At 64.6% G+C, this 461,373-nt stretch carries 418 protein-coding genes, 1 tRNA gene, 1 other RNA gene, 3 pseudogenes and 2 riboswitches (1 of these 425 running past the window's edge); of the genes and pseudogenes, 178 read left to right on the top strand and 245 right to left on the bottom strand.

The features are described from left to right. Positions 1-152: 152 nt before the first annotated feature. A complete protein-coding gene (locus VT84_RS24685) occupies positions 153-461 on the top strand; it encodes a hypothetical protein (protein ID WP_082841353.1) in 309 nt (102 codons plus the stop codon). Positions 462-634: 173 nt separating this feature from the next. Beyond that, positions 635-2,077 (top strand): glucose-6-phosphate dehydrogenase, encoded by a 1,443-nt coding sequence (zwf, locus tag VT84_RS24680; RefSeq protein WP_082841352.1) that lies wholly within the window; start codon positions 635-637, stop codon positions 2,075-2,077. A gap of 146 nt (positions 2,078-2,223) precedes the next feature. Here zwf and eboE read toward each other — a convergent pair whose 3' ends face one another. After that, the gene (gene eboE, locus VT84_RS24675; protein ID WP_082841351.1) at positions 2,224-3,396 is read right to left on the bottom strand and encodes a metabolite traffic protein EboE; all 1,173 of its coding nucleotides are present in this window, start codon (positions 3,394-3,396) and stop codon (positions 2,224-2,226) included. 140 nt (positions 3,397-3,536) lie between these two features. Between eboE and VT84_RS24670 the strand changes: the two genes are divergently transcribed. Further along, on the top strand, positions 3,537-4,739 hold the full coding sequence (locus tag VT84_RS24670) for an MFS transporter (RefSeq protein ID WP_052560357.1): 1,203 nt from the start codon (positions 3,537-3,539) through the stop codon (positions 4,737-4,739). Here VT84_RS24670 and VT84_RS38885 read toward each other — a convergent pair. The 6 genes from VT84_RS38885 to VT84_RS24645 all read right to left on the bottom strand — a co-directional run bounded on the left by VT84_RS38885 (position 4,736) and on the right by VT84_RS24645 (position 10,614). Continuing rightward, positions 4,736-4,906 carry a hypothetical protein gene (locus VT84_RS38885; protein ID WP_157469800.1) on the bottom strand — a complete coding sequence of 57 codons (171 nt, stop codon included), beginning with the start codon at positions 4,904-4,906 and terminating at the stop codon, positions 4,736-4,738. The genes VT84_RS24670 and VT84_RS38885 overlap by 4 nt on opposite strands. 7 nt (positions 4,907-4,913) lie before the next feature. Then, on the bottom strand, positions 4,914-5,891 hold the full coding sequence (locus VT84_RS24665; protein WP_052560358.1) for an ABC transporter permease: 978 nt from the start codon (positions 5,889-5,891) through the stop codon (positions 4,914-4,916). Next, positions 5,888-7,402, bottom strand: a complete 1,515-nt coding sequence (locus tag VT84_RS24660) for a sugar ABC transporter ATP-binding protein (RefSeq protein ID WP_082843407.1) — start codon at positions 7,400-7,402, stop codon at positions 5,888-5,890. The genes VT84_RS24665 and VT84_RS24660 overlap by 4 nt, the downstream gene beginning before the upstream one ends. 132 nt (positions 7,403-7,534) lie before the next feature. Then, positions 7,535-8,623 (bottom strand): substrate-binding domain-containing protein, encoded by a 1,089-nt coding sequence (locus VT84_RS24655; protein ID WP_162271836.1) that lies wholly within the window; start codon positions 8,621-8,623, stop codon positions 7,535-7,537. A gap of 105 nt (positions 8,624-8,728) precedes the next feature. Further along, positions 8,729-9,205, bottom strand: coding sequence for an NUDIX domain-containing protein (locus VT84_RS24650; RefSeq protein ID WP_082841349.1), 477 nt, complete (start codon positions 9,203-9,205; stop codon positions 8,729-8,731). A gap of 407 nt (positions 9,206-9,612) precedes the next feature. Further along, positions 9,613-10,614: a DMT family transporter gene (locus VT84_RS24645; protein WP_082841348.1), complete on the bottom strand. Its 1,002-nt coding sequence runs from the start codon at positions 10,612-10,614 to the stop codon at positions 9,613-9,615. A 116-nt stretch (positions 10,615-10,730) separates the two neighbouring features. Between VT84_RS24645 and VT84_RS24640 the strand changes: the two genes are divergently transcribed. The 3 genes from VT84_RS24640 (at position 10,731) to VT84_RS24630 (ending at position 13,703) form a co-directional block, all read left to right on the top strand. Then, on the top strand, positions 10,731-11,075 hold the full coding sequence (locus VT84_RS24640; RefSeq protein ID WP_052560362.1) for a hypothetical protein: 345 nt from the start codon (positions 10,731-10,733) through the stop codon (positions 11,073-11,075). 172 nt (positions 11,076-11,247) lie between these two features. Continuing rightward, entirely contained in the window at positions 11,248-13,116 is a 1,869-nt protein-coding gene (locus tag VT84_RS24635) for a hypothetical protein (protein WP_082841347.1), read from the top strand. Positions 13,117-13,274: 158 nt separating this feature from the next. Then, positions 13,275-13,703, top strand: a complete 429-nt coding sequence (locus VT84_RS24630) for a hypothetical protein (RefSeq protein WP_082841346.1) — start codon at positions 13,275-13,277, stop codon at positions 13,701-13,703. Positions 13,704-13,783: 80 nt separating this feature from the next. Here the strand turns inward: VT84_RS24630 and VT84_RS24625 are convergent, their stop codons facing one another. Beyond that, on the bottom strand, positions 13,784-15,874 hold the full coding sequence (locus VT84_RS24625) for a S9 family peptidase (protein WP_082843406.1): 2,091 nt from the start codon (positions 15,872-15,874) through the stop codon (positions 13,784-13,786). Positions 15,875-16,233: 359 nt separating this feature from the next. On the opposite strand from VT84_RS24625, the gene VT84_RS24620 reads away from it, so the two are divergent. Continuing rightward, the gene (locus tag VT84_RS24620) at positions 16,234-17,157 is read left to right on the top strand and encodes a sulfurtransferase (protein ID WP_082841345.1); all 924 of its coding nucleotides are present in this window, start codon (positions 16,234-16,236) and stop codon (positions 17,155-17,157) included. 67 nt (positions 17,158-17,224) lie between these two features. Here the strand turns inward: VT84_RS24620 and VT84_RS24615 are convergent, their stop codons facing one another. The 4 genes from VT84_RS24615 to VT84_RS24600 form a co-directional block, all read right to left on the bottom strand. Continuing rightward, the gene (locus VT84_RS24615; protein WP_052560365.1) at positions 17,225-18,094 is read right to left on the bottom strand and encodes an alpha/beta hydrolase; all 870 of its coding nucleotides are present in this window, start codon (positions 18,092-18,094) and stop codon (positions 17,225-17,227) included. Positions 18,095-18,105: 11 nt separating this feature from the next. Beyond that, the gene (locus VT84_RS24610; protein WP_052560366.1) at positions 18,106-18,582 is read right to left on the bottom strand and encodes a hypothetical protein; all 477 of its coding nucleotides are present in this window, start codon (positions 18,580-18,582) and stop codon (positions 18,106-18,108) included. Positions 18,583-18,610: 28 nt separating this feature from the next. Continuing rightward, on the bottom strand, positions 18,611-19,576 hold the full coding sequence (locus VT84_RS24605; RefSeq protein WP_082843405.1) for a DUF1559 domain-containing protein: 966 nt from the start codon (positions 19,574-19,576) through the stop codon (positions 18,611-18,613). 202 nt (positions 19,577-19,778) lie between these two features. Beyond that, a complete protein-coding gene (locus VT84_RS24600; protein WP_162271835.1) occupies positions 19,779-23,129 on the bottom strand; it encodes a sigma-70 family RNA polymerase sigma factor in 3,351 nt (1,116 codons plus the stop codon). A gap of 346 nt (positions 23,130-23,475) precedes the next feature. Here VT84_RS24600 and VT84_RS24595 point away from each other — a divergent pair, with 346 nt between their 5' ends. The 3 genes from VT84_RS24595 to VT84_RS41960 all read left to right on the top strand — a co-directional run bounded on the left by VT84_RS24595 (position 23,476) and on the right by VT84_RS41960 (position 29,702). Continuing rightward, positions 23,476-25,608 (top strand): PQQ-binding-like beta-propeller repeat protein, encoded by a 2,133-nt coding sequence (locus tag VT84_RS24595; RefSeq protein ID WP_082841343.1) that lies wholly within the window; start codon positions 23,476-23,478, stop codon positions 25,606-25,608. A 156-nt stretch (positions 25,609-25,764) separates the two neighbouring features. Further along, on the top strand, positions 25,765-26,337 hold the full coding sequence (locus VT84_RS24590) for a hypothetical protein (protein ID WP_082841342.1): 573 nt from the start codon (positions 25,765-25,767) through the stop codon (positions 26,335-26,337). A gap of 104 nt (positions 26,338-26,441) precedes the next feature. Further along, positions 26,442-29,702 (top strand): sigma-70 family RNA polymerase sigma factor, encoded by a 3,261-nt coding sequence (locus VT84_RS41960; RefSeq protein ID WP_082841341.1) that lies wholly within the window; start codon positions 26,442-26,444, stop codon positions 29,700-29,702. 263 nt (positions 29,703-29,965) lie between these two features. Here the strand turns inward: VT84_RS41960 and VT84_RS24580 are convergent, their stop codons facing one another. Further along, positions 29,966-31,336 carry a hypothetical protein gene (locus VT84_RS24580; RefSeq protein WP_157469799.1) on the bottom strand — a complete coding sequence of 457 codons (1,371 nt, stop codon included), beginning with the start codon at positions 31,334-31,336 and terminating at the stop codon, positions 29,966-29,968. 162 nt (positions 31,337-31,498) lie between these two features. On the opposite strand from VT84_RS24580, the gene VT84_RS41195 reads away from it, so the two are divergent. The 6 genes from VT84_RS41195 to VT84_RS24545 all read left to right on the top strand — a co-directional run bounded on the left by VT84_RS41195 (position 31,499) and on the right by VT84_RS24545 (position 37,560). After that, positions 31,499-32,017 carry a hypothetical protein gene (locus tag VT84_RS41195; RefSeq protein ID WP_239465469.1) on the top strand — a complete coding sequence of 173 codons (519 nt, stop codon included), beginning with the start codon at positions 31,499-31,501 and terminating at the stop codon, positions 32,015-32,017. A gap of 29 nt (positions 32,018-32,046) precedes the next feature. Then, positions 32,047-32,721: a hypothetical protein gene (locus VT84_RS41190; RefSeq protein ID WP_239465468.1), complete on the top strand. Its 675-nt coding sequence runs from the start codon at positions 32,047-32,049 to the stop codon at positions 32,719-32,721. A gap of 156 nt (positions 32,722-32,877) precedes the next feature. Then, a complete protein-coding gene (locus VT84_RS24565) occupies positions 32,878-34,806 on the top strand; it encodes a serine/threonine-protein kinase (RefSeq protein WP_082841339.1) in 1,929 nt (642 codons plus the stop codon). Continuing rightward, complete coding sequence (locus VT84_RS38880; protein WP_052560378.1) at positions 34,806-35,636, top strand: hypothetical protein; 831 nt, start codon at positions 34,806-34,808, stop codon at positions 35,634-35,636. Before VT84_RS24565 ends, VT84_RS38880 begins: the two co-directional genes overlap by 1 nt. A 38-nt stretch (positions 35,637-35,674) precedes the next feature. Continuing rightward, the gene (locus tag VT84_RS24550) at positions 35,675-36,568 is read left to right on the top strand and encodes a hypothetical protein (RefSeq protein ID WP_082841336.1); all 894 of its coding nucleotides are present in this window, start codon (positions 35,675-35,677) and stop codon (positions 36,566-36,568) included. Positions 36,569-36,681: 113 nt separating this feature from the next. Further along, on the top strand, positions 36,682-37,560 hold the full coding sequence (locus tag VT84_RS24545; protein ID WP_052560380.1) for a hypothetical protein: 879 nt from the start codon (positions 36,682-36,684) through the stop codon (positions 37,558-37,560). Between the two features lie 93 nt (positions 37,561-37,653). Here VT84_RS24545 and VT84_RS24540 read toward each other — a convergent pair whose 3' ends face one another. The 3 genes from VT84_RS24540 to VT84_RS24530 all read right to left on the bottom strand — a co-directional run bounded on the left by VT84_RS24540 (position 37,654) and on the right by VT84_RS24530 (position 41,845). Continuing rightward, complete coding sequence (locus VT84_RS24540) at positions 37,654-38,403, bottom strand: glycosyltransferase family 2 protein (RefSeq protein WP_157469797.1); 750 nt, start codon at positions 38,401-38,403, stop codon at positions 37,654-37,656. A gap of 999 nt (positions 38,404-39,402) precedes the next feature. Continuing rightward, positions 39,403-41,235 carry a glutamine--fructose-6-phosphate transaminase (isomerizing) gene (gene glmS / locus VT84_RS24535; RefSeq protein WP_052560382.1) on the bottom strand — a complete coding sequence of 611 codons (1,833 nt, stop codon included), beginning with the start codon at positions 41,233-41,235 and terminating at the stop codon, positions 39,403-39,405. Positions 41,236-41,371: 136 nt separating this feature from the next. Beyond that, entirely contained in the window at positions 41,372-41,845 is a 474-nt protein-coding gene (locus tag VT84_RS24530) for a GNAT family N-acetyltransferase (protein WP_052560383.1), read from the bottom strand. A 609-nt stretch (positions 41,846-42,454) separates the two neighbouring features. Between VT84_RS24530 and VT84_RS24525 the strand changes: the two genes are divergently transcribed. Next, positions 42,455-43,546 carry an FHA domain-containing protein gene (locus VT84_RS24525; protein WP_162271834.1) on the top strand — a complete coding sequence of 364 codons (1,092 nt, stop codon included), beginning with the start codon at positions 42,455-42,457 and terminating at the stop codon, positions 43,544-43,546. A gap of 90 nt (positions 43,547-43,636) precedes the next feature. Here the strand turns inward: VT84_RS24525 and VT84_RS24520 are convergent, their stop codons facing one another. The 20 genes from VT84_RS24520 to VT84_RS24425 form a co-directional block, all read right to left on the bottom strand. Beyond that, on the bottom strand, positions 43,637-44,110 hold the full coding sequence (locus tag VT84_RS24520) for a hypothetical protein (RefSeq protein ID WP_052560385.1): 474 nt from the start codon (positions 44,108-44,110) through the stop codon (positions 43,637-43,639). Positions 44,111-44,176: 66 nt separating this feature from the next. Continuing rightward, on the bottom strand, positions 44,177-45,235 hold the full coding sequence (locus VT84_RS24515) for a polysaccharide biosynthesis/export family protein (protein WP_162271833.1): 1,059 nt from the start codon (positions 45,233-45,235) through the stop codon (positions 44,177-44,179). Positions 45,236-45,375: 140 nt separating this feature from the next. Then, positions 45,376-49,734, bottom strand: a complete 4,359-nt coding sequence (locus VT84_RS24510) for a tetratricopeptide repeat protein (protein WP_082841332.1) — start codon at positions 49,732-49,734, stop codon at positions 45,376-45,378. Positions 49,735-49,876: 142 nt separating this feature from the next. Continuing rightward, positions 49,877-50,611, bottom strand: a complete 735-nt coding sequence (locus VT84_RS24505) for a hypothetical protein (protein WP_082841331.1) — start codon at positions 50,609-50,611, stop codon at positions 49,877-49,879. Between the two features lie 51 nt (positions 50,612-50,662). Beyond that, positions 50,663-51,778 carry a hypothetical protein gene (locus VT84_RS24500; protein WP_052560389.1) on the bottom strand — a complete coding sequence of 372 codons (1,116 nt, stop codon included), beginning with the start codon at positions 51,776-51,778 and terminating at the stop codon, positions 50,663-50,665. Positions 51,779-51,841: 63 nt separating this feature from the next. Further along, a complete protein-coding gene (locus VT84_RS24495) occupies positions 51,842-53,101 on the bottom strand; it encodes a glycosyltransferase family 2 protein (protein ID WP_052560390.1) in 1,260 nt (419 codons plus the stop codon). 142 nt (positions 53,102-53,243) lie between these two features. After that, on the bottom strand, positions 53,244-53,789 hold the full coding sequence (locus VT84_RS24490) for a serine O-acetyltransferase (RefSeq protein WP_082841330.1): 546 nt from the start codon (positions 53,787-53,789) through the stop codon (positions 53,244-53,246). Between the two features lie 101 nt (positions 53,790-53,890). Then, positions 53,891-55,210, bottom strand: coding sequence for a nucleotide sugar dehydrogenase (locus VT84_RS24485; RefSeq protein WP_052560392.1), 1,320 nt, complete (start codon positions 55,208-55,210; stop codon positions 53,891-53,893). 67 nt (positions 55,211-55,277) lie between these two features. Beyond that, the gene (wecB, locus tag VT84_RS24480; RefSeq protein ID WP_052560393.1) at positions 55,278-56,348 is read right to left on the bottom strand and encodes a non-hydrolyzing UDP-N-acetylglucosamine 2-epimerase; all 1,071 of its coding nucleotides are present in this window, start codon (positions 56,346-56,348) and stop codon (positions 55,278-55,280) included. Next, entirely contained in the window at positions 56,345-57,559 is a 1,215-nt protein-coding gene (locus VT84_RS24475) for a glycosyltransferase (RefSeq protein WP_082841329.1), read from the bottom strand. Before VT84_RS24475 ends, wecB begins: the two co-directional genes overlap by 4 nt. A 226-nt stretch (positions 57,560-57,785) precedes the next feature. Beyond that, a complete protein-coding gene (locus tag VT84_RS24470) occupies positions 57,786-59,273 on the bottom strand; it encodes an alkaline phosphatase family protein (protein ID WP_082841328.1) in 1,488 nt (495 codons plus the stop codon). 49 nt (positions 59,274-59,322) lie between these two features. Continuing rightward, a complete protein-coding gene (locus VT84_RS24465) occupies positions 59,323-60,531 on the bottom strand; it encodes a glycosyltransferase (RefSeq protein WP_082841327.1) in 1,209 nt (402 codons plus the stop codon). Next, complete coding sequence (locus VT84_RS42415; protein WP_410000408.1) at positions 60,531-61,613, bottom strand: glycosyltransferase; 1,083 nt, start codon at positions 61,611-61,613, stop codon at positions 60,531-60,533. Before VT84_RS42415 ends, VT84_RS24465 begins: the two co-directional genes overlap by 1 nt. Before the next feature lie 138 nt (positions 61,614-61,751). After that, positions 61,752-62,240, bottom strand: a complete 489-nt coding sequence (locus VT84_RS42410; protein WP_410000407.1) for an acyltransferase — start codon at positions 62,238-62,240, stop codon at positions 61,752-61,754. Between the two features lie 280 nt (positions 62,241-62,520). Continuing rightward, positions 62,521-64,101, bottom strand: coding sequence for a lipopolysaccharide biosynthesis protein (locus VT84_RS24450; protein WP_082841324.1), 1,581 nt, complete (start codon positions 64,099-64,101; stop codon positions 62,521-62,523). An 86-nt stretch (positions 64,102-64,187) separates the two neighbouring features. Beyond that, on the bottom strand, positions 64,188-65,498 hold the full coding sequence (locus tag VT84_RS24445) for a hypothetical protein (RefSeq protein ID WP_082841323.1): 1,311 nt from the start codon (positions 65,496-65,498) through the stop codon (positions 64,188-64,190). Next, a complete protein-coding gene (locus VT84_RS24440; RefSeq protein WP_082841322.1) occupies positions 65,443-66,312 on the bottom strand; it encodes a sugar transferase in 870 nt (289 codons plus the stop codon). Before VT84_RS24440 ends, VT84_RS24445 begins: the two co-directional genes overlap by 56 nt. A 59-nt stretch (positions 66,313-66,371) precedes the next feature. Next, positions 66,372-67,031, bottom strand: a complete 660-nt coding sequence (locus tag VT84_RS24435) for an exosortase-associated EpsI family protein (RefSeq protein WP_052560400.1) — start codon at positions 67,029-67,031, stop codon at positions 66,372-66,374. Continuing rightward, positions 67,028-69,214, bottom strand: a complete 2,187-nt coding sequence (locus tag VT84_RS24430) for a polysaccharide biosynthesis tyrosine autokinase (protein ID WP_052560401.1) — start codon at positions 69,212-69,214, stop codon at positions 67,028-67,030. Before VT84_RS24430 ends, VT84_RS24435 begins: the two co-directional genes overlap by 4 nt. A gap of 113 nt (positions 69,215-69,327) precedes the next feature. Next, positions 69,328-70,188 (bottom strand): exosortase/archaeosortase family protein, encoded by an 861-nt coding sequence (locus tag VT84_RS24425; RefSeq protein ID WP_052560402.1) that lies wholly within the window; start codon positions 70,186-70,188, stop codon positions 69,328-69,330. Between the two features lie 497 nt (positions 70,189-70,685). Between VT84_RS24425 and VT84_RS38875 the strand changes: the two genes are divergently transcribed. The 6 genes from VT84_RS38875 (at position 70,686) to VT84_RS24400 (ending at position 76,579) form a co-directional block, all read left to right on the top strand. Further along, the gene (locus VT84_RS38875) at positions 70,686-70,928 is read left to right on the top strand and encodes a hypothetical protein (RefSeq protein ID WP_157469793.1); all 243 of its coding nucleotides are present in this window, start codon (positions 70,686-70,688) and stop codon (positions 70,926-70,928) included. A 116-nt stretch (positions 70,929-71,044) separates the two neighbouring features. Continuing rightward, positions 71,045-71,530 (top strand): winged helix-turn-helix domain-containing protein, encoded by a 486-nt coding sequence (locus tag VT84_RS24420; protein WP_082841321.1) that lies wholly within the window; start codon positions 71,045-71,047, stop codon positions 71,528-71,530. Positions 71,531-71,696: 166 nt separating this feature from the next. Further along, positions 71,697-71,873, top strand: coding sequence for a hypothetical protein (locus VT84_RS24415; protein ID WP_157469792.1), 177 nt, complete (start codon positions 71,697-71,699; stop codon positions 71,871-71,873). After that, positions 71,870-72,037 carry a transposase gene (locus VT84_RS42405; protein ID WP_162271832.1) on the top strand — a complete coding sequence of 56 codons (168 nt, stop codon included), beginning with the start codon at positions 71,870-71,872 and terminating at the stop codon, positions 72,035-72,037. Before VT84_RS24415 ends, VT84_RS42405 begins: the two co-directional genes overlap by 4 nt. 275 nt (positions 72,038-72,312) lie before the next feature. Further along, positions 72,313-73,074: a transposase gene (locus tag VT84_RS24405; protein WP_239465466.1), complete on the top strand. Its 762-nt coding sequence runs from the start codon at positions 72,313-72,315 to the stop codon at positions 73,072-73,074. Positions 73,075-73,828: 754 nt separating this feature from the next. Continuing rightward, positions 73,829-76,579, top strand: coding sequence for a hypothetical protein (locus VT84_RS24400; RefSeq protein ID WP_052560406.1), 2,751 nt, complete (start codon positions 73,829-73,831; stop codon positions 76,577-76,579). 46 nt (positions 76,580-76,625) lie between these two features. Here the strand turns inward: VT84_RS24400 and VT84_RS24395 are convergent. Both VT84_RS24395 and VT84_RS24390 read right to left on the bottom strand, forming a co-directional pair. Beyond that, positions 76,626-76,949 (bottom strand): annotated as a pseudogene (locus tag VT84_RS24395) (integrase core domain-containing protein); the annotation flags it as partial. Positions 76,950-76,966: 17 nt separating this feature from the next. After that, a complete protein-coding gene (locus VT84_RS24390) occupies positions 76,967-78,082 on the bottom strand; it encodes an ISAs1 family transposase (protein WP_082841317.1) in 1,116 nt (371 codons plus the stop codon). Between the two features lie 192 nt (positions 78,083-78,274). On the opposite strand from VT84_RS24390, the gene tnpA reads away from it, so the two are divergent. The 4 genes from tnpA to tnpC are packed head-to-tail and all read left to right on the top strand — an operon-like array spanning position 78,275 to position 80,601. Next, positions 78,275-78,652 (top strand): IS66 family insertion sequence element accessory protein TnpA, encoded by a 378-nt coding sequence (tnpA, locus tag VT84_RS24385; protein WP_052560408.1) that lies wholly within the window; start codon positions 78,275-78,277, stop codon positions 78,650-78,652. Positions 78,653-78,693: 41 nt separating this feature from the next. Next, positions 78,694-79,008 carry an IS66 family insertion sequence element accessory protein TnpB gene (gene tnpB / locus VT84_RS24380; RefSeq protein ID WP_082841316.1) on the top strand — a complete coding sequence of 105 codons (315 nt, stop codon included), beginning with the start codon at positions 78,694-78,696 and terminating at the stop codon, positions 79,006-79,008. A gap of 45 nt (positions 79,009-79,053) precedes the next feature. Continuing rightward, positions 79,054-79,398 (top strand): hypothetical protein, encoded by a 345-nt coding sequence (locus VT84_RS24375; protein WP_082841315.1) that lies wholly within the window; start codon positions 79,054-79,056, stop codon positions 79,396-79,398. A gap of 12 nt (positions 79,399-79,410) precedes the next feature. Then, positions 79,411-80,601, top strand: coding sequence for an IS66 family transposase (gene tnpC / locus VT84_RS24370; RefSeq protein WP_082841314.1), 1,191 nt, complete (start codon positions 79,411-79,413; stop codon positions 80,599-80,601). Between the two features lie 132 nt (positions 80,602-80,733). On the opposite strand, the gene VT84_RS42400 is transcribed toward tnpC, so the two are convergent. Next, positions 80,734-80,817, bottom strand: coding sequence for a transposase family protein (locus VT84_RS42400; RefSeq protein WP_410000406.1), 84 nt, complete (start codon positions 80,815-80,817; stop codon positions 80,734-80,736). Positions 80,818-80,902: 85 nt separating this feature from the next. On the opposite strand from VT84_RS42400, the gene VT84_RS24365 reads away from it, so the two are divergent. Then, a complete protein-coding gene (locus VT84_RS24365) occupies positions 80,903-82,021 on the top strand; it encodes an ISAs1 family transposase (RefSeq protein ID WP_082841313.1) in 1,119 nt (372 codons plus the stop codon). A gap of 97 nt (positions 82,022-82,118) precedes the next feature. Here the strand turns inward: VT84_RS24365 and VT84_RS24360 are convergent. The 12 genes from VT84_RS24360 to VT84_RS24310 form a co-directional block, all read right to left on the bottom strand. Continuing rightward, a protein-coding gene (locus VT84_RS24360) for an IS630 family transposase (protein WP_157469788.1) occupies positions 82,119-83,257 on the bottom strand; the annotation gives its coding sequence in 2 pieces (ribosomal slippage) (positions 82,119-82,825 and positions 82,825-83,257; 1,140 coding nt in all). A 222-nt stretch (positions 83,258-83,479) separates the two neighbouring features. Beyond that, on the bottom strand, positions 83,480-84,505 hold the full coding sequence (locus tag VT84_RS24355) for a polysaccharide deacetylase family protein (protein WP_082841312.1): 1,026 nt from the start codon (positions 84,503-84,505) through the stop codon (positions 83,480-83,482). 222 nt (positions 84,506-84,727) lie between these two features. Continuing rightward, positions 84,728-86,401, bottom strand: coding sequence for a hypothetical protein (locus tag VT84_RS24350; protein ID WP_162271831.1), 1,674 nt, complete (start codon positions 86,399-86,401; stop codon positions 84,728-84,730). An 80-nt stretch (positions 86,402-86,481) separates the two neighbouring features. Then, on the bottom strand, positions 86,482-87,291 hold the full coding sequence (locus VT84_RS39725) for a hypothetical protein (RefSeq protein ID WP_162271830.1): 810 nt from the start codon (positions 87,289-87,291) through the stop codon (positions 86,482-86,484). Positions 87,292-87,532: 241 nt separating this feature from the next. Then, on the bottom strand, positions 87,533-87,979 hold the full coding sequence (locus VT84_RS24345) for a hypothetical protein (protein ID WP_052560413.1): 447 nt from the start codon (positions 87,977-87,979) through the stop codon (positions 87,533-87,535). A gap of 45 nt (positions 87,980-88,024) precedes the next feature. Then, a complete protein-coding gene (gene rpsD / locus VT84_RS24340; protein WP_082841310.1) occupies positions 88,025-88,633 on the bottom strand; it encodes a 30S ribosomal protein S4 in 609 nt (202 codons plus the stop codon). A gap of 35 nt (positions 88,634-88,668) precedes the next feature. Further along, entirely contained in the window at positions 88,669-88,935 is a 267-nt protein-coding gene (rpsR, locus tag VT84_RS24335) for a 30S ribosomal protein S18 (protein ID WP_082841309.1), read from the bottom strand. Between the two features lie 52 nt (positions 88,936-88,987). After that, a complete protein-coding gene (locus tag VT84_RS24330; RefSeq protein ID WP_082841308.1) occupies positions 88,988-89,749 on the bottom strand; it encodes a tetratricopeptide repeat protein in 762 nt (253 codons plus the stop codon). Continuing rightward, on the bottom strand, positions 89,746-89,967 hold the full coding sequence (locus VT84_RS24325) for a hypothetical protein (RefSeq protein WP_052560416.1): 222 nt from the start codon (positions 89,965-89,967) through the stop codon (positions 89,746-89,748). Before VT84_RS24325 ends, VT84_RS24330 begins: the two co-directional genes overlap by 4 nt. Positions 89,968-89,986: 19 nt before the next feature. Further along, on the bottom strand, positions 89,987-90,670 hold the full coding sequence (locus VT84_RS24320) for a hypothetical protein (protein ID WP_082841307.1): 684 nt from the start codon (positions 90,668-90,670) through the stop codon (positions 89,987-89,989). Between the two features lie 119 nt (positions 90,671-90,789). Next, positions 90,790-91,800, bottom strand: coding sequence for a Kelch repeat-containing protein (locus VT84_RS24315; protein WP_082841306.1), 1,011 nt, complete (start codon positions 91,798-91,800; stop codon positions 90,790-90,792). A gap of 46 nt (positions 91,801-91,846) precedes the next feature. Further along, the gene (locus VT84_RS24310) at positions 91,847-92,749 is read right to left on the bottom strand and encodes a DUF1559 domain-containing protein (RefSeq protein ID WP_239465465.1); all 903 of its coding nucleotides are present in this window, start codon (positions 92,747-92,749) and stop codon (positions 91,847-91,849) included. Positions 92,750-93,210: 461 nt separating this feature from the next. Here VT84_RS24310 and VT84_RS24305 point away from each other — a divergent pair, with 461 nt between their 5' ends. From VT84_RS24305 to VT84_RS24270, 8 genes are all read left to right on the top strand, one after another. Continuing rightward, positions 93,211-93,633 (top strand): secondary thiamine-phosphate synthase enzyme YjbQ, encoded by a 423-nt coding sequence (locus tag VT84_RS24305; protein ID WP_082841304.1) that lies wholly within the window; start codon positions 93,211-93,213, stop codon positions 93,631-93,633. Between the two features lie 63 nt (positions 93,634-93,696). After that, positions 93,697-94,032, top strand: a complete 336-nt coding sequence (locus tag VT84_RS24300; RefSeq protein ID WP_082841303.1) for a hypothetical protein — start codon at positions 93,697-93,699, stop codon at positions 94,030-94,032. Positions 94,033-94,101: 69 nt separating this feature from the next. Then, positions 94,102-94,509 carry a HEAT repeat domain-containing protein gene (locus VT84_RS24295; RefSeq protein ID WP_204249640.1) on the top strand — a complete coding sequence of 136 codons (408 nt, stop codon included), beginning with the start codon at positions 94,102-94,104 and terminating at the stop codon, positions 94,507-94,509. 156 nt (positions 94,510-94,665) lie between these two features. Continuing rightward, positions 94,666-97,917, top strand: a complete 3,252-nt coding sequence (locus VT84_RS24290; protein ID WP_082841302.1) for a S41 family peptidase — start codon at positions 94,666-94,668, stop codon at positions 97,915-97,917. Between the two features lie 439 nt (positions 97,918-98,356). Continuing rightward, positions 98,357-99,847 carry a DUF1501 domain-containing protein gene (locus tag VT84_RS24285; RefSeq protein WP_082841301.1) on the top strand — a complete coding sequence of 497 codons (1,491 nt, stop codon included), beginning with the start codon at positions 98,357-98,359 and terminating at the stop codon, positions 99,845-99,847. 810 nt (positions 99,848-100,657) lie between these two features. Continuing rightward, entirely contained in the window at positions 100,658-100,996 is a 339-nt protein-coding gene (locus tag VT84_RS24280) for a hypothetical protein (protein ID WP_052560423.1), read from the top strand. A gap of 279 nt (positions 100,997-101,275) precedes the next feature. After that, positions 101,276-101,483, top strand: a riboswitch (cobalamin riboswitch). Between the two features lie 206 nt (positions 101,484-101,689). Beyond that, positions 101,690-104,002 (top strand): ribonucleoside-diphosphate reductase subunit alpha, encoded by a 2,313-nt coding sequence (locus VT84_RS24275; protein WP_082841300.1) that lies wholly within the window; start codon positions 101,690-101,692, stop codon positions 104,000-104,002. A gap of 169 nt (positions 104,003-104,171) precedes the next feature. Further along, positions 104,172-105,170 carry a ribonucleotide-diphosphate reductase subunit beta gene (locus VT84_RS24270; protein ID WP_052560425.1) on the top strand — a complete coding sequence of 333 codons (999 nt, stop codon included), beginning with the start codon at positions 104,172-104,174 and terminating at the stop codon, positions 105,168-105,170. 60 nt (positions 105,171-105,230) lie between these two features. Here VT84_RS24270 and VT84_RS24265 read toward each other — a convergent pair whose 3' ends face one another. Genes VT84_RS24265 through dacB form a run of 3 tightly spaced genes read right to left on the bottom strand, consistent with a single transcriptional unit; the run spans position 105,231 to position 107,660 of the window. Then, positions 105,231-105,446, bottom strand: a complete 216-nt coding sequence (locus VT84_RS24265; RefSeq protein ID WP_052560426.1) for a hypothetical protein — start codon at positions 105,444-105,446, stop codon at positions 105,231-105,233. Further along, positions 105,439-106,035, bottom strand: a complete 597-nt coding sequence (locus VT84_RS24260; protein WP_162271829.1) for a zeta toxin family protein — start codon at positions 106,033-106,035, stop codon at positions 105,439-105,441. Before VT84_RS24260 ends, VT84_RS24265 begins: the two co-directional genes overlap by 8 nt. A 59-nt stretch (positions 106,036-106,094) precedes the next feature. Then, positions 106,095-107,660, bottom strand: coding sequence for a D-alanyl-D-alanine carboxypeptidase/D-alanyl-D-alanine-endopeptidase (dacB, locus tag VT84_RS24255; protein ID WP_162271828.1), 1,566 nt, complete (start codon positions 107,658-107,660; stop codon positions 106,095-106,097). A 140-nt stretch (positions 107,661-107,800) separates the two neighbouring features. On the opposite strand from dacB, the gene VT84_RS24250 reads away from it, so the two are divergent. From VT84_RS24250 to VT84_RS24205, 10 genes are all read left to right on the top strand, one after another. Then, the gene (locus VT84_RS24250; protein ID WP_157469786.1) at positions 107,801-108,172 is read left to right on the top strand and encodes a hypothetical protein; all 372 of its coding nucleotides are present in this window, start codon (positions 107,801-107,803) and stop codon (positions 108,170-108,172) included. Continuing rightward, positions 108,162-108,767: a mobile mystery protein B gene (locus VT84_RS24245; RefSeq protein WP_082841296.1), complete on the top strand. Its 606-nt coding sequence runs from the start codon at positions 108,162-108,164 to the stop codon at positions 108,765-108,767. The genes VT84_RS24250 and VT84_RS24245 overlap by 11 nt, the downstream gene beginning before the upstream one ends. Positions 108,768-108,867: 100 nt before the next feature. After that, positions 108,868-110,154, top strand: coding sequence for an adenylosuccinate synthase (locus VT84_RS24240; RefSeq protein ID WP_082843402.1), 1,287 nt, complete (start codon positions 108,868-108,870; stop codon positions 110,152-110,154). Positions 110,155-110,559: 405 nt separating this feature from the next. Then, positions 110,560-111,333, top strand: a complete 774-nt coding sequence (locus VT84_RS24235) for an isoprenyl transferase (protein ID WP_082841295.1) — start codon at positions 110,560-110,562, stop codon at positions 111,331-111,333. A gap of 22 nt (positions 111,334-111,355) precedes the next feature. Beyond that, positions 111,356-112,228 (top strand): phosphatidate cytidylyltransferase, encoded by an 873-nt coding sequence (locus VT84_RS24230; RefSeq protein WP_082841294.1) that lies wholly within the window; start codon positions 111,356-111,358, stop codon positions 112,226-112,228. Positions 112,229-112,338: 110 nt separating this feature from the next. Further along, positions 112,339-113,307 carry a PhoH family protein gene (locus VT84_RS24225; RefSeq protein WP_082841293.1) on the top strand — a complete coding sequence of 323 codons (969 nt, stop codon included), beginning with the start codon at positions 112,339-112,341 and terminating at the stop codon, positions 113,305-113,307. A gap of 10 nt (positions 113,308-113,317) precedes the next feature. Continuing rightward, complete coding sequence (locus tag VT84_RS24220) at positions 113,318-113,737, top strand: hypothetical protein (RefSeq protein WP_052560435.1); 420 nt, start codon at positions 113,318-113,320, stop codon at positions 113,735-113,737. A gap of 139 nt (positions 113,738-113,876) precedes the next feature. After that, positions 113,877-115,619, top strand: a complete 1,743-nt coding sequence (locus VT84_RS24215) for an ArnT family glycosyltransferase (protein WP_082841292.1) — start codon at positions 113,877-113,879, stop codon at positions 115,617-115,619. Positions 115,620-115,655: 36 nt separating this feature from the next. Beyond that, positions 115,656-116,840 carry a TolB family protein gene (locus VT84_RS24210; RefSeq protein WP_157469784.1) on the top strand — a complete coding sequence of 395 codons (1,185 nt, stop codon included), beginning with the start codon at positions 115,656-115,658 and terminating at the stop codon, positions 116,838-116,840. A gap of 20 nt (positions 116,841-116,860) precedes the next feature. Beyond that, positions 116,861-117,934, top strand: a complete 1,074-nt coding sequence (locus VT84_RS24205) for an Ldh family oxidoreductase (RefSeq protein WP_052560438.1) — start codon at positions 116,861-116,863, stop codon at positions 117,932-117,934. 4 nt (positions 117,935-117,938) lie between these two features. Here the strand turns inward: VT84_RS24205 and VT84_RS24200 are convergent, their stop codons facing one another. From VT84_RS24200 to VT84_RS24190, 3 genes are all read right to left on the bottom strand, one after another. Further along, positions 117,939-118,286, bottom strand: a complete 348-nt coding sequence (locus VT84_RS24200) for a DUF3634 family protein (protein WP_052560439.1) — start codon at positions 118,284-118,286, stop codon at positions 117,939-117,941. Positions 118,287-118,362: 76 nt separating this feature from the next. Further along, entirely contained in the window at positions 118,363-119,745 is a 1,383-nt protein-coding gene (gene dnaB, locus VT84_RS24195; RefSeq protein ID WP_082841290.1) for a replicative DNA helicase, read from the bottom strand. A 200-nt stretch (positions 119,746-119,945) separates the two neighbouring features. After that, positions 119,946-120,353: an EVE domain-containing protein gene (locus VT84_RS24190; RefSeq protein WP_052560441.1), complete on the bottom strand. Its 408-nt coding sequence runs from the start codon at positions 120,351-120,353 to the stop codon at positions 119,946-119,948. Positions 120,354-120,866: 513 nt separating this feature from the next. Between VT84_RS24190 and VT84_RS24185 the strand changes: the two genes are divergently transcribed. The 4 genes from VT84_RS24185 to VT84_RS24170 all read left to right on the top strand — a co-directional run bounded on the left by VT84_RS24185 (position 120,867) and on the right by VT84_RS24170 (position 128,180). Beyond that, entirely contained in the window at positions 120,867-121,145 is a 279-nt protein-coding gene (locus VT84_RS24185; protein ID WP_052560469.1) for a hypothetical protein, read from the top strand. Between the two features lie 417 nt (positions 121,146-121,562). Then, positions 121,563-122,048, top strand: a complete 486-nt coding sequence (locus VT84_RS24180) for a chemotaxis protein CheW (protein WP_082841289.1) — start codon at positions 121,563-121,565, stop codon at positions 122,046-122,048. Between the two features lie 66 nt (positions 122,049-122,114). Beyond that, positions 122,115-124,130: a methyl-accepting chemotaxis protein gene (locus VT84_RS24175; protein WP_082841288.1), complete on the top strand. Its 2,016-nt coding sequence runs from the start codon at positions 122,115-122,117 to the stop codon at positions 124,128-124,130. Positions 124,131-124,745: 615 nt separating this feature from the next. Next, on the top strand, positions 124,746-128,180 hold the full coding sequence (locus VT84_RS24170) for a serine/threonine-protein kinase (protein ID WP_082841287.1): 3,435 nt from the start codon (positions 124,746-124,748) through the stop codon (positions 128,178-128,180). A gap of 104 nt (positions 128,181-128,284) precedes the next feature. Here the strand turns inward: VT84_RS24170 and VT84_RS24165 are convergent, their stop codons facing one another. Further along, a complete protein-coding gene (locus VT84_RS24165) occupies positions 128,285-129,178 on the bottom strand; it encodes an esterase/lipase family protein (protein ID WP_052552909.1) in 894 nt (297 codons plus the stop codon). 175 nt (positions 129,179-129,353) lie between these two features. Between VT84_RS24165 and dcd the strand changes: the two genes are divergently transcribed. Beyond that, a complete protein-coding gene (dcd, locus tag VT84_RS24160) occupies positions 129,354-129,911 on the top strand; it encodes a dCTP deaminase (RefSeq protein ID WP_052552908.1) in 558 nt (185 codons plus the stop codon). Positions 129,912-130,221: 310 nt separating this feature from the next. After that, the gene (locus VT84_RS24155) at positions 130,222-135,075 is read left to right on the top strand and encodes an LAGLIDADG family homing endonuclease (protein WP_082841286.1); all 4,854 of its coding nucleotides are present in this window, start codon (positions 130,222-130,224) and stop codon (positions 135,073-135,075) included. A 92-nt stretch (positions 135,076-135,167) separates the two neighbouring features. Here VT84_RS24155 and VT84_RS24150 read toward each other — a convergent pair whose 3' ends face one another. From VT84_RS24150 to VT84_RS24135, 4 genes are all read right to left on the bottom strand, one after another. After that, a complete protein-coding gene (locus VT84_RS24150) occupies positions 135,168-136,253 on the bottom strand; it encodes a dipeptidase (protein ID WP_082841285.1) in 1,086 nt (361 codons plus the stop codon). Positions 136,254-136,291: 38 nt separating this feature from the next. After that, positions 136,292-137,584 carry a hypothetical protein gene (locus VT84_RS24145; RefSeq protein ID WP_082841284.1) on the bottom strand — a complete coding sequence of 431 codons (1,293 nt, stop codon included), beginning with the start codon at positions 137,582-137,584 and terminating at the stop codon, positions 136,292-136,294. A gap of 119 nt (positions 137,585-137,703) precedes the next feature. Next, complete coding sequence (locus VT84_RS24140; protein WP_082841283.1) at positions 137,704-139,107, bottom strand: serine/threonine-protein kinase; 1,404 nt, start codon at positions 139,105-139,107, stop codon at positions 137,704-137,706. Between the two features lie 245 nt (positions 139,108-139,352). Beyond that, positions 139,353-140,501: a hypothetical protein gene (locus tag VT84_RS24135; RefSeq protein ID WP_082841282.1), complete on the bottom strand. Its 1,149-nt coding sequence runs from the start codon at positions 140,499-140,501 to the stop codon at positions 139,353-139,355. Positions 140,502-141,028: 527 nt separating this feature from the next. On the opposite strand from VT84_RS24135, the gene VT84_RS24130 reads away from it, so the two are divergent. From VT84_RS24130 to VT84_RS24120, 3 genes are all read left to right on the top strand, one after another. Next, positions 141,029-141,445 carry a response regulator gene (locus VT84_RS24130; RefSeq protein ID WP_082841281.1) on the top strand — a complete coding sequence of 139 codons (417 nt, stop codon included), beginning with the start codon at positions 141,029-141,031 and terminating at the stop codon, positions 141,443-141,445. Positions 141,446-142,019: 574 nt separating this feature from the next. After that, positions 142,020-142,955 (top strand): hypothetical protein, encoded by a 936-nt coding sequence (locus VT84_RS24125; RefSeq protein ID WP_052552901.1) that lies wholly within the window; start codon positions 142,020-142,022, stop codon positions 142,953-142,955. Between the two features lie 18 nt (positions 142,956-142,973). Next, the gene (locus VT84_RS24120; protein WP_052552900.1) at positions 142,974-143,876 is read left to right on the top strand and encodes a DUF1559 domain-containing protein; all 903 of its coding nucleotides are present in this window, start codon (positions 142,974-142,976) and stop codon (positions 143,874-143,876) included. Between the two features lie 5 nt (positions 143,877-143,881). Here VT84_RS24120 and VT84_RS24115 read toward each other — a convergent pair whose 3' ends face one another. Then, a complete protein-coding gene (locus tag VT84_RS24115) occupies positions 143,882-145,321 on the bottom strand; it encodes an amidohydrolase (protein WP_052552895.1) in 1,440 nt (479 codons plus the stop codon). A 106-nt stretch (positions 145,322-145,427) separates the two neighbouring features. Here VT84_RS24115 and VT84_RS24110 point away from each other — a divergent pair, with 106 nt between their 5' ends. Next, positions 145,428-145,967 (top strand): DUF2721 domain-containing protein, encoded by a 540-nt coding sequence (locus VT84_RS24110; RefSeq protein WP_162271827.1) that lies wholly within the window; start codon positions 145,428-145,430, stop codon positions 145,965-145,967. Between the two features lie 5 nt (positions 145,968-145,972). On the opposite strand, the gene VT84_RS24105 is transcribed toward VT84_RS24110, so the two are convergent. Next, on the bottom strand, positions 145,973-148,966 hold the full coding sequence (locus VT84_RS24105; protein ID WP_082841280.1) for a c-type cytochrome: 2,994 nt from the start codon (positions 148,964-148,966) through the stop codon (positions 145,973-145,975). Positions 148,967-149,076: 110 nt separating this feature from the next. Between VT84_RS24105 and VT84_RS24100 the strand changes: the two genes are divergently transcribed. Further along, entirely contained in the window at positions 149,077-149,583 is a 507-nt protein-coding gene (locus VT84_RS24100; protein WP_082841279.1) for a hypothetical protein, read from the top strand. Further along, positions 149,580-151,322 carry a hypothetical protein gene (locus tag VT84_RS24095; RefSeq protein WP_082841278.1) on the top strand — a complete coding sequence of 581 codons (1,743 nt, stop codon included), beginning with the start codon at positions 149,580-149,582 and terminating at the stop codon, positions 151,320-151,322. The genes VT84_RS24100 and VT84_RS24095 overlap by 4 nt, the downstream gene beginning before the upstream one ends. Before the next feature lie 177 nt (positions 151,323-151,499). Here the strand turns inward: VT84_RS24095 and recJ are convergent, their stop codons facing one another. Next, on the bottom strand, positions 151,500-153,278 hold the full coding sequence (recJ, locus tag VT84_RS24090; RefSeq protein WP_082843400.1) for a single-stranded-DNA-specific exonuclease RecJ: 1,779 nt from the start codon (positions 153,276-153,278) through the stop codon (positions 151,500-151,502). Between the two features lie 291 nt (positions 153,279-153,569). On the opposite strand from recJ, the gene VT84_RS24085 reads away from it, so the two are divergent. Both VT84_RS24085 and VT84_RS24080 read left to right on the top strand, forming a co-directional pair. Next, entirely contained in the window at positions 153,570-154,103 is a 534-nt protein-coding gene (locus VT84_RS24085) for a hypothetical protein (RefSeq protein WP_157469782.1), read from the top strand. 154 nt (positions 154,104-154,257) lie between these two features. Next, positions 154,258-154,833, top strand: a complete 576-nt coding sequence (locus VT84_RS24080) for a helix-turn-helix transcriptional regulator (RefSeq protein ID WP_052552881.1) — start codon at positions 154,258-154,260, stop codon at positions 154,831-154,833. Positions 154,834-154,978: 145 nt separating this feature from the next. Here VT84_RS24080 and VT84_RS24075 read toward each other — a convergent pair whose 3' ends face one another. From VT84_RS24075 to VT84_RS24065, 3 genes are all read right to left on the bottom strand, one after another. After that, complete coding sequence (locus VT84_RS24075; protein ID WP_052552880.1) at positions 154,979-155,956, bottom strand: TIGR02996 domain-containing protein; 978 nt, start codon at positions 155,954-155,956, stop codon at positions 154,979-154,981. Positions 155,957-156,596: 640 nt separating this feature from the next. Then, complete coding sequence (locus VT84_RS24070) at positions 156,597-157,298, bottom strand: DJ-1/PfpI family protein (RefSeq protein ID WP_082841276.1); 702 nt, start codon at positions 157,296-157,298, stop codon at positions 156,597-156,599. Between the two features lie 114 nt (positions 157,299-157,412). Beyond that, the gene (locus VT84_RS24065) at positions 157,413-158,459 is read right to left on the bottom strand and encodes a GlxA family transcriptional regulator (RefSeq protein WP_052552876.1); all 1,047 of its coding nucleotides are present in this window, start codon (positions 158,457-158,459) and stop codon (positions 157,413-157,415) included. Between the two features lie 286 nt (positions 158,460-158,745). Between VT84_RS24065 and VT84_RS24060 the strand changes: the two genes are divergently transcribed. The 4 genes from VT84_RS24060 (at position 158,746) to VT84_RS24050 (ending at position 165,586) form a co-directional block, all read left to right on the top strand. Then, positions 158,746-161,556 carry a S9 family peptidase gene (locus VT84_RS24060; RefSeq protein ID WP_082841275.1) on the top strand — a complete coding sequence of 937 codons (2,811 nt, stop codon included), beginning with the start codon at positions 158,746-158,748 and terminating at the stop codon, positions 161,554-161,556. A gap of 153 nt (positions 161,557-161,709) precedes the next feature. Then, a complete protein-coding gene (locus VT84_RS24055; protein WP_082841274.1) occupies positions 161,710-164,466 on the top strand; it encodes a M14 metallopeptidase family protein in 2,757 nt (918 codons plus the stop codon). Between the two features lie 120 nt (positions 164,467-164,586). After that, positions 164,587-164,709, top strand: a complete 123-nt coding sequence (locus tag VT84_RS41775) for a hypothetical protein (RefSeq protein WP_255359510.1) — start codon at positions 164,587-164,589, stop codon at positions 164,707-164,709. Positions 164,710-164,947: 238 nt separating this feature from the next. Then, a complete protein-coding gene (locus VT84_RS24050) occupies positions 164,948-165,586 on the top strand; it encodes a LamG domain-containing protein (protein ID WP_162271826.1) in 639 nt (212 codons plus the stop codon). Between the two features lie 29 nt (positions 165,587-165,615). Here VT84_RS24050 and VT84_RS41770 read toward each other — a convergent pair whose 3' ends face one another. From VT84_RS41770 to VT84_RS24030, 5 genes are all read right to left on the bottom strand, one after another. Next, positions 165,616-165,741 (bottom strand): hypothetical protein, encoded by a 126-nt coding sequence (locus VT84_RS41770; protein ID WP_255359509.1) that lies wholly within the window; start codon positions 165,739-165,741, stop codon positions 165,616-165,618. Positions 165,742-165,933: 192 nt separating this feature from the next. After that, on the bottom strand, positions 165,934-166,263 hold the full coding sequence (locus VT84_RS24045; RefSeq protein ID WP_052552871.1) for a cupin domain-containing protein: 330 nt from the start codon (positions 166,261-166,263) through the stop codon (positions 165,934-165,936). A 29-nt stretch (positions 166,264-166,292) separates the two neighbouring features. Further along, positions 166,293-166,493 carry a DUF542 domain-containing protein gene (locus tag VT84_RS24040; RefSeq protein ID WP_052552869.1) on the bottom strand — a complete coding sequence of 67 codons (201 nt, stop codon included), beginning with the start codon at positions 166,491-166,493 and terminating at the stop codon, positions 166,293-166,295. Next, a complete protein-coding gene (locus VT84_RS24035; protein WP_082841272.1) occupies positions 166,490-168,718 on the bottom strand; it encodes a nitric-oxide reductase large subunit in 2,229 nt (742 codons plus the stop codon). The genes VT84_RS24040 and VT84_RS24035 overlap by 4 nt, the downstream gene beginning before the upstream one ends. A gap of 19 nt (positions 168,719-168,737) precedes the next feature. Further along, a complete protein-coding gene (locus VT84_RS24030; protein ID WP_204249637.1) occupies positions 168,738-169,133 on the bottom strand; it encodes a heavy metal-responsive transcriptional regulator in 396 nt (131 codons plus the stop codon). A 330-nt stretch (positions 169,134-169,463) separates the two neighbouring features. On the opposite strand from VT84_RS24030, the gene VT84_RS38865 reads away from it, so the two are divergent. Both VT84_RS38865 and VT84_RS24025 read left to right on the top strand, forming a co-directional pair. Beyond that, the gene (locus VT84_RS38865) at positions 169,464-169,622 is read left to right on the top strand and encodes a hypothetical protein (RefSeq protein WP_157469780.1); all 159 of its coding nucleotides are present in this window, start codon (positions 169,464-169,466) and stop codon (positions 169,620-169,622) included. A 5-nt stretch (positions 169,623-169,627) separates the two neighbouring features. Next, positions 169,628-169,957, top strand: a complete 330-nt coding sequence (locus VT84_RS24025) for a TfoX/Sxy family protein (RefSeq protein ID WP_052552862.1) — start codon at positions 169,628-169,630, stop codon at positions 169,955-169,957. A gap of 101 nt (positions 169,958-170,058) precedes the next feature. Here the strand turns inward: VT84_RS24025 and VT84_RS24020 are convergent, their stop codons facing one another. The 4 genes from VT84_RS24020 to VT84_RS24005 form a co-directional block, all read right to left on the bottom strand. Next, positions 170,059-170,979 (bottom strand): transposase family protein, encoded by a 921-nt coding sequence (locus VT84_RS24020; RefSeq protein WP_082839812.1) that lies wholly within the window; start codon positions 170,977-170,979, stop codon positions 170,059-170,061. Positions 170,980-171,010: 31 nt separating this feature from the next. After that, complete coding sequence (locus VT84_RS24015) at positions 171,011-171,541, bottom strand: hypothetical protein (RefSeq protein ID WP_082841271.1); 531 nt, start codon at positions 171,539-171,541, stop codon at positions 171,011-171,013. 101 nt (positions 171,542-171,642) lie between these two features. Continuing rightward, positions 171,643-172,152 (bottom strand): hypothetical protein, encoded by a 510-nt coding sequence (locus tag VT84_RS24010; protein WP_052552859.1) that lies wholly within the window; start codon positions 172,150-172,152, stop codon positions 171,643-171,645. Positions 172,153-172,455: 303 nt separating this feature from the next. Continuing rightward, positions 172,456-173,127 carry a hypothetical protein gene (locus tag VT84_RS24005; RefSeq protein WP_082841270.1) on the bottom strand — a complete coding sequence of 224 codons (672 nt, stop codon included), beginning with the start codon at positions 173,125-173,127 and terminating at the stop codon, positions 172,456-172,458. A gap of 106 nt (positions 173,128-173,233) precedes the next feature. Between VT84_RS24005 and VT84_RS24000 the strand changes: the two genes are divergently transcribed. After that, positions 173,234-173,845 (top strand): class I SAM-dependent methyltransferase, encoded by a 612-nt coding sequence (locus tag VT84_RS24000; RefSeq protein WP_082841269.1) that lies wholly within the window; start codon positions 173,234-173,236, stop codon positions 173,843-173,845. A gap of 856 nt (positions 173,846-174,701) precedes the next feature. On the opposite strand, the gene VT84_RS38860 is transcribed toward VT84_RS24000, so the two are convergent. Beyond that, a tRNA-Gly gene (locus tag VT84_RS38860) sits at positions 174,702-174,772 on the bottom strand. A 158-nt stretch (positions 174,773-174,930) separates the two neighbouring features. On the opposite strand from VT84_RS38860, the gene VT84_RS38855 reads away from it, so the two are divergent. After that, entirely contained in the window at positions 174,931-176,739 is a 1,809-nt protein-coding gene (locus VT84_RS38855; protein ID WP_157469778.1) for a PQQ-binding-like beta-propeller repeat protein, read from the top strand. Here the strand turns inward: VT84_RS38855 and VT84_RS23985 are convergent. Next, positions 176,736-176,966, bottom strand: coding sequence for a hypothetical protein (locus VT84_RS23985; protein WP_082841268.1), 231 nt, complete (start codon positions 176,964-176,966; stop codon positions 176,736-176,738). The genes VT84_RS38855 and VT84_RS23985 overlap by 4 nt on opposite strands. Before the next feature lie 144 nt (positions 176,967-177,110). Between VT84_RS23985 and VT84_RS23980 the strand changes: the two genes are divergently transcribed. The 5 genes from VT84_RS23980 to VT84_RS38850 all read left to right on the top strand — a co-directional run bounded on the left by VT84_RS23980 (position 177,111) and on the right by VT84_RS38850 (position 181,770). After that, on the top strand, positions 177,111-177,689 hold the full coding sequence (locus VT84_RS23980) for a glutathione peroxidase (RefSeq protein WP_052552850.1): 579 nt from the start codon (positions 177,111-177,113) through the stop codon (positions 177,687-177,689). 68 nt (positions 177,690-177,757) lie between these two features. Next, entirely contained in the window at positions 177,758-178,606 is an 849-nt protein-coding gene (gene folP, locus VT84_RS23975; RefSeq protein ID WP_082841267.1) for a dihydropteroate synthase, read from the top strand. A gap of 9 nt (positions 178,607-178,615) precedes the next feature. After that, on the top strand, positions 178,616-179,905 hold the full coding sequence (locus VT84_RS23970) for a glutamate-5-semialdehyde dehydrogenase (protein WP_204249636.1): 1,290 nt from the start codon (positions 178,616-178,618) through the stop codon (positions 179,903-179,905). 53 nt (positions 179,906-179,958) lie between these two features. After that, entirely contained in the window at positions 179,959-181,485 is a 1,527-nt protein-coding gene (locus tag VT84_RS23965; protein WP_082841265.1) for a HEAT repeat domain-containing protein, read from the top strand. A 69-nt stretch (positions 181,486-181,554) separates the two neighbouring features. Then, positions 181,555-181,770 (top strand): hypothetical protein, encoded by a 216-nt coding sequence (locus VT84_RS38850; protein WP_052552846.1) that lies wholly within the window; start codon positions 181,555-181,557, stop codon positions 181,768-181,770. Here VT84_RS38850 and VT84_RS23960 read toward each other — a convergent pair. The 12 genes from VT84_RS23960 to VT84_RS23905 all read right to left on the bottom strand — a co-directional run bounded on the left by VT84_RS23960 (position 181,751) and on the right by VT84_RS23905 (position 198,127). After that, positions 181,751-182,716, bottom strand: coding sequence for a WD40 repeat domain-containing protein (locus tag VT84_RS23960; protein ID WP_052552844.1), 966 nt, complete (start codon positions 182,714-182,716; stop codon positions 181,751-181,753). The genes VT84_RS38850 and VT84_RS23960 overlap by 20 nt on opposite strands. Before the next feature lie 119 nt (positions 182,717-182,835). After that, a complete protein-coding gene (locus VT84_RS23955; RefSeq protein WP_082841263.1) occupies positions 182,836-186,429 on the bottom strand; it encodes a hypothetical protein in 3,594 nt (1,197 codons plus the stop codon). A 177-nt stretch (positions 186,430-186,606) separates the two neighbouring features. Beyond that, positions 186,607-187,395 (bottom strand): dienelactone hydrolase family protein, encoded by a 789-nt coding sequence (locus VT84_RS23950; RefSeq protein WP_082841262.1) that lies wholly within the window; start codon positions 187,393-187,395, stop codon positions 186,607-186,609. Positions 187,396-187,438: 43 nt separating this feature from the next. After that, positions 187,439-188,677 carry a hypothetical protein gene (locus tag VT84_RS23945; protein ID WP_082841261.1) on the bottom strand — a complete coding sequence of 413 codons (1,239 nt, stop codon included), beginning with the start codon at positions 188,675-188,677 and terminating at the stop codon, positions 187,439-187,441. Between the two features lie 474 nt (positions 188,678-189,151). Further along, complete coding sequence (locus VT84_RS23940) at positions 189,152-189,628, bottom strand: hypothetical protein (protein ID WP_082841260.1); 477 nt, start codon at positions 189,626-189,628, stop codon at positions 189,152-189,154. Continuing rightward, positions 189,591-191,159: a SpoVR family protein gene (locus VT84_RS23935; RefSeq protein ID WP_082841259.1), complete on the bottom strand. Its 1,569-nt coding sequence runs from the start codon at positions 191,157-191,159 to the stop codon at positions 189,591-189,593. Before VT84_RS23935 ends, VT84_RS23940 begins: the two co-directional genes overlap by 38 nt. 96 nt (positions 191,160-191,255) lie before the next feature. Continuing rightward, positions 191,256-193,646 (bottom strand): transporter substrate-binding protein, encoded by a 2,391-nt coding sequence (locus tag VT84_RS23930; protein WP_157469776.1) that lies wholly within the window; start codon positions 193,644-193,646, stop codon positions 191,256-191,258. A gap of 5 nt (positions 193,647-193,651) precedes the next feature. After that, positions 193,652-194,107 carry a hypothetical protein gene (locus VT84_RS23925; RefSeq protein ID WP_082841257.1) on the bottom strand — a complete coding sequence of 152 codons (456 nt, stop codon included), beginning with the start codon at positions 194,105-194,107 and terminating at the stop codon, positions 193,652-193,654. Positions 194,108-194,114: 7 nt separating this feature from the next. Continuing rightward, positions 194,115-194,456, bottom strand: coding sequence for a hypothetical protein (locus VT84_RS23920; RefSeq protein WP_082841256.1), 342 nt, complete (start codon positions 194,454-194,456; stop codon positions 194,115-194,117). Positions 194,457-194,488: 32 nt separating this feature from the next. Continuing rightward, the gene (locus VT84_RS23915; protein WP_082841255.1) at positions 194,489-195,592 is read right to left on the bottom strand and encodes a DUF444 family protein; all 1,104 of its coding nucleotides are present in this window, start codon (positions 195,590-195,592) and stop codon (positions 194,489-194,491) included. A 353-nt stretch (positions 195,593-195,945) separates the two neighbouring features. Continuing rightward, positions 195,946-196,041, bottom strand: an RNA gene (ffs, locus tag VT84_RS23910) — signal recognition particle sRNA small type. A gap of 37 nt (positions 196,042-196,078) precedes the next feature. Further along, positions 196,079-198,127 carry a PrkA family serine protein kinase gene (locus VT84_RS23905; protein ID WP_082841254.1) on the bottom strand — a complete coding sequence of 683 codons (2,049 nt, stop codon included), beginning with the start codon at positions 198,125-198,127 and terminating at the stop codon, positions 196,079-196,081. A gap of 451 nt (positions 198,128-198,578) precedes the next feature. Between VT84_RS23905 and VT84_RS23900 the strand changes: the two genes are divergently transcribed. The 10 genes from VT84_RS23900 to VT84_RS23855 all read left to right on the top strand — a co-directional run bounded on the left by VT84_RS23900 (position 198,579) and on the right by VT84_RS23855 (position 211,735). Beyond that, positions 198,579-198,959 carry a hypothetical protein gene (locus tag VT84_RS23900; protein WP_082841253.1) on the top strand — a complete coding sequence of 127 codons (381 nt, stop codon included), beginning with the start codon at positions 198,579-198,581 and terminating at the stop codon, positions 198,957-198,959. 287 nt (positions 198,960-199,246) lie between these two features. Further along, the gene (locus tag VT84_RS23895) at positions 199,247-200,068 is read left to right on the top strand and encodes an SPL family radical SAM protein (RefSeq protein ID WP_082841252.1); all 822 of its coding nucleotides are present in this window, start codon (positions 199,247-199,249) and stop codon (positions 200,066-200,068) included. 52 nt (positions 200,069-200,120) lie between these two features. Beyond that, positions 200,121-200,594, top strand: coding sequence for a GNAT family N-acetyltransferase (locus VT84_RS23890; RefSeq protein ID WP_204249635.1), 474 nt, complete (start codon positions 200,121-200,123; stop codon positions 200,592-200,594). 116 nt (positions 200,595-200,710) lie between these two features. After that, a complete protein-coding gene (locus VT84_RS23885; RefSeq protein WP_082841251.1) occupies positions 200,711-201,928 on the top strand; it encodes an efflux RND transporter periplasmic adaptor subunit in 1,218 nt (405 codons plus the stop codon). Next, complete coding sequence (locus VT84_RS23880; protein ID WP_082841250.1) at positions 201,925-205,023, top strand: efflux RND transporter permease subunit; 3,099 nt, start codon at positions 201,925-201,927, stop codon at positions 205,021-205,023. The genes VT84_RS23885 and VT84_RS23880 overlap by 4 nt, the downstream gene beginning before the upstream one ends. Before the next feature lie 109 nt (positions 205,024-205,132). Beyond that, positions 205,133-208,144 carry a DUF1592 domain-containing protein gene (locus tag VT84_RS23875; RefSeq protein ID WP_082841249.1) on the top strand — a complete coding sequence of 1,004 codons (3,012 nt, stop codon included), beginning with the start codon at positions 205,133-205,135 and terminating at the stop codon, positions 208,142-208,144. A gap of 7 nt (positions 208,145-208,151) precedes the next feature. Next, on the top strand, positions 208,152-209,483 hold the full coding sequence (locus tag VT84_RS23870; RefSeq protein ID WP_204249634.1) for a DUF1552 domain-containing protein: 1,332 nt from the start codon (positions 208,152-208,154) through the stop codon (positions 209,481-209,483). A gap of 209 nt (positions 209,484-209,692) precedes the next feature. Beyond that, complete coding sequence (locus VT84_RS39720; RefSeq protein WP_162271825.1) at positions 209,693-210,052, top strand: nucleoside 2-deoxyribosyltransferase domain-containing protein; 360 nt, start codon at positions 209,693-209,695, stop codon at positions 210,050-210,052. 346 nt (positions 210,053-210,398) lie between these two features. Beyond that, complete coding sequence (locus VT84_RS23860) at positions 210,399-211,163, top strand: SDR family NAD(P)-dependent oxidoreductase (protein ID WP_052552805.1); 765 nt, start codon at positions 210,399-210,401, stop codon at positions 211,161-211,163. A gap of 149 nt (positions 211,164-211,312) precedes the next feature. Next, entirely contained in the window at positions 211,313-211,735 is a 423-nt protein-coding gene (locus tag VT84_RS23855; protein ID WP_052552804.1) for a hypothetical protein, read from the top strand. A 213-nt stretch (positions 211,736-211,948) separates the two neighbouring features. On the opposite strand, the gene ahcY is transcribed toward VT84_RS23855, so the two are convergent. From ahcY to VT84_RS23840, 3 genes are all read right to left on the bottom strand, one after another. Further along, positions 211,949-213,370 carry an adenosylhomocysteinase gene (gene ahcY, locus VT84_RS23850; RefSeq protein ID WP_082841246.1) on the bottom strand — a complete coding sequence of 474 codons (1,422 nt, stop codon included), beginning with the start codon at positions 213,368-213,370 and terminating at the stop codon, positions 211,949-211,951. Between the two features lie 18 nt (positions 213,371-213,388). Then, positions 213,389-213,476: riboswitch (S-adenosyl-L-homocysteine riboswitch) on the bottom strand. 545 nt (positions 213,477-214,021) lie between these two features. Further along, entirely contained in the window at positions 214,022-214,492 is a 471-nt protein-coding gene (locus VT84_RS23845; RefSeq protein WP_052552801.1) for a DinB family protein, read from the bottom strand. A gap of 10 nt (positions 214,493-214,502) precedes the next feature. Continuing rightward, positions 214,503-215,663: a hypothetical protein gene (locus tag VT84_RS23840; RefSeq protein WP_082841245.1), complete on the bottom strand. Its 1,161-nt coding sequence runs from the start codon at positions 215,661-215,663 to the stop codon at positions 214,503-214,505. Positions 215,664-216,563: 900 nt separating this feature from the next. Between VT84_RS23840 and VT84_RS23835 the strand changes: the two genes are divergently transcribed. Both VT84_RS23835 and VT84_RS23830 read left to right on the top strand, forming a co-directional pair. Further along, positions 216,564-220,478, top strand: a complete 3,915-nt coding sequence (locus VT84_RS23835; protein WP_082841244.1) for a DUF2341 domain-containing protein — start codon at positions 216,564-216,566, stop codon at positions 220,476-220,478. A gap of 51 nt (positions 220,479-220,529) precedes the next feature. Then, positions 220,530-222,161, top strand: coding sequence for a hypothetical protein (locus VT84_RS23830; RefSeq protein ID WP_204249633.1), 1,632 nt, complete (start codon positions 220,530-220,532; stop codon positions 222,159-222,161). A 494-nt stretch (positions 222,162-222,655) separates the two neighbouring features. On the opposite strand, the gene VT84_RS23825 is transcribed toward VT84_RS23830, so the two are convergent. Together VT84_RS23825 and VT84_RS23820 are read right to left on the bottom strand one after the other, a co-directional pair. Beyond that, on the bottom strand, positions 222,656-222,982 hold the full coding sequence (locus VT84_RS23825) for a transposase (RefSeq protein WP_157469772.1): 327 nt from the start codon (positions 222,980-222,982) through the stop codon (positions 222,656-222,658). A gap of 70 nt (positions 222,983-223,052) precedes the next feature. Further along, positions 223,053-223,577, bottom strand: a complete 525-nt coding sequence (locus VT84_RS23820; RefSeq protein WP_082841242.1) for a helix-turn-helix domain-containing protein — start codon at positions 223,575-223,577, stop codon at positions 223,053-223,055. 152 nt (positions 223,578-223,729) lie between these two features. On the opposite strand from VT84_RS23820, the gene VT84_RS41765 reads away from it, so the two are divergent. From VT84_RS41765 to VT84_RS41760, 4 genes are all read left to right on the top strand, one after another. Further along, entirely contained in the window at positions 223,730-223,855 is a 126-nt protein-coding gene (locus VT84_RS41765; RefSeq protein ID WP_255359508.1) for a hypothetical protein, read from the top strand. Positions 223,856-223,939: 84 nt separating this feature from the next. Further along, on the top strand, positions 223,940-224,737 hold the full coding sequence (locus VT84_RS23815; protein ID WP_082841241.1) for a polysaccharide biosynthesis/export family protein: 798 nt from the start codon (positions 223,940-223,942) through the stop codon (positions 224,735-224,737). Positions 224,738-224,959: 222 nt separating this feature from the next. After that, positions 224,960-225,709, top strand: coding sequence for a calcium/sodium antiporter (locus tag VT84_RS23810; protein WP_082841240.1), 750 nt, complete (start codon positions 224,960-224,962; stop codon positions 225,707-225,709). Continuing rightward, positions 225,664-225,906: a hypothetical protein gene (locus VT84_RS41760; RefSeq protein WP_162271824.1), complete on the top strand. Its 243-nt coding sequence runs from the start codon at positions 225,664-225,666 to the stop codon at positions 225,904-225,906. Before VT84_RS23810 ends, VT84_RS41760 begins: the two co-directional genes overlap by 46 nt. Positions 225,907-225,933: 27 nt before the next feature. Here the strand turns inward: VT84_RS41760 and VT84_RS23800 are convergent, their stop codons facing one another. After that, positions 225,934-226,449: a YceK/YidQ family lipoprotein gene (locus VT84_RS23800; RefSeq protein ID WP_082841238.1), complete on the bottom strand. Its 516-nt coding sequence runs from the start codon at positions 226,447-226,449 to the stop codon at positions 225,934-225,936. Between the two features lie 497 nt (positions 226,450-226,946). Here VT84_RS23800 and VT84_RS23795 point away from each other — a divergent pair, with 497 nt between their 5' ends. Further along, positions 226,947-227,489 (top strand): hypothetical protein, encoded by a 543-nt coding sequence (locus VT84_RS23795; RefSeq protein ID WP_082841237.1) that lies wholly within the window; start codon positions 226,947-226,949, stop codon positions 227,487-227,489. A gap of 153 nt (positions 227,490-227,642) precedes the next feature. Here VT84_RS23795 and VT84_RS23790 read toward each other — a convergent pair whose 3' ends face one another. Then, on the bottom strand, positions 227,643-227,993 hold the full coding sequence (locus VT84_RS23790; RefSeq protein WP_157469770.1) for a hypothetical protein: 351 nt from the start codon (positions 227,991-227,993) through the stop codon (positions 227,643-227,645). 308 nt (positions 227,994-228,301) lie between these two features. Between VT84_RS23790 and VT84_RS23785 the strand changes: the two genes are divergently transcribed. Then, positions 228,302-228,817 carry a hypothetical protein gene (locus VT84_RS23785; protein ID WP_157469768.1) on the top strand — a complete coding sequence of 172 codons (516 nt, stop codon included), beginning with the start codon at positions 228,302-228,304 and terminating at the stop codon, positions 228,815-228,817. A 39-nt stretch (positions 228,818-228,856) separates the two neighbouring features. Here VT84_RS23785 and VT84_RS41755 read toward each other — a convergent pair whose 3' ends face one another. Both VT84_RS41755 and VT84_RS41750 read right to left on the bottom strand, forming a co-directional pair. After that, the gene (locus tag VT84_RS41755; protein WP_255359578.1) at positions 228,857-229,450 is read right to left on the bottom strand and encodes an ISAs1 family transposase; all 594 of its coding nucleotides are present in this window, start codon (positions 229,448-229,450) and stop codon (positions 228,857-228,859) included. Beyond that, positions 229,341-230,015: an ISAs1 family transposase gene (locus VT84_RS41750; protein WP_082839626.1), complete on the bottom strand. Its 675-nt coding sequence runs from the start codon at positions 230,013-230,015 to the stop codon at positions 229,341-229,343. The genes VT84_RS41755 and VT84_RS41750 overlap by 110 nt, the downstream gene beginning before the upstream one ends. A gap of 209 nt (positions 230,016-230,224) precedes the next feature. Between VT84_RS41750 and VT84_RS23770 the strand changes: the two genes are divergently transcribed. Next, the gene (locus tag VT84_RS23770; RefSeq protein ID WP_052552781.1) at positions 230,225-230,722 is read left to right on the top strand and encodes a hypothetical protein; all 498 of its coding nucleotides are present in this window, start codon (positions 230,225-230,227) and stop codon (positions 230,720-230,722) included. 64 nt (positions 230,723-230,786) lie between these two features. Here the strand turns inward: VT84_RS23770 and VT84_RS23765 are convergent, their stop codons facing one another. Both VT84_RS23765 and VT84_RS23760 read right to left on the bottom strand, forming a co-directional pair. After that, complete coding sequence (locus VT84_RS23765) at positions 230,787-231,710, bottom strand: DUF1559 domain-containing protein (RefSeq protein ID WP_052552779.1); 924 nt, start codon at positions 231,708-231,710, stop codon at positions 230,787-230,789. A gap of 107 nt (positions 231,711-231,817) precedes the next feature. Further along, on the bottom strand, positions 231,818-232,729 hold the full coding sequence (locus tag VT84_RS23760) for a hypothetical protein (protein WP_082841234.1): 912 nt from the start codon (positions 232,727-232,729) through the stop codon (positions 231,818-231,820). 474 nt (positions 232,730-233,203) lie between these two features. Between VT84_RS23760 and VT84_RS23755 the strand changes: the two genes are divergently transcribed. Both VT84_RS23755 and VT84_RS23750 read left to right on the top strand, forming a co-directional pair. After that, the gene (locus VT84_RS23755) at positions 233,204-233,701 is read left to right on the top strand and encodes a hypothetical protein (protein ID WP_082841233.1); all 498 of its coding nucleotides are present in this window, start codon (positions 233,204-233,206) and stop codon (positions 233,699-233,701) included. A 606-nt stretch (positions 233,702-234,307) separates the two neighbouring features. After that, complete coding sequence (locus tag VT84_RS23750; RefSeq protein WP_082841232.1) at positions 234,308-234,913, top strand: hypothetical protein; 606 nt, start codon at positions 234,308-234,310, stop codon at positions 234,911-234,913. On the opposite strand, the gene VT84_RS23745 is transcribed toward VT84_RS23750, so the two are convergent. The 10 genes from VT84_RS23745 to VT84_RS23700 form a co-directional block, all read right to left on the bottom strand. Then, complete coding sequence (locus VT84_RS23745) at positions 234,891-235,085, bottom strand: hypothetical protein (RefSeq protein ID WP_082841231.1); 195 nt, start codon at positions 235,083-235,085, stop codon at positions 234,891-234,893. The two genes, VT84_RS23750 and VT84_RS23745, sit on opposite strands and share 23 nt — an antisense overlap. A gap of 446 nt (positions 235,086-235,531) precedes the next feature. Continuing rightward, entirely contained in the window at positions 235,532-236,008 is a 477-nt protein-coding gene (locus VT84_RS23740) for an HXXEE domain-containing protein (RefSeq protein ID WP_082841230.1), read from the bottom strand. Positions 236,009-236,079: 71 nt separating this feature from the next. Then, positions 236,080-237,264 carry a S8 family peptidase gene (locus VT84_RS23735; RefSeq protein WP_082841229.1) on the bottom strand — a complete coding sequence of 395 codons (1,185 nt, stop codon included), beginning with the start codon at positions 237,262-237,264 and terminating at the stop codon, positions 236,080-236,082. A gap of 116 nt (positions 237,265-237,380) precedes the next feature. Next, positions 237,381-237,782, bottom strand: coding sequence for a hypothetical protein (locus tag VT84_RS23730; RefSeq protein ID WP_052552758.1), 402 nt, complete (start codon positions 237,780-237,782; stop codon positions 237,381-237,383). 11 nt (positions 237,783-237,793) lie between these two features. After that, entirely contained in the window at positions 237,794-238,117 is a 324-nt protein-coding gene (locus VT84_RS23725) for a hypothetical protein (RefSeq protein WP_052552756.1), read from the bottom strand. Positions 238,118-238,120: 3 nt separating this feature from the next. Continuing rightward, entirely contained in the window at positions 238,121-238,579 is a 459-nt protein-coding gene (locus VT84_RS23720; RefSeq protein WP_082841228.1) for a hypothetical protein, read from the bottom strand. A gap of 3 nt (positions 238,580-238,582) precedes the next feature. Further along, on the bottom strand, positions 238,583-239,977 hold the full coding sequence (locus tag VT84_RS23715; protein WP_082841227.1) for a hypothetical protein: 1,395 nt from the start codon (positions 239,975-239,977) through the stop codon (positions 238,583-238,585). Between the two features lie 127 nt (positions 239,978-240,104). Next, a complete protein-coding gene (locus VT84_RS23710; RefSeq protein WP_082841226.1) occupies positions 240,105-242,558 on the bottom strand; it encodes a glycosyltransferase in 2,454 nt (817 codons plus the stop codon). Then, positions 242,548-243,126 carry a class I SAM-dependent methyltransferase gene (locus tag VT84_RS23705; protein WP_052552747.1) on the bottom strand — a complete coding sequence of 193 codons (579 nt, stop codon included), beginning with the start codon at positions 243,124-243,126 and terminating at the stop codon, positions 242,548-242,550. The genes VT84_RS23710 and VT84_RS23705 overlap by 11 nt, the downstream gene beginning before the upstream one ends. A gap of 57 nt (positions 243,127-243,183) precedes the next feature. Further along, positions 243,184-244,572, bottom strand: coding sequence for a hypothetical protein (locus VT84_RS23700; RefSeq protein ID WP_157469766.1), 1,389 nt, complete (start codon positions 244,570-244,572; stop codon positions 243,184-243,186). Between the two features lie 722 nt (positions 244,573-245,294). On the opposite strand from VT84_RS23700, the gene VT84_RS23690 reads away from it, so the two are divergent. Further along, positions 245,295-245,657 carry a hypothetical protein gene (locus VT84_RS23690; RefSeq protein ID WP_082841223.1) on the top strand — a complete coding sequence of 121 codons (363 nt, stop codon included), beginning with the start codon at positions 245,295-245,297 and terminating at the stop codon, positions 245,655-245,657. Here VT84_RS23690 and VT84_RS38840 read toward each other — a convergent pair. Then, positions 245,654-245,806 (bottom strand): hypothetical protein, encoded by a 153-nt coding sequence (locus VT84_RS38840; RefSeq protein ID WP_157469764.1) that lies wholly within the window; start codon positions 245,804-245,806, stop codon positions 245,654-245,656. The two genes, VT84_RS23690 and VT84_RS38840, sit on opposite strands and share 4 nt — an antisense overlap. Positions 245,807-245,836: 30 nt before the next feature. On the opposite strand from VT84_RS38840, the gene VT84_RS23685 reads away from it, so the two are divergent. Both VT84_RS23685 and VT84_RS23680 read left to right on the top strand, forming a co-directional pair. Next, positions 245,837-246,199, top strand: a complete 363-nt coding sequence (locus VT84_RS23685; RefSeq protein ID WP_082841222.1) for a hypothetical protein — start codon at positions 245,837-245,839, stop codon at positions 246,197-246,199. A gap of 163 nt (positions 246,200-246,362) precedes the next feature. Then, positions 246,363-246,719 carry a hypothetical protein gene (locus tag VT84_RS23680; RefSeq protein ID WP_082841221.1) on the top strand — a complete coding sequence of 119 codons (357 nt, stop codon included), beginning with the start codon at positions 246,363-246,365 and terminating at the stop codon, positions 246,717-246,719. On the opposite strand, the gene VT84_RS23675 is transcribed toward VT84_RS23680, so the two are convergent. Further along, positions 246,716-247,027, bottom strand: coding sequence for a hypothetical protein (locus VT84_RS23675; RefSeq protein WP_157469762.1), 312 nt, complete (start codon positions 247,025-247,027; stop codon positions 246,716-246,718). The two genes, VT84_RS23680 and VT84_RS23675, sit on opposite strands and share 4 nt — an antisense overlap. A 67-nt stretch (positions 247,028-247,094) precedes the next feature. Between VT84_RS23675 and VT84_RS23670 the strand changes: the two genes are divergently transcribed. Beyond that, positions 247,095-247,457 (top strand): hypothetical protein, encoded by a 363-nt coding sequence (locus VT84_RS23670; protein WP_082841219.1) that lies wholly within the window; start codon positions 247,095-247,097, stop codon positions 247,455-247,457. Here VT84_RS23670 and VT84_RS23665 read toward each other — a convergent pair. The 16 genes from VT84_RS23665 to VT84_RS23590 form a co-directional block, all read right to left on the bottom strand. Further along, positions 247,454-248,473 carry a hypothetical protein gene (locus VT84_RS23665; protein ID WP_082841218.1) on the bottom strand — a complete coding sequence of 340 codons (1,020 nt, stop codon included), beginning with the start codon at positions 248,471-248,473 and terminating at the stop codon, positions 247,454-247,456. The two genes, VT84_RS23670 and VT84_RS23665, sit on opposite strands and share 4 nt — an antisense overlap. After that, complete coding sequence (locus tag VT84_RS23660; protein WP_082841217.1) at positions 248,473-249,648, bottom strand: hypothetical protein; 1,176 nt, start codon at positions 249,646-249,648, stop codon at positions 248,473-248,475. The genes VT84_RS23665 and VT84_RS23660 overlap by 1 nt, the downstream gene beginning before the upstream one ends. 3 nt (positions 249,649-249,651) lie before the next feature. After that, positions 249,652-249,786, bottom strand: coding sequence for a hypothetical protein (locus VT84_RS41745; protein ID WP_255359507.1), 135 nt, complete (start codon positions 249,784-249,786; stop codon positions 249,652-249,654). A gap of 17 nt (positions 249,787-249,803) precedes the next feature. Then, entirely contained in the window at positions 249,804-250,388 is a 585-nt protein-coding gene (locus tag VT84_RS23655) for a hypothetical protein (protein ID WP_082841216.1), read from the bottom strand. After that, positions 250,388-250,783: a hypothetical protein gene (locus VT84_RS23650; RefSeq protein ID WP_052552723.1), complete on the bottom strand. Its 396-nt coding sequence runs from the start codon at positions 250,781-250,783 to the stop codon at positions 250,388-250,390. The genes VT84_RS23655 and VT84_RS23650 overlap by 1 nt, the downstream gene beginning before the upstream one ends. A 12-nt stretch (positions 250,784-250,795) precedes the next feature. Then, complete coding sequence (locus tag VT84_RS23645) at positions 250,796-251,071, bottom strand: hypothetical protein (protein WP_082841215.1); 276 nt, start codon at positions 251,069-251,071, stop codon at positions 250,796-250,798. Positions 251,072-251,074: 3 nt separating this feature from the next. Then, entirely contained in the window at positions 251,075-251,344 is a 270-nt protein-coding gene (locus VT84_RS23640; RefSeq protein WP_052552719.1) for a hypothetical protein, read from the bottom strand. Next, positions 251,341-251,799 carry a hypothetical protein gene (locus VT84_RS23635; RefSeq protein ID WP_052552717.1) on the bottom strand — a complete coding sequence of 153 codons (459 nt, stop codon included), beginning with the start codon at positions 251,797-251,799 and terminating at the stop codon, positions 251,341-251,343. The genes VT84_RS23640 and VT84_RS23635 overlap by 4 nt, the downstream gene beginning before the upstream one ends. Next, positions 251,799-252,164, bottom strand: a complete 366-nt coding sequence (locus VT84_RS23630; RefSeq protein WP_052552714.1) for a hypothetical protein — start codon at positions 252,162-252,164, stop codon at positions 251,799-251,801. Before VT84_RS23630 ends, VT84_RS23635 begins: the two co-directional genes overlap by 1 nt. After that, a complete protein-coding gene (locus tag VT84_RS23625; protein ID WP_082841214.1) occupies positions 252,161-252,388 on the bottom strand; it encodes a hypothetical protein in 228 nt (75 codons plus the stop codon). The genes VT84_RS23630 and VT84_RS23625 overlap by 4 nt, the downstream gene beginning before the upstream one ends. A 50-nt stretch (positions 252,389-252,438) precedes the next feature. Further along, a complete protein-coding gene (locus VT84_RS23620) occupies positions 252,439-252,699 on the bottom strand; it encodes a hypothetical protein (protein WP_052552711.1) in 261 nt (86 codons plus the stop codon). A gap of 138 nt (positions 252,700-252,837) precedes the next feature. Then, entirely contained in the window at positions 252,838-254,037 is a 1,200-nt protein-coding gene (locus VT84_RS23615) for a hypothetical protein (protein WP_052552708.1), read from the bottom strand. A 140-nt stretch (positions 254,038-254,177) separates the two neighbouring features. Beyond that, a complete protein-coding gene (locus VT84_RS23610; RefSeq protein ID WP_052552706.1) occupies positions 254,178-254,891 on the bottom strand; it encodes a hypothetical protein in 714 nt (237 codons plus the stop codon). Between the two features lie 124 nt (positions 254,892-255,015). Beyond that, positions 255,016-256,068: a hypothetical protein gene (locus tag VT84_RS23605; RefSeq protein ID WP_239465463.1), complete on the bottom strand. Its 1,053-nt coding sequence runs from the start codon at positions 256,066-256,068 to the stop codon at positions 255,016-255,018. 90 nt (positions 256,069-256,158) lie between these two features. Beyond that, the gene (locus tag VT84_RS38835; RefSeq protein WP_157469760.1) at positions 256,159-257,298 is read right to left on the bottom strand and encodes a ComEC/Rec2 family competence protein; all 1,140 of its coding nucleotides are present in this window, start codon (positions 257,296-257,298) and stop codon (positions 256,159-256,161) included. Beyond that, entirely contained in the window at positions 257,295-260,093 is a 2,799-nt protein-coding gene (locus tag VT84_RS23590; RefSeq protein WP_082841210.1) for a class I SAM-dependent DNA methyltransferase, read from the bottom strand. The genes VT84_RS38835 and VT84_RS23590 overlap by 4 nt, the downstream gene beginning before the upstream one ends. A gap of 205 nt (positions 260,094-260,298) precedes the next feature. On the opposite strand from VT84_RS23590, the gene VT84_RS42395 reads away from it, so the two are divergent. Further along, positions 260,299-260,823 (top strand): helix-turn-helix domain-containing protein, encoded by a 525-nt coding sequence (locus VT84_RS42395; protein ID WP_052552795.1) that lies wholly within the window; start codon positions 260,299-260,301, stop codon positions 260,821-260,823. Then, on the top strand, positions 260,801-261,367 hold the full coding sequence (locus VT84_RS42390) for an IS630 family transposase (RefSeq protein WP_410000365.1): 567 nt from the start codon (positions 260,801-260,803) through the stop codon (positions 261,365-261,367). The genes VT84_RS42395 and VT84_RS42390 overlap by 23 nt, the downstream gene beginning before the upstream one ends. Positions 261,368-261,793: 426 nt before the next feature. Here VT84_RS42390 and VT84_RS23580 read toward each other — a convergent pair whose 3' ends face one another. Then, on the bottom strand, positions 261,794-262,339 hold the full coding sequence (locus VT84_RS23580) for a hypothetical protein (RefSeq protein ID WP_082841209.1): 546 nt from the start codon (positions 262,337-262,339) through the stop codon (positions 261,794-261,796). Between the two features lie 243 nt (positions 262,340-262,582). On the opposite strand from VT84_RS23580, the gene VT84_RS23575 reads away from it, so the two are divergent. Beyond that, entirely contained in the window at positions 262,583-263,449 is an 867-nt protein-coding gene (locus VT84_RS23575) for a hypothetical protein (RefSeq protein ID WP_082841208.1), read from the top strand. Further along, positions 263,446-263,868 carry a hypothetical protein gene (locus tag VT84_RS23570; protein ID WP_082841207.1) on the top strand — a complete coding sequence of 141 codons (423 nt, stop codon included), beginning with the start codon at positions 263,446-263,448 and terminating at the stop codon, positions 263,866-263,868. The genes VT84_RS23575 and VT84_RS23570 overlap by 4 nt, the downstream gene beginning before the upstream one ends. A 129-nt stretch (positions 263,869-263,997) precedes the next feature. On the opposite strand, the gene ilvA is transcribed toward VT84_RS23570, so the two are convergent. Further along, positions 263,998-265,518, bottom strand: coding sequence for a threonine ammonia-lyase, biosynthetic (gene ilvA / locus VT84_RS23565; protein ID WP_157469756.1), 1,521 nt, complete (start codon positions 265,516-265,518; stop codon positions 263,998-264,000). 202 nt (positions 265,519-265,720) lie between these two features. Between ilvA and VT84_RS23560 the strand changes: the two genes are divergently transcribed. After that, positions 265,721-268,516, top strand: coding sequence for a pentapeptide repeat-containing protein (locus VT84_RS23560; RefSeq protein WP_082841205.1), 2,796 nt, complete (start codon positions 265,721-265,723; stop codon positions 268,514-268,516). A gap of 28 nt (positions 268,517-268,544) precedes the next feature. On the opposite strand, the gene VT84_RS23555 is transcribed toward VT84_RS23560, so the two are convergent. The 5 genes from VT84_RS23555 to VT84_RS23535 all read right to left on the bottom strand — a co-directional run bounded on the left by VT84_RS23555 (position 268,545) and on the right by VT84_RS23535 (position 274,510). Further along, positions 268,545-268,754 carry a hypothetical protein gene (locus VT84_RS23555; RefSeq protein ID WP_082841204.1) on the bottom strand — a complete coding sequence of 70 codons (210 nt, stop codon included), beginning with the start codon at positions 268,752-268,754 and terminating at the stop codon, positions 268,545-268,547. Between the two features lie 14 nt (positions 268,755-268,768). Beyond that, positions 268,769-271,720 (bottom strand): hypothetical protein, encoded by a 2,952-nt coding sequence (locus VT84_RS23550; RefSeq protein ID WP_082841203.1) that lies wholly within the window; start codon positions 271,718-271,720, stop codon positions 268,769-268,771. Positions 271,721-271,765: 45 nt separating this feature from the next. Further along, complete coding sequence (locus VT84_RS23545) at positions 271,766-272,446, bottom strand: TIGR02996 domain-containing protein (RefSeq protein WP_162271823.1); 681 nt, start codon at positions 272,444-272,446, stop codon at positions 271,766-271,768. Positions 272,447-272,580: 134 nt separating this feature from the next. Continuing rightward, on the bottom strand, positions 272,581-274,143 hold the full coding sequence (locus VT84_RS23540) for a hypothetical protein (RefSeq protein WP_239465462.1): 1,563 nt from the start codon (positions 274,141-274,143) through the stop codon (positions 272,581-272,583). Next, positions 274,079-274,510: a terminase small subunit gene (locus VT84_RS23535; RefSeq protein WP_082841201.1), complete on the bottom strand. Its 432-nt coding sequence runs from the start codon at positions 274,508-274,510 to the stop codon at positions 274,079-274,081. Before VT84_RS23535 ends, VT84_RS23540 begins: the two co-directional genes overlap by 65 nt. A gap of 1,141 nt (positions 274,511-275,651) precedes the next feature. On the opposite strand from VT84_RS23535, the gene VT84_RS23530 reads away from it, so the two are divergent. Then, positions 275,652-276,098, top strand: coding sequence for a TIGR03067 domain-containing protein (locus VT84_RS23530; RefSeq protein ID WP_082841200.1), 447 nt, complete (start codon positions 275,652-275,654; stop codon positions 276,096-276,098). An 88-nt stretch (positions 276,099-276,186) separates the two neighbouring features. Here VT84_RS23530 and VT84_RS23525 read toward each other — a convergent pair whose 3' ends face one another. The 4 genes from VT84_RS23525 to lexA all read right to left on the bottom strand — a co-directional run bounded on the left by VT84_RS23525 (position 276,187) and on the right by lexA (position 280,550). Further along, a complete protein-coding gene (locus tag VT84_RS23525; protein WP_082841199.1) occupies positions 276,187-278,130 on the bottom strand; it encodes a PAS domain-containing sensor histidine kinase in 1,944 nt (647 codons plus the stop codon). A gap of 431 nt (positions 278,131-278,561) precedes the next feature. Beyond that, entirely contained in the window at positions 278,562-279,275 is a 714-nt protein-coding gene (locus tag VT84_RS23520) for an MOSC domain-containing protein (RefSeq protein ID WP_082841198.1), read from the bottom strand. A gap of 61 nt (positions 279,276-279,336) precedes the next feature. Continuing rightward, complete coding sequence (locus VT84_RS23515) at positions 279,337-279,759, bottom strand: POTRA domain-containing protein (protein ID WP_162271822.1); 423 nt, start codon at positions 279,757-279,759, stop codon at positions 279,337-279,339. 179 nt (positions 279,760-279,938) lie between these two features. Beyond that, the gene (gene lexA, locus VT84_RS23510) at positions 279,939-280,550 is read right to left on the bottom strand and encodes a transcriptional repressor LexA (RefSeq protein ID WP_162271821.1); all 612 of its coding nucleotides are present in this window, start codon (positions 280,548-280,550) and stop codon (positions 279,939-279,941) included. 191 nt (positions 280,551-280,741) lie between these two features. On the opposite strand from lexA, the gene VT84_RS23505 reads away from it, so the two are divergent. The 5 genes from VT84_RS23505 to VT84_RS23490 all read left to right on the top strand — a co-directional run bounded on the left by VT84_RS23505 (position 280,742) and on the right by VT84_RS23490 (position 286,546). Then, positions 280,742-280,990, top strand: coding sequence for a hypothetical protein (locus tag VT84_RS23505; RefSeq protein ID WP_052552672.1), 249 nt, complete (start codon positions 280,742-280,744; stop codon positions 280,988-280,990). A 62-nt stretch (positions 280,991-281,052) separates the two neighbouring features. Continuing rightward, a complete protein-coding gene (locus VT84_RS38830; RefSeq protein ID WP_157469755.1) occupies positions 281,053-281,211 on the top strand; it encodes a hypothetical protein in 159 nt (52 codons plus the stop codon). 180 nt (positions 281,212-281,391) lie between these two features. Further along, on the top strand, positions 281,392-281,628 hold the full coding sequence (locus VT84_RS23500) for a hypothetical protein (protein WP_082841195.1): 237 nt from the start codon (positions 281,392-281,394) through the stop codon (positions 281,626-281,628). A 529-nt stretch (positions 281,629-282,157) separates the two neighbouring features. Then, positions 282,158-284,842 carry a phage/plasmid primase, P4 family gene (locus VT84_RS23495; protein WP_239465934.1) on the top strand — a complete coding sequence of 895 codons (2,685 nt, stop codon included), beginning with the start codon at positions 282,158-282,160 and terminating at the stop codon, positions 284,840-284,842. A gap of 933 nt (positions 284,843-285,775) precedes the next feature. After that, entirely contained in the window at positions 285,776-286,546 is a 771-nt protein-coding gene (locus VT84_RS23490) for a hypothetical protein (protein WP_052552667.1), read from the top strand. Positions 286,547-286,747: 201 nt separating this feature from the next. Here VT84_RS23490 and VT84_RS23485 read toward each other — a convergent pair whose 3' ends face one another. Further along, complete coding sequence (locus VT84_RS23485; RefSeq protein ID WP_052552665.1) at positions 286,748-288,322, bottom strand: hypothetical protein; 1,575 nt, start codon at positions 288,320-288,322, stop codon at positions 286,748-286,750. Positions 288,323-289,090: 768 nt separating this feature from the next. Here VT84_RS23485 and VT84_RS23480 point away from each other — a divergent pair. Next, complete coding sequence (locus tag VT84_RS23480) at positions 289,091-289,426, top strand: hypothetical protein (RefSeq protein ID WP_052552663.1); 336 nt, start codon at positions 289,091-289,093, stop codon at positions 289,424-289,426. A 179-nt stretch (positions 289,427-289,605) separates the two neighbouring features. Here VT84_RS23480 and VT84_RS23475 read toward each other — a convergent pair whose 3' ends face one another. The 5 genes from VT84_RS23475 to VT84_RS38825 form a co-directional block, all read right to left on the bottom strand. Further along, positions 289,606-289,941 (bottom strand): ribosomal subunit interface protein, encoded by a 336-nt coding sequence (locus tag VT84_RS23475; RefSeq protein ID WP_082841193.1) that lies wholly within the window; start codon positions 289,939-289,941, stop codon positions 289,606-289,608. A 402-nt stretch (positions 289,942-290,343) separates the two neighbouring features. After that, positions 290,344-290,955 carry a hypothetical protein gene (locus tag VT84_RS23465; protein ID WP_082841192.1) on the bottom strand — a complete coding sequence of 204 codons (612 nt, stop codon included), beginning with the start codon at positions 290,953-290,955 and terminating at the stop codon, positions 290,344-290,346. A gap of 193 nt (positions 290,956-291,148) precedes the next feature. Continuing rightward, a complete protein-coding gene (locus tag VT84_RS23460; RefSeq protein ID WP_082841191.1) occupies positions 291,149-292,105 on the bottom strand; it encodes a DUF1559 domain-containing protein in 957 nt (318 codons plus the stop codon). Next, on the bottom strand, positions 292,102-293,220 hold the full coding sequence (locus VT84_RS23455) for a hypothetical protein (protein ID WP_082841190.1): 1,119 nt from the start codon (positions 293,218-293,220) through the stop codon (positions 292,102-292,104). Before VT84_RS23455 ends, VT84_RS23460 begins: the two co-directional genes overlap by 4 nt. Before the next feature lie 429 nt (positions 293,221-293,649). Next, the gene (locus VT84_RS38825) at positions 293,650-294,321 is read right to left on the bottom strand and encodes a hypothetical protein (RefSeq protein ID WP_157469754.1); all 672 of its coding nucleotides are present in this window, start codon (positions 294,319-294,321) and stop codon (positions 293,650-293,652) included. Positions 294,322-294,658: 337 nt separating this feature from the next. On the opposite strand from VT84_RS38825, the gene VT84_RS38820 reads away from it, so the two are divergent. From VT84_RS38820 to VT84_RS23415, 8 genes are all read left to right on the top strand, one after another. Then, on the top strand, positions 294,659-295,801 hold the full coding sequence (locus VT84_RS38820) for a TIGR02996 domain-containing protein (RefSeq protein ID WP_157469753.1): 1,143 nt from the start codon (positions 294,659-294,661) through the stop codon (positions 295,799-295,801). A gap of 48 nt (positions 295,802-295,849) precedes the next feature. Further along, positions 295,850-297,226 carry a Gfo/Idh/MocA family protein gene (locus VT84_RS23445; RefSeq protein WP_082841188.1) on the top strand — a complete coding sequence of 459 codons (1,377 nt, stop codon included), beginning with the start codon at positions 295,850-295,852 and terminating at the stop codon, positions 297,224-297,226. A 352-nt stretch (positions 297,227-297,578) separates the two neighbouring features. Beyond that, complete coding sequence (locus VT84_RS41170) at positions 297,579-298,133, top strand: hypothetical protein (RefSeq protein ID WP_239465461.1); 555 nt, start codon at positions 297,579-297,581, stop codon at positions 298,131-298,133. Positions 298,134-298,201: 68 nt separating this feature from the next. Continuing rightward, positions 298,202-298,753: an SMI1/KNR4 family protein gene (locus tag VT84_RS23435; RefSeq protein ID WP_082841187.1), complete on the top strand. Its 552-nt coding sequence runs from the start codon at positions 298,202-298,204 to the stop codon at positions 298,751-298,753. 670 nt (positions 298,754-299,423) lie between these two features. Continuing rightward, a complete protein-coding gene (locus VT84_RS23430; RefSeq protein WP_082841186.1) occupies positions 299,424-299,972 on the top strand; it encodes a hypothetical protein in 549 nt (182 codons plus the stop codon). Positions 299,973-300,170: 198 nt separating this feature from the next. Further along, positions 300,171-300,842: a carbonic anhydrase gene (locus VT84_RS23425; protein ID WP_082841185.1), complete on the top strand. Its 672-nt coding sequence runs from the start codon at positions 300,171-300,173 to the stop codon at positions 300,840-300,842. A gap of 652 nt (positions 300,843-301,494) precedes the next feature. Beyond that, the gene (locus tag VT84_RS41165; protein WP_239465460.1) at positions 301,495-302,142 is read left to right on the top strand and encodes a hypothetical protein; all 648 of its coding nucleotides are present in this window, start codon (positions 301,495-301,497) and stop codon (positions 302,140-302,142) included. A 68-nt stretch (positions 302,143-302,210) separates the two neighbouring features. Then, on the top strand, positions 302,211-302,762 hold the full coding sequence (locus VT84_RS23415) for an SMI1/KNR4 family protein (RefSeq protein WP_082841184.1): 552 nt from the start codon (positions 302,211-302,213) through the stop codon (positions 302,760-302,762). A gap of 414 nt (positions 302,763-303,176) precedes the next feature. Here VT84_RS23415 and VT84_RS23410 read toward each other — a convergent pair whose 3' ends face one another. Further along, positions 303,177-303,986 (bottom strand): hypothetical protein, encoded by an 810-nt coding sequence (locus VT84_RS23410; RefSeq protein WP_157469752.1) that lies wholly within the window; start codon positions 303,984-303,986, stop codon positions 303,177-303,179. Between the two features lie 192 nt (positions 303,987-304,178). Here VT84_RS23410 and VT84_RS41160 point away from each other — a divergent pair, with 192 nt between their 5' ends. Next, positions 304,179-304,838, top strand: coding sequence for a hypothetical protein (locus VT84_RS41160; RefSeq protein WP_239465459.1), 660 nt, complete (start codon positions 304,179-304,181; stop codon positions 304,836-304,838). A gap of 37 nt (positions 304,839-304,875) precedes the next feature. On the opposite strand, the gene VT84_RS23400 is transcribed toward VT84_RS41160, so the two are convergent. Further along, entirely contained in the window at positions 304,876-305,736 is an 861-nt protein-coding gene (locus tag VT84_RS23400) for a formylglycine-generating enzyme family protein (protein ID WP_082841182.1), read from the bottom strand. Positions 305,737-306,399: 663 nt separating this feature from the next. Beyond that, positions 306,400-307,302, bottom strand: a complete 903-nt coding sequence (locus tag VT84_RS23395) for an AraC family transcriptional regulator (RefSeq protein ID WP_204249632.1) — start codon at positions 307,300-307,302, stop codon at positions 306,400-306,402. A 134-nt stretch (positions 307,303-307,436) separates the two neighbouring features. Here VT84_RS23395 and VT84_RS23390 point away from each other — a divergent pair, with 134 nt between their 5' ends. After that, entirely contained in the window at positions 307,437-308,546 is a 1,110-nt protein-coding gene (locus VT84_RS23390) for an FAD-dependent oxidoreductase (RefSeq protein WP_082841180.1), read from the top strand. A gap of 206 nt (positions 308,547-308,752) precedes the next feature. Here VT84_RS23390 and VT84_RS23385 read toward each other — a convergent pair whose 3' ends face one another. Next, entirely contained in the window at positions 308,753-309,931 is a 1,179-nt protein-coding gene (locus VT84_RS23385; RefSeq protein WP_082841179.1) for a leucine-rich repeat domain-containing protein, read from the bottom strand. A gap of 635 nt (positions 309,932-310,566) precedes the next feature. On the opposite strand from VT84_RS23385, the pseudogene VT84_RS23380 reads away from it, so the two are divergent. Together VT84_RS23380 and VT84_RS23375 are read left to right on the top strand one after the other, a co-directional pair. Continuing rightward, positions 310,567-310,761 (top strand): annotated as a pseudogene (locus VT84_RS23380) (FAD-dependent monooxygenase); the annotation flags it as partial. 474 nt (positions 310,762-311,235) lie between these two features. After that, complete coding sequence (locus tag VT84_RS23375) at positions 311,236-311,967, top strand: hypothetical protein (protein ID WP_082841178.1); 732 nt, start codon at positions 311,236-311,238, stop codon at positions 311,965-311,967. Between the two features lie 62 nt (positions 311,968-312,029). Here the strand turns inward: VT84_RS23375 and VT84_RS23370 are convergent, their stop codons facing one another. The 10 genes from VT84_RS23370 to VT84_RS23330 all read right to left on the bottom strand — a co-directional run bounded on the left by VT84_RS23370 (position 312,030) and on the right by VT84_RS23330 (position 327,591). Continuing rightward, positions 312,030-312,983: a hypothetical protein gene (locus VT84_RS23370; protein ID WP_082841177.1), complete on the bottom strand. Its 954-nt coding sequence runs from the start codon at positions 312,981-312,983 to the stop codon at positions 312,030-312,032. 21 nt (positions 312,984-313,004) lie between these two features. Further along, positions 313,005-315,335 carry a glutamine amidotransferase gene (locus tag VT84_RS23365; RefSeq protein ID WP_082841176.1) on the bottom strand — a complete coding sequence of 777 codons (2,331 nt, stop codon included), beginning with the start codon at positions 315,333-315,335 and terminating at the stop codon, positions 313,005-313,007. Continuing rightward, positions 315,332-315,487: a hypothetical protein gene (locus VT84_RS38815; RefSeq protein ID WP_157469750.1), complete on the bottom strand. Its 156-nt coding sequence runs from the start codon at positions 315,485-315,487 to the stop codon at positions 315,332-315,334. The genes VT84_RS23365 and VT84_RS38815 overlap by 4 nt, the downstream gene beginning before the upstream one ends. After that, on the bottom strand, positions 315,484-319,089 hold the full coding sequence (locus VT84_RS23360) for a DUF4175 family protein (protein ID WP_082841175.1): 3,606 nt from the start codon (positions 319,087-319,089) through the stop codon (positions 315,484-315,486). The genes VT84_RS38815 and VT84_RS23360 overlap by 4 nt, the downstream gene beginning before the upstream one ends. Then, positions 319,086-321,146, bottom strand: a complete 2,061-nt coding sequence (locus VT84_RS23355) for a BatA domain-containing protein (RefSeq protein ID WP_082841174.1) — start codon at positions 321,144-321,146, stop codon at positions 319,086-319,088. The genes VT84_RS23360 and VT84_RS23355 overlap by 4 nt, the downstream gene beginning before the upstream one ends. Then, on the bottom strand, positions 321,143-322,117 hold the full coding sequence (locus tag VT84_RS23350; RefSeq protein WP_082841173.1) for a DUF58 domain-containing protein: 975 nt from the start codon (positions 322,115-322,117) through the stop codon (positions 321,143-321,145). Before VT84_RS23350 ends, VT84_RS23355 begins: the two co-directional genes overlap by 4 nt. Next, positions 322,117-323,130, bottom strand: a complete 1,014-nt coding sequence (locus VT84_RS23345) for an AAA family ATPase (RefSeq protein ID WP_082841172.1) — start codon at positions 323,128-323,130, stop codon at positions 322,117-322,119. Before VT84_RS23345 ends, VT84_RS23350 begins: the two co-directional genes overlap by 1 nt. 109 nt (positions 323,131-323,239) lie before the next feature. Further along, entirely contained in the window at positions 323,240-324,112 is an 873-nt protein-coding gene (locus tag VT84_RS23340) for a DUF4159 domain-containing protein (RefSeq protein WP_082841171.1), read from the bottom strand. Continuing rightward, entirely contained in the window at positions 324,109-326,628 is a 2,520-nt protein-coding gene (locus VT84_RS23335; protein ID WP_239465458.1) for a tetratricopeptide repeat protein, read from the bottom strand. Before VT84_RS23335 ends, VT84_RS23340 begins: the two co-directional genes overlap by 4 nt. 681 nt (positions 326,629-327,309) lie before the next feature. Next, positions 327,310-327,591: a hypothetical protein gene (locus VT84_RS23330; protein ID WP_082843392.1), complete on the bottom strand. Its 282-nt coding sequence runs from the start codon at positions 327,589-327,591 to the stop codon at positions 327,310-327,312. An 858-nt stretch (positions 327,592-328,449) separates the two neighbouring features. On the opposite strand from VT84_RS23330, the gene VT84_RS23325 reads away from it, so the two are divergent. Both VT84_RS23325 and VT84_RS23320 read left to right on the top strand, forming a co-directional pair. Beyond that, positions 328,450-329,349: a DUF1559 domain-containing protein gene (locus VT84_RS23325; RefSeq protein WP_082841169.1), complete on the top strand. Its 900-nt coding sequence runs from the start codon at positions 328,450-328,452 to the stop codon at positions 329,347-329,349. A gap of 215 nt (positions 329,350-329,564) precedes the next feature. Then, on the top strand, positions 329,565-330,215 hold the full coding sequence (locus VT84_RS23320; protein WP_082841168.1) for a PEP-CTERM sorting domain-containing protein: 651 nt from the start codon (positions 329,565-329,567) through the stop codon (positions 330,213-330,215). Positions 330,216-330,254: 39 nt separating this feature from the next. Here the strand turns inward: VT84_RS23320 and VT84_RS23315 are convergent, their stop codons facing one another. Continuing rightward, positions 330,255-330,593: a hypothetical protein gene (locus VT84_RS23315; RefSeq protein WP_239465457.1), complete on the bottom strand. Its 339-nt coding sequence runs from the start codon at positions 330,591-330,593 to the stop codon at positions 330,255-330,257. 3 nt (positions 330,594-330,596) lie between these two features. On the opposite strand from VT84_RS23315, the gene VT84_RS23310 reads away from it, so the two are divergent. Continuing rightward, complete coding sequence (locus VT84_RS23310) at positions 330,597-331,883, top strand: IS701 family transposase (RefSeq protein WP_082838323.1); 1,287 nt, start codon at positions 330,597-330,599, stop codon at positions 331,881-331,883. A 9-nt stretch (positions 331,884-331,892) separates the two neighbouring features. Here VT84_RS23310 and VT84_RS23305 read toward each other — a convergent pair whose 3' ends face one another. Further along, entirely contained in the window at positions 331,893-332,348 is a 456-nt protein-coding gene (locus VT84_RS23305; protein ID WP_157469749.1) for a hypothetical protein, read from the bottom strand. Between the two features lie 358 nt (positions 332,349-332,706). Between VT84_RS23305 and VT84_RS23300 the strand changes: the two genes are divergently transcribed. The 6 genes from VT84_RS23300 to VT84_RS23275 all read left to right on the top strand — a co-directional run bounded on the left by VT84_RS23300 (position 332,707) and on the right by VT84_RS23275 (position 336,648). Next, positions 332,707-332,967, top strand: a complete 261-nt coding sequence (locus tag VT84_RS23300; protein ID WP_157469748.1) for a hypothetical protein — start codon at positions 332,707-332,709, stop codon at positions 332,965-332,967. A gap of 164 nt (positions 332,968-333,131) precedes the next feature. After that, on the top strand, positions 333,132-333,791 hold the full coding sequence (locus tag VT84_RS40240) for a PEP-CTERM sorting domain-containing protein (RefSeq protein WP_052552600.1): 660 nt from the start codon (positions 333,132-333,134) through the stop codon (positions 333,789-333,791). A 310-nt stretch (positions 333,792-334,101) separates the two neighbouring features. Further along, entirely contained in the window at positions 334,102-334,659 is a 558-nt protein-coding gene (locus VT84_RS23290) for a hypothetical protein (protein ID WP_052552598.1), read from the top strand. A 42-nt stretch (positions 334,660-334,701) separates the two neighbouring features. Beyond that, positions 334,702-335,232, top strand: a complete 531-nt coding sequence (locus VT84_RS23285) for a hypothetical protein (RefSeq protein WP_052552597.1) — start codon at positions 334,702-334,704, stop codon at positions 335,230-335,232. Positions 335,233-335,438: 206 nt separating this feature from the next. After that, a complete protein-coding gene (locus VT84_RS23280; RefSeq protein WP_052552595.1) occupies positions 335,439-335,741 on the top strand; it encodes a hypothetical protein in 303 nt (100 codons plus the stop codon). A gap of 121 nt (positions 335,742-335,862) precedes the next feature. After that, positions 335,863-336,648 carry a hypothetical protein gene (locus VT84_RS23275; RefSeq protein WP_052552593.1) on the top strand — a complete coding sequence of 262 codons (786 nt, stop codon included), beginning with the start codon at positions 335,863-335,865 and terminating at the stop codon, positions 336,646-336,648. 210 nt (positions 336,649-336,858) lie between these two features. Here the strand turns inward: VT84_RS23275 and VT84_RS23270 are convergent, their stop codons facing one another. Together VT84_RS23270 and VT84_RS23265 are read right to left on the bottom strand one after the other, a co-directional pair. Beyond that, complete coding sequence (locus VT84_RS23270; RefSeq protein WP_052552591.1) at positions 336,859-339,684, bottom strand: patatin-like phospholipase family protein; 2,826 nt, start codon at positions 339,682-339,684, stop codon at positions 336,859-336,861. A gap of 417 nt (positions 339,685-340,101) precedes the next feature. Then, positions 340,102-341,169, bottom strand: a complete 1,068-nt coding sequence (locus VT84_RS23265) for a TlpA disulfide reductase family protein (RefSeq protein ID WP_052552589.1) — start codon at positions 341,167-341,169, stop codon at positions 340,102-340,104. Positions 341,170-341,413: 244 nt separating this feature from the next. Between VT84_RS23265 and VT84_RS23260 the strand changes: the two genes are divergently transcribed. Continuing rightward, the gene (locus tag VT84_RS23260) at positions 341,414-341,977 is read left to right on the top strand and encodes a TIGR02996 domain-containing protein (protein ID WP_052552587.1); all 564 of its coding nucleotides are present in this window, start codon (positions 341,414-341,416) and stop codon (positions 341,975-341,977) included. A 457-nt stretch (positions 341,978-342,434) separates the two neighbouring features. On the opposite strand, the gene VT84_RS41150 is transcribed toward VT84_RS23260, so the two are convergent. The 3 genes from VT84_RS41150 to VT84_RS41140 are packed head-to-tail and all read right to left on the bottom strand — an operon-like array spanning position 342,435 to position 344,486. After that, positions 342,435-343,109 carry a hypothetical protein gene (locus VT84_RS41150; protein WP_239465456.1) on the bottom strand — a complete coding sequence of 225 codons (675 nt, stop codon included), beginning with the start codon at positions 343,107-343,109 and terminating at the stop codon, positions 342,435-342,437. Between the two features lie 9 nt (positions 343,110-343,118). Further along, entirely contained in the window at positions 343,119-343,811 is a 693-nt protein-coding gene (locus tag VT84_RS41145; RefSeq protein ID WP_239465455.1) for a hypothetical protein, read from the bottom strand. Between the two features lie 9 nt (positions 343,812-343,820). Further along, on the bottom strand, positions 343,821-344,486 hold the full coding sequence (locus tag VT84_RS41140; RefSeq protein ID WP_239465454.1) for a hypothetical protein: 666 nt from the start codon (positions 344,484-344,486) through the stop codon (positions 343,821-343,823). Between the two features lie 193 nt (positions 344,487-344,679). On the opposite strand from VT84_RS41140, the gene VT84_RS23240 reads away from it, so the two are divergent. After that, positions 344,680-345,489, top strand: a complete 810-nt coding sequence (locus tag VT84_RS23240) for a hypothetical protein (protein ID WP_157469747.1) — start codon at positions 344,680-344,682, stop codon at positions 345,487-345,489. A gap of 426 nt (positions 345,490-345,915) precedes the next feature. Here the strand turns inward: VT84_RS23240 and VT84_RS23235 are convergent, their stop codons facing one another. Beyond that, positions 345,916-346,206: a hypothetical protein gene (locus tag VT84_RS23235; RefSeq protein ID WP_157469746.1), complete on the bottom strand. Its 291-nt coding sequence runs from the start codon at positions 346,204-346,206 to the stop codon at positions 345,916-345,918. Positions 346,207-346,356: 150 nt separating this feature from the next. Next, positions 346,357-347,118, bottom strand: a complete 762-nt coding sequence (locus tag VT84_RS41135) for a hypothetical protein (RefSeq protein WP_052552580.1) — start codon at positions 347,116-347,118, stop codon at positions 346,357-346,359. A gap of 160 nt (positions 347,119-347,278) precedes the next feature. Between VT84_RS41135 and VT84_RS23225 the strand changes: the two genes are divergently transcribed. After that, a complete protein-coding gene (locus VT84_RS23225) occupies positions 347,279-347,671 on the top strand; it encodes a hypothetical protein (RefSeq protein ID WP_052552578.1) in 393 nt (130 codons plus the stop codon). Between the two features lie 330 nt (positions 347,672-348,001). Continuing rightward, entirely contained in the window at positions 348,002-348,475 is a 474-nt protein-coding gene (locus tag VT84_RS23220) for a GyrI-like domain-containing protein (protein ID WP_082841165.1), read from the top strand. 411 nt (positions 348,476-348,886) lie between these two features. Here the strand turns inward: VT84_RS23220 and VT84_RS41130 are convergent, their stop codons facing one another. The 4 genes from VT84_RS41130 to VT84_RS23200 all read right to left on the bottom strand — a co-directional run bounded on the left by VT84_RS41130 (position 348,887) and on the right by VT84_RS23200 (position 351,402). After that, entirely contained in the window at positions 348,887-349,579 is a 693-nt protein-coding gene (locus tag VT84_RS41130; RefSeq protein ID WP_239465453.1) for a hypothetical protein, read from the bottom strand. Positions 349,580-349,676: 97 nt separating this feature from the next. Continuing rightward, positions 349,677-350,057, bottom strand: a complete 381-nt coding sequence (locus tag VT84_RS23210; RefSeq protein ID WP_052552572.1) for a hypothetical protein — start codon at positions 350,055-350,057, stop codon at positions 349,677-349,679. Next, on the bottom strand, positions 350,054-350,530 hold the full coding sequence (locus VT84_RS23205; RefSeq protein ID WP_157469745.1) for a hypothetical protein: 477 nt from the start codon (positions 350,528-350,530) through the stop codon (positions 350,054-350,056). The genes VT84_RS23210 and VT84_RS23205 overlap by 4 nt, the downstream gene beginning before the upstream one ends. Before the next feature lie 230 nt (positions 350,531-350,760). Further along, positions 350,761-351,402: a hypothetical protein gene (locus tag VT84_RS23200; RefSeq protein WP_082841163.1), complete on the bottom strand. Its 642-nt coding sequence runs from the start codon at positions 351,400-351,402 to the stop codon at positions 350,761-350,763. A gap of 497 nt (positions 351,403-351,899) precedes the next feature. Between VT84_RS23200 and VT84_RS39715 the strand changes: the two genes are divergently transcribed. From VT84_RS39715 to VT84_RS23185, 3 genes are all read left to right on the top strand, one after another. After that, positions 351,900-352,226: a hypothetical protein gene (locus tag VT84_RS39715; protein WP_082841162.1), complete on the top strand. Its 327-nt coding sequence runs from the start codon at positions 351,900-351,902 to the stop codon at positions 352,224-352,226. After that, entirely contained in the window at positions 352,184-352,522 is a 339-nt protein-coding gene (locus VT84_RS23190; protein ID WP_157469744.1) for a hypothetical protein, read from the top strand. The genes VT84_RS39715 and VT84_RS23190 overlap by 43 nt, the downstream gene beginning before the upstream one ends. 359 nt (positions 352,523-352,881) lie before the next feature. Beyond that, positions 352,882-354,078 carry a TlpA family protein disulfide reductase gene (locus tag VT84_RS23185; RefSeq protein ID WP_082841160.1) on the top strand — a complete coding sequence of 399 codons (1,197 nt, stop codon included), beginning with the start codon at positions 352,882-352,884 and terminating at the stop codon, positions 354,076-354,078. 194 nt (positions 354,079-354,272) lie between these two features. On the opposite strand, the gene VT84_RS38805 is transcribed toward VT84_RS23185, so the two are convergent. After that, positions 354,273-354,503 (bottom strand): hypothetical protein, encoded by a 231-nt coding sequence (locus tag VT84_RS38805; RefSeq protein ID WP_157469743.1) that lies wholly within the window; start codon positions 354,501-354,503, stop codon positions 354,273-354,275. Between the two features lie 50 nt (positions 354,504-354,553). Between VT84_RS38805 and VT84_RS23180 the strand changes: the two genes are divergently transcribed. The 8 genes and pseudogenes from VT84_RS23180 (at position 354,554) to VT84_RS23150 (ending at position 367,606) form a co-directional block, all read left to right on the top strand. Then, positions 354,554-357,910, top strand: a complete 3,357-nt coding sequence (locus VT84_RS23180) for a PVC-type heme-binding CxxCH protein (RefSeq protein WP_082841159.1) — start codon at positions 354,554-354,556, stop codon at positions 357,908-357,910. A gap of 376 nt (positions 357,911-358,286) precedes the next feature. Then, positions 358,287-358,613 (top strand): annotated as a pseudogene (locus VT84_RS42385) (DUF1501 domain-containing protein); the annotation flags it as partial. 155 nt (positions 358,614-358,768) lie between these two features. Beyond that, entirely contained in the window at positions 358,769-359,632 is an 864-nt protein-coding gene (locus VT84_RS23175; RefSeq protein ID WP_410000367.1) for a DUF1501 domain-containing protein, read from the top strand. 521 nt (positions 359,633-360,153) lie between these two features. Then, positions 360,154-362,997 (top strand): sigma-70 family RNA polymerase sigma factor, encoded by a 2,844-nt coding sequence (locus VT84_RS23170; RefSeq protein ID WP_162271820.1) that lies wholly within the window; start codon positions 360,154-360,156, stop codon positions 362,995-362,997. Between the two features lie 141 nt (positions 362,998-363,138). Then, positions 363,139-364,053, top strand: a complete 915-nt coding sequence (locus VT84_RS23165; protein WP_082841157.1) for a DUF1559 domain-containing protein — start codon at positions 363,139-363,141, stop codon at positions 364,051-364,053. A gap of 67 nt (positions 364,054-364,120) precedes the next feature. Beyond that, entirely contained in the window at positions 364,121-364,576 is a 456-nt protein-coding gene (locus tag VT84_RS23160; RefSeq protein ID WP_052552549.1) for a hypothetical protein, read from the top strand. Between the two features lie 1,183 nt (positions 364,577-365,759). Further along, positions 365,760-367,130, top strand: a complete 1,371-nt coding sequence (locus VT84_RS23155; RefSeq protein WP_162271819.1) for a M48 family metallopeptidase — start codon at positions 365,760-365,762, stop codon at positions 367,128-367,130. Positions 367,131-367,180: 50 nt separating this feature from the next. Beyond that, the gene (locus VT84_RS23150; RefSeq protein ID WP_082841155.1) at positions 367,181-367,606 is read left to right on the top strand and encodes a hypothetical protein; all 426 of its coding nucleotides are present in this window, start codon (positions 367,181-367,183) and stop codon (positions 367,604-367,606) included. Positions 367,607-368,116: 510 nt separating this feature from the next. Here the strand turns inward: VT84_RS23150 and VT84_RS23145 are convergent. From VT84_RS23145 to VT84_RS23120, 5 genes are all read right to left on the bottom strand, one after another. After that, positions 368,117-368,653 (bottom strand): tetratricopeptide repeat protein, encoded by a 537-nt coding sequence (locus tag VT84_RS23145; protein WP_082841154.1) that lies wholly within the window; start codon positions 368,651-368,653, stop codon positions 368,117-368,119. A 30-nt stretch (positions 368,654-368,683) separates the two neighbouring features. After that, positions 368,684-369,652, bottom strand: a complete 969-nt coding sequence (locus VT84_RS41125) for a hypothetical protein (RefSeq protein WP_239465452.1) — start codon at positions 369,650-369,652, stop codon at positions 368,684-368,686. Between the two features lie 501 nt (positions 369,653-370,153). Next, positions 370,154-370,282, bottom strand: coding sequence for a hypothetical protein (locus VT84_RS41740; protein WP_255359505.1), 129 nt, complete (start codon positions 370,280-370,282; stop codon positions 370,154-370,156). 663 nt (positions 370,283-370,945) lie between these two features. Continuing rightward, complete coding sequence (locus tag VT84_RS41120) at positions 370,946-371,623, bottom strand: hypothetical protein (RefSeq protein ID WP_239465451.1); 678 nt, start codon at positions 371,621-371,623, stop codon at positions 370,946-370,948. 490 nt (positions 371,624-372,113) lie between these two features. Further along, positions 372,114-374,762: a tetratricopeptide repeat protein gene (locus VT84_RS23120; RefSeq protein WP_162271818.1), complete on the bottom strand. Its 2,649-nt coding sequence runs from the start codon at positions 374,760-374,762 to the stop codon at positions 372,114-372,116. Between the two features lie 256 nt (positions 374,763-375,018). Here VT84_RS23120 and VT84_RS23115 point away from each other — a divergent pair, with 256 nt between their 5' ends. The 4 genes from VT84_RS23115 (at position 375,019) to VT84_RS23100 (ending at position 379,198) form a co-directional block, all read left to right on the top strand. Continuing rightward, a complete protein-coding gene (locus VT84_RS23115) occupies positions 375,019-375,534 on the top strand; it encodes a hypothetical protein (RefSeq protein WP_082841151.1) in 516 nt (171 codons plus the stop codon). A gap of 406 nt (positions 375,535-375,940) precedes the next feature. Further along, entirely contained in the window at positions 375,941-376,357 is a 417-nt protein-coding gene (locus tag VT84_RS23110; protein ID WP_052552532.1) for a hypothetical protein, read from the top strand. Between the two features lie 469 nt (positions 376,358-376,826). Continuing rightward, positions 376,827-378,242 (top strand): type IV secretory system conjugative DNA transfer family protein, encoded by a 1,416-nt coding sequence (locus VT84_RS23105; protein ID WP_162271817.1) that lies wholly within the window; start codon positions 376,827-376,829, stop codon positions 378,240-378,242. Between the two features lie 275 nt (positions 378,243-378,517). Then, entirely contained in the window at positions 378,518-379,198 is a 681-nt protein-coding gene (locus tag VT84_RS23100) for a putative adhesin (RefSeq protein ID WP_082841149.1), read from the top strand. 219 nt (positions 379,199-379,417) lie between these two features. Here VT84_RS23100 and flgG read toward each other — a convergent pair whose 3' ends face one another. Further along, complete coding sequence (gene flgG, locus VT84_RS23095) at positions 379,418-380,194, bottom strand: hypothetical protein (RefSeq protein ID WP_082841148.1); 777 nt, start codon at positions 380,192-380,194, stop codon at positions 379,418-379,420. 257 nt (positions 380,195-380,451) lie between these two features. Beyond that, positions 380,452-381,630 carry a glycosyltransferase family 87 protein gene (locus tag VT84_RS23090; RefSeq protein ID WP_082841147.1) on the bottom strand — a complete coding sequence of 393 codons (1,179 nt, stop codon included), beginning with the start codon at positions 381,628-381,630 and terminating at the stop codon, positions 380,452-380,454. A 694-nt stretch (positions 381,631-382,324) separates the two neighbouring features. Here VT84_RS23090 and VT84_RS23085 point away from each other — a divergent pair. Then, complete coding sequence (locus tag VT84_RS23085) at positions 382,325-382,600, top strand: hypothetical protein (protein ID WP_052552521.1); 276 nt, start codon at positions 382,325-382,327, stop codon at positions 382,598-382,600. A 66-nt stretch (positions 382,601-382,666) separates the two neighbouring features. Here VT84_RS23085 and VT84_RS23080 read toward each other — a convergent pair whose 3' ends face one another. Both VT84_RS23080 and VT84_RS23075 read right to left on the bottom strand, forming a co-directional pair. Further along, positions 382,667-383,584, bottom strand: a complete 918-nt coding sequence (locus VT84_RS23080; RefSeq protein ID WP_052552520.1) for a hypothetical protein — start codon at positions 383,582-383,584, stop codon at positions 382,667-382,669. A gap of 1,098 nt (positions 383,585-384,682) precedes the next feature. Further along, a complete protein-coding gene (locus tag VT84_RS23075) occupies positions 384,683-386,071 on the bottom strand; it encodes a patatin-like phospholipase family protein (protein WP_052552518.1) in 1,389 nt (462 codons plus the stop codon). 563 nt (positions 386,072-386,634) lie between these two features. Here VT84_RS23075 and VT84_RS23070 point away from each other — a divergent pair. The 3 genes from VT84_RS23070 to VT84_RS23060 all read left to right on the top strand — a co-directional run bounded on the left by VT84_RS23070 (position 386,635) and on the right by VT84_RS23060 (position 389,869). Then, positions 386,635-387,420 carry a lipid-binding SYLF domain-containing protein gene (locus VT84_RS23070; RefSeq protein WP_082841146.1) on the top strand — a complete coding sequence of 262 codons (786 nt, stop codon included), beginning with the start codon at positions 386,635-386,637 and terminating at the stop codon, positions 387,418-387,420. Positions 387,421-387,577: 157 nt separating this feature from the next. Continuing rightward, positions 387,578-388,204 (top strand): hypothetical protein, encoded by a 627-nt coding sequence (locus VT84_RS23065; protein WP_082841145.1) that lies wholly within the window; start codon positions 387,578-387,580, stop codon positions 388,202-388,204. Between the two features lie 132 nt (positions 388,205-388,336). Continuing rightward, entirely contained in the window at positions 388,337-389,869 is a 1,533-nt protein-coding gene (locus VT84_RS23060) for an RtcB family protein (protein WP_239465450.1), read from the top strand. Positions 389,870-390,019: 150 nt separating this feature from the next. On the opposite strand, the gene VT84_RS23055 is transcribed toward VT84_RS23060, so the two are convergent. Continuing rightward, positions 390,020-390,841, bottom strand: a complete 822-nt coding sequence (locus tag VT84_RS23055; protein WP_082841143.1) for an RNA polymerase sigma factor RpoD/SigA — start codon at positions 390,839-390,841, stop codon at positions 390,020-390,022. 634 nt (positions 390,842-391,475) lie between these two features. On the opposite strand from VT84_RS23055, the gene VT84_RS23050 reads away from it, so the two are divergent. Beyond that, positions 391,476-393,410 (top strand): HEAT repeat domain-containing protein, encoded by a 1,935-nt coding sequence (locus VT84_RS23050; protein ID WP_082841142.1) that lies wholly within the window; start codon positions 391,476-391,478, stop codon positions 393,408-393,410. A 94-nt stretch (positions 393,411-393,504) separates the two neighbouring features. Here VT84_RS23050 and VT84_RS23045 read toward each other — a convergent pair whose 3' ends face one another. From VT84_RS23045 to VT84_RS41115, 3 genes are all read right to left on the bottom strand, one after another. Beyond that, complete coding sequence (locus tag VT84_RS23045; protein WP_082841141.1) at positions 393,505-394,488, bottom strand: TIGR02996 domain-containing protein; 984 nt, start codon at positions 394,486-394,488, stop codon at positions 393,505-393,507. A gap of 156 nt (positions 394,489-394,644) precedes the next feature. After that, positions 394,645-394,995 carry an STAS domain-containing protein gene (locus tag VT84_RS23040; protein ID WP_082841140.1) on the bottom strand — a complete coding sequence of 117 codons (351 nt, stop codon included), beginning with the start codon at positions 394,993-394,995 and terminating at the stop codon, positions 394,645-394,647. Between the two features lie 154 nt (positions 394,996-395,149). Next, positions 395,150-395,761 (bottom strand): hypothetical protein, encoded by a 612-nt coding sequence (locus VT84_RS41115; RefSeq protein ID WP_052552503.1) that lies wholly within the window; start codon positions 395,759-395,761, stop codon positions 395,150-395,152. A gap of 199 nt (positions 395,762-395,960) precedes the next feature. On the opposite strand from VT84_RS41115, the gene VT84_RS23030 reads away from it, so the two are divergent. Further along, entirely contained in the window at positions 395,961-396,407 is a 447-nt protein-coding gene (locus VT84_RS23030) for a hypothetical protein (RefSeq protein WP_052552501.1), read from the top strand. A 26-nt stretch (positions 396,408-396,433) separates the two neighbouring features. Here VT84_RS23030 and VT84_RS23025 read toward each other — a convergent pair whose 3' ends face one another. Then, entirely contained in the window at positions 396,434-397,117 is a 684-nt protein-coding gene (locus tag VT84_RS23025; RefSeq protein ID WP_082841139.1) for a hypothetical protein, read from the bottom strand. 70 nt (positions 397,118-397,187) lie between these two features. Then, complete coding sequence (locus VT84_RS23020) at positions 397,188-397,574, bottom strand: hypothetical protein (protein WP_082841138.1); 387 nt, start codon at positions 397,572-397,574, stop codon at positions 397,188-397,190. A 628-nt stretch (positions 397,575-398,202) separates the two neighbouring features. On the opposite strand from VT84_RS23020, the gene VT84_RS38800 reads away from it, so the two are divergent. The 6 genes from VT84_RS38800 to VT84_RS22995 all read left to right on the top strand — a co-directional run bounded on the left by VT84_RS38800 (position 398,203) and on the right by VT84_RS22995 (position 404,922). Beyond that, positions 398,203-398,532, top strand: a complete 330-nt coding sequence (locus tag VT84_RS38800) for a hypothetical protein (protein WP_157469742.1) — start codon at positions 398,203-398,205, stop codon at positions 398,530-398,532. A 246-nt stretch (positions 398,533-398,778) separates the two neighbouring features. Beyond that, a complete protein-coding gene (locus tag VT84_RS23015) occupies positions 398,779-401,109 on the top strand; it encodes a methyl-accepting chemotaxis protein (protein WP_052552494.1) in 2,331 nt (776 codons plus the stop codon). 422 nt (positions 401,110-401,531) lie between these two features. Further along, a complete protein-coding gene (locus VT84_RS23010; RefSeq protein WP_052552493.1) occupies positions 401,532-402,653 on the top strand; it encodes a 3-deoxy-7-phosphoheptulonate synthase in 1,122 nt (373 codons plus the stop codon). A 587-nt stretch (positions 402,654-403,240) separates the two neighbouring features. Further along, entirely contained in the window at positions 403,241-403,693 is a 453-nt protein-coding gene (locus VT84_RS23005) for a hypothetical protein (RefSeq protein ID WP_082841137.1), read from the top strand. Positions 403,694-403,743: 50 nt separating this feature from the next. Beyond that, positions 403,744-404,172, top strand: a complete 429-nt coding sequence (locus VT84_RS23000) for a DUF2335 domain-containing protein (RefSeq protein ID WP_157469741.1) — start codon at positions 403,744-403,746, stop codon at positions 404,170-404,172. Between the two features lie 162 nt (positions 404,173-404,334). Next, entirely contained in the window at positions 404,335-404,922 is a 588-nt protein-coding gene (locus VT84_RS22995) for a hypothetical protein (protein ID WP_157469740.1), read from the top strand. 46 nt (positions 404,923-404,968) lie between these two features. Here the strand turns inward: VT84_RS22995 and VT84_RS22990 are convergent, their stop codons facing one another. Then, complete coding sequence (locus tag VT84_RS22990; protein ID WP_162271816.1) at positions 404,969-405,415, bottom strand: ankyrin repeat domain-containing protein; 447 nt, start codon at positions 405,413-405,415, stop codon at positions 404,969-404,971. 100 nt (positions 405,416-405,515) lie between these two features. After that, the gene (locus tag VT84_RS22985; RefSeq protein WP_082841133.1) at positions 405,516-406,550 is read right to left on the bottom strand and encodes a hypothetical protein; all 1,035 of its coding nucleotides are present in this window, start codon (positions 406,548-406,550) and stop codon (positions 405,516-405,518) included. 310 nt (positions 406,551-406,860) lie between these two features. On the opposite strand from VT84_RS22985, the gene VT84_RS22980 reads away from it, so the two are divergent. Together VT84_RS22980 and VT84_RS22975 are read left to right on the top strand one after the other, a co-directional pair. Next, a complete protein-coding gene (locus tag VT84_RS22980) occupies positions 406,861-407,466 on the top strand; it encodes a hypothetical protein (protein ID WP_157469738.1) in 606 nt (201 codons plus the stop codon). A gap of 57 nt (positions 407,467-407,523) precedes the next feature. Then, entirely contained in the window at positions 407,524-408,132 is a 609-nt protein-coding gene (locus tag VT84_RS22975; RefSeq protein ID WP_082841131.1) for a hypothetical protein, read from the top strand. A 22-nt stretch (positions 408,133-408,154) separates the two neighbouring features. Here VT84_RS22975 and VT84_RS41110 read toward each other — a convergent pair whose 3' ends face one another. Beyond that, positions 408,155-408,817: a hypothetical protein gene (locus tag VT84_RS41110; protein ID WP_052552476.1), complete on the bottom strand. Its 663-nt coding sequence runs from the start codon at positions 408,815-408,817 to the stop codon at positions 408,155-408,157. Between the two features lie 170 nt (positions 408,818-408,987). Here VT84_RS41110 and VT84_RS22965 point away from each other — a divergent pair, with 170 nt between their 5' ends. Further along, complete coding sequence (locus VT84_RS22965; RefSeq protein WP_052552474.1) at positions 408,988-409,305, top strand: hypothetical protein; 318 nt, start codon at positions 408,988-408,990, stop codon at positions 409,303-409,305. Positions 409,306-409,330: 25 nt separating this feature from the next. Here the strand turns inward: VT84_RS22965 and VT84_RS41105 are convergent, their stop codons facing one another. The 3 genes from VT84_RS41105 to VT84_RS22950 all read right to left on the bottom strand — a co-directional run bounded on the left by VT84_RS41105 (position 409,331) and on the right by VT84_RS22950 (position 410,907). Continuing rightward, positions 409,331-410,011 (bottom strand): hypothetical protein, encoded by a 681-nt coding sequence (locus VT84_RS41105; RefSeq protein WP_239465449.1) that lies wholly within the window; start codon positions 410,009-410,011, stop codon positions 409,331-409,333. Between the two features lie 62 nt (positions 410,012-410,073). Further along, positions 410,074-410,646 carry a hypothetical protein gene (locus tag VT84_RS22955; RefSeq protein ID WP_052552470.1) on the bottom strand — a complete coding sequence of 191 codons (573 nt, stop codon included), beginning with the start codon at positions 410,644-410,646 and terminating at the stop codon, positions 410,074-410,076. A 24-nt stretch (positions 410,647-410,670) separates the two neighbouring features. After that, on the bottom strand, positions 410,671-410,907 hold the full coding sequence (locus VT84_RS22950) for a hypothetical protein (protein ID WP_052552468.1): 237 nt from the start codon (positions 410,905-410,907) through the stop codon (positions 410,671-410,673). A 300-nt stretch (positions 410,908-411,207) separates the two neighbouring features. Here VT84_RS22950 and VT84_RS41735 point away from each other — a divergent pair, with 300 nt between their 5' ends. Further along, positions 411,208-411,333, top strand: coding sequence for a hypothetical protein (locus VT84_RS41735; protein ID WP_255359504.1), 126 nt, complete (start codon positions 411,208-411,210; stop codon positions 411,331-411,333). Between the two features lie 488 nt (positions 411,334-411,821). On the opposite strand, the gene VT84_RS22945 is transcribed toward VT84_RS41735, so the two are convergent. The 5 genes from VT84_RS22945 to VT84_RS22925 all read right to left on the bottom strand — a co-directional run bounded on the left by VT84_RS22945 (position 411,822) and on the right by VT84_RS22925 (position 416,070). Beyond that, positions 411,822-412,388, bottom strand: coding sequence for a peroxiredoxin family protein (locus VT84_RS22945; RefSeq protein ID WP_052552464.1), 567 nt, complete (start codon positions 412,386-412,388; stop codon positions 411,822-411,824). Positions 412,389-412,458: 70 nt separating this feature from the next. After that, the gene (locus VT84_RS22940; RefSeq protein ID WP_052552462.1) at positions 412,459-413,157 is read right to left on the bottom strand and encodes a phosphopantothenoylcysteine decarboxylase; all 699 of its coding nucleotides are present in this window, start codon (positions 413,155-413,157) and stop codon (positions 412,459-412,461) included. Between the two features lie 14 nt (positions 413,158-413,171). Further along, a complete protein-coding gene (locus VT84_RS22935; protein WP_082841129.1) occupies positions 413,172-414,767 on the bottom strand; it encodes a VTT domain-containing protein in 1,596 nt (531 codons plus the stop codon). After that, the gene (locus VT84_RS22930) at positions 414,764-415,510 is read right to left on the bottom strand and encodes an NRDE family protein (RefSeq protein ID WP_082841128.1); all 747 of its coding nucleotides are present in this window, start codon (positions 415,508-415,510) and stop codon (positions 414,764-414,766) included. The genes VT84_RS22935 and VT84_RS22930 overlap by 4 nt, the downstream gene beginning before the upstream one ends. Continuing rightward, positions 415,498-416,070: a DinB family protein gene (locus tag VT84_RS22925; RefSeq protein WP_082841127.1), complete on the bottom strand. Its 573-nt coding sequence runs from the start codon at positions 416,068-416,070 to the stop codon at positions 415,498-415,500. Before VT84_RS22925 ends, VT84_RS22930 begins: the two co-directional genes overlap by 13 nt. Before the next feature lie 87 nt (positions 416,071-416,157). Here VT84_RS22925 and VT84_RS42010 point away from each other — a divergent pair, with 87 nt between their 5' ends. From VT84_RS42010 to VT84_RS22885, 8 genes are all read left to right on the top strand, one after another. Beyond that, positions 416,158-418,038, top strand: coding sequence for a sigma-54 interaction domain-containing protein (locus VT84_RS42010; protein WP_082841126.1), 1,881 nt, complete (start codon positions 416,158-416,160; stop codon positions 418,036-418,038). A 196-nt stretch (positions 418,039-418,234) separates the two neighbouring features. After that, positions 418,235-418,786: an RNA polymerase sigma factor gene (locus VT84_RS22915; RefSeq protein ID WP_082841125.1), complete on the top strand. Its 552-nt coding sequence runs from the start codon at positions 418,235-418,237 to the stop codon at positions 418,784-418,786. Between the two features lie 54 nt (positions 418,787-418,840). Next, the gene (locus tag VT84_RS22910; protein WP_052552455.1) at positions 418,841-419,593 is read left to right on the top strand and encodes an SDR family NAD(P)-dependent oxidoreductase; all 753 of its coding nucleotides are present in this window, start codon (positions 418,841-418,843) and stop codon (positions 419,591-419,593) included. A gap of 5 nt (positions 419,594-419,598) precedes the next feature. Next, complete coding sequence (locus VT84_RS22905) at positions 419,599-419,814, top strand: hypothetical protein (protein WP_082841124.1); 216 nt, start codon at positions 419,599-419,601, stop codon at positions 419,812-419,814. 103 nt (positions 419,815-419,917) lie between these two features. Beyond that, positions 419,918-420,982: a Rieske 2Fe-2S domain-containing protein gene (locus VT84_RS22900; protein WP_082841123.1), complete on the top strand. Its 1,065-nt coding sequence runs from the start codon at positions 419,918-419,920 to the stop codon at positions 420,980-420,982. Beyond that, positions 420,969-421,718, top strand: a complete 750-nt coding sequence (locus VT84_RS22895) for a hypothetical protein (RefSeq protein WP_082841122.1) — start codon at positions 420,969-420,971, stop codon at positions 421,716-421,718. Before VT84_RS22900 ends, VT84_RS22895 begins: the two co-directional genes overlap by 14 nt. A gap of 175 nt (positions 421,719-421,893) precedes the next feature. After that, positions 421,894-422,304: a GNAT family N-acetyltransferase gene (locus VT84_RS22890; RefSeq protein ID WP_204249629.1), complete on the top strand. Its 411-nt coding sequence runs from the start codon at positions 421,894-421,896 to the stop codon at positions 422,302-422,304. 104 nt (positions 422,305-422,408) lie between these two features. Beyond that, complete coding sequence (locus VT84_RS22885) at positions 422,409-422,885, top strand: GNAT family N-acetyltransferase (RefSeq protein ID WP_052552444.1); 477 nt, start codon at positions 422,409-422,411, stop codon at positions 422,883-422,885. Positions 422,886-422,942: 57 nt separating this feature from the next. Here the strand turns inward: VT84_RS22885 and VT84_RS22880 are convergent, their stop codons facing one another. Beyond that, the gene (locus VT84_RS22880; protein ID WP_082841119.1) at positions 422,943-424,313 is read right to left on the bottom strand and encodes a lactonase family protein; all 1,371 of its coding nucleotides are present in this window, start codon (positions 424,311-424,313) and stop codon (positions 422,943-422,945) included. A gap of 185 nt (positions 424,314-424,498) precedes the next feature. Between VT84_RS22880 and VT84_RS22875 the strand changes: the two genes are divergently transcribed. Beyond that, positions 424,499-425,116 (top strand): sigma-70 family RNA polymerase sigma factor, encoded by a 618-nt coding sequence (locus VT84_RS22875; protein ID WP_082843378.1) that lies wholly within the window; start codon positions 424,499-424,501, stop codon positions 425,114-425,116. Then, positions 425,113-425,379, top strand: a complete 267-nt coding sequence (locus tag VT84_RS22870; protein ID WP_052552437.1) for a hypothetical protein — start codon at positions 425,113-425,115, stop codon at positions 425,377-425,379. The genes VT84_RS22875 and VT84_RS22870 overlap by 4 nt, the downstream gene beginning before the upstream one ends. Before the next feature lie 253 nt (positions 425,380-425,632). Here the strand turns inward: VT84_RS22870 and VT84_RS40235 are convergent, their stop codons facing one another. From VT84_RS40235 to VT84_RS38785, 18 genes are all read right to left on the bottom strand, one after another. Beyond that, positions 425,633-427,414, bottom strand: coding sequence for an alpha/beta hydrolase-fold protein (locus VT84_RS40235; RefSeq protein WP_204249628.1), 1,782 nt, complete (start codon positions 427,412-427,414; stop codon positions 425,633-425,635). 214 nt (positions 427,415-427,628) lie between these two features. After that, entirely contained in the window at positions 427,629-428,108 is a 480-nt protein-coding gene (locus VT84_RS22860; protein ID WP_082841118.1) for a MarR family winged helix-turn-helix transcriptional regulator, read from the bottom strand. A 121-nt stretch (positions 428,109-428,229) separates the two neighbouring features. Further along, complete coding sequence (locus VT84_RS22855) at positions 428,230-429,627, bottom strand: sigma-54-dependent transcriptional regulator (RefSeq protein WP_239465448.1); 1,398 nt, start codon at positions 429,625-429,627, stop codon at positions 428,230-428,232. Continuing rightward, positions 429,624-431,093 carry a two-component system sensor histidine kinase NtrB gene (locus VT84_RS22850; RefSeq protein WP_082841116.1) on the bottom strand — a complete coding sequence of 490 codons (1,470 nt, stop codon included), beginning with the start codon at positions 431,091-431,093 and terminating at the stop codon, positions 429,624-429,626. The genes VT84_RS22855 and VT84_RS22850 overlap by 4 nt, the downstream gene beginning before the upstream one ends. A 68-nt stretch (positions 431,094-431,161) precedes the next feature. Next, the gene (locus VT84_RS22845) at positions 431,162-432,418 is read right to left on the bottom strand and encodes an anion transporter (RefSeq protein WP_082841115.1); all 1,257 of its coding nucleotides are present in this window, start codon (positions 432,416-432,418) and stop codon (positions 431,162-431,164) included. Between the two features lie 12 nt (positions 432,419-432,430). Beyond that, a complete protein-coding gene (locus VT84_RS22840) occupies positions 432,431-433,489 on the bottom strand; it encodes a metallophosphoesterase (RefSeq protein WP_157469736.1) in 1,059 nt (352 codons plus the stop codon). Further along, entirely contained in the window at positions 433,479-434,057 is a 579-nt protein-coding gene (locus tag VT84_RS40230) for an MFS transporter (RefSeq protein ID WP_204249627.1), read from the bottom strand. Before VT84_RS40230 ends, VT84_RS22840 begins: the two co-directional genes overlap by 11 nt. Positions 434,058-434,068: 11 nt before the next feature. Continuing rightward, positions 434,069-434,740, bottom strand: coding sequence for an MFS transporter (locus VT84_RS40225; RefSeq protein ID WP_204249626.1), 672 nt, complete (start codon positions 434,738-434,740; stop codon positions 434,069-434,071). Continuing rightward, a complete protein-coding gene (locus VT84_RS22830; protein WP_082841113.1) occupies positions 434,737-435,963 on the bottom strand; it encodes an MFS transporter in 1,227 nt (408 codons plus the stop codon). Before VT84_RS22830 ends, VT84_RS40225 begins: the two co-directional genes overlap by 4 nt. 74 nt (positions 435,964-436,037) lie before the next feature. After that, positions 436,038-436,865: a hypothetical protein gene (locus VT84_RS22825; RefSeq protein ID WP_082841112.1), complete on the bottom strand. Its 828-nt coding sequence runs from the start codon at positions 436,863-436,865 to the stop codon at positions 436,038-436,040. Positions 436,866-437,029: 164 nt separating this feature from the next. Next, entirely contained in the window at positions 437,030-437,455 is a 426-nt protein-coding gene (locus VT84_RS42380) for a hypothetical protein (RefSeq protein ID WP_410000366.1), read from the bottom strand. Positions 437,456-437,553: 98 nt separating this feature from the next. Next, positions 437,554-437,889 (bottom strand): hypothetical protein, encoded by a 336-nt coding sequence (locus VT84_RS38790; protein WP_239465446.1) that lies wholly within the window; start codon positions 437,887-437,889, stop codon positions 437,554-437,556. 103 nt (positions 437,890-437,992) lie between these two features. Continuing rightward, positions 437,993-438,169 carry a transposase family protein gene (locus tag VT84_RS22815; RefSeq protein ID WP_239465445.1) on the bottom strand — a complete coding sequence of 59 codons (177 nt, stop codon included), beginning with the start codon at positions 438,167-438,169 and terminating at the stop codon, positions 437,993-437,995. Positions 438,170-439,470: 1,301 nt separating this feature from the next. Continuing rightward, on the bottom strand, positions 439,471-440,445 hold the full coding sequence (locus tag VT84_RS22810) for a tyrosine-type recombinase/integrase (protein WP_082841109.1): 975 nt from the start codon (positions 440,443-440,445) through the stop codon (positions 439,471-439,473). An 826-nt stretch (positions 440,446-441,271) separates the two neighbouring features. Then, positions 441,272-441,502, bottom strand: coding sequence for a hypothetical protein (locus VT84_RS22805; protein ID WP_082841108.1), 231 nt, complete (start codon positions 441,500-441,502; stop codon positions 441,272-441,274). Next, on the bottom strand, positions 441,495-441,791 hold the full coding sequence (locus VT84_RS22800; RefSeq protein ID WP_082841107.1) for a hypothetical protein: 297 nt from the start codon (positions 441,789-441,791) through the stop codon (positions 441,495-441,497). The genes VT84_RS22805 and VT84_RS22800 overlap by 8 nt, the downstream gene beginning before the upstream one ends. Positions 441,792-441,955: 164 nt before the next feature. Beyond that, on the bottom strand, positions 441,956-442,297 hold the full coding sequence (locus VT84_RS22795) for a hypothetical protein (protein WP_082841106.1): 342 nt from the start codon (positions 442,295-442,297) through the stop codon (positions 441,956-441,958). Between the two features lie 77 nt (positions 442,298-442,374). Then, positions 442,375-442,515, bottom strand: a complete 141-nt coding sequence (locus VT84_RS38785; protein WP_157469732.1) for a hypothetical protein — start codon at positions 442,513-442,515, stop codon at positions 442,375-442,377. Positions 442,516-442,675: 160 nt separating this feature from the next. Here VT84_RS38785 and VT84_RS22790 point away from each other — a divergent pair, with 160 nt between their 5' ends. Beyond that, complete coding sequence (locus VT84_RS22790; protein ID WP_082841105.1) at positions 442,676-442,891, top strand: hypothetical protein; 216 nt, start codon at positions 442,676-442,678, stop codon at positions 442,889-442,891. A 93-nt stretch (positions 442,892-442,984) separates the two neighbouring features. Further along, complete coding sequence (locus VT84_RS22785; RefSeq protein ID WP_082841104.1) at positions 442,985-443,392, top strand: hypothetical protein; 408 nt, start codon at positions 442,985-442,987, stop codon at positions 443,390-443,392. 18 nt (positions 443,393-443,410) lie between these two features. Here the strand turns inward: VT84_RS22785 and VT84_RS22780 are convergent, their stop codons facing one another. The 25 genes from VT84_RS22780 to VT84_RS22665 form a co-directional block, all read right to left on the bottom strand. Then, entirely contained in the window at positions 443,411-444,094 is a 684-nt protein-coding gene (locus VT84_RS22780) for a hypothetical protein (protein ID WP_082841103.1), read from the bottom strand. Next, entirely contained in the window at positions 444,094-445,272 is a 1,179-nt protein-coding gene (locus VT84_RS22775; protein WP_082841102.1) for a hypothetical protein, read from the bottom strand. Before VT84_RS22775 ends, VT84_RS22780 begins: the two co-directional genes overlap by 1 nt. Then, positions 445,272-446,507, bottom strand: a complete 1,236-nt coding sequence (locus VT84_RS22770) for a hypothetical protein (protein ID WP_082841101.1) — start codon at positions 446,505-446,507, stop codon at positions 445,272-445,274. Before VT84_RS22770 ends, VT84_RS22775 begins: the two co-directional genes overlap by 1 nt. After that, positions 446,488-446,742, bottom strand: a complete 255-nt coding sequence (locus VT84_RS22765) for a hypothetical protein (protein WP_082841100.1) — start codon at positions 446,740-446,742, stop codon at positions 446,488-446,490. Before VT84_RS22765 ends, VT84_RS22770 begins: the two co-directional genes overlap by 20 nt. Before the next feature lie 35 nt (positions 446,743-446,777). Then, complete coding sequence (locus VT84_RS22760) at positions 446,778-447,251, bottom strand: hypothetical protein (protein ID WP_082841099.1); 474 nt, start codon at positions 447,249-447,251, stop codon at positions 446,778-446,780. Positions 447,252-447,327: 76 nt separating this feature from the next. Then, positions 447,328-447,705 (bottom strand): hypothetical protein, encoded by a 378-nt coding sequence (locus VT84_RS22755; RefSeq protein WP_157469730.1) that lies wholly within the window; start codon positions 447,703-447,705, stop codon positions 447,328-447,330. Between the two features lie 10 nt (positions 447,706-447,715). Further along, positions 447,716-448,210 (bottom strand): hypothetical protein, encoded by a 495-nt coding sequence (locus VT84_RS22750; protein ID WP_082841097.1) that lies wholly within the window; start codon positions 448,208-448,210, stop codon positions 447,716-447,718. A 9-nt stretch (positions 448,211-448,219) separates the two neighbouring features. Further along, on the bottom strand, positions 448,220-448,600 hold the full coding sequence (locus tag VT84_RS22745; RefSeq protein WP_082841096.1) for a hypothetical protein: 381 nt from the start codon (positions 448,598-448,600) through the stop codon (positions 448,220-448,222). Continuing rightward, entirely contained in the window at positions 448,600-449,211 is a 612-nt protein-coding gene (locus VT84_RS22740; protein ID WP_157469728.1) for a hypothetical protein, read from the bottom strand. The genes VT84_RS22745 and VT84_RS22740 overlap by 1 nt, the downstream gene beginning before the upstream one ends. 58 nt (positions 449,212-449,269) lie before the next feature. Continuing rightward, a complete protein-coding gene (locus tag VT84_RS22735; RefSeq protein ID WP_082841094.1) occupies positions 449,270-450,028 on the bottom strand; it encodes a hypothetical protein in 759 nt (252 codons plus the stop codon). Then, positions 450,028-450,708, bottom strand: a complete 681-nt coding sequence (locus VT84_RS22730) for a hypothetical protein (protein ID WP_082841093.1) — start codon at positions 450,706-450,708, stop codon at positions 450,028-450,030. The genes VT84_RS22735 and VT84_RS22730 overlap by 1 nt, the downstream gene beginning before the upstream one ends. After that, positions 450,708-451,004, bottom strand: coding sequence for a hypothetical protein (locus VT84_RS22725; RefSeq protein WP_082841092.1), 297 nt, complete (start codon positions 451,002-451,004; stop codon positions 450,708-450,710). Before VT84_RS22725 ends, VT84_RS22730 begins: the two co-directional genes overlap by 1 nt. A gap of 3 nt (positions 451,005-451,007) precedes the next feature. Beyond that, on the bottom strand, positions 451,008-451,370 hold the full coding sequence (locus VT84_RS22720; RefSeq protein WP_157469726.1) for a hypothetical protein: 363 nt from the start codon (positions 451,368-451,370) through the stop codon (positions 451,008-451,010). Next, on the bottom strand, positions 451,367-451,582 hold the full coding sequence (locus tag VT84_RS22715; RefSeq protein WP_082841090.1) for a hypothetical protein: 216 nt from the start codon (positions 451,580-451,582) through the stop codon (positions 451,367-451,369). The genes VT84_RS22720 and VT84_RS22715 overlap by 4 nt, the downstream gene beginning before the upstream one ends. Positions 451,583-451,681: 99 nt before the next feature. Next, positions 451,682-452,944: a hypothetical protein gene (locus VT84_RS22710; RefSeq protein WP_082841089.1), complete on the bottom strand. Its 1,263-nt coding sequence runs from the start codon at positions 452,942-452,944 to the stop codon at positions 451,682-451,684. A 75-nt stretch (positions 452,945-453,019) separates the two neighbouring features. After that, on the bottom strand, positions 453,020-453,526 hold the full coding sequence (locus tag VT84_RS22705) for a hypothetical protein (protein WP_082841088.1): 507 nt from the start codon (positions 453,524-453,526) through the stop codon (positions 453,020-453,022). Between the two features lie 71 nt (positions 453,527-453,597). Next, entirely contained in the window at positions 453,598-454,458 is an 861-nt protein-coding gene (locus VT84_RS22700; RefSeq protein WP_082841087.1) for a hypothetical protein, read from the bottom strand. Continuing rightward, positions 454,458-455,966: a phage portal protein gene (locus VT84_RS22695; protein ID WP_082841086.1), complete on the bottom strand. Its 1,509-nt coding sequence runs from the start codon at positions 455,964-455,966 to the stop codon at positions 454,458-454,460. Before VT84_RS22695 ends, VT84_RS22700 begins: the two co-directional genes overlap by 1 nt. 73 nt (positions 455,967-456,039) lie before the next feature. Next, positions 456,040-457,344: a terminase large subunit domain-containing protein gene (locus VT84_RS22690; RefSeq protein ID WP_162271812.1), complete on the bottom strand. Its 1,305-nt coding sequence runs from the start codon at positions 457,342-457,344 to the stop codon at positions 456,040-456,042. Next, entirely contained in the window at positions 457,316-457,774 is a 459-nt protein-coding gene (locus VT84_RS39710) for a hypothetical protein (RefSeq protein ID WP_162271811.1), read from the bottom strand. The genes VT84_RS22690 and VT84_RS39710 overlap by 29 nt, the downstream gene beginning before the upstream one ends. Before the next feature lie 23 nt (positions 457,775-457,797). Continuing rightward, complete coding sequence (locus tag VT84_RS22685; RefSeq protein WP_082841084.1) at positions 457,798-458,595, bottom strand: sigma factor; 798 nt, start codon at positions 458,593-458,595, stop codon at positions 457,798-457,800. A 244-nt stretch (positions 458,596-458,839) separates the two neighbouring features. Beyond that, a complete protein-coding gene (locus tag VT84_RS22680; RefSeq protein WP_082841083.1) occupies positions 458,840-460,105 on the bottom strand; it encodes an AAA family ATPase in 1,266 nt (421 codons plus the stop codon). Further along, the gene (locus VT84_RS22675) at positions 460,102-460,452 is read right to left on the bottom strand and encodes a hypothetical protein (protein WP_082841082.1); all 351 of its coding nucleotides are present in this window, start codon (positions 460,450-460,452) and stop codon (positions 460,102-460,104) included. The genes VT84_RS22680 and VT84_RS22675 overlap by 4 nt, the downstream gene beginning before the upstream one ends. A 126-nt stretch (positions 460,453-460,578) precedes the next feature. Then, positions 460,579-461,001, bottom strand: a complete 423-nt coding sequence (locus VT84_RS22670) for a hypothetical protein (protein ID WP_082841081.1) — start codon at positions 460,999-461,001, stop codon at positions 460,579-460,581. 356 nt (positions 461,002-461,357) lie between these two features. Then, positions 461,358-461,373, bottom strand: partial view of a tyrosine-type recombinase/integrase gene (locus VT84_RS22665; protein ID WP_082841080.1) — the 3' end only. 1,178 nt of this gene lie beyond the right edge of the window; 16 of the gene's 1,194 nt are visible here — the last part of the coding sequence; its start codon lies off the right edge, out of view; it ends in the stop codon at positions 461,358-461,360.

Genomic DNA, 461,373 nt, shown 5'->3' with positions numbered 1-461,373 from the left:
AATTGACAGCACACCGAGAAACTGAGAGTTGTGGAGTATACGAGCTTATTCGGCGGTTCACCCTTCTCGGACTCGCTCGACCGCCGCCGCCCGTGAGACCGCCTCTCCGGTCAAATGTGACGGTTCTGTTACGCTTGGAGGACCCGAAGGTCATGATGCACTTCTCTTGCGACGTTTGCGGCAAGGACATGACCCAGGATGGGGCCGAACGGTACGTGTTGAAAATGGAAGCGTTCGCGGCCACCGACCCGGCCGAACTGACCGAGGACGACCTGGAAACCGACCACGTCGAAGAGATGGCCCGGCTGCTGAGCGATATTGAAGAGGGCGAGGAGCCGCCGCAACTGCTCCCGACGTGCAAGAAAATGCGGTTCGACCTGTGCCCCGTGTGTTTCCGCAAGTTCGTCAACGACCCGCTCGGGCGCGAGAACGCCTCCAAGTTCGACTTCAGTCCGAATTGACGGCGGGGGCCGTTTTGTCCCCGGTCCGGCGTTACATCCGGAACCCGGCGCGACCGGTACGACCCATCAAACGCAAAAACTCCCGGCACCAAACGCCCGCGGGCGTGTAGCATATCTCCGCGCCCCGCTCCGCGTGCGGGGCGCACACCCTCACGCAACAAAACGGGCCGCACATGGCACAGCCGCTCACCGTGGTCATCTTCGGGGCGTCCGGCGACCTCACGTCGCGGAAACTGATCCCCGCACTGTTCAATCTCGCCCAGAAGGGCAAACTCCCGCCGGAGGCGCGCGTGGTCGGGGTGGCCCGCAGCGAGTACACGGACGAGGCGTTCCGCGAGCACCTCAAGGGCAAGGCGAAGGAGATCCTGCCCGGCGAGCAGTTCAGCGAGGAGAAGTGGGCCGCCTTCGCGCCGCGCATCCACTACGTCTCCACCGACGCGACCCAACCGGGCGGCGCGAAGCCCCTCGCCGATTGGTTCGCCGCCAACGAGAAGGAACCGAACGGTCGGCGCCTCTACTACTTCTCCGTGTCGCCGTACTACTACCCGCCTATTAGCTCGGCCCTGGCCGAGGTCGGGCTGAACAAGAGCGACACCGGGTACCGCCGGCTCGTGATCGAGAAACCGTTCGGCACCGACCGGGCCAGCGCGAAGAAGCTTAACGACGAACTGCACAAGCACTGGGACGAGAGCCAGCTCTACCGCATCGACCATTACCTCGGGAAGGACACGGTCCAGAACATCCTCGTGTTCCGGTTCGCGAACACGCTGTTCGAGCCGCTGTGGAACGCGCAGTACATCGACCACGTGCAGATCACCGTTGCCGAGAAGGTCACGGTGGAGGGGCGCGGCGATTACTACGACAAGAGCGGCGTGATGCGGGACATGCTCCAGAATCACATCCTGCAAGTGCTCACGCTGGTCGCGATGGAGGACCCCAACCGGTACACCGCGGACAACCTGCGCAACGAGAAGATGAAGGTGCTCTCGACCGTCAACGTGCGCCCCGAAGCGGAGGCCATGAAGGTGATGGCGCTGGGGCAGTACGACGGGTATTTGAACGTGAAGGGCGTGGACCCGAAATCGAAGACCCCGACCTACGCGGCGATCAAGCTGGAACTGGACAACCGCCGGTGGCACGGCGTGCCCTTCTACCTTCGTAGCGGGAAGGGGCTCAAAGCTCGGTACAGCGAGGTGATGATCCAGTTCAAGTGTCCGGCGCGGCTCATGTTTCCGCTGCCGCCCAACGAGATGCTCCAGTGCAACCGGCTGAAGATGGTGATCCAGCCGAACGAGTCGATCCAACTGAACTTCCAGACCAAGGTGCCCGACGTGGACGGTGTATCGCTGCGCCCGCACAACCTGACCTTCGACTACAAGCAGGCGTACCAGAACCAGACGCTGCCCGAGGCCTACGAGCGCCTGCTGCTCGATTCGATCCAGGGCGATGCGTCGCTGTTCATGCGGGCGGACGAGATCGAGCGCGCGTGGGAAATCATGGACCCGCTGATCGCTGCCGCGGACCACGCCCCGACCCAACCGGAGAAGTACGCGATCGGCTCGAACGGCCCGAGCGGCGCGGACAAGCTCCTCGACTGCTGGCAGCCGATCGGGTGAGGTTTGGTTCGTGATTCTGTCCGCCCCAATTGGGGCGACTGGAAGACGCGCGATTCACCTGCGATGGTCGCTCGGTCAGTGATTCGACCGAGCCGCCACAAGAAGAGCGAGCGGAGCCGAGAGGTCACAGTAAGACCCGATTCGACCTACCGAGTCGAAATCTCATCGATGAGTCGCTGCGTCGCGTTGATTTCGTTTGCCAGACCCGTGACCAAATCCTGAGCCCCTTCTCCGGGCAGCACCGCCCACGTATACGTCTCGACCTCCACGTGCGGAGCGTAATTCAGGGCCGCGATCGCCGCCAGAGCGGGGCGTAGCGCCGATCGGGTGGTGCCGAGCGACCCGAAATGCTCCGCGTCGACCGGGACGTGGAAGTGAACCCGCCACGTTTCGGCGGCCGTAAACTCCGGTCCCGGGGCGTCCAGGAACTCGGTGGTCAGGTCTACGGCCCCGATCGTTCGCCCGTCGCGTAACCGAGCGAACACCTGGTGCAAATATCGCGGCTCGATGAACCGCCAGAGTGCGGCGCGACCCTCGGCATTTTCAGCCGGGGCGTTCAGTTCAATAGCACAACTCACCTGCACCTTGTTCACTCGCACCCCGGCCCGGTCCAGGGAAGCGACGCACGCGGCCGGGGCTTCAAACTCCACCGCCTGGTGGCACACGTCGTAGCACACCCCGATGTGCTCTCGCACCGCGTCTTCCGCGCCCCTGGCCGAAGCCACGCCCCAGAGCAGGCGGAAGAACTCGATCGTTTCTTCCGTCGTCTCCAGTAGACAGAACGGCTCGGGTTCGATTGCCACACGAATGGTGCGCCCGGATTCTGCTGCGATCCGGGCGAGGGTCTGGGCACAGTCGGTCAACCGCTCGACCGCTTGGAGGAAGCCGGGCGCGCGGTCGAACCCTTTGAAGCCGATCGGCAGCGTGGAGATGGAGCCCTCCCCGCCTTCGGGCAGGAGTTCGGCCAGTACCGTGGCACACCGCTCCGTGTACGACAGCCGCTCCGACGACGTCCAGTCCGGCAGGTACACGTTCTCCTTCACCCGTGCGGCATGAAAATCGCCATACGGGAAGGCATTCAGTGTGTAGACCGTCAGCCCCCGAGCGTTCAGTTCAGCGGCCAACCGCGCGGTACCGTCCGGTGCGGCCAGAACCTCGTTCACTACCGGGTGCGCGAGCCACAACCCCGCGGCCATCGGGCGCCCGACGCGGCGCATCACGGGCACGGTGTAGCGGTCGAGGCCGCCGAGGAGTTCGGCAAAAGTCTGGGCCGGGTGTACGTTGGTGCAATACCCGAGCGGGAGGCTGTTGAGCGCCATCGGCGGTCCTTGTAACTCTGAGATACCCGGGATACCCCTCGGGCTGTAAACCCTTGCACCTTGGGGGGTATCCTTTTGTTTCGGTGAACTTCGGTGCGTTCGGCGGTGTCCGAGCGAGGGAGTTTTCTTATGGAGGGCGAGTGGTGGTCGTGACCGAAGAGAAACAGGCACCCGTGGCAGTGACGACGTTCGCGGTGTTAGTGGCACTCAGCGTGTCCCACCTGCTTAATGATACGATCCAGTCGCTGATCGCGGCCGTGTACCCGGTGCTCAAAGAGTCCTACGCCCTCACCTACACGCAGATCGGACTTATCACCCTCGCGTTCCAACTTACAGCCTCCTTGCTCCAACCGCTCGTCGGCCTGTACACCGACCGCCGGCCGCTACCGTTCTCGCTGACGGTCGGGATGAGCGTCACGCTGGGCGGGTTGCTGCTTCTGTCCGTTGCTGATACCTTCCCCACGATTCTCTTGTCGGCGGCACTGGTTGGGGTCGGGTCCGCGGTGTTCCACCCGGAGGCGTCGCGCGTGGCGCGGCTGGCGTCCGGCGGGCGGCACGGGTTCGCGCAGTCCTTGTTTCAAGTCGGCGGGAACGCGGGATCGGCCCTCGGGCCGCTGCTGGCCGCGTTCGTCGTGGTCCCGTGGGGGCAGGGGAGCCTCGCTTGGTTCGCGGTCGCGGCGGTGGCGGCGATGGTAATCCTGTTCCGGGTCGGGCGGTGGTATCGGGCGCATTTAGCGGAGCGCCTGGCGAAGAAGACCTCCGCGGTTCCCCCGCCCGTCTCGCCGGGGAAGGCGGCGTTTGCAATCGGGGTGCTGCTGTGCTTGATCTTTTCCAAGTATTTCTACATGGCGAGTCTGAGTAGTTACTACACGCTCTACCTGATCGAAACGTTCGGGGTGGGGGTGGCGGACGCGCAGCTCCGGCTGTTCGTGTTCCTGGGAGCAGTCGCCGCCGGGACGTTCCTTGGTGGACCGGTCGGGGATCGCGTGGGGTTCAAGGCGGTCATTTGGGGATCGATCCTCGGCGTGCTCCCGTTTACACTGGTTCTGCCCTACGCGAATCTGTTTTGGACGACGGTGTTGACCGTCCCCATTGGGTTGATCCTGGCGTCCGCATTCTCGGCCATCATGGTATACGCGCAGGAACTTTTACCCAGTCGCGTGGGTATGGTGGCCGGGCTGTTCTTCGGGTTCGCGTTCGGGATGGGCGGGGTCGGCGCCGCGGTTCTCGGGTGGCTCGCGGACCAGACGAGCATCGGGTACGTGTACAAGGTGTGCTCGTTCTTGCCGCTCATCGGCTTGCTCACGGCCCTGTTGCCGAACCTCCGCTCGCACGCCCGTTAAACAGGTTCACGACCGCGGCGCCGACATTGAAACCGGCTCCCACACACCGGGGCGGGCTTCAGGCGCGTCCACTGCTCGCCGAAGCCGAGGTGGGCGACCGGCGTTCCTAGGAGCCACGCCAGGAACGCCGGCGGATCGAGTTGCGCGGCGAACGGGTTCTCGGGCACGGCGCCGCTACCTGTGGACCCGCGAGCGCCGGCGAATCAGTTCGTCCACAACGGTGCCGATGAGGAGCGTCACGCCGACCACGGCCGGGATCACGTCGCTCTTGTCGCCCCGGAAATTGACGATGCTCTCGATGATCGGCAGCACCATCGCGCCGAGCACCATACCCACGGCCGTGCCCTCGCCCCCGCGCAGACTGCACCCGCCGAGCACGGCCCCGAGGATCGCGTACAGTTCCCAACCGAGCCCCGCGTTGTCGGACTGCACCGAGGGCGAGTTGAGGAACAGGAGCGTCCCCGCCAGGGCCGCGAGCGCCGAGCACGCGACGTACACCGACAAGCGGTGCCGGTTCACGTTCACCCCGGCGTACTTCGCGGCCAGTTCGCTGTGCCCGATGGCGTACCAGTAGCGCCCGTAGGCGGTCCGGTGCAGGAAGAACCCGATCGCGGCGGCGAGGATCAGGAGCAGGGCGAACTGAGCCGGGAACACGAGTTCGCCGTCGGCCGGGCTCTTACCGACGAGGACGTAGCGGAGGTTTCGGAGCGCCGGGCCGAACTCGGGTTGGGCCTGGGTCACGCGAGACATGCTCACCGTGTCCCCGAGCAGGCGGGCCACCCCGCGGAAGATGAACATCCCGCACAGCGTGACCAAGAACGGCTGGAGCCGGAGTCGCGTAATGAGTAACCCGTTGGTGAGGCCGACGCCCGTGCCAAACAGGACGACGATCGGCACCGCAAGGTACGGGTGGACACCCCGGGTCGTCAGGAGCCCGAACAGGACCGCGCCGCACGCGACGACGGACCCGACGGACAAGTCGATACCGCCGGTGATGATGACGAGCGCCGCGCCGAGCGTGATGATGCCGTACTGCCCCTGGTAGTTCGCCACGTCGATCAGGTTGCCGACCTCGCCGGCCTTGTCGTGCGAGGCGAACAGTGCGCCGTACAGCACCAACACCAGCCCCAGCACGCCCAGAATCCGCATCATGTCGCTGGTCCCCCGGTCGCGAGTCGCATCACCGCTTCCTCCGTTAACTTCGTGCCCGCCAGTTCCCCGGCGACGTGTCCCTCGTGCATCACCACCACGCGATCGGACATGCCGAGCAGTTCTTCCATGTCGCTCGTAATCATCCAGACCGCGACGCCCTTCCCCGCGAGTTCATCGACCAGGGCGTAGATCTCGGCCTTCGCGCCGACGTCCACACCGCGGGTCGGCTCGTCGAGAATGAGCAACTTCGGCCCGCGCGCGAGCCACTTGCCGTACACGACCTTCTGCTGGTTCCCGCCGGAGAGCAGCCCGACCGGTTGAGCCGCGCTCGGCGTCTTCACGCGGAGTCGGTCGATCCAGGTGCGGTGCAGTTGGACCTCTTCGCGCCGGTTCACGCCGAGGAGTGAACCGAGTTTATCGAGGTTCGGGAGGCTCAAATTGAATCCCACGCCCTCGGCCAGAACTAGCCCGTGGAGCCGGCGGTCCTCGGGCACGAGCAGGATGCCCGCGGCGATCGCGTCTTGAGGGGAGCGAATGCGCAGCGGCTCACCGTTAAGCAACAGCTCACCCGCGACGAGCGACCGCACGCCGAAAACGGCTTCCGAAAGTTCGGTGCGCCCGGCGCCGACCAACCCCGCCATCCCCAGAATTTCGCCGGCGCGTACCTCGAAATCCGCGGGAGTTGCTGGCCCACCTGTGAAACGCACGCCCCGAGCGCTGAGCACCGGCGCGCCGCCGGTCCCGGTGCGGTGGACCTTCGGGTAGAACTGTTTCAGGTCGCGTCCGACCATCAGCTTAACCATGTTGTCGTGCGTGATCTCGGCTTTCGCCAATTCACCCGCGTTGCGCCCGTCTCGCAGCACGGTCACGCGGTCCGCGACGCGCTTCACCTCCGCGAGCCGGTGCGAGATATACAGCACCGATACGCCAGCAGCCTTGAGTGCGTCGATGACCAGATACAGTTGCTCGGTTTCCTTCTGCGTGAGGCTCGACGTCGGTTCGTCCATGATGAGGACGCGGACGTCGGTCCCGAGCGCGCGGGCGATTTCGACGAGCTGTTTCTCGCCCGGCGGGAGGCTCTCGACTCGCACGTGTGCGCGGGACTCGGGCAACCCGACACGCGCGAGAAGTCCTACGGCGCGCTCGTTCATCGAGCGCCGGTCGAGTACGCGGAGCGCCCCGGCGACCGTCGCCTCGCGCCCGAGGAACAGGTTGTCCGTGACGGTGAGGTTCTCGGCGAGGTTCAGTTCCTGGTGAATGAGGCTGACGCCCGCGGCGATCGCTTCGGCCGGGCCGCGGAACCGGATCGGCTCGCCGTCCAGTCGCACCTCGCCGTCGTCCGGGATGTAAACGCCCGCGACGATTTTCATGAGCGTGGACTTACCGGCCCCGTTCTCGCCGACGACCGCGAGCACCTCGCCGGGAGCGAGCGTGAGCGAAACGCCGTCGAGCGCCAGGACGCCGGGGAACTGTTTGCGGGCGTTCGTGACTGTGATCCGGGGGGTGGGCATAAGAGTGTGCGGGAGGTGCGAGACCGGACGGGCGAACCGCACCCACACGAGCGCCACGGGGCACACTCGTGCGGGCACGACTCGTTAAGTGGTACCCGAGCGGGGCGCCCAGGAGCGCCCGCCGCTCTGTTGTTATTTCTTCGGCACGGAAGCGATGTCGGAACGCAATTTCGCTTCAAATTCCGCGACCTTCGGGAACTTCACGACCAGCCCGTTGACCGTTTCGTCCGCCCTACCGTCCTTCGTCACGATGCGGTAGGGGATCGGTTCCTTCACGAGCTTCGAGGTGTCGCCCTTCGCGTTCGCCGCGAGCGCCTCCACGGACTTGTAGCCGTATGCGAACGGGTCCTGCACGACCGTGGCCTCGATTTCGCCCGCGGCAATGCCCTTGAGCGTTTCCCAGTCCTCGTCGAAGCCGATGATCTTGATGTCCTTCGCCATCGACTTGGCCTTGGCGTCGTTGAGGATCGCCGGCGGGTTATAGGCATAGAGGCCGACCATACAGAGGTTCGGCAGCCCCTTCACACGGGCCAGAACCGCCCCGACGGTCTTCTGAGCGTTGTCCGGGCCGTTGTCTTCCTTCGCGGCCCCGTCCACGAGGTGGTACTTCCCATACGTGCGCACTTCGAGATCGCCCTTTTGCGGGTGCGTGCCCTTCACGCCCGGCGCGTCCTTTTGGCCCGCGAGTTCGTCGAGCACGCCCTGGGTACGGGCCTTGCCGTTAGCCGATTTGGTGCTGCCGATGAAGACCCCGATGGTACCACCGTTGGGAAGCGCCTTCTTCACCAAGCGCCCGACCGCTTTGCCGCCCTCGTAGTTGTCGATGCCGACGTAGCACAACCGCCCGGTCTTATCGGCGTCGTTGTCCATCGTGAGGAGCGGAACCTTCTTGGCGATCCGCGTGAGGTCTTCGGTTTGCCCGTCGGGGTCGATGACACTCACCGCGATCCCGTTGAGCCCCTGTTTGGCCCAGGCTTCGACGATGGGCATCTGAACGGCCGCATCGAACGCCTTTTCCGGCTGACGGAACTGCAACTCAACGCCGTGATCGTTGGCCGCCTTGTTCGCGCCGGCCTCACAGATGCTCCAAAAGTCAGCGGTGCAGTTGGTGACGACACCGATCTTGATCTTGCCGTCGCCATCTTTCTTCCCGCACGCGGGGAGGCACGCGAGCACGGCCGCGAGGGCCACAACGACCGAAGTGCGAAGGAGCACAGACACGGTTGCACCCATTTCGATGGAGAGTGACGGATTTCGTAAAGGGTGTTTACAAATTACCGGGTGCGCCCGAAGTGGCAAGCGCGAAGAACCAGAGAAATGACACGTTTACGAACTTCGGCCCGCGGCACAGTACGGCACCCCTTCGGCCTGAATGATATCGGGCGGGTGGATGATACCGCCATTTGCGACAAAGGAGAACAGTTCCGTGACTTCGTCGCCGCGCAGTGTGTAACTCGCGAGTTCGTCGCGCGTGACCCACGCCGCACCGAGCGACTCGTCGTCGGGTTCGGTCTTGGGCGGGGTGTCGTCGGTCGGCTCGGCGAGGAAGATGACGCGCATCCGCGCCCCGGCCGGACTGGGCGAGTGCTCCACGCGAATAATGCCCGTCACGCGGACGGGGATGCCGGCCTCTTCGAGCGTCTCGCGCACGGCGGCGCTCGCGAACGATTCGCCCTGCTCCACGCGCCCGGCCGGCACGTACCAGGGCTGCCCGTATTTGCTCTCTTGCACGATTAAGAAGTGATCGCCCCTACGCACAACAACGAGGGCGAAGCACCAAGTCGGGATCGGCGCGCGTGGCATGTGCGGTTCCCCCAGCGCCCGGCGGCGGAGAGGTCATTCGCGAGGCTACACCGCACGCTACCACCGATTTCGCGGGACCGCAAGTGGCTGCTCGCGAATGAGAAATACTGTTCAAATTTCCACAAATATGATTGTAGGCGTTCTTCGCTTGTGGTATTGTTGAAGTGAATGAACAGGCGCCAGATGCAAGTGCATCTGGGTGTCTTTCGGTGCCAAAATGTACTCAAAAAGGCGAAATTTGGAGTTATGTTAGCCGTTTGCGGCATCGCACAAAGCATTACGAAGGCACAAAACACCGGAAAAGCTAACATTTAACACACTTGGCCCGCGTCGCATGCGCCCCGTCTCCGGGAAACGTTAGCAAATGTTAGCCGCGTGCCAGGAAGGGGGGCGGGTTTACCCGAAAATCATGGACGCAACTGCGGCGTCGCGAGCGGAGTGTTCTCGCTATTGCTCCCGGAAGCCGGTGTACGATTGGGAGCGGGTTGAGGCGTGGCGGGTGGAAGTGTATGCGCCGGATTGGGCTTCACGGCGCTCGTGGCCTTGGGCCGCGTCAGTAGCCACGCGGTCGGCGCGATCACGAGTCCAGTTCCGACCAGCGCGATCGTGTTGACGGTGCGGTCGAAGGCCCACACGCACATGACCATCACGAACACGATCTGCATCAACCCGACCACGGACACCTTTGCAGGCGCCCCGCGCCCGAACGCCAGCGTGAGGAACACTTGCCCGATCGTCGCCGAGACACCGATACCAATGAGCCGGAGGAACACGCCGGCTTCAAACACGCGGGTGAGCGGCTGCGTCCGCGGGGTCACAAGGAACGCGACGAAGCAGAAGATCGTGGCCACCGCGGAGAAGTGGACCACAACGGCGCGCGGGTCCACGTCGTGGAGTCGGTGCAACCCGAGCATCGCGATCGCGGTGAACAGAGCTGCCGCGAGAGCCGCGAACACACCGAGATTACCGGCCTCGATGTGCGGTTGCTCCACCAGCACCACACCCGCGATTCCGACCAGGATCGCGGCCATCGTCTTCCAGCCCGGTGCTTGACCGTACAGCGGCCAGGAAAGGAGCGCGACCCAGAGCGGGAACGTGTTGCAAAGCGTCACCACGTCTTCGGCGTGCAGGTGGCCGAAGGCGTAAAACGTGCCGACCATGCTGCAACTGCCCGAGATGCTCCGCACCCACAGGCGCCACGGGCGGAACCACACGAGGCGCGCCCCGGCCTGCCACGCGAGCGCGGCGGCGAACACCGTGACCAGCGCGGCCCGGAACACGACCACGGTCTGCCAATCGCAGAGAGTGTCGGGCTTGCGCGTGAGGTACTCGGCCAGGACCGCCATCACCGCGAACGCAAACGAGCCGCACAGCATCCACACATACGGTCGCGCATCGGACTGGTTCATTCAGGAACCTTAGAGCGCCCCGGCGAACCGGGTAGGCGGTCCGCGCCGGCTTCAGGTACAATCGGCGCTGCGGTCGTGTGTCGGAGCGACGATTCGCGCGGAGCGAGGGAGCAACGATGTATCCGTCGGGCCGGTGGGACGGGTTCTGGTTTCAAGACCACGTGGGTCGGCAAGCGATGACGCCGTTCACACTAGCATTCGCTGGTGGAGAGGTAACCGGCAGCGGACGCGACGTCGTGGGCGTGTTCACATTCGGCGGCACTTACGACGAAGCGACCGGGAACGTGGTGATGGTGAAGCAGTACCACGGCAAACACCGCGTACTGTACGTCGGCCAGTCGGACGGCGAGGGGAGTATTCAAGGAACGTGGTCGATCGGGAAGCACCACACCGGGCCGTTTTTGCTCCGTCCCATTGTGGCAAGGCCCCGGGGCGATGAGCCGATTCACGAAATCGGTTGAGGAACGGAATGTGGCACTCCAAATTAAAGGCCCCGGGGTTGAAACCCCGGGCTACTACCGGTGGCCCCGTTGGGGCCGCGCTGACATTCGTTGCCCTTTGGACCCCGAATGGGGTCACCGGAAATAGCCCGGGGTTTCAACCCCGGGTGTTTTTGATTGGCATTCGTAACCGATGACTCCAACTAACGATCCGCGTGCCGCGCTCGCACAACTCGTGGTGCGCCTGCGCGCGGCACCGCCCGCGGACCGCACGCGGATCGTTGGTGAGCTACTACCGTTTCTGGCCAGCCCCCGCGTTCCGCTGACGGTCCGGTCCGCAGCAGCCGGGCGCGCCCTGGACGCGCTCCCCGATACGCAGCGGGCCGTTCAGCGCGTCGTGCGAGCACTCACGGGGCGCGTTTCGCCGTCGCGCGGGCTGGCCCGGCTCCGGCACCTTCAGCGCCTCACCGAGCGATCAGACGCGCTCGACGCGATCATCGCGCGCCGCGAGCGGAAGATCAAAATGAGCTGCCCCCGGTGCGACGTGCGGTTGTCGCGCCCGGAAATGGCAAAACACTTGTGGCACGAGCACGGCCTCATGCTCGTTAAAAGTAAGACCCGTTCGCGTGCCCGTGCGGTTGAAGCGATCCGGCGCGAGCACGCGGCGACGGGCGAACCGAATCTCATCGACCGCGCGGGCGCACTCGACGGCGAGCGCGCGGTGCGGATTTTGGCCGCGGAAACGGCCACCGCGGACGAGACCGTTCTGCTCCGAACGGCCGCACGCGAACGCGGAGCCGGGCTGTGCCCGACGTGCCTCGCGGACGTGGTTCCCCAAGTGCCCCCGCCGCCGCCCGCGCTCGCGATGGCCAACGGCCGGCTCGCCGGTGACGGGTTTGTTGCTCGCGGAGGACGGGTGTCACCGGCACGCGCACGGGCGACACTCGCCGCAGGAGCCGCACTCATTGCGTTCTCGCTGCTGACGCCCGTGCGGGTCGCGCTCATTTTGTCGCTGATCGCTTACGTTCTCACGCGCGTGTTCCTCGGCACGAAAACCACCCCGGCCGACCGCGCCGTCGATGCCGGGTGGCGAAAGCTCGCGTGGAAGTTAGTGGACCGCCGCGACTCGGCCCGGTTCCTGACGCGGCTGTGTCTCACGAGCGTCGGCCTCGGTGACCCGTTCGAGCGTGCGAGTGCCCTGAGTGCTGTAATCGCACGTGCTCGCGGCAACGTCACCGAGCGCCAGCTCCTGGCGACGGCCCTCGCGCTGCAAATAGACGACGGCGGGCGTCTCGGCCGCGATCGTGCAACAGGCATCGCGGAACTCCTCACTCCCGTATTCCGCGGCGACCAACCGGCCGATTTCGCGGAGTTCGTGCTCGCCGTTTACCTCCGCGTTCCGCGCGATCCGGCCGAACGCGGGCGGCTCCGGGTACTAATTCTCCTGGCAGCGTTCCGCGCCGAGTTGACGGCCCGGGACGTCCTGGACTTGTGCGACGTCGCGCCGCACGTAGCGACCGCGGTGCAGATTTCGCCGAACTACGTCGCGATGATGTACGGTGTGTGGGTGAACCGCACGAAACGTCCGTGGGAACGTGTCGGCTACGCCCGAACGATGTTTGATGCCGTGGTTGCCTCCCCAGCAACTGCGGGCAAGTTATTGACCCACGAACCCGGCCTCCTACTCATGGGCGAAACGGACCCGGGCGCGGAGGCCGAACTCGGCCCAATTCTGGTCGCACTCGGGGGCGTATCCGTGGGGGGCGTGCAGACCAGCGATCCCGAGGCAGACGTGTACCTCGAATCGAACGGGCGCGTGCTCGTTTTCGGCAGATATTCTCTCCGCGTAAGTGGGCGCCTTTCGGAAACGTACCCGGAAGAGTTACAGGAATGGCTCCGGTTCCGTGACGAAGTGCTCATGAGCTACCCGACGGAGTTTCTTGAGAGCGAAACCCCTCACACAAGTCGCTTGCTCACACCGTTTGTGACCCAGTGCCAGGCGTGTGGAACCAAGTGCCTGCCCGTCGTTGGTGCGGTGTCGTATCCGTGGCAGAATTCATGAGAAAATGATGGTTCGGCGCCCGCGCGATTGTACCGGTGGTGCGGGCTCGCGCGGCGCGCCCGTTCACGGACCGGCCGCGTGAACGGAGATCGGGTGCGCTCGGAGCGCGAGTCGCGCGCAGACTGGAAGGGTCTGCTTCACCTGTGAGGACGCACCTAATGAAGCGATTCGTGACCGCGGCCGTTATGGTCGCAGCGCTCGGCCTTTCGGCCGGCGCGCAACCCCCGCCGCCCCAAAAACCTACAACCCCGCCTCCGCCGGCCCCACCTGTTGGGGTCTATCCGACCCTCGTGGCGCCGGCGATCGGTTCGCCCGCGCCGAACGTGTTCGTCCCCCCGGGCACACCGCCCGGACCGGCGATCCCCTTCTACAAGAGCGGCGGCTTGGCCGTCGGCGTGTACGGCTTGTACCCCTACGACTCCGGCCACTGGCTGCTCGGGGGTACCGACGGAACAACGCGCCAGAGCGGTGCGTTCACGATGGTCTTCCCCGAAGCACCAGCGACCGAAGTGGCCGCACCGGTCGGCCCGGTTACCCGCGCTTCGATCTTCCACGGGAAAGCGCGCACGGGGTTGTTCTGTCGGTAAGTGATCCGCGATAGAAACAAACAACCGCCGGGGTTCGCTCCGGCGGTTGTCGTTTTTAGTGCTGTGTCGAACGAGTCTGATTACTTGCGGAGCACGAGGTTCTCGATGAAGAACTCCATCATCCGCGGTTGTGAGATTCCCGAGTGCCCCGCGTCCGGGCCGATCTGGAGATCGAAGCTCTTGCCCGCCCGTTGAAGCGCGCGGATCAGTTGCAGCGAGTTCGACGGGTGAACGTTGTTGTCCGCGGTGCCGTAGTAGATCATCAACCGCCCCTTCAGTTTCGCCGCGTGAACCACCGCGCTACCCGCGTCGTACCCCGCCTTGTTGTCCTGCGGGAGCCCCATGTACCGCTCCGTGTAGATCGAGTCGTACAGCCGGTAGTCGGTGACCGGAGACGACGCGCACGCGGCCTGGAACACGTCCGGGTGCCGCAACAGACACATGATCGAGGCGTACCCACCGTAAGAGCCGCCGTAAATACCCACGCGGGTCTTATCGAGGTACGGGCGCTCCCACAACGCTTTCACTCCAGCCGCCTGATCGTCGATTTCGACCACGCCGAGTTTGCCGTAGATCGCGTCGAGGAACTTCTTCCCGCGGCCGCCCGCACTGCGCGAGTCGAACGACGCGACCAGGAACCCGTATTCGGCCAGTGCCGGCGCTACGGAGTGTGTTTCCCGGGCACCGTTCGTACCCGGCCCCGCGTACACCGATACGAGCAGCGGGTACTTCTTCGCGGGGTCGAAATTCGACGGGAAGTGCAACAACCCGTACAGGTCGGTGGTGCCGTCCCCGGCCTTAAATTTCAGCAGTTCCGGCGCCCGGAGCCCGAGTTTCTCGAACTTCGTGGTGTCGCTCTTTGCCAGATCCGTGACCACCTTTCCGTCTGCGGAAACGAGCCGGCTCGCGGGGGGAGCGGCGTGCGTCTGGTACACGTCGATGAAGTGTTTGCCGTCCGGGGCGAAATCGATGGCGTGGTTGAACGCGGGATCGGTCAACCGCGTGTCGCCCGTGCCGTCGAGCCCCACGCGGTGGAGTTGGAGCTTCATCGGGTTGTCGCCGCTGCGGGCGGTGTAATAGAGCACGCCCGCCTCTTCATCAATGCGGACGACGTTCGCCACCTCGAACGGGTGGTTCGTGAGTGTGGTGACGAGTTTTCCGTCGAGGTTGTAGAGGTAAAGGTTGCGCCACCCGGTGCGTTCCGAGGTCCAGATGAACCGGCGCCCGTCTTTGAGGAACCGCATCGGCGGCAGGTTCTCGACCCAGCTCGCCGGCCACTCTTCGCGAACCACGACCCGACACTTCCCGCTCGCCGGGTCCGCGGCGACGAACTCCAGCACGTTCTGGCGCCGGTTCGTCCGCTCGAAGAGCACCTCTTTCCCGTCCGTCGACCAGGACACGCGGTACGCATAGTGCCCGACCACGTCGTTGGCGAACGGCTTACCGTCGCGCACGTCGAGCTTCGTCGTCTTCTTGGTTGCAAGGTCGTAAACGAGTACATCGACGACCGGGTTCGCCGCGCCCGGCTTCGGGTACGGCTCGGCGTCGAGCTTCGTCATGAGCGCCGTCTGCTCGAGCGCCAAATAGTAATCGGGGACGTTCGTTTCGTCGAACCGGTAAAACGCGATCTTCTTGCTGTCCGGGGACCACCACATAGCTGAGCGCTGGAACAGCTCCTCGCCGTACACCCAGCTCGCCGAACCGTTCTTGATGCGGGACTTCTCGCTCCCGTCGGTCGTCACCGCCATTTCGATCAGCCCCTTGGCGTCCGACAACCAGAGGTTCCGGTCGCGGTAGAACGCCTTGAACTGACCGTCCGGTGACGTGGTCGAAGTGGCCTGTCGGCCGCGCGGTGCCCCGCCCTGTAGCGCGCCCCCAAACGGCCCGCGCCCGCCCGGCCCCTTCGGCCCGTCCTTCGCCTCCCCAACCGAAGCAGTCTTCCCGGTCGCGATGTCGAACCGAAGCAACTTACCGTCGTGCCGGTACTCGAATGCCTTCCCCTCGTCCTTCCAGGTGACCGCGACCGCGCCGGATTTCACCGCGCCCGGAAGCTCCTTACTCATCTTCTGGTAGTTCTCGTACCCCGGCATCGTCACGAGCCGGTCCTGGGCCGCGAGAGAGCTACACGCTAGAGAAACAGAAATGGCCCCGAATAAAGCGAACGGAATCATCCGGCCCGGCATCTTCACGACGGTCCCCCAGTGCGAGCGAAGTGGTCAGCGCCGCCCGGCGAGACTCGGGCGGTCACGTCTTCATGATTTAATGATTGCCGACCGCGGTCAAATGAGAAGCCGGAAAGAATTTATGGAGAACACCCAGAGGCACCTCGAAACGAGGTATTGAGGTGACAAATCGTCCAATGCGGGCGCCCGAGCACACCATCACTTCACGGCATTCTTACAGGTGACAAATGGTGATTACGAAGAACGGTTCGCCAAACCCCGCCGATCGCTTGGACGCGGTTCGACACAGCCCTACATTGGCACCTGGGTTGACCGACTGCACGTCTACTTAGAGGGCGTCCGACACTATGAACCCATTCCAACTGCGCGTCTCGTGCCTGCTCGTGGCGCTCGCACTCTCGACACCGAACCTGGCCCGTGCCGATATCGGGATCATTTCCCCCGCCGAGGCGAAGAAACTGGTCGAGGACGCGGACCCGGCCAAGCGCCCGATCGTGCTCGACACCCGGGGCGGGTACAAGGACTACTTCCGCGGGCACCTGCCGACCGCACACCACCTGAACTTCGACACCCTGCGCGGGACCGACAATGGAGTTCCGGTCCAGTACCTGCCCGACGATCTGACGAAAGCCCTGCTGGTCCGGGCCGGGGTGAACAAGGACCGGCTGCACCTGATCTACGCGACCGGGGACAAGCTCCCCAACGACGAGATCCTGAGTGCCAGCATGGTGGCCTACGTGCTGGAGAAATATGGGGTCGAGAACATCCGGATCGTGGACGGGGGCCTGCCCGAGTGGACCAAGCAGAAGCTCCCGGTCACCCAGGAATACTTCGGGAACCCGAAGGGCACGCTCCCCGAGAAGGGCAAGCCCGAGATCGCGCTGACCGTGGACGACGTGCTCAAGCGCAAACCCAGCACGGTACTCGTGGACGCGCGGCCCCACAACGAGTACCTGGGCGACGACGATATCTGGCTCCGCAAGGGGCACATCCCCGGGGCCATCAGCTTTCACTGGGCGCGCCTCATGGAGAAGGACAACACCCACAAATTCCTCCCGTTCGAGAAGGTCAAGGCGGACCTCGAGGCGGCCGGCCTGAAGGCGGACGCGGTGATCTACGTGTATTGCGGTACGTCGCGCGAGGGGAGCCTGCTCCGATTCTACCTTAAACACGTCGCCAAGTACCCGAACGTGCACCTCTACGAAGGCTCGTGGAAGGAGTACGCTTCGTTAAAACAATTTGCCGCCGAGAAGGGCGAACCCAAGAAGTGAAGGTGATACAACTGATACCGTCTCAGGTGGATTCCTTACCAAGAGCTACACCGCTCTTGGTGAGGCGTTACCGGCGGAGCGTGCGGTCGAGGAACTGGACCACCGCCGCGAGCGTCTTTTCCAGGCGCTCGCCGCCCCACACGTGTTCGGCGCCGGTTTCCTCAACGATCTCGACAGGCACCTTCGCACGCCGGAGTTTCACCGCGAATGCGTGGGCCTGTGCGATGGGAATCAGTTGGTCGTCGACGGAGTGGATCAGCAGGAAGGGCGGATCGTCCGCGGTGGCGTAAGTGCCCGGTGACGCCCGCGTGTAGAGGTCCGGGTCTTCGGTGTAGGTCTTGCCGAGGTACGGGCGCAGGTACTGCCGTTCGACCATTTTCGACCAGATCGGGGCCGTCCAGTCCACCGGGGCACCGAGCGCCACAACCGCCTGCACTCGACTAGCTGCCGGATCTTCACCGGGTGCATCGAATCCATCGCTCGGCCCCGTCGTGCCGAGCATACAGACCCCGTACCCGCCGGCCGACACGCCAACTGCGCCGATCCGATCGGTCTTCAAACCGTGCTGCGCGCCGTTTGCACGCAGCCACCGAACCGCGGCCTTGCCGTCCTCGATCTGAGACGGGAACCGGTACTCCCCGACGAGCCGGTAGTGCATGGTGGCAACGGCGAACCCGTTGCGCGTGAGGTTGTCGACCAGAATCCGGCACCGATCGTCGCGCTTGAACGAGGGCCCCCAATCGCCCCGGTGTGGCGCGAACAGAACGACCGGGTGCGGTCCCGGACCGGACGGGTAATCCAGGTCCAGTGTGAGGGGCGTACCGCCGGGGGCCGCGAAGACGATTCCCCCCTCGTTGGAGGGGAGTAAAAACCACACAACGAGGGCCACGAGCACGACAGCGCTCGCGATGAGAACTACCCGCCGCCGTCGGGTCATGGCGCTTCCGCTCAGGGGATCTGGAAATCGAGCGCCTGAGTTCCGGGCCGGACCTCGGCCCGCAGCGGCGTCTCCCACGGTCGAGTATACGGGTCCGGCACGCGGGAACTCGACCGACCGTTTGTGGACGGGAGCTTGGCGGCGACTTCCGCCGGGAGCTTTTGCGCCTGGGCCGGTGTGAGCGAGAGCCGGTTGGCGGACACCAACAGCGCCGGGGCGCGGTCGTACAGGCACACCCGGTAGCGCCCCGCTACGGCTCCGACTTGTCCGGTCTCGGTTAACAATTGGTACCGACCGTTAGCATCGGTTGTTCCCGAGGTGCGCGGACCTTGCGTGTTCTCGTCGGCGTAGAACGCGACCTCGATGTGGGCGGCCGGGCGCCCGTTGCGGGTGATCGTCCCTTCGACCACAGCGAACTCCGGCTGACGCTCCCCGCACCCGGCGATCAGGGCGACGAACGGCAACGCGATCAGGTATCGGCGCGGCACGGTTTGTTCCTCCGGTGGTGGGGTGGGGTCAGTACGCGGAAGAATCGACGACTTCCCCGCCGGCGCGCGAGCAGAGCGCGGGCAGGACCAGCGGGGAACTGTTAACGTTGTTCGAGATGAACCGGACCGAGCCATCCGCCAGCGCGAAGTTGGCGCCCCCGGTGTGCATGCTCCCGAACGCTTGCGCCCGGAGCTGGATGGTGTTGAGTGCCGTGAGCGGGTCGGCCGCGGCCGAAAGTGCCGGGAGATTGTAGTTGAGCGTCAGCCCACCCGTACCGAGACACGTACCTTCCGACGCGCTCCAGCACCCGCTGAGAATCCAGAGCTGGTAGGACGAGTCGCTGCCAAGCACGGCCCCCCACTTCGTGAAGTTGAGGTCGAAGTTCGACCATTCCCCGAACATGAGCGTGTTCGAGGAGCCGTCGGTGATGTCGAGGATCTTGGTGCTCCGCACGTTCGAGATCACGCCGTCGCTCCCCCAGCGACTGTCCGAACGGTCCAGGCCGGTCGCGCTCGGGTGGTAGCTCGTCAGGCCGTTGTAAATGTTGGTGCCGGGTTGCTGGCCCACGCCACCGCTGGGGAGCGTGGAGGACGGGCAAACCAGAACCGTAAGGGCCGCCGCGTCGAGCGAACCCGTTCCGCCGTCACTGATGTTGCCCATCGACGTCCGCTTTAGCGCGATGGCTTTGGCGTAGAAGGCGTCGTACAGGGCGGATTGCTCCAGGTATGGGAGCAGAGGGACGAAGCACGTCGCATAGCCGGGAGCGGTGGTCGTTCCGCCCGCGCTCACCATCGGGAACTTCTGTTGGGCGTCGTGGTACGTGTGGGCGGCGATGCCCAGTTGCTTGAGGTGGTTCGAGCACTTCATCCGGGCCGCGGCCTCGCGGACCTTCTGAACGGCCGGCAGCAGTAGCCCGATAAGAATGGCAATGATCGCAATAACAACCAGTAGCTCGATCAGCGTGAACGCGGATCGGCGCGCGGAACGAATCATGAATCGATCCTCCCTAACAAAAAATAATGGGAAGAGGGAAACGATCGGAATCGTTTCGACAAACTCGACCGGGGCACGGGGAGAGCGCGAGTCGGCCCGGTATCGGTCGCGTGAACGGAGAGGGATGAACTCCACGCACCCGCGTGATGGAGCCGAAATGCTCCGTTACGCGGTGAACAGCACTACAAACTCTGCGGGTCAATTACTGCGGCGGGGGAGCGGTGAGCCGCCTGTACGCGGCCCGGGCCTCGCGTCCCAACACACTCTCGGCGGGTGCTTCTGCTAACTCTCGGAGCAGGCGTTGTGAGTCCGGGTTCGTTCCCATCCGTTCCAGAGCTTCGATCCCTCGGATCACCGCCCGGCGGTCCGGTGATTGCGCTCCGAGTCGGTTGATTAACTGCTCCAGCCGTGAGCGCACTTCGGCCACATCCGCGTTAGTCAGTGCCCGGCGCAGCTCCGGAAGCACCAGGTCACCTCGCAGAGATAGTTCGCGGCTCGCGGTTTCGCGGGCCTTGAAATCGTCGGCACCCAGGTCGGTGAGCCACTGCCGGATCTGCTCGGGCTTCGCCGCGGGGGGCGGTGTCAGTTTGGTCCGAAGCAACGGGATCGCGGTGTCCGGGGCATCGGTCAGCGTTGCGATCGCGCGAGCCGCGGCCGCGGTATCCTGACCGGCGAGAACGAGCCAGGGATCTCCTACGGCGGCTTTCCCAGTTGAAGTTCCGCGGGGCAGGGTGGCCACATCCCACACGAGTGCGGTACTGTCGTAACTGGCGGAGGCCAATCGGCGACTATCCGGGCTGTACGCGACCGAGAACACCCCGGCCCGGTGGCCCGCGAAGCGGTAGCGTTCTCCACCACTTGCAACTTCCCACACTCGCACCGTTCCATCCGTTCCGGCCGCGGCTAAGGTGCGACCGTCCGGTGCGAACGCGAACTCCTGGGCTGGAAGCCCGCTCAGTCGTGCGTCTGCGTGCCACAGCTCGGTACCGGTCGCGGTTTCGATCACGCTGACAATGCCGTGCATCCCGGTCGCGTTCAGCGCGAACATCCGGCCGTCTGGAGCCAATGCGAGAGGCGCGCGGATATCCGCGACCTTGCCCATGACCGGGGCGGGCGACCACACCCACGGCTTGTCGCGCTTGTCCGCGAGCGACCAAACCGTAACGCGCTTGGCCGCGGGGTCGAGGGCGCCGAGGCAGCTCCCATCGGCCGAGAACACGAGGCTGGTGGCTTCACATTTTCCCGGCAGGGTTCGCACTTCTTTGCCGGTGGTTCGGTCGCAGAGAATGACCCGTTCGCCCGTCGAGATCGCGATCAGGCGATTATCGGGCGAGGCCGCTCCGCACCGAACGCCGGTCGGGAGACTGAACGTCGCACGCACGCGGGCGAGGTCCGCGTCCCAGGTCACGATGCGGGTTGGAGGTTGCGGCGTCTGATACAGCGGCACGCACGCGGCCGACACAGTGCCGTCACTCGCGACATCGACGCCCCAAACGATCTGGCGTGGCCCGACTTCTGTGCGCCGGCGGAGCCGCCCGTCCTTCGCGTCCCAGAGGTGCAGTGCGGCACCCGCCGATTCGCTGTAAACGGCCATTACCATCGCCGAAGAGTCGGGCGTGAACGTGACGGAGTGAACCAAGCCATCCGGCATTCCGGCTGTGGTCCCGATCTCGCGACCGGAGGCCACTTCATGCAAACTGACACCGAACAATCCGGCCCCGGCCAGTTGGGTGCCGTCTGCCGATAAGCGGTACACGTCTGAGGTGTCCGTGGTCTTGATGGCCGGTTTCGATTGCTTGCCCGTTATGGGGTTCCAGAACCGAATCCGCCCCGCACTCGCTTCGACCAGTGTACCGTCTTTGACGAAGCCGACGGAGGCGTGTGGATCGGCGTCCTCGGCCAGCTTCGATTGCGCCTTCCCGCTATCCGCTTCCCACAATTGGAGCCGCCGGTCTTCCGCGACCGTGGCGACCGTCTTCCCGTCCGGTGCGAACGCGACGCTCGTCACGGTCGTGTTTGCGAACGGCAGTGTGTACCGGAGCTTACCATCCGCCACGTTCCACACGGTCACGTCCGTCTTCGTACCCGCATTCAAACTCGGTGCTTTGGCCCACACCGCGAGGAGCTTGGAATCGGACGAGAACGCGAACCCGGACCCGCCAACGGAGAGCGTTCGGACCTCGTCCCCTGTGGCCGCGTCGAGCAGGACCACGTTTCCTTTTGTTTCGCCGCCGACCGCGACCCACCGGCCGTCCGGGGAGATTTCGGCGTTCGCGCGAATCAGGCGACCGATCTTGGTCTTCCACAGTACGAGCGGTTGGTTCGCGGCCAAATCCCACGCCCACACTTCGGCGTGCCCGACGGCGATCATTCGTCGGCCGTTCGGAGTGGCGCTCACCCCGCTACAGATTTGAGGGGCGTCCAGGCGCCGCAGCTCGCGCCCGGACGCCGGTTCCCAGACGAAGAGCACGTCCGTGCCGTGCGCCGAGATCAGTTGTTTGCCGTCCGGCCCGAACGCGACACTTGCCGCTGTCCCCATTTGGCCGGTTCGGAAACGCAACGTCCCCAGCCGGGCGACGGCTCCTTCCGGGAGCGGGTCGCCCGACGAATCGGTTCGCGGTTGCGTCTCGGGGGCCGTGGTCGGGTTCGCTGCTGTTGGCCCGTCGGCGTGAACGGGTTTTTGACTCACCATTGCGGCGGCGAGCGTCATTCCCAGGGCCGCGACCACCACGAGGCCGGAGATTTTACCTCGCAATCCGCTCTTGGCTTGCACCACCCCCAGCGCTAGCCGGCCGGGTTCGGTGGTTGCAGGTCCGCCGACTGCAAACGCGCGAGCTGCAGTGATTGTGGACTGCACCAACCCGGGCGGAAGAGCCGCGCCCGCGTGTCCGCCCGCACCCGCTACCGCAACGGCCACTGTCATGAGCCCGATGCTGAGAGTGACGCCCCGACGCGCCAGGGCGTCGCGCAGTAACTCGCACCCGCGGGCCAGGCGGCTCGATACGGAACCGACCGGGCAGCCCAGTTGCCGGGCCGCGTCCGCGTGGGTTTTTCCCTGGAAGTAACACAGAACGATCGTTTCGCGGAACCGCGCGGGCAGACGGGCCAGTTCTTCGTCCAGCACCGAACCCAGGGCGCCCGGTTCCACAACGAGGTCGGCTTGTGTCTCGCGCTCGGCCGCGGCCCGGCGCTCGTGTTCACACCGCCTCGTTCTCGCTCGACGCACGTTGTGAGTGATCCGCCGGGCCGTCAGATGCAGCCATCCGGCCAGAGTTTCGTGCCCACTCACGCGATCGGCGAGGCTCCGGGCCTGGCGAGCCAGTGCGAGAAACGTGGCCTGGAACGCATCCTCGGCGTCGTTCGGGTCGGTCAGCCCCCGGCGGCACACGCCCCACACCAGCGGACCGTGCCGGGCAACGAGGTCGGCGAACCCGGTGTTTTGGTCGGTCACGAAGTCCGCGAGCAGGTCCGCGTCCCGAACTCGGTCCGGGCGCAGCCCGCCCGCGATCTGGCGCATGACCTCTGCGAAGGCGGGTGTGGCGGTGACCGACATACGATCCTCAATCGGTGACTTCACAGACATCATTCCGCTCGACGCGATCCAAATGAGTCGATTTCGTGATTTTTTCGGAACCGCAAAACTTCCAGCAAAACACGCGAAATCTGGATCGGCGGCACACACAAAGCGGGCCGAATGGGGAGCGGATTTTTTGACCGAACAACGCACCGCGTTACGGGTAGGCAGACGGTCATTTTAGTGCGCGTTCCACGTTTCGGAAGTGTTGTCGAGTTGGTGTTTGTGCAAGGGCCAGAATGGATCGTTTCTCTCGGATGGGCGGGGAGTTAGAATACCGCGGTACTTGCGAGATCTGATTCCGTCTCGATTCGAGGGCGGTTCCATGCGCTGGTGTTATTTCCTGGTGTTTGTCTTCGGGGCAGTGCTCACTTCCACCGCGTCGGCGGCTGATCCCAAAGTTGAGGCTCGCGAAGCGCTCTGGGCGGCGGTTCGGGCCGGAGACGAAAAAGCGATCGTCGTGGCCATCGATAAAGGCGCTGATGTCAACTCCAAGAACGAGTACGGCATCACGGCTTTGTGGATCGCTGCGAGTAAAGGTAAAACCGAGATCATCGAGCTGCTCCTCGCACGCGGTGCGGACCCCAGCGCACGCGACGGCATCTGGTACCAAACGCCCCTCAGCCAGTCCCTCACCAAGCCCGAGAACGTGAAGGCGCTCCTCAAGGCCGGGGCGAAGGACGTCGACGCGGCCGTCGTTTCCGCCGCGGGGCGCGGGAACCTTCCCGTACTTCGGGCGCTCCTCGACGGCGCGAAGGTGAGCCAGGAAGCGCTCGATGCGGCACTCTTTTCGACCGGTGAATCGCAGAAGGACGTTCGCGACGTGCTCACCAAAGCTGGCGCGAAGCCGCTGCCGGTGGCCGAACAGAAAGATCGCGACGCCTGGCAACAGTTCGCAGGCAGTTACGAGAGCGAATACGGCGGGACGATGAAGGTCGAAATCAAGGACACGGGGCTGGTGACCGTTTCGGGCTTCAGCCGGGTCGCGTACAAACCGACGGGACCGGGGGCTTTCGTTCCCCTTGGAGTCGAAGAGAGTTCACTCGTGTTCGAGCGGAAGGGGGACAAGGTTACGCGAGTCATTACCAAGCGGTTCACGGCGGAATCTGTGTATTTTCCACAGGGATCGAAGCCCGTTCCGAAGGAGCCTGTCGCGCCCAAAGAGGTCGCCGGAGGAAAGGCCGTAACGCCGGCGAACTGGCCGCAGTTTCGTGGTGTGGACTCGACCGGTGTGGCCGACGGACAAGACCCGCCGCTGACATGGGATGCCAAGACGGGCGCGAACATCTGGTGGAAGACGCCGGTGCCCGGGCTGGGGCACTCGTGCCCGGTGATTTGGGGCGATCGCATCTTCCTCACCAGTGCGGTGGGCGGCAACACCGAACTCAAGACCGGGAATTATGGCGATCCGAACTCGGTGAAGGACGACAGTAAGCTCGCGTTCCAGGTCGTGTGCCTCGACCGGCTCACGGGGAAGATCCTGTGGACGAAGACCGCGTTCGAGGGCGTGCCGAAGATCAAACGGCACCTGAAGGGGAGCCACGCGAACTGTACCGCGGCGACCGACGGCCGGCGCGTGGTGGCGTGCTTCGGCTCGGAAGGGCTGTACTGCTACGATTTCGACGGCAAGCTGTTGTGGAAGCGCGACCTCGGCACCCTCGATTCCAGTTTCGCGCTGGAGCAGCAGTACGAGTGGGGTTTCGCCGCGTCGCCGATCATCCACGAGGACCGCGTGATCTTGCAGTGTGACCTGAGCCGGGACTCGTTCATTGCCGCGTACAGCCTCGCGGACGGTTCGCGCCTCTGGTCGACGGCACGCGACGAGATCCCGTCGTGGAGCAGCCCGGCGGTGTGGCGGAACGCGAAGCGTGTCGAGATCGTGACCAACGCCTCGCAGTACGCACGCGGGTACGACCCGGCGACGGGAAAGGAACTGTGGCGCCTCGACAAGAAATCGGAAGCGACCGTTCCGACGCCTGTTCTGACGCCCGAACTGGCGTTCGTGGTGAGCGGGAACCGGCCGATCCAACCGGTGTTCGCGATCAAGCCCGGCGCGAGTGGGGACATCTCTCTAAAGTCAGACGAATCGAAGAACGCACACGTCGCGTGGGGGAAACTACGAGGTGGACCGTATATGCCCACGCCGATCGTGTACCAGAAGCACCTCTATACGATCGGAAACGCCGGAATGGTCACGTGTTACGAGGCCGCGACCGGCAAGGAGCTGTACAAGGAGCGGGTCGGAGGGACGAGCTACACGGCCTCCCCGGTCGCGGCCGACGGGCGCCTGTACTTCACCTCGGAACAGGGCGAGGTGCGCGTGGTAAAAGCCGGTCCGGAATTTGAACTGTTGGCGGTCAACAAAATGGGCGACGTGTGTATGGCCACGCCCGCCATTTGCGGCAGCGCGCTGTTCATTCGCACAAAAGACGCGCTCGTCGCCGTTGCTCGAAAGTGAATCCACCCAAAGAGTTCACAAAAAACGTGAACTCTTGATCTGTGCCGTCTGTGCGCTCCGTGCCGAATTTTTGGCCGATTCTCGCCGCGTTGCGGATTCCCACCGTGCCCCGGTCCGTCGGACGACGGGCCGCCCGTCGCTCGTTTGGAGAATCCCATGCTACGTGCCGTTCACCATTGGATTACAGCCGCTGCCGTTGTCGTGCTCCTCGCGGCCGCGTCACCCGCCCAGGCCGGGTTCATCACTTACAGCTTCACGACGGACTCGTCAGTTAATGGCGGATCTGTAACCGGTAGTTTTCAGGTCGATCAAGCAGATTTGGCCGACGGCTTGCTCTCAACGGCCGACATCAAGAATTACAAGTTCACGTTTAAAGACAGTAGCGGGGTGATGACGATCTACGCGCTGGAAGGCGTGTTCCCCGATATCGCGGTCGACACACTCACCGGAATCCCGACCGGGACCAGTGGTTCGGTTCTGGGAACCCAAGGCGATGCGGGGCTCGTTCAGGCGTTCTTGACCTCCGACGCGCTCACTCCGGGTGCGTCGGGTTGGGCCGCGGTTTCGCAATCGAGTGACGGGGCTACGGCCGACGGTGGTACGGGGCACTGGGATATTGGGCCGTCGACGGTGACCCCGACTCCGGCGCCGGCCGGTGTGGTGCTCGCGGTGAGCGGAATCGGGTGCCTGGCGCTCGTGCGCCGGTTCCGGCCGCGGCTCGTTGTGTAAATCGTTCCCGACTTTTCGTGAGCCGGGAATTTTTTGAAATCGCGTGTGTATAGGCGACCTCCGGCGGGGAGTTCTCGGGTAGAACACCCCTCGGAGGTTCTTTCATGTCCGGCGCCCGCCTGATCCACCTCGCACGCGACATCGCCCTGCACAACGAAGGCGCTCCGAGCGATACCGAGCTGCTCCAGCGATTCACCGCGGACCGAGACGAGGCCGCGTTCACGGAGCTGGTCCGGCGCAACGGCTCGCTCGTTCTCCGAACGTGTCGGCACGTTCTGGGGGAGTCCGCGGCGGACGATGCGTTTCAGGCCGTGTTCTTGCTCCTGGTACGATCGGCTCACCGCCTGACGCGGCCCGGATCACTGGCCGGCTGGTTGCACGCAGCCGCGGTCCGGATCGCTCAGCGTGCGCGACGCGGGGAAGACCGGCGCCGCAAACGCGAAGCGGCTCGACGGGTTCCGCCTTCCGCGCCCGACGATCTCACGTGGAAGGAAGTGCGGGAGGTACTCGACGCTGAGATCGCGGCACTTCCAGAGAACTACCGGCTTCCACTGGTGCTGTGCTACCTCCAGGAACTGACGCACGAAGAAGCCGCGCAGCGGATCGGGTGCGAACCCGGCGTACTGCGCGGGCGCCTCGATCGCGGGCGCGAGCGGCTCCGTCGGCGCCTCGCCCGTTACGGCTTACCGCTGACCGTTCCGGCACTTGTTGTTGGCACGCCACAGCCCGTGCCCGCGGCGCTTGTGGAAAGCACAGTCCGGGTTGTATCGGTGAGCGTCAGTGCGGGGGCACCGCCAGTGCTCGCCGCACTCATCGGGAGAAGCACACGGTGGCGCGCGGTGCTGCTCGCCCCAGCCGTTACGGTGCTGGCGTTCGTTTTGGCAGCGGCCGGCCAACCGGTCGAAAGCCCGCCTGCTCCTGCGCCGGCCCCGCGCGTGGCGCAACCCGTCGCGAAGGCAGCCCCCGTACCAACAACCGATGCGTTCGGTGACCCGCTCCCGCCCGGCGCGGTGGCGCGACTCGGGTCGATTCGTTTTCACCACGGTGAGACAATTGATCGGTTGATCGTGGGGGCGGATGGGAAATTAGTCGCGTCTTATGGCAGGACGGGACTCAAACTTTGGGACGGTGAGTCGGGGCAGCCGGTCGCGCTCTGGGAGGGGTTGACGAAATCGGGACCGCAACAGGTGCGGTTCGATCTCATTTCGGCCGGTGATCGCTTGGTCGCAGTGGTACGAGACAAGAACGAGAGTCGCGTCCTTGATCCGGTGTCCGGAGAGCTGATTCGGTCTTTTCCCTCGATCGGTGACTGGTCCACAGCAGGGCCGGCCCCGAACGGGAAGAGCGTAGCAGTTCTTCATCGAGACTTTGGCGCGCAGGGTTTTGTGGGCGCCTTCCGCATCTGGAATCTCGACAAAGAGCGCTGGACCGAACTTGGTCCCTGCTCTGGTCAGCCGGCTTTCAACAACCCCATTCGGTTCTCAACGGACTCGAAGCGCGTCGCGTACTATTTGACCGACGGCTCGGTGTGGGTGTGGGACGTGGGGGCCGCGAAGTTGCTGCTCCAACTCCCACCGACCGGGCAGCAGTTCTCAGAGGCGGTCGCACTCTCTCCGGACGGCAAGCTCCTGGCCCGCGAGGACCAGAAGACAACGAAGATTCAGATGTGGGACGTGGACACCGGGAAGGAGTTGCCCAAACTGGCCGATCAACCCGAGCGACTCGGGCAGTTTCTGGCGTTCTCCCCCGACGGAAAGACCCTCGTGGGGGCCACGAACGTGAACGTCCTTCGGATATGGGACGTAGCGGCGCGGAAGAAACTCCGGGACATTCAATCCCACGATTTTCAGGTGTTTCAAGCCGCGTTTACGGGAGATGGGAAGCGGCTCTTTGTCGCAGACGGGAGCCGGGTGAGCGTTTGGGATCCCGCAACGGGGAAACCGCTCGATGACACGGGCGGGCACCGGTACGTGATCCACGACGCGACCTGGTCACCGGACGGAGCGCGTATCGTGTCCGGAGCGTCATATACGGACCGCGTCGCACGGGTATGGGATCCAACGACCGGCCGGAAGGTACTCGACCTCGTCGGCCACACGTCCGGGGTCGAGAGCGTCGCGTACAGTCCGGACGGGACTTTGCTGGCGACCGGAAGTCAGGACGGAACGGTTCGGTTGTGGGAGCCGGCAACGGGCAAGGAGCTACACTCGTTTGCAGCCAAAGACGGGATGGTGCGCGGTTTGGTCTTCACCCCGGACGGTAAGTCCCTGGTGAGTGGGGGAGCGAAGGCGCTACATGTGTGGGATGTGGCCGGACGAAAAGAGGCGCGCAGAATTCCCCACGCCGGCGGGTTCGTGGTTCAACTTACGTTCCTTCGGAACAGTGGGCGGTTACTGGTACGCGGAGGGGCGCCCGGTATTCGCGTGATCGATTTTGAAACCGGCAAGGAAGAGCTCCGACTAGCCGAGAAGTGGTCGGGAAGGGCGGCAGTATCTCCCGACGAACGCTATTTGGCACTGTCGGATAAGGACGGGACCGTGGGGCTTGCCGATGCGAGCACCGGGCGCGAACTGCGTATTTTGGTCGGACCGGGGCCGAAAGAAACCGGCGAACGGAGTTCCCCGGTGCTGGGTTTCTCACCGGACGGTCGGACACTCGCCGCTGCTTTCGGCCCCGGTGACGTGCGCGTGTACGAGGTGGCCACCGGCACAGAGCGGTTCCGCTTCACGGGGCACATCAGCGCGCCGTGGGGCGTGCGGTTCTCCCCAGACGGAACGCGCCTGTGTACGTTCGCGACCGATCGCACGCTCCTGATTTGGGACGTGACCGGGGAGCGACTGGCGCCGGCTCCCGCGCCCAACAACGTGGACGCGGCGTGGACGGACCTGGCGGTTTTGGACGCCAGGAAGGGGTTCGCGGCGATCCGGTACCTGTCCGCGGACTCGGCCGCGGCTCTCAAACTCATCACGGACCGCGTCAAACCATCGGCGCCCGTGGACCCCAAAATCGTCACCGGTCTGATCGCGAAGTTGGGGAGTTCCGACTTCACAGAACGAGAGCGCGCCTCGAAAGAGCTAACCGAGCTCGCTCTGTCCGCGGCCATGCAACTCCGCGACGCGGCCGAGAAATCGGACGTGCCCGAAGTGCGTACGCGCCTCAACGCGGTCCTCAAGGAAACGAGACTCTCGGGAGAGCACTTGCGCGCGTTTCGGGCCGCGGAAGTGTTGGAGCGCATCGGCACCCCCGAGGCACAGAAGGTGCTGACGCGCCTGGCCACGGGTGACCCCGACTTCGTGCTCACGCGCGACGCGGCGGGCGCGCTGAGTCGTCTGAAGAGTAAACGGGGTGCCCCATCCGTGCGTTGATACGCGGTTTCAGGGACCGGCGAACGGCCGGTGTGAGCCGGCCGGTGGAGCGTGCTGTGGTTGGTTGTTGCGCGTTGAGACCCGTGAACCCCGCCCGCAAGGGCGGTAGGCTGTTGCCCCGCGCTTTGGTGATTCCGCCAGGTGCTTCCACCCGCCGCCCGCAAGGGCGGGGTTCACTGAATAGGCTCCGTGATCGGCTTCGTGATTCTCACCGGCCGGCTTACACCGGCCGTTCGCCAAGAGGCTTTGAGAGAACACCAGTGTCAACGAGCGGATGACGGGTTCTTCGCCAGTTCCTCCAGCATCGTCACCACCGTATCGACCATGCGCTCGCCCGTGTCGCGTTCGGCGAAGCTGTGGAGCCCGGTCCACGTTTGGTAACCGCCCAGCTCGAACGCCTTCTTGTCCGGGAGGTAACCGATGTAGTCGTTCGCCAGTTCCGCGATGTACGTGTACCGGAACGGGGATCGGCGCTTGATGTCCTGGCCCAGCACCGTGAAGAACTCCGCCGGCACGCCCACGAAAACCACGTCACCGATCAGCACCGCTTGAATCACCGTCGTCCGCTCCTCGCCCTGTTTCGGGGCCAGCACCTTGCGCTGTGCGCGGAAAACATCGGTGTACGCCTCCGCCTGCTTCCCCGCGCGCGTCTTGCAGTACGCCGACACCGCGGCCTCTTCCTTCGCCTCGTCGAACGTGCGCACCTTGAACTTGAACGGCTTCTTCACCGCGGTCACGCGGGCCACCGGGAGCGGGGCGGTTTTCACCAGTGCGTCTTTTACGGCCTGCTTGATGCGAATAGTGTTTTCGGCGGCCGTGGAACTCAGGTTGTGCGTAGAGCCGGACGCGCCTTCCAGGAACAGGAACGTGCCGCCGAGTTCGGTTTCGAGTTCCTGAGCCGCGAGTCCGTAGAAGGCCGGCGAGCGCCCGGGGGTGCGCCCCCCGATTGTGTGCGTCGAGTGGTTGAACAGGACCGCGAGCGGCTTGTCGTTCGCGCCGCGGAACGCGAGCACCGGGAGTTCCGGGTCGAACGGCCCGGTTGGGCGCACCGCGTCGTCGCGCGGGCCGATCCAGAAGATACTGTTGTCCTTCAGGAGGAGTCGGCTGTTCTGCCCGACAGACGACTCCTCGCCGAGTCGGAAATGGGCTGTCGCGGCTCCGGTCTTGAGCTTCGCGTCGGCGTCCCGGGCACCTTTCACGATCGCCTTTTGCACCCGGCGACAGAACACCTCGTCGCGCGCGTATCCGTGAATGGTAACGGTGCTCGGCGCGTGGTGCGTGTGCGTGCAGTTGATGAGGACGTTCGCCTCGGGAATCCCGAGCGCCTTGGCGATCTCCTCCGTTACGGGATCGAGCAGGTCGCGGTTGAGCATGAGCACATCGCACGCGACGACGCACACCTTGCCCGCGCCGGGCTTCTCGACGACGGTCGCGATCGCCCGCAGTTTCCCCTCCTGGCCCTTGATCTTGTAGGGGAGGATGCCCCCGCCAATGACCATGTCGTCATCGGCTTCGAGTTCGATGGCCGCAGCTCCGACCCGAATGGCTGTGGGCGGAGGTGGTTGATCGGCCGCAGCGCTGAGTGCGGAGACCGCAAGTGAAATGACAACGGCGAGGCAGGAGCGGGCAGGCATGTGGGGTACCCGTGGTGAGGAGCGAGTGCGGCGATTCTAACCGACGCAACGGGTGGTGCGAGCCCCTTTTTAGGGGCCGCGCGTTTCCGCTCCGGGCGCGCAACTCGGCTGGGCGGAAGGCGCGGAATCGGTCATGCTGGGAGCAACTCCGGAGGGTGGCCGATGACCGAAGAGGAATGGCTGGTAGCAACTGACCCGAAACCGATGTTGGAGGTTCCAGACCGACGCACATCATTTAGAAGGTTGGTGCTGTTTTCCTGTGCCGGTTGCCGTCTTGTCTGGGACTCATTGGATAGAGGAGCAAAAGCTAGTATCGAGGAAGCAGAAGTGGACGAGCACAAGTTCACTACCGGGATGTCGGCCTTCTCTCTAATCGAGGAAATTTTCGATCATCCGATCATATGTGCAAATTCCAACGGTGCTCGATTTGCTAACTTCATCCGCGACATCTTCGGGAACCCATTCCGCCCGGTCGCTCTCTCCCCCTCCTGGCGCACCTCGACCGTGGTTGCGCTTGCATCGCAGATGTACGGCTCGCGTGACTTCAGCGCGACGCCGGTCCTCGCCGACGCGCTCCAGGACGCGGGATGCGACAGCGCCGATGTCCTCGATCACTGCCGCAACAACGGACCGCACGTCCGCGGGTGCTGGGTCGTGGACCCCGTGCTCGGCAAGGAGTAGGTTGAAGGCACGATCATAGCGAGGCCCGAATGAAGACACCGATCACCGAAACCCAGTGGCTCACGGCCGGGTCGTGGTTCCCGGTGTGTGAGGCCGTGCAGCGGCGACAGAACGCCCGGAAGATGCGGCTGTTCGGTTGCGCGTGCTGTCGACGACTCGGGAATTTGTTGACCGACGAACGGAGTTTCGTCGCTATAGAGGTGGCTGAGCAGTTCGCCGACGGCGCGGCCAAGCGAGCGGCTCTGATCGCCGCACAAGTGGCCGCACGCGCCGCGGTGAACGAATTGGGGCAGACGGAGTCCAAGTGGGAACCGGACGGGTGGGCGGCCAATGCGGTCGAAATGGTGGTTCACGGCACCGCCAAGATCTACTTCCAGTTGACCGCGACTCGGGCCGCGGAGGCGATCGGCCAGTCCCGCGTGCGAACCAACGCGGCGGAGCGCGCGATTCAACTCAGCCTGCTCCGCGATATCTTTGGGAACCCGTTCCGCCCCGTGGCCTTCTCTCCTTCGTGGCGCACCTCGCCTGTGGGTGCGATTGCGTCGCGGATGTACGAGTCGCGTGACTTCGGCGCGATGCCGATTCTCGCCGACGCGCTCCAGGACGCGGGCTGTGATAGTACCGACATCTTGGATCACTGCCGCGGCGAAGGATCGCATGCGCGCGGGTGCTGGGTCGTCGATCTCGTCCTCGGCAAGGCGTAGCGGAAGTGGAGTGGCAGCGGCACATCGAAAATTTGCGAAAATCAAATCCGGGTAGTATGTTCCGATTTTCTGCCGATGTGGTAATTTTATTGTGAGGTCGTTCCCTCCCCGACCCGCAGCGAGGCTCGAACCGTCCGGAACCACGGAGCGCCACCGATGGAACCCGACTCGGACCAGCGCCTGAACATCGCCCTCGACCAACTTCTCGCACTCAGTGGCTCCGGGGCGGAACACTACTTGCGCGCCCTGCGCGCGACCGACCCCGGCGTGGCCGCGCGCCTGGACCGCTTGCTCCGGCTCCGCCGGGAGCCGCGCGCCGAACCCACCGACGAATCACAAAATCGCGAACTCTCACCGTCACCCGGTCTCGCTTCGCTCAACGTCTCGGGACCGGACGGCGCGCTGACGATCTCCGCGGAGGGGCGCGGGACGCTCAGTTTTCCGCAACCCGATCCCGTGTTCTTCTTCGGCGCCGAAAACAATGAAGCGGTCGCACCCGGGCAGTTCCTGGGGCGCTACCGGCTCGTCCGCGTCGTGGGGCGCGGGGCGTTCGGTGAGGTGTGGCAGGCGTTCGACCCGGTGCTACAAAAATTCGTGGCGGTGAAGGTCCAGCTCCCGCGTGCGCCCGGGCGCGAGTTGCCGCGCGACACGTTCCTGCGGGAAGCGCGTAAGGCGGCGGCGCTGCGGCACCCGGCGCTCGTGCCGGTCCACGATGTGATCGAGGGCGCGAGCGGGTGGTACATCGTTTCGGAGTTCGTCGACGGCGAGAGCCTCCGGACGTGCGCCGAGACCGAGCGCTTCTCGTTCACCCGGGCGGCGCGGCTCGTCGCGGCCGTCGCCGGGGCGCTTGACACCGCGCACCTCGCCGGGCTGGTCCACCGGGACGTCAAGCCCGCCAACATCCTGCTCGACCGGGCCGGGAACCCGTACCTCACCGACTTCGGGCTGGCCGTTCGCGAGGACGAACTGTTCGCGGAGCGGAGCCGGGTCGCGGGCACGCTCGCGTACATGTCGCCCGAACAGATCCGCGGGGACACCCACTTGCTCGACGGGCGCGCGGACATTTACGCGCTCGGGGCCGTGCTGTACGAACTGCTCACCGGGCGCCCGCTGTTCCGGGCCGAGAGCATCGACGAGTACCGGGAACTGATCCTGCGGCGCGAGCCGCGCCCGCCCCGGACCATCGATCCCGAGATCCCCGAGCAACTCGAGCGCGCGTGCCTGAAGTGCCTGGCGAAAGAGGTGCGCGAGCGCTACCGGACCGCGCGCGACCTGGCCGCGGACCTCGAAGCGTGGTTGGCGGACGCGACGCAAACGGCGGTCGCGCACCGCGCGCGCCCGGGGCCGGCCGCGCGCGCGTGGCTGAGGCCCGCTGTGTTCGGAGCGGGGATCGTTCTCCTGTTGGGGAGCCTCATCGGATCGGCCGTTTATACCGGGAGCGGGCGCCCGTTCGCGGGGGCGCCCGTGGAACCGGTTGCCAAGGTGCCCGCGGTGAAGGAACTGGTTTGGCCCACGGGGCGCGCGGAGTGCAAGTGGGACGTGCTACCCGCGAACCGGCTCAAAACGTCGACCGACCGCGTCGGGCTGCTCCAACTCGGGGAGGGGAGGGGGGCCGCGTGGGAGCTCAGCGTCACCGTTCGACAACTCAATAACGTTGGCTGGATCGGAGTGTTCCTGGGGCACCGGTTGAACCCGGCCACCGGTACCGCGGATTTCGAGCTGATCCAGATCGTCGTGGACGGCGACAACAAAATCACCCTCAACCGATCGGTCGAGAGCTACCGGTTCGATCCGCAGGTCCCCAAAATTCACGGGAAGAACCTCGAGAGCGCACCGGTCCCGGTGCTGCGCGAGGAGAACGTGCTCCGCTTGTGTGTGCGGAACAACCGGTTGGCCGAAGTGTGGCTCAACGACGTGGAGTACAAGGCGCTCGGGAGCGCGGTCCCCGAACTCCAACTGCCCGCGGACGGGCCGTTCGGTGTGTACACCCGCCGGAGCGAGGGGCTGTTCTCGAACCTCACTCTGAACGGCGCCCCGATCCCCCTACTCGTCGACGCCCAACCCCGTGCCCCGGAGGGACCGTAATGGAACATTTCGCCCAATTCGCGCTCGCGGGCGCCGGCGGGCTTTTAGCCGGCTTCCTGTTCGGGTACGCGCTCCTGAGGGCCAGTGCCGTGTCACGTTTTGCGACACCCACCATCACGATCAACAGCGCGCCGTGTGCGAGCGGGCGGATCACCATAGGGGGCGTGATCGACCCCAACAACGACGAGTTCCAGTTACGGGCGATTCACGTCAAGGTGTACGACGACCCGACGAAGGTCGTTCCCGCGAACCCGCTCGGGGAGGGGGGCGTCATCCGGTACGCCGTTACCGCGCTCCCGATCGTTCACCCGGTTCCCGGGGGCACCTCGGGTAACGACCTGGTCGCGGTTTGGGGCGAGTACACCGCGTGGAACCACGGGTCCAAGGTGTATCCCGCGTGCGCGCCGAGCGGCTCGTCGAGTTCCTCGACACCCATGAGGGTGGTGGCCCCGGAACTCGACGCGGTGCCGCGCGAGTTCCGCGTCGAACTTGCTGCTCCCGACGGGGCGGTGAGCGGGCCGGCGGCGCAACTGGTCGGCGCGCTGAGGGGCGCGGCCGCACCGGTCCTCCGGTACGTGCTCGAAGGGTCCACCCCGGCGGACCCGGTCTGGCGCGGGCTGAACGGGACGGACGCGGTCCACGAGACGAGCCTCCGACTGATGCACCGCGCGGACGGGACGGGGGCGCTCCTGCGCGCCGCGATGGTCGTCGCGGGGCAGCGCGTCGAACTCACCTGGGTGACGAGCAAGTGGTGCGCGAACGGGGCGAGCCGCTTCGTGTGCGAGTCGGACCAGCCCGGTATCCCGGCGCTCGTCGTGACCCCCGCGTGAGTGCGGGAAACCGGATTTCATTGAGAGACCGCGCCGATATGTCTTTCGCCCACTTGCCCGCGTGCCGACACCGCGGGGAGCAACTCCTTCCCGATCGGTGGTTGTGTTACTCGGACCGGCTCGTGCTCCGCACGGGGTTGGTTCCGGGTGAGGTGTGCCGGTCGCGGTGCCCGTATGTGGACCACGAACCCGCGTCCCCCGGCTGCCCCGAGCCGGCCGCGCCGGGCATTCGGGTCGAACACTGCCCCGAACTCATCGCGATCGGGGTTATCACCGCGCCGCGCCCGGTCGCGACGCTGCCCCAAACGCTCGCGGAACTCCGGCGCGGGGGGTTCCCGCAACCGGTTCGCGTCTTCGCCGAACCCACGGCGCCGGTACCGGACGCTTCGGGGGTAGTTTTTCATCGGAACGCGGTGCAACTCGGGTTGTGGGGCAACTGGGTGTCGGCGGCCCGGTGGATGCTCGCGGAAACGGACACACCGTTTGTTCTGCTCTGCGAGGACGACGTGCGGTTCTGTCCGTGTGCGGCGCTGGCACTTCAGCACGCGATCGACGTCCTCCCGCGCGGCAGGTGGGGGTACGTTTCGCTGTACACCCCGTACCACAACCTGCCCGATGCGAGCGGACCGGTCGGCTGGCGCCACCTGCCCGTGGGGGCGGGCACGTGGGGCGCGCTGGCGTGGTGTTTCACGCGCGCGGGGCTGCGCGCGATCCTGAACTCGCGCACCGTTCGGACCCACCGCGACACGATCGGAACGGACGAGGTGATTTCACTGGCCGTGAGCGAAGTCGGCCGGAAGAGCTACTTCCACGTACCGAGCCTCGGCGACCACACGGGCGGGGACAATTCGACTCGAGGGCACTACCACGGCCCCGGTGAGGCGTTCGGGGTCGGCTTCTCGGCGACGTACAACGGGTACCTTCCGAAGTAGTGGATATTCAACGTTCGCAACACACGTCAAAGCTCAGTAACACCCAATCGGAACTTCCGCTTCGTAGGGAGAACCGGCGCTTGGCCGGTAACACTCAACGCGGGGGACGATCGATGCGGACGTTACTGGCGAGTGTGCTCGTGATTGCTCTGAACGCCGGGAGCGTCGGAGCCGCGGACGAGACATACACCATCAAACTCTACGAGAGTAAGAAGGGCGATAAGAGCGCGACGGAGAAGAGTGAGGGTGCCAAGGTCGTGCTCTTCATCGACACCGCGGACATGAACGACAAGGACGACGCGGTGATCGATTCGCGCGAGTCCTACACCGAGGAGATTTTGGAGAAGAAGGCCGGCGACTCGCGGGCCACGAAGTTGCTGCGGAAGTACACCGTCGCCGAGAAGACCGTGAAGGGCGAAACCACCAAGGCCGTGTTCGCAGGGAAGAGCGTTCTCATCGAAGACAAAGGAGACGCCTACCAGTTCAGCGTCGACGGGAAGGTGCTCGAAGAGCGCGACGCCCCGGAACTGTACAAGAGCTTCAAGAAGAACAACCGACCGAACCCCCGGGAGTTCATACCGAAGGAGGCCGTTAAAATCGGTGCGGACTGGAAGGTCCCCGCGGCCGAGAGTGCGAAGATGTTCAAGGCCCTCAACGACGACCGGATGAAGATCGACGTGGAGAAATCGACGATCGAAGGGAAGCTAGTAAAAGCCTACAAACGGGGCGGGGCGCAGCTCGGTGTGATCGAACTCACGATTACGGTCGCGGTGACCGAGATCGACCTCAACGGGCAATCGTTCAAGACCACCGCCGACAGCAAGGTGGTTCTCAAGGGAACGCTCGATACGTGCATCGACGGCACCATCGATTTCGAGGAGTCGAAAGCGGAAACGACCATCGACATCACGGCCGAACTGCCCGATTCCGGGTCACTCACGCTTCAGAGCACGATCACCAACGCCGTGAAGGTCAACGCTTTGAAGAAGTGACCGGCTTCGTTCGCACCAACCCATGTGAACCCCGCCCGCAAGGGCGGTGGGTGGCTCAATGACGAGCACACCCACCGCCCTTGCGGGCGGGGTTCACGCATTCGAGGTTGCGGCCAATCGATAGTGCTCCAGTAGTTCGTGTGTGAATGCGTCGGGCCGTTCCGCGCGCTGCCAGCCATTTGGGGCGATGTAGCTCCCGGTGTCGAACCGCCAGGCGTTTGCACTGTGGCGGACGTAAACGAAGGTGCCACAGTTCGGGAGCCGGCGTAACCGGTGCCCGTGATCGAGTGCGGCACGGAGCAGGGCCGCGTCCTCACCAGCACTGATAGTTGGGTAGCGCACGTGCTTGCCGAACAGTGATTTGCGAAACACGAGCGTGCCGCCGTGGACGTCGCCGACGAACATGTGTGCGTGCAGCGCGGGGCGGATCGTCCAAAAGGTGCCTTCTGGCAAAACGAGCACGCGGTCCGTTACCAGTCCTGTGATGTCCGCGTTCCCGGCGCGCAACGGTTCGGTTTGATAGCTCAACCGATTCGTCGCGAACCAATCGTCGTCATCCCACTGGGCGATCAGCGTGCCCCGCGCGAGTTCGCACGCGAGGTTGCGCTTTTCGCCGATCGTTACCGCTCCCGGGAGCCGGAAATACCGCGTGCCGGGCACGCTCGCGAACAGATCCGCCACGGGATCGGTTCCGTCGTCGATCACAATGAGTTCTTTGTTCGGGTAGTCTTGGGCGAGAAAAGCTCGAGTTGCAAGTGGGATGAACGTGCGCCGGTTGCGGGTCGGCATGATGCACGAAACGAGTTCAGTGCAGATATGTTCCGGGGTGGAACCGCCGAACACGGTGCGCTCCTGTGTGGCTGATTGAATCAGATTGTGCGACAAGTGTTTAATTCGTTCGTATTCAGTGCCAATCGAGACGGCATGAATCAGGAAAAATTATCGTTCGGGAATGTTTTGTGATCGCGTGTCCACTTTGATGCGTATAATTGGGTGAAGCCGGCAGGGGGAGATTCCGCTAGCGAGAAGATTCCGAGATGTTGGGCGGGGCATTTGCTAACAACATACTGCGAAGGTGTCGCTCGTAAAATCCTATGTGGAAATGATTTGTGTCGATCGGCTGATGCTGTCGTACCCGGGAAATGTTAGCAAATGTTAGCCGTTTGAGTGGGTACGACTCGCTCAAATCAGGTCGAACGTGGAACGAGCGTGACGAGGAGCAAACAAACGATCTCCGCTCCGCGTTCGCACGAAACGAAAAGTAACCCCGCCCACAAATTGGCGGGGGAACTATTTTCGGACGGTTGTGGGTTACTGGTGACCCCGGTCCGTGAGCCTAAGTACGGTCACAACCGCGAGATACGCGCAGGCCAAGAACGGTCCCATGAGGAACACGGTCAGACGCCCGAGGCGATCTTTGACTCGAAAGCCCGCGGTGGGCGGAGAAGTGACGGGGTTGTTTCTGTGAGTCGGCGCCAGATTCGACTGGGACCGGCGGGCGGAGCGGGCAACGCTTGGCATGGAGCGGCTCCCTCAGCGGTTCTCACAACATTCCCACGGAATTCCATTCCGTAGAGATTGGAGAAAAAGGTTGGAGGCGTCCGTTCCTCGTGATCCCAGGCAGTCATGGGACCATGTCAATCAGATGGAAGTTGGTAACTCCGTGCGAGAACGGTAGCTCCAGATTCCAACTGATTAGTGTCAAGTATCGTTGTGTAAACTCCGGGTAAAAGCGTAAGGGGACGGTATCACGATCTGTGACAAGATGGAAGCGCCAAAGTCAGAAAATTCTTACTACTCTGAGTTTTGACGCATCCATCCCAAACTGCCCGTTTGCTCCAGTTACTCGACTGTAACGCTCTTGGCGAGGTTGCGTGGCTTGTCGACGTCGCACCCGCAGAGCAGGGCGATCTCGTAGGCGAGGAGCTGGAGCGGGATCGCGGTGACGATGGGCTGCAGGTACTCGGGCACGTCGGGGATCTCGATCACGTCGTCGGCCACGGCCGAAACCTCGTGGTCCCCGGCGCTGGCGATGGCGATCACCGGCCCCCCGCGGGCCTTGATCTCCTGCATGTTGGACATGACCTTGTCGAACACGTTCCCGCGCGGGACCAGGAACACGCTCGGGGTGCTCTCGTCGACCAGCGCGATCGGCCCGTGCTTCATCTCCGCGGCCGGGTACCCCTCGGCGTGGATGTAGCTGATCTCCTTGAGCTTCAGCGCACCTTCCAGGGCCACCGGGTACAGGTACTGGCGCCCCAGGTACAGCACGTTCTTGGCCCCCGCGTACTTCTGGGCCACGAGCTTCACCTGGTCGTGGCACTCCAGCGTCTTGCGGATCACGTCCGGGAGCGCCTGGAGGTCCGCGATGATGCGCTGGCCCTGGGTACTCGACAGGTGCCGTGTGCGCCCCAGGTACAACGCGAGCATCGCGAGCACGGCCACTTGCGAGGTGAATGCCTTGGTGCTCGCGACCCCGATCTCCGGACCCGCGTGCAGGTACACCCCGCCGTCGGCCTCGCGCGCGATCGAACTGCCGACCGCGTTGCAGATGGCCAGGGTCGTGTGGCCCATGCGCTTGCTCTCGCGGAGCGCGGCGAGCGTGTCAGCGGTTTCCCCACTCTGGGTGAGTGCGAGCACCACCGTGTTACGGTCCATCGGCGGGTTCCGGTACCGCAGCTCGCTCGCGTACTCGACTTCCACCGGCACGCGGGCCAGTTCCTCGAACAGGTACTCGCCGACGAGGGCCGCGTGGTAGCTGGTACCGCACGCGGTCATTACCACCCGATCGATCTGGCGCAACTGCTGGGCGCCCAGGTTGAGCCCCCCGAAGTGTGCGGTCGCGTTGTCGGCTTCGAGGCGCCCGCGCATCGCGTTGGCGAGCGTTTCGGGCTGCTCGTAGATCTCCTTCAGCATGTGGTGCGGGAAGTCGCCCTTTTCCGTGTCACCGTCGCCGAGGAAGTGGGCGATGTCGTGGACCGGAACATCAACCGTGTCGAAGTCCTGGTTCCGAATGACGTACCCGGTTTCGTCGATCTGGCACACCTGCCGGTCGTTCAGGTAGACGACCTTCTCGGCGAAGCCAGCGAGAGCGGTCGCGTCGGACGCGAGGAAGTGCCCGTCCGGGCCGATCCCGATGACCAGCGGGCTACCGAACCGCGCGCCGACGATCACCCCCGGTTCGTGTCGGCACATGACGGCAAGTCCGTAGGTGCCCTTCACGAGCGCGAGGGCCGCAGTGACCGCGGTCAGCAGGTCGTCACGGTAGAAGCGGGAGATCAGGTGCGCGAGCACTTCGGTATCGGTGTCCGAACGGAACTGAACCCCGTCGGCTTGGAGCTGTTGTTTGAGAGTGGCGAAGTTTTCGATCACACCGTTGTGAACGAGAGCGATTTCGTTTTTGGAGTCGAAGTGCGGGTGCGAGTTGCGGTCGGTGGCGCCGCCGTGGGTGGCCCATCGCGTGTGACTGATACCGTGACAGCCCGGGGCCGGCTGTGTCGCGAGGAGCTTGCCGAGTTCAGCGAGGCGCCCGGCCTTTTTGCGAGCGTGGAGCTGGTTGCCCGTACTCGTCACGAGACCGGCGCTATCGTACCCGCGGTACTCGAGCCGGCGCAGGCCCTCGAACAGGATCGGTGACGCTTCACGACGACCAGTAAAGCCGACGATGCCACACATGGGATCACTCCGATTTGCAAAGGAGAATGAGTTTTAAGGGGTAAGTGTGGGTCCGAGCGGGCACACGAGATGGGTGTGGCCCGCGCCGCATCGGGAATCGCGCGGCGGGGTTGGTTCGGATCGGGGCGAAAGGAACTTAGATAGCTTGGCAGTCCGCGGCGACAAGCGCGGGGGACTCGGAGACGGGGACGAACCCGCAGCCCTCGTAGAGGCGGCGCAGGCTCTCTTTGCTGGTGAGCATGACGTAGGGAACGCCCCGCAGGAACGCCTGGTTCGCAGTTTCGGTGACGAGCGCGGACGCGATCCCGCGGCCGTGGGCCTCGGGGCTGACGACAACGTAGTCGATCTGCCAGTTGATCGGGGCGTTCACGAGAAGGAAGCCGTCCGCGCGGCCGTCCAGTTCGCGGTGAACGGCCACGTACTTAACACCAGACCACACAGCGAGGAACTTGCTGCGGGTGCGGAAGAGGGTGGAGACGAGATCCCAGAGGCGCTTGCACGCGGGTTCGTCAGCGAGGAATTCCTGTGTGGTGAGAAAATCGATCACGCGGGCGACGGGGCGAAGGGCGGTGGGCTTGCAGATGTAGTGGAGTTCGGTTTCGGTCGGCACGGGGCGACTCCAGAGTTTGGTGTTGGGCGAGTACCGAAAACGGAGAGAGAGGTGGAATGGTAACGGGCAAGAGCACCGTCTACAACGGAAGTGCGGTCAAATTCGATGAATATTCGCGCCCATTTGTAACCCGCCCGTCGCTTTCACCAGAGCATCAATTCGCGCCCGCCGTTCGGTGAAGCCGAAGTGTGTGTGTGTGTGTTGGATAGATCACGCTACAAACGGAGGCCCGCGCTTCCCGACGGGCCACACGTTGTTAATGCGAAAGAAGAACGTGCGGATTTCCGTAACACAACTGGCTCCCGCAGGGGGAGGTGCAGCTGTGAGGTTGAAAACGAAGAAAAGATCAAGAAAATCGGTGCCGCTTTCTGCTGCGAAACCCAAACTAACATTGTGCAACTGGGTACGAAATATTGCGGATTCGCCCACAACCGCGTTCGCGAGATCTTCGGTATCGCGGCGCGATCTTGTGCTCTAGACTAATTATTAGTCCTTAAGGGGTCGAATTCGCGCGCCGCCGATCGGCGCCTCCAAATAGTCTCGTCCCGAGTGTGCTGAATGTCGCAGTCAGATGGTGCCACTTCCCTATCGTCCTCGGGAGTATTCGCCTTGGCAACCAGACTTCCCGGCGGTCTCGACGTTCACGCCGTTCACCGGACGAGCGGAGAGGTTCGCTCCCAGTGCATCGGGCAGCCGTATGCCCTTCTCGGGCGCGCGCCGCGGGCCGGTGTTCGATTGGACGACCCGAGCGTGAGTCAGTGCCACGCTTACCTACAACTCGTTGACGGGGTGCCGTACTGCATCGACCTCGGGAGTCGGACGGGGGTGCTGTGGGACGACGGGGGGCAGGGGCGCGGGTGGATTCACCCGGGCCAAACGGTCCGGATCGGGATGTTCGACGTTCAGATCACCGCCACGGGGGAATTGTCCGGTGAGTCCGAGTGGCGCGAGCCGGGGTTCAATCCGGACGCGGTTCCCCTTGCGACCCTCGACGTTCACGCCCCCGGCGGGCCGAACGGGCGCTTCGCGCTCGACCAACCGGTGACCCTGGTCGGGCGCCACCCGAACTGCAACCTCCGCTTTTTGGACGAGGCCGTTGCGTACTTTCAGTGCGCGATCGTGAAGACGCGCGAGGGGATCTGGTGCGTGGACCTGCTGAGCCGCGGGGGGACCGTTTTGAACGGGCGCCCGACCCGGGTCACGTCGCTCCGCGACGGTGACCTGATCGAACTCGGGAAGATCTCGCTGCTGCTCCGGGTCGGTCCCTCGACCGCCCACCCGCCGGTTCCGTTTGGTGTGAGTGGGATGCAGCAGAGTCCGTTCGCACCGGCACTCGATTCAACAGGGGCGGGTGGTGTTCCGCTCCGCGAAATGATGGAGCAGTTCCAGCAGTGCTTCGTGACGATGGCCCGGATGTTCACGACCATGCAGCAGGAGCACACGGCGATGATGTGCGAGCAGATGCGGCAGGTCCAGGAACTGATCCGCGAAGCGCGCACGGCCCCGCTGTCCCCTGCTCCCGCCCCTGCGCTCGCGGCGCCCACGGCAACAACGCCGCCGACCGTTCCCCCGTCGGCCCCTCGCCCCGTCCCACGGGTCGTGGACCCCGCCGAGGCTCACCTGTTGGCGGACGCCCACACGTGGTTCCTGGATCGCCTCGTGCAGAAAACATCGAGTGCGAACGGGAAGAAATCGAACTGAGAGTGGTAGTCAACGGTGCGGCCCCAACCAGTTACTCTCAACAGTAACTGGTTGGGGCCACACCGTTGACTACCGCACTTAAACGAGTGGCTACTTCTTTCGCGCGGGAGGCGTGCCGAGGGCGCCCCCGGTCCCCCCGGGTAGTCCGGGGGGGCGAACTTGGTTAGTGAGCGCCCGGTTGTTGTTGACAGCCGAGCGGTTCGCGCCGCCGATACCACCGGTTTGCCCGGCCCCGCCGGTCATGAAGTAACTGCCGTGGTTGAGGAACCCGGCTTGGTGACCCGTTGCGGATGCGTCGCCGCCCGACGCGCCCGAGTCGATGTTGTCGATTGCTTGTCGGTTCGCGGTGACACCCCCCTGGAGGTTCTGGATCGACTGACGGGCTTGGATCTCGGGGCGCACGAGACCGTAGTAATTTAGGGCCGTTGATCCCCCTCCTCGGAGAAGGTTGAGGTACGGGCTGATCGTCGGGCGCTGGGTCGGGGGGCCGACCTGCGGTTGCGCGGACGCCCGGTCGGTCGCGAGAAGCGCCACACTGATCGTCGCGAGTACACGCCACTTCATGAAGTTTCTCCGCGGGATCGATTCGGGGCCTGGACCCTTAGATCATACCACAGGGCCGACTGTGCGTCACGGGCCGAAGCCACTGCCGCCGCCACCGTTGAACTGGTTAAAGAACCGGATCTGCTTCGCGGTGCCGGTTCCCAGAGAGGTGATTCCGAGAACACGTTCGATCGGGGCAAAAAGTCGGGCCATCGTGGAATCGACCCGAACCATTGGGTACGCGGCGACGAAGACGCGGTCCCCGGGCATCAACTGGTAGTTCGTGCTCGTGTCCCCGCACTCGGTAATCGCGCGCCAGTCGACCGGCAGGATCTGGGGGCTGGCGCCGACCGGGGCCGGGCGCGACACCCAGATGCGGTCTTGGCTGGCGACCGGTGAGAGCCCGTTCAGTTGCGAGATCGCATCGAGAACGGTCTCGTTACCCGTAATGGGCAAACGGGTCACTGTTTGTCCCACCCCGCCACCGTCCTGAATGACGTAAAACAGTTTGCTATTGTACCCCTGAACGTCGACCGAGATCTCGGGTTTTTCGAGATAAGTTGACAAGTGCGCTTCGAGAGCTTGTCGGGTTTCAGCCAGTGTCAGCCCCGAAACCCGCACGCTCCCGTAGGTTCCCAGGGACACCGTCCCGTCCTGCCGGACGAGGTGCGGGCCATTGATGCGCTGAGCGGCACGCCCTTGGGCCAACGTTACCGTGAGCCGAGGGGCCTTTAACTTGACCACCTTTTCCAGGTGGTCCTCAAGAAGTGCTCGGATCTCGGGGATCGTCAACCCGATAACTTTGACCGACCCGCCGTAAGAGGCCCCGAGGTTGATCGTCCCGTCCGATTCGATGCTCACTGGTCCCGAAAGCGGTTCGCCGGCGGGGTCGGCGAGCGATACGAACAGTACGTCGAGCGGTTCGGCCCGGTACGGCGGTTTGGGGATCGCGCGGACGGCTTCGATCAGGAGCACGTCGGGCGGTTCGACTCGGTAGTCGGGCAACGAAACCTTGACCAACTCGCGGGGCAAATCCGGGGGCGCGGTTACCGGCCCGTGAGGCCCAGCGCTGAGGCACCCGCTACCGGCCAACACCGCAGCTACTAAAACAACAGTCGGCCCGACGGTCTTCCGAATCGCGTTCATGTGTGCCCCCCGACCGTGACGTTTCAACATCATGCCGATTTAATCGGCACAATCGGTACCTGAGGTGAAATGAATCGGGGCGCGGAAATGTGTCCGCGCCCCGGGGGACTTTGGGGTGTAACGGGTCGCGCGGGCCAGTGCTACTTTAAAAGGGTGGACACGCGCTCGAACTCGGGGCGCTCGAGGGGGTGCAGGTCGGCGAGTTTGACTCCCAGTTCCTGAGCGCGCCGCCACGTGGATTTCGCTTTGGATTTGTCCCCCAGTTCGAGTTCCACTCGCGCGAGGTGGTAAAAAGCGGTGCCGCTCGGGGCCTCGGCCGTTACCGTTTCGAGCAGCGCCTGTGCGCTCCTGAAATCTCTGGTTTCGATCCGAATAAGGGCTTCTGTGTCGAGCAGGTCCATGAACGGTCCGCGGGCCTCCTTGGCTTGTTCGATCAGCTTGAGCGCCCGGGGGTAGTCCCGGTCTTTGGCCGCGACGAGGAACGCGAGATTGTTCAGTGCCAGAGCGTCCCTGTTGTTGGCGCTGATCGCGTCGGTGTACAGTTTCATGGCGCCCGCGTAATCCCCTTGGAGGTTACGAACCGAGGCGAGCAGCTGAGTGAGTAGCGCCTTGGTCGCTCCGCTCGCGCCGGTACTCGCCTCACTGAGCCACGCGGCCACGTGTTCCGTGTCCGTGCGCGACGGGGCGGGGCTGTCGTAAAGGGCCTCAACGGCGACCTTCGCGACGGTCAGTACGGGGGCTTTCTTCCGAACCTCATCGCAAATTCGGAGCGCCTCGGGCGTCTGCCCGCGGCGGCCGTGGAACGCGGCGAGTAGGAGCGGGGCGTCCGGTTGCTTTTCTTTGGCCTTCTCCACCGCGCGCCGGAACAACCGCTCGGCGTCCTCGTAGAGCTTCAGACTCTCGCACACGCGGGCGATCGTCGGGACCGGGGCGTCGGGGGCGTTCGCACGCGGGACAAGGATCGCTCGCGCCGCACTCGTGTCCCCCGTGGCAACCGCGAGCCGGGCCCGGAGCTCCGCGGTCACAAGGGCGTCGGGTTGCAACTCGATCAGCCGGTCCACCCATTCTTTGGCCGCAACGTGGTCGCCGGCTTGGAGCAGCCAGCCGGCGTAGAACTGGACGTAGCGCGCGACCCGGCCGTTTTTCTTGAGCAAACCGGCCATGACCGTGCGAACTTGGGTGGGGTGGCCGACCGAGCGGTGCAGTTGGGCGAGTAGGAACTGGTCGTCCGGGGTCAGGACGCTGTCGGATTTCTCGAGCAACTGAATGGCTTCCAGCCGGTTCTCGCGCTCGCGCTGGAACGCGAGCGCGAGGATCCGGGCCCGGCGCTCCGCAGGGGACTCGGTCCCCGTGAGCGGGCGCAACTGGTTCCCCTGCAACAAACCGAGTTCCGACAGGGCCTGGCGCGAAACCGCGTAATCGGGGCTGGACGCGAAGCAGATCGCGATCATTTGGCGGGCGTAGTCCCGGTCGTCGGCGGAGGCCGTCGGGAGCACGAGCAGTCGGCGGAACGCTTCGATCGCGTCCGCGTTCTTTTTGTCCGGGTCGAATTTCGGGTGCTGGTACAGGAACACCGCTTCAGCGCGGACCGTTCCGGGGTGCTCCGGGCGCTCGGCTCGCGCTTGTGCGTGTGCTTCACGGGCCTTGTCTTCTTTCCCGAGGAAGGCGTAGGCCGAACCAAGGAACAGGGACCGTTCGGGCGGGGACACTTTGCCCTGGGCCTCGTCCAGAATTTTTTCTGCCTCGCTGGTGCGTTTGGTGACGGCGAGGTACTGGATCAGGGGCAACCACCCGTCTGGGGATTCCGGTCGGATCCCGGTCGCTTTGCGCAGTGCGGTTTCGGCTTTGGGATGGCGCCCGGCGCTGAAGTAGATTTGCCCCAACCAAATGTGATCGGTGTGGTCCGTCGAACTCGCGGGTACGGCCCGTTCCGCGAGTTCGACGGCTCGGTCCACGTTACCCGCGTGAAGCGCCGCTTCGGCGGCGATTCGTAGGGAGGTCGGGTCGTTAGGCTGCGCGACCTTTTGGAGCACGCTCGCGATCTCGTCAAGATTGCCGTTGTTCCGGAGCAACTCCAGTAACCGGCGGATCGCGTCGGGACTCGCTTCACCGTAGGCGACCGCGTGCCGGTATTTCACGAGTGCGGGGCCGTAGTGGCCGCGCAAGTCGTGAATCAGTGCCCGGGCGAACGCCACTCGGCCCCACTCACCCCGCTCGCGCTCCAGACCGGCGAGCAGACCCTCGGCCTCGCTGAGGCCTGCCATGTCTTGTTTGTATTGAGCACGCCAGATCAAGTAGATCGCTTGACAGAGTCGCGCCGCGGAGTCGGCCTCACCGTTGATCTTGCGAATCGCCCGCAGAACACTCGCGACTTTGTCCTCATCTTTGGAGCTGAGAGCGAGATCGAAGCGGGTCAGTTGGACATTAAGGTCGAGCGGGCGGAGCGCGGCGAGGCGGTCCCAGAGCCGACTGTTTAGTGGCGCGGGGGCCAGCTCAGCCAAACCGCGCAGCAGGAGCCTCTGTTGATCGTGAGTGAATTTGTCAGTAGCGTTTGCGAGGGTTTCAAATTTTTCGGTGAGTTTTTCGTCACGGGTCTCGACCCAGAGGCGGGCGCGGGCCAACCGGAGGGCGGGCGAATCTTGACCTGCCTTTTCGGCCGCGTCGAGCGTTTGGACCGCGCCCTTCCAGTTCTTGTCGCGCAAATCCTGGTCGACGAGGGCGAGCCACACCGAACTATCTTTGGGGTTCTCTGACCTGAGGGCTTCGAGTTGCGTGCGGGCCGTGTTCGGGCTACCTTGCGCCGCGAGGAGCCGCGCCCGAAGAATGCGAACCTCGGCGTTGTCTTTTGGGAAAACGTCTTCAGCGATTTTCAGTGCTTCTTCGGTTTCGCGCCACCCTCGTTTCTTGTCGGCAGGCGCTTGGAGTTCCTTGGCCATCCGGATGCGCGCGATTTGTAACCACGTTCCCGGAACCCGGTCTTTGAGCTTCATGTAGGTCTGTAAACTCGCATCAATTTTCCCGAGCGCGGCTTCGGCTTCGGCAACGCCCAGTAGCGCGGGAATCCAAAGTACGTCGGTTGTGTCCGTTGGGACGGCTCGTGTGAACGCATCGAGCCGACGATCAAGTTGCCCCAGTTGTTCGTAACAGCGCCCGAGTAGCAGGTTCGCCTCGCGCCCGAGGGCCGGATTATTGGGCACGTTATTGCGCACATAGTCGAGGCCCGTTGCGGCTTCGGCCCACTGCTCCCTTAACATCTGAATTCGAGATTCGTAGTACCCGGCCTCGGCGGGTAAGAGGCCGCGGCCCTTAAGTTTGGCGAGCGTTTCGGTCGCACCGGGGGCGTCCCCCGCGCGGATCTGGTAGTCGACGAGTGCGAGCGCGAGGGGTGCCGAGTCGGGGACCGCAGTGAGGCCCTCTTTGATAACCGCGACAGGTTCTTTTTCCTGGCGCTGTTCGGCTTCTCGGGCCGCGAGTGCGAGATAAAGAGCGGGCGATTGGGGGTGCTTTGCGAGCCCTGCTTTCAACTGATTGTAAGACGCCGAAAATTTGGCTTTAGCCTGTTCTCGCTCTGTTTTGTTCTGGGATTGGGCCAGTTTGTAGCTCTCGAATCGCAGCGCATCGGACGCCGCAATGATGACGTCGAGTTCCTCGGGGGCCAGTTTCTTGGCCGCCATTACCGCTTGGTTAATGGCGTCGATAACTTTGATGTTGTTGGTGTCATTTGGCTTTTTATTTTCGTGCTCTTTTATCAGACCTTGTGCTTTTACAACGGCTCGTGCGGCGCGGGCCGCGTCCTGATCGAGTCTCCAAAACGTGCGCCAGTAGCTCGCGACTAATAGGTGCGCGCGAAAGTTCTCTCGGTTCTTGTCCAACATTTTTGCAACGGCTTCGTCCGCAGCGCTCTCGTTCTTAAGTTCTGTGCGAAGAATCGCGGCCCAGAGGGGGTAGGCATCGACGAGATCGTGGCGGAGCTCGGTGGCCTCTCCGTAGAGCTTCGCGGCGGCCTCGTATTTCTGAGTTAGCGCCAAACAACGGGCCTTCTGGGCCTTGAGTTCACCATCTTTGGGGTGCTTTTGAAGCAGGATGTCAATATCGGAGATCGCGCTCGGAAAATCGTTGAGCTGATTCATCGCGAAATCGATCGAAAACTTGCGCAGGTCGTCACGTGTCGGGTCGCGGCGCAGAACGTCTTGTGCGACGAGGTAGCCTTCTTGGATCTCCCGGTTGGATTTTGCCGACCGGCAGATCAATCGGGCCAGCCGTTCGTGAACGTCCGTGTCGCTCGGCTTCGCTGCCAAGTATCGTTTGAGGTACGTGACCTCGCGTTCCGTTGCCTGCTCGTCTCGGTCCTTGGCGTCGCGCGCGGCGTCGGCTTGGCGGAGAAACGCTCCGACTTGACGACGCGCCTGCCAGCCGTGGGCGAGGTGAATCGCAATCAACATTAGAAGGGTCGCGGCGGAAAACTTCGCGAGGAACCGCCAGTTGATTTTGAGTTGCATGGAAGGACCAAAAGGTGTTGATCGCGGGGTAGTGAAGTGCTTGAAGTGTAGCAGGTGTGTGCAAAAAACAAAGTCGCCTGGGTAATCGGATGACTACCCAGGCGACGCGATTTTCAGGGGTGCCTAAAACTGAATAACAAACTTAGGCAGCGGTCGCGACTTCGCTCTTGCGGAGGCGGCGACGGAGCAAACCGGCGAACGGCAGAGCGGTCGCCAGCATCACGAGGCCGGCGGGAGCCGGAGCGGCGTTGACGCTTCCGGAACCACTAAAATTCGCAGAACCGCCCGAACCAAGCGTAACAGTAAATACTTGCTTCAGCGAGTAGGGGTTCGTCGTTTGGGCGAACGTTGTGTCAGAATCGCCCGAGCCAAGAGCCGAGAGCGTAACAGCGCTTGTGCTCTTGGGATCACCGGGACCAGCGGGAATGTTGCTGGCGGTCGTGACCGCCGAAACCTGGCTCCCGCTTCCACCAACTTGCAGCAGCGTGAGGGAGTTGAGCAAATTCAACAAGCCGCTCGGGCCAGCGGTGGGGGTTGTCAAGTTGTCTTCCATAACGGTAATCTCCAGGGGACCGGAAATAGCCCCACCGGTGCGGAAAACTTTCAAGGTCGTGTTCGTCGTGAGGTCCGAAGAAAACGAGCCAGGCGTAAAACTCGAAGTCAAACCGATACGGTAACCGCCCACAACGATGCCACCGGTGGTGGCGTTGGTAGCAGCGGTTGTTTGGATAAGCCCGTCGTTGTCACCGTCGGTTAAGGTGGTGGTATTGGCACCATCTTTGATCACAACGGTGAGGGCGGCTTCGCTCTTTGCCGGGGCGAACAGAGCTGCTGCGGCAGCAACAGTCGCCACCATGAGAAACTTCAAACGGGACATTGGGGCGTCCTCCTTGGGGAACGGGACCCACGGTGGGCCCACTGGGCGAAGTTACCCGAGTGGGATGTACCGGAGCGATCTCGCTTCTTGGATGGTCAGATCCAGTTGGCGATGGGCTGCGAGAGCGATGTTTGCCATCTCCCGCGCCGTTACATAGTGGAACCGGAAAAGGGGATCCCGGTTCGCACGCTCCGAGAGCATCTCGTGGAACCGAACCATTGGCTCACCGAGGAGCACGTCTTGGTTGGGTTCATTTACTCCGTGTGTGTGCAATTTGACGAAGTACCAGTTAGGTTTCGTCGGAATTTTAACGCACGAACGGAGCCAGAGTTCCAAGCGATTTTTATCCGGCGGTTGACTTTTCTGCAAGCACGAGTTCTCGATTTTTGGGAGAAATCCCCACTTCTTTCGTGTCCAGTCTAAAGTCAACGGCCCTTGGATCATCAGGAGACTGTTCGGGGGCTGTGGTGCGGTACCCAAATCGGTGCCCGTGTTGTGGGACTTCGGTCGATTTGGGTCGTCTATAGCCCAATAAATACTGTTGATTTTCCGCGTTTGTGTCTCGCTGGGCGCGGAGGGCATGGTGAAATCTGCGTAACACCCCGTCTCGCGTAGAACATCCAGCTCGTTGTTTACCCCGCACCAGCGCCCGTCACACCGGCTGTTGTCGAGGGCCCAATTGCCGTGAATAAAGGCGTAAACGATCTCGCCCGTTTCTTTGTCCTTCGAGAGAAGTCCGTGCCGTTCGGCCAGATCTCGTTTGAATTCCAGTAACTTGCGCCGCAGCCCGTCCGCTGTGTCGTTGTCGTGATGGAGGTGGATCTCCACTTCACCGTACCGCTGACCGCTCTTATGGCGGCACAGTTCCGCCACCATGTCGACCAGCTCCGGTTCGTACTCGTCTTGTGGGTAGAAAAACGAGTACCGCGGCGGCATCCCGTCCGCGTCACGAAACCGGTCGAAGAGGCGCGGATATTCATCGATCCACTGCCGCACCCGCGCTCGGGCTTTTTCGAGCGGGGCGTTCCCGCGCTTTGGTTCGTAGTGATCGCAAATCGCCAGGAGCAGGTGGACCGGTTGTCCGGAGGGCGGCGCCTGGCGCTTCGCCCCCGAGAGCAGGTACGGAACGAGCCAGCGATTCAGCCCTCGACTACTCAAGCCCAACATCCGGCGTGCTCCTGCTCACTGTTTCCCACACTCGACTCGAACAATACTCGGTCACGAAGGTTGTTATTGCCCGGAACCGACGGGTTGGGCTCCCGGGAGGTTCAATCCTTCGGTCGTGCGGTCGGTCCTCTTCCACGTACCGCCTTGGCGGCCGAGGCACCAGCGGAAGAACCCGAGGAACAGGGCCGCGTTCATTGACACGAACATCGTTGGGAGCCGGAAGAAACGGAGGAACCGCGGTCGAGCAGGGAGCCAATTGCCGACGGCCGCGAGGGCGTAGAACGCGGCTTGAGCTGCCATCGTCCAAGCGTACACTGGATCGCTGAGAAGCATCGCGTTTGCGCCCAACATTCCCAAAAGGAAGAACGGGCACACCCAGCGCAGCACTTTGTGACTCAGGAACGTGAACGACACCCACCCGTGCATCGGCGAGAGCAAGGGCCAAAGCATCCCGATACTTTGGAACCCACCGGCGCCAATTCGCACCCGTCGGCGGAACTCCGCGCGCATCGTTGGCGCTGTTTCTTCGTGGGCAACGGCGTCCGGGTCGTACACGATCCGGCACCCCGACTGTAATTTTGCGTCAAGCGGGATCACAAAGTCATCGATGATCGTTCCGGCCGCGATACCCGGGAAGAGAGACTTGCGGATCGCATAGATCGCACCGTTGGAGCCCAACAATGCTCCCAAGCGGCTTTCGCACTTTTTGAGGAACGTTTCGTATTTCCAGTACAAACCGTCGACATTTTTGCCGGTCTTCGCGTCTGTCAGGACGAGGCGCCCGCACACGACCCCGATGTCCGGGTCCGAGAACCACGCCGCCAACCGCCGGGCCGCGTCCGGTTCCATGTGCGTGTTCGCGTCCGAGAGGATGACAATCTCCCCGTTCAGACGCGGGACCGATTTGTCGAGGACCGACGCCTTACCCTGATTCAGTGAATACGCGAGGAGACGCACCCCGCGGTCCGCGAACTTCCGGACGATGTCGTTCGTTGCGTCGGTACTACCGTCCGATGCGATCACGATTTCGAGTTTCCCGGCCGGGTAATCCAACGCGAGCGCGTTCCGGATCCGGGCTTCGATGTCCGCTTCTTCGTTGTGAGCGGCGATGAGGAGCGAGAGCGTGGGAACAGCTTCGTCCGAATTTGCGATTAAAACCGCGTCCTCCGCGGATTGTGACTGAAACTTAACAGCAGCGTGCTTGGGCGTTCGGCGACCAAATAAATAAGCGAAGGCAAGAATTAAGAATGGATAAATGATGTACGTGAACGACGCCAGAAACAAACATGTCCAGAACGCGATGGAGAGGGCGTCAGAGAGCATGGGTTAATCTCGCTGGGGGCGGTCAGCGTCGGGCGTGTAAAATGTGTAAGGGATCGGCAGGTATGTTCAGGTTGTGATGGTAATGGCGGCAGGCACATCTGTCAAAGGGTAATACGCCAAAAGACACCTTTTCCTCGGCAATCTATTGTCGCATCTCAATTGCGTTTGGTTCCACAATCCGAACCACTTTTGCAGGAATTCCGACCGCGGTCGCGCCGGCGGGGATATCGGTCAGGACAACGGCGTTCGCACCGATTTTCACCCCGTCCCCGAGCCGAACCGCGCCGACGATTTTGGCTCCCGCGCCCACGAACACGTTGTCGCCGAGCACCGGACTTTGGCGCTTCTCGGCCCCAATTGTCACTTGGTGCTCGATTTTAACGCCAGCGCCCCCACGGACGTTTCCGTTAATTACGACCCCGAGGGAGTGGATCAGGACAAATTCGGCCCCGAATTCGGCTCCGCGTCCAATGATGCACCCGCAGCACATTGTGTTCATTCGATTGAACAGCATCTCAAGTGGAGCGAGCCGCCAGCGCCGCGCCCATTGCATGAGCCGGTACCAAATCATTGCGGGGGTGCCGTCCGTGAGCAGTACCTTAATAATCCCCTTCCACCCACGGGTCTCGTAGCACCACTCGGCTTTCGCGCGAAGGTCGGAGAGGATGAGTCGGGTCGTTCGGATCATGGGTGTGGTGCCATTTCAGAAACGCCACAAGTGATTTTATTCGAGAACTAGCAGCCAAACCACGTCAGCGGACCCGCTAACGTCTGACATCTGATGGTGTGTTACGCCTTGACGATTTTCTCGCGCCCCGAGGTGACTTTCTTTGTCGCGTTGCGCGTGTCAACCACGAGCGGGCTGTGCGCGACGATCCACGAGTAGTCGTAGGCGGTGTGGTCGGTGGCGATGAGCACGCAGTCGAACCCGGCGAGCGCTTCGGGCGTGAGCGCGACGCTTTCCATCGGCTCCAAGTGTGGCCAGTGGCGCATCTTCGGCAGGGTCGGGATGTGGGGGTCGTTGTAACTGACCTTTGCTCCCTTTTTGAACAGCAGGTCGAGGAGCTCGAAGCCGGGCGACTCGCGCGGGTCGTCGATGTCCTTCTTGTACGCCATTCCGAGCAAGAGCACCTTGCTCCCCTTGACAGGCTTGCCCGCGTCGTTGAGTGCGTCGGCCACTTTCGAGACGACGTAAGCGGGCATCGCGGTGTTTACCTCGCCCGCGAGCTCGATGAAACGGGTGTTGAGTCCGTACTTGCGCGCGATCCAGGTGAGGTAGAACGGATCGATCGGGATACAGTGCCCGCCCAACCCCGGTCCGGGGTAAAACGCCTGGAACCCGAACGGCTTAGTTTTGGCCGCGTCGATCACCTCCCACACGTCGATGCCCATGCGGTCGTAGAGCACCTTCAGCTCGTTCACCAGCGCGATGTTGATCGCCCGGTACGTGTTCTCCAGGATCTTGCACGCCTCCGCGACTTCGGGCGCCGACACTTCAACGACGTTCACGATCACCTGGCGGTACATGGCCGCCGCGAGTTCGAGGCTCGTCGGGTCCAGCCCGCCCACGACCTTTGGGATGGTCGTCGTCGAGAAGTGCGCGTTGCCCGGGTCTTCCCGTTCCGGGCTGAATGCGAGGAAGAAGTCTGTGCCCGCTTTGAGGCCGGTTTCGCTCAGAATCGGCAGAACAACGTCGCGCGTGGTGCGCGGGTAGGTCGTGCTCTCCAGGACGACGATCTGCCCCTTGCGCAGCGTCGCCGCGATCGCCCTCACGGAGTTGACGATGTAGGTCAGGTCCGGTTCGCGCGCGTCGGTGAGTGGTGTCGGCACGCAGATGATGATCGCGTCCGCCTCCTTGAGGCGCGAAAAATCGGTAGTGGCGGCGAACTTGTTCTGCCGCATCTGCTTGATCGTCTCGGCGTCGATGTGCCCGATGTAGCTCTCGCCGCGCTCGAGTTTTTCGACCTTCACGGGATCGACATCGAACCCGAGAACCGGGAACCCCTTGGTCGCGAACCCGCGGGCGAGCGGGAGCCCGACGTACCCGAGACCGATGATCCCGATCGTGGCTTTTTTGGTGCGGATGGCTTCGCCCAGCGCGGCGGACATCGAGTTCGAGGGTGCAGTGGTCACTGTGAGTCTCGGTTTGGGGTATATGGGAAAGGCACGTGCGGCCTCACCGCGTGAGTACGTCGATGATCCGTTCGGACGCGCGCCCGTCCCACAACTCGGGGACGCGGTGGGCCGACCGGTCGGCCCGAACCGCGGTTTGTGCCGCTGCGATGATGCGGTCCGGGTCGAGGCCGACGAGCACGTTCGTTCCCTGATCGACGGTACTCGGGCGCTCGGTGTTGTTACGGAGCGTCAGGCACGGCACCCCGAGGAACGTCGTTTCCTCCTGAATCCCGCCGGAGTCCGTCATGACGAACCGGGCGTTGGAAACCAGGTTCATGAACTCCAGGTACCCGAGCGGTTCGACCAGCTTCACGTTGGGCAGGTGGGTCGACTGCGCCGCCATGATTTTCCGGGTCCGGGGGTGCACCGGGAAAACGATCGGCAGGTCGCGCTGGACCGCTTCGATCGCGCGGATCAGGCCCCCGAAAACGGCCGGGTCGTCGACGTTCGCCGGGCGATGGAGCGTGAGGACCACGTACTCGTTCGGGCGGACACCGAACGCATCCAGCCCACCGGCCGCGGAAAACCGGTCGCGGCACGCGACCAGCGTGTCGATCATGACGTTGCCGACGAAAAAGACCCGCTTCGGATCGGTTCCCTCTTTTTTGAGGTTCTCGATCCCGCTCGGCTCGCTGACGAACAACCAGTCGCTGATCGCGTCGGTCAGGAGGCGGTTGATCTCCTCGGGCATCGTTCGGTCGAAGCTCCGTAACCCGGCCTCGACGTGCGCGACCGGAACGCCGAGTTTGACCGCGGTCATCGCGCAGGCGATCGTCGAGTTCACGTCCCCGACCACAATAACCGCGTCCGGCTTCTGTTCGAGCACGACCGGCTCGAACCGTTTCATCACCTCGGCCGTCTGGACCGCGTGGGAACCCGACCCCACTTCCAGATCGATGTTCGGTTTCGGAATCTGTAGTTGCTCGAAGAACAACTTCGACATCTTCTCGTCGTAGTGCTGGCCGGTGTGAACCAGTTGGGCGGTCACCCCCGGTCGGCGCGCGATCTCCCACATAATGGGGGCGATCTTCATGAAGTTCGGTCTGGCACCCGCGATAACGGACAGCTTCATCGAGTGGATCCCTTTTTGGCGGCCAGAGTGTTGCCCAGGTGGTGTTCGATTTCGCTCAGCCGGGCGTCCCACCCCTCGGTTCGAACCTGCTCGCTGATTTCCGCGCGAGGGCCAGGGACCTTCAGGGCGTCGTCGACTTGCTGGATGAATTCCGCGTGCGTGTCTCCGATCCGGCAGGTGCCGAGGATCGCGACCTCCGGGATGTTGGTGGCTACCACTTGGAGCCCGGCGGCGAGGTACTCACGCACTTTTAAGGGGTTGGCGTTGAGGGTCAGTTCGTTGATCCGGAAGGGGTTCAGTGCGACGTCGAACCCTTTACAGTAGGCCGGTAGTTGCTCGTAGGGCTTGCGCCCGAGGAGGTGAACGTTCGGCAAACTCGCGAGCGCGGAAACGTCGGTCGTCGCTTTACCAAGAACGACCATCGATCCGGTCGGGTAGCGCTTGGCGACCTCGGCCATGAGCTCCACGTCTACCCAGTCGGCGATGAGGCCGAAGAAGCCGATGATCGGCTTCGGGAGCGAAGCGATTTCGGGCGGGACCACGGTGGCCGGGTCGAGGGCTTTCCGGAAGTGATTGAAGTCGACCCCGTGGCGCACGACCACTGTGTTTCGGTTGTGCGGGCTCTTGGTCTCGTACAACTTGTCCGCCGACACCACGACCAGATCCGCTTTTTTGAGGAGCTGGGTCTCCAGATCCAAAATCGCGCTGCCGGCGACACCCGAGAACGCGCTGTACTCGTCGACGCACTGGTAAATGAGAGTCTTCTCTCCGAACGCGCCGGCTAGTACGGCCGCGGCTGGATTAAAAACCCAGTTGATCGGGTTCGAGAACCGCAGCTTTCGCATTGCGGACCGGACCTGTTGCCGCAACCAAATGCGATTGAGTACCCGCGCCGCCCGGAGCCCGTAAGCGGGAACGGCGAGCGGGTTCAGAACGAAAATGTTCTTCTCAACCTCGCGGAGCGGTTCCCGGGCCGCTTGCAGTTTCTTCCACAGTCGCCCGACGTCGGCTTTGTTTAGCCCAGGGGTTCTATAGCCGATCGAGTTGACCCACAGAACCCGATTGTCCCGGGCGAGCAGACGCATGAGGTGCGTTTTGGACAGCGGGTCGCCGGTCCAGTCGTGACTGAAACAGAGAATGTCGCGGTTGTGGAGGGGGTGCTCGAGTGTGTGAGATGAGCCGGCCGGGCGACTGACAGCTAAGGTTGGCATAGTTGGTTCCGGGAGAATCTCGGCGCGGGTTGGGCACGGGGACGGTTGGCAGTTCCGTCAATGGCCCCGTCCGGTCACTATCACATTACGTTGCGCGTCCGCGCTTACTTGCATCGCCGCGATCCGTCTCGGACGAAATGTACGTTCTTGGGGCCGGCCCGTTTAGTGCGGGCCGAGGAGCTAGCGGGCGCGACCTCGTTTCGCGCCCGCCGATAAATTGGCCCTACTAGGCACCGGCGGGGGACAGCACCCGGTCCCCCGCCGGCTGGTCCGCTCGGATCGGACGGACGTCCGGTTCTAGCGCCTCTTCGAGAACCCGGCCCTTCATGTGTACCGGGATCGGGAGGCCGAGGAGCGTCAGTAGCGTGGGGGCAATGTCAAGGGTGCTGCACGCCCCGATCGTCGCACCGGTCCGGACTCCGGGGCCGGACATAACGATCATACCGGCCTGATCGTGGTAGCCCTGTTTGGGGGTCGCGTCCTTTTCGGCGCACAGGTCGCGCATCTTGGTCGTGCGCTCGGTCGTGGGGAACACACAGTCGGCGTCCCAATCGATCGGGCGGGGGAGCTTCTGGAGCGCGTTAACGCAAATCGTGTTCCCGACCTCCTGGCACGAGAAGAGCGGCTGGTCGGGCGTTTTGTAGTAGGCGGCTTGGAATCCTTGCACCGTTCGCCGTTGCACTTCCGGGTCATCGAACTGGATGTTCCACTGCGGGGCCATGACCGAATACGGGTTGCACTTCCCGGCCACGCCGAGCAGTTCGAGCACGCGCCCGATGTCCTGAATGCGGACGACGGACCGGCCGCCGCGGTACTCTTCAACGACGTAAGGCTGTTGCCCGAGGCCGGACGCGACGACGAGTACGGTGTCCTGGTTCACGAACTTCTGCACCCGACGGATCAGTTGGTCGGCCGTTCGGTAGCCGTACTGGATCGAGCCACCGAACTGCTTCAGTTCCGTAGCGTCGGGCTTTTCCAGGAATGGGGTCGGGTCGGTCGAGCGCCAGAACCGGTGCTGGTAGTGCGCAACGTGGTTCGAGTGAAACGTGGAAAAGTCCGGGCGGTGCTTTTTCCACAGTGCCTCAAAAAAGTCGAGATTAATGAGCGGTTGATAGCTCACCTTCTCCCAGTCTTTGGCCAACCGGAGCGTGCGGCGCGCGAAGTACCGGGCGACCGAGGCCAGGGTCGTGACCTTCAGCCCGAGCTTGCGGAGCTGGGCGAGCATCCCGAGCTTGCTCGTTTTCACCCCGTCGGCGAGGGGCGTGTGGGCCCGCGTGTACTTCAGGTTCATGTCCTGAATCGGCTGCAGTTCGGCTGGGAACGTCTCGGCGCTCGGCGAGAACGTGCCGGGCACCCAGAACCCCTTGACATCTTTCCGCGGGGGCCAAGACATGATGGACCCGAACAGGCCGAGCGACTTGCCGGCGTCGGCCACGAGATCCCAGATTTTCGGCCCCCGGACGGTTTCGGGCGGTTGCTCGAGGAACTTGACCCCGTGCTCTTCCGGGGGGCGCCCGGTGTACACGGTCATCCACGAGATCCACGGGTCGAGATCGGGTGGCACTTCGGGAGCGATCGGGGTGCCCCGCGCGCCGCGGCGCACGAGATCCGCGAGGGCGGGCATGGTCCCGTTTTGAAGGAACGGGTCCACGAAGCGCCAGGTGATTTCGTTCAGCTCGATCAGAACAACTTTTCGTGTCGGCCGGGCGATCATGGGGAGCCTCCCTAGAAAAAAGCGAGCGACTCGTGGGGGCGAGGTCCGGCTATTGAACCGGACTCGGGCCGGCCACCTGAGGTATATGGCGCGATCGGGACCGATCGAGTGTCTTAATCAGAAATTCGGCAAGATCGGCGGCCGTTTCGTGACTGTCGCGCGGCCCCTCAACCGGTTTCGGGGGCGGCGCGACGAGGGCGCCGGCGATTGCGGTGGCCAGCTGCACCGGATCAGTTGGCGGCACGAGCCGACTCGCACCGAGGTGAGCGATCGCGGGGATCCCACCGACGTTCGTGGCCACAAACGGCGTACCGCACGCAGCCGCTTCAAGGAGCACGTTGGGCGTACCCTCGGACCGGCTCGGGAGCACGAACAGGTCGGCCGCCCGGAACCAGTCCGGGAGCTCCGCGTGCGGGCGCCCGCCGTGAAACCGGACCTGGTTCGCCAAGCCGGAGGCAGCGGCCTGTTCAACCAACGGCCCCCGAAGATTGCCCTCGCCGATAATGTGCAACTCCCAAGGAGCGATTTCCGCCGGGAGTTGCGCGAGCGCCGTTAGCAGTACGTCCAAACCCTTGACCGCAACGAGATTGCCTACGAACAGTAGGTGTCGCACGCCGGGGCACAGGCCCAGTTTGGTTTGTGCGGCACACCGGTCGCCGGGGCTAAACTTGGCCCGGTCGACCCCGTTGGTGATGACTGTGACTCGGCCCGGGTCGGCTCCGAGTTGGATCGCGCGTGTCGCAAGGTCTTGTGACACGGCAACGACCCCGTGCGCCCGATTCAGGGCTTCGACGGTTCCTCGGTCTCGGCCGCGGAAGTCGTCGACCAGTCGAACGTCCGAGCCGTGTATTTTGAGGACGACGGGTAACCCGAACCGGCGCGCCAACCGGACCGCGGCCCATCCGTCCGGGTACACCCACGGGGTGAACACGATGTCCGGCTGGAACTCCTCAACAACTTTCCGGAATACGGACCGCACCGACCACAGGAAGAAGTGCCCGTACCAGGATCGCAGGGCTTTGGGCGTGTACCAATAACGCGGATGGTCGACGGTCAGGTCGTCGAAAATCATCTGCCGATTGCCCGGGAGTCGGGCCGCTCCCGCGCGACGGGCGTTTCGCTCATCGGTCCAGAGAACGGGCGCAATAACGCGCACGGAGTGCTGTTCCGCGAGCAGTCGCAGTGGGTGCCGGTTGAACGTCGCCCGGTTCGGCTGGTACGGGTTCGGGTACAGGTTCGTTAGAGCGAGTATTCGCATCACCGGGGCTCTCTTGAGGCAGCAATGAGGGACCGGTATCGTGTTTCGTATTCGGTTGCCATCCGGTCGAGCGAGTATCGTTCGTGAACGACCTGATTCCCCGCGCGTCCCAACCGTATCCGCGTGTCAGAATCATTTAGGACACGTAACAGCGATTTCACAAGCGCCCCTTCGTCTCCGGAGGGGAATAACAGCCCATTGACGTCGTGAGTGACGATGGTCGGAATGCCCCCGACTGCGGAACAAACGGTTGGCAGGCCCGCGAGCCACGCCTCTAACAAGGATACCGGAAAGCCCTCGGATCGACTCGTAAGAGCAAACACGTCCATTGCTCTCAGGTAGTGCTCCGGAGACGCTTGGTATCCCGCAAAGTGAACACGGTCCGCGATTACGAGTTCACCGGCAAGTTTTTGCAGTTTGGCCCGCTGGTCACCGTCGCCAACCAAAAGCGCATGCACGTTTGGTACCGTTTGGCGGAGCTCCGCGACCGCGCGGAGGAGCAGATCTTGGCGCTTGACTTCTGCCATGCGCCCGACGGTCCCAATTACAAGAGCGCCTTCTGGGATCCCCTGTGCGGCGCGTACAGACGCAGGGGACAGCTCGTTCGGTGTAGGGCCCGTTGGAATGCCGTTCGGGACGACTTCGACTTTCGCACGCGGAACCGTGCGCCACTTGGTAACGGCGCCGGCAATCTCTTCCGATACGCAGCAGAACCTTTCAACTAATCGGGCGGCTTGTAGTAGAAACAGGCGTATTTTTAGATTCTTCCACCAGCCCGTGTACCGGGCAAATTCGTTACCGTGCTCGGTATGAAGAACAGGGGCAATGCCAAGTCCGCGAGCCGCTTGTCCCAAATACCACGCGGCGCCAATTTGGTGTGTGTGAACGACGTCCGGTTTGAGTTCTGTGAGGGCACGGGCGGCCCGTTGAACGAACTCCGGGTGGCGCCCGGTTGGTTTGCCGAGGCTGAGTACCGTTGCCCCCTCTTTTTCTGCTTCAACAGCGAGCGTGCCCGGGCGCTCTACGCACACCACGCTGACCCGGTGCCCGCGCTGGCGGGCGGAACGAATCAGACTAATCACGATCCGTTCCAGACCGCCGACGTCGAGTGAGAGGACGGCGTGCGTGATGTGAAGCGGAGAGGGCACTTTTGATATCCTTCGGGCTCGTATGCTTCGGTGCGTTGTTAGGTTGTGTGGGGCTGTTGTAGAAGGTAAATATTAGGCGCCTTGTTGGGTCTGGTCGCGCGCTGCTACTAATTCTTTAACCACACGAGCGGGATTTCCGGCAACAATTGCATCGGCCGGAACATTCTTTGTTACGACCGAGTGGGCTGCTACTATTGCCCGGTGGCCTATTGAGACCCCTTTGAGGATAACGGCTCCACGTCCAATCCAGACATCATCACCGATAATAACGGGGGCGATAGATTCGGGCGGAGTAGGGTCGCCGGCTCGGCGCCGATTTGCGTCGACCGGGTGCCCGTCCATGTCAAGTACCGTTACTCCGGACGCGAGTAGGCAGTGCCGCCCGATCCGGACTGACCGGCCGACGCTAAAACTGCAACCGTGCCCGATAAAAGTGTCGTCGCCAATTACTAATTCGGGCGCGCCTTCTGCTCCGGCGCGCCCGAATGCAAACGAAGGCTTCCCGGATAATCGAACGCCATCTCCGAGGTGGATGCGGCCTTTCCCTGTGAGGTAGGGCATGGCCTCCATTTGGAAACGCGCCCCCACTGAATTACACTGGCTGCGAAAAAGTGGCTCGTTCCAGATAAATCGCCACCCCCATATCCAGCCCTCTCGTATCAGGACGTGAAGGTGGTAACACGCGCGGAAAATTGGAGCGGTTGCTTTGTTTACGGGAAGGTGGAAACAAAGAACGGATTTGGCCAAACGTTTTAGTCCGCCCCAGAACGGCCCTTTGCCTTGACGGAGTTTTTTGATTGCGCTCATGATGCTTTTTCAGGTAGTAGGCTCGGTGGGGCGTTTAAGGGGCGTCAGTTGTTTGGTTGATTCTCGCCGGTATCGTTTTTGATTTTTTCCTACGTGCGGATCGGGACAGCCACGTCAAGGCGCCGGCCCTGAGGTTAGACAGCCGTTCTTTTTTATTACTGATCGTACCACAGAGGCAGAGCGCGAATAGAGCCGTGTAGGTTGTCGAGTATGTAACGAACGTGAGCCAGGATGTGGCGGGGTGGGACGCGATTGCAATTTTAAGGGCGACCGCTGGAATGACGGCGCACAAGATCGGAGGGGCGATGGCTTGTTTTAGATATTGTATTACCGGGACGCCGGTAATGCGGCACCCTTGGATTAGTGGCGCGACGCCTCGGGTGAAAAACGCCGGGACGGCCAGTGCTAATCCGGCTCCGATTAGTCCGAGGCTCGGGAGTAGAGCGACCATAATGACGCAAATGGCGATAGCTTCTAGTAGAGCGAATACGGCAAGGGTGCGATGCCGCGCCGTGGCGAGGATGATGCCGTTAGTCACGTACTGAGTGCATGGCAAGGATTCCCCGAGTATAAGAATTGTTAATAGGGTCGCTGCAGAGGAGAAATCCGGGCCGACCCAGAGCGCGATAAGTGGGGCGCCGAGAATAAACAGGTACGCGGTGATGAATATGCCGAAAGTGGTTGAGTACCGGCTGCCAATAATAAGAAGTTGACGTTGCCGATCTGTTTGGTTGGTGGCGTGGAGCGATGTCGCGTGTGGCGTTAGCACGCCCGTAGCGGCATTCATAGCGGCAACTGTTGCTGCTACGAGTCGAGCGGCAATGGCGTACACCGGGACGATTGCGAGGCTCAGGTACGAGCCAAGGAATATCGGGGCCAGTTGAGTGCGTGAAAGTCTTGCGAATGTGGCGATAACATTCCAACTCCCGTACCCCAGTAGTTCCCGGAAGCTCGATTTGCTTAGGTGGCAGGTGCCGACTCGCAATTTTGGATCCGCTCGGAACGTTAGAAAAGCTTTGCAGAGGGTACTTGCGGTCCAGAGCGAGAGTGTGATGAACCCCAACGTGGTAATGTCTTTATCGGAGTGAACCAGCGAAAGAGTTAAAACGGTTCTGATAAGTGAAAACGGAATGTCGACCGCGTTGATCCAGTCGAAACGTTGATAGCCCCATAATGCCGCATCAAAAGCTGTTCCAATTAGGATGACGGCAATGTTTGCGGCCATGAGCCGGTAGGTGAGGGCGACGTGGGCGTGTGTTCCGTCGGGGGCGGGGTACAGGCGAAAGAAAAATTGTTCTGCCGCGATTAGTGCAAGGAAGATAATTGCTCCGGCACAAAAAAGGAGCACTGTGCCGGCGGTAAGTGTGCGGTTGACATTGGTTTGATCTTCGCGCGCGTGGTAGAGGGAAATGTGGCGCCCAATTGAGCCACGAACGCCAAGCTCGAGCATGCTGAGGTAAACGGTGAGCGAGCCCAATATGAGCCAGATGCCGTACATCTCGTTGCCGAGCCTGGCAATGAGAAAGGGGAGGATGAGAAATCCCGTTGCTACTTCAACAGCGAGACCGGCGCTGTTCCAGAGTACGTTGCGTTTGATGGCTTGTTTGTTGCTCACTCGCTCTGTCTCTCGGTATTATTATTGACAAATGTTCTGCGCGAATCTTGTTTGTATCGAGCGAGATTGCCTGTTTTGGCGACAATTCACACGCCTATGGTGCCTAATCCTTGTGTGGCTATTTTGATAAGAATGAAGCCGGCAATACTTATCAAGACGATCCGGCCGAGCCACCCACTGCTCACACAATAGCGCTCGGGTAGCGTCGGGGCGGCTTGATCGAGTATGACGGAAGCGAGACCCAGAATTAGGTACGTTGGGATCACGAAATTTCGCGTCAGCGAGTAGCACCCGGCTGCGTAACCCACGACCGCAGCAAAGGTAAAGTGTCGTGACTGTGTGGCCCAAGTGGGTGCCAAAATTCCCCGCCCGACTCGGTCGAGAAGGCGGCCGCTGGTGTAGAACATAGCCAAGAATGTGCCGCCGCCGAAAACGCCGAATTCGACGTACGCCTGAACAAATGAGTTGTGGGCAACGTGCCCTGTTTCTGCAAGGAACCACCCCATTCCGAGCCCCGTTGGAATGAGGAGCGGTTGGGCAAAAATGGTCGTCATGCCTTCGGCCCAGAACATCAGCCTCTGGTGGGCCGTGCCCCCGCCCGAGATGTCACCTTGTCGCCCCCCGATTGCGGCGAGAATAAGTACCGCCCCGGTAGCCGCAAGGGGCAGAGATCTGGGGCCGCCGTAGCGCGAGTACAAATAGGCGCTGCCGCCGGTCAGGATCCCTAACAACCCGCCCTTAGAGTACGTTTCCAAAAGTGCGTAAACGAACAAGGGGATCGGGGACGCCCATACGACTAACCCAATCGGCCCGTTTCGATTCGTCGTCAAACAATAGACACAGCAGAGAATACCTAAGCCCAAAATAAGGCAAAGATCATTCGGGTCATTGAAAACTCCTCCGCTCACTAAGCGAGGGAACTCGTACCGTTCGCCGGAGGCCGGATCGATTGCGGCCTGCATGCACGGCGTGATGCTCGGAAAATGAGCGATCCCGTACTGCTGAGCGAGGGCGACTGCGGTGAGCATACCAATTAGCACAACGAGAGTGCTGACAAACGTGCGGAACCGTTCAGGGGTGTCAACAACGGCGATCAGCAGAAAATAATACAGAACGACTTTTGCGAATTCTGGACCGAACTCGAAGAACGCCTCGCCGATGCGCCCGTGCGCGACAAAAGAAATGATAGTTGATGCGAAAAACAACAGCACGCAAACCGCCACCGGGCGCTGTCGGAGAGAATCGAGCGTCAGTAACCGCATGAGTTGCGGGAGCGACAGCATCACACACGGGACGATAACGAGCAGGTACAGTCGTAGCCCCGCGAGTTCCGGGAACAAATCATCCGGGCGCAACAGCAGGACCGCGTTCAGGAGCAAAAACAGGACGAAATTCATTGCGCCCCGCCGCACGAGGAGAAGTCGCTTTCCGCGAGTGAACTTTCACGCGCGCTGGTAACCGGATCGCCACGGAGAAGAGTTTCGATCTCAGCGGGGGGGGGGGCGTCTCGCACTCTGCCAAAGGGTTCGGGAGCCACACGGCCCGGCGCACCCGAGCGTAAGAGAGCCCGCAGAGGTACACGACGGTCCCGAGCATGATGCGGAGGTCGAGCCCGAAGTTCCCATTCTCGACGTAATAGCGATCGAGAACGAGTTTGGTTTGAACGGACTCCAGGGACGAGTCCGCCGGTAGCTGAATTTGTGCCAACCCTGTTACGCCCGGGCGGACGCGGTGTCGTTCCGGGTACCCCTCGATTTCCGCGGACAGGGGCACGACGAATTCCGGGCGCTCCGGGCGCGGCCCTACGAGGCTCATATCACCTCGAATCACGTTCCAGAGTTGTGGAAGTTCGTCGAGGTGCAGTTTGCGGAGCACCCGCCCGACGGGTGTCACACGGGCGTCGCCTTTGCTCGCCCACTGCACTCCCGTTTTTGCCTCGCAATTATTTGCCATCGTCCGGATTTTGTAGATCCGGTAGAGCTCGCTGCCTCGCCCCACACGAACTTGGGAGTAAAAACCGGGACCGGGGGAAGTCAGCCGAACGATCGCCCAGAGAACCAAAATTACCGGAAAGACGAACGGAACGAGTGCGCAACCGAATGCGACGTCGCACGCGCGCTTCGTCCGGCTTTCGGAAACGGAACCCAGAGGAACGGCGCGAGTAAGGATTGACGGCGCTCCAGGGGGGCACTGGTGACTTTGGGCGACCATATCGTTCGATCCAATTGACGGGAGGATGAGCGATTAAAAGTACAGGGGCGGGCTCGCCGTCACTCGGACGGGGCGAGCGCCTGATTGAAGTCGGGTATGGCCCGTTGAAGGAACTTGTGGCACGAACTCACGTTCTCCTCACGTGATCCGGCGACGAACTGCCGAATCACGTACATTTTGTACAGGGCGGGCGCACGAGCGAGTGATAATCGGGGGTTATTCGGGGCCTGCCACGTGTGCCCGTCGCGCGACCAGGTCCAGTAGATCTCGAGTTGAGAGGGGACGATCCCCGGCTTCCCGAACCGGGCTACCCGAAACGTTCCCGTTGTTCCATCGTCCCATTTCATTTCCTGTGTCGCCGCGTCGGCTAATTGCCGGTAACCCGCGCCGGCGTAGCACACGTCCGGGGTGTGCACACTGATTGGTCCGCCGCGCCCACAGACCAAGAGAACCGATACCTCTTCTCGCGTTTGCGAGTTCTTATACACACGAAACGCCCACCCTCTGATCCCGGCCCGGGCCATATCGTTGGCTTCAAGCGGAACATCGGTGCCGTTCCAGTCCCCCACATTAGGGGGCACCTGGGGCAGGCGCTCGATCGCGCGCTCGAGATGCGGGGAGGTGCCCCATCGGTCCGTTTGGATCCCGTGGACTGCACCGGCCGCGCCCAAAATCACGGCGCACAATAATAACGGTCCGATCGTGAGTCGCACGGTCATTCCCTTTCAGTGGTAACCGGGCTCGCGGAAATGGCCGGTGCTGGGGTGTGCTCAACCGGGTCGACGGTGCCGTACCCGTGCGTGTACGCGTGAGCCGCGTGGCGCACGCCGTTTGCTATCACCCCGGTTACTTTAGCTCGGACGGCTTGGAGGCGAGTTACGGCTTCGTCCACGAGCGCGACTTGGCTGACGCCCATCAAAACGGAAACGACCACCCCGTCCGCCTCGCGTGCGAGCAGCAGCGTATCGGACACTAAGAGTAGCGGTGAGGTGTCCACAACCACGAAATCAAACTCGGCTTTGAGTTGGTCCTTGGTCTCGCGCCAGCGGTCGCCGACGAGCGCGTGGCGCGTGGCCAGGGTCCACTGGCCGGCGGTGAGGGCCGAAAGGCCAGGAATTCCGGTCGGGCGAACGGCCTCCAGGACACTGGTGCTTCCCCGGAGGATCTCACAAAGGCCCGGTGCCAGCGGGGCATCGAACACGCGGTGCGCGGTCGGGGACCGGAGGTCCCCGTCGACGAGCAATGTGCGGAACCCGGCTCGGGCCAAGCTGATCGCCAGATGCCCCGTCAAAGAGGTCTTCCCTTCGCCCGAAACGGCGCTCGTGACTACCAGAACACGCAAGTCGGGTTCGTCGGTGCCGTGTACCAGCATCGTGCGCGTGGCGTCGATGGCCTCGACGAGCGAGGGGGGCGGTGCGCCCGGTTTTCCCGATTCTTGGCCGGCGGCAGGTACCGTGCCGAGCAAGCGCACGCCGAGGGCTTTCGTGACGTCGTCGGTGTCGGTGACGCGCCGCGCCCGGGTCTCCAAGCCGATGGTACCCGCGAACCCGATCCCGAAAACGGCGAGGGCCGCGAGTACGGTGTACTTCAGCCTCCGGTTCCCCTCGATCCCGGTGACGATGAACGGCTCTTCCGAGCAGGTCACTCGCGACGGGGCGCCGAGTTCCACTTTCAGACGTTCGATCGTTTCTCCGAGAGATTGGTTTAGCTTCTCTGTTTGCCCGATCGAAAATTGGATCGTGCTTAATTCAATTTTGTAATCGTTTGTTTGGGATATTTTTCTTAGTATGTTGTCGTGTTTTTCTTTGGCGAGGGCGAACCGCTTCTCCAATATTCTGATCTGTTTTCGGGTTTCGGCGCGGCGCAGGATCTCTTGCTGGGCGTGTTTCTTTTGAACCTCTCTCGCCAGCGTAGTCCCCAGTTCGTCGCGGTGTTTGTCCCGCCTCAATTCTGCGGCTTTTAGGTCGTCTTCGGCCTTGATAACTGTGGGGGGGCGCTCGCCTTCTTGGTACCGTTCTTTGACCTTGTTCAATCGCTCCTTCGCTGAGGCTGCGGCCTCAGCAAGCTGCTTGAGTTGGGCGTCTTGGCGTATTTCGGCATCGATTTGGGCGCGCAACTCGGCCGGGGAAAGGGGCGGAACGATTTCGACGACCCCGAGATCCCACGGCAGCGTCAACGCGGCCCCTTCTTCGTCCAACGAATTGATCCCGATTTTCGGGGTTGGCTTCGCCAATTCGAGGTTTTCTCGGGCGTTTTGCAGGTCCCGTTGAGCGAGGCGGAGTTCGTCACGAAGGAACGAGTCGAAGGTCATCAGCGTGGCTTCGTCTTTTGTTCCCAGTGCGGCAGCGATCGTGTCAATTTGCTTGTGGAATTTCTCTAGTTCCGAGCGGTACCCCCGTTTCGTTTCTTCCAGTTTTTGTAAGCGGCTCCATTTGGCCCCGTTGTCACGCAGGTCGACATCGGCGAGGTACGCCGTCTTCAGGTGCTCCAGAATGATTTTCGACTCTGTGGCGTCGTCCCCTTCGAGGGACACGCGCATGTACTCGCTGTTGGCCGGTGCGTCGATCTTGATCGCGTGGTCCAGCCACGCGACCGGGTTGGGGCTCTTTCTGACGATCGCCAGGTTCTCGACGGCGGGAACCTTGATCACATTGTTCAGGGTCCGCTGTCGCTTGATCGTAGCAATCTGGGACGCCCGGTACGAAACAAAGTTCGCCTGTCCGTCCGCTTGTCCGAGGACCGAAGGGGCCTGGGCCGAGACGTGAAACACGGTGGCTGCGGTCGCCTTCGGGAGCGGGAGAAAGAGCCAAACCGCGGCCCCCGTACCGGCCGCGAGCAGCGCGACCCCGAGTAACGTGAAGGGGCGCCGCTTCACGGCGTTGAGGATCGCCCGGCCGGTCAAGCCGCTGGCTCGCTTTTCGGGGGGGGCTGCCCGTTGCTATTTATTGGGGTCATGGGTTAATCCACTTTCGAGATCGCTTGGTGCTCGCACCCGGGTGCGGGGGTCTGATCGCGTTACGCAACGGCTTCGTTCGGCACGTGAAGAATCGCGCGCTTTAGAACGAACAACTCGCCCAAGAGCAGCAACAGCGCGAGCGGCATCATCAGCCACCCGGCCAGGTCGTGAAACACCACACGTGCCCATTCGCCGCGTTGCAACTCGAACAAGACGCCCGTGAGACTGATCCGAACGACGTTCGCGGCAATCGCAATGGGGACGGCGCTTGCTACTATGAGTATTCGTTCAAACGTTCTTCGTTCGGCGAGGATAGCCACCCCGGTCGAGAGCGCGAAAAACGTCATCAGCATGCTCAGGCCGTTGCACGCTTCAACCACCCCGAGCCGGCTATCGGTCAGGATGATGATGTTGCCTTCGGACACGGCCGGGACGCTGAGCGTCTGGAGGACGTAGGTGCTGGCGTGCGTGGCCGCGCGCTGGAGCGTTCCCCCTAGCATCATTTGGATTTGGTAGGGGAGGGGGATCATAAATGCCAGGAACAGGATCGCGGGGCCGGCCCAAATCAGTGCCCGGCGCCCCCCCGCGGCTCCCGTGAGGCCGGCCAGAACAACGAGGAACGAGCCCGCGTCGAGCCACGATTGGTAGAACGCGTAGCCCGCGAACCGCAGGCCCACGCCGAGAAGAACTAACGCGCTCCCCCACCACCGGGAACGGAAGTCGGTAGACGACAGCAGTTCTCTGCGCCTCCAGAGCAGAAAACCCGCGAACACGGGAACCAGAAAACCGTGGGAGTACTGTGGGTCCGTGGCCCACCGTTCGCCAATGGCTTCGAGCGTGTCCCAGTATGCCCAACCCAACAGGGCAAACGAGACAACAGCCGATAGCAGAAGCGATCGCTGGGCGGGGTTAGAAAACATGAAAACGAGCCTGCCAAGTTTAATTGTGGGCCGGACTAAGCCGCGTTGTTGCTGCAGGTGTTGCCTGGTCTTTTTTGAGTGATTGCAGTTGCGGTTGTTGGTATTGTGGCGACTGCCAAAATTGCTGAGCTTCTTGTGGCAGTCGTGTTTTAGTCCGGCATTAATTGTACCGTTGCGCCGGATTGCTGTAAGTCTAGGTTTCTATAGTGTTTTCGTTGTCGCAAGCAGTCTGGCTGTAATGTTTTGATTGTTCGTTGCAATTTGCCAAGTAATGGTTCCGAATAAAAAGAAAAAAGTTGTGTGGAGGATGTGTCGTTAGGCGTGCAAACTATTGGGAGAATGGTGTTTCAGAACAGTCGAGGGGTAAGGTGTCGCAAGAAATGAGGGTGCTGTGGTGTGTGTGTGGAGCGTCATGGTGGTTTCCCAAGTTGTTTGAGTGGAATGCAACTTGAAATGAAGTCTCATCCCGCACCGGGCGTCATGGGACATGTAATTTAGTGGCCACTAAATTGGCGTACAACCCCAAAAAACTGTCGGCGCGGAAAAACGAGATCGCTTTGCTGTTTCTTTGTGGCCTCAACTTTGGAACAGCGTATTTTGAGGTGCAGATCGGTGATGCTTTAACCACCGAATTGACATGTCCACGGAACCAATTGCCGACACTGAATTGCCCGGTGGTGCCACGATTGTCGCTGACCGCCATCGGTTTGATGGGTAATCACTCCAGTGGGGTGCCCTGACACGCGATGCTTGAGGTGACGCACTTGGTACGGATGTTTCGGTGCATGAGAACGGTTTGATGCCTCGCAGGAATGCAAAGCTACTCAGTTGAGGGCGTAGTTGTAAGTTGTTGGGTATGAGGAGCAAAGGAACGGCGGTGGAGTTGGAGGCGCGTCGCCTGCTGGCGGTACAGCGTGTCGCCGAGGGGTGGTCGCAGAAGTATGTGGCCGCGTTCTTGGGTGTGCACTGGGGCACCGTGGCCCAGCACTGGGGCACCGTGGCCCAGGGTCTGAAGGCCAAACCCACACCCGGGCGCCCGGGGCTCTTGACCGGCGCCCAAGAGTGCCAGGTGCTCGGGCGGCTCGGCCGATCCCCGACCGAATACGGGTTCGATACGGACCTGCGGACCGCGCGCCGGGTGACCGAGGTGATCCACACGCGATTCGGGGTCCGGTTCCACCCGAGCTACCTGCGCGAGTGGCTCTCGGCGCGCAACTGCTCCCCGCAGAAGCCCGCGCGCCCGGCCCGGCAACGGGACCAACCGGGGATCGACCGGTGGGTGGCCCGGGACTGGAAGCGGATTCAAAAAAGGCCCGGGACGCACGCGCCCACCTCGTCCTGATCGACGAGGCCGGGTTGTTCCTGAACTCGCGGGGGCGCCGGAGCTGGGCTCCGCGGGGGCGCCGGAGCTGGGCTCCGCGCGGGCGCCGGAGCTGGGCTCCGCGCGGGCGCACTCCGGTGATCCGCGGGGACGGGGGCGGCGCCACAAGGTGTCGGTGATCGGGGCCGTGACCGTGTCGCCCCGGACCCGGCGCCTCGGGTTGTACTTCGCCAACCGCATCGACGGGTACTTCGGGGCCGGTGAGGTGGTCGCGTTCCTCCGGAACCTCCTGCGGTCGCTCTCGGGGAAGGTGCTCGTGGTGTGGGATGGTGACTCCAATCACACACACACAAGGGTCTGGTGATACGCGCGCTCTTGCGCCGCAATACACGGGTGCACCTGGAGCGACTCCCGCCCTACGCACCCGAGTTGAACCCGGTCGAACTCGTGTGGAGTTGGTTGAAGTACGCCCAACTGTCGAACTTCGTTCCCCGAGATCCTCGACCGGCTCATCCGATTGAAGTGTAACGCCGCCTTGTTGAGAGCGCTCTGGGATGGCTCCGAACTCCCTTTCCCAGAGCCTCCAAACGGGTAGCTTTGCTTACATTCTGGACAGTAGTGATTTAGAGAGACGCATTTTGCCGTGGGTTCATAAGTATTAGACTCGTTGCAAAATAGCGGGGTCTGGCTATTCGGACGGCATAACGAATTATGAGAAGCTGGTTCGGAAGTCGTCGTTCTTTCGCGCGTTTACGGGACAAACTGCCGGCGCGTTCGACAAGCTCCTGACCGATCTGGAGCCGGTGTGGCTCGCTCGAAAGGCGAAACAATCGGCGAACCGGCCTCGGCAGCGCAAGCCCGGTGCCGGGCGCAAGGCGAAGCTCCGGTTGGCCGACCGGCTGTTGCTGACGCGGCTGTACTACCGGGCGTACATCACGCAGGAGTTCGTGGGATTCTTGTTCGGCGTGGATAAGGGAACGGTGTCGCGAAAGGTTCAGGAACTGAGCCTGTGCATGACCGGTGTGTTCCGCATCCCGGAGAACAAGGTGCGCATCGATCCGGGCGACCTCGAAGCGGTGTTCGTGGACGCGACCGAGCAACCCGTGAATCGCCCCACGCGAGGCCAACGGCGCAGTTACTCGGGGAAGAAGAAGCGTCACACGGTGAAGCATCACGTGGTCGTGACGCGGGCGCGCAAGGGACCGGGCGAGAAACAGAAGGTGCGGATCAAGGCCGTGTCGAAGGGGGCGAAGGGGCGCGTTCGCGACAAGAAGGTGTACGACCGGTCGCGGTTGCAGGTTCCCGAGGGCGTGCCGAAATCGGGCGATAGTGGGTATCAGGGGAGCCACTTACGGGTACCCAAAAAGAAGCCGAGGAAGGGGCAACTGAGTGACGAGCAGAGGCACGCGAATCGGCGGTTGGCGAAGGAGCGGATCGTGGCCGAACACGGGATCGGGAAGATGAAGATCTGGCGCATCGCCTCAGACCGGTATCGCAATCCGCTCCGGCGCCACACGGTGATGATGAAGAACGTCGCGGGCCTCCACAACCGCGTGTACGGATAACGGCCACACGACTGTATGGCCGAAGTACGCCTGGATCAGCGCCTATTGCGCAACAAGTCTATTGGCGCGGCATTTGGTTTGTGCGATGGGCTACCGGCTTTGACAAAGCCGGTGGAAGCAATGACTGTATTTTGTAGCCGATTTAAGGCAGGCAGTGGTCGTTCAGTGTGATGGCTTTGTGAGTGAGGAGGATTGAAAAAACTGTCGTCGCCTGTCAAGCGAAGGACAAACAGGAGCAGAATTCGTAGTGGCCAAACAAATCTCGAAAAAAAAAAACGCGGTCAGATCGCGCATTTATAGGCGGCATGCGAGTGCTTCATGATATTTCTGCTCGGGTTGTTAGTGCCAGCTTTTTTATTGTCAATTCGTGCCGGGTATTAATTATTGTAGACCGGAGGTTAGTGCGGCATCGCCCGCCGCGCAGATTCTCGTTCCGAGTCAAGGTTCTTGGTTCGTGTGACGGTTCCGAAAAGGTGTGCGCAGCAAATGGAGTTTCGTGTAAGCGTATTTTCAACCCGTGGGACTGAATATGCTCGCGCCTGACTGGTTGCTAGACGGGCACTCTCGCCGTGGCCCACTCTTGACATGTCCCCTCACCGTTCTAGGGTTCGGCACCCCCAAACGACTACCACAGCTCACCCGTTCAAGCGTCTCCTCGTGCGGCGACTCGCAATCTGCACGCCCGAGTAGATAGAACCGCATTCTGTTAGATTTTATTTTATTCTAGCAGAATTATCAAATTAAGGGATGATTGATGCCTTTCACTCGCTCGCAACAGGTGACGCGCTCTCACGACCAAAGCAAGCAACTGCAGGCGGAGCAACTGGAACAACGTGAACTGATGGCCGCTCTCGCCTATGACTTCGGCCCCCTTGGTAAGCCGGTCGCGGCAGGGGCGGTCGCGCATGCGCTTGAGCTGTACGGTGCGGCGAACGGCGCGGGGTGGACGAGCGTATCCAACGGCAGTTGGCTCATGACGGCGAGCCGAAACATTGCCGATCCGATGAACCGAGATTTCGTTTTCGGCTCAGATGCAACATTTAAAGTCGATCTCCCGAACGGTACTTACGACGTAAGCCCCACCCTGGGCGATTCGGGGTTGGTGCGAGATAAGGTCGGGCTCTGGCTCGAAGGGAGCCAGGTCGCCACAAATCTCACGACCCAAGCCGGCGAGTTCATTCGCCCCACTTATCGTGTGACAGTTAAAGACGGCCAGCTCAATTTCCGCATTGCCGACGGCGGAGGGGCTAATGGGAATTTCGCGCTCGCGGGGTTGACAATCGCGCCGGCCGGGACAACTCCCCCCAAGACCCCAGGGGCACCGAATTCCACGAACGGGTCTGGCGCAGCGTGGCCGACAACGGCTCCTTCGCCTACCGGTTCTACTCCCAGTCTGCTCTGGACAACGCAACAGCAAGCCGTATGGAATCGGATGCGCGGGGAAAACGATCCCTGGTGGCAACTCATTCGTGACAATGCCGACCGAACGGCAACTAAGAGCCAACGATACGGGGACTACGGTCAGTGGGCCGTCTTGGCTTACCAAGTCACCGGTGATCGGACCTACGCGGCCAAAGCATGGGCGGCTATACAGCCCGTGATTACTGCTGGACCCACGAGCGCTAATCAGGTCCGTCAGTACTTCATGTCTTACGCTCAGTTCTACGACTGGCTCAAACCGGCACTGACAGAGAGCCAGAAGTCGACTTATGTCGCCGGACTGAATACCTGGGCGAAGTGGTCCTTGGCGATTAACACTCCGGTCTACAAGGGCGGGTTCCGCGTTACGGACAGCGACCAAACAATTGGTCAGTACTTCGGCTTGGCGTTCACGGACCTGGTGACCGGAAGTCACTGGCTCGATCAGGTTTCGCAGGACGCGACCGGTACCCCTGTGGGTGGCCTCGTAGCGACCGGGGTGAACATGGCCACCGCACGAAACGCAATCAGTCACTATGCCCGTCTTGCGGCAGGCGGGGAGTTTATTGAAAGTAGCAGTTACAATATCAATACACTTCAGTTGCTCCTCGAGGGGGTCTCCGGTGTTCGCACTGCCACGGGCAAAGATTATTTCCCCGAAGTGACACAATTGATTCCTCAAATTGCACGTGCGCAGATTGCTGCGCTCACGCCTGATTTGAAAGATTCTTTCTCATGGGGGGATAATGAACATCCTCACGAATTAGAACTTTCTGTACGGCGTACATCGCTTTTAGGCATGCTGGGAGGCTTGACTCAGAATGATCCAACGGTCGGGCTGTATGCGAATCAATTGGTTAAGGATCTTGTTCAGCAGTACGGCGCGCGGGGTTATCTGAGTGCTGAGCCGATGGACGCGAAATTGTTCAATTTTTACAACCCGTATGCGGCGGTCGCGGACTGGCGCACCCTCAGTGCGGGGTACTACGCTTCAGGGCGCGGAACGTCCTATTTCCGCGATGGTACGGGAGCTAATGGTGCTCTCTTCGTAAGCGACATGGGTAACCACTTTGGTGTTGATCACGAAACGACATACATGGGCGATTTTGCTCTGTATCGAAACGGTGAGTGGGCCGTCACCCGCCCTCTCGGGTACGGAGCGACGGCTGTAAGTGCGGAATCTGCAAATAGCATGATGATCGCTGGGCTCTCAACAATGGCCCAGCATTCGGCGGTAGCAAACGAGTTCGGCGCGAACGGTTCGTATTCTTACAGTGTTGGAACGACGGGTGGTGATTACTATGTTGCCCCGTACTATCAACCGCCCGCTGCGTTCCTGAAAGAATGGACCCGCAGCCTTTTCTACCTACCATCGGCTGACGGTAAGTCTTCGACGATTATTAGTTTCGACCGCGTCAATGCGAAAGATCCGCGAACTGTAGCCGGTTATGACCGTTACCGTGCGGCTGATCGTGCCAAGATCGAAGCCGCGCCCGCCCTCGCTCAGTGGACCATCCACGCTCCCGTCGCTCCGACCGTGACGAAGAACGGAGTTTCTTGGACGACCGAGGGCGGGCAGAATGTGTCGGTCAGTTCGCTGTCCACAAGTGCCCAGACGATACGCACGTATGACGAGTCGGTAATGTGGGCCGGGAACACGGATTTCACTGCGGACGAGAAAGACGGCTACCAGGTTCGCATCTCGAATCAGAACCCCGGTGAGTGGCAGACCATGCTGAACGTTGTTCAGGCGTCGACCTCTGGGACGAAACTCGTCAATTCCCTTGTCCAGAGTAAGGGCGGCGAGGCTCAAGGGGCGCTCGTGCAACGGGGCGGCCAGCCCGACGCGCTGGTCATGTTCGGTGCCCAAGCCGCAGGGCGCGTCACGACGAGTGGCTACAGCGTATCCTTTACAGCGGGAACGGCTACCAGCGATGTGTATTTGGCCGACCTCGACCCGACGAAGCAGTGGCGGGTTAGTGTTAACGGCGGTGCCGCTGTTAACCTTCAGGTCAGTGCAGCGGGCGTCGGCCACCTGGTAACGGCCGGAGTTGGGAAGCAGTCGGTGCAACTCATCGCAGTTTGATCTGTAGTGGACCCCATTGTCGAGACCAAAACCCGGCGATTCTTAGCTACGCTCTCGCCGGCTCTTTTGACCTTCCCGCCCGGTACACTTCGACCGGGGTCTTGTACCCGAGCGACTGATGGAGCCGGGCCTCGTTGTAGAAGGCGAAGTACGCCCGCAGCCCCCGCTCCAACTCGGGCACCGACTCGTACCCCCGCAGGAACACGTCCTCGTACTTCACACTCCGCCACAGGCGCTCGACGAACACGTTGTCCAGGCACCGGCCCCGCCCGTCCATGCTCACCCGAGCCCCGGCCGCCTCGACCCGCTCGACCCACGCCCCGGCCGTGAACTGCACCCCCTGGTCGGTGTTGAACACCTCTGACCTTCCCCCAGGGCGTGCGCACTTTATTGTGCCGTGATTCCTTGGATAACTTGCAATAGGTAGTTGTCGTCCCACCCGGCTTTCATGCGCCGGGTCTTGATGCTGCCCTTGGTCTTGGCACGCTTCAGGAGCGACACGGCCACGCGCCTCAACATCCCCAAGTTCGCGGCCGCGTGTCCCGTTCGGGCGCGGCTATCATCCTCTCGGAACGCCACATCCAATACCCAATGCAACCCGTTCTCGATGCCCCAGTGGTTGCGGATGTAACCCGCCAACTGCCCCGCACCCACCTTCAGACTGGTAATGTAATAATGCCCGGTGCCTTCGTTCTTCTGACCCTTCACCCGGCGCTCCCGGCACACCAGCGCCACCGCACTCACACCCGACCAACCGTCCGGTAAGCCCTCGGGGTCGTGAACCACGGTCACATACCGCTCCTCCGCGCGCCCGTGTCCCGCACCGACCTCGCCCGCCATGTCGCACCCGGCGAACTCGTCATCCCCGGCGCGGTCGAACACGTCGGCCACGGCGTCGTGCAACCCCTTCTGGTTCCCCTTCACGCACACCACGTACTCACCGCCCTGCTTGCGGATTTGCTCGATTGTCGCCTTCTGGCACCCGGCCGCGTCCAGTGTCACCACCGCGCCGTTGAGATCCAGGGCCCCCAGCAGGTCGGGCACCGTGGTGATCTCATGTCCGCCCTCGGGCACCGACCGCTGGCCCAGGATCAGGCGGCTCTCGGTCGCCCATGCGCTAACCAAGTGCAGGCACCCGGTGAACGTGTCCTGGGCCGACGCCCGCGCGCTCTTGCCATCGACCGCGATGTGGGTCAGCCCGGTCGAGTCGCACAGCTCCGACATCCAGCGCCCGAACCGGTCCGCGAACGCATCGGGATCGAGTTTGGCGAACACGCGCTCGAACGTGTCGTGGCTCGGAACCCCGTGGGGTAGCGCCAGGAACCGCCGAAAGAAGTCCTCCTTACTCTGGCCGTACTCGGCGATCTCCTCCCACCCGTCGGCCCCGGCGATCACCGCGCACGTGGCGATCACCAAGATGTCGGTGAGCTTGTGGAGCTTGTTGGCGGTTTCGATCCGAGGGTCGGGTACGTCCGCGAACACCGTGGTCAGTGCAAGGGGCATCGGGCATCCTCCTGATACCCTCGGTGTAGACGTAAACGCCTATATCGTCAGCAGTTCATAGTGCGCACGCCCTGGACCTTCCCCAGGTTTGGTGGAGTCCGAGGTCGAGGAGTACCGTACGCGCTTGGCGGATCACGTCATTGACATGTGAGTTACCTTCGGGGTTGGTTTTCTCTACCCGAGGGTTCTGCGATGAACGAGTTAGTTCTTCCCGTCGATCCGCCGAGTGTGCCCACCGATCCGGTTCGCACGCGCCGTGATCCGGCGGCTACCCGGCAGAAGTGGATCGAGCGGATCGAGCGGTTCCGCTCCGCTGGGGTCACCGTCGCCCAGTTCTGTTCGGTCGAGGGCGTTTCCGTCCCGGCCTTCTATCAGTGGCGTCGAACACTGGCGGCCGAGACCGCCACGGAGCCACTCGACGGCCCTACCGTCATCCCCGTACGGATCGCACGACCCGCGCCGGCCGTCGAGGTCGCGCTCCCCTCGGGTGCCGTGCTCCGCTTCGCGCCCGATTGCGATCCCCAACAGGTGGCGGCTTTGCTCCGGGCCGTGGGAGCAATTTCGTGCTGACGATCCCGCCCTCGGTTAAGCTCTAGTACGCGCCGACGCCGGTGGACTTCCGCTTGGGATTCGATGGGCTTTTTGCGCTGATCCAGTCCCGGCTGAAGGCCGACCCCATGAGCGGCCACCTGTTCATTTTTCGGAACCGAACCGCCGGTCGTGTGAAGGTGTTGTACTGGGGCGGCCACGGGCTGTGCCTGTGGTGCCAGCGACGCGAAGCGGGAAGGTATCACTTCCCCGAGGCGAAGGGCGCCACCGAAGCCGGCGTCGAACTCTCGCCCGCGCAGTTCGCCATGATCCTCGATGGCATCGACCTGTCCCGGGTCCGCCGGTTCAAGCGGTTCGAGGTCGCGACCCGAGGTTGACACTTTTTGCTGGCCGGCACCTCGCGCCGTGGTCATCATCCGGGCATGGATGCCCTCTCGGCCGATCCCGACGCCGCGTTCCCGACCGACGTGACCGCGCTTCAGGCGCTGGTCCGTGAGCTGTTGGCCGAGGTGGCGCGCCTACGGGCCGAGAGCGCCGAGCTGAAGAGCAAGCCCGCTGCGGCCACCAAGCACCGGTTCGGTCGCCGCAGCGAGCGCAAAAAGCCCGCGCCCATATCCGCCGACCCGATGCCCGCGCGCCGGCGCGACGAGCACGGGCGTTCGGCATTGCCCGAGTACCTCGAACGTCGGGACGTGGTTCACGACCTGACCGACGAACAGAAGCCGTGTCCGGTCTGCGGTCGGGCCCGTGAGTGCATCGGGGAGTAGAGGGCCGAGCAACTGGACCTGGACCCGCCCCGGTTCTTCGCCCTCCGCACCCGTAAGCGGAGCTTCGCGTGTCGGCACTGCGACCCCACGACACCGAGCGAGCAGCGGGTCGTGACCGCCGGACCGGGCCTGTTGGCGCGCGTCATCACCGCCAAGTTCGCCGACCACGTCCCCGTGCATCGGCTCACCGGTCAACTCGCGCGCTCGGGTGTCGGGGTCGCCCGGTCCACGCTCGGCGGCTGGCTCAAGCAAGCGGCCGAATTGCTCGACCCGTTGGTGGCGCTGATGCATGAGCGCCTGTTGCGGTCGCGCGTGATCCACGCCGACGACACGCCCGTGAAGTTGCGCGTTGAGGGGCAGGACCGCACGACGCGAGCCCACTTGTGGGTGGCGATCGGGGACGCGGAGTACCCGCACGTCGTGTTCGACTTCACGACCGGTTACACGGGCGACGGGCCGCGCACGTTCTTCGACGGTTACGACGGCTACCTCCAAGCCGATGCGCTGGCCCAGTACGAGGGGCTGTATCGGGCGGAGAAGGTCCGGCACGTGTGCTGCTGGGCGCACGCGCGCCGGAAGTTCGTGGCCGCGCACGACGCCGGTGACGCGCGTGCCGGCCGGGCGCTGGAACTGATCGGCCGGTTGTACGCGATCGAGCGCGCGTTGCCCCCGCTACTGGCCCCCTCGGACGACGCGGTCGCGAACGAGCAACGGCCGATTCGGGAAGAGCAACGTCGTGCGATCCGTGTGCGGGAGTCGGAAGGGGCGTTGAGCGACTTGCGGACCTGGTTGGACCTGACGCGCGCCGGTGCGCTACCGAAGTCCCCGTTGGGGAATGCAATCGGGTACGCGACGAACAACTGGGCGGCGCTCGTCCGGTACCGAGATGCGGGCTACCTGGTGATGGATAACAATCTCGCCGAGCGGACCCTTCGGGCGGTCGCCGTGGGTCGGAACAACTGGGGCGTGGTGGGGAGTGAAGTGGGCGGTCGAACGGCCGCGACCCTGTACAGCGTCGTCGGGACGTGCAAGCACCTGTCGATCGACCCGTGGGCATACCTGCGCGAATCGCTGCCGGGATTGTTCGCGCTGGGTGAGAAACCAACCGCCGAGCAACTACGCGACTGGCTACCCGATCGGTGGCTGCTCAACCGCACCCGCGACCGACCCGTCACGAACTCAGCGCCGCAGAAATCTACGTGAGCAATTACGACACTCGAACCCGCTGATCCCGTGTGATCAGCGGGCTATTCCCGTTCCGTCACCAGCAACGTGATTCGCCGAGCGCTTACGCTTGAGCCACGGTTCCTGTGCCTCGCCGAACCGCTCGATCTCCTAGAAACTGTTGGCCCCGCAGATGACCGCGCACAGGGTCACGCCGAGGATGTCCGAGAGTGCGTGCTTCTTGGTCCGGTTCACGCGCACCCCTGCAGGGTGCGCGCACTACGAACCCGTGACCCGGTGCGTGTTTACGGCTACACCGAAGGCATCCGGAGGATTCCCGATGTCCTTGCCGCTCGCCACAGTGTTCGCGGACGTACCCGACCCGCGCCGCGATACGGAGAACAAGTTGCACCTGTTGACCGACATCCTGACCATCGCGACGTGCGCGATCATCGCCGGGGCCGACGGGTGGGAACAGATTGCCGAGTACGGACCGGCCAAGCAGGAGTTCTTCGAGCGGTTCCTTGAGTTGCGTAACGGGATTCCGAGTCACGACACGTTCGGCCGGGTGTTCGCCACGTTGGACCCGGATGCGTTCGCGGACCGGTTCGGGCGCTGGATGGCGAGCGCATGCGAAGCGACCGGGTTGGTCCAGGTGGCCATCGACGGGAAGAGTGCCCGGCGCGCACCCGAGGGCACGTTCACCGGGTGCCTGCACCTGGTCGAGGCGTGGGCCGTGGAGAACCGGTTGATCCTGGGCATGCGCGCGGTGCCCGAGGGTGGGCACGAGATCACCGCGATCCCGGACCTGCTCGGGGCCCTGGACCTGGCCGGGGCACTGGTGACCATTGACGCGGCCGGTTGTCAGAAGGCGACGGTGGCCCAGATCCGCGCGCCGGGCGGGGATTACCTGGTGTGCGTGAAGGGGAACCAGAAGGGGTTGCGGGACGCGGTGGCGGACGTGTTCGCGCGGGCCGGGGAGTCCGCATTCGCCGGGTGTGACATGGCCACGGAGGTGTGTGCGGGGCACGGGCGCGCGGAGGAGCGGTACGTGACGGTAGTCGAGAGCCCCGAGGGGTTGCCGGGCGGTTGGGCGGATGTGGGCGCGGTGGCGCTGGTGTGCCGGGAGCGGGCGGTGAACGGGGTCCGGGGCGAGAGCACGGCTCATTACTACCTGACGAGCGTGGGCGCGGACGTGCTGGCCGGGTACATCCGGAACCACTGGGGTATCGAGAACGGGCTCCACTGGGTACTCGACGTGTCGTTCCGAGAGGACGAGAGCCGCGCCCGGGCCGGCCACGCGGGTGCCAACCTGGGCATGCTCCGGCGCGTCGCGGTGTCGCTGCTCAAGCGCGCCGGAACGAAGGGCAGTATCCAGACCAGGCGCATGAGGGCCGGGTGGGATGATGACTACTTATTGAAGGTGTTGCAAGGAATTACAGACAAAGATAGTGCGTGAACCCTGCGCGCGGGTCTGGCAACGCCGCGAAGTAGCGAATGAAACCGAGTTCCTGATCCGGCATGGCAGGCCTCCGGGTTCCCACCGGTCTAGTAGTTCAACTATTTTGAACTGCGGGGTAGAGCCGCCGAAGTTTGATACGGGCGTCGGCTGTGGTGAATCGCCAATTCACTCCGATGGCCCGATCGTTCCGCTCAACTGACCACGGCTCCAGTTCCTTCAGCAGCTCGTCAATGGATTCGATCCGCCGGTCCAAGCACTGGCGGGCCAGTACACTCAGCTCGATTTCGGCCACGTTCAACCAGCTCCCGTGCTTGGGGGTGTAGTGGACCTCGAACCGTTCCGCGATCCGACGAGCTTGTTCGGGAGGGAGCGCCTCGTACAGGCTCGCCAACTTGTGCGTGCTCAGGTTGTCCATCACCAGCACGATCGCGTCCGCCTCCGGGTACACGTCCTCGGCCAGCCACCGCAGCACCTCGGCGAAGTCCTTCGCCGTCCGACGCTCCGTCACCATTACGTGCCGCCACCCCGCTAATGGCTCGGAGATCATGAACAGGTTCGCGGTCCCGTTACGCACGTACTCGTAGTCGAACCGCTCGGGCTGTCCAGGTCCCGCCGGGATCGGTTGCACCACCTCGCCCACCAACTGCTTGCTCGCCTCATCGAGGCACACCTGCGGGCGCTTCGGATCGAAGGGGCGGTGGTACACCTCCAACACGTCCTCCATCGCGCACACGAACCCCGCGCTGGCTTCCGGCGGGATGCACCACTGCTCCTTCAGCCACGGCTTGATCTCGTTTTTTGCAACGCTTGGCGCACCGTCTCCGGGCAGATCGAATCCACGACCTTCAATTCGACCAGCTTGTCGGCCAGCATCTCCAAGGTCCACGCCACACGCCCCGTTGGAACCTTCGAGCACGCCAGGGCGATCAGGCGCGCCTCGCCGGCCCCGTCGAGTTTGCGCTCCCGGCTGGGCTTGTCCGGCTTCTTGCGGACCAGGGCCGGTTCCAACCCTTGCTCGACGAACCGCTGCCGAACCCGCTCGATGGTGGCAACGCTGACGTCCAGCGCCTCGGCGATCTGTTGGTCGGTCCAGGCTGGACCGCTGTCGGCCTGGTCGGCCTTCAAGAGGATGCGGGCGTGGATCAGTTTCTTGGCAGCCGCCTTACCCGTGGCGACCAACGTGCCCAGGGATTCACGTTCCTCGGCGGTCAGGGTGACGCGGTATTTCTTCATGGCGGACTCCTTCGGGTCCACACATCAAAATCGTACCGAGATCACCCCGCAACACAAAACAGTTGAACTACTAGGGCTAAAGACCTATACCGTCAGTACTTCAAGATGCGTTGACCCTGCCGTGGGGACAGCGAGCTTCTTCGGCTCGATTTTGAGTTTCTTCGGGCGCGTGTTGCAACGTCACCGGATCTTCGTACTGCTTCATTTGACAGATCGCTGATACTAAAATGCTTTGCCGAGCAAGCTGTTGAAAACTGTTTTCGTGCGGAAGAGAGACATTGATTCGTTCGCTTCTACCCCAATTCGCCTAATGTCGAATGGATCGGTGTGTTCTGGCCAATTAACTCCACCGTAATAAGAGAAGGCAAGGCTGTAGCCGATTTCTTTGGCTAGGCGCTTTGTGATTTCGTTAAATGCGGTCGTCGATCCGACCGGGTAGGCGAGTGTGGTGATTGGTTGGCCCGTTTCCCGTTCAAGTATGGTCTTTGATTCTCGCAGTTCTCGGGCCTGTGTTGCCTCATCCATTCCACCCAGGATGCCGTGTGTGTGCGTGTGAGATCCGATAGACATGCCTGCCGAGATCATATTGCGAATCTCATCCCAAGTGATAATCCATCGGTGCGCAAGTACGTGAGGCGGCGGTGATATCTTGGCTTGTTCTTCTAGGTGCGATATGAATTTTTGTTCGTCGCGCCCGCGATGTTGTTTGTACAGGTCTAGAATTTTCTTTACGACGTGTTTCCTCGGAGTCGTCCGAAGGTCGAAGGCGATTTGTTCGGGAAATTTCATCTCAATTATATCGGTTCTTGATTGCTTAACGACGAACGCGATTCGATCCCACCACGGGAGACTGGGGCGATCTACGAAATCAGTTGGAACAAAGAAAACGGCCGGAACTTTGCATGATTTGAGAATCGGGAACGCCAATTCGTAGTTGTCTCGGTAACCATCGTCGAACGTGACTAGCGCTGTGGGGCGCTTTATGTGTGAGTTGCTTGCCACTGCCGCAACTATGTCGTTCAGTGGAGGTAGGTCGAAGTATCTTCGTATGAATAACATCTGTGTGCGGAGCTCTTCTGCGGTAGCCGAAAAAACAGCGTCGTCGTAGGGATTGTCATAAGTGGCGCCGATTCGGTGATAGTTAAACACAAATAATTGTGGCTGACGCGGGAGCTTCGCTGCTAAGCGGGTAATTCCTAAATTATCCAGGATACTGGCGAGGTGTTTTTTTTTATTTGTGATGAACATGTTGATTCCGTTTTAGGTGGTATGGAGTGGGTGTTTGTAATAATTCGTTATCTGGGTGCATTTTTGGCGTTGTAGCTGCCGGCACGAATATGCTATGCGTTTGGATCTATATAGGGCGAAGCTGTTCGGTGGTGGCACGGTATGCTGGTTTGGTTCGTGATTTGTTGTTTACGCTAAGTTTGAGTCTCGCTTGATCTGACATCTTTTGGTGGTGTAGATTGGCTAGCTTGTGCTGGCTTTAGAGTTGAACGGAGTCGTAATTGCTTTGGATATTTTCTCGTAAGTTGCGATAAATTGGTCTATGTGTTGGCCATACGGATCGTCGATCCAGATTGGGCCGGATGACATTGCTCCGACTAGGTGCAGTTTGTGGCGGCAGTTGTAGTCTGCAATGAGCCGTTCATAGTTCTCGAAGTCGAACACAAATATGGCGTCGGCGCTGTTAACGAGTTCCTCGGTCAATTGGATGGACCGGTGCTCCGATAGATCGATTCCCATTTGGGCAGCAGCGGTGACTGCGGTTGCGGGCGACGGGCGATTAGCTTTCGGGTAGTAACCGGCCGAAATACATGTGCGGTTCGGTGGAAACAATCGTTTCGCGATTTGGTGAGCAAAGGGACTGCGGCAAATGTTGCCTTTGCAAACAAAGAGTACTGTCTGCGCTTGCAATAAAGCGATCCGCGCACGGCTCTTCAACCGTGTACGGGCCAATTGCGATTGTAACCACCTGCGTCGAATTGGTCGGATGAAACGTTGTGCTATGGTCGACGTCAATTGTCTAAGTTCGACAAGCCCTGGCATCGGGTCATCTAAAGTTAAAGTGTCACTTCGCTCTTTGAGTGCAAGGGTGCTTACTATGGTTTCTTTTAATACCGTCGAGAGCGGGCGAGTTGCGAGCGTGGGATCGGATCGGTCTGCTCGAATATTGGCAAGTTGCCAGTTGAAGTCTCCGGTCCAGTATCGGCAACAGAGCCCAGTTCGGTAACTAGTATTGTGCTCAGTTTGCTGGTCAACAATAAGTTTGAAGAGGGCAAGGGGGAAATCGGCTCCCGATGCAATTGCGAGAGGGAGCGAACCCCAAAAACGTCCATTTATCTCGATAAAAATCCAGTTGCCTGTTGCGAGATTGATTTTGAATTCCGCCATTGCTACGCCCGTGTATTTTAATTGGCCTAAGATGGCTAGGGCGGCTTCTCGGAGATGTGGGGTCACAGCCATTCCCTTTCGGTAATAGCTTCCTCCCCCGTGCAATGGTTCGTGAAGACGGATATGCTGAAACTCGAGTAGTGGCTTGCCCTGATTGAGCAAGAATTCAACTCCCACTCCGCACCCAATGAAATTTTCTTGAATTGTCACGGGTCCGTAGTTTAGCATTTTTGCAATTGCTGAATCCAGTTTGTCGTAGCTATATATTTTCTGTACCGTGCGTCTTTCGCCGATGTGATTGCTGTCAAATGACGATGTTGGCTTTAGTACTATTGGGATCTTAAAGCTATCTTTGATTAGCGGTGCTTCGTTGGCGCTGTGTATTACCATTTCTCGTGGTAGTTGTACGCCTGCTTTGCGGGCCAGAGAGTTTACTGATATTTTGTTTGTTATTGTTTTGAATACAGCATCATCTAGGAGGTAGATTTTTCCATGCGGCTCTAGTTCTTTACGGTGCTGCTGAAGAGGGATTTGGGTAGGGTCGGAGCATGGTATAACAAGGTCAAACTGCTCCCGGGTCATGATGGCTTGAACTGCTTTGATCCACCTGTGACATTGATCTGGTGAGTAAGCGGGGATGTCGTGAATGGCGCTAACGTACCGGGAGGCGCGGGCGGGGTTTTGGGGTGAGGGGTTTCCAATATGAACCTCGATATTGCCGCGTCCGAGGGAACGGATGACAGCAATCATTGACCGAATGTCGTCCCCGAGAACAAGGGCTTTACGACGGCGAGGCGGGGCATAGTCGGTAGTGTCCAAGAGGGTGAGTTTTATTGTAGCGGTCGCTCGCGGTATGTGTCGCCGGGTGGTGTTACAAGTTGGCAATACGAGGGGTGGTCGAAGTCGTGATGTATATAAATTTGTTCGTTCCATCTGGCCGGATATTTTCTCATCCATGCAAGGTTTGGTATTTTGGATATTTTTTGACTTTCGTTTTCATCGTTAAATTCTCGAATTGCACATAATTCCCCAGTGTATTCATTGTGGCAGGCGTGTTCGGGCCAAACGATATCGTCGAAATAGCAATGGACTCGCGGCAATCGCGAACTTGATGGGCCGGCAAAAATTCCAAAAGCGCTCTTCGTTGAGCTGTAGTAGTCTAGATCAAATGCGACGAAAGCAATTGGTGGAAAATTGCTTCTTGTTGTTAATTCAGATGTGGTGTCAGCCACATTGCCGAGAACCAGTTCCGCAGTTCTGAGTCGGCTCCTGAGCTTGTTTTGATCCATACTGTAAAACCCGGCTTGCCAGACGTGTGGAAGATCACGGTAATCGGTGGGTGGGGGCATGCCTTGGCCCGTATCGAACCCGAATGTGCTTATTTTTATGTTGAGATGCTGGCTTACCTGTTCTGCGATTCGCTCTAAAGCAACTAGCCCGTTGCCGCCCGCGACCCCAAATTCAATAACACTAATTTCTTGTAATTTCAAATTCCGTGCGAGTTGGGCAGATTTGTACACGCCGTATGCGTAGTGGGGGCGGTCCCAAATGTCGTACTCGGTTCGGAGGCTAACTGATCCGATAGGGAACTTTGACCACAATCGTCGTGCTCCAGGGATGCGGGTCAAATGACGGATCATATATTCCTCTGGTGAATTGGAAAGTGTTGCTTTTGTAGTAATTGATGGTGTCGTGCGGGTTGTATGCGCTGCGATTAAGTTTTGAGTTGGGTTGATTGTTGAATTCAAATATTGTTGCCCACGATGTGAAATGACAGTGAGTTGTGTTCTCAGGGGACGTGTTTTGATTTGATAGTGTAATGGTGCAAGAGCGGGGGTGTCCCGCCCTTGTTTGTCTACGTGTTAAGTCGTCCGCCTGTTCTCACTTCTTGCCTTTGAGTTGCGGCAGGACCGCGGGGTCCGCGAACTTCTCCGGTTCGGCCTCGAACTTCTTCTTGGCGGTGGCGTTCCAGAAGTAGACCTTCACGCCCTTGTACTCCGCCGACACGTCCTTGCTGCTGACCACCTTGTCGCGGTACACGGGGCAGTACACCTGCTCGATCTTCCGCTTCGGCAGTTCCTTGCCCTTCAGTTGCGGGAGCAGTTCCGGGATCAGGTACGCTTCCGGCTCGGCCTTGAACTTCTTCAGGCACGTGTCGCAGCACAACTGGATCTTCACACCGTTCCACTCGACGATCTTGGCGTCTTCGCCGATCTCGTCCTTGGTCATGATCGGGCAGTTCACCTGCTTATCGGCCGCGGCCTTTTCGTTGGACCGCGACACGGGGGCGAACGACAGGGCGGCAACCATCACGAACAGCAGTCGCATAAACGGCATCTCCGGAATTGGGAAATCACTGGGGCGGGACTTCGATCAGCGGCTGAGGATTTCGATCACCCGCTGGATCTCAACAGGCAGGCTCACGTCGGATTCGGTCGGCAAACGCGACACGGTGAACGACAGGTTCTCCGGGTCGCTCGTGATCCAGTCGGCGTTGTGCAACCCCTCGGTGAGGCGCTCGCGGTACTTGGCCTGAACGTTCTTGCGCGGGGCCACGGCGATCACGTCGCCCGGTTTCACGAGGTAGCTCGCGATGTCCACCTTGCGTCCGTTCACGTGGAAGTGACCGTGGTTGATACCCTGGCGCGATTCCGGGCGCGTGCGGGCGAACCCGGCGCGGCGCACCACGTTATCGAGCCGACGCTCGCACAGCACCAGCAGTTCCGTGCCGGTGTTCTCCGTCGATTTGGTCGCGAGCTGGTAGAACCGGGTGAGCTGGCGCTCGTGCAGCCCGTAGTAGTGCTTGATTTTCTTCTTCTCGCGCATGGCGAGACCGTACTCGGACACCTTGCCCTTGCGCAGCCCGTGCATGCCGGGCCGGTATTCGCGGCGCTCGAGGGCTTTGACCGCGCCGTGCTTTTCATACACGGCCATGCCCAGCGCCCGGTTGACTTTACCCTTCGGTCGGGTGAATCGACTCATCCGTCGCCTCAATCAATAAAAATTGAAGGGAGCGGTCACTCGCCCACATAGGGCAACAGCCCCATGAACCGGGCGCGCTTGACCGCGATCGCGAGCGCACGTTGCGCCGCGGCGGACAGGCCCGTGCGCTTGCGCGACATGAGCTTGCCCTGGGACGTAATGAACCGCTTGATCCCCGCGACGTCCTTGTAGTCGATGAACGAGGGCCGCGGCTCGTACCCCTTCGGGGCGTGAGCCAACTGCCGCTTGCCCTTCGACTTCACCACTTTAAGGCCGTTCGCGTTCGTTTTTGGGCGCGCCATCGGCGTGCTCCTTAACAAGGTTTTTTGGAGTAGCGGTTCTTTATATACAAACTCAGGTCTCGAAGCAGTCCCTTTCGGAAGTATCGCACCGGCGGCGCGTCACTTCGCGGAGCCGGTCGCGGAATCGCAGGGCCAATTCCACTTCGCCGGCCTCTTCCGCCGCGTTTTGGAGCCGTTTGAGGCACGCCGAACAGCTCAGGGCCGCTGCGGGCACGTCCCGAACGATTTCGCACGCTTCTTCCGGGCGCCCCACGTTCCCCAGAGCGTTGGCCAGGGCCACGCGGTACGGGACCGCGCCTGGGGCCAACTCAACCGCGGACCGCAGGTGCGGCAACCACTTCTCGATCGGTTTGTTTAACTTGGCGAGGTAGTAAGCCATCCCGTAGTGGGCGGGGTGGTACCACGACCGGGCCTTGGCGAGTCGGCGGCAAACCTTAAACGCCGATCGGTACGCCCCGAGTTTCCCCAGGAGGCGCGCCAGGTCCGGGAGCAGGGGAGTCGGGCACCTCCCCGGTTCGGCCAGAAACAACAGCCCGGTCGCGGCGCTCTTCCGCTTACCGGTACACAGATAAAGGTCGGCCAGGGCGAGTTGCGAAATTGGTTGGAGCGGCGCGATCATGCTCGCACCTTCCAACCCTTCCAGCGCGTCGACCGGTTCCCCCAAGTGGTACGCGGCCAGACCGTACACCTGGAGTAACCCCGGGTGGTTCTCGTCGCGGAGCAGACCGGCGCGGGCGAGTTCGATCGCGCCGGTGAAGTCGTTCGCGTCGAGTTTTTCGGTCGCGGCCCGGCACAAGCAGTCGGCGACAGTCATGGTTCCCTCGCAACGGTCGTTTCCGGAACTTCTTCGCAGCGCGCCGGGGGCGAGTCGGTCGGCGCGGGTCGGTGCTGGTGAACCGCTGCGGCGGGTACGCGGCTCGTGTCGATCGGGAGCGACAGAACGAACAGTGCGGCCAGGGCGACCGGTCCGGCGGCAGCGAGTGCCGCCAGCCACCGCGGGTTGTCTTCACGGACCCGGTCCGTCGCGGTCACGGTACGCCCTCCTTTCGGGTTACTTGGCCGGGAACTCCGTCACCAGGGTGGCGTAGTGCCGGGCCTCGTCGAACTTCTTGCCGCTGTGTTCGCCGGGCTTGGCCACCACGTCCTTGGCCCACGCCCCGTACCGGCCCTGCGCCGGGTACGCCTGGGTCAGCCCGTCCTTGTCGGTCTTCGCCTTGTCTTTCCCGCCGTCCGGCTTGATGACGGTCACTTCGGCGTCCGCGACCGGCTTCCCACCGGAGATGAACTTGAACTTCACGTTCGAGCCGGCCGCGACCGGGACGAGTTCGACCGGGAGCGCCTTTTCGCCGAGCACGAGCTTGTCGGTGGCGACGGCGCCGACCACGGCCTTCGGGTGGTACGCGAGCAGGTACGGCTTCGCGTCGCCCTTTTGCATCACGCCGTAGTGGAGCGTGCCGTACACGACGCGCGGCCCGCTGCCGGGAACCTTCGCGGTCAGGTCGTGCTTGTTGGCCTTGTGTTCGACTGCCCCTTCAGCGCCCGCGGCGTCGCGGGACGTGAGCTTGAGCGTCGCCAACTTTTCGGTGCCCACGTTCTCGTCGGTATCGAGATCGTCGCTGAACACGATGACGGCTTTGGCCGGGTCTTTCGGGTCAGGGACGATGAACACGAAGTGTGCGTGCGCAGTCAGGGCCGCAGCGGCGAACAGGATCGCCGCGCCAGTGAAGCGGAACATTGGCATGCCTCGGGTAAAAAAGGAGAGCGCGGGTCGGGCGGGCAGACGGTCTACCCGCCCGACCTATCCGGCGGCGGGCCGCCGGAATTTCGGGGCCGCAGAACGCGGCCGATTCGTTGTTACGGTTTGGCGGGTGCGGCGACCGGTGTGCCCTTCTCGGCGAGCTTCACGATCTCGATACCCGCGACGTTCCCCTCGTCCGGGGACGCGCCGCCGATCAGAGCAACGGACGTGGGTCCGAAGGGAACCATCCGGGCCACCATCCGCGGGGTTTCGGCGGTGCCGACCTTTTCCCACCCGTCGCCCTTTTCAGTGAGGCGGTACACCGGACCCGCGACCGTGTTCACGATCACGCGCCCGTTGACCGTCGCGGCCGACGGGGAGAACGCCATCGCCTTCTTCCCCTCGGCGGGCAGCGCCGGGGCTGTGGACCACTTCTTGGTTTCCACATCGAAGACGTCGGTCGGTTTGCCGTCCGCACCCAGCCCGCCCAGCACGAACACTTTCGTACCGACTGCGGTGGCGGTGAGGGCGCGGCGCTGGAACGGTTGCGCGACCGATTCCCACTTCGGCTCCTTCGCGTTCAGGTCGAGGAGCAGGGCGGTGGTGTGCCACACGGACTTCTCGCCCTTGCCCTTCATCTGCCAGCCGCCCACGACCACCAGCGTGTCGCCCGCGACCACGACGTCGTGAGACGACCGGCCGGCGGGCAGCGCGGGCAGGTCTTCCCACTTGCCGCTCTTCGGGTCGAACCGGGCGCAGTCGGCGAGCGAGTGGTTGTCGGACGGCGTACCGGGCTTGTTCTTGGGCTGCATCCCGCCGACGCGGTACACCTTCCCCTTGTGGGCGACGAGGTTCATGCCCTGCGCCCGGGGGCCGGCGGGCAGTTCTTCCCACGTCGTCCCACCGTCGAGTTTCACGCGGTGGAACGTGCCGAGAACGGACTCGGTGTCGTAGCTGTGGGTCTTCCCGGCGTGCCCGCCGTAGACGTACAGGTGGCCGTCACACGCGACCGCGCCGAAGCTGGCAACGGCCTTCGGCAGCGGCGGCACTTCGGGGGCCTTCGGCTCCGCGGCGCCGGCGGGGGCCGCAAGAACTACTGCAAACAGGCAAGCGATTCGACTACGCATCTCTTGAATGTCCTGGGTGAGGGGTGGTGAGTTCGCGGATCGCGGATTAAGGGAGCGTCACGACTTCGCCGCCGTTTCGAGTACCGAGCGCGGCGAACGTGATCGGATCGATCGAGTCGCGGATGAACTGCACCGACCCATCAGCCATGACGAACTGGGCGCCGCCGCCGTGTTCGCTACGGAACGTGCCGTAGTTGGCGCCGGCGTAAGACCCGTCGCGCTTGTTGAGCCCGCCCATCGTACCGGTCCAGTTGTAGAGGTACCCGTAGGCCCACACCGGGCCGTAGGTCGACGGGACGCCGGCCGGCTTGAAATCGCACTCCCCGGCCATGAACGTGTTCGAGGTGCCGTCGCTGATCGTGATGAGGGTGGTTTGGGAGTTACCGTAGGCGTCGCGCTGGGAGGGGTCCGTGGAATATTTCTTGTTGCGGACCGGCACGATGACGCCGTCGCTCGGGAGCGTCGCGTAGGATCCGTAGGTCGATTCGTAACAGGTGGGGGTACCGGCCGAGAACACGTAGCTGGACGGGGCGCGGTTCTCGGGGGCGGTACCGAGCGAACCGCCCGAGGTGCCGCTCGGGGGAGTCATCGACGGGCAGGTGAAGGACGCGATTTGCATTTGTTGCAGCATCGCGTTGGTGTAACCGTCGCCGTCCGAATCATCGGTGCTGTGGCGCGGGAGCTTCGGGTTCCACTTCTTGGCGACCGCGTCTTGCTCCAAGTACGGCAGGAGCAGAATCCACCCGGTGACGTAGCTCGCAGTTTCCTCGCGGGGCTGGTAGTACGACACCGCGTAGGGGAACTGGTTGTTCCCGTCGTGGTAGCCGTGGGTCGCCAACCCGATCTGCTTCATGTTGTTCGCGCACTTGATACGTGCGGCGGCGGCACGCACCTTCTGAACCGCGGGCAGCAGCAGCCCAATCAGGATCGCGATGATCGCGATCACCACGAGTAGTTCGATCAGGGTGAACGCGCTCCGCCCAGGTGCCCCGGCGCGGGAACGCGCGTGGGTGGTGGAATGGGCGCGGGGAACGGGGTTGTGTGTGGGCGGCGCATAGCGCGGCACCCTCCTCAAGTGAGTGGGATGGCCGCGAGACGCATCGCTGGACGTGGGTTGGTTCTCGGTGAACCAAATAGCCTGCGGAGGCTAAGCGACTCGCTAGGTGATTTACTTGTTGAGAATAAATCTCATCAAGGCAGTGGAAATGGTACTTGGTTAGGACGAGATGTCAACGGAGCAATTTGCGATTTTGTTTTCACGAGTTCGGTGCTGGAAGAGATTCCGTCTCATTCCGGCGCTGACGTTTTTGGGATGCTGAATTGCTCGCCTTTGAGCCGGGCGCGGCCGTACAACGCCATCGCGGGTCGGCGGGCGCGAACGTGTCGCCCGCGCCGCGCGGAGAAGGCACCATGAAGTCTCACACCGAGTACCTGACGCTCAACATTCCCTCGAAGATGGCCTTCGTGAACATCACGCCGCAGGTCGAAGAGGCCATTCGCAAAAGCGGGGTGAAAGAGGGGCTGGTGCTCTGCAATTCGATGCACATCACGTCCAGCGTGTTCATCAACGACGACGAGCGCGGGCTGCACCGCGACTTCGGGGTGTGGCTGGAAGAACTGGCTCCCTTCAACCCGGACCCGAACCACTACCACCACAACCGCACCGGCGAGGATAATGCGGACGCCCACCTGAAGCGGCAGATCATGGGTCGGGAGGTGGTCGTCGCGATCACGAAGGGCAAACTCGACTTCGGCCCGTGGGAGCAGATCTTTTACGGCGAGTTCGACGGCAGCCGCCCGAAGCGCGTGCTCGTGAAGATCATCGGGGAGTAGTTGAGTGAATGAGGCTTTCGAGGGACATACGAACCGCGCAACATCGGGCGTGTCCAAACACACATGACGAAATCATTACCGTTCCAACTCTGGCTGGAATTCGAGCATTGGATACCGCAAGAAGGCGATGATCCGGAAACGGATTTCTTCAACATGCAGGTCACACTCGCTTGCGGGACGAAATACGCCTTGAACGTGTGGACCTTCAAGTATTTGGCGAAGTCGATTGAGGAGTGCCGCGAAACGGGTGAATACTTGAGAGGGTGCTACCACTCGGCTCCGGATTTGTTCGTGGTGCGATTGGATCGCGCGTTGATTGAGCGGGTTGTAGCTGATCTGATTGCGCAGAGGGCGCTGAAGGACGAATGGAAAGTTCCCACTCAGCTCGAAGACACTTGACCGGCACCGTCGGTGTCTGAAGCGTGCTGGTGGCGATCACTGGCGAATAAGTCGCGGAAGGGGATCGGGATGAAGGATCGGTTTCCCGGCTTCAAGAAGTGCCTGGCAATGATGCGGAAGCGCAACGGGCAGTCGCGCGAAGAGGGGTTCCACTGGCTCCGACCCCACGCGAGTGAATACGTTCGTGAACTCGTCGAGGAGTTCGGCAAAGAGAGCGATCACGGGCTCCGGTGTTGGCTGTTGGAGTTGATTGGTTTTGCCAAGTCACCCGCTGCGTTCGATTTCCTCGCGGAGCAACTGCGCGGGCACGATGAGCGGCTTCGTTATTGGGCGATTTGGGCCTTGAAACACCTCGAAACCAATGAAGCCCGGACGCTACTTTGGCACGCGCGCTCGTTCACATTCAGGTCGCCGGGAGAAACCGAAGCGTTTCGCACGGATCTCGACACCGTGGTGAATGACCGCTCCAGCCAGTAACGCAGACGGGTACGCGGTGCCACATTTCTAAAACGTGAAGCTGATATTTGGGCTCTCGAATGGGTCACAATGTCGCGGTCGTGATCGTACCGGGTTGACGAGTGCCCGCGTTCTCCGACAATTCGCTCACCGACCCACTCGTCCCACGAGGGCACCATGCTTCGCTACGCGCTCTTCTCGCTGATCGCACTCGCGGTCGGCGTTGGCCCCGTCAGTGCCGCGCCCGAAGAGGCCCGGCTGCTCCGGTTCCCCGCCATTCACGGCGATCAGATCGTCTTCACCTACGCGGGCGACCTCTACACGGTGTCCGCCGGCGGCGGGACGGCCCGGCGCCTCACGTCGCACCCCGGGTTCGAGATGTTCCCGCGCTTCTCGCCCGACGGCACGCAGGTCGCGTTCACCGGGCAGTACGACGGCAACACGGAAGTGTTCGTCGTCCCCGCGGCGGGCGGCGAACCGAAGCGCCTGACCTACACTGCGACGCTCGGGCGCGACGAAGTGTCCGACCGCATGGGGCCGAACAACATCGTGATGGGCTGGACCCCGAACGGGAAGAACGTCCTGTTCCGCTCGCGGATGCGGTCGTTCAACGACTTCATCGGTCAGCTCTACACCGTGCCCGCAGAGGGCGGACTGGCTGAAGAACTGCCGCTCCCGCGTGGCGGGTTCGCGAGCTATTCGGCCGACGGGAAGAAGCTCGTTTACAACCGCATCTTCCGCGAGTTCCGCACCTGGAAGCGCTACCGCGGCGGCATGGCCGACGACGTGTGGCTGTACGACTTCGAGACGAAGAAGACCGAGCAGCTCACGGACGACCCGGCGCAGGACATCATCCCGATGTTCGTCGGCGACAAGGTCTACTTCATTTCCGATCGCGGCAAGGAGATGCGGTACAACCTGTACTCCATCGACCCGGCCACGAAGAAGCTCGAACGGCACACCGAGTTCACGGAGTTCGACATCAAGTTCCCGTCCGCGAGCAAGGACGCGGTCGTATTCGAGAACGGCGGGTACATCTATCGCTTCGATGTGAAGGGTGGGAAGGCCGTGAAGGTGCCCGTACAGATTCAGGAAGACCGACTCGGCACACGCGGCGCGCTGACCGATGTGAGTAAGAGTGTGACCGCGTTCGAGATCTCGAACGATGGCAAACGCGCCATGTTTGCCGCACGCGGCGACATCTTCACCGTGCCGACGGGAGAGGGCCTGACGCGCAACCTGACGCACTCGCCCGGCGCCCACGAGCGCAACCCGATCTGGTCGCCCGACGGCAAAAGCGTGGCCTTCGTTTCCGACGCGACCGGCGAGGACGAGATCCACGTCGGCCCGGCCGACGGCCGCGCGCCCGCGAAGCCCGTCACGAGCGGCGCGGACACCTACAAGTACGAACTGCTCTGGTCGCCCGACTCGAAAAAGATCCTGTGGAGCGACAAGAAACTCCGGCTCCAGTTCGTGGAGGTGGAAACGAAAAAGGTGACGCTCGTGGACCAGGCGAAGGCGTGGGAGATCCGCGAGTTCGTTTGGGCGCCGGACTCGAAGTGGATCGCGTTCGGGCGCCAGGAGGTCGATACGCTCAACAAGGTTCACCTGTACTCGCTCGAATCGGGCAAAGCGACGCCGGTCACCGACGGCTGGTACGCTGCTGGCGCGCCCGCGTTCAGTGCGGACGGCAAGTACCTGTTCTTCGTCTCCGCGCGCGACTTCAACCCGGTTTATAGCCAGACCGAGTGGAACCACTCGTACCGCGACATGTCGCGCATCTACTTCGTGACGCTCGCGAAGGCGACGCCGAACCCGCTGCGCCCGAAGCTCGACGACGATGCCGAACCGAAGAAAAAGGACGAGAAAGACAAAAAGGACGAGAAGAAAGACGGGGCGGTGGAGGTGAAGGTCGATCTCGACGGCCTCGCGGGGCGCATCGTCGCGATCCCCGGCCCCGCGGGGAACTACTCCAATCTGAAGGCCGCGGGCACGTCGCTGTACTACCAGCGCAGTTCGACCCGTGACCCGTTCTCGTTCCTCGTGTTCGACCTCGCGACGAAGAAGGAAAGCAACCTCGGAACGGTGGGCGGGTACGAGATCTCGGCCGACGGCAAGAAGATGCTCGTTCAGAAGGACGGCAAGTACGGCATCATCGACTTGCCGAAGGGACCGGTCGCGATCGGCGATGCCCTGAACCTCTCCGGGCTGGAAGTGACGCTCGACCGCCGCGCGGAGTGGAAGCAGATGTTCCACGAGTGCTGGCGGCAGATGCGCGACTTCTTCTACGATCCGGGGCTGCACGGTGTCGATTGGGTCGCGGTGCGGAAGAAGTACGAGCCGCTGGTCGAACACGTCGGCCACCGCGCGGACCTCACGTACATCATCGGCGAGATGATTAGCGAGCTGAACGCCGGCCACGCCTACATCGGCGGCGGCGAACTGCCCGAGGTGCGGAAGGTTTCGCAGGGGCTGCTCGGCGCGGAATTCAAGCGCGACGCGGACACCGGGTTCTTCCAGATCACGCGCGTTCTGCCGGGCGAGAATTGGGTTACCAAGCGCCGGTCGCCGCTCACGGAAGTGGGCGTGAACGTGAGCGCGAAGGAGTGGATCGTCGCCATCAACGGCCGGCCCACGAGCGAGGTGAAGAACATCAACGAGCTGCTCGTGAACACTGCGGGCAAGCCGGTGGTGCTCTTGGTGAACACGAAGCCGGCGGCGGACGGCGCGCGCCGCGTGGTCGTGACCCCCACGGCCGACGAAGCCGACCTGTACTACTACGCCTGGGTGCAGGGGAACATCAAGAAGGTGTCCGACGCGACCGACGGCAAGGTGGGGTACATCCACGTGCCCGACATGCAGCAGGCCGGCCTCAACGAGTTCGTCAAACACTTCTACCCGCAGCTCAAGAAGCAGGCGCTCATCGTTGACGTGCGCGGGAACGGTGGCGGTAACGTGTCGCCGATGCTGATCGAGCGCTTGCGGCGCGAACCGGCGATGATCGGCATCGCGCGCAACGCGGAACCGACCGTCGACCCGAACGGCACGTTCGTCGGGCCGATGACGTGCCTCTTAAACGAGTTCTCCGCGTCGGACGGCGACATCTTCTCGTACCGGTTCCGCCACTACAAACTCGGGCCGCTCATCGGCAAACGGAGTTGGGGCGGGGTGGTCGGCATCCGCGGGGCGCTACCACTGCTCGACGGTGGGTCGCTGAGCAAGCCCGAGTTCTCGCGCTACGATCTGGCCGGCAAGGAGTGGATCATGGAGAACGTCGGTGTGTCGCCCGACATCGTGGTGGACAACGACCCGGCGAAGGAGTTCGCGGGCGACGACCAGCAGTTGAACAAGGGCATCGAAGTGCTGCTCGCGGAACTGAAGAAGAACCCGCCGAAGACGGCAGCACCGCCGCCGTACCCGAAGCGGTAGCCGAAATGGTATTGTGAACCCCCCGCCCTTGCGGGGCCTTTTGTTTGTAGTACCAGGTCTGTGGCGATGGGATGACTTGTCCTCTGTAGCCGACCTCTGCGAGGCCGGTGAGCCACAAACAGTGGACATCCCGGCCTCGCAGAGGCCGGCTACAGGAGGACAAGTGGTGAACCCCGCCCGCAAGGGTGGTGGGTTCGTTCGAGTGGCTCAATCACCCACCGCCCTTGCGGGCGGGGTTCACCACGTCAACGACTTCGGCTTCGCGCAGAAAATTGACTGTCGCCAAGTTCAAGCTCTGGGTACACTCACATCCCTACCTGCCCCGCTTGCTGGATATTCCCACCCCCTACGGACGCGCGGGTTGCTGCACCCCAGCGCTACGTTCTCGGCCCAGAGCCGATCCCGGTGGACAATCGTTTTCTTCAATGTGAGTGAAGCGATGCTCCGCGTTCTCGGGTCAAACAAAGTCTTTTGTGACGGGCTGACGCGCCGCGACCTGCTCCACGTTGGGGCGCTGGCCCCGCTCGGGCTGACGCTCACCAACTGGTCGCGTGCAACGGCCGCCCGTGAACAAGCCGCTCCCACTGCCAGTGGATTCGGCTCCGCGAAACGGTGCATCCTTCTGTACCTGTGGGGTTCGCCGAGCCAGATCGACACGTTCGACCCGAAGCCCGATGCGCCGAAAGAGGTTCGCGGCGCGCTGGGCTCGATTCAGAGCGTGATTCCGGGCGTGCGAGTGGGCGAGGTGCTCCCGCGAATCGCCCGGATGCTCGATCGCGTCACGATTCTGCGTTCGTTGACGCACCCCACGCCCATTCACGGGACCGCGTTCGCGTTCTCGGCAGTTCCGACGACCGACCTGCAACTCGAAGGCAACGTGCGCGATTCGCGGCACTGGCCGTTCATCGGGTCCGTGGTCGATTACCTCGGCTCGCGTGCGGATGCAAAGGCCCCCGCGGTGCCGCGCAACTACTGGCTTCCGTTTACTTTCGGGTCGAAGCGCGGGCCGTCGCGCCCCGGGCCGTTCGGCGGGTTCCTCGGGCCGACTTACGACACCATCTGGTCCGAGTTCCGCGCGAAGGGCACACGCGAGATCCTCCGCGATTCGGGCGACCCGAATACCCCGAAGCTGAAGATCTCGGACCCCTACGCCGGCATTCTGCCCACTGACCGATTTGAGACCGTCACACCCGACGAAACGCTGACGCTCGACCGGCTCAACAGTCGCGCATCGCTCTTGGATCAGCTCGATTCCGCGCGCCGCACGTTCGATGCGAAGACCACTGACACGCCGTTCGATCGCCACCGGGCACTGGCTCGCGCGGTGCTTACATCCGGCAAGCTCCAAAGCGCCCTCGACGTGCAGAGCGAATCCCCGAAACTGCGTGAGCGCTACGGGATGACGCTGTTCGGCCAATCGTGTCTCGCGGCCCGGCGGTTGCTCGAAGCCGGTGGGAAGTTTGTTACCGTGTGCTGGGACGAATACGGGCTGGTGAACACCGGCTGGGACACGCACGTATATCAGGAGTCCCGCTTGAAGGACGAACTCGGGCCGGGGCTGGATGGTGCGTTTTCGGCGCTGCTGGAAGACCTCGATGCGCGAGGAATGCTGGCGGACACGGCCATTGTGGTCATGAGCGAACACGGACGCACCCCGCGGGTGCAGAACGTGGCCGGCGCCGGGCGCGATCACTGGTCGCGTGCGTACTCGGCGATGTTTGCAGGGGCCGGGTTCGCGAAGGGGCGTGTGGTTGGGCGCACGGACCGCATTGCGGGCGACGTGGCCGAAACGCCGTTCTCGCCGAAAGATGTGGTCGCGACGCTGTTCCACTTACTCGGCATTGACCCTCAAGCCGAGATCCACGACCGGCTCGGCCGTCCGTACCCGATCGGGGGAAATGGTCGCGTGCGGTCCGAACTACTTGCATAGATGTAGTTTGCAATGCCGCGGCGTATTCGGAAGGGCGGCGGATTGTTATTCAGCTCGATGTCCGATTCTGCTGCCCTTGTTACGGTTTTGCTGTTGCTTCTAATTCACTTGTCGGGTAGATTCTGGATGTCCGTTGGTTTTGTGTGAAACCGATGTTCTCCCACACCTTCATACGCCGTTGCGGGTGGGTTATCGCGCTGATCGCGGTTACCTTCCTGTCTCCGAACCGGGCTTCGGCCGGGTGTAGCGGGCATTCGTCGTGGGGTTTCTCACCGCTCCTCGAATCTGAACAGTTTTCGCCACAATCTGGATCGACCGAACAACGCAACTCGATGCCGAAGCCTTGCCAGGGGCCGAACTGCTCCGGTAAGCCGTTGCGCGATTCGGTGCCCGTACCGCCGGTGCCTACCGTACCGGTACCCGTAAAAGATCAAGTGCTCCGACTTGCCTCGCTGAGTGCCGAGGAGCCGGGGCGATTACTCGCTTACGATTCCACATCTCCTCGCCCGATACTTCGGGCCTCGTCTATCTTCCACCCGCCACGGCTCGGTTAATTCCGTCAACGCGCCCTCGCTGCGCACTGTGCCAACGAAAGAAGGCACCAGTCCCGCGTTGCGAAGGTTTGTTTTTGACGGCACATTCGTTCTTTCAATCAGCGCCAGAAACAACGTTATTGGGTGCTCGAAATCGGAGAGGTAACCGCCTCATCGCACTCGTAGCAGTCGCGCCGATTCGGGCCTGATACTTCCGCACAACACGACCTCGTGGGTTCGGTGAGCCGAACTACGCGGTTATTTCACACAATCTGATATGACCTCGAACACGAAAACGAAAGAAGAACGCCAAGCCCTGGGCCTCTGCCGTTTCTGCGACGCCCCCCAAGTTCCCGGCTCGGTGCTGTGCCAACCGCACCGCGAGCGGGAACGCGAACGCGAACGGGCGAAATACGCCGAGCGCAAGGCCAGCCGGGTGTGCATCATCGCCGGGTGCGGCCAACAAGCGGTGAGCGGCTTCATCCGCTGCACCGGGTGCCACGCCAAGTACACCGCCTACCAGTGCGAGTACAAGCGTGAAGCCCGTCGGCGCCAGCGCGAAGCCGTCCGCGCGAGGCGGGCCGAACAGTTCGGCTGCACCGCGACCGCGTGCTAATCCCGTTTGGTGGCGGCCGGCTGATGCCGGCCGTTATTCTTTGGGCCGATGTGCCCGGGCCGACAGCTCGACTGATCGCAGTTGCTTTTTTGAATCCTGTCGACCCTGTTAATCCTGTCAAAAACTCTTCGCTATTCTCACCGGTCGGCTAACTTCGGCAGTTCGTCTGGTATTGGCGTTCACTTCGATCGATCCGGCGCAACCGCGCCGAAAACTGACATCGATCCCACACTACTCGGGGATTAACTTCATTACCCCAAAACACATTGGCCGATACACGCTTCCTGTCGTCGGTTCGGCTCGCTTCGTGCGGGCCGATGAAAAGGGAACCCGGTGCGAATCCGGGACTGCCCCCGCAGCGGTATGCAGGAACAAACGCCGTCACACGCACTGACCCGCGTCGGGTTGGGAAGCGACGGTTAGTAGGTGTGCGGTGAGCCGCACGCGCCTGCGAGTCCGAAGACCTGCCGTGCGACCGCGCGAACCAAAAATCGCGCGACATAACCGTGCTTTCGTGGGGAAGGCAGCGGGCGGCTGGTCCGCGCCCGCATGCGCGTTCCTCTCTGCCTTCGCTCACTCCCCGCGCTTTATTGCGTTCATCCGGGAGAGAGCGACGTGACCACTTCCACCATCGATCGCGCTGTAGCGCCACCGCCCGTCAGTCCCTCTCGGTTCCTTGGCCCCCAAGCAATCATGAAGGTTCGCAAGCGCAACGGCGCGCTCGAAGATGTCAACGTGAACAAGATCGTCCGCGCCGTGCAGAGGTGTGCGGGCGGACTGCCGACCGTCGACCCGATGCGCGTGGCCGTGAAGACGATCGGCGGGCTTTACGACGGCGCGACCACCGCGGAGCTCGACCGGCTCTCGATCCAGACGGCGGCCTGTCTCATCGCGGAGGAGCCGGAGTATTCGCGGCTCGCGGCGCGGTTGCTCTCGACGTACATCGACAAAGAAGTCACGAACCAGGACGTTCATTCGTTCTCGCAGTCGATCGCGGCTGGATACCGGCACGGATTGGTGGCCGAGGGGACGTTCGCGTTCGTATCGGCCAACGCCCGCAAGCTCAACGCCGCGGCGGGGGAACAACAACCGGACCTGTTTGAATACTTCGGGCTGCGAACCGTTTACGATCGCTACCTGCTCCGGCACCCCGAAACGCGGCACGTCATCGAGACGCCCGCGTTCTTCTTTCTGCGTGTCGCGTGTGGTCTGGCGGATTTCGCCGCGGACGCGATCGAACTGTTCCGGCTCATGGCCGCGCACCGCTACCTCCCGAGCACGCCGACCCTGTTCAACTCCGGCACCGCGCGCCCGCAAATGTCGTCGTGCTACCTGCTCGACTCGCCTACCGACGACCTCGAAGCGATTTACGACCGCTACGCCGACGTCGCGAAGCTCTCGAAGTTCGCGGGCGGGATCGGGCTGGCGTACCACCGGATTCGCTCACGCGGGTCGCTAATTCGCGGCACGAACGGGCACAGCAATGGGATCGTTCCGTGGCTCAAGACGCTCGATTCGTCCGTGGCCGCGGTCAACCAGGGCGGCAAGCGCAAGGGGGCGTGCTGCGTGTACCTGGAGTCGTGGCACGCGGACGTGGAAGAGTTCCTGGAGTTGCGCGACAACACCGGCGACCCGGCCCGGCGCACGTACAACCTGAACCTCGCGAACTGGGTGCCGGACCTCTTCATGCGGCGTGTGGAATCGGGCGAGGAGTGGTCGCTGTTCGACCCGAAGGTGGTTCCGCACCTGACCGACTTGTTCGGTGAAGCATTCGACGCGGCCTACGTGGAAGCCGAGCGACGCGGTCTCGCGGCGAAGTGCGTGCCGGCCCGTGATTTGTACGCTCGGATGATGAAAACGCTGGCCGAAACCGGCAACGGGTGGATGACCTTCAAGGACGCCTGCAACCGCACCTGCAATCAGACCGCCGCGGACGGGACCGTCGTTCACAGCTCGAACCTCTGCACCGAGATCGTCGAGGTGACATCGACCGGTGAAACCGCGGTCTGCAATCTCGGCTCCGTGAACCTTGCCCGCCACGTTACGGCCGACGGCTTCGACTTCGATGCACTCGCCGAGACGGTGCGGATCGCGGTGCGGTTCCTCGATCGCGTTATTGACGTGAACTTCTACCCGACATCGGCCGCGGCTGCGTCGAACGCGCGCTGGCGCCCGGTCGGGCTGGGGGTGATGGGACTTCAGGACGTGTTCTTCAAACTGAAGCTCCCGTTCGATGCGCCCGCGGCCCGCGACCTCTCGCGCCGCATTCAGGAAGAGATCTACTACCACGCGCTGGCGACCTCCTGCGACCTCGCGGAAGCACGCGGCGCGCACCCGTCGTTCGCCGAAACGCGGGCCGCGACCGGCACGCTCCAGTTCGATATGTGGGGCGTCACGCCGACCGAGCCCGCGCGGTGGGACGCGCTCCGTGCTCGTATTCGCGCACACGGCTTGCGGAACTCGCTCTTGGTGGCCATCGCACCCACTGCCACAATTGCTTCGATCGTCGGTGCTTACGAGTGCATCGAACCGCAGGTGTCGAACCTCTTCAAACGCGAAACGCTCTCGGGCGAGTTCCTCCAGGTGAACCGTTACCTCGTGAATGACCTCAAGTCACTCGGGCTGTGGAACGACGCGGTGCGGGCGAAGATCAAACTCGCCGACGGCTCGGTGCAGGGCCTCGACGAACTACCCGGACACCTTCGCGCGGTGTATCGCACGGCGTGGGAAGTGCCGATGCGGGCGCTCATCGACATGGCCGCTGATCGCGGGCCGTTCATCGATCAGAGCCAGTCGCTCAATCTGTTCCTGGAAAGCCCGACGATCGGCAAGATGTCGTCGATGTACATGCACGCCTGGAAGCGCGGGCTGAAGACCACCTACTACCTCCGCTCCCGGCCCGCGACCGGCATCGCCAAAACGACCGTGACGAAGGCCGCGCCCGCCGACACGACGGCGGTGACGTGCTCACTCGAAAACCCCGGCTCGTGCGAAGCCTGTCAGTAACTGGGGCCTGCTTTTGGGTGGCACAGGCCAGAGGCCTGTGGCGCCTCCACAGGCCAGAGGCCTGTGCCACAAGCAGAAATTCAGACGTCAGCGTGGCACAAGGCGCTCTGCTCTGCCTCACGAATTAAACCAAATTCCCAACAAAATACAGCAATTCACGAGGTTCACGATGCTCCTCGATCCCGGCATGAGCCTGACCCTGCGGCCGATGCGCTACCCCGACTACTTCGAGATGTACAAGGACGCGATCAAGAACACCTGGACGGTGGACGAGGTGGACTTCTCCACCGACCTCACCGACCTGCGGTCGCGCGTCACCCCGGCCGAGCGCCACCTGATTCACCGGCTGGTCGCGTTCTTCGCCACCGGCGATTCCATCGTCGGCAACAACCTCGTGTTGAACCTCTACAAGCACGTGAACGCGCCGGAGGCGCGCATGTACTTGTCGCGGCAACTCTACGAAGAGGCGCTGCACGTCCAGTTCTACCTCACGCTGCTCGACAACTACCTGCCGGAGATGGCCGAACGGGAGGCCGCGTTCGCCGCTGTGGACAACATCCCGTCGATCAAACTGAAGGCCGATTTCTGCTTCAAGTGGATCGATTCGATCGAGGGGCTGGACACGCTCGAAACGCGGGCACACCGCCGGGCGTTCCTGCTGAACCTGATCTGCTTCGCCGCGTGCATCGAGGGCTTGTTCTTCTTTGCGGCGTTCGCCTACGTGTACTTCCTGCGGTCGAAAGGGTTGTTGCACGGTTTGGCGACGGGCACGAACTGGGTGTTCCGCGACGAGAGCGCGCACATGGCGTTCGCGTTCCGGGTGATCGATACCGTGCGCCGCGAAGAGCCGGACCTGTTCGACGCGGAACTGGAAGCGCAAATCGTCGCGATGCTGCGAGAGGCCGTCGAGTGCGAAACGACGTTCGCCCGCGACGTGTTGGGGATGGGGGTCGCCGGGCTGTCGCTCACCGACCTTCGGAGCTACCTGGAGTACGTCGCCGATCGGCGTTTGGAAGCTCTCGGTGTCGCACCCGTATTCGGTGCGAAGAACCCGTTCGACTTCATGGACCTGCAAGACGTCCAGGAGCTGACCAACTTCTTCGAGCGCCGCGTGTCGGCGTACCAACTCGGCGTTACCGGGGCGGTGGCGTTCGGCGAAGATTTCTGATGATTTGAATGCGGCACGGCCCTGGCGAACGGTTTCACCCAGGGTCGTGTTGCGAGCACGTTACGCGGTCTTCTCACGACCGAATTCATCGAGTCCGTATCGCGCGAAGATTTCCGCGGGCGTTACCCACACGACTTTGCCGTCGCGCGATTCACACACCGGACGGCCCAACCGGGCGTGTTCGAGAAGCATGTCTCGGAACGCGGTTTCCAGAGCGGTATCGATCTTTGCGTGGTCGATCAGGTCTTCCGTTGGCAACGTTGTTGGTTCAAGCATCTTCGGCGCTCCTATTGAACCGTTCCCACGTGTCGGGATCGAGAATCGTGTCGAAGTAGTTGTTGTTGAAAGCAATCAGCTTCGGTCGCCCGTTGCTATTATCATACACCTGCCACGTTGTCGCTACCGGTCGATACAGTTCCAGGAAATTGCGCACGCTGCGAGTGTACCGTCTGCGGATCGTCTCATCGGGTACGTGGTGCCCTCCGGCTCGCACCCTAACGGCCACCCGGTTGATTGCCAGTTCGGGTGCATTGAGCCAATAGTAGAACAAGTGGACCACATACCCACTCAGGCGCAACTCTCCCAACCAGTCCGCGTAGGTGCGGCCCGCAAGCGTGGTTTCCAGTGCGAAACTTCGGCGCCGTGTGGCGAGGTCGCGCAAGTGCTCCAGCATCACGCGACCGGCTTTAATTGCTTCTGATTCTGGGTCGAAAGCGTTTAAACCTCGTGCGATAGTATCTGCGTTTACAAATATGGGCATCTTCATCCCGATACGCAGAATGGGATCGGCGGATGACGATTTCCCCGCTCCATTAATACCACCAAGAATCGCAACTTGCGGGGCCGGAGTTGAAGGCGTAGTCACGGGCGACTCCTTTGCTGTGCGAAAACGGTCAACACAGTGAACCAATGCGCCTCATCGAATCACGGGCCGTGTTCGTAGAGCACTTCGCACAGTTTGCCGAGCGCTTTCCCCTCGCGCGATGAAGTGACGCCTTCCGGGAGCGGCACGTTGTTCACGATGATGCAGAAATAGAGTTCGGTTCCGTTCTTTGTGGTCATCGTGCCGGCCAGCGCCTTGCTCTTGAGTAGGAACCGCTCGTTCGCGTTGTCGTACCAGATGAGCGTGCCGGTTTTTGCGGACGCCTTTCCGCGCGCCGGGCTGTCTTCCTTCACCGATTCACTGAGCGTGCCATCCACGCCGAGTACGGGTAACGCGGCCTTGTATGCGTCCCACTCCGGGCGCTTCGCCATGCCTTGAATGACTTGCACTGTGGCTCGCGCGCTCGCGTGGTCCGCCGGCGACCCGCCCGCACCACCACCGAAGGAAACCGCGCTCGTATCCACACCCAGTTCCTTCAGAATTTTGGCCTGCTCCTTGAGGCCCGATTCCACCGTGGTTTGACCTTTCGATGCAGCAAGCAGTGCCGGTAACGTGCTCGCGTACAAGTTGTGGCTCACCTTCAGCGTGACGCGGAGCGTGTCTTTGAGCGGAGCGGAGGTGAACGTCGCGACCTTGCGGAGCTTCTCGTAATCACTTTTCGCGGGAAGAGGGCTGGGGGCGGGGCGGAGCACCGCGCACTGGACCTGCACTCCGTTGCGACGCAGTGCTTCGATAAAAAGCGCCCGGGCGAAAAGGGTCGGTTCGTCCACGTTGTAGATCCGGACGTGGGGCTTACTCCCGACGGGCACTTTGCCGCGAACGGCGAACTGTGTCGGCCCAACGGCGAGCAGGTGGAGGTTCGCCGACGATTTTTCCGAACCCGTTCCAACGCTCGCGTCGAGCGTGTAGAAGGACGTTTCGGGCCGCATCACGACTTTCGCCGGATCGCCTTCTTTTTCGCCCGGCGTCACGATCACGTCGATTGCGTTGTCGTTCACGACGATCGGCGAGATCGAGTCCGGTCCGCTCCCGGTACCGCGTGAGCGGGCGAACAGCCGGTCGTCGATGAGCACTTCGCCGTCGATCTGTGTGATTCCCGCGGCTTTCACCTGCTTGGCGAGGTCGTTCAGGGCCGCGAGTGGGTCCGTGTCGGTCACTTCACAGTCGCCAAATCCGCCGTTTGCGTAGGTGTGGTCCTTGTCCTTGAAAACGATCTTCCCGTCTTTGGAGGTACGCCCGCCGAACATGAGATCCCCGGACGCGACCAGAATTAAGTCGCCGCGAAGTGTCCCTTTGAGCGCAAGTCCGCGCTGGTACACGTGAGTTTCCTGCTTCTGATCCGGCCCTAGGGCGACCAGCGCAGCCGCGCTCGAAAAGAGCTTCGTGACGGACGCGGGCGCGAGCGCCGCGTCGGGGTTGCGCGAGTAAACGGTCGCGCCGGTCTTCGCGTCGGTGACCAGAATGCCCCAGGAGGCGTGCTTGTAATCGGGAGCTTCGATAACGGCTTCCAGTTTTTCCGAAAGTGCGGCAGGAGGGGCGGCCGCGGCGGGTACGATCCAGACAAGTGCGAGCAATACGAGCGCGAGCGGGGAACGGGCACGGACCACGGCGACCGCCTTTCCGGTTGGGGAACGTGACGCGAAGATCATGGTACCACAGTACGTTGCGTGTGCGAGTGCGCTGAGCGGAGTGGTTGACTTTGGTCTGCGGCCCCGTCGATGGTATGATCAGTTTTAATGGGGGCCTTATGATACAAACCATTCTGAACAAGCGCCGGAGGCGACTCAGAATCACCGTTCCCGCGCTGGCGCGTATGAGCGGTGTACCGACTGCAACGGTCCGTCAACTTCTCGTTGATCCAACCGGGGTCCGTTTTGAACACGTCGTGGCGGTCGGTCGCGTCCTCGGGTTAGATCTGGCGACGGCACGCCGCGTGTCGGTGAATCGCGTTCTGCGCGACCGCGCGCTCGCAAAAGCGCGATACGTTGCTAGGTTCGTTCAGGGAACACAAGGTCTGGAAGCGGCAGCGGTTGACCCGGCCGGTTACGAGCGCATCATCGAAGTCGCGGCTCAAGCCCTGCTCGCGGGTAACAAACGGAAACTCTGGGATGAAGACTGATCCGGGTTGGGTGCCCATTCCGGGCGAAACTCCCATCGACGATGTGTCCGGGTTGCTCATCAAGGACATCGGAACCCGCGGGCAGTTGAACCAAGCCGAGGCGGAGAACATCACTCTCGTTGTGGCCAAGTATTTCGTCGGCCGGCTGACCGAGGTCGATGCACCGTTCACGTTCGATTGGGTGTTCGCGCTTCACAAGGAAATGTTCGGCCGCGTCTGGGCTTGGGCGGGTACACCGCGAACCTGCAACCTCAATCTCGGGTGCCCCGCACACGACGTCAAGGCCAACGTTCTCGGCCTCGTTCAAGACATTTCGTATTGGGGGAAGGGGCCGTACTCCTTGATCGAGGACGCCGCACTCCTGCACTACCGCGCCGTGAAGATTCACCCGTTCCTGAATGGGAACGGGCGGTGGGCTCGAATGCTCGCCAACATCTGGTTACGGCTCCACGGTTCCGACCCGGTTCTGTGGCCGGAACCCCAGATAGGCGAAGTCAGTCCGATCCGATCGGAGTACATTGCCGCGATTCAGGCGGCCGACCGGCTCGACTATGCGCCACTCGTCAAATTGCACCAGCAGTACGCTTCCAGGTGACCCCGTACCGCCGGCCACCCTTGACGCACTACGCCGCGCGGACTAGCGTGAGACGGGTTGATTCACACCAATGAAGTTCGCAACGCGGCGGTTTCACACAATGCCCGGTACGTGCGTGGTCGGTTTGCAGTGGGGGGACGAGGCGAAGGGTAAGATCGTCGATCTCCTCGGCGATGGCTTCGATATCGTGGTGCGGTACAACGGCGGCGCCAACGCCGGGCACACGGTCGTTGTCAACGGAAAGAGCTTCAAACTCTCCCTTCTCCCGACCGGGGTGATCCGGTCGAACGTCCAGTCCGTCATCGGGAACGGGGTCGTCGTGTACCCGCCCCGGTTCATCGAAGAACTCGAATCGCTCGTGAAGCAGGGCGGGCTCGATGTGTCCGGGTCGCTGTTCGTGAGCGACCACGCGCACGTCATCTTCCCGTACCACATGGAAGAGGAGCGGCTGCTCGAAAGCGGCTCCGAGGGGAAGATCGGCACCACCGGGCGCGGGATCGGGCCGTGCTACCAGGACAAGGTCGGCCGGCGGTTCGCTATTCGTGTCGGCGAACTGCTCCAGCCGGACCACCTGCGCGAACGACTGCGGTTCGTGGTGCCGTTCAAGAACAAGCTCATGAGCGCGCTCGCGGGCGGTACGGCGCCGAAGGTCTTCGACCCCGAAGCGGTCGCGACCGAGTACCTGACCTACGCGGAACGCCTCCGGCCGTTCGTGCGGGACACCACGCGCTTCCTGCACGACGCGATCGCGGCCAACAAGCGAATCATTTTCGAGGCCGCGCAGGGCAGCTTGCTCGACGTGGACCACGGCACGTACCCCTACGTCACCAGTTCGAGCAGCCTCCCGTCCGGCATTTGGGGCGGGTCCGGCGTGCCCGCAAAGCACCTGAAGCGGATCATCGGCGTGGTGAAGGCGTACACGAGCCGCGTGGGGCAAGGGCCGTTCCCGACGGAACTGAACGACGGGCTGGGCGAGCAAATTCGGACTGTTGGGCGCGAGTTCGGCACCGTGACCGGGCGCCCGCGGCGCGTCGGTTGGCTCGATTCGGTGGCCGTGCGCTACACTGCGGCGCTCGCCGGTGCGGACGAAATCACGCTGATGCTACTCGACGTGCTGAGCGGCATCCCGGAACTGAAGATCTGCACCGCCTACGAACTCGACGGTTCGCGCATCACGCACTTCCCGAGCGACGCGCACCTGCTGGCGCGGTGCAAGCCGGTGTACGAGACGCTGCCGGGCTGGACCGAAGACCTGACCGCGGTGCGCGCGATCTCGGACCTGCCGAGCGCGGCCCGGCGCTACATCGACCGCGTCGCCGAGCTGATCGGGCTGAAGGTGTCCGTGGTGTCCGTCGGTCCCGGGCGCGAACAGACGATCATGGTGTAGACGCAACACTTGGACTGATGCTAGCGCTAATGAACGCACCGCGGGCTGAAACGCCCGGTTCACCCGGCCCGCGGTGTCATCAGTTGAGTGTGTCGTGTCATTGTCAAACCGGTATTCGTCGGGTGTAATGAACGACACGCGAATACCAGATGGCAGATGTAGCTAACGGATCACGTTTTTCGGGTACGCGACCGGTGAGTTGAACGGGAAATGTTAGCATTTGTTAGCCGCCGAAAGAACCGTTGAGGGCGTCCGGTCGTATCGAAGTGTTGGATGCGTCAGTGTTTGGGGCGATTCTCGCTGGGGATAGTGTGGGATACGCCCGGAATTGTTAGCAATTGTGAATCGCGCCTCGCTTTTGTGTGGATCTGTGTGCCGGTCCACGTGCCTTTGTGGTGCAACTGAATGATTTCCACTGCGCACGAACCCCGCGAATACGCCCGCTCGGTCGGACTCGATCCGGCCCGGTTGCCGCGCCACATCGCCATCATCATGGACGGCAACGGGCGGTGGGCACAGCGCCAGGGCAAGGAACGCGCCGAGGGGCACGAGCGCGGCGCGCACTCCGTCGACGTGATTACCGAAGAGTGCTGCCGGCTCGGGATCGGCCAACTCACGTTGTACTGCCTCAGCTCCGAGAACTGGAAGCGTCCGAAGCCGGAAATCGACTTCCTGATGGCGCTCCTCAAGCAGTACCTGCTCGCGGAACGAGAGAAGATCCAGGAACAGAACATCCGGTTCACGGTGATCGGTCGGCGCTCGGGGCTGCCTGATGAAGTGCTCGCTGAGATCGACGAGAACGTGCGCCTCACGCAGCACAACACCGGGCTGACGCTGTGCCTCGCGATTAACTACGGCAGCCGCGCCGAGATCGTGGACGCGGTGCAGTCGCTTGCGGCGCGCGTGAACCGCGGGGATCTACAGCCGGAAGAGATCGATGAAGCGGCCATCTCGGGGGCGCTGTACACGGGCGGGATGCCGGACCCGGACCTGCTCGTCCGCACCGCGGGCGAGATGCGCGTGAGCAACTACCTTCTCTGGCAGATCTCCTACGCGGAAATTTGGGTCACGCCGAAGTTCTGGCCCGAATTCGACGCCGGTCTGCTGCACGACGCGCTCCGTGACTTCTCGCGGCGCGAACGGCGCTTCGGCGGACTGACCACGGACACCACCACATGACCGACCCACGAGCGCATTCGTAATGATCCGAACGCGACTGGTAGTCGGATCGCTCCTCGCGCTGGGAGCTTGTGGCGTGCTGTTCGGCGACTCGTGGCTCGCGCGCAGCGGGTTCGCGTGGTTCCCGTTCCTGTTCGCCTTCCTGATGCTCGCCGGTGCCCTCGGCTCCCGCGAACTCGTTCGACTCATCCCCGCCGTACACCGCCCGTCCGAAGGGCTTGTCACCTGCGGTGTACTGCTCGCACTGCTCGCGAACTGGTACCCCGCCATCCACCAGCAGTTCAGCCTCGTACCCGCATCAGTGTGGGCGCTGGTCGCGTGGATTCTCGCGACTGTGCTGATTGCGGCGTTCCTGCTGGAAATGCGCCGATACACCGGCGAACCAGGAGTCGCGGTTCCGCGCCTTGCGCTGACACTCTTTGCGGTCGCGTACTTGGGCCTCCTGGCGTGTTTCTTCGCGCAAATCCGCTGGCTCGTGCCTGATGCCGACACGAGCGCGATCATGCTCGCGCTGGTCGTGTTCGTGCCGAAGGGGAACGACATCGGGGCGTTCTTCACGGGCACGTTCCTCGGCCGGCACAAGATGACGCCCGTGCTCAGCCCCAAGAAGACGTGGGAAGGGTTCGCGGGCGGAATGACGACCGGCGCCGCGGTCGCGGTGGGCTTCTCGTTCATGGGCGACGTGTTCCGGCACGGCATCCCGGAAGCCATTGCGTTCGGGCTGGTAGTGGGGCTGGCGGGGGTACTCGGCGACCTGGCCGAATCGCTCATCAAACGTGACGGCCAGATGAAGGACGCTTCCAAGAGCATCCCCGGTTTCGGCGGCGTACTCGACGTGATCGATTCGGTACTTTTTGCGGCTCCCGTCGCGTATCTGTGGTTCAGTTGGCACTAAAAGCCGATCTACTGTCTGAGGGACACGCACGAAAGGAACGAACTCGCCGCCGACTTCGTGTGTCCCTGTGCGAACTTCGTACTTCTGCGTCGCAAGATTGGAACTTCAACATGGCCGATTCGCTGGTGACGCGCACGCTGACGATCGAGGACCGCGACGAGGCGGTGATCCTCTTCGGCCCGCGCGATCAGCACTTGCGCGCCCTCCGCGATGCGTTCGCGGTGAAGGCCGTGTATCGCAGCGGGGAACTGAAGATCGAGGGCACCGCCGAAGCCGCGGAGCAGTTCGAGCGCGCACTTCAACAGGTGCGCCAGGTCGCCCGCAAACACGGTAAGCTCGATGCGAAGGACGTGACGGGCGTGATTGATGTGATCCGCGGCGGAACCACACGCGGAACGGGATCGGTCGTCGCAACGGAGGGGGGGCGCAACCTGCGCACGCGGACCGACGGCCAGGGCCGGTACGTGCAGGCGCTCCAGTCGCACGACGTGGTGCTGTGCGTCGGCCCGGCGGGTAGCGGGAAGACGTACCTCGCGGTCGCGTGGGCCGTGTCGCTGTTGCGCAGCAAACAGGTGCGGAAGATCGTGCTCGTGCGCCCCGCGGTCGAAGCGGGCGAGCGGCTCGGGTTCCTGCCCGGCGACCTCGTCGCGAAGATCAGCCCGTACCTCCGGCCCCTCTACGACGCGCTCGCGGACATGATGGAACCGGATACGGTGAAGAAGCACATGGAGAGCGAGGTCATCGAGATCCTGCCACTGGGGTACATGCGCGGCCGGACGTTGTCGCATGCGTGCATCATTCTGGACGAGGGCCAGAACGCGACCGTCGAGCAGATGAAGATGTTCCTGACCCGGATGGGAACGAACTCGAAGGTCATCGTGACCGGCGACATGACGCAGACCGACCTCCCGCGCACCGTGCGGAGCGGTCTGGCCGACGCCGTTCACCGGCTGCGCGACGTCGAGGGGCTGTCGATCGTGTACCTCGACCAGACGGACATCGTGCGGAACCCGCTCGTGACGCGGATCGTGAAGGCCTACGAGGATGAGTCGCCCCGCGGCCGCAAGCCGACGGCGTAAGGAGAAATCGATGAGCCGGCGGTATTGGATCGCTACCGGGTTGGTCGCGTTCTTCGTACTCGTCGCCGCTGCTTTCTCGACGAAGGAGCTAGACGCGCATTACAACTCAGAACAAACAATTCTTCGGGCGAGGTACGTGCTCCAATCGTGCGAGGTGTATCGAGGAGATCCGGCATCGGGGGGAAAGTATCCGGTCGCGCTCTTGGACCTTCACAAGCGACCTTCCGAGGGAAAGTCGTTCTTACCAGACGGGGATTCGGATCTCTTGGACATGTGGGGCAATCCGTATCGCTACGCTGTCATTGCCAATGCGCACGGTGAGCAAGAGGTCTACGTGTGGGCCGAGCGGGTCGTCAGGGGCAAACTGAAATTACTCGGGGCGAAGCGGAACGCAGACGGGGGGATCGAGTTATTTGGTTTGGAGAAGTGAAGTGTGAGATTGTAATCACAACTCACTTTAATGAGCGGGTACAACGAGTGACTGGATATCTCGACGAGACCGCGTTTATTATCACTCCGCGCTTCGTGTGAAGCGCCCCACCTTTCGACGCGATCCAGGATCAGTGCCGATGGCCCGTGACGGCTCGATTCCGCTCGTTCGGGGCTGGTTGGTAGCCGCGCTCTGGCTCGCGGTCCTGGCCGCGTTGACCGCTCAGTGGTGTTTCAGTGCGTCGCCGCTAATCGGCGCGACCTACGACGAAGCGTTTTACTTGGATTCCGGGTTGGAGGCCTGGCGCGGGTGGACCCGCACGGACGGGCGCCCCCGGGCGTTCTTTCACGAAACTACAGCCATTTATGGCACGATGCCGCTCCCGGTCGACGCGGTCACGCTCCCACTTTACTACCACGAGCGGCAGTCGGGCGCGCGGCTCGAAACGCCGGAAGAGAAGTTCGCGCTGCTGCCGCTGGCGCGTGCCGTGACACTCGGTTGGTTGTGGTTGCTCGTCGTCTCCGCGTGGCGCCTGGGGCGGGCGGCCAGCGGACCTTGGGCCGGGCGCCTTGCGGCCGGGTTTATTGCGGCCGACCCGAACATTCTGGGGCACGCTTCACTCGCCACCACGGACGTCGCAGTGAGCGCTGCACTCATGGCGTTCACTCGGGCCGTTTACACCGGGCGCGCGGGCCATTGGTGGAAGCGGTTAGTGCTTCCGGGACTGTGGTTCGGTGTCGCGGCGCTGTGCAAGATTTCCGCATTGCTCTACGGTGGCATCACCCTGGTCGTGCTCGAAGTGTGCTACCGGTTCGCGTCTGGCGGTTTGTCGCGCCCGGACGGGGGCGACTGGAAGGCGTGGGGAGTGAAGGCTGCCGGAACCGTGTTCCGGTCTGTGTTGAATACAGCGGCGATCCTGGTAATCGGTCTCGCCATTGCGGTCGAATACTTCGGTCACCCCGAACCGGGCCGGTACCCGTTCGCGCGGGTCGCGGAAGCGATGCCCTCCACGGAGCCCCTGAAACCCGGCTACGAGGCGTGGGCCAAAGAATACCCCCGTGTTCCGCACGCGGTCTGCGCGTTCGCGTTCCAGTGGTGGTTCAACGCGCAGGCCCGGCCCACGTTTCTGAACGGCACTTTCTATCCAGAAGGGTACCGCTATTATTTCCCCGAACTCCTGTTGATGAAAGTGCCGCTGCCGATCTTCCTCCTGATGTTCGCCGCACTCGCGCGGGTGCGAGCCGCGGCGCATCCGCTCACGTTCGTCGCGCTCCTGTTGCTCACCGTCCTTCTGAAAGCGAACCTCCAAATCGGGTTGCGGCTCGCGTTCCCGGCCGTCGCGTTGGGCTACGTCGCGCTCGCGGTCGCCCTCGAACGCGGGTACGCACACTGCGCGGCGTGGGTCGGTTTCCCCGCGGTGCTGGCGCTGGCCGGGATCTCGGTGTGGGTGTGGCCGAACGGGTTGGGGTACCTGAACCAGGCGCACGGCGGCCCGGGTACGGCGCACTGGCGCGTAGCGGACTCCAACGGCGATTGGGGGCAGGGGGTTCCCGAACTCCGGGCGTGGTACGAGGCGAACGGGCGCCCGCCGATCTGGGTGTGGTACTTCGGTGTGGACCCCGCGGTTAGCGCGCCCCCGTTCGGGCGCTTCGACCCCGACCGCCAACTTCCGGAGATCACGAACGAGGTAGAGCTGCGCCGCGCGGTCGGTCCACACATCCTGGCAGTGGGGCACACGGTCGTGTCCATGTACCCGGACCTGACCCCCTCGAAAACGATGACTCTGGAGTACCTGCGCACGCGGCGCCCGCTCGCGCGCACGTCCACGTTTACCCTTTACGATTTCCGCGACGAGGAGAACGGCCCGCCGCCGCTTGAGTAATTCGAGCTGGAACGATTGCCCCCACGGAGGTTCGCTGTGATTCGCTTCACCAGTGCCAGGATGTTCGTGAGCTTGCTCGTGTTGTCGAGTTGTGCGCTCGCACCAGGGGCGGAGCCGGCCGTTCCGCTCATCGGGTACACGGAGCTGAAGACGAACCTCCCCGGTAGCCGGCACGCCAACGTGCGCACGATGCGGGCTGTGGTCGTGAAAGCCGATGGTACGGGTCGGCACCTTGTCGCCGAAGAACTGGCGAAGGAACCCGACACCTGGACCCAGTTCGCGGGTTGGTCGCCGGACGGCAAGTCGGCAGTTATTGGTGCCGGGTGGCAGTCGCCCGAGAACGCGAAGTGGGAAGAAGCAAACAAGCAGTTCCGGATGGAAGAGGGCAAGTGGAAGCTCGATTCGTGCTTGCTCGACTTCGCGTCGGGCAAAGTCACAAACGTGACGGATGTGGATCGCGTCAGCCACTACAACGGCGGCTTGTTCTTCCTCCCGGATGGGCGCGGGCTGGGGTTCACGCCGCTGATTAAGGGTGTCTCGAAGCCCTACCTCATGGACCTGGACGGGCGCAACAAGCGCGACGTATCGGGGAAGGGGGGCGGGTTCGCCTACGGGTACAGCGCCTCGCCCGACGGGAAGTTCATTTGCTACCACGAGAACTATCAGCTTTACGTTTCCGACGCGGACGGCGCGAACAAGAAGCACATCAAAACCGACCACCCGTTCGACTTCGCGCCGAAGTGGGCGCCGGACGGGAAGTGGCTCCTCTTCGTGAGTGGCGAACACTACAACTGTCACCCGCACATCGTTCGGCCCGACGGGACCGGGTTGAAGAAGCTCGCCGATCGCGGCGGGTATCGGGGAGTGATCGAGTTCCTGGACGTGTTCGATTTCCACGGCGGGAGCAGTGACACTCCCGTGTGGTCCGTTGACGGCGCGCTGGTTTACTTCACCGCGAAGGTCGGCAAGAGCGTGGAACTGTTCCAGACGACGCTCGACGGCCGGCCCACTCAACTCACCAAATCCGCGGACGGTTCTTTACACTACCATCCGCAACCGTCGCCGGACGGGAAGTGGATCGCCTACGGTTCGATGCGCGACGGGGTTCGCAACATTTACGTCATGAACCTGTCCGATCGAACCGAAAAGCGGATCACAGATTTGAAGGCCGGTGCCGGCGCGATGTGGCCCCACTGGCAACCGGTCGGCGCCGGGCGGTAAGTGCTCTCCCAGGTGAAACGATGTCGAATACCAATTCCGAGATTCGCTACCGGGTAAGTGATCTGATCGAGTACACCACCGCGCTGTTCACCGCAGCCGGAACCGACGGCGACAAACCGGCGACGATTGCCGCGGGGCTGGTCGAAGCGGATTTGCTCGGCCACACCACGCACGGTTTGCAACTGGCCCCGACCTATCTCGGAGAACTGGAATCCGGTGGGATGACTTCACGGGGCGAGCCGGAGGTTGTGGCGGATCGCGGCGCGACGGTGACCTGGGGCGGGCGCCGGCTCCCCGGCGTGTGGCTCGCAACGAAGGCCGTGGACCTCGCGGTTGAGCGCGCTTCGACTTACGGCGTCGCAACGGTCGTCATTCGGCAGAGCCACCACATCGCGTGCCTCGCAGCGTTCCTCCAGCGTGCGACCGATCGCGGGCTGATGATTACGATCGCCAGTTCGGACCCGGCCGTGGCCAGCGTCGCGCCGTTCGGGGGGCGAAAGGCGGTGTTCACCCCGGACCCGTTCGCGGTCGGCATCCCGACCGACGGCGACCCGATCCTGATCGACATCAGCGCTTCGATTACGACGAACGGAATGGCGGGCCGGCTCCGACGCGAGGGGAAGAAGTTCCCAGGTCAGTGGGCGCTCGATGCTTCCGGCACACCGACGGACGACCCGAACGTGCTGTTCACCAATCCGCCGGGCTCGCTCCTTCCGCTCGGGGGAGCCGAATACGGACATAAGGGCTTCGGGCTGGCGCTGATGGTCGAAGCGCTCACACAGGGGCTGAGCGGGTTCGGGCGGGCCGAAGCCCCGACTCAGTGGGGCGCGTCGGTGTTCGTGCAGGTGATCGATCCGTCGGCGTTTGGTGGACTCGATGCGTTCCGGCGCGAAACGGGATGGCTCGCGAATGCCTGCCGCGCTAACCCGCCGGTTCCCGGTGTCGAGGCGGTCCGCGTGCCGGGTCAGCGCGGGTTGGCGAACAAGAAACGCGCGCTGGTGGAAGGTGTCGCGCTGTATCCGGGCATCATTGACGCGCTGGAACCGCACGCGACGCGGCTCCGCGTGACGCCCCCGCGCCCGATTGGGGGATGAGCCGTTACCGTCGCGGGCACTTGTTGCGGTTCATGCTTGCGGTCCAACCCGAAGCGCCCCACCAGTTCCGGAGTTGCTGGCGCGCGGGCGGCGGAAAGTGGCGCGAGAAGTTCAGGCTGATGCGCCCGCCCTGGCGCACCACGCCCCACACTCGACCGGTGGCGATTCGATGGTCGGTCGCGACTTCGTGAACCCGTTGCAGGAACGGCGAGGTTACGGTTCCCGTAGTGGAACGCACCTCTCCGCGGACGACCGTGACTACGAAGTACGGCTCCGGCTGGGCCGCGCCCCACAATCCCCACGCGACAGCCACCGCGATTGCGAGCACAAGCCCCTGGGCGAACAACTCCATTCGTGCATCCTCTGAGCACGGGTGAGAACTGAACTCAAGAGGATGCTAAATCGAACGCGCGGGGAATGCAACCGGCTCACAGACCGTCGCTCATGTTCACGTCGGCGATGTAGTTCTCGTAGCGGTTGTAATCCTTCCGCCACGTGAGGGTGATTTCGCCCGTCGGACCGTTACGCTGTTTCGCGATGATGACTTCGAGGACGTTGTCCTCCTGGCCGTCGAACTTGCCCGGGCGGTGCAGCATCATACAGGTGTCGGCGTCCTGTTCGATCGACCCCGATTCGCGGAGATCGGAGAGCCGCGGCTTGTGGTCCTGGCGGTCTTCGGAGGCCCGGTTCACCTGGGCCAGTGCGATCACCGGGATGTGCAGTTCGCGCGCGAGGAACTTCAACCGGCGGCTGATCTGCGCGACCTGTTCCTGGCGCGGGTCGCGGCGGTTCTCTGGCTCGATGAGCTGCAAGTAGTCGATCACGATGAGCTTCAGCCCGCCGTCCCGTTCGTGCTTCTTCTGGAGGCGCCGGGCGCTGGCCGCGATCTGGATCATGGTGCGGCTCGGGGTATCGTCGATGTAGAGCCGGCACCGGCGCAGGATGTCGCCCGCGTCCATCAGCTTCTGGAGGTCATCCGAGTTGAGGTGCCCCTTACGCACGTTGTGGCTGGGCACCCGCGACTGGCAGCACAGGAGGCGCTCGGCCAATTCGATGCGGGCCATTTCGAGACTGAAGAACATCACAACCGGTGATTGGCCCGTCATTGCTCCTTCCGTGATGATGTTTCGGACCATATTGAGCGCGAACGCGGTCTTCCCGACGGATGGTCGTGCGGCAATGATGACGAGTTCGGTGTTGTGTAACCCCGCGGTCATGTTGTCGAGGTCGACGTAACCGCTGGGCAACCCGCTGATCGCGAGATTATCTTGGCCGATACGCGAATCGAGCCGGTCGAACGCTTCCTTGACCACGGTCGAGAGCACGGCCGTCTCGCCCACCATCCCTTGCTTCGCGACTTCCATGATCTTGCGCTCGGCCTGCGCGACCAACTCGTCGCCGGACTGCGTGCGGTCGTAGGCGTCGCGGAGGATCTCGTTGCTGGCGTGGATTAGTCCGCGCACCATCGCGGTGTCTTTGACGAGCTTCGCGTGGTACTCGGCGTTGGCCCCGGTCGGGACGGCTTCCCATAACTCGACGAGATACGCCTGCCCGCCCACGTCTTCGAGCTGCTTGTTCTTGCGCAGCCGCTCGTACAGCAGCACGAGGTCGATGGGCTGAGCATCGGTCGCGAGGTCGCAGAGCGCCTGATAAATCTTCTGGTGCGCGTCGAAGTAAAAGTTGTCTGTGATGATGTGCTGTTGTACGGTCGGCAGAGTGTCCGGGTCGCGCAGAATACCCCCGAGCACGCCGCGCTCGGCTTCGCGGTTCTGGGGCGGGAGACGATCGGTTAGTTGGCTGTCGTTGGACATTGCGAGTAGCTCACGGCTTACGGCGAATCGGGCGTGTGCGACCGGGAACACGCACACAGGGGCCAGCGCGATTGATAACGGGCGGCGCGGAAAAATGGAAGGCCGCCGCCGCGGAGTAGAGAAGGGGGCGGGACCGTGGGCGAATGGGTCGTCGGGGCGGGATCGGAAAGGACGGGATGAGCGCTTCCGCGGGCGCGCCGTTATTCGGCACCGAGCGCTTCGATCCGCGCCCACAGATCATCCGGAACGGGCATCACGGAAAGGCGCGCCTGCTTCACCAGTTCCCACGACGCGAACGCTTTGTCGGCTTTGATCGTGGCCAGCGACACGGGCGCCGCAAGTTGGCGGAGCGGCTTGACCGTGACCGCGACGCACTTGCCTGTTGTGTCCGTGGGGTCCGGGGTCGGGTCGGCCGCTACTTCCATCACGCCTACAACGGACTTCAGTTTGCCAGTGGCGTAGAAGAAGACGAGGTCACCCTTTTTTACGGTGCGCAGGTGCTTTTGTGCGAGCGCGTTCGTCACGCCGGTCCAAGTGGTGGAGCCGTCGCGTTCGAGGTCCGCGAAGCTGTACGTTTCGGGTTCTTCTTTGAACAGCCAGTGTGCCATGAAACGAGCGCCTCGGCGAACAAAACAGGTGTCTGCGTGCGTAGAATGGTGCGGCGTGGTCCCGGCTGTTTGCTTCTCTGTTTTGCACCACGAGTGCCGGGGCCACGTCGTTATTTTATCGCTTGTGCGCCCGCGGTTCGTGCGCGACCAAATCTACCCGAGCGAGGGCGGTTTTGCTAATTCTCGGGCGTTCCTGGGAGAAGCCCACCCGTCTACAAACTCCACACAACCACCCGGCTGGCTCGCTGTGTTGGGGCCACGGTAAGTTAGTGCCCTTGGCTCTTACAACAGTCCCGAAGTTCGCGCGTCTGCATCGAACTCTTAATGCGTTCCACACCCAAAGTGAGAATTCCAACTTCAACGCTGAGTACGGGCCTGCTCCTCTGCTACCTTCCACGTTACTCAACATTATCGCACCGTCGACGGCACGGCTACGCATGAGGCTCCGGAGATCCATCGCAACATTCGGCCCGCGCCCCGTGGACCCACATCGTTTCTGAGACGCGAGGGTTCATGAAGGTGCTGGCCGAGAAGGACGGAAAAGATCCCGGGTTCACCGCGTTCGGCCCCGAGGCCGGAGAGGTCGTGGCTGTGGTTCAGGCGGCGATGGCCACGGTCTTGGTGACCTTTTCGCCGGCGTTCCGCGTGACTTCACGCTGCTGTGTCCGCCCGTTTCTGTTCGGGCGGTGCCAGGATACGTTCCCACCACTTGTGCGTACAGGACTAGCACCTGTACTCGGTTTTGACGAAATCGCCCTCTGCCTCGCCGATTTGTTTGATCTCAGCGCGTAATCGGGACGAGTTCTTCTCGGCGCCCCATTTGGACTGTGCCTTGCCACTTAACCCTCGCGCCAAAGCGGGCTTACAGGCTTCTCCGAGGCGCAGGGGCTGCCGCGGCGCCTCTCCGGTACCCCCCCCGCTCAGTTGGACGTATTCCCCGTCTCGTAGGACGCCCGGAGTGGGCTGTTCAAATTTTGGCCAATCACCATCGATCTAAATCAAGTGTGTGCAAACAGTACGCTTTTTCACACCGTGTGCTAGGGTTGTCAGGCAAACTCTTCGCTTGAGTCACGATACTCAATTGTCTCGCTGTTGCCGTCGGATGGGTAGTTGAGGCGAAAGTATCGCGGGGCTTGGTACTTGTGTGCTTGGCCCGGCTCTGAACTGGCGAAGTTGTGGTTCCTCACCCGTACCGAAGAGAGGTTAGTTGTGAGTGCACCCGATACGAACGAGGCGACCGAGCTCGTGGCCGACGGGAACCAGTTCCTGGCGTTCCGTTTGGGGGACGAGGAGTACGGGCTGGAGATCCTGCGCGTGCAGGAGATCAAGGGGTACTCGAAGATCACCCCGCTGCCCAACACGCCCCACGAGATCAAGGGCGTCATGAACCTGCGCGGGGCCGTGGTCCCGATCATCGACCTGCGCGCCCGGCTCGGGCTGCGCGAGGCCGAGTACACCGTGTTCACGGTCATCATCGTCGTCACCGTGGGCACCAAGATCGTGGGCCTGGTCGTGGACGCCGTGTCCGACGTGCTCAACGTGAAGCCCGAGGTGATCGTTCCGACGCCCGATTTGGGCGCGGGCGTGGACGTCTCGTTCCTCACCGGGATCGCGCGCACCGGCGAGCGCCTCGTGTCCCTGCTCAACATCGATCGACTCGTTGGGAACGCGACCGAGCCGGCGCTCACCGCCTAACCGACACTCACCCGATCCACGGCCATTGCCCGATCTAACGCACTTACGTAATTAGGACACGCTGCCATGCCCCAGTCCCTTCTCGCCTTGTTCTTGAAAGTCCGCATCGGCCCGCGGTTGATCGCCGGGTTCCTCCTCGTCGCCTGCGGGTGCGCGTTCCTCGGGTACACGGCCCTGAGCGCGCTCGGCGAACTCCGGGTGTTCCAGGTGAACGCCGGCACCAACCTCGTCCCCTCCGCCCTCGCCCTCGACAAGGTCCGCGCCGGGGCGCTCCGGATCCAGCGCGGGGAGCGAACGCTGATCGTCGTCGTGAAGCGGAACGACGAGAGAGTCATCCAAATGACGCGGGACAACATGGACAACGGGTGGAAGATGATCGCCGAAGGGATTAAGGCGTATGAAGCGACCCCCCTGGTCGGGAAGGAAGCGGCACTCTGGAAAGACACCACGAGCGCGATCGCCGACTGGAAGCGCGATCACGAAGAGATTCTCAGCCACGTGGACCGGCGCGAGTTCGAGAAGGCCGAGGACGCGACCATCCGCGAACTGAAAACGGCCAACCGGTTGAACGATCTGCTTCAAGACGTCTTCGCAAACCAAGCAGAAATTGCCAGGGACGAAGACAAGCAGGCCAACAGCACGTATGCGTCCGCACGGTTCACTCTGTTCGCGACCATCGCCGCGTGCGTCGCTGCCGCCATCGGGCTCGGGCTGACCATTGCGGCGTCGGTCACCGGCCCGCTCGGACAGACGGTAACCGTCCTCGAGGGCGTGGCCAAGGGGGATCTCACCAAGCGGGCCGAGGTGCAGTCGCAGGACGAGGTCGGGCGCATGGCGGTGGCACTGAACACCGCGATCGGTGCGCTCGTGGCGGCCAAAGAAGCGGAGAAGGACCAGATCGAAAAGGACCGCCAGCGGGCCGAGCGCGAGGCCGCAGAAACGCGCGAGCGCGCCGAGCGCGAGGCCGCCGACACGCGCGCCCGTGCCGAGCAGGAACTGGCCCGCGCGACCGAGCTCCAGCGCAAGGTCGCGGCCGTCACGGTTTCGGTCAACGCACTGGCCGCCGGGGACTTCACCCAGGAGGTTCCGAACCTGGGCACCGACGAGGTGGGCCAAATGGCGTCGTCGCTCAACAAAGCGGTCACCTCAATGCGCGCTGCGCTGGAGGGCGTGCGCGAGGTGTCCGAGCAGCTCGCCGACGCCTCGGGCCAACTGTCCGCGGCCAGCGACGAGATCTCGACCGGCGCCCAGGAACAGGCCTCGAGCCTCGAAGAAACCGCCAGCACGCTCGAAGAGATCACCGCGACCGTGCGCCAGAACTCCGACAGCGCGCAGCAGGCCCGGCAACTCGCCAGCACCTCCAAGGACGTGGCCGAGCGCGGCGGTAAAGTGGTGGGCAACGCGGTCGAGGCGATGAGCGAGATCAACCAGTCGTCGAAGAAGATCGCGGACATCATCACGACCATCGACGAGATCGCGTTCCAGACCAACCTGCTCGCACTCAACGCCGCCGTGGAAGCCGCACGAGCCGGGGAGCAAGGGCGCGGGTTCGCGGTGGTGGCGTCGGAAGTGCGCAACCTGGCCCAACGTTCGGCCACGGCCGCGAAAGAGATCAAGTCGCTGATCGAGGACTCGGTCAAGAAGGTGGAAGCGGGCACCGAACTCGTGAACCAGTCCGGTTCCACGCTGGGCGAGATCGTGACGAGCGTGAAGCGCGTGACCGACCTCATCACCGAGATCGCGGCCGCGGGCAAGGAGCAGTCCACGGGCATCGAGCAGGTCAACAAGGCCGTGACCCAGATGGACTCCGTGACCCAGAAGAACGCCTCACAGACCGAAGAGATGTCGGCGACCGCTCAAACCCTCACGGACCAGGCGGCCCAGCTCCGCGACCTCGTCGCCCGGTTCAAACTCAGCGAGAACGGGCGCTCCGTCCCGCGCCCCGCGCACCGGAGCAAAGCCCCGGCGCCCAAACCCCGGCCCGCGGTGGCCAAGGCACTGAAGAGCGGCCACTCCAACGGCAACGGGCACAAGCACGAACTCGATCAGCTCGGCGGTGACGGTGGGTTCACCGAGTTCTAAACGTGGGGCGAGCGAATCGAGCAGTCACCCAATACGAGCGCAACGGGACCGCGAAATACGGCGACCCGCGGATCATCCGCGGGTCGCGTCTTTTGGCTGCCGCTCCCCCACGGCTTGGCGCGGACCCGCGCAGCAGAGCGCCCGTGCTCGCGCATCACACGGGCGTAACGATCGGGTCCGTTCGTTACGCTTGTCACCTGTTGCGGGCCGAACACATCGGCCCGCAACAGGTGACAAGCGGTCCGTGGCTTCCAACTTTCGGCACGAGCTCGGCGGCCAGCTCCTCGGGTACGTGATCTACTCGCGGGCGAGCGCAGCCGTGGCGAAGGGGCGCTCGAGCTGTCTCACCCGATCGGGACCAACGTGGTTCTGCCCCCGGAATGAGCCAACGTGACGAGCGACGATTCTGGTGGCTTTGTCACTCTGGATTAGGGCACGAAGCCGGGCACAACGCCAGCGCGAGACCGCCAACCTATCCATCTCTGCCTATTTAAATTCGCGAAACGAATCATGCACTCCGGGTTTATCAAAGGCCCGGTTCGTTGATGGGACACGCCTACCCGGATATCCTTCTTCCGGACGGACTCTCGGGCGATATTCCGGTGGAACCCTCAAATGACCGAGCGGCAGATCTTCCTTTCGGCGTCGGAACGGCCCGATCCCGAGGCCCGGGCCGCGTACCTCGACGAGGCGTGCGCGGGCGACACGGAACTCCGGGCGCGCGTCGAGGCCCTGCTCCGCGCGCCGGACGAATCCGGGAGTGCCATCGACACCGACGGAACCCTTCTTCCACCCTCGAACCCGTCCGCGACGGTCGTGTCTCCGGCCGGCGCGCACTCGCGGCACGTGCCCGCGGTTTCGGCCGAGGACACATTGATCTCCGCGGCCCCCGCACCGGTCCCCCAAATGAGTGAGCGCATCGGGACCGTCGTCGCCGACCGGTACGCGCTCGTCGAGGTCATCGGCACGGGCGGGATGGGGACCGTTTACCTCGCCGACCAGACCGATCCCGTTAAGCGGCAAGTCGCGCTCAAACTCATCAAGGTCGGAGCGGACTCGAAGGACGTGCTGGCCCGGTTCGACGCCGAGCGCCAGGCGCTGGCCCTGATGGACCACCCGAACATCGCCCGCGTGTACGATGGGGGCACCACGAGCGCGGGGCAGCCGTTCTTCGTCATGGAACTGGTGCGCGGGGTGCCGGTCACCGCGTACTGCGACCGGCACCGGCTCCCGGTGGGCGCCCGCCTCGAACTGTTCGTCTCGGTGTGCCGGGCCGTGCAGCACGCGCACCAGAAGGGGATCATCCACCGCGACCTGAAGCCGGGCAACATCCTCGTTACCGAGGTTGATGGGCGCCCGACCCCGAAGGTCATCGACTTCGGCGTGGCCAAGGCGACCGAGCTGAAGCTGACGGACCAGAGCATCCGGGATTTCGGCGCCGTCGTGGGCACGCCCGCGTACATGTCCCCCGAACAGGCCGACCCGCTCGCGGTCGACGTCGACACGCGGACCGACGTGTACGCGCTCGGGGTGGTGCTCTACGAGTTGCTGATCGGGTTGCTCCCGATCGACGCCCAGCAGCTCAAGCGGGCGACGATCCTGGAAGCGCTGAGAATGGTTCGGGAGGTCGAGCCGCCGCGCCCGAGCACGAAGCTGAGCACGGCCGACGCCCGACCGCTCATCGCGGCCAACCGCAGCACCGGCCCGGCCGAACTGGTGCAGGCGCTGCGCGGGGAACTCGACTGGGTGGTGATGCGGGCGCTGGAGAAGGACCGCGACCGGCGCTACGACAGTGTCGGGGGCCTGGCGCGCGACGTCGAGCGGTACCTGGCCGACGAACCGGTCGAGGCGCGCCCGCCGACCCGGTGGTACAAGGCGCGGAAGTTCGCGCGCCGGAACCGCGGCCCCGTCGCCGCGGGCGCGCTGGTTTTTCTCGCGCTCGTGTGCGGCATCGTCGGCACCTCCTGGGGGTTGCGGCGCGCGCTGGGGGCCGAGGGCCTGGCCCGAGAGCGGCTCGCGCAGGCCGAACAATCGCGGGAAGAGGCCGAGCGGTCACAGAAAGAAACCGAACGGGCGCTCGCCGATTCAAAACACGCGCAAGCGAAGGCGGAAACGGCCCAAAAGCAAGCGACCGCTACTTCCGACTATCTCGTGAATGCGTTCCGCAAGCCGGACCCGGCCGAGGACGGGCGCCAGCTCAAGGTCGTCGACCTCCTCGAGCGGGCCGCGTCACAACTTGACCGGGACAAAGACATGGCCGCCCTCGCGCGCGCCCGGCTCCGGGACGCGCTGGGCCAAACGTTCTTCGGACTCGGGTTGCCGGACCGCGCGGCCGCGATACAGGAAAAGGCCCTGGCCGACTACCAGAAGGAGCTCGGGCCGAACGCCCCCGCCGCGCTCGACGTGATGCACCGACTGGCGTTCGCGCTGGGGCAATCGGACCGGATCGACGAGGCCGTTCGGGTGAGCGAGGATTTGCTCGCGCGGCGCCGGTCGGTGCTCGGGCCGGAGCACCCCGACACCCTGATGACGATGACCCAACTCGCCGGCCGGTACTGGAGCGCCAATCGGTTGGGCGACGCGATCCCGCTCGCGGAACAGGCACTGGCCGGGATGCGGAAGGCGTGGGCTCCGGACCACGTCGAGTTCATCAACTCGGTCACGAACCTGGCGATGCTGTACCAGGCGGTGGGTCGGACGGGCGACGCGGTGACGCTGCACGAAGAGGCCGTGACCCTCATGAGGACGAACAAGGGCTTCGACCACCCCGATACGCTCCTGGCCGTGAACTTCCTGGGCCGGGCCTACGCCGAGTCCGGGAACACGGCCAAGGCCATTGACCTGCAGCGCGAAACGCTGATCCGGATCGAGGACAAGTTCGGCCCGACCCACCACCGGACGCTCGACGTGATGAGCAAACTGGCCCAGACCTGCTACCAGTTCGGCCGGGCGCCCGACGCGCTGCCCGTGAGCGAGGAGGCGCTGAAGCGCGCGAAACGCGCCAAGGAACCGAACACCGGGGCCGTACTCACGGCCATGCAGGACCTGGCCATGACCTACAGCTACTTGAACCGGCCCGCGGACGCGCTCACACTGCTCCGCGAAGTGGTGGACCTCGCGACCACGAAACTCGGGCCGATGCACAAAACGACACTCACCGCGACCCACGACCTCGGCGTGGCCCTCCGGGTCGCCGGCAAACTAGACGAAGCGATCCCGGTACTCGAACGGGCCCTCGCCGCGCGGAAAAAAGTCGGCCCCGAAGACGACACCGGGGTGCAGCGGACGACCGCACAGCTCGCGTCCGCATACGACACGGCGGGGCGCGCGGTCGACGCGATCCCGCTACTCGAACAACTACTGGTCGTTCAAAAGGCCAAGCTCGATCCGGATCACCGCGACCTGTTGGTCACAATGGCGAACCTGGCACTTGCATACGGCTCGGTGGGGCGCACGGGAGACGCGGTGCGCCTCCACGAACAGGTCGCCACCGCGTTCCAGAAGAGGTTCGGGGCGGTCGCCCCGGACACGCAAACGGTGACACAGTACTTGGGGGCCGCGTACCTGAAGGACAACCAACTCGATCGCGCGGCCGCGACGTACCGCGACCTGCTCGCGGCCACGCGCCCTCTCCTGAAGCCCGACGACCCGAACCTGGCGCGGACGCTCGCCGGGTTGGGCGAGGCCCTTCTCGTCGCGCGCAAGTTCCCGGAGGCCGAGACAGTTCTGCGCGAGTGCCTGACGATCCGCGAAAAGAAGTTACCGGACGACTGGCGGACGTTTCAAACCAAGTCCCTGCTCGGCGCGGTCGCAGTGGGGCGGAAGCAGTTCGACAAGGCGGCCCCGCTTCTCGCCGGGGGGTACGAGGGGCTTCGCGCGCGGGCCGATAAAATCCCCGGTTCCCAAAAGGCCCTTCTGCCGGATGCGGTAGACCGACTAATCGAACTGTGCACCGCGACGAACCAACCCGCCGAACTCGCCAGGTGGCGAACCGAGCGGGCCAAGTACCCGTCCGTCGCTCCGCCCCCACGCGCCGTTCGTTGTGATTAAGCAGCAGTAATCGTTTGCGCTCGGCTCTCTCGCTGTAAACGTTGCGCTTACAAGCGCTCTAGAGGCTTTCGTGTTTCACCGGATTTTCCGGGCGAGTTCTCTTGTTATTTTGCCTGGCGCCGGAGGAAGTTCGAGCGGGCTGGCTGCTCAGCGAACAGGATCTTGCGTGCGGTATCCACTTCCTCTGTTGACCAGCGGGTCAGCTTCCCCTTCGCGAGTTCAAGAATCGTTTTCGCGGTCGTGGCGTTGTCCATTGCGTCGAAATGGCTGACCGGCGCGATCACGGCCGGGATGCCGAGCTGCTGAAGGTCTTCGGGCCACTGGCTGCGCACGAGTACCACGCCGTCCGTGTCCCCGCGCTTGAGTCGACACACCACGCACGCGAACTCGGTGTCCGCGTTGAGGGCGAACTTGTTCCCCCGCATGGCTTCTTTCCGCGCTTCGGGCGCGAGCGACTTCACGAACGGCGCCTGAACCTTCGGGTAGCCGACATTTAAGGTGGCGGCCTCCGCGCCCGCGAACGGTGCGGCGATCGCGATCAGTCGCGTCACGCCCGCGTCGGGGTTCTGTTCGACGAATTGACGCCCGATGACGCCACCAGCCGAGTGCCCGACCAGAACGATTTCGGTGTACCCGGACTTGCGCAGGTTCGCGACCGTGTCGCGCAGCCCAGGGCCTTGAGCCACTTCGTCCGCGCTGATCGTTTGAGAGTAGCCGAAGGCGAAGACGTCGAAGTCTTTCGCCAGCGCCTTCACGAGTTCGCTTTTGGGTTGCTGCCAGTCTCGAAGTTCCGGCTTGGTCGCTTTGGCCGGGCGCAGCGGGTGAACATGCAACCCGGGGATCAGCACCAGCGCCCGTTTTTTCTCGCTCGGTTTGTCGGTCACGGTCCACACCTTCGCGCTCGTTCCGGGCGCGACCTGCCAGAGTTCGGTAGACGGCTCTGGAATAGGAACGGGTGCGGACGTGATTAAAGCAATCGCGAACAGGGTGGACGTCATCGCGGTCCTCGCTGTCGACGGTCGTGTGTGTGCGTGTCTGTTGTATCGGCTCGGCCATCGACACCGCTACCGCAGTTTTGACTGGATCGGCTCCAGTGCGCGGTTCTTGCGCGTTTGCTTGTATCTCGACCGCGAAAGTAGCCGATAATCGAATGGACCCGTTGTGGAGGAAGGGATGGGCGTGCTACCCGATTGGATGATCGAGCGCGACGTGAAGATCGTGCCCTTCGCTCCGCAACAACACCGACCCGGCATCATCTCTTACGGCGTAACGAGTTACGGTTACGACGTGCGAGTGGACCGGCGGTTTAAAGTCTTCACCAATGTGTGGGGCAGCACGGTCGATCCCAAGAACTTCGACCCGAAATCGTTCGTCGATGTCGACGCGGATTTCTGCATTATTCCGCCGAACAGCTTCGCGCTCGCGGAAACGGTCGAGTACCTCGAAATCCCGCGCGACATCCTCTGCGTGTGTTTGGGGAAAAGCACTTACGCGCGGTGCGGGATCATTGTGAACGTAACGCCGCTGGAGCCCGAGTGGCGCGGGCGGATCACGATCGAGATCAGCAACACAACTCCGCTTCCTGCCAAGATCTACGCGAACGAGGGCATCGCGCAGATCCTCTTCTACAAGGGCGAGGCGGTCTGCCACACGAGCTACGCGGACAAGAAGGGTAAGTACCAGGACCAAACGGGTTTAACGCTCCCGTTTGTGCCGGGCACGGGCAACTGAGATCGCGTAATTCTGTGAGCGCGGCGAGTATCCGTTTAGGTGCTCGCCGCGCTCGTTTTATGGTCAGTTCGGAATGCGCCAGTTTTGACCGCGTAGCGGATAGTGGAATAGTGTTCACAATTGCTGTAGAATGGTTTTGGGGGTTTGTAGCGGTTGTTCCGGAGGCGCATTGGGCGCCCTGGATCGCGCGACAAATCTTGGCGGTGCCTCGGTGACTTCGTCTGCCGATCAAGTGCAGGCGACGCGATCATGAAGACCGGTTCACGGACGGGCCGATCTTTTTCGCTCAATAATCTTGCCGGACCCAGATATGCAGATCACCCGCAAATTTACCCGCGAGGGTCAAGATCCGTTCGCCGGCATCGAGTTCGCCCCCCGGAGCTCCACGATCCGCAACCCCAACGGGTCGGTCGTGTTCGAGATGAACGACGTGATGGTGCCCGCGAAGTGGTCGCAAGTCGCGGTCGACATCCTCGCGCAAAAATACTTCCGGCGGGCCGGGGTGCCCATGCACCTCACGCACGTTGTCGAAGAGAACGTGCCTTCGTGGATTCAGCGCAGCGCGCCCGAATCACCAAGTACCCCGACCGGTGGGGAATCGGACTCGCGCCAGGTGTTCCACCGGCTCGCAGGGTGCTGGACGTATTGGGGCTGGAAGGGCGGATACTTCACCTCTGAACGCGACGCGCGGGCGTTCTACGACGAAACCTGCCACATGCTCGCGATGCAGATGGCGGCCCCGAACAGCCCGCAGTGGTTCAACACCGGGCTGCACTGGGCCTACGGCATCGAAGGCCCGCCCCAGGGCCACCACTTCGTCAACCCGCTCACGGGGCAACTCGAACGGTCCACGAGCGCTTACGAGCGGCCCGCGCCGCATGCGTGCTTCATCCAGCACGTCTCGGATGATCTCGTGAACGATGGCGGCATCATGGACCTGTGGGTCCGTGAGGCGCGCATCTTCAAATACGGCAGCGGCACCGGGTCGAACTTCTCGTCGCTGCGCGGTGAGGGCGAACCTCTTTCTGGCGGCGGTAAATCGTCGGGGCTGATGAGCTTCCTCAAGATCGGCGACCGGGCGGCCGGGGCGATCAAGAGCGGTGGGACCACGCGCAGAGCCGCGAAGATGGTCGTGCTCGACCTCGACCACCCGGACATCGAAGAGTTCGTCAACTGGAAGGTGACCGAGGAGCTGAAGGTCGCGGACCTCGTGACCGGCTCGAAGTTGCTGAACAAGCACCTCAATGCGGTGATGAAGGCCATTCACGGCCACGCGGTCGCCGAGGAGCGGTACGACCCGGCGAAGAACGCGGGGCTTCGCAAGTCGGTGCTCGACGCGCGTGCGGCACTCGTGCCCGAAAACTACATCGCCCGCGTGTTGCAACTCGCACGCCAGGGGTGGAAGAGCATCGAGGTTGATGAGTACGACACCGACTGGACGTCCAAGGCGTACTACACCGTTTCGGGGCAGAACAGCAACAACTCGGTGCGCATTCCCAACGAGTTCATGAAGGCCGTGGAGACGAACGGCCCGTGGCACCTGTACTGGCGCACGGAACTGGAGAAGGCCAAGAAGGAGAACCGCGCGCCGAAGGCCAAGCGGACGATTCCCGCACGCGACTTGTGGGAGCAGATCTCTTACGCCGCGTGGAGCTGTGCCGACCCCGGCGTGCAGTTCCACACCACCATCAACGAGTGGCACACGTGCCCCCTCGACGGGGACATCCGGGCGAGTAACCCGTGTGTGACGGGAGACACTCTGGTTGCCACCGCGGACGGATTGATCCGGATCGATCAACTGCTTGAACGCGCTACGGCCGTTGTCGGTGCGGATGGTGAGCTTCACTCCATCAAGCCGGCTTTCAAAACCGGTGAGAAGCCCGTGTACCGGCTCCGGACGCGCGCCGGCTTTGAAGTTAAGTTGACCGGCGACCACCGTGTGTTGACCGTGAACCGCGGGGACGTACCGGCCTGCGAGTTGACGAAGGACGACGTGGTGCAGTTGGGACGCGGCGTATTCGCGGACCGGCGCGACCCGCGCCCGGTGCACGGGTTCGTGGAACTCGATTCGCGGTTGACTGAATACCTCGGCTTAATGGTCGGTGACGGGTGCTTGATGGGTGAGCGGGAAGCCGCGATGGTGACCCTCGCGCCCGAAGAGCAAGCTGTTGCGGAGCGGGTACACGAAGACCTCCGCTCGTACCGATCCGAGTTCGCGGTCGACGGGCGCGGCGCACGCGAAACGCATGTGACCAGTCCGCAAGCGACCGTGCGCGTTGGCACCGGCAGTCGGTGTGTGGTGGACGTTCTGAAGCGGTTCGCCGTGTTAAACGAGGGCAGTGCTGCCAAGCAATTCACCAGCGACGTCTTCCGCCTCGACCGTGCCTCGCTCGCGGGTGTCCTTCGTGGCCTCTTCACCGCCGACGGGACCGTAGCCCAGTACGGTGCCAAATCACAGTACATCAGCCTCGACAGTTGTTCGCTCGACCTGCTCAGACAGGTCCAATTGCTACTTCTGTCGTTCGGTGTTAAAGCGAAGCTGTACACCAACCGGCGAGTGGCTGGGCAGACGACGGCGATGCTTCCCGACGGCCGCGGTGGGGTCAAAGAGTACCCGGTTCAGCAGGTCCACAGCCTGCGAATCAGCCGCACCTCGCGGCTCGTTTTCGAGCGTGAGATCGGGTTCGTTCCCGGTAGCCCGAAGTGCGAACAACTGGCGCGCCTCAACCGCGAGGTCACGACCTACGCCGATCGGCTCGAAGACCCAGTCGAGAGCCTCGAGTACCTGGGCGTCGAATCGGTGTACGACCTGACGGAACCCGTAACGCACCACTTCGTTGCCAACGGTATTACCGTTCACAATTGCTCCGAGTACCTGTTCCTCGACGACACGGCGTGCAACCTCGCGTCGCTGAACCTCACGACGTTCTTCGACGTGAAGGCGAACAAGTTCGACATCGAGGCGTACCGGCACGCGGTCCGCATCTGGACGATGATCCTGGAAGTCAGCGTGTACATGGCGCAGTTCCCGAGTCCGTCCGTCGCGCAGAAGTCTTACGACTTCCGCACGCTCGGCCTCGGCTACGCGAACCTGGGCGCGCTGCTCATGGTGCAGGGCATCCCCTACGACTCGCCCGAGGGCCGCGCCCAGTGCGGCGCGCTCACCGCGATCATGCACGCGGGCGCTTACGCCGCCAGCGCGGAAATGGCCGCGGAGGTCGGGCCGTTCGTGCGGTTCGCGGACAACCGTGACCACATGCTGCGGGTGATCCGCAACCACCGCCGCGCCACGTACAACGCCGCCCCCGCGGAGTACGAGGGGCTGACCGTGTTCCCGGTCGGTATCGACGCCCGGTACTGCCCGGCCGACATGCTCGCGACCGCGCGGCGCGAGTCCGACCGGATGCTCGAACTCGGCGAGCGCCACGGGTACCGGAACGCTCAAGTCACGGTCATTGCCCCGACCGGGACCATCGGCCTGGTCATGGACTGCGACACCACGGGCATCGAGCCGGACTTCGCGCTGGTGAAGTTCAAGAAGCTCGCGGGCGGCGGGTACTTCAAAATCATCAACCAGTCGGTGCCGCCCGCACTCGCGAAGCTCGGCTACGCTCCGTGGCAGGTCGAGGACATCGTGCGGTACAGCCGCGGGGCAGCCACGCTCAACGGGTGCCCGCACATCAACCCCTCAGTTCTCAAGGCGAAGGGGTTCACGGACGAGGTGCTCAAGAAGATCGAAGCACAACTCCCCGGCACGTTCGAGCTGCCGTTCGTGTTCAACTTGTGGACGCTGGGCGAGGACTTCGTCAAGAACACGTTGAAGGTGTCGGCCGAGGCTCTCGCCAACCCGACGTTCGACCTGCTCTCGCACTTGGGCTTCAGCAAGCAACAGGTCACGGAAGCGAACGCCTACGTCTGCGGCACGATGACCATTGAGGGCGCGCCGCACCTGAAGGCCGAGCACTACCCGGTGTTCGATTGTGCCAACAAGTGCGGCAAGATCGGCAAGCGGTTCCTGTCGTGGGAGGCGCACATCCGCATGATGGCCGCGGCGCAGCCGTACATCAGCGGCGCGATCTCGAAGACCATCAACATGCCCCACGACGCGACCGTCGAGGACGTGAAGAAGGCGTACCTGCTCTCGTGGCAACTGATGACCAAGGCCAACGCGCTCTATCGCGACGGCTCGAAGCTCAGCCAGCCGCTCAACTCGGTGGCCGATTCGCCCGAGGCCGCGCTGCTCGCGTCGGTGACGCCGGAAGCAGAGAAGGCCGAGCCGAAGGCGCCCCAGGTACAAGTCGCGGAGCGGATCACGGAGCGGATCGTTCACCGGTACATCGCGAAGCGGCGCCGGCTCCCGGACCGCCGCGCGGGGTACACGCAGAAGGCCCGCATCGGCAGCCACAAGATGTACATCCGCACGGGCGAGTACGAGGACGGGACGCTCGGCGAGATCTTCATCGATATGCACAAAGAGGGCGCCGCGTTCCGCAGCATGACGAACTGCTTCGCCATCGCGGTGTCGCTCGGGCTCCAGCACGGGGTGCCGCTCGAAGAGTACATTGATGCGTTCCTGTTCACGCGCTTCGAGCCGAACGGGGTGGTGCAGGGGAACCCGTATATCAAGATGTCCACGTCGATCATCGACTACATCTTCCGGGAACTGGCCATCACATACCTCGACCGCAAGGACTTGGCTCACGTGCTGCCGGAAGACCTCCGCGGGGACTCGCTGCACGACGAGGACGACGACTTCGAGGGCGACGAAGAGGTGGTGAGCACGCGGACGGTCGATCCGAAGGCCCCGCCGAAGTCCGGTATCGCCCACCCGCGCTCGGCGCACCTGAAGCCGACCGGCAACGGGGGCAACAAGTCGGGTAGCGACGTGGTGCAATCACCCCCGCCGCGTGACACGAACGGGAACGGCAACGGGCACGCGAACGGCAATGGGAACGGCCACTCGAAGGCGTCCAACGGAGCCGCGGTGCTCCCGCCGCGGAACAGCTACACGCCGGTAGCCGGATCGCAGTCGGAGCGGATTCGGGCCGCGCGTCTGAAGGGGTACGAGGGCGACCCGTGCTCGAACTGTCAGCAAATGACGCTCGTGCGCAGTGGCGCCTGTATGAAGTGCGATACCTGCGGTGAAACCACGGGCTGCGGGTAATTGCGATAGGCAAAGTGCAGAAACCAAGCGAGCCGCAGAGATTTCTCTGCGGCTCGCTTGGTTTGGAGGTTTCAGCGAGACTCGGTTTGGTTTTACGCCGGCAGTGCTGAGCCGAAGAACCGGAGCCAGTTTCCGTAGAAAATGCCGTCGATGTCGGTCGAACTGTACCCGCGGCGCGCGAGGATGTCTTCCAGTTTGTGGACGTCGGTGATCGTGTTCAGGTCGTGCGGTGTTTGTTCGGTGCCGAACCCGCCGTCGAGGTCGGTGCCGAGTGCGATGTGGCGCGCGTTGCCTGCGAACTGACAGATCCGGTCCATGTGGTCGACGATCGCTTCCAACCCCACCACTGCGGGTTGCGTTTCTCCCCGCACCCAACCCGGATACATCATCCAGGCATCAAAGGCCGAACCGATCACCGCGTTTCGCTTGATGAGTTCCTTCACCTGCTCGTCGGTCAGTTGCCGGTCGCCGGGAACGAGTGCTCGCAAGTTGTGGTGGCTCGCGAGCATTGGCCCGTCGTACACGTCCATCGCGGTCCAGAACGATTGGTCCGAGAGGTGCGTCACGTCGAGAATCATCCCGACTTTCATGAACTCCTTCAGGAGCTTCACGCCCGCGGGTGTCATTGGCCCATCGACGGCCGTGCCGAAGGCGTACTGCCCCAACCCGTAGTGCGCCGGGCCGACCGCACGCAGACCCAGTCCGAACCAGTGCGCCACTTGCTCTGGCGTCACGATCGGGTCCGCGCCTTCCATGCTCAGGATGATCCCGAGCGGGGTGTTGTTCGGGTCCGCTTCCCACGCTTTCCAGTGTGCGGTTAGCTCGCTGCGGGTGTGAATGAACTTCAGGTGCCCCTGTGTTTCCAGGAGCCGGTAGTAACCGAGGGAACCGAAGGCGTGAGAGTACGCGATGTGCTGCGTGGCGTAGTCGATGTCGCCGCGCTTGAAGCCCCAGCGGGTTGCCGCGTCCGGGCCGCTGCGGGCCAACAGCGTCGCGACACAAACGGGCACGCGGCACCGCTTGAGTTCGGGGAACGTGACCGTTCCCTGCCCGCGCCCCTTGATGTCGGTGAAGCCCTTTTCGACCTCACGCAGCTTCGGGACGCTCAGGAACAGGTCGCGGTTGTAGTTGAGGGCGTTGAGGGCGAGGTCGAGGTGGGCATCGATCATCGGACGCATGTGCGGGACTCGCGAGGGTCGGGTGGTGGGGTGTCATTCTATCCCCCGCCCGCGTAGCCGCCCTCGTGAAGTGCGCGCCGGGCCATCACATCGTTCTTTTGGTGGGCGTAGCTCAGGCCGGTCGCGGATTCGAGCTTGTTCCAGTACGCAATGGCTCGTTCGTACATTTCGGGGCGCTCGGGTCCGAGGCGTTCGCACAATTTGGCCAGCGTCTCGAACACCCACGGGTCCGTTGTTCCGCGGGCTTGTGCCAGCTTCTCAATCTGGCGCAACGGGCGATAACACAGGTCTGTGAGCGCGACCGATTCGTAGAGCCGGTAGAGTTCGCGGAGCAGTTCGGGACCGTCCGTCCGGACACGAATCGCGCGGTCGAGGACCGTGAACGCTTCGTCGATGCGGCCCGCGGCCCGCAGACTCCGCGCGCTCGTCGTTTCAGGCGTATCGAGCCAGAAACGACGGAGCCGGTCGCGTTGCGCGCCGAGCCACGCGCCCAAGCCGCTTTTCGGCTCCTGTGCCGGCAGTGGTTGCTTCTTCAGCCAGTTTTCAAGCTGCTGGCCGCGTGCATGAAGCGCGAGGATGTCGAGGCTGGAACCCGGATCGGGCGTTCCCCCAAACCCGTCGGTCGATGCAGGTAAGTCTGTGAGAATGGACGATTCGCTCAGCGGCGGGCGCTCACGTGAACCAGTAAGAGCCGGGAGCGCTGCGCGTTCGGCCGTTGAGGGCCGGATCTCGATGCGCACCACGAGTGGCCCGATGAGCAACTCGTCACCGTCCGCGATTCGGGCGATGTAGTTAACGGCTTTTCGGTTCCGGCCCAGCGGCTTTTTCGAGAGCGTGTGAATGTACCAGGTGCCGGCGTGCGAAGCGAGGAGCGCGCTCAATCGCGAGAGCCGCGTATCGGCTAACTGAACGTGGCAAACCGAGAGCCGACCGAACAGGAGATCGTGGTCCACCGCGCGGCACTCTTCCATACCGTCCGGGTTCGTGATGTACGCGAAGCAATCGGGTGGAACGTCTTCTTCTGCCTCGGATTCGTCGTCGTCGGTGTTGTTTGGTGCAATAAACGTGAACTTGTTCTCGCCGATCGCGAGTACGTCTCCTTTTCGGGGCGTCACGCGCTGGGCCGCACGCAGTGGGCGGCGGTTGAACCGGACGCCGTCGTCGGACAACCCAAACAGCGCCCAGCCGGTCAGGTACCGCACTGCGAGCGCGGCCAAGTACGGGCTGTCGTCCGTCAAAACGTCGGCGTGTTCGGCCGCGCCAATAAGGGCACGTTCCGGGGGTAATTTGACGATTTCCCCTGTACGCACGTTTTGTAGATGAAAGTCCATCTCGGCAGTCCGGTCGGGCGAAATGGAGGGTTGGCGCGGTCGTCGGGAGTTAGTCGGGGCGAAATGAGACGACTCGGATTAGTATACCTCACATCCGGCCGCGCTTGCAAAATTCACTCCTACCACACAATCCAGAACACGAACAAGGCCGCAATAAGCACAAAAACGAGCAAAACGATCGGTTGACGGATTAGCGATGCTATGCGCTCGCCGAACGGGTGAGCCGTTCCCGGGGTCGGGCGCAGGCGGGAGGGAAGAAACACGCGCTCAAAAATCGTAAGAACTGGCCCGAACACACGATCCAGCGCGCCTTGTGCCTCGGTTTCAGATGACGCCAAAGGGCGCCGAGCCGGAATCGGAGCGGGTTGAGCCGATTTCGACTTGCGCGCCGATTTAACCGGTTTTGCGGGCGCGTCGTTCACGGGGAGAAGCTCCCGGAATTCCTCAATCAGTTCAACTGCCGTTCCGCGATCGTCCGCGCGCTTCGCCAGCATTCTCTGAAGGAGCCAACTCAGTTTCTCTGGCACGTTCGAGTTAAAATCGGTCGCCAACGGAATCGGTGCGCGGGAGTGTGCCTTCATAAACGCGACTGCGTCCCGTCCCTCGACTTCATAAGGTGGACGACCCGTCAGCGCGTAAAACAGGGTACCCCCGAGTGCGTAAAGATCGGACGCGGGGACGACTCGCTCCGCCCACTGTTCCGGCGGGGCATATTCTCGGGTGCCGACGAACACGCGCCGGCCGCTTCTGGAGACTGCAGCGCCCTCGACCGTACCGACTGCCCCGAAATCGAGCAACTTGGCCGCGGTTTCGTTCGGGCGCGTGCCGGCTTCCGGGGGCGGACCGAGCGGGATCACGTTCGCGGGCTTCACGTCGCGGTGAATGAACCCATTTTGGTGAATGACCGCCAGCCCACCGAGTAGATCGATGCCCCACTTCACCGCGAACTGCCAGGGAATGGGACCGGACCACCGGACCATTCGGTGGAGGTCGTTCCCGTCCACGAGTTCCATCGCGATCAGGTACTCGTTGGTCGGCTTGTTGTCCTCGTCGCGGACGCGCTCGTACAGGTAAAACCGCGCGACGCTTGGGTGCTGGATCTTCATCATCGCGCGGGCTTCCTGCTCGAACCGCGCCCGGCTGGTTTCAGTGTCGCGCGTGAGTGTTTTGATCGCGACGAATCGGGGCGGGTTCAGTTGGCGCCCGCGGTAGACCTCGCCCTGACCACCCTCACCGAGTTTCTCCAGGAGTAGGAACTGATTCACTGTCAGTTGCCGCTCGATCGGTGTTTGATCGCCTTCGAGCCACAAATCAATTACGCCGCGCTGGTACTCGCTCAGCCCCGGTGGTACCTCGCCCGTGTCTCCGGGCGTCGCGGTGTACCAGTCGGGCGGGTGCGCGGTGAGCGCGTCGAGGGTCGCGCCCGGATCACCCCCGCCGGCACGTGCAGCGCGCTCCCAGCGCGTTCGGTTGACGATCCGACAGCCGATCAACACGTTCGCAAGGTCCGAGAGCGTTCGCATTCTTCGACCGATCGAGAGGGCGCAAATGATTGGGGCGGCGGGTGTTATTTTGGCACGAGCGCGCCGAAATGCCAAATCACCTCGCGGGCACTGTTACTTCTTGATCCCGGTCGCGTCCACAATGGTCATGGAACCGTAACCCTCTGCCCAGCGCCCCTGGAATTCGGCCGCTCCGACGAATTCTTCCGTACCGATTCGCGCCGTCCAATCTTTCTGTGCTTTGTTCGTGGAGTCGACGAAAACCTTTACCAGATATTTCCCCGCCGGGAGGGAAGGCTTACCTTCGCCCACGATTTTGCTCGGTCGGAACCCGGTGCGGCGAGCAGCGTAACCGTGTGCTGCCAGCCTTTGTCACCACACGCCCGGTCCGAAGTGGCGATCGGGTCTTTTTCCCAGGCGCCGGTCTTCGCGTCCCAAGCGTGCACATCGACTTGGAGTAGTTTCCCGTTCCAGGCCGCGGGTGTGTTGTTCAGTCGGAACCACGCTTCGGTGCCGAACTGTTTGGGTGCCACTTCTTTTGTGGGTAGATCGGTTGCTGCTGCGTACTTACCCTTCTTGATCGCGGCCACATCTTCGGCCCACGCGCGGATCGCCTTGTAACCCTGATCCCCGACGACGATCTTCACCCCACCTCCGTGCTTCACCTCGTTGAGCGGTTTCGTGAGGAGAAGGCTCTTTTCCGGTTTGTCGAGATCGAGCAGTTTGCTCGCGAGCAGGTAATCCATTGTGGCTTCGGGGCCGGCTTTCCGGAACCACGCGACGCGCTCACCGTACTCCTTCACGAGCTTGTCGTTCTGCGGCGTGCCCTCAGTGTGGTAGTTCATACAGCGGAATCGTAGCGACCAGATGTTTGTCTCGAACGACTCCAACATGCGGTCCTTGCGCGCGTGCCGGACCACTTCGACTGGTTTCGTTGCGAGCGCGGGCATTTTTTCGGGCTTGGGAGCGTTGTGCAACGCGGGATCGCTCGCGCATGCTTTGATCCACGCCGCGAACGCTTCATATTCGGCCTTCTGGCGCTTCGCCGAGATCAACCCCGCGGCTTTCGGATCGTCCGCGCCGCGATTAATGAGCGCGAGGATCTTCGAGTTCTCGGGCTTGTCGAGATCAATTAATCCCTGCTCGCGCAGTGCGAGGAACGTATCCGTCGCGGACGGCAGGATGTACTGCTTGATGTCCACCGTCGCGAGGTGACACCGCGTGCAACTGGATGGGTCCGGGGACTTGAAGATGGGCGCGATGCGTTCCTCGAACACTTTCGCGGCCGTGCTTTCGGCTACGGTGGTGGCCGGGGTGACATCGGTCGGTGTGGGCGTAGATGGTTCGTGGCAGCCGAACAGTGCCGTGACACCAACTGTAATTGCGAGCGCTGTGGAGAGGTAGGCGGGAGACATCGGGCGCTCCTGAACTCGGAGTTACCGGTCCGTTTTCGGCGTGTACATTGTTGTTGAGTCAGGGTACCCGATTTTGAAGCCGCAGTGTTGGCGGTTCGGTCGAATCGGAATTGGTGCTCGGGACGGCCGAAGTGTTGTCGGGGAATTCCGTGCGATCAAAACGCACTCGGCGGATTTGCAGCAGCCTCTCCATCTGCTACAAATCCGCCGAGTATTTTGCTTCAGATAGCGACTCACCGTGCAGAATGCCTCTCCCCTCACTCTGCACGATGAGTCACTTCTTCAGTACCCATCAGTAAAGCACGCGCCGCGCCAATATCGGGCATGGTCTGATAAAAAAATCGAAGTGCTGGAATTTCAGGCGAATTGAACGCGAGGGCTTTTCGAGTGCCTTTTCATGTTTCTGAATTGTGCCCGATCCGTGCGCAAAGCGTGCGGTGGATGCGTGCAATCGCGTCACAGGTTGAGATCCATCTTTATTCCCGGTATACTCGGCCACACACCAGGGTGAGTTGACGGAGGTGCCCATGACTGCGACGGATCTCGTTCACCGTCCGCTCGGAGGGGCGCGTGTGCTGGTCGCGGAGGGCGACGCGGACGATTCGGTCGTTCTTACTGCCGTCTTGCGGCTCAATGGTTTCGATGCGTGTGAAGCTCGAACGGCCGAGGACGCGCTAAAAGCGGCGTCCGATACGCGCCCGGCCGTTCTGATGGTTGATTTGGACCTGCCCGACTTGGATGGCTGCGCGCTCATTCGTCGGGTACGGCGCTTGCCCGATCCCCCGGCCGTCGTTGTGGTGACCGGTCACACGGCCGAGAGCGTCCGTCGGGCGGCACTGGCAGCCGGGGCATCGGCGTTCCTCCTGAAGCCAGCTGACCCGATCGAACTGACGAAACTGGTCGGGCAATTGAGTGACGAACAGTTGGGGCGGAAAACGGGCTGAACGATGTCCGCTCACCCGACTTAGTTTCGCTGGATGACTATTTCATAAGTGCTCGGGACCGATTCCGAGCACGTACTCGACCGTGGCGCTTGTTGTAACTGGTTGGCTCGCAAACGAGTAAGGCCAAAAATCGATCAGCAAATCTGCACAACTCCTGCGGACACCACCTCGGATATCAGACGAACGGGAGCATTCCCGCAAACACTTTCCAAGTTGTGCCGTTACGTTTGGCATGGCGTGAGCGATATTCACTGCCAAAATTCCACATGCGTTTATCAACTCTGATACTTGTGCGCGTGCGTGGTCCGGATACGATCGTGGCGGTTTGGATTCAGCGTTGGCAGCCTAAATTGCGTCTGAGTGCGGAGCACACATGCCGTTCTTTACACGTTGTCCGTACTGCCGGCGCGGGACCGATGCGCCCGACAGTGCGATGGCGGAGAATGTGAAGTGTCAGGCGTGTTTGTCGTGGTACACGGCAATTCCCGAGGAGCCTGGGCAGGAGGGTACCGCCCCACCTGTTGATGTGAGAACGCAGGCGTCCGTTCCAGCGTGGGCCGTACCGGAGCCGGCTTTGGCTCCAACTGAAACCGCGATCGCCACGGAACCTCCACCCGTCGTTGCGCCGGCGCCCGGTCCCGCTTTCCGGGTCGCGGAGAACCCGGAGCCCTCGGAAGAAATTTTGGACGGGAAGAGTGGACCGGTCCTGATCGGGGTCGCCGCCTGTTTTCTGGCCGCGGCTGCCCTCGCTACGGCGTCGTTCCAATCGACGGCAGCCTTCGCTCGCCCGCTGGCCGGTGTGGGCGTGCTCGTTGGACTTGTGGGCGCGCTTGCGGCGGGAGCGGAGAACCTATCTCGGCTCGCTGCACCAATCGGCGGAACAAGTGTATCGGGCTTAGCGCTCGTTGTCGCGTGGTTCCTACCGTCGCTACTCGGCCCGGGTTACGAGGCGAGTCGCGTGACGTCCGACTACGACCCAGAAGCGATTCGTGCCATCCCGCTGCAACTCGTTTCGAGTGGGGCCGAAGAACTCGGGCCGGGCGGGTACGCGGACGCGAGCCGGTCGGCCCTTCACCAGGGGCTCGTGCGCGTTCAGATTACCGGGGCGACGGTCGCTCCCGTTCAAGTCGTGGATTCCAAAAAACGGTTCACGAAGCAGTCGTTCCTCGCGATCACCGTGCGGGTTCAGCACCTCGGCCACGGTGATCGGTTCCGGTTCGTTCACTGGGACACGACGGGGGAGCGCCCCGTCCCGGCCGCTAGTGCCACCACCGACGGGCGGAAACTGATCGCTGCGAACACTGGCCAGGACGTTCCGGCCGGAGTCACGTTCGGTTACGACGTGTTCCCGGGCAAGTCTGTTGACGATCAGCTCCTCTTCGAGGCACCGGACGCCGTTGGCCCGGTGCGGGTCGAGTTGCCCGCGGAAGCGTGGGGCGGGCGCGGGGTGCTCCGGTTCCAGATCCCCAGTTCGATGATCGTCGTTCAGCCGGGCAAGAAGCCCCGGTAACCACTTCGAGGGTCAATCATGTTGCACGCGCGATCGCGTCGGTGCGGGTTCACGCTGATCGAATTGCTAGTGGTAATCGCGATCATCAGCATCCTCATCGGGCTGCTGCTGCCCGCGGTGCAGAAGGCCCGAGAAGCGGCGAACCGCGCCAAGTGTCAGAACAACCTGAAACAAATCGGGCTGGGGTGTCACCTCTACGAGAACGGGCGCGGGTACTTCCCACCAACGCGCTACCGGGGCGAAACGCAAACCTGGGCCTGGTTCATCCTCCCACAGCTGGAGCAGGACAACCTGTACAGAAAATGGCCGGAGGACGGTAATTCGATCGGGATCGGGCAATTATTAGACCCGGGATTCCTCAACACGCCCGTTCCCGTTTATTTCTGCCCGTCGCGCCGCACGCCTGGCCAGAACACGGCAAAAGGGTTCGTGCAACCTCCGGGCTGTGCGTTCCCCAATAGTGTTGGTGGGGCCGTTGCGGACTACGCTGCCGCGATTGGTACAACGGGTGACGACGGGGCCGATAGGATGGGCAACGATCAAGGGCTCGTGGTCCCGCCGACCGGAGCGTTCGTTGCTCTCCGCGGCGTGCGCGTGGCCGAATTCACCGACGGCACGAGCTGCACCCTGCTCGTCGGTGAGAAACACATTCCCAAGGGTTTTTCGGCCTCTTATCCCTGGGACTGTAACACTTACGATGGGCACAATAGTGTGTGCTCGACGCGAACCGCCGGTCCGGGTTTCCCGATCGCAACCGCCGACACCGATTCGCGCCTGATATTCGGCGGTCCCCACATCGGGATCTGTCAGTTCGCATTCGTGGACGGCGGCGTCCGGTCCGTTCGGTCCGGGATCGACGAGCTCACTCTGGGATTACTCTCGCACCGGAGCGACGGGCAACCGGTTCCGACGGACTACTGATTCCATCACTCGCCGCTCTTGCGCTTGGAATCGCGGTAGTCGAGCGGCGGCGGTTGGTCCTTTTCCAGCATCGCGGCGTACTTTCGGCCGTCGAGTCGCTTCGTGAGTTCGGCTTTGGCCGCCGCGCGCAGGTCCGCATCGGTGAACAGGTCATAGGCGGTTGCAGCGAGCGTGCGTGCGGCGAGGTTCATGCCCTTCTTCGCGATCGTCGTTCCGCCGCACGCGACCGCTTGCCACGAGTGACCCGGCGTACCCGGCACCCAGCATGCGGTGCCGAACCCGACCACCGGAACCACCCACGACACGTCGCCCACGTCGGTGCTTCCCCCGCTCGATTTGCCGGATACATCGAACACGCGCTCGATCTCCTCCAGCGGGGGTGCCTTGTCGGGGAACGTTTCCCTCAACCGGAGGGCGAACTTCGTTTCGGTGTCGTCGTATTTGAGGTCGTTCAGCGCGGTCAGGTTCTTCTTCGCGACCTGCGCGAGCGTGTCGTTGGGCAGGATCTCCATCGTGCCACCGAGGTACGCGACTTCGAGTTTCGTTTCGGTCGCCAGCGCGCCGGCCTGCGCGCATTTCAGCACACGCGGGTAGAGCTTCTGCACCACGTCCGCTTTCGGATGGCGCACGTAGAAGAACCCCTCGGCGAACTCGGGCACCACGTTCGCGGCCCCGCCGCCCGACGTAACCGTATGGTGCAGGCGCGTGCCGTCCGGGGTGTGCTCGCGCAGCAACTCGACGCCGTGCATCGTGAGCACCAGTGCGTCGAGAGCGCTGCGGCCCTTTTCCGGTGAACCGGCCGCGTGCGCCGGGGTGCCGTGGAACCGGAACTTCACCGCGATCCGCGCGAGACAACTCGCGTCGCCGGCGCTGTTCCGTGCCCCCGGGTGCCAGTGGAGCACGGTGTCGCAGTCGTCGAATAGTCCGGCCCTCGTCATGAACACTTTCGCGGCCCCACCCTCTTCCGCCGGGCACATGTAGAAGCGGATCGTTCCCTTCAGCTTGCCCGCTTTGATTTGTTCCGCGATGGCAATGCTCGCGGCGAGCGACGCGGTACCGAACAGGTGGTGCCCGCAAGCGTGGCCGTACCCGTTGCCGTCCTTACGCGGGCTGCGGAACGGCACTGCTTCCTGCGACAGTTCCGGGAGCGCGTCGAACTCACCCAGGATGCCGATCACCGGCTTCCCGCTCCCGAACTCCGCGGTGAATGCGGTGGGGATCTTCGCGACGCCCTTCGTCACTTTGAACCCGGCCTTTTCCGCGATCGCGGCGAGTTCCTCGGCGGATTTTTTCTCCTGGTAGCCCGGCTCCGCCCAGTTCCAGATTTTCAGTGCCGCGGGCCAGTTCACGTCCGCGTGTGCCGCGGCGGACTTGATGGCTGCGTCTTTTTGTGCGAGCGCAAGCGCGGGGAACGCGAGAAGAGCGAGCAGGGAAAGCAAACGCATGGTGTGTCCTGTGGCGAAATCGGGACCGGTGATTGTCGCCGAGTGGGGAGGGGAGAGCAACGGCGCACGGAGTGCCTACTACTATGAATTTCACAAGGGGGCACGCATGGCGATCACGTTTCTGGGCGCGGGTGAAATTCTCGGGGCCATGATTACGCCCGCGGTGCTCATCTCCGCGTCCGGTACGCTGGTGCTGTCCACGTCGAACCGGCTCGGGCGCGTGGTCGATCGCATCCGCGCCCTCGCTACGGAAGCAGAAGGGTTACCCGACGTGTCGGCGGCCCCGGAAATCGTCGAGAAGCGCATTCTGATCGCCGAGCAGATCGAGTTTCTGACTACCCGGTTGCTCATGCTGCAATCGGCAGTCATTACGCTGTATACGGCCATCGGGCTGTTGGTCGGTGCGAGCCTCGCGGTAGGACTGTCGGCGTCCGCGGGGCGGATGATGGAGTGGGTACCGATCGGGTTCGGGTTGATGGGTGCTTCCGCGCTGCTGTTCGGTGCGAGCGTGTTGGTGCGGGAATCACGGTTGGCGGTGCGCGGAACGCTTCACGAACTGGCCCACGTGCGCAAGGTCGTGGAGCGTAAAACGAGCATGCGCGCCGCCCCAGACGAAAAGCCCGAAGGTGGCCAGGGAGAGGGGTAGAGTCGTCACTTCGGGACCGGTTCCGCGAGCGTGCCCAGATACGCCAGCAGGTCGGCAATTTCGGCGTCCGTGAGCTTGTCGAGCAACCCGGCCGGCATCAGCGACACGTCGACCGGCTTTTTGGACGCGATGTCGGCCCCGGCGATGCGCACGGTGGTGTCGGCGCCGGTTTGCAGGATCACGCCGTCGGTTGCTTCGTACACGATGATGCCGGTGTAGCTCGTGTCGTCGGTGGTCGTCACGCGCACGGGGCGGTACCGCGGGGGCACGTCCTTATTCGGTTGGAGAATAGCCGTGAGCAGGTCGTCGCGCCCGAACCGCTTCGTGATCCCGAGCAGCGACGGCCCGACCGCACGTCCGCCGTCGTGACACGCGGCACACGTCGCTTTCGTAAACGCGGCGCGCCCGCGCTCGGCGTCACCTTTAGCCCACGCAATGTTCGCGGCTCGTTTCTGCCACGCGGTTGTGTCGAACCCGTCGCCGGCATCGAGTGCTTTTGCTGCGTCCGGGTGCTGTTTCACGAACCATGCGACCCAGGCTTTTTCGGTCGGTTCGAGTTTCTCACCGGTGAACTTTTGGAGCAGTCCGAAGAGGGCCGTGCGCGTTGTGGCGTCCGTCTTCGCATCGGGGAACCGGCGCAGGGCACGGATGGCTGCGACGCAGACTTCCTTGGCGTCCGTTGCCGAGGACTTGGCCAGAGCATTCGCAGATGCGCGCACGAGGCTCGGGTCGAATGCCTTTAATCCGACAATAAACTTGGGGCAATCAGCGTCGCGCGGGTCGTGGGCCAACACACGCAGTACCGCGTCTTCCAACCCGGGGCGCTCCCATAAATCGCGTAGCAGCCGGTCCACATCTGTACGCGGCATTCGTGCGAGGAACTCCACGACCGCCGGCGTCCAGGCATAACGCTTATCCGCGGCCGCGCTCAGTATGAACCGCCTCGTCGCATCGTCCGCGTTCAGTTTGAGTGGGCGGACGAGTGCGGCGTGCTCCGGGCGCCCGAACTCCCTGTGATCGACGACCGCTTCGTTTAACTTGTGCCAGTTGCCGCCGAACCGAGTCAGGATCTCGTCGAATCGCAGCGGCCAGTGCCGGTCCAGAGTCACCCCGCGCGATTTCACTTTCTGCTGAAGCCCGAGCAGCGCTGTGGCGAGTTCACCGGTTTCCTGCGAAGTGGTCTTGGAACTCGTGCGTGCGGCCGCGATGAGGTAATGAAAGTCATCAATCGGATCACTGTCTTTTCTCATTCGGTCGAGCGTCGCCCGGCGCGCTGGGGGATCGAATTCGCCCCCCAGAATCGCGAACAGGCGCGCGAATTCGAGGTCGACCGTGCGCGGCCCTTCGGAGAACTTGCGGACCCGCTTGGCGAGGATGTCGTGTAGCTGGTGGGCCAGCGCCCTCGGGATTTCGTTGCGGAGCGTGTACCCCTCCCATACGGTGCCCACAGCGTCTTTTGCGGTGAGATCGCCGTGCGCGAGGTGTACGATCCGCAGTGCGGCGATCAGTTCACCGGACGTCGCGTTGGTGTTATCCAGTACCCCTAGCGCGACCTTCAGTGCCCACGCGGGTTCGTCTGCGGCAACCACGAGTGCGACTGCAAGTTGTTCGGCGGTGGGGGGCTTGGTATTCGGCACCTCACCGACCGGGACCGTGAGCACGACCGCGGCTCGTGCGGCCGCAGCACGGGTCAGTGGGTCGGTGGCAGTCAGATTTGATTTCACCGCGTTGTTGAGCGCTTCGCTCCGCGGTATCTTCTCGTGGTAGCGCACCACCATTTCCAGGGCGTGCCGGCGTTTGCGCGTATCTTCGGCCGCGTGCTCTGACTTTGGCTCTGTGTCCTTGATCCACTGATCGGCGCTTGTCTTGTCGAATTCCAGTGATCGCTTCGTGGTGGGTAGCGGCTTCGGGTTCGCGTCGCCCTTATCGAACGCGATCCGATACACGCCGCCGCGCGTGCCGCGCCCGCCGATGCTCACGAACAGTTCGCCCGTTTTGGGGTGAACCGCGAGTGCGGTTGGCGCGAATCCGCTCGTCCCGCTCGCTTCGGCGAAGACCTCGGGCCGGCCCGTGTAAGTCGAGTGATTCGCAGTAAGTGGAACGTAGTGGATGCGCCCGAACGTCCAGTCCGCGAGGAAGAATCCGCCGCGGTACTTCTCCGGGAACTGCGTGTGCAGGTAACACGCAACTCCCGTGGGCGATCCGCGGCCGAGTGTGCAAATTGGCGCCACCACGTCCGGAAAGTGCGGCGGTTTGCGCCACGTCTGCGAGAGTTGCGGTGAGCGCCAGCCGTAGTTTCCGCCCGGTACTACGTGATAAAGTCGACACGGCTCGTACCAGGGTAGGCCCACGCAGCGCTCGTTGTCAGAGTCGTAGGTGAACGGTTCGCCGTCACGGTTAAAGTCGAACGAGTACGGGTTGCGGAACCCGTCCGCGACGACTTCCACGTTCTTGAAATCGGGCGAGATGCGGACCAGTGCGCCCGCGATCGGGTCGCGTACCGGGGAGCGCGATCCGGTGATGGTGGACTTCCGCACGCCGGACATGTTCCCGCACAGGAGGTACAGCCAACCGTCCGGCCCGCGACGGACTGCATGGGCGTCGTGCTCGCCGGCCGTTTTCAGCGCGAGGATCGTTTCCGGCGGTCCCTTTAGTTTGTTTCGGCCGTTGTACCCGCGGTAGCGCTTCAACCCGCCGTCCCCAACCACAAAGAGCGAATCACCCTCCGCGAACAGCCCCATCGGACCGTCTTTCAGCCCATCGATGAGATCGATCGCACGATCCGCATAACTGTCGTTATCGTCATCGACCAGAATGCGCACGTACCCGCGCCCGGCGATCAGCACGCGGCCCGCGTCGTCGATGGTCATCGTGTAAACATCAGGCGCGATGGGATTGTCTGCGAACAGCTTCGCGCTGAACCCTGGCGCGAGTTTCAAATCGGTGACTGATGCGGGTGGTGTGGCAACCGCGGACAACAGGAGCAGGACGACAGTCATGTGTTGAGCCTGTTGGGTTCCAGGAGTGCCCCGAAATCTTTTTCCGGAATGTTGCACGACGCGCGGCGCGGTTCGCCACTAACTATGGCGCCCGCTGTTGAGGAGCCATTATGCCGCGCCTGACGCTTCGCACCCTGTTGGCCTACATAGACGATACACTGAACCCGACCGAAACGCGCAGTCTCGGTCGGAAAGTGGCGGCCAGCGACGAGGCCCGTGAACTCGTCGAGCGGATCAAAAAGGTCACCCGGCGCCGCGGACTGAAGACGCCCGTACCCACCGACGCCGACGACGAAACCGCCGACCCCAACACGGTCGCGGAATATCTGGACAACACGCTCGACTCGGACACGCTCAAGCAGCTCGAAGAGACGTGCCTAGCGTCGGACGTTCACCTCGCGGAAGTAGCCGCCTGTCACCAAATTCTGACGCTCGTGCTCACGGAACCGGTCCGTGTTCCCCCGCGTGCGCACAGGCGGATGTACGGCCTCCAGTCGGCTCCGGCTGCCACACCGGGCCGTCGGCCGAACAAGAAACTGCCCGTTGGCGGGGTGCGCACACCCGAACGCGACCGGGGGAGCACGACGACGCGGACGCGGCGCTGCTCCTCGGTATGAAGCGCTATTCCGCCACAACCACCTGGGCCGCGCGGTTCGCGCTGTTCGGGATCGCCGCGGCGATGCTGGCGTTCCTCACAGTGGGCGTGTACATGGCGCTCCCGCACCAGCCCCCGAAGCCCCCGGAAACGACTCCCGGGTACTCGTTCGCGCAATTGACGCCCGAAGAAACACTGCCCGTTAAGCCGAAAACTCCCGAAGGGCCGGCGAAGCCGGGCGACCCGATCCCGATTGAACCGAAGCCGAAGGTCGTGGACGTGAGCGAGGCACTCGCGCTCGCTGCGGGCGGAGTTGTAGGGGAAGTCGCTGCTACTAAGTCTAACGACCCCGGACCCGGTCTCGCGGACCCGGTTTCAACACCCGACACGGCGGTTCGCGAGATCGGGCGCGTTGAAACCAGTCGCACACTCGTCGTCACGCAAGACCCGGCGAAGCCCGGTGTCTGGTCGCGCCTCCGCGTGAAGGGGGACGGTGACGAAATTGTTGTGTCGAACGCGCCGGTCATGGCGCTCCCGGGGTACAAGGCGAACGTGCTGATCGGCGCACGCGACAAACAGGTCCAAGTGTACTTGTGGGGCAACGTGCCGGAACAGATCCCGTACCGAGTGTTCGAGTCCCGCGTGAAGTTCCACCCGCCCGCGGCCGGGTTCGACGCGGACCTGACGCTGCTCGGCGGGCGCATCTACCTCAAGAGCAAGAAGCCCGAAGGGGACAAGAATCCGGCGAGCCGGAAAGTGCGGGTTCGCGCTGCGAACGAGGTGTGGGACATCTCCCTGCCGGACGAGAAAACGGACGTGCTGGTCGAACTCATTTCGTGGTTCGAGCCGGGTACGACTTACGCCCGCGCGGGTGGGGCGCCGCCGAAGCAAGAGGGCCGGGTCGCGGTCCTGAACGGCGCGGCCAAGTTCGCCGCCCCGCGCCGGTTCAAGGCGGTCGACAAGTTCGCGGTGAACACGCAGATCGTCTGGGATTCCGGTTCCGGCGCGCTGGCCGACCCGCAGCCGATCACGAACATGCAGGAGGCGACTGCGAACCCGACCCTTGACGGAGACGATCAGAAGAACATTTCGCGCATCTTCACCGAAACGGCCGATCGCGTAACCGAGCGGAACGTGGTGCGCCAGGTCATCGAGTCGCGGCTCGATCCGCCCCCGACGGTCGTCGACCGCGAAGCCGTCGCGCGCCTCACGGTCTATTCCCTCGCGGCGCTCGCCGACAACTCACCCCCCGGCGACGAAATGCTCAAAGCCCTCGTGGACGTGCTGAAATCGGAACTGCCGTGGTTCGTGCGGCAATCGGTCGTGACCGCGCTCACGGCTTGGGTCGCCCGCGATCGCGGGAACACGGCGATTTTGCGGGCCGTGCTCGTGAGCAAGGGGCTCGGCGAGGACAAGGACGATGAGGACGCAGCCGACCGCTTCTTGCGTCTGATTCGGGGGTTCGTCTCGCCGACCAAGCCCGATCCCGAGCGCCTCGACGAGTTGGGGAAACTGCTCGCGGACAAGAGCATCCCGGTGCGCGAAGCGGCCCTGTGGAACATCGCGTCGGTGGATCTGGAAACGTGGGTTCCGCCCCCGGCCCGCGCGAACGTCGGTGCGGTGGGCGCGGCGGTGAACAGCGAGGACTATAAGAAGTTCCTGGTTACCTGGCGCGGGAAGATCGAAATGCTGAAGAAGCGCACCACTCCCTTTCCGCTTCCTCGACCCGTGCCGAAGGACGGAAAAGAGGGGAAGGGGTGAGGAAGAGAAGAGTGGGGGTGAAGGGGTGAGCGGGTGAAGGGGTGATTGGTCCCCAGTAGGCGCGGCGCAGACGCACGCCCTGCGCTCAACCGGGTGCATCCCGAAAATCAACCGATCGCGTGCCGGATAATTCACCCTTTCACCCGCTCGCCCCTTCACCCCCACTCTTCATAGACGTCACACCAGTGGCACCGTTTTCCCGGGCTTCAGGTCGATCACCTGAAGCTCGATCTTCTTGTAACCCTTCCACTCGTTGATTTTGGGCGTGAAAGCCAGGCAACAGTCGCCGTTCGCGCTCATCAGTTCTTCCAAACGGTCGGCCATACCCCACGCGACGCAGCGGATCGTCGTTTCGCCCTGGCGCACGCGGAAGTCCATGTGGCGCTGGACCTCGCCTGTCCCGATGAGACGCGCGCCTTCTACCTTTAGCCCGGCCGCGAGGAACTTCGGCTTCGGGTTCGCGGCGCCGTAAGGTTCCAATTTGTCGAGGTCTTTTAGCAGCCCGAACGTGATGGCCGAAAGGGGCACCTCGGCGTCGAGCGTGAGTTGCTGCGCCGGCGCGCCGCCGGGGTAATGGCCCGTGACGTAAGCGTTGAACCGCTCGCGCAGTGCCGGGATGCGCTCCGGGCGCACTTTAAGACCGGCCGCGGCCGCGTGGCCCCCGTGCCCTTCGAGTATGTCGTCGCACGCCACGAGCGCTGTGTGTAGTGCGAACCCGGTAACGCTCCGCCCGGAACCGGTGGCAATGGGTTCGTTCGGCTGCATCGCGATCACCAGCGCCGGTTTGCCAAAGTAGTCCACCAGTCGACTTGCCACAATCCCGATCACGCCCGGGTGCCAGTCCTCGGACCCGACCACGATGGCCGGGTCGTCCGCGAACTGCTCCTCGACCATTTCCTTCGCGGCCTGGGTGTATTTGCGCTCGTGCGATTGTCGGTCACTGTTCAGCGCTTCGAGCTGCTGCGCCAGTTGAACGGCCTTGGTGATTGAGGTAGTCGTCAGCAGTTCCACGGCAAAACTCGCGCAACCCAACCGTCCGGCCGCGTTCAAGCGGGGGGCGAGTTTGAACCCGACGTCCTCGGACGTCAGCACCTGGTCCGGTTTCACGCCACTGGCGTCGAGAAGTGCTTTAAGCCCCACGGAGGGGTTCGTGCGGATGCGTTCTAGTCCGTGGCGCACGAAGATCCGGTTCTCGTCGCGAAGCGGAACGACGTCCGCGACCAGACCGAGGGCCGCCAGCCCGACCGCGTCGAGAAGGATCTCGCGCAGGTCCGCGGGCACTCGTTCCGACCCGGTGGCGCGTTGTGCGACCGCCCACGCCAACTTGAACGCGACCCCGGCGCCGGACAGGTCACCGAACGGGTACGGCTCGGGGGCCGGCAATCGCGGGTGAACGAGCACCGATGCTAGTGGGAGGATCGGGCCATCTAGCCCCATCTTCATTTCGTGGTGGTCGGTGACGATCAGTTCCAGCCCGATTTCGCGCGCCACTTGTGCTTCCGCAAGGCTCGCGATCCCGCAATCCACGCTCACCACCATCGAGACGCCCGCGCGCTGAAGTTCGCGGAGCCGCTCGCCGTTCAGCCCGTACCCCTCGGACAGGCGCAGGGGCACGTGGAACTGCACGTCTGCGCCGAGTTTGTTGAGAACGCGGAGTAGCACGGACGTGCCGGTCACGCCGTCCACGTCGTAATCGCCGTAGATGCAGATGCGCCGCTTGTCGGTGATCGCGCGGGCGATGCGATCCGCCGCGTCGCGCACGCCGGGTAGCGCCATCGGCGGGAGTAGCCCCCCGAGCGGCGTATCGAGGAACCGGCGGGCCGCCGCCGCGTCGCGCACGCCGCGGTTGATGAGGAGTTGGGCCACGACCGACGACACCCGCGCCGACCCCGCGAGCCGGTTGGTCGCGGTTGGGTCGGACGGGAGCAAGTGCCACTGCTTTTCTGCACGCGCCACGGATCGGTCCTCGGTTCGTTCGGCAATAACCCTGTATTTAGAACGGATGTCCACTGCGAGAGCAACCCCAACATGCCCGGGGCGCTTGGAGTGGAGCGCGGCGCGGTCGGTATCCGCGGCGCATCCGCTGTTTTTGTGTGGTCCGGCGCCCGCGGTGCGATCGCGCCCGCGGCGCCTCACTTTGTCACGGAATTTCTTCAAGCACTTCACGAACCCGTCACGCCCCGCCGATTCGAGAACCACGTGAGTGATTCTTCACGGCAACTCAACCCGTTCTGGAGGATAGCCATCGTGACAGCCGCGTTTCTACTCATGTCGTCGGCAGCCCTGGCCGGTGCCGACCCGGTCGCTCAACCGGCCCCCGCGACGCCGGCCCCGGTTGTGGTTTCTGGCGCCGGGTGCAGCAACTGCGGAACCCCGGCCTGTGACCCGTGCGCGAGCGGCAAGGTCGGCCTGCTCGACAAGCTGAAGGCCCGCTTCCCCAAGAAGTCCCACGACTGCTGCACCCCGGCCCCCGCGCCGTGTGACCCGTGCGCCGGCGCCAAGCCCAATCTGCTCGACAAGCTGAAGGCCCGCTGGAGCAGCAAGAAGTCCCACGACTGCTGCACCCCGGCTTGCGACCCGTGCGGCGCGGCCCCCGCGGCGCCGGTCACCCCGCCGACCACGGGCGGCACGACTCCGCCGAAGGAAATGCCGAAGGGCACGACCCCCCCGAAGGAAACCCCGAAGGCCACGACCCCCCCGAAGGGCGGCGTGAGCATCCCGCTGCCGCTGCCCCCGGTCACCGGGGCGAGCGGCCTGGCCGGGAGCAGCAACCCGTACTAAGCCTGAGCAGTTTTTGATCTCGCGCCCGCCGGCCGTTCACTTAGAGCGGCCGGCGGGTACTTTTTTCCGCCCGATTACCAACTCTTCTCTTCCACCAACGCGGTCCGGCATTAGTATTGCCAAGAGACGGAAAACGCCAACGGGGTTAGCACGGATGAACGGGGCATCTCCGGGGCTCGGGGCCGAACTCGCAAACAAGATCGCGCGACTCGTCGAAGAGCGCGGCTGGAACCAAGAAGTATTCGCCCGGATCGCGCGCTTGAACCGGCACACGGTCCGTCAGATCCTCCAAGGCGGACCGAAGCGCCAGCTCCGGAACCTCACGGTCAGCCAGTGTGCAGACGCACTTGGTCTGACGGTGAGTGAACTGCGCACACTTCCACTTGAACGGCTGTTGCCGCGCATGCACGGCAAGCCGGCCGCCGACGAGGAGACGTTCGATCTTCTATACGAACGTGCCCAGTTGCCCGAACTCGTCGCGTGGTTGGAACGCAACCGCGATCGCGCGGTCGAACTGCGCCCGGACGAGGTGCAGGAACTTCTGGACATGCAGGCCCCGGGCGGGCCGCTGGTAAAACTCGGTGTGGAAACTTGCGTCGACCTGATCGAGCGCCGGCGCCATCTCGTTTGCCGGGTCAAGGAGATCGCGGGGACGGAGTATTTCGACTTCCTCGAACAGTGTGTGAAGCTCATCCACGAAAAAGTGAAGCCCCCCGGTCGCCGGACATAAGCCTCAGTCCCAAGATCGCATCTCGCGCCCTCTTTCGGCCCGACGTATCAGGTCGGTCGAAAAAGGGCCTGTTCGTTTTTAAGGTGCTGCTTTAACCGCCGTTTGCGAGACGTGATCGTGCTTGGGGAGATACGCGCTGGGGTGCTCAATTGCCCGCAAACTCGAACGTGACCCCGGGCCACTCGGACGCGAGTAGTTCGAGTACGACTTGCTGTATTGTCACGGCCCGGGCTTTGTCGAACGAGCGCCAGCGGGGGCGCCCGAGGAGCCGGGCCTCGAACGCGGTTCCGTGGTCGTCGGCCTCGATGTTCGGGAGAGTCCTGAGCCGCACCACTTCCACCGGGTGCCGGGCACAGATTGCGTCGCCGTGCACGAGCCACTCGGACGCGGGGCCGGACACCATTGTGATAAACCCACGTCGGGCGCCGGCCGCCAAAACGGATCCAGAGACTGCGCGAACGTGTTCCACATTTGAGAAGGCGAGTGCCCACGGTCCCGGCAGCAACTGCTCCCACCCGGGGCCGCCCATGAGGGCGCGTTCCCGGACCCGTAGGTCGTTCAGTTCCGCGCGATCGGTATAGTGGTCGGTACCCCAAACCACATCGAATTTGATCGCCCCCGCGTGCTCAACATCCACCACCGACCCGACGACCCGCGCGCCGAGTAGCTCAGCGCTTTGTTCGCAAGCCGCCGCCGCGACCGGCCCCACCAGATCAATTACGTCCCCGATTTTCACGGTGCGGGGGTCGGCCGCGAACCTTTCGTACCCGACCAGCACCCGCGCGCGGCGCGGTCCCGGTCTTGTTCCTTCGGTATGGTCACCGCAGAGGTGGTCTTGGGGATCGAATTCGATCTGAGTGGGCCAGAACTGGTGCGGGGGCGTCAGGTTAGCGAGTGCGAGTTGCACGCGAACAAACTCGGCCCGGGGGCCGTCACCGATTCGCGTACAGACATCGGCGTAGGCCGACCGGTGATCGTCGCGCTCCGGCTCCGCGAGGATTCGCTGGAGGGCGCCGTCGAGCGGGCGGTCATGTTCATCGAGCCAGTCGGCGTATACGAGCCGGGGCGTGCGCTCCAGTGGGGCGCACGCGACTGCGGCTCGGAGGGCGAGTTCGTCGCTCATCGTCGCTCCCGAGTGGACGGTCTCGACCGCCCGTAAAACGTGTCATCCTTGACCCGCCCGAGGTCAGAACAGCGCGTGGTAAGGTACTTGCGCAAGGTGTTCACCGAGTAACGGGACACCAGCATCGAATGGCACACGCCCGGTGGTGTGAGACTAGGGCGGTGCGAACTGCCGAACGGGTATGTTACTGGTAACACGGGTTCGAGTTTTCGCGGTTTGTGTAAACAATCTCGAACTTTATGTACGCGATGTGTATCGCATTGCGATTGGCGTGCCATTCACACGCTGCGCAAAACGCGCCCAACCGCATTCAGAGCAATTGTGTGTAACCATCGGCAGCAAAGCGGGTTTCGATGAGCCGTTTCGTGACACTCGGATGTGTTTTGGGACTTGCTTTGCTTCAGCTTGCAGCGAAATACTGCGTAATATTCCGACACATTGTATGCAAATTCTGAATTTCGCTTGGGGGATGAAGTTTCTGATGCGCGTTCAATCTATTGCGAGGCCTGATTGCTACCCGCCAGGTTACTTGCACGCGGGTTCTCAGAAGTCGCGTGTAAATCATCTGCGCAGTTGAGACTTCTGCCGCACCGCGTAGATGACCCATCTCAAATCGCCTGAACTTGTTTTCCGGTCGTGATTAATCCTCGACCGGAACTTTGAGCCGGGCCGCGGCCCGCTTAGCCGTCACGAGCCGTTGCGCCGTTAACTTCTCCGTCGCTCCCTTCAGTTTCGCGACGAGTTCGGCGGGGGCCTTGTCGGGGTGTCCGCAATCGAACGGGGGTTCCGGTGCGTATTGGAGATCAAGTTGGATCGCTTTTGCAGAGTCCGAGCCGCGTAACAATTCGGCCACCCGCAGCGCCCCGTCGATCCCGGCCGTAAGCCCGGCCGCACTCACGAACGTTCCGTCTACGACTACCCGCTGGTCCTTCGCCACGGCCCCGAAATACTTCAACAGGTGGACCGAGCGCCAGTGCGTCGTCGCGGACCGCCCCTTGAGCAACCCGGCCGCACCGCAAACGAGTGCTCCGGTGCACACCGAGAACACGCATTTTGCTCGCGCGGCCTGTTGGGTGATGAACGAGAGAACGCCCTCGTCTTCCATCAGATCTTCCTGGCCCGGGCCACCGGGTACGACCAGCAGGTCGACCGGTTCCGCTTCGGTCAAACGGGCGTCCGGCATAAGGCCCAACCCTCGGTAATCTCGCACCGGTTTCGTGTCCTTCCAGAGAAGTTGGACGGATGCGTTCGGCAAACGGGACAGAACCGCAAACGGGCCGGTCAGGTCCACCTGGTCCATCCGGGGAAATACGAGCATCCCGACGTTCAGGTGGTCCGCCATATTCTGTTCCTCGTTCGGGGTATCTGTGGCCGGTTCGTGGCGCGCGCCACACCCGCCTGCAGCAACAGTGCCCGTTAGGGCGACACGGATGAAGTGCCTGCGAGTTTGCATCGTTTAGTCCTCGGTTTCAATTTGGGGGCGCGAACGCGGTGCGGGCGCCTGCTCCTCGGCACCGCGAAATCGCGTTCGGTAGTCACTCGGTGCTACCCGCAACACACGCAGGAACGAGCGGCGCATGGAATCCGCGCACCCGAACCCGCACTCCCGGGCGATCTGCTCCAGTCCCGCGCCTGATTCCTCCAATCGCCGCCGCGCGCCCTCAACGCGGAGCCGCTCAACGAAGCGCGCGGGGGTGTGCCCCGTTTCGCGACGGAAGATCCGGCTGAAGTTCCGCACACTCATGTGGGTACGCTGCGCCAGTGCCCCCACGGACAGGTCGTCGGCCAGGTGCTCGACCGCCCACGTCTGTAGGTCGCGTAGGGGCTCCCGGTCCGCCGCCTGGAGCTCCAGTGACGTGCTGAACTGCGATTGACCGCCCGGCCGTCGGACGAACAGCACGAGGTTCCGGGCGACGCTCAGTGCGACGTCGCGCCCGAGGTCTTCTTCAATGAGCGCCAGAGCCAGGTCCATCCCGGCCGTAACCCCGGCCGAGGTGTACACGTTTCCGTCGCGCACGAAGATCGGGTCGGGTTCCACCCGGACCCGTGGGAACTCCCGGGCCAGTCGGTCGCAGAACGCCCAGTGGGTCGTCGCGCGGCGCCCGTCGAGGAGTCCGGCCGCGGCCAACAGAAAGGCGCCCGTGCAGATCGATCCGAGGCGCCGGGTTCGTGCGGCGCAACGCGCGAGCCACCGGAGAAGGGCGACTTCTTGCATAGCTCGATCGATGCCGGGTCCGCCGGACACCAGAAGCGTGTCGATCGGGCCGCGCCCCCCGGTGAAACCGCGGTGGGCCACCAATTGCACGCCGGAAGACGTTTCGATTGGCCCGGCCGCATTGGAAACGAGTTCTACGGAATATGCACTGCGCCCCAGTGCCCGGTTCGCATCGGCGAACACTTCACACGGCCCCGTCACATCGAGCAATTTGGCTTGTGGAAAGGCCAGGACGACGATTTTTCGGGGCGCTCGGGAACGGTGCGCGAGCCGATTTCGATTGCCCATGCGACAGCACTCCCGAACGTGTCTTCAGCACAACTATAGGCCGGCGGTGTGTGTGCCGAAATGACAACATTCCGACCATTTCGGCCAATCAAGAGCGGTTCCGGAGCGTGACCGGGAACTATTGGAGCTTCCCCGAACTCAGTCGACGAAATTTATGAGAGCACGATGTGAGTAGCGCCGCGCACTCTTCCGAACACCTTCAAACGGCTACAACAGGTTCACATCCGTGGTCCGTCTCGCTCTCCTCGGACCGCACCTCTTAATTCATCCAATCAGGAACCGTGTCATGCGAGGAAACCGCTTCCTCCGCCGCTCGGCCGCGTGCGTCGGTCTGGTCGCCCTGGCCGGGCTGCTGCGCGCTGCCGAGCCAGCTCCCGCTCCTCGTCCCGCCGGCGCCGCGGCCACGCTCGCCCCGCTGGGGCGCGAGACGTACCTGCTCCCGCCGAAGGAGATCGCCGACGCGGTCCTCGCGTCCCGCGGGGAGATCGTTGCCCTTACGAATCTCAGCCCGGACGGGCGCAAGTTTCTGATTGCCAAGCGTGATCCGTTGCCGTCGGTCGAGCGCCTCGGAGCCCCGTGCGTTCACCTCGCGGAGATGGCCTTCGATCCGGTCGCGTGTCGCTCGCGCGAGCTGTGGGTGGGCAGTGCGGAAGCGCTCGACCTGTTTTTCCCGGCCGAGCGCCGCACCGTCCCGGTGCGGGTGCCGTCGGGGGCGCGGATCGCGAGTCCCGCGTGGTCCCCGGACGGGTCCAAACTGGCGTTCTTCGCGCTGTTCCCGGACGCCACGCACATCTGCGTCGCCGACACCGAAACCGGCGCGTGTCGGAAGGTGACCCAAACGCCGGTGCTCGCGACCCTCGTGACGGCGTTCCAGTGGTCCCCGGACGGCAAGCGCATTCACACGGTGCTGCTGCCGGATGGGGGGAAGCGCCCGGTGCCGAAGCCCGGGATCGCGACCGAGCCGAAGGTCCGAATCGCACGCGACGGCAAAGACCCGTCGCGCACGTACCGGTACCTGCTCGAATCGCCGTACCAGATGCAGTTGCTCGAACACCTGCTCACCGGTCAGGTCGCGATCGTCGGCGTCGAAGACGGCGCGGTCACGCCGATCGGGGAACCGGCGATGGTCCGCAGCGTCAGTGCGTCGCCGAACGAGAAACAGTTCCGCGTGGCGACCGTGAAGAAGCCGTTCTCGTACTACGCGCCCTTCCAACGGTTTGGCTCACAGGAGAGCATCTGGAACGTATCCGGCAAGGTGCTGGTGACACTATCCGATCGCAATCTGCGCGAAACCGAGACGCCGCCCGTGGTGACCCCGGCGACGACCCCCACGCAACCGCCGTTCCCCAAGGGCGGGCTAACGAAGGGCGCACGCGGTACGGGTGGCACCCAACCGGTGCCGGACCCGACGCAGCCCGCGCCCACCCCGCCGGTGAACCCGATGAACCCGGACGACGCGCCGACGGTCGCGCCCGAGCCGTTCGACCCGGACGCCAAGCGTGACCTCTCGTGGCGCCCGGACGGAAAGGGGATGTCGTTCCTGCAACTCGAACCTGCCGCCAAGGACGCCAAGAAAGACGACACCAAAAAGGACGACGCGAAGGCGGTGCGCAAGGACCGCGTCATGCAGTGGCTCCCGCCGTTCGGGAAGGACGATGCGAAGGTCGTGTACGAGTCGCCGAACCGGATCGTGGGCGCGCAGTATTCCGCCGACGGGCACTGGCTGTTCATCTCGCAAACTGTGGACGCGCAACGGCAAATCACCGCGATCGACCTCGCCAACACGAAGACGACCTACGTGATCTCGCGCGGCGGTTCCGACTTCGCCGCACCGAAGAAGGACGAACCGCCGGCCAAGAAGGACGGCGACAGTGATAACGAGGACGCCGACACCGAACAGCCCGGCGCGGGTCGGGGTGGGGCGACGGTCGGCCTCGGGCTGTTGGCCCGGCCACTGGGGGCGGTGAACGTGGTCCGCGTGTCGATCGCCGGTACCGTTTACCTTTCGGGCACCGAGCGCGCTCGCGGTGCCGGGGAGGGCGCGTTCCCGAAGCCGTACATCGACGCAGTTACCATCAAGACCGGCAAGAAGACCCGCGTGTTCGAGGGCAAGGCTGATGTGCTCGAAACGGTCGACGGCGTGGACGGGGACGACGTCAAGTACGTGTTCACCACGCGGCAGAAGTCGAACGTCGTGCCCAACTCCTATGTGACCGATATCGCCACTGGAAAGGCGACGAAGCTGACCGACAACGTGGAAAAGAGCGCGTGGTTCCACGAGCTGAAGACCGAGCGCTTCCGCGCGACCCGGGCGGACGGGATCAAGTTCTGGGTGAAGGTGACGCGGGCGCCCAAGGCCGAGGGCAAGCTCCCGGCGCTGTTCTGGATCTACCCGCGCGAGTACGCGGACCAGGCCGACTACGATGCCAAGGCCGGGCGCGGCGGCACTGGCACCGGTCCGGGGGCGACGGCCGGGCGCTACACCGGGCCGGCGCCGCGGAGCGTCGCGATCCTCACGCTGGCCGGCTACGCGGTGGTCGAGCCGGACGTACCGATCGTCGGCCCGGCCGGGCGGATGAACGACAACTACGTCCCGGACCTGCGGAACGGGCTGTGGGCCGCGATCGACGAGTGCGACAAGCGCGGGATCATCGACCGGGACCGGCTCGCGTGCGGCGGGCACAGCTACGGGGCGTTCAGCACGGCCAACGCGCTGGCGCACACACCGTTCTTCAAGGCCGGGATCGCTGGCGACGGGTGCTACAACCGCACACTCACCAGTATGTCGTTTCAGTCCGAGCGCCGGCAACTCTGGGACGCCCGCGAAACCTACCTGGAAATGTCGCCGCTGTTGCGCGCGAACCAGATCAACGGCGCGCTGCTGATGTACCACGGCATGGAGGACGCGAACGTGGGCACGCACCCGATGAACTCGGAGGCGCTGTTCGCCGCGCTCGACGGGCTGGGCAAGCCCGCGGCGCTGTACATGTACCCGTATGAGGGCCACGGGCCGATCGCCCGCGAAACCAACCTCGATATGTGGGCGCGGTGGCTCGCGTGGCTCGATCTGTACGTGAAGAACACGAAGGCGAAGTAGTCGCAAGCCGCCTCGGTCGCGCGCTTCCAGTCGCGCGCGACCGAGGGCCAATACATTCCCAACTTACTCGAACTAACGCATGCCCGTTTCGCCGCCCGCGTCCCTTCTCATAGAGGGACCGGTAGGTCTTCCCACACACCGAGGTTCCTGCCAATGGCCTCACGCCTCCTGGTTCCGCTCGCGCTCGCGATCGGGACCGCCTTCCTTTACCCCGGCGGCGCGGCGCGTGCCGCGGAACCGGTCGCCCCGAAGGTCACCACTCCGAAGGCGCATTTCGGGTTCAATCTGGGCGACGACTACTGCCTCGCCAACTACGAACAGTATGCCGCGTACCTCGCCAAACTCGCGAAGGAGTCCGACCGCATCAAGGTGGTCGATATCGGGCGCACCGAGGAGCGGCGCCCGCAACTGATGGCGGTCGTAACGTCCCCGGCCAACCACAAACTCCTGTCGCGCTACCAGACTATCGCGCGGGATCTGGCGAACGCCGATGGGATCACGTCCGAGGCGGCGAAGAAGCTGGCGGCCGAGGGGAAGGCCGTTGTGTGGATCGACGGCGGGTTGCACGCGAGCGAGGTACTGTGCGCGCAGGCCGTGGCCGAGACCGTTTACCAGATGGTTAGCGGAACCGACCCCGAGACGCTCCGCGTGCTGGACGACGTGATTATCCTGTTCGTCCACGCGAACCCGGACGGGCACGACCTCGTGGCCGACTGGTACATGCGGGATAAAGACCCGAAGAAGCGGTCGCTCGGCGGGCTGCCGCGGCTGTACCAGAAGTACATCGGGCACGACAACAACCGCGACTTCTACGCCAACACTCAAGCCGAGACGCGGAACATGAACCGCGTGATGTACCGGGAGTGGCTCCCGCAAATTGTGTACAACCACCACCAAACCGGCCCGCCCGGTACGGTCCTGTTCTGCCCGCCGTTCCGCGACCCGTTCAACTACAACTTCGACCCGCTCGTGGTTAGCGGTATCGACGCGGTCGGGGCGGCGATGATGCAGCGGTTCCTGGCCGAAGACAAACCCGGGGCGACGACCCGTTCCGGCGCGCGGTACTCGACGTGGTTCAACGGCGGGCTCCGCACCACCGCGTACTTCCACAACATGATCGGGCTGCTTACCGAGACCATCGGCAGCCCGACCCCGATCCGCGTCCCGTTCAACCCCGCGCTGCAACTGCCGAAGGCCGACCTGCTCAGCCCGGTCGCGCCGCAAGAGTGGCACTTCCGCCGGTCGGTCGAATACTCGGTCACCGCGAACAAGGCCGTGTTCGATTACGCATCCCGGCACCGCGAACAACTGCTGTACAACATCTGGCTGATGGGCAAGAACGCCACCGAGCGCGGCAACAGGGACAGTTGGACCGTCACGCCCAAGATGGTCGCTGCGGCGAAGGGCGCACGCGGCGCGGACGGGTTCCAGAAGTTCTTCCGCGACCCGGCGAAGCGCGACGCACGCGGGTACGTCGTTCCGGCCGATCAGCCCGATTTCCTGACCGCTACCAAGTTCGTCAACGCTCTCATTGGCACCGGGGTGCGGGTCCACCGCGCGACGAGTGCATTTGAGGTGGCGGGGAAGAAGTACCCGGCCGGTTCCTACGTTGTGAAGTCGGCGCAGGCAGTTCGCGCGCACGTACTCGATATGTTCGAGCCGCAGGACCACCCGGACGACTTCGCGTACCCCGGTGCGCCGCCGACGCCTCCCTATGACGCCGCGGGCTACACGCTCGCGTTCCAGATGGGCGTGCAGTTCGATCGCCTCCTGGAAAGCTTCACCGGCCCGTTCGAGGAACTGAAAGACGAGGTTCCGCCGCCGCCGGCCAAGGTGCTCGACGCGAACGGAGCGGTCGGGTTCTTTCTCCGTTCGAGCACCAACGATGCGTTCCGCGCGGTGAATCAGTTGCTCGCGGCCGGCGAGGAAGTTCGGCGCCTGAAAGAACCGTGTACCGTTGATGGCGCGAAGCACCCCGCGGGCATGTTTTTCGTCGTCAAGAAGGACGGCACGCAGGAGCGGCTGGAAAAGATCGCCCGGGCGCTCGGCACGCGGTTCGTCGGCAGCACGGAGGCGCCCGGGAAAGAGGCGGGCACGCTCAAACCGGTGCGGGTCGCGCTCGTGGACCGGTACGGCGGGTCGATGCCGTCCGGCTGGACCCGGTGGCTGTTCGAGCAGTTCGAGTTCCCGTTTACGGTCGTGTACCCGCCGGACCTGGATCGCGGCGGGCTGCGCGACAAGTTCGACGTGATCGTGATCGTGGACGGTCTGGGCGGCGGGCGCGGCGGTGGTAGCGGTGGGGGTGGGGGCGGCGATCAACCGCCGGAGCCGAACGCGGTGGACGAACTGGCGCTGCCGGCCGAGTTCCGCGGGCGCCGCGGGAGCATCACCACTACCAAGACCGTACCCGAACTGAAGAAGTTCGTGACCGCCGGCGGGACGCTGCTCACCATCGGTAGTTCCACTTCGCTCGCGAACCAACTCGGACTGAAGATTGAGAGCCACCTCATTGAGACTGGGACCGACGGGAAGGAGAAACCGCTCGGGCGCGACAAGTTCTACGTACCCCCATCCGTGCTCCGCGCGAAGGTGGACCCGGCGCACCCGCTCGCGTGGGGGATGTCGGACGAGGTAGACGTGATGTTCGCGAACAGCCCGACGTTCCGTTTCCCGACCGGCGCCGCTGCGAGTGGGTTAACGCGGGTGTCGTGGTTCGCGGGTAAATCGCCGTTGCGGAGCGGGTGGGCGTTCGGGCAGGAGTACCTCGACGGCGGGACGGCAGTGATCGACGCGGCTGTGGGGAAGGGGAGGGTAGTGCTGTACGGCCCCCAGGTGCTGTACCGGGCGCAACCGCACGCCACGTTCAAATTGGTCTTCAACGCGATCGTGCGTGCGGGCCAAAATGAGTAAAGCGGTTTCGCCGCACGGATCGGACCCCGGTCGACTCTCCCCGACCGAGTCCGACCGTATCACAGCATTGACGCGCACCGGGGAGCACAGGCGGTGCGCGGGGTAACGGAGGCACTCGTCATGGCCGACCCGTTGGACTGGTCGAAGTTACCGTCCGAATTGAGTTGGCTGGCCGGACCCGCCGAGCGGTTCGGATTGCTCCAGCTTGATGACCCGATCCACGACATTCTTGCGCGGACTTGATCCGGTCGGGCGAGCTGAATTGCACACTCTGTCCGAACGGTGGGGTGACGCTTGGCCTGCGATCAGCTCGTGGCTCGACGAGTGCCCGGCAACGGCGGCACTGCGGGCCACGTTGACGGCGCTTCCGTCACCGCAGACAGTTGAACGATGGGCACCATTGGCCGGTTGGATCGTTGCTGGCGTGGTCGTTGTCGGACTGATCGCTGCGACGGTGGGTCCGTGGTCCCGACCCGACACAATGCCATCGTTCCCTTTGAAAGTACCCGGCGAGCCGATGCCGTTCGTGGCCGACGGGGTGATGCACTTTGACGGGCGGACCCGGACCGTCACCCCGGTCCAGCGGTTTGCCCCCTGCACGCTGGAGGCGTGGGTGTGGCCGGAGGAGTACCGGGACACCGGCACCCAGGCGGTGATCGGCAGCGACATCCCGACCAAGTACGGGATCGGCCTCGGTATTACGGGCGTGGTTCCGTTCGTGGAGATCGTCCCCGGTATCCTAAAGGGAACTCAGCCCGTCCCACTGCGGAAGTGGTCGCACCTTGCGGGCGTCTTCAGCGAGGAGGGAACTCGCCTCTACCTCGACGGCAAGCTCGTGACGAAGGGACCGGCGACCAGGGCCGAAGGCGGGACGAAGTTCGTGATCGGGAACATCGGCCTGGGCAACCCCATCGACTATTTCAAAGGGAAGGTGCGAGCCGTGCGGATCAACCAGGGCGAGCGGTACGCCGACGCCTTCATTCCCGTCGAACAACTGCTGCCCGATGCCACGACGGTGCTGCTGTACACGGCCGAGTCGGTTCGGGGTGACGTGGTGAACGATTTCAGCGGAAAGGGCCACCACGGACGTGTCGAACGAGGATTCGCTTCGCCGCCATGAGGAGACGCAGCCCGAACCCGTTCGTTCCTTCACTCCCCGCCTCCCCAGACCTGACACGGCTCAAAATGCCGACACAGTTCGAGGAACCCGTACTCGTCCCAGAGGGCGGCGTAACTCATCTTGCTGCCGAGGAACCGACTCTGGAGTCTGACCAAGACCTCCCTCGTGAACGCCACGACGTGGTTCATGCCGCCGAGCCGAACGGGGGCGACGACGGGCGCTTGTCGAAGCCGCTCGTCCTGGGCCGGTCCATCGGGTCCGCCGCCCCCGCCTTCCGAACTGACAGGGCAGGTCGACTTGAATCGACCGCAAGACGGGAGGCGTCACGGTGTGATCCCCGTTTCGGGCTACGGAGGCCGCACCAGGGTCAACAGGAACGAGGCGTCTTCGAGGCACCGGACCGAGTGCGGCTCGCCGCCACCCAGGTAGAGCACCCGGCCCGCCGTGAGTTCCTGGGTCTTGCCGAGGGCGGTGAAGGCGATCTTCCCTTCCAGGCAATGCACCGTGATCTCGCCGGGGGCGTTGTGTTCCGCCAGTTCCTTGCCTGCGGCCATCACGAGGCGGATGACTTCGAGCCGGTCCGCCTTGAACAGTGTGGTAGTCTTTGCCGTTGCCAGAGCCGGTCCCAACGGGCGCACGTCGATCACGTCGCCCGGCTGCGCATGAGGAATTGCCATCGCCCGCCTCTGTCGTTCGGAAAGAACCGTCAGATCGGTTCGTGGTCGCTCAAACATTGCCGCAGTTTCGCCAGGACCGCTTCGGCGTCCAGCCCCCGCACCCGGCACGCATACCCCAGCGACTTCCCGCCGCACGAGCAGTCGATGCCCAACGCCTCGAACACCGCCAGTGTTTGCGGGTGGTCGATGATCCAGTCGGGAACGGACGTGTCGAGGTCGCACGGGGTCACGGTGCTTCCCCCGTGCGGAACGAGTGGCCCGTCTTCAGCCCGGCCACGAACCAGACCAAAGCGACGGCACCGAGGAAGAACACCGTGTCGCCGGGCACCCGCAGCCAACGGAGCGTCTGCATCGTCGGCGTCTGCATGAACTCCGGGCTGCGGGCGTACCAGTACCCGTGATCGACCGACGCCCACGTCTGCATCAGGCCGACCGGCAACAGGCTCAACAGGCACATCGCCGCCAGCCCGCCGTTGAGCGACCAGAACGAGAACTTCAGCCACCCGTCCGCCCACTCCCGGCCGGGGATCAAGGCCCGCAAGCAGACGAGCATGAGGCCGATGCCGAGCATCCCGTACACGCCGAACAGGGCGGCGTGGCCGTGCAGCGGCGTGGTGTTGAGTCCCTGCATGTAGTAGAGGGCGACGGGCGGGTTAATCATGAACCCGAACAGCCCGGCCCCGATCATGTTCCAGAAGGCGACCGCCACGAAGAAGTAGATCGGCCACTTGTACCGCTGAACCCACGGCGTCAACCGGGACCGCCGCAGGTCTTCCATCGCATCGAAGCCCACCAGCGTCAGCGGCACGACCTCCAGGGCGCTAAACACCGACCCCCAGGCCAGGGCGACGGTGGGGGTGCCGGAGAAGTACAGGTGGTGGCACGTCCCGATGATGCCGCCCGACAGGAAGATCGTTGCCGACAGGAGGGCCGATGCGGCGGCGATGCCGGGCCGGATCAGGCCGAGCCGCATGAAGAAGAAGGCGATGACCGTGGTGGCGAAGACCTCGAAGAACCCTTCGACCCACAGGTGGACGACCCACCACCGCCAGTACTCGACCATCGACAGGTGCGAGTGCCGGCCCCAGGTCAGCCCCGCTCCGTAGAAGAGGGCGATGGCGGCGCTCGCCACGGCCAACAGCGTGACCAGTTGCTTCTGCTCCCCCTTCTGTCGTAACGCCGGGAGCAGCACCCGCACCATCAGCACCAGCCAGAGGAGCAACCCCACGAACAGGGCGATCTGCCACGCCCGGCCCAGATCGACGTACTCGTACCCCTGATGGCCGACGTAGAACGACACGTCGTCGGACAGCTTGTTCTGCACGCTCAACCACTGGCCCGTCAGTGACCCGGCCACGACGACGAGCAAGGCCAGGAACAGAATGTTGACACCGAGGCGTTGGCCCTTCGGCTCGTGTTCGCTCACCAGCGGTCCGATGAACAGCCCCGCCGCCAGCCACGCCGTTGCGATCCAGAACAGGCCCATTTGGACGTGCCACGTCCGGCTGACGCTGTACGGCAGCCACTTCGAGAGCGGGAGGCCGTAGAACCCGTCCCCCTCCACGCCGTAGTGGGCCGTCACCACGCCGAGCAACATCTGGAGCAGGATCAGTGCGGCTACGACCCAAAAGTATTTGACGGTGGCCCGCTGCGACGGGGTGGCGACCCATTGACCCAGCGGGTCGGATTCGGGCGGGGCCGTCGCCCCTTCCTCACTCCGGCGGGCGGCGTACCACCAGACCATCGCCGAGATGCCCGCCAGGAGCATCATGATGCTGACGCCGGTCCAGACGACGGTTTCCCCCGTGGGCTGGTTGCCGACCAACGGCTCATACGGCCAGTTGTGGGTGTAGGTGATCTGGTCGTTCGGGCGGTTCGTGGTTGCGGCCCAGGCGGTCCAGAAGAAGAAGGCGGACAGTTTCTTCAGCCGGTCGGGGTCGGTGACGGCCCCCGCCGGGATGGCGTACTCGGCCCGACCGTTGGCGAACACATCGGAGTAGTGCGTGAGGTTCGCCCGGAACGCATCCGCCCGAACCGGGGAGACGGTGACGGTCCCCGTGCCGGGGGCGTAGGTGTTGGTCCGCATCTCCTTCGCCAGCCGCCCCCGGAGTTGCGCCTGGCGCTCGCCGTCCAGTTTGGCGTACTCGGCCCCAAACTCCGTAGTCGCCCAGCGGTCGAGGATGAACGTCGCCTCCCGGTGCAGCCAGTCCGCCGTCCAGTCCGGAGCGACGTAGCTGCCGTGGCCCCACACCGATCCGACCTCCATCCCGCCGAGCGACTGCCAGACGTTCTGGCCCGCCCGGATGTCACCCTCGCCGATCAGCACCGTGCCGTCCGTCGTCACGACCCCGGCGGGGAGCGGCGGCTTCTCCTGGTAGATGCGTGTCCCGATCCAGCCGAGGACCAGGAAGGAAAGGACCATCACCAGCGAGAAGCCGATCCAGAGCCGTTTCATGTCATTGCCCCACGGGACGCTACTGTGTCGATTTCCGCCTCGCCTTGTGGACCAGCGGGCAGTCCTCGGTCGAGTTCTTCACCCGGCAGCGTTTCACGATCCTGCCGAGCGACCGCCTCATCTGTTGCAGGCTGCGAACCCGGCCCTCGATGTCGGCGATCTTGGCCTCGGCCCGCTGGCGAACGTGTTCGCAGGTTGAGGCGGCGAACGATAGCTCCAACAGTTCCCGGATTTCGGCCAGGGTGAAGCCGAGTTCCTTTGCCCGCCGGATGTAGTTCAGGCGCTCGACCGAGGCACCGTCGAACTGTCGGTAGCCGGACGAGCGGCGCTCCGGCTCCAGCAGCCCTTCCCGCTCGTAGAAGCGGATCGTTTCGATCCCGGTTCCCGAGAGCTTGGCAACCTCGCCGATCTTCATGAGCTTCATAAGTCGCACCGTATCACGGAGGCATCTTACAGTCTGGAGTGTACTACAGAGTCAAGCCTCTTTTCCGAAAGCCCATAGACGGGCGTGATACGACCCCGCTGGCCGCCTCGTTTCGGCCGTGCATCAAATCACAACCGAACCCCGCCGACCACGCCCAGATAAACAGGCCACCGAGCATCTTCATGGTGACCGACGTGTCAGTTTACGGCAGGACGTGGTGAGGGATCACAGCGGAAACAGGCACCATTAACGAGTGGAACGAAGATCGAAGTCGCCGCCGTGAGTAAAACGTCGGTGGGACATCATCGGGCGGAGGCAGAGATGGGCGAGAAACGAGACACGTCCGGGAAGCACACCCGTCCGAAGACGGCCCCTCGGGGCAAGCGTTACCTCTGTGCCAAGTGTCGGAAGCGCAGCCCGAGGCCGGTCTTCACCCCGGCCCCGTGGTACTGCCCGAACTGCCTCGAGGACAAGGAGTAGGCCCGATGGCGTTTGACGAATCCCTCGCCGCCCGCATCCGTGATGCCCTGGCCCGCCGTAAGAACGTCGAGGAGAAGAGGATGTTCGGCTGCGACTGTTTCCTGCTGAACGGCAACTTGCTCGTCGGCGCGTGGAAGGACTCGCTCATCGCCCGCCTCGGCCCCGAGGAGGGCGAGGCGGCTCTACTGGAGCCGCACGTCAGGGTGTTCGACATCACCGGCAAGCCGATGCGGAATTGGGTGCGGATCGAGCCGGAAGGCGTCGAGGACGATGAGCAGTTGGCGGGCTGGATCGAGCGGGCGCTAAAGTTCGTGGAGATGTTGCCGAAGAAGTGAGCGATGAATCCGGGCAACTTCGATTCACCCTTCTTCCCACAAATCGAATAGACTGCATTCACGATAAGGGTGGGGTGTTTGGTCCCCCTCCCCGTGAGTGCTCAGGAAGCGTTTCGGTGGTCGTGCATGCGGTTGACCAACCCGGCGATGGCTCGAACCCGTGCCGCGTGACCGGCTCGGGCGTGGCGGTTCACGTGCGCCACCGCGCGGAACCGGCGCAACCGCCCGATCGCGTGCTCGACTACGATCCGACGGCGGCTGAATGCCCGGTTGTACTTCCGATCCTCGGGTGGGCGCTCCTGCCCGCGCGGCTTGCGGCGCGGCGCCGCTCCCAACCCCGTCGGGTGCAACGCACCCATCCCGACGTAACCCAGATCACCGATCCCACCGACCCCCTTCGGGAGCCGCTTCAGCAGCCGTGACTTCTTGAGCCGCTTGATATCCGCCCACGGCCCCGGCACCGAGTCGGACACGTCTACGATCCGTCCCGAGCTCTCGTCCACGGCCACCTGGCTCTTGAGCGTGTGGGCCTTCTTCTTGCCCGAGTAGTACGCCCGCTGACGCCTCTTGGGGCGCTGGGTCCGCTGCTCGAAGCTGTCGATCACCACCGCGAGCCCCGGGGTGTCATTCAACAGGGCCGGCAACCGCTTGCGGCGCGGGGCACCCGGGTCCGGCATCCGCATCGTGTCCCGACCGGCCCGCTCCAACACCGGCACGCACCGGGTCCGCACCCGACTGGCGGTCGAGTCGGACACCCCGAACCGGAACCCGAGCACCTCGTTGGTCGGGTACTGGCGCAACCAGATGACCGTCCGCAGCAGTTGGTCCGCGGTGCTCAGATCGAAGTTGTCGCCGCCCCCGACCGCGCGTTGACGGTTGGGTCGCTCGAGCCCCTTGCGGTGCCCCGCTTCGACCGCCGGAACCAGGTCCGCGGCCAGCGCGTCGAACACCGCTACGGGCAATCCCGTCAGGTGCTCAAACACGATCGGGTGCTTCCGCAAGTGATCCAGACGCGCGATCATCGGAGTATCCACGAGGGCCAGGTTCGTACACCTACACTACGAATTCACACCTATCGTGAATGCCATCTAATACCTTGCCAGATGCGAGTGTCATGGTGACAGCACACGCACCGTTCAGAACTCGTAGCTCGTTGCCGACTTCGTAGATCAGTACATGCCAGTGCTTCACTGTGAGTGGCAAGATTTCGCCTGTTGCCAACGTGACGGAGGGATTCAATCGTATCCCATCCAGTATTTGCATGTCGCCGTCGTGGGACGGGAGTGGTCCGACATTTTTCAGGGAGCCAACGATCCGCCCCTCCACGGGCTGATCTTGATGGGAGTCATTTGCCCGAAACGTGCCACCCTTCATGGCGAACATCTCACCACTCGTCAGCCGCACTTTCCCGGCCTTGCTGTCGAGCAGTTCAATTTCTAGCCAGCGGCCGTCATCGGAGACGATCCGAATTCTGGTTCCCAGCAAGCGTTCGTCTGCGAGATCGAGGGTGTGGGTCTTCTCGTGATGCTCCATGAGCTTGTGCATCACGTCTTCAACGAACTGGCGTTTTTCGTATTCGTCCATCGGGTAGTACCTCCCGCAGTTGCGATCCTGGTCGTGTATTCTGAGAGTCTACGGCCTTGCCGCCGTTGCAAGCGGCGAGGCCGTAGTCCTCTTCTACCATCTCACTCGAACGCCATCGTTCCGGTCGTCAGTTCGATCTCGGCGGCTCGGTCCTCGACGGAGCGGAACGGCGACCCGGCGACGAGTTCGTAGCGCTCCGCACGGGTGAACCACACGGCCAAGCCGCCCGTGTTGTGGTACGCCCCGGCGGTCGTCGTCCGGGACGGCACTTTCGCCCGCACGCCGAGCGACCCCTTCCGGCCCGTCGTGCGCCAGCCCTTCGACTCCATGATGATCCGCACGACGACGCCCACGGCCTGACGGAAGCGGGTGGTCACATGCCCGTCGTTGGTGCGGAAGAACTGGTCCACGTCCTGCCGGTGTTCAAGCTCTCGCACCACCCCGGCCAAGGCCGGCCGGTCGTGGTGGAGTTCGCTATCGACCAGCCGTTGTTGGCGGGCGGCGTCCTCGAAGAACGTCAGGATCGCCGGGAACGAGATGCGGGTGTCGTTCATCACGTCGGCGAAGCGGCGACCCTGGTGATCCTGGGCGAAGTCTTGAGCGAGCGGCATGATTCTCTCCTTTTGGACGTTCAAAATCTGTAGGTTCAAATTATGCCGAATCAGATGCCGCTGTCAACCGCTTTTTCTTGATTTGCGCAGAAGTGCTTTTCTAGCCAGTCTTTACGCAAGCCACAGGGCAGCATTCTTGGCCTGTGGGGAGTCGAAGCCGCCCCAATCACTCGACAGGAGGAGGACAACGGACAATGCGGAGGAGATCGGTTTGTCGGGGAACTGATCGAAGCGGTAAGGCACTCGGACAAGGTGAGTCGGCTCCACAAGCGGAAGGTCGTGCAGGTCGCCGGAGTTGGGACTTCAGGCGATCAGCCGCTCAACCATCAGGCCGAGCAGCGTCTTCATGCTTGTCCGGTGCGTCTCCTCCTTGAACGACCGGGCCACGCACTCGAACGTGGAGTCGTGGAACCAGAAGATGAAGTGGGTCCGCTCCCGGCAGCTTTCGGGCCGGTAGCAGCGGTGGACGCTGTTGATCGCTTCGAGTTCCTTCAACCAACGGGAGCTCACCACCCGCTGTGCTGTATAGCCTTCCAACCCTCTGCCGTTGAGCGGGTGGCCCTCGAACACTTCGTCGTTTGGCGCACCCAGCCTCGCCGAGATGCAGCCGACGAACTCGACCAAGCCCAGCGGTTCCGGCTGCTCGTCGGCGGGACTCTTGATGGTGACGTAGCTCCCGTCCCAGGCCGGGTCCGGCTCATTCAGGAGGAACGCCAGCAGCGCTCGGTTGTCGTTCACCAACAGGTGCGGCATGGGAGCGCCAGCGTCCCACTTCAGCGGGAAGTCGCACGGTTCTGCGTACTCTTCGCCCTTCGCCGCCGCCACGAGACGTTCGAGCCGAAGGACTTCTTGATGGGCGGCGTGGTACTCCTCCCACTCACCGCCCTGGTGCTTCGGGGCAAGGGCGGCAATTGCCTGCTGACGCCGTTCTTCGGCGGTCCTGAGTTGTCGTTCAAGGTTGTGGATGTCGCTCATGGATCGACTCCCCTGCATCAACCCGACTACCCGGTAAGGGCCGAGTCGCACCGTCACACGATAAAATACTCGACAACAAGGCGTCGGGTCGAAGGTGGAGTGAGCTATGGCAGTCGTTGACCGCAGCACGTTTGAGAACATCTACGCTGGGCAGCCCCGCTGGGAGATCGGCAGGCCGCAGAAGGTGTTCCTCGACGTGGCCGACCGGATCACCGGGTCGATCCTCGACTCCGGGTGCGGTACAGGCGAGAACGCCCTGTACTTCGCCAGCCGGGGCCAGAAGGTCACGGGCATCGACTTCCTCGCCGAGCCGATCCAGCGGGCGAAGGCGAAAGCCACCGAGCGTGGCGTGACGGCGACCTTCCTGGTCATGGACGCCCTGGCCCTGAGGGAGTTGCCCGAGGTTTTTGACAGCGTGATCGACAGCGGGCTGTTCCACGTCTTCGGCGACGACGACCGACGACGATACGTCGAGGGGCGGGCGTCGGTGCTGAAGCCGGGCGGGCGGCTGTTCCTGCTCTGCTTCTCGGACGCCGAGCCGGGCGAGCAAGGACCGAGGCGTGTGTCGAAGCAGGAGATTGAGGACGCCTTCGGCGAAGGCTGGACAATCGAGTCTGTCGAGCCGACCCGGTTCGAGGTTCGACCCGACCCGAAGGACATCTCGTTCAGCGAGGGTGGCCCGAAGGCGTGGCTCGTGGTGGTACGACGGGTGGGATGAACTTTGCTCTCGTCACCAGCCGAGTATCGTTCAGAACATGGGCCTCGTCATGGGCCTGAAGTTGGGCCTCAACATGTACCCCTTCATGTACCTCGTCATGTCCCCTCCAACTCGGGTGCTTTTGGGGATCGGTAGTTCCGCATCAAGCTGGCGTCAAATATCCGGGCGTCCCCAGGTCGGTACGCATCTGCCGTAAAACAAGGACTTGCGACTCTTGCCATTCGGCGACCGCCGAGGGATCGTCCTCACCAGTCAAAATGGCGTCAAATATGAGCTACGCCCAGATCGGCACACGGTTGGCGTTCCGGCGATGAGTTTCCGGGTCGAACAGCTTGATGTCTCCCTCTCGAACGGCAGCCCGATTCAGGACGTGTGTCGCACTCGCCGACCGGATGATCCGATGCCGAACCCAGGAACGGCTACGACAGAGATTCATCCTCGTCTCGACGGTCGAACTCGGCCGGGGTCAGCACCCAGGTCAGCCGGTCGAGGAGCGAGCGAGCGTTGTCGGGGTGCAACGAGAAGTTGAAGTGGCCCCAACCCGAGGCGGTGGTCGGCCGTAGCGTGAGGACAATGACTGGCCGAGCGGCGGACGAGGCCACGCCGGTCGTGACGGACAGGGCTTCGGTGACGGTGTTTTGTCGCTGGCCCTACATGGCACCCTCGGCTAAGAGTGACGGCGTAACGACCAACTGACCGGTGTCAGCGAGGATTCTTGTCGTGGGGTGGAACGAGGTGTGGTTGATGAAGTCGGAATCGAGGTGGCAAAGTGTACCGAAATTCTTACCGAATTTGTCCGCAAAAAATGTCCGCAGCAAACACTGCCGTAAGTCCTGATTTATCAAGGACTTAAAAGAGCGGGATACGAGAGTCGAACTCGTCTCACAGCCTTGGGAAGGCTGGGCACAACCGATATACCAATCCCGCGTCTCAGAGATTTTAATCCGCGTTCCGCTACGGGCAAGTCTACTTTTTGATTCTCTTCCTAGGCACCCCTCGCCCGCGGGTGGAAAACACGTTCCCCTCGTCCCGGGGAGTGCGTAGATTAGTTAAAGCGTCGTTGCCCGTCTACCCCGGAGACCGCCATGCGTCGCCACGGGATGCTGTTCGCCGTCGCACTGCCGCTCGCCGCGCTGCTGCTCGTTCCGGTCCGCGGGGACGACCCCGTTCCGGTGCCGATCAAGCGCCCGGCCCGCCCAATAGCCGGTGGAACGACTACCACCACGAACACCCAACTGACCGACGAGTCCGCGCTCAAGGAAGTCGGGCTGTCCGCGACCGAAGCGGGACCGCTCATCGACTACTTGAAGCAGCGCACGCTCACCGAAGAGGACCAGCACAAGATCGGTGAGGTCATTGCCCGGTTCGGGGCCGACGATTTCGAGGAGCGCGTGAAGGCGACCGCCGATGTCGAGAGGTTCGGCCCCGCCGCGATCGGGCCGCTGAAGACGGCCGAAAAGAACACGGACGCCGAGGTCGCGTACCGGGCGCGGCAAGCGCTCAAGCGCATGGAGAAGGTGCCGCACTCCCGGGTCGCGGTCGCCACCGCCCGCGCCCTCGCGAAACTGAAGCCGGACGGGGCCGCGGCCGCGCTCCTCGGGTTCCTCCCGCTGGCGGACTCGGACGAAGTGGCCGAAGAGATTCAGGTCGCACTGGTCGCACTCGCGGTCCGTGGCGGCAAGGCCGAGCCCGCGCTCGTCAAGGCGCTCGACGACAAGTCGGTCCTCTGCCGGTCCGCGGCCTACGTCGCGCTCATCGAGGGCGGTCCGGCCGCGGAGCGCATCCGCATCAAGGACGCCTTCCCGCTCGTGAAAGCGGCCCTGGCCAAAGAGCCCGACGTGGACGCCAAGTTCCGCGGGACGTGGGCGCTGCTGCTCACCAGTCGCGAAAAGGAGTTCGTCCCCGCGCTCATCGACATGATCCCCAAGTTGCCCCGGGGCCGGATCTGGCAGCTCGAAGAGTTCCTCCTCCAGGCGGCCGGGGACGGCAAGCCCAACGCGCGGTTCGGTAAATCGGAAGAGTCCCTCACGAAGGCCAAGGACGCCTGGGCCGGGTGGTGGAAGGAGAAGGCCAACGGCTTCGATCTCGTGGCGTTCGCGTTCACCCCGCGCATCACCGGGTACACCGACATTATCGAGCAGGACGTCAACTTCGGCCGGTTCCAGCTCGTGACCCTGGGACCGGACCAGAAGGAGAAAGTGAAGATCGGCGCCGAGGGCGTCAACCAGTTGACGTATCCGACGGACGTGAAGAAGCTCCCCAACGGCAACTACATCATCGCCGAACAGAACGCGAACCGCCTCACCGAGCGCGACTCCACCGGGCGCATCGTGAAGAGCACGAGCGTGAACTACCCCCTCAACATCGACCTCATGTCGGACGGCGGGATGGTCGTGGTGTCGCGCAACCAGGTGGTGCAGTACGACAAAAACATGAAACAGGTCTGGCTCTACACGCGCCAGCAGTACGACATCATGGGCGGGCACCGGATGCCGAACGGCGACGTGGTGTTCATCACCCAGTTCAACGGTAACAACCAGCCCAACGTCTTCCGCGTCGGCGCGAAGGACGGAAAAGAGGTCGGCAAACCGCTCACCCTCGGCCGGTTCCAACAGTACCAGTCCATCGACTCGGTGGGCGACGACAAGATCCTGGTGTGCGAGTCCAACCGCGTGGTCGAGTACGATCTAAAAACCAGCAAGGAAGTCTGGAAGTACGACACCAACAATGCGTCGTCGTGCCAGCGCCTGCCGAACGGGAACACCCTCATCGGGTTCATGTACTACGGCAACGGGGGCTCGGGGCGCGCGATCGAGGTGGACCCGTCGGGCGAGATCGTTTGGGAGTACAAGTCGAAGGACGGGCTGCAAGCGATCCGCGCGGTCCGCCGCTAGTTGCCCTTCGGTAGGGTTCCGAGATCCGGGTCCGGGAACGGTTTATCCGGCTTCGGCCCCGGCCCCGGGGGAGCCGAGTTCCCGCCCGGGCGCGGGTCGGGAACCGACGGGGGCGGGGAGTCGCTCTTCGCCCGACTCGGGAAACAGTTATCAAGGAACCCCGCGATCGGGGCGTTCGTACACCCGGTCAGTAGCGCCAGAGGCGCGCAAAGAACGAGACGTTTCATACCCCGGGCATAGCGTCGGGGCAGGGTTCAAACAACCCGATCCCCTAATCCCGCCGCGGGATCGGTGAATAGCACGCCGCGTCCCGCCATCTACACAAGTGCCGTCCCCGTTTCTGTACCCTTTCCCACCCAAAGGATCGACCCATGAAGGTGCTGTTCGTCGCTGCCGTGGCCGCGCTCGCGAGTTTCACGGTCGTCGGCCACGCGGAGGACAAGAAGGTGACCGGCCCGCTCGCCTACAAGATGAAGGACATCGATGGCAAGGACCTCGAACTGTCGAAGTTCAAGGGCAAGGTGGTCCTGTTCGTGAACGTCGCCAGCGCGTGCGGGCTGACCAAGCAGTACACCGGGCTGCAAGAACTGTACGAAAAGTACCAGAAGGACGGGTTCGTGCTGGTCGGCGTCCCGGCCAACGAGTTCGGCAAGCAGGAACCGGGTTCGGACGAAGAAATCAAGAAGTTCTGTGACACTAATTACAAGGTCACGTTCCCGATGCTGTCGAAGGTCGTCGTGAAGGGCGACGGGCAGGTTCCGCTGTACAAGACGCTGGTCGAGGCCACCCCGAACGACAAGGGCAAGGTCGAACAGGTGAGCTGGAACTTCGAGAAGTTCCTGATCGGGCGCGACGGCAAGGTGGTCGCGCGGTTCAAGCCGCAGGTCGAGCCGAACGCGCCGGAACTCGTGAAGGCGATCAAGGCCGAACTCGATAAACCGGCCAAGTAAGCACCGAGGAGAGTAGCGACCGGGAAGTCACGGGCCGCACCGCGGCGCTGGCTTCCCGAGTCCCCGGTATGGTTCCGCTCACCTGGCACTTCCGCGACCGCACGCTCCACATCGGCCCGCGCCCGCTGGTGATGGGTATCGTAAACGTCACCCCGGACAGTTTTTCCGACGGCGGGAACTTCCGCGATACGGCAGCCGCGACCGCACACGCCCTGCGCCTCGTCGCGGAGGGCGCCGACATCCTCGACATCGGCGGCGAGTCCACGCGCCCCGGCGCGGAGCCGGTTTCGCTCGCGGACGAGTTGCGCCGGGTGGTTCCCGTGGTCACGGAACTGGTGGCGCGCACCAGCGTGCCGATTTCCGTGGACACGATGAAGGCCGAGGTCGCGCTGGCGTGCCTCGAAGCCGGCGCCGCGATCGTCAACGACGTGTCCGGGTTCCGCGACCCGGCGATGATCGAGATCGCGAAAATGTTCCGCGCGGGCGCGGTGGTCATGCACATGCGCGGCGATCCGACCACGATGCAACTGAACCCGCAATACACCGACGTTGTCTCAGAAGTAACGGACTACCTCCAAGAGAGGTTGCGGGTTCTGGGGGAATCCGGTATCCCACCCGAAGCCGTGTGCCTCGACCCCGGCATCGGCTTCGGCAAGACGCTCGATCACAACCTGGAACTGCTCGCGAACCTGAATTCGCTCGCGGGTTTGGGGCGCCCGGTATGCCTGGGCGTGTCGCGCAAGGGGTTCATCGGAAAACTCTGCGGGCGCGAACTGGCCGCGCGCGACCCGGGGTCGCTGGCGATCGCGTCCTTTGCTGCGGCACGCGGGACCGCACACGTGCTGCGTGTCCACGATGTGGCAGGCGCACGGGATGCGGCGATCCTACTCGAAGCCATCGATCAACACCGACGCTGAGGCTCTCTCGTGTCCGCTCTCCCTCCGAGTTCCGCTCCCCAAGACGAGTTAGGCGCATTGTGCCTGGGACTGGCGCAGCGCGCGAAGACCGCGGCCCGCGTGCTCGCGACGGTTTCGACGGCGGCGAAAAACCGCTGGCTACTCGCCGCCGCGGACGCACTCGAATCGCACCAGGACGAACTGCTCGCGGCGAACGCGCGCGACGTGGAGGCCGCGCCCGGCTTCGGTCTGAACGCCGCGGCTATTGACCGGCTCACGCTGAACCCGAAGCGCATCAAATCTGCAGCCGAGGGGTTGCGCCAGGTCGCAACACTACCCGATCCCGTGGGAGAGGTGCGGGAAGCCACTCAGCGCCCCAATGGGCTCCAGATACTGAAGGTCGGCGTACCGCTGGGTGTCGTCTTCTTCATTTACGAATCACGGCCCAATGTCACAGCAGATGCGGCTGCGCTGTGCGTGAAAAGTGGTAACGCGGTCATTCTTCGCGGTGGGAAAGAAGCGATTCACTCGAACACGGTGCTGCACCGGCTGTTGAGCGATGAATTAACACAGTGCGGGTTACCCGCCGACGCGGTCCAACTCGTGCCGACCACCGACCGACAAGCCGTCGGGCACCTGCTCGCGATGAGCGAATTCATTGACCTCGCGATCCCGCGCGGCGGGAAATCACTGATTCAGCGCGTCGCGGCCGAAGCCCGGATGCCCGTCATCAAGCACTTCGACGGCGTGTGCCACGTGTTCGTCGATGCCGCGGCCGACTTGGTGATTGCCGAGCGCATCGTGGTGAACGCGAAGTGCCAGCGCCCGGGTACCTGCAACGCGGCCGAGAGCCTGCTCGTTCACGCGGCGGTGGCGGAGGAGTTTTTGCCCAAAATTGGTGCTACGCTTGCGAAACAGGGGGTCGAGCTGCGCGGGTGCGAACGAACCCAGAGGCTCGTACCCCACGCGAAGCCCGCGACCAACGACGACTACCGGACCGAGTACCTCGACCTGATTCTGTCGGTTAAGGTGGTCGCGGACCTTGATGAAGCGGCGCGGCACATTGAAACGTTCGGCTCGCACCACACGGACGCGATCATCACGCGCGACATCAGCACCGCCCGCGCGTTCACCCAGCGGGTGGATTCCGCCGCGGTGATGGTGAACGCGAGCACGCGGTTCAACGACGGATTCGAGCTTGGCTTGGGCGCAGAAATTGGTATCAGCACGGACCGATTCCACGCGCGCGGACCGTGCGGGCTGCGCGAACTGACGACGTACAAGTTCATCGTGACCGGGGACGGTCACGTGCGCGAGTAACGGTGGCACGACGGCGTAGTCGGCACTCTGCCGACCTACTTCGGGTGTGACAGATGATCTACGGCGCGTTGATCCTCGTTGTGGCGGGCGTGCTGTTCTGGCGCGCGTACCGGCACCCGCGCCCGCGGCGCTGGCTGTTGCCGAGCCGGGCGCTCCCACGTGCCATCGCCGCGGTGGACCGCCAGCACCGGCACCTCCAGGCCGGCGGACTGCTCGGCGAGTCCGCGTGCGAAAAAACGAAAACTCACTTCCGCGAGTTACTCGAAGCCGGGCGCGCCGACTTGGTCGAACGCGAATTGCACGCGGGACTGGATTTCGCCGTCCGCGTGCGCGCGCTCACGGACCTCGGAACGCCCGCGGCCGCCCGCCTTCTTGAGCGCCAACTCACTCGTGAACTGACGCCCGATCCGGTAGAACGCGCGTGGTACTGGGTGGACGTCGCGTCCGCTCTGCGCCGGCTGAACTACGCGGAAGCACTACCGACCGTGCTCCATTGTGCCGAGACCGCGAGCAACTCGCCGCAAGGCGCAGTGCTCGCTTCCGAAGCGGTCTGTTTCACGAACTTCCCCGCAGTTCTGCGCCACCCGAACCGTACTCTGAGCCGTCGGGCGCTCCAGGCACTCACCACCGCGGCTCGCGCAACGCGGACGGGCGCGGTCGAGACGCCCGCACTAATCCAGGCCGGGTTGGGCGATACTCTCGCCGACCTGACGAGTCGTGCCGATCTGTGTGCCGACCCGTGGCTCACTAGCGCCCTGATCGAAGCCGAGCGCTACTTCCGGCGCCTCGGGCACTGGGCGCGGTTCGTTCCGCCCGACGTTCGCGCGCTGGCCGCGCGCCAGGAAGTGCGACTCGGGGGCACCTCCGAACACCGACTGAACTGGCTCGGGGGCGCCTCCCCTCGCTTACTCGCGCGCTTCGCGAGCGCGGACACCGACGAACAGGGCGTCGCGCTCCGGTGCCTGTTCGAGTTGCGCGCGGACGTGACGAAGTTGTTCCCGCACCTGCCGGATCGCCGCGCGCCGTGGTGGACGGACGCGATTCGCGCGTTACAGTGGTCGCACTCGTCCGTGGTCGGCCCGGTCCTCGCGGGGCAGGCCGCGCACTACTCGCGCAAAGCCCGGCACCACGGGCGCGCCGCGGTCGTTCTTACGGCGCTGCGAGGGCACGCCTGTTACGAAGCCGAGCGCGTGCTACTGCGGACCGCAACCGCCACGAACCCGGCGCTGCGGAACGCGGCCATTGGTTCGTTGGGTTGGTGGGCGCCCTTCGACCCAAATAATGTTGTGGGTGCCCTGCGCGCCGCACGCGCGGATTCGGACACGGAGACGCGCCGGGCCGCGGTGTCCGCGCTGGCGCGATTGGGCGAACGGTCCGCGCTCGCGGAGATCACAACCGGTCTGGACAGTGAGGAACCCGCGATCCGCCAGGACGCTGCCGCCCGCATTGCGGCGGAAGAATTGTCGTGGGCGTGGCCGGACCTGGAAACCGCGGCCGAATCGAGCGACCCGGACACCGCACTCGCCGCTGCGGAAGCTCTCGAATCCCTTCGCGAGCGTCTCTTCGGCTTCGCCCGCTGATCCGCTCAACTTCCCCAACCCCGCGCGCCGATAAATACGGAGGATTCACCTGGCGAGGCGGGGGGTCGAATGCGAATCGCAGCGCGCCTCGCGATGCTCTGCGCGGGTCTTTCGTTCGTCGGGTGCGGATTCGCGCAGAAGCCCTACACGAACGATCCGCTCTTGCGACGCGGACGGGCGGTGTGGCTCTCGCGTGATCCGGTCCCCGCGAATCCACCGTTCCAACCGTCCGTGATCGAACCACCTTCTCCACCCGCCGAGTTAGTTACTTCCCCGTGGGAGTGACAGCAGTAACTGCCACGGTCCCGTTATCGTGGCCGGTGACGACGAACTTCCCGTCGGGACCGAACGCCACGCAGTAGCCCGGGTTCTTAATCGCCTTCGTGAACTTCGGCTTGTCCGCATCGAGCGCCCACACCGTGATTTGCCCCGAGTAGCCGCACACCGCCGCCGTCTTCGCCTTCTCCGACCACGTGATCGCGTAGGGGTCGTCGGTGGTCGGGCCGAGCTTCTTCGTTTCCTTCGCGTCCACCACGTTCCACACGCGAATCGTGCGGTCCATCGACGCGGACACCAGCACCTTGTCGTCCGCGAACGCGATCGACGTCACCGGTTGCTCGTGCCCCTTGAGCTGCTTCAGTTCCTTCTGGTCCTTCACGCTCCAGAGCTTGATAAGGCTGTCCTTCCCCGCGCCCGCGGACGCGAGCGTCTTCCCGTCCGGGCTGAACGCGACAACGTACACGGACCCGTCGTGCGCGCCGAGGTTCTTGATTTCCTTACCATCGGCCGGGTTCCACAACCGCACCGACTTGTCCGCACCGGCGGTGGCGAGCGTCTTTCCGTCCGGGCTGAACGCGACCGCGTCCACGATGTCGGTGTGGCCCTTCAGCTCGAACTTGGTTTTGCCGTCGGTGACGTCCCAGATGCGAGCGGTCTTGTCCTGGCTCGCGGTGGCAACGAGCTTCGCGTCGGTGGGGTGGAACGCGACCGCGTACACCGGCCCGGTGTGTCCGGCGAGCGCCTTCTTCTCTTTGAGCGTTCCGTCCGAGGCGAGATCCCAGAGCTTCACCACGTTATCGAAACCGGCGGTCGCCAGGGTCTTGCCGTCGGGCGACACCGCGACCGAGTGAACGAGCGCGCTGTGCGCCTTTTGAGGAGTCGGTTGGGCGCCGGCGGAAGACATTGTGGAGAGAATGCCAACGAAGAAAAGTGCGAAGCGCAGGCGGGTCATAGCAGGGATCTCAGAGAGTAATTCGGGCGGGACCGACATTGTGAGCACTGCGCGCGCGGAAGACAACCCAATTCGACGACCGGGATCAGAGCCGGTCGAAATGAAACAACTAACCGGGGTTACGGCTTCTTTCCGAACGGCAGCCCGAACGGGAATATCCCTCCACCGGGCTTCGGGTTCGTGCCGGGCGCGGGCATGTTGGGGAACAACTTGCGGAGTTCCCCTTCGAGCAGATCCTTCCCCACGTCCTTCGCACTTTCGCGGGCCAGTGCAATTACTGCGTCGTTGAACGCCTTCGGATCGAGTTCGGGTTTCGTCAGCGTCCCTCTCACCGGCACCTTCACGACCTTCCCCGCGACGGCTTTCATCAAGACGGGATTGTTCTTGAGCAGGGGCATTTCCTTGGGCAGCGGCACGTCCACGATGAGGTCCAGCGTGTCATCGAAGCCCACGGAGCCGTTCGTGTGGAACGTGGTGCCCGAAATGCGGATCGCGAAGTTCTGGTGGTACACCCGCCCGTTCGCAACCTGAACCGGCACGGTCGAGTCGTTCACGAGGGTCATTGTGGTGGCCTTCGCACCGAGCACCGTCGCGATTTGGGCGACCACCGGGCTGAACCCCACTGTGGCCTTGTGAATCACGAGTGAACCCTTCATGTTCGTCTGATTGACGTCCGCGAGCGAGATACGGGCGTCCTCAATGTTCGCGGAGATTTCGCCCGAAGCCTCCCCGGTGTTCGCGATGGCGGGTAGCGCGTACCCGAGCGCGCTGGCCGTTGCTTGCGGGGTGAGTTTGGCGCGGTCGATCACGTTCCCCTTCGCGAGCGTCATCACCGCCGGGGTAGTGCCGAGTTCCAGAGTCGGCGAGAGTTTCACTTTCCCGCCACCGAAGGTCGCCTCCAGCGGCGCGACCTTCGCCACCCCGCGCGCCATCTTCGCGTTCAGTTCGCCGGTACCGATGTCGAAGCCGTAAGCCCGCATCGAGTGCCAGCCGACCGCGACCTCGCCGTCCAAAGTGGCGAAGAGGCTCGGGCCACTTGGAGCCGCAGGAGCTTTGGGCGCGGGCGGGTTCGCTGTCGGTGCCTTCAGAACGATCGGCCCACCGGTCTTCGGTTCGGGCTTCGGAGGCACGGGAACGGCGGCCACCTTCTGGCCGTTCGGTTCGAGTTGCCCCGCGAGGTAGAACCCGCGCGAACCGCTACCGGTCGCGTTGAAGGTCGGGCCGACGAACCCGCGCGCTAGCGGTGTCAGTTTGTCCCAGTCGTAGCGCAGCGTGCCGTTGAAGTTCACGTCGCGCGTGTCACTGATTTTTTCGAGCTTGCCCTTCGCGTCGACGACCAGGCCGGGGCGCTCGGCCTTCGCGCTCTTGATCGTGACCGCGTCCGAGGCGCTGCTGAATGAACCATCCGCTTCGAGATGCAATGCTTGCTCGAACCAGACGTACTTGTCCTTCGGGCCGTATCCGAAGTCGGTCACGTCCAGCGTCCCGCCGAAAGTCGTCGTGTCGCCGCTCGAACGAAATCGGAGCGGACCGGTCCCACGACCACTGAGCGCGTCCGACCCATTTGGGTCGACGTACAGTTGCACGACCTTCCCGAGCCGATTCAGATCAGCGACGCACTGCCCGATGCCGCTAATCGCAACGTCACCGTTTGTTTGCGGCTCGAAGCTGAGCGTACCCCCAGTGACCGAGAGCGGGGCGGAGTTGATCGTCAGTTTGGCGATGGTTGCGGTGCTGGTGGCGCGCGCGAACGTCAGATCGCCGACCCCGTCCATTTTCGGCTCGTCGAGCGCGATCCAGCGGGAGAGTTTCGGTTTCGTGAGTACAACCGCGAGCCGGTCTATGGTTACGTTGTCGGTGGTGAATTTCGCCCGCCCGCCGGCATCGATCGAACCGCTGAGTGGGAAGTCCGGGAGCTTGACGACCGCTGCGACGCGGGCCTTCCAGCGTGCGAGATCGCCCGTGAGTTTCACATCAGCGCTACCGTTCGCGAGTTTATGAATATCGCTCACGGGTTCGCTCAGCGTCAGGCGCAGTTCGTCGCCCGACGAAGTGAGAACGGCCGACGCGGTCGCGAGTTGCACCGTGCCGGTATCGGGCGCCACGCCCGTCACCTGGAACCGGAAGTCCAGCGCCGGTTCCTTCAGTCCCCTTCCCTGTTGATCGTGAACCGCGAAGTCCTTGAGCGCGACGGTAGCCTCCGCATTGAATTTCCCGTCGCGCCCGCGGTACGTGCTCAGCGTCGCGTCCGCGACACCGGCGAGTGTGAAGCCTTTCAGATCCACGAAGTCCGCGAGGCGGGCGCTCAGCTTTTCCAGGTAGACAGTCGCGGCGGCGCGCAGCCGTTCGGGATTGATCTCCGCAATCACCGCGACACAATCCGACTTGCAAACGAGCCGATCGACGGTCGGCAGCCCGCCCTTCGCGTAGCGGGCGGCGAAGTCAATTTGCAGCGGCTGCTCCCACGCAATCGATTTCCCGTCGCGCACGCCCCGAAGCGTGGTCGTGTTGACCTTCCCGTCCCACACGGTCGTGTTCGCGTCCGCCCGGCTCACGAGTTCGAGGTCGAGTTTGCCCTCGCGCAACTCGGTCCCTTCCTTCAGTCGAAGTACCTTCGGGAGTTTTGCAGCCAGCTTCGCGATATCGACCTTCGCATTCACCGATGCGCCGGCCCGCGTGAGGAGCGCTTCCACCGGTTCGTCCGGGTCGAACGTCCCGCTCGCCGAAACGGTCCCCACCTCGCACGCGAGATCGAATTTGCGCACGCGGAGCCCGCGCCCCGCGAGTTCGAGATCGATCGGCAGTTCGGCCGAATCGAGGACGAGCCGATCGCCTTTGAGCCACGGCCCGGAGACCGCGAGTTGCGCCGCGTTCGCCTTTCCGGAAACGGTCAGCGCCAGGCGCCCGGCCGAATCCTTCCCCCAAGTCACCCGCAAATCGGTACCGACCGTTCCCGCGAGTCCCAGTTCGGGGTCGATTCGCTTTAAGAGCGGTGCGAACGTATCGAGTGCCAAGCCCGCAGTCACGAACTTCGCGGAGCCGGTAGCGCCGATCGTCGCCTCCGCGTTGATGCCCCCCGTTGCTGCGGTCGCGGTGATCGCGATCGGTTCGGACCGGTCCGCGGGGATCTGAACGTTCGCGTTGATGTCCTCGACGCTCGTGGTCTTGTCCGCTTCCGCGTCAACGATCGTAACCATACCGCCGACAATTTTGACACTCACAGGAGTCCGCGTCGGAGCGGGGTCCGTGTTCTCCTTGAGGTATTCCGCGAACGTACTTTCGAGAGTAGTCGTCCCCTTTTGACAAACAACAGTGATGACCGGTTTCTCAATGGTGAACTCGCCCGGTTCGCCCTGGTTGCGGGCGAGCGATATCAGCGATTTTTGCGATTCGATCTTCGCGGCGCTGATGATCGGCCGACCCGTTTCGTCCTTGATGACCACGTCGCGCAACTCGACCGACGAGAACCACCCGAGCGACGCGCCGCCGACCTCGACGGACCCGCGCACGTCCGCGAGCGCTTTCCGCGCGAACCGGTTGCGCAAATCGGTCTTCGCAACAATTGTGGGAGCGAACCACGCACCGACGAGTAAGAGCGTAACGAGCGGAAGGAGCCGAACGAACCACCGCCTCCGGCGCGGTGGAGGGGGCACCGGGCGCTTCCGGGGCGGGAGCACCTTGCGAGGGGGCGGGGGAACGGGTTCGGCGGACATGCGGTGCCTCCTGCGCGAGCGGGCGCAACCGTGCGCATTCGACTCCATCGGCCAATACTAAATTAAGTCGAAAGTCGAAAGTGCGAAAGCAAGAAATGTGCGAAAAATAGGCCCGGCACAATCCGAAAACCCGGTGCCGCGACTCAGTGATATCGCGGCACCGGGCAAACGATCGCTTTAGCGCCCGAGCGTATCCTTGAACAGCGCGAGCATCTTCTTCCACGAATCCTCGTCGGCGGCCTTATCGTACTTCATGCCCTTGATGTTCACCGCGTCCGCGCCGGGCACGGTGAAACTGTGAACCACGTCCTTGTACGCGACGAAGTCGTACTTGGTCCCGGCGCCGTCGAGCGCGCCGCGGAACGCCTTGATCGAGTCCTCCGAAATGAACGTGTCGGCCGCGCCGTGGCAAACCAGCACCTTCGCCTTGATCGCCTTCGCCTCGTCACCGGTCGGCTTCGGCAGTGCCGCGTGGAACGTGGCGACGGCTTTCAGGTCGGCCCCGGTGTACGCGAGCTGGAGGCACGTGCTCCCGCCGAAGCAGTAGCCAATGGCCGCGATCTTGTCGCCGTCCACGTTGGGCTGCGCCTTGAGCTGCTTCAACCCGGCCTCCGCGCGCCCGCGCCACACTTGCACGTTCTCGCGGACCAGCCCGGTCATCTTCCGGGCATCGTCCGGGTGTTCGGTCGTTTTGCCGTCGCCGTACATGTCCACCGCGAACGCGACGTACCCGAGTTCCGCGAGCTTCTTGCACCGGTCCTTCGCGTAGTCGTTCAGGCCCCACCACTCGTGAACGACGAGTACGCCGGGGCGCTTCTCCTTTACCGCGTCGTCGTAGGCCAAAAAGCCCTTCAGTTTCACGCCGTCGAACTCGTAGTCGACCACTTTCGTAACGACCGCGGCCCGGGCCGCGCCGCTCAACGCGAGAACGGCGGCGGCTGCCGCGATGAATCGGGTCGTGCTCATCTGGGTTCCCCACTAGGATTCGGGCGAGACGGGTCCGTGCCGGTCAGATTCGGACCGGGCCGGCGCACACGGTGCGCCACCCGGCACTCACGTATTCTGGCAACTGCCGGGTGAGCGCGGCCAGCACCGGCCCGGCCAAGTAACCCAGCCCGGTCACAATGACCGCGAGCCACACCCAGTCCTGCGTTTGGAACGGTACCGGCGTCACGAACGGCCACCAAAGGGCCGAGCACTCGGGGACGTACCAAACAACGAACTCCAGTGCGTACCCGTCCGGAACGTACCGGATCAACCCGGACTGCTGGTACACCAGCCCGCACAACGCGACCCACCCCGAGAGCACGAGCGCGAGGAGCGTCAGCAGGTTGGCCCCCGTGCTCGCGCGCCCGGCCCCGGCGGTGCGCCGGGCGAGAACCAGGGCCGCAACGAAGCACCCGAACAGGAAGAAGCGCGGCCCCCAGAACCACCCGCCGGCCCAGCACCACCACTTGGAGTACATGAGCACGACGCCGACCATGAACCCCATCCACCCGCGGTACACCCACCGGAGCCGGTCCTCGTCGCCCGCGGGCCGGTCGGGGTCCGCGGGCAGCGGCAGGAACAGCGCGGGCACGAAGAAGATGAGCCCCTTACCGAACGAAAACAGTACCGAGAGCAGCCCGAAAAACAGCGGGTAGCTGAACTCCCACTTGCCGGAGTACGGCAGCACCGTCGGCACCCCGTGGTCCCCGTCGTACCCGGTGAACCACAAGTCGCCGCGGCGGACGTAGTTCTCCAGGAGCCACAGACCGAAGGCGATCGGTGGCAGGGCCAGGTACCGCAGGCGCCGGGTGCGGGCCACCAGCACCAGCGCCGCGCACGCCAGCCCGCCCATCGTCCCGGGCAAGTTGACCGCACCGGCGACCATGAGCGGCACGCCCCACCACGCCCCCCGGATCATGAACGCGGCCATCCCGAAGGACACCACCACGCAGGTGAACGTTTCACCGCCGAAAAACATAAGGTGGTGCGGGATCATCGAGACCATCGCCAGAGCGACAGTAAACCGCGCGCGCTCGACAACAGATAGTATCGGCCGAAACAGCCACCAGAACCCGACGCACGCGGTCAGCAAGACGACGCGGTTAAAGTGCCACACCCACCGTTCCAGTTCGCCCAGCGCCCGGCCCAAGTAATACAGTGGGGTCGCCAACAGTGGCCCCACCATCGAGAACTTTTCCTCGGTCTTGTGACCGGTCAGAATCCGGTTCATGTCTTGGAACCGCACCACGTCGTCGCCCATGCGATCCTGGGGCAAGTACAAGACAAAAATGGCACCTACGAGGAGGACAAACGCGGCAGCGGGATGAATGCGGGCGGACGGCAACGGTATTCCCTCCAAACAAGCGCACGTCTGCTCGAGGCGTGGGGTGGTGATACGGACCGGCCCCGCACGCGACTACGGGGGCCAGAGCTGCCAGCGCGAACCGCGCCCACCGAACGCGCCCCCGTGGGTGCGCGAAGCGAGTACCGCCCGCGGTCGAATCCCCCGTGCCGCAAAAGTAAATCGAGTGACTCGGAGCGAAAAAGGGCGTCGCCGATACTGATAGGCGCCACAGCGACGACCCACGCGCCGACGAAGACAACGGAGTAACCCGGCACTCGGTGCGGAAACCAAACGAACACAAAAACCGTAGCCGCGATCCGAGGAACACGTTCCCCCGAATCGCGGCTACGGCTCTTTGTGAAACGAGTTCCCCGTCCTTACGAAGCGAACTCACCCGGCGATGTCACCGGCCAGTTTCGCAACCACCTCGTGCGTGAGGGCGAACGCGATCTGCTCGCGGCTGCTCTCGGTCCGCGATGCGCTGAAGCGCCGGACGTCCGCGCGGCCCGGCGCGTGCAACCGGACCTCGTAGTACGCGACGCGATCGCCCTTCTTTGCGGGTGCCGCGCTCCGGAGGAGCGCTTCCCCGCGGGCCTCGTCCACTTCGATCAACTTGAGCGGTTCCAACAACCCGGCCGCGCGCCGGGCGACGCCCTCGGCCCACGCACGAAGCGTGAAGTCGGCGGGCGCGTCACCGGTGCGGGCGAGGGCCAGTTCCCACACCAGGCACGAAAGCGAATCGGTCTTGTCGGCGGTGAGTTGGACGGTCCACCCCGCGGTCGGGAACGACCCGCCCCACGAGTGGCGCCCGTCGCCGGCCGGGTGCCACTCACTTAGCTTTGGGAGCAGACTTTCGGTTAGCGTCATCGGTCCCTCCGGTAATTTGTTGGGTGTGTTCGGTGCCGTCGAAGCTCAGCACGGTGGGCTGACCGTCGCTGATCGTTTCCAGGTGAACGGGCCGCGACCAGATGTACTGAAGGTTGGTCAGCACGTCGCGCGCCTCGTCTACTTTCAAATCTACCCCATGATGCTCGTGTCGCAACAGCAGTTCACCGCGGTTGCGGTGGTTGCCGTCGAGCACGTAGATCCACGGCTTCCCGAAGTTCGTGAGGCTGAAGAGCAGGCGCTGCTTGACCTTCTGGAACTCCCGGCTCTCGATCACGTAATTCTGCGTCGGCTCCTGGTAGTTGAACGAGAACAGGTTGTATTCCTTGCAAAACTCGGGCGTCAAGAACGTGTCGATAAAGGTAATATCGCTGTGGATCTTGCGGACCTCGAAGATTTTCTGCCGCCCCAGCCCGAGTTTCTTGTTCCAGCGCCGCTTTTCTTCCATGTCCGTGCAGTTTTCCCACTCGGGTCCGAACTGCCCCATGTTCCACCGGCGCTCGACGTCGCGCAGCAGTTCGATGCCGACCTTGTACGGGTTGAGCCGGCGCGAGCTGGTCGCCATCGTGCCCGAGTGGTGGTCCGCGTAATCGATCACCTCCGACGGGTCCAGCACCTTCTGCGTCATGATGGTGCTGTGCCAGAAGCTCGCCCAACCTTCATTCAGTATCTTCGTTTGAGCTTGAGGATAAAAGTAATAAGCCTCGTCCCGGATAATACTGAGCATGTCGCGCTGCCAATTCTTCATCGGGGCGTTCTCGATGAGGAACAGCAGGACGTCCTTTTCCGGGTGCTCGGGGAACCGCGCCGCGCGCGCGGAGTTCGCCCGCTTGCTCTCCTCGTCTTCGGCCTTGAGTGCGCCGCGCGGGTTGATGTAGTCGGCCATGTACGACTTCGCCTTGAACCGCGGCGCGACGTTTTCCTCGGCGGGATCGTCGCCCGTGGCTTGGGGGCTGAAGTCGTACTTGGAGTGGTCGTCGCGGCGCTTGATCGCGACCGAGTGGATGTCGATCAGGTCGTCGATGGACATGCACCGGTCCATGAACGCTTCGACCTCGTCCTCGCCGAACCGCTCAACATAGTGCCGGATGCGGGCCGCGTGGTTCGCGATCTCGTCCATCATCTTCCGCGTCGTGTGCCCGAAGTACGCATTGTTCTTGAAGAAGTCGCAGTGCCCGTACACGTGGGCCATCACCAATTTCTGATCGACGGTGTGGTTGCACCGCATCAGGTAGGCGTAGCACGGGTCATTATTGATGACCATCTCATAGATCTTCGAGAGGCCGTACTCGTAGCCCTTCTTGAGTTCCTCGTACTGCATCCCGAAGGACCAGTGCGGGTAGCGCGTCGGGAACCCGCCGTAGGCCGCGATCTCGTTCAGGTCGTCGGCGTCCACGACCTCGAAGATGGTTTCGTAGAAGTCGAGACCGTAGTCGCGCGCGTAGCCCTCGATCTCGTCCTTCAGGACTCGGAGGTGGGGGGGTAAGTTGGTGTTGTAAAAGCCCAGGTTCATCTGCGACTCCTTCGAGCTGTTACTCCATCATACACGAACCGCGTGGCCTTCTGAATGAAGGGAGCCGGGCTTCTCGCAAGAATGAGCCGCTCTGTCTCAGCGGTTGCCCCGCTCCGGCGCCTGCCACTTACCGCCCCAATCCATTTCGAGTTTGCGGAGGAACTGGCTCCACTCGTCCCGGGAGCGCGTCGGTGGGAACGGCCTCGGGCGCACGGGTGTTTCCGATCCTGCACCCGGCACGAGCGCAACTTCCCCACTCGGCCGCACTTTCGCCACACGAACGGGCAGCCAAGCGTGAAGGTTTTCCGGGTCGATCTTGATCCGCGCGCCGGGACCGTCGATTTCCAGCCCGCGAACCGCGTTCGCCACCGCCGACGGATCAACACCACGAGCCGCGGTAGCGGCTTTCGCCCACAAATAGACGCCCGAATAAGCCGCCGCCATCATGTCGCTCGCGGGCCGATCGCTGCCGTACTTCGCACGAATCCTTTGCACAAAGGCACGGCTCTCGGGGCGGTCCACCGTCTGGAAGTAACTCGCGACCAAGTAGTCGTCGGTCATGGCACGCGGGTCCAGTCCGCGGACCTCGTTTTCGGTGATGCTGACCGAGAGTGAGGTAATGTTCGGCACGCCTTGTTTCGGATCACGCAGTTCGCGGAAGAAAGCTGCATTTGTGGTGCCGTTGATCGTGTTGATAACGACATCGGCGTTCGCGTTCCGAACGCGCGCAATCGCATTAACGACAAGCGGCGAGCCGAGTGGAACGAACGCCTCGGCTACCACTTCAATATCGGCACCGGCCGCTTTGCGCTCCGCGACGCGGTCGCGGATGATCGCGTGCGCCGTGCGAGGGAACACGTAGTCCGAGCCGACGAGCGCGATACGTTTCTTCTTGAGCGTGTCGATCACAAAATCGACAGCCGGAATGAGTTGCTGGTTCGGTGCCGGCCCTAAATATACGATGCGCGGCGATTCCTCTAACCCTTCGTACTGCACGGGATAGAAGAGCAACCCGGCGTTGCGCTCGAATACGGGGCGCACGGCCTTACGAGACGCGCTCGTCCAACACCCGAAGATAACCGCCGCGCGCTCTTCGGTCAGCAACCTCTCGGCCTGACGCGCGAATTCGTCCGGGTCGGACTTTCCGTCCACAACAACCGGTTTCAGCGGGCGCCCTAATACCCCGCCCGCGGCGTTGATCTCTTCGATCGCGAGCAGTGTCGCGTCGATGACCGCGTTCTCACTCACGGCCATCGTGCCGCTCTGAGAGTGAAGCACGCCCACAACAATCGGTTCGACCGGAGCCGCCTGAACCGGCTGATTCTGCATCGCCCGCCAGCCGATAAACGCAGACAGAGCAACGATAACGGCCAAACCCGAGCACACGAAAATCGCGCGCCGGCGGTGAACGCGATCGGTGTGCGGTTCGTAGGCAACCGGTGCGCCGAGCAGTGTGTCGCTTTTGCCCGGCGCCAGTGTATCGGCACCGATGGGCCGAGTTTTCGCGGGTGAAAGCAGCGGCGGCGGAGCCGATCCGGACAGGGTCGCGATCGCGTCATCGAGTTCCGCCACGACTTCCGCAGCGGACTGAACGCGGTCCTCGGGCTTCTTTTCCAGTAATCGCAGCACGAGTTCATCGACCGCGGGCGGTACGGTCGGGTTCTTCGCGACGATCGGGTCGGGAGCCTTGCTCGCCAGCGCGGACATTACGGCCAGCGCGGACTTCCCCCGAAACGGCAGTTCGCCGGTCAGCATGACGTACATCACGCACCCGAGCGAGAACAGGTCCGCGCGCGAATCGACCTCGTGGCCCGCGGCCTGTTCCGGGGACATGTAGTTCGGCGTCCCGACAATGAACCCCGTACTCGTCAGGCTGGTTTCGTGGTGCAGGCGCCGCGCGAGGCCGAAATCGAAGATGCGGGCGCGTTTAAATGTCCCACCTGGCCCACTGGTTTCGATCCAAATGTTCGCGGGCTTGATGTCGCGGTGAATCAACCCTCGAACGTGGGCCGCCATCAGCCCCGCGGCCGTGTCGCGTGCGATGATGAGTGCGGTCCGGAGATCGACCAGCGTCGGGCGCTCGATACGAGACTGGAGCGTTTCGCCAAACAGTAGTGGCATCGCCAGAAACGGGAGGCCGCCGGCTTCCCCGACACTCAGCACCGTGACGACGTGGTCCGACGGGATTTCGGCCGCGGCCCGCGCTTCACGCAGAAAGCGCTCGCGGCTCTCCGGGTCGGCTGCGAGTTCCGGCTTGAGCACTTTGAGGGCAACCGGGCGCCCGAGGGCGACCTCTTCGGCCTCGAACACGAGACCCATTCCGCCGGAACCGAGTAGACGAATGACACGGTAGTTCCCGAACCGCCCAAGTTCGCCCGGAACCTGACGCGGTTCAATGAACTTGTACTGGCGGGCACCCGGCGACACCGTGTCGCCCGTGGGGTGCAGCCCGGGCTGCGTCTGTTCGGCCGAATCCGGATCGCTCATGGGCACTACTTCTTCGCCAGCGTGACAATCAACCCCGACGCCAGGGAGAGTACCGCACCGAGCAGCAGAACGATCAACCCCCAGCGCCGCTTGTCCCACTCCTGGTACTGAGCGACGTGGTCCTGAAGTTGTTGCTTGAGAACGGCCGTTTCTTGTCGCGCTTCGGCCAACTCGCGCCGGAGGTCCGCGTTCTCTTTCCTTAACGCCGCATCTTCGTCACGGAAGCGGTTGATTTCTCTCTCACGGGCCGCATCGCGCTCGGTCAAAATCTCAACTCTGCCTTCAAGTCGAATCAGGTGTTCCGAAGTTCGTCGCGCTAGCTCCGTGGTTTCGTCCGCCAACTGAGCCGACGCTTCCTCCCGCGAGCGCGACACGATCTCCAGATTGGAAAGCGCCGTGGAGTGTTCGGCTACCGTCTTGACCAGTTCCTGAATGAGTTCGGTATTCGTTTTGGGCGGCACGGTTCCCTCACTCGTCGGTGACGAACACGAGCGGTTCGAGCGGCTCACGAACCCGCTGGCGCGTTCGCGTCCGAAGAACCCGGTCCCAGAGCCACACGAATCGGTCCCGCAGAGCTTCCGTGTCGCTCAGAGTTTCTGGTTCGAGTAGTTCCCGTTCGGTCACTACTTCGTCGTACTCAAGTGCGACCATGACCCACCGGGCGCCGGCGCCCCCTCGCAACACTTCCCAGAGCACGCGGACGTGGTGCTGAAGGGCTGGGGTGACAACCTCTGGAAGCAACTCCGACGCTCGCCGAACGTCTGCCTCCAGCCCCGCCTCCTTCACACTTTCCTTAATTTCTACTTCCACGAGGCACCTCACTTCAAAATCAACACTCCCCGTTACCGCCCGGTCTTGAGGAACTCCTTGATGCTACCCAGGATCGCTTCGCGGTCCGGGATGCGGCTCACGACCACGTTCTCGTGATCGTCCACCAGTTCGTGAACGTGGTCGAAGAACTCGCCGCTGCCGTAAGGCGATTCCACCTGACCGTAGCCGAAGAGGTTCAGCTTCGCCAGCATCGTGTTGTTCAGCAAATCGACGCACTTGGGCACGTCGTCGCCCCAATTGTCGCCGTCGGAGAAATGGAACGCATACACGTTCCACTGACTCGGCGGGAACCGGGCGTCGATGATCTTGTTGCACAGTTCGTAGGCGCTGCTGATCTTCGTCCCGCCGCTCTCGCGCGTGTGGTAGAACGTGTGCTCGTCCACCTCCTGCGCGACCGCGTCGTGAATGATGTAGACCGTCTCGACACCCGAGTAGTGCTTCTTGATCCAAGTGTCGATCCAGAACGACTCGATCCGGACGATCTCTTTCTGCTCGTCGGTCATGCTCCCCGACACGTCCATCATGTAGATGACGCACGCGACGCTGTCCGGCTTGGGCACTTCCTTCCACGCGCGGTACTGTTTGTCCTCGCGCACGGGCACGACGATCGGGTCGATCGGGTTGTACGTGCCCGCCGAAATTTGACGCTTCAGGGCACGCTTGAATGTGCGTTTGAAGTGCCGCAGCGATTCCGGCCCGACGCTCCGGATGCTGGTGTACTTGTCCTTTTCGGTGACGACGTTCTTCTTGCCGCGCGGTTCGATGCGCGGGAGCGCGAGTTCTTCGCCGAGGATGTCGGCCAGTTCCTCCATCGTCAGGTCGACTTCGAGGATGTGGCCGCCCGGCGAGTCCCCGGCTTGCGGGTCGTCGCCCTCCTGCTGCGGGGGCGTGAGCGGCTGCCCGGGTTGGCCGGGGCCGACCCCCACTCCGCCGGAGTTCTTCTTCCCGAAACGGAATTGGGGCAAATTGATCGACGGGAGCGGGATCGACACGTAGTCGTTTCCCTTCTTACCGATCATTTCTCCGCGGCTGATGTATTTGGAGAGGTTGCTCTTCACCTTTCCGCGCACCAGCTTGCGGAACCGCTGGAGGTCTTGTTCGATCTTTTGTCCCACGGCAATCGTGCCTCGGGGTGGATGGTGGTACCGTCGCAGCGCGCAGCAAACTTACCGCGCATTGTCGCGTATTGGAATCGTACCAGACAACGTGAGTCGGGGAGAAGCGAAACAGGGTGTCCGATCAGGTCTTGCGCGAATGATCTGGCTGACTAATTGGCAGGAGAAACCACGCCGTGTTCTGGTTCGCGGGCACTGATCGGTTGATCTGTTAAGGTAACTTTCCAGTGCATTTCTGGTAGGAAACGCTTTCACATAACGCAATGATACCAGACGAAACACCGCTCCGAGCCAAAAAGCAAGGAACCCCGGCCATTTGGCCGGGGTTCGTGTATTGCGTCACCGGGGAGTGGAAGGATGGGGGTGCCCTGAGCCGCACCCTCCAATGCTTATGGCTGCTGCTTCCGCCCTGACCAGGTTCACACCTTCAGGTCGGTCAGGCCCCCACCCATCCAAACCCCGGCGACGATATTTCTTCCTTTTTCCTTACTTTTTCGTCTGTCCGCGAGCAAAGATGCTCGCGACGAAGTTCAGTACGTCCGTCGCACTCGATTCGTTATAGCCGTAATTCCGAATGAGGCGACTCTTGACGACGTCGATTTTTTCCTGCGTCGCCTTGTCCACCACGTTCGACACCAGCGAGCTGAGTTTGATCGAGTCCTTCTGGTCCTCGAACAGCTTCAGTTCGAGCGCTTTTTGGAGCCGCTCGTTGGTTTTGTAGTCGAACTTCTTGCCGTCGATCGCCAGCGCCCCGATGTAATTCATGATCTCGCGGCGGAAGTCGTCCTTGCGGCCCTCGGGGATGTCGATCTTCTCTTCCACCGAGCGCATGAGGCGCTCGTCTGGCTCCTCGTAGTTCCCGGTGTAGCGGTTGCGAACTTTCTCGCGCTGCGTGTAAGCCCGGACGTTATCCATGTAGTTACCGCAGAGCCGGATGAGGGCGTCCTCGTCGGCCGCGATCGCGCGCTGCACCTCGTTTTTGACGATGTCCTCGTACTCCTCGCGCACCACCGAGAGCAGTTCCTTGTAGTGCCGGTACTGGTCCTCGTCCTTGATGAGCGAGTGGTTGCGCAGCCCGTCTTCGAGTTCCTTCATCACCATGAACGGATTGATGTTGTCCTCGTTCGGGTGCGCGACCAGTGCGTTCGAGATCTTGTCCTGAATGTACCGCGGGCTGATCCCGAGCATGCCCTCGTGCAGCGCGTCGCGCTTCAGCTCGATGACGTTGTCCTCGGTGAAGCCCGGCAGCGTCTTGCCGTTGTAGAGCTTCATCTTCTGGAGCACGCTGAGGCTGGCGTGCTTGGGCGGGTTGAGCCGCGTGAGCACGGCCCACATCGCGGCCACTTCCACCGTGTGCGGGGCTATATGCTTACCGCGCACGCGGTCCGAGTTGAAGTCCTTCTCGTAGATCTTCACCTCGTCGCGCAGCCGCGTGACGTAGGGGATGTCGATCTTCACGGTGCGGTCGCGGAGCGCTTCCATGAACTCGTTGTTCTGGAGGCGCTTGTACTCCGGCTCGTTCGTGTGCCCGAGGATCACCTCGTCGATGTCCGTTTGCGCGAACTTCTTCGGCTTGATCTTGTGCTCCTGCGACGCCCCGAGCAGGTCGTAGAGGAACGCCACGTCGAGCTTCAGCACCTCGATGAACTCGACGATGCCCCGGTTCGCGATGTTCAGTTCGCCGTCGAAGTTGAACGCCCGCGGGTCCGAGTCCGAGCCGTACTCCGCGATCTTGCGGTAGTTGATGTCGCCGGTCAGCTCGGTGCTGTCCTGGTTCTTCTCGTCCTTCGGTTGGAACGTGCCGATCCCGATGCGGTCCTTCTCGGACAGCACGAGCCGGTACACCTTCACCTCGTTCGCGAGCATCTTGAGCCAGTCGCCGTCGTACTTCGCGAGCCGGGTCTTGTACTCGTAGCGGCTGTACGGGCTGAGGTCGCCCTTGATCTTGATCTCGTACTGGTACGGCTTCTGGCACTGGTCGTTGAGCATGGTGAGGATCTGCGCCCGGTGCTCCTCGGGCACCAGTTGCAGCGGCTCACCGTGCATCGGGTCTTTCGTCCAACCGGTACCGTCCTCGGTCTTCCACGAGAAGCTGAACAGCATCCCCGCGTCGGTGCGGCTGTACTCTTCCAGCCCGCGCTTTAGCAGGCGCGCGATGGTACTCTTGGCGCTCCCGACCGGGCCGTGCAACAGGATCACGCGGCGCTCGGTGCCGTACCCCAGTGCGGCGCTCTTGAACGTGTTCACGAGCTGCATCAGGGAGCGGTCGAGGCCGTAGATCCCGTCCGCGTGCTTGGTCGCGAACTCGGTGAAGAACTTGTACCGGGGGAGCTTGTCCTTGTTCTCGTAAACGTCTTCGGCGCCGTGCGACAGGATCATGTCGTACAGGCGCTGGTAGGCCGTGCGCGTCACGCCCGGGGTTTCGAGCACCGTGTTGAGGTAGTCGGAGAACGACCCCTCCCAGTGCAACTTCTTGTACTCGGTGGTATCGAGCTGCGTGCGCAGGGTATCCAGAATCGCCGTGGCTGTGGCCATGAGTGAAGGTGACCTCCGTGGGCGGCGCGGGGCGCCGATAGGTGGTACTCGCAACGGTAATCGACACCGCTCGTGGTCCCAGGTTCGGATGCTGGGGCACCGATTGTCGGCTCGAAACGGTTGACTCAACCGGGAGCCGCAGCGGGAGCGGGAAAGGAGCGCGGGCTCCTGTCAAAGAACGGGAGCCGAGAGCGGGCGAACGGCTGGAGTAGGGTATCCCGTTCCCCCGGGGGCCGCAAGCCCGCGCGCTGCTCGGTTTTCAAAAACTACCGCATTCTACCGCCGCGCACCATCTTGCACCAAGAGAAGATGTCCGCGCGCAACTCGGCTTGCGCGAAACGCTCGAGTAACGTACACTCCTCAATCAGCGCCGCGCGAGTGTCTTTTTTCCCGCGCCGCGCGAATAATGTTGAGGGACGGTGTCCCGTTTCACGGACGAAGGAGATCGGTGATGCGAAACTTACTCGCTCTGGTCGGGCTGGCCGTTATCGGGTTCGGCGGCGTTGGCTGGTACATGGGTTGGTACAAATTGAACGTTTCAAAGGGCACGGACGGCAACATCCAGATTACAACCGATGTGGACACGAAGAAGGTCGGTAACGACTCTTCGGAGATCTTGAAGAACGTCGGTTCGGTGATCGGCAATCACGTCGATAAGGCCGCCAAAGACGCGAAAGCGGCCGTTCCGGAGACGGCCCCCGGAACGACCCCCGGCCCGGTCACCCCGCCGCAGAACGGAACGAAGCTTCCGGAAGTCCCCGCGCTTCCGAACACGCCGACCACGCCCCCCGCCCACGGTGGAATTCCCCTCTTCGCGCCGAAGTCGAAATGAGGCGCCGGGCGGGTTCCGCAGAGTTACTCGAAGTCAGATTCACCAACCGAATCGGAGACTCGCGGGCACAACACTCGCGCTCCGTTCGGGAACCAGTTGAAGATCACGTCCAGTTCCATTTCCGATCACATTTTCCCTTTTTGCGCGAACGTGCCACCTTTAACGGGTGTCCACTACTCCCCGCGGCGCGCTCTTGCCTCTGATAATTGACATCAGTCCAGTTGACGAGTATACACTTTCTGCCGCGCGTTGCGACCGTTTAGACATTTCCTCACGAGGTTCCGGGCATGGAACTGATCGAGTCGCGGTCGATTTTTTCGCCCGCCACCGGGTTCATCCGGCGCGGCGGGTTCGAGTGGACGTGCAACCCCTACATCGGTTGCACCTTCGGTTGTTCGTACTGTTACGCAGCGTTTCTGCCCCAAAATCGGTGCCCGCCGAACGAGTGGGGGAAGTGGATCACCGCGAAGAAAAATGCCGCCGCGCTTGCCGAGAAACAGGCACCGCGCGTCGCGGGCGAGCCGGTCTACATGTCGAGCGTGACCGACCCGTATCAGCCGATCGAGCGGGGGCTTATGCTCACGCGGGGCATTCTCGAAGCGCTCCTCCCGCACCAGCCGCGCCTGACGATTCAAACGCGCGGCCCGCTCGTGGCTCGCGACATTGACGTGCTGAAGGACTTCCGCAGCCTTCGCGTGAACATGTCGATCCCGACCGATTCCGAGCGCGTGCGCCAGCAGTTCGAGCCGAAGGCTCCGCCGCTTGATCGGCGCTGGGACGCGCTCGCACAGCTCAAGGATGCGGGCATTGCTGTGGGTGTTTGCGTCACCCCCACGTTGCCAATCGCGAACGTGGACACATTCGCCCGCCGGATCGCGGACTTCAAACCCGACGTCGTGGTGTGCCAGGATTTTCACGACGCCGGCGGGCGCTTCGGCGCGGATACGGGTGCGGAAGCGCGAGCCTTGCTCGCCGAAACAGGTTGGGGACCGGCGGACTATCGGCGCTTCGTGAACCGCTTGCGTCTCAGCACGACCGTCTTCGAGGGCGAAACCGGCTTCTTCCCGCCGCCCGCGGTGTCTGCCGATGTCGCAGGGAGTCGTCGGTAAGCAGTCAGCGCGTAGAACTGTTCGAGTTCAGGCAAACCCCAGGACTCGTCTCATGAGCGCGTCTATTCGTCTCCGACCATTTCACCCCACCGACGTTCCTGCGCTGTTCGCGCTATTTCGAGGCACGGTCCATCGCGTCAACAGTCGGGATTACTCGCCTGAGCAAGTGCGTGCCTGGGCGCCCGACGAAATCAATCCGACCCGTTGGGCAACGCTCGCTGATCGGTTCGCGGTCGTGGCGGAAATCGGCGACCAACCGGTCGGGTTCGCCGACCTCGAACCGGACGGCCACATCGACCGGTTCTTCGTCCACGCCGACCACCAGGGTTGCGGAGTCGGAGGGACGATCATGCGTGCCCTCGTCGCCGAGGCCACACGGACGGGTCTCACCCGTTTGTTTGCCGAAGTCAGCATTACTGCCCGACCGTTCTTCGAGCGCCACGGGTTCACAGTGTTAATGGAGCAACAGGTCGTAGTTCGTGGGGTGGCGCTCACCAATTTCCGCATGGAGCGGAACCCCATCTGAGCGCCCTACGATCGCGGCATCCGGATTTAACGACAGAACAGCCCGGCCCGACAAGAACTTGCGGAATCGTCTCGCGATCAATTTCCAATAATGAGAGAATACCCACCGCATCGGCGATGCGACCGCTTTTGGCGACCGGAACGCGGGTACTAACTCCGCGTCCCGGTCCCCTGTCCCACCTGCTGCTCATTCCTGCCATGTACCTCCCTCGCACCGTCCTCACTCCGCGCCGGCTTGCGCTGCTCCTGCTGGCACTTGCCGGGTGCGCAAAACCACCCGCGCCCAAAGCGGAACCCGCGCCCGCGCCTGTTTCGGTCGCTACTGCCGACAAGAAAACAGTGGCTGTTCAGGTTCGGGCTATTGGCTCGGTCCGCACAATTTCTACGGTCAACGTGCGCCCCGCGATCGCCGGCGAACTGACCCACGTCCATTTTCGCGAGGGCGACACCGTCCGACGCGGACAGAAGCTGTTCACCATCGACCCGCGCCCGTTCGAGGCCGCTCTCCAGCAGGCCGAAGCGACACTCGCCCGGAATCTGGCGACCCTAAAGGGGGCCGAACTCAGTCTCGCGCGAGTGGAGCGCCTCGGTTCGTCGGGCATCGGTTCGGTGGTGGAAGCTGATTCGACCCGCGCGACGGTCGAAGCCGATCGCGCCGCGGTCGAGGCCGACCGAGCGGCCGTCAAACTGGCCAAGTTGCAACTCGAATACACCACGATTACGGCCCCGATCGACGGGCGAACGGGCGCGCTGCATGTCACTGCGGGGAACCGGATCTCCACGGCCGACACGAATCCGCTGGTCGTCATCAATCAACTCAGCCCGATCGACGTGCAGTTCGCGGTTCCCGAACGGGCCTTACCAACAGTCATGGCGGCGTTTGAGGGACGCGGGCGATTGCATGCGGAAGCCACACCTCGACACGGCGGTCCCAAAGCGATCGGCGAACTCACGTTCGTCGACAACGCGGTCGAACCCGGCACCGGTACGGTCCAACTTAAAGCTCAATTCCCGAACACGAATCGAGCGCTGTGGCCGGGGCTGTTCGTGGACGTGGTTCTCGACCTCAACGAGCGGCCCAACAGCGTGGTCGTCCCTCCGGCCGCCGTACAGTCGGGACAAAAGGGGCAGTACGTGTATGTCGTTTTGCCGGACCAAACGGTTGAACTGCGGTATGTCACGGTCGCCTTCGAGTCGAGCGGCGAGACCGTAGTCACATCGGGTTTGAAGGGCAGCGAAGTCGTTGTGACTGACGGTCACCTCCGACTCGCCCAGGGTCTCAAAGTGTCCATCAAGAACCCGTCGGCGCTTCCCCCAGCGGGGAGCGCGAAATGAACGCTTCCCGGCTATTCATTCTCCGCCCGGTCATGACCACGCTGCTCACGGTGTCGGTCGTTCTAGCCGGCCTACTCGGATACCGGGCACTTCCGGTCAGCGACTTGCCGACGGTGGACTACCCGACAATCGAGGTCAGCGCCAGCCTGCCCGGGGCCAACCCGGATACGATGGCCGCGGCCGTTGCGACCCCGCTGGAAAAGCAGTTCACGACCATCCCCGGACTGGCGAGCATGAGTTCGTCCAGCAACCTCGGGTCCACCTCGATCATCCTCCAGTTCAACCTCGGCCGGGACATCGACGCGGCCGCGCTGGACGTGCAGTCCGCGATCTCCCGCGTCGCCCGGTCGCTCCCACCGGACATGCCTACGCCGCCGTCGTTCCGGAAGGTGAACCCGGCCGATTCGCCCATCCTGTACCTCGTGCTCCGGTCCGACGTGTTGCCCATCCACGAGGTGAACGAGTACGGGGAGTCGTTCATCGGCGACCGGTTGTCGCTCGTGAACGGGGTCGCGCAGGTGATGGTGCAGGGGCAGCAGAAGAAGGCCATTCGAGTGCAGGTCGATCCGGACCTGTTGGCCGCACGCGGAATCGGCATCGATGAAGTGTCGGCCGCGCTTCGGAACGCCAACGTCAACCTCCCGACCGGCACGTTCGAGGGCGACCGGCGGAAGTTCTTCATCCAGGCCAGCGGGCAACTGTCCGAGGCGAAGCAGTACCGCGACATGGTGGTCGCGTACCGAAACGGCAGCCCGGTTCGGCTGAGTGAACTCGGAACCGCGGTCGAGGGCGCCGAAAACAGCCGAATCGGAGCGTGGTACTCGGCGCGCGAGCGCGACGGAACCGACGGCGAAAACTCCCGGGCGGTCGTTCTGGCCGTGATGCGCCAGCCGGGGGCGAATGCGGTCGAAGTCGCCGAGGCTGTGACGGCCCTCGTGCCGACGCTGCAAGCTCAACTCCCGCCGACAATTAAGCTGTCTGTGCAGTACGATCGCTCAGTTCCCATTAAAGAATCGATCACCGACGTTCAGATCACGCTGCTAATCGCGTTCGGTCTGGTGGTGCTGGTGATTTTCGTGTTCTTGCGCAGTTTGCGAGCGACGATCATCCCGAGTCTGGCTCTGCCGGTATCGGTGGTCGGCACGTTTGCGATCATGTACTTGCTGGGCTACACCCTCGACAACATGTCCCTGCTGGCACTCACGCTCGCGGTCGGCTTCGTGGTCGACGACGCGATCGTGATGCTGGAGAACATCGTCCGACACCAGGACATGGGGAAATCCCCGATTCGGGCGGCTCTGGACGGGTCCGCCGAGGTCGGGTTCACCATCGTCTCGATGACCGTCTCGCTCGTCGCGGTGTTCATTCCGGTGCTGTTTCTCGACGGGATGGTGGGCCGGCTCCTCCGCGAGTTCGCAGTCACCATCTCGGTGGCGATCGTGGTGAGCGGGCTGGTATCCGTTACCCTCACTCCGATGCTCTGTGCCCTCTTCCTCAAGGGCGGTCACGGCGCGGCCCCTGGCACAGAAGGAGGCTCGCGACACGGGTTCGTGTATCGGGCGACCGAACGGGCGTTCGACCTGATGCTCGCCGTTTACGACCGCACGCTGCGCCTGACGCTCCGGTTGCGACTTCTGATGCTCCTGTTCTCGTTCGCGTTCGTGGCTGGAACGGGGTACTACCTGACGATCCTGCCCAAAGGGTTCCTACCGAGCGAAGACACCGGCCGCATCGTGTGCGCGATGCAGGGCGCGGAAGACATGTCGTTCCAGGGCATGGTCGGTGTTCAGGAACAGGTGACGGAGATCGTGCGCCAGAACCCGAACGTCGACGCGGTGAGCGCGTGGGTATTCGGCGGGAACAGCGGGTTCCTGTTCATAAAACTCGTTCCGCGCGATCAACGGTCGGCATCGGCCGACGAGGTGATGACCGAACTGCGCCGCACCGCGGGCGGGTTGCCCGGGGTCAACGTGTACTTCCAGAACCCGCCCCCAATTCAAGTCGGCGGGCGCTCGTCCAAGAGCCAGTACCAACTCACGCTCCAGTCGCCCGATCCGGAGGCGCTGTACGCGGCCGCCCCGAAACTCGAAGCCCGGTTGCGCTCGATGCCGGATTTCATCGAAGTTACTAGCGATCTGCTGGTAAGCAGCCCGCAGTTGAACGTGAAAATCGACCGCGATAAGGCGACCAGCCTCGGCGTATCGGCACGCCAGATCGAGGACGCGCTCGCTAACGCCAACGGCGCCCGGCAGGTGTCCACCATCAACGCGCCCAACGCCGAGTACCGGGTGATTCTGGAAGCCGCGCCCGCGTACCAGCGTGATCCGGCACTGCTCTCGAAACTGTACGTGCGATCGAGTTCCGACGTGCTCGTGCCGATCGATTCCCTCGTGACCGTGAGCCGCGGGGTCGGGCCGTTGTCGATTAACCACTCCGGTCAGTTGCCGTCGGTGACGATCTCGTTCGACCTGCGCCCGGGCACTTCGCTCGGGGACGCGCTGACAAAGGCCGAAGACGCGGCACGCGAAGAACTACCGGCTGGAGTGACGACCGGGTTCCAGGGAACAGCCCAGGAGTTCCAGCGCTCGGCGCAGGGTTTGGGACTGCTTCTCGTCGCCGCGGTCGTGGTCATTTACCTCGTTATGGGAATGCTGTACGAGAGCTTCATTCACCCGGTGACGATCCTCTCCGGGTTACCGTCGGCCGGCGTCGGCGCTCTGTTAACACTGGCACTGTTCCGGAGTGAACTGAACCTCTATTCGATGGTCGGACTGATTATGCTGATCGGGATCGTGAAAAAGAACGCGATCATGATGATCGACTTCGCGCTAGACGCCGAACGCACTCGCGGGAAATCACCACGCGAAGCGATTCACGAAGCGGCGCTGGTGCGATTCCGACCGATCATGATGACGACAATGTGCGCGCTGCTCGGGGCGTTGCCGATCGCGTTCGGATGGGGCGCCGGGGCGGAGAGCCGTCAGCCCCTCGGGTTAGCTGTGGTCGGTGGACTACTGGTGAGCCAGGTGCTGACGCTCTACTTCACCCCGGTTTACTACCTGTACCTCGACAAGCTCCGCATTCGTCGTGCTTAAGCCCCGACAACTAACGACCCGATTTGACAAACCGGGCGCGAGACAGCGCCCCGGCGTCGTGGTAAAGTAAACTCTGCACCGCCCGCTACTACCCACCCCGCAGCACGTCATGCAATTCCGAACCGCTCACTGTCTGGCAATTGCTGCGCTGACGGGGCTTATCGGTGCCACCGCACACGTGCCGGCCGCACACGTGCCGGCCGCACCTCCTCAACCGGCCCCGGCCTCGCCCCCCGCAGACCCAATCCCGGCCGCTCTGGAACAAACCTTCAAGGACTCGGTCCGGCCGTTCCTTCAGACCTACTGTCTTTCGTGCCACGGGGCGGAGAAGCCGAAGGGCGATCTCGACCTGAGCCCGTTCACTACGCTAGAATCCGTCGCGAAGGACCACCGCCGCTGGGCACTCGTTCTCGAGCGCCTCCGGGCCGGCGACATGCCGCCGGAAAGTGCGAAAAAGCAGCCCACGAAGCAGTTGCGGCACGACGTCATCGGTTGGGCTGAAGCCGTTCGCAAGTACGAGGGTGATCGGAACGCCGGTGATCCCGGGCCAGTGCCCGCCCGTCGGCTCTCGAACGCCGAGTACAACCACACGATCCGCGACCTAACAGGAGCGGACATCCGCCCGACCCGCGACTTCCCGGTGGACCCGGCGAACGAGTCCGGGTTCGACAACTCTGCCGAGTCGCTCTCAACTTCCCCGGCACTGGTGAAGAAGTACCTGGAAGCGGCCCGCCGCGTGGCCGATCACCTCGTGTTCACCCCGGACGGGTTCGAGTTCGCGCCGCACCCGGTCATCGCAGAAACGGACCGCGACAAGTTCGGTGTCAACCGGATCGTCGCGTTCTACCGCCGGCAAAGAACAGATTTCGCCGATTACTTCTTCGCCGCGTGGCGGTACCGGAATCGCGCGGCGCTGGGCAAGCCCTCCGCGACGCTCCCAGAACTCGCAACCGAAGCCGGCATCAGCGCGAAGTACCTCTCGACGGTCTGGAGCACCCTGACCGATAAGCCGGAGGAGGTCGGACCGGTCGCAGCGCTTCAGACGTTGTGGCGCGAACTACCGGACGGGGCCAACAAACAGGACGCGGCCCGCTCCGGGTGCGAACGGATGCGCGACTTCGTCGTGGATCTGCGGACCAAGCTCGTCCCGAACGTGAAGAACCTGACCGCGCCGAAGATCAACGATGGCTCGCAACCGCTCGTGCTGTGGAAGAACCGCATGATGGCCGCGAACCGGACCCGGTACACGAGTGGCGCTCTCGCGCTGAAAGACCTCCGATTACCCGCCGGGTCGGACGCCGCAAAAGCCATGATTGCCCCGGCTGCCCCGGACGCGATCAAGCGGTACGAATCTACGTTCGAGCGCTTCTGCGCTGCGTTCCCCGACGCCTTTTACGTGTCCGAGCGCGCCCGCGTGTTCCTCGATCCGAAGGGGGAGAAGGGCTTGACCGGACGGCTGTTGAGCGCCGGGTTCCACAACCAGATGGGCTACTTCCGCGACGACGGCCCGTTGTACGACATGCTCCTCGACACCGCCCAACAGAAGGAACTCGACCGGCTCTGGCGGGAGTTCGATTTCGCCGCCGATGCATCCGCGCGCCAGTACCTCTCGTTCATCTGGTACGAGCGCGCCGAGACCGACTACCTACGCGACACCGTGTTCGACGAGTTCCGTGCCGAAGACAAGGACGCGACGTCCGATGCCAAGATGCGCAAACTCGCCACGGTCTATTTGGCGAAGGCAGAAAAGGCCGGTGCCAGCGAAACGGCACTGACGGCGGTCCGCGATTACTTCAAGAACATGGGGACCACGTTCCGCTGGCTGGAGAAGGCACGCAAGGACGCGGAACCGCACCACCTCGTGGCGGTCCACCGGTTCGCCGAGCGCGCGTATCGCCGCCCCCTGAGCCAGGTTGAGCGGGACAATCTGACCGCGTTCTATCGCGCGTTGCGAGAGAAAGAGGAACTCTCCCACGAGGACGCGATCCGCGATTGTGTCGTCAGCGTGCTGATGTCGCCGTACTTCTGCTTCCGCGTGGACCTGCCCGGGCACGGAACCGGCGCGACCACACCGCTCTCGGATTACGCACTCGCCAGCCGGTTGAGTTACTTCTTGTGGGCGAGCATGCCCGATCAAGAATTGCTCGCGCACGCTACAGCGGGCGACTTGCGCAAGCCGGAAGTGCTCAGCGCGCAAGTGAAGCGAATGCTCCGCGACCCCAAAGCGCGCGGGCTGGCGACCGAGTTCGCCGGTAACTGGCTCGACTTCCGCCGGTTCGAGGAGCACAACGCCGTCGACCGTAGCCGGTTCCCGGCGTTCGATAATGACCTGCGGTCGGCGATGTTCGAGGAACCCGTCCGGTTCTTCACCGATCTCGCAGCGCGCGACGGTTCGGTCCTCGATTTCCTGTTCGCCGACCACACGTTCGTGAATCCCTCCCTGGCGCGACACTACGGTATGCCGGTGCCGACCGGTGGACCGGATTCGTGGGCGCGCGTAGACGGGGCCGGGAAGTACGGGCGCGGCGGTCTGCTACCGATGGCTGCGTTCCTGACGAAGAACGCTCCCGGTCTGCGCACAAGCCCGGTGAAGCGCGGGTACTGGGTCGCCCGCCGACTGCTGGGCGAACACATCCCCGCCCCGCCCCCAGACGTGCCCGAACTGCCCGCGGATGAGGCGAAGTTGGGCGAACTGACGCTACGCGAAGCACTGGCCCGGCACCGCGCCGACAAGAGCTGTGCGTCGTGTCACCAGAAATTCGATTCGCTCGGGCTCGTGTTCGAGGCGTATGGTCCCGTCGGCGAGCGCCGGGCGAAGGATCTCGGCGGGCGCCCGATTGATGCAAAGGCCACGTTCCCTGGCACGGGCGGCGACGGCGACGGCGTTCCGGGGCTCACCGAGTACATCCGGAAACACCGCCAGCAGGACTTCGTCGACAACCTGAGCCGCAAGCTCCTGGCATACGCGCTCGGGCGCAGCCTGCTGCCGTCCGACGAGCAACTCATCCGGGCGATGCGCACGAAACTCGAAGCCGGGGACTATCGCTTCTCGGTTCTCGTTAAGACAATCGTTTCCAGCCCTCAGTTTCTCAATAAGCGCGGCCCCGCCGCACCGAAGTGAGGACGACATGCCCGACGCTGCCGACCGCCCCTCAACCTCGCGCCGGACGTTTTTGCGTGGTGCCGGGGTTACGATGGCCCTGCCTTGGCTCGAATCGGTCCCGGTTTGGGGCCGCGCGCCCGAGGGCAATGCGTCCGTTACCCCGAAGCGCTTCGCGGCGCTGTTCATGGGGTGCGGGATCAGCCCCGACCACTGGTGGGCGAAGGGCGCCGGCGCGGACATGGAGCTGAGCAAGAGCCTGGAACCGCTGTCCAAGCTCAAGCACAAGTTGAACGTCGTCAACGGGTTGTTCAACAAGTCCGCGACGGGCGTCGGCATTCACCCCGGACAGACCGGCAACATTCTCTCCGGGGCCGCACTCCAGAAGGGCGCCGAGCTTCGCGGCGGGATCAGCGTCGATCAGGTGATCGCGAACCACTTCCGCGACCAGACCGAACAATCCAGTCTGGTACTCGGGTGCGAGCAGCCGACCACGGGCTACCACGAGACGAACTTCTCGATGGCGTACAGCTCGCACATCTCGTGGCAGTCGGCGACCTCGCCGGTGCCGATGGAAGCGTACCCGTCACTGGCGTTCGACAGCCTGTTCGACAACCGCGGCACGCGCCGCAACCAGAGTGTTTTGGACCGCGTGCGCTCTGAGGCGTCGGCACTCAGCGGGCAAGTGAGCGCCGACGATCGGGCGCGGCTCGACGAGTACCTGACCAGCGTTCGCGAGGTCGAAAAGCGAATCGAATCGGCCCGCGCACACAAGGACAAGGCCGACGGGCGGGCCAAAGATAGGGGGAAGCCCGTTGCGGGCATGAAGCGCCCGGACGACGGGTTGCCGGAGGACATCCGCGAGCACATGCGACTCATGTGCGACCTCATCGCCATCGGGTTCCAGACGGACAAAACTCGGGTCGCGTCGCTGCTCCTGTGCCGCGACATTTCGGGCCTGTTCTACCCGTTCCTCGGGGTGCGAGACGCCCACCACGGAGCGTCCCACAGCGACAAGTCCGAAGCCTACGAGAAGGTCACGCGGTTCTATGTGAGCCAGTTCGCCTACCTCGCCTCGAAGCTCGATGCGATGAAGGAAGGCGAATCGACGGTGCTGGACAACTCGTGCCTGTTGTTCGTCAACAGCATGTGGTCGGGCAGCGCGCACGACTCGAGCAAGGTGCCGCTCCTGTTGGCCGGCGGACTCGGCGGAACGCTCAAGACGGGCCGCGCGCTCGACTACCGCGATAAGGGCAACGCCAACCGCAAGTTGTGCAGCCTCTACCTGTCGCTGCTGGATCGCATGGGGGTGAAGGCCGACAAGTTCGGCGACGCAGACACGCGCCTCGCGGGTTTCTGACCCTTCAAGAATCGGCCCGAAGAACGTTTCTGTTCCTCGGGCCGGTTTCGAGCGAATCCACTCTTCCAAGTTCGTTTTCGTACCCGTCTTTTTGCAATCGAGCACGTTCGGCTTGTCACAATAACGGCCCGGCATCGCTAAGAACGGTATTGGGAGTGGTAAAATGGAACCCATTCTCAATCCACTGTGTTCGTTGCAAAGGGGCCGCCGTGGGCGCGGTGCTACTGCCACCAACTATTACTCCAATTGACGGTCCGCTCGTGTTTCTGGCGGGTCCGATCCAGGGTGCTCCGGACTGGCAATCGGAAGCGATCCGGTGGTTCGCGGAGCACGCACCGACGATCTCCGTTGCTTCCCCGCGGCGCCCCGGTCCCCGGATCAGCTCCGATTACGTTGCTCAGGTCGATTGGGAAACGCACCACTTGCGCCGGGCGGCCGGACACGGCGTGATTCTGTTCTGGTTAGCGTGCGAGGCGGTGAACGTGCCCGGCCGAGTTTACGCCCAGACCAGTCGGTTCGAGCTGGCCGATGGAAGGTGCGCCACGAGCGCGACGGAACACAGATTGTGATCGGCATTGAGGATGGGTTCAGCGGAGCGCGATACATCCGACACCGGCTCGGCCAGGATTGCCCTGGGGTACCAATAGTCCCCACGCTTCTAGGTGCGTGCGCCGCGGCAGCCGAACTCGTGCGTATCGCAACGGCGGCCTGAACCGCGGAGTTGTGTGGGGCGCGAATGTTGCGAAGGACGGGAGTTCTGCGTGGCTTTACGACCTGTAATTTTTGGCTAGCGCGGGTACCTGTGACTTCATTGTTTTCCCTCGGAGCGCGAGTTTGTGACACTTTTCACTTGCAGCGATTCCGGGCACTCTGATAAATTAACTGCACGCAATCTACACACACGGGGGAGCCATAGTGCCCACCAATCTCTTCGACCTCACGGGCCGTGTCGCGCTCGTGACGGGCGGAAATAAGGGGCTTGGTAAGGCGATGGCTCGCGGGCTTGCTGAGGCCGGGGCGGATATTGTCATCGCCAGCCGGAATGAGGACGAACTCAAGTCCGCGCTCGACGAAATCCTGGCGGGTACCGGGCGCCGCGGGGCGTACTGCGTAACGGACGTTTCTGTGCGCGAGGAGGTCAAAAATCTCGCCACATTTGCGATAGAGAAGATGGGGCGCGTCGACGTCCTCGTGAACAACGCGGGGATGAACGCCCCTCAAGCGATCGACGCCATCACCGACGACACGTGGGACCGTGTCCTGGAAGTCAATTTGAGTTCGGTGATGGCCCTCACGCGCGAACTGGTGCCGCAGATGAAGCAGCGGCGCTGGGGGCGGGTGGTTCATATTTCGTCGATCATGGGCCAGGTGTCCAAAGAGAAGCGGAACGTCTACTCCGCGACGAAAGCGGCTCTCATCGGAATGGCCCGCGCCAGTGCGCTCGATCTCGGCCCGCACGGGATCACGGTCAATTGCATAGCGCCTGGGCCGTTTATGACCGATATGCCTATGTCGGTGCTGTCCGAGCCAGAAAAACAAGCCTTTGCCGACCGCACGGCCCTGGGGCGCTGGGCACAACCCAGCGAACTCGTCGGACCCGTGCTCATGCTGTGCAGCGAGGCCGGGAGCTACGTCACCGGCCACACGCTCTTCGTGGACGGCGGGTACCTGGCCCGCTGAGTAACGTTGGGACAGAAACTTGATTCAGTCTCAACGGCGAGCTACTATTTCATTTGAGAACGTGACGCGATTCGTGCCGGTCCTCACCCACAGCCGATCGCGTAAGGTGTCGCTTTATGAATGCGTGCCCCACTCTCCCGAGTGCTACGATGGTGATGAAAAGCGTACACCACGACTGCATCGAAGAAGAGAACAAGTACCGCTGGCTGGAAAGCGAGAAGGCCGGGTACGACCTCGGTGAGGGGTGCGTTAAACGCTGGGTCAAAGACCACTGGATGGGCTACCTGCGGGCGCGGTGGGTCGAGCACCTTCAGGGCAAATGTTTTTGGATCGAACTCGCCGGCCGTGACTTCGGCCTCCTCCTCCGCGAGTTTCAAAATCAGACCGAACTACTCGACGTCATCCTGAATCAACTCAAGTCCGGCGCCGAAAACCTGGACGTGCTCAACTGGGCCATCGCCAATAACATTCCGACCGGCCCCGTCAGCGAAATTCTCGAAGCCCTCGACATCAACAGCAAGCGCCTCTCTCACCGGTTCGACGGATCTTCGCCGAGCACGTTCGCGGCCTGACGCCCCCAGAATTTTACTTTCGCACTTGTCTCTCGTTCGCTCTCATGCGAAACGAGTTCAGTTTCTATTGCCAGTCAGTTACGGCGCGAACCCCGCCCGCAAGGGCGGCGGGTGGGGTTTGTACCCAACACCCACCGCCCTTGCGGGCGGGGTTCACCTGAGAATCACACCCAACCGTACCCCGGAGGGTTGCGCGATTACGGCCGGTACCGATCAATACCGGTAGTGGTCGGACTTGTAGGGGCCGTCCTTCGAGACGTGGATGTAGGCCGCCTGCTCCGCGGTCAACTCGGTGAGCTGGACGTTCAGCTTCTTGAGCTGCAACCGGGCCACGTGCTCGTCCAGCTTCTTGGGCAGAACGTACACGCCGACGGGGTACTTGGCGTTGTGCAGCCAGAGTTCGATCTGCGCGAGGGTCTGGTTAGCGAAGGAGGAACTCATCACGTATGAGGGGTGACCGGTGCCGCAGCCCAGGTTCACCAGGCGCCCCTTGGCGAGCAGGATGATCCGCTTGCCGTCCGGGAAGATGACGTGATCGACCTGCGGCTTGATCTCTTCCCAGCGGTAGTCTTCGAGCGACGCCACGTCGATCTCGTTGTCGAAGTGGCCGATGTTGCAAACGATGGAGTTGTTCTTCATCGCCTTCATGTGGTCGTGCGTGATGACCCGGAAGTTGCCGGTGGTCGTCACGAAGATGTCGGCCTTGTCCGCGGCGTACTCCATCGTCACGACGCGGTACCCTTCCATCGCGGCCTGCAGCGCGCAGATGGGATCGATCTCGGTGACCCATACCTGGGCGGAGAGGGCACGCAGCGCTTGCGCTGACCCCTTGCCCACGTCCCCGTAGCCGGCGACGACGGCGATCTTGCCCGCGATCATCACGTCGGTGGCGCGCTTGATGCCGTCCACCAGCGACTCGCGGCAGCCGTACAGGTTGTCGAACTTGCTCTTGGTGACGCTGTCGTTGACGTTGATGGCGGGGAACTTCAGCTCACCGCGCTTGTGCATCTGGTAGAGGCGGTGGACGCCGGTGGTGGTTTCTTCCGTCACGCCCTTCACAGCGGCGAGGCACTTGGCGTACCAACCCGGCTGCGCCGCGATCCGCTTCTTGATGGCGGCGTAGAGGATGCGCTCTTCTTCGCTGGTCGGCTTGTCGAGAACGTGGATGTCCGCTTCGGCGCGGGCGCCGAGGTGCAGCAGCAGGGTCGCGTCGCCGCCGTCGTCGAGGATCATGTTCGTGAGGCCGCCGTCGGTCCACTCGAAGATCTTGTGGGTGTATTCCCAATATTCGGTAAGGGTTTCACCCTTGTAAGCGAACACGGGAATGCCGGCGGCGGCGATGGCGGCGGCGGCGTGATCCTGGGTCGAGAAGATGTTGCACGAGGCCCAGCGGACCTCGGCCCCGAGCGCCTTGAGCGTCTCGATCAGGACGGCCGTCTGAATGGTCATGTGGAGCGAGCCGGTGATGCGCGCGCCCTTGAGGGGCTGGCGCGCGGCGTACTCCTCGCGGATAGCCATGAGACCGGGCATTTCGGTCTCGGCGATGGCGATTTCGCGGCGGCCCCAGGGGGCGAGCGCGATGTCCGCGACGTGGTAATCGCTGAAAGTGGCAGGCTTTTGCGCAACAGTAGACACGTTCAAAGTCTCCTAAACGATGAACGGGCGCCGTTGCCGGTAATAATCCACCCCAACGAGCCTGGCAAGTACGCCCGTGCGTCCCGTTGCAGCGCCCCTCGAAGGAATGGTTGGATTCATCGACGTGAGGTAAAGCCCCGTCGAATGTTCATCTGTTAACTATATTCATAGAAGAACCAGTGGACCAGGGGCAAGGGTAACGGGGCCGAAATCCGGGCACTCAACACTCCCCGCGTACCCGTTTCAATACGCCGTCGTTTAACTGTTACCAGTTGGCAGCACAAGTTTGAAGCACGGCAGAAAATCACGTGTCTCAACAGAAGTGCGGTTTCTGCGTGCCCCTCGTTTCACCAGAAACTTAACCGTCAAATTTCGTAGTTCGTAACAGCGCGACACGCAGAATTACTCGGCCATTGAAAAAAGCCCGCACCACCCGAGCGAGCACAGAACTAAAAGGCCCTGGGTTCGACTGTCCCACAAGTGGGGTCAGCGAATACGACAAGTGGGGTCAGCGAATACGACCGGCAGTGGAGGTTGCTCGTCCACGTGACGGCGGGCGAGGGCACCGGTTTCTTCCCGTGACAACATCGGCTCGTGCCTCCGTAATCGAAATCGGGGCTGGGCACACCCGCCAAATTAGGTACTGGTTCGTTACACCGGCTTGCCGAGATTGGCCCGCTTACCGTGGATGAACGTGAGGTGCTCGTCGATGTGGGCGATGTAGTCCCCCACGAGCATGCCGAGCGTGACGGTCCCGCGCCGGTTGTGCTGGCCCGCCCGTGTGAACGCCGCGTCCGGCAGGCGCCGGAGCACCCGTGCCCACTGCCGGCGCCCCACTTCGAGCAGCGTGAGCGCGTCTTCCAGATCCTGATCGTGTGTGAAGAGGCGCGCGACGTAGGCCGTCTCGTCGGCGTAGAGCAGGGGCGGGTTGTCCTCGGTGACGATCCGCTTCATCCGGTCGATGCTGATCGCGTCGCTGTCCGCAATGTGGCTGACCACTTCCAAAATCGACCACGCGCCGGGACCGGGCCGCGCGGTTAGTTCCTCGCGGGTCAGCCCGGCGACCGCGGCGCGGAGCTTCGCGGGCGCGGATTCATACGCATCAATGAGGGCACGATCCATTGTGGTCCTTTCACTTGGGCATTCCGGCTTTGTCCAACCGCTCGATGAAGGACGGTTTCTTGCGGTGCTGTTCCCGCAATTCGCCGATGCGCCGGGCGAACTCGGGCATCGCGTCGGCCCGTTGCGCGAGGTCGCGGAGATCGGTAAGTAGTTGAACCGCGTGGTCGTACTGTTTGGGCAATTTCGTTCCGACCGCGGTTCCCGCTTCGCGCCAGAGGCTCGCTTCCTTCCCGACGAGCGTATCCAAGCGACGCGCGCGGGCTTCGGCCCGTTCGCGCGCCAGTCGCGATTCTTCGTGCGCCTTCTTCTCCGCGGCCCGTCGGCGGTTCTCCTCGGCGCCCCGTTCACGGGCCGCGAGCAGTTCCCCGACCGTGCGCCGAGCGCCCGGTGCCGGTGCGCCGCCGCGGGACTTCGCGCGGGCGGCATCGGCCCGGAACCGGCTCAGGAGGTCCACCGCCGCGGACGCGCCTTCGCCCGTGAGCAGTTGAACGAGCGCGGTGTTCTTTTCGCCCTCCGGTAACTCGGCGACCCAGGACGCGAGGTCCGCTACCGAGGGGCGGGTCGAAACTCGTGAAGCCGACGCGCGCGCGGCAATTTCGATGAGATCGGGATCGACGCGGAGGAACTCGGCGAAGTCCGTGAGGGCGGGGGAGAGCGTGCCGAGACCGGGCGGCACCGGCGGTTCGGTCGCGCCCCCGTCGATTTCGCCCGATTCGACGGCCGCCAGCCAGCCCAAATACAGGGCGCGCAGGTCGCCCGCCAGCAATTCGGCGCGAACGGGGAGCAGCGGGTCGAGCTGCCCCGCGCCCTCGGTCCAGCCGTAATCGTCTTCGGAGCGGGACACGAAATCCAGGATCACGTGCGTTCCCGTGGCCCACGCGCGCAATCCTTCCTCCGCGGTGTACGGCTCGACCGCGGAGAGCGGGAGCAACTGGACCGGTACCCGTAACATGAGCTGGCGCGTGCCCCAGTTCGCGACGTACAGGTGCGCGTCGAAATAGTTCTCCATCAGTTCGTCCGGATCGCCCCGGAAGTCGCCGTAGCTGTACTCGTTGGTGAAACTCGTGGGGGTGATCCGGGCGCGTGTGGAGAGCGCACGGAGCGCGGTCAGCGCGGACCGGTCCAGGGCGCGGTCGATCGCGCGGAACTCGTAATACTGGTACTCGCTCATGGTGCCGGTCGCTCGAACTCGGTGCCGATCTCATCGCGCGTGATGATACCCGGGGCGGTCCGCCGGGCAACTCGGCGAATTCCGGGACTATCGAAAGTTTCTAGTGGGTCAACCGGTCGGGATCGACGGGTAGAGGCGTTTGAGTTTGATGCGCGCGTCGGCGGTGGTGAACGGCCACCCGACCCGGCACGCGGGCGCGTTGCGAAGCTGTTCCCATGCGGCCACTCGGGTGAGGTACTCAATCCGGTGTGTGTCGGGCCGGGGCGCGCAACGGACACGGGTTTGGGCACGACTGCCGGTTAGATCCAGGGGAGCACTTCTGGATTACCTCGGCACTACTTTGCGATGCACGAGCGGCGTCGCCGGAGCACGGGGTGCGCAGGATGCACGAAATCGAGCGGGAATTGTGACTGCGGGCCGAGACGGGGACTGTGGTCACGTCCCGTTTCGGCCCGCAGTCACAATTCCCGCTCGATTTCCCTTCTGGCTCAAAATGGTCTTCGAGCCGCGCTCCCGGCACCGTTCACCGCTGATTCGTGAGCGCGTGCCCGATCCGACCGGTCTTCCGTCTCGTCTCGGATGGCAGCGGGAACGTGCAGGCGGACTCGACGCGAAAGTCGCCGCCCGGGCAAAAGCTGTGGCCCGACTTGCGCGACGCGGCACACGGGAGGATGCGGGCGTCGAGATCGGGCTCGCTCGATTGCCTCGCCGCCGCCGCTGCTTGCGGTACTCGCCGGGGCTCACACCGGGTTTGCGGCGAAAGCCCTCGTACAGTCGCTGGGCGGTGCCGATCCGGGCCACGAGGTGGATTCCCAGATTCGTTACCATTTTCCCCGGAACGATACTCCGGAGTGCGAGGATGGCGAGTACTATCCCGGTTACATCGCCCGAGGTGCCCGCATGACTCGCCGTCAAATTTTCGCCGTCGCGGCCCTCGCCGCTCTGTCGGTTCCCGCCGGAGCGACGGACGTGCCCGTGAAGGTGTTCGTGCTCGCCGGGCAGTCGAACATGGAAGGGCACGGGTTCATCGTCGCCGACCCGAAGCGGAACGAGGGCAAGGGCAGCCTGGAGTACGTGGCCAAGCAGCCCGGCACCGCCGCCAAGTTCGGGCACCTGCTCGGCGAGGGCGGCACGTGGACCGTCCGGGACGACGTGTGGGTCCACTACCTCGACCGCAAGGGGAAACTCACCGCCGGGTTCGGGGCGAAGGAGGACCGCATCGGCCCGGAACTCGGGTTCGGCCACGTGATCGGCGGCGCTTACGAGGAGCCCGTCCTGCTCATCAAGCTGGCGTGGGGCGGGAAGAGCCTGGCCGTGGACTTCCGCCCGCCGAGTTCGGGCGGGGCGGTCGGGCCGTACTACAAGGAGATCGTGGCCCGCACAAAGGCGGTGCTGAAGGACCTGAAAAAGGAGTTCCCGGAGCTGGGCGACCGCGGGTACGAACTGGCCGGGTTCGGCTGGCACCAGGGGTGGAACGACCGCGTGAACCAGGCCTTCAACGACGAGTACGAGAAGAATCTGGCCCACTTCGTCCGCGATATCCGCAAGGATCTGGGGGTGAAGGAGCTACCGTTCGTGATCGCCGAGACCGGCATGAGCGGCCCGGAGGAGAAGCACCCGCGGGCGCTGTCGCTCATGAAGGCACAGGCGGCGGTGGCCGAGTACCCGGAGTTCAAAGGGAACGTCGCGTTCGTCGGCACCAAGGCGTTCTGGCGGGCCGAAGACGTCTCCCCCAGCAACCAGGGCTACCACTGGAACACCAACGCCGAGACGTACTACCTGATCGGCGAGGCGATGGGCCACGCCATGAAGAAACTGTGCGCGCCGCCGCCCGCCGCCAAGAACCCCCTCAGCGGTTGGAAGTACTCGGGAACGCTCACGCTGTTGACCACACCGGACGGGGCGAACCTCCCCCCGACGGCCGTCGTGACGGATTTTCCCGTGCTCGTCCGGCTGCACCGCGACTGGTTCGACTTCACCCAGGCGCGCCCCGATGGCGCCGACGTGCGGTTCACCACCACCGAGGGCGCGCGGTTGGCCCACCAGGTCGAGGAATGGGACGTGAAAGCCGGCACCGCGAGCGTGTGGGTGCGGGTGCCCAGCATCAAGGGCAACTCGCGGCAACCGCTCCGGATGTATTGGGGCAAGGCGGACGCCGCGAGCGAGTCGGACGGTCCGGCGGTGTTCGCCGCGTCGAACGGCTACCTGAGCGTGTGGCACATGGGTGAGACGGTCGGCGACGACGCAGGTACGCTGGTCACGAAGGATCTGGGCACGACCCCGGCGAAGGGGGTCATCGGGGGCGCCCGGCACTTCGACGGGAACGCCCGCGTCACGTGCGGCGACACGATCACGAACTATCCGACCGGGGACGACCCGCACACCACCGAGGTCTGGTTCCGGCCCGAGACGTGTAACACGACGCTCATCGGCTGGGGCAACGAGAAACCGCAGGGTAAGGTAGTGATGCAGTTCCGCGGCCCGCCGCACGTCCGCATGGACTGCTGGTTCTCCGGGGCCAACGTCGAATCCGCCGGGCCGATGAATCTGAACGAATGGGTCCACGTCGCGCACGTCTGCAGGCGCGGGGATTCTCGTCTGTACGTGAACGGCGTGCTGGCGGGGGTGTCCGCCAGAAAGGACGCGCCGCTGAAGATCACCGGTCCCGCCGGGCTGTGGATCGGCAACTGGCACGACCAGTCCCGGTTCAAGGGGGACCTGGACGAGGTGCGGGTCTCGCGGGTGGCGCGCTCGGCCGACTGGGTGCGGCTGCAGTACGAGAACCAGAAGCCGATGCAGACCCTCGTGGGGCCGCTCGTGAGTGCGGGAACGGAGTTCTCGGTCGGGGCACAGAGTTCAACGGTCCGGGAGGGCGGGAGCGTCCGCGTGACCGCGCGGGCGGGCGGGGCACAGAAGCTGTACTGGTCGGTGGTGCGGGGCGACCGGGAGGAGGTTCTCGCGGTCGATCGCTCCGCCGTCGAGTTCGCGCCCGGCCGCGTGACCGGGGACACGGCGGTGAAGCTGCGGTTCCGGGCCGTGTTCCCGAACGAGGTCAAGGTCCGCGACACCGACCTGACCGTCCAAGAGGCCATCCCCGACCCGGAGTTCGCCCTGCAAATCCCGGCCGCGTGGGACGGGCGAAAGGAACTCGTCCTTGAACCCGAGATCACGAACCTCGCCGCTCTGAAGGCGGCCGGCGGCGGGGCGGCGGACGTGCGGGTGGAATGGTCCGCGGGGCCGCTCGCCGTGATCCAGGAAACCGTGGCCGGGAAGCTGCGCCTGCTCCGGGCGCAGAACAGCGGCCCCCTCACGGTCACGGCCACGCTCAGCAACGGCGGGCGGGCCGTCACCCGGTCCGCAACGATCGCCGTCAAAGAACCGGCAACCGATGCGTGGGTCCAGCGCGCCCCGGAGCCCGACGAGAAGCCCGAGGAGGGCCAGTTCTACGCCCGGGACGACCGCAACGAGGGCACGCTCCACTACCGCGGCACGCTGGACAAACCCGCGGACGAAGTGTTCCTGAAGGTGTACTGCGACGACAAACCGTTCGCGACCGAGACCGGCAAGCCGGGCCGGGACCGGAGCTACGCGCTCGCGGCGAAACTGAAACCGGGGTTGGTGAAGTACCGTGTCGAATTCGGCACGCGGAGCCGTGGCACGGACACCGTGCTGCACAAGGTCGGGGATCTCGTGTGCGGCGACGCCTACCTGATCGAGGGCCAGTCGAACGCGGAGGCGCTCGACCTACCCGGGGGGACGCCCCGGGAGACCAGCCCGTGGGTTCGCACGTATGGCGGCCCCCTGGGGCGCGACACGGACGGCGCGGGGTGGGTGCGCGAGCGCACGAAACGGGCGGGCGGCAAGGCACCGAATCTGTGGGCCCCGGCCGCCTGGAAGTCCAAGCCGCCCGAGCACGAGGCGTTCGTCGGCTGGTGGGGGATGCAACTGGCCAGGCGGCTGGTCGAGAGCCAACAGGTGCCCGTGTGCATCATCAACGGCGCACTCGGCGGCACGCGCATCGACGAGCACCAGCGCAACCCGGCCGACCCCGCCGACCTCTCGACGATTTACGGCCGCTGGCTCTGGCGGGTGCAACGGGCGAAGCTCACCCACGGGGTCCGCGCGGTCATCTGGCACCAGGGCGAGAACGACCAACCGGCCGACGGCCCGTCGGGGGAGTACGGGTGGAAGAACTACCACCGCTACTTCGTCGAAATGGCCGCCGGGTGGAAGCGGGATCTCCCGAACGTCCGGCACTACTACGCCTTCCAGATCTGGCCGGACTCGTGCGCGATGGGCGGGAGGGACGGCGCGGGCGACCGCTTGCGCGAGCAACAGCGCACCCTCCCGGACCGGTTCTCCAACCTGAGCATCCTGTCCACGCTCGGCATCCGTCCGGGGGGCGGCTGCCACTTCCCAAGGGAGGGGTACGACGAGTTCGCCCGGTTGCTGCAACCGCTCATCGAGCGCGACGTGTACGGGAAGAAACCGACCAGGTCCATCACGCCGCCGAACTTGAAGCGGGTCGCCTTTGCCAACGCCGAGCGGGACACTCTGACGCTCGAATTCGACCAGCCCGTCGTCTGGAAGGAAAAGCTCGCCGGCCAGTTTTACCTCGACGGGGCGAAGGACCAGATCGCTAGCGGCCGTGTTGAGGGCTCGACCCTCACGGTGAAATTGAAGTCCCCTTCCGCCGCAAAAAGTATCACCTACCTGAAGGAACGGGCGTGGAGCCCGGACGCCTTGCTCGTTGGGGAAAACGGCATCGCCGCCCTGACCTTCTGCGAGGTGCCCGTCTCGCCCCAGAGCCGCTAGCGGCGGACGCACCGCCGTACACGCGCCCCCGACAACCGAAGAGGATGTCACATGAATCGTTCGACGCTCCGCCCACTGACGACGGCCTGCCTGATCGTGCTGAGTTCCGCCGGGGCCGCGACCGCGGCCGACCCGGCACCGCAGCGCGCGGAGATGGCCGGCTACCTGCTCGTGCCGCACGGCCGGGTGGACGCGAAGTACAACGCCGGCTTCTCGATGTACGTGGCGGCGTGGCCGCTGCTGAAGAACTACCCCGGCCAGGACTTTCAGAGCGGGCTGTTCGGCACCTGGATGTTCGCCCAGTACGACGGCAAGAAGCCGGAGAAGGCGTACTCGGACATCGAGGGCGGCCTCGGCTGGTGGCGGGACACCCGCTTCGCCACCGAGACGCCGAAGTTCATCATGGGCGGGGTGGCGCTCGAGTTCAGTGAGTGGGCGAACGGCCCCGGCGCGGGCAAGGGCCGCGACTGGCAGAAGCCCGCCGGCAAGTACGCCGTCGCCCAACTCAGCCCGTGGGTGCTCTGGCCGCCGGACGGGTTGAACCTGAAGCCGGGCACGAACGGCGAACTGCTCGGGTACGGCTACCTGCCGCTGCCGCTGACGCCGGCCAAGAAGACCACCGCCGGGAAGGACGTGCCGACCGGGAACCAGTGCTGGACCCTGTTTCTGAACACGGGCAACTTTAAGGGGCCGGTCACGTTCTTCGTGCCGTATTTTTGGTCCAAGCCGACCGTCGAGAAGCCCGATCTGGGCGGGCTGTTCCTCGACACGCGCCCGTCCGATCCGAACAAGGCCGTCCAGATGGAGACGCAACACGTCCCGGCGTACATCGCCCGGGACGCGAAGGGCACCAGTTACGCTCGCGTCGCACCCACCCAGTTCCCGGTCAGCGCCGGTACGGACGCGCCCCTGATTCACCGCATCACGGCCTACAACAAGTCGGCGCTGTGGGACGGCGTGCAGGCGTGGTTCGCCGGCGGCAAGGAGGTGTCGGGCGCCATCGACCCGAAGGCCGCAGCGGTTCAAACCTTCGAGAGCAAGGGCGGGGCGACTTGGCGGATCTACCCGCCGAACAAGGAGCGAGACAGCCGCGCGCAGGTGGCCTGGAGTTCGTTCGCCACGCCCACCGCACTCGACGAAACTACCTACGGGTACAAGTGGTCGGACGCCGTAACGAAGGGCGATGCGCGCGTCACCCTGCCCGAGTACTACCGCCTCGAGAAGGACAAGAACGACAAGGAGCGGTGGGTGGTCGTGAGCGCGAAGGACGTGCCGGTCGAAACCGGACTAACTAAGGTCGAGTTCCCCCGTCGTCGCACCGCCGAGCCGCAACCCTACGTCACGCCCGACGAGGCCGGCAGCAGTTGGAAGAAGCCGGGGCCGGCGGCCGGACCGTTCGAGGCGAAACTCGGCGACGGCAGCGTGGTCACGTACTACTGGTACCGATTCGCCAATCAGCCTGCGGTGCTGAACGCCGACCTGACCGAAGCCGAGCGAGAGGCGCTCCAGAAGCGCGTCGAGTTGCTGCACAAGAACTGGACGAAGGACCGCGAGTACCTCCCGCCGCCGACCGTCGGCAAGGTGGCCGACCTCGACCCGGCCGCTCTCGTCACCCCACCAAAAGGCTTGGAAATCGGGTACGTGCCGATCGTCACCCGCCAGGCCAAAGCCGGGGAGAAGTGAGCTTCGCGCCGCTACCTGTTCGCCGTCGCCACTCTGATCCCGTTGGCCGGCACCGCGTCCGGCCAGAAGGCGCCCGACGTGAACCTGAAGCCGGACGACACACCCGGAGCCGCCGGCAAGCCCGTCAAGGTGTTCATCCTGATGGGCCAGTCGAACATGGTCGTCACGGCGACATCGGTTCGGAGGCGGCCAAGGGGTCTCTGACGTAGCTGAGGCGCCGGTCGGGTACATGGCGACCAGCCCATTCCACTGCCAGCGCCACCGCGCCGGCGCTGATCTTCCTGGGGGGTGATCGGCATCGAAAAGGGGCTCTTCCGTAAAGCTGATGAAGCACGTTGATCAGAATGACGTTCAATTAGTATGCAGCATAACGAGTTGTGACTACCACGCGCGCTACATTTTCGTCCACGCGCGAATCGGGTAACTGCAATTACTGCAGGGGAGTTGCAACCCGTCATCACCAAGAGTGCGGAAGAGCCCCTTTTCGATGCCGATTACCAAACGTCCTTCTTCACGAACTTCCACAGGCGCTCGATCAGGTTCAGGTTGGGTGAGTACGAGGGCAAGAACAGTAACTCGATACCCAACTGCTTGGCCCTGCCGGTGACCCGCGCGCGCCGCTGATACCGGGCGTTGTCGAGGACCAGCGTCACGGGCGCCGAACCGCCGAGGGCTGCGATCTTGTCGAGCAATGCGCACACCGAGGTGGCCGCAATGTACGTGGTGTCGATCTCCGTCACCAGGGCGTGCGTGACCGCGTTGATCGCTCCCAACACGTTGTACCGGTGCCGACCCGACGCCGCACGCACGTGAAGCCGCACGAAGCACCACACTCAACCCCGGAACGACGCCCGCACGAAGTGCGACGCGCCCACGAAGTACACCACACGCCTACCGGCTCGCGCGTCCGCCAATCTCGGTTCCAGGTCCGCGTTTTAAAAAGTCCGCCTGTGTTCGGGCGTGCCCCTCGATCGTGTTCTTGGGCGGGACCGGGATCGGGGCCATCTTCAAGCACTTCATCCCCAGGTCGTCCTTCAGGAACGTGCGCACCCGTGACGCCTTCCGCCGGACGCCCGTCAACTCCTCGATGCGCCGGGCTGCGTCGTGAGCCGTGTGCGGCGGGTGCTTGCGGAACTCCTCTTCGATTGTCGCCCGGTGCGGGGGCAACGCGCTGGGTTGCCCCTTCCGGCCGAACAACCGGATGCCATCCAACCCCTTCGCGGCGAAGATGCGCAAGGTTCGCTGGACCGTGGATCGGGACACGTTGGCGAGTTCCGCAATGCGCCCGTGCGGTTCGTTTCGGCTCTTGAGCCAGAGGATCTCCGTGCGCTCCCGGACGCGCGGGTCGGGGTGCTGATAACGAGCGGCCGCGATCGCTTCGACCACGGGGTCTGGAAACGAGTGTACGGGACGCATCCTGCCCCCTCGACGGATCGGTGACGAACTGATCCTCCGCTACACGGCCCAGGTTGTTCAAGGCCGACTTGTGTCACTCCAGAGGACGCTGAGAATATTCTCGCCGTGTGAGGCACAACAGCGTTTGTCCCACTCCGAGGAGGTTCCGACCCATGATCCGCGTCGCTGTGCTTTTCGCGCTGTTGATCGGGTGCCCGGTGGTCGCGCCGGTGCGGTTCGCCCAGAACGCTCCAGGCGAACCGCGAATGTTAATGAGCGGGCGGCGCATCCCGCACTAAACAGACCCGAGCGCCCGACCGGTTGGGGTTGACGTTCTTGTAGGTGTTGGCGTATCGCCTCGGACCAACCGGAGGAGGTCCGACATGCGCGGGATCCGTGGCACGTTCACGTTCGTAACGGCGGTTGCAATCATCGGCCTGCTGGTGCTGAACTGGCGCGCCCAAGTGCAGACCCAACAGAAGCTCGACGCGCTGGCCGCGCTCGGTGCGGAACGCTCGGTCGCGGTTGCAGCAACCCCGGCGCCGACCCCGACTCCCGTTCCCGCGCCGGTCGCGCCGCCCGTGGCAGTGCCCCGGGAGCTTCAGAAGATCGCGCTCCCGCCTTACGTGATCGAAGCGCCCGATCAGTTGTCGATCGAAGTCGCCGTGAAAGACCCGAAGACCGGTAAGACCAGCCCGTTGCCGACGCAACCGATTTCGGGTCCGTTCCAGGTGCGCCCGGACGGGACCGTTGGTTTGGGGGAGTGGGGATCGGTCGCGCTCACCGGGCGCACGCTCGAAGAGGCGGTGTCGGCCGTTCGGAACCACGTCGCGAAGCGCGCGGAAAACGTGCCCGCGGAGAACCTCGTCGTGATCGTTGATGTGCGCGCTTACAACAGCAAAGCCTACTACGTCATTTCTGGCTCCGGCACCAACGGCCAGACCGTCTTGCGGTTACCTTGTACCGGGGGCGACAGCGTTTTGGACGCGATCGCGAACGCGAGTGGCCCGCTGGGGTTGGGGAGCAAACTGTTGATTCACATCACACGGCCGGGCAAGAACGGCGGCACGGCGCAGGTGCTCTCGGTCGACTGGGAGGGGATCACTCAGCACGGCGTGACGTACACGAATTACCAGATCCTGCCGGGCGACCGGCTGCACGTGACCCGCGCCGGTGATTGACCCGATCCTGTTGCGATGGCTTTTTGTAGCCGGCCTTTGTCAATGAATTGTGGCCTCTCGTACCCGGGGGTTCAACCCCGGGTGTGTTTGAATAGCGCCGATCCTGCTAACCCTGTCTAAAACGCTTACGCACCTACCCGGCCACCGCGTGCCTTCCGCAAATTGATGGCGCGCGTGAGAGCCGAGGAGTAGTATGGGCGCGGTAACAATTCGGGGGGCGCGATGCTGATTCAGGTGCTGATGTTCGTGGGCGGGTTGATCGTCCTCGCGGTCGGGGCCGAGGCGCTCATCCGCGGGGCGGTGCGGGTGGCCCGGGCACTGGGCGTCAGCCCGTTCGTCGTCGGGTTCACGGTGATCGGGTTTGGCACCTCGGCGCCGGAACTGGTCGTCAGCCTCTCCGCGGCCCTCGGCGGCAGCTCCGACATCGCCCTGGGGAACGTGGTCGGGAGCAACATCGCGAACGTCGGTCTGGTCCTCGGGTGCGCGGCGCTGGTGGCCCCGCTCGCCGCCCACATGCGGCTCCTGAAGGTCGAGGTGCCGCTGGTCATCGGCGCGTCCCTGCTGCTGTGGGCGCTGTGCTGGGACGGCCGCGTGGGGCGGGCGGACGGGGCGGTGCTGCTGGGCGCGTTCGCGGGGCTGGCGGTGTACATGTACCGCGGCGCGCGGGCCGAACCGCCGGTGGTGAAGGAGGAGGTGGGGCGGACCGCGGGCGCGAAGATGCGCGTGTGGGTCGCGGGGGTGCTGGTCGCGGTCGGGTTGGTCGCGCTCGTCGCCGGCGCGCACCTGATGGTAACGGCCGCGGTCGAAATGGCCCGCGCCCTCGGGGTGAGCGAGTGGCTGATCGGCCTGACGGTGGTGGCCGTCGGAACGTCCCTGCCGGAACTGGCCGCGGGGGCCGCCGGGCGCTGCGCGGGGAGGCGGACATCGTGCTGGGCAACGTCGCCGGGTCCAACTTGTTCAACGTGCTCTTGATCCTCGGGGGCACCGCGATCGTGCAACCGATGGACGTGCCGGCGACCGCGCTGGCGCTCGACCTCCCGGCGATGGCCGGGTTCGCCGTGCTGCTGATGCTCGTCGTCGCCAACGGCCTGCGCGTGCACCGGTGGGAGGGCGCGGTCCTGGTCGCGGCGTACACCGGGTTCGTCGCGTGGCAAGTTACCCGGGCGTAGTCGCACGCGCCCCCGAACCCGTTCGGGTCACGGCGCCTTGGGCAGTTTGTCGGAGCCGGGTACGGGCACCGGTGGCACCGTCGGGATCGGGGGCAGGTTAGCAGGTGGTTGACTAGTAGGGGTGGTGGGCACAGAGGGCATTGCAGTAGGCCGGCCAGCAGGGGGCAGTGTCGGCCGTGCCACCGGTGCCGCGTGGTCGGAGAACATCATGGGCGGTGTGGGGACCGGCTGGTTCACGTAGGTGAACGTCTTCGTGTAGGGCCACGTCACGATGTCGCCGACGAGACTGAACGGCAGGTCCACGGCGCAGAACAGCATGAGCGCCAGTTGGGGATCGCGCTCCGGTTCCATGTCCGGGTCCGCGCAGAGCCCGAGTTCCCCGTTCGCGGCCCGCTTGAGGTGGGCCATGTCGTGCCGCACCCCGCCGAACGGAGTTTTCCCGCCGTGTTCGGGGCGCGTCGTGAGCGTGTTCTTAACCGTCCCGCACCCCGTGATCGATAGGCTCGACAGTAGCAGCGCTACGCAGATCGCGCGAAAGTTCATTTCCCATCCCCCGGAAACGGACGTATCGGGAACAGCCGGGCGCGGACGGGCAGGAAAAGGTGGCAGGGCTGCGCGCTCGGTCGGGCTATTGCTGTGTTGAATTGATGCGTTTGGTTCATGGTTTTGTGGCACAGGCCTCTGGCCTGTGGAGGCGCTCACACAGGCCAGAGGCCTGTGCCACGAACACAAAACGCAAGTTTTCAACACAGCATCGGGCTATCTGATGGTCCATTTCGGCGACACGGAATCTCGATGTGCAGTAAGAATTGATTTTTTTCACGGAGAACGGACGAAACGGATTTAATGAGAGATTTTCACTTCAGTTTCCCTGTCAGCACGCGCCGCGCCTCTCATTAAAATTCTGCCCATGCTGAGATTTGCGCACCACACGAAACATTGTGATTCGCTGGTTTTTCCAGGCGATTGTGGGCGCGCGACGGCGTTTAAGTGGGGGGACTCGCACCCAAGATCCATGCCCCACATTAAGGGACTCGCTCATGATTAGTTCGGTTGGTTTCAGTTCGGCCACACTGTCCGTGTCGTCGCTCCAGCAGAAGACGACCAGCTCGTCGACCAGCGCCACGAGCTTCGCGCCCCAGACGGGCGACTCGGCGGAGATCTCCGGACCGGGCCAGTTGTTCGCCGCGCTCAAGGAACTCGCGTCCGAAGACCCTGAGAAGTTCAAGGCGGTCGCTGCGGACATCGCCGCGAAGATCCGCTCCGCGATCGGCGACACTTCTTCGGCCGACAGCACGGACAGCACCGATAGCACGAGCAGCACCGACAGCACATCGGCCACCAGTGGCCTGTCCCGACTGGAAGAACTGGCCTCGAAGTTCGAGGAAGCGGCCCAAACCGGCGACGTGTCCGTGCTCGCACCGCCGTCCGGCGGGAACCGGGGCGGGGTCGGCGCGTACAACCGGCAAGGCCAGCCGCAAGGTCCGCCCCCGCCCCCGCCCACGGACTCCTCCAACGGCATCGACCTGAAGTCGCTGTTCGATTCGATCAACGAAGAAGTGAGCCAAGCGCTGAGCGCGTAAACCTGCTGTTCCCGTCCACGGCTCCAGAGAACGGGCCGCCCCCCGGCCCGATTCATCCCGGTCGTTTCGCGCTATCGGATTTGCGCTAAATAGCTCCCGTCAATTGGGAGATGTAATATTGCGTCCGTCCTACGCTACGCGAAACTAACATCCTCATTGCGGTGCGACCTCGCGCTCGCCGGCCCACGCGCGAACGTCCTGAATAAACTGGTCGAACCCCGGGTGGAACACTTCCGCTTCCTGGACTTCCATTTTTCGCCAGCCGACCGAGAAGCGAACGGCCCGGCTGCTGAACATGTCTCGATCTTCGCCCAGGTCCGTCACCGACCACTTTTCGACCTTATCCCACGAAATGGTGAACCCACTGGGGATGGACGGAGTTTTGGAAATCCCGTCAGGGCCGACGGTCACGCGCATTCGTATGGCGGCGAGCCCACCTACGGCGCCAAGTGCTCCGCACACGCCGAATGCGCCCGTGAGGGCCACCGCCGACAGGGTGGACACCAACACAATCGCGGCGCCAAACATCAGAAACGGAACTGAGCAGGCGAGAACCAGCCACCCCTGGTCACGTCGCCCTCGATAGACGGTCGGTTGTTGCATGCTGATGTGGCTCAACACCCCCGGGCAAAGGACGCGATTGTACACCGCGAAGCGTACCGCGTCACTTCCGCATTTGGTGAGGCATTTTAGCACCGGTTGCGCGGCCCGAATTCCCCTTGCCCCGCCGGGCACTACGCGGCATAGGGTCCGCATTCCAGCTAATCCATAGACTCCACCTGCGGACCGGGGCGCAAGCAATGGTGCATCACATGCGCAGTGTGATCGTGCTCCTGGCGTTCGTTGTTAGTAGTGCGGGCTGCTTGCACACTAACTCGGCGCTTGCCCCGAAAACCTCGCCGGCGCCCGAATCAACTTTACCGCAACCGTCCGGCCCTCTGACGCTCGTACCGGATGGCACCTGCCTTCACCCGGCTATGCCATTTAATCTGGCTTTCGCTTTGGATCTGCCGAGCGATCAGCGCCCGAGCGAAGCAGAAGTCGCGCTCGCGCTCGTTGATCCCACCACCGGTGCGGCCGTCCGAACGGCGCGACGGTCGGTCACGTTTGACTCGAAGGGCCGAACCAAGGAACTCAAAGACGTATTCGATTCGAGCCAGTTTGGTGGCAAACAGGGCCGCCCGCTCCCGAATGGCGTGTTCGTGCTCGTGGCGCAGTTGCGGGTCGGCGGCGCGGACCTCGAAGCGCGCCAGCGGATTGAAGTGCTCATGGGCGATTGGTGCGGCACCAGAGGTCGGTGGTCCCAATTCGCTTTTTGGCAGTGGTAATCGCAGCCGGCGTGAAAGCCAGTGCCCAGGGCCGTTCCTTTATTCACCTTGCGGGATGCCGATAAGCGCCTGTGCTTGGTCCGGGTGTATTTGAAGTTGTTCGATGGCCTCGGGGTGATTCTTGGCCCGGACTCCGGACAACAAATGAACCACGGCATTGCGCAAGGCCGCGAGAACCTGAGGGGCGGTGCCCTTGCGCACCCGGCACGCGTCCTCGCCCAGAGTTACATCCCGGACGTAATGCAACGGATTCTCGATGCGCCAGTGATCCCGAACCAGGCCCAGAAGTGTCGCCGCGTCCGCTCGCTCCGCCGAGAGGCTGGTGATCCCGTGCACCACCTCCACCGTCCGCGCGCCCTTCACCATGCGCTCGCGCGTTACCTTGAAGCCCTGTTTGAGTCCCTTCCACATCGGGCTCACCGTCAGGATCCGCGTGACCTCAAGGGTGCGCGTCTCCCGACGCCCGTGGCCCTTGTCCGTTGAGGTGGCCGACCGGCCCGACGGCGCGGGCGTCGGGACCGGTTCAGGGGGAAGTAGCCGCCGCGATCGAGCGCGCGGCGGCCTCGAACGCGAACCCGCCCTCGATGTCGATGACCAGGGCCGGTTGGTTGTTCTTGGCCACGAGGACGTAATCGCCCCCGGCTTCGATCACCTGTTTCGCCAGATCCCGTTGGCAGAACATCGCGTCGCCCGTCACCACTTTGCCCGTCAGGGGCAGGATCCCCAGCAGTTCCAACGCGGCCTTGTGTTCGTTGGTCCGGGAATCGACGCGCACCTGAGCTAGAACCGCCGCGACCGCGGGCGCGAACGCGGCGACCAGGTGCAGTCCGGGCACGTCCCCGTCGCGACTCCCACGCAGGGTCTTGCCGTCGAGCGCGAGGTGTTCAAACGCGGCGGGGTCGATGCGCCCCTCGATCCAGCGCGACAGGGCGCCTTCGAGTTGTTGCGCGTCGAATCGTCGGAGCGTGCGCGAGAGCGTGGACGTGGTAGGCGTTTGGCCCCGTCGGAACCCGAGTGCGTGGGCCAGTGGGGTTCCGTGTTGTCGCCCGAATCGCGCGATCCCGGAGAGGCTCTTGCGTCCCATGAGCAGGGCCAACGCGACGAGTCCCAGAACGGCAGGCAAGGGGTGGACACGACCGTGGCGACTGCGTGGGTCGGGGAGCGTGGCGAGCGCGTCGTACAGGGTGCGAGGGGGCATGCGCAACTCCGGGACCAAGAGGCAACGCGCCCCGATTACCCAACCGCACTCAAATCCACAACATGAAACAAGGAACGGCCCTGAGCCAGTGCCAGGGCGCGACCCGAATTCCCCTTGCCCCGCCGGGCACCTCGTGGCATAGGGGCCGCATTCCGGTTCGATCCACAGATCCCCGCCCGCGGACCGGGGTACGAGCGATGGTGTGTCGCATGCGCTGCGCGATCGTGCTCCTCGTCGCTGTGGTCGCCTCTGGCGCGGGCTGCTTCCACGCCAACTTCGCACACTTCCTGAAAGCGCCCGCGCCCCCGAGTCCACTGGTCATCGTCACGGACGACACCGTGCTCCACCCGAGTCTCGGCGTCGACTTCGCCCTCGTGCTGAACGTGCCGGCCGACCAGCGCCCGAGCGAGGCGGAGGTCACGTTCGCGCTCGTGGACGCCGAGACGAAAGCTCCCGTGCGAACGGCGCGCCGGACGGTCGCGTTCGGGGTGGCGGGGCGCTCGGAAGACCTCAAGGACGTGTTCGTCTCGCGCTGCTCTCCCGTTACCACCACCGGTGAACCGCTCCCGAAGGGCGAGTTCGTGCTCGTGGCGCAGTTGCGGGTCGGCGGCGCGGACCTCGAAGCGCGCCAGCGGGTCGAGGTGCGGGAGTTCGAGCGCACCTTCAAGTCGGATCACGTGCCGCGCGGGTTCATCCCCGGGAAGTGAGCACCACTCGTCTACTCGCGACTTCTCAACTCGACGCGCCGCGCGATTTCGCACGCGGGACGGGTTACTCGAACAGCGACGCCACTTCCCCGCCGGCCCGAGTGATACTCGCCGCGAAGGTGCTGATGTTGACCGTTTGCCGCACGAAGTGAACGGACCCGTCCCCCATGCAGACGTTCACCCCGCCCGTGTGGAAACTGTAGAACTCGCTGTCGTTCGAGCAGTTCATGACACACGGCCCGCCGTCTTTGTACTTGTTGCTCGCCCACGTAACCCCGCTGAGGCTGAAGCCGCCGTCCGGGTCGCCCCAGCCCCACCCGTCTTTGGTGCTCTTCAGGCCGGAGGAACCGGACTGCGCCTTGCCATCGTACCAAATGGTGGGCCGGCCCGCGTCCTCGCCGAACATCATGGTGTTCGAGAGGCCGTCCGAGATCGCCGTGATTTTGGTCGGGTTCCCCTTTGCCAGCACCCCTTGTAGCGCGAAGGCGTCCGTGGTGGGGGGCGTCAGATTGTTTGCCGAGTAGAAGTCGCTCTTCACCTCGTTGACCGACCCGTAGTCCCCGACCCCCGGGGGCTCTTCTCCGGGCCAGGGGTTAGCCCGGTCCTGGGGCGCGGACGGGCAGATGAACAGTGCCAGCTTTTTTCTCACAACGGTCAGATTCGGCTCGGTCTTCCACGCGACCGTCCAGTCGTATGGCAACTGGGCCAGGGCCGTTTGTTCGATGTACGGCAAACAGATCGGCGTCCAGGAGTGCTTCGCGGCGTCATACGTCGGGCGGCTTTTGGGGAACTCCCCGTGCGCGCTCTCGTAATTGTGCATCGCGAGACCGAATTGTTTGAGATTGTTCGTACACTTCAGTCGCGCCGCCGCCTCGCGCACCTTCTGGACCGCGGGGAGTAACAGGCCAATGAGGACGGCAATGATCGCGATGACGACGAGGAGTTCGATCAGCGTGAAGGCGCGGCGGGTGGGGGCTGTGGTAGGCATGGGTGGTACCGTATTGGGATCAGCGGGGAAGAGATCGGGCGCAATAGCAATTGCCTGCCCCCGGAGCCGGCTCCGGGGGACAGGCGACTGCTAGAAGGTGCTTTTCGTTACGCTAGGTTGGCCGCCCCCGCGGTGGTCTGGTTGGTCCCGGCGGGGAAGGTGCCGAAGGTCGTGGACGCGGTCGTATCGATTTGCCAGTTCGCGCCGTCCTGCAGGCCGTCGCTGTTCCAGTCGGTGGTCACACCCAAGCGCGTCGGGACGAGCTCGGCGGCGTACCAGTTGCCGGCGACCGCGGTCGAGTTCGCCCCGGCCGCGCCCGCGACGCCCGAGAACGCCTGGGTCGTGTAGCTGCTGTCCCGAACGAGAATGTCCGGGGTGAAGTCGGCGTCGAAGGGGATCTTGGCGCCGTAGACGAAATCGCCCGAGTTTTCCTTATCGAGGTAGCCGACGCCGTCGAGGTAGGCCACGCCCGCGATCGCGTCGAGTACACCGTCGCCGTCGGCGCCGCTGCCCAGCGAGCCGTTGGTGTCCAGGTCCGCTTGCAGTGTGCCGGCGTAGGTGAGGAGCACGAAGCTGCTGGCCCCGTTTTCCAGGCCCTTGTAGCTGCTGCCGGCGGTCAGCTCGGGGATCGTGATGACGACCGAGGTCGAGGCGGCATTGGTGTACCCGTGCCCGGTCCCGGTCAGCAGGATGATCCCGCCCGCGTCGGCGATGTTGTTGTTATCGGCATCGAACTTCGATTTGAAGTTCGCGATGTCCGTTGCCGTGAGCTTGTAGGCCAGGTCCACGGACCCCGGGTCCGACGACCCGGTGCCCGGCTTTTCCCCTTCCAGCGCCACGATGTAGAGATTGTTCAACTGGCTGAGCGCGCTGCCCGCCGTTACGCGCAATTCGATGTACTCCGTCGGGCTGTCCGGGGAGCCCGGCGGGTTGACCAGAACCTCGTTGATCAGGACCGCCGGCATGATGCGGTCGTCCAGGCGATCGACACTCAACCGACGACGATTGGAGAGAGCCATCTGAGACCTCGCAGTTAGGAAAGAGTGGGCTAACGGGCGAGTGGACGTGGTGTATGCTAATTTTGCCGAACAGCTAATGCAAGTGGTCTCAAGATCGATTAACACCAACTTCATGGCTTATTCAATTTGTTTCGGACGCGATGCGGTGCGCGCGATATGAGCCGCTGATGGTGCAATGCTTTGTGTCTACGCCGAGAGCGCCTGAAGAAGACCCGCGGACCTTCACGGAACCCGGCGCGCGCCGACTTGCAACCCGCGGGCCAAGGTGCCGATAAATTCGTCGGCATCGTGCGCGGTGTGGAAGATTCGCTTAAGGCCACAGCGTAAGGCCGCGGGCGGTCCGATGTGTTCCCGAGTACGCGACAATCGTGCGGGCGCGATACAATGGTACCGCGGCCCGAGCGCTCCCATCACACCCACAATGCACCGGGCCGTTCCGCGATGCCGTTCGCCCGACCTTACCGGAGGGGCGCCATGAGCTGGGTGCGCGAGATCGCGTGGTTCGCGGCCGTCGGACTCGCGATCACTCTGGCCATCTTTCTGCTCCCGGGCACCAAGCGCCGCGGTGGTGTGGACGAGATGACCCAATCCGCCGAACAGGTGCGGTCCGGGCCCGCCGCGCGGCGGGCGCAACGGGCCGAGCGGCTCGCGCAGGTCCAGACCGACGGTACGCTAGAAACGTTGCGCTCGATCGGTCGCGTGTACCGGAGCCACATCGCGCAGACCAAAACGCCACCGACCGCGGACGACTTCCGCGAGCTGATCGGCATGTGGCGCGGGCGCCGCGACGACCAGCCGCCGGTGATCCTGTGGGGCGTGGACCTCGCGCGCGTCCCGAACCCGACCGGCACCGCGCTGGCCTGGGAGCGGACCCCGGGCGCCGACGGCCAGCGCTGCGTCCTGCTGGCCGACGCCGAAACCGTGAAGCTGATCCCGGAGCCCGAGTTCGAGAAGCTCCCGCGCGCGAAGTGAGGGTCGCTCGTCAAAAACACTTGATGTGAATTCCCACCGCGGGTACAGGTGAGCACTGGCGGCAATCGGTTCGTCGGCTCTTTTCGCGAGGCCCAATGCTTACAATTCTTGCCTGCGCTCTGGCAACCATGACCGCTCCCCAACTTCCCTGGGCTTCCGCTGAACGCGGAGGGAGTCGCATCGTCATCGTGGCTGCGTCCTGGGAGGAGGTCGATGAGCGGCTCGGAGAAAAGCCTTCCTCTTTCGTGATGGTTGGCTCAATCGGTGGTGGAGGGTTCACCAAATTTTACTCGAACACCGGTGTGACGGCGTGGCGCGACCCGGCAACAGACCTCATCGTCGGTACCTCAAACAAAAAGGGCGATCGAGTGCTTCCCGGTAAGTCGAAACGGTGAATCGGGTTCGGAAACCATCGAAAATGAAACGTGCCGTTTAGTACCCATTTCCCGGCGCTACTCACATCGCGCCGGCACGTGCCATTCGCTAATATCGCCCACCACCACACAGCGCTCTCGGCGCTGGTGAACGGCACCACACACAACTCGCGCGCAGCAAGCGCGAATCGCGGGAACGGTGTGCGCAGATTCACATTTCGGGATTGCAGCTATGCCGATGATTTCCAAACTGCGCGCAGTTCGCGCGTCCACCCAACCCGAACCCCGGACCGGCTCGCGCGAACTGCGCATCGATGCGGGCGACCACATCGCCTGGGCGCGCGGGATCGCGCGGGGCGTGCGCGCCGACTTCGGGTTCGCGATCGGGTCCGAGGAGGAGCTCGAACTGGAGGGCTGCGCGCTCGTCACGCTCACGATGCTCATGGGGCGGTTCGACGAATCCCGTTTGCCGCCCACCGGCGATCTGTTCGGCGCGTTCCGCGGGTTCGCCGCGACCTGGCTCCGCTCGGAGTGCCGGCGCGAGGCCCAGCGCCTGCGCAACGGCGGGCTGTACCGGACCACCGCGGGCTCCGCACTCACCATCGGCCCGCTGCCCACTTCGGCCGAGGGGGAAGAAGAGGTCACGGACCCGATCTCGTTGGAAGAACCCGACTATGACGGTGGGGCGGTCCCAGGGCGCGCGACCTTCAGGACGACAAAACGCGCAGCCGTTACGCCGAACGCCGCGGCCGAACCCGGGAATACCCGAGAGCGGTTCGCGGCGGTGCGCGCGCAACTGAAGAGGGGACCGGCCGTCACTCCGGGATCAGGGACTTGAACAGTTCGAGCGCAAGGTCGTCTAACGGGGTGGCCGTCCACTTCACCACGAACGCGAGCGCGGGGCCGTGAACGAGCCGTCGGAGGAACGCGCTACCGTCGGTGGCGCTGAGCTTTCCGTCTGCCACTCGTGCGGCAACCTTTTCGATCAGGTCCAGAACGGAACTATTCATTTTTTATCCTTGCGTGTGGTCTGAAGGGTAGTTAATATCTCAAACGATTCGCGGTTATGGGCGATCCGCGGGTCGCGACGCCGGTTGGGGAAACCCGCCGGCGTTGTTTTTTCTGCCACATTTCGCGCTTCAGCGCCGCGGAGCAGGGCACGTTCCCCCTGGACACGCGCTAACCGTCCGCGGGTGCAACCAACCTGTCACACTCAGCGCCGGTGCCTCAGCCCATCGGAACTGATCTCCTCCCGCACACGGACAACTGATCTCGCACGGACACGTTGGGGTAATCGGTACGGCCGGAGCAACCGGCTGAATCCGCGGTTGCGACCTGGGCACGATCAGGCCCGGTCGGTGGTCGCGGATGAACTCGCGGACCGGGCCGGCGGACACGTTCACCGGCGCGCCTGACCCGAACCCGACAGCCACTAAACACAGAACACCCACGCGCATCACGTTCTCCTCCGAACAAAAGACGTGAACCAAAACAGTGCGAACGCGCCGAACCCGAGCGCGACCCCTACCGTCGATACCGGCAGCACGCACGGCACCACCGCGGCCTCGACCAAGTACAGCGGCGCAGTCGCCAGCCCCGGGTTCGGCTCCACAAATTGCACGCGCAATCCGATGTGCGACAGAACAGAATCACCTACGCGCGCCCCGATCAATCCGCCGAGGAAAAACTGAGAGCCGCACAGATACCCCGAAATCGCCAGACCAATTAGGGCGAGAGCGAGACCCGAGAAGAGCAGGGCACCGGCTATGTTGCCGATCCCGTGCCCGAAGTGCCGGCGGTAGTAGCCCCAGAACGGCGCGCCGTCGCCGGTCCACACTTCTTCCGCCGTGTGCAGCAACGTGAAAACCGCGCTGGCCACGAAGCCGTACCACGCGACGGGAACGAGCACGGCAACGGTGACGATCGTGACCATGTGAACCTTGCGAGATAGGGCGAGCCAAGTGGCGCCGCTCGCCGGCGAGTTACGCTAGCGACAACCCGTTGTCACTTCGGTTCCAGTTCCAGCACGATGCGTTTGACCTTGCGCCCGCCGATGGTGATGGGCGTGGCCGGGGGCGGGGTGATGATGATGCCGTCACCGGTATCGGGCGGGGCCGGCGGGTTCGGAACGGTCGGGTCATCGGCGGGCAGTAACTTTGCCGGCTGAACCAGTCCGAACCCACTGGCCGTGTCACGACCCGTAGGCGGCAGGTCCTTCGAGGTTTTCGCGATGGCGCTGGCGAAATCGGTCGGCGTCCACTTGATCCCCCGCGCCTTGCAGTGCGAGACGAAGAGGGCCGCGCACCCGGCCACATAGGGCGTGGCCATTGAGGTGCCGGACATGGTGGCGAACCGGTCGCCGGGGTAGCACGAGCGGACGTTCACACCCGGCGCGGCGACTTGCACGTTTTTGCCGCGCGACGAGAAGCTGGCGACGGCCTGGTTACTATCGACGGCCGCGACGCATACCACGCCCTCGAAGCTCCCGGGCCAACCCGCGGTGCCCTCGCGCGGCCCGCTGTTGCCCGCCGCGGCGACCACGATCACGTTTTTGGCCAGCGCGCGTTTGACCGCGGCCTCGATGCGCGAATCGGGTGCGTCCGAACCCAGGCTCATCGAGATCACGTCCGCACCGTTCTCGACGGCCCAATCGATTCCGGCCGCGATCCAGGTCGAGAGGCCCGAGCCGTTGTCCCCGAGCACTTTCCCGGCCAGCACCTTCGCCTGCGGTGCGACCCCGACCACCCCGACCCCATTTTCCTCGGCCGCGATGATGCCCGCGCAGTGGCTCCCGTGACCGTTCACATCGGAATCGCCCGAGCGTGACGCGGTGAAATCCCTGGACGCGGTCACCTGGTTCTTGAGGTCGCGGTGGGTATGGTCGTAGCCCGTGTCCAGCACGGCGACCGTCGCGCCCTTGCCCTTCGTTTGCTTCCATGCGTCGGACACGCCAATGGTCGCGTGGCCCCAATCGACCACGTCGCCGGCATCGGCCTGGATCACGATCTGGTTGGGAGCTAGCTCGCCAGGCGGGAGCTTCCACTCGCGGTCCGGCTGATCTGGTGCCCGTAGTGCATGCGGGGCAGTGGACTCGGTCTGTGCGCGGGGTGTCTTGGGCACCGGGGGTAGGGCGAACCCCACTGATATGCACGCGAGTGCGGTCAGGACGAGGGCGTAGTACGCACGCATTGTTACTCCGTTACAGGCGCTGGCGATTCATGCCAGCGCCCGGCGGATGGCACAAAACGCGAAGGGCGCACGGAATGAGATCCTGTGCGCCCTTCGCGTTTTGTGCACCCCATTTGTTATCCCAACAGGCTCGGTACGACTGTGAGCCAGGTCGTGTCGACCAGTTGGACGCGCCCGGCGATTCCGCCTGACGCAACGACATCGAGCGCGTAGCGCCGATACCCCGGTACGGCTGGCACAGTTACCGTGAACACGATCGTGGGATTGGTCGCGCCGGCATCAATGGCACCCACGGCGAACGCTGCAATCGGCCAGCCGTCAGACCTGGGATTGGCGGCATCGACGGCCGTGCGCGCGGGGCCGGAACGCGGCCACTCAGGGTCTTGGCGCACGGTGAGTGTGACGGTGCCGTAGTCGCTCAGCGACAGGCCCGCGCGGAGCGTACATTCTACGCGCACGGTCTGGGTCTGGAGTGCCGGCCATCGGTAGGCCGGGGCTTCGCGGATGAGTGGAGGCACGGGTGGCGCCCTCAGCAATCGAGATTCACGGTGAAGATCGAAACAGACCGATCGGCGCCGGCCAGGGTGACCACAGATTCATCGGCGCCACTCAGGGCAACCTCCGACCGATCACTGCCGGTCATGCAGACCGCGGCGCCCGTGATCGGGAGCGCCGGTGTACTGCTGCGGCGCGGTCCCGGTACCCGCACGGCGCGCGCGAGGAACGGGCGCACGAATGTGCTTCGGGCCACGAGCACCGAGATCGGTCGGCGGACCGACGCGCCGCCGATCTGGCGCTGGGGCGCCCCGACGAACGGCTTGCGGCGCCGGACTCCGGTGATAATCGTCGGCACGGGTCACTCTTCGTAGGTGGCCTGGATCGCAACAGTTGGTGTGCCCGTCGAGGTACACTCGATGTTGAGCGCCGTCCCACCCGGCACGCGAATTTCCATCCCCGGCGGGAGGAACTCGATCACGCCAGATTGATCCGGAACCTCCCAGATCAGCCCGGTGTCGGTCGGGCTGGTCGGCTCGACGGTCGCGTTCGCGCCAGATGTGGCTTGAAGTGCCTCGCTGTCACTCGAATCATTCTTCCCCGGCGTCGCCGCACTGAGAGTGCCGAAGTTCGCACTCGAGCGCGTCGCGCGCACCTTGACCGGCACCCCGGTACCACCCGCCGCGGCCTTCCCGAACAGCCGCAGACTCCTGACGAGCACGCGCTGGTTGGTGGGCGCCTTGATCTGTAAAACGGTCTTCGCGGTGCTCGCCACGAGCGCGACTTCGCCGCTATTAACGTGCGCAACAATTCCAGCCATTAGTTACCCCACAAATTGCCAGGTGTTAGGCGCGAGCACGCGAACGGGACCGCCCGAGCTCCCGCCGCTTGTCAGCTGTGGCTCGATCGCCCCAACGGAGCGGTATGAGCGCCAGGTTTCGTTCTCGAACGCGCTACCGATGCCCTTCTGGTAGGACAAGGCCGTTTTCTTGAGAGTCGGATCGGTCGCGCCGTTCACGGAGGGATCGGATGTTTCTTGGGTGTAGTGCAGATCGGACAGGTCCGCGTGCGACAGGTGCCCCAGTGCTGCACCGTAGCTCGCGTTGTTGGCCGCGTGGATCAGGTGCGTGAACCCGCTGGCTGCCTCAATGTCGTACTTGCCCGCGCCACTGAACACGCAGTTCGTGATCGACGAGAGCACTCCGGGTGATGAAGACCATCGGACGATGGAGTCGCTGAACGATCCGATAAGCGAGCAGTTCATGAGGAAAATCGTTGCGGTCGCAGCATTGATCGCCCGTGTCGTTTGCCCGATGAACACGCAATGGTTCAGTGTGGTTCCGGCGCTCGACGTCGTGACCGCGTTCTGCCCGCCCTCGAACACGCACCCGTGCATTTGCACCGTGGATGTGGCTGTGTACACCTGCGACGCGGTCGTTGGTACCTTGAACCACGAATTGGTCACGAGCATGCCGGCACCGTTCGTACCGGACGTAAACGCCTGCACTCCGGACGGAGAGTTCTGTGCCTCCGCACGAATTCGGTCCGCCCGGCCGTTCGTGCCGGACCAGTTCCAAATGGCCGAACTGGAACCAGTGTTGAGTACAGAGAAATTCGTGATGCAATAGCACGTCCCGGAAATCGTAAGCCCGGCTGCGGCGAACGTTAGGAGCGGGGGCGCGTTCGTGTAATCGTTTTCCAGATCGCCGGGCGTAGTGTTGTATCCTCGAATCCAGATCGGGGCGGTGCCACTACCAGCCGTTGCAAACGTGCGCGCGGTGCTCGCGTTCGCATACGTGGCCGCCTTCACGTTGATCCGCATCGGCACTGCGGCAGTCCCGCTCGCGCCCCACTGCGAGCCCGGGGTCGCGATCGCGAAGTCGGCCCATGCCCCGCCGATCTTGCACGTGCGGCCGCTCGCGGATGTGGCCGGTATCACCCCGATGCGCCCCGTCGCGGTTACGTCGATGTACGTTCCGCTCGGGTCCACAGCCGTTATCTGGGACAGTGACGTGAACCCGATGGCACCGTCGGCCATGATCGCGGCCCAGTCCCCGACGACGGCACCGAGAAAAGGGGTTCCACTCGCGGCCGTGAACCGGTTCGTGGTCGTATCCCAGCTCCCGTTGCCCGTTGAGACAGTCGCGGTGTTGCTGGTCGTCGTCCCGGAGTTGGTGTTGTCGCCGCTGGGCTGTAAGTAGAATTCGGTCCATGCCACGGGTCACTCCCACATGATTCGCGCGGGGTGACCGCGGGTTTGTCGGCTGGTGGGTCATTTATGGTGATTACTTGTCTCGTAACGACGAATCTAATTTGTAGTTCGCGACCGGCCGATGGCACGAGGTTTACACCGCGACCCATTTCGGCTCCTTGCCCTTCTTCGCCAGGCCGCACGTCTCCGTAGCCAGGGGGAGTTTGGCCTCCAGGGGGCACCCGCAGGCGGCGCAGGCGTCCAGGGCACGCTCCTCGCACGTCGCGCAGTGCCCCTGGCGTTCTTCGAGTACATCTAAGGACACGACCGGTGACCCCGCGGCTTTGTGCCGGATCATGGCCGCGGTGTAGTTCATCGCCTTGCGCCACAACGACGGCAACTCCTTCACGTCCTCCGGGCACTTCGACAGGATCATGAGGCCGTGGTTGTTTCTGTCGTGGCGCTTCACCACCCACTCGGGGTGCTTGAGGCAGAACGCGCGGAGCGCGTGCATCACCCCGGGGGCGTCGGGCTTGTCCCCCACCTCACCGAAGGTCACAGTGCAGTGAGCGACGAGGTACTTGGTCACGCGCTCGTGGTGCGCTTCCAAGAGCGGCAGAAGTGCGCTCGCGGTGTGGTCCGTGTCGATGAACAGTAGATCCGTGGGAGGTACGGGTACGGACGCCGGGTCCGCAGCGATGCCAGTGAATCGCGCGCCCATGAGTCGGGTGAGTTCGGCCCACTGGGGTTTCGGGCGCGGGCACACGCTGGTGAACGAGCCGGTCGCACCCAGGCCGTGGGCCATTGCTGCGTCGGCGGGTTTCGTCCACAAACTCAATTCGGTGGCACTGGTACACTGCGCGGCCAGATCCCGGAGCGTGGGAACGTGCTCGTGGAAGTCGGACGGTTTGGTCGCAGCCGCTTTTGCCCACGATTCCAGGGTGAGGTGCTTCGAGGCCTCGCACGCCGAGCACCCCGCCCCCTTGAACTGGTCGGTCGCCACGTCTGTGACGGTGCTCATGTCGCCCGGCCACCAGTGCTTCGCTTCGCCCCAGTGGGGGTGCCAGAGCGCGAACCCGCGCGGCTCGTAGCACACGTCCCCGTGCGCGGTAAAGCGCCCGGCACTGTGGTTCACGTGAACGCTCGGTGTCCCGGTGGCGCCGCTCGGGGCCGTCGGCGTGATGCGCGCCCAATCGGTTCGCGCGCCGCCGCGGTCCGGCTCCAGGATGACCACATCGGACCGGAGCGCGTCATTTTTGGCCCGCTCTTGGTTCGCCCGGAACGCATCGGCCCGGAGGGTGAGTTGGTGCAGCGGTTCGTGCCGCGCCCGGACCGCCTGCCAGCCGGTCGCGTTCAGCCCGATGTAGTCGAGGTGGCTCACGACGGGCGCGGACGGGTTTGCGGCGAGCGCGTCACCGACCCGGTCGAAGTACCCGGGCGGGTACAGGACGTCGTGCTCGCAGAACGCGACCGCGTCGAAGTCGCCGGGCGCCCCGGCCCGCTGATGGGCCTGTTCGATCTGGGCCAGGATGGTACCGTAGCCCCGCACCTGTGTGCCCCGGAACTGGCCCCACTGCGCGCCCGGGCGGTCGAACGGCGCGCCGGCGATCGGTGCCCACGAGCACGCGGACACGGTCACGTCGTGGCGCAACGTTTGGGCCTGGGCCGCGACCACCGACGCGGCCGAGTGTTTCAGTAGTTCCGCGGGCGCGGTGTTGTCGGAGTACCACACGGCCAGGATCTTCTGCCGCTTCACTTCCGGGCGCGGGCCGCCGAACGGTTGGGCCGCGGATGCGGCCTGTACCAGCGCGTCCCATTCCCGGGCGCCCAGTCTTTTCCCGAAGTGAGCGCGGATCTGTTCCGTCGCTTCGATACCCAGCTCCCGGTGCCCGACCAGGAGGTTCCACACGTGGTCGCTCAGGTGCAGCGGGTACGGCGGGGGCGGGTTGTTGTGCCAGCCGGACACGTCCCGGAACTTGTGGCGCCACCGGAGCGCCGGGTGGCACAGTGCTTTTCCCCCCGCGCGGCGGACGACCTCGTGCAGGTACCCTTCTTCGCCGCCGAAGCCCCGGAACAGCGGGTTAAAGCCGGGCCAGGCCTCTTTGCGCATGAGCCACTGGCCCAGGCCCGTCATGGGGATCTCGAACGGCGCGCCCGTGGCCGCGCGCGGGTCGCGCCCCCATACCCCCCAGAGGCCGGGCGGGGCGGTCGGGGTCCAGTGCGTCGCGTACCCGTGCCCGTCGTCGTAGATCATCGGCCCCTGTACCAGGTCGCGCGAGCCCGGGTGCGCGGCGGCGAAATCGAGCGCCGCCCGCACCGCGCCGGTTTCCAGGATCACGTGCGAATCGATGCACATGGCCCACGGCGTCTCGGCGAACCGGAACACCGCGTCGCGCGGCGCGCTGGTCCCCGTGAGGTCCGGGCGGTGGTAGTACGTGCCGCCCACGGCGCGCGTGATCGCCTCCACGCGCGGGTCGCGCTCGGGCGTGTTGTCCACCACGACGTAGCGGCACCGCGGGTGGTTCGCGTGCAGGGCCGTGAGCGTGAACCACACGTGGTCCGGCTCGCCCCGCGTCGCCATGCCGATCGTCAACAGGTCACTGGTCATTCTGGCCTACCTTGAATGCCCACGAGGATTCGGGATACGTGCGCAGTTCCGCGGTGCTGTTCAGGAACCGGCGCGGGTCACCCACGAGGTTCAGATCGTGCCCCATCAGGAACGCGCCGGTCTTGAGCTTGGGTACCCACGCCCTCACGTCGGCCTCGAAGCCGGCCGGGTCGTGCGCGCCGTCCAGGTACACGGCGTCCAGAGAAGCACCGGCGAACGCGGCCGCGGCTTCGGGCGAGAACCCCTGGCGCTTGAGCACATTGGGGTACCGCGCCGCCACCAGATCGAAGCGCCCGGCGGCCGCGGCGATAGCGGAGGCTGGGATCTCGTTGTACCCGCGCTCCGGACCCAGCTCCCACGGGTCCACGGCGTACACGGTCGCGGCGAAGTGGGCGAAGATCGCGGTACTGACGCCCGCGAAGCACCCGACTTCGACCATCACCCAATCGGGCCGCACCAACTCGCGGCACAACTGGATCAGGCCGCCCGTCACGTTTTCCGGATTGTGGTTGTCCCAAACGCGCCGCGCCCGGGCGAGCGCGTCGAGGGCCTGGGGCGCGCTGCTCATGTGGGGGGGCCTGGTACTCGGGGGACAAAACGTGCTGATATTAGTCGCCCACGGTTGTTACGTAAGGAACGTGCTCGTTCCGGGTGGCGTTTGGCAGTTCGCGACGCAGTCGATCATCGTGTAGTGTGCCCCGATCACGGTACACACGATCACGCCGCTGCAGAAATTCGGGCTGCCGTTCTCGCACGTTTGGCAGAAGTAGGACGGCCCGCCCGGGGTCGTCGTTCCCCCGCCCCCGCTCGTTGTTGTGCTCCCGCCCCCGCCCGGGGTGGTCGTCCCGCCGCCCGAGGTGGTCGTGGTGGCGGGCGGTCCCGCGGACGTCGTGGTCGTAGTTGTGGTCGGGGCCGGCGTGGTCGTAGTTGTCGTCGTGGTCGGGCCGGGTGTCGTCCCGTCGGTCCGGCAGGCGAGTGCCCGGAAGCTGCCCGGGGCACACGCGCTATCGACTACGATGTCCGGGCACCCGCACCCGGCGCCGCACGCCGAGCTCACGTAGTGGTAGCCGATGCCGGTGTGGTTGCACTGGTAGGTGCAGTTCCCGCAGGTACCGGCGGTCGTAGTCGTGGCGCCCGGTGTGGTGGTCGTTACCCCGGGGACGCACGGCCCCTCGGCCTGGGAGCAGGTGCCCGTCGGTGCGCCCACCGGTGGGGCGCAGTCGCACGCGGGGCACGCGCGGAGGATCGTGTCCCACGACGCGCCACTCGAACTACCCCACAGGCACGTCCCCTCGCACCCGGACCCCGGTCCCCCCGTCGTGGTGGTGACCGCGCTGCACGGGGGGCTGCCCGTCGGGCTCCCGTGTACGTAGCACAAGGTACTGGCTTCTTCCGCGCACTCGGTGCCGTCGGGGGCCGGCCGGTCGCAGTAGCAGTTGGGCACGCCCACACCGGCGCACGAGTCCGAGAGCTTGTACCAGTAGTTCTCGGGGGTGACCCAGACCCAGCGGCACCCCCCGGCGCAGTAGGGCCGCGGGGGCGGGGGCGGGGGCACGCACGGCGTGCTCGTTTCTTCGCACGAACCGGTACACGGGGTCGCGGGGGCGCCGCACGGGCAACTGCCCGCGCACCCGTTGTTCTTCAGCAGCCACCCCCGGGTCGGGTGGCAGTACCAGGTGCACCCGGCGGTACACCCCGGCCCCGGGGCGGTAGTCGTTGTCGTGCACGCGCCGCTCGTCGTAGTCGCGCCGCCGCAGAACGGGGGCGCCTGGTCCGTTCCGAAGTGCCCGCAGGCGGTACTGGTGCAGGCATCGGTCGCCGGGCAGAAGGTGGGGGCGAGGCACGCGCACCCGGTTCCGCACGAACTGCTCGCGCGGGACCAGGCCTTCGCGGAGGCCGAATAGGTCCACTGGCAGGAGCCCGAACACGGGCCGGTGGTCGTGGTGGTCGTTGGGGGCCGGCGGTCGTGGTCGTGGTCGTGCCGCACGTGCCCTTTTGCTTGACCAGTTCCCACGTCAGCCCGCCCGCGCCGTCGGCCGAGCGGCACAGGGCGCAGTCCCCGACCTCCAGCGCCACGCCCGTGAGCGCGACGCCCGGGTTCTCGCTGCCGCCGTAGCGCCCCCCGACTTTGTCGGCGTAGGAACCGTCCGGGAGGAGCCACTGTTCCTGAAAGGCGTACTCGCCGCCCCCCAGGGCCGCGGTAATGCGCACCAGGAAGTACGGTGAGGACGGGTTCGGGAATGACGAAGTGGGCCGCATGAAGGGCCAATGGCACGCCGGCACTTGCACGCAGCCGTTCAGATCCGTCGCGAAACGGAGGTGGCACGCCCGGAGATCCGCCTCACCCGACCGACGACGACGTGCAAAAATGACGAGGGCGATTCGGAACGGTCGCGACCGGTGCCACGATTCAAGTCGAGGAGCCGCTCGCTACCACCCTTGCCGCGGCCCGGCGACAAGGGGCGTGAACCGGGGGAGCCGAATGTTGGTTATTTCGGGGGAAGTGTGACGTGGCTGGTCAAAGTTACGGGAGGTCTGTGTCTTCTGATGTCGATGTCCGTCGGAGCAATCCCTGCGGCAACACGGGTCGGAATTGCTTGCGTTATCGCATTTCGCCCCGGCTCGTTCGGGTCGAGGAGTGCATGTGTCGTAAGGATTGACGAGCGCGTGTTCACTTTCGGCGGCTGCCCGTTGTGGTAGTGTCATGGGTCCGCCCGTTACAAAGGAGGCCGACCCGTGCGATTGATACTGTCCGCTCTCGCGCTCGCATTTCTGGGCGTTCTCGCGATGCCCGATACGCTGCCCGCGCAGGACGACAAGAACGGGACCGCGGTGAAGATCACCGTGAAGAGCTGGGACGCACGCGGCAAGCAGTTCCTCAAACCGCAGGAAGATATCGAGGCTACGAAGGTAGTGAGCGGGGATCGAGTTCTGTTCAAGATTTCAAGTAAAAATGCGACGGGTCGGGGCGAGCCAACCACCGGCTCGGAAATCACCGAAGCCGATGGCACCGTGCATGTGGTCAAGAAGGGCAGTAACAGCACGGATGGGTTTTGGCGGGCCTACGTTGAAAAGAAGCCCGTCGAGAAGAAGCCCTAAGTGGCGACCTTGAACAGCATGTTCAGGTCGCGCACCGGGTGTGAGCGACCGGTGATCTTCGAGCACGTCGGCCTCTTGGTACTCTTTGTGTCGTAAGGATTGACGAGCGCGTGTTCACTTTCGGCGGCTGCCCGTTGTGGTAGTGTCATGGGTCCGCCCGTTACAAAGGAGGCCGACCCGTGCGATTGATACTGTCCGCTCTCGCGCTCGCATTTCTGGGCGTTCTCGCGATGCCCGATACGCTGCCCGCGCAGGACGACAAGAACGGGACCGCGGTGAAGATCACCGTGAAGAGCTGGGACGCACGAGGGAAACAGTTCCTTAAGCCGCAGGAAGACGTGGAAGCGACCCGGATTGAGAACGAGGGCCAGGTGCAGTTTAAGATTTCAGGGAAGGTGGCTATTGGGCGAGCGCAACCGACAACCAAGTCCGAGATCACCGACGCAAACGGTACAGTTTACGTTGTCCGAAAAGGCTCGTTCGACGGGGACGGGAAGTACAGCGCATTTGTGGAGAAGAAGCCCGCCGAGAAGAAACCTTAATCCCACTGGGGACGAGCACGTACTTTATCTCGGGGACATGGAAGCGCGCGTCCTTGTCCCCGACGTTCCCGGCCGCCAATCGAGCAAGCATTTCTCTTTGATCCCGTTTGGCCACCCGTTGTGGTAGTCTCATGGGCCTGCCCGTTACAAAGGAGGCCGACCCGTGCGACTGATACTGTCCGCGCTCGCATTTCTGGGCGTTCTCGCGATGCCCGATACGCTGCCCGCACAAGACGAGAAGAAAGGGACCGCGGTGAAGATCACCGTGAAGAGCTGGGACGCGGCCGGCAAGCAGTTCCTGAAACCGCAAGAAGACGTGACAGCTGAAAAAATAGTAAATGGAGACCGCATCCTGTTTAAAGTGATCAGCAAAAATGCGGTCGGTCGAGCAGAACCAACCACCGGTTCAGAGATAACTGAAGCCGATGGCACGGTGTATGTAGTCAAGAAGGGTGTGAGTGGGGTTGACGGAGTCTTTAAGGCATTCTCTGAAAAGAAATCCGTCGAGAAGAAGCCTTAGACGGCCGCCACGCTGAACAGCATGTTCAGGTCGCGCGCCCCTGGGGTGAGCGACCTGTAGTCTTCGAGCACGTCGGCCTCCTGGTACTCTTTGTTGTTTACGTTGTACCAGCCCGAGTTCACACCGCTCGGGTCCGGGAAGTACAGCCAGTTCCACCCGAAACTCGAGTGCACGAATTTGTACTCCAGCGACCACCGGCGCCCGGCGCCGGTGTGCGATCGCTGGAGGATCGGCTTCACCTTCATGAGTTGCACGGTTCCCGCGAGTCGGCCGAAGAGCACATCTGCTATCAGGACTGACGAGCGCATGTTCACTTTCGGCTACCGCTCGTTGTGGTAGTGTCATGGGTCCGCCCGTTACAAAGGAGGCCGACCCGTGCGACTGATACTGTCCGCTCTCGCGCTCGCACTTCTGGGAGTTCTCGCGATGCCCGATACGCTGCCCGCACAGGACGACAAGAAAGGGACCGCGGTGAAGATCACCGTGAAGAGCTGGGACGCGGCCGGCAAGCAATTCCTGAAACCGGCCGAGAACGTGGAAGCAACAAAGATCGAGAACGAAGGTCGTGTGCTGTTTAAGCTCTCAACAAAAGTCGCAATCGGCACCGCCGAACCGCGCACCGGCTCTGAGATCACCGAAGCCGATGGAACCGTGTATGTCGTCAAAAAAGGGGTCAATAGCGCGGGCGGTGGATACAGCGCTTACTCGGAAAAGAAGCCCGTCGAGAAGAAGCCCTAAACTGCGGCCACGCTGAACAGCATGTTCAGGTCGCGCGCCCCTGGGGTGAGCGACCGGTGGTCATCGAGCACGTCGGCTTCCTGATATTCCTTGTTGTTCACGTTGTACCAGCCCCCGTTGACCCCGCTCGGGTCGGGGAAAAACAGCCAGTTCCAGCCCATCGCGCTGTACGCGAACTTGTACTCGAGCGACCACCGGCGCCCCTGCCCGCTGTGTGCGCGCTCGAGTTTGGCGGTCACCCCCGCGAATACGACCGTGCCAACGGCGCGGTCGAATATCGGGCTGCTGTTGACACACCCGATGAACGGCAGGTCGCCTTCCACGGTGCCGTAGATCCGCGCGTAGAGATTGCTGCCCGGCTTGAATGCTTCGTATGGTAACTGCACCCAATGCCAAGTGAATTCTTCTTCCGCGCGGCTGATGCTCACGCCGTATGGCACTTGGAACCCGTGCGGGGGCGCGGTGCCTTCGCCCGGACCACGCCAGTACCGCATGGCCCCACCGGGCACACTGATATTCTGGGCGCTGCCCGTCGAGCCGCCGAAGTGCGTGTAGCGGAGGAATTCGTTACCGTCTTCGTCGGCAACCTCGTCGTCCGATAGCAGGTCATAGGGAACGTGCTCGTAGAACACGTCGATCTGAGCATCAGGGTATTTCACGATGCCGTCTTCGTCGTCGATGCCCGGGCCGTTTGCGCCCTTCATATTGTCGATGCGGGTCGCGACGATCTCGGGGAAATCCGGGTGGTGGATGCCGTAGATCTCGTCGGGGATCATCCGGGACAATTTCGTAAAGCCGGAGTCTACGTAGATCTTCTGGTCCCCACAGACGAGCTTCACGAAATTGAACCGCTCCGACCACTTCACGAAAAAGCTCTTGCGCATCGTATTTTCGCCAATGCGTCGAGTCTCGGTCCCGTGGCTCATATCGCGCACGCCGAACGTGCGGATCTGCATCGCGTCGATTTCATCGTCATTGAACGGGCGCAACATTCCGGTATCGGGATCAACGGGCATTATTTGTTCTCCGCGGTGAGCCGGTTCGCTTCGCCAACCAAGTCGGTGTAGGCGCCGCTCGCGGGCACCTCGCTGTTACCCTTGATGAGCTGGGCCAGTATCTCGCGCTGGTTCTTGAGGTTTTCGCGCTCGAAGGGCGACATGCCCAAGCTCGCCATCTGTGCGCGGGACCAGTTACCGGTCGCGTTGCTGATGTTGGCCCGGGGTGCCGTGCTGAACTGTAACTGTTGCATCACCAACTGCCGGGCGCGCTCGGTTGCCTCGGCCCCCTCGCTCTTCTTCCCGTCCGTTACCCCCGGTCCCGAGTACGGGTCCGCTTCCTGACCGAGTATCTTTTTCATCGACCAGTTTTTCGCGCCCGCGAGCGAGTTACCAGCGATCGGCCCCAGGAACAGTGTCGCCAGGTCGTCCGCGATGCGGTGCGCGTTCTTCGCCCGCCCGATGCGGCTCCCGTCGCTCTGCGGCCCGGACGGTGTATCGTCGGAGACCCGATCGATGGTGCGGTCGAGCGCGCCGAGCATCCCGCCCCGGTCGTCGCTCATTAATCGCGTGAGCTTATTATTCGTGAGGAACGCCAGGGCCGTTGCCGCCTTGCCCGCGATGTTGGCGAGTGATTCGATCGCGGGCACCGCGCTGTTGAGCACGCTCTTGGTGAAGTCGCTCATCACGGGGATGAGCTTGCGGTTGATGACGTCGGCCCCGGCCACGAACGCGACCGACAGGGCGTACATGACGGGCATCACGACGGCCCCGAACGAGCTGGCGAACAGGTCCATCGCGCCGTTCAACACGGAGAACCCCGAGGCGCTCGAGGTGAGAAACGTGGTCACCATCCCGAGCGGGCCGAGGAGCTTCCCGAACGCCCCGCCGAGCGTCGCGGTCGCCGCCTGGAGCTTCCCGAACCCGCCCGCCGCCAGTTGCCCCGCGGCGCCCGCGACCCGCGCCCCGCGCCCCGGTGGGGCCGCGCGCGGCACGTTCAACGGATTGGTGGCCGTGCCCGGGACCGCGAACCCGCCCGACCCGTTGGCACTGTAGCTCAACATGGTCATCGGGTCGCGCCGGCCCGATTGGGGGGCCGCTTGCGCGGACCGGGCCGCGTTGCTGGCGACGGCGAGGGGGAGGTGCGCGATCTCCTGCCGGAGCAGCTCGATCGCGAACAGGAGTTGTCGGTCCACGGGTCACCTCCGGCGCCGCTTCGGGCAGGCCGCTTTCTTCTTCGCCTGGTGCTCGTCCCACGCTTGTTGGACGAGTTCCGGGGCGCGGATGCCGAGCAGGAAGAACCGCAGATCGTGGAGCGCCCGGGGCGAGAGCATCTTGCCCTTCGGCACCGTCAGGACGGGGCGCCCGTGCTCGTCGCGGGCGACGTCGAGGAAGACGGCCCGGAGCTGGGTGACGCTGAGCCGGCCGAGCTCCCGGAGGTCGCGCCGGTAGGGGGCGTTGGCGAGGGCGGTGACGAGTTGTGGAAGAAGTTCGGCGCCAGCCCCATCCGGTTCAGGATTGGCGCCAACTCTTTTCCCTCGGGGTCGCTCTCCAGGATGCCGAGGAGCAACTGGGCGACGTCGAGGAAGTGGCTCTGGACGATTTTCCGCGCGAGCGCCTCGGTCACGCCCTGGTCGGCGCACACGATCGAGAGGAGCTTCGCGATCCCGTTCGGGGTGCGGAGGCTGTTCACGCACGCCTCACCGCCCCAGGCGTACCGCTGGGCCGCGATGTCGGCCTGGACGTCGCGGAGCAGGTTGCGCCGGTCCTCTTCGGGCAGCTCCGTGGCGCGGGCCGCGCTCGCGCGGGCCTCCTGCTCCATCCACCGCTGGTACTGGCCGCACTCGTCGAGCGCGGCCTCCCGGAGCTTGTACGCCTTGCCCTCGTAGACGTAGTCGGCGGGGCTGTTCAAGATTTCTGCCAGGGTGCGTGCCATTAGTTCCCGTCCGAGAAGTCGATGACGTCGCCGTTGGCCTCGATGTCCGCGTCCACGATGAACCGGTCGCGCACCTGGCCCGCGATGTTGAAATCGAACACGGTCGCGCTCTCGATCAGGTAGATCGGGGTGTCCGCGTCCTTGTCCGCGAACAGCGCGAGATCACTGAGCGTGGTGCCGGTGCGGATAAAGTTGGCCGCACCGGTCGTGATGTCGAAGTAGAACCGGATGCGGAACCGGCTGTCGATCACGCCGACGTGCTTGCGCCCGCGCCCGTTGTCGGCGCCGGTCGTCGCCTCGAGCCGGTCCCCGGTCTCGTTGGCGCTCCACTCGTGCGTGCCCGCGATGGGCGCCGCCGAGACCATTGCCGTCAGGTACTTGCCGGTGATGCTCATGGGCCTTGTTCCTCACGCACCGCCGCAATCGACGGTGTATCCGTCCGGGTCTTGTTCCTGGTCCGCGCCGACCGCCCACCAGCGCCCGGCGCTGTCCATGATCTGGTCCCCCGCTCTCGGCGGGTCGATCTGGGCTTCGGCCAACTTCGCCTGTGGCACCGTGAACGACGTCCCGGACACGCCGAACGGGTCTTCGGGGTCGTCCGGGCTCGGGAGGCCCAGGCCGGAAATCTGCCGGAACAGATCCCCGTTCGGGGTCGGTCGGCGGTAGATGGTTACGTAGGGCACGGGTCACACTTCCCGGGAGCACGCGCACGGGTACGCCCCGTCCGCGAGCGCCTCGACCTTGGTGATCGCCCACGACACCCCGGCCGCGTCGCGGTACCGGTCCCCCGGGCGCGGGCGCAGGCCGGCGAGCGGCGCGGCCCTCAGGTTCCAGGTGACGGTCGGGCCGGTGCGGTCCCCGGCCTGCGGGGTTCCGTTCACCCCGGACACGCGCTCGCGAACCGCGCCCGATGCCGCGCGCCGCTCGAACACCGGGATCCGCTTCTCTTCGCTCACGTCGCCCTCGTTTCGATCACCTCGACCTCGAACGTCTGGGCCGAGTAGTTCAAGTCCTTTGGCAAAACCGCGCCGTCGAACGGGGCCTTGCCGACCGTATCGACCTTGTTGAACCCCGCGAGCGCGGCGAACGTGGTACGGGACCGGTCGTCGATCCGGTCCTCGATCCGGTCGCGCCACTCCCGTAGCGCCTCGTCGTCGAGCAGGGCCTTGCCCCCGGCCGCGGTGATGACGACCACCGTGGTCGGGTAGCGGTTGATCTTCTGGGTCGCCGTGAGCGGCTCCGTGCGCCCCTCGGCGCCCGCTTCGCCCACGGTCACCACGATCGCGGGCGGCTCCTTGCCCGGGGGCAGTGAGGGCGCCTTGCGCTTCACCACGTTCGCGGGCGGCACCAGGTTCAGCGCGCGGATCGCGGCGACCACGCAATCGGCGATCACGTTGGGTGACGTGGGCATTAGCTCCGGCTCCGTGTCACGGGGCACTTGGCGAGCGCGCTCGGGCCGCCCCCGCCCGTCAGCTCCGCCGCGTCGACGATCCAGACCGTTCCGTCGGCCTCGGTGATCCGGTCCCGGGCCTTGGGCTCGAACCCGAGCAGGTCCGTGCGGAACCAGAACTCGGTGCCGCTGAACCCCACCTCGCCGCCCCGGGCCGGGGCCGTACCGGGCTTCGTGACGAGCCGCGCCGCGGGCACGTCTTCGGCCGTGAACCGGACGGTGGTCGGGGCGTCGGGGTCGACGCTCTCGATCGTCACGGGGCGCCGGCCCGGTGCCAGGTCCGCGAAATCTTGCCCGAAGTCGATACCGTCCAACTCGTCACTCATCGCGCGACACTCGTGAGCGTGAACACCGGGTTGGTTTCGGGCGCGACCCCGGGGACCGCGCGCAGCTCCTTTTCGCGCGCGAGCAGCCCGGCATAGTAGCGGTCCCGGTCCACCGACACGCCGCCGGGGAGCGTGTAATTGGGTTTCGGGTCCGCGAGGACGTCGGCGATCTTGGCGCACACGCTCGCGTGGGCCGCTTTCAGGTTGTCGAGCGCCGATGGCATTGCCACGATCACCTCCCTTATTTGGCCCGCACCTATCCGATGGCACGGGATCAGTCCGGCAGCTCCACCACCGACACCTGGACCGGATCGGCCCCCTCGGGCTGGACCCCCAGTCCCTCGGCCTCCAGGTAGAACGCCTCGGCCCCGGCGCGGTCCGGTGCCAGCACGTAGCGGTACCCGCGCGACCCGGCGTTTTGTGCGCGCAACTTGAAGCGCTTCAGGTCGCCCTCGGCGCGCTCGTTCTGGTGGCACGAGCGCGGGGCGTTCGCCTTTGATTTGGACTTCGCGTCTTCGTCTCTGCTCTTGGCCATAGTTGCCACCTGAATCAATTAGTAATGCTTGATCTGATCGCGCCGCATTGCTTGTGGCACAGGCCTCTGGCCTGTGCCGTGCCTTCACAGGCCAGAGGCCTGTGCCACAGAATACAGACCAAAGAATCCCACTGGTGGCTACGCGCACTTCACCATTGCACGGGGTTGGCGCGTGCTGAACGTGGACCGCTTGGACACTTTCGACTGGAAAATGATGTCGTTGTCGAATTCGAGCTGGCTCCCCGCGCCGATCGCCGTGACCGTGAGGGGCCAGTTCTCGATCTGCTCGAAGGCCCGGCCCACATCCCCCATGAACCAGGCGGTATCGGACCCGCTCCGGTTCCGGAACAGTTGGCTCGTGAGCACCTGGAGGTTGCCCACGATGTCGCCCACCGGGTTGTCGATCTCCGTGCCCGTGGGGTTCCCGCTGGTCGCGTAGCCGGGGGCGGTGCGCTTCACCATGCCCTTGAGCGCGAACGGGACCGTGAACGCCAGCGCCGGGGGCACGCAGATGTGCTTGATGGTGACGTTTTGCGGCTCGCCCGTGTAGGGATCGGTGATCCCCACGAGCACCTGCCAGGCGGTGTTGATCGAGTTGAAGTCTGTGAGCGTGAGCCCGTTCGCCAGGTTGTCCCAGGTGTGGGTGCCGCTGTTGTCCCCGTAAGTGGGGATTGACGTGTTGCGCCACTTGTACCGGTACTGGTTGTTCGCGGTTTCGCCCGCATCGATGACACAGTCAATGGCGCGCTTTTCGTCATTGACGCCCAGCCACTCGCCCAAAAAACTGAGCCGGTTCATGAACTCGCCGGTCTGGTCGAAGAACACGGCCTCTTTCGTGGCCCGGGCCACCATGCCGCGCTTCTTCGTCTCGGGGGTGTCGGTCCAGTCCTCGGAGACGCCCACTTCCGGGTACGGCTTACCCTCCTCGACTACCGCCACTTCGTCCCCGATGTGAGTGATCCCGGGCAGGCGCTCGGATTTGAACTTCGAGGGGCGCGTGGGGATGGCGTTGACGAACACGCGCGAGGGCACGTCGTAGGCTTCGAGCACCGCGGAGTACGCGAACTGTTGGGTGATGTTCAGGAACGCGGCGGTGGAGTTGGCCCCGGCCGCTTCCTCCACGCGGGCGCGGGTCATCACGTCGTGCGCGCGGCTCGCGCAGTCGCCCAGGTGCTGGCGGCAGTGGGAGAAATTGGAGTACCCGAAGCACTCGATGAAGAGCGCTCCCAGGTCCAGTTCGTGCGGCCGGAGGGCCTTGGCCGCCAGCGCCCCGTTCAGCCCCGCGAGGGCCTCGGGGCCGTGGGCCTTCACAGATTCGACGAGCTTCTTGTGGTTCATTTTTAGTCCTTCGGGCGCCGTAAGATCGTAAGGTCAGTCCGGAATTAGGTCACAAGGTCGAAAGTCGAAATGTCGCAGGTCGTGAGGATGAATCCGGACTTTACGACTTTCGACCTTGTGACCTTCGACGCCGTTGGCGGTTACCGCGCTTGCCAGCAACCCACGTAGTCCCAGAGCGAGGTTTCGAGGCTCGTGGACCCATTCTTCCCGCCCGCGAACAGGCTCGCCGCGGCGATACCGCTGAGCGGGAGCGTGTGCTTGATGGGCAGGCCGCTGATGGAATCGATGAGCAGTTGGCCGTTGACGGTGAACACCACGGTCGCGGACGCGGTGAGCACGTCCACGATTTCGATCCCGAGCTGCTGGTAGGAGCCGCCCGCGGTCGCGGTGCTCAGGCTGATGGTGACGTTGGACCCGTTGCGGCTTACGCAGCGCCACACGGTTTCGCCGTCCACCTTGTAGATGGCGACCACAGTACCGCTGGCCCGCAAGCCCGCGCCGTTGTCCGCGATGAGATCCGCGGCGACCGAACTGGCCAGCCCGAACGCGACGTTTGCGGCGCTCACGTTGGCCTCGGTGAAGCTCACCAGGGCCTCGGCGTAGAGCGGCTTGTTGGCCGCGGGCTGGAACATGGCGACCGTGGAGTACACGTAGGCCTCGTCGTTGTCCGCGACGGTGCCGTCGGAGTTGGTCAGCGTGAGGACTCCGCCCACGCCCCCGGCCACGGCCGTGCCGGAATCGGTCAAGACGCTCGTCCACTGGTGCGGGCTGATGTACCAGCCGAACTCGTCGTAAACGCCGAAGGTGTCTTTGGCTTCTTTGAGCGCGTTGGCTTGACGGAGGATGTTGGACACGTGTGCTCCTGGTTCCAGAGTCCCAAGTTTCGGAGTTCCCAGTTCCGCGGTTCGGTAACTCCAAGTAAAAACTGGCCCGTGCCAGGACTTGGAACTCTGAAGCCTGGAACTCTAGAACTGATGGTTATTTGAGCCACTCGGCGAACGCTTTCGCGTCGGTGGGGGGCTTGCTCTCGGTGGTCCGCTGGGAACCGCTCACGCGCGGGGTGATGCGCCCGCGCCCGGCGCTCGTGGGGCGCTCGTAGGCCCCCTCCTTCAGTCGCTCGATGAGGACCGCCCGGCGCTCGGCCGGGACCGCGGCGATGAGATCCAGGTCGGCGCGGGTGTAGCCCGCGAACCCGCCCTTCTCGCACGCATCGATCACCCCCCAGATGGCAGCGCCGGTCTTCTGGCGCGACTCGGGCGTGGTCGGGTCTCCGTCGGTGTCCGGGGTGCCGTCGTCGTTGGTCGCGTCGGCGTGACTGTTGAGTAGCGTGCGGATCTTCGATAGGGCCGCCCGCGCGTCCAATTCGCCCGCCATCGCCTTGTCGATTACGGCCGTGATCGCGGCCTTGAAGCTGGCACTGATGGCGTCGTTGGTGTCGTCCGTTTCGGTGTCGGTCGTATCGTCGGTATCGTCGTAATCGTCTGCGGGCGCGGGGATCGTGGTGTCGTCGGCGGGGATGCTGGAGTCCATATCGGCCTCGGTGCGGCGGACGGGTATTGGGAGCTTGGCGCCCCACGCGACGATGTGTTGAGCGCTGAACGGCGCGGACCGGCCCTCGAAGAGCCCTTTGGTGGTCGCGGGCTGGGCGACCAAGTCGACGGACTCGACCTCACGGATCGCCTCCACGACCTCGCGCCCGTTGGGACCGCGTCGGGTGTCGCACATGGCGACGTGGCTGAACCCGAACAGGGCCGGGTTGCGCTCGGCGGCCTCCATCACCCGCTCGTACATCGGGTGGCTTTTTAGACAGTTGAGTCGCCCGCGCGGGCGCCCGTCGGGACCGGGACGCACGCGGGTGAACCAGCCGAACCGCCGGTCCACGGTGCTCTCGCGCCCGTGGTCGCAGTTGACCGGCTTGCCCTCGTACTTGCTGTAGTCGCGCTTGAAGACGCTGACGGGGTAGTCGCGCCCGTTGGCGCTGGCGGTGCCGCAGATGAGCACGTCGTCGATGGTGCCGGAGTCGCGGTTCACGCGCGCCCCGGCGAAGGGGGCGGCGGTGCGTTCGGTGAGTCGTTGGGTCGCCATGCCCGACCGATGGCAGAGCGGGCACGGGAGAGTTGCTCAGGGACTGGAAGGTTTCTTCGGTTTCGTTTTTGCCTTGCTACCGCTCTTGACCTTTTTGGGCGATGGTGGGGTAGGCGGAAGTGTCGGCGGTGGAGGTGGAGGTAATAATGGATCGCAACCCCGTACACCGGGCAGCGTATGTAAACGGATGCGTGTCGCGTGAGTAGCAGGCGACGGCGAAACGGTCATTCGCGGAGTCGGGTGCAATGTCACCGTGACATCGCCGGCGCAATGCTGTGGTGTGGGGGTGTGGCAGCCCTGCGTGCAAGTCGGGGTGAACTCGGTGCAGGCAATACGCGATAACCGGCCACTCCCCGCGAGCGCCTGTAGTGCGGTGAATAGTCCGCGTTGAACGTGTGTGTGCTGGTTGTTGAAACCCGCCGAGATGACGACGAGTTGCGGGTTTACTGCGGACAGAAAATCAGCCATCGAGCGCCGTTGAAGGTTCGGAAATGCGCTGCTTCCAGCGTAGGTGGTCGGCCACGCTCCGTGGTGCGGGAATTTGAGTACGTCTGCTTCCAGTACGGACGGATCGGCCTGATGTTCTTCGAGCATCAAGCTGATGCCCGTGAGTTGAATGTCGCCGGTAAAGAGTATGGCACGGGGCGGCTTTTTTCGTGGGCGGTATTCGACGCGCAGAACGCCGGATTGGTCGTTGGGAGATTGCCCTAAAAGGCCGGAACAGTGTGTATGTGTGGGATGAAGGATGCGAAGACGAATGGGATAGGAAACGAGGCTGCCGAAATCGTCGTGGTGCTCAAGGCTCGTGGTGAATGCGTCTTGCCAAGGTTGTTGCGACGGGTTATTGCGACTCACCGCCACGAGAGTTCGCAGGTACCGGTGGTAGTCCGACCCAGGACGGCTTTGCGAACGATCGTGGTTGTAGAAGAGGCCAATTAGTCGCCCGGTGAAATTGGTAAACAGGTCTTGCGCGCCGGATATATGATCTCCGTCGGAATGGGTAAAAAAGACTACGATCTCGTCGATGTTCCGAGCGGCAAGCGCGGTGGCTACCGCGATACCGTCAAACGAATCGATCACGAGGGCGCGCTTGGAATTGGGGAGGAAAACAACGGCCGCGTCGCCTTGGCCGACGTTGAGAAATTGAATGACCAGTGGATCGGGCGATCGGCTCACGTGTTGCTCGTCCCATTCGCTTGATAGCCCAGCATCCTCTCCAACTCAGGAACTGAGAGGTAGCCATACGGCAGTGGGCGGAAATCTCGCAGGAGCCATTCGTTCTTGCGAAGGTCGTCGATTTTTGTCTCACGCGGTGCGCGGCAAGTGAACCCACGCCCTTCTTCGAGCGCCCACCCTGGCATGAATTTCGGAATCGGTATCGTCACCGGCCCAGGGCGGAACGCAGCCCAAGACAGCTTGAGTGAAATCGTCTGGGCGCCAACATCGATACTGTGGACGGCTCCTTGCATCACACGCAGTTCCGTGTGTGGTGGCAGGTCCGCAACGTCTTTTCCGTGAGCGGCCCACGGATCGGTCATGCTCCGCAAGAACGTCATAATTTGCCGCTGGTCATCGGCGTTCAGTCCGTAGGTCTCGAACACCCGCTGATTTATCTCGCGGACCAGTTCCCAATAGGCATTCCCGCTCGGTTCCGGTTCTTCGTCTTCCATTCCTGGCAGCGACGGTGCGCTTTGCGACGTAGGAGCAGCCGTCATTGTGGGCGGATCCCAAGTCGGCGTGTCTACCAGATTCGCCGGGCGCGGAAGTCGCTCGAGTACCTCGACAAGCACCGCGATTCTAGGATCGTATGTCGCAGGGATGTTGAATGAAGTCCACTGTTTGGCTTGTCCCCCGCGTGCCGTGTTGTTCACGGCAGCGTATGCGTGCCCGATCGGTGAGTTAAGAATCGCACAGAGCCACCTTAACGTGGATTCTTGCGACACAAGCGACTCACCACCATCGAGTGGAATCTGCGAAAGGTTGCGAAACGTGTGCTCCCACCCTTCACGCAGAGTAATCACGATGAAATGCTTGCCCGGGTACCGTTGTTCGAGATCGACTGCCGCGATCAGCTGCGCCTGCTGGTTTGGATTTCCTTGAGAGGCAACGACGATTTTGGGGCTTTCGTAATGAAGCCAGTTCTCATGTCGTGGCCCTGGCCCCGTGCCTTGTTCCCAATACCCTTTGCCGTTTGCATGACACTCTTCCCAATCTGCTTCAGTAAGGCAGTATGGGCGAAGCTTTGATTGGAGATGGAAGTAGGGGACTCGGCCCGTTGCGGGCTTAGTATGGAACACCGGAGATTCATACTTCTTGTCTTTGGTATGGAGGAATCCCCAAACGACGTTTGCAAGATCGCCGAGAGCTGGTCTACCAGGCTGATTCAATTTGGAAAGGGAATCAACTGGGGCAGCAGTGATAGTCTCACCACCCAACATCGCTGAGTAGGACCAAGTCGGCAGTCCAGCGTCGCGGATTGCTGACCGCGCCTCTTTGCGGCGACTGAAGGTTTGTTCCACCCGAACTGCTCGTGGTGTGCCCGCTTGACCGGCGCGAACTTCAGCGACGATCACGCAAGTCGATACTTCCGCAGTGTCTCCTACAGTGCGTTCGGGTAATTCCCACACTTCGAGTAATCGAGCGTGATTGAGTAAATAGCTGCGGGCTACTTGGTGGTGCTGATCACCCTTCAGAAAACCCTGCGGTAGTACCATTCCAATGTATCCGCACTGCCCCTTCTCTCGTCGCCAGAGAAAATCGATCGCGCGTGTCAGAAAATCTCCGGCAGGTTCGTCGGAGTCGAACGGTGGGTTACCCACGAAGACCGATGGACGAATACCGAATGCCCTTGCTGGATCGAGATCGAGTGCGTTGCCGCTCACGATGTTCGGATACGCAATGCCGTCGCTTCCGCGCGAACGACTCCAGTACGCAAGGAGATAGGTTAACTTGACCAGCAGGAGTGCGACATCGTCGAGATCGTTGCCGCACACGCTTCGCTGCAGGTACGCGATCCGGTCCGAACCGGCATCGCGTTCGCGTGGGTCGTACAGTTCGGCTAACCGATCGGTCGTGGCTACGAGAAATGACCCGGAACCGCAGGTTAAGTCGCAGGTCACCCGCTCTGACGGACGAAGGTCTTCAAACGGGATGCGATCCACGATGCGCCGCGCGATCGGGAACGGGGTGTAGTGAACACCTTGCAATCGGAATTCATCAGTGATCAGTGCCTTCTGTGCGACGGCGAATCGCCGAGCCGGTAGATCGGCTTGCTCGTAGAGGTCACCGAGCATCTCGTGCGTGACTAGCCCGAAATGGACTGGCCCCGTGAGGTGGCCCAGTAGGCTCTCCAGCATTTCGTCGGCATCGTCCGGGAAGCCGCGATCGAGTATCGGCAGCTGCTGCTCGACCACATCGTCGAAGAATGAATCCCACTTTTGGCAGGCGTCATCGAGAAGCTTACGGGCATCGGTTGATTGCCCGCGACCCGCGCCGAGTGCTCCCTTGTCCTCCAGAATTCGGGCGGCGAGCAACGCCAGCGCGATCTTCGAGAACGCGACGCGGAGATTCGAGTATTTCGCGGTGAGGTATTTCTTGTTGTCGCTATTCCACCAATCCCCGAGTTGGTCTACGGCCGCTCGAATACCGCGGTGCAGGTATCCAACGAGGTTGCCTCGGAGCGCGTAAAGGTGGTTCTCGAACAGGTGCCGCTGCCCGGTGCGCAGCTCAGCGAGCCGCTCGCGCCGCACGTCGGTTTGGTGGTCGCGAAATGCCTTTTCGAGCGCCTTCGTATTCAGGGCCACACTTCCCGGAACTGCGGTCATCCCGTTGTGGCAGTTGAACCACACATCGACCCGTTGTTGTTCGAGTCCGATGATCGCAGTCGGTGCCGCTGTCGCGTTGAATAGCGCTCGTGCCCGGTTACGGCTCTCTTCGGTGCCGCTGGCCCTAGCCCCGATATCGACGGCCACCGCCGACGTGTTCCAATCTTGTTGGTCAGAGTTTGTAAACGCGAGAACATCGAGTCGGTCCGGGCTACCGGTGGGTCGTTCGGGTTCTGCTTGTCGCTTGGCGTTATTCTCAGCGTACCCTGGAGTGACACAATTTATCCTTGAGGAGCCTGGTGCTGTAGCGGAAGATCGGTGCTCACCGTAATCCGTTACCGGGAGAGGCTCCATGCGTCCCACGTACTCGTTCCCCGAGTCGGTTGTCGAAGCGATTGTGCGCGATCGGTACGGGCACCCGGACCCGCGCGTTCAGGAGCGCATGGAGATCCTGTGGCTCAAGAGCAAGAACGAGTCGCACGGGCGCATCGCCGAACTCGCCAACGTGTCCCGGTCCACGGTTCAGCGGACCTTGCACATCTTCGCGGCGAAGGGCCTCGATGGGATTCGGTCGTTCGGGTGGAAGGGACAACCCAGTGCCCTGACGCCACACGCGGCAACGATCGAACAGGAGTTCCGCAAGCACCCGCCTCACACGGCTCACGAGGCGGCGCGGCGGATCGAGGAGCTGACGGGCGTCCGACGAAAAGTGTCGCGGGTGCGCAAATTCCTCAAGGACGACCTGGGGATGAAGTGCTTGAAGGTGGCACCGATCCCGGTCCCGCCCAAGAAGACGATCGAGGAACACGCCCGAGCGCAGGCGGACTTTTTAAAAGGCGGACCTGGAACCGAAGTTGGCGGAGGCGCGGAGCGGTAAGCGGTCGGTGTACTTCGTGGATGCGTCGCACTTCGTATTGGCGTCGTTCCTGGGTTGGGTGTGGTGCTTCGTGCGGTTGCACGTGCGCGCGGCAAGTGGTCGGCAGCGGTACAACGTGCTGGGCGCGCTGAACGCGGTCACGCACGAACTGGTGACGGAGATCAACACGACGTACATCACCGCCACGTCGGTGTGCGCGTTGCTTCACACGATCGCGCGCCGGGCGGGCTCGGTGCCCGTCACGTTGGTGCTGGACAACGCCCGGTATCAGCGGTGCGTGTTGGTGCAGGACGCGGCCAAGCAGTTGGGGATCGAGCTGCTGTTCCTGCCGTCGTACTCGCCGAACCTGAACTTGATCGAGCGCCTGTGGAAGTTCGTGAAGAAGGACGTGCTCAACAGTCGGCACCATCAGGACTTCAAGAGGTTCCAGAGTGCCATCGACGGGTGCCTCGCGGATCTGCCGACCAAACATCGAGAGAAACTGGCGACTCTGTTGGCCCACAACTTCCAGACCTGGAACAATGTGTCACTCCTGGGCGCGTAAAGCATAACGTAACTGAGAATGCCTTCGAGGTTCGGGATTTGGTAGTCGCGCTGAAGGTAATCTGGTGTGTAGCCAACCCCTCCCAGCGCGGGGACGACCACGCGCGTGACGATTTGGCGAGTGTCGGCCATGTCGGAACGGAGTGTGATGTTATTTGGGCCGCTGAACGAGTATCGTTCGGATCGGCAGTGAGCTAGTCTAGCGCCGGGCTTGCGCCGGTCCAAGCTGGAATCAGTCGCAGATACAGGATTTTCAGTGACATCGCCGCAGCGCATCGTCTTCACTGACACTACCGGACTAAAAACGTTCGGAGGCCGGAAACGCTGACCGTTGTAGTGGTGAAGGACCGCGACCTCTACCCGAGCAACGGGCCGGTTGCTTCGTGGGGTTGGATAGTATTACCGGGCGGCAATTCTTTGCAAGGCGTTACACCCTTCCTACTTCTCCCACCCGCACCACCGCCCGCGGTTCGCGCATCGCGCCGCCGCGCGTGGCGTCGGGCGCCCAGAACGTGCCCGCGCCGCCGTTGATGTGGCGGCACCAGAACACGTGCGTGCGGCCCGTGCGCCGGGAACCGGCGCGACGCGCCACCGCCTCGAACCCCAGCGCCGACCAGAACTGGTTCGCGTCCAGGTCGGAGGCGCACCACAAGCACACCTGGCTCACGTCCGTGGGCAGGCGCCCCAGGAACTCGTTCACCAGCGCCGTTCCCATCTGGCGCCGGCGCGCGTCGAAACAGATCGCCGCCTGGAAGATGATCGCCAGGTCCGCGCGGCGCTGGTACGTCGCCTTGCCGTACAGGTAGCCCGCCGGGGCGTCGTTCTCCAGGGTCAGTAACACCCGGCGCCGGTCGATCGCTTCTTCCAGGGCCACGCGCGGCAAGTACCCGATCGCGTCGTGGTGGCGGCGCTGGAGGTGATCCAGGAACAGCCAGTCGGACGGCTCCGCGCCGCGCAGTGTCAGGTTGGTCATTCGGGACCGGTGGTCGTGGAGCGTTCGTCCCGGAGCTGGTGTTCTGGCTGCGGCGCGGTTGGCGCTTCGCCAGATTCGCGCCAGGGCAGGGGACTACCGACTGATGACCAACGACCGCGGATGAGTGACTTGCGCCGGCTGGAAACGAACGCGCCCCGGTGGACCGGGGCGCGGGCAGGGTGCGAATACCTTGGCACGTGCGGTTCGGGTGTGAAATAATCGACGGATCAACAGGGAGCAAAAATGCCCGATCCTGTAACTGCAGCCGCCGGTGTTACCGTCGGAGGTGCCCTCACATGGGCCTATGAGAACCGCAAACAGATTACGGAGGCGCTCACGTCTCTCAAAGATTGGTGGTGGAAGCCGGATAATCGCCCGATATTGGTACTCGGCCCCGGAGGGTGTGGAAAAACGACGCTCCTGCGCATTCTGGCCGGCGAGCGCGACTGGCTGATTGATAACCCCTGGATTTACAACGAGAGCACCGGGATCGAGAAGTGCCCACTTGCGGACGACCCGGATGTTCAGATTGTAACGACGCCGGGACAACCGCACCGGGCGAGTGTGTATTGGCCGGACCTCAAAGTGGATTTGGCCGCAGGGCGGTACCGTGGTATCATTCTCTTGAGCGCCTACGGGTATCACACGCTCGGTGAGGGGATTCGTCTCCGCGACCACCCGCTCTATCGGTCCAGGGTTCCGAAACCGACGCAAGAGTTTCTCACTCGGTACCTCCCGAACCGGCGGGGAGATGAACTTCGAGTTTTGAAGCAGCTCACCGAACCGCTTCGGTCCTGTCGGGAGCGCGTTTGGCTGCTGACTGTGGCTGCGAAAGCCGACTTATGGTTCGATGAATGGGACGAAGTGCAACGGCATTACACGACGGGTGAGTACGGACAGGCAATATCTGAGTTGGTCAGTGGTCTTGATCCGGCTCGCTTTCGTCACGATCTCGCCCTTGCGTCGCTCGTGATCGCGAACTTTTCGACCGTGACCGGGGATGCGATTCAGAAGAGCATTGCCGGTTACGACCACCAAGCCCAGATCGAGTCAGTGCGCCGACTCATCGAGAGAGTAATCGCGCTGAAGGATTGGGAGGCAGCGGTATGAAGAGCGAGGTTGAAACTGCGGAAGAGCGTCGCCGGCGCCAGTACCGGCGCACCGCGCGGGTACTCCGGGAATACACTGCGCGACTGTACCGCCTTGCGGACCAGTTCGCAGGTTATCTAGATAGCCAAAAAGGTGAAACGGTCGGGGCAGCACCTTGGGCTGTTTTACGCGATATTTGGAGGGTCGTTGCAATTCAGGAGGAGTTTAAAGCAGTAACTCTGATCGCTTCGCAAATGCTGGTTCACTACGATCTTGACGAGATTGAGAAGGCGGATCTCGCGTTGCGCTTAGCTGATGCCGAACATGCGATTAATTGTGCTGAGGTCGCCAGCAGTGCAATTGCGGACCGCTACGATATCCGATTTCCGCTTCGCAAGTCAGCTCCCAGGGGCGCGCCTGCTACCGGCCCACGACCGTAGTTGATTTTTTGTGAAAGTGGTACTGCAAACAGTCGAACCGAATTGTTTTGTGCGAGCATAGTGAACGAAATGCACCGGGTGCAATTCTCGGCGCATTTCGTTTTTTGCACTTTAGCACTCGCCCCTATCTCAGCACAGGAACAGGCGGTAGACGGGGTTCGCGGTTTCGTCCACGCACGGGTACCCGAGCGCGGCCGTGAACGCCTCGAACGCGGCCCGGTCGCCGGCGGGCACCTGGAGCCCGACCAGGATGCGCCCGTAGTCCGCGCCCTGGTTGCGGTAGTGGAACAGGCTGATGTTCCAGTCCGGGGGCATGGCCGTCAGGAACCGCACCAGCGCGCCGGGGCGCTCGGGGAACTGGAACCGGTACAGGCGCTCGTCGCGCGCCAGCCGGCTCGGGCCGCCCACCATGTGGCGGATGTGGTCCTTCGCCAGGTCGTCGTCCACCAGGTCCAGGGCCTCGAACCCCATGTCGGTGAACGCCCGGTGCAGCGCCCGCGCTTCCTCCCGGTCGTTCACCGCCAGGCCCACAAAGACGTGCGCCACGCGCTCGTCGGAGATGCGGTAGTTGAACTCCGTCACGTTGCGCCGGCCGATCGCTTCGCACAGATGCCGGAAGCTCCCGCGCTCCTCCGGGATCGTGACCGCGAACAGCGCCTCGCGTCCCTCGCCCGCCTCGGCCCGCTCCGCTACGAACCGGAGACGGTCGAAGTTCATGTTGGCCCCACTGGTAACGGCCACCAGCCCCAGGTCGCTCGGCCCGTGCTCCTCCGCGAATCGCTTCGCCGCGGCCACGCTCATTGCTCCTGCGGGTTCCAGAATACTGCGTGTGTCCTCGAACACGTCCTTGATGGCGGCGCACACCGCGTCGGTGTCCACGGTCACGAAAGCGTCCACGAGGTCGCGCGCGAGGCGGAACGTTTCCGCGCCCACGAGCTTCACTGCGGTGCCGTCGGCGAACAGCCCTACGTCGTTTAGTTGAACGCGCTCGCCGGACTGAACGGACCGGCGCATGGCGTCGGAATCGGCCATTTGCACGCCGATCACCTGGACCTCCGGGCGCACGGCCTTCACGTAGGCCGCGACTCCGGCGACGAGCCCCCCGCCTCCGATCGGCACGAAGATCGCGCGGAGCGGACCGGGGTGCTGGCGCAGGACCTCCATGCCGATGGTGCCCTGGCCGGCGATCACGTCCGGGTCGTCGAACGGGTGGACGAACGTGAGGTCGGACCGGGCGCCGAGTTCGGCGGCGTGGTGGTAGGCGTCGGTGTAGCTGTCCCCGTGGAGCACGACTTCGGCGCCGAGCGCGCGGACCGCGTCGGACTTCAGGCGCGGGGTGGTGACGGGCATCACCACGACGGCGCGGCACCCGAGGCGCCGGGCGCTGAGCGCGACGCCCTGGGCGTGGTTCCCGGCGGACGCGCAAATGACCCCCCGCGCGCGCTGGTCCGGGGACAGGCGGGCCATCTTGTTGTACGCGCCGCGGAGCTTGAAGCTGAACACCGGCTGCGTGTCCTCGCGCTTGAGCCAGACGGGGGTGCCCACCCGGGCCGAGAGGCGCGCGGCGCGCTCCAGCGGCGACTCGGCGGCCACGTCGTACACGCGGGCGGTGAGGATGCGTTGCAGGTAGTCTAACAGTCTGGCGTCCATCCGTTCCCTTACTGTAAAGGCACTTGCGGTACGGGGAATTGTACTGCAAGTGCCGGTGCGCGGAGCGGTGTGGGGAATGGCGGGGCGCCGACCATGAACCGCGGGTTAAGACTTCAGTTTTCACTTCACATCGCTTCGTTCGTTCGGCACAATCTCAGGACGTGCTCGCGTAATCACCGCCCGAATCAAAACGAGGTCGCCCGTGGCTCTCAAGAAGACGCTGCAGAAGATCGGTGAGTGGGTCGACGACGTCAGCAAAGCGACCACGGGTACGATCAAGGCCACGCTCGAAAAGGGACCGCTGCGTGACATGATCGATGACTTCGCCGGTATCGGCGGGCCGATCGGCCTTGTATTCAAGATCGCCAGCCGACAAATCCCGGACCCGACCGCCGAGCAACTCATCGCGTCGGAACTGAGCACCACGTTCTTCAATCAAATCCAGAAAGCCCGCGTTGAGCACCACGAGCTGTGCCAAGAGGAGACTTGGCGCGCGTTTGTTAAAGATCCCGAGGGCGGTGTCAAGAAGGCCAACGAACTGTTGGCGCGGGAGTTCTCGTGGCTTTCGCTTTTCGGGCGCAGCGGGATGCGTACCAGTCGGTCGTGGCCGCTCGTTGGCGAACTAGCTGACATTGCGGAAGCATGGTTCGCGGGGGCGTGCCGGGCCGACGGTCGGCTCACTCTGGAGAACCGCCGGACAATAGACGTGATCCGAGGGCGCACGGCTGACGCACTAGCTGAGACGGTCGAGAAATTGCTTCAGAAACCGGACGTGAAGGCGCGCTTGCAAGAATCGCTGGACGCTGCGGGGCGAAAGGGGTTGGAGTTGCTCGCAGAGGAGTTGTCAACAGTCCACCAAGTCCGGTTGTTCGGCGAAGTGCCGCAGGACGAACTTTTCATTCCGCCTCGAATTAAGTGCGCGGACTTCGACGGGCGCGTACCGCAGGGCCGGACAGAGAGTGAGATTGATTGGGAGAAGGTACCCGAAATCAAGGGCTACGGAGCTGTATCGGGACACATTGCCGCGGCCCGCGCGCGACTCGTGGTTCTCTTTGGAGACATGGGCGCCGGGAAATCGTGCCTGATGCGCGTCCTCACTTCAGAAACAGCTAAGCAGTACGTTTCGGATAAGAAGCTACCGGTCGTGTTCGTGCGGTGGCGTGAAATTTACCAAAACTCGAACCTGCTTGAAGCCATCGCCGAACAAGTGCGCACCGAATACGGATTGCCGACCGAAGATCTCTCACGCCAGGATCGGGTGGTGTATTTCATTGACGGTTTCGATGAAATGAGCAGCCACCAGAACGAGATCGTGTGGCAGCTTTTCTTGAAGTTGGCGAAACTCGTTGATCGTGGGCACACAGTCGTCGTGGCAATGCGATCGGCTGTGGTGACAACCAACATTCAGACCGAGTGGCGGGAGCGGAAGGCGTTCGTAGTTCGCGTTCTACCGTTTGAGGAAGAGGAGGTGAGTGGTTGGGCGATTCGCTGGCGGATGCGCACCGCAGACGTGAGTGTGACCGATAAGCGTCTGCGGCAGCTGGCCGACAAGACTGTGACTGCCAATCCTTTGCTACTATACATGCTTGCTCGATACGTTCATCCATTAGCTGTTGGGGGGACGCGCTTGAGCCGAGCGGAAGTTTTCCGCACATTCGTGGACGAGACGATCTCAGGTAAACTCCAGAAAAGCGGTGAACAATTCCCTCTGCCGCCAGATATGAAAGACGGGTATCGGTTGCTGCTTCAGGAAATGGCGTATTTAGCCTCATGGCCGAAGTCCAATGGGAAGTGTTCGGAGGCACTACTGAAGGACATGCTCACCCCTGAAGTGTGTGAGAAACTACGATTCAAAGACGTGCGGACCGCATTCGTACTGCATTTTTTCGATCCCGGCGATGTACGCCAAAACGAATTCGAGTTCCAACCCGAGGGGTTTCGACAGTATCTTTTAGCAGAGTGGTGCGCTCGTGCGCTATTGGAGGTACACCAAGACCCGTTAGATTTTAAACCAAGTCTATTCCGCCGCAAACGCGATGACGCGATGCAGGCATTAGCACAATTTCCGTTACGTGAGGTAGAGCGACTTCTGCTCGATGAACTGGTCACGGAGTTCGGGCAATTGACAAAAGCCCCAGAGAAACTGGTAAGTCGGCTTCGAGCTTTCGGCTTCACACGTAAGCCGAAAGCAAGTGTCGATTTGATGAACCGGATTTTGCACGGTCTCTGGGCCGACGTTGTGGCTCCTCCGTCTCACGGCTGGAAGTCAGCTAATGTTGGTGTTCCTGATGGTCAAGTTATCCCGGATTGTTTGGATTCTCTCCGGTTGTTAGTTAACTATTGGGATCAGTGCCTGATGGGATATTTTGGATTGTCGCGTGGCCTCAGCGACGAAACGCCGATTCCCCACCCTGATGAGGAAGGGAGTATCAACCTGGGGCGATTCCTGCGGTTGCGCAGCGGCGTGAGGGATTATGATTGGCAGACAAATTTTAATTTTTCACGGCAGACGCTTGCAGGTATTGATGTACGGATGATTGCATTCGAGTCTGACAAATTCAGTTATTCGGATCTATCGGGAGCCGATTTTAATTGTGGATATCTTGGGTTTGTCGATATGACATGTGCAAATTTAGTTGGATCTGATTTGACTGATGTAATATTGAGACGAGCGAATTTAAGAGCAGCAAATTTGTCTGGTTCTATCATGCGTAAGGTTAATGCGAATGGTGCTATTTTTATTGATGCGAAATTGATTGGTTCGGATTTGATGGAGGCTAATCTGGTAGGCGCAGATTTAACCGGAGCGGACCTGACTGGTGCAAATTTAACTGATGCGAATCTGGGTGGCGTAGATCTAACAGGCGCTAACTTAAGCGGTGCAAACTTGGAGGGGGCCAGACTTCCGAAAGGATTTAAGCTCCCACCGGGCACCAAAGGCACGCCTCGGCCGGACGAAGGCGACTCGCCCGACGATGCGAAGCCCGAGGCGTCCTGAGTGGCGCGGCGGGCGCGGGAAGGGGCTGTCAGCTCGCGGGCTTTGCGGGTGCGTTTTGGTGCGCGGCAATGATCCGCGCCACCAATTCGGGCGGCAATTTCTTCAGGTCGTCGTCGGTTAGGCCGCCTAGCACATCCGTTGCGACCTTGCTCTTGTGTTCGGCGGGCATCCCGTTCACGGTCTGGGCAAGTTTTTCGGGCGTGGCGTTCGCGTACACGGCCTTTTCGAGTTCGTCCACGGGGCTAGCTCCCATCAGCTCGTTGTTGGGGGATTGTTCTCGGCGGCTAGCAGTTCGGCTATTAGTTTCTTGCGCGCTTCGGGGGACATCGTAGCTGCGGTTTGTTTCATCAGGTCGGTTTTGTGTTCGTCGGGCATCCCGCTTGCGGCTTGGGCTAGTTCTTCGGGTGTGGAGTTCGCGTACACGGCTTTTTTGTAGATGTCCATTTGAGCGAGCTTCTCCGCGAGGTGTTTGTTGTTGGGGAATCGTTTCTTGATGACTTCCGTTATTACGTGGGCCTTTTGCTCGTCGCCCTGAACCGCCGTCAACTTCGCGATGGTTCCGTCGACGACGCGGTCCACAACTTGGCGTTCCAACAGTGCCCGGTACTTTTTACCGCGCTCGCCGGTTGTGAGGAACTGTGCTGCTTCCTGGTATTTAGTTCGGGCTTCCTCGACCTTCTCCAGTGTCCAGTCCTTGAACGTGGTCGTCAACGTCGGATGGATCTGGAGAGCGGGGAGCGGGGCATCGTCTGCCGGTGACGCGAGGCGCGCGTCGACCGCGCGCTCCCATTCCTTGGTGTTATCATAGAGCAGTTTCCCCTTCGGGCGCTTGCCGCCTCGCGCGTCCGCTGAGTACGTTGCGTCTTTTTTCCCGCCCCCCGGGAACCCGGTTACGAACGTCGCTCCCGAGGTCGGGTCCCCGGGGATCCCGGACCCGAAGTGGAGGCTGCCAATTACGACGGGCGTGTTCGGGTGCGCCGCGAGGATGTAGTTCGCTTCGGTCAGCTTCGCGTCGGGACTCGTTTCGGTGTGGACGACGCTTCGGGGGCCGCCCGCTTTCTCGCGCACCTTAATGTCCGTGAGGTGGTAGAGCGAACCGTCGGCGCTGTGAAAGTCGTACCCGTCTCCTACCATCTCAGGTATTGTAACCGCGCTATCGCCGGCCGATTGCCACTTCGCGCTTGGCCCTAAAATCAGGGCGCCTCCACCTTCCGCGAGTATCAACGCCTTATTACTTGCGTGCTGACTCGCTGCTTTGAGGATTTCTAATCGTTCTGCATCAGTTTTTTTATCAAAGAGCCCTTTCAGGGCGGTCACGGACGGAACCACTTCTGGTTCGGGGGCCGCGGTTCCGACCGTCTGATCGTTCGGTGTGCCGGAACTGAGTAGCGCGTCGAGCTTGGCACGCTGGGCCGGATGGGTGACCTGCGCGCGCAGTTCGTCGGCCTTCGCGGGATCGCTCTTTGCGGCCTGAATATCGTCCTTATGGACCCACTGGCCGTGGTCGTCGCGCGGGTGGTCGGCCTCGTTGTAGTTCTCCCGTACTCGGCGCGATTCGCCCACGGGGGCCGCGTTCGGGGAGGAGCCGTCGCCGCCGGCGCTGCCCGGGGGTGAGGGGAACGGGCCGCCCGGCCCCGCCCCGCTCGGGGGTTGGTCCGGGGGCGCGAACTTCTTCTGCCACGCCAGGATGTTCGCCGCGACCACCTTTGGGTCGCCCCCGCGCTTGCGCACGAACTCGATCGGGTCCGCGCACTTTTGCTGGTACAGCGCCAGGAACGTTCGCGCTTGTTTTTCTTCGTCCGCGATCACCACCGGGCGCGCGGTCGCGATCGGGCGCACGCGCTGGGTGGTGCCGCGCGGGAGGCGCCCGGTGCGCTCGCAGAACTCGAGCACCCGACGCGCGACGGCACGCGCGAACCCCTTGACCTTCTCCTGTCGGGCCTCGGTGATGCGGACGAACGGCGAGCCGGTGACGAGTACGCTGGCGAAGCTGGCGTCGGCGTCGCCCGAGAAGTAGCTCGGGCACCCCCAGCGGAATCCGACCCCGCGCAGGAGCAGCGCTTCCACCTGGGCGTACCCCGCGACCCCGGTCGCCACCGGCCCCGGCTGCACCTGGCGCCCGGCCTCGGTACGGATGATGCTTCCCGGTTCGTAGTTCTGCACGTCCGTGGTGCGCGCGGGCGACCCGGGCGCGGCCTTGGGGCGCGAGTAGTCGGTGCCCGACTGGATCATCGCGCGGACCTGGGCCTCGGTCGCGGTGGGGTACTGCTCCCACCATGCGATGGCGGACTGGAGCCGGGCCACGTGGCCCATGTTGTCCAGTAGGCCCAGGACTTTGCGCAGGTGCTCGGCAACAGAGAAGAAGTCGGACAGCCCGCGCTTCACGGTGCGGTCGACGTTGGCCTTCGCGCGCACGTATTCCGACGACCGGACCTCGCGCCCGTCGTCGGGGTTATCGGGCCGGCACAGCCAGAGCGCTTCTTCGCACTCGTCATCATCGTCGGTGCATTTGATGCCCCAGCCCCAGGGATCGGTGGTGCTGGCCCCGGGCGGGGTGCGGATCAGTTCGGGTTCGACGTGGCGCACATGGGGCAGGCCGTCGGAGCGCGCGTCGCCCGTGAAGAACCGGAGCGTGCACTCGCCCTCCACGATGAGGCGCGTGCGGCACTCGGCCTCGCGGTCGTGCTCGCCCTCGCCCCACTCGGCCAGCTCGCGCCACTCGTCCCAGGCCTGGGTCGCTTCCTTCACGATGGGGTCGACGTCGGGCTCACCGTCCCCGTCCGCGTCGATGGGACCGCTGGCGCTGGCCCCGGGAGATTGCCCCCGGAGCACGAACGAGACGCTGATCGGTCCGATGAAGTTGGCGACGTGATCCCGGAACCCGAGTGCGAGGTGGTTGCGCTGGCACAGGTCGCGTGCGAGCGCGACGTGCTGGCGCCAGTCCTCTTCGTTGAGGTAGGTGATGGGCGCGTGGGTGCGGTCCTGGTCGCGCGTGCCGGGGCGGTTCCAGCGCCACGCGCCGAACCCGGGGAACCCGTCGCCGGCGTCGAGCCAGTCGGTAGGCGAGATGAGGTTGTCGAGGTTGAGGAGCGTCTCTTCGACGCGCCGAGTTTTTGCTGCGAGTTCGCGGCGCAGAAGGCCGAGCCCGTCCGGTTCCGGGGGCTGGCCGAGCGTGCGGAGGCGGGAATTGGGTGTGGCCGGCATAACCCGGCCGATGGCGTGATCTGCGGGGCTGCCAGGGTGGATGCGCTAATCGAACCCGCGCTCGAACGCGAGGCCCGGCCACTCGGCTTCGAGTAGGTGCGGCCAGGTGCTCTCGGAGCCGGGCGCCGACGGGGGCAGCGCCAGTACGTGCATCTTGCGCCCCCGGAACCCGAGCTGGCACTTGTGCCCGTTGCGCCACCCGTGCCGGACGTGGTCCCGCGCGCCCGCGACGTCCGTGAGGCGCACGCGCTCGATCGGGTGCCGGGCCAGGAGCGCGTCCGCGTGGGTGAGCCAGTTCGCGGCGGAGCACTGGACCGCCTTGACGAACCCGCGCTGGGTGAGCGACACCCACGGTAGGGTACCGCTCCGCGCGTACACGCACAGCTTGTTGAAGATGTCCTCGCAGGTGGCCGCGGCGTGGTCCTGCGGGACCGGCGCGAACGGGAACCACTCGCTGTACGTGGGCCAGATGAGGGCCTGGCGCGCGAGCAGCCCGAACAGTTCCGGGTAGCGCTTGTGCTCGGCCGCGGTGCGGGCGCGCGGGGCCGGGCAGAGGCCGGCGCGCGCCATGCGGCGCAAGAGGTCGGCGAGTCGCACCTGCACCCGGATGAACTCGGCGCGCACCGGCTGGGCGTGCTCGTCCAGCCAGTCGGCGAACATCAGACGGGGCGTGTCCTCGTCCGGGCGGGCCAGAATTGTAGCGAGAAGGGCGGGCTCATCGGTCACGGCATCACGCTGGGCTTGGGCATACGCGCGACCGGCGGTTCGTATCGCACGCGGCTCCTTCTTACCACACTCGTGACCCGTTTGGAACAATTAAGACGAACTCTACATAGAAACTATAAGCATTACTTGTGCGCTTAAGTTACAAGCTCCTGCATCCGCAGGACGGCGGTGGCGAGCGCGTCCGGGCCGTCGTCGTGTGCGCCGTGCGGAAAATCCCGCAGTTGTTCGGCCAAAAGCCGGCCGCCGGGCGTGTTTTTGACGCGCAACTGTCCGCGCCGCAGGTAGTCGTTGAGCGCGCGAATCCGCACCGGTTTGGGGCGCGAAACGATCGTTTCGGTGTACTTCAGCGCGACCGGCCGGCCCTGCGTGTGGCGCTCCCGCAATAATTGTTCTGCGGCCGGTGTGAACAGGCCCATCGTGTTGTTCACTTCGGCGATCAACTCTTCCGGGCGCCACGCGGCCGCGATGTCGATCGCGCGCTCCACCCAGCCCGATTCGCGGCGCAGTTCACAATCGGCGAACAGGGTGCCGAACTGCGACAGCCCGAGCAGCACGTGCGCCTGGTAGTCGGATTTCTCGCTCGTGCCCTTCGAGGGGTCGAGACTCTGAATTTTGAACACGAGGTCCGCGGGCCACGAGTCGAAGAAGAAATCGGTGCGATCGAAATATTCGGCGGGCCACTCGGCGCCCTCGGGTACACCGGGCACGCCCTGGTACTCGGACTCGAACGCGGTCGCGCCCACTTCGGCGCGCTTGAGCATCAGTTCCACGATGGGGAACCGGTCCGGCCAGTAGACCTCGGCGCCGCGGTCCATCTCGGGCTTGTTTCGCGCATAGAAGGCCCGCGCCGTTTCGAGCTTGTTGCCGTCGGCGAGGTTGGTCGCGAGGCGCTCGAACTCGTCCCACAGGTCCGCGCGCTCGGGCCAGGAGAGGACCGCGCGGTAGGTGCGCCCAGTCCACCCCGCGAGTTGGCCCAGGCGCACCGCCACGGACTCGCGGTGCAGGGCGCTGCCCACCGCCAGGTAGTTGGTGCGCTCGTCGCCGGCCGGGAGCACGTCGCGCGTGGCCCAGTCCCAGGCGTGCTGGCGCAACTCGGCGCTGCGGATGTCGGCGTTCGATTGGACGTCGTCGAAGATGATGAGTGACGGGCGCGCGGACCGGTTCCGGTGCCCGCGGATCTTCTTGCCCGTACCGAACGCCTCGATCACCGCGCCGTTTTTCAGGCGCAACTTGCTCTCGTTCCACTCGGCCCCCGGCGCGCACGCGGTGCGGTACACGGACGCGAGGCGCTGGTTGGTTTCGAGTTCCAGGCGGATGTGGCGCAGTTGGTTGTTGGCTTGCGTGCTGCAATCCGAGAGGATTGCGACGTAGGGCTCCCAGCCCTCCAGGGCACAGCGCAGGGGATACGCGAGGGTCTTCCAGGTGCTCTTGGCGGCGCCGCGCGGGGCGATGATCGAGCGCCTGGTGCCGCGCGCGAGGTGCAGGTTGTGGAGGTCCGCGTCGAAGTCGCGGTGGAGCAGGGCAGGGGGGTACGTGCCGAAGTAGTGCGGCAGGAACCGCGCGTTCCACTGGGCCGGGGTGAGGGTGGATGCGTCCCAGCGCTCCAGGTCCGGCTCCAGGAGGGGCAGGTCTTTAGCCCGGAGCCCCAGGGCCGCGAACAGCGCGGAGTCCAGCGAGGAGGGCACGTTTGAGGTCATCGGGGATCTTCGACAGGTCGATCGGGGGGCGGTCCGGGACGGGCACCGGCTTGAACATGCCCAGGTGCTTCGCGATGAGGGCCAGGGCCGATACGCGGGCCGCGTGGCTGGCCCCCTGGCCCTCGAACTCGGCCTCCTGCTTGAGGCGCTCCAGTACCCACTCGTGGGTGGTGTCGGCGCGCTCGGCCCGCGCGAGTTGCAGTTCGGCCACGCGCTCGCGGACGCTAACATTTGCTAACAATCTGGCCGCCCCGGTGCGCGCGGCGCCGGCGGTCTTCGCCTTCGGGTACGCGCGCTGGTACGCCGCGGACCCGTTCAGGTCGATGACGTATTCGAGGCAGAAGGTTTCGTGGCGCGCTGACAACATGCCCGGCCGATGTCACGTGTGGCAGCGCGAGGAGAAGGGGCGGCTGTGAATCGACATTCTAACCGACGTGTGAAACGGGGGGTTCAGGGGGAGGGGAAGGAAAAAGGAGCGGAAGGAAAAAGGAAAAAGGAAAAAGGAAAACAGAAGAGAACCCGGGCGCGGGCGAACCCCGCCCGCAAGGGCGGTGGGTGGCGCCACCCCTGGCGCGCCAGGGGTGGGGGCGCGCCAGGGGTGAAGGCGCGCCGGGTGCGTGGAGGCGCGCCGGGGGTGGGGGCGCCAGGGGTGGGGCGCCCCAGGGGTGCGTGGAGGCGCGCCGGGGGTGAAGGCGCGTCATTGCCGGGTGGAGGCGCGCCAGGGGTGAAGGCGCGCCAGGGTGGGCGCGCCCGGGGTGGGGCGCGCCCGGGGGGGGGGCGCCCGGGGTGGGGCGCGCCCGGGTGGGGGCGCGCCCGGGGTGGGGCGCGTCATTGCCCGGGTGGAGACGCGCCGGGGGTAGGGGCGCGCCAGGGGTGGAGGCGCGCCAGGGGTTGCGCATGCGCTTCACCCCTGGCTACTCGCGGCCGCCCCATTCGGGGCTTCATTGGTGGTTTTGAGCCCCGGTAGGGGCGCGGGCCCGTAGCCAGGGGTGGAGCAACGCGCAACCCCTGGCGCGCCTCCACGCAACCCTGGCGCGCCCCACCCCTGGCGCGCCCCCACCCGGGCAATGACGCGCAACCCCTGGCGGACCTCCACGCACCCCCGGGGCAATGACGCGCACCCCGGGGCAATGACGCGCCTTCACCCCTGGCGGACCTCCACGCACCCCGGGGCAATGACGCGCCTTCACCCCTGGCGCGCCTCCACGCACCCCCGGCGCGCCTCCACGCACCCCCGGCGCGCCTCCACGCACCCCTGGCGCGCCCCCACCCCTGGCGGACCTCCACGCACCCCGGGGCAATGACGCGCCTTCACCCCTGGCGCGCCCCCACCCCGGGCGCGGGCGAACCCCGCCAGCAAGGGCGGTGGGTAGCGCCACAACCAACACGCACCCGGGAACGCCTTCTTGAATTCGGCAAATCGGTCGCGTAGGCTTTGAACCGTTGGCTCGTGTGGCGTCCACCGGGCCGCGTTCAAGTGCTTGTATTGTCACTTCGGGAGCCGGGTCATGAGTCACCGAGTTGCGCTTCTGTGTACCGCTCTGGTCGTCGCCGTGTTCGCACCCGCGCGCGCCGCCGACGAAAAAGACGACAAGAAGGCCACACAAGGAACGTGGGCGTATGAGACGCTGGAGTGGAACGGGAAGAAGATCCCCTTTAATCAGATCAAGATGACCACCGTCACGTTCGACGGCGACAAGTTCGCCATCAAGATCGGCGACAAGGTGACCTCGTCCGGCACCCACAAGTTCGATTCGACCAAGTCGCCGAAGACGTTCGACGCGACCGTCACCGAGGGCGAGGGGCGCGGGACCACCATGCTCGGGATCTATAAGCTCGATGGCGACAACCTGACCGGGTGCATCAACCTGACCGGGCGCGAGCGCCCCACCGAGTTCAAGACGACCGAGAACTCGGAAACGGTCCTCATGACCGCGAAGCGCGCGAAGAAGTGAGACCCGAGGCGCGGGCGGCGCCCTGGGAGCAATTACGAGAGCAACGGGACCGGCCCCGGAGGGGGCGCCAGGCGGGTCCGACTCGGCGTCAGCTATCGGGGGCCGAATCGAGGACCGCGCGGACCTTTCGCGCCAGCCCCAGGGGGGAGAACGGTTTCTGGAGGAACGCGCCGGTCGCTTCGACGATCCCGTGGCGCACCACCTCGTCGTCCGTGTAGCCGCTCATGAACAGCACCTTCAGGTCGGGGCGCGCCGCGCGGACCGTCTCGCTCGCTTCCCGCCCGCCCAGGCCCGGCATCACCACGTCCGTTACCATGAGGTGGATCGGCCCCGCGTGCGCGCCCGCCAGTGCCACCGCCTCGCGCCCGTCGCGGGCCTCGATCACGGTGTACCCGTGCGACTCGAGAACGAACTTCGCCAGGTGCCGGACCCCGTCCTCGTCCTCCACAAGGAGCAGCGTCTCGGTGCCCCGCGCGGCCAGGGGCAACGCGGGCGCGGTGCCGTCGCCCTCGGCCCCGGTTTCGGTCGTGGCCGGCAGCAGGATCGTGAACGTGGTCCCCGTTCCGATGGCACTGGACACGTCGATGTGCCCCCCGTGCGCTTTCACGGCCCCGTACACCATCGCCAGCCCCAACCCGGTCCCCTTGCCCGATTCCTTGGTCGTGAAGAACGGCTCGAAGATGTTGGCGCGCACCTCGGCCGTCATCCCGGCCCCGGTGTCCGTCACCGTGAGCTGCGCGTACCGCCCCGGCTGGAGCTCCGGGTACGCGACCGAGCCCGGCGCCCCCAGGCGCACGTCGCGCGTTTCGATGCTCAGGCGCCCGCCGCCGGGCATCGCGTCGCGCGCGTTCACGGCCAGGTTCACCAGGATCTGTTCGATCTGGTTCCGGTCCGCCCGGACGTGTGCCAGGTCCGGGGCCAGGACCGTGGACACGATCACGTCCTCGCCGATCAGGGGCTTCAGCATCTTCGTGGACAGCGCGACGACCTCGTTGAGATCGAGCACGCGCGGCTCGACGATGGTCCGGCGGCTGAACGCCAGGAGCTGGCGCGTCACCCCGGCCGCGCGGTTCCCGGCCTCCCAGACGACCCGGACCCACTCGCGGTTCGGGTCGCCGGCGGGCATGGCCCCCATCAGCACTTCGCTGTACCCGTTGATGATGGTGAGGAGGTTGTTGAAGTCGTGCGCGACCCCGCCCGCGAGCCGCCCCACCGCTTCCATCTTCTGCGACTGGCGCAACTGGTCCTCGAGCCGCTTGCTCGCGGACAGGTCGCGCACGATGCCGATGAAGTGGCGCTGGTCGTCCAGGGTGAACTGCGACACTTCCAGGTGGAGCGGGAACTCGGAGCCGTTCTTCCGCAGGCCCACGACCTCGCGCCCGGCGCCCAGGATCCGGGCCTGCCCGGTCCGCACGTAGTGCTCGATGTACGAGTCGTGCTGGCCCCGGAACGGCTCGGGCATCAGGACGCGGACGTTGTGCCCGACGACCTCGGAGGCCGCGTACCCGAAGGTGCGCTCGGCCGCGCGGTTGAACAGCAGGATGCGGCCCGTGACGTCGCTCGTGATGATGCAGTCGTCGGCGTTGTCGATGACCGAGCGGAACAGGGTCTCGGCCCGCCGGCGCTCGGTGAGGTCGCGGACGATCTGACCGAACGCCCAGATGCCCCCGGTGCGGTCCCGCATCGCGGACACCGAGGTGAAGGCCCAGAACCGGGTGCCGTCCTTCCGAACGCGCCAGCCCTCCTCGTCCGCGCGCCCGGAACGGGCGGCCGCGTCCAGTTGGCGCCGGGGGGCCTCGCGCGCGACGTCCTCGGGCGGGAACAGGCGCGCGAAGTCGGCCCCGATGATCTCCTCGGCCGCGTACCCCAGGAGGCGCTGGGCGCAGGGGTGCCACACGGTCACGCGCCCGGACGTGTCCATTACGAAGACCGCGTAGTCCTCCACCGCGTTGAACAGCAGCAGCAGCCCCTCGACCGCGGTGTGAACGGTGAGCGACGCGGGGACGGGCAGCGATTCACCGGTTCCGTTCATGGTGCGACCTACGACCCGGGCCAGGTGCGAAGCGAATGCGAGAAGGCGTGCGTACTATTGGAAGGTTATCAAATCGCCGCATCGTGTGTCACCACTAGAGTTTATTTGTTATCCGATGGTTGAAGGGCCGCGCGGGATCTACCCCCTGAATGGGGTGTGGAAACGCGAGGTTGTGCTGGTGATAACCCGCAGGCGCCCGGTGCGAAACGGCGCGCGGTCTGGAGTCGCTCGCGCCCGAGGGGTGTGGTGTCGAGGACCGGTGCTTGTGACGCAGGGGTGAAGGGTGTCGGGTGCGAGAACCGGGCGCCGGTAGACCCCGCCCGCACGGGCGTGGCGCCCGTGCCGCCTATGCCGGTGCCCGAACGGGGCACCTAATTCCGCCCGGGGCGCGCTCTCGGGAAATAGTCGCGCGCCCCTGGAGCGCGACGCCCTCAGTTCGCGTGCGGGTCGTTGAGGCGCTTGCCGGCGTCCGGGTGCGTGTGCTTCTCGGCGCGGGTGCGCAGTGTGTTCTTCCAGCTCGCGGACAGCGTCGGTAGCGCGGCCAGTTCCGCGGCCTGCGCGTAGTCGGACTTCAGGTGGTGCATCACCCGGTTGGCGCGCTCGACGGTCCAGTGCGGTTCGGGGCGCTCGACCAGTTCCAGTGGAAGACCCGCTTCTACTACTCCTTCTTGCAGCACCCGGAAGTACCACCCGGTGAAGCCGGTCTGCTGCACGCGCAGCGCGAGATCCTTGACGCGCCACCGGCGGGCCAGCTTCCAGCACGGCTGGCGCGGCTGCGACACCTGGAGGACCGCGGCGCCGACCTTCCACACGTCCCCGATGCACACGTCCGGCTCCGCCAGCGCGCCGACCGTGAAGTTCTCCCCGAACGCGCCGGGCGGCAGCTCGTCGCGGTTGAGGTCGGCGCGCCAGTAGGCGTAATGGACCTCGGGGTACACGCAGACGGCCTTGTCCGGCCCGCCGTGGTTCACGAGATCGGCCTGCCCGTCGCCGCTCAGGTTGGTGCGCCGCAGCGCGACCGGCCCGGTCACGGGCGCCTTGATGAACCCGGTGGTCCACGGTCGGTCGGCCGGGTCCGCGGCCCCCTCCTCGCCGAACGTTTGCGGCCCCCCGACCTGTACGGACACCAGCACCGGTCCGGTCATTCACGTCTCCGTTGGTTCGTTCGGGTGCGCGTCTGCGCCGCCTCTGGGGAATCAATCGCAGTTACGGACTCTGGCCCCACAGCTTCTTTTGTACGCGGTACGCGGTGCTCCGGTACAGGTCGACGTCCAGTGTCAGCACGGCGATTGTCGTGTCTTCGACCGCGAACGTGAGCCACACCCACGAGCGCTCCTGAATTTGGATGAGAATGTCCTTGTACTCGCTGTCGAACTCGTTATCGATGACCGCAACGGTCACGTCCTCGAACAGTCCCAATTTCTTCAGTCGCGTCTGAGCGATCGGCAATTTCGCGCGATTGAGAAGCCGGCCGGGGTACAACCCCAATGCGTACAGCTCATTTAAGATCACCGAGTCGGGGGTGTGGACGTTCCCATCGACTTTGATTCGCGCGACGCGATCCGGCCTCGGCTTCTGCGACAGGACCGGGCACACCGACAGCACCAGAGCCAACAGCGCGCACCACATGGCTTGCCTCCGGGAAAGCGGGCCGGAAGTGTACTCATAGGCACGCGCAGAGGGCAAGCGGAAGTGACCGACCGGAGAGCGTTCGACACGCACCGCCATCGGACGGGCGCTGCCTGTCTACATCTGGGGTCCGCGGCTCTGCCCTTCACCCCTTCACCCCTTCGCCCACCCGCCTGTCATCAGTTCCCGGCCCGGACCACCCCCACGAGTACGCCGATGACGCGGTTGTCCTTTTTGGGGTCGAGCTTGATGCCGGCGAGTTTCGAGTTACACGGCTGGAGCCAGATCGCGCCGCCCGCGCGCTGGCGGAACACCTTGAGCGTGAGTTCGCCGTCGATCATGGCCACCACCTTCTCGCCGTCGGCGGCCTCGGGCGCGCGCCGGACGGCCACGAGATCGCCCGGGCCGATCAGCGCTTCGATCATACTGTCGCCCCGGACCCGGAGCATGAAGACGTCCTCGCCGCCGAACACTCTCTCGAACTCGAAGTGCTCGGGCTCGCCGTCCCCCGGGGGCGGGATCGGCGCGCCCGCGGCCACGTCGCCCAGTACCGGTAGCGTGAACCCGGCCGGCGCGCCGACCAGCTCGATGCCCCCCGGCCCCCCCGTGAGGCGCAGGTGCCCGCGGCGCGCGAGCTGGTCCAGGTTGTAGCCCACGGAGCGCGTGGAGGACCAGCCGCACGCGCGCGCGATCTTGGGCCACGACGGGACGCCGCGGCGCGCGCGCAGTTCGGCGCGCAGGAACTCCAGCAGTTTCGCTTGAGACGGACTCAGGGGTTCGCGCTCGGCCACGGTCGCGCACCTCGTTACTAGTTTTAGTAATTCCGCTTGACACCCTCGCAGTTATCGCGTACTAAATCTAGTAATACTGAACGCGCGATCAAAATACAAGCGCGGGAGTACATTCCACCGGGGCGCTTCTGCCCCCGATTGCCAACGGGCGCGTTCCGCCCCGCCCACAGATCTTCCAGGAACCCCCAATCGTGGCGAAGAGAAGCCGCATCGAGATCGGCCGCGCGATCCTGCGCCTGGCGGCCGACGGGGAGCTGCGCCCGCTCGCGGACCTGAGCGGCGCGGCCGGTGCCCCTCCGGTGGTGATGCTCCGGTGGGTCATCGAGGGCCGGCGCGGGGCCCACCTCGACGGCGTGAAGCGCCGGGGCGAGTGGTGGACCACCCCCGCTGCCGTGGCCCGCTTCCTCAAGGCGTCCGCCCCCGCCGACGCGCCCGCGTGACGGGGCGCCCCAGTGTCTCAACACCCGTCCCTGTCCCCATCCCCAACCCCGGAGACCGAACCGTGGACGAGTACCAGCGTAAGATCACGAAATTGCTCGATGAGGCGGCCGACGATCTGGGCGCCGACGACTTCGACGAATTGCTCGACACGATCACCGACGAAATCATCGAGCGCCAGGACATGAGTGAAGACGGCGCCGACGACTTCGACGACGAGTAACCCTTCTTGCCTGAAGGGGTGAGAGTCTGAAAGGGTGAACGGGTGAAAAGACAAAAACGTAGGCGAAACGAGCCGTTTTTCTCACCCCTTCACCCGCTCACCATTTCACCCCTTCTCTTCACCGAAGTCCCCTTCTCTTACCCCGACGTCCCGATTCCCGCACCGAAGGAGAAGTGTGCCGTGTCCCAGCGCGCCACCAGTAACCGCTGCAACCACCCCCGCGTGCTCGTGTGTGTCGATCCCAACGGTACGGAGATCTGGCGCTGCCCCGTCTGCGTCACGGACCGGGTCGTACACTGGGCGCCGCCCCGGTTCGACCCGCCGGCCACGTTCCGCGAGCGCCCGTGCCACGACGACGAGGACGACCCCGCGTTCGAGAACGCGGTCCGCGCGCTCGAAGACGCGCTCCGGGACTGATCGCGCCGACGATGGTGGGGGCGCGCCAGGGGTACGTGGAGGCGCGCCGGGTTGGGGTCCGCCCGGGGTGCGCGTCATTGCCCCGGGGTGCGTGGAGGTCCGCCAGGGATTACGCGCATCATTGCCCGGGGTGAGGGCTCGCCAGAGGTTGCGCACATCATTGCCCGGGGTGAGGGCTCGCCAGGGGTTGCGCGTTGCTCCACCCCTGGCTACGGGCCTGCGCCCCTACCGGGGCTGAAAACCACCAAGGGAGCCCCGAACGGGGCGGCCGCGAGTAGCCAGGGGTGGAGCAACGCGCAACCCCTGGCGGACCTCCACGCACCCCGAGGGCAATGACGCGCCCCCCCCTGGCGGACCCCACCTCGGGCATCGATGCGCACAACCCCTGGTGGACCCCCACGCACTCCCTGGCGCGCCTCCACCTCGGGCATCGATGCGCCCGCAAGGGCGGCGGGTAGCGCCGCTGCAATACGCACCCTGGGAACCCACGCGCCCCGGGAACCTATGGAGAACCGGCGTTTTGACACCCGTGACTACCATCGCCTGGCACGCGCGCGCGGACGACCTCGCGCGCTGGGCCGCGCTGCGCATCGTGAACCGAACCGACCGCTGCGGCGGGTGCTGGGTCGATACCGGGGGCGTCCACCGGACCACGCGCCCCGTCAAAGGCCCGAGCCCCGGGTTCGTGAACCACGAGCTGCTCGCCCGGCACTTCCGCGCACGCGGCACGGCGGACGTCATCGGGCTGCACGCGCTGGGCACGGACGGGGCCGGGAAGTGGGTCGGGGTCGACATCGACGCCCACCCGGGTACCCCCACCGACCCCGCGGTCAACGAGCGGTTCGCGCGAACCCTGTACGACGACCTCCGCGCGCTCGGGTTCGCCCCGCTCCTCAGCGAGTCCAACGGCACCGGCGGGTACCACCTGCGCGCGCTGTTCGCGGACCCGGTGGAGGGGCCGGTCCTGTTCGCGTTCGGGCGCTGGCTCGTGCGCCGGGCCGGGGAATTCGGGTTCCCCCGGCCACCGGAGGTGTTCCCCAAGCAGGCCACGCTCGACGGTTCGACCAAGTTCGGGAACTGGCTCCGGCTCATCGGGCGCCACCACGCGCGCGACTTCTGGCCGCGCGTCTGGTCCGGCGCCGGCTGGCTCGAAGGCGCGAGCGCTGTCGAACACGTCCTGGGTCTAACGGGCGAACCCGCGTCGCTGATCCCCGACGCGGCCCTGACCTATAACCCGAATCCGCCCGCGCCCCGCGCCCCCGTCCCTACCCAGGCGCCCGCCGAGGACGTGTTCGCGTCGTTCAATCGCTCCCAAACAATGGAAACAATGGCCGCGCTGCTCCAGGCCCACCGGTGGGAGCCCGCGGGCCGGCGCGGGCCGCGCTGGGACTTCCGGCGCCCCGGCAAGAACGGGGACAAGAGCGGGAACCTGATGCTCGTGTCGGGCGTGCCCATCTTCTACGGGTTCACCGACGCGGCCGGCATCCCGGACCACCGCGGCCTGAACCCGAGCCAGCTCCGCGCCGCGCTGGAACACGGCAACAACTTCGCCGCACTCGCCGAACGGCTCCGGACGGAGGGCTACGGCCCACCTCGGCGCGCCCCAATTCCCAGGCCCACAGAGGCCCGTTCCACAAGAACCAGCCCCGCAACGAAAGCCCCGGACGCGCCCGAAGCGCCCCCGCCCCAAGACCCCGTCCACGAAGACTTCCTCGACCCGCACCGACTGGGCCGGTTGCTCGTTCCCCGAATCGGGGATCTGCCCACACTGATCTACCACCGGGCCGAGTGGTGGGAGTGGAAGCGCGGGCGCTACGTGACCGTGACCGACGACGATTTCAGCAAGCGCGCCTGGACCATTTTGCGCGAGGAGTGCGAGGCCGATCACCGTGTGGCCGTGGCGAACTGGGAGGCCGACGGGCGCCGGAACGCGCGCCCCAAGGTGGTGAAGCTGGACGGCCGAAAGGTGGGCAACGCGATCCATGCGGCCGCGTCCATGTGCCACCTGGACGGGGACACGACCTGGCCCCTGATGCTCACAGCCGATGCCCCGCAGCCCGGGCGCATCCCCCGGTTGCGCCCCGTCGCTCCCCAGCGCGAGTACATCGCCTGCGCGAACGGGCTGATCGACGTGGCCGAACTTCTCGCGAGCGGAACAGCGACCGTTCTACCGGCCACGCCCCTGTTCTTCACGCCGGCGGCGCTACCGGTGAAGTTCGAGCCGGGCACACGGTGCCCGAAATTCGAGGCGTTCCTCGGTCGCATCACCGACGGCGACACCGAGCGCGTCGCCGTTCTGCAAGAGATGGCCGGGTACCTGCTGCGGTACGATTCGCACTTCCAGACGTTCTTCGTCCTGTCCGGGGACGGGTCCAACGGCAAGAGCACGTTCCTGGCGGCGCTGCGCGCGCTGGTGGGCGACTGGAACTATTCCTCCGTGCCCCTGGAGGAGTTCGGCGAGCGGTTCGCGCTGGCCGGCACGCTGGGGAAACTGGTGAACGCAGTAGCCGAAGTGGGCGAAATGGACCGGGTCGCGGAGGCGAAACTGAAGAGCTTCGTGTCCGGCGATCTCATGAGCTTCGACCGCAAGAACAAGACCCCGCTCCACACGCGCCCCACGGCCCGGCTGCTCCTCCTCACGAACACCCTCCCTCGGTTCGCGGACCGCACCGAGGGCGTCTGGCGGCGCTACCAGCTCGTCCCGTTCACAGCGGTGATATCTGATTCCGAGCGCGTGCGCGGGATGTCCGAACCGGAGTGGTGGGCGGCATCTGGCGAACTACCTGGCATCCTGAACTGGGCACTGGACGGCCTGTGCCGGTTGTACCGCCAGGGCCACTTTACGGCGTCCCAAACGTGCGAAGCGGCGAAGGCCGAGCACCGCGAACTGTGCAACCCGCACCGCCAGTTCCTGGACGAGCACCTGAAGCCCGCGCCCACCGCGCAACTGAGGACCACGGAGCTGTTCGCGGCCTATGTGGAGTGGTGCCGCCAGCGGCGCTACCTACCCCTATCCGACGGGAATTTTGGCGGGGAGCTGCGCAAGGTGTTCCGTGAGGTCAAGCGGGCGCGCCCGCGAGAGGGGCGCGAGCGGCAGAACATGTACGTGGGGGTGACCTGGACCGAGGGGCGCCCGGACGCGCTACTCGTCGACTACGACCGGCGCCGGCGCGACGCCCCGGGCTGGTCCCCGGGCGGGGATGATGAGGACTGATCCCGGGCGGTTCAGGCGCCAGTACCGTCCAACCACCTGCCGTCCACGAACTCCCTCCGAACAACTGAAGTGGTCAAGGCGGTCAGGGTGCGAAGGTGCGCTATGACCGGCGCAAGTCGTTGCGGCACAAGGCCCGGTCAGGGCGGTCAAGGTGGCCAGGGCGTTTCCTATTTGCTGAAACACTCCGCGCCCTTCCGTATGCTCACCAAAGAATACAATCAGTCTCGATTCGATCTAGAAAATACATAATTGTCGATATTTATCCAGTAGTTGCCGAGGTTTTGCGCACGAGAGGATTCCAAAGTGCCTTGACCGCCTTGACCGCCCTGACCGGGGCTTGCGCCGCAACGACTTGCGCCGGTCATAGCGCACCTTCGCACCCTGACCGCCTTGACCACCCGCCCGCGACCGGGCCTTATTTCTCGACGAACCAGAACCCGTATCCCGGTTCCGCCATCTGTCCGTATGCCCGGGGTGCAGGGGTGCGCGAGTGCCCGCCAGGGGTTGCCCGGGTGCGTGGGTGTCCGCCAGGGGTTGCGCGCGTCGTTGCCCCGTTGGATGTCCGCCAGGGGTTGCGCATGCGCTTCACCCCTGGCTACTCGCGGCCGCCCCGTTCGGGGCTTCCTTGGTGGTTTTGAGCCCCGGTAGGGGCGCGGGCCTGTAGCCAGGGGTGGAGCGCATGCGCAACCCCTGGCGGACATCCACACACACCTGGGGCATAGATGCGCGCCCCCCACGCAACCCGAGGGCAATGATGCCCACAATCTGGCGAGCCACGCGCGCCCCGGTTCCGCCATCTGTCCGTATGCCCCGTGTAAATGTACGCGCCTTGTGTTTGTGGCACGGGCCTCTGGCCTGTGCAAGTGCCTCCACGGGCCAGAGGCCCGTGCCACCGAACAAAAAACGTCCCCTTCACCAGAGGAACCCTACTTCGTGCCAGACGCCTCCGTTCCAACGGTTCGACTCGGGAACCTGACCTTTCACCTGCCCTTCGCCGGGTTGCTCCGGCCCCTCAGCCCGCTGGAACTGACGGAACTGCGGACCAGCATTTCGCGGCACAACAAGGTGCTCAACCGCGCCGTGACCTACGACAGCGCCACCTGGGGCACGCGGTGCGTCATCGACGGCGCGAACCGGCTCCAGATCGCCGCCGAACTGGACCTGGACGTGCCCGTTCAGCACCGCGGGGCCATGCCCGACGAGGACGCGCGCGCCGAGTGCCTGGACCTGAACCTGGCGCGCCGGCACCTCACGGTGGAGGAACTGGAAGCCGCGCGCACGGGGCGCATCCTCCGGGTGATGGCGGCCAAAGAGGAGGGTCAGAGTACCCGCGCGATCGCCCGGGCCGAGGGCGTGAGCCAGACCCAGATCCTGCGTGACCTGGCGGTCGCCGCCGCGCCCGCCCCTACGTTCGCACCGGTACCTGAAACGGACGTTTCACACGACGATCAGAGCGTCCCCGAACCGGACCCGGCTCGGCCCTTGGCCGTTATGCAGCGCTCGTTCCGCCAGATCATGTACCTGAGCAAGTCCGCGAAGTCCGGCGCGCTGCCGGAGCTGCTCGCCGGGCCGCTCGGCGGGCACCTGTCGCGGATCGCCGCGCGCCACGGCGTCCCGCTCGCCGGGGACCGGTGGCCCGCGCTGGAGGTGCTCGTCGCCGTGGTCAGCGACCTCGCCGCCGAAGCCGCCCAGGGCTGGGAGTAGCGTTAGAAGGCAAAAGGGGAAAAGGAGAAAGGAAAAACGACGAAAAACAGAGAAGGCGCGGAAGCCGTAGGAGAAAAGGGAAAGCCCCGGGCCGGAAATGCTTCCGCGGCCCGGGGCTCTTGGAAGCGAGAGCACGTGGGCGACGTGCCCCGCTCCCAGATGTGCTACCCCGCTCGGCGGGCACACCAGCGGGCTACGGCACTACGCGGATAGGATGTAATCGCCCAGGCCGGGCGAGTACCGGAAGATGGCCCCGTCGCTGCGCTTGACGTAGAACAGCCCGCCGGACGACCAGATGTCGATGATGTTCACGGTCGACAGGGCGAACCCGCCACCGCTGTACCGGTACACGGCGTTCCCGCTGTTCCGCACGAACACCTGCCCCTGGGACGATTCCATCTCCAGTACGGACGTGGCAATGAGATCGAACCCGCCGGTGCTCCCGTTGTACCGGTACACGTTGTTCCCGCCGTTGAGCACGAGGAAGTCGCCCTGGGACGACCCGATCTTCACGACCGCGGAAGCCAACAGATCGAACCCGCCGGCCGCGTTGTACCGGAACACGTTGTTCCCGCCGTTCCGCACGAAGAACTGGCCCTGCCCCTGGCCGATCTCCAGGACCGCGGAGGCCAGCAGGTCGAAGCCCCCTGTGCTCCAGTTGTAGCGGTACACGTTGTTCCCGCCGTTGAGCACGAAGAACTGGTTCAGCCCCTGCCCGATCTGCAGGACGGACGCGGCAATGAAATCGAACCCGCCGGCCGCGTTGTAGCGGAACACGTTGTTCCCGCCGTTCCGCACGAACAACTGCCCCTGAACCACTTCCATATCCGTGATGGCCAGTGCTACGAGGGTGGTCGTCCCGCCCGCCTGCCGGAACAGGTTCCCAGCGGAATCTAACGAGAAGGTGGCGCTGGCCGTGGCAGCCGTGGCCGTGATTACCGGCGCCCACCCGAGGTCCCGGAGAACGGCCGTGTCCAGCCCGCCGATCGACCGCCGGACCCCGCCCCCGATGGACGGGAACATCAGATCCCCGGACACGTTGAGGTGACTGTAATCGGCGCTCAGCGGGACCGCTCCACCGTTTACCACCTGAGCCTGGGCGCCGACGAACGCGGTCCCGGAAATCTTGGTGTCGAACGTGGTCGGCGCGACACCCGGGGGCACCACTCCGCTCGAATTTCGGGCACTAACGATCCCCAGCCCGTGCCCCATTTCGTGGAGCGCGACGCTGATAACGTCCGCTTGCCCGGCGGGAACGGTCCCGGTCCGGGCCGCCCCGCTCGGGTCGAAGAACGCGCCGACCGGGAAACTCGCGCTGGACTGCAAGTACGCGGTGTTGAACGTCATCGTGATGTCCGAGACGGCCCCGTTCGGGTCCACCCCGGTTCGGCTCTCGTACAGTGTCCCGGCCTCACTCACGCCCCCGCTCACGACCTGGGCGGTCGGGCCGCAATTCGCGTAGGTGCTGCTCCCGAGCGCGGCCGGCACCACGCGCACTTCCAGGGTGACCGGGTTCGCCGCGGCCCCGGCGATCTGGTCGGACCACAGTTGGCCGGCGGCCTGGAGGTCCGTGAGGAACAGGTTCCGCTGCGTGGTCGTGAGTCCGAAGCTCCCCGCGGACTCGTCCAGGGCGAACGTGAAGTTGACCCGGGCCGGAACCTCACGGGCCTCCAGAGCCTCCGCCATCAGCCGGGCGCGGGGCGCGCGCCGCGGCTCCCGCACCGGGGCCGTCAGCAGGCGGGAGATGCGCGAGCGCAAACCGAAAGGCGAATCCATGTGAGACACTCACTGTAGTGGAAATGGCACCGGCTTCTTACCGGCGTGGCGATTGTACACACCGAACTCACGCATCTCATATGTCGTTTTCTACTTTTTCCTTATTCGGATAACGCATGTTATTCTTTAATATGTTAATCTAATGTGGATCCTGTTGCGTGTTGTGAAACAGTTGGCTACCGCGAAGACGAAATAACCATTTCCCCTGTAGGCGTTACGGGCGAGACAGCGCGTGCGAGCCGCCTCCGCGCCGGCGCGAAAATGCGCGCGAGGGCTTAAACGGGCCTTCACGGTCGTGCGCACAAAATCTCGACGCGCCGGATCGCGGAAATGTCGGTTGCGATGGTCCGCGGTGCGGCCGAATTGTTAGCAGATGTTAGCTTCGCCGGTATCGCACCGATCCGGCCTAGACCGAACGAGACGTGATGGGTTCACCTGGGATAAGCGGGGCGCCGGCGGGCGCGTTCGGCCTGGATCGCCGGGGTACGTGGAAGCCCGCCAGGGGGTTGCGCGTTGCTTCACCCCTGGCTACACGCGGCCGCCCCTACGGGGCTGAAGCAACACGGTTCGGATCTCTGATCTGTCCCCTCTGTCTCCTGAATCTCTGTTTCCTCTTATCTGCGTGATCCGCGTCATCTGCGGTTCTTCCCTTCCCCGTCGATAACCGGATTTTTCGTGACTTCCCGGCGCCGAGTGGCACGCGCGTTGCGGATTATATCGGTAGGCTTTACAGCCGCCCGATTTCGCCCGTTTGAATGAAAGGCGACCATGCGTGCATCACTTCTGACCGCGGCCGCTGCTGCCGCTCTGACGTTCACCCTGGGTACCGCGAACGACGCGAAAGCGCAGATCATCGTGTACCCGTCGGTTAACTCCAGCCCGTATGTGACGCCGGTGGGCTACACGTACCCGTCGTACTCTTACAACTACGCCTACAACTACCCCGGTCTGCGCACGTACTCTTACGGGTGGACGAACCCGTACTCGACGTGGCAATGGGCCGGGTACCGCACGTACCCGACGTATCCAGCGTATTACGGCGGGTACACGGGCTACTACGGCGGGCCGCGCTATTACGGCGGTTGGCGCGGGCGCCGGTGGTAACGTGAAGATTGAAGACGTGTCGCGCGAACCGCGCACAGCCAGCCCGGGGTTGAAAGCCCGGGCTATTTCCGGTGACCCCATTCGGGGTCGCAAAGGCACTTGGCTTCGTCGAGGCGCAAATACCGTAATTGTTCTTGGACCCCGAAGGGGTCACCGAGAATAGCCCGGGCTTTCTTCGGTCAGGTGGGCAAACCGCTGGCCGACGTGTGCCCCTTTGCGTCGTCGATCCGGCCGAACGTGTGCTCCAGGAGCCGGCCCATCTTTTCGACCGCGCCCTTCACCGAGTCCTCTGGGGTGTGGGCCTCGTTCGTCACCGCGAGCGGTTGGTGCCCGGCGGGGCGGGCCTCTAGCGCGCACCGTATGTCGTGGCCGCCCTTCGGCCCGTTCACGTCGCTGAGGTGCGCTTCCACGCGGGTGAGGCGCTCGCGGTACCGGGCCAGACCGTTCTCGATCCGGGTAGTTGCGGCAGTGGCGTCGACGGAGGTGCGGGTATCGGTGTTGACTTCAACGTGCATGATGCGGCTCCCGGGTGACGGTAGGAAAAGAAGTGCTGTCGTCCGCCTATCACAGCAAGTGCTGTGCCGACATCCTACACCCGCTTGTGGCTCGCACGCCACAACTTTTGGTGCGCCACGTGCGTCGCGATCGCACATACGGCGCGCGGGGGTGTGCGGGTTCCGGTGTGGAACGCGACGTGCCGGTACTCAAGTGGGCGGTGCGGGGCTTAGCCGACCTCGCCACGTGCGAGACCGCGTGCGATGCGATACAGGAGTATCACGGAATCGCGAGCGCAGAAACACCCGCTCACGAGTAAGGCGACCGACAGCGGCCAACTCACGATAGTCTTTTTGGCGAACCGCGAGTGCCAACGAGCGGGTGGGTGCTCCGAGCCGGCTCGCTCGCGCGCGGGGAACGAATCAGCCCTTCCCGGGCGTGAACGACTTCAGCTCCGACTTGTAGCCCTCGCCCGTCGCCTTCACGAGGCCAACGTCGGGCGCGTACCAGGTGGTGACGCGCAGTTGTTGAATCGGCTTGTCGTTCCACACGACGGTCACCTCATGAACGACGCGGACCGCGCGGAACACCCCGGCGGGCACCTTCACGTCCTCGGTGCCGGTCACCATCATGGCGCCCCGACTGTATGTGGCGCCGGGATTGTCCCGGCGGTACGACCACTCCGCGTTGGGTTCCGCCGGGCGCTGGAGCAGGCACAACGGGTTTTCGGCCGAGATCCCCCGCGCTTCGATGACAACGAGACCGCGCGGCGAAACCTCGATCTTCTGGTACGGTGACTTCGCCCCGTCGCGCACGCACTCCACCGTGACGGTCCACCCGTCACGCGCGAGCGGCTTCACGTCCGTGGCCTCGAATTCGCAATCCATGCCGTTGTCCGTGTACACCCAGCGCGTGCCCTTCTGCACGCTGTAGTAGAGCGGTTCCTTGGGCATCAGGTGCTTGGGGACCGGTGCCGCGGGCGCGAGGCCGATCAGCGCGCCGGATGCGAACAGAGCAACGATTAGACGCATCATTATCCGTTACCTCCGTGTGGAGCGTCGGATAGCGTAACCGGGCGCGGGACCGGAGTCGAGGGCAGGGTGCCGGAGGTGCTCGCCGGGCGAGGGCGGTTCGTCCGGCACCTCTTGGCGAGCGGCCGGTGTATGCGCCGGGCGGTGGAACGTGCGGTGCCCGGTTGTGGCGCGCGTCCGAGCGAACGGCCGGTGTTTAGTCGGGAGCGACCACTTCGCCCCCGGCGCTGGTGGCTAGCGCGGCCAGTACCGAGTTGGCCCGGTACGTGAGGAACCGAACCGAGCCGTCGCAAAAAGCGAAGTTGGCGCCCCCGGAGTGCAAGGACCAATACTGGAACTGGGCGCAGTCGGCCTCGGAGTTCAAATCCGGTTGCTGGTACGGGAACGGCCCGGGGCCGCAACTCGTGTCCGGTACCCGTCGGGCAAACGGGTTCGGGTCATTGACTCCCATAACAGAGCTGAGTTCGCCCACCCCGTTCGCGTGTGCCCCCCACCCGTAGTACAACCACCCGAGCATTAAGTTCCTTGGCGGCGGGCGCTCGCCGAACGCGAGCGTGTTGGAAGTGCCGTCCGTTACATGTAACAGAGTTACGGTGCCGTCCGCGACGATGACACCGTCCCGCCGCGCGCTGAACTCGCCCCCGTTCCCGAGGTACGAGTTAAGCGCGAACGATCGGGTGACAAGGGTCGGACGGGGGCGGGCGAGTGTGTAAACGAACTTGACCTCCCAGCTCACCGCGGTCCGCGGGTCCGACGGACAGGAGAACGGCTTCAGCGGCACCGACAGACCGCGGTGCGGCGTCGGGAATATCGCGTCCCGGTCGCGCCGAAAATCGTCCACCGCCGTCTGCCAGTTGGCCCCGAGTTCGAGGTACGGCGCGATCAGCAGCGGCCACTGAAGGTTGGGCGTCTCCGCGTCGGTTCGCCGGTGCCGGAACGCGGGCGGCAGTTGGCCGTGGGCGGACTCGTAACTATGTGTCGCCAGGGCGATCTGCCGGAGGTTCGACCGGCAGCTTATTCGCGCGGCCGCCGCCCGAGCGCTCTGCACCGCGGGTATGAGCAGCGCGAACAGGAACGACAGGAGGCTCAAGACCACCAGCACTTCCACCAAACTGACTCCGCGGCGCCGAAGTGATCGGTTGGGCTCCGTCATCCCGCGGCCCTCCGTCGGCGGATGACGACCGCGAGTACCGCGGCCACGGTCGCTAGCAGCGCGGCCACGAAGCTCACGATGAGAGTGGTGTTGCCTTCAGTCGGGTAGCTGGCCACAGTTTTCGGGCCGTCAGCAACTGCTGTTGGGGGGCCAAGCATATCGGCCGTGTACTGGCCGAGCGTGTACGACTCATCAACCTTGCCGTTCCGCCACAGCGGTAGCTTGGAAGGCTCCAGGTCGGGAAGCCTGATCGCCTGGTTTTCGTTCAACCCGAAACCGGCGAGCGTGAACACCGCGGGGTCGATGGCGCTGTCGAAATCGGCGTGTGTGACCGTGACGACTTCTTCACTCCGGTATTTCGCGCCGTTGAACGAAATCGTCGTGTCGTGTTTCATCGTTTTTGGGTACCGGTGCCCTCCCGGGGTCAGTTGCCAGCTCACCTCCGCCGTTCGACTCTCGGGCTTCCCCTCGACCTCGAACTTGTCCTCGAAAAAGATCGGATGGAACCCGTCGCGCTCACTGAGCCAAACGGATTGCTGGAGGTTCGCCGTCTTCCGGGACATGGTCGCGACGAGGCACGGCACCCCGTCCCGGTTTTCGTTCCTCGTCTGCACTTCGGGTCGGCCGAAAAAACCGGGAAAGTCGGTGCCGATATGAAGTCTCGAGTACCCACACATCCGGTCGTTACTCAATCCGAAATATCGCCAATCGAAAAAGGTGCAGTACCCGTCCAAATTGCGCGTACCGAGCCGAACGAACTCGACCGCGTGGAGCGTCGGGGGAGCGCCCCGCACGACGGTGGTCACGATTCCGTAACCTTCCCTCTCGCAATTCTCACACGTGATGCGTCGGTCGTGGCTATCGTGATTCGGTCGCGGGGGGGTGTAGTGCGCGTCCAGGTGATCGACGCGCAATTTGTTCCCGTCGCGCCAGATGTGTAGGGTCGAGTCCCACGAGGACTCGAGCGGCGGCGGCGCGTTCGGCGTGCGCGACTCGACGCGGAGCTTCAGTTGATAGCGGTTCGGCATCCGCGACTTCTGGGCGACGACGGCCTCGGCCTTGTCGGTCGGCGCCCCCGGTGAGAGCACGAGGAAGATAAGCGAGGCGAATTCCATTCCGTGTCCTCGAAAAGCCCGTGCTGTGTTGAATTGATGCGTTCGGTTCATGGTTTGGTGGCACAGGCCTCTGGCCTGTGTGAGTACCTCCACAGGCCAGAGGCCTGTGCCACCAACACAAAACGCAAGTTTTCAACACAGTAAAATGCCAGTTGTCCGGAAACCAGATTGCTTTTCGCCTGCTGAAGTCGAAGTCGTTTCGCGCGGCCACCGGGCCGAGCCGCCTCATGCTGCACCAGAGAAAATTCGCTTTTACGAACACTATCGCGATTTCAACATTTGTGGCCAGCCCATTCAGAAACAAACTGTAAACATTAAATCGGCATCAAGAATCTGCAAATTGCATTGAATGCCTTTGCTAACCATGATGCGTGCATCGGCTCGCACAGCACCTTCCAATCTTTGGAAGGTACATGCCGCCCTGGTATTTCACCCCCACGAGTCGTCGTCGTCGGAATCGCGCCGGGCGCGGTTCCACGGCCGCTTCGGGTCACGGGGGTACTTCGGGCGCTCCCAATCGCGCTCCTCGTCTTGCTCCTCGCGGCGCCGCCGGGTCCGCCTGCGTCGAGGAGGTTCCAGGGCCTCGCGCCACTCCAGGTACTGGGACCGGGCGGCCAGTGCGAGGACCGCGGGCAAAAACAGTGCGCCCCCGAGGAGCACCGACAGCGCGCCCGTAACGAGCATGGCCGTTACGAACGGACCCGGAGCTCGTCCCGGGCCACCCGCGAGCCACAATGACACGGCCCCGATTACGAAATACAGCAGGCCCACGAGGATCGACATGACGCTGGTGATGATCGTGTCTTTCGCCTTGCCTTGTAAGGTCCGGATGCCCGCCGTGAGGAACCCGCCCCAGATGAGCATGTTCACTTGCATCGCGCAACCGGCGGTCGAGTTGCGCACCGGCCCCTGGCGCCCGGCCTCGAGAAGGATGTCGAGCACGGTTCCGAGGCACGTCATCAGCAAGAAAAACGCGCCCACGAGCACCCACAGCCCTCCGGCCGCCAGAATCAGGCCCGGGCGAGCCGGGGGCGGGGGCGGCAAATCTTCGGGTAATTCTTCAGGCAGCTCTTCGGGTAATTCTTCGGGCAATTCGTTCATGCGAGTCCTCTGTAGCCGAGCCTCGAATTCATTCGGACCGACGTCATTCCCAGCGTATCGAGTTTCGTCACGTCTCACAGCCCTCCCCGGCCCGGGGTTGAAACCCCGGGCTATTCCCGGTGACCCCATTCGGGTCACAAAGGCATTGCGTGTCGGGGAACACCAACACCGTGCGTTGTTTTCGGACCCCGAAGGGGGCACCGGGAATAGCCCGGGGTTTCAACCCCGGGATTTCTCGTTGGGGACGCAACCCCTTCACGGTCTTTGGACCCCGAAGGGGTCACCGGGAATAGCCCGGGGGTTTCAACCCCGGGTGCGGACGGGTAACATCGCGGGCATGAGTACACCCGACCGGCACCCCGATGAAACGGCGTTCCTGGCGGCCATCGCCGCCGCGCCGGACGACGCGACCGCGCGCCTGGTGTTCGCCGACTGGCTGGAGGAGCGGAGCGACCCGCGTGCGGCGTGGGTGCGGGACGCCGACATCTGGGAGTGGATGAAACCCGATGCCCGTGACCCGGTGCCGGGGATTTTGAAAACGCTGACAGTGCTTCGTCCCGGTGTCCGCTCCAGCATTGAACGGGAGAAGATCAACTGGAAGCGCCGTGGTTCCGCGGAGGCAGCACTTTTTGAGATGGGAACCTCGGCCGTAGACGCGGTTCGCACGTGGATTCGGGAGCACCCAGATCAAGTGCCAGGGGAAGCGGTTCAGATTTTCATGCGCTGTTCTAAGCCGGATAAACTGCAATCCGTGCTGACACTTCAGACGAAACTGGATGCGCAAAGTTGGGTAGACGTGTGGCTGGCGGTTGTTGACCTGGGCTTTCACAAAGCCGCCGCCGCTCCCTCTGTCACGGCACTCACCGAGATCGAGGGATGGAAACGATGGCCCGAGTTCAACGATTCGATGGATAGCGTTGAACGACCTGTGGAGAACGCGATTTGCTACACCCTCGGACAGATCGGCCCGGCTGCGTTGGAGGCAGTGCGGTGGTTGGCCTCAAACATGTGGCTTTACCCGGAATCTGCGGCTGAAGCTTTGATCCAACTTCGTGCCGACCCCGACCTGATCGTCGAGCACATCAACACCGACGAAGACCACGAGGTGCAATCGGGTATTCGCAGCATCCTCGAACTGGCCAGTGATCCGGTAGCGTTTCTCGTTCGCAACGCCCAACAGCGCACTGGTCGTGTCGCCTATACCTCGCTTCGGTTGCTCGCCGAGATGGGGCAAAAGCTTCTGTTGCCCTGCCCGCACTCCGGGATCTCATCGACAACCGAACCGAATGGGATTCGGACTACGTCCGCGACGCGGCGAACCTGGCGATTCAGGCGATCAACTCAAAGGACTGATCCCCGGCATCGTCACCTCGTTCCCACTTCACCGGCCGGCTCACACCGACCGTTCGCCCGGCACCTTCGGCGGCCGCGCGCAGAAAACGAGCGGCGTGTGGCATTTCGTTTACTCGTTCGCGCATAATGCCAGTGTTCGGGTCGCCTCCCCTCTTCCCCAAAAGGTCTCTCCCAAATGGACCGTCGCCACTTCCTCCGGACCTCGTCCGCGGCCGCGCTCGCCGTCCCCGCCGGCGGGTACTTCGTCGTGGGCGCCGAACCGAAGCCGCTCCGCGTCGGGCTCGTCGGCACCGGCTGGTACGGCAAGTGTTCACTGTTCCGGCTGCTCCAGGTCGCGCCCGTCGAGGTCGTCGCGCTGTGCGACGTGGACAAGAAGATGCTCGCCGAGGCCGCCGACCTCATCACCGCGCGGGCCAAGGCCCCGAAGAAGCCGCGGCTCCACGCGGACTACCGGGAACTGCTGAAGGAAAAGGACTGCGACGTGGTCATGGTCGAGACCCCGGACCACTGGCACGCGCTGCCGGCGATCGCCGCGATGGAGGCCGGGGCCGACGTCTGGGTGCAGAAGCCGGTGAGCGTGGACGTGCTGGAGGGCAAGGCGATGCTCGACGCCGCCCGGAAGCACAAGAAGGTCGTGCAGGTGGTCACCCAGCGGCGCAGCACCCCGCACCTCGTGGACGCGAAGGAGAAGGTCATCAAGGAGGGGAAGCTCGGCACCGTCGGGCACGTCGAGATCTGCTGTTACTACCACATGCGGAGCGGGGACAAGCCGCCCGTCACGAAGGTGCCCGAGTTCTTCGACTACGAAATGTGGACCGGCCCGGCCCCGCTGCGCGAGTATGATGCGCCGTTCTACAAGGATCTCGACGCGAACCTGCCGCACCGCCGGTGGTGGCGCGCGTTCACGGAGTACGGCAACGGGATCGTCGGGGACATGTGCATCCACATGCTGGACATGGTCCGGTGGATGCTGGACCTCGGCTGGCCCACGCGGGTGAGCAGCACCGGCGGCATCCTGGTCCAGAAGAACGCGAAGTCGAACATCAGCGACACCCAGAGCGCGACGTTCGAGTTCCCGTCACTCACCGTCACGTGGCAGCACCGCACTTGGGGCAGCACCCCGGACCCGGAGTACCCCTGGGCCGCGTTCATTTACGGGGATAGGGGGACGCTCAAGGCGAGCGTGAACAAGTACGAATTCTTCCCGCAAGGCTCGAACCGGCCGACCGTCACCGGCACGGCCCTATTCGAGGAGGACAAGTTCCCCGAGGACAAGACCGAAAAAGACCTGGAGCGCCACGTCGCGTCGGCACTGCGGCGCCACTGGCAGGACTTCCTGAAGGCCCGGGAGAGTCGCGGGAAGCCCGTCGCCGACATCGAACAGGGGCACATCTCGTCGGCGAGCTGCATCCTGGCGAACCTGAGCCAGCAACTCGGCCGGTCGATCACCTGGAACCCGGAAAAGCACATTTGCGTCGGGGACGACGAGGCGACGAAACTCCTGAAGCGCCCGTACCGCGCCCCGTGGAAACACCCCGCCGACGCGGTGTGAGCCGGAGAGGACCGAGGTTTTCACCGCAGAGGGCGCGGAGAGCGCAGAGGAAAGGCAAAGGCGGTCCGGCTCCGCGCTCTCGTGTGCCCTCTGCGGTGACATCCTCTGCGCAACCATCAGCACGAGTTCCGGGCAATGAATGAGGGCGACGATGAACGAAGCGAAGTGGCTGGCGTCCGAAGAGCCGCAGCCTCTGTTGGAATACATCTTGGACAGCAGCCAGCGAAAATTGCGGCTGCTTGCAGCCTCCTGTTGTCGGCGCGTCTGGGACATCTTGACTGATGATCGAAGTCGTCAAGCGGTTGAAGCGAGCGAACGCTTCGCCGACAGCAGGGGGGCGGAACGGAAGCGAATGAGCAAGGAGTTGACGCAAATACGCCGTGGTGCCAAGCAAGCGGTCAGTGCCGCGACGGAGCAACCACTGGAGCTACTGGGTGGCGGAGGGACCGAAGCGGCAGCCGCAGCCCGTGACACCGTGGAGCCAGTTGTCGCCCTGGAGAACTTAGAGCGGATTCTTCGTTCGACGCGGGAAGCACGGAAATGGCGCGCGTGGGTGAGTTGGCAGAGCACGCAGGGGGAAATGGTACGGCGCACTCGTGAACGCGCCTGGGCGAAGTTAACAGCCGAAGTCTTGAAAGCCGAAAGTATCGATCAGTGTCGGCGTCTTCGCGACATCTTCGGCAACCCGTTCCGCCCGGTGCCCTTCTCCCCGTCGTGGCGCACTTCGACGGCCGTGGCGCTGGCGGCGCAGATGTACGAATCGCGCGAGTTCGGCGCGATGCCGATTCTGGGGGACGCGCTTCAGGACGCGGGCTGTGATAGCGCCGATGTGCTGGACCACTGCCGCGGTGAAGGGCCGCACGTGCGCGGGTGCTGGGTCGTGGATCTGGTGCTCGGCAAGGAGTAGCGGACATTGCGGCGGCCGTAGCGTCGTGTACACACTGTGGTCACACGAGTTCGGACCCGGGGGGCACAATGACGATCGACGACCTCATCGCCGCGCTGGAGGCGACCGCCGACCGCGCGCGCTCGCCGCTCGCGCTCCGCGTGTTCGGGCCGGACCGAACGCCGCCCCCGTCCCCCGCCCAGGTCGAAGCGTTCGAGGCCGAGATCGGCGCGCCGTTGCCCGACGAGTACCGCGCGTTCCTGCTCCGGTGCAACGGGGGGAACCTCGACGGGTACCAGTTCGACGGCCCGACGCCCGAGGGGGAGTGGACCGCGGTCGTGAGTCGCGTGGGCGGGCTGCGCGACGAACCGCACCTGTCGCTCCGGTCCGCGCGCGCCAGTTACCAGGGGTACGAGGTGCAGATCCCCCGCGCGCTGGTGTGGATCATGGGCGACCCGGGGGGCAACGCGATCTGCCTCGGGCTCACCGGGGAGCACCGGGGGCGCGTGTACTTCTGGGTCCACGACGAAGGGCCGGACCCCGATTCGTGGGACGGCGCGGTCGAGACCGCGGGCAACGTGGTCCTCCTGGCCAACTCGTTCACGGATTTCGTCGCCGGGCTGCGCGCCAGAGAAGAGTGAACCGTCCGACTTCAACGACACGGGCCAGGGATTACTCCCTGGCCCGTGGTATTCCCGTGGTGTCTACTTCCCGACCTGGGGCGCGGAACGCTCACGGCACCGCCAGGGGCGGACTTTATTCAGACGGCGGGATCGCGCTTCTCGCGGTCGAACCCGCCCGCCAAGTTTGAATATGGTCCGCCCCTGAGTCGCGGTGCTGGAACAGCGTTCCCCGCGGGGGGTGTGGCGGAATGTGCTCGGACGACGCAACATCGTCCTGTCGCAGAGCGACGAGCTAAACGCGACCACGGGAACACCCACAACATACCCGAACCCGCGGCCGGTGCAAGCATCCCCACCCGGGGTTGAAACCCCGGGCTATTCCCGGTGACCCCATTCGGGGTCACAAAGGTATTGCACGTCGGGAGGGCGCAAACCTCATTCGTTGTTTTCGGACCCCGAAGGGGTCACCGGGAATAGCCCGGGGTTTCAACCCCGGGAGTTCTGGGGAAGGAGCAAGCAGGAAACAGCAACGGTACGCCGTGATGAGCCGCTCTTGTGAGCGACCTCGTGCGCACTCCTTTGAGCGTTTGGCGAAGGGGCCGTCTCTTCGCCGGCGGGGGCACGAGGGGTATTCTGTCACAGCGCGGTTTCGGGTGAGTGAGTATTCACGATTGCTGGAGCAGAAAACATGAGCACCGGCCCCGTTCACAAGGCCATCGTCCTCCGCGGCCCGCCCGGTGTGGGGAAGAGCGCGGTCCGCGACCTGCTCCGCGCCCACCTCGGGAAATCGGTGCGGTACATCAACCTCGACGCGCACTGGGGCAAGGGCGAGTGGCGGTGCGCGTACCCGGAGTTCCGGTACGCCGACCTCCAGCTCGCCACCGAGCCGGTCCTGGTGATCGAACTGGCATGGGGCGAACCGGACGGGCTCGCGTTCCCCGGCGCTACCCGGGGCGCGAACGAGTGGATGGGCATTCTGAAAGCCGCCAAGCGCGAAATCTTCCCATTCTTCCTGACGGCGCAGTGGAGCGACATCCTCAAGCGGCTCACGGACCGGCACGGGCACGACGGGAACCACAACGTGCTGGCGGAACTCGGGCGCGCGAGCTTCTACGAACACAACCACGCCCTGTTCTGCTACCCCGACATTCCGGGAATCACGGAGCGGACGGTCGACACGACGGGCAAAACCGCCGAGGCCGTCGCGGAGGCGATCAAGAAGATCGCCGGGGTGTAACCGCGTGCGCACGCTAAACGTGTTGCCATAAACGGCGGGGTCGAAGTGGGAAGGCAACTGGGCGGCGCCCGCTGCCACCGGGCTTTCAGAACGGGGCGCCGGAACCGGGAATCTTCGTAAGCTGATTGGCACCCGCAACGGGTGGGCGGGACGTCGCCCGGAACTGTTGCGCCCGACGATCGGAGACACAAAGGGTTCATGCAAAAGCTGATTCAGGGCATCCACCGATTCCGAACCGAGGACTTCCGCCCGCTCCAGGGGCTGTTCGAGCAACTGGCAAAAGGGCAGAACCCGGAAACCCTGTTCATTACCTGTTCGGACTCGCGCATCGATCCCAACCTGCTCACCCGGTCCCAACCGGGCGACCTGTTCATCCTCCGCAACGCCGGGAACATCGTCCCGTCCCACGGCGCGGCGAGCGGGGGCGAGGCCGCGACGATCGAGTTCGCCGTCGCCGGGCTCGGCGTCCGGGACATCATCATTTGTGGCCACTCGCACTGCGGGGCCATGAAGGGCCTGCTCCAGCCCGAAACGGTCGCGGCGCTTCCCGCCGTCACCTCGTGGCTGTCCCACGCCGAAACGACCCGCCGCATCGTCCGCGACAACTACGGGCACCTCGAGGGCGAGCGCCTGGTGACCGCGACCGTCGAAGAAAACGTCCTGGTCCAGTTAGAAAACCTGCGCACGCTCCCCGCGGTCGCGTCGCGCCTGGTCCGGGGCGACCTGCACCTGCACGGGTGGGTGTACAAGATCGAAACGGGTGAGGTCTTCGCCTACGACACGTCGAGCGGACAGTTCGTCCCGTTGGCACAGTACCAGTACCAGCCGAGCGAGGCCGCGGCGCGCCGTCGGACGTCGGGAGCCATCTAACGCGCACACGCGGCGCGCCGGTCGCGGCCGTCGTGTCGGAGATCAACACAACTGCTGCCCTCTCCGTAACGGCTGCGGTCCAAAACGGGAGTTCCCGTTTCGGCGAATGTGTAAGTGTCGAATCGACTGGAAACGACACGGGCCAGGGATTACTCCCTGGCCCGTTGTGTTCCCGTGGTGTCTACTTCCCGACCTGGGGTGCGGAACGCTCACGGCACAGCCGGCGGAACTCCGGCCGGACCGCGGTTCGGACCACGTCCCGCGGGGTCGTCCCAGGCGAACCGCGGTCCGGCCGGAGTTCCGCCGAAAGCAGTGCTGGAACAGCGTTCCCCGCGACGAGCGTGGTGGAGTGTGCTCGGACGACGCAACATCGTCCTGTCGCAGAGCGACGAGCTAAACCGACCACGAGAACACCCACAACATACACGAACCCACAGCCGGTGCAAGAACTCCCGGGGTTGAAACCCCGGGCTATTCCCGGTGACCCCATTCGGGGTCACAAAGGCATTGCACGTCGGGAGGGCGCAAACCTCATTCGTTGTTTTCGGACCCCGAAGGGGTCACCGGGAATAGCCCGGGGTTTCAACCCCGGGAGTTCTTGCACCGGGCGCCGCACCCGGTCATGCTGGGAGCGGTTCCCAGGGAGCGACCGATGACCGAGGCACAGTGGCTCGACTCTGCGCACCCCGAGAAGATGATCCGTTACATACAGCGAGTGGTTCTGAACGACCGGACCTGGCGCATATTTGCCGTTCGCTGTTGCGAGCGCGTCCGGCACCTGTTGCCCGACGAGCGGTGTCGAACCGCACTGGATACGTGCGCGCGGTTCGCCGAAGGTTCGGCGAGTGCGTCCGATTTGGCCGCGGCCGAGGACGCGAGCAACGCGGCGTTCACGGAGTTCGACGATTCTTTAAGGGAAACGGCGGCCGCCGCGGTACACGCCGCGTGTTTGCCCAACGATATGCACCTTTACGCGCCGTGCGCCACGCGGCAGGCGGCGCTACTCGTGTGGCCGCGGTTACAGAGGAAACTGGAATACCGCTGGCAGGCCGCGGTTCTCCGCGACCTCTTCGGGAACCCGTCTCGACCCGTCACCTTCTCCCCCTCGTGGCGCACGTCCACCGCGGTCGCGCTGGCGGCGCAGATGTACGAGGCGCGAGAGTTCGGCGCGATGCCGATTCTGGGGGACGCGCTTCAGGACGCGGGCTGTGATAGCGCCGATGTGCTGGACCACTGCCGCGGTGAAGGGCCGCACGTGCGCGGGTGCTGGGTCGTGGATCTGGTGCTCGGCAAGGAGTAGCGGACATTGCGGCGGCCGTAGCGTCGTGTACACACTGTGGTCACACGAGTTCGGACCCGGGGGGCACAATGACGATCGACGACCTCATCGCCGCGCTGCACGCGACCGCCGACCGCGCGCTCTCGCCGCTCGCGCTCCGCGTGTTCGGCCCGGACCGAACGCCGCCCCCGTCCCCCGCGCAGGTCGAAGCGTTCGAGGCCGAGATCGGCGCGCCGTTACCCGACGAGTACCGCGAGTTCCTGCTCCGGTGCAACGGGGGAAACCTCGACGGGTACCAGTTCGACGGCCCGACGCCCGAGGGGGAGTGGACCGCGGTCGTGAGTCGCGTGGGCGGGTTGCGCGACGAACGGCACCTGTCGCTCCGGTCCGCGCGCGCCAGTTACCAGGGGTACGAGGTGCAGATCCCCCGCGCGCTGGTGTGGATCATGGGCGACCCGGGGGGCAACGCGATCTGCCTCGGGCTCACCGGGGCGCACCGGGGGCGCGTATACTTCTGGGTTCACGACGAAGGGCCGGACCCCGATTCGTGGGACGGCGCGGTCGAAACCGCGGGCAACGTGGTCCTCCTGGCCAACTCGTTCGCGGATTTCATCGCTGGGCTGCGAGCCAGAGACGAGTGAACCGGCCGACTTCAACGACACGGGCCAGGGATTACTCCCTGGCTCGTGGTATTCCCGTGGTGTCTACTTCCCGACCTGGGGCGCGGAGCGCTCACGGCAACGCCGGAAGTGTTCCGGATCCCGGAGCGGCGGAACGGCGACACGTGCGGTTGAACCAGTCCGCTGCTCCGGGATCCGGAACACTTCCGATAGCGGTGCTGGAACAGCGTTCCCCGCGCGGGGTGTGGCGGAATGTGCTCGGACGACGCAACATCGTCCTGTCGCAGAGCGACGAGCTAAACACAGCCACGGGAACACCCACAACATACACGAACCCAAAGCCGACGCAAGCGGCGCAGACCGAAGGAACGTGTGAGTAAATGCAACGCAACATTTATCAAATAATCATATTAACCAATGGCAACCTGCAGCGTGTCAGTTGAGGCGTCCGTCCCACTGACAGTTCGGTAGGCGGGCGAGCACGTTCCGGACATCGATTTCCCCGAACTGCGCGTTTCGTCTGACCCGGAACCGGGTGAGCCCCAAACAGGCAGAAAACCGCATTAGTCCCGTCGCGGTAACGTTTGTTCTCCTGAGCTCGAGGTCTTCGACGTGCGACAAATCGGCGAGGCGTTCGACCACGGCATCGGTCACCCCGGGGCCGGCCAAGTCCAAGACCAAATCGGCGCTAAAAGACAAACGATCGAGATCCCCGTCCGCACAGTCGCACTCAACGCGGAGCGTTCTGAGGCGACCGTCCGGCGTGTAGCCGGCATCCAAGTCGAGTGACTCGTATGTCTCCCGCTGCCCGTTTTCGTACCACGCTTCGGACTCCGTAGTCCCGTCGGGCCGCGCGCGATCGATCTCGGCTTTCGGCCGCCCGGACGGGAACCATTCTCGGCTCGGTCCGGGCCGCGTCGGGTGGAGGTCCAGCTCTTGTAGGAGCGAGCCGGTTGCCGGATCGAATGAGTAGGACACCCCGTGAAAAGGGGTGCCGTTCAGGGTGGCGTGTTCTGTCGGTTCAGGTGCCTCTTCCCCAGACGGGAACGCGAGCGATTGAAACAGGACGCGGGGCCTCCGGGCGGCCCAAGCTTCGGCCGGCCCTTTCCGCACCCCTCCGGTGACCCGAAAGTTCGCAACCACGCGATCGGCTCGAACCTCGTAAGCGATCCCGTCGAAGAGTTGGCCGCACAGGTGTAATCGGTCCGAGTGAAGCTGAAGGGCATCGAGGCGCAGGCGCCGCATTCCGTTCCTCGCGCGAGTGTGGTGCAGTATGCTCGGCTGACGCAACATCAGCCTGTCGTAGAGCGCCGGGTCAAACGCGATGGGCACCCACAACATACACGAACACGCACCCGACGCAACCACCGAAGGGCACAGGAACTTGCGAACGGGCGCCGAAACGGTCATGCTGGGAGCAGTTCCAGGGGGCGACCAATGACCGAAGCGGAATGGCTGGAGAGTGATGATCCCTACTTGCTCCTCGACGTCCAACGGACAAGAGCGAACGACCAGCAGTTGCCCCTGCGCGCCCGAGCCAGATTTAGTCCCAGGCAGGTGGGCTTGTGGATCGTGGCGTGCTGCCGTCAGGATGAGGAACTGATGGAGGGCTCCCGTGAACGGGCCGCGGTCGAGTGGGCCGGGCGCGTGCTTGGCAGCGCAATCGAGTGTGCTGAGGCATGGGAGCCGTCCGATGCAGACCCCTACCGCATGGGTGCAGCCGCGTACCGCTGCCTCTGCGTCGCTCACTGCGTGCTAGGCGGGGACGACGCCCGCGCCGCCTCGCTAGCTCGTGAGGCGCTTGAGATCCTCCTCGATGTCGATGCGGAACCGTACCTTCTCTTCTGTGACCTTCTCCGTGACATCGTCGGCAACCCGTTCCGCCCAGTAACATTCTCCCCCGCATGGCGCACCTCCACCGCCGTCACGCTGGCGGCGCAGATGTACGAGTCGCGCGAATTCAGTGTGATGCCGATTCTGGCCGACGCGCTTCAGGACGCGGGCTGTGACAGCGCCGACGTGCTGAACCACTGTCGCGTGCCGGGTGTCCATGTGCGCGGGTGCTGGGTCGTGGATCTGGTGCTCGGGAAAGCGTAATTTTGGGTTCGGACTCAGAGCCGGGGTGTTGTCGCTCTTACGGTTTCGCGACAGCGACGACTCGGAACCCGATGTGATCGTACCCGCGTTCGGGCTCGAATTTCAACCGCAGCGCCGAGCGGCAGTACTTCCCCTCGTCGGTCCAGGCCCCGCCCCGACGCACCCGCGAGACCGAGCCGTCCCGGTTCTTCTCCCCCTTCGTATCGTACAGGTCCGGGTCTTTCCCGCCCGGCAGTTTCGAGTGGTACCAGTCCCGGCACCACTCGAACGTGTTCCCGTGCATGTCATGCAGCCCCCACGGGTTGGCCGGGTAGCTCCCGACCTTCGCTGCCCGGCCGAGGGACGGCCCGCCCTCCGCGCCGTTGTACGGCATGTTCTTGAAGTTCGCCTGTTTTGGGCTCAACTTGTCCCCGAACGAGGTGGCGGTCGTTGTCCCGGCCCGGCACGCGTACTCCCACTGGGCTTCCGTGGGTAGCCGGAACTCCCAGCCCTTCGGGAGCGTCCCGTCCTTCTTCCCGAACTCGGTGAGTTTGGCGCAGAACGCCTCGGCCCGGGCGAAATTCACATCCCCGATCGGCAAGTCGTCGTCCTCGGGTAGTTCCGCCGTCGCCTTGCCGGGGAGCGCGCCCATCACCCGCTTCCACTGGCCCTGGGTCGTTTCATACTTCGCGGTCCAGAACCCCTTGGTCAACGTCACCTCGACCGGCTTCTCGTCCGGGCGGTGGTCGGGCTCGCTCTCGGGGCTGCCCATCGTGAACGTTCCCGGCGGGCACCAGCGCAGTTTGACGCCGGCGATCTCGCGCTCGTCCCCGGCTTTCGTTTCGGCGCCGGTCGGCCGGTCCCCCTCGACCCAACCGCACCCGACGAGCGCCACGAGGCCGGCCCATATTCGGCTCATGATTCTGCCCCTCGATCCGAGTTCCCGAAACGTGAGTGTACCGGGCACCCGAGGGCGACGATTGTTGTTTCCGCGTGGTGAAATCAACGGAATCGTTGTGCCCGCGCCGGGCGGTCGTGAGGGCTCGAACGGATCCCCTCGGCCCGAGCGCCCGCGCCCATTGCCCGGCGCTTGCGCTTCGTGGGATGGTGCCCCAATCAACCCGCGCTACGGGACGCGCGGGGTACCCGCCGTGTTCGCCCCGTTCCGCACCACGTGAGCGCCCGAGCAACGCGGGCACGGTGGGATCGGAGCCCGGTTCGTTGCCGATTCGCTTATCTCGTCAGGATAGAGGCACGACACCGTTCAAGCCGCTACCCAATTACGCGGCCGGGGCCGGCGTAGCAACCGGCTCGGTGCCTGCCCGCCCCACCCGCGCGCGACGCCGAGCCAACCATGCGATTGCCGCAACGGGGACCGCGCCGAGTACAATCCACCGGCCCCATCGGGACACGCGCCCCGTCCGAGACGCGGAGACCACTTCGCCGGTGCGGACATCGAACACGAACCGGTTGCCGTCGACGGTCGCGATCGTGTACTCGAACTCGCCACCGACCCGCTCCTCCCGCTCCCACCGATAGTGCGAGACGGATCGCTCGACGCGACTTACGTTCGCTCGCCGTATCAGCGACGTGATCGAGTCGCGCCCAGCGGTCTTTTTCTGCGTGCCGTTCCGCCCCGGTTATCGGGCGCCTTCCGGCTGTCATTTGAGGTGGGTGCAGTTGTCACGCCCGCGAGTCTCTGCGCCATGTATCGGGCCGGGGAGGTGCCGAGGGCCTTGCGGAACATGAAGACGAAACTGCTCGCGCTTTCGTAGCCCAGGTCGGTGGCCACCGATTGAACGGACACCCCCTGCGAGAGCCATTGCAGCGCCAGGATGATGTGGAGCTGCTGGCGCCAGCGGCCGAAGCTCATGCCGGTCTCCTGGAGCACTTGCCGCCGGAGCGTGCGCTCGCTGACTCCGATGTGCTCCGCCCATTCCTGCGCCGTTGCCCGGTCGGACGGGTCGGCCGTCAGCCCGTCGGCGATCTTCCGCAAGCCGCCGTCCGAGGGCATCGGGAGGTGCAGCTTCTCTACGGGCGCGGCGGCGAGTTCATCGAGCAGCACCGCCACCAAACGCGATTCCACCCCTCGAACGGGGTACAGCGTGGGGAGCTTGGCGCAGCGGAGGAGCAGTTCGCGCAGCAGGGGCGAGACGGAAACCGTGCAACAGGCGTCCGGCATGTTTCGGGCGCGGGCCGCGTCCACGAACAGGCTGTAGCACTCGATCGCCCCGACCCCTTTGGCGCTGTGCCGCGTGCCGCCGGGAACCCAGACGGCGCATTGCGGCGGCACGATCCACAAGCCCTGAGCCACCTCGCACGTCGCCACGCCGCGCGTCATGTAGATCAGTTGCCCCTTGCGGTGCTCGTGGGCCTCCTTTTCCAACCCGCCGGTCAGTGAGTCGGCGGTGACCCCGAACGCCATCACCGGCCGCGGCACCCGGTCGGGGTCGAGGCGCTCGTCGCTCTTGTGCATCATCTTCATCGCCAGCGTTCCCCAAAAACGCCGCGCGCCCCGCTGACCGAATTTCGATACAAGTTGGCAGACTATCCTGATGCGGCCACGAAGGAGACGGCGTATCCTCCAACATACCCAGCGGCACTGCGAAAGGAATCAGGATGAATGTTACGATCATCGGCGCCGGTCTCGGCGGGCTGGTACTCGCGCGCGTCCTCAGCGTGTACGGCATCCCGGCGACAGTCTACGAAGCGGAACCCTCCGTAAACGCGAGAGGGCAGGGGGGCATGCTCGACATCCACGAGAACGACGGGCAGGTCGCACTCAAGGCGGCGGGGCTCTATGAACAGTTCCGCGAAATCATCCACCCCGGGGGGCAGGCGACGCGGGTGCTCGGCACGGACGGCACGGTCCTGTTCGATCAACCCGACGACGGCACCGGCGGGCGCCCCGAGGTGCCGCGCGGAGAGCTTCGGCGGATTCTGCTCGAATCACTTCCCGCCGACGCGGTCCGTTGGGGGCAGAAGGTCGCGTCGGTGTCTGCACTTGGCGGTGGGCGGCATTTGGTGACCTTCGCCGACGGCTCGACGGTGACGTCCGACCTCCTCGTAGGGGCCGACGGCGCGTGGTCGAAGGTTCGCCCGCTCCTTTCCGAGACGAAACCGGCGTATACCGGCACCACATTTGTTGAGACCTACTTGTTTGACAGTGACAACCGATATCCGGCGAGCGCGGTGGCCGTCGGCGGCGGCTCGATGATGGTGCCGGTTGAGGGGAAGGGCATTTTCGCGCACCGCGAGCCTAACGGTGTGTTGCACGCATATGTGATCTTGCGCAAGCCGCGTGAGTGGGTCGACGGCATCGACTTTTCGGACCGGGCGACCGCCCTGGCCCGCGTCGCCGAAGAATTCGATGGCTGGGCGCCCGAGTTAACGGCGCTCATCACCGAAAGTGACACCGCCCCCGTGCCGCGTGCCATTTACGCGCTACCCGCCGGGCACAGTTGGGCTCGTGTACCCGGCGTGACGCTGGTCGGCGACGCGGCGCACCTGATGGCCCCGAACGGCGAAGGGGCCAACCTCGCCATGTTCGACGGGGCCGAACTCGGGAGGGCCATCGCCGCTAACCCCGGCGACATCGAAGCCGCGCTCGCCGCGTATGAACGGGAACTGTTTCCCCGCAGCGCGTCCGTGGCCGCGCAAGGCGGCCTCGAAGATCTCTTCGGCGCGGGCGCACCGCAGACCCTGGTCGACTTCTTCACCTTCACATGAGGATTTCACCGCAGAGGGCACGGAGAGCGCGGAGGAAAGGCAAGTGCGGTCGCGAGCGGCATTGTTTTGGTTCTGCTCTGCTTTTTCGTGCCAGTCCCTTGAGGCTTGGGCTCGCCCTTCCGCTTCGGCATGTACTCTCGTGATAAGTGCACATGCTAGCACGAGAAGGGCGTGAAGAGAAAGTCCGGTAAGGCCCGCTTACACGATCACTTTGAGATAGAGCATTTCGGCAACGCCGATTTGATTTCCTTGAGCCCCTCGTCCGTTACCTTCGTGCCGAACAGGTAGAGTGTGGCGAGGCTCTTGAGTGCGGCGATTTCCTTGAACCCCGCGTCCGTTACCTGCGTGCGGCTCAGGTCGAGTGCCGTGAGGCTCTCGAGTGCGGCGATTTCCTTGAGCCCCTCGTCTGTTACCTGCGTGTGGTTGAGGGTCAGAACGGTGAGTTTGGTCAGCCCCTTGAGTTCCTTGAGCCTCGCATCAGTTACTTTCGTGCCACCCAGGTGGAGTGTGGTGAGGTTCTTGAGTGCAGCGATTTCCTTGAGCCCGGCGTCCGTCACCTTCGTGGAATTCAGGTAGAGTGTGGTGAGGTTGTTGAGCGCGGCGATTTCCTTGAGGCCCGCATCCGTTACCGAAGTGACGTTCAGTTGGAGTGTGGTGAGGCTCTTGAGTGTGGCGAGTTCCTTAAGCCCGGCGTCCGTTATCTTTGTGGTACCCAGGTGGAGTGTGGTGAGTTTGGTCAGCCCGTTGATTTCTTTGAGCCCCGCGTCCGTTACCGACGTGCCACCCAGTTGGAGTGTGGTGAGGTTCTTGAGCGCGGTGAGCTCCTTGAGCCCCGCGTCCGTTACCGACGTGCCACCCAGTTGGAGTGTGGTGAGGTTCTTGAGCGCGGTGAGCTCCTTGAGGCCCGCATCCGTTACCTGCGTGGCACTCAGTTGGAGTGTGGTGAGGCTCTTGAGCGCGGCGAGTTCCTTGAGCCCCGTGTCCGTTACCTGCGTGCCACCCAGTTGGAGTGTGGTGAGGCTCTTGAGTGCGGCGAGTTCCTTGAGGCCCGCGTCCGTCACTTTCGTGCGACTCAGGTCGAGGGAGGTGAGTTTCTTGAGCGCGGCGAGTTCTTTGAGGCCCGCGTCCGTTACCGGAGTGTAACCCAGTTGGAGTGTGGTGAGGTTCTTGAGCGCGGTGAACTCTTTGAGCCCCGCGTCCGTCACTTTCGTGCGGCTCAGATCGACCGCGATGACCGGTTTGTCGGGTGCGCTCTCGTCGCGGGTTACCTTCCCGCCGAGCTTCTTGACGAGCGCGAGGGCCTTGTCTTCGGCGTCGTCGGCTCGAACCGGGGAACACGGGCACAGGGCCGATGCGGTCAGAATGAGTGCCGAGATCCGGAACATCGTTGCTCCCGATTGCATTCCAGAGGGAGAGGAATTGAACACGTTCAATATGGTAAATGATCGGACGTTACATTCAAGCGAAAATCGGCCTGCTGCCGCCATTCCCCACAAACGAGTCCGCGCGCACTTCAGTGCTTCATCGTTCCACTGAAGGCAGGGTATTTTGCGCTCTGCGCGCGCACGCCGTTACTGTGCCTATAACCCCGACTGTTCCCGATGGGGTGCTTTTCGACCATCCCGCCGGAAGGGTCCGTCACTTAGATCGTTTCCAGAGTGTAGAGAGGAGCCGGCGCCCGATCGCTCGCCCAGTTGCCAGAGCGTTACTCGATGCTCGGGAGGTCAACGCCCCTTCGCCTGGTTTGTATCGTGAGCGGCTACGGCTGCGCTTCAGGTGGAGGGTGAGCGCGTCACAGAGTGGCGTCAGTGCCCGGGGCGATTGACCGCGATTTTGCAACCGGGGTGCGTCGTTGCGGTTCTGATCGCTGTCGCGCGTCTGCCCGCCGTCGAAATGAGCTTCTACGGCGGGGTAGCACTCACCCTGTTTAAGGCTTGGTATGGAACGCCGGCGCGCATCGGGATTCTCCTGGCGGTTGGCGTCGCCGTTACTCAGTTGGCACTGGGCCGGCGCGCAGTAAGGGGCCAACCTCGCCATGTTCGACGGGGCCGAACTCGGGAGGGCCATCGCCGCTAACCCCGGCGACATCGAAGCCGCGCTCGGCGCGTATGAACGGGAACTCTTTCCGCGCAGCGCGTCCGTGGCCGCGCAAGGCGCCCTCGAAGATCTCTTCGGCGCGGGCGCACCGCAGAGCCTGGTCGACTTCTTCACATGAGAATGCGGATTTCACCGCAGAGGGCGCGGAGGAAAGGCACGAGTGGCTCGGCTTCTTCTCCGCGCCCTCTCGCGCCCTCTGCGGTGAAATCTTCTGCACATCGCCCGTCTCGCGCCGCCTCAAATAATTTTGTTTTTATTTCCACTAGTGGACTTGATAGCGCATGTTGCGTGTGGGTATAATGCCCGACGCGGGGGGAGTGCGCGCGGAGCCGGTGTTGAGTGCTCGCGCACGTGAGGCGCGGGAGAGAGTAAGGGGCGGGCGAGTACGAATGTTAGCCGGCGCGAGGGAGAAACAGCGTTTTCCCCGGGCAAAATGAGGGCGCGGGGGGCGTGGTCCCGAAGTGTTAGCAAATGTTAACTGCGCCAGAGGGCGCGCGGCACCGGTCCGCGCCAACGGTTCGAGCGCCCCAATTGAAACGGAATGATCGGAGCGACGTCCGGTAGGATATTTCCTTCTAACGGGGGATCACCGATGCGTCGCTCGCTGTTGGTTCTGGCCGCGTGGGTCGTGCTGCTCGGGGTGTTCGTCAGCGCCCCGGCCGCCCCGGTTCCCAGTGACCCCGCCGCCGTGCGCAAAGTGCTGGACGCGCACTGGGCGGACCTGGAAAAGGACGAGCCGGCCGCGTCCAAGGCCCTGCTCGCGCTCGCCGGGCGCCCGAAGGACGCGGTCCCGTATCTGCGCGAGCACCTGAAGCCGCTGAAGCTCAGCAAGGACCGGCTCAAGCAACTACTGACGGACCTGGGGAGTGAGAAAGACGCGGTGTGGAAAGCCGCGTTTTACGAACTGGAGTACCTGGACCCGCGGATCGCGACCGGGCTGGTGGACCTGATGGACCAGGTGACCGAGTCCCCGGCCCGGCAGCGGTTGGTCACGGTTCTCAGCGGGCGGAGCCTGGAGTTCCTGGACAAGTACCTGGCGAACAAGCCGGTCACGTTCCGGGCGGTCCGACAGGGCGACGGGTACTGCTTCCAGGCCGAGGGTTCGTGGTGGGCCGAACACCGGATCGAGAAGCTGAACGTCGGGGAGCACGTGGACTGCCCCAAGAAGAAGTGGACCCGGGCCGTTCGAGCCGTCGCCCTGCTGGAGTTCTTCGGCACCCCGGACGCGGTGGCGCTCCTGAAGGATCTCGCGACGGGCCACCCCGACGCGCAGCCGACCAAGATGGCCAAGGACGCGCTGGACCGTCTCAAGGAGAAGTCGTGAAACTCTGGCGCCCGGCGGTGCTTTCGCGGGGCTACTTCTCCACTTGGAACAGTGCGTCCGGCTTACGGCGCCGGCTTTGCCCCGGCGTACAAGCGGGCCAGTTCGACCATGAGTTTCTCGACGCGGTCGTAATACTCGTCCTCGCTGAGCCGGTCCTTCTGGTCGCGCAGGGTGGCGAGCGCGAGTTCCAGTTCGTCGCGCCGCACCCGGACGCTCACCGGGAGCGCCCGTTCCCTGGCGCTCGGGATCAGGTGCCACTGGTGGGCGCGGGTGCCGTCCACGGCCGCGCCGTCCTTCGCGCGCCGCACCGCGCGCACCCCCTGGAACCAGTCGGCCGGGGAACCGAGTTTGTCCCCGTTGTCGTCGAGCAGCGGGTGCTCGGTAGCGAGCCGGCCCTCGCCGCGGTAGAACTCGCGCACCCGGTCGGCGGCGGTCAGAAACGCTTCCAGGAGCGACACTTGACCGTCTTTGTCCAAATCGGCTGCCGGGGAGCCGATCGCTTCGGCCAGGTACCCGCCGAACCGCGCGTAGCTCGACTCGCTCCCGCTCCGGGTGGCGGTGACGACCACGCGCCCCGGGCCGGACAGGTGGTTGATGAACGCCGCGCTCGCCGAGGTGCAGTTCACCACCGCGACCGGGCGCTTCACCGGTTCGAGCCACTCCGCCAGTTCCTTGGCCGTCACGTCCGGGCCGCGGAGGTTGAACCGCGCCTCGCGCCCGTCGTCGGTTCCGTGCCCGATGAGTACGACCCAGAGCGGGGCGGAGCCGACGCGCGGTGCTTCAGCCAGGAACGTGCGGAATCGGTCGTGGTCCGAAGGGGTAGTTGTGGCGTCCCGGCCGATGCACACGAACCCCGCGCCTCCCTTCTTGGCCGCCGCTTCCCATAGCGCGGACCACTTCTGAAAGGTCGCGCCGTACTCCGGCGTTCCTTCCGCGCCGACAACGACGAGCACCTGGGGCCGGTCGACGGCGCCAAGAAGTGTCGATACCAGCGCGATCGCGAACGGCACGCTCACAGGTTGTTCCCTCTTAACACCTCAAGCCAGCCCCGCCCGGCGGCGCAGCCCCCACTCGGCCACGAGGCAGAATACAGCGATCAGGAAGTACCACCCCCGGTGCCACAGCGGGGCCGTCCAGGTTTCCATGTTGGGCGCCTTCCGGGAGGGCAGGGTGGCAACGAACCCGTCCAGGCCGTCCGCGGGGATCAGCTCGCCCTGTGTGCGGCTCGCGACGGCTTCCAATAGTTCTTGGTTCGGTTCCAGGCGCGCGAACTCGTCCGCCTCGGGCTGAACGCACCAGCCGGTCTCGCGCCGACCGACCGCGGACCCGTCCGGCGCGGTAACGGTCGCCACCGCCCGGTACGCCCCCGGCTCCCGCGGGACGAAGGTCGTCGTGTACGTTCCGGCTTCGCGGGACGCGGGCTCGGCGGGCAGCGTGATTTCGTCCCGGCCCGGTCGAACGATCCGGACCGAAACGGTCGCGTTGTCGAGCGGCAGGTACTCGGGGTCCGTGGCCCGGACGGTCACTTCGGTGGCGGGCACCGCGCCCGCGGTCGGGGCCGTTCGCATCTCCACGCGGCCCGGCACGTCGGCCACCAGCCAGCGCACCGTTTGCCGCCACGCGCGCTCGAAATCGTCGGTCGCGGTCTCGCGCCGCAACCCCCAGCGCCACAAGTCGCCGATCGGGACCGCCGCCGATCGGCCCTTACCAAAGGGCTGCGCGACCAGCGCGGGCAGTGCCCGGCCCTCGGCGTCGCGTGCGTGAGCCAGGACCGTGGCCCCGGGCTTGGGGGCGCCCACCGCGTTGAGCGTCTGGAACGCGGCCATGCCGTTGAGCCGCGCGGTCTCTTCGCCCTCCGTCTTCCGGGTCCGCACCCACGGCTGGAGCCAGCCCTCGCGCGTGAGCGCCAGTTTGTAATCGCCTCCCGTGGGGGTGAGAGGCCCGTCGAGGTACACGGGCAACAGGTCGCCGATCGGGGTGCGGTCGTACTTGCCGGAGGCGAACGAGTCCGGCCCGCCGAGCATCAAGAACCCGCCCCCGCGCCGCGCGACGAAGTTCCGCAGCAGGAGTTGCTGGTCCGGGGTGAAGAACGCGGCTTCGAGGTCGTCCAGAACGACCGCGTGGTAGCGGTACAGGTCCGCGGCCGTTTGCGGGAACCCGCCGCGGAGTTCCGTTGCGTCCTGTGTGCCGAGCCGGACGAGCACCGGCTGGTCGCGCCGTTCGGCGGTCTCAGAGTCCGGGTGCTCGAACCCCTGGAACAACTGGTTGTTCCCCTGGGTCCGCCCGTCGCGGAAGTCGAACTTCGGCTCCCGGCGCGCCACCCGCACCAGCCCGACCAACTGCACCTCGGGGTCTTCGTCCACGGCCCGCCGCAGGTACTTGAACTCCCAGTTCGGTCGGCCGCACACGTACAGCACCCGGTACGGCCCGCCGCCGCGATCGACCATGACCAGCCGGCTGTTGTTCGCCAGCGTCTGTTCGACGGAGGGGGCATCGGGCGGCGCGGCCATTTCGGTTGCGGCCCGCGCGCACACGCGATAGAACGCGATACCGGCCCGTTCCGGGCGCAGTTGGAAGCGGAACGTGATCGTTTCGGTATCGCCCGCCGGGGTCATTTGCTGCCGCACGACTTCTTTACCGGCTTCGTCGGTTACAACGGCGATCACAGTTTGGTCGGCGAACCCGTGCGCGGTCACTTCTGCTTGAAGGGCAACGGGCGCGGCCTCGAAGTTCGTCTGGTTGAGAGTAACGCGGCGGACGGCGATGTCGCGCGGACCGGGGCGGTTCGGTGGGAGCACGGGGTAGACGGGTGGAAGGGCGGCCCAGTCGATGTCGGCCGCGTCGGTGGCGTTGCCGTCGCTGACGAGGAGCACGCCGGCGAGCGCCCGCCCCTTGTACCGTGCGGCGACCGACGCGAGCGCGGTGTGGAGCGACGTTGCGGTCCCGTCGAACGTGATGGTGTCGAACCCATCCGCGGCCCGGAGGTGTGTATCGAACACGAAGTTCCTGACGTCGAAGTCCTGTCCCAATCGCGCGCGCCAGCCCGCGTTCGCTTCGAGCAGGGACCGCACCCAGTCCGCCCGGGTGCGCTCGGAGTCGCCGTCACGAACCCCGAGGCTCTGACTGGTATCGACCAGCACCACGAACACGTTCGCCCCAGGTTGGGGGCGCGAACCGACCAGCAGCGGCTCCACCAGACACAGCGCGAGCGCGGTCAGCCCGACCAACTTGAGGGCGGCCGCGACCACCATCCGGCGCCCGGGGCGCCGGGCGTAGCTCCAGACGACCGCGACCACCCCGACCGCGACCAGCGCGGCCCCGGGGATCAGCCAGTGCGGGGAACCGAGAACGATCGACGGCACCGTCATTTGCCGCCCCCGAGCCGTTCGTAGTACCGGCGGACGCCGTCGACGAACTCCGGCGGGACCGGGTCGCGGTCGATCGGCACGAGTGCGTCCGGGGACTCGCGCCGGCGCACTTCTTCGGCCACGCGGTCCCGCAGTTCGTTCAGCGGCTTCACGACCATTTCTTGAAGCTGCTTCCAGTCCGGTTCCTTGGCGTGCCGCTTGAACTCCTCACGCGCGGCCGCGCCCGCTCCCGGATGCGCGCGGCCTCGGCCCGGAGTTGCGGGTCGTCGATCAGATCTTCGGTCGCCCGCATCCGATCGAACCACTCGCGGAATCCCTGTTCCCGAATCGGCCCGCCACCTCCGTTCGGTTGCGCCAAGCCGCCGTTTTCTCGACCCCCGCGCTGTGCGGGGCCGTTCGGTTGGGCGGGCGGATCGGTCAACCGGCGCGGTCCCTGGTTCCCGGGCTGGTTCTGCCCCGGTTGACCCTGCTCGGGGCGCCCCTGTCCCGGTTGGTTCTGTCCACCCTGTCCGGGCTGCTGCCCGCCTTGTTTCGGCTGCTGTCCGCCCGGTTGATTTTGCCCGCCCTGTCCCGGTTGTTGGCCACCCTGTTTCGGCTGTTGCTGTCCCGGTTGCCCCGGTTGTTGTTGGCCGGGTTGACCGGGCTGTGGTTGCTTCCCTTGTTGGGGCTGCCCGGTCACGGGGGGAGCCTTCAGGTCTTCTTTTCCGTTCGCGCCCTTCGGTTGTTCACCCGTCTGCCGCTGGCCGGGCTGCGGTTGCCCGGTGGCCTGAGCGACCTCGCGGTTCATTTGCTCGGCCAGTTCGTCCAGTTCCCGCTGGGCGCGTTTTAGAGCATCGGTCTGGCCGCCCAGCACGCTGTCGGCCGCCTTCTCGACACCCTTGCGGAGTTGCTCGGTGCCCTGAGCCGCTTTGCGGGCCGCGTCAGAAGCTTCCGGCAGCCCCGCACCCGCGAACCGGCGGGCCTGATCGATCGAGTCGCCCACCTTCTGCTCCGCGGCGCCGCGTGCCGCGTTGTAGAGCTGCTGTGCCAGAAGCGGTTCCGACTTCTCGGCCTCCTGAACGGTTTTCTGCATGCGCTCCGTGATCTTGTCGAGTTGCTGCTTCTGCTGTTCCAGCCCCTTTTGCACCTGTTCGCGGTTCGGTCCATCGGACAGTCCGCCCTTCGGGGCCTGGCGCATCTCTTCGAGTTGTTTGGTGAGTTTTTGCTGTTCCTCGTCTAGTTTGCGGGTCTGCGTGCGGAGGTCGCGCAGTTCTTCGCCGAACTGATTTGCCGTGTCGCGGCGCAGTTGGTCGCGGACCGCGTCCAGTTGGCGCTGCGCCCGCGTGCCCTCGTTGACCGCCTGCCCCAGTTGCCCCTTTTCCAGAGCCTCGGACGCCCGGCGCACGGACTCGCGGCTCTGCTCGACCTGCTGCCGCGTGTCCGCCATGCGCTCGCGGTTCTGCTCCTGCTCGGTCCGCTGTTGGACGTCTTCCGTGTCGCGGAGCAGTTGCTGTTGCTGGTCGCGGAGCCGCTTCAGTTGCTGTTGAAGTTCCTGCTTCTTCCGCTCGTCCTGGGCCTGCTCCAGGGCCGATTGAAGCTCCTTGACGCGGTCGGTCAGGTCGGCCTGTCGGCGCGCAAGTTCCTTGAGCCTGTCGGCGAGTTCCTGGTTTTCCTGGCGCTCGCGGTCCCGCTGACCCTGGCGCTCGCGCTGTTCGCGGGCGGCGCTCTGGGTCTCGTACCGCTGCTGTTCGTCGGTCAGGTCGAGTTGCCGGAGCTGCTGCTGCGACGGGCTACGGCTGTTCGCGCCACCTGCACTCGATCGCTGACGGTTGTTGCGCCGCGTCACGTCGAACTCGCGAGCGCGCAACTTCAGCAGCGCCTGGTACGCTGCCTGTTCGGACGCGAGCGCGGCCGGCAGCCCCTTGGGGTCGAGTCGCTCCGCGATCGTGCCCAACTGCTTCTTGGCCTCACCCATTAACCGAAGCGCTTGCTGGAGGTCTTCGGCCGATGCCCCCTGGAGCCGCTGGGCGAGTGGGCCGGCCTTCTCGATGAGTGCTCCCTGCGCCTCGTGCAGGAGTTTAATATCGTCGGCGAACTTGTCGGTCGGGGTGGTGCCGGTTTCGCGCCGGATCAGCCGCCACGTGGCACTTACGATCTGCTTCTGCATTTCCGCGAGTTGGTCCGCGGCCTCGGCGTTGGGGTTCTGGCCCTGTTCCCGTTCCTGGCGCTCCCGTTCTTCCTGTTCCTGGGTCTGCTGTTCGCCCTGGCGGAAGATCTCCTCGAAATGGCGCACTTCGGCGAAGTACAGATCCCCGGACGTGCGCCGCGGCTTGCCGTCCGGCCCCAGGTCTTCGGCCCAGAAGTAGTACGACACGACCTGATCCGGCTTGGCCTTCAGCGCCTCGAAGTCGATCAGGTGATCGGGCTGAACCCGCTTCGGTGCGCCCTTCGCCGCGTTCGTGCCCAGCACGAGCTCCCTGGGCACTTGGTCCGCCGCTGTGACGGTAACGCCGTACCGCACGAGGCCGAAATCGTCCTTCATGTCGGCCTTGAGCGGCAGTTCTTCCAGCGGCGATACGCGCGCGTCGTGACCGGGTCGGGGAACTGTGACGACCGGCGGGAGGTTCTTCGTCACGGTCACCGAGATGTCGGCTGGCAGTTTGTTAGCGCGCCCGTCGGTATCGGTGAGGCGCAGCTTGTACCGCTGTGATTCGGTGGCCGTGAGTGACACCGTGTAAACGTGCTTCTCGGCGTCGTGTAGTGCTAGCGGCAGTTCGTGCTTCTCGTCGGCCAGCACCGCCCGTGCGACTGCCTTGCTGAGCTGGCAGTGTAGGGTGATCGTGGTGCCCTCGACGGCGGTGACGTGGCGCACGTCGTCGATCGCCTTCGGCTCAAGGCCCGTGTACGACGGGAACACCAGCCGGACGTTCGCTCGCACCAGTTCCGGGTGCTCGAACACCTTCACTTGGAACGTTTCGCTCCGCCCGCCGGTGAACTCGACTCGATATGACAGGTCCGAGTTGACGACCGGAATGTGCCCCGCGAAGGTCGGGTCTTCCAGGTTGCGGGTCATCGGGCGCGGCGCGAGATCCGGTCCGCCCTCGGGAATCAGACTGGCCTCGGCCGGTACTCCGTCCAGGAATCGGGCCGTGACCAACAGCGGCGACCCGCGTTCAAGCTCAGTGTTCCCCGGCTCCACCACCACGCGCCCGCCGACCGCGACCGTTCCCGTTTCTACGGGAGTGCCGGTTGCGTTTGCGGAGGCCGCTGGCCGTAACCCGAGCCAGCCCAGCACGACCACCAAGCCGACGAGCGCCAGACCGTGGACGAGACGTGTCGTGAGCAACCGGCGCTGGGAAACGGTTTCGTCCCAGTCGTGCGTCCGGCTGTGCGCCACGGCCGATTCCAGCACCGACAGTTGAAGGAACCCGAGCCGCCCGTCCGGTGTCGGGTGCTGCTCGACCGCGGTCAGCAGCAGCGCCGAGAGGTCCGGGTGCTTCGCTTCGATCCGGCGCGCCACCCAGAGCGGGTCGCGTGCCGTTCGGTGCGCGACCCACCACCAGACCAGACCCGCGGCCAGGGCCGCGGTTCCGAGTGCCGGCGCGAGCACGTAGCCCGTTCTGGTCACGGCGCCCGCCACGAGCGAACTGCCCGCGACCAGTCCGACCAGGGCACCGCCGACCCAACAGACCGTTAGTCCTTCCCACAAACGTACCCGGCGGAACCGGCCGCCGATGCGGTCCAGTGCGTCCCGAAGTTCGACGCTGGCACTCATGGCGTTACACCCTCCTGTCGGCCGGAGCGGGTTCGCCACCCCGCCAGCCCGGTTTCGACGAGTAACACGGCGACCGCCGCCAGGATCAAGATCCGCCAGATCGCTTGGTTGCGTTCCAGTTCCGCGTTCCGCTGCTGCCGCTCGATCGCGGCCCGCTGGTCGTCCGCGCCCCGTTTGGCCAACCGACAGCCGAACTGTTCCAGTGTTTCAACCGGCAGCGGTGCGGTCAAGCTCTCCGCGGGGTCCAAATTGACCGCGAAGGTACGAAGGCCGGCCGCGGTCTCGAGCGTGTACACGCCCGGCTGGTCGGTGCCGTCGAACGACGTGGCTTCCGGCGCGAGGGCAGCGGTAGTACCATCTGGCTTGCGCACGTCGGTCGCCGCGCTCGCCGGCTGGAGCGGCACGCGATCCCCGATCCGGTAGTTGGTGCCCACGATGGTTCGCCCGGCGCGGAGCTCCAGTAGCGCGGTCAGCATCGGAACGAATTTCGACGACCGCGCGAGCTGACTGTCGGCCGGCTGCCAGCCGCTGGCGAAGACCACGAAGCGCCCGCGCCCGACCGCTTTTTCCAGCACCGCCGGGTCGCCGTCGTCGAACCGGGCCAGCACTCGCGCGCCGGCGAGGTGCTGTTCCGTGACCCGCCGGTGCTTCCAGAAATGGACCTTCGTGAAGTCACTGAACTGCGGGCCGGACAGTGGGGCGAAAAGCGGGTGGTCGAACGCGATGTCGCGGAGCATGGCGTAGCGCTCGAGGTTCGCTTCTTCGACCGGCTGCGTCCCGGCCCCGGCGAGCGCGGGGAGCGGGCGAGGGGCGGCGAGAACGGTTAGCACGGTTCCGCCGTCACGCAGGTACTTGTCCAGCACGGTGGTCACTTCAGCCGAAGGTGTGCCGGCCAGAACCACGAGCGGCGCCGTTCGCACTTCGTCTGCCGTCAGCGGGGCGTCGGGCTTGCGCGCGACCACCCGGACCGCGCGGTCCGGTGTTTCGTCCCACGCGCGTTCGAGGAAGTACAGCAGCCCGGCGGGATCGGTGGGCGAATCGGCGCCGAGGAAGAACACCGTCAGTTCCTGGCGCCGCGAACCGGCCACGTGTACCGCGTTGTTGAAGTCGTGAACGTCCCCAAAGAGCCGGAGTACCGGCGTCGGGCCGGCCGGCGGGCGCGGCACCTTGACGACCCGGCTCTCGCCCGGCGGAACATATGCTTCGACGTCTGCGCCTGTAGTGCCACTCCAGGCGAGCCGGAACCGCTCCTGCTTCGCGCCGGCCTCATTCGTGACCCGCACGCGGAGCACACTTTGAGTTCCTCGCTCGGATTCGGCGCGATCGGTCAACAGGCTCAGCCCGGCGTTCCCCTGCTCGTCGGTGACCGTGCGGAGTTCCAGTTCCACCGAGGGCGGCCACTCGAACCCGGCCAGTTCCGTGAGGCGCGCCCCGCGCTGGAGGTCGCTGACCAGCACGATCTTGCCGCGCGGAGCTTTCTCGGTCGCACCGACTTCGAGGATCGCGGTAGTGGCGTCGACCAGTGCCCGGCCGAGTTCGGTGCCGCCCCACGTCGGTGTCAGCCGGCCGACACGTTCTCGTGCGACGGCGGCGCGCTGGTGCGGCTCAAGGTGGTCAGATTCGGCGAACCCCAGGACGGGCCGAACGGTGCGATCGAAGGCGAAGACTGCCACGCGATCGGTCGGTTTGCAATCGGCGAGGGCGGCATCGGCGTGCGCGACCGCTCGCGCCCACAAGTCGCCCCGGCGCATGCTCGCGCTGGTGTCGATCAGCACGACGACGCAGTTGCCCTGTTCGCCCCCGGCCGCCGCAGCTTCCTGGCGGAAGAACGGCCTCATGAACGCCAGCCCGAGCAGTATCAGCGCGCTCGCACGTAGCAGGAGCAACAGAACCTGATCCAGTCGTCGGCGATTGGCCGGAGGCGGAGGGGACGGGGACAGGAACATCAGCGAGCTGAACGGCACTTCGCCCTTCGGCCGCCGGCGGATCAGGTGGAACACGATCGGTGCCGCGACCGCCAGCAGCCCGAGTGCGTAGAGGGGAGCGAGGAAACTCATGAGCGCCCCCGGTTTTGGGGGCGCCGCGCGGGGGCACGACCACTTTGAGCGCGTGCCCGGAGCAGGTCGAACAGTACCAGTTCCAGTGGTCGGTCGGTTGTTATCTGCTCGAAATCGGCCCCCGCGCTCACGCACGCCTGCCGCACGTCTGTCGCGTGGGCCTCGAACCGGGTGCGGTACTCGCGCGCCGCCGTGCGCGGGTCCACGAACACCTCGCGGCCCGTTTCGGCGTCCCGGAACAGGCCCGGGGCGCTGAACTCGAATCGGACCTCCTGGGGATCGAGAACCCGGAAGACGATGACCTCGTGTCCCGCCGCTCGGAGGTTACCGACTCCCGTGCGCACGGCGGGAGCCGGAACGAGCAGGTCGGAGAACAGCACGAACAGTCCGCGGCGCGGGTTGGCCGCGCCTATCTCATCGAGCGGACCGGTCAGGTCGGTGGCCCGGCCCTGCGGTTCGCGCTGGAGCACGGCGGTCAAGTGCGCCAGGTGCCCGGGGCGCACGCGCGGGGGGACGTACTCGACGACCCGGTCCTCGAACGTCACCAGCCCGACCGCGTCGCGCTGGCGCGACAGGAAGTACGCGACCGTGGCCGCCGCGGTCCGGGCGTACTCCCACTTGCTGACCGCGCCGGACCCGTAGCCCATCGACCGGCTCGCGTCCACGACCATGTGACAGCGGAGGTTCGTTTCGTCCTCGAACTTCTTGATGTAGTAGCGGTCCGAGCGGGCGAAGAGGCGCCAGTCGAGGTAGCGCGGGTCGTCGCCGGGGGTGTACTCGCGGTACTCGCTGAACTCGACGGAGAACCCGTGGTACGGGCTGCGGTGGATGCCCCGATCGAACCCCTCGACCACCGCCCGCGCCCGCAGTTGCAGGCTCTTGATCCGCACGAGCGCGGCCGGGTCCGCGAACCCCGGGCCGCTGCGGGCCGGGCTGCTTGGTTGGGTCGGTGACGGGACGGCGGGTGGCATCAGCGGGGCGTCTCCTTGACGTGTTCAAGGAGGCGATCGATCACCGAATCCACCGAAACGCCGTCTGCTGCGGCGCGGTAACTCAGCAGCACCCGGTGCCGGAGTGTGGGGCGGACGAGCGCGCGGATATCGGCGGGGGTGGCGTGGAACCGCCCCTCCAGCAGCGCCCGGGCCTTCGCGCCCAGCACAAGGGATTGGGCCGCGCGCAACCCGGCGCCCCAACTGACCCACTGCGTGATGAAGTCCGGGGTTCCGGCCTGTCCCGGGCGCGTCGCGGCGGCCAGCCGAACGGCGTACCGGATCAGGTCGTCGGCGACGGGCACCTTCTTGACGATCTCGTGGAACCGCAGAACGTCGGCGGCGTCGAACAGCGGCTCGATGGGTTTGGGGCGCCCGGAGGTGGTTCGTCGGACGACCGCGACTTCGTCCTCTTCGGGCAAGTAATCAACGACGACGTTGAACAGAAACCGGTCGAGTTGCGCTTCGGGCAGCGGGTACGTGCCCTCCATCTCGATCGGGTTCTGCGTCGCGAGCACGAAGAACGGTTCGTCCAGAGGGTAGCGGACGCCCCCGGCCGTCACCTGGTGCTCCTGCATCGCTTCCAGGAGCGCGGCCTGAGTTTTGGGCGGGGTCCGGTTGATCTCGTCGGCCAGGATCACGTTCGCGAAGATCGGTCCCTTCACGAACTGCATCCGCCGTCGCCCGTCGCCCGTTTCTTCCAGGATGTCGGTACCGGTGATGTCGGCCGGCATCAGGTCCGGGGTGAACTGGATGCGGGCAAATTTCAGGTGGAAGATCTGGGCGATCGACCGGACCAGCAGCGTCTTGGCCAGCCCGGGCGCACCGGTGATTAGGCAGTGCCCACCGGCGAACAGCGCCGTGAGCAACTGACCGGTCGCTTCCTTCTGGCCGACGATCACCTTGTCCAGTTCGCGCTCGATCGCTCCGCGGGTGGCGCGGATCTTCTCGACCGTTAGCTTTTCCTGTTCGTATTCGGAGCCGGCATCGGTCACGGGCAGCCTTTCGGTAGGGCGGGCGGCGCGGGCGCGCCGAGGGTCGTGGTCACGTGGCGGGTGAGCGGGGCAGGGCGGGGGACGCAACTCCCGGGCCGTCGGGCGCGCGTCAGTGCGTCATCGCGTACACGATCACGTTGATGCCGAGCGGGTACGCCTTCTTTTCCGAGAACTCGCGGAAGTACCAGGGGTCTTCGCCCTCGCGCTCCCAGCCGTCGCCGAGGTCGGTGTTGTGGCCGATGAACGCCATCATCCGGCCCTTGTCGTCGAAGATCCCCTTGTAGTGGACCGTCTGCACGTCCCCGTCGTGCCCGCGCTCCCAGGTGATGCCCTGGGCTTTCCCGGCCCAGGCCGCCTGGATGCTCGGGATCTGGGGCTTCTCTTTCAGGTGGTACACGCACCGGAAGATCTCGTGGTCCACCGGTAACTCTTTCGGCTCGTTATTGGGGAACACGCGCCCGATCTCGCGGCGGAAGTTCTCCCACTCGGAGTCGCCCCAGAAGTCGTCCACCATCAGGAACCCGCCGTTGGTCAGGTACCGGCGCAGCGCGAGCACTTCGTCTTCCGAGAAAGTGAGGCGCCCGGGTTCGACGATGTAGATGAACGGGTAGTCGAACAGCCGCGGGTCTGTGAGCCGCATGGAGATCGGGTTCGGGTTCACGCGCAGCGAGGTGAGCTGCTGGAGCCGGAAGGAGAAGTTCAGGTCCGCGTCCGGCCAGTCGGTCGTCCACGAGCCCCCGCGGCGCCCGCGGTACGAGCTGTACTCGATCCGCACGAACGTGAACACGTCCCGATCGAAGCTCGGGTCCACCTTCCAGTTGGGGACGCCGGCCCGGTCCTCGGGCAGCGGCAGCGGATCGCCCGGTTGTCGGCCGTAGGGGAACTGCCGCCCGGGTTGGCGCGCGGCCGACCCGAACCCGGCGGCCGCGACCAGGGCCGCGACGCCCACGGCCGTCACGACGAGCAGGCGGGTGCGGGTCATCGCTTGATCTCCCGTGGGGGCGGGGCGCTGGGGGCCGATCCCGGCGTGCCGACCAACTTGAGCAGCAGTTCGTGGGCCTCGCGCGCACGCGGGGCGTCTTCCAGAGCCTTTAACACCTCGCGGCGGGCCTGGTCCCGCGCGCCGCTCTGTTCGAGCAACACTGCGAGCCGGTAACGCACGTCGGCGGCATCGGGAACGCCGAACCGGAGAACAGCGCGGTACGCGGTCATCGCCTCGTCGCGCTCCTGGAGCCGCTCGGCCGCTCGCGCCAGTGCGCGGTGCGGGCCGGGGGTGAGTGGGTTAACGGCCAGCCAGCGGCGGGCGTTCTTGGCCGCGCCGGACCAGTCCGCGGTGGCCTCGTACAGTTCGATCAACCGTTGGTGGGCGGCGGTCGCGTCGCCGTCGCGCTTGGCCCACTCTTCGAGAGTCGCCGTTTCGTCGGTCGGCCGCGTGGTCTTCCGGTACGTCGCGGCGAGCAGTTCGTAGGCGTTGTCGGTGCCCGCGAACTCCGGGTAGAGCGAGCGGAACGCGATCAGCTCTTTCTCGGCTTCGGCCCACTTCTCCTCGCGGATCAGTCGCACGCACAACCGCTGGTGCCCCCAGAAACTCTTGGGGTGTTTTTGGAGCCAGTCCCGGACCGCGACCGAGTCCGCGTCGGCTTTCAGCCCCTCCGGTTGCTCCCAGGTCACGCCCGGCGCCACCGATTTGGCCCGTTCGCGTGCGAAGTCGGTGAACTCGCGGTCCAGCTTCGCGAGCGACACGCCGGTGCGCCGTTCGAGTGCCTCGTTCGCGGTCAGTCCCGCCCCGAGATCGTCCAACGTTGCCTTGATCGCGTCCAGCCCGTACTTGCGGACCAGGAACTCGACGGCCAGGGCCGACTCGAAGTAGGCGAACTGAACGTGGAGCGAGGTCTTCGCGTTCATGAACGCCGTGCTCAGCCGGCTCAGTGGCGTTAGCTCGTCGCTCAAGAGCATTTCACGATACTGCGGGGTCATCCAGCGCCCCCAACCGGGGTTCTCCAGCGTCTCCTCGTAAACGGAAATCCCTTCACTTAACCAGCGCGGCATCTTGTTTCGGGTCTTGTGAAGGGTGATGGTGTGGCAAAACTCATGCCACAGGACCGCCTCCCAACTGGAGGGATCTTTCCCCTGCGCCGCCGGGCTACTCACGGTAATGACCGGCCCGAAGCAGACCCCCAGGATGCCGTCCGACCCGGGGATGCCGAACGTCCGCACGGCGAAGTCCTGGTTCCGCGGGAAGACCTCGACCGTGATCGCCCGGTCTAAGCGCACGCCGTACTTCTCACCGAGGGTGCGCTTCGCGCGCTGGAGGATGGCCAGCGCGCGCTGACCGTACAGGTCGGCCTCTTTCTCCTCCATGCGGAGAACGAACCCGTCCGCGGTGAGCGTGCGGAACTTCGTCACGTGGTCCCGGAGCGCGACGAGGTTGTGCGCGACGACGTTGTAGCCGTCGGCCGCGAGCACCTCGGTCGCCAGTTGCCACCCCTCCGTGTCGTTCCCCAACCGGAGCAGGTCCAGACACAGTTGCGCCTTGGCCGGCAGGTAGCGCTTGTCCTTTTCCAGAGCCTTGCGCTGGTACGCCGCGCCCTCAGTGAACCGGTAGCTCCGGGACAGCTTCCGCCCGATCAGGTGCTCTACCAGTGGGTCGCCGGGCCAGCGGGCGAGGGCCGTCTCGTATGCCTTCTTTTCACCGGCCGGTTCCGCACGCAGGTGCGAGAGAACGGCCCGATACGCCCACGCACGCGGCTCGGCGGGATCGACGTCCAGCACAGCTTTTAGTGTGGTTTCGGCCGCGGGGTAGTCTTCGGCGTCGATCTGGGCTTCGGCCCGAAAGAGCAGGCTATCGACGTGGTGCGGGTTGATCGCGAGCGCGTCCGCGACGGCCTTCAGCGCGCGGGTTCGGTCATCGTCGGCGAACGCGCGTGCGAGCAGTGCGTGGTAGCGCGGTTCCTGCGCGGCTTCTTTGGGAGCCTTTTGAAGCGTCTCGGCGGCGAGTGCCCGGTCGTGCTTGTCGAGCGCCAGTTCCGCGATGGCGAAGTGGGCATCGAGGTGATTGGGCGCCTTCTTCACGACTGCAGTGAAGTATCGGTCCAACACTTCTTTTGCGTCGGTGCCAGTGGCCAACAGGTAACGACCGAGGGCGATTTGCTCGGTAGGTGTGCGTGCGATTCGGTTCTCGATCTGTCGTTGGACGGCAGTCAAAACCGTGGCCGCGTCCTTCTCCCGACCGCTCGCGCGGTACACATCGTGTGCGAAGAGGTGCAGTGTGAGATCGTTTGGGAACTGTGTGCGTGCGTCTTCGATCGACTTCCACGCGGCATCGTACTTTCCGCGGGCGACCTCGGTCCGGATCTTCAGAATCCACTGCTCTGCGGTTCCTGCGCCCTTCGCGATCTGGTCAGTAACGGCCTTTTCGCACTCGGCGTACTGACCCGTGCGGAACAGTTTTTCGGCGTCCCCGTCCGCGCCGCGTGCGGCGGTAAGCCAGACGGTCATGAGGCCGACAACGAGCACAAGGCCGAACGGGTTTCGGGCACCTCGTTGTCGCGATCCGACCATAGCACCACCGACTCTCAGGAAACCGCTGCCGTTCGAGGCCGACGGCCTCGGGTGCCGGCGCGGAACCTCACTGAGCAGAAACGGACGAACTGGAGGCGCGTGAACAATGAAGGCAGTTACGAAGCTGCAGGTAAAAGGATGACGATCCGGGAGCCCCGTCGCAACCGCAAACTCGGGTGAGCCGCATTTCACATGATTGTCTCAGAAGTCGGCGCGGGGCCACTTTGGGCACCGCGGAGCCGCCGGGACCGCGTCCACTCCGGCGCGAGTAACATTTGCTAACATCTCGGGACCGCGAGGACACATACCCCCATTTCGCCAGGCGAAAACATCGATTGCTCCTCGCGCGTGCTAACATTCGCCTCCCGCCGACTGCTCTGGGTGGGGACTTCAAACAGCCCTCGCGCGGCGTTTCATCATCGGGCATTATACCTTGTCGATAATTGTGGCATCAAGATCAGTAGTGGAAGTTTTAACATTATTTATTCGAGGAGATGGCAGCGTCAGTAATGATGCAGGGTTTCACCGCAGAGGGCGCGGAGAAGAACCCCGAGCAATCCGTCCTTGTTTTCCTCGGCACTCTCCGCGCCCTCTGCGGTGAAACCCTTGCATGCGCTCTTACTCCTTGCCGAGCACGAGGTCCACAACCCAGCACCCGCGCACGTGCGGGCTGCCACCGCGGCAGTGGCCCAGCACGTCGGCATTATCACAACCCGCGTCCTGAAGCGCGTCCGCGAGAATCGGCATCGCGCCGAAGTCCCGGGACTCGTACATCTGCGCTGCGAGCGCAACGGCGGTGGAGGTGCGCCAGGAGGGGGAGAAGGTGACCGGGCGGAACGGGTTCCCGAAGATGTCACGAACGAGGGCGACCTGCTCAGCGCTTTTCGAGGCTCGACCCAACGCACAGCTCGCAGCTTCAGTGGTTCCTCGCATCCACTGCCGGCTCATAGAGAGAGCGGGATAAGCGAGATCGTAGACGGAGAGGGCAGCAAATGCGTGGGAATGAGCCGTCGGTTCAACCATCGAACTAAAAGGGACGCCTCCGTTTTGGGCTAATTCAAAGGCAAATCTCGCATCTTCAGCCGCACGATCTAGTTCCGACCGTTCCGCATTTCCTTCCGCATAGCGTTCCACAACCTCGACGGCCGATCGGCTCGCGGGATGGATCAGGAGTTTCCAAATCTGGCGGCAACAAGCGCACCCAAACAGCCACACCTTCCGGTTCTGAGTTCTCTCCCGGGAAACGTGCATTAACGACACAGGATCAGCACACGCGAGCCATTCCGCTTCGGTCACGACTCACTCCTTGCCGAGCGCGAGCCACACAACTCCGCATCCGCGATCGAGCGCGCCGGCACTGCACGGAGCGATCTGCAGTTCATGACGGTTCCAGTTACATGCGGGATATGGCTTTCGCGATCATACCAGCGATCAGGGAAACGCCAAACACCTGGTGGCCTCACCAGCTCTCGTTGAGGGCGCCCGGCCGTTCTGCTGCATGTCACGGGCCGGGCCTATGAACGCTCTTGTGTCCTTCGGCGCGTGTGCGTTACGCTTTCGCGCCGGTCCACACAAAGGGCCGCTCCGACCGCTCAACGTTACGGTCTTGGGTTCCGGGTCGCCGTTGGGACAATCAACGTTGCGACTGTTTATCCATCCTCTCCTGCTGGAGCAGCCCTTGCCGCACTGGTCGTTAAGATCGCGGCAGCGCCAGCCAATACGTTCGTTCCGCAGGTTGTTTCTCGGCGCAGGAGGATAATGATGAAACGCAGTGGCTTTACACTGATTGAAGTCATCGTCGTTATTGCAATCATCGCGATATTGATCGGCCTCCTGTTGCCGGCGGTGCAAAAAGTGCGACAAGCCGCGTCCCGAATGCGAGAGGGGAACAAGCTCCGTCAGTTCGCGCTGGCTTGCCACTCGTTTGCTGACGCGCACGACGGGCAACTCCCGAACGCACAAGCGGTCGCGCCGTCGACCGGGGAATCATTGTTCCAGTCACTTTTCCCGTACCTGGAAATGGGGGACTTCGGCGCCCCGCCGACGGCGCTCGACGGGCCGCCGTGGCGCCCCTCCCAGGTCCGGAGCGAAGTCGATCCGAGCTTTTTGACCTCGCACGGGGTGCCCAGCACAACAATCGGAGGCGCCGGTGGTAATACAGAACCGGCGGGGGATACGAGTTATGCTTTCAATCAGCAGGTTTTCCGACGCGGTGCGACGCTGACGGCATCTCTCCCGGACGGCACGTCGCAGACGATCGCCATCACCACACACTACGCGCGCTGCGGCCGGACGCCGTTCACTTGGTGGATGTCGAACCCGACCTGCTACACGTTTGTGCCCCCGAGCGGCGGTCAGCAGGTACCGTGTTGGACCCTTCCCGATGTCCCTTCTCACGCGAATACGTTTGCGGACGACACAATGGCGGACGCGGTACCGCCCGGTGTCTCGAAGCGCGGCGAACTGACCGTCAAAACGTTTCAGGCGCTCCCGCAGTTGATGGATTGCGATTACCGCGTTCCGCAAGCACTGTTCCCGAGCGGCCTCCTTGTAGCGCTGGCCGACGGGAGCGTGCGCATGGTTCATGTGAACGTCGAGGCGGCGACGTTCTGGGGCGCGGTGTCACCCGCCGGGGGCGAGGTTCCAGGCGATTGGTAAACACCGACAAAATGAACGCAACGGGCGGTGGGATCACTCCCGCGGCCCGTTTGCGTTGTGTCGGCATGCGGTTGATCCGTCGTCGAAGTTGGGTCGGAGTGTGGGCTGCTCCGCCGTAAGTCGCGGGCCGGGTTTATGAAAGGGCTTGTGCCTTTCGCGGCGCATGCGTTACCTTCTCGCGCACGCCGACCGTGTCTACGCGAAGGACCGCTCCGATGCACCAGCTTTTACGTCCCGTGTTCGTTGCGACCGCCCTGGTGCTCTCCCCGCTGATCGCGTCCGCGGGGCCGATCAGTTGGAACTACACCGGGACCGTCACGGGCAACAAGTCGGGTACCTATGACTACGGCCCGACGGCGCGGCCCGACTCGACCTCACCCACCGGCCTCCGTTACGGGGAAGTCGTTGGGCAGGTGGGAACCGTCAACGGGTCCGGCGCGCACATCGACGCGGCCCGGCTCGAACTCGGGGGGCTGCTCGACGGCACGGTCTGGACGCAGTGGCACGATACCGGCAGGCGTATGGCGTCCGATGCGCTCTCGGACCAGGTTCTGGCCGACTTGACCATCACGGACGCCGCGTCCGGGGCGCAGGGGCACTTCTGGGTAACCGGGACCGGGGATCTCACCGGCGACCCGATGCTCTCCGCGTACCAGCTCAGCCTTCTGATCGACGGTAACGCCAACCAGGAACGGACCATCGGCGGGAACCGCTACCGCGTCCACTTCGACACCGAGGTGACCGCGTCCGGGGCGATGGTCGTGGCCGACGTCTCGGTCGCCTCCGCCACCCCCGAGCCGGGCACACTCGCGCTCGCCGCGCTCGGCTTCAGCGCGTTGGGAATCATCCGGCTGCGTCGGCGCTAAAATTGGTGCAGAGTGCTTCCACACGGTCCGTAATCGCCCTCATTCCTTTCCGAGCACTTGGTCTACGACCCAGCACCCGCGCACGTGTGGACCGTCACCGCGGCAGTGATCCAGCACATCGGCGCTGTCGCAGCCGGCGTCCTGGAGTGCGTCCCCCAGAATCGGCATCGCGCCGAAGTCGCGCGACTCGTACATCTGTGTCGCGAGGGTAAGAACGGTGTCGGTGCGCCACGAGGGTGAGAGCGTCACCGGGCGGAACGGGTTCCCGAAGATCTCGCGGAGCGCGTCGCAACCGCGCGGTGATTCCTCCGGGAAGTAGTCGTTAACACTACAGCGCGGGTTCGCGGCCGGTGAATAAGATGGGCCATCGGAGGGCATCCGATGACGGACCAGGAAATCGCAAGGTTAGGGCCGGCGTTCGCCCACTATCTGGGTCGGTATCGCGGCTGCTTCTTACAGAAGCGGACGGCCGACCACTTCGACAACTACGGTCGTGGTTTGCTCTCGGAGCTGCCGCGCAAGAGCGTCGAGCCGATCGCCCTGGCCTGTGGAACGGCGGTCCGCACCCTCCAGGAGTTCCTCACGACCGCCGACTGGCAACACGAGTCGGCGCGTGAGCAACTCCAACGGCGATGCGCCGAGGTGCTCGACGGGTTGCCCGGCGATGACCTGGGCACGGTCGGGGTGATCGACGAGACCAGTGCCGTGAAGAAGGGGGACCGGACGCCGGGCGTGCAACGACAGTACCTGGGGTGCGTCGGGAAGATCGACAACGGCATCGTGACCGTGCACGTGGGCGTCGCCAAGGGCACGTTCCAGGCCCTGTTGGACGCGGACCTGTACCTGCCCGAGTCGTGGAACGCGGATCGCCCGCGGTGCCAGGCGGCGGGCATCCCCGACGAGGTCCGCTATCGCCCCAAGTGGCGGATCGCCTACGAGCAGTTGGTGCGCCTGGATGCCCACGGGGTGCGGTTCGACTGGCTCGTGTTCGATGAAGGGTACGGGTCGAAGGTGCCGTTCTTGCGCGCCCTCGACGCCGTGGGCCAGCCGTTCGTGGGCGAAGTGCCCGTGAGCTTCTCGGTGACAACGGCCGCGCGCGACGAGCCGCGGCGCGCGGATTCGGTGCTGCGTGCCGACGACGCCCGGCGGGGCCGACGATTCCGGGTGTCGCGCAAGACCGTTGGCGACACCCGGTGGCGTGCGACGAGCCGGTTGATCGAGGTGCGTGGGTGCCGCTGGATGCTGGTGGTGGCGCAGAACGAATCGACGGCCGAGGTCAAGTACTTCGTCACCAACGCGACCGACGAACCGCTGGCGCGTGTGCTGCGGGTGGCGTTCCGGCGCGCGACGATCGAGCACCAGTTCCGGGTGGCCAAGAGCGAAGCGGGGATGACGCACTACGAGGGCCGGCAGTACGTCGGGTTGGTGCGGCATCTGATCTTGGGCCTGGTGGTGCTCGGGTTCGTGTCGATCCACACGGACCGGCTGCGGGGGGAAAAAACCGCAGGTGACGATGGAGCAGGTGTGCCGGGCGCTGAACGCCCGATGTGCGGTGACGTTCCGTCGGAGGCGCGGGACGCCGGAACTACTGCACGTCGGAGAGGTCATCCGCTACCACCAACGGCGGAACGAGCAGGCCACGAGAGCGCACAAAAAATGGCGACATAGATGCATCATCTAAACCCGCGCTGTAGTGTTAATTAACCTCGTGAGGGCCGGGAGCGTGGGCGCGAGTTCGGCCACAATTCGCTGCACCGCCGCCAGGGGGGACGGGGCGCGGAGCGCGGCCGGGTAGAACAGGTACTCCGCGTGGATCGCGGCGCCCGGGCCGTAGGGCGGACCCAATATGGTTTGATCCTCGGGCGTCGGGCACCCGTCCGCGAACCGCTCGCACCGCTCGATCCACTCCCGGTGCCCGGCCTCGTTCCCGTGGCCGGATGCGGCCCATAAGCGTCGCCCGATCCCGGCCAGCGCCAAGAGCATCTGGCGCTTGGACGTGCTGCGGGGCGCGGGCCGAGGAGCTTTAAGCCACCCGCGAACCCGTCCGAGCACTCCCGAAGCCGCGGGCGGAGCAACGAATACTTGGAGCGCAGCTCGGAACCGTCTGGTTTGCAGCCATTCCACTTCGGTCATCGGTCGCCCTCACTTCTTGCCGAACACGAGCCACACAACTCCGCATCCGCGATCGAGCACATCGGCACCGCACAGAGCGATCTGCGGTTCATGGAGGTTCCAGTTACATGCGGGGTGAGACTTTCGCGATCATACCAGCGATCAGGGAAGCGCTAAACACCTGGCGGCCCCATCCGCTTTCGTTGAGGGCGTCCGGCCGTTCCGCCGTAAGTCGCGGGCCGGGTCGGTGAGCGCTCTTGTGCCCTTCGGAGCGCATGCGTTACGTTTTTTCGCGCCGCCGGCCGTGCCCGCCGCTGGGCCACTCCGACCGCGCAGCGCGCGGCTCTGGGTTCCGGGCCGGCCGTTGAGACAAGCAACGTTGCGACTGTTTATCCAACTCTCCCTGCCGGACGCGGAGCCGTTGCCGCACCGGTTACCGAAGCACCTGATGAAAGAGGAGAAGGTCGCCCCCGTGAAGGTGGTCGGCACGTGGACCCCGAAGGAGCGCCCGGAACTCGGAACGGTCGAGTACACCAAGGGCGCCCGGGGTTGCGCGTTGCTCCACCCCGGGCTACACGCGGCCGCCCCGTTCGGGGCTCCCTTGGTGGTTTTGAGCCCCGGTAGGGGCGCAGGCCCGTAGCCCGGGGTGGAGCAACGCGCAACCCCGGGCGCGCCTTCGTTCACGGCACCCACCGACAAACGCCAATTCAACCGACGCGGCATAAATCGGGTTCTCTCATTTCTCTTGTTTCTTTTTTGCCGGTCCGTTACCCTTCGCCGCCCCAAGCCTCGTTCGGAGCTGCTATGAAGCGCGCACTGTTGTTTGCCAGCCTGATAGTCCTGACCGGCGCCGGTGCCGGAACCGCGACCGCCGGGCCGATCCAGTGGTCGTACTCCGCGGAGGTCGAATACTCACGCGACTACGGGAACGATTTCCTCCTGAACTGGACCAACCAGAGCGGGACCGTCACGTCCGGGGCCGGCGAGTACACCTCGCGCGACCTGTTCACGACGACCGCGTTCCCCGGCCCGCCGCGCGACGACAACGGGCAGATCGCGTACAACTTCACGGTCCGGCTGACGCTGAAGGACATCGCGTCGGGCCAGTCCGCGGTGCTCGCGTACAACGGGTGGTACGCGACGCAGTGGGACAAGAAGTGGACCGGCGAGGACGAGAACGGGAACCCGACCTGGGACTGGGACTGGATCCACGAGCAGTCGGAGTTCGGCAAGCCGACCAGTTGGGACTGGGTCACGCTCGGCGGGAACGTGTACACCCTGCGCGGCGAGGGCGGCGGAATGGGCACCACCCCGAACGGGGCGCTCGTGGTGTCCGCGTCGCCGAGCGCGACCCCGGAACCGACCACACTGGCACTCGCCGGCATCGGGCTGACCGCGCTGGGCGTCGCCCGGCGCGTGCGCGGCCGAAACACCGCGGCGCGCGTCGGCACCGCGACCGCGTGATTCCCGGTGCGTATTTGGTTGCCTGGTGCGATTGATTCCCAGGGTGCGCGTGCGCGACCCTGGGCTGTGTTATTAACGCCTTCGGGTTGCAGGCGCTCATTCCAGAGAGCAGCAACGGTGAGTGCGCCCTTGAAGGCAGAACAAATAGTTCAACCTTACTGCCCCGTAGCACGGTAGCCGACCGATCTCACTTCGGAACGACTTGCGTGCGCTCGCTCGTCACTCGGTCACGGACCGCACCCGTCGCTGGACAGACGCTTTCGCGGTCCGGGCCGACTGGATACAATCACCCCCATTTCAGGAGTGAGCGATGGCTCGCGTTATGCTTTCGTCGGAAGAGGTCGGCCCGGGTGTGCTCCCGCCCTGTTGTCTGGTGTGTGGGGCGAAGGCGGAGGGCGCCGCGCGCGCGTCGATGCGGTCGGTACCGGTGTGGTGCTACTTCCTCCTGTTCCTCGGGTTCTTGCCGTTCGCCATCGCCTACGTGCTCTCGCGCCAGGAGATAACCGTATCGGCCCCGGTCTGCTCCCGGCACCGCAGCCACTTCCTCTGGCGGCAGTGGCTGCTCCCGGCCGGCATTCTGGCGGCGCTCCTGACCCTCGTGTCCCCGGTGGTGATCCAACCGGACGCCCGGCCGTTCCCACCGACGTGGGCACTGATCGGGACCGTGGCACTGCTCGCGGGGACCGTTACCGCGGTGATCTGGCTGCGACAGACCGGCGTCCGTGTCGCCAGCATGAGCCGCGACGCGGTCGAACTCGACGGGGTGTCACCGGACTTCGTTTCCGCCTTGGAACTGGGGCGCGCCGACTACAAGCGGCGAATGCAGGAGTGGCTCGAGCGCCACGACCGCGCGCCGAGTTCGCGGTAAGCTCACCCGGCACCACGCACTCGTTCGCACCCAGGAGCAACGATGTTCCGGACCCCGGTTCTCGCCCTCACTGTATCGGCCCTGTGCCTCGGTTCCCCGGCGCGCGCCGACGACGCCGAAGACAAGGCCGTCATGTTCTACGGGGTGCTCCACCGAGAAGCGCCCCGGGACGAGCCCCCGCCCGATAAACCGGTCACCACCCTCGACCTGAGCCGAATTCAAGTAACGGACGCGAACCTCAGGGAGCTGGTTGTACTAAAAGACCTCACCGTACTAAAACTGTCCAGCACGGCGGTAACAGACGCGGGACTCAAGAACCTAGCCGCGCTCAAGGGCCTCACATCACTCGACCTGAGCGACACGGTGGTAACGGGTACGGGGCTCAAGGATCTTGCCGCGCTCAAAAGCCTGACCACACTCACCTTGGGCGGCGAAAAGATAACGGACACAGGGATCAAACACCTCACCGCGCTCAAGAACCTCAAAGAACTCAGTCTGGCCGGCACCAAGGTAACGGCCGCGGGACTCAAGGAGCTCCAAGCGGCGCTCCCGAAGTGCAAAATCGTGCAGTGACGCGCGTCCGGGACAACATCACCGACAGGGCGTCTGTGTAACCAATTCTTGTACCCCGAACGGGTTCGATTCCTCAGCCCAGGGTCGCGGCGCAGACGCGCACCCTGGGAACAAACCGCGACCCCGCCGGCCCTTGTGCGATTGACGCCCCCGCCCCCTGTGGCTATGCCCGCACGCGACGACGCACTTCGCGAGGGGGCGGGCCGATGATCGAACTGTTGGTGGCCGTAGCAATCGCGGTCGGCGGACCGGCAGTAACGGACGTCGAGCCGCCGACCGACGCGCAGGTTCTCGCCGCGCTCCCGTTCGCCGTCCGTAACGACATCGCGATGGCGAAGGAACTGCTCTCGACCCGGATCACCACCGCGACCGTCGACGGCCAAACCACGGTCCGGTTCGTGCGCCGCTGGGAGTGCGCCGTGTCGTACACCGCCGGACCCGGGGAAAACGGCGCGCCGCCGGCCCGGTTCCGACACGTCACCACGGTCGAGACCGTCACCCGCAAGTGACTCCGGTCCGGGGCCGCCGACCTCTCCCGGCGCCCCACTCGGCCCCTCGCGCGAACCCTTCGGTCCCACCCACCGTAATTGAGACAGTCCCGCGAACGAACCCGACAGAGGGGCACGTCTCATGCGCGCGTTCATCGGCCCGCGGCACGGTCCACTTATCCTGGTCGCGCTACTGGCCCCGGTCCCCGGTGCTCGGGGCGACGATCTCCCGGCGCCGAAGAAGCCCGCGGAAGAGTGCGTCGTCGGGGCGCTCCAGTTCAAGAGCCGCGCCGGGGCCTTCACGGGAACTGACGTCGGGCAACCGGGCCTCGCGCGCAAGTACATCTCCGGCAACCCCAATTCGACCGAGCGCGCCGTCTGGGGGTTCGACGCGCTCCCGCAAAGCGTGACGGCGCCCGCGGGCGACACCGTACCGGCCAAGCTCACGTGCTCCATCTTCTACATGAAGAAGTCCCCACCGGGCGCGCGAGTCACGGTCCGCGTGGTCAGTCACACGTGCCCCCAAGTGCCGGATCAACTGCGCGCCGAGTGGCAGTGGGCCGGCGACAAGGCCGACGCGCAGAAGGAGCAGTACGACAAAGCGGTGGCCGCGTACAAGGACAAGAAGCTCGACCCGGGCGCCGAGAAGCCCGACGCGGCGAGTTGGAAGGCGGCCAACGAACTGGCCGAAAAGTACGGCTACTACGAGGTCACGGTACCCAAAGTGTTCGACGACGCGGAAGCCACCGTCGACCTCCCGGCCGGCCTGTTCCGCAACGCGCTGAAGCACAAGCCCGAGGCCCACGCCGACGGCACGCCCAAGCGCCCGCTCGTGTCGGTTTACGTGAAGTGCGAAACGCCCGGCGTGCTCATCGGCATGACCGACGCGGACCTGTACTTGCACCTGCCGAAGCCCGTGCCGAAGTAGCTCGACCAACAGCGCGGGCGCCCCGCCATTTGGCGAACCCCGCCCGCAAGGGCGGTGGGTGGCGGCCACCACCGACGCGCGCCCGCGCGGGCGCCCCTGCGAACGAGCAGCGGCCCGCACCCCGGGACGACCCGCGCCCGCGAACAACCGGGCGCTTCTCAGAAGCCCGACGCGCGCTCGTGTCGCCCGCCCCACCGCTCGCGCGGGGGCTCAGGCGCCCCGGGCGCGCCACCACTCTTCCAGGGCCTCGAGTTGCGAGCGGAAATCGCGCTCCGTGACCGCGTTCAAAATCACGTTCCGCTCGCCCTCGGTGAGTGCGAAATTCAGCGCCACGTCGTCGCCCTGCTGGAGCTCGAACGACACGGTCGTGAAGAACTCCGGGTCGTCGGCCCCGGCGCCCGCCCGGAAGTGCGAGTTCAGCAGGTGGAGCAAGTTGTCGTTCCGGAAGGCGTGCGCGGCCTGCCGGAAGCTCCACAACCCGGTCGGCGGGCTCGTGAGCCAGTGGCTCCCGGCGGCCACCGCCGACGGGAAGGCGTCGAACACGCGCTCCCGGCGCCGGAACCCCCCGCTCACCCCGTCCCGGATCTGGATGACGACCACCCCGGAGGTGTGTTCCCGGACCCAGTCCATGTGGTTGAACAGCCACGAGGCGGCGATCCCGACCCCGTAGTTGTCGTAGTACCCGGCGTCGACCACCCGGCGCGGCGGGTTCGTGGGCAGGTACGCGGCGGGCAGGACGTAGGGGAACGACGCGCTCATCCGGGCCGCCGTAGCGAGCCGGAAGTTGTCGGCCCTCGGGAACACCTTGAAGAACTCGAGGCCCTCGCGCGAGAGGAGGCGCCGGCGGTCCCCCGGGTGCTCCGGGTTCAACTCCTCCGAGCTGGGGCCGTTCTCGCCCAGAATGAACGCCCGGTTGCGCACGACCGGGCTCAGGTCCAGGTTGCTGATAAATAACTGGCGCCCGTCCTCGACGAGCATCGGGGAGAAGATGAGCGACGGGCGCCACCCGGCGGCCTCGCCCGGGCGCAGATCGGCGAACGTCTGGTCCAGTTGGCCGTGGAGCGCGAGCTGCCACTCCCTCTCGAGCCGGACGCCCCGGTCGGTGCGGCCCAGGTGGAGCGGGGTGAGCAGCGAGAGCAGGTCGCGGCTCACCAGGGTGTGAACGATCGGCGTGAGGAAGTCCGCACACACGCCGTCGAACAGTTGCTCGTGCGTGAGCGGATCGCCCCCCGAGAACCGGCCCGGGGCGGCCGGGTCGGGGCGCACGAACGGGCGGTTCCGGTTCACGTGCCCCCGTACCACCGACGACTCGGTCGGTTCCGCGAGGCTCGCGACGTATTGCGCCGCGGCGATCATCCCGCCGGACGCCCCGGTCATCAAGCGGACGTGGTGGGGGAACAGGACCGGGGGCTTGCCCCCACCGGGGGTGGCGAAGTGGCTCTCGATCTCGAGCAGAACCTTCATCGTCCACGCGGCGGCCCGTGACCCGCCGCCGCTGACGCACACGATTGCCATCGGCGGCTTCGCCCGGCCCGCGGGCGCGACCAGCGGGTTCGGGTAGCGCACGCGCTTGTCGGGGCTGTTGAGTAGCACGGGCGGGCCGGCGTCGGCGCGCGTCTCGTTGGTTCCCGTGGCGGGTTCCGCGCGGCCCATCGCCTCCGCACGCGATGAGGCGGGGGGACCGGCGTCGGCGCGCGTCTCGTTGGCTTCCTCTACCGCGCGCTGCTCGTAGAGTGCGCTCAGTGGGACGGGGGTCCGGTAGTAGTCCCCGAGGTTCGGGAACTTCAACTTGTAACCCCGCCCCGCGGTGAGGACGAGACCGAGCACCAAAAGGAAGATGAAGTCGGCCGGGATCGGGCAGAAATAATTGAGGAGCGTACTGACGAGCAGGAGAAGGTTCAGCAGCAAGATGATGCCGACCGCGGGCGAGAAGAACGACAGCCTTCGGGGGAGCAGCATCAGGACCACCGACACCAGTGCAATAGCGCAGAAGTTGATGACGAACGCCCCGTAGATGGGGTGGTAAGGGATCAGGTCCGGCTGACCGTACCGTTCGAGAGCCATTTCTTTTTTCGTTCGGAGATCCTCGGCCTTTTGAGCCGCGTGTTCGCGCTGGTCCGGGGCCGGCTGCCAAGTCGGGTCCGATTTGCGCTTCGCGTCGATGCGCCTGTTTTTCATGAACCGCGCGAAGTAGTCGACGGCGGTGCGCCGGGCCTGCATGTCCCCCCATCCGGCCCCAGTGGTGAGCGAGAGCCCGATCCGTTCCGCGGGCGGCGGCGCGGGCTCCGGTTGCGCTTCGGGCGCACCCGCGCCGGCGTTACGCTCGCGCCCGAGCCTCTCCGCGTGCGCCTCCGCGGAGGGACTTACAAGGGCGTGTGTGAGCCCGGACAGAATCAGGGCGCCGCACAAGATCCCCCCGAGCATCGCGGGCCAGGATCGCGGGATCACCCTCGGATCGATCCCGCGGGGGTACTCGCGCGGCGCGGGCTGAAACGGCACCCACCCTATGCGCCGCCAGTAGGCCGCCGCCCCGGTGCGGTAAAGGAACCCGATTGTCGCCACCGCCGCGCCCGCGACGGCCAGCCCCGCACCCACCGCCAGGGCGTACCGCCACATGGTCGACCACGCGAGCGGGTCGTACCGGAACCGGCCCAGCACGCCCGCGAAATCGTGTACCGGCGCGTCCTCGTATGGGGGCCGGATCTCACAGAACGGGGGGCGGTCCCGTGTGAAGTTGCTCGCGAGTTCTTCAAACAGGTACCCCGCCTGGAGCACCTGCCAGATCAGTGCCCCGACGCCCATGCCGACGAGGAACTGGGCCGGGCGATTGGGCCGTGTACCGAGCGTCGGATCGGCGCCCCCCGCGGTCGGTTGGGGCTCGCGCGGGCGCCAGAACAGGAGCGGGAGCCCCAACCCGGCACCGAACCGCGTGCACAGCACCAAACCGAGGAAAATCAGGATCCCGGGCCGAACCAAAGAGACACAGAACCCGTTGATAAAAACGTCCAGAACCCACTCGCGAAACAGTGTTTCCATCTGCCCTTACCTCCGGCGAAATGGGGAACCGGGGTCGCTCGGTAAACGGAGGCGGGCGCGTGTGCGCCCGAATCGGATTTACAAAGTGACGGCCGTAAGCCTGAAAAGGTATTGACTGTATAATTGCGTTCGTTGCGACCGATTGCAATATTATTGTTGATATTTTAACGATATGGGCCAAATTGATTGTGTATGAATATTTGTTCACAATGACAGGCCGCCGGATCTCAGCAGGGCGCGGCGCGCCGGGCCGCGCACGTTTCGTCCGAACGCGGTACGCCCCTGCGGTCTGCTGGGTTCGATTGATTGGGATCGCGCTTCCGGTGCCTCGGGGGGCTCACACCGGCTCGTTTCGATTGGTGTCTGTAGCCGGCCCCCGTGCGCCCGGCTGGTGCCGCTCGTGTGAGTGGTTCTCGCCTACTTGCCCAACAGCTTCTTGAGCGCGTCCTCGTACCCCTTGCGCTCCGCGTCGCCGGCGGCGGCGATCGCCTTCTGCCCGTACTCGGTCGCTTTGGCCGTGTCGCCCGCGAAGGCGTGGGCCTCGGCGACGTGGAACAGGGCCGCGGGGGAGCGGGCGCCCTCGATCTTCAGTTCCGCCTCGGCCGCCTTTAGCGCGAGGTCCGCGTGCTTCTTGTCCGGGTTCACGAACGACGTGGACCACATGAGCTGCACGCCGTTGAGGAGCACCGTGTTCGGCGGCTCGGCCGCGGACCGGATCAGTGCTTCGCTGAGTTCCCGGGCCGCGTCGAACTCCTTGCCCATGAGCAGGAGCTGGAGCTTCTTGAGCCGGTAGTAGTAGCCGGCGGTTAATTTCGGGAACTCGGACGCGAACGCATCGAACTCCTTGAGGGCCGCGGCCGGGTCGGTCTGGGCCTTCTTCATGATCCCGGCGAACCGGCCGAAATCCTTGCGTATCTGGTCGATGTCGGCTTGGCCGCGCCAGGTGCCGGCCAGCACCTTCGGGAGCACCAGGTCCAGTTCCATCGAGTGCCCGATGAACTCGATCTTCCCCGTGGGGCCGACCACGAACGCCGACGGGATGCCCTGGAGCCCGGCCGCGGTCATGTAGGCGTCGTAGGTGGTGCGGTCGGCGCAGAACGCGAACGTGTAGCCGTACCGCTTGCCCTTTTTGTCCACGAACGCTTCGACCGCCGCGGCCGAGTTGTTCTCGTCCTTCGCGGTGACGCCGATCACGGTCAGCCCCTTGTCCTTGTACTCGGTCTGAAGAGCGGCCAGTTGCGGCATCACTCCCATGCACGGGCCGCACCACGTGGCCCAGAACTCCACCACGAATACCTTGCCCGGCTCGAACCGCTTCACCTCGGTCCCGTTCAGCCACTTGGTGACCCGGAGCGGCGGCGCGGCGTCCCCGACCTTGAGCGTTGGGGCCTTCTCCGCGGGCTTTTCGGGCGGCTCCCCGCGTGCGGCGTTGGGTGGCAGAAGTGCGCACGCGAGCGCAACAATCGGACTGAACGGAACGCGCACGGCGGTGCCCTCATCGGATCATGGGATTGGGTTGCGCGCGAACGGACCGGCGCGCCCCCGAGTATAGCACCTCGCGCCGTGGAGTGTGTGCTGTAAGCACAGCGGGCGGTTGAGCGGTTGAGCTTCGCAACGATGCCATCGTTGTTCCGACCGACGGTTGAGGGTATACTGCCGGATCATGTTAACCAGATCCAACCCCCGTGAAGCGCGGGTTCGCGAAAACTATGATCCCGCGCGAGTGGCGATGACGGACGACAACCGGGCTTTCATTGCGTCGATTGCCGCTGCCCCGGACGACCCGCTTCCGCCGCTGGTATACGCGGACTGGATGGACGACCGCGGCGACCCGCGTGGCCCGCTCCTGCGGGTGTGGGCCGATCTCGCGTGGCGGGCCTCCCATGCCGGGAGCGGGTTCCGCGCCCTGCTCGCCGAGTACCGCCGGCTGTGGCACGCGGCCGATCCCGACTGGCGGTCCGCGTTCGGGGCCGCCCGCCCGTGGGTGAGCGCCCAACTCGCAGAGGAGCTGTGCCGCGGTTACTTCCGGTACGTTAAACAGCCTTTCATTCGCGGCGAGGTTATCCCCGGTCAGGCGAACTGGTTCACGGAACCGGGTGAGCCAGACTCGCGCGGGTGGTTGGTGCGGTACTGGGCCGATTACCGGAGTTTCGGTGATCGCCGACCGCAGAGGCTCCGGTGGATGCTGTTCGTGCAGGCGGACCTGGGCTGGGTATACACGATCGCCGCGCGTGGCCCGAGATTCGAGTTGCAGCAGTTCGACGTGATCGCGGGGGAAGGGCGGGCCTTCTGAGTGTTGCGGATCGTGCCAGCAGCCCCTGCTTGTTCCCAGGGTGCGCGTCTGCGCCGCGACCCTGGGCTGGGGAATCTAACCCCGTTCGGGGTACCGGCATTGGCGGCACACATCACCGGTGCGTGGTTCGGTTTTCTACCCCCGGTTACCTTTCCTCCGCGCCCTCTCGTGCTCTCTGCGGTGAAACCAGTTTAAGCGGCTAACATCTACTAACATTCTGGGACCACAGCGGCCCGCACCCTCACTTCGCCCGGGAAAACTGCTGTTTCTCTCCAGCGCCGGCTAACATTCGCGACACGAACCGCCCGCCCCTCACGAACGCAATCGCGTTTCTGTTCGGCCCGCGCGCACCGCTCCCTCGCGGCATTATACGCGAATAGAGATTGCGATATCAAGATCAGTAGTGGAAATAAATACAAATGTAAATATCGAATCCGTCGCTCGCGAATCGATCGCCTCACTCCTTGCCCAACACCAGATCCACGACCCAGCACCCGCGCACGTGCGGCCCGGGACCACGGCAGTGGCTCAGCACATCGGCGCGGTCGCAGCCCGCGTCCTGGAGCGCGTCGCCCAGGATCGGCATCGCGCTGAAGTCGCGCGACTCGTACATCTGCGCCGCCAGTGCCACAACCGCGGAGGTGCGCCATTCGGGGGAGAAGGTGACGGGACGAAACGGGTTCCCGAAGATGTCGCGTAGGAAATGCAATTGTTCGGCGACAACGTGCTCGCGCACGCCCTCGTCGGGTGGCTCCCCGAGGCGCCCGGCGCAACTTGCACACTCCGCTGCTACGTCTTCGGCAAACCGAATGGGGTTCGCGGGACTGAAATACTTTATCATGCCGTCCCACCCCTCCAGATCCAATAGGTGGCCAACTTCCGCTCGAAGGACTTGATTCCGGGCGCCATCATTGTCCGCCGCGTCGATAAGCGATTCCATAACATCCAAGACGTTCCCGCACGCTGTCGCCCACTCCTCAAAGGAGTGGATGAACTCATCCGAGCCGTACCCCAAAACCTGCCGGGCGCAGCCGAAGCTGAACAAGATCTTCTTTCGGGAGAGCACCGTGCCCGGAACACAGGGGAACATCGGGGCCAAGCTCTTCGACGTCAACCACTGGGCTTCGGTCATCGGTCGCCCTCACTTCTTCCTGAGCACGAGGTCCGCGACCCAGCACCCGCGCACGTGCGGTCCGGGACCGCGACAGTGATCGAGCATATCGGCGCGGTCGCAGCCCGCGTCCTGGAGCGCGTCGGCGAGAATCGGCATCGCGCTGAAGTCACGCGCCTTGTACATCTGGGACGCAAGCGCGACCGCGGTCGAGGTGCGCCACGAGGGGGAGAAGATGATCGGTTCAAATGAGTTGCCGAAGATGTCGCGCACGAACTCGGTCTGGACGGCATCTTCCCGCGATTTTTGGGCTCGTTCTTTGGCCGTCGGGCGCTGGCCCTTGTCCTCCAGCACACCGGCCGCCACCCACGCGGCGTTCGACGCCGCACCGATCGCGCAGACCAGCGCTGGGAGAAGTTGCCCGTATGTGTAATCGAGCCCGACGGCGCACTCCACGGCGCCGACTGCCGTGAACCTGTTACTACCGACGACGTTGCGATGAAGTCGCGCCACACTCAAGAGGTCGGTGAGTGGTACTTCGCCGTCGGCGTACTGTTCGTTCATTTTCAGCGCGGTGCGCGATTCGGCGAGGCGAAGGTGGGGAAGGATCCGGTAGCAACAGGCGCAGGCAAACAATCGCAGTTTGCGCTTGCTCGTGGCGCGTTCGAGTGAGTTCAGCATCGGGATCGGATCACCGCACGTTAGCCATTCTTCTTCGATCATCAGTCGCCCTCACTCCTTGCCCAACACCATGTCGACCACCCAGCACCCGCGGACGTGCGGTCCGGGACCGCGGCAGTGATCCAGCGCATCGGCATTGTCGCACCCGGCGTCTTGGAGCGCGTCCGCCAGGATCGGCATCGCGCCGAACTCGCGCGATTCGTACATCTGGGACGCGAGCGTGACGGCAGTCGAGGTGCGCCATGAAGGGAAGAACGTGACGGGGCGGAACGGGTTGCCGACGATGTCACGGAGAAGGTCACAGAAGAGAAGGTACGGCTCCGCATCGACATCGAGGAGTAGCTCAAGCGCCTCACGAGCTAGCGAGACGGCGACGGCATCGTCCCCACCTAGCACGCAGTGAGCGACGCTGAGGCAGCGGTACGCGGCTGCGCCCATGCGGTAGGGGTCTGCATCGGACGGCTCCCATGCCTCAGCACACTCGATTGCGCTGCCAAGCACGCGCTCGGCCCATTCGACCGCGGCCCGTTCACGGGTGCCCTCGCCCTCCATCAGCTCCTCATTCTGACGGCAGCACGCCACGATCCACAAGCCCACCTGCTTGGAACTAAATCTGGCTCGGGCGCGCGGGGGCAACTGCTGGTCGTTCGCCCTTGTCCGTTGGACGTCGAGGAGCAAGTAGGGATCATCACTCTCCAGCCATTCCGCTTCGGTCATTGGTCGCCCCCCTGGAACTGCTCCCAGCATGACCGTTTCGGCGCCCGTTCGCAAGTTCCTGTGCCCTTCGGTGGTTGCGTCGGGTGCGTGTTCGTGTATGTTGTGGGTGCCCATCGCGTTTGACCCGGCGCTCTACGACAGGCTGATGTTGCGTCAGCCGAGCATACTGCACCACACTCGCGCGAGGAACGGAATGCGGCGCCTGCGCCTCGATGCCCTTCAGCTTCACTCGGACCGATTACACCTGTGCGGCCAACTCTTCGACGGGATCGCTTACGAGGTTCGAGCCGATCGCGTGGTTGCGAACTTTCGGGTCACCGGAGGGGTGCGGAAAGGGCCGGCCGAAGCTTGGGCCGCCCGGAGGCCCCGCGTCCTGTTTCAATCGCTCGCGTTCCCGTCCGGGGAAGAGGCACCTGAACCGACAGAACACGCCACCCTGAACGGCACCCCTTTTCACGGGGTGTCCTACTCATTCGATCCGGCGACCGGCTCGCTCCTACAAGAGCTGGACCTCCACCCGACGCGGCCCGGACCGAGCCGAGAATGGTTCCCGTCCGGGCGGCCGAAAGCCGAGATCGATCGCGCGCGGCCCGACGGGACGACGGAGTCCGAAGCGTGGTACGAAAACGGGCAGCGGGAGACATACGAGTCACTCGACTTGGATGCCGGCTACACGCCGGACGGTCGCCTCAGAACGCTCCGCGTTGAGTGCGACTGTGCGGACGGGGATCTCGATCGTTTGTCTTTTAGCGCCGATTCGGTCTTGGACTTGGCCGGCCCCGGGGTGACCGATGCCGTGGTCGAGCGCCTCGCCGGTTTGTCGCACGTCGAAGACCTCGAGCTCCGGAGAACAAACGTCTCCGCGACGGGACTAATGCGGTTTTCTGCCTGTTTGGGGCTCACCCGGTTCCGGGTCAGACGAAACGCGCAGTTCGGGGAAGTCGATGTCCGGAACGTGCTCGCCCGCCTACCGAACTGTCAGTGGGACGGACGCCTCAACTGACACGCTGCAGGTTGTCATTGATTAATATGATTATTTGGTAAATATTGCGTTCCCTTTACTCCCACGTTCCTTCGGTCTGCGCCGCTTGCGTCGGGGGTGGGTTCGTGTATGTTGTGTGTTGTTCCCGTGGTTGTGTTTAGCTCGTCGCTCTGCGACAGGATGATGTTGCGTCGTCCGAGCACATTCCGCCACACCCCGCGCGGGGACCGCTGTTCCAGCACCGCTACCCGCGGGGCCTGCAATTCTTACTGCAGGCGCTGGGGCGACCCCGACGCCCGTGGTCACCTGCAATAAGAATTGCAGGCCCCGCGGGCGTTGCCGTGAGCGTTCCGCGCCCCAGGTCGGATAGTAGACAACACGGGACGCGCACGGGCCAGGGAGCAATCCCTGGCCCGTGACATTTTGGGCAACAGCCGCACAGCCGAATTACTTCTTGATTCCCTTCTGAAGCTTACTGCGGAGCTGAATCAGTTTCTTTAACTCGACCCGGTATTCACCAAGAAGGGTCGAATCTAAGCCGGATTTTTCGAGATACTCGATGGTCTCTTCGGCGTCCTTAATCAGGTACTCGGTAATCTCGAGCAACTCCCGCTGCGCGTCCGACGGTCTCGGGTTCCCCGGCTCGAAAGGAATGAGCTTCGGGACGGTGAATCGCGGCAGGGCCACATCCGTGGGCACCGCCGAAGCAATGGCGAACGACAATAGCACTGCAACCATGACGACCCCCATCGTTTTGGGACCATTAGACCGGCCCCGGATTCGTTACCCGGCTTTCGTTTCCCGCGGCCGGGCACCAGTTGGTTCGCGCCGATGAGGGCCGCTTGTTCGCGGAACTCGCTCCAGAGTAGCAACGCTACTGTTGGGATGCTACTCCTTGCCGAGCACGAGGTCCACGACCCAGCACCCGCGCACGTGCGGCCCCGGTCCGCGGCAGTGACCGAGGACGTCGGCGCTGTCGCACCCCGCGTCTTGCAGCGCGTCGCCCAGGATCGGCATCGCGCCGAAATCCCGCGACTCGTACATCTGGGACGCCAGCGCGACCGCAGTGGAGGTGCGCCACGACGGATCAATCGCAATCGGTTGGTAGCGTACAAAAGTGCCTCTGTCGCTCGTGCATTCCGGGGCGTCTACGACCCGGCGAAACGGGTTCCCGATGACGTCCCGAATAATGTGGCAATGGCTCTTCGCTGATTCCTCGGCCGGGCGCCCGCTGAAGGCGTCCGCGCGTGCGGCGCAGTACGACGCGAAGTCCGCGGCCCCCTGCTCGGCCCAGCACGCGGTCGGACCGGTGAGGAAGTCTATTTGATTGCCTACGAACCGCGCCGCGAAATACGCCTCGTGCTCGACCGTGTCCGTGCCGTAGGCGTGTTCCTGTACCACCGTCGAAATGCCGCCCCGTGCCCAAAGCGGTTGGGGATCAGCTAACCCGTCCACGTAGTGCTCGCACAATTCGACCGTCGCCCGGCTCAACTCGTCCGGCATCAGGTGCCAGATCCGCCTACAGAAGGCGCACGCGAGCAGTCGCAACTTCCGCTCACTCACTTCGGTGTGTTCCCACCGGTTGAGCTTGTTGAGGTACCACAGCATCGGGTCCGGATCAACACACGCGAGCCATTCCGCTTCGGTCATCGGGCGCCCTCCGGACCGCGATTGTACCAGCACTTCGGGCGCCCGGGTGATCCGGCTCCGCGCGGCCCGGCGCGAATGGGCGTCGCCCCCCGTACCGGTTCCTACAATCGCCCCAGGGCCGTCCGCGGCGAACGGCTCTTACCACTTCTCGGAGGTTCTCATGAAGGCAATTCTCTCGGTGGCAATGGTGCTCGGGCTCTGTGGTGCGGCGGGCGCGCGGGACGAGAAGGCGAACCCGGTCGGGACGTGGCAGTGCGAGTACGAGATCGGCGGGATGAAGCGCACGTCCACCCTGACCATCAAGAAGGACGGGGACAAGCTGACGGGCACGATGGACTGGGCGGACCAGAAGGGGGAAAAGCTCAAGGACGTGAAACTGAAGGACGGTGTGCTCACGTTCTCCGCCGTGCGGAAGTTCATGGATAACGAGATCGCCCTCGATTACAAACTGACGATCGAGAAGGAGAAGTTCAAGGGGAAAGCGGCGGCGGAGATCGGGGGCGAGAAGCAGGAGTTCGACATCGAGGGGAAGCGGGAGAAGAAGGACAAGTAGTGCCGCAGACGGTTACTGTTTTCACGCGACGGATCGCGACGGCGTGAGTCCCGGTACCACTTGGGCGGTCCGGCCGCGCCGTCGGTTCCCCTCTGCTCACTTCGTTCGGTCGCGAGAGCGCCGGCCCTCGGGACGTTCCGGTCAGCCTATCGCGGGAATCCGTTCAAAAAGCCCGGATCAGGCCGCGTTGAATTGATGCGTTTGGTTCATGGTTTGGTGGCACAGGCCTCTGGCCTGTGGAGGCGCTCACACAGGCCAGAGGCCTGTGCCACAAACACAAAACGCAAGTTTTCAACAGCAAGATGATGGCCGAAATTTCAGAGGTGTGGCATGGAACACGTCGTCCGGCTCGAACAGGTCAGTAGCAAATCGCTTGCGGTCGTTCGGCGCCGTGCGGCCGCTTGGGAACTCTCCAAAATCGTTCCGGACGCCTGCGGGATCGTGTGGAACGTCGGCCGCTCGCAACGGGTCGCGGGAGCCGGCCGGCACGTCGCGGTGTACCTGGACGATCAGATCAACCTGGAGGTCGGCGTCGAGGTCAGTGCCCCGTTCGCGGGGCACGGTGAGGTTATCGGCTCGGCCACGCCCCCGGGCCTCACGGCCACGACCACCCATTACGGACCGTACCACCGGCTCCACGAGGCGCACGGGGCGATTCGGCAATGGTGCGGGAGCAACGGGTACCGACCGGCCGGCCCGAGCTGGGAGATTTACGGGCACTGGAAGGACGAATGGAACAATGACCCCGCGCAAATTGTCACTAACGTCTTCTACCTGCTTGTTGCGGACGGGAGTTCGAGCTAAGAGATCCCGGGGTTGAAACCCCGGGCTATTCCCGGTGACCCCTTCGGGGTCCGAAAAACAGCGAATGGGGTTTGCGCCTCAACGGGGCCAATGCCTTTGTGACCCCGAATGGGGTCACCGGGAATAGCCCGGGGTTTCAACCCCGGGCTGCTCGAGCACCGAATTCGCCCGGCGGTGCCGTGAGCGCTCCGCGCCCCAGGTCGGGAAGTAGACACCACGGGAATACCGCGGGCCGGGGAGCGATCCCCGGCCCGTGTCGTTTCACGGGTGCCTGGAGGTTCGCCCGGGGTTGCGCGTTGCTCCACCCCGGGCTACTGGCCCGCGCCCCTACCGGGGCTGAAAACCACCAACGGAGCCCCGACCGGGGCGCCCGCGTGTAGCCCGTGTTGCGCGTTGCTACACCCCGGCCCGCTACCCCTTCCTCATTATCAAATCTACGACCCAGCACCCGCGCACGTGCGGCCCTTCACCGCGGCAGTGGTCGAGGACGGTATCGTTGTCGCACCCGGCGTCCTGGAGCGCGTCCGCGAGAATCGGCATCCGGTCGAACGCGCGCTCCTCGTAGATCCCGTGCGCGAGCGCCATCACGGTGGAGGTGCGCCAGTCGGGGGCGCACGGCACCGGGCGGAACGGGTTGCCGAACACGTCGCGCAGGAGGTCCGCTTGCCGGGCCGCTTCGTGGTCCAGCTGCGCCTCGGACGGGAACGCGAACTTCGGCGCGCGCGTTTCAGGGTCGAGCGTCGCGGCGGCGCGGCACGCGGACCGGAGCCCGTTCGTAATGATGCGCGGATAGTCCCGGCGCAGGTACGAGCACGTGGCGCCCAGGGCGGCGTTCACCTGAAGGGGCTCCCGGTCGGGGTTCTCGCTGGCGTGAGAGATCAGCGCGGAGTACACCCGGTCCCAGTCGCTCTCGGTGCCCGCGCCGTCCGCGAAGCGCTCCGCGAGTTTGACCGCGGGGCGCGTGAGGCGCTCCGAGAGCAGGTGCCAGATCCGGCGACAGCACGCGCACGTGAAGAGCCGCAACTTGCGCTCGCTGATGTTGCGCCAGATGACCTTGAACATCGGGACCGGGTCCGTGTCCGCGAGCCATTCCGCTTCGGTCATTGTTGGCCCCGTGAGCCATTTCCCGACAGGATACTCGGCGCGGGGCCGCGTTGGAACGGGATTCGCGCCGGTGGGTTCGCGCGGCGCGGGCGCTTCGTCAAAGTGTGTAAACGTGCCGGTAGACGACCCGGTCTTTCAGTTTACCGTCGGCACTGAAATAGAGCTCGATGCGGATCTCCGCGTTGCTCACGAGGCTGTTGTTCGGTACGGTCCCCGTTAGCCCGATCTTGGAATTATTGGTCGCGTCGAATATGTCTCCCGGCTGGACGGCGTGGCGCGCGAACCACGCTTCGGCGTCCGCCCGGGAGCTGCCGTTCGGGAGCCGCTCGTTCAGATCCGCTTCCAGCCGCTCCACGCGCACGCCGTTGAACGGCCGGTCGCCGAACGCGATCAGGCACGCGGAGCACCCGAGCACCGCGAGGCCCAGGACCGCCGCGGCGGTGAGGGCCTTGTGCGGCCGGTTCGTGGGTTCGGTCATCGGGCACTCCCGGCGCGCGTGGTCGTTGTGGAGCGGACCAACGGTCCGGGTTGGGCACCTTCGGAACGTGTGCCGCTGCTGTCGCGGACCACCTTTCCGATGGCCGTGAGGTACCCGAACCCGAGCAGCAGATAGATGTGGGTGCGGTCGGTAAAGTCTGTCCGGGTCGTGTAAGAGACGGGATCGCTCGCGAATCGCGCGTTTGTCGATTCCGCAACGCGAATCATTCGGTGCCGGTCGCTCTGAACGATCTCGAACTCGTAGGTGCGGTTGTTCGCGCCCGTTCCGTGCCCCTCGAAGCGCGCGTCCGCGAGCGGAGCGAGTCGCAGCTCGCGCAGTTTGAACTCGCTCCGCAAGTGCGCGTCCAGTTCTCGAAGTGAGAGCGGTCGGTGGGTGCTGGTGGCACGCAGCCACTCGCACGCACCGACCACGAGTGCCAGTGCGAGCGCGGGCAAGAGCAGCTTGAGCAACACGGGGCGTCCTCGGGCGGAATCGCGCCACCATGATACCCGATTGAGCCGCGCGGTGCTTGTAACCACGAAAAAGGGTCCGGCCGCGCGTTCGTTAACACGCGCGGTTCGCCCGCGGCCTCTCGGCGATCGGTCGGTGTGAGCCGGCCGGTGAAAACGGTATGTGACGTACTCGAGTAACAACCGCCCCGGACGCGCCTTGAGATCGGCGGCTTCCGGGGCTCGTTGGAACATTAACGTTGTTCGCTTCCCGTCAGGCGCAAGCGGCGGCGCAGGGCGAATAACCCGCCGGCCCCGAGCAGCCCGAGCGTGACCGACGCCGGTTCGGGAGCGGCCACCGGGGGCGGGCCGGCGACTTCTCCCTGCACCCGGAACAGGGCATCGCTAATGCCCCCGAACGGGGACGCGAAGTTCAAGTTCGGCTGGTTGTTGTACGCTTTCCCACCGCCGTAGTCGCCGGGGAGGGTGACGGCGATGTTCGTTCCGATCGCGGCGCTCGTGTACACGAAGTACTGGGTCTGTGCCTGGAGCGTCACGCCCGAGTCGAATGCGTACACCCCGGCGGCCGTCGCGGTGCCCGTCGCCAGGAACCCGGGGGTGGAGGTGCTCAAATCGATCGCGCGCCCGAGGTACTCCTGGTCGAGCAGGTACAGCGTGCCCGAGGCGACCGGCGTCGTCGCCCCGCCCGAAGCAAAGAAGTTGAACGTGATGTGGTCCCAGGGGCCGCCGGTCGCGGTGGTGAACGACTGCCCGACGGCGAAAGTGGAGACCGTGTGCCCGGTCGACGGGCCGGTGTACTCGGTGATCGTGAAGCCGGCGGTGGCCGGACCTGCGCACAGGGCGGCGGTAATAAGGGCGAGAGCAATACGGAGCATGTTGGTACTCAAAGGCGCGGGCGGCGGACGGTGGCGGCCCCTGGATCGCCCGATAATCCAGTAGCCGGGTACAGGTTCAACGGCGCGAGTGCGTGCGCGCCCCGGCCCGCGGCTCACTCGGTTCGAGTGAGCCGCAGTGGTTCACGGACCGGGGCGGGCGCCTTCACGTCACGGGGGAGTGCGTTCGCGTTCGGCCGGCGGCCGGTGTGTGCGGGGGTGCGTTTGTTTCACGCATCTGGTACGTAAGACCGGGTCGAAACCTAAACCCTGTTTTCGAGAAAATCTTTTCGGGCAGCACGGCAACGTGGTCGAAGCGGCCGCGCCACGCGATCCGATCGCGAACGGGCCTCGATACTCATCGGTCCTTCGTGATTGATGTTTTTTAGTGTGTCATGGGATGGGAAATTGAATCGCGTGCTGAAATAAATTTCGCCCGTGCCCCGTAGGAGGTTCGATCAAAGGGACCACTTCACCCGTTCGGTAACCGAGGACACCTCATGCCCGCGCCCACTCTCGCACTGGCACAAGAAGCTTGCGAATTCGCCCGGTCGTGTTGCGAGCTGAAATCCGACAACAAGATGAACCCCGGTATGTCGAAGGAGAAAGAGGGGCGCCCCTCGGTGAACCGGCTCGAGCGCCGGAGGGAGGCGTATAAAGCGATTACCCAGTTGCGCAAGGAGTACCCGACCCGAAACGGCGACCTCGACCTCCTCCACGCCCGCGCCCAAGCCGCGGCCGACGCCGGGCCGGGAACTGTTTCGAGCTGTCCGCGATCGCCTTCATGCGCCTGGCATCGAAGGACGTTTTACCCTTGGAAATGGTGAGCGTAAAAGATCCCGGGGACCACGTGTTCGTCGTCATGGGGCTGGCGCGGCCGCTCGGCGAAGTGGACCGCGACATGACCACCTGGGGGCGCGGTGTGTTCGTATGCGATCCGTGGGCAAACATTTACACGCGCGCCTACCTCTACGATAATTGGTGGCGGGTACAAATGACCAAGTGGGCCGGGAACAACAAACAGGTGGCGTACAACGGGAAGTTTGACAAACCAACTTCGGAGGTTTGGTTCACTTCGATCAACCAGGGCAAAAAGTTTGTCGATTACTGCTTGGACGACTGAACGCCGAAGGCGTTTGGTACATCGGAGGGCAGCACCGGCCGTTCGCCAATCTTTGGGACCGCGTGTTCATGAGCGCGTGGGCGCCCGTGCCCATTCACTTCCACACGAAACGGCCACCGGGGGACGCACTACATACATCTTCGGAAACGTAACATTCTGGGCCGTGCCAACGCCGGTGAGCGCGCTCGCGACGCGCTTGTCGGTGCTCCCACCTGATCCGAGGCCGCAGTGCCCACCGACTCGTCCGCCAGCGAAACGGCGCCGCACGGCTGCGCCGAGTGCATCGGCTTCGTTCACGCCCGCCAACGCCGGGCGCACAACGCCGTTTGTCTAGCGCCCGCCCCTTAACGGAGCACGATATGAGCCGAACAGCACTGGTCGCGGCGGCCCTCATGTACGCGGCCGCCGCCCGCGGCGACGAGCCACTTACCATCGGCAGCCCGGCGCCCAAGTTCGAGCCGGCGGCGTTCGTCCGCGGCGAGCCGGTCAAGGGACTGGCCAAAGGGACGGTGTACGTGGTGGAGTTCTCGGGCACGCAGTGCGCGCCGTGTCTCAAGTGCATCCCCGATCTGACCGCGGTCCAGAAGAAATACAAGGACGTCGTACTCGTCAGCGTGTACTCGGGCGAACCCGAGGACGCGGTTCGCGCGTATGTCGCGAAGCACGGTGACAAGATCGGGTATCGCGTCGCGACCGACCCGACGGGGGCCGTCGATAAGGCGTGGACCGAGGCGGCCCTCCGCGTGGGCATCCCGGACGTGTTTGTCGTCGGTGCCGACGGGCGGATCGCGTGGATCGGGCGCCCGTGGGACATGGCCGGGCCGCTGGCCCAGATCATCGCCGGCACGTTCGACCCGCAGCGCGACGCCGTCCGCCTTAAACTCGAACAGCGGGCCGAACAGCAGGCGCGCCGCGTGCGGGCGCGCGAGGAGAAGGCGCTGGAGGCGTACAACCGCATCAACACCCAGATCATTGCGGGGAAGCCGGCCGACGCGCTGGCCGCGACCGAGGCCGCACTTAAGGAGTACGCCGATGCCCCCGAGGGCGTTGACCGGTTCCGCACGACGCAACTGTACCTCTGGGTGCGCCTGCCCGGTAAGAAGGCCGCGGCGCACGAACGGGCCGCGGAACTCGCGGTCGCGGCGAAGCTGAGCCTGGACGTGCGCCGCTGCTACCGGCTCGCCGGCGACCTGCTCAACGCCGCCGACCTGGAGCCCCCGGCCGGTCGCGACCTCGTGCTGATCGACCTCGTCATCGCCCTCCTCGAAGACGCGAACGACTTCCTGGAGCGCTACACCCACACGCGGACCAAACAGTACGTTTCGGAAGCCCGCATCAACCTTTACTGGTGGCTGGCCCGCGCCCGCCATCTACGGGGGGACCACGACGCGGCCGTTCGCCGTGCGGAAGAGGCGGTCGAGTTACTGAAGGCCGCGGAGCCGGACCCGCGGCGCGACCCCAGCGACGCCAAGAGCGAGCACGCGGCGCGGCTCAAGAGGTTCACCGCGGACGTCGAGACGTACAAGAAGGCGGCCGAGGTGCCGAAAGGGAAATAGGCGCGGCCGCGCGTACTTGTTTCGCGCGTCGAACTATGTCGCGCCTCGGTAACCGGTAAGCCGCCTCCTCCGAACTTGTGGTTAGCCCGTCCGGGCTGTTCCCCGTGCGTGTCGGCAAGCCACCGACCCACACGCCCGCGTCCCCGCGACCACATTAACCGCGCCCGCGCCCGACGCGCGATCCGGTGCGGTTGTCACGGTTCCGGCCAGAGAACCGGTGGCTCGCTCTTGTGAACGGACCGCCGGGCGCGTACCCGGTCCGGCAACTCGCCCCACACCACCGGGTAGCTCCGACCGATGTCCCGCGCGAGTGAATCCCGTTCGGTTCGAGCGGCACCGCCCGCGCCCATTTGTTGGTGCACCAGCGCCAGGTGCGCGCGGCGCGTTCGGTATGTGGCCCTCGGGCTCGGGCGTTCCAATATCATGAACTACCCCGGTTACGGTCCGTCACCCCCGGCCCATTCCCAAGGTCGCAATGCACCCCTCCCGCATCGCCGCGCTGTTCGCGCTATTCGCGCTCGTTTCCGCGGGCTCGGCCGTTGATCCCGCCGCGGGGTCCGTGACCGCCTTGGACCCCGCGCTGCCGGACGGCACCGATGCCGCCCGCAAGCAGATCGCGACGTTCAAAGTCCCGGCCGGGTTGAAAATCGAGCTGTTCGCCGCGGAGCCGATGCTCGGGAGCCCGGTCGCCATCGGGCTCGACGAGAAGAACCGCGTGTTCGTTGCGGAGGAGTACCGCTTCAACCGGGGCACCGAAGAGAACCGCACCCGCAGCTTCCTCCTCGACGACGACCTGCAGATCCGCACCCCCGCAGAGCGCCTCGCGATGTACCGCAAGCACGCCAACAAGTTCGACGGGGGCATGGACTGGTTCACCAAGCACAGCGACCAGGTCCGGCTCCTCGAAGACACCAAGGGCACGGGAAAAGCCGACAAGAGCACGGTCTTCGCGGGCGGCTTCAACGCCCCCCTCGACGGCCTCGCGGCCGGGGTCATGGCCACCAACGGCGACGTCTATTTCACCTGCATTCCGAACCTGTGGAAGCTCAAGGACACTAGGGGAGAGGGCAAGGCCGACGTGCGCGAGGCGCTGCTCACCGGGTTCGGCGTGAACTGCGCGTTCCTCGGCCACGACCTGCACGGTCTCGCCTGGGGGCCGGACGGGAAACTCTATTTCAGCGTCGGCGACCGCGGCTTCCACGTCACCAGCAAGGAGGGCGCCACGCACAGCGGGCCGCGCACGGGCGCGGTGTTCCGCTGTAACCCGGACGGCACCGAGTTCGAGGTCGTTCACCGCGGCTTGCGCAACCCGCAGGAACTCGCGTTCGACCAGTACGGCAACCTCTTTGCGGACGACAACAACTGCGACAAGGGCGACCACGCGCGCCTCGTCTACGTGGTCGAGGACGGCAACAGCGGGTGGAACATGCCGTACCAAACGATCCCGGGGCCGTACACCGGCGGGCCGTGGTTCGCGGAACGGCTCTGGCACCTGCCGCACGCCGGGCAGCCCGCGTACATCGTGCCCCCGGTCGGCAAGATCGGCACCGGGCCGAGCGGGTTCCTGTTCACGAGCGGAACGAGTTTGCCGGACCGCTACAAGAACAGCTTCGTGATGTGCAACTACACCGGCGGCCCGGAAGCCGGGTTGGAGGCGTTCCGCGTGAAGGCGAAGGGGGCCGGCTTCGAGATCGAGGACTACCACGACTTCTTCAAACCGATCAAGGCGACCGACGCCGAGTTCGGCTACGACGGCAAGCTGTACGTCGCGGACTTCGTGAACCTCGACTGGAGCGGCAAGAGCCTCGGCGGTCGCATCTACACGGTGTTCGATCCCGCTAAGGTCGACAGCCCCGTCGTGAAGGAAACAAAGAAGCTGTTCGCCGAGGGGTTCGACAAACTGAGCGCCGATGAACTCACGAAGTTGCTGGGGCACGCCGACCAGCGCGTGCGCCAGCGGGCACAGTTCGCGCTTGTAGAACGAGCCGGGCGCGCGCCCGCGGTCTACGCGGTGTTGGGAAACGTCGCCGCGAAGAACGAGAGCCAGTTCGCGCGGATCCACGCGCTGTGGGCGCTCGGGCAGCTCGCGCGCAAGAACCCGGCTGCGGTCGGTCCGATCGCGGCCCGGCTCACCGACGCCGACGACGAAGTTCGCGCTCAGGCCGCGAAGTTGGTCGGTGACGTCGGAAGCGTCTCGGCCGCGGCCGCGCTCGTTGAGCGCCTCACCGATGCGAACCCGCGGGTGCGGTTCTTCGCGGCGCAGTCGCTCGGCAAATTGAAACACAAGCCGGCCGTCGGCCCCTTGTTCGATGTGCTGAAAGCGAACAAGGACGAAGACGCCTTCGTCCGCCACGCCTGCGTCACCGCCCTGGCCCGCATCGCGGACGCCGATTCCGTAGCGGCCCGGTCCGACGATCCGAGCGCGGCCGTGCGAATGGCCGTCGTGCTGGTTCAGCGCAAGCTCGCCGACAAGCTGGTCGCGAAGCTCCTGGCCGACGCCGACCCGCTGGTGCGCACCGAAGCCGCACGCGCGATTCACGACCTCCCGATGGACGACCTGCTGCCCCCGCTGGCGGCCCAACTCGCGAAACTGGTGGCCTCGCCGATCGCGGACAGCGACGCGCTCGCGCGGCGCGCGATCAACGCGAACTACCGGCTCGGTGGAACCGAACACGCGCGGGCCGTTCTCGCGGCCGTGACCTGCCCGACGCTCTCGACCGCGGTCCGGGCCGAAGCCCTCGCGGCCCTGAAGGACTGGTCGAACCCGCCCCCGCGCGACCGCGTCACCGGCTTCTGGCGGGCCGAGAAAGCGCGCGACGCGGCGATCGTTCGCGGCGTCGTCGAGAGCGGACTCGAAGCGCTCCTCGCCGGCACGACCGGCCGGCTCCAAACGGACGCGGTCGGGTTGGTCGTCGCGGTCGGGGCGCGGGCCGATGAAGCCCGGTTCGCTTCACTCGCGGGCGACCCCAAGGCCGATCCGAACCTGCGCGTCGCGGCGGTGCGGTTCTTCGCGGGGCACAAGTCGAAGCGGGCGGACGCGGTACTCACGGCCGCGCTGAAAAGCAACGCGCCGCTGGTGCGGGCCGAGGCGCGCGAGCTCGTCGCGAAATCCGATCCGGCCCGCGGGGTGCCGCTGCTCGACGAAGTGCTCGCCGACGAAGGCGCTTCGACGCGCGAACGGCAGCAGGCGCTCGCCGCGGTCGCCACATTGAAGACTCCGGCCGCGGAACGAGTGCTCGACGCCTGGACGTACCGCCTCGCGGCCGGTGAGGTGCCGGCCGATCTGCAAGTGGATGTGCTCGACGCGCTGAAATCGGCCCCGTCGCCGCTGCGGGACCGGTTGCGGCTGAAGTTCGAGTCCGCGTTGCCGCAGGACCCCGTCGGCAAGTTCAAGGTGAGCCTGACGGGGGGCGACGCCGACGCGGGGCGCGACGTGTTCTTCAACCACACGGCGGCCCAGTGCGTGCGGTGCCACACGATCAACGGGTCCGGTGGCACGGCCGGCCCGGACCTGACGAAAGTGGTGACCCGCAACCCGGTCAAGACGCGCGAGCACTTGCTGGAATCGCTGGTGTTGCCGAGCGCGAAAATCGCGACCGGGTTCGGCACGGTCACGCTCGCGCTGGCGGACGGGCGCACGATCGGAGGTACGCTGTTGTCGGAAGAGAAGGGCACGCTCGTCGTGCAAACGCCGGACGGCAAGAAAGTCACCGTTCAAGCCGACGAGATCGAACGGCGTTCTACGGCGCTCTCGCCCATGCCGGCGGTCGATCGCACGCTGACGACCCGTGAGATGCGCGACCTGATCGAGTTCCTGATGACGTTGAAGTAGTCGACGTCAGCAGAAGTCACAACGGTTAGAGCAATCGTGCCGTCGCGGGACGGCACATCGTCTGTAGCCGGTTCTTCGGACACCGATCGGCCGAATGTTCGGCCGATCGGTGCAAAGCGAGCACTTCCGCTGCTCAAAAAACAACCGGCGACTGAAAGTTACTTGACCGCGGGCCAATTGTTTGCGAAAGTCTGAATACTCCAGCCGACCTCACGAACAGACGAACCGCGCACGGATCCTACCCACAGCACACTGCTCCCAACTGCCGGATTTAGCCTTCCCTCCCTGACCGCCCGACTACTGCGCTGAATCGCTCGTGCCGCGCTCGACCCACCGACCACCCACCGCGTCTCCCACCGGCGCCCGAGGAACATTCATGCTCGCACCAATGCCCCGGTCCTGTGGCGGGTTGTCGCGCCGCGAAATGCTCCGGGTCGGTGCCCTCGCGCCGCTCGGGTTCGGACTGACCGACGCGCTCCAGGCGCGCCCCGACGCGGGCGCGAAGGGCCGAGCCCGGTCCGTCATCCTGCTGTTCATGTGGGGCGGGCCGAGCCACCTCGACACGTGGGACCCCAAGCCCGCCGCGCCGCTGGAGGTGCGCGGGGCGTTCGGGTCGATCGCGACCACCGTGCCGGGGCTCCGGATCGGGGAGCACTTCCCCCGGTTGGCGACCCGCGCGCACCAGTACGCAGTGGTCCGGTCGATGACACACACGGACCCCGCGCACCTGTCGCCCGTGCATCACCTGATGACCGGCCGGATCGCGCCCAAGCCCAACTCCGATGCCGATGGCGCGAGCCGGGGCGACGCCCGTGCCTCGGAGCCGTCGTACAGAAACTGGCGCCCTCGACCGGTGCGATGCCCTCGGCCGTTACGCTCCCCTGGGCGGTGTCCCACCCGTCCGCGCCCGGCGGCACCGCGCCGGGCCAAAACGGTGGGTGGCTGGGCGCCGGGACGGACCCGTTCCTCGTCACCGGGAACCCGAACCAGGAGTCGTTTACCGTGGCCGGCTTGTCGGCGCCCGGCGATGTGCCCGCCGCCCGCCTCCGGAGCCGCGCCGAACTGTCCCGGCTCCTGGACCGGACCGGCGGACCGGGCGCGGGCTTTACGGGGTTGCAGGGCAAGGCCCTCGACCTGCTCCTCGCGCCGGCCGTTTCGACGGCGTTCGATCTGGCGCGCGAACCCGCGCGGGTCCGGGACAAGTACGGGCGCCACCCGCACGGGCAGAGCTGCTTGCTCGCACGCCGGCTGATCGAGGCCGGTACCCGATTGGTCACGGTCAACTGGCCCGACGACGGTCATGCGTTTTGGGACACCCACGGGGACAATTTCCCGTCACTCAAGACCCGTCTCATGCCGCCGGCCGATACAGCCTTCGCCGCCCTGCTGGACGACCTGACCGCGCGGGGATTACTGGACGAAACGCTGGTCGTTTGGGTGGGCGAGTTCGGGCGCACCCCGCGGGTGGAGAACGGGGGCCGGCAGCACTGGCCCCGGTGCTACTCGGCGGTGCTCGCCGGCGGCGGCGTCCGGGGCGGCGCGGTCTACGGGGCGAGTGACCGGATCGGGGCCGATCCCGCGTCCAATCCGGTGTCGCCCGCCGACCTCACCGCGACCGTGTATCACGCCCTGGGAATCGACCCGGCGACCGAGCTCCAAGACCCCGCGGGCCGTCCCTGGAAAGTCGCCGATGGGATCCCGGTCCGACAACTGTTCGGTTAACCGGTGACGAGAGCGAACGTCGCCAGCACACTTCGGGTGCGAGACCACAAACTCGCGCACCAAGTGACTCGGGCGGGTCCGCCCAGAACCGGGAAATGGCCCCGACACTTCTCGCAGAGGTTCTGGACCCAGCGGCTCGGCGAAGCGCGTTCGTGTTTGGGCCACGCGACCCCACGTGCGGGCCCCCGGCCACCTCAACGCGGAACCCGGAAGTGGTCAATGGGCGCAAGAGGCCGTCTGTGAGCGGCGCGACCGAGCCAATCGCGGGAGCGCTCGCGCCGGCATCTCGTTGACTACCCACCGGCGCCAGAACGTCCGCGGTTGGGGCCGGACGACGGGTGCGACGAGCCATCGGGTTCCCTCCGTGGAAGCGATAACCCGTCACCTCCCAACGCCTTCCGCGCTACCAGTCAGACTCGCCGGCGCAGCTTTTTTGAGAACCGGAGAAATTTCGTTGAAAATTTCTTCGCGAGCCGGGGATATATGGGCGAGCCGGCTGCTGATTCGGAATGGGTAGAAAAATGCGCGGGACCAGGCAGGACTTGATCGTCCGCTACGCCCACGAGTTCGCGGGCGCGCCGCCCGGTGACGGGTGCGGCCCCGGCGCGCTCCTGGACCGCTTCGTGGCCACGCGCGACGAAGCGGCCTTTCGCGCCCTCGTCGCGCGGTACGCTCCACTGGTTTGGGGGGTGTGCCGGCGCGCCCTGTCCTGCCACCAGGACGCCGAAGATGCGTTCCAGGCGACCTTCATTGTCCTCGCGCGGAAGGCCGACCGGGTCCGCCCTCGGGAGATGTTACCCGGTTGGCTCCACGGGGTCGCGCGGCGGGCCGCCCAAAAAGTGTTCGAGCTCTCCGGGCGGCGACGGGAGGTTCTGGTGGACGCGATTCCCGAGCCGGTCTCTGACGCGCCCGGTTCCTGTCCGGATCTGTCGGGGGTGCTGGACGAGGAACTGGACCGGCTCCCGCCGAAGCTGAAACAGGCGGTCGTGCTGTGTCACCTCCAGGGGCGGACCTACGCCGAGGCCGGGCGCGAACTGGGCTGTTCGATCGGCGCGGTCGCCGCCCGGTTGGAGAAGGCGATGGCCGCGCTCCGGTTCCGGCTCGGGCGCCGGGGCTACGCTCCGGCCGGGGTGCTGGCCGCGATCCTGATGGCCGGGCCTGCGAAGGCGCTGCCGCCGGGCTTGTCGGCCCGGGCCGTCGAACTGGCTCTCGGGGGCGGGCCGCCCGCGGCCGGGGCGGTTGTCGCGGCCGACTGTGTGGCCCGGGCGCTCGGTAGTTCCAAGCTCAAGTTCATTGGCGTCGTGCTCGCGGTCGCCTGTGTCGGTGTCGCGGCCGCGGCCGTCGAGCGCCGCTCGGGTCCGCCGGGCGATCCGCGGCCCGCGTTCCCGGTCCGCTCAGAAATTGTTAGCGCGGCGCCCCGGGTGGATCGGTTCGGTGACCCGCTCCCGGACGGGGCGGTCGCTCGGATCGGGACCGTGCGGTTCCGACCCGGCCAGTTCCCCAGTAACGGCGACGTCGCGTTCCTACCCGACGGGCGCACGCTCGTGTCCGTTCACGCCACCGGGGTCGTCCGGTTCTGGGATCTGGCGTCCGGAAAGGAGACGTGCCACGTCGACGGCCCGCGCCACTGCTCCCAGGTGGCGGTTTCGCGGGACGGGACGCGCGTGATCGCGATGGGCTCGGAAGTGTGGGCCTTGGACCTCGCGCCCGCCGGCCCGCGGGTCCGGTGGAAAAGTGCTCCGGGCCTGGGGCTGCTGAGTTCGATCGCTCTGGCGCCGGACGGTCGGACGCTCGCGTGCGGCACGGCCCTCGGGCCGGCGGCGTACCTGCTCGACGCGGGGACCGGCCGAACGGTCCGGGTTTTGGAAGGACAAAGCGGAACCCGCGTTGCCTTCTCCCCGGACGGGGCGACTCTCGCCACCGGGATGCCGACCGCGGCGGTCGGCTTGTGGGACGTCGGGACCGGTACCCTCGTCCGCCGGTTCGGTGGGGGGAACGTCGCTCCGGTGACACGGTTCGCGTTCTCCCCGGACGGGACGGCACTCGCCACGACCGGGCTGGACCGGACGGTCCGCGTCTGGGACACGGCGACCGGTAACCTGCGGGCCTCGGCCCCCGGGGTCGGAGCCCCGGACCCGTTCGTGGCGTACACGCCGGACGGTCAGACGTTACTCGAAGTGGGCGCCGAGCAGATCCGGTACCGGGATCCGGCCAGTGCGCGCGACCTCCGGCCCGCCGCGGTCGCCCCGCACTTGAACCCGCTCTGGTCGTTCTCGCTCGGGGGCGGGAAATCGCTGTCCGCGGACGGAACCCTGCTCGCGGCCGAGGACGGCGGGGTGCTCGGGGTGTGGCGGGTGGCGACGGGGGAAGAGATCGGCCCGGCGGGCGCCCTGCACGGGCAGGTGCTCGCGCTGGCGTTCTCGCCGGACGGCCGGGCGCTCGCGACCACCGCGCGGTTCTCGCACGTCCAGCTCTGGGAGGCGGACACCGGCGCCCCGATCCGGCGCCTGCCGTTCCGCGAGCCGGGGCTGACCGCGTACACCCTGAGCTACCCGTCCGCGGAGCGGGTCGAGACCCTGGAATGGTGCCCCGAACCGGCGCCGCACTGGGTCCTGACCGGGTGGAACCCGGGGACCGGGGAGGCGACCGAGCGCCCCGGGATTCCCGCCGCCCTGGCGCGGCCGGACCCGAACCTGCTACCGGCGTATGCGGCCTCCGCGGACGGCCGCTGGCTCGCCTGGGGGCCGGGGGACGGTGTCGTCCTGATCGACCGAACAACCCGTGTGGAAACCCGTATCGCCCGCGGCGAACCGGTGAGCTTCGCCGAGTTCTCCGGGGACGGCCGCCGCCTGGTGTGCTACGGGAAGCGAGAAAAGGCTCTGAGCGTGTGGGACACCCGCACGGGGGCACTGCTGGCCCGGCTCCCGGCCAACTTCGACGCGCAGGCCGAGCGCCCGCTGGTGGCGCTTTCGCGGGACGGGAGCCGGATCGCGTTTACGCGGAAGGCCCCCGGCGGCGGGGACGAAATTCGGGTCGAGAAACTGAGTGGAGAAACGGTCCTGCGGGTCGCGGCCCCGAGCCAGACCACGCTGGTGCTGGCGTTCAGCCCGGACGCCCGGTTCCTCGCGGCGGGCGGGGAGGACGGCGCCGTCCGAGTGTGGGACCTCCGCACGGGAACGGAGGGCCGCCGGCTCGAGGGGCACACGTCCCGCGTCCAGGTCCTCGCGTTCAGCCCGGACGGTCGGCGCCTCGCCTCCGGTAGCGCCGACAGCACCGCCCTGGTCTGGGACACCGCTCTGTTCGGCCAAAAGGCACTCACCGCACCGAGCCCGTCGACCTCGCAAGCGACGGGCCGGCGCGAATAGTTTCTCGACTCACGGGCACCCGACCTCTCCCGGAGCGGTCCCCAAGCGGTCCGCTCCACGTCCGACCCGACTCTCCCTTTGCTGCCCCGCTCCGCCGGACGGTCCGGTGGGGGTACGTTTGTCATTATCGGAATCATCACCATGTCGTCGGAACGGATAACACCGCCGCGCGGGTTCACATTGATCGAGCTGCTCGTGGTGATCGCGATCATCGCGATCCTCATCGGGCTGCTCCTGCCCGCGGTGCAGAAGGTGCGCGAGGCCGCCGCGCGCGTGAAGTGCAGTAACCACCTCAAACAGGTCGGGCTCGCGGCGCACACGTACCACGATTCGCGGCAGCGGTTCCAGGGCATGAGGCCCAGTGACAACTGGGTCGTTGCAACGGCACCGTACCTGGAGCAGCAGGCCTTTTACAACGCCTGGACCGCGGCCGCGGACCCGAGCACGGGCGGGGCGTCGGCGCCGTCGGCGACGGTCTTCCCGACCCTGCTGTGCCCGTCCGACCCGGCGGTCGCTCAGACGGTCCTCGTCGACTGGGCGAGCCGGCACCGCTCGCTCATTAGTTACTCCCCGAGCGCCTGCGTCGACGTCACCCTGTGGAACGTGCCGACCAAGGACGAAGGCGTGTTCCCGCCGAACACGCCCGGGGTCACGCTCACCTCGATTACCGACGGGACCAGTTCCACCCTGCTGTTCGGGGAGTTCGACATGAGCGACCCCAATTACACCCCGATGGCCCAGGCGATGCTGGGCGCCCCGTACTTCCCGTTCGACAGCGAGCGCCTGGCCGGGTTGTGGTCACTGGGGGGGAGCACGCGGGGGACGGCGCCGGGGCTCAATTACCGGCTCCCCGGCGCCCCGTACCCGTCGAGCCAACTCGTGCTGAGCGACCTGCTGTCGAAGCGGAACACGGTGTTCTCCAGCCGGCACCCCGGTGGCGTGGGCTTCGTGTTCGCGGACGGTTCGGTCCGGTTCCTCCGCGACTCCATCACCCCCGCCACCCTGAACGCCCTGTGCACGCGCGCCGGCGGCGAAGTTATCACCGAGGATTACTGACCCCGGTAACGGCTCCCAACCGGCCCGCGCCGGTGCTCGGCACCGGCGCTCTGCGAGGACAAATTCAATGGCATCCCGATTCGTTTCGCTCCGCGCGGGGATTCTCATCGCGATCGTTGGCGCCACCGGGTGCGGGCGCGGGGCACCGTTGGCCGAAGTCGAAGGGGTGATTACCTGCAGCGGGCGCCCGCTCGCCAACGCCGAGGTGGTCTTCCTGCCGGACCCGGAACAGGGCACCGCCGGGCCGCGCTCGAGCGGGTACACGGACGACACCGGTCGCTATCGATTGACCACCCCGGGCGGCGCCGGCGCCACCGCCGGAACGCACCGGGTCACGGTTCGCGACCTGACGACGGTTCGCGGGCCGTTCGCGACGGTGGGCAACCCGGCCACCAGCCCGGCCGTTCCAAAGGCCCGATTCGCAGAGACCTACCAGAGCCCGTCCGCGACCCCTCTCAAGGCGGTGAAGGTCCAACCCGGGAAGAATGTGTTGAACTTCGAGCTCCCCGGCCCGGGTAAATAGGACGGGCTCTCAAGAACACCGGCACGCTGGGGCGCCGAGCGCGGCGAGCCTCGGGCAAGCAATATTGACGCTCCTCACCGTCTCGCGCTTGTCAACCGGAACGGGTGTCGGTTTTTCTGACCCGACAGCGGAACCTGCCTGTTATGCTTTACGCTTCAGGAGTGACACATTGTTCCAGGTCTGGAAGTTGTGGGCCAACAGGGTCGCGACAACATCCGGATTCAATCAATTGCATTCTTGGATCTGTCAGTCTGGTTTGTGAAGTGCCAGCGAAGAACAGTCGTGAGTCGCGCAGTACCCGTTAGCACTTCCGATCACGATTACGTTCGTCAGTTCTTGGATGAATGTTTCGGTCGCGTGCCCACGCATTTGCGCACAGGATGGGGCATGCCACCTCTCTGTTTCGCATGAAAGGTTCGCCTATACAGTTCGCTCGGATGCGCAGGGTGGAGCATCCGAGCCCGCCGGGCGCTGCCCGTGGAAGTGGCTCCAGGTGGAGTCACATTCCGGTTAGACGTTTGACGTGGATCGGCTGCCCGTCACGTTCTGGGTGTGCCATTACTACAACCGCGTTTGTCGATTCCTCCTTCGCGGTGAACGCTCGGCCTTTCTGCTCCCAGCACCGCCCGCGTGCCCCGCTTCAGGTTCAGAGTGGCATGAGTATCAGATGAACCCGGTGCTCCTCGGAACGGAGAGAGGGGTATTCGAGTCTAACAAAGGTATCCGTCTTCCCGGAGCATGCGCCCAGTTCCTAATGCAACTCGGCAACGGCGGTGCCGGACCGGGAGCCGGACCCCGCCGGCTTGAGGAGTCCATGTTTGGTTACTGTGAGGGGGACGTGCTGTTGTCGGCCCCATTCCCCCATCGAGCCCTTTGGGAACAGGCAAAACATGACACCCAATCAGAGAACGATCAGTCTGATAATCAGGATGGGAACAGAAGTGGCGGCCACCAGAACTCGATTCAGGGAAGTGTGATACTTAGTAAATGGCCAGTTCGCGGCGGCCCGGCACACGCTCTACTGGTCGTCACGGGGCGCAACGTCCGGCAAAGGCGTTCGGGCCCGGGGAACACGGACCACGCCGTCAGGGAAGACGGTTCTCCTTCACAGTTCTAGACTACAGTCAGACGACGGCTAAGCGCGACCGATCGACCCCAAAGCCCAAGACGGGAGATGATCGACATGAGCACAACCGAGCAACAGGCTCCGAAGTTCCCGTTCCTCACCTCGTTCGCCTTTCCCGCGCTGTTTGTTTTTCTCGTCCCGGTGCTCTCACTCGTCTTCTTCCTTCACGCGCAGGCCCGCTTCGATTCGCGGATCCGCGAGTCGATCATCGAAGAGATCCGCGCCGATAAGAAGCTCACAAAAGAGGAGCGCGAACGGGCGATCGCGTTCTTTAACGAAGTCTCGTTCTCACAACTGGCTTCGCGGGAAGAAACGGCCAAGCTCCTCTCCGACGACACGCGCTTGTATTACTCAACGTTTCGTTGGGCGATCGTTCTTTCGGCCGGGGCAATTATCACCGGGGGCGCCGTACTCCTGTTGGTCGGGGCGGGCGTGGCGCTGTCGTTCCGCTCGCAATTCGTTCAGTACTGGAGCCTCGCGGTGAGCTGGCACGTGTTGCGGGTCAGCAGCGCCCTTCAGGTCGTCGCACAGGGGGCGTTGCTCGTCGCCCTGTCGTTCTGGGTCACGGCCCTGTGGTTCAACTTCTACTCCGTGAAGCTCATTTTGGTTGTCGGTGTCCTGGCGGTGGTCGGGGTCGGCGCCGTGCTCGCCGGGATTTTCAAGCGCGTCAACAGCGACCACGTCGTTCCGGGGCGGGTACTCACGAAAGACGAGGCCGCGCCCGTTTGGAACGAGTTGCAGCGGATCTGCGATCGGGTGGGCACCCACCCCCCGGATCAGATCATCGCCGGGATCGACGATAATTTCTTCGTGACGGAGCGCGAGGTGATCGTCGGGGGCAAGGTGTACCGGGGGCGCACGCTCTTCGTCAGCCTGTCGCTCCTCAAACAACTGCACGGGAGCGAAGCCGACGCGATCCTGGCCCACGAGATGGCCCACTTCAGCGGTCAGGACACCCTGTACTCCGGAAAGATCGCCCCGCTGCTGAGCCGGTACGACCATTATTTACAGGCCCTGCACGGGGGCGCGGTGACGCTGCCGGTTTTCTACTTCATGCGGTGCTTCCGGGTGCTGTACGAGCTCTCGCTGAGCCGACAGAGCCGGCAGCGGGAGTTCCGCGCCGATCGCATCTCGGTGGAAACGACCTCGGCCCGCGCCGTCGCCGGGGCGCTCTTGCGCACGGCCGCCTACTCCCGGTACCGCGCGGGGGTGGAAAATGACCTGTTCATGCAAGAGCGCGCGATGGAAGCCGCCAACGTGTCCGAGCGCATCGAGCACGGGTTCCACCAGTACGCGGCGCGCTTCACCTCGGGTCCGGACATCGGTCGACTGGCCCCGGCCCACCCGTTCGATACGCACCCGCCCCTTTCTCAGCGCCTGCAGGCCATCGGGATGCCCTCGAGCACGAGGAGACACGTGCCCTCCTGACCGCGAGCGGGGACGGTGGGTGGTACCGGCACCTGCCGGCCGCCGAGGGGATGGAGAAGGAACAGTGGCGGGAGTACGAGGAACGGTTCCGGCACCACCACGAGCAGTCCTTGCCCTACCGGTTTCTCCCCGAGAGCGCCGAAGAGCACGAGATCGTTGTCAAATCCTTCCCGCCGATCAGCATTCCGAGCGGGCAGGGGGTGCTAACACTCGACTGCGAAAAAATGGGCTTCGAGAAATGGCCCGGGCCGATCCCGTATGCGGACATCGTCGCCCTGAGCGTCGATGACAACCGGGTGCTCACGATCACGCGGCGCCTGGGAAGTCCTTCGCAGTCCATCAAGCTGTCGAAGTTCGCCGACCAGCAGGGCGTCATTGACGCCATCAATCGCTACTACGGTCGGTATCAGTCAGCGGTGGGATATCAGGCACTGAAGAAAACGCTTGCTCGCGTAACCGACCTCCCTGCGGAATAACCCGCCCGCCGCCAAATGGCTCCCTTGCGAGGAGGGAGATCGAGTTCTGCAAGGCGGGACGGTGTCCAAAAATCGAGCGCGTATTGTCGAGGTGGTCCAAATACCGACTCCGCGGACTCGGGTGACAGATTTGTGTAAGCTGTGGGTGTTCCCGTGGTCGGTTTAGCTCGTCGCTCTGCGACGGGACGATGTTGCGTCGTCCGAGCACACTCCACCACACTCGTCGCGGGGAACGCTGTTCCAGCACCGCTATCCGCGGGGCCTGCAATTCTTACTGCAGGCGCTGGGACGACCCCAATGGTCGTGGTCACCTGCAATAAGAATTGCAGGCCCCGCGGGCGTTGCCGTGAGCGTTCCGTGCCCCAGGTCGAGAAGTAGACACCACGAGAACACCGCGGGCCAGGGAGCGATCCCTGGCCCGTGTCGTTTCGTGCGGGAGTGAAGTCGAACCGGCGCTGCCCCTTGTGCCGGCCGTTGGACAGAGATTGGGAACAATCCGGGTGCGCAAAATTAGGGTGCATCCAGCGCAGCCGCCCAGTCCGTCCCACCCTGTTTCCCTTGCTCGATGAGGGCAGTAGCAAACGGAGAACCTACCGGCAGCCACCGACAATCCGGTCCGAAAGCCTCGGCGATCAACGCACCGACGCGCCGGTACCCGCGCTCGGCCGCAACCGTGTCCCCGCGTTGAAGTGCCGCGATCGCGATGTTGCCGAGTACCCCGGCCAACGACATGAACATGTGCTCGAACAACTCCCCCCGCGCTTCCATCAGTTCGCGGTAGTACGGCTCGTAGATGCGGATCGCGCGGTACCACAGGGACTCGGCCTCCGCGTGATCCCCCGCAAAAGAGCAGGCCCCGGCTAAACGAACGATACTGTCCGCCACTTCCCAGTGGTCCGGCCCGAATGACTGTTCTCGGATCGCGAGTGCCCGGCGGTAGTTGTCCGCCGCATCGGTCAACTGATTGTGGAACCAGCACTCCACGGCCAAATGATCGAACGCCTCGGCGGTTTGGGGGCCAGAAGGATCGCTTCCCTCGGTCGACATCAACAGCTCCTTTCACGACCCAACCATCAATTACTCTTTCCCGAGCACGAGGTCCACAACCCAGCACCCGCGTGCGTGCAGCCCCGGCGCGCGACAGTGGTCGAGCACATCGGCGTTGTCGCACCCGGCGGCCTGAAGTGCGTCGGCGAGGACCGGCATCGCGCGGAAGTCACGCGACTCGTACATCTGGGACGCGAGCGCAACTGCGGTGTCGGTGCGCCACGCGGGGGAGAAGGCCACGGGACGGAACGGGTTGCCGAAGATGTCGCGGAGCAGATCCATCTGAGCCGCCATATCGTTTCGCACGGAGCGATGGTCCGCGGTCCACCACAATCGCCCCAGCGTCCGGAATGGCCCATTGGCACACAAGAAAGCGCACTGGCGCGTGATGTCCCCCGCCCCCTGCCCGGCGTCAGGGCGCGTCACATCCCGCGCCAGATCGAGAGCGACGTGCGCGGGGCGGTTAGCCATGCTGTAATCGAGCGCGTCACGGGCCGCGGACACCTCGGTGGCCGCTCCGCTCAACTCGTCCGCCGTCGCATGACCGTCGGCGAACCGCTCCGCAATCTCAACTGCGGCGTCGGCGAAGGAATCGCCGGCCACGCACGACAGCCGGTGATAAAAGGCGCAAGCGAACAACCGCAACTTCCGGTCGCTTACGGTTCCGCTCAGGAGCTTCACCATTAACCTCGGTTCCGCGCCCGTCAGCCATTCCGCCTCAGTCATCAGTCGCCCGTGCCCTTTGCCGAGCACCTGATCCACGACCCAGCACCCCCGGACGTGCGGTCCCGGTCCGCGACAGTGATCGAGCACCGCGGCGCTGGTACACCCCTCGTCCTGGAGCGCATCGGCCAGAATCGGCATCGCAGAGAAGTCGCGCGACTCGTACATCTGCGCCGCGAGGGCGGTGACCGTGGGCGTGAGCAACGACGGGTCGAGCGCCACGGGGCGGAATGGGTTGCCGAAGATATCGCGAACGATGTCAGCGAGGACCGTCACATCCTCCAACGTAGTAGCATTTTTAAGAAGAGCCTCCCACACCACGTCGCAACTTGTTTCTGCTTGGCGTTGCCCGACTGCGTGGGCCGCCGCTCGAGCGGCCAATACGTCTACACCATCGGCATCGGCACTGTTTGCAGCAGGGCGAGCTAGCGCCTGCTCGCCTTCACTCACCTCACCACGTTCGGCAACTTCATTTGCGTATATCCTCGCCTGAGCGATTGCCCGAGCGTATCGTTCGTCCACGTCAGCGCCGTCAACGCGCTTTGCAGCGTCGTATGCCGCTATCCGTTCATCTTCGCTCGCGTCACCATCCGCGTAACGTTCTGCGACCTCTACTGCCGACCGACTGCGTGCGTCGGTTAAGAGCGGCCAAGCGCGACGGCACAAGGCAACGGCAAGCAACTGCGACTTACGTTCGCTCGCGCCGCCAATTACGAGCTGCCAGAGCGAATACGCATAATCGCTCGTCAGCCACTCCGCCTCGGTCATCGGTCACCCTCACTCTTTTCCGAGCACCAGGTCCACGACCCAGCACCCGCGCACATGGACCGCCGGCTCCCGGCAGTGGTTCAGCACATCGGCACTGTCACAGCCCGCGTCCTGGAGCGCGTCCCCCAGAATCGGCATCGCGTTAAAATCACGCGACTCGTACATCTGCGAAGCGAGCGCAACTGCGGTGTCGGTGCGCCACGCGGGGGAGAAAGCGACGGGACGGAAGGGGAAAAACCCAACAACGTCACGGAGAAATGCGCTGGTGGCGAAGCTAGCCGTGCGCCACCTCTCCGCAAAGTCCCGCAATCTGTCACTCGTTCTCGTCGTGGGAGATACTGAATGTGTGATGGCGTCGATAACGCCACCGACCAATCGTCCGAGGGACGAAGTGTCACCGTGAATGAGGTCACGATGAAACAGAGATGATTCCTCACCATTTGCAAATAGCGAAAGCCAAGCCAGAATCGAAGGCGACGGCTCACCGGGGTACCGGTTGGGACGGTTGAATTCTGCGCTAGCGATTCGCGCCATTTCTTGCTTTGACAACTCACCTTCAGCAAATCGCTCCACCGAATCGAGAATCTCACCGTCTGACGGTTCAGGGAATGGAACCTGTCGACAGCACGCGAGAGCGAAGCACATCGCTTTGCGGTGGCTGAGTGAGTACACCGGATAACCTAGCTGTTTCCACACCCGGCGCCGCCAACTTATCTTTAAACGGCGCTGGTTTTCAAGGAACTTCCTCATTAGCGCGGGATCAACACAACCCAGCCATTCTTCCTCGGTCATTGGTTGATCTCACTCCTTGCCGAGCACGAGGTCCACGACCCAGCACCCGCGCACATGGACTGCCGCCTCCCGGCAGTGGTTCAGAACGTCGGCGCTGTCACAGCCCGCGTCCTGGAGCGCATCCGCCAGAATGGGCATCGCACCGAAGTCCCGCGACTCGTACATCTGCCCCGCGAGTGCAACCGCAGTGGAGGTGCGCCACACGGAAGAGAACGTCACAGGGCGGAACGGGTTGCCGAAGATGTCGCGCAAGATGCTTACGAGAGCGTCTGGCTCGGCGAACTTGTAACCCGCGCACCGAGAGCACGCGAGTACGGCCTTCACGACTTCTTCGGCGTAATTCTCGAACTCTTCAGGAGTTCTTGCTGAATGCTCCGCCGCTTGCGCCGCAAATATCCGGGCTTGTCCCAGACCGTCTGGATACTCGTTGCGCCGGTCGTGTATCTCGGTGTATGCTTCTGAGGCGCGATGGCAGAGTTCCCTACGGTCTTGAGGCCATCCGATGCCGTCCGCGAACCGCTCGGCCTCCTCCACTGCTTCCTGGCTGCGATCGTCTTCAAGAAGGCGCCAGATCCGGCGCACGCACGCACAAACCGAGAGTCGTAATTTCCGATCGCTGGACTTGCTGCGGAGGAACTCCAACATCAGCACCGGATCGTACTCGATCAACCACTCCGCCTCGATCATCGCTCGTCCCCTCTGGCACCTTCGTTGGGACGCCCAGTTCTGCCATCAGATGTTATCGTCGCACGCGAACCGGTGGAACTGGGCGCGCGTTTGGGATGTGAAGACGAGGGGCGGGGCCGGAAATGTGAGCAAATGTTACTCGCGCGCCACGGAGCCTGAAATTCCAGCGATTTCGCACGCGGCGAGTGAGTGCGGGTCGGTTCGCGGCGCCAGAAATGTTAGCCGCGATCCAGTTCCCTTGTAACGAGCCGCGACCGCAAGGGAGCGGGAGGCGCCCCGTTTATCGTTACGGTTCCACGCACCGGAAGCCCCGCTCCCTCGCGGTCGCGGCTCGTTTGGTCGCTGCATGGATCTGGAAACGAGATTGGCCGGTGTTGCCACGGGTCGAGCGCCGGGTGGCATTGCGAGCCCCGGACCGCCCCCGCGCCGGCGGTCGAGTTGGCGCGAGGGACGTCAGTGTGAGGCACGCAGCGAGGGCGCGGACGGGCGCCTAGCCCTTCCCCAGCCGCCGGAGCGCCTCCTTCGCGTCCCAGTACTTCGGGTGCTCTTCGTACACCGTCACCGCGTTGTAATACTTGATCGCGCTCGCGGGGTCGTTCATCGCCTCGTAGCACCGGGCGATGTTGAACAGCGTGTCCGCGCCGCTCTTGTGGTACTCCTTGAAGTCCAGGTACGCGCGCACCGCGAGGTCCGGGCGGTTCAACTCCTCCAGGTACAACTGGCCCAGGAGCCGGGTCGCGTTGTACCACGACTCTTCCTCGTCGCCCGAGCCCTTTTGCCCCTCGCGCACGTCTTCGAGGATCTGGAGCCCCGCGTCGCGCTCGCCGCGCCGCATCAGGCACCGCGCTTCCACCAGCCGCACGCGGTTGCTCGTCGGCTCGATCACCTTCGCCAGCCGCGCGAGGTGCGTGGCCCATTCGAGCAGGTCCGCGTCGGCGTCCGAGCGGTTCAAAATGCCCATCGCCTTGCGCGTGCAGTACCCCACGTCGAACCACTTCCCGACGTTCTCCTTCGCACGGGTCAGGCGCTCGACGGTGACCGAGTAGTAGTAGCTGTCGCGCTTCTGGATCAGGTCCGCGTCGCTGCTGCTGTACTCGAGCGCCGCGGCCGTGTTGATGACCGCGTTCAGCGCGTCGCGCATCTTGCCGTACATCTCGGCGATCTTGCGGTACGCCTCCAGAACGGCCCCGCCGCCGTCGTCGCGGTACAACTGGAGATCGGCGATCGCGGACTCGTAGTAGGGCCGGGCCTCGGCGTCCTTCTTCTCGCGCCCGGCCGCGTCGCCGATCGCGTCGGCCGCGTCCGCTTCGGCCTTGAAGACGTCGCCTTCCGCCTCCGCGAGTGCCGCGAGTTTCCGCAGCGCGTTGAGGTAGATTTCCCGCAAGTCCTTCGCGAGATTGCGCGGGCCGAACGCGCGCCCGGCGAGCTTGATCTGCTCCGTGTACCCGCGCGCGGAGTGCGGGTCGCCGTACTTCTCGCTCACGTCGGCGAGCTTCTTGAAGATCGCCGGGGCGCGCCCGAGCAGCCCCCGACCCGCGATCCGCAAGTACCCCAAGCCGCGCTCCCGGCGCTCCGGGTCGTTGTCGTCGGCGAGCTGGTAGCCGAGTTGCTCGACGTAGTCGTAGTTGAAGTCCTTCGGCGCCCCCGCAACGGCGACCGCGGCGATGAACTCCTTCTCCTGCAACCCGGTGTAAAGGACGTTCCGGTACTCCTTCGCCTTCTCGTTGCCCGCGTCCGCCGCGAGCTTCCGCTCCACGGCGCCGATCGCCTCCATCCGCCGGCCGGGTTTGTTGAGTTCGGGCCAGCCGATCCGCTCGACCACCCCCTTCGGGCCGTCGAGCGCCAGGAACCACGAATCGAACAGGATCTGGGCGCGCACGGTCGGGTGGTAGCCCGGCGTCTCGGGGCTGAGGAGCCGCGCGAGGGCCTCGCTCGCGTGGTCGTACTGCTTCGCGTGGATCAGGGCGATCACGCGCAGGTAATCGACCCGCGCGAGGTACACCGGCTTCTTCTGCTCGACCAGGTCGAGGAACCGCGCGGCCTCCTCGCTCGCGGCCGGCGTCGGCGGGAGCATGAGCAGCCCGGTCGCGCGGTCGAGGCACATCTTGAAGTCGAGTTCCTCGACGAGGTCCGGGTGCCGCTCAAGGGTCGCGAGCGTGATGCTGTTGTGGAGCCGGTGCATCCCCTCGTTCGCGAGTTCGCTCTCGGGGTTCAGTTCGAGCGCGCGGCGGAAGAACCGGATCGCGAGCGCGAGCTGCCCCAGGTTCATGTAGCTGAACCCGCGCAGCGCGTGCTTGAACACCCGCAGCCCGGGGAGCACCCGCGTCGCGTAGGCGAAGTAGATGATGATCGGGATCAGGAACGGGGTCGCCGCGCCCGCCCCGGGCAGCGCCGTGCCCACGCCGATCAGGTGGAGCGCGATCCCGAGGACGCCGCAGAACGTCATGATCTCGACCTCGGACTCTTCCGCCTCGCCGCAGAACGTGAGCAGGTAGAAGAACGGCAGCCCGAGCAGCAGGTAAATGCCCAGGTTGGCGCGCGACGCGGCGCTCTCGAACAGGGACACGCTCTTGGACGCATCGGCCGGGTCCGGCACCTTGATTTCGAGGATGTACTCGGACGCGAGGTACACGAACAGCGCCGCGACCCCGATGCCGGTCAGGAACCGCCACCGCCCGTCTTCCATCTGCCGCATGCGGTACAGCCCGAACCCGAGGAGCGCCCCGCCGAACGCGCAGAACGAGAGCCACTCGCTAACGGGCGGGGTGTGCTTGATATCGGCCCACGTGAGGCCAACGAGTTCGGCCAGCGGCTGTGACCACGGCTGCGCGAGTTCGCGCCCGGACATGATGCCGCACATCAGGCCGATCATGACGCCGCCGTAGATGAACTGCGGGCTTTCGAGCAGGACCAGGAGCGGGAACGCCTTCAGGTTCTCCCAGGGCTTCACCCCGCGCCGCACGAGCCGGCCGACGCCGAGGACCAGCCCCACGGCCAGCCCGGTACACACCCACCCGAGCACCCAGAAGATGTCCTTCCAGGCGTCGTCTCGTGAGGGGGGAACTTGGAGCGCGAAGAAGGCCCACAACCCGAAGAACAGGCCCTTCAGGATGTATTCGTTACGGTGCCAGGGGGTCATGCGGGTAACCCGGATTGGTGGGGATTGTGTCCCGCCGGGTCGCCGGAAGGTCGGCGCGGGACCGGAGTCGATTCCTCCCCCCGCCGTGGACCCGGAAGGTCGGGAGCGGCCGAGGGGACCGAATGGCATGGCAAGCCACACCTACCATATCGCGCCGCCCGAGTGTCTGGTAGGGTGCGCGCAACGCGAATCGGCGCTTGACTCTACTTCCGGGAGCGCCTAATCTCGCTTCGTTGCGTTTTCCGGAGTACGTGTCTTGTTGCGCGCACGGGTCGCCACAATCCGACTCGCGATCGCGGTTCTGGCCCTGCTCGGCCAGTTAACCCCGGCCGTCGCGTTGCCCGTGAGCGCGGTGCTCCGATCACACACGAGCGCTGTGCCCGGTTGCGCCCCCGTTGGATGCGCCTGCACGCCGATCGAAAAGGCGCTGACCGGCTGCTGTTGCAATAAGCCGGAACCGCCTTCGAGTTCCGACAGCGCTCCGCCGAAGAGTTGCTGCAAGCCGCCCGAAGTTCCCAAGCGGGAACGCGCGACCGAAGCCAAGATCACTCCCGGCGGCAAGTGCTGCTGCGACAAGAAGAGCGGCACTAGTACCGCGACCGCGGAACCAGCAGTACCAGCAGTGGTCGCGCCGCTCGCGCTGGGTGACCACGAATCACGGCCCGAACTTCCCCGATGGGCGCCACTCACCACAGCGCTCCTGCTCCCCCCACCCTCTCCACCCCCGCGAACCGCGCAGGCACCCGCCGAGCCGCTCACGACCGCACCCTGATCCGGCGCGGCACGAGTCGTTTGCGCGGGTTCGCGTGAATATCGCTTGCACGGCTCGCGTCTCAACCGGCGGGAGGTCGGCGTTTACGACTTCTGTCGGAGCACCCGAACCGCGAGAGGTGATTCTGTGAGAGGAACCCCACGCTCTCGGTGATTGGAAACGATCCGGCCGGGTGCTCCGGTAGTGGTCTAGTCGACGGCGGGTTCGATCCCCGCCGCGAGCCACTGCCCGAACACACGAGCGCGGGCGCGAAACCGCCTCAAGACTCGACTGAGGTGCGCGCCCGCGGGCTTCTTTTGGTGCCTACAAATTTCTGTTCGGGGCGACCGAACAGCGCGAAATAGTCTGCCCCCGGAGCGTGTGACGGTCACGCGGTCCGAAGGGCGGTCTGTGTTGAGGAGTTTCCATGTTTCGCAAGCTCATTCGGGCGAGCCTGTTCGCCGCCTTCGGAATGGCGGCCGTTTTGTTCGCCTACGGGAGCGTCACCGCGTCCCCGGCGGCCGACGAAAAACTGCCCGACATTTCTGAAATCATGAAGAAGGGTCACAATAAGACCGAAGGGTACGTGGCCAAGATCAACGGGGCGGTCAAGGACGGGAAGTGGGAGGACGCCCAGAAGTACGCCAAGACGCTCGCGTTCTTCGGCGAGAACCTGGGCAAGAACAAGCCGCCGAAGGGCGATGCCGCGTCGTGGAAGAAGCTGACCGACAAGTACGCGGAGAGCACCAAGGCCGCGCTCAAGGCGGCCGACGACAAGGACGCCAAGGCGCTGAAGGCCGCGCTCAACATCAACTGCAAGGCGTGCCACGACGCGCACCGCTAATCTCGGATGCTAACCCCGGATACACAGGGCTCTCGCCCTGTGTATCTGCGACACCCCGCGTATCTGTGGTCCGCGCGCCCCATTCGGGGCGTTTTTTTATCTGGCATCGCGAACCCGCCGCGGACGAGCTATGATCCTTGTAAGGATGAAAGAGCCGCCCACGGTAGACGTCTTGTGACCTGATCTCAAATCGGTGACACGTTTCTTCTCCCGGAACAACAAACGAAACGCCCGCGAAAGCCGTTTACCGGTCGTGAACCGACGTCCCGAAACCGTGCTAGTAAACGTAACGTGAGTCACACGCGAAGGAAGCGTTCACACCGATCGTTCCGCCGGGGCACCAATATGGCCCCACGAAATCCGAGCAAGGTTAAACCGGCTTTCGCGTATGATGGATGAGCCGTCCGCACACGAGTCCCGCGTCACTGGGACAGCGACTCGTTTTGCCGCTCACGCAGGAGCAGCCCATATGTTCGACCCGGCCGAAGCACCGACCGATGGCACCAAGCCGGCCGCGCCGCGCGCGGCCAAGAAGCCGTCGCGCGCACGCGGTCCGGTCAAGAAGAGCCCGCTCCCGCCCCCGGAGCCGCACGCGAAGCTCCCGGACAACGGGGCGTCTCTGTTCCTCGGGTGGGACGGGACCGCGCACAAGGCCACACTCGGGTTCCGGTCCGCGCACTTCGATGCGTCCGACGCGCCCGCGCTCACCTACGGCGGCGACGGGCACCTGCTCACGATCGCGCCCACCGGCGCGGGCAAGGGCGTCGGCGCGATCATCCCGGCGCTGCTGACCTACCCCGGGTCGGTCATCGTCACCGACGTGAAGGGCGAGAACTACCAGGTCACCGCCCGGCGCCGGCGCGAGATGGGCCAGCAGGTGATCGTCCTCGACCCGTTCGGGCTGGTCACGAACAAGAGCGACAAGCTCAACCCGTTCGACCTGTTCCACATCCCGGGTTCGGACCCGGAATCGGACGCCGAGATGCTCGCCGCGCAGCTCGCGGTGGGCCACGAGTTCAGCACCGACCGGTACTGGGAGGACACGGGCCGCGGGCTGGTGTCCGGCCTCATCGCGGACGTCGCGACCAGTTCGCCGGCGGACAAGCGGAACCTCTGCACGCTCCGCGAGCTGCTCTACAACGACGACCTCGACTACACGCTCGCGGTCGCGCTCGACACGCGGAAAAAGACGATGTCGCCGCTGGCGCGCGACGAGTTCATCGCGTACCTCGCGGCCCCGTCGGACAAGACGCGCCCGTGCATCCGCACCACCGCGACCACGTTCGTGAAGTGTTTGGGCAGCACCGCCGTCGGCCGGTGCCTGGAGCGGTCCACGTTCGAGCTGAACGACCTGCTCCACAACAAGCCGATGACGATCTACCTCGTGCTCCCGCCGGAGAAGCTGCACAGCCACCGCGCGCTGCTGCGGCTGTGGGTCGTCACGCTGCTGACGGTCGTGATGCGCCGCTCGAAGCTCCCGAAGCAGCGCACGCTGTTTCTGCTGGACGAAGCCGCACAACTCGGGTCGCTCGACCTGCTGCCGCAAGCGGTGTCGCTGCTCCGCGGGTACGGGCTGCAACTCTGGACGTTCTGGCAGGATCTCAGCCAGATGATGAAGCTCTACCCGAACAACTGGGAGGCGCTCGTCAACAACGCGGCGGTGCTCCAGGCGTTCGGCGTGCCGGGCCACGCCTCGCGCAACAGTTGGCGCGTGATCCTCGGCGACGCGGACGCGCAGCTCGCCTCCGAACTGCACCCCGAAGAGATGCTCGTCGCGATCACGGGCCAGGGCATCGCCCGGCACACGCGCGCGAACTACCTGAAGGACAAGCCGTTCGCCGGCCGCTTCGACTCCAACCAGCGGTTCTCGGGGCTGGAGAAGTAAGCAAAGTTCGACACGCTGAATCCACTTGCTCCCGATCAAAGACCGGGAGCTTTTTTGTTTCTCGGCCGCCTCGTTCGCTGTGTCACACACGGCAAAAGCGCTGCTCAATTCGAGAATCCAGCGCGAAGAAACCGGCGCGGCAAGAAAACCAGAAATTCCGCGCTCGGAGGGTTTAGGTTCCCGCGCCTCGTTACGTACAGGGGGTGCTCGCAAGCCGCGATCGAGGTCGTCGATCAACCGGAATTGCCGTCCCCCTACTTTCGGAGCGCCCCAAAGTGAGCAAAAAGGACATTCTGAAGACCGGTGAGTACATGCCCATCGAAGTGGGTTCGTGGGTCTACGTCTGGACCCTAGGCGGGCAGAAGCCGCCGACCGATCGCTCGCGCGCGTGCATGATTAGCGCCCACGGCGAACAAACACTAATCACGTCCGGGTCCGGCGCCCCGAAGCACGTCAACCTCGCGTACTATTGCCCCAACGGGTACAACTTGAATGGCGCTCATTTGCTATCGAGCGCCACAAGGCAAATGAAAGTGAATGAATGGTTCAGCCCGGGCCAGGCCAAGCAAGATTACAAATTGACGAAATACCAAGGATCACACAATAATTCGGGTGAAAATTACGAGAAAATCCAAACGGGCATCCACCGTCCGGCGCAAGTCAAAAGGTTTAACGACATGTTCCACGACAATAAGCGGCCCAATCACAAGTCGGAACAGCAGTGGGAGCGGGAGCGCCAAACAGAATTAGACGGCATCAAAGATGTCGTCTACGACATCGTGACTATTCGGGATCGCTCGATTATTCACGGCAGCTCGCCCACGCTGTACTCGGTGGTCGCGGCCCTGGAAAAAGCCGGCTTCCACTACTCCACCGTCCACTGCTTCTTTTGTCGCGGCTCCAGTGACCCCAAGAGGGATTTGGGCAGTCACAAAGCGGAGCGGCGCAATAAATAGCCGCGCCAAACGCGCCCGTAGGACAGCCCGCCGCGGCCACCCCGACGGCCTGTAAATCCGGCGTTGTCACAGGTGAGAAGAATTTGTAATGCCGAAACGCCCGCCGCAGGTTGTCCGGGTGCCGCAGGAACGGGGCGGCCCCGGATGCCTGTGTGTATCTCGCGCCACATCCGCGTGCAACGGCGGCCGACCCGATGGGAGCGTTTCAGTTTCGGTCCGTCACTCCTTGCCCGTCTTCACTTTCACCTGAACCTTGCTCGCCTCGCCGTTGTTCGCGGCATCGTTCTCCAGGTCGCGGACCAACTCGATCAGCGCGGCCGCGTAGTTGAACGAGTGCCGCTCGCGGAAGCCCTGTCGCGTGAAGCCGAGTCCGTTCTGACCGGGCATCCCGATCAGCGGGGTGCCACTCCGCTCGGTCTCCCGGAACAGTCCGTGCTCCCCGGGCTTCATCCAGCCCGGGTTCGGGAACTTCACGAGGGTCAGTTGGCCCAAAACCGTGCTGGCGTTTAGCGCACCCGCTTGCTGAACCGAAACGGTGCCGTCGCTCCCCACGCAGAAGCTCACCGCCTGCGGCGGAACCTTGATTTGTGGCGACACGCGGTACCCCTGGGCCGTGACGAGACAGCCGTCCGCCGCGACACCGAAGTTCCCCACGCGGGTGTAGGCGATGTCCCCATTCGGAAGCGTGATCTGAAAGAACCCGTCGCCCTCGATCGCGATATCGGACGACTTCTGCGTGTTAACGAGCGTTCCCGGCGGAAGGGTGGGACTGTCCTTCGCGAACACCCCGGCCGCGCTGCCACCCTTCGGTAATCGCAGCCGGACCTCGACCACGGCCTCATCGGATGCTTCGACCGCCGCCACGGGCGCTGGTGTGGGCGCAGCGGTAGGAGCGCCCGGGGCCGCGATCGTCGGGGCGAAGAACTGAATCGACCCGAGGCCGTAGCCGAGCCCGAGCGTCAGGCACAGGGCCGGGAAGAGAACTCGGGCGCTCATGCGCGGTCCCCAAGTAATTTAATTGTGGATCGCCGGTACATAGCCGGAAATGCGATCCACGCAACGTCAAATGCTCTGGCGCACAGAACTATTAAATATGTGGAAGTGGGCCGGTTCTGCGCCCACCCGCTCGTTAGCACTCGCAGTTCGCCTGAAGCGCTCTGGGCGAACCGCGAGTGTTAACGAGCGGGTGGAACTACGCAACTGCACGAACAAAATAGCCACAACGGATCAGGTACCCGGCTCGGGTGCCGTCCTCAGCGCCCCGTTTGAAGCGCGAGCCGCCCCCCGACCGCGCGCCGGCCGAGCAGGTACAAGACGAGCGTCAGCGGGGCGAGCCACACGAAGGTGATCTCGCGGAACCCGGCCGCGTGCAACCCGTAGCAGACGACCGTCAGCCCGGCGATTCCGGCCAGGAGTACAGGGCCTACCGCCGGTCGGCGCGCCGCAGCGCACGCGACCAGTTGCACCGCCGGGACCAGGAAGAGCACCTGGTCGTACACCCACCCATACGGGCTAACCAGGTACGACGCGAACAGCACCACCGGCAACCGCTCCCCCCAATCCCAGTCGCGCCGGTGGCGCGCGTAGTACCACACGCACCAGATTACGCCGGCGACGGTCGGAGCGAGGACGAGCCAGAACCGCTCGGTCCCGAACGCGAGGCGCAGGAACATCCCGACCGTCGGCGGGAGCGTGGTACTCGGCGGGCGGTGGAGGAGCGCGTCAAAATAATCCGCGAACACTGCCGGGTTCGGCACCGCGGCGGCGATGCTGAGGAGGGCGCCAGCCACCAGCCCGCCGGCGAGTTCCCGCCACGCCCGGCGGTCGAGCGCCCACACCAGGTACAGCAGCCCGAACAAGCAGAGATTCTGCGGCTTCACCAGGACCAGTGCCAGACACGCACCGGCCGCGAAGTGCCAGCCGCGTGCGTGCGCCGCGAGCCACCCGGCGACGCCCAACAGTACCACCGTGCTGTGCTGTCCGAGACCGATCACCTGGAGCGTCGGGTACCAACCGAGGGTCGCCATCCAGCCCCAGAGCACCCGGTCCGGCGGCCCGCCGTAGGCCCGCCAGACGGCAGTCACGGCAGCGAGGAGCGACCCGATCTGGATGAACCGCCAAACCCAGCGCGCGGTCGCGAAGTCGAGCGGGGCGAACGGGGCGAGGACCGCGAACGTCCACGGCGGGCTCCACGCCGCGACCGGTTCCGTGCGGTCCGGTTCGATCGCGACCTGGAGCGGGAGGAGGTTGGGCGGATCGTAAGCGTTGTGTCCGGCGAGGTGTACCTTCGTGCCGGTCCAGTACGCGCCGAAGTCTTCGACCTTCATCGTCGTCGGGGTGGCCAGCGCGCCCGGGCGAACGGCGCCCACGGCGATCACGACCGCAACCGCGGCCACAGTGCCCACGAAGATGTATGCGAACGGGCGGGTCATCGGCCCCTCGGGGTTCGGTCACCCGGCCCGGCCATTGTTTGCGGTGTCGGCTTCTCGACCCACAGCGAGGCGGTCCCGTTCGCTCCGGTCATTGCTCACCCGCGCACACAATTCAATGAACCGCTCATACCGCAGAGCCAGAATATACGAAATCACGGAGCGTTCATTCACCGGGGAGCACTCGGGGCGCGGGCACTCGCGGACGCATTTCCGACCGGCCTTATAATTCCCAGACAATCACACGGCTCACCGAAACCGGTTGCTACCGCGATCGTTGCTATTTGGCGAGAACCTGCTCTCGGCTAGAACGGAGCGCCCGATGACCGAAGCGCAATGGTTGACGTGCAAACGCCCCGAAGAGCTATTCGAGTCTTCACATTGTACCGACAGCCGGAAGCGCCGTTTGTTCGCATGCGCCTGTGCTCGTAAAGTGCTTCACTATCTCAAAGATTTACGGTTCCAGGAGGCACTGCGTGCGTCCGAATCGCTCGCAGATGGAAAGCTAAGCGAAGAACAACTGAAGGAGTTCCAAAAGGCTGCCGCTAAAGCCGGTGCTCATTTTGTTGGTATGGACGCCGAACCGGAGAAGTGTGCAGCTTTGAGTGTTGTGAGGGCGTGCGATCAGTCTATTGACCCTCTCTGTCGGACCGCTTCTCAGGCACAGCTCGCTAAAGGAGGCATCTACACATCCAAAATGGCGGCCGAAGCGCTTCGGCAAGCCGTGCTGCTCCGCGACATCTTCGGGAACCCGTTCCGCCCCGCCATCTTCTCTCCAGAGTGGCGCACGGAGACCGCGGTGCCATTGGCCCAGCAGATGTACGACGCGCGGGATTTCGGCGCGATGCCCATTCTGGCGGACGCGCTGCAAGACGCCGGGTGCGACAGCGCGGACGTGCTGGATCACTGTCGCGGCGCGGGGCCGCACGTGCGCGGGTGCTGGGTCGTCGATCTGGTGCTCGGGAAGGCGTGATCGGCGACTATCGGATTCGCAGTCCGGTGATCGGGACGCGATCCCGATCAGCGCGCTCAACGAATACTACTTGCCTTTCGCATCCGCCTCCGGCTCACGGACCGGGATCTCGAATGTGCTCGGGGCCACACGGCCGTCTTTCCAGGCATCGAAGGACAGCCGAACTTTCGCTTTGCCCGCGCCGATCCCGTCGGGAACTTGCAGGTTCTCCCGGAAGGCCGCGCCGCAGCGGTAGCCGCTCATGGTGTACGTCTTCTTGATCGGAGCGCCTCCTGGTGTGGCCGCAGGGAATTCGACCTCGGCAATCGGACGGACCCCGACCGGAAACGCGCACTCCTTTTCGTCACACGTTCGGACCACCACCCAGCACCCGTGCTTTTCGCTCATGGTTCCGACATTGGCGATGAACTCCGGGGGATTTTTGCCCTTCCGGAGAGCGGTGCTCGCGGGGAGTTTCCAGTTGATCGTCATCGGCGCGATCGTCAACGGGCCGTGGAAGTGAGCCAGCATCGCCTCCTTCGGCGAATCGCGCATCTCAACGATGTCACAATACTGCTGGTATTCGGCCGCTCCTTTGATCGAAACATATGCCATGAGTCCCGGGGGTACGCCCTTGCCTTCCCGCTCCTGTCTCACCTTGGCCGTGTAAAAGGAGTGGTCCGTTTGGATGCGATCGATGGTGTAGCGCGTTTTCCCGTCGGGATCTTTGATCTCAATGGCCTTGCACTCGGCTTCTTTGGCGTACTTTTCGCCCTCCCCGGTCAGATCCCCATCGCCGTTGCGGTCCACGAACACCGTCTCGCCGTCCAGTACGACCCAGACCGAGAGCTTCGCGTCCTTCCCGAAGAGGAGCAGCGCGTACCTCGGCTTCTTGGTCTGATACGCAGGCTCTTTCATGAGCCGCCGCTCGGTCTTGTCGTAATCGACCGCGGCAACTTCACCTCCAACGACGAGAGCGCAGCCCAGAGCAACAAGGAACCGCATGGCATTCCTCCGTTTCGCCAGCCGGCCGGATAACGAGAAGACGGCGGGCCGAGGGGCCGATTTCATGCAACTCTTTGAAAGTGTCCGCGGGAAGAGTGTCGAAGCCTCACCGCAAGCCAGAGGATTTCACCGCAGAGGGCGCGGAGAGCGCAGAGTTAAAAGGCAATTCACGGGTTATCAGCGCGCATAGCAACGCAGAAAAATTTTGATCTTATTTCCACTACTGGCCTTGATGGAGTATGCCGAGTTTGAGTAGAATGCCCGGCGAGGGTATAGTGCGCGCGAGGAGCCGGTGTGAGGTCGCTTGTGCGTGGGGGAGTCAGTGCGAATGTTAGCCGGTGCTCTACCGGGTGGATCCGATCTGACGCGGACTCTCTCGGGTCGATTCATTCACTTCCTGGATCCATGATATACTTGCTCAATATTTTTATCAAAATTGCGCGAGGATTCTATCGCTAATACTGGGTGGCAGATGCGAACTATTACATTGTATTCTAGATTTGCTTTTGGGGATCGAGTGCAATATCGGTCCAGGCAGCACGGCGTAGGGCACGGATCCTTAGTTGACATCGCACTAAATGTGCAAGGTGAAATTTCGTACTGCGTTCTAGCTGACAATAGCATTGGCTATTGCAGCATAAGTCCCGATGAGTTGAAACTAGTTGATGAAAGTGTTTCTCATTCAATGCCCACTCGTTCTCCGCATCACATTTCCTTCCAATCGGAATTTTATTTTGGCGACTTCGTTCGATACCGTATCCCTAATCAACAGCATATTGATGGTGAAATCGTTGAAATTATACTAAGTGATGATGGGGCAGTGTACTATACAATTCGCAACAAGGCGGGTGCGTACCGACTAGGAGCGTATCCTGCAGATATCCAGTTATTGGAAAAATCTGGGGCCAACAGTTAGCCGGTGCGAGCGGGAATCGCTGTTTCCCCGGGCGAAATGAAGGTACGGGCGGTCGCAGTCCCGGAATGTTAGCAAAAGTTAGCCGCGGCTCGGCGCGATCCCGTTCTTGTTCTTCTCCGCGCCCTCTCGTGCCCTCTGCGGTGAAATCCTCTGCACCACAATGAGGACTACCGCGTTACCGGTTACTTCTCCGGTGGTTGGAGCGGACCGGCCGGAATGCTCCCGCGATCGGAAACGGGGTACTGCGGCGGAACCGATAGCCCCTTCCGGCCACTGATCGGCAGGATCGGCCCGCGCTGCTGGAACGTCAGCCACGGACCGGCCCGGCTCAGCGTGCTTTCGCCCGGACCGACGCCCGGGGGTAGCGTGCGCCACGGCTCCGACGAGGCGACCACGCGCCGGCCCTCCTCGAACATGGCGGTCATCACCTTCGGCTTGAACTCCGTGCTGGAGAGCGGCGCGGGGTAGCCCTGGGGAATGGCCGAGACGTAGTAGTCCATCCCGGTGAGCAAGCAGATCGTGTACAGGCGCTGGAGGTCGCCGCGCGTTTGAGCGTAGATCAGCGTCGACACGCTCTTGCCCGCTTGGGCCAGCGACCACGGTTGGATCACCTCCGGGTCGGCGTACAGCTTCCCGGCCACGATCACGTACACCTTCGTTCCGGCCAGGTCGCGCGCGGCCACGTCCGAGCGCTGCTCGGGCGCGACATACGGCGGGCGGAAGAACACGGACTGCGACACCCCGCCGTCCACGTGGCGCTCGGTGAACACCTGCCCGTTCACGGTGACGTCGATCTTGGCCGCCGGGAAGAACCCCGCGGGCGCGGCCGAGCCGAGCAGCACCTTCTTCATCAGCGCGCGGTCCCCGGGTCCGTTCCGCGCGGCCATCGCGCCGAGATCCCAGACCACGAACTGCTTGCCCTCTTCTTCGGTCGTCCCGATGTACAGGCGCCGGCCCTGGCGGTGCGCTTCGGCGAGGTCCGCCATCGCCTCGGGCGTGAGGAACCCGTCGATCTGCGCGGCCATCGGCGACGTGTCCGCGAACGACTCGCTCACGAGCGCACGCAGCGGGCGCAGCCGGTACAGGTCGCGGCTCTCCAGTTCGGTGTAGAAGCGCTTCAATTGCGGGTCGTACTTCGGCCCCAGGAACGCGAACGGCGCGATGAGCGCGCCCGTACTGATGCCGGTCACGACGTCGAATTGCGGACGGTCGCCGCGCTCGGACCACCCGACCAGCACGCCCGCCGAGTACGCCCCGAACGACCCGCCCCCGGACAGGCAGAGCACGTTCCGCTTGGGCTTGGTGACCGCCGCGCCGCCCTCTTTCTTGGACTGTTCTTCGAGCTTCTTCTGGCGCTCCTTGCGGAGCAGCTCGGCCGTTTGAGCGAGTTGGTCGATCGGCGTGAGTTCTTCGGACTCGGCCTGGGACGCGGGGTCGATCAGGTCGCGCGTGTTGAACCCGGACGCGGCCGGTGAGTTCTCGATCATCCGGTGCCGGCACCCGAACGACGGGCCGAGCACCAGAAGCCCGATCGCGGTAACCAAAAGCCCGCCGGCACACGTGCGGACCATGCGCAACTTCCGAAGTCAAAGGTGCGAACCTTCGGGACGCGGTGGCGGCAACAATTACCGATCGTGCCGCCCGTACTGCGTACCCCGAGTAACATTGCTTCGTGCTTTCGGGCACAAGGGGCAATGTCGGCGTCGTAAGCCCGCGCCACTTACTATGAACGCTTCCTGAGAACAAGGGGAACCGCGCACGAGCACCGTGGTGCGTCTGAGCGAACGGCCGGTGGAACCACACGTCTCTCCGGCCGTTACTTTGTGCTCGTGGCACAGGCCTCTGGCCTGTGGAAGCGCCCACAGGCCAGAGGCCTGTGCCACCAAACCAAAGACAATGCACCTCACAACAACCGGCCGACTGCCTTTGAGGTGGCCCGAACTTGACCCACTTGACCCGCTCGGTCGACCGAACGGGGCTTCTGCCATCCACCCAATCGGTGCAATCCTCCCATCCCGGCACCTGTTGTTCCACATGCCGCTGCAGATTGCGCGATTCGGCGCAGCGCTTGCATTACCATACCGGCGACGGGCTGCACGCCCCTCCTCCAAACAGCTCAATACGGAGACACCGAATGTGTCGCTACTTACTCGCCGCGTTCACCCTCGCTTTACTCGTTGCACCAGCCTCTGCACTCCCACCCAGTAACGCCCGAACTCTTGAGAACTCCGAAGAAGTTCTCGAAAGTTTGTCCAAGATCCCGCTGAAGGGCATTCCCGCCAAGTTGCTGGCCGATGCCCAGGGCGTGGCGATCATCCCCCGCGTCATCAAGGCCGGGTTCGTCTTCGGCGGGCGCGGCGGACACGGGGTCGTGCTCGCGAAGGACAAGGACGGGAACTGGGGCGACCCGGTGTTCATTGACCTCGGCGGTGCCAGTGTCGGGTTCCAGGCGGGCGTCGAATCGACGGACGTTGTTCTCGTGTTCCGTAACCGCAAGAGCCTCGACCGGCTCCTGGAAGGCAAGGGCAAGTTGACGCTCGGCGCAGACGCCGCGATCGCCGCCGGGCCGGTCGGTCGGATGGCCGCCGCTGCGACGGACGGGAAGCTCGAAGCGGAGATCGTGTCGTACTCGCGGAGCCGCGGGCTGTTCGCTGGCGTATCGCTCGACGGGGCCGTGATCCACGCGAACGCGAACAGCAACGCGATGCTCCAGCAACCGGGCCGCGAAACCGAACGCAAGCTGGCCGAGAACCTGAAGGCCAAGCTGATGGACATGAGCAAGGAAAAGCCGATGCTGGTCGCGCCGCCAACGTTGGGAGCGCCGGTTCCCGTTCCGCCCGCGGTTGGTGGGCCGGTCCCGACCCCGGCTCCCAGCAGCTACCCGCCGCCGCTCACGATCCCGCTTCCCCAACGCCCGTAATGTAACGCGGATGTGAACCTCTTGGCCGGGTGAGTTTGGACTCACCCGGCCGATTTCGTTACTGGCCCAATAATTGGCGCAAATCCTCCTCGATTCGTCTCGCTCGGCCCGATGATTGCGAACACCTCCGATGCCACTACCGACACGGAGGTCGCCAATGGTTCGCTACTTACTCGGCACGCTCGCCGTTACCGTTTCGCTCTCGTCCGCACGCGCCCAAACGCTCCCGGCCGCGATCGACGTTCTCAACACGCTTCCTCCCCAAATCTCACTGGCCGATGCTCACGGCGTCGCGATCGTTCCGGGTGCGAGCGCCACACGCAACACTCCCGGCTGGACGGGCCGCGGGGTGCTCGTGAAACGCGAGAGCAGTTGGAGCGAACCGGTGTTCGTCGCGCTCAACAGCGGCGCGCGAACGGGTACAGGCGAAACGGTCGATTTGGTGCTGGTGTTCCGCACGGCCGAGAGCTTGGATCGGGTCACCAACAAAGACAGAAAGATCGGCCCGGGGGTGACCGCTTACGCTCGCCGCAGCGGGACGTTCGCTGAAGTTTCGCTCGCGGGCGCGGCCCTCACCAAAAGCTTCGTCTTCCCGTTCGGCTCGGATCGGAAGCAAGCCGCGGAATTGAAATCGAAGTTGACCGAACTGGCCGCGCGCACGTCTGCGCCCGAAGCGAAGCCCGCTTCGCAGATCAACTGGGCGCTGATGGCGGAGAACCAGGACGTCGTCCTCGGCGTTCTGGGTGTCATGGTCGCGTGGGTCGTGGCACAGCTCAAGCGCTAAGGTCAATCCACGCCAATGCGCTCGCATCTCGGGGAATAACCGGCGTAACGTAATCGAATTGCCCTCCGAGATAGCGAACCCGGTCCACGTTCTGAGTGTCGCTCTTAAAAGCCACTATCCGGGAGCGTGCCTGTGCCGATTGATCCGCGACTCACTCGACTCGACGAAAACCGCGTGCGGGTCAACAACCCGCACAACGTCGACACAACGTTGTTCGCCAACGAACAGGTGCCCGTCGAGTCGGCCGCGGTCACGGAGCTGATCGAGCTGCTGGCGCTCCAGGACAACGTGCAGCAGGTCGCTGAGGCCGCGCCCGATAGCTTCGACCAAACTCCCGAGATTGTCCGAGTTGCCGTTACGCCCGACTTCCACAAGGCACGCGGAATCCCGGTCGGCACGGTCCTGGCGACCCGCGGGTTCGTCGTCCCGCAGGCCATCGGCAGCGACATCAACTGCGGCATGCGGTTGCACACCACGACGCTCAAGTCGGACGACATTTCGGCGAACCTGGACGGCCTCGAAACTGCGTTCCGGCACCTGTTCTTCGAGGGCGGGCGCAACATCCCGATGACGCGCAGCCAGCGGCACGCGATGTTCACCGGCGGCCTCGAAGCCGTGCTCGACGCCACGGCGAACCTCCACGAAGGGCTGTGGCCGCTGGTCCGGGAACTCGGCGCGGAAGACCAACTCGATCGGATCGAACGGCGCGGCAGCCTCCCGGCGGGCCGCGTTTTCGGTTTGTCGGACTTCATGGGTACGGACGAGCGCCTGAGCCGCGACGGGCAGATCGGGAGCATCGGCGGGGGCAACCACTTCGTCGAGATCCAGAGGGTCGAGAAGGTGCTCGACGGGACGGTCGCGCATGCCTGGGGGCTGAAGCCCGGTACCGTAACGATCATGGTTCACACCGGATCGGTGGGCGTCGGGCACCTGTGCGGCGGCCACTACCGGGACGTGGTGAGGAAGATCCACCCCGAGAAGCTCAAGCACCCGGCTAACGGCGTGTTCGTGCTGCCCGAGGGCGCGCGCCACCGCGAACACGCCGAGACGTTCTGGGACGCGCTGCACAACGCCGCGAACTTCGCCTACGCCAACCGCATGTTCCTGGCGGTGATGGCCGTGGCCGGGATGCGCGAGGTGTTCGGGGACCGCGTGGGGTGCGACCTGGTGTACGACGCCCCGCACAACTTCGTGTGGAAGGACGAGGTGGACGGCGAGGAAGTGGTGCTGCACCGCAAGGGCGCGACGCCGGCACGCGGGTTCGAGGCGATGGCGGGAACGCCGTTCGCCCACTACGGTGAACCGGTGCTGGTACCCGGCTCAATGGGCGCGAGCAGCTTCGTGCTGGTGGGTCAGGGGAACGCGGAGTCGATGGCCAGCGCCAGTCACGGGGCCGGGCGGACACTCAGTCGGGGTGAGGCGATGCGCGGGTTCGATGACGAGTTCCGGAAGTTCATGGAAGAGTTCCGGGTCGTGACGCCGACCGACCTGCGCCGCGCGGACGTGCGCCAGCGCCCGGACATCCTGGGTAAGAAGCTGGAAGAGATCAAGCAGGAGGCGCCGTTCGCGTACAAGGGCATCGGCCCGGTCGTGAACACGCTGACGGGCGCCGGCATCGCGCGCCCCGTGGTGGAACTCACCCCGCTCATGACGATCAAGGGATAACTCGAGCGGCTACAGCCTTGAATTGATGTGTTTGCTTCGTGGTTTTGTGGCACAGGCCTCTGGCCTGTGTGAGCGCTTCCACAGGCCAGAGGCCTGTGCCACAAGCAAAAATACCAACTCTCAATACCGCAAATCGCGATAGGTGCGGGACTAATCCGCGCCGATGTGTTCGGCCAGTTTCGCGAGCGCCTCGCTCTCGATCTGGCGCACGCGCTCGCGGGTCAGCCCGAGGCACTCGCCGATCTCCTTGAGCGTCTTGGGCGGTTCGTCGTTCAGCCCGAACCGCATGCGCAGAACGGCGGCCTCGCGCGAATCCATTTTGTCGAGGAACTGGAACACCTGCTTGAGGTCGTCGGTCTTCCCCATCTCGGCGCCGGGCGCGTCCGAGCGCGGGTCCATGAGCATCTCCTCGATGCTCCACCCGGCCTCGCCCTGATCGGCCTGCGACCCCGCGTTCGCGACGCGGATCGCCTTCTTGATGATCGCCATCTTCTTCTTCGACAGCCCCAGGAAGATGCCGATCTCTTCGTGCGTCGGCGTGCGGCCCAGCTCGTCGGTCAACTTGTTGGTCGCGCGGCGCCACTTGATGAGCAGTTCCGTCATGTACGCCGGGAGCCGCACCGTCTTCGCGGTGTTCACGATCGCGCGCTTGATGCTCTGCTTGATCCAGAAGCTCGCGTAGGTGCTGAACCGCGTGCTCATCGCCGGGTCGAACCCCTCGACCGCCCGGAGCAGACCCATGTTCCCTTCGGACACGAGGTCGTCGAGCGCCAGCCCGCGCCCGACGTACCCGCGTGCGATGTTGACCACGAGCCGCAGGTTCGCGCGCACCATGCGGTCGCGGGCCTGGACGTCGCCGTTCAGCACGCGGGTGCCGAGGTCGCGCTCTTCGGCGGCCGACAACAGGGGCGTGTGGTCGAGTTCGCTGAGGTACGTTGAAAACGATGTGTGACTGTGTGCGAGAGTGCTCATCGTATTCCCCGGCCTACCATGTCGTACAGAACTGAGCGCGGCCCGCGCGTGTGCGGTGGCGAGTGATACACCGATTGAACCAGACCGCACCGCACAGGGCAAGAGCCTATCCGAAACGATCGCGTGCCAACACCTCGGAACCCGCTCTGGTTACCCCAACGCGAGAAAATTCAGGCGGTCCGGTTGAGGGCACGAAAGAACTTCTGTTGAGGTAAACAAATTTCGTGCCCCGACCCGCCACGACTTCCGACAATTTGTGGCCGGCCGAAACGGGCGGATCGAAGCAACTCCGCTCGCCACGGTTCAACGACCCCGCGCGCTGAATGCGGTCAGGCGGGCAACCGAACCTTGCCCCGTTACGGCTTCGGAATCAGCTCGAACGAATCGAAAAACGTGTTCTCTCGAAGGGCGTGCGGTTCCCCAGATCGCCGACGTAGCCGATGTCAACGCCGTCCTCCGTGGTGAAGGGCTCCAGCACCCACTCCGTCGAGGCAGTTCGGCCGCACGCACCGGACGCACCCGCTCAACGCTTCTTCAAACCGTCCTTGCAAAATGCTCGCCCCGGGGCCATTCTAAGCTCCTCACCAACTGACGAGCCGACCCGCAACCTGAACCACCCCTCCCGGAACACGCGATGAGTGAAGAAGCCGCGTTCCTCGAAGCGATCGCGCGGAACCCCGCGGACAAGACGGCGCGGCTCGTGTTCGCCGACTGGCTCCAAGAACGGGGCGACCCCCGGGCGCCGTGGGTGCGCGACGACGAGCTCTGGGAGTGGATGATGCCGCAGGCCAAAGACCCCACCGGCGACCTGGTCGCCGCCACCGCCCGCGCCCGGGAGGGGCACAAAACTGTGGGCGCCCTGGTGCGACTCGGCCCGAGCGCGTTGCCGAAGGTGTTTGCGTTCCTCGCCAAGGGCGTTCCGGGCGCGTCGAACCTGCACGACGCGCTCGAACTCCTCGGCCCGTCCGCCGAACCCCAACTCGCGCTGTTGCTCAAAGAGACCCAAAGCGAGAAACGGGACGCCCGGTTCGGCGCGTACAGGTGCCTCGCGCGGCTGGCCCCGCACAACGAGAAGGCGATGGAGGCGGTGCGGGCGGGCGCGTCGCACACCGACTACATGATCCGCCAACTCGCGATCGCAACTCTGGCCGGCTTAGGGGCGCAAGAACGCACCACGGGGCGGGAACGCGAGGCCGAGTGCCGGACCCTGCACGAGCTGGTTCGGTCGGGTACGGAAGAGCAAGCCGCAGACGCGCTCCGTGCCCTCGTCAAATTCGGGGGGCTCGACGAGTCCCTGATCCCCGCGCTCGTGCGACACACCATCAACCCGGCGAATCCCGCGCGCGACGCCGCGATCAGGGGGCTCGCCCAACTCGGGGAGCCCGGCGCGCGGGGGCTCCTGGCGGCCGCTGTGCATTTCGCCGGTAGCGGGTGGTTCTCCGGGGCGTTCAAAACGATCGGCGCGGTCGCCGTGCCGCCCCTGCGCGAGGCGCTCAACAGCCCCGACGACAAGGTGCGCCAACTGGCCACCGTGATGCTCACCGAACGATTGGAGAGCGCCCCCGACCCCGAGCTGATGCCCGAGGTCGTGTCCGCCCTGATCGCGCTGTTCCGCTCGCCCGAAACCGAGTACCACCGCTCGGCGCGGTACGCGCTGGATCGGCTCGGCCCGGCCGCGCAAGCCGCCGTCGTGTTGCCCCTGCGCGAGGAGCTCAACAACCCCAACGGCAAGGTGCGCCAACCGGTCACGGTGATGCTCGCCGAGCACTTGGCACGCGCGCCCGTCCCCGAGCTGATGCCCGAGGTCGTGTCCGCCCTGATCGCGCTGTTCCGCTCGCCCGAAACCGAGTACCACCGCTCGGCGCGGTACGCGCTGGATCGGCTCGGCCCGGCCGGGCGAGCGGTCGCACCGGTGCTCTTGGAGTGCATCGGGCGCGGGGACGAGTTCATCCGGGACTACCGCGCGACCTTCTCGGCACTGGGGCTGAGCGCGGGCGAGGTCGTCCCGACGTTGCTCCGCGCCGTCGAGAGCCTGCCCCTCGATCGGGTCCGCAGTTACGGGCGAGACCTCGGCGAACTGGGGCACGGCCGCGCGGCCCTGCTCCACGCGATGCGCCGGCCCGGGCCGAATGTGCTGAGCGAGGTCCGCGAAATCCTCTCACAGGTGTCGTTCACCGGTCTAAAGGAACTCGACGACGTGCTCCGCAAAGAGACCGGCGCCGACCACAGCAGTTGTCGCGAACTGGCGCGCCTCGTGCTAGAGGCTTCGCCCGACGAAGCGATAGATGTGATCACGCCCTTCCTATCGGACAAGTCGAAGGTGACGCGCCTGGTCGCGGTCCACGCCCTCTGGCACGCGAACTCGACCGAATCGGTCCCCGGGCTCCTGCTGGCCCTGAGGGACAAGGACAAGACGGTCCGCATCACCGCTCTACGAGCGCTGGGTCAGCTCGGAGCGGGCACGGCGGGTGTCGAGGGCACGGTTCGCGCTATGCTCACGGACCGAGCGCAGGACGTGCGCGACGTGGCACTGGAGGTACTCGTCACGTTCGCGCCCAAACCCGAATGACGGCGTATGTGATACGGCAGGCGAGTTGTGCGGGTCCGCTGAGGTGGCCCGGCGCGGCGTTGTGCTTTCGCCCGTTCTAAATGGCAACCTCTAACTACCGCAACTGTTCGCGAACCTCCTCCGGGTCGGCGGGCGGGCGCACTTTCACATGCAGGGCGGGACCGTCCATGCCGAACATCGGTTCCAGGAAGAACAAAGCAATCACGTTCTGCCGCTCGAAGATCTGGATCTCGTCGAAGTTCGACCGCACGGGGAAATAATTCGCTAGCTTTTGGGCGACATTCTTCGTCATCCGCTGGGCCGCGGACGGCTCCCCGAACTGTGGCTCGTACTGCGTTAGAAGGTACTGTAGCGCGAGTGTCGTCACGTGCGGCGCGACCGATCGGGCCGAATCGCGGCGCGGGCTCGGTGCGGTCCAATCCCACCACACAGGCGGATCGGGCTCGCGCCGGTGCTCGTCGCGGACAAAACATCCCTCGCGCCCGCCGCCCCCCTGGAGAAAGCCGACCCGCGGCCCCGAATCGTGAAAGACGTGTCGGTCCCCGGAGCCGTCGTTGAAGCCCTTCAACCCGAGTTGCATGTCGCGAATGAACAAGAGCCACTCGCGCAGTGACGGGGGCAGCCCGTCGCGCACGTTCGGGTCACCCATCGCGGCGTCCACCGTTCGGCTGTCCCCTCCCTCCAACGACTCTCCCTTCCCACGCGGGAAGGGCTTGAGCGGTCCGCCGACGTCGTCCACGGGGATCTGATACCAGCGCTCGGCGAACTCGCGGATGAGCCGCCAGCGCGACTTCCAGTCGGCCGGGACATCGGCAAACACGGGATGGTAGTCGGTACCGCCGTAGCCCAACTGTTTGAGCCAGGGCTTTTTCACCAACTTCAGTAGCTCCCTGCGGCGCGGCTTCAGTTCCCAGTACCGGTCCGAATAGATCGGTAAGTTCCGGACCTCTTCCTCGATGCGAATCAACTCGCCCTGCGCGTTGTCGTGTTCTTCCAGCCAGTCGGCGTAAACCAGTCGGATCGTGCGGTCATCGGGCTTGGCCCGAATCGCCTTCAGGAAGTGCCGCTCTTCGGACATCGCGCGGGCTCGTGTTGGAATCGTCGTGCGACTCGTTTCGGCGGTACGTTACCCCGTAGCCGAACCGAGAACCAGGTCGGCCGGGTAATATCCCCGAACGTTGCCAGGATTACAAGTTTCCGTGGAGTAGTTTGAACTGCTGTACCCTCCAGAGGCTTACCCGGATGGTGGCCCGAAGTCGGCCACGGCCTCGGCCAGGGTCGCGAAAATCGGTAGCATGCGGTCGAGTTTGACCGAGGCCAGCACCTGTCGACTCGACCCGTCCGGACAACACACGCACAACCGGCTGCGCGTCGTCATCGCCGCGTGGTGCGCGCGGATCAGGTACCCGAGAAACGCCGAGGATATGAGCTCGTAACCGGCAAAGTCGATCACCACGCCCCGGTTGCCGGCGCAGAGAGAAGCCAGAGTGCTCCCGGGTGGCATTGGCTCGCCCGGGGCGTTCGGGCCGACGGCCACAACCGCGATGCCGCTGATCCAGCGCACCCGCATGAGCGATTCCGACATCCGGTGGTCCCTCCGCGCGGCGAACCGTCAGATCACAACCTCGTTCTCAGTTACTGTCCCCGTTACAAACTTCACGACTTACTAACGGGGAAGAATCAACGCTTGGGGTGCTTCAGAATAACCACCGCGTGCGTCTACAGCCACTACCGCGCAATTATACCTTCTCCAAAATCGAATCCACGACCCAACACCCGCGCACGTGCGGCCCCTTACCGCGGCAGTGGTCCAGTACGTCGGCGCTGTCGCACCCGGCGTCTTGAAGCGCGTCGGCCAGGATCGGCATCGCGCCGAAGTCACGGGACTCGTACATCTGCCCCGCCAGCGCGACCGCGGTCGAGGTGCGCCACTCGGGGAGGAAGGTGACAGGGCGGAAGGGGTTGCCGAAGATGTCGCGGAAGAGTGCGATGTGTATTCGCCGCTCAGTATCTTCATCAAGCGAGCCGTTGAACACTGACTCCTCTGCAATCTCCTCAGCGTCGGTGGACCGCTGCCTCCTGTGCACTGCCCGAAGTACGCAACCACTCGAAAACGGATCAACGACCGATTCATACGCTTTTACGATGTCGTCTTCACTTGCAAGCCCATCAGCGAAATTCGCCGCGACAATGAGCGCCGCTTTCACCGGCTCACTGAGGAGTGACGCCTTAAGGCGCAAACAAAATGCGACAGAGCAGAACCGGTACTTCCGCTTCGTCGGCGGAAAGAGTCGCAAGGCTAAGAACAGTTCACCTAAATCACCACACGCCAGCCATTCCGCTTCGGTCATCGGGTCGCCCTCCGGCTGCGATTGTACCAGCAACCTAGGCACTTGAACGACCCGCTCTGCCGGTGGGGTTGCCCCAAGCAAGCGGCGCGAGTTCGACTTGACCGCCCCATCACTTGAGCGTATCTGTTGGCTCGCAAATCCGCTGACTCGTCTCGCATTAGTACGTCCCGCCGAAATTGACTCACCGAGGAAGCCCGCGATGGTGCGTTACTTTCCCGCTCTTGGGCTGACGTTGGCAGGGCTGCTTCTGGCCGGAGCCACCGCGAATGGCGGCGACAAGCCGGACGCGAAGCCAGCGGGCACCGGCCGGATTTCGGCGAAAGAGTACATCGAGGTAGACGAGAAGGGCGTTCCGAACGCCCGGTTCCTGCTCCGGGTGGCGGAGTCGACGCCCAACATAGTCGAGGTCCGCGGCATCAACGGGTGGGTTGCGTATGCCTCGTATGACGAGGCCCAAAAAGAGTACCGCGGGTTCTTTGAGTGGCGGCGCTTGGGCACGGGCGGCGCTCCGGGCGGGAAGTGGGCCGATCTGTACCAGATCCGGATGGTCAAGAACGCGGACGGCGAACTCGTCATGACCGGGAAGTCGAAGGAGAACGACTTCGTGATCCGCGCACGCGAACACACTAAGCCGACCGCGCCGTGATCGCTCGCGAACGGGCCGGCGATCACTTACAGCAGCCCGGCGTCGGCGCCCATTGCGAGTAAGTTACCGGTGAAATACACCAGCGCTGCCTCACGGTGCTGCGTGATCGGGAACTCCTCCAGCCAACGCTCGATCACGTCCCCGTACCGCTGGACCAGCGCCTGCAACTCGTCCCGCTCTTCCGGCGTCATGCGCGAGCGTAAAAAGTCCAGAATCGCGCCCTCGAACTGGTATTCCCCATACACCTCCGCCGGGCCAGCGAGGTAACGGAGCGAATCGGAGAGTTTGGTCCAGTCCAGTTCCACACGTATCTTCATCGGTCGGACGGTCCGGTCGTTGAACGGGGCGATGCCGAGTTCCGCCAGTTGCCCGAACAGGCACAGCAACCCGTAGATCGGCCAACGGGTTCCCGGCGGGCACGGGCCTTCGCCCGAGTCGTGGTACCAGCGATTAATCAGCGGCCCGTGATCCTTCGCGCGGATCTCGATGTACAAAGCCCGTAGCGATGCGATCGCCCGCGCCGACAGTTTTTCGGCATATGGGACGTGGCGCCCGAGCCGCGCGTCGAAGGGCACGACCCGCGCGTCGGAGCCGTGGCGTTCCGCCAGGGGGATGATGTAGTGCAACTCGGTCGGGAGGTGGGCCGGCGAAATCCGCGTGTCGTCGCTTCGCCTCTGCCACCAACTAAACAGCCACCGGAACACCTTCATCGACCAACCTCCCACGCCGACCACGGCCCGTCTGTACCGCGAAGCGATCAATTCGGCGCTACGACTTCCCTCACTTCAGCACCTCGACTTCGTGGACGTCCATGTACACGATCCACGTCGGGCCGAACGGGGACGGGTTCTCTTTAGTACCGCCGGCGTGGTGAGCGGTCCCCAGTACCCCGCTCACCCGGACGCGGACCGGGGCTTCAAGGCGCTTCAGTTGATCGGGATTTCTGTCGTGATCGCTCCCGTATAAGGCGCACTTCTGCCCGTCGCCGAACACGAGGTAGTAGCGGTAGATGTACTTCGGGTGGACCTTCAGTTCCCCTTCCAGCGCCCACAGTTTCGGGGCCTTCGGCTCGTTGCCCAGAGCCGCACCGTCGAGGATCGCGGCACCAAGAGCCGCGGCCCCGGCCGCAGCGCCCCTCATCACTGAGCGACGATTCGCGTACTTCATCCGCGCACTCCTTCGCAAACTGCCGATCGGATCGTACTCGTTGCCCGGCGCGAACTCATGCAGATGGAGCCGTACCCGCACCCGCGCACGAACACAAGACGGTCATCCGAGTTCGCGGCTAACTTTTGCTAACACTTCGGGACCGCGACGGCCCGCCCCTTCATTCCGCCTGGGAAAACGTCGATTCGCCCCCTGCGCCGGCTAACATCTGCGACACGAACCGCTCGATTCCGGCTCGTGAGTTCGTGCGTGTGGTCCGCTCGCTCCGCGAGCGGTTGGCCCCCGGTACACCGGTGTTTCTTCGCTTGAGGGCGCCGTTCCCGCGCGCGGAGCGAGCGGACCATACGCACGAGCGGTTGGCCCCTGATGTATCTGCGCCTCCATTGCGGGAGGCTGCTCCCGTCCGCCCGCGCGCACCACCCCTCGCGGCATTATACGCACAAGAAGATTGCGCTATCAAGATCAGTAGTGGAAATAAATTCAATTTATGAATCCGGCCCCGGCGCCCGTGAATCCGTGACCCACGGGCGCGCGCCGCGACCCGGAGCAATGAACGTTCGGCGATTTCGTATATTCTGGCTCCGCGGCACGCACGAGCGGTTCATTGAATTGTGTGCGCGGGTGAGCAGTGACCGGAGCGGACGGGGCCGCTTCACTGCGGGTCGGGAGGCCGACCCCGCCTCTTACGGCCGAGCAGCGGGACGAGGTGGGCCGCGCCCACCGGCAGCAACCGTGGGAGCGCCCGTGGGACGTTTCGGCCGACGGCGCGCAGATCGGTCTGCGGGGCGGTTGGCACTTCGTCACCCGGCAGACGAGTGCCCTGGAGCGACTGGTCCGCGACTACCTGGAGCCGTGGGGGGCGCGGTGTCCGGGCAACTGCGATGGGGCAACGGCGACGAGTCCGGGGCGGGGTTCGTGGGCCGCAACCGCGTCGAGTGCGTTTGGGACGTGCGCGTGAACCCCGACTAGCACTATTCCCAGGTCGAGACGTGAAGGAGCACCTGCGCCAGAAATCGACACGTCCTTTGATTCCCTCGCGATACTATTGCGGATTGGCAATCGTCCGCTTTTCCCAAACTTGGTACTTCATCTGCCTTTCGCATGTACTAGTGTCGAAGCGCCCAGCCTACATGACTAAGGATGTTGCTCGTGCGTCCAACCGGATTCAAGGTATTCCGGTCTAAACACTCGCGGAGGGTGTTCCGTGCTCCCGTCGATTCTCTCTCAACTTGCTAAGGTCCGAATCGGCCCGCGGCTCATGGGCGGGTTCCTCGTGCTCGCCATAACGTCGGCGGTACTCGGCTACATGGCGCTGAATGCGCTCGCCGATGTCCGGAAGTACCAGGTGAACGCCGCGACGAACCTCATTCCGTCCGTTATGGAACTCGACAAGGGCCGCGTCGGGAGCCTCATGGTCCAGCGCGGGGAGCGGACGGCGCTGTTCTGTGCCCAGCGCAAAGACGAAAACGGCACCCGCGGCGCCCGCGGGCGGATCGACGCTGGAATGAAAACGATGGACGAGGGGCTCAAGCGGTACGCGGCCTACCCGATGATCGATAAGGAGGCCGCCCTTTGGAAGAAAACGCAAGTCGCGGTCACCGAGTGGAAGCGCGAGGTCGAACAGGTTCTGGCGGCAATCGATCGGGGGGATCTCGAGAAAGGGGCCGAACTGCTTCCCCAGGAACTGAATGCCGCCAACCGAATGAACGAGCTACTCGATGAGCACATGCACATTCAGGAAGAGTGCGCGAACCAGGAAACGACCGAGGCCGACGCTCTCTACACCGGAACCCGAACGACCCTCCAAGTGGTCATCGCCGGAACCGTCCTCGTGGCCCTCGGATTCGGGTTCGTACTGACGGTGTCCATCGCGCGGCCGCTCGTGAAGATGCAGGCCTCGCTCGCGGCCGTGTCGACCGGTGACCTGACGCAGCGCGTGGACGCGGACGGAGCGGACGAAATCGCACAAATGGCGACGACCCTCAATGCCACCGTACAGGGGATGCGGACCGCGCTCCAACAGGACAAAGTGAACTGGGAAGCCGTGGGCAAGCAGCGCGCGGAGAACGCGGACTACGTGGGCCAGATCGTGGCCATCGGGCGCGCCCAAGCGACAATCGAGTTCAAGCTCGACGGCACCATCACGAACGCCAACGAGAACTTCCAGCGCACGATGGGCTACACGCTCCCGGAGGTTCAAGGGCGCCACCACAGCATGTTCGTCGAATCCGCGTTCGCGACCAGCCCCGAGTACCGTGACCTCTGGAGCCGCCTGAACCGGGGCGAACCCGTGATCGGTGACTTCAAGCGGGTCGGCAAGGGCGGCAAAGAGGTGTGGCTCCAGGCCTCGTACAACCCGATCCTGGACCTCAACGGCAAGCCCTACAAGGTGGTCAAATTCGCCACCGACATCACGGCCGCCAAGAATATGGAACAGCAGGTCAAAGAGGACGCGGCCGAGTTGAAAGACAAGGTCGCCACGATCATGACCGCGGTGCGCGCCGTGGCCGCGGGCGACTTCACACAACAGGCCCCGGACCTGGGCAACGACCAAGTCGGGCAGATGGCCGCGGCACTAAATAAGGCCGTGGTATCCGTGCGGACCGCGCTGGAGGGTGTGCGCGAGGTGTCCGAGCAACTCGCGGATGCCTCGGGCCAATTGTCCGCGGCCAGCGACGAAATCTCCACCGGTGCTCAGGAACAAGCGAGCAGCCTGGAAGAAACCGCGAGTACCCTCGAAGAAATCACGGCCACGGTCCGGCAGAACTCCGACAGCGCGCAACAAGCGCGGCAACTCGCCAGCACCTCGCGGGACGTCGCCGAGAAGGGTGGCCAGGTCGTCGGCCACGCGGTCGACGCCATGAGCGAGATCAACGGTGCGTCGAAGAAGATCGCGGACATCATCACCACGATCGACGAGATCGCGTTCCAGACCAACCTGCTCGCCCTCAACGCCGCCGTCGAAGCGGCTCGCGCCGGCGAGCAGGGGCGCGGGTTCGCGGTCGTGGCCTCCGAAGTGCGCAACTTGGCTCAACGGTCGGCCACGTCCGCGAAGGAAATCAAGTCGCTGATCGAGGACTCGGTCAAGAAGGTCGACGCGGGCACCGAACTGGTGAACCAATCCGGCTCGACCCTCGGCGAGATCGTGACCAGTGTGAAGCGCGTGACGGACATCATCACCGAGATCGCGGCCGCGGGTAAGGAGCAGTCGGTGGGCATCGAGCAGGTCAACAAGGCCGTCTCCCAAATGGACTCCGTGACCCAGAAGAACGCCTCGCAAACTGAAGAGATGTCGGCGACGGCGCAAACGCTGACGGACCAGGCGGCACAACTCCGCGATCTCGTCGCACGGTTCAAACTCAGTGAGAGCGGGCGCACGGCCCCGCGCCCCGCTCCTCGGAGCAAAGCCCCGACGACCAGACCCCGACCCGCGGTCACCAAGGCCCTCAAGAACGGGCGCTCCAACGGCAACGGACGCGGTCACGAACTGGACCGCCTCGGGAGCGGGGACCACGACGGGTTCACCGAGTTCTAAGAAGAAGCCGCCGGTCAGCGAGAAGCCGCAACCGAAGCCCCAGCCGCAACCGCAACCGCAACCGCAACCGCAACCGCCGTTCAAGGCACACCCGGGGTTGAAAGCCCGGGCTATTCCCGGTGACCCCATTTGGGGTCACAAAGGCATTGGGTCTCGTTGGGGCACAAACCCCATTCGTTGTTTTTGGACCCCGAAGGGGTCACCGGGAATAGCCCGGGGTTTCAACCCCGGGAATTCTGACGCGCGGGCGCATCCCGGGAACCATCGCGTACCCGGGGTGTTCACTGCGGCCGCTGGCAGCGCGTGCGTGTAAAATCGCTTCATCTCCGGATACTGCCGCCCGCAGTCGCTCGCCGCGCCCGGTCGCGCGTCCGACTGTTGGTCGAGCGCCGCACCGCAACGAGTCAGCCGAAGGAAAACCGTTGACCACCGACTTCACACCCAATGTTCCTTCCGATCGCACATCGAGCACCGACGACGAGCGGATCGCGTCCGTTGTTCCCCTCCCGCCGCCGGACAGCCTGATCCGGTTCTTCCCGATCGAGGGCACGCCGGCCGAGGAACTGGTCGCGCGCACCCGCGCCACGGTCCGGGGCATCCTGGACGGTCGGGACGACCGGCTGCTGGTCGTCGTCGGCCCGTGCTCGATCCACGACCCCGCCGCGGCCATCGATTACGCCACCCGTCTGGCCGAGGTCCGCACCCGGTTGGCCGCCGACCTCGAGATCGTCATGCGGGTGTACTTCGAGAAGCCGCGGACGACCGTCGGGTGGAAGGGGCTGATTAACGACCCGGCCCTGGACGGCACGTTCCGCATCAACGAGGGGCTGCGCGTCGCCCGCGACCTGCTCATCCGGGTGAACAAGCTCGGCGTGCCGGCCGGGTGCGAGTTCCTCGACACCATCAGCCCGCAGTACATCGGCGATCTGGTGAGCTGGGGGGCGATCGGCGCGCGGACGACCGAGTCGCAGGTCCACCGGGAACTGGCGAGCGGGCTGTCGGCCCCGATCGGGTTCAAGAACGCCACCGACGGTGACGTTCAGGTGGCGGTGGACGCGATCCTGGCGGCCGCCATCCCGCACCACTTCCTGTCGGTCCACAAGAACGGGCAGGTGGCGGTCGTGGAGACGCGCGGCAACGAGGCGTGCCACGTCATCCTGCGCGGCGGGTCGGCGCCGAACTACGATGCCGCTGGTGTCGCCGGGGCGTGCCGGGCGCTGGCCGCGGCGGGGCTGCCGGAGCGCGTGATGGTGGACGTGTCGCACGCGAACAGCGGCAAGAAGTACGACCGGCAACCGGCGGTGGCGGCGGCCGTCGCGGGTCAGGTCGCGGGCGGCGACCGGCGCATTTTCGGGCTGATGATCGAATCGAACCTGGTGGCGGGCCGGCAGGAGCTGGCCCCGGGCAAGTCGCTGGTGTACGGGCAGAGCGTGACCGACGGGTGCCTCGGGTGGGACGAGACGGTCAAGGTACTGGACGGCCTCGCGGAAGTGGTGCGGACCCGTCGGAACCGGCCACGAAACGGGAACCCGGCTCGGGATTGAGTGGCGTACACACGGGGGGCGCTCCACCCGCTCGTTAGCACTCGCGGTTCGCCCAGAGACTTAGGCGAACCGCGAGTGCTAACAAGCGGGTGGAACTACGCAACCGCGAGGCGGCCCCGGAAATACGGGTGATGGGCCTTGACAAAGTGTCCAAAGGCGTATAGCTTTGCTTCACGCCTTGATAATCGGCCGTGAATGCTGGCTTTTCGTTCTGTTTTAATTAAGATCGTTTCGTGGTTGGGTCACGCTGGTTCGTCCGGGTTGCTTCCTAATTGAAGGAAGGATTTCGCCCGTGTTTACCGCCCGAACCGCAAACCCGTGCCGGGGATCCGCTTCGGCCCCGGAAGTGCGTATCAGAGTTCAGGGCCGCTCGCCCGTTCGCTCGGGGTAGTTGGTTCTCGCGCTACCTCAAATCTACCAAGCTCCCGCAAATGGGGGCGTTAAAATCTCGCGGCACTGGTTCGGGCCGATATTCGCGGCGAGAATCGGCTAAAATCAGTACGTTATTACAGGGTTTAAATCGGTTGCGGGGGATGTTATTGCCCGCCCGAAATTTATTATTACGCAGATTTTATCTCAGGTGCCGTATGCCCGATCAGCCCGATTCGGCCGAACTGCCAAAAAAGTTCGTTATGGATTTCGGACCGCCCGGCGTGCCGCAAGATTACGTCGCCCCGCTCATGCTGGCGCCGCTGATCCTGGACCTGGGGGGCCAAGTGACAAATACCCCGGTTAGTCCGCCCAATCTCGAAGAGGCGCGAACCCACACGTACACTTTCCAGCCCGTTCAGCCGGTGCCCGATGCGCCCGGGCGCTCGTGGTGGGCGGGGCTGCGGCGGGCCGTTTCGCACCTGTTCCGCGGGGCGAGTAGTTGCCTTAACATTGCGCCGTGCCTGACCCCCATCCGGTTCCCCAAGTACGAGCGGTTCCCCCTTAACCAGGACTGCGCCGCGGTGTGCGGGGATCTGAGGTCCGTGTTCCTGGCCGTGCGCCCCGCGTCCGAGTCGGCGGGTGAAATTATTGTGGCCGGCCCGGGGTAAGGGGGCCGGCTCTCTCCCTCCACCAACCCGGAACGGTTGGTGGAATTTTTTTGTCCCGATCTTGTCACCTGCCTACTGCTCCGAACCTCATGGGCAAAACAAAAAACAACAATTCGCTCCCGGAAGGGTTCCCCGATCCGACCGTGCTCGAGCGGTACAACGCGGTCATCCCGAACTTCAGTGAGCGGTTCATGGCCCAGTGGGAGGCCGAGGCCGAGCACCGCCGGGACCAGGAGAACCGGCGCGACGAGGCCATCATCGCGGACCAGCGCTCGGCCTACGTGCTGGCCCGGTGGGGGCAGATATGCGGGCTGGCAATCGGCCTGTTCGCGATCGCGGTGGGCGGCGTCACGGCGTACAACAGTCCGAACCTCGGCTCCCAACTGGCCGGGGGCTTCATCGGCGGGGGCGGGGTCATCGGTCTCGTTTCGGTGTTCGTGATCGGTAAGCGCTGGCCCGTCCAACCTGAGTCGAAGTAGGCCGGTCCGGAACGGCCGGGAGAAGGCGGAACGCGAGCGGCTCTGTGCCCGCGTCCCGGGAATGTGGAGCGGGGCGGATGGGTTGCTCGACGTGCCCTGAACCGGGCCGGCCCACCGCCTTCGCGTGTGAAATGAGTGCGCGGTGGCGGCGTTGATTCTGACGTGGCTATCGCGACCGCACTCTTCCTGGCACTTCTGGCGGCGGCACACGTCGGCGACGATCCCGACGCGGTGGACCGACCGCTCAGCCTCTTTCGCGAGCAGCAACCCGTCATCGGGTACCCACTGTTCGGTCTATTGGTTCTGATCGGCGCTCTTCACCTGCGGACGTACTACCGACTGGGACTGGACCGGGAACTGTTCGCGCCCGCGTTATCGATGGTTCTGCTCATAGTGGTCGCGCTGACCCCGTCACCCGCTGCGGGGCACACGCTCGCCGCGTTTGTCCTGTTGGGCTTCGTGTTCAGTTGGTACGCGCTGCGGCTCTACCGGGCGTCGAGCCCCTGGCTGTTCGCGCACCTGGCGGTCCCGACTCTGTTACTGTTGGCGACCGAAGCACGCAGTTACGGCGTCTGGCAGAAAATGATCGTCGTGTACTTCGTCTGTGCGGCGAACATCGATTGCCTACTGGTGACCGGGCGCTTGACTCTTCCCGGGCCGGACGACTTCGACCGAAAACCGCGGCGCAGGAGGCGCGAGAAGTACGCCCCGCGCGTGATCTGGAAGCGCAACGATCGACCGCGCCAGTAGCGCGGTGGCAGGTGGGTGAAGTGAGAGTGAGTCGAGCGAGATGAGATTATGTGACGCGAGGTCGCCCGCGGAAGTACCCGCGCGCATAAACGCTTCCACCCGGTTGGTCGCACGCACGGAGCATCTCGATGAGTGTCGGGTTGCCACTTACTAGAGCGGCGCACAGCACCGAATGGCCGCCGTTGTCGGTCGCCCGCGTGTTGGCCCCGGCCGCAAGGAGCACCCGCGCGACTTCAAGGTGCCCGCCGAGCGCGGCCTCGTGCAGCGGGGTCGAGCCGTCGTGCGACCACCGATTGACAGCGGCTCCAGCGGCCAGCAGCAACTCGACCACCGGCAGGTACCCGCGCCGGGCCGCGAGGTGGAGTACGCTGAACCGACCCGGCGCACGGTCGGCGAGGTCCGCGAGCTGCGGGTCGACATCGAGCAAGTCGGCGACCGTGGCCGCATCACCCGCGAGAACCGCTTCCAACATCTGTCGCGCCGGCGTCGCCACGTTCTCCTCCGCCAACTCGGAACCAATCCTGGGCATGTTCCCCAACCCGCACACAGACACCCGGCACGCGGCAGTGGTTCAGCCGCGCCTCGGACTCGGTTCACTTCTTCGCGGGAACGTAGCGCGTGCCGTCGGTGTTCGTTTTGATCAGTTCGTCGAACTTTAAGTTGCCTTTTATTTCGGACGCCTTCAGCTCCCGTTTGCTCCCGTCCGCGCGAACGAGGTACTCGTCCTTGCTCGCGCCGTTTTCCCACGTGACTACGTGGCTGCCCGGTGGCGGGGTCGGGGTAAAGGCTCCGGCCGCGAACTTGTGGTCGAGTTCCAGCTTCTTCACCTCGGCCTTTATAATCGTGGCCACCGCGCCCCTCGGGCCCAACGTGGTGATCTGCCAACCGCTCGGCACCCACCGCCCCTGATCGTCCTTGCGGTACTCCCATTCCGAGTCGGCCCCTTCCAATCTCACGCGCCGCTCGACCCGAACCGGCAAGAAATCGCGCTTCGGGTCGCACCAGAGCGAGAAGCTCGAACCGGCCTCGGGATCTTTTAACGTGACCTCAACGCAGACCGCGCCGCGGACGGTCCGCGTGCGGTCCCCGATCTTATGTTCCTCGAACGCGAACTCGCGCAGCGCGCCGCCACCGAGCGGGCGGTAGAGCCGCCGGACCGGATTGGTCGCCTCGCTGCCGAAGTCGAACTTGGCCTGTCGGTCCCCGCGTTCGATCTTGAAGTAGCTCCAGCCCGGTTGCGTGAGCTGCCCGTTATACAGGGACATGCTCGTGCTGCCGTCGTAGTAGAAGGAGTGGGAGCGCGAGTGGAATAACTTCTCCTTCACGACGTACACCGGCCCCTCGTTCGCGCACGCGGCCTTGTCCCCGTCCGCAGCGAAGCTCCGCAAGGCCGTCAGCTCTGTGTCCTCGGCGGGGTGCGGACCCGTATTGTTCCTGCCCGGCGGGTATATCGAACCGCCTTTAATCACCTGCTTCTCCGCCCATTCGATGCGAAACGATTTGGTCGCTTCCTGGCGCGCGTGCCAGGCCTTCTTCACGTCCTCGATGGTCGGCTCCGCACCGACCGCGGTCGTACCGAAAGACCAAAACAGTACCGCAACGCCGAACCCGCCTGCGAACCGTTTCATGATCGCTCTCGCTTAGTTTGGAATCGGAGAGGCGCTTCCCGGGATGACTGATTTAATGGTAGCCGATTCAACCGTTGCGCGGTTCCGGATTCGGCTTGTACGCCGCCACCCGTTCGTGAACACGCGCGGTTCGCCAAGAGGCTCAGGCGAACCGCGCGTGTTCACGAACGGGTGGGCATTCGTATCGGCTCACTCCCACACATTAAACGGCCCCGAATTCGGCCACCCGTTTGTTGTTTGCTTATCGCCAATCGAGTACCATCACGCAAACAAAATGATTCGGCAATCGCAGGAACGCGGAGGCCTATTCGTGCGTGCAACTGTCGTAGTTCCGTGTGCCCTCGTGTTGTTCGGTGCGCTCGCGCCGGCCGCGCCGGTTCCCAAGCACCTGATGCCGAAGGAGTCGCCGTTCTCCTTCCCGGCCGTCAAGGGCACGAAATGGGTCTACGACCGGGGCGGGAACGAAGAAACACACGTCATCACCAGTGCCGAAGCGCAGAAGGGTGGGGGAGCGCTCGTCACCGTCGAGCGCGAGGTCGCGGGCAACCAGACGCAGGCGCACCAGAAACTGCTCATCACGGAGCGCGAGTGGTTCCTGGTGGAAGAGACCGGGCAACCCTACGACCCGCCGTGGAGCATGTTCAAGCTTCCGCTCGGTGAGGATCGCACGTGCGAGTTCGACGTGTCTCGGGCGGACCTGGGCGCGCGCCTCAAGGGGACCAAGACTCAGGCCGGTAGGACCGAGCAATTGAAGCTGCCGGCCGGCACGTTCGACGCCGTTAAGGTGGAGACCCGTGACGCCGGGGGCGGTCCCGGCATCTCGGTCACGCACTGGCACGCGAGCGGAGTGGGGCTGGTTCAAATTAGTCTCAATCAGCCCTACTTGACTCTCAAGGCGTTCGTCCCGGGCCGGTAGCCGCGTGTGTTGGTTGGGCACGCGGTCCGTTGTTGCGGGTTGTTCCGGAGGCGTTACATGTCGGTCGTTGCTTGGGTCGTGTGCGCGAGCGGTCTGCTCCCGGGGCAACCGGACGCGGCCCTGGAGAAAGAGTTCGAGGCGCTTTCCAAATTGCCCACGCTCCGCAAGGGGGAGCACCGGTGTGAAACGTGGGTTGCGGCGGCCAACCACCTGCGGCAAATGGGCAAAGAGAAGAGCTTGAAGGTCTTGAACGCTTATCTCGCAAGGTCGGCGGACCACGAGCGCGTGCTACTGATTTGTCGACTGCTCTTCGTGAACCCCAAAGGGTGGGAGGCCAAGCTCGGTGGCCCCAGGCCGCCCAACATCGATCGGCAGGCGGTCAAGAACTACCCGCTGTTCCCCTTTGCGGTGTCCGAGGGCACACCGTTCGTTTTGGTAAAGGGGTACGCCCCCGGTGGAAAGATCGGCGGGGGCAAACAGTGCCTTGAGACGTGTGCGGACCTGGAACTGATCAAAGAGGATTACTCAACGAAGGACTGGGACAAGGCGGCGCACAAGTTAATCAAGAGCGAGCACTTCCTGAAACTCTATCCGGAATGCGACCGCCAGGAGATGGCGGACTTCATCCGGGACCAGGCCAAGAAGACCGCGAAAAAGGACGAGTGAATAAAGCGGGGTTCGAGCGCGACTACTCCTTGCCGAGCACGAGGTCGACGACCCAGCACCCGCGCACGTGCGGCCCCGGTCCGCGGCAGTGGTCGAGCACGTCGGCGCAGTCGCATCCGGCATCTTGGAGCGCGTCGGCGAGGATCGGCATCGCGCCGAAGTCACGCGACTCGTACATCTGCGTCGCGAGCGTAACTGCGGTGGAGGTGCGCCACGAAGGAGAGAAGGGTACGGGGCGGAACGGGTTCCCGAAGATGTCCCGAAGGAGCGGGGCGTGGGACGCGAGTGCGGAGTAGAAGCGATCCCGAAGGCCGACCAGTTCGGACAGATCAAATACAAGCTCATCGCCCGTGCTTCTCGCCAGGGCCGCCGCGTGCGCGCTCGCTTCCTCGACCTTATTGATCGTTTCGTGGACCGCGCAAGCCGCGGCGAGGGTCGCCGGTTCCCTCGGGCGCTTGGACAGCGCGCGGGTCGCCGCGCGGCGCTCGCCCCGTGTCGCGTGCCCGTCCGCCAACCGCTCGGCCACCACCACGGCGCGGCGGGCGTCTTCATCGGTCAGCGCGTCCCAGACCCGCCGGCAGCACGCCACAGCGAACAGTCGGAGCTTCCGATCGTGCGACCGGTCCCGTAGGAACTGCAACATCAACCCCGGGCGGTCGCATACCAGCCACTCCGCTTCGATCATCGGTCGCCCTCTGGAACTGCTCCCAGCATGATCGTTTTGGCGCCAGGGGCAAGCGCGAACGAAAGATCGTGGTGACGAAGCGTGAAGCGGGAAGGGACCGGCCGGGTTGCCCCAAGGGGCCGGCCGCTGATAGAATCGTGGCCAACGTGCCCCTCACTGCGGGACTCCGAATGACATTCGCCCACTGCCCCAGGTGCCGCACCTCAACGTCACTCGAGGGCGCGGCCGCACAAACCGAGATCCTCTGCGTGTCGTGCGGCGACCCGTGCGAGATCGTGACCGCCGCTGCCGCGCTGCCGCAAGTACGCGAAGCCGAGGATGCCCTCGCGGGCGTAACCAACCGCCCGGTGCTTCCGCTGGCGTGCGCCGTTGGGTGCTCAATAATTGCCGGGGGTTCGCTGACGGGCCTGTGTTTGATTTGGGGGCTGGCGAAGTTCCTCATGTTCCTCGCATCGCGCCTGCCGAATACCGGGCCGGTTGTTCCGTAAACGGCACCACCGCGGGCCGTCCGCGCTATTCCTTGCCGAGCACGAGGTCCACGACCCAGCACCCGCGCACGTGGGGCCGCGGCCCGCGACAGTGGTCGAGTACATCGGCGCTGTCGCAGCCGGCGTCCTGGAGCGCGTCGGCCAGGATCGGCATCGCACTGAAGTCGCGTGATTCGTACATCTGTCGGGACAGGGATGTGACATCGGACGTAACCCACCCCGGATCGACTGTCATGGGGCGGAAGGGGTTGCCCCACACGCAGCGGGCCACTGTCAGCGCCAGGGATTCTATCCAATCCGTGCCATATTCACGGGTACTGTATCTTTCCATTTCCCCGACGGTCATGACGAAGTATTGGGGTCCGTTCCCCGTCAGGGCACATTTCCCCAACCGGATTGCAATTGTGGCCTTCGTTTCGGCATAGTCCAACGTGAGTTCTTCGAGTTCGTACCGGATCGCTTCGAGATAGCCGAACCCACGCTTCATGTCCTTCGGGTTCCCGGAGTCGGCGTATTCTTCTCCGATTTCCAGGGCATTAACGTACTCGGCCCGTCCAACAAACCCGGCGAGATGGCGACAAACTCCACAAGCCAGAAGCCGCCACTTCCGAGGGCTGCTGTTGCGCTGGGGCGATCGGAGCAGCCACTCCAGGTCGAACAGCCTGCTGTACGGGTCAGAATCCGCCAGCCACTCCGCTTCGGTCATCGGTCGCCCTCTGGAACTACTTCCCGGTCGGCTGTCCGGGCTTTCGTACCGGCGCTCTCAGATCAGAGTACGTCGCGCTGTTCTCGTGCGGCATCCCACCCGGGTGCGAAGGGCACACCGGCCCACCGCGCGACGATGGGGCCGAGCCAGTCGACCTTGTCGATCGGCTGCCGCGAGAGCACGTGAACCTCGGTGCCGCGGTCGAGCGCCAGCCCCCAGCTCGGGCGCGAATCCTCGTCGTCGCCGACGTACTTGACGCGCCGGACCGCGGTCACCTCTTCTCGCGCGAGCTGCCGCCGCCGGCGGAACCGGTACAGGTACTTCTCGGCTTCCAGCACGTCCGGTCCGAGCGTGATGCGGGTGACCGAGAAGTGGTCCCAGGCGCACCAGCCGGCGACCAGGAACAGCGCGGCCCAAAACGGGAGCATGAATACCATGAGGCAGGCGTCCATTCCGTCCGGCCCCCACAGTGCCGAGTAGGTTCCCCAGAGACAACCGCACACCCAGGCGCTCAGCCACACGATGCCGAATATGGCATGGAGTCGGGCTCCGTGGGTGCGGTACAGGATCACGGGGCGGCCGTCGTCGTCGGTCGTCAGCTCGAAGCCCGATGGCACGTCAGCGGGTAAAATCATTGGGGCACCTTTCGCCGTGAATCGCTACGACCAGTGCCCGTGACGGTCCACCCACCGAATAGACGCGAAGTACCACGCGCCCGCGAACACGAGGAGGCCGCCGACGAAGAACCGCGCGTCCACGAAACCGTAGGCAACGCAGGCCACCGCAGCAACGAGACAGAACCAGAAGAACCCCCACGCGGAGGCCCGGTTGGGAATCCCCCACAGGCCGACCTTGACCCACAGTGGGCGCTTCCGCAAGTGATCGCCGTCGGCCATCAAACGGTCTCCGCAGAGTTACAGAGCGGGCTTGCTGCCCGGCCCGGGTGCGACAACGACGAGGCCGTGAGCAGTGAAGATCAAATTAGGATCGATCGCGCTCGCGTGCAGTAGGACTCGGTGATTCGATCGAAGATGAAGCGAAACGGTAGGTCGTGTGTGAATACGGTTGCGAAGAAACCGGCCGGTGCGCCCCTGGGTTAACAACCTTTCCCTGTTTGTGATTCCGCGTTCACCACATTTTATTCTCGCCGTGTGAGGCATAACAGCGTTTGTCCCACTCCGAGGAGGTTCCGACCCATGATCCGCGTCGCTGTGCTTTTCGCGCTGTTGATCGGGTGCCCGGCGGTCGCGCCGGTGCGGTTCGCCCCGAACGCTCCACGCGAACCGCGAATGTTAATGAGCGGGCGGCGCATCCCGTACTAAGCGGACCCGAGCGCCCGACCGGTTGGGGTTGACGTTCTTGTAGGTGTTGGTGTATCGCCTCGGACCAACCGGAGGAGGTCCGACGTGCGCGGGATCCGTGGCACGTTCACGTTCGTAACGGCGGTTGCAATCATCGGCCTGCTGGCGCTGAGCTGGCGCACCCAGGTGCAGACCCAACAGAAGCTCGACGCGCTGGCCGCGCTCGGTGCGGAGCGCCCGGTCGCGGTTGCAGCAGCGCCGGCCCCGACTCCCGTTCCCACGCCGGTTGCGCCCGCGGCACTGCCCCGGGAACTTCAGAAGATCGCGCTCCCGCCTTACGTGATCGAAGCGCCCGATCAGTTGTCGATCGAAGTCGCCGTGAAAGACCCGAAGACCGGTAAGCCCACGGGAACGTTGATGAGTCTCCAAACGCCGCTGCTCTGCATTCCTCTTCGGAAGATCCAAGATACGGGCACGGATCGCGTCAGTGCGATCCGTGCCGGGCGAAGTTACTTCATCGGGATCGCCTTCAGCACGTCTTCCACTTTTGCGCGCCCACCGTGCGTCTTGCTCACGGTCGCGAAAACGATCTTCCGCTTGCCGTCGATGACGAAGGTAGATGGGTACGCCGTTTCGTTCTTCGCGTCCCAGCGCAAGTTGTATGCGTTGGTGAAGGCGTAATCCGGGTCGAGGAGGAAGGTGAAGTTCGCCGGAACGTTCTTTCCCTTCACGAACTCGTCCGCGTGCTCCTTCAACTTCTCCGCTGGACCGGGGTAAACGAGCACCACCTGCGCCCCGGCTTTCTTGAAATCGTCGGCCCTGCCCACCAACTCGGCAACCTGCTTCGTGCAAAGCGGGCACTGGTAACCGGGGTACCCGCGGAGCACGACCAAGACGACGGGGCCGGCCCCGGTTAGCTTCGACAGCTTGACCTTTTCTCCACCGAGTGCGGACAGTTCAAAATCTTTGGCTTCGTCCGCCACCTTTGGGGTATCGGCCGCCGTCGCTCCACTGGTCAGAACCGCCAGAAGCGTAACGACCACACCGAGCCGAGAAAACCAGAATCGTTTCGTCATAACAGGCTCTCCTGGGCCGGAACACGGCTGTGCCCCGGTCGGGGGTTCGATGCCGGTTTGGTGTCAATGGTTACACCCGGTTCGTCGAAGGTGAAATCACTTCCAGCGCGGTGAGCAGACGCACAGCGAGTTCCGCCCGCGCGACGTGCTGGTACCCGCCCGGTGCGGCGCCAATGAGCGCCCAGTCGTACATGCCCTCCAGGGTGTTCGCGACCATCAGGTCGGCGCGTGAATGTACCCGCGAGCGCTCCGCGATCACTTCCAGTTCCGCGGGCGAAACGCCGACCTCGAGTTTGAACTTCACCAGCTTCCCGGCGAAGCCCCAGTCCGCGCGTACCTTGTCGATCAACTTCGGTGCCGGGGTGAGCTTTAGCCACAGTTCGGGGTGCGAGCTCTTCACCTTCCCGGCGGTCGCGTCCTCGAACTGCCCGTCCCGGTGCGTGAACACCCCCGCGACGTGGTAGTCGCTCACTGCGGCCGCGTGGATGACCGCGTCGTACCCGCCGGTCGTGATCTCGGCGCGCATCAGTGCGTCGAGATCGTCGAACGTGCGGTACGCGCGCACGCGCCAGTACGGTGCCCCGCGCTCTCGGGTGGTCGCGATCGCGTCGAGAACCTCGGGGTGCGACGTGAGCAGGGTAACGGTGTGCCCGCGCTCGAACGCCCTCGATGCGACCTGGGCACCCGTGCGCCCGGAGAAGATGTTCGTGATGCACCGCACGCGGTCCACCGGCGTCTGCGTGTTCCCGGCCGTAACGAGGATGTTCATTGTGACTCCACGGGTCAGTCGGCCAGCGAGCTAATTCGGCGCTCGCGGTAATGGGTTCGCAACAGGTTCAGCAGTTCACGTGGGCCGACCGGTTGGTGGCCGCGTGAACGATTTACAGCACCGATCCGGAAGAGCAGTTCCCATTGGCGGAAGAGTACACGGTACGCCCGCCACAAGGCCCATGACGGGTCATACAGGTTGGTTGATTCCGACGTAGCACCGTTCAACTCGACTACCGCGAACCCGCGCCCGGATCGGAACTCGGTCGGATCGGAATAGCGCACGTCGAACCGGCCGATGAAGAAACCGTCAAAGGATTTCGCGATCTTGTCGAACACGGCCACCAGCCCCGATGTCGCAAGGTGTGCCCCGTCACGGAACAGCGTTCCCTGGCAATGATTCCCAGCGAGCGCCAGGGGGAACTCTTCTCCCGAACCGAGAACACGGTCCTTGTCCCCGTCGTGCCGCGTCAGAAACGTCGCGGCCTGCATACGGTACCGCGGGTGCGCCCAGACGAGTTGTTCGAGCGTCGAGTGGCCGTTACCGGTGACGACGGGAAACACCTTGTCCGTCACCGAAAAAATTGTCCCGCGCGCTTCGCCCGGTAACCGGTAGTAGAAGACGCCTGCCTCGAAGGGGCCCGCATGAAAGGGCTGCGCGAGCACCGCAGCCGGGTTCGACCGGAGATATTTTTCGACGTCGGTCGTGTCGTGGAGCTTTTTTACTCCCGCCCCGCGCTGGCCCGCGTCCGGTTTCAGTACGAGCGGGAAGTCCCAACCGCGAGCACGCAGCGTCTCGCGCACGAGGTGCAGGCGATCTGTGTGTTCTCCCGGGGGCACGAGGAGCGTAGGGACGACCCACTCGGCGGGTAATTTCGTGAGGATCTCCGCTTTCGACTCTCCGACAACGCCTCCCGCGGGAATGCCGGGATTGGCAGCGGTCCAAACAGTAAACCCGCGGTACCGCAGACCGAGCACCAGGTACCACGGCACGAGTGGGAGGTAGAACACCCACGCGGGCCAAAATTCCCACCGCCAGAGTCGCGATACGCGCGCCTGAAATCGGGCTCGCCCGGTGCTCGTTAACAGTCCCGGCACGAGATAGAGGGCCGCTAGCGCAGCACCCGCAACAACGGGCGCTGCCCAGCCCGATACTGCGGTTCCGAAGAATGCAACGGACAGCACCACCAGTGGTACCCACACGAGCGCGGCGGTCACGGCCCCGAGTAACACCCGCGTGCCGCCGGCCCCTACCGCCCCACCCGCGAGAAGTATTGGGACACGGGTGCCCGGCAGGAACCGTGACACAAACGCGGCCTTCCCACCGTGCCGCGCGAACCAATTCGACGGCCCGTTGATGTGCAACTTTTCGAGCCGTCGCCGTGCCCAAAGTTGGTGCCCGGCCACTCGCCCGATGAGCCACACGCCCGCGTCCCCGAGCGCGATACCGATGAAGCACGCCGCGACCGCGGGCGCCCAATCCAAGCGCCCGGCGGCCACGAACAGGCCCGCGGCCAAACACGTGAGGTCTTCCGAAACGAGAGTCGCGGCGACCAACAGCACACAGAGGAGTGGACCCGTCGCGGAGTCCGGGATCGGGAACGGGGTCACGTGGCACCGGGTGTGAGTGGGAGTGAGACGGTCGTGTCCTCGGCCGGTTGGTCGGGGGCCCCGGCGTGGTACGCAATAACGGCCTCGGTCGCGCCGCAATCGATGGCCGTGTAACTGACGGTGCGCGCCGTCTCGCGGCTCATGTTGACGCTCAGGTGCTCGCGCCCCGGCCACCGGTGCCGGTGAAACGCGCACTGGGCCGAGTCCCACGATTCCGGGCTGCCCGCAAATAATTCGTCGAACAGTTCGCGCCGCGCGCCTTCCACGAGGTGGTCGCCGAGGCCGGACGAGGTGAACATCTGCGGCGCGCGCCCGGCGAGCCGCGACATTACCATCGACTCGCGGCCGTCCCACCGCACGTCGGCGACGAGCCCGTGCCCCACCAGAACCAATCGGAACGGCGCGAAATCGCGGTACTCGAACTGCTCGCAGGCGAGCAGCGCCGCGGACACCGAATCACACGCGAGCAGCGCGGGAATGATGCCACCGCGCGACCGCACGGGCTTAGTTTGGAACGGGGTTCGGTCCGGAGGCGTCACGTTCAGCACCGCGAGAATCAAACCGGCATCGTTCGCGGCGAGCCACGTTCCGCCGGAGACGGGATCGATCGGCAATACCGCGGCCCGCGCCCCGAATCGCTCGACCCGCGGCGGGAGCCCCGCCCCGCGCACCCGCGATTCGTCGCGGTTGAACGCGATTCGCACCGTGCCGGGGGCGCGCGGGACAATGGTCAGTGTGCACACAGACGGGAGCCCTTGTAGGCAATGGTGGACGGGGCGTAACCGAAATCCGCGGGGACGTCGGCCCCGAGTGCCTTCACCATAACCCGGACGAGCGCGTTGTGGTGGATCGTGTGGCTAACGACGAACGCCAGCTCGCGCGCCGGGCTGGTCTGGGCGAGTACCGGCGGGAGGTCCGGCGCGACGAGCGCCGAGAGGGTAATGAGTTGCGGGATCTCGCCCCACGCGAACGCGAACAGCGCACCCTCGAGCCGGAGGATGGTGTCCAGGGCCGTGCGGCGGTCGCGCTCGACGTCCGTGCCCCGGCCCCGGTGGTCGTAGCAGACGTGCCCGGTCGGTAACCCGTGCAGCAGCGCCGCGACGTGGTCGAGGTTGTGCCGGACGTGCCCACCCACGGAGCTCTCCACCACCCCGACGGGTTTGCGCGCGTACTCCTCATCGGAGAGGGACTCGATCAGCTCGAACAGTTGGCGCAACAGCCCGGCGAGCGCTCGACGCGCCCCCGACGAACCGAGAGCGGGATCACCGGTACAGAGGTGCGGGGATACGGGTTCGGGCGTCATGGCTGCTCTTTAGGTCGCGGGGCTCGCGGCGGGGCCACACGATTGATACGATGCCGGAACACCGCGCTCAGTTACACGAAGGTACCAATGCCCGACCCCGTACCGCCCGCGGACCGCGAAGAGGTCGCCGCGCTGCGCGCGATCGTCGAGGGGACCGTTCGGCACACCGGCGAGGAGTTCTTTCGCGCGCTCGTGCGGAACCTGAGCGCCGCCACCGCCGTCCCGAGCGCGTTCGTTGCCGAGTTCGCCGGGTCGAACACGCGCGTGCGCACTTTGGCGTACTGGTCGGACGGCGCGTTCCTCGCGAACACGGAGTGGGAGCTCGCCGGAACCCCGTGCGAGGACGTGCTCAAGGGGAACTTCTGTCACCACCCGACCGGTGTGAGTGCGAAGTTCCCCGGTGACGCCGGGGCCGCTGACACGGAGAGCTACCTCGGCGTGCCGCTCCGGGACGCGGCCGGGCAGGTGCTCGGGCACCTCTGTGTGTACGACGCGCGGCCGATGCCCGCGGAACCGCGGTTGCTCTACACGTTCCAGATCTTTGCCGCCCGCGCCGCGGCGGAACTCGAGCGCCTCCGAATGGACCGGATGCTGCGGGACAGCGAGGCCCGGTTCCGGGACCTCTTCGACGAGGCGCCGATCGCATACGTTCACGAGGACCTCGACTCGCGGTTCCTCCGCGCCAACCGCGCCGCGCTCCGCATGCTGGGACTGAAGCCGGAAGAGGCGGTCGGCACGCTCGGCCGGTCACTGGTCGCCGATACCGTCGACATGCGGACCAAGGTAAATGCTGCGTTCGGCGAACTGGAGCGCGGGACCGAACCGGGCGCCGTGGTGATCGAACTGCGCCGCAGGAGCGACGGGCACCCGGTGTGGGTGCGGTGGTGGTCGAAGCCGGACCCGGGCGGGCAGTTCACGCGGACGGTGATGATGGACATCACCGAACAGGTACTGGCCGAGCGCGAGCGGGCGCGGCTCCAGCACCAGAATGCGTACCTGCAGGACGAGATCAAGTCGGCCCACAATTTCGACGAGATCGTCGGCAGCAGCCCGGCCCTCGTGTCGGTCCTCCAGCGCGTGTCGAAAGTCGCCGGTACCGATTCGACCGTGCTCGTAACGGGCGAAACGGGCACCGGCAAAGAGCTGGTCGCGCGGGCGGTCCACTCCGCGAGCCCGCGACGCGGCAAGCCGCTCATCAAGTTGAACTGTGCGGCCCTCCCGACGGCCCTGGTGGAGAGCGAGCTGTTCGGGCACGAAAAAGGTGCGTTCACGGGGGCGACGGCCCGCAAACCGGGGCGCTTCGAGCTCGCCGACGGGGGCACACTGTTCCTCGACGAGGTCGGCGAACTGTCGCTCGAGACGCAGGCCAAACTGCTCCGCGTGCTCCAGGAGCGCGAGTTCGAGCGCGTCGGGGGGACGGCCCCGGTCCGGGTCGACGTGCGGGTGATCGCCGCGACCAATCGCGACCTCGCGAAACGGGTGCGGGACGGGCAGTTCCGCGAGGATCTCTTTTACCGGCTCAACGTGTTCCCGGTGCGCCTCCCCGCGCTGCGCGAGCGCGGGAGCGACGTTCCGCTCCTCGTGCGATTTTTCGTCGCGAAGTTCGCGGCGCGTCTCGGCAAGCGGTTCGAGGGTGTCGGCGCGGGCACGCTGGACGCGCTGACGGCGTACCACTGGCCGGGCAACATCCGCGAGCTGGAGAACGTCATCGAGCGTGCGGTGATCCTGTCCGACGGCCCGGAACTCGAGATCGACCCGGAGGTGCTCCCGACCACACCGGACGGCGCCGTACCAATAGTCCCGAGTGAGAACAGCCTGGTCGCGGTCGAGCGCGCCCACGTCCTCGAAGTGCTGGCCCGGACCGGCTGGGTGATCGAGGGCGCGAGTGGGGCCGCGAAGGTGCTGGGGCTTCACCCGAACACGCTCCGCAGTCGGATGAAGAAACTCGGGATCACGCGCCCGACTTGATGCCCCCACGCTCCCTCGTGGCCGCCCACGATATTTCGTGGGTGGAACCCGGTCTGTGCCGGGGTCGCAAAGTCCCGCACAGAATTTTGACCCGCTGAATCATTGAAATTGCAGCTCTTCAGTTGTTTCTTCCGCTCCCGGTTCTTTACGGCACGGCTCTCGCTTTGGGCTCTCGTACACCCCACGGGAGCTTGCGATGCCTGTTTCTGATGAAACGGATTTGGTTTCACGATTGCGCGCGGGCGACGGCGCCGCATACGCACTTCTGGTCCGCGAGAACGTGGGCACGATGACCGCGGTCGCGCGCCGATTTTTCGGCGACACTCCGGACGCGAACGAGGCCGTACAGGACGCACTCGTGTCCGCGTTCGGGGCGATGGCCGCGTTCGAGGGAACGGCCCGGCTCGGCACGTGGCTGCACCGCATTACCGTGAACGCCTGTCTGTTGCGGCTCCGGGCGCGCAAGCGCTCGCGGCTCGTGTCACTCGAAAACGATCTGCCCACGAACGCGAGCGAGGACGGCGCCGAATTGTCGCGCGGTGAAACGTGCGCCCGCGTGCGCGAGGGCGTGGGACAGTTACCGGAATCGTACCGCACCGTGATCCGGCTCCGCGACCTGGAGGGGCTGAGCACCGAGGAGACCGCGGCGCGCCTGGGCACGAACTGCGGGGCCGTGAAGACGCGCCTGCACCGCGCGCGGCAAGCGCTCCGCGCGATCCTCGAACCACAATTCTCGAACGCGGTGTAACCCCGTACCCGCGCGGGTATCGAACGCACATAACTGCACTCACGGATTACCTCGATGCAACCGAAACGGGTGGCTCTGGTCACGGGAAGTGGCGCGAAGCGGGTCGGATCGGTCGTCGCGGGCGCGCTCGCGCGCCGAGAATACGCGATTGCCGTTCACTACCGGACCTCCGCGGCCGAAGCGGACGACACGGTGGCCGCGCTCCGGAGCGCGGGGGGCGAGGCCGCGGCGTTCCCCGCGGACCTCACCGACGAAAGGGCCGTTCGAGCGATGGTTCGTGACGTTCTCGGGCACTTCGGGCGCATCGATGTACTGGTGAACTGCGCCGCGGTGTGGAAGCCGAAGCCGCTCGAAGAGGTGACCGCCGCGGACGTGCGGTTCCACTTCGATACGAACGCCCTCGGCACGTTCCTGACGTGCCAACAGGTCGGGCTGGCAATGGTTCAGCAGCCCGAAGGGGGCGCGATCGTGAACATCGGCGACTGGGCCGAGGTACGGCCGTACCCGGGGTACGCCGCGTACTTCCCGAGTAAGGGCGCGGTCACCGCAACGACGCGCTGCCTCGCGGTGGAACTGGCCCTGCGCAACCCGCGCGTGCGCGTGAACGCGATCCTGCCCGGTCCGGTGATGCTGCCGCCCGACCTGCCCGAAGCGGAGAAGCAACAAGCGATCAACGCGACGCTCGTGAAGCGCGAGGGCAGTCCGAACAACATTGCCCAGGCCGTACTGTCGTTCCTGGACAACGACTTCGTGACGGGCGCGTGCCTGCCGGTGGACGGCGGCCGAACCGTGTACGCACCGGAGTAAATCTCGTGAGTGGTCCGGAACTCTTTCTCTCTGTGATCGCGGCATACGCGCTCGCAGGCTCGGCCTTCGCGGTCGCCTTCATAACGGTCGGGGTGGGGCGGCTCGACCCCGCGGCGCGGGGAACGTCCTGGAGGTTTCGCGCGCTCATTTTCCCGGGCAGCGCGGCACTGTGGCCCGTACTCGCGGTGAAGTGGGCGCGGGCGAATGGAGGAGCGTCATGACCCGGTTCCATCGGCGGGCGCACGTGTGGGCCTGGGTCGCGGTGACGGCGTCCGTCGGCTCCGCGTTTGCCATCTGGTTCATGCTTCAGGTGCGAGGTGAGCCGTGAGTACGAAATACGTGCCGGTGAAGTGGAACCGGAACAAGAAGGTCTACGATGCGTTCGTAGTAGTTGGGATCACCTCGTACCTGGCCGCCTTCGTGACAGTGGGCCGCGCGGCCTGGACCGGCGAGAACGCGATCAGCTTCCCGGTGCTCCTCGCTCGCGCGCTCGGGACGTGCGCGCTCGTCATGCTGCACGTGGCGCTCGCACTCGGCCCGCTCGCCCGGCTCGACGAACGGTTCCTGCCGCTCGTGTACAACCGCCGGCACCTCGGTGTCGCGACGTTCCTCGTCGGGCTGGCGCACGCGATCGTCACCACCGGCTACTACCACGGGTTCGGCGCGCTCGGCCCGCTCGTGTCCCTCTTCTCCGTGCCGGGGCCGATCCCTTTTGAGTGGCTCGGGGCCGTGGCGCTCGCGATCCTGTTCGTCATGGCGGCGACGAGTCACGACTTCTGGCAGAAGGCCCTCGGCGGAAGTGCGTGGAAGTGGTTGCACCTGTCCGTGTACCTCGCCTACGCGCTGCTCGTCGCCCACGTGCTTTTCGGGGCGCTGCGGAGCGAAACCAATCTGTTGTACCCGATCGTTGTGGGCGTCGGGTTCGTCGCGCTCGCCGGCTTGCACCTCGCGACCGGGCTGCACGAGCGCCGGCGCGACGAGCGGCCCTTTCCGAAGACGGATCGCGTCCCGCTCCCGATCGGATGGGTCGACGCCGGCTCGGTCGACGAGATCCCCCAAGACCGGGCCAAGGTGGTTTGCCTCCCCGGTCACGAGCGCGTGGCCGTGTTTCGGCACGCGGGCGGGATCTCGGCGGTGACGAACGTGTGCGCCCACCAGCGCGGGCCACTCGGCGAAGGGAAGGTCGTCGACGGGTGCATCACGTGCCCCTGGCACGGGTGGGAGTACCGCCCCGAGGACGGGTGCTCGCCCCCACCGTTCCAGGAGAAGATCGCAACTTATCGCGTAGCGGTGCGCGATAGGCGCGTGCTGATCGACCCGGACCCGCTCCCGCCCGGAACGCACGTCGAACCCGCAAGGGTCGAGGAGGAGTACCGTGTCACGAACTGAACCCGAACGCGACCCGTTCTTCATCGGGTGGTTCCCGATGCCGCGCCGTTACGCTCGCTTCCTCTTCCCGATCGCATGTGCGGTCGTTATCGCGTCAGCCATCGGCGGGGCGGTACTCGCGTGGGGACAGCGCGCACCCGGTTCCGGTGTGTGGGCCGACGGACCAGTGGTCTTCACTGGCGTCGTGTACGCCGAACCATACGCGATGATCCGCGTGCCCGATGCGGCGGGCGGCGCGCCCCGAACGGTCCTGCTCGTAAGTGAAGGTAAGCTCGGGGCTAAAGATCGCGTCGGGCCGCACGACGGGCGCCCGGTGCGAGTGGCCGGCACGCTCCTCTCGCGCGAGGGGGTGCTCATGCTCGAACTCGCCGACGGTACCGACGGCTTGTGCCCCGTGGAATTGCCCGAAGCGGAGCAAGCGAGCCTCCGGCGAAGGCCCGCGATGTCCCTAGGCGCGGCAACGACGCGCGGCGAGATCGTGGATTCCAAGTGCTACCTCGGAGCAATGAAACCGGGTGGCGGGCGGACCCATAAGGGGTGCGCGGTATTGTGTCTCAAGGGAGGGATACCACCGCTACTGGCCGCGCGCGACGGCACCCTCTATTTGCTCACGAGCGCGGGCGGGGGGCCACTCGATCCCGTTTTCTGTGAACGCGCGGCCGAGGACATTTTGCTCTCAGGCGTGGTCGAAATGTGGGACGACGTCCGAGTTCTTCGCGTTACTTCCGAAAATTGATTTCCTGCACGTACTTGGTAGGCGTCCGAACTGATCAGATGAAATCCCGCCTTGCCCCCGGTGAGAGCCGTGGGCGAATTCCAACGTTAGCTGACCAGGGCACTTTCTTGGCATGACAAAAAACTTTGTGATACGGCCCGCAACCACGGCAGATGTGTCGGCCCTCGTTGCGCTCATGACAGACTTCTATGCGGAGTCGGGCTTCGTGCTACCGCCGGTTGCCGCCGCGCGAACGTTCACGACGTTACTCGGCACGCCAGAATTCGGAGCCGTTTGGGTGGCCGAAGTGAGCGGCAGGCTGATCGGTCACGTCGTCCTCACTCTGGCCTTTAGTATGGAGTACGGTGGGCCAAGAGGGTTTATCGACGATCTGTTCGTCTGCCCGGCCGCGCGCAGGCAGGGCGCGGGAACCGCGCTGCTCGCAGTCGCACGGGCCGAGGCGATTGCGCGGGGCGTCCGCGCGCTGTGCGTGGAGACGGGTGGGGCAGATCACCCCGCGCGGCCACTGTATGCCCGCGCGGGCTACACCGAGAGCGGGCGCACCTTCCTGACACAGGTTCTCGCAGCGCCGGTGCACGCGACCTGAGCAAGTTGATACGGTCGATGAAATCACGTAGCGGGCCAACCCGGGCTTCACCGTTGGACCAGTTGCCTTTCCGTTCGGTGGTTTCGTGCTTTGAAGGGATCGAAATGTCGTCGTTTCCGGAGTGGCGCATCCGAGAAGCCCGGCGCGAGGATGTGCCCGCGATAGCCGCGCTCACCGAAGAGTTCTCGGCGTACCTGAGCGAACTCGGCGACACATCCGAATTCCGGCTCGACGCCGAAGCGCTCGCGCGTGACGGGTTCGGTCCCGACCCGGCATTTCGAGGGCTCGTGGCCGAGCGTTCGGGCGAAGTGGTCGGGTTCCTGCTCCACCACCCCGGCTACGATACGGACCAGGCGTGCCGGTTGCTGTTCGTGGTCGACCTGTATGTGACAGCAGCCGAACGAGGAAGAGGAATCGGGGCCGCTTTAATGGAGGAGGCTCGCGAGGTCGCGCGGACCGGTGGTGCGAAACAGATGGTGTGGACCGTCTACCGGCACAATGCTCTGGGGCGACGTTTTTATGAGGGAATCGGTGCGCGCAACGTCGTGGACCTGGATCTCATGTGTTGGGACGTCTTGTAACACCTTCCCTCGAACCGTGCGCGGATCAAAAGTGCTCCGCGCACGGTTGCTTCCCTGTTACCAGTGGCGCCGGTGGTGGGCACGATCTTCGAGGTCGATACCGAAATCGAGCCACCCGAACAACGGGTGCCCGTGCCCGCCGAGTTGCACGACCTCGACACCCTGCGGGTGCGCGTTCGCGGGCACGTCACGCTTCGAGAAGATGACGGGGGCGTTCGGTTCCGTCAGTGTGCCGTCGCGGGCGATCTTCAGCGTGTGCAACTGGTTCCCCTGCGGGAACGACGGGTCCGTGGATTGTGTGACCGCGAACAGGTACTTCCCGGTCGGATCGAGTGCGATCTCGAATGCGTTCGCGCGCGGGCTGTTCGCCGTCCCGTTTTTCACACGCGGGCCGCCCAGTTGCACCTCTTCGATCTGCACCGGGTGGAGCGGATCGGCCAGCGAGAACACGCCGATCGAGTCCGTGCCCGTGTTCGCCACGTACAGCGCCCGCCCGTCCGCACTCACCGCGCACCAGCACGGACCCGCCCCCTGGTCCGCGGACGTGCCCACGAAGTTCGTGCGCCCGGTTTCGTCGTAGGTGAACACCCCGATCTGGCCGGCCGACGTGAACCCGGTGTAAATGATGTTCAGCGACGGGTGGACCGCCGACCCGAGCAGGATCGGCGCGTTCGTGCCGGCCCCGGCCGCGCCGCCCGGTGCGGCCGTCAGGGTACCGTCCGCGTTGATGCGGAACGGGGTGAGGGTGTTCCCGCCCGCGGTCCCCTCCAGTGTGGCGGCTTCCACGAACAGGAACCGGTTGTCGCGCGAGACGAGCGTCTGCGTGACGAACGTGCCCACCGGGAACGTGACCTTCGAGTGCGGGATCGCGGAGAGCGTCCCGTCCCGGTTGATGTTGAACGCGGTCACGCTCGGCGCGGTCGTTCCCGGTGCCCCGGCCGCGGCGTTCCCGCGGTTGGCCACGTAGAGGTGCGTCCCGGCAATCCCGATGCTGTCCGGCTGGTCCCCGCCGGTTGCGAAGACGCCGACCCGATCCAGGCTCCCGTCCGTGCGGATGCGGAACGCGGTGATCGTGTCGCTCCCCTGGTTCACCGCGAACAGAAATTTGCCGTCCGGGGTCGCTTGCACCTGTTGGTCGCCGTCGTCGGGACCGACCAGCTTCGGGACGTTCAGTTGCCCGGTCCCGCCGGTAGCGAAGGTGCCGATCTGGTGCAGCTCGCCGTTGGCCGCGCGGTTGTACGCCAGCACCGCGTTGTGCCCCGGTTCGGGGTTGTTGCTCTCGACGTACACGAACGTGCTCGCCCCGAGCGGGGCCGGGTTGAACAACGAATTCGCGCTCGGCACGCTGCGGTCTTCCATCAGTTCAGCGCTCAGTCGCGTGCGCGGGGCGGAACCGGTTTTCGGGCTGTTGCGGAACCATTGGAGCATGGGAAATCCTGCTGGAGTGGTGCGGGCGATCGTCCGCAGTCAGTCGCACACCTGGAGCGGTCCTTACACCGCCCGAAAAAGTTATTCCGGCCCACCAGAAGCTCGAATTTTTGCGCGCAAGGTTTCGCGCCGCCGAGCGACAGAGACTATGCCCGGATCGCGACTCCCCGAAACGGACGGTGGTGATGTCGAAGGCTGATTCGCCGGTAGTGAGCGCCGCCCGCCTCGATCCGCACACCTGGGTCGAGCGGCACGGCGATTACCTGTACCGGTTCGCGGTGGCCCACGTGCGCCGGTCGGACGCGGCCGAGGATCTCGTTCAGGACGCGCTGCTCGCGGCGTGGAAAGCGCAGGACCGGTTCGACGGGGCCGCGTCCGAGCGCACGTGGCTCACCGCGATCCTGAAGCGGAAGGTGATCGACTGGCTGCGTAAGCAAGTGCGCGAGCGCCTCGCCGCGGACCCCGGAACCGGACCGGACCGTTTCACGGACGATCTGTTCACCCGGCGCGGGGAGTGGAGAGCGCCGCCCGGCCTTTGGGCGCGCGGGCACCCGGCCGAGGTTCTCGACCGGGAGGAGTTTTGGGGCGTTCTGAACGGGTGTTTGGGGAAGCTCCCGGTCCGGCTCCACGACGTGTTCGCGCTGCGGTACCTGGACGAAGCCGCGAGCGAGGACGTGTGCCGGGAACTGGGGCTGACCCCGGCGAACTTCTGGGTGATGCTGCACCGCGCCCGGCTGCGCATGTGGTGGTGCTTGTCGAAGAACTGGTTCGGCACGGAGCCGCAAAGTGGGAGCGAGTCATGATTTGCCGGCGGGCGGTCGAAGCCATCTCCCGGTCGCTGGACGCACCGCTCTCGGTGAGCACGCGCGCCGGACTGTACGTCCACACGCTCTTTTGTTCGCCGTGTCGCCGGTTCCGCCGGCAACTGGTTCAGGTTCACGCGGCGTGTGCGATGATCGTAGTTGATTCCGATCTTACGGAAGGGCGATTATCGGGAGCGGCCCGCACGCGGATCGCAGCGGAACTCGAACGGTTGGCCCAGGAACCGGGATCGGGAGAAGACTGAGCGAGCCCCCTCGTGGGTCCGCTCGCTCACACTTGACGCAGCGAGCAGAGCACACACAGACGGACAACTAGCGCGTAGCTCCTGGGCAGAACGGCCACGAGGGAGAATGAGCGAGTGCTGAAGTTGAAGAGCTCGTGGTGAACCCAATGTGTGCCAACCCATTCGGCCGGCACCGCGTCTAAGAATATGGTAGTCTCGTCCGCGGGCCGACGGGACTACCGTGGTCGCACAATCGGGGCGTCCGAGTGCCGGGTCACCTCTTCGGCTGAAACAGCCGCGGGGCGAAGTCGTGCAGGGCGTACCGCCACGTCTGCCACTCGTGCCCCTGACCCTTGAGGTCGCGGAACACCACGTTCTTCGACCCGCCCTTCTGCAAGTAGTCGTGCAGGTCGCTGGCCCCCTTGTGGATCCCCGCGTCGAGGCCGACCGTGCCCGAGTGGAGGTAGAGCAGGTCCACCTTCTTGTCGAACGCCGCGGGGTCGGCGAACACCCCGCCGTAGGCCGTCTTCGGGTCGACCTTGCCGGCCCCGCTGAACGCCCCGACGGTGGAGAACGTGTCCAGGTGAGTCAGCCCGATCTGCATGGCCTGCGCGCCCCCCATCGACAGCCCGACGATGGCCCGGTGCTCCCGATCGGCCCGGGTGCGGTACGTCGAGTCGATCAGGGGAACCAGATCCTTCAGCACCACGTCCTCGAAGGCGCCGAAGTTGAACCCCTTGGGCTCGGCCGCGGCGCCCGCTCGCGCGGCGTACCCCTTCTCCATGACGACGATCATCGGGACCGCCTTCTTCTCGGCGATCAGGTTGTCGAGGATGAAGTTCATGTGCCCCTGCTTGGTCCACCCGGTCTCGTCCTCGCCCCCGCCGTGCTGCAGGTACAGCACCGGGTACTTCTGCTTCGAGTCGTCGTAACCCGGCGGGGTGTACACCTGGATGTGCCGGGTCTGCCCGGTCACCTTCGACGTGTACCACCGCGACCGCACCTCGCCGTGCGGCACGTCCTTGGCGTGGTAGAAGTCCACCCCCTTCTCGGGGATTTCGATCCCGCTGGTCGGCTTGCTGGTGCCGAAAAAGGTGTCGGTGCCGGGGTCGTTCACGAACACCCCGTCCACGAGGAAGCCGTAGTAGTGGAACCCGGGCAGGATCGGCGGGGAGGTGAGCGACCACCCCCCGTCCGCTCCCTTGGTCATGTCCCAGTGCCCGCGCGGCCCCAGCCCGTAGTTCGTGAACACCTGCACCTTCTTGGCGTCCGGGGCCTTGAACCGGAACGTCGCCCGCCCGTCGGCGTGGACCTTCGGGTACTGGGCGTTCGGCAGGTTCGTAGCTGACGGCTTGCCCTCGTCGGTCGGCTCTTTCTTCTCGGCTTTCGGCTCGTCCTTCGAGGTTTCTCGGAAGATGAGCTGGGAGAAATGGTACAGGTCGCTCTTCCACACCTTGAAGTCGTGCGCCCCGCCGGGGATCACGCGCCAGACGTGCGGCACCTTCTTCTCGTCGAGCATCTTGTGAACGCCCTCGCTGATCCGGAACAGCCCGTCCTTGTCCCCGCACGCGACGTACAGGAGCCGCAGCTCCTTGGCCGCCTCCGCGTGGTCCTTGATGAGGTCGTCCGGGCGCTTGGTGTTCGGGGCCGAGGAGAACCCGCCGACCCAGGCGAACGTGTCCAGGTTGCCCAGCCCGAAGTTGAGCGACTGCCCGCCGCCCATCGACAGCCCGGCGAGCGCGCGCGACTCGCGGTCGGCCCTCACCGAGTAGGTCTTCTCGATGAACGGGATCAGGTCGGTGAGCAGATCCTTCTCGAACGCGGCGAACGCCGGTGACTGTTTGGGGATCGGGTCACGCGCCGTCACGTCTTTTGATGCCCGGCCGTTGGGCAGAACGACGACCATCGGCACTGCCTTCTGGTCGGCGTACAGGTTGTCGAGGATCACGTCGGGCGTTCCCCCGCGTGCCCACTCGTTCTCGTCGCCCCCGATCCCGTGGAGCAGGTACAGGACCGGGTACTTCTGGTCCTTGGTGTAGCCGGGCGGGGTGTACACCCGGGCCTTGCGCGTCCCCCGACCGTCGCGGAGTCGTACTCGACCGTTCCCAGCTTGCCCCGGTCGATACCGTCCCGCTTCTTGTCGTACTCGTTCGGCGGCGCGGGGAACTTTTCCGCCTTGTCATCCTTCCCCGCGCCGGGCGGTTGGGCCTGCACCATTACCGCCGGGCACACCAACATGGCCCACGTGACCAGGGCCACCACGCGCGCGCTCATGCTTCATCCTCCGGAGAGTGAGAGGGACTGGGTTCGTGGATGGGGGGCAACTCCGGGTTCAGTGCCCCGGCGACGCGCGCGAGGAGCCGGACGAGCGTTTCCGCCTCGCCGGGTTCGAGCGCGTCGAGCATCCGTGCCCGGATCGGTTCGCCCGCCGTCCAGAGCTGCCGGAACATTCGCTCCCCCGCCGCCGTGAGCGCGACCGTCCGCGCGCGGGCGTCGGTCGGGTGGGTGCTTCGTTCGACGAACCCGCGCGGTTCCAGTAGCGCGAGCATCGCGCGCACGGTACTGGGGTCGGACGACATGCGCCGGGCCAGTTCGCGCTGGGTCAGGGCGTGCCCGCCCCGGGCGAGGGTCGCGAGGAGGACGAACTGGTCCGCGGTGACACCGTGGGCCGCGAACTGCGCCTCCGACTGTCGGTGGAGGGCCAGGTACGCGGCGCGCAGGGCGATCGGGAGTTCGCTTCCGGTGCTCATAAGGTGCGGTGGCGGGATTCGTGCGTCTACGCACGATCGGAATCGAATAGGGATGCTAGAGATGGGGACCGGCAGATGCTAGTGAGAAAACGGTGAGAGCGCGCGGCACAAGCGCCCACGATCATCCGTCGAGGCCGTAAGCACGAACCTTGTCGAACAGTTGCCGGCGGCTGATGCCCAGTAACTCGGCCGCACGGGTGCGGTTCCCGCCGGCCTGCTCCAGGGCCTGCTGGATCACCCGTCGCTCGGCCGCGGCCACGGCCGCACGCAGGTCGAGCGCGCCGGCCCCGGGCGGAACAACGACCGGGGGAACCGGCACGACCGCGGTATCGTCGCCGGCGAGGTGTTCCGCGCGCACGACCCGCCCCCGGGCCAAAATCGCGGCCCGGGCCAGGGCGTTCCGCAACTCGCGGACGTTCCCCGGCCACTCGCGCCGGCCCAGCGCGACCACCGCCTCCGGTGACAGTGCGAGCCCCGGCCAACCGTGCTTCCGCGCGAGCTGCTTCACGACGTATTCGGCCAACAGCGGGACGTCGTCCTTGCGGGAGCGCAAGGGCGGAAGTGTGACGGCGACCACGTCGAGCCGGTAATAGAGGTCCTCGCGGAACTCGCCGGCCGCGACCCGGGCCCTGAGGTCGCGGTTGGTCGCGGCCACGACGCGCGCGTCCGCGGTCAGCGTCTCCTCGCCCCCCACGCGCTCGAACGTGCCGCTCTGGAGCACGCGGAGCAACTTCGCCTGCAACTCGAGCCCGAGTTCGCCGACCTCGTCGAGGAACAGCGTGCCCCCGTGCGCCTGCTCGAACCGGCCCCGGCGCCGGGCCACCGCGCCGGTGAACGCGCCTTTCTCGTGTCCGAACAGCTCGCTCTCCAGCAGCGTCGGGCTCAGGGCCGCGCAGTTCACCTTGACCAGCGGGCGCGCGGCCCGGGGCGAGTTCCGGTGGATCGCGTTGGCGACCAGTTCCTTCCCGGTGCCCGATTCGCCCAGGACCAGTACGGGCTCGTCGGCCGGGGCCACCAGCCCGATCGCCTTGAACACCGCGACCATCGCGGGCGACCGCCCGACCAGTTCGTCCCGCTCCGGGTCCGGGTCGTCGGCGAGCGGGTCGGCGGACAGCGCCTGCACCTGAGCCACGAGGGCGCGTTGTGTGAGTGCCCGGCGGATGGTCAACAGAACCTCGTCCAGGTCGAACGGCTTGGTGAGGTAGTCGTAGGCCCCGAGCCTCATGGCCTCGATCGCGGCCGAACTCCCCCCGTAGGCCGTGACCACCACCACCGGCACCTCCTCCAACCGGTCCGCGTGCGCCCGCAGGACCGCGAGCCCGTCGCGCCCGGGCATCTTGATGTCGAGCAGCGCGGCGGCAACGGACGGGTCGCCCAGGGCCCGGTCCGCCGCGTCCCCGTCGGCCGCTTCGGTCACCCGGTACCCCTCCGAGCGGAGCAGCAGCGCGAGGTTCGCGCGGGTCGCGGGGTCGTCGTCGGCGACCAGGATCGTCGGCCCGTTCGGGTACTTGGTGGTCACGCGGGGTGCCCTCCCACGGTCACGGGAAGCGTGAAGCGAAAGGTCGCTCCGGGGCCGTCGGTAGAGAGCGTCACGTCGCCCCCGTGCTGCCGGGCGACCTCGCGACATAAGGCGAGGCCCAAACCGGTGCCGCCCGAACGGGTGGTGAAGAACGGCTCGAAGACGCGGTCCCGGGCGTCCGGCGCGACGCCCGACCCGGTGTCGCTCACGGCCAGTTCCACGCGCCCCGCGGCCACGCGCGTGCGGCACGTCAGCCGCCCGCCCCCCGGCATGGCCTGGAGCGCGTTGGTGACGAGATTCAGGACCACTTGGCCGATCGCCTGCGCCGCGCCGGGCACCGGGGGCAGGTCCGGCGCGAGATCGGCCTCGAGCGCCACTCCCTGGGCGTCCGCGCTCGCGCGGACCAGTTCGAGCACCTCGGCGGTCACCGCGTTGACGTCCACGGACCGGTACCCCTCGTGCCCGGCCCGGGCGAACAGGAGCAACCGGCCGACCAGCTCGTTCAACCGATCGACGGAGCCGACGACGGCCGCGAGCGACTCCGGCGTGCGGGCCTGGGCCGGGAGCCGCTCCCAGAGCTGTACGGTCGAGCGGATCGCGGCCAGCGGGTTGCGCACCTCGTGGGCCACCCCCGCGAGTAACCGGCCCAGGACCGCGAGGTGCTCGGCCTTGCGCAGCTCGTCCCCGAGGGCCGCCCGGCGCCGGGCCTCGCGCCGGAGCGACGCGGCGAGCGCGCCGATCAGCCCCAGGGCCAGAACCACGCCCCCGAGCGAGAGCCCCGTCGCCACCTGGAGCCGGGTGAGGCGGGCCTTCTGCTGCTCGGGGCCGGTCAGCCGGACCATGACCCACACCGCCGCCCGGGCCGGGCGCTCGTCGCCCACGGCCAGCGCCGCGACCGCGACCCGACTCGGCCCCACGTCCCGGACCTCCACGACCGGCGGCCACCCGGGTTCGGCCCCCACGGCCTCGCGGCACTGTTGCCGGATCGACGGCGCTTCCAGGGGCGGGGGCTCGCGCCGGACGGGGGCGCTCGGCGCGGGCGGCGGTGCGCCCACCTTCTTGTCACCGTCTTTCTTGCCACCCTTCTTCTGATCCGCCTTCGGCTCGTGGGTCTTACTCGCGGACGGCTCCGGTCCCGCCGCATTCACCGCGGTCCCGGCGAACTGGTCCGAGCGCACGAAGTAGAACCCGCCCTCCGTACCGGGGTAGTTCGCCAGCACCCGCCGCGCGAGTTCGGTGAGCCGGCGGTTGTCCGGTTCCGGTACCACTCCGCCCGCGTCGTCCGGTGGCAACTCGTGTACGGGTCCGCGGGCCGCGGACCCCAGTTCGGCGGCCGCGGCCCGGAGCTGGTCGCGGGCCGCGAGCTCGTCGGCGCCTCTCCAGAGCGCCAGTGCGCTACTGGCCGCGAGCGCCGCGAGCGACACCACGAACACCAGGACCACCACGGTGACCCGCGCCCAACTCATTGTGCCCTCGTACAGGGTTCCCAGAACCGAACGTGATCCCCCGCGTTCATTTCAGAGTAGCCCGTTCTTTAATACCGGACGAGGGCGAGCCACGCGGCCCCGACCACGAGCGTAATCAGCGTGACCGGGACGCCGACCCGACAGTAGTCCCAGAACCCGATCGTAACGCCCTCCTTCCGCGCCTGTTCGACCACAATCAGGTTCGCCACCGAGCCCAGCACCGTCAGGTTCCCCGCGAACGTGCTGGACAGAGCCAGAGCCAGCCACGCGGTCTCGCGCGCCGCGTCCGGCATGGCCCCTACGACCGGCTTGAACAGGAGTACGGCCGGGACGTTCGAGACCACGTTCGACAGCACCGCCGAGAGCCCGGAGAGCGCCCACACCGGGTCGGCTCGGCCCGCCCACTCGTCCACTCCACTTACCGCGAGCACGTGGACCTCGAAGGCCCGCACCACAACGAACAGCCCCGCGAACATGAGGAGCAGGCTCCAGTCGATGTGTGCGTACACCTTCGCGGGGTTCACGCGATCGAGGAGCAGCACGGCCGCGGCCCCGAGCGCGACAACGGCCATCGGTAGCCCGGCGAAGAACAGCCCGACCGCCGCGATCGTGACGAGCAAGCTCTTCGCGAGCAGCGCGGTGTGCCGCTTCCCGTTGGGCACGCGGTCACCGTTGCCGTTCGGCTCCGCTTCCGGCGACGCACCTTTCCTGAGAACCTTTCGGTAGGCGACCAGCGTGACGACGTAGCCAATCGCCAGACCAATGAGGGCCGGAGGAGCGAGTTTGGCGGCGAAGCGCAGGTATGAGATGCCCGACAGCCCCCCGATAATCATGTTCTGCGGGTTCCCGGTGAGGGTCGCTGCCGAGCCGAGGTTACTCGCCACCGCGAGCCCGACCAGGTGCGGGCGCGGGTCCAGTCCCAGGCGCCGCGTGAGGTGCAGTACCAGTGGCGTTAGCGCCAGACACACCACATCATTGACCAGAATCGCCGAGAGGGTACCGGACAGGAGCATCGTGACCGCGAGCAACCCACTCGGCGACTTCACGCGCCCCAGCGCGAGTCCAGCGAGCCGGGCGAAGAAACCGGCCCTCCGCAGGAACGCGACGACCACCATCATCCCCAGGAGCAGCGCGATCGTCGCGAAATCGACCGCCTTGACCGCGTCCTCGAACGACAAGAGGCCGCACGCCAGAACACCGGCGGCACCGACCAGCGACACCCCGGCCCGGTCGGTGCGCAGCCCCGGGAGCCGGCCCAGGGCTAATCCCAGGTAGGTCAGCACGAACCAGAACAGCGTCAGCCAAAGGGCAGTTGTTCCCGACACGAGTTCTCCCGTTCAGCAGAAAGTCGTTGACGTTACCAGGGGTCGGACCATCGGTACGGCGGTGTAGCGCCCGGTGGGATCGACCGCGAACTCGATCTCGTGCCCACCCGCGGCGCCGGTCGCGTCCTCGATCCGCACCGCGAGCCGGTGGGTACCCTTCGCGAGACGCTCCCCGGATAGGGGCGCCCGCCAGAACCCGTCCCCGCACGGGTCCATTGGCACCTGCGTGCCACCGTTCAGGCTCAACTCGACCGCACCGACCGGCGCTCCCGACCAGACCCGCACCCGGACCTCGTCGGCCCCGGTCACGACGTGTTCCGGCCCGGTCGCGAGCAGCACCTCGCGCGGGTGGGTGACGAGGACCAGCGGCCCGCGCTCCGTGACCGGGCGGTACGTGATGGCAAAATCTTCGCCGTGGAAGACCGCGACCGCGTACCCGGGTGCCCCGCCCTCCGGGTCGCCGATCGAGCGCACCGCGGCGAGCACGTTGCGCCCGTCGTTGGCGAGCTGCCAGTAGTGCGTGTGGCCGCACACGAGGGCGTAGACCCGGCGCGTCTGCACGATCTCGCGCCAGGCGTCGGTACCGGGGCCGGCAAAATCTTCCCAGATCTGGTACGGGTAGTTGTGCTGGAACACCACCACGCGCTCGCCCGCCGCGAGCGCGGCATCGACCTCCGACCGGAACCACGCGACCTGGTCGGGAGACAGTCCGACCGGCCGCGCCTCTTGAGTGTTCAAGCGCAGGAACCGGAACCCGCGGACCGTGACCGCCCCGCACGGATCTCCCACCCGGTCCCGGAACCGGCGCGCCGTCGGATCCCCTTGTGCGTCGTGATCGCCAACGAGCGCGAACCAGGGCATACGTAATCGCGCGCACAGGGCACCGAAAAGGGCGAACTGCTCATCGGACCCGTCCTGCACGTTGTCGCCGATGAACTGAACGAAATCGGGGCGGATCAACTCGTTCGCGTCATCAATGGCACGAAGCGCGGCGGCACGGTTCGGTTGCCCCGGGGTCGTGAGGTGCAGGTCGCCGGGGATCAAAACGGTTACGGGGGCGTCAGGAGCCACGTGTATCCTCCTCGGCTGGCGACGGGGCTCGGTCCCCGGGCACGGCGCAGATCACGACGAGTGTCGCAACGGTGCCCACGCCCGCGAGGAGGCCAAACACACTCCGGTAGCCGAGGTCCGCGACCACCAGCCCGGCGAGTGCCGGCCCGATCGCGGACCCGAGCACGAGCGCGCTCCCCATCAGCACCTGGGCCGCGCCCGCCCGGCGCGCCCCGCCGAGCCGGTCCGTCACCCACGCGGCCGCGGCCACCGCGAACAGGCCCTGGGCCAGGCCGTCGAGCACCTGGACGAGCAGCACCTGCCAGCCCTCACGGGCCAGTGCCAGGAGCCCGAGCCGGGCCGTCATCGCCGCCCACCCGGCGACCAGCAGGGGCTTGCGCCCGAGCCGGTCGGACAGCCACCCGACCGGGCGCACGCACGCGGTCCACGCCACCATGCTCACGACGAACGCGTAAGACAGGTCACGGGCCGGGGCCCCGAGGTCGTTCTTGAGGAACAGCCCGAGGTACGCACCGGGCGGGGCGTTGGCGACGTGGAACAGAACCATTGCCGCGACGAGCGCCCACAAACCCGGATCCCTCAGGTACCGCCCGTCCCGGTGCGGGCCCCACCGGCGCCCGGGCCGAGCGACAGGTTCGGGCCGCGCTCGCGGATGAGGAGCGCGGCGCCGACCGCCAGCCCCTGCACCACCGCGAGCGGGCCGAGGAGCCACCCGACCCCGCGCTCCTCGGCCACGGCCCCGCCCACCAGTGCGGTCAGCACGATCGCGACCGGGCGCCAGAACCGCAGGGCCCCCAGTGCCGCACCGACCCCGCCCGGGGGCGCGAGGCGCGTGGCCTCCGCACCGGCCATGCTCTCGACCGTCGCGCGGCACGGCCCGTTCTCCGCGAACAGCACGACGAGTGCCCCGACCAGCACGGCGCCCCACGCGCCCGCGGGGTCGGCCAGGGGCAGCAGCGCGGTCGCGAGCGCCAGGGCCGCGAGCCCGGTCACCAGGAACGGCTTGCGCACGCCCGCGCGATCGGACCACACCCCGACCGGGAACTGCACCAGCCCGGCGACGGCGGCGAGCACCCACACGAGCGCGATGCCCCGGTCGGAGAACCCCTTCTCCTCTTTCAAGTACAATGGCAGGTACGGCAGACAGAACCCGATCCCCGCCATCCCCAGGAAGTACGCCCCGTGCAGCGCCACACGGGTCCGCGGCGCGGAAGGTGAAGTCGGCGGCGGTGCGATCACGGCACGAGTCACGACACGTCCTCCTTCGTTTCGGGCATAAGAGCGAGAAACACCCCGGCCCCCACCGCGGCGACGAGGGCGAACGCCCGAAACGCGGGCGCGAACCCCAGGTGCTGCACGAGCGGCCCGGCCACGAGCGGCCCCAAAACCCCGCCCACCGCCAGCGCCGTCGCGAGTACGCCCTGGAGCGCGTTGAACCCGCCCCGGGTGCGGGTCAGGTCGGCACACACCACGGTCGCGACCACGCCGTAGATGCCCGCCCCGATCCCGTCGAACACCTGGAGCGCGACCAGGACCCACGGGTCGGACGTGAACGAGTACAACAGGATGCGCACCGGCAGGGCGACGAACCCGACCGCGAGCACCGCCTTGCGGCCCCACCGGTGGCACAGGCCCCCGGCCGCGAACGCGACCGGCACCATCACCACCTGCGCGACCAGGACCACGGCCGCGACCTGTGTGTCGCTCCCGCCGAGCCGGGCGATGTACTGGCCCACGAGCGGCATGACCGGCGCGTTCGCGAGGTGGAACAGCGCCACCGCCGCGAACAGCACGACCACCCGCCGGTCGCGGAACAGGGCGCCCGGTCCGGGACCGGGCCGCGCACCGGTCGGGTTCCGCTCCTTCAAATCGAGCCCCCGGATCAGGAACGCGCTCGCGGCCGCCAGCACGGAGACGACCGCCACCGTGTAGAACACCGCGGCCGGCCCGAGCCACGCGGCGGCCGCCATCGCGGTGAGTGCGGCGGCGATGTTACCCGCGTGGTTGTAGCCCTGGTTCTCGCCCATCACCTTGTGCAGCGCCGCGTGCCCCGCGAGCCCCAGCGCCAGGGCGCCCAAGAGGGGCACGAAGAACGCCTGGGTCGCGCCGCCCAGGAACACGAGCGGGCCGACCGCCCACCCGGTCGCGGGCACGAGCGGGAGCGCGCCGAAACACAGCCCGACCGCGAGCGACGCCGCGGCGAGCAACAGTCGGTGATGGCGCACGCGGTCCGTGACGATCCCGGCCGGGGTCTGGGCGAGAAGGACGCCCAGACCGCAGGCGGCCGCGGCGAACTGGATCGCGTCGTCGCGCCACCCGCGCTCCGCGAGCAGCTTCGCCAGGAACGGCATCACGACGCCGGTCAGTTCGGCCAGGAAAAAGTTCGCCGCGTTCAGCCCGACGCGCTCCCGGGTCGCGAGCGCTTCGGCGGGCGCGGTCGGGGGCGCATCGGGGATCGCGAGTGGGGTACTCACGGGAAGTGCTCCGTGTCGAGGAACCGACCGGCGGGCGGGCCGGTCGGACCGGGTGTGGGGTTACCGGTGCGGCGTCACTTCACGGCCGGGGGCAGGGGCGGCGCCCCCTTGCCCTTCGGCTCGGGCGCGGGCGGCGGGTTCGCGGCCCCGTCCCACTCGGCCCGTTCGAGGTGCTCGTTGACCCGGAGCCAGGCGTCGGCCGCGCGAGCGAGTTCGGCCGCCTTGCGATAGTCCCCGGCCTCGTAAGCGGCGCGGGCCTTGCGGTAAGCGCCCTTCGCGCCCTCGAAGAAGTCCCGGCCCGCGCCCTTGGCCGGGGGCGCGGCGGTCGCGAGTTGGTCGTGGACGTCGCTCAGCGCGTCGAGTGCCGGCGACCACGGGCCGCGCTCGCCCGCCGCGTCACGCGGCTCGCGCCCCCGCGGGCCGTCCTTCGGCGCCGGAGGGACACCTTTCCCCTTCGGGCCGTCCTTCGGCGCGGGCGGTCCGTCCAGATCCAACGGCGGTTCCGGTAAGTTCGCGACCGGCTGGTACGCGGCCCGGTGCTGGTGCTCGAGCCCGCGCGCCGCGTCGGTGGCGGCGAGGGCCAGTTCCCGGAACCGGCGCGGCTCGTCCGGGTGCGCCCGGAGCGCCGCGCGGTAGAAGCTCTTCGCGTGGTCGAGCAGGCGCGCCGCTTCTTGGCCCGCGGGCGCGTTCTGGGCGACGTCGGTGATACCGTCGAACGCCTTGCGGAGCTCTTTCGCGCCCTTTTCGGGACCGCCCTTCGGCCCCTTGCCCTTGTCCTTCTTCTCCTTGCCCGGCTCCTTGTCCCCGCCGGGCTGCCCGACGGCCCCGCCCGCGGCGACCACCAGTAAACTCGCGGTCAGAAACAGCGCCGGTCCCATTAACCGGCCGGGTGCGAATCGCATGTGTCTCTCCCGTTCGCGCGACTATTTGTGTCGGATCGGGTGCCGGCAGAGCGGTCGCGAGCGCCCGGCCGGCCCGTTCGACCCTTTGGCAAACCGGGAGCCGAGATCATGGTCCGGCGAGAAGTGGGCGCGCATTTCGACGAAATGTCTGAAAAACCAGCCGTTTATGACTGAAAGAAATTGTGGAACTTTACACAGTTCCCGGTTCGCTGTCTCCTCTGTGGGCGGGAATCCCCCGATAGTGCGGGGGATTCCCGCCCACAGGAGCAAGCGCGACGATTTTCGTTCCTTGTCCCCTCAGCAAATCGATCGCGAGGGGGCATTCCTCGAGGGGTGAACGTGGCCTCTCTGATCCTCATGGCGGTTGTGGCCGCGCGTTTCAGGTACCGGAGCGGGCGCTCGGTGCGGAGGGCCGCTCCCAGGGAGAGCCGTGCGATGCGGCTCCAGGACGGGTCCGGCACGTTGACCGAAAACACGAACCGCCCGCCCGGGCGCAGGACACGGGCCATCTCGCTCAAGAGCTGGTCGTATGCGTCTCTGGTCCTGTCCCCGGTGATCGGGTTCCGGGACTTGGCGTAAGAGATCGACACGCCCGACACGGCGTGATCGAACGTGCCGTCCGCGAGCGGCCCAAGGCCGGTACTGAAGTAGTGGCACAGGAACGCGATTCGGGAACATGGGGGTGGCGCTAATCGATCGGGACTCGGGCGGCCCGTTCCCGTTTCCCGAGCGGGGCATGAAGTGCCGGTTGGAGCCAGCGCTCGAGAGTACGGCGCCGCTTTGGGAGCGTGAGGTACAAGCAATCCCAGATGGCCTGCCCGGATGGGGCCGACGCGATGGCGGTACACGCGGCGGCCACCGACCGGGCGAACGCGGCCGCGAACAGCACCACTCGCCACACCACCTCGGGGGTGCAGGTGCGGCGCCGCTTGGGCAACGGAACCGCGCGACCGAGCCAGTCGGTGAGGACCGGGCGCAAGTGGCGGGTGGCGTGGCCCGAGGTTGCTCGGATAGACTGATTCATGGGCCGCATGGGGGCTCCGACGATGGAGGCGCGGTAACCACCATTGACCGGTAAACCCATGCGGTCCGCTACTCCTAAATCGCCCAACTTGAAAATATTGGGCTCAACTTGACGAACACACGCTCGAACGTGTCGTGGCTCGGAACCCGTGGGGCAGTGCCAGGAGCCAGCGGAAGGACGGCTCCTTGGTGCGCCCGCACTCGGCGATCTCGTCCCACTCGTCGGCACCGGCGATCATCGCGCATGTCGCGATCACCAGGATGTCCGTCCGCGGGTGCAACTTATTCGCAGTCTCGGTTCGGGGGGGCGAAAGGTCCGCAAACACCGTGGTCAATGCGAGGGCATCGGGTATCCTCCGGATGCCCTCGGTGTTAGACGCCTTTGCCCACTGGCATCGAATCGTCTGATCCCGAGTAGCTCGGACAAATGGGATAAATGGCGTAGTCTTGAGGCGTCAGGGATGAAGTGGAGCGCAATGCGGTGTGCGTCGGGCTTGAGGTTATGGTTCCGCAGGAAAGACAGTGGGGCATTGGTTGGATTTACGGGGCGCCGTCGCGTGTCCGCGATTGTTCTCGGGCAACCAGTTGTACCGTTCCATTCGTCCGTGCGTGCCATCGCCCTCGTGTGTGGGCAATCGCACGAATGCGGTCAGCGCCTGGGCGCTTCCACGTCCGTTTTCCTGGTCCGTGTGCTCAACGTCCTGCTCTCCAGACGACTTCACCGCTGACCTGGCTTAACACTGGCTATGCGATCATTACCGAACGTGCCGTGCTGGCGCCACTTGTTGGGGCGGGCCGTCGTGGACCGAGTGAAGGCGCTCTTTTCCCCACACGCTCGTGAACATTTCATCGACCTCGGCTGTCGAACCCACCATTGGCCCCATTCGCTGTGTGGCCCCTAAAATTTGTGTGTGTGACGGTCAGGCGCACAACTGGTCGATCCGGGCACGCTGGCTCGGAGAGTACGTGGCGGTGGTAGACTTCATCCACGCATTGAGCTACGTTTGACAAGCGGCCGCCGCGAGCGAGCGCGAGCAATGGGACGGTACGCGCGGTGGTTGCTGGCGGGGCCGGGTGTCGGGGGGGCTTGTGGAACTGGACGCCGAACAGGAGCGTATCGGCGCGATCCCGGCCGACACCGAGGCGACCGACCCGCATGTGGCGCTGCCTCGTGCGCGCGGGTAATTGCGGTACAATGCTGATCGAATGAAGCACCCGGAGTACCGCAAGACGCGATCTACCGGTGACTAGTTCGTGGGTCGAGTAGTTGATCAAGGAGATCAACTACCGGGTTAAGGGCACCGAAATGTTCTGGAACCCGCGCGTAACGAAAGCGTGTTGGTGGTGCGTGCCGCGCTGTGCGACGAGCGCCTTGTCGCAAGACCCAGTTGCCTGTTTCAGCGCAGAACCAAAGCTGCTTGACTCACAACCCGGTCCCCACCCTCTGACGCCATGACGCCTCATGAGCCAAATATTTTAGAAAGGCAGTGGGCCACTTAAAGGTTGCCGCCTCTAGCTCAGCACGAAGGCCCGTTGAGATTTATCTCAACGGGCCTTCGTGCTGAGTTGCTTAAAATGCCATTTAACCGATTTTTGTCGCGATTGATACCGCTAGCGTCTCGTTTCGCTCCGCGTAAACTTGCGTCACGTCGGCCCGCGAGTGGCCGAGCAGCACTTGCGCGGCCTCAAGCCCGAACTCCTTCCGCACTCTCGTCGCGCCCGTGTGTCGAAGCTGGTTCGGGTGCCAGTGAGGGATTCCGAACCGCTTGCAGGCTTTTGCGACGGCGTGAGCGAAGCTGGTCCCGTCATAGAATTCCGCCGGGGCTCGCTTCGGCTTAGTAATCCGCTTAGCACCGTTGCGCGTAATGTGGCTTGGCCACCGAGGTGTTTTCCGGTTCCGGCTGCGCTCGGCCTGATACTCTTCCATCGCTCGGCGAGGAGAGAAGAGGAAGTCATTCGGGTCGGTGGTGAAGAATCCTTGGAGCAACTCCTGAGCCCTCGGCCCGATGGGAATGGTCCGGGTCTTCCCTCGCCATGCGGTTTTGTGCGCATCGGGTTTATACAACCAGACTGCCTTGCTCGTGTCGATGTCGGCGCGGCGAATCCTAGCCACCTCACCCGGGCGACAAACCGTGAGCCTCTGGAGCTCGATCATCCCGCGAATGTGCCTACTGACGTGTGGGAGCGTCGCGTCTACGGTCGCGTCGTCCACCGGCTCAACCGGTTCGTGTTCCTTCGCACTGGTTCGGCCTCGCTGCAACCCATTCACGGCCGTCAGTGATTGGTACACGCTCGGCGGGACCAACTCCTCACCCACGGCCCACTTGAACACGCGCTTGATACGTCCGGTGCGCTGGTTAATGGTTCGGCGGCCCCACCCCGCGTCAATGAATTTCTGCCGAACGGCTTTTAGGGACAGCGGGCCGAAGTTCATCGCAGGCGTCAGGCCATACTGTTCGGAGACGTGATTTGCAACGATTAGGTACTCGTTCACTTCGGTCGTGTTCGTGCCATCGTCCCGGCGGTAGTGTCTCTTGGCGTGTTCCTGAAACGCCAAGAAAACCTCAGCGACGCTGATGGGATAGTTCGTCGCAAGTGCGCCGGTGGGTGACGAAGCGAGTTCAAGTTCGAGACGAGCTTTAGCTGCGAGTGATTCCGGCGATCCGAATGGGCCGGGAAGCAGTTTCTCGTTTCGGATCCCGAGTGGATCGGTCCAGGTTAGGCGGCCGCGCCCGGACTGTTTGTGATGAGACTAGGTGGGTGTGAGTTTTCGAGTGCGAGCCACGGAAAGTCTCCGAACAACCGATTCCGTGGAGTTATTCCACGGAATCGGTTGTTCGGAGACTTTCCCCACACTCTGCAGAGCACAGCCGATTTGCTTGAAAATAAGGCGTTTAAACCAGTGCCCCCTCTCGGGCTCGAACCGAGGACCCGCTGATTAAGAGGAAGGTCACAGAATGCCCAAAAGTGCCCCAAGAGCCTTGTAAACGTAGTGTTTACAGCGCACGATGGCCCGACGCAAACGAATACTATTGAAGCAGGAAAACACGGTCAAAACGGGAGTCGGGTTGGGTTAACGGGAATTAACGGGAGGGCTTCAGGTGGGACATTTGTCCCAGGTGAGGCAAATGCCTCACCTGCCGCGAGTGCGAGACCGCCTTCAGGTGCTTCAAATGAAGCACCTGGTAAGCGTTTACCACCTGAGGCATTTGCCTCACCTGAGTGTGGGCCAATCGTACGGATCTCCCGTACGGTTGCGAGGCCGCCTTCAGGTGTAACAAATGTTACACCTGGACACAGTGTGTCCACCTGTCAAGCATTTGACAGGTGATACATTTGTATCACCTGAAGCATGAACCAGAAGTTCACGGTTGCGGGACCGCTCACAAGTCGTCTTCGCTGTCCGGGAACAGGTTATCGACCAGCGCGCGGCGCACCTCGTCGAGGCACTGGAGCGCGCAGGAGGCACCCTCTTCGCTCACGATCCCCTCCGCGTATGCGGTGCGGATCACGTCCCCGATGCGAAGCACCTCGTCCAATGTCTCGGCCCAGCGCACCAGGCGGTCGCGGCGCGTGGGTGCGCTCTTGCAGGGCCTCGGTTTGCTCTTAGGCATCGCGGAGGGCCTCCGTGACGAAATCAGGCGGGTAGGGAGTGGGAATGAGAAATAAGGCTTCTTCGAGGTTTGACAGCGCGCTTTCGAGCTCGACGCGAACCTGTTTGGTGCGATCCGCCAGCGCGCAGTTGAAGGCGCCCTGGTGGAAGGCGTTGATGACGTCGCTGATCTCGCAGTGAGTGCGGAGCAGCCATCGCACGAGGGCATGTTGATCGCGCTGCTGGCGGTGAAACGGATCCAGCTTCGGGCGCGAAACCTTGCGGGGAGAGGCCTTGGGACAGTCAGCCATGACAAAGCCCAGAAGGAGGAAAGGTGTATGAGGGTCAGCGCGAATTCGCGCTGACCAAGGATCTAATGAGTTCTGGAACGCCGAATGACGGTCTAATGGGTGGCGAATCGACGGGAATTCGCGTCGATTCGACGTTGGTTCAATCGACCGGAATTCCGAGGGAATCAGATCTGGTTGTTCTGCACGAGCGTGAACAGGCTCTGGAGGTGCTTGCAGGAGCCGTAGCGGGTGAACCCTTTGCACTCGCAACGGCCCACGTCGTCGCTACCGATGAAGCAGGCGTAGCGGTCTTCGGTGATGTCGGTCCCTGGCGTCTTCTTGAACAGCATGAACCCGCGGCCGTGATCTGCTGGGAATTCTTCCACGTCATAGACGGCGTAGCTGCGGCTACCGGAGATCATGAGTGTGCCGGTCTTCATGCCGAAATCGGCGATCGCCGGCATGAACATCAGGCAGCCGTGCTTTTCGCTCTTGGTCGGTTCCAGCAATTCGGTAAAAGTGGTCATTACTCAGTCCCTTGTCTGCAGGGGTTGGGGAGTGAGCCGGAGATGGGTGCAACCACCTCCGGCTCGCGTCATTTCCACTACTCAGCGGTCTCCGCGTTCATCGCGTCCTGGCACTCGTCGCAGATGAAGTTCTCGAAGTCGAACTCCACCACGCACACGCACTCGCACTTCGGGCACATCAGAATCACACCCTTGTTCTCGTTGGTCGTGCAGGTCATCGCGGCTCTCCGTTGGGGGTTCGTTTGCGTCACACCGGCATCCTACCATACGTGTCATACGTGTCAACTGAATATTTCAGAAATCACGAATCAACTACACTTGACACGTACTGAGACATGGGGAATACTGAGGTGGTTCCAAACGCGCAAGGGATTTACAATGCTCGGCATGGCGACAAAGAAAGATGCGGCCAGCGCTGACGATGATGCGAAGCCGATCAGCTACCGCCCTTCCGCGGATGTGGGTGCGGCGATGCGGAAATATCGCGACCAGTTCAAGGCGAAGCCCACCAAGACCGCGGTCATTGAACGCGCTCTCCGTGAGTTCTTTCGTGCGGAAGGGATTGAGATCGAGCTCGAGCAGAGCGACGACTAGGCTTCACATTTCTCCAACGTGGCGATAGCGCCCAGCGATTTGCATAATGCCTGCAGGGTCACCCTGTGGGCTTTTCGTCGTTGGGGCTGTCTCATGCGTGCGTTCCTCTGTCTGGCGCTCGTCGTTTCGTTGACTGGGTGCAACAACGGAGTCACCACCGAGAAGGTGGCGACTGCTCCGGCTCGTGCGGAAGGGGCAGCGACTGAAGAGCCAAAGGGTCTCGCGCACGCGCCTCACGAGCCTCCGAACGGGCTGAACCTGCCGTGGTCTGAGGGAACCGCAAACGAGAAGCTGATGGGGCTCACGGACGACCAGCTCACCGAACTCATCGGCAAGCCCGATGCGGTTCACCAAGACCCGCAATACGGCGACCGCCGACAGTGGCAGTACAAAGCGAAGAAATGGCTCAAGCCCGACCCCGCGTGGAAGGATGCGACTGAGCCAACCGCGATGAACGTGATCCTCAAGAATGGGAAAGTGATCCGAGTTTTGCGAGGTTAGTGCAGAGCGCCCCAATGCTCACAGTTTGAGGTACCCGATCGAAGCGAGATTGGTCCCGTTGTTGATGATGCTCGTGGCCCAAGTATTGCCGCCGTACCGCAGCGCCTCGACGCGCAAGGTTTTCGCCCCGCTAGCGGTGAACACGCACGACATCAAGAAATTGTTCAGCATGGGCCGGTTGACCGTTTCAACTCGCCCCGCGAACGTGACGGATTGATTGATTGCTGTGCCCGCGGTCACATCATAGAAGCGGGTCTGGATCGCGGTGCCGTTAGAAGATGGCGTCGTGATGGCCGAGACGTTCAGGTAGACATTGCTGTTGAACTGGATCAGGTACGTGCCCGCCCCCGGCAGCGACAGCGTGATGCCCGTGTTCTCCCAGGTGTTGTCGGTCAGGATCGTGTAGTTCGTCCCGATCTGGCTGAAGTTACCCGTGATGCCGGACGAGCCGGCGGGCGGTTCGTACTGGAACTCATAGTACATCTGCCCGCCGACGTAGCCCCGCCTCCGCAACCAGACCTTAGTCCCGGTCGGCACCGTGGCCCCGTTGATTTCCACGGCCGGGTTCAGGGACGTCGTGCCCTTGCGCACCGACGCGGGCGCGACGTCGGCCCCGGTCGTGTAGTTCGTGGTGCGCTCCTCCCACGAGTACAGGCCGCTGCTGACGCCCGTGATCTCGGCGCGAATGAGTTCCGGTTCCATTAGATCGGTCCCGCGGGCTGCTCGAGGAGCGGATCGGTGAAGAACAGTTCGTGGGGGAACGACTCGTAGCACGGGGCCTTCTTGTCATCTGTCGGCCCCTGCCCGACGACGTAACCGAACTTCCGCGTGGCGTAGTTCGGCTGCAGGTTGTGGCCGGCCGCGATCCAGTTCTTGTTCGTGAGCAGCGCGTTCGCGGCGTTGGGCACGTCCGTCGCCTCGCGCCCGGTGTGGATCCACCTCAATTTGAAGTTTGCCATCAGGCTCTGGTCCAGCCCGACCGCGAGCGCGCCGAGCAACTTCTGGATCTTCGGGGACGCGGGCATGTACGGCCCCGGTATCGGACTCGCACCGAGGAACAGCAGGCTTCCCGCCTTGCAGAGCCGGCCCCCGATCGTGATGTCGTTCTGGTTCACGGTCCCCACGAACCGGTTCATGTAGCTCTTGTACGTGGTCCCGCCGATGGTGAAGTCCATTGCGTAGCGGGCCGGTACCTGGTACCACGACGTCTCGATGATGCCGTTCTGCAGGCTCATGTACGGCGAGCCGTTGAAGTTGAGTCCGTTCGGCGCCGCACCACTCTCGGTACGAAAGTTCATCGCGCCCGCGGGGTCGGTGGCCGACACGGTGTCCGGGAGGGGGGTGTACGTCGTGTTCGTGAACCTTCTCCACTCGTCCGCGTACACGTAACTCACACTGGTCCCGTCGGGCTTGAAGTACGTGCCGCTGTACGTGCCGATCTTCTCGTTCGGGAGCAGGAAGTACGGGCGCTTGGCGAACTTCACCTTGTAGGCGTACTTGGTGTAGTGCGGGAACTGCGTCGTGATGGGCGTGAGCCCGAACACGGTCACGGACGTGCCGTTGACGTGCTGGCCGATACCGAACATGTCGCTCACGGCCGCGACGCTCATCTCGGGCCGGAACGGGTGGACGGGCGGCAACACGCGCGCGATCTTCCCCGCGTTCGCCACCCCGCCGTTGACCACGTTGGGTTCCAGGTTCGTGACGCCGCCCAGCAGCGTATCAAAGGCCTGCGCCACGGCGGTGATGGCGGGCGGGGTGGCGTCGTCCGCTCCTTCGAGCAGGTACGCGCCGTCCGCCTGGCCCTCTTCCTGGCTGATGCTGGTGTGCATCCCGCCCTGGTCCCGGTCGGTGATTTCGATGAACTTCAGCGCTGCCATTAGTACCCGCCCAGGGTTTCGTGTGTGAACCGGTTGAACCGCCCGCGGCCCTCGCGGTAGATGTCGCCCGCACCGGTCGTGACCTTGTCCCAGAGCCCGCCCGACTCGGACCGCACGAAGTTGAGGGTCTGTCCCGCGGGGCTCTGCGCGAACCCTTCGCGGGCCATTCCCCAGACGCCCTCGCGCGCGCCTTCCGCGATGATCTTCACGAGCCCCCTCCACGGGTCCTGGCTGTTTTCGTCCACCTGCTTCAGAATCTCTTCGAGCAGCTCGGTTTCGCTCTTCTTCACGTCCCCGCCCCCGTTGGCGGCCACGTAAGCGCGCTCGCTCATCTTCCGGGCGATGTCTTCGATCGAGCCCACGCTCGCATCGGTGGGGGCCGCCAGCAGTCCCCGGGGCGGGTTCTTACGGGCCTCGATCGCGCCGGCCAGTAAGTCACGGAACCGCTTCACCGCGTCGGCCCCGCCGAACAAACTCAGGATGCGGGTCGCGGCCACGGCGAGCGCGACGACGAGCCGGCGCAGGTTCTCCGCGTAGTTCTTCGACCCGTCGATCCAGAGTTTGATGGCCCCGCCGAACTGGGTCACCACGTCCACCACGGCCGCTATCACCTCGAGGAGCGCGCCCCAGCTCTGCATGTTCGATTCGATGGTGCCGACGAGCGGCTGGAGCACCTTTGCGAACCCTTCCATGAGGCGGGCCAGCAGCCGCACCGCACCGAGGAGCGCGCCGCCCACCGCGGCCGCGATGTCCTCGACCATCGGCCGCAGGGCCTGGATGGACGGGAGCAAGATGCCCGCCCAGTCGCGCACCGCTTTTGTCGCGTACTTGATGATGGGGACGAGCGCGTACCCGATGGTGGCGCGCAGGTTATTCACCTCGCGCTCGTACTGTTCCACGAGGTACGGGTTCAGCGCCCGAACGAACGCCGCCGACGTCTTCACGATCGCCAGGAGCGCGAGCGGGATCGCACTGAACGCCCCGATGACCGTGGATACCACCATGCTGATAGCACCGAGCGCCTTGCGGACGCCCGCGATCGCCATGCCGATTTGACCGAAGACGGTCGGCCGGCGGCGCGGGCGGCGGGGCGGCCCACCGTTCCCGCCCGCCTTCATGTCCTTGAGTTGCCCGGAGATGCGTCCGACGAGCGGGGTGAGGGTGCGCAGGATGCCCGTCTGCGTGCCCAGCTGCCGGACGATCATCACCAGGAGGTCATTGTTGCTGCGCTTCACGGTTCAGGGCCTCCAGGCGGCGCTTGAGTTCCTCGACCTGTTCCGCACTCACCCCCAGCGCTGGCGCGAGCGTGAGCAGTTGCTGTAACCGCGCCCGCGGGTCGGCGGGAACTCCCGCCGACCCCTCTGGTACCTGAATAGTGCCGTCCTTGTCGCGCGCGTGGAAGTAGATCTCCTTCATCTGCCGCGGGGACAGGTCGCAGATCTCTGGGAGCTTGACCTTGAACTCGCTCACCAGAATCGCGAACTGTGCGGTGAGAACCCCGGGGGTTAGCGCCGGCCGCGGTTGCGGCGCGCCAGGTCCGGCCCCGGGGCCTTCCGTTTTGGGGCGAGGGCCTCCTTCGGGAGCGAGTCCTCCATCACCTCGGTGAGGATGGTCCGCATCTCCTCCGGCTTGTGGGCCAGCAGCTCGAAGATTTCGGCCGGTTCCGCGCTCATCATGCAGGAGAGCAGCAGCGCGGTTCCCGGCGTGGTTTCCAGGAACGCCATCGTGTGCTCGGACTCGAACGCGAAGTGCCCGGTCTCGCGCTGCTTGCGGAGCTCGTCGGCGCGCTTCAGGTACTCGTCGGCCGGGTACACGTCGCGCAGTTCGAGCAGCGCCGCCTTTGCCCGCTCGTACAACTTCGTTTCAACGGCGAGCATGGTGCCGTGAGTGAGCACCGGCGCGACGGTGTACGTCTTCCCGTTGTGTTCGATGACCTTGGGCGGTCCCTTGATGCCCAGGGCCGCACTGCGCTCGCTCATGTGGTGCCTCTCTGTCGAAACTGGAATTCCAGTTTCGGGATTCGTTCATGTATCCAATCGACGGGAATTCCCGCCGTTACGTGTACGCGATGGTGAACACGCCGTCGCTCTCGAAGGTGACGCTCACCTGCCCCGGGTCGTCGCCCGCGCTGATCTGCGTGCTGTATTCGACCGTGGACAGGCGCGCGTTGAGCACCAGTTCCACACCGACGGCGAACCCCAGGTGCAGTTCGTACACTTGGTTCACGACGAGCGGCATGTTGCCCGCGTTGTACGCGCCCTCGACGACCGGGGTGGCCGACACTCCGCCCGCGGTGGTGCGCTGGAAGTTGTGGCCGAAGGCGAAGAACTTCTTCACCCCGCCCTCGACCGGCAGGCGCCACTTGCCGAACCCGTATGAGACGGCGCCCAGCTTCACGTAGGATTCGTTTCCCGAGATCCAGTTATCAGCCACGGGTGCTACCTCACAGTGTTGAGCCGACGATGACCACCGCGACGGTGATGGACGTTCCGCCGGTGTTTGCGAACGTTAGTGTCTTGTGCGTGGCATCCACGGTGATGCCGTTGCCGGTCGGGTCTCCGGCCTGTGTGAACGACTCGCCCGCCTTCACAACCAGTCCGTCCGTCGAACCCGCGAACCACACGAGCCCGTTACTCGCGCCCGGGGTGATCTTCAAAACGCCCGTGGTACCCGCGACCTTCACCACGATCGCGAGCGCCTTCGTGAACGCAACGGCCTCGCCCGCGAGGTTCGTGAACGACTTCAGGTCGATCGTCGTGGAACCCGCGGCCGCGATCGTGAGTACCGCGGCATAGGCGTCGTCCCAGACCGCGGTGTCCAGGTCCGCGAGCGCGAACGTGACCTGGTTGTTCCCCTGCGTCAGGTCCGCCCAGCTCGGCACCGGGACCGTGAACGCGAAGGTGTTGCTCACCTGCAGGTCGAAGGACGAGAGCGGCATGGGGGCCTCTTACAGGTCGAGTAGCACGCGGATCTCAACGTTGGTCGCCACCGTAGTCGTGACGAATGCCGTGGTGACGGCGCCCGCGGTCCCGGTGAACGGGTACGGCACCCCGCTCCCCTTCACCCACACGAACGGGTTACCGGCCGCGAGCGTGATCGTGTCGGTCGGGCTGCCGCTGCTGTTGATCTTGAGCGTGCAATCCACGTCGGTCTTGATGAAGATCGACAGCAGTTTCGCCTGCGCCCACTGGAGGTCCACCGCCTGGTTCGTGACCACGCCGAGTGTGAGCGACGAGTTCTGTTCGACGCTGCCCGACTTGGTGACCTGAACGGGCACCTGATTGGAACCGGCGCCCCAGATTTCTTGAATCGTGTGTGTGATGCTCATCAACTGCTCCTGTTCTCGAAGGTCCAAACGGTGAGCTGGATCTGGTCGTAGTCGTATCCCTGGCTCAGCAGGGACCGGTCGAGGAACGGGGCCTCGACGATCTCCAGCCGCTTCACCTCGGGCACGCCGGCTAGCGGCTTCGGCGCCATGAACGCGGCCCGCGTCGCCTCGCGCCAAACGGTGTGGTCCGCGAGGTGCGTGAGTTGGTCCGCGTTGGGCGTGATGAGCGTGATCTCGACCGTGTACTCGACCCGGAACACGTGCCCGAACGCGATGCGCCGCGTCGCGTCCACGTTCTCCGATCCCGACACGGTCACCTGGTAATCCGCGTCGACCTTCTCCTCTTTCTTCGGGAGCTTGCGCTTCACCACGGGCATCAGGTTCGGCCCGACCGTTACACCAGCCAGTTGCACCTTCGAGACGACCGCGGACAGGATGCGGTCGAGCACGCTGGTTGCGGTCGGGTCCGGAGTACCGAACGTGCCGGTCATGCCGCCGTTCGCGTACTCGACGCCCAGGAGCACGTCGGACTCCGCGGGATAGTCGCACGTGCCCCCGGAGCTCACGAAGAGCCCGTGCGAGAGCACGCTGATGACGTCGCCCGTGGGCATCGCCGGACCGCCTCCCGAGGACAAGAAGAACCAGCGCATCATGCCGAGCATGGGACCGCTACGCGGTAACGCGCCCCCCGCTCCCGATGGTCTGTGTCGCGCCGTTGCTCAGGGTGATCACGTTCCCGGACGCGGGCGCCGTGTCGTACACCGCGGCGAGCACCTTCACCAGTTCCGCGGCCTGGGCTGCGGTTTTCGCCGGGTCATACGCGCTCGTGAGGGTCACCGAGAACGCGAACGCGCTGAGCGTCCGGATCGTGGCCGACCACACCGCGGTCGCACTGGCCGCGGCGGTGGCCGCCACGAGCGCGTTCCCGCTCCCGGTGCTGATGTCCACCGGGTTCGTGACCGTGGTAACGGTCCCGCTGTCCACGATCACGTGCTGGTTCGCGGCGAGCGAGTACCCCGTTTTGTCGTTGTTCGTGGCAACCGTAACCCCAGCGGTTACACTCGCGACCGCACCGCCGGCGTAGGTGCTCGGCGCCGTCGTGCCGAACAGCACGTCGTAGACGGCGCCGGCCAGCACGACGCATTCGACCCGGACCGCCAGCGCGCCGGACACGTTCACGAAGACAACGAACGGGCCGATGGTCGCGGTGTCGGTCGCGTCGAGTACGCAGTAGTACACGCCGCCCGCGATGTGCGTCGCCCCGCCGCTGTTCTTGTTGGCCAGCGTGGTCGCACCGCTCACCCAGAGCTTGATGTCCGTGTTCGCGATCGTGAGCCCGGTCTGGGGCGTCACGCCGTCGGTCGAGGACACGAAGTAGCCGAGCGGCAGTTCCTGGCTCGCGGTGCTCTGGCGCAGGTAGACCGGCATCAGCTCATCCCCTGCTGTTTGCGGTGGTGAACGACAAGCGGAACAATCGACACCGTGGTTGCGCCCTTGAGCGTCGCGAACTGCACGACCCAATTGAAACTCGACGACCACGAGAACGGGCAGTCGTAGTTCCCGGTGGCCGACACGATGCGGTACTCCCCGAGCGCGGCCCGCGCGCCACCGACGATGTTCGTGTACCCGCTGCCCGGCGTCGCCGTGGCGCTCCCGTTGAGCGCGTAATTCGCGACGAGTAACTCGTCCGCCTGGGTGGTCGTGACCGGAGCGCTGATGTTCCCACTGGTCCCGGCCGATACGCTCTCCGCGGTTGCGGTTTGGTCCAGGGCGCTCGACGTAGCGACCCCGGAGAACTCCGACACCCAGCCGTGAATCGTGTCCGAACTCGAACTGAGCGTGAGCGTTACCGTCGTCGCACCGCCCGTGTTTACGACCCCCAACCACAGATACGCTCGGACGTTGACGCCGGCGGACGAGTGGTTAGTCGGGCCTAACAGCGTCGTGAACGTGACTCCCGTGGCCGACGGCGTGACGCCGAGGGCCTCGTTCGCGATTCGGGCGCCCACGACGATCACGTTGCCCGCCGTCAGCGCGGACACGGTGATGTTGAGGCTCGCTCCGGAACCCGTGGCGTTGTTCGCGCTCTGGACGTTCGCGATCGACATTACGAGCTCGCGATGAACCGGGTTTGCACGGCCGTCTCGATCGCCCCTTGTAGTTGCGTGTCGGTGATGTCCGACCCGCCCGCGAGGAAGTTCGTATCGTCGAGCACGTGGTAGCTCACCTGGGAGCCGACCGCGGCTGTCGCCCGGATCGCCTCGCGCGCCCACGCCAGTTGGTTCACCGTGGACCCGCCGTTCCCGAGCAGGTACAGGGCGTACTTCGCGACCGCGGCCTCGCACCGGGCCTGCATCGCGCTGCTGCGCATCACCGCGAGGCGGTCGTTGAGGTTCAGAGCCATCGGTTACCCCTGGAACTTGGAACACACGAGCCGGTGCCGCTGCGGTCCGTTCGCGTCGCGGTCCCGGATGCCCACGATCTGGACCGTCCACTTCTCGCCCGCGTAGGTCACCCGGTCCTTGATCGCCGGGACGGTGCCGTTCAGCTTCGCGGTCCATACATGGAAGACCGTCGCGTCCTTTTGCAGTAACCCCTTGCTGATGAACGCACTGAGCGCGTCGAGGTCTTCCTTGGTCACGTCGTTGCGCTGGGCGTATGAAACCGCGGCCGGCGCGCTGTACGTGTTCTCGGTGAGGCGCGATTCGTAGCTGATCGTGATAGGGTCGTCGATCAGTGCCCAATCCCCGGACAGGTCCAGCGCCATCACAGCACCATCTTCGTGGACACGATGTAAGGGGCCTGAGCGTTAACGGTCTTCTGCAGCGCGTCGATGAGCTTCTGTAGGCCCTCGCGCCACTGGTTCCGGTCAACCCGCTTCCCGTCCAACTCGTAAGACGGCTGCGGGTTCACCGAGTCGGCCGCCAGCGCCGCAGCGTATCCCGCGATGGTGGCGTTCAGGTTGTCGGCAACGGTCGGCATGGTCTAACCCTTCTGCAATCGACCGGAATTCCAGTCGATTAGACGTCCATCGGAATTCCGATGGACCCGATGTCTATGGGAATTCCCATAGACCCGTTGTTACTCCTTCGTACCCCGGTACATGAACCGCGGTTCCTTGGTGAACGGGACGCCGTGTTCACGCGCCACCCAGATCCCGACGATTTCGCGGCGGGCGTCTTCGCTGGAGAGCGGGGCGCTGTTGACCTGGAACGGGATGATCTGGCGGTACCGGAACGCTTGCTTCGGGTCGCCCATGTACCAGCGGGCCGGTGCGTTGGTGGTGCTAACACCGGCCGCGATCAGCCGGTTGTACCAGATGCGGCTCAGGACCACGGGGTTGATGGGCCGGATCAGGCTGCGCTGCGTCTGAGTCAGCGTGTTACCCGTATCCGTCACTCGCCGCACGAACTCCGGGTACAGGACCGATTCCAGGTTCATCTGGCGCTGCGGCATCACGAGCAGTTGAGGCGCCGCGACGGTGATCTCGAACCCGGTGCCGGGGTCCGTGTTCCCCTCGAGGATCTGGAACGCCGTGTCGATGTTCGCGTAGTTCGTGAGCTCGTTGGTGGACGAGTTCGTGTAGTTGTTCGGGATCTCACCGTTCGTCGTCAGGTACGTGTTTGCGGCGTTCCCGTCGCGGCTGTACGTGTTCGTGATGCCCAGCACGCAGTCGGCCTGGCGCACTTCCTTGTTACGCGCGACCGCAGTCCCGGCGTTCTTACAGGACGATTCGAGCATGTCGGTGCGGTCGTAGATGAACGTCTTCTCGTTGATCTGGATGACGTTCCCGTACCGCTGGTTGTCGGGAATCTCGACGTAGGTTTCCTTGAGCCCCACGGTCGGGAACGGCTCACCGTCGAGCAGGTCACCGGACACGCCGCCGTCGTTCATGACGCCGATCATCTTCCCGCCGTTGACTCGCTCCTGTTTCACTTCCATGAGCGAGTCGCCGATGAACTCGGGCGCGGTGTACGCCTCCATCGTGAGGGCATCGACCAGCCCCGCGACGGTATCGGTGAACGCGCTGATCCGGGCGAAGTGCGACGGAAGCACAACCGCGCCCTCGGCCTCGGAGAACGTGCCGAACTGTTCCCGCAGTGCGAACGCGCGGCGAATATCCGAACCGCCCACCTCGCGCCCCAGGAACGTCATCGCGATCTCGCGCGCGTCCAGTTGGAGTGGGTCAATGAGGCGCTCGGCGCGGTTGAGGAACGGCGAGCCGTTGTCGTCCTCGGTGATGCCGAACATCTCGCGCAGTTGCCCGCGGTACCCCGCCAGGCCGCGCCCCTCGTTCATGTTCTGCTCAAGGATCTTCTTGAGCTTGTCGGCTAGGTGAGCCATCGCGGTAGTACCTCGAGCAGTGTGTTGGTGGTGAGCGAGTTCCGATATCGGAATTCCGATATCGAAGGTGTGGGGTTACGCCATCGTCTGCGGGCCGGCGTGCGTGGTCGTCAGGGTGCCAGCCAGTTCAAAGAACAGTTCCGTGGCACCGATTTCCGCGCGCCGGCTGAGCCGCCCGATCGCGAGGTTCGGCGTTGCGACGATCTCGACGATCTGGTCGGCCAGTCCGTCGGCCCCGCCCACACCGGTCCCAGCGATCCCGACGTAGGCCCCGGGATCGGACGCGGAACCGAGGGCCGCACACGGGTACTTGTACTCCCCGCGGCTCGCGATCAGGACGTCGCGCGTATCCCCGGCGATCTTGGCGTCGAGCGCCACGCCCAGGAACACGTCGTGCCCGGCCTCCTGGTTCTGGGCCTTGGTGCCCGCGTCCGCCAGCGCGCTAGCGGGGCTCGCCTTGTTCGAGGCGAGGATGAGGAAGTCGCCGGCGTAGATCGCACTGGCGACGGTACCGGAGACGCGCTTCGGTTGCGGCATGCCGCTGATGAGGCGTCCGGCGTTGCTGTATTTCGCGTCGGCCACGGTTCGTCTCCAGATGCGTGAACGGGGTTATGTGGGCAGTTGTCAACCAGAAGTTGATGACTGGTTCGGTGTTACTTCCGCAGCCACTTCTTGAGCGCGGCCTTGTCCTTGGGCGGCGCGTCGAGTTGGGTTTGCGTGGTGTCGGTCTGCTCGGTTAGGGTCGTCGCCTGAGCCTGTTGGCTCGTGACGTACTTCTTCGGCTTCTGCTGCAGCGCCGCGACCGTCTTCGTGAGGTTCGTCACCTGTTCGGTGAGCGCCTTGATCGGGTCGGTTTCGGTCTGCTCCTTGACTGGCGTGGTCGGCACCGCCGCTCCTGCAGCCGCTGCGGGCTTGCTCAGTTCCTGCAGCTTCGCCTTCTTCCCGGCCGCGTCGAGGGCCTCGTCGTTGAGCACGGCCAGAACCGATTGCTCGAACTCGTCGGCCACCGCCGTCGCGTCCGTTTGCTCGCGCAGCGACGTCGCCGTTGCGGGATCGCTCACCAGGTCCACCGATTCAACCTTGTCGATTTTGGTCACCACTTTGACACCCTCTTTCACGTGGAACTGGCCGTCCGCCACGTGGCTGAGGCCAAAGAAGTTCAGGCCGCGCTCCAGGTCTTCCTTGAGCATGGCCGTCATCTGTGCCTGCGATTCCAGGTACACCAGGTCGCCGCGCAACTCCTTCTTGCCCGGCTCGAAGCGGACGTTCTTGAGCCGCCCGAAGCGCTCCGGGGCGTCGCGGTGCTTGATTTTTTCGCGCGCGTGGGAGATGTAGACCGCTTTGCCCTCGTAGAGCGAGACGGCGCCCTTCATCGCGCCCTCGGTGTAGAACCGCTTGTTGCGGCTCTTCTGCCCGAGGATCTTCACGTTGGGGAGTACACCGTTCGCGGGCGCGCTAGCGTCTTCCCAGAGCGCGGTTTCAACGAGCCGCTCGGTTTTGATGAACTGGCCCATTACGCTTCGCTCCCCTGGTCGCGCTTCATCTGGCCGCCTGCGGTCTGCGGTTGCTTCGCCGCCAGGTCCGCTTCCTGTTGCGCGGCTTGCTCTTCCGGCGACGGACCGGCCGCAACGAAGTTGGCTTGTTCCTTCTCGTAATCGAGGCCCTCTTCCGCGCTGATCGTCTGCGGGCTCTTGATCTTCGCCTTCCGCAGGATCTCGTTGCGATGGGCCTCGTCGAGCTTCTGCCGGACGACGGGTACGGTGTAATTCACGTGCAGGTCGATCTGGTCCAGCACGTCCATCGGGATGTTGTCGCGCTCCTGCTCGGCCGCGATCTCAATGACCGCGGTGAGCACATCGTCCACGTACTCGGACAGCACGCTCTGCTCGCCCTCGACGAGCTTGATGAACGGGCTTTCGGCCGTGAGCGACGATGCGTAAGACGACGCGGTCGAGTCGCCGGAGATGAGCCAGTACGGGGCTTCGAGTGCCGCCGCGGTCGCTTCGAGCGAGAGCTTGACGCTCATCGCCGCCGCTTCGGAATTCGGAGAAGGGGGAGGCGGTTGGTACTCCAGCCCCTCCGGGATGTCCTGGACGGTGCCGGGTTCGATCTGCTGATAAGTGACGTCCTGGGTGCCGTTCGGCGTCGAGCGCTGGAACGTGCCCGAGGCCTGCGCCGACTGGAGGCTCTGGATCGCGGTAGCCGGCGCCTGCGCGAATTGCCTGACATATGCGATCGACGCCCGAACCTTCTCGCCTTCACGGGAAGCGTAACGCAGTTTGTTCCCGCCCTGCAGCTCGTCGATGCACGCGGTGAGCGCGGGTAGGCCGCGCTTCTGATTCAGGTTCGTGCCGCGCTTCAGGTGGAAGATGAACTGTGCGGGGACGCGGCGCTCGGTGTTCGTGCTGTAGTCGCGCACGTTGTACGCAACGGGTACGCCGGGGCGATCGGGCCGCGTGAGGATGCCCCAGGACCACGGCCCCTCAAAGGACTGGCCCTCCGGTGGAACGATCGAATCCGGCTCGACGAACTTCACGGCCGTGATACCGTCGTCCATCGGCGTGAGCTCGATGAAGCACTCGCCGTCGGTCAGGTACCGGCGGTAGATCTCCCGCTCGATGATCTTCCAGCGCGAGGCCTTCTTGAACTCGTCGAGCAATGCGGTCACGGCCTTGGCCAGCGCAGGCGGGGCTTCCTTGTCGGGGTCGGTGCTTTGCACTTCCTGCGCGCTACCGCACCCGACGACGTAGCGGCCCATGCCGTTGATGCCGCCCGATGCGTTCGGGTTGCGCTCGTACAGGTAGCGAGAGACGTGGCGGACGCGGTTGAGTTCCTGGAGCGTGCGGATCGTCTGGAGCTTGTCCGGGAACAGTTCCGGACCCCAGACCGGCGTGAGCGGGCGGCCATTCCACGTGTTGAGTTCGTAATCCGAGACGGGGGTGCCGTAGATGTCCGATTGGGACGCCTCTTTCAGCGTCCCGCGGAACCAGTTGACCGGGTTGAGCTTCGCCCAGAACGACATGGGACACGTGCCCTGTTGCGCGCGGTAATACTGAATGCTACGCCGTTGCGCGTTGGGGCGCAAGTCGGGGGAGCTATGTGCGAAGCACCTTGTTGTCGCTGGGCCGCTTTGTACCGGTGAGGAGGAGATTGAGGGCTTGCGTGGCCATGCTGACGGCGTCGGGGCCGTCGTCGTGTGCCCCGTTGGGGATCTCCTTCATCTGCTGGAGCGTGAGTTTGTTCGAGACGGTTTGCCCGACGAAGTGCAGCCGCTTCTGTGCGAGGAGCGGCCCCAGATCCACCTGAATGCGCGCGTGCTTGCTCTGGTCCGACGGTGTCAGGTGCAGGTCGATCGGCACGTCTAGTCCGACGGCGTTCAAACGCTCCTGGATCGCGAGCCCGACGGCCTCCTGGAACTGGTTCGATTCGATGATGAACCGGCGGTACGGGCGCCCCTCGTTCTTGGCTGCGCCGACGATCGCGACCGCACGTGCGTAGAGCGCCGGGAGCGGTTCTCGCGCGAGGTGCATCGTGGCGTAGATGTGGCGGTCGCTGAACAGCGACAGGTCGCAGAACGCGCCGTAGTCGCCGGCCTTGCCCGTCTTGCTCTTCGAGGGGTCGAGCGAGAGGACGCGGAACTCTTCGCGGTTGCGGCTATTGAACGGCAGTTCTTCCACCCACATCCACGGCCCGAAATACTCGTCCGGGAACGCGCGCAACGAGCCGTCGCCAGTGGGCGAGCAGTTGTAGAGCGCGTCCCAGATGTGGGACTGGCCGCGCAGCTCGAACGCGCGCTTCTTGGCCTCGTACCACTCCTGGCTGTACTTCGAGAGGAACAGGCCCTCCCCTTCGGCGCGCCCGAGTGCGTCGTCGGCTTCCGCGATCGCGGGGAAGCGCAACCGCACCCACTGGTCCGCTTCGTTCGCGAGCAAGCGCCCGAACAGATCGTCGGGGTGCCACGGCGTACCGATGAGGATCACGAACCCGTCCGGCGTGAGGCGCGTTTCGGCCGCGGCGCTGTACGTGTCCCACACCTTATCGCGTATGCGGATGGAACCGCTGTCCTCGCTGCCCTTGAACGCGTCGTCAATGATGATGCCGGTCGCGGCCCGGCCGGTGACGGTGCCCTGGATGGAGGCGCTGTACATGTGCCCGTCGGACGTGGTGCGCCAGTTGTTCTTGGCGTTACTGTCGCGGCGGACCTGGAGGCGCCCGGACGGGTCGAGGTGTTCGCGGAACTCGTTCACGTAGTCACGCGCGATGCTGCCGTGGCCGCTGGCCAGTTCCGCGCCGTAGGAGAGCAACATCAGCTTCGCGCTCGGATCTTGCGCGAACACGATCGGGGGGAACAGGCGGGACGCGATGAGGGATTTAGCGTGCTGTGGGGGCAGTTGGATCATCAAACGGCGACAGGGTTCCCCGTTCGGAAGGGTCAGTTGCTTCGCCAGGAGCTTCAGGAGGTTCCCCTGGAGCGCGTGGTGGCACCTCGCCCACTTGTAGTGCGGGTGCGTCAGCCGCGCCAGAGCCAAGGGCGTGAGACACTGCATCGCAAGCCTCGTCGAGCGCGAGCGCGGCCGCCATCACCTTCGGGTCGGAGAGTGCGGGCGGCGGGGGCGTGGTGGAAGAACTCGTCACGGACACCTCGCGCGGGAGCAGGCGCCCGAGCAGCCGCGCGAACTCGACCGGGTTGGTTCGGCCGAGGTGCACGAGCCAGCGGACGCCACCGAGTTTGTCGAACGCGGCAAGAACCGAATCACGCACCGTCTTCGTGGACTTGTTCAGCGCGCCCTTCGGGCGGCCCTTGCCCGCATTAGGTGGTGGTTGTTTCACAGTAAATTCGCCTATTTTGCTGATTATGCGGCCAGTTTGGTGCGGGGGCGGGGCCGTGGCACCTGAACGCGCTGAGGGATGAGGCCCTCGCGCTTCAGGTGCGCGAAGGTGGCGTCGAGGTCGCGCCCGGGTGTGTCGGGGTCGTAGAAATCGGTGAAGGCCTCGATCGCGCGACCCGCGGCAAGAGCGGCGCGGTCAAGGGAGCCGTACCTACTCGCGGGAAAAGTACCCAAGCTGATTTGCTGGGACGGCGGCCCGATATTGACTCGGGCCTGGTAACACCGGCTCTTGACGAATCGAACGCCGGCGGGGAGCGTGCGATTAACCTGGCTGCGCGGCTGCTGAAACGGTGCGCCGTTAACGAACCACGTGTCAAGGTCGTATCGCGACGGGATCGAATACGCGAAGTCGGAGCCGGTACCGGGACTCGGCTTAATGGCACTCAGATGAGCAACGGGCACGGGCGTGAAACGGCCGTCGGCGGAGCGGAGACCGGTAAACCCGTTGGTGAGTTGTTTCGCGTACTCGCGTTTGGCCTCCCTGAGGAGACTGGCGTACGAGTAAGTGATGAACCGGACGCCCAAAGAGGGATCGAACGAAGCGGCCGCCCCGCAGAGCTGGAGCGCGAGGTGGCTGAGCAGGTCCTCGCGCTGGTGAGCCCAGCAACGGGCGGCACGCTTGACGACGTGCTTCAGCATCGGCATGTGCCGCTCGACCAGGGCGCGCTGCTCGTCGGTGAGTCGCTTCATCGTGGTCTCGGACGCGAGGTTCAGGTGTTCGGATCCGAACACCTGATCCGGATCATCAGTGAGTCGCTTCATCGTGGTCTCGGACGCGAGGGGCGTGAGACCAGGATAGCGCTCCCAGTTCCGGAGCGCAACAGGGCCGGGTGTGGGGAGCCGAAACAGGGGGTACCCCACCCCCAAACCACTCCTCCACTACTACACTACATATATTATTATATTATATATATTATATAAGCAAGTGGATTGGCGAGAGAGAGACTGGTGTAGTGGTGGGGTACCGGCGGGGGTATGGGGTGTGGTGTGTCGAGTGCCCGAGTCCCTATTCGTCGCCCCGGAAGTCGGGTAATTCCGGTCGTGGCTTCCAGGTATGGCAGGGACCGGGACCGGACCACCAAGCGCCGGGTGCGTACACGGAATTACTGTGAGAAATGACCCCCTCTTCCTTGAGCCGGGCCTTGGCGAATTTGAGGTTGTCGAATGTGAAGCCCTCGGCGCGCCCGGCCTCGGCGATCTCACTAGATGGGTAAGCGTACTTCTGCAGGAAGTTCCGGAGCCACTCTTTGCACCGGTCGAGCTTGGTTTGGCCGTTATCCGATCCGGTGCCCGACTCCTTGCGGGTTGGGGGCTTCATCGCCTGGTTGGGATCGACGGTGCGAGGCGGGTCGAATTTGACGCGGCGCAATTGAGAGCGAAGTGTCTGCCGATCGGTGGCATTAAGATGGTGGCACTCGGGAGCTGCAAAAAAGGCATCCATTTCAGCATCGGTGAGCGGAACGAGGGAAAAGGGGATCGTGGAACGGTCGAACCCGGGCAGGTTCTCTTTGACGGGCATGAAGAGCCTCCTGCTAGAATCTTCGGGATCCTCGGAGACGGCATACGCGGCGCGCACCGTGTCACGGTAAGCGGCACTCCCCGCGAAGCGGTCAACGGCGTCGCCAGTGGACTTATTGAGGTGCGCGATCATCACGATCGTGACGCCTTTGGATTCTGCCAACTCACTCAAGGGATCAAGGACTAATCGCAACTCACTCGCACGATGGTCATCGACCTTGGCGCGGCCCACATAGGACGCGATCGGATCGAAGATAACGAGCTTAATGTCGGGGGACTGTTCGAGTCGTTCGCGGAGAACTCGGATGTGATCCGGGGTGAGCATGAACTCGGATTTGCAAGGGCCGCGCTCGACACCGTCGACAAAGGCAACGCGAAGCAAATCGGCTTGGGCCGCAAGAAGCCCGGGAAGCGCGGTATCGTCGGCACCGTCTTCCGAGGCGAAGAAGAGCACCTTCGCGCGAACGGGATCAGGATAGGAGAGACCGAGCGCACAGCGGCCCGCGGAGATGTCGGCCGCGATCGCCCGCCAGAGCGTGCTCTTTCCGCTACCGCCGCGCGCGCCACAGAGAATGAGCTTGCCAAGGGGAATGCGGCCCGGGACAAGGTACTGCATGGTCTGTATCCTCCTGCCAGCAAAAGGAATGACATTAAGAGCAAGCTTGGGCACGGCCGCAGGTTCGTCGGGGCGATGAAGTTTCACCTCGGGCCTCGGCTGCGCGAGTCTTGCTGACACCTCGTCGCGAATATTCATGATGAGCGGGTCTTCGTTATGGCCCCGACGTGCGAAGCCAGTTGAAGGAGGGCGTCTTCGAGTTCCTTGATGCGGAGCTCTTGTGAATCGAGTTGATCGCGAAAAGCGGGATACAAGTAGAGCTCGAGCGCCGCAGGGGACCACATCTTGGCGAACCTGAGGTCCATCAAGAGCGCGTTCGCGCGATGATGCTGGAACGACACGATATCGGCCTGGCACTTGTCCCGCCGAAGTTCGGCCTCGGCGCGCTGACTCGCAGTGCCATTGATGAGCGCAACATGGTGATCGCGGTTCGCGTCGTCGAACGCGAGGAGCAGCTTCGCGTAGGTCGAGAACGGCTCACCCAAGGCCTCGATTCGATCAACGGGCTCGCCCGGTTCGGGCAAGGACCGGACGGAATGCGTTGCGTCTTGAGCGAGCCGTACCACGATGGAACTCAACTTCGGGTGTGGATCTTGGCGAAGGACCGGGAATCAGTTCGCGCCGAGAAGAGCGCCCATCTCAGCACTGGCCGCTGCCTGGGCGCGGGTGCGCTGCGCGGGAGTTTCGCGATTGCGGATCTGACCCGAGACCGGAGGAGTCTCGTTCTGAGCCGCAATAAAGCGGATGACGGCCTGCTTGGAGGTGACGATCGAACCAGCCAGTCGGATGTGCTCGAGGTGAAGGCGGGTGCCGTCGGGTAGGACGATCCCGTCAAGGCAGTGGCGGCGAACGGTCGCGTAATTGGTTTTGCGGCCGTAGAGTTTGGCCGCGTCCTTCATGCTGATAAGCCCCTCGTCGGTGAGAGCCTCGACGAGTTCAGCAAGTGGCTTGATAAGTTGTTGCCTGTGAAGTGTAGTAGCATCGACTTTCAATCCATCCATGTCGGCAACAATCAACTCGGCCTTGGCGGACATAAAGAGCCTCCTGTGTTGAGACACCTCATTTATGCACGCTTATCGGCGCTAGGCAAGTACCGTAGAAGTGCTGCGAAGTGCTAGTAAGCACTGTTAGTCATGAGTAGTAGTGGAAGTGGTGAGATGGCCGAAGTATGACAAGATGCGACAGGAGATACAAGATCGCGACATCAAGGAGCGTCATTGGGATGTCAAGAAACGCAAAGGCCGCACGATGTTAATTCAAGTGCCTATCCAGTGACTGTTCAGTGCGTGATGGCGCCCCAACTGGGGCGCCATCCGTGGTCCGCCTGTGGCCTCACATCCGGAGTATTCGGACCAAGATTTTTTTGGAATGTTCGGCGACCGCGAGCGGATCAACCCACTTCGCGG

This window comes from Gemmata sp. SH-PL17 (assembly GCF_001610855.1).
In the GTDB taxonomy this organism is placed as follows: Bacteria; Planctomycetota; Planctomycetia; order Gemmatales; family Gemmataceae; genus Gemmata; species Gemmata massiliana.
The sequence above is the reverse complement of the archived record's forward strand: the minus strand, read 5'-3'. Positions and strand labels throughout refer to the sequence as shown.

Coding starts and splice junctions, on each gene's coding strand:
- VT84_RS24030 (WP_204249637.1), bottom strand. CDS start 169,133: ATGAAGATCGGCGAGGTTGCCAAGCTCTCGGGAACCGGGATCGAAACG.
- VT84_RS23930 (WP_157469776.1), bottom strand. CDS start 193,646: ATGAGCGATCCGGATTCGGCCGAACAGACGCAGCCCGGGCTGCACCCC.
- VT84_RS23360 (WP_082841175.1), bottom strand. CDS start 319,089: ATGAGTGCCAGCGTCGAACTTCGGGACGCACTGGACCGCATCGGCGGC.
- VT84_RS24600 (WP_162271835.1), bottom strand. CDS start 23,129: ATGTCGGTCACCGCCACACCCGCCTTCGCAGAGGTCATGCGCCAGATC.
- VT84_RS23045 (WP_082841141.1), bottom strand. CDS start 394,488: ATGTCCGAAGAGCGGCACTTCCTGAAGGCGATTCGGGCCAAGCCCGAT.
- VT84_RS24350 (WP_162271831.1), bottom strand. CDS start 86,401: ATGATTGCTGTCATCCGTTCCCTCGGACGCGGCAATATCGAGGTTCAT.
- VT84_RS41190 (WP_239465468.1), top strand. CDS start 32,047: ATGAAGACACCGATCACCGAAACCCAGTGGCTCACGGCCGGGTCGTGG.
- VT84_RS22710 (WP_082841089.1), bottom strand. CDS start 452,944: ATGGCTCACCTAGCCGACAAGCTCAAGAAGATCCTTGAGCAGAACATG.
- VT84_RS23665 (WP_082841218.1), bottom strand. CDS start 248,473: ATGCCCGTTGATCCCGATACCGGAATGTTGCGCCCGTTCAATGACGAT.
- dnaB (WP_082841290.1), bottom strand. CDS start 119,745: ATGTCCAACGACAGCCAACTAACCGATCGTCTCCCGCCCCAGAACCGC.
- VT84_RS23110 (WP_052552532.1), top strand. CDS start 375,941: ATGTTTCGCAAGCTCATTCGGGCGAGCCTGTTCGCCGCCTTCGGAATG.
- VT84_RS23870 (WP_204249634.1), top strand. CDS start 208,152: ATGCCCGACGCTGCCGACCGCCCCTCAACCTCGCGCCGGACGTTTTTG.
- VT84_RS41745 (WP_255359507.1), bottom strand. CDS start 249,786: ATGCTCTCGCCCCGGGCGCTCCACGATCTGCGGTTCTTCCTGCTCGGC.
- VT84_RS24285 (WP_082841301.1), top strand. CDS start 98,357: ATGCTCCGCGTTCTCGGGTCAAACAAAGTCTTTTGTGACGGGCTGACG.
- VT84_RS24035 (WP_082841272.1), bottom strand. CDS start 168,718: ATGAAACGGCTCTGGATCGGCTTCTCGCTGGTGATGGTCCTTTCCTTC.
- VT84_RS23950 (WP_082841262.1), bottom strand. CDS start 187,395: ATGAGCACGACCCGATTCATCGCGGCAGCCGCCGCCGTTCTCGCGTTG.
- VT84_RS23120 (WP_162271818.1), bottom strand. CDS start 374,762: ATGACCCCCTGGCACCGTAACGAATACATCCTGAAGGGCCTGTTCTTC.
- VT84_RS22715 (WP_082841090.1), bottom strand. CDS start 451,582: ATGCCGACCGTTGCCGACAACCTGAACGCCACCATCGCGGGATACGCT.
- VT84_RS23980 (WP_052552850.1), top strand. CDS start 177,111: ATGAAGGTGCTGTTCGTCGCTGCCGTGGCCGCGCTCGCGAGTTTCACG.
- glmS (WP_052560382.1), bottom strand. CDS start 41,235: ATGTGTGGCATCGTCGGCTTTACTGGTCGTCGTGAAGCGTCACCGATC.
- VT84_RS23395 (WP_204249632.1), bottom strand. CDS start 307,302: ATGAAGATGATGCACAAGAGCGACGAGCGCCTCGACCCCGACCGGGTG.
- VT84_RS42395 (WP_052552795.1), top strand. CDS start 260,299: ATGCGTCCCACGTACTCGTTCCCCGAGTCGGTTGTCGAAGCGATTGTG.
- VT84_RS22760 (WP_082841099.1), bottom strand. CDS start 447,251: ATGAGCGAGCGCAGTGCGGCCCTGGGCATCAAGGGACCGCCCAAGGTC.
- VT84_RS24220 (WP_052560435.1), top strand. CDS start 113,318: ATGAGCCGGCGGTATTGGATCGCTACCGGGTTGGTCGCGTTCTTCGTA.
- VT84_RS41160 (WP_239465459.1), top strand. CDS start 304,179: ATGACCGAAGCGGAATGGCTGGAGAGTGATGATCCCTACTTGCTCCTC.
- VT84_RS23320 (WP_082841168.1), top strand. CDS start 329,565: ATGCACCAGCTTTTACGTCCCGTGTTCGTTGCGACCGCCCTGGTGCTC.
- VT84_RS24205 (WP_052560438.1), top strand. CDS start 116,861: ATGTCGAATACCAATTCCGAGATTCGCTACCGGGTAAGTGATCTGATC.
- VT84_RS22795 (WP_082841106.1), bottom strand. CDS start 442,297: ATGACCACTTTTACCGAATTGCTGGAACCGACCAAGAGCGAAAAGCAC.
- VT84_RS23445 (WP_082841188.1), top strand. CDS start 295,850: ATGGACCGTCGCCACTTCCTCCGGACCTCGTCCGCGGCCGCGCTCGCC.
- VT84_RS23075 (WP_052552518.1), bottom strand. CDS start 386,071: ATGGTCCGCACGTGTGCCGGCGGGCTTTTGGTTACCGCGATCGGGCTT.
- VT84_RS23820 (WP_082841242.1), bottom strand. CDS start 223,577: ATGCGTCCCGTACACTCGTTTCCAGACCCCGTGGTCGAAGCGATCGCG.
- VT84_RS23005 (WP_082841137.1), top strand. CDS start 403,241: ATGCCCGATCAGCCCGATTCGGCCGAACTGCCAAAAAAGTTCGTTATG.
- VT84_RS24590 (WP_082841342.1), top strand. CDS start 25,765: ATGCTACGTGCCGTTCACCATTGGATTACAGCCGCTGCCGTTGTCGTG.
- rpsR (WP_082841309.1), bottom strand. CDS start 88,935: ATGGCGCGCCCAAAAACGAACGCGAACGGCCTTAAAGTGGTGAAGTCG.
- VT84_RS38865 (WP_157469780.1), top strand. CDS start 169,464: ATGGGCGAGAAACGAGACACGTCCGGGAAGCACACCCGTCCGAAGACG.
- VT84_RS24280 (WP_052560423.1), top strand. CDS start 100,658: ATGACCTCGAACACGAAAACGAAAGAAGAACGCCAAGCCCTGGGCCTC.
- VT84_RS23955 (WP_082841263.1), bottom strand. CDS start 186,429: ATGTCCGCCGAACCCGTTCCCCCGCCCCCTCGCAAGGTGCTCCCGCCC.
- VT84_RS24660 (WP_082843407.1), bottom strand. CDS start 7,402: ATGCCCACCCCCCGGATCACAGTCACGAACGCCCGCAAACAGTTCCCC.
- VT84_RS22725 (WP_082841092.1), bottom strand. CDS start 451,004: ATGGCTCTGAACCTCAACGACCGCCTCGCGGTGATGCGCAGCAGCGCG.
- VT84_RS23040 (WP_082841140.1), bottom strand. CDS start 394,995: ATGTCGGAATCGCTCATGCGGGTGCGCTGGATCAGCGGCATCGCGGTT.
- VT84_RS41775 (WP_255359510.1), top strand. CDS start 164,587: ATGGCCGACCCGTTGGACTGGTCGAAGTTACCGTCCGAATTGAGTTGG.
- VT84_RS22805 (WP_082841108.1), bottom strand. CDS start 441,502: ATGCCTAAGAGCAAACCGAGGCCCTGCAAGAGCGCACCCACGCGCCGC.
- VT84_RS23050 (WP_082841142.1), top strand. CDS start 391,476: ATGAGTGAAGAAGCCGCGTTCCTCGAAGCGATCGCGCGGAACCCCGCG.
- VT84_RS23400 (WP_082841182.1), bottom strand. CDS start 305,736: ATGAGCCGAATATGGGCCGGCCTCGTGGCGCTCGTCGGGTGCGGTTGG.
- VT84_RS23430 (WP_082841186.1), top strand. CDS start 299,424: ATGAGCACCGGCCCCGTTCACAAGGCCATCGTCCTCCGCGGCCCGCCC.
- VT84_RS22780 (WP_082841103.1), bottom strand. CDS start 444,094: ATGGAACCGGAACTCATTCGCGCCGAGATCACGGGCGTCAGCAGCGGC.
- VT84_RS23190 (WP_157469744.1), top strand. CDS start 352,184: ATGCGCCTGGCATCGAAGGACGTTTTACCCTTGGAAATGGTGAGCGTA.
- VT84_RS23410 (WP_157469752.1), bottom strand. CDS start 303,986: ATGCGGCGCCTGCGCCTCGATGCCCTTCAGCTTCACTCGGACCGATTA.
- VT84_RS24445 (WP_082841323.1), bottom strand. CDS start 65,498: ATGAATTTCGTCCTGTTTTTGCTCCTGAACGCGGTCCTGCTGTTGCGC.
- VT84_RS42410 (WP_410000407.1), bottom strand. CDS start 62,240: ATGCCCTACCTCACAGGGAAAGGCCGCATCCACCTCGGAGATGGCGTT.
- VT84_RS24075 (WP_052552880.1), bottom strand. CDS start 155,956: ATGAGCGACGAACTCGCCCTCCGAGCCGCAGTCGCGTGCGCCCCACTG.
- VT84_RS24620 (WP_082841345.1), top strand. CDS start 16,234: ATGAACCCATTCCAACTGCGCGTCTCGTGCCTGCTCGTGGCGCTCGCA.
- VT84_RS38850 (WP_052552846.1), top strand. CDS start 181,555: ATGCGAATCGCAGCGCGCCTCGCGATGCTCTGCGCGGGTCTTTCGTTC.
- VT84_RS41195 (WP_239465469.1), top strand. CDS start 31,499: ATGACCGAAGAGGAATGGCTGGTAGCAACTGACCCGAAACCGATGTTG.
- VT84_RS22925 (WP_082841127.1), bottom strand. CDS start 416,070: ATGACGCCCGAACCCGTATCCCCGCACCTCTGTACCGGTGATCCCGCT.
- VT84_RS24230 (WP_082841294.1), top strand. CDS start 111,356: ATGATCCGAACGCGACTGGTAGTCGGATCGCTCCTCGCGCTGGGAGCT.
- VT84_RS23210 (WP_052552572.1), bottom strand. CDS start 350,057: ATGACCGAACCCACGAACCGGCCGCACAAGGCCCTCACCGCCGCGGCG.
- VT84_RS23900 (WP_082841253.1), top strand. CDS start 198,579: ATGCGAAACTTACTCGCTCTGGTCGGGCTGGCCGTTATCGGGTTCGGC.
- VT84_RS23365 (WP_082841176.1), bottom strand. CDS start 315,335: ATGACGGTGCCGTCGATCGTTCTCGGTTCCCCGCACTGGCTGATCCCC.
- VT84_RS23020 (WP_082841138.1), bottom strand. CDS start 397,574: ATGAAGTACGCGAATCGTCGCTCAGTGATGAGGGGCGCTGCGGCCGGG.
- VT84_RS24150 (WP_082841285.1), bottom strand. CDS start 136,253: ATGCGTCCGATGATCGATGCCCACCTCGACCTCGCCCTCAACGCCCTC.
- VT84_RS38840 (WP_157469764.1), bottom strand. CDS start 245,806: ATGACACTACCACAACGGGCAGCCGCCGAAAGTGAACACGCGCTCGTC.
- VT84_RS24200 (WP_052560439.1), bottom strand. CDS start 118,286: ATGGAGTTGTTCGCCCAGGGGCTTGTGCTCGCAATCGCGGTGGCTGTC.
- VT84_RS24520 (WP_052560385.1), bottom strand. CDS start 44,110: ATGAAGTGGCGTGTACTCGCGACGATCAGTGTGGCGCTTCTCGCGACC.
- VT84_RS23705 (WP_052552747.1), bottom strand. CDS start 243,126: ATGAGCAGCGCGCCCCAGGCCCTCGACGCGCTCGCCCGGGCGCGGCGC.
- VT84_RS24515 (WP_162271833.1), bottom strand. CDS start 45,235: ATGAACGCGATTCGGAAGACCGTCGGGCCGACTGTTGTTTTAGTAGCT.
- VT84_RS22800 (WP_082841107.1), bottom strand. CDS start 441,791: ATGGCTGACTGTCCCAAGGCCTCTCCCCGCAAGGTTTCGCGCCCGAAG.
- VT84_RS22965 (WP_052552474.1), top strand. CDS start 408,988: ATGACATTCGCCCACTGCCCCAGGTGCCGCACCTCAACGTCACTCGAG.
- VT84_RS41165 (WP_239465460.1), top strand. CDS start 301,495: ATGACCGAGGCACAGTGGCTCGACTCTGCGCACCCCGAGAAGATGATC.
- VT84_RS24595 (WP_082841343.1), top strand. CDS start 23,476: ATGCGCTGGTGTTATTTCCTGGTGTTTGTCTTCGGGGCAGTGCTCACT.
- VT84_RS41140 (WP_239465454.1), bottom strand. CDS start 344,486: ATGACCGAAGCGGAATGGCTGGAGAGTGATGATCCCTACTTGCTCCTC.
- VT84_RS24100 (WP_082841279.1), top strand. CDS start 149,077: ATGCCGCGCCTGACGCTTCGCACCCTGTTGGCCTACATAGACGATACA.
- VT84_RS22950 (WP_052552468.1), bottom strand. CDS start 410,907: ATGGCCGACGGCGATCACTTGCGGAAGCGCCCACTGTGGGTCAAGGTC.
- VT84_RS24510 (WP_082841332.1), bottom strand. CDS start 49,734: ATGCAACTCAAAATCAACTGGCGGTTCCTCGCGAAGTTTTCCGCCGCG.
- VT84_RS41765 (WP_255359508.1), top strand. CDS start 223,730: ATGATCCGCGTCGCTGTGCTTTTCGCGCTGTTGATCGGGTGCCCGGTG.
- VT84_RS41115 (WP_052552503.1), bottom strand. CDS start 395,761: ATGACCGAAGCGGAATGGCTGGCGTGTGGTGATTTAGGTGAACTGTTC.
- VT84_RS23885 (WP_082841251.1), top strand. CDS start 200,711: ATGCGACCGCTTTTGGCGACCGGAACGCGGGTACTAACTCCGCGTCCC.
- VT84_RS24425 (WP_052560402.1), bottom strand. CDS start 70,188: ATGTTTTCTAACCCCGCCCAGCGATCGCTTCTGCTATCGGCTGTTGTC.
- VT84_RS24490 (WP_082841330.1), bottom strand. CDS start 53,789: ATGATCCGAACGACCCGACTCATCCTCTCCGACCTTCGCGCGAAAGCC.
- VT84_RS23225 (WP_052552578.1), top strand. CDS start 347,279: ATGAAGGCAATTCTCTCGGTGGCAATGGTGCTCGGGCTCTGTGGTGCG.
- VT84_RS22790 (WP_082841105.1), top strand. CDS start 442,676: ATGCTCGGCATGGCGACAAAGAAAGATGCGGCCAGCGCTGACGATGAT.
- VT84_RS38790 (WP_239465446.1), bottom strand. CDS start 437,889: ATGAATCAGTCTATCCGAGCAACCTCGGGCCACGCCACCCGCCACTTG.
- VT84_RS40240 (WP_052552600.1), top strand. CDS start 333,132: ATGAAGCGCGCACTGTTGTTTGCCAGCCTGATAGTCCTGACCGGCGCC.
- VT84_RS22730 (WP_082841093.1), bottom strand. CDS start 450,708: ATGTCGATCGCGAACGTCCAGAGCGCGAACAACGCCACGGGTTCCGGA.
- VT84_RS38805 (WP_157469743.1), bottom strand. CDS start 354,503: ATGATATTGGAACGCCCGAGCCCGAGGGCCACATACCGAACGCGCCGC.
- VT84_RS22750 (WP_082841097.1), bottom strand. CDS start 448,210: ATGCCGCTCTCGTCCTTCGACCTGCAGGTGAGCAACACCTTCGCGTTC.
- VT84_RS23385 (WP_082841179.1), bottom strand. CDS start 309,931: ATGTTCCGGATCTCGGCACTCATTCTGACCGCATCGGCCCTGTGCCCG.
- VT84_RS23800 (WP_082841238.1), bottom strand. CDS start 226,449: ATGAACTTTCGCGCGATCTGCGTAGCGCTGCTACTGTCGAGCCTATCG.
- VT84_RS24420 (WP_082841321.1), top strand. CDS start 71,045: ATGAGGAGCAAAGGAACGGCGGTGGAGTTGGAGGCGCGTCGCCTGCTG.
- VT84_RS23615 (WP_052552708.1), bottom strand. CDS start 254,037: ATGAACCACAAGAAGCTCGTCGAATCTGTGAAGGCCCACGGCCCCGAG.
- VT84_RS41110 (WP_052552476.1), bottom strand. CDS start 408,817: ATGATCGAAGCGGAGTGGCTGGTATGCGACCGCCCGGGGTTGATGTTG.
- eboE (WP_082841351.1), bottom strand. CDS start 3,396: ATGGCGCTCAACAGCCTCCCGCTCGGGTATTGCACCAACGTACACCCG.
- VT84_RS23435 (WP_082841187.1), top strand. CDS start 298,202: ATGACGATCGACGACCTCATCGCCGCGCTGGAGGCGACCGCCGACCGC.
- VT84_RS23285 (WP_052552597.1), top strand. CDS start 334,702: ATGTTCCGGACCCCGGTTCTCGCCCTCACTGTATCGGCCCTGTGCCTC.
- VT84_RS38785 (WP_157469732.1), bottom strand. CDS start 442,515: ATGACCTGCACGACCAACGAGAACAAGGGTGTGATTCTGATGTGCCCG.
- VT84_RS22890 (WP_204249629.1), top strand. CDS start 421,894: ATGACAGACTTCTATGCGGAGTCGGGCTTCGTGCTACCGCCGGTTGCC.
- VT84_RS24630 (WP_082841346.1), top strand. CDS start 13,275: ATGAAGCGATTCGTGACCGCGGCCGTTATGGTCGCAGCGCTCGGCCTT.
- VT84_RS23340 (WP_082841171.1), bottom strand. CDS start 324,112: ATGACCCGCACCCGCCTGCTCGTCGTGACGGCCGTGGGCGTCGCGGCC.
- VT84_RS41150 (WP_239465456.1), bottom strand. CDS start 343,109: ATGACCGAAGCCCAGTGGTTGACGTCGAAGAGCTTGGCCCCGATGTTC.
- VT84_RS23795 (WP_082841237.1), top strand. CDS start 226,947: ATGATTAGTTCGGTTGGTTTCAGTTCGGCCACACTGTCCGTGTCGTCG.
- VT84_RS24440 (WP_082841322.1), bottom strand. CDS start 66,312: ATGGTCGCCCAAAGTCACCAGTGCCCCCCTGGAGCGCCGTCAATCCTT.
- VT84_RS22670 (WP_082841081.1), bottom strand. CDS start 461,001: ATGTCCGCCAAGGCCGAGTTGATTGTTGCCGACATGGATGGATTGAAA.
- VT84_RS41735 (WP_255359504.1), top strand. CDS start 411,208: ATGATCCGCGTCGCTGTGCTTTTCGCGCTGTTGATCGGGTGCCCGGCG.
- VT84_RS23485 (WP_052552665.1), bottom strand. CDS start 288,322: ATGGATTCGCCTTTCGGTTTGCGCTCGCGCATCTCCCGCCTGCTGACG.
- VT84_RS24565 (WP_082841339.1), top strand. CDS start 32,878: ATGGAACCCGACTCGGACCAGCGCCTGAACATCGCCCTCGACCAACTT.
- VT84_RS24435 (WP_052560400.1), bottom strand. CDS start 67,031: ATGACCGTGCGACTCACGATCGGACCGTTATTATTGTGCGCCGTGATT.
- VT84_RS22850 (WP_082841116.1), bottom strand. CDS start 431,093: ATGAGTTGGGCGCGGGTCACCGTGGTGGTCCTGGTGTTCGTGGTGTCG.
- VT84_RS23155 (WP_162271819.1), top strand. CDS start 365,760: ATGAGCACAACCGAGCAACAGGCTCCGAAGTTCCCGTTCCTCACCTCG.
- VT84_RS23270 (WP_052552591.1), bottom strand. CDS start 339,684: ATGGAAACACTGTTTCGCGAGTGGGTTCTGGACGTTTTTATCAACGGG.
- VT84_RS23460 (WP_082841191.1), bottom strand. CDS start 292,105: ATGACGGAGCCCAACCGATCACTTCGGCGCCGCGGAGTCAGTTTGGTG.
- VT84_RS22885 (WP_052552444.1), top strand. CDS start 422,409: ATGTCGTCGTTTCCGGAGTGGCGCATCCGAGAAGCCCGGCGCGAGGAT.
- VT84_RS23175 (WP_410000367.1), top strand. CDS start 358,769: ATGCCCTCGGCCGTTACGCTCCCCTGGGCGGTGTCCCACCCGTCCGCG.
- VT84_RS23325 (WP_082841169.1), top strand. CDS start 328,450: ATGATGAAACGCAGTGGCTTTACACTGATTGAAGTCATCGTCGTTATT.
- VT84_RS23810 (WP_082841240.1), top strand. CDS start 224,960: ATGCTGATTCAGGTGCTGATGTTCGTGGGCGGGTTGATCGTCCTCGCG.
- VT84_RS22680 (WP_082841083.1), bottom strand. CDS start 460,105: ATGAATATTCGCGACGAGGTGTCAGCAAGACTCGCGCAGCCGAGGCCC.
- VT84_RS22880 (WP_082841119.1), bottom strand. CDS start 424,313: ATGCTCCAATGGTTCCGCAACAGCCCGAAAACCGGTTCCGCCCCGCGC.
- VT84_RS23070 (WP_082841146.1), top strand. CDS start 386,635: ATGTGTCGCTACTTACTCGCCGCGTTCACCCTCGCTTTACTCGTTGCA.
- VT84_RS38820 (WP_157469753.1), top strand. CDS start 294,659: ATGAGTACACCCGACCGGCACCCCGATGAAACGGCGTTCCTGGCGGCC.
- VT84_RS24355 (WP_082841312.1), bottom strand. CDS start 84,505: ATGTTCATCACAAATAAAAAAAAACACCTCGCCAGTATCCTGGATAAT.
- VT84_RS23415 (WP_082841184.1), top strand. CDS start 302,211: ATGACGATCGACGACCTCATCGCCGCGCTGCACGCGACCGCCGACCGC.
- VT84_RS24120 (WP_052552900.1), top strand. CDS start 142,974: ATGTTGCACGCGCGATCGCGTCGGTGCGGGTTCACGCTGATCGAATTG.
- VT84_RS41960 (WP_082841341.1), top strand. CDS start 26,442: ATGTCCGGCGCCCGCCTGATCCACCTCGCACGCGACATCGCCCTGCAC.
- VT84_RS23905 (WP_082841254.1), bottom strand. CDS start 198,127: ATGGCCACAGCCACGGCGATTCTGGATACCCTGCGCACGCAGCTCGAT.
- VT84_RS24275 (WP_082841300.1), top strand. CDS start 101,690: ATGAAGGTTCGCAAGCGCAACGGCGCGCTCGAAGATGTCAACGTGAAC.
- VT84_RS23720 (WP_082841228.1), bottom strand. CDS start 238,579: ATGGCTGGAATTGTTGCGCACGTTAATAGCGGCGAAGTCGCGCTCGTG.
- VT84_RS23760 (WP_082841234.1), bottom strand. CDS start 232,729: ATGGCTCTCTCCAATCGTCGTCGGTTGAGTGTCGATCGCCTGGACGAC.
- VT84_RS23535 (WP_082841201.1), bottom strand. CDS start 274,510: ATGTTGTCAGCGCGCCACGAAACCTTCTGCCTCGAATACGTCATCGAC.
- VT84_RS23425 (WP_082841185.1), top strand. CDS start 300,171: ATGCAAAAGCTGATTCAGGGCATCCACCGATTCCGAACCGAGGACTTC.
- VT84_RS23580 (WP_082841209.1), bottom strand. CDS start 262,339: ATGACCAACCTGACACTGCGCGGCGCGGAGCCGTCCGACTGGCTGTTC.
- VT84_RS22775 (WP_082841102.1), bottom strand. CDS start 445,272: ATGGCAGCGCTGAAGTTCATCGAAATCACCGACCGGGACCAGGGCGGG.
- VT84_RS24640 (WP_052560362.1), top strand. CDS start 10,731: ATGTATCCGTCGGGCCGGTGGGACGGGTTCTGGTTTCAAGACCACGTG.
- VT84_RS23635 (WP_052552717.1), bottom strand. CDS start 251,799: ATGCCCACGTCACCCAACGTGATCGCCGATTGCGTGGTCGCCGCGATC.
- VT84_RS41130 (WP_239465453.1), bottom strand. CDS start 349,579: ATGACCGAAGCGGAATGGCTCGCGGACACGGACCCGGTCCCGATGTTC.
- VT84_RS23985 (WP_082841268.1), bottom strand. CDS start 176,966: ATGAAACGTCTCGTTCTTTGCGCGCCTCTGGCGCTACTGACCGGGTGT.
- VT84_RS38825 (WP_157469754.1), bottom strand. CDS start 294,321: ATGAACGAATTGCCCGAAGAATTACCCGAAGAGCTGCCTGAAGAATTA.
- VT84_RS22785 (WP_082841104.1), top strand. CDS start 442,985: ATGCGTGCGTTCCTCTGTCTGGCGCTCGTCGTTTCGTTGACTGGGTGC.
- VT84_RS24190 (WP_052560441.1), bottom strand. CDS start 120,353: ATGGCACACTGGCTGTTCAAAGAAGAACCCGAAACGTACAGCTTCGCG.
- VT84_RS23940 (WP_082841260.1), bottom strand. CDS start 189,628: ATGACGCTAACCGAAAGTCTGCTCCCAAAGCTAAGTGAGTGGCACCCG.
- VT84_RS22875 (WP_082843378.1), top strand. CDS start 424,499: ATGTCGAAGGCTGATTCGCCGGTAGTGAGCGCCGCCCGCCTCGATCCG.
- VT84_RS24305 (WP_082841304.1), top strand. CDS start 93,211: ATGAAGTCTCACACCGAGTACCTGACGCTCAACATTCCCTCGAAGATG.
- VT84_RS24500 (WP_052560389.1), bottom strand. CDS start 51,778: ATGTTGGGCTTGAGTAGTCGAGGGCTGAATCGCTGGCTCGTTCCGTAC.
- VT84_RS24550 (WP_082841336.1), top strand. CDS start 35,675: ATGTCTTTCGCCCACTTGCCCGCGTGCCGACACCGCGGGGAGCAACTC.
- VT84_RS24635 (WP_082841347.1), top strand. CDS start 11,248: ATGACTCCAACTAACGATCCGCGTGCCGCGCTCGCACAACTCGTGGTG.
- VT84_RS23185 (WP_082841160.1), top strand. CDS start 352,882: ATGAGCCGAACAGCACTGGTCGCGGCGGCCCTCATGTACGCGGCCGCC.
- VT84_RS23280 (WP_052552595.1), top strand. CDS start 335,439: ATGATCGAACTGTTGGTGGCCGTAGCAATCGCGGTCGGCGGACCGGCA.
- VT84_RS23945 (WP_082841261.1), bottom strand. CDS start 188,677: ATGGGCGACGACGTGGTGCGGTTCCAAGACATGAACCGGATTCTGACC.
- VT84_RS24505 (WP_082841331.1), bottom strand. CDS start 50,611: ATGTCCCGTTTGAAGTTTCTCATGGTGGCGACTGTTGCTGCCGCAGCA.
- VT84_RS23765 (WP_052552779.1), bottom strand. CDS start 231,710: ATGCCTACCACAGCCCCCACCCGCCGCGCCTTCACGCTGATCGAACTC.
- VT84_RS39725 (WP_162271830.1), bottom strand. CDS start 87,291: ATGATCCGTCATTTGACCCGCATCCCTGGAGCACGACGATTGTGGTCA.
- VT84_RS24470 (WP_082841328.1), bottom strand. CDS start 59,273: ATGATCGCCCGGCCGACACGAAAAGTTGTTCTGATCGAGCTGAACGAA.
- VT84_RS23335 (WP_239465458.1), bottom strand. CDS start 326,628: ATGACCGTCTGGCTTACCGCCGCACGCGGCGCGGACGGGGACGCCGAA.
- VT84_RS23840 (WP_082841245.1), bottom strand. CDS start 215,663: ATGAGCGAGTACCAGTATTACGAGTTCCGCGCGATCGACCGCGCCCTG.
- VT84_RS22940 (WP_052552462.1), bottom strand. CDS start 413,157: ATGAACATCCTCGTTACGGCCGGGAACACGCAGACGCCGGTGGACCGC.
- VT84_RS38880 (WP_052560378.1), top strand. CDS start 34,806: ATGGAACATTTCGCCCAATTCGCGCTCGCGGGCGCCGGCGGGCTTTTA.
- VT84_RS24270 (WP_052560425.1), top strand. CDS start 104,172: ATGCTCCTCGATCCCGGCATGAGCCTGACCCTGCGGCCGATGCGCTAC.
- VT84_RS22685 (WP_082841084.1), bottom strand. CDS start 458,595: ATGAAGCGACTCACTGATGATCCGGATCAGGTGTTCGGATCCGAACAC.
- VT84_RS24095 (WP_082841278.1), top strand. CDS start 149,580: ATGAAGCGCTATTCCGCCACAACCACCTGGGCCGCGCGGTTCGCGCTG.
- VT84_RS24665 (WP_052560358.1), bottom strand. CDS start 5,891: ATGATGCGGATTCTGGGCGTGCTGGGGCTGGTGTTGGTGCTGTACGGC.
- VT84_RS22975 (WP_082841131.1), top strand. CDS start 407,524: ATGTCGGTCGTTGCTTGGGTCGTGTGCGCGAGCGGTCTGCTCCCGGGG.
- VT84_RS24345 (WP_052560413.1), bottom strand. CDS start 87,979: ATGCGACTGCTGTTCGTGATGGTTGCCGCCCTGTCGTTCGCCCCCGTG.
- VT84_RS23235 (WP_157469746.1), bottom strand. CDS start 346,206: ATGGTTGCAGTGCTATTGTCGTTCGCCATTGCTTCGGCGGTGCCCACG.
- VT84_RS23835 (WP_082841244.1), top strand. CDS start 216,564: ATGACTCGCCGTCAAATTTTCGCCGTCGCGGCCCTCGCCGCTCTGTCG.
- VT84_RS24375 (WP_082841315.1), top strand. CDS start 79,054: ATGGATGCCCTCTCGGCCGATCCCGACGCCGCGTTCCCGACCGACGTG.
- VT84_RS23520 (WP_082841198.1), bottom strand. CDS start 279,275: ATGACCGGACCGGTGCTGGTGTCCGTACAGGTCGGGGGGCCGCAAACG.
- VT84_RS24615 (WP_052560365.1), bottom strand. CDS start 18,094: ATGACCCGACGGCGGCGGGTAGTTCTCATCGCGAGCGCTGTCGTGCTC.
- VT84_RS24475 (WP_082841329.1), bottom strand. CDS start 57,559: ATGCCAACCTTAGCTGTCAGTCGCCCGGCCGGCTCATCTCACACACTC.
- VT84_RS24295 (WP_204249640.1), top strand. CDS start 94,102: ATGAAGGATCGGTTTCCCGGCTTCAAGAAGTGCCTGGCAATGATGCGG.
- VT84_RS23630 (WP_052552714.1), bottom strand. CDS start 252,164: ATGAGTGACGAGTTGGACGGTATCGACTTCGGGCAAGATTTCGCGGAC.
- VT84_RS24130 (WP_082841281.1), top strand. CDS start 141,029: ATGACTGCGACGGATCTCGTTCACCGTCCGCTCGGAGGGGCGCGTGTG.
- VT84_RS23160 (WP_052552549.1), top strand. CDS start 364,121: ATGGCATCCCGATTCGTTTCGCTCCGCGCGGGGATTCTCATCGCGATC.
- VT84_RS23090 (WP_082841147.1), bottom strand. CDS start 381,630: ATGACCCGCCCGTTCGCATACATCTTCGTGGGCACTGTGGCCGCGGTT.
- VT84_RS24155 (WP_082841286.1), top strand. CDS start 130,222: ATGCAGATCACCCGCAAATTTACCCGCGAGGGTCAAGATCCGTTCGCC.
- VT84_RS24685 (WP_082841353.1), top strand. CDS start 153: ATGATGCACTTCTCTTGCGACGTTTGCGGCAAGGACATGACCCAGGAT.
- VT84_RS41135 (WP_052552580.1), bottom strand. CDS start 347,118: ATGACCGAAGCGGAATGGCTCGCGTGTGTTGATCCGGACCCGATGCTG.
- VT84_RS41120 (WP_239465451.1), bottom strand. CDS start 371,623: ATGATCGAGGCGGAGTGGTTGATCGAGTACGATCCGGTGCTGATGTTG.
- VT84_RS23880 (WP_082841250.1), top strand. CDS start 201,925: ATGAACGCTTCCCGGCTATTCATTCTCCGCCCGGTCATGACCACGCTG.
- VT84_RS24365 (WP_082841313.1), top strand. CDS start 80,903: ATGTCCTTGCCGCTCGCCACAGTGTTCGCGGACGTACCCGACCCGCGC.
- flgG (WP_082841148.1), bottom strand. CDS start 380,194: ATGAGCGCCCGAGTTCTCTTCCCGGCCCTGTGCCTGACGCTCGGGCTC.
- VT84_RS24135 (WP_082841282.1), bottom strand. CDS start 140,501: ATGTCTCCCGCCTACCTCTCCACAGCGCTCGCAATTACAGTTGGTGTC.
- VT84_RS23515 (WP_162271822.1), bottom strand. CDS start 279,759: ATGTGGTGCGCGCTGTTGGCTCTGGTGCTGTCGGTGTGCCCGGTCCTG.
- VT84_RS22825 (WP_082841112.1), bottom strand. CDS start 436,865: ATGCGATTCGCACCCGGCCGGTTAATGGGACCGGCGCTGTTTCTGACC.
- VT84_RS24080 (WP_052552881.1), top strand. CDS start 154,258: ATGAACGGGGCATCTCCGGGGCTCGGGGCCGAACTCGCAAACAAGATC.
- VT84_RS23770 (WP_052552781.1), top strand. CDS start 230,225: ATGCGCTGCGCGATCGTGCTCCTCGTCGCTGTGGTCGCCTCTGGCGCG.
- VT84_RS22910 (WP_052552455.1), top strand. CDS start 418,841: ATGCAACCGAAACGGGTGGCTCTGGTCACGGGAAGTGGCGCGAAGCGG.
- VT84_RS23375 (WP_082841178.1), top strand. CDS start 311,236: ATGCGTCGCTCGCTGTTGGTTCTGGCCGCGTGGGTCGTGCTGCTCGGG.
- VT84_RS24060 (WP_082841275.1), top strand. CDS start 158,746: ATGCGAGGAAACCGCTTCCTCCGCCGCTCGGCCGCGTGCGTCGGTCTG.
- VT84_RS23025 (WP_082841139.1), bottom strand. CDS start 397,117: ATGAAGGTGTTCCGGTGGCTGTTTAGTTGGTGGCAGAGGCGAAGCGAC.
- VT84_RS24465 (WP_082841327.1), bottom strand. CDS start 60,531: ATGCGAATACTCGCTCTAACGAACCTGTACCCGAACCCGTACCAGCCG.
- zwf (WP_082841352.1), top strand. CDS start 635: ATGGCACAGCCGCTCACCGTGGTCATCTTCGGGGCGTCCGGCGACCTC.
- VT84_RS24645 (WP_082841348.1), bottom strand. CDS start 10,614: ATGAACCAGTCCGATGCGCGACCGTATGTGTGGATGCTGTGCGGCTCG.
- VT84_RS23525 (WP_082841199.1), bottom strand. CDS start 278,130: ATGAACGGAACCGGTGAATCGCTGCCCGTCCCCGCGTCGCTCACCGTT.
- VT84_RS24000 (WP_082841269.1), top strand. CDS start 173,234: ATGGCAGTCGTTGACCGCAGCACGTTTGAGAACATCTACGCTGGGCAG.
- VT84_RS22985 (WP_082841133.1), bottom strand. CDS start 406,550: ATGAAACGGTTCGCAGGCGGGTTCGGCGTTGCGGTACTGTTTTGGTCT.
- VT84_RS23625 (WP_082841214.1), bottom strand. CDS start 252,388: ATGCCATCGGCGCTCGACAACCTGAAAGCGGCCCACGCGAGCGTGTGC.
- VT84_RS23170 (WP_162271820.1), top strand. CDS start 360,154: ATGCGCGGGACCAGGCAGGACTTGATCGTCCGCTACGCCCACGAGTTC.
- VT84_RS23655 (WP_082841216.1), bottom strand. CDS start 250,388: ATGGCACGCACCCTGGCAGAAATCTTGAACAGCCCCGCCGACTACGTC.
- VT84_RS23785 (WP_157469768.1), top strand. CDS start 228,302: ATGCGCAGTGTGATCGTGCTCCTGGCGTTCGTTGTTAGTAGTGCGGGC.
- VT84_RS23550 (WP_082841203.1), bottom strand. CDS start 271,720: ATGCCGGCCACACCCAATTCCCGCCTCCGCACGCTCGGCCAGCCCCCG.
- VT84_RS22955 (WP_052552470.1), bottom strand. CDS start 410,646: ATGATTTTACCCGCTGACGTGCCATCGGGCTTCGAGCTGACGACCGAC.
- VT84_RS24495 (WP_052560390.1), bottom strand. CDS start 53,101: ATGCTCTCTGACGCCCTCTCCATCGCGTTCTGGACATGTTTGTTTCTG.
- VT84_RS24650 (WP_082841349.1), bottom strand. CDS start 9,205: ATGCCACGCGCGCCGATCCCGACTTGGTGCTTCGCCCTCGTTGTTGTG.
- VT84_RS24175 (WP_082841288.1), top strand. CDS start 122,115: ATGCCCCAGTCCCTTCTCGCCTTGTTCTTGAAAGTCCGCATCGGCCCG.
- VT84_RS22915 (WP_082841125.1), top strand. CDS start 418,235: ATGCCTGTTTCTGATGAAACGGATTTGGTTTCACGATTGCGCGCGGGC.
- dcd (WP_052552908.1), top strand. CDS start 129,354: ATGGGCGTGCTACCCGATTGGATGATCGAGCGCGACGTGAAGATCGTG.
- VT84_RS22735 (WP_082841094.1), bottom strand. CDS start 450,028: ATGCCGGTCTACCTGCGCCAGAGCACCGCGAGCCAGGAACTGCCGCTC.
- VT84_RS23845 (WP_052552801.1), bottom strand. CDS start 214,492: ATGGATCGTGCCCTCATTGATGCGTATGAATCCGCGCCCGCGAAGCTC.
- VT84_RS23275 (WP_052552593.1), top strand. CDS start 335,863: ATGCGCGCGTTCATCGGCCCGCGGCACGGTCCACTTATCCTGGTCGCG.
- VT84_RS24025 (WP_052552862.1), top strand. CDS start 169,628: ATGGCGTTTGACGAATCCCTCGCCGCCCGCATCCGTGATGCCCTGGCC.
- VT84_RS23740 (WP_082841230.1), bottom strand. CDS start 236,008: ATGGTCACGATCGTCACCGTTGCCGTGCTCGTTCCCGTCGCGTGGTAC.
- folP (WP_082841267.1), top strand. CDS start 177,758: ATGGTTCCGCTCACCTGGCACTTCCGCGACCGCACGCTCCACATCGGC.
- VT84_RS23080 (WP_052552520.1), bottom strand. CDS start 383,584: ATGCGGTTCCTTGTTGCTCTGGGCTGCGCTCTCGTCGTTGGAGGTGAA.
- VT84_RS22745 (WP_082841096.1), bottom strand. CDS start 448,600: ATGAGCATCACACACACGATTCAAGAAATCTGGGGCGCCGGTTCCAAT.
- VT84_RS24050 (WP_162271826.1), top strand. CDS start 164,948: ATGCCATCGTTCCCTTTGAAAGTACCCGGCGAGCCGATGCCGTTCGTG.
- VT84_RS24580 (WP_157469799.1), bottom strand. CDS start 31,336: ATGCCTGCCCGCTCCTGCCTCGCCGTTGTCATTTCACTTGCGGTCTCC.
- VT84_RS24165 (WP_052552909.1), bottom strand. CDS start 129,178: ATGACGTCCACCCTGTTCGCGATTGCTTTAATCACGTCCGCACCCGTT.
- VT84_RS23480 (WP_052552663.1), top strand. CDS start 289,091: ATGCGTGCATCACTTCTGACCGCGGCCGCTGCTGCCGCTCTGACGTTC.
- VT84_RS24015 (WP_082841271.1), bottom strand. CDS start 171,541: ATGGACGAATACGAAAAACGCCAGTTCGTTGAAGACGTGATGCACAAG.
- VT84_RS23165 (WP_082841157.1), top strand. CDS start 363,139: ATGTCGTCGGAACGGATAACACCGCCGCGCGGGTTCACATTGATCGAG.
- VT84_RS23305 (WP_157469749.1), bottom strand. CDS start 332,348: ATGACCGAAGTGGAATGGCTGCAAACCAGACGGTTCCGAGCTGCGCTC.
- VT84_RS24605 (WP_082843405.1), bottom strand. CDS start 19,576: ATGATTCGTTCCGCGCGCCGATCCGCGTTCACGCTGATCGAGCTACTG.
- VT84_RS23085 (WP_052552521.1), top strand. CDS start 382,325: ATGGCGGCCGAAGCGCTTCGGCAAGCCGTGCTGCTCCGCGACATCTTC.
- VT84_RS23710 (WP_082841226.1), bottom strand. CDS start 242,558: ATGACCAGTGACCTGTTGACGATCGGCATGGCGACGCGGGGCGAGCCG.
- VT84_RS24215 (WP_082841292.1), top strand. CDS start 113,877: ATGGCCCGTGACGGCTCGATTCCGCTCGTTCGGGGCTGGTTGGTAGCC.
- VT84_RS23540 (WP_239465462.1), bottom strand. CDS start 274,143: ATGACCTCAAACGTGCCCTCCTCGCTGGACTCCGCGCTGTTCGCGGCC.
- VT84_RS23455 (WP_082841190.1), bottom strand. CDS start 293,220: ATGGAATTCGCCTCGCTTATCTTCCTCGTGCTCTCACCGGGGGCGCCG.
- VT84_RS23290 (WP_052552598.1), top strand. CDS start 334,102: ATGGCTCGCGTTATGCTTTCGTCGGAAGAGGTCGGCCCGGGTGTGCTC.
- ilvA (WP_157469756.1), bottom strand. CDS start 265,518: ATGGACGCCAGACTGTTAGACTACCTGCAACGCATCCTCACCGCCCGC.
- VT84_RS23055 (WP_082841143.1), bottom strand. CDS start 390,841: ATGAGCACTCTCGCACACAGTCACACATCGTTTTCAACGTACCTCAGC.
- VT84_RS23240 (WP_157469747.1), top strand. CDS start 344,680: ATGCGGCGCCTGCGCCTCGATGCCCTTCAGCTTCACTCGGACCGATTA.
- VT84_RS23350 (WP_082841173.1), bottom strand. CDS start 322,117: ATGCCACCCGCCGTCCCGTCACCGACCCAACCAAGCAGCCCGGCCCGC.
- VT84_RS23150 (WP_082841155.1), top strand. CDS start 367,181: ATGGAGAAGGAACAGTGGCGGGAGTACGAGGAACGGTTCCGGCACCAC.
- rpsD (WP_082841310.1), bottom strand. CDS start 88,633: ATGAGTCGATTCACCCGACCGAAGGGTAAAGTCAACCGGGCGCTGGGC.
- VT84_RS22690 (WP_162271812.1), bottom strand. CDS start 457,344: ATGATCCAACTGCCCCCACAGCACGCTAAATCCCTCATCGCGTCCCGC.
- VT84_RS23965 (WP_082841265.1), top strand. CDS start 179,959: ATGATCTACGGCGCGTTGATCCTCGTTGTGGCGGGCGTGCTGTTCTGG.
- VT84_RS24185 (WP_052560469.1), top strand. CDS start 120,867: ATGAAGGTGCTGGCCGAGAAGGACGGAAAAGATCCCGGGTTCACCGCG.
- VT84_RS23575 (WP_082841208.1), top strand. CDS start 262,583: ATGCCCGATCCTGTAACTGCAGCCGCCGGTGTTACCGTCGGAGGTGCC.
- VT84_RS24005 (WP_082841270.1), bottom strand. CDS start 173,127: ATGAGCGACATCCACAACCTTGAACGACAACTCAGGACCGCCGAAGAA.
- VT84_RS23200 (WP_082841163.1), bottom strand. CDS start 351,402: ATGCTCCGTATTGCTCTCGCCCTTATTACCGCCGCCCTGTGCGCAGGT.
- VT84_RS41740 (WP_255359505.1), bottom strand. CDS start 370,282: ATGCCGATTCTGGGGGACGCGCTCCAGGACGCGGGCTGTGACAGTGCC.
- VT84_RS39715 (WP_082841162.1), top strand. CDS start 351,900: ATGCCCGCGCCCACTCTCGCACTGGCACAAGAAGCTTGCGAATTCGCC.
- VT84_RS22695 (WP_082841086.1), bottom strand. CDS start 455,966: ATGTCGTTCTGGGCGAAGCTCAACCCGGTCAACTGGTTCCGCGGGACG.
- VT84_RS42010 (WP_082841126.1), top strand. CDS start 416,158: ATGCCCGACCCCGTACCGCCCGCGGACCGCGAAGAGGTCGCCGCGCTG.
- VT84_RS22740 (WP_157469728.1), bottom strand. CDS start 449,211: ATGCCCACGGGCGACGTCATCAGCGTGCTCTCGCACGGGCTCTTCGTG.
- VT84_RS41750 (WP_082839626.1), bottom strand. CDS start 230,015: ATGCCCCCTCGCACCCTGTACGACGCGCTCGCCACGCTCCCCGACCCA.
- VT84_RS24315 (WP_082841306.1), bottom strand. CDS start 91,800: ATGCGTAGTCGAATCGCTTGCCTGTTTGCAGTAGTTCTTGCGGCCCCC.
- tnpA (WP_052560408.1), top strand. CDS start 78,275: ATGAACGAGTTAGTTCTTCCCGTCGATCCGCCGAGTGTGCCCACCGAT.
- VT84_RS23260 (WP_052552587.1), top strand. CDS start 341,414: ATGACGGACGACAACCGGGCTTTCATTGCGTCGATTGCCGCTGCCCCG.
- VT84_RS22870 (WP_052552437.1), top strand. CDS start 425,113: ATGATTTGCCGGCGGGCGGTCGAAGCCATCTCCCGGTCGCTGGACGCA.
- VT84_RS23465 (WP_082841192.1), bottom strand. CDS start 290,955: ATGATGCGTCTAATCGTTGCTCTGTTCGCATCCGGCGCGCTGATCGGC.
- VT84_RS23875 (WP_082841249.1), top strand. CDS start 205,133: ATGCAATTCCGAACCGCTCACTGTCTGGCAATTGCTGCGCTGACGGGG.
- VT84_RS24545 (WP_052560380.1), top strand. CDS start 36,682: ATGCGGACGTTACTGGCGAGTGTGCTCGTGATTGCTCTGAACGCCGGG.
- VT84_RS23030 (WP_052552501.1), top strand. CDS start 395,961: ATGGTGCGTTACTTTCCCGCTCTTGGGCTGACGTTGGCAGGGCTGCTT.
- VT84_RS24265 (WP_052560426.1), bottom strand. CDS start 105,446: ATGCTTGAACCAACAACGTTGCCAACGGAAGACCTGATCGACCACGCA.
- VT84_RS23750 (WP_082841232.1), top strand. CDS start 234,308: ATGCCGATGATTTCCAAACTGCGCGCAGTTCGCGCGTCCACCCAACCC.
- VT84_RS41105 (WP_239465449.1), bottom strand. CDS start 410,011: ATGACCGAAGCGGAGTGGCTGGCGGATTCTGACCCGTACAGCAGGCTG.
- VT84_RS23530 (WP_082841200.1), top strand. CDS start 275,652: ATGAGTCACCGAGTTGCGCTTCTGTGTACCGCTCTGGTCGTCGCCGTG.
- VT84_RS23105 (WP_162271817.1), top strand. CDS start 376,827: ATGTTCGACCCGGCCGAAGCACCGACCGATGGCACCAAGCCGGCCGCG.
- VT84_RS23220 (WP_082841165.1), top strand. CDS start 348,002: ATGGAACACGTCGTCCGGCTCGAACAGGTCAGTAGCAAATCGCTTGCG.
- VT84_RS24105 (WP_082841280.1), bottom strand. CDS start 148,966: ATGACTGTCGTCCTGCTCCTGTTGTCCGCGGTTGCCACACCACCCGCA.
- VT84_RS23735 (WP_082841229.1), bottom strand. CDS start 237,264: ATGCGTGCGTACTACGCCCTCGTCCTGACCGCACTCGCGTGCATATCA.
- VT84_RS24300 (WP_082841303.1), top strand. CDS start 93,697: ATGACGAAATCATTACCGTTCCAACTCTGGCTGGAATTCGAGCATTGG.
- VT84_RS24485 (WP_052560392.1), bottom strand. CDS start 55,210: ATGTCCGCCGCGCTGGGCGAAGCCATCCGCACCAAAAAAGCCACGATC.
- VT84_RS24065 (WP_052552876.1), bottom strand. CDS start 158,459: ATGGGCAATCGAAATCGGCTCGCGCACCGTTCCCGAGCGCCCCGAAAA.
- VT84_RS24055 (WP_082841274.1), top strand. CDS start 161,710: ATGGCCTCACGCCTCCTGGTTCCGCTCGCGCTCGCGATCGGGACCGCC.
- VT84_RS23355 (WP_082841174.1), bottom strand. CDS start 321,146: ATGAGTTTCCTCGCTCCCCTCTACGCACTCGGGCTGCTGGCGGTCGCG.
- VT84_RS23570 (WP_082841207.1), top strand. CDS start 263,446: ATGAAGAGCGAGGTTGAAACTGCGGAAGAGCGTCGCCGGCGCCAGTAC.
- VT84_RS23475 (WP_082841193.1), bottom strand. CDS start 289,941: ATGCACGTTGAAGTCAACACCGATACCCGCACCTCCGTCGACGCCACT.
- VT84_RS24320 (WP_082841307.1), bottom strand. CDS start 90,670: ATGTTCCGCTTCACTGGCGCGGCGATCCTGTTCGCCGCTGCGGCCCTG.
- VT84_RS24400 (WP_052560406.1), top strand. CDS start 73,829: ATGCCTTTCACTCGCTCGCAACAGGTGACGCGCTCTCACGACCAAAGC.
- VT84_RS23935 (WP_082841259.1), bottom strand. CDS start 191,159: ATGAACCTGGGCTTTTACAACACCAACTTACCCCCCCACCTCCGAGTC.
- VT84_RS41145 (WP_239465455.1), bottom strand. CDS start 343,811: ATGATCGAAGAAGAATGGCTAACGTGCGGTGATCCGATCCCGATGCTG.
- VT84_RS23650 (WP_052552723.1), bottom strand. CDS start 250,783: ATGAGCATCACCGGCAAGTACCTGACGGCAATGGTCTCGGCGGCGCCC.
- VT84_RS38855 (WP_157469778.1), top strand. CDS start 174,931: ATGCGTCGCCACGGGATGCTGTTCGCCGTCGCACTGCCGCTCGCCGCG.
- VT84_RS24170 (WP_082841287.1), top strand. CDS start 124,746: ATGACCGAGCGGCAGATCTTCCTTTCGGCGTCGGAACGGCCCGATCCC.
- VT84_RS24240 (WP_082843402.1), top strand. CDS start 108,868: ATGCCCGGTACGTGCGTGGTCGGTTTGCAGTGGGGGGACGAGGCGAAG.
- VT84_RS24145 (WP_082841284.1), bottom strand. CDS start 137,584: ATGGACTTTCATCTACAAAACGTGCGTACAGGGGAAATCGTCAAATTA.
- VT84_RS24110 (WP_162271827.1), top strand. CDS start 145,428: ATGGCGATCACGTTTCTGGGCGCGGGTGAAATTCTCGGGGCCATGATT.
- VT84_RS23830 (WP_204249633.1), top strand. CDS start 220,530: ATGAATCGTTCGACGCTCCGCCCACTGACGACGGCCTGCCTGATCGTG.
- VT84_RS23390 (WP_082841180.1), top strand. CDS start 307,437: ATGAATGTTACGATCATCGGCGCCGGTCTCGGCGGGCTGGTACTCGCG.
- VT84_RS24225 (WP_082841293.1), top strand. CDS start 112,339: ATGGCCGATTCGCTGGTGACGCGCACGCTGACGATCGAGGACCGCGAC.
- VT84_RS24390 (WP_082841317.1), bottom strand. CDS start 78,082: ATGCCCCTTGCACTGACCACGGTGTTCGCGGACGTACCCGACCCTCGG.
- VT84_RS24235 (WP_082841295.1), top strand. CDS start 110,560: ATGATTTCCACTGCGCACGAACCCCGCGAATACGCCCGCTCGGTCGGA.
- VT84_RS24330 (WP_082841308.1), bottom strand. CDS start 89,749: ATGACTGTCGCCGACTGCTTGTGCCGGGCCGCGACCGAAAAACTCGAC.
- VT84_RS23675 (WP_157469762.1), bottom strand. CDS start 247,027: ATGCGCTCGTCAGTCCTGATAGCAGATGTGCTCTTCGGCCGACTCGCG.
- VT84_RS23745 (WP_082841231.1), bottom strand. CDS start 235,085: ATGAATAGTTCCGTTCTGGACCTGATCGAAAAGGTTGCCGCACGAGTG.
- VT84_RS22860 (WP_082841118.1), bottom strand. CDS start 428,108: ATGAGCACCGGAAGCGAACTCCCGATCGCCCTGCGCGCCGCGTACCTG.
- VT84_RS23315 (WP_239465457.1), bottom strand. CDS start 330,593: ATGCCCTCCGATGGCCCATCTTATTCACCGGCCGCGAACCCGCGCTGT.
- VT84_RS22700 (WP_082841087.1), bottom strand. CDS start 454,458: ATGGGCCAGTTCATCAAAACCGAGCGGCTCGTTGAAACCGCGCTCTGG.
- VT84_RS24625 (WP_082843406.1), bottom strand. CDS start 15,874: ATGATTCCGTTCGCTTTATTCGGGGCCATTTCTGTTTCTCTAGCGTGT.
- VT84_RS24115 (WP_052552895.1), bottom strand. CDS start 145,321: ATGCGTTTGCTTTCCCTGCTCGCTCTTCTCGCGTTCCCCGCGCTTGCG.
- VT84_RS23855 (WP_052552804.1), top strand. CDS start 211,313: ATGGTGATGAAAAGCGTACACCACGACTGCATCGAAGAAGAGAACAAG.
- VT84_RS41170 (WP_239465461.1), top strand. CDS start 297,579: ATGAGCAAGGAGTTGACGCAAATACGCCGTGGTGCCAAGCAAGCGGTC.
- VT84_RS23145 (WP_082841154.1), bottom strand. CDS start 368,653: ATGTCGACCGAGGGAAGCGATCCTTCTGGCCCCCAAACCGCCGAGGCG.
- VT84_RS23890 (WP_204249635.1), top strand. CDS start 200,121: ATGAGCGCGTCTATTCGTCTCCGACCATTTCACCCCACCGACGTTCCT.
- VT84_RS23815 (WP_082841241.1), top strand. CDS start 223,940: ATGCGCGGGATCCGTGGCACGTTCACGTTCGTAACGGCGGTTGCAATC.
- VT84_RS23620 (WP_052552711.1), bottom strand. CDS start 252,699: ATGGCCAAGAGCAGAGACGAAGACGCGAAGTCCAAATCAAAGGCGAAC.
- wecB (WP_052560393.1), bottom strand. CDS start 56,348: ATGAAGCTGTCCGTTATCGCGGGTGCCAGACCGAACTTCATGAAGATC.
- VT84_RS23310 (WP_082838323.1), top strand. CDS start 330,597: ATGACGGACCAGGAAATCGCAAGGTTAGGGCCGGCGTTCGCCCACTAT.
- VT84_RS23895 (WP_082841252.1), top strand. CDS start 199,247: ATGGAACTGATCGAGTCGCGGTCGATTTTTTCGCCCGCCACCGGGTTC.
- VT84_RS23065 (WP_082841145.1), top strand. CDS start 387,578: ATGGTTCGCTACTTACTCGGCACGCTCGCCGTTACCGTTTCGCTCTCG.
- VT84_RS24070 (WP_082841276.1), bottom strand. CDS start 157,298: ATGGCGGACCACCTGAACGTCGGGATGCTCGTATTTCCCCGGATGGAC.
- VT84_RS23755 (WP_082841233.1), top strand. CDS start 233,204: ATGAGCTGGGTGCGCGAGATCGCGTGGTTCGCGGCCGTCGGACTCGCG.
- VT84_RS24250 (WP_157469786.1), top strand. CDS start 107,801: ATGATACAAACCATTCTGAACAAGCGCCGGAGGCGACTCAGAATCACC.
- VT84_RS24010 (WP_052552859.1), bottom strand. CDS start 172,152: ATGCCGCTCGCTCAAGACTTCGCCCAGGATCACCAGGGTCGCCGCTTC.
- VT84_RS24045 (WP_052552871.1), bottom strand. CDS start 166,263: ATGGCAATTCCTCATGCGCAGCCGGGCGACGTGATCGACGTGCGCCCG.
- VT84_RS23180 (WP_082841159.1), top strand. CDS start 354,554: ATGCACCCCTCCCGCATCGCCGCGCTGTTCGCGCTATTCGCGCTCGTT.
- VT84_RS24245 (WP_082841296.1), top strand. CDS start 108,162: ATGAAGACTGATCCGGGTTGGGTGCCCATTCCGGGCGAAACTCCCATC.
- VT84_RS24140 (WP_082841283.1), bottom strand. CDS start 139,107: ATGCGAACGCTCTCGGACCTTGCGAACGTGTTGATCGGCTGTCGGATC.
- VT84_RS23960 (WP_052552844.1), bottom strand. CDS start 182,716: ATGACCCGCCTGCGCTTCGCACTTTTCTTCGTTGGCATTCTCTCCACA.
- VT84_RS22945 (WP_052552464.1), bottom strand. CDS start 412,388: ATGACGAAACGATTCTGGTTTTCTCGGCTCGGTGTGGTCGTTACGCTT.
- VT84_RS24290 (WP_082841302.1), top strand. CDS start 94,666: ATGCTTCGCTACGCGCTCTTCTCGCTGATCGCACTCGCGGTCGGCGTT.
- VT84_RS24020 (WP_082839812.1), bottom strand. CDS start 170,979: ATGATCGCGCGTCTGGATCACTTGCGGAAGCACCCGATCGTGTTTGAG.